The 453901-nt window shown below is 72.6% G+C and carries 420 protein-coding genes, 3 tRNA genes and 12 pseudogenes (1 of these 435 cut by a window edge); 175 read left to right on the top strand and 260 right to left on the bottom strand.

Annotated elements, in window-relative coordinates:
• Together RM590_RS08640 and RM590_RS08635 are read left to right on the top strand one after the other, a co-directional pair.
• Positions 1-611, top strand: partial view of a glycoside hydrolase family 6 protein gene (locus RM590_RS08640; RefSeq protein WP_311703804.1) — the 3' end only. Its footprint begins 778 nt before the window's first position; the window shows 611 of its 1389 coding nt (coding positions 779-1389); its start codon lies off the left edge, out of view; the stop codon is at positions 609-611.
• A gap of 139 nt (positions 612-750) precedes the next feature.
• Positions 751-1377, top strand: a complete 627-nt coding sequence (locus RM590_RS08635; RefSeq protein WP_311703803.1) for a hypothetical protein — start codon at positions 751-753, stop codon at positions 1375-1377.
• Positions 1378-1402: 25 nt separating this feature from the next.
• Here RM590_RS08635 and RM590_RS08630 read toward each other — a convergent pair whose 3' ends face one another.
• From RM590_RS08630 to RM590_RS08615, 4 genes are all read right to left on the bottom strand, one after another.
• Positions 1403-3844, bottom strand: coding sequence for a WD40 repeat domain-containing protein (locus RM590_RS08630; RefSeq protein ID WP_311703802.1), 2442 nt, complete (start codon positions 3842-3844; stop codon positions 1403-1405).
• A gap of 79 nt (positions 3845-3923) precedes the next feature.
• On the bottom strand, positions 3924-4958 hold the full coding sequence (locus RM590_RS08625) for a WD40 repeat domain-containing protein (RefSeq protein ID WP_311703801.1): 1035 nt from the start codon (positions 4956-4958) through the stop codon (positions 3924-3926).
• 482 nt (positions 4959-5440) lie between these two features.
• The gene (locus RM590_RS08620) at positions 5441-6139 is read right to left on the bottom strand and encodes a permease prefix domain 1-containing protein (RefSeq protein ID WP_311703800.1); all 699 of its coding nucleotides are present in this window, start codon (positions 6137-6139) and stop codon (positions 5441-5443) included.
• Positions 6136-6477, bottom strand: coding sequence for a PadR family transcriptional regulator (locus RM590_RS08615; protein WP_311703799.1), 342 nt, complete (start codon positions 6475-6477; stop codon positions 6136-6138). Before RM590_RS08615 ends, RM590_RS08620 begins: the two co-directional genes overlap by 4 nt.
• Before the next feature lie 88 nt (positions 6478-6565).
• On the opposite strand from RM590_RS08615, the gene RM590_RS08610 reads away from it, so the two are divergent.
• Together RM590_RS08610 and RM590_RS08605 are read left to right on the top strand one after the other, a co-directional pair.
• Positions 6566-7018 carry a hypothetical protein gene (locus tag RM590_RS08610; RefSeq protein ID WP_311703798.1) on the top strand — a complete coding sequence of 151 codons (453 nt, stop codon included), beginning with the start codon at positions 6566-6568 and terminating at the stop codon, positions 7016-7018.
• A 4-nt stretch (positions 7019-7022) separates the two neighbouring features.
• On the top strand, positions 7023-7274 hold the full coding sequence (locus RM590_RS08605; RefSeq protein WP_311703797.1) for a DUF3817 domain-containing protein: 252 nt from the start codon (positions 7023-7025) through the stop codon (positions 7272-7274).
• On the opposite strand, the gene RM590_RS08600 is transcribed toward RM590_RS08605, so the two are convergent.
• On the bottom strand, positions 7264-8448 hold the full coding sequence (locus tag RM590_RS08600; RefSeq protein ID WP_311703796.1) for a serine hydrolase domain-containing protein: 1185 nt from the start codon (positions 8446-8448) through the stop codon (positions 7264-7266). The genes RM590_RS08605 and RM590_RS08600 overlap by 11 nt on opposite strands.
• A 129-nt stretch (positions 8449-8577) precedes the next feature.
• Here RM590_RS08600 and RM590_RS08595 point away from each other — a divergent pair, with 129 nt between their 5' ends.
• The 3 genes from RM590_RS08595 (at position 8578) to RM590_RS08585 (ending at position 10866) form a co-directional block, all read left to right on the top strand.
• Positions 8578-9246 carry a response regulator transcription factor gene (locus RM590_RS08595; RefSeq protein ID WP_311703795.1) on the top strand — a complete coding sequence of 223 codons (669 nt, stop codon included), beginning with the start codon at positions 8578-8580 and terminating at the stop codon, positions 9244-9246.
• A complete protein-coding gene (locus RM590_RS08590) occupies positions 9231-10391 on the top strand; it encodes a sensor histidine kinase (protein WP_311703794.1) in 1161 nt (386 codons plus the stop codon). The genes RM590_RS08595 and RM590_RS08590 overlap by 16 nt, the downstream gene beginning before the upstream one ends.
• A 70-nt stretch (positions 10392-10461) precedes the next feature.
• Positions 10462-10866: a pyridoxamine 5'-phosphate oxidase family protein gene (locus tag RM590_RS08585; protein ID WP_311703793.1), complete on the top strand. Its 405-nt coding sequence runs from the start codon at positions 10462-10464 to the stop codon at positions 10864-10866.
• Positions 10867-10880: 14 nt separating this feature from the next.
• On the opposite strand, the gene RM590_RS08580 is transcribed toward RM590_RS08585, so the two are convergent.
• Positions 10881-11549, bottom strand: a complete 669-nt coding sequence (locus RM590_RS08580; protein WP_311703792.1) for a response regulator transcription factor — start codon at positions 11547-11549, stop codon at positions 10881-10883.
• On the bottom strand, positions 11546-12736 hold the full coding sequence (locus RM590_RS08575; protein WP_311703791.1) for a sensor histidine kinase: 1191 nt from the start codon (positions 12734-12736) through the stop codon (positions 11546-11548). Before RM590_RS08575 ends, RM590_RS08580 begins: the two co-directional genes overlap by 4 nt.
• Positions 12737-12868: 132 nt before the next feature.
• Here RM590_RS08575 and RM590_RS08570 point away from each other — a divergent pair, with 132 nt between their 5' ends.
• Together RM590_RS08570 and RM590_RS08565 are read left to right on the top strand one after the other, a co-directional pair.
• Positions 12869-13780 (top strand): ATP-binding cassette domain-containing protein, encoded by a 912-nt coding sequence (locus tag RM590_RS08570; RefSeq protein WP_311703790.1) that lies wholly within the window; start codon positions 12869-12871, stop codon positions 13778-13780.
• Complete coding sequence (locus RM590_RS08565) at positions 13777-14583, top strand: ABC transporter permease (RefSeq protein WP_311703789.1); 807 nt, start codon at positions 13777-13779, stop codon at positions 14581-14583. The genes RM590_RS08570 and RM590_RS08565 overlap by 4 nt, the downstream gene beginning before the upstream one ends.
• Here the strand turns inward: RM590_RS08565 and RM590_RS08560 are convergent.
• From RM590_RS08560 to RM590_RS08545, 4 genes are all read right to left on the bottom strand, one after another.
• Positions 14577-15410 (bottom strand): protein kinase domain-containing protein, encoded by an 834-nt coding sequence (locus RM590_RS08560; RefSeq protein WP_311703788.1) that lies wholly within the window; start codon positions 15408-15410, stop codon positions 14577-14579. The genes RM590_RS08565 and RM590_RS08560 overlap by 7 nt on opposite strands.
• Before the next feature lie 626 nt (positions 15411-16036).
• Positions 16037-16264, bottom strand: a complete 228-nt coding sequence (locus tag RM590_RS08555; protein ID WP_311703787.1) for a hypothetical protein — start codon at positions 16262-16264, stop codon at positions 16037-16039.
• Positions 16261-16419, bottom strand: a complete 159-nt coding sequence (locus tag RM590_RS08550) for a hypothetical protein (RefSeq protein ID WP_311703786.1) — start codon at positions 16417-16419, stop codon at positions 16261-16263. Before RM590_RS08550 ends, RM590_RS08555 begins: the two co-directional genes overlap by 4 nt.
• A 158-nt stretch (positions 16420-16577) precedes the next feature.
• A complete protein-coding gene (locus RM590_RS08545) occupies positions 16578-17783 on the bottom strand; it encodes a helix-turn-helix domain-containing protein (protein WP_311703785.1) in 1206 nt (401 codons plus the stop codon).
• Positions 17784-17886: 103 nt separating this feature from the next.
• Here RM590_RS08545 and RM590_RS08540 point away from each other — a divergent pair, with 103 nt between their 5' ends.
• From RM590_RS08540 to RM590_RS08520, 5 genes and pseudogenes are all read left to right on the top strand, one after another.
• Entirely contained in the window at positions 17887-18705 is an 819-nt protein-coding gene (locus RM590_RS08540) for a class I SAM-dependent methyltransferase (RefSeq protein ID WP_311703784.1), read from the top strand.
• Positions 18699-18945: pseudogene (locus RM590_RS08535) on the top strand (hypothetical protein); the annotation flags it as partial. The gene RM590_RS08540 and the pseudogene RM590_RS08535, both read left to right, overlap by 7 nt.
• A 279-nt stretch (positions 18946-19224) precedes the next feature.
• On the top strand, positions 19225-20826 hold the full coding sequence (locus RM590_RS08530; protein WP_311703782.1) for a flavin monoamine oxidase family protein: 1602 nt from the start codon (positions 19225-19227) through the stop codon (positions 20824-20826).
• The gene (locus RM590_RS08525) at positions 20823-21485 is read left to right on the top strand and encodes a Rid family hydrolase (protein ID WP_311703781.1); all 663 of its coding nucleotides are present in this window, start codon (positions 20823-20825) and stop codon (positions 21483-21485) included. The genes RM590_RS08530 and RM590_RS08525 overlap by 4 nt, the downstream gene beginning before the upstream one ends.
• Positions 21486-21658: 173 nt before the next feature.
• Positions 21659-24859, top strand: a complete 3201-nt coding sequence (locus tag RM590_RS08520; protein ID WP_311703845.1) for an amidohydrolase family protein — start codon at positions 21659-21661, stop codon at positions 24857-24859.
• Positions 24860-24942: 83 nt separating this feature from the next.
• Here RM590_RS08520 and RM590_RS08515 read toward each other — a convergent pair.
• Positions 24943-25107 (bottom strand): annotated as a pseudogene (locus RM590_RS08515) (IS982 family transposase); the annotation flags it as partial.
• Between the two features lie 501 nt (positions 25108-25608).
• On the opposite strand from RM590_RS08515, the gene rox reads away from it, so the two are divergent.
• Positions 25609-27090: a rifampin monooxygenase gene (rox, locus tag RM590_RS08510; RefSeq protein ID WP_311703780.1), complete on the top strand. Its 1482-nt coding sequence runs from the start codon at positions 25609-25611 to the stop codon at positions 27088-27090.
• Positions 27091-27159: 69 nt separating this feature from the next.
• Here rox and RM590_RS08505 read toward each other — a convergent pair whose 3' ends face one another.
• Positions 27160-27297 carry a hypothetical protein gene (locus RM590_RS08505; RefSeq protein WP_311703779.1) on the bottom strand — a complete coding sequence of 46 codons (138 nt, stop codon included), beginning with the start codon at positions 27295-27297 and terminating at the stop codon, positions 27160-27162.
• Between the two features lie 183 nt (positions 27298-27480).
• Between RM590_RS08505 and RM590_RS08500 the strand changes: the two genes are divergently transcribed.
• Positions 27481-28764, top strand: a complete 1284-nt coding sequence (locus tag RM590_RS08500; RefSeq protein ID WP_311703778.1) for an ATP-binding protein — start codon at positions 27481-27483, stop codon at positions 28762-28764.
• Positions 28765-29115: 351 nt separating this feature from the next.
• Here the strand turns inward: RM590_RS08500 and RM590_RS08495 are convergent, their stop codons facing one another.
• Both RM590_RS08495 and RM590_RS08490 read right to left on the bottom strand, forming a co-directional pair.
• Positions 29116-29658, bottom strand: coding sequence for a DUF6879 family protein (locus RM590_RS08495; protein WP_311703777.1), 543 nt, complete (start codon positions 29656-29658; stop codon positions 29116-29118).
• 255 nt (positions 29659-29913) lie between these two features.
• Positions 29914-30951, bottom strand: coding sequence for a LacI family DNA-binding transcriptional regulator (locus RM590_RS08490; RefSeq protein WP_311703776.1), 1038 nt, complete (start codon positions 30949-30951; stop codon positions 29914-29916).
• Between the two features lie 240 nt (positions 30952-31191).
• Here RM590_RS08490 and RM590_RS08485 point away from each other — a divergent pair, with 240 nt between their 5' ends.
• Genes RM590_RS08485 through RM590_RS08470 form a run of 4 tightly spaced genes read left to right on the top strand, consistent with a single transcriptional unit; the run spans position 31192 to position 35966 of the window.
• Entirely contained in the window at positions 31192-32523 is a 1332-nt protein-coding gene (locus RM590_RS08485; protein WP_311703775.1) for an ABC transporter substrate-binding protein, read from the top strand.
• 14 nt (positions 32524-32537) lie between these two features.
• Positions 32538-33581 (top strand): carbohydrate ABC transporter permease, encoded by a 1044-nt coding sequence (locus RM590_RS08480; RefSeq protein WP_311703774.1) that lies wholly within the window; start codon positions 32538-32540, stop codon positions 33579-33581.
• The gene (locus RM590_RS08475; protein WP_311703773.1) at positions 33581-34495 is read left to right on the top strand and encodes a carbohydrate ABC transporter permease; all 915 of its coding nucleotides are present in this window, start codon (positions 33581-33583) and stop codon (positions 34493-34495) included. Before RM590_RS08480 ends, RM590_RS08475 begins: the two co-directional genes overlap by 1 nt.
• Before the next feature lie 58 nt (positions 34496-34553).
• Positions 34554-35966: a GH1 family beta-glucosidase gene (locus RM590_RS08470; RefSeq protein ID WP_311703772.1), complete on the top strand. Its 1413-nt coding sequence runs from the start codon at positions 34554-34556 to the stop codon at positions 35964-35966.
• Positions 35967-36153: 187 nt separating this feature from the next.
• Here RM590_RS08470 and RM590_RS08465 read toward each other — a convergent pair whose 3' ends face one another.
• Together RM590_RS08465 and RM590_RS08460 are read right to left on the bottom strand one after the other, a co-directional pair.
• On the bottom strand, positions 36154-37017 hold the full coding sequence (locus RM590_RS08465) for a spermidine synthase (RefSeq protein WP_394813823.1): 864 nt from the start codon (positions 37015-37017) through the stop codon (positions 36154-36156).
• Positions 36968-37405, bottom strand: a complete 438-nt coding sequence (locus RM590_RS08460; protein ID WP_311703770.1) for a hypothetical protein — start codon at positions 37403-37405, stop codon at positions 36968-36970. The genes RM590_RS08465 and RM590_RS08460 overlap by 50 nt, the downstream gene beginning before the upstream one ends.
• Before the next feature lie 170 nt (positions 37406-37575).
• On the opposite strand from RM590_RS08460, the gene RM590_RS08455 reads away from it, so the two are divergent.
• Positions 37576-38931 carry a hypothetical protein gene (locus RM590_RS08455; RefSeq protein ID WP_311703769.1) on the top strand — a complete coding sequence of 452 codons (1356 nt, stop codon included), beginning with the start codon at positions 37576-37578 and terminating at the stop codon, positions 38929-38931.
• A 25-nt stretch (positions 38932-38956) separates the two neighbouring features.
• Here RM590_RS08455 and RM590_RS08450 read toward each other — a convergent pair whose 3' ends face one another.
• Entirely contained in the window at positions 38957-39571 is a 615-nt protein-coding gene (locus RM590_RS08450) for a histidine phosphatase family protein (protein ID WP_311703844.1), read from the bottom strand.
• A gap of 153 nt (positions 39572-39724) precedes the next feature.
• On the opposite strand from RM590_RS08450, the gene RM590_RS08445 reads away from it, so the two are divergent.
• The 3 genes from RM590_RS08445 (at position 39725) to RM590_RS08435 (ending at position 41149) form a co-directional block, all read left to right on the top strand.
• A complete protein-coding gene (locus RM590_RS08445) occupies positions 39725-40618 on the top strand; it encodes a phosphatase PAP2 family protein (RefSeq protein ID WP_311703768.1) in 894 nt (297 codons plus the stop codon).
• Between the two features lie 50 nt (positions 40619-40668).
• Positions 40669-41013, top strand: coding sequence for a hypothetical protein (locus RM590_RS08440; protein WP_311703767.1), 345 nt, complete (start codon positions 40669-40671; stop codon positions 41011-41013).
• Between the two features lie 62 nt (positions 41014-41075).
• Positions 41076-41149, top strand: a tRNA-Lys gene (locus tag RM590_RS08435).
• 1358 nt (positions 41150-42507) lie between these two features.
• On the opposite strand, the gene RM590_RS08430 is transcribed toward RM590_RS08435, so the two are convergent.
• The gene (locus tag RM590_RS08430; RefSeq protein ID WP_311703766.1) at positions 42508-42804 is read right to left on the bottom strand and encodes a DUF1330 domain-containing protein; all 297 of its coding nucleotides are present in this window, start codon (positions 42802-42804) and stop codon (positions 42508-42510) included.
• 116 nt (positions 42805-42920) lie between these two features.
• On the opposite strand from RM590_RS08430, the gene RM590_RS08425 reads away from it, so the two are divergent.
• Together RM590_RS08425 and RM590_RS08420 are read left to right on the top strand one after the other, a co-directional pair.
• Positions 42921-43895 (top strand): LysR family transcriptional regulator, encoded by a 975-nt coding sequence (locus tag RM590_RS08425; protein ID WP_311703765.1) that lies wholly within the window; start codon positions 42921-42923, stop codon positions 43893-43895.
• A 598-nt stretch (positions 43896-44493) separates the two neighbouring features.
• Positions 44494-45699: an SGNH/GDSL hydrolase family protein gene (locus tag RM590_RS08420; RefSeq protein WP_311703764.1), complete on the top strand. Its 1206-nt coding sequence runs from the start codon at positions 44494-44496 to the stop codon at positions 45697-45699.
• A gap of 92 nt (positions 45700-45791) precedes the next feature.
• Here the strand turns inward: RM590_RS08420 and RM590_RS08415 are convergent, their stop codons facing one another.
• From RM590_RS08415 to RM590_RS08395, 5 genes are all read right to left on the bottom strand, one after another.
• A complete protein-coding gene (locus RM590_RS08415) occupies positions 45792-46691 on the bottom strand; it encodes a DUF6807 domain-containing protein (RefSeq protein ID WP_311703763.1) in 900 nt (299 codons plus the stop codon).
• A complete protein-coding gene (locus RM590_RS08410) occupies positions 46688-47803 on the bottom strand; it encodes a Gfo/Idh/MocA family protein (protein WP_311703762.1) in 1116 nt (371 codons plus the stop codon). The genes RM590_RS08415 and RM590_RS08410 overlap by 4 nt, the downstream gene beginning before the upstream one ends.
• A 76-nt stretch (positions 47804-47879) precedes the next feature.
• Positions 47880-49187, bottom strand: a complete 1308-nt coding sequence (locus tag RM590_RS08405) for an ABC transporter substrate-binding protein (protein ID WP_311703761.1) — start codon at positions 49185-49187, stop codon at positions 47880-47882.
• A gap of 130 nt (positions 49188-49317) precedes the next feature.
• Positions 49318-50235, bottom strand: coding sequence for a carbohydrate ABC transporter permease (locus tag RM590_RS08400; protein WP_311703760.1), 918 nt, complete (start codon positions 50233-50235; stop codon positions 49318-49320).
• On the bottom strand, positions 50228-51148 hold the full coding sequence (locus tag RM590_RS08395) for a carbohydrate ABC transporter permease (RefSeq protein ID WP_311703759.1): 921 nt from the start codon (positions 51146-51148) through the stop codon (positions 50228-50230). Before RM590_RS08395 ends, RM590_RS08400 begins: the two co-directional genes overlap by 8 nt.
• 184 nt (positions 51149-51332) lie before the next feature.
• Between RM590_RS08395 and RM590_RS08390 the strand changes: the two genes are divergently transcribed.
• Both RM590_RS08390 and RM590_RS08385 read left to right on the top strand, forming a co-directional pair.
• The gene (locus tag RM590_RS08390; RefSeq protein WP_311703758.1) at positions 51333-52343 is read left to right on the top strand and encodes a LacI family DNA-binding transcriptional regulator; all 1011 of its coding nucleotides are present in this window, start codon (positions 51333-51335) and stop codon (positions 52341-52343) included.
• Between the two features lie 630 nt (positions 52344-52973).
• Positions 52974-53207: a hypothetical protein gene (locus tag RM590_RS08385; protein ID WP_311703757.1), complete on the top strand. Its 234-nt coding sequence runs from the start codon at positions 52974-52976 to the stop codon at positions 53205-53207.
• Positions 53208-53215: 8 nt separating this feature from the next.
• On the opposite strand, the gene RM590_RS08380 is transcribed toward RM590_RS08385, so the two are convergent.
• Positions 53216-54430 carry a M6 family metalloprotease domain-containing protein gene (locus tag RM590_RS08380; RefSeq protein ID WP_311703756.1) on the bottom strand — a complete coding sequence of 405 codons (1215 nt, stop codon included), beginning with the start codon at positions 54428-54430 and terminating at the stop codon, positions 53216-53218.
• Between the two features lie 328 nt (positions 54431-54758).
• Between RM590_RS08380 and RM590_RS08375 the strand changes: the two genes are divergently transcribed.
• Positions 54759-56510, top strand: a complete 1752-nt coding sequence (locus tag RM590_RS08375; protein ID WP_311703755.1) for a putative bifunctional diguanylate cyclase/phosphodiesterase — start codon at positions 54759-54761, stop codon at positions 56508-56510.
• A 90-nt stretch (positions 56511-56600) separates the two neighbouring features.
• Positions 56601-56978: a hypothetical protein gene (locus RM590_RS08370; RefSeq protein WP_311703754.1), complete on the top strand. Its 378-nt coding sequence runs from the start codon at positions 56601-56603 to the stop codon at positions 56976-56978.
• A 22-nt stretch (positions 56979-57000) separates the two neighbouring features.
• On the opposite strand, the gene RM590_RS08365 is transcribed toward RM590_RS08370, so the two are convergent.
• Positions 57001-57741, bottom strand: coding sequence for a maleate cis-trans isomerase family protein (locus tag RM590_RS08365; protein ID WP_311703753.1), 741 nt, complete (start codon positions 57739-57741; stop codon positions 57001-57003).
• Between the two features lie 6 nt (positions 57742-57747).
• Positions 57748-58581, bottom strand: a complete 834-nt coding sequence (locus RM590_RS08360) for a maleate cis-trans isomerase family protein (protein ID WP_311703752.1) — start codon at positions 58579-58581, stop codon at positions 57748-57750.
• Positions 58582-58729: 148 nt separating this feature from the next.
• Here RM590_RS08360 and RM590_RS08355 point away from each other — a divergent pair, with 148 nt between their 5' ends.
• Both RM590_RS08355 and RM590_RS08350 read left to right on the top strand, forming a co-directional pair.
• Complete coding sequence (locus RM590_RS08355) at positions 58730-59698, top strand: D-2-hydroxyacid dehydrogenase (protein ID WP_311703751.1); 969 nt, start codon at positions 58730-58732, stop codon at positions 59696-59698.
• Complete coding sequence (locus RM590_RS08350) at positions 59698-61140, top strand: amidase (protein ID WP_311703750.1); 1443 nt, start codon at positions 59698-59700, stop codon at positions 61138-61140. The genes RM590_RS08355 and RM590_RS08350 overlap by 1 nt, the downstream gene beginning before the upstream one ends.
• Here the strand turns inward: RM590_RS08350 and RM590_RS08345 are convergent.
• Positions 61115-61690 (bottom strand): TetR/AcrR family transcriptional regulator, encoded by a 576-nt coding sequence (locus tag RM590_RS08345; RefSeq protein WP_311703749.1) that lies wholly within the window; start codon positions 61688-61690, stop codon positions 61115-61117. The two genes, RM590_RS08350 and RM590_RS08345, sit on opposite strands and share 26 nt — an antisense overlap.
• Positions 61691-61788: 98 nt before the next feature.
• Between RM590_RS08345 and RM590_RS08340 the strand changes: the two genes are divergently transcribed.
• Positions 61789-62694 (top strand): SDR family NAD(P)-dependent oxidoreductase, encoded by a 906-nt coding sequence (locus RM590_RS08340; protein ID WP_311703748.1) that lies wholly within the window; start codon positions 61789-61791, stop codon positions 62692-62694.
• 39 nt (positions 62695-62733) lie between these two features.
• Here the strand turns inward: RM590_RS08340 and RM590_RS08335 are convergent, their stop codons facing one another.
• Together RM590_RS08335 and RM590_RS08330 are read right to left on the bottom strand one after the other, a co-directional pair.
• Complete coding sequence (locus RM590_RS08335; protein ID WP_311703747.1) at positions 62734-63243, bottom strand: DUF3830 family protein; 510 nt, start codon at positions 63241-63243, stop codon at positions 62734-62736.
• A gap of 67 nt (positions 63244-63310) precedes the next feature.
• Complete coding sequence (locus RM590_RS08330; protein WP_311703843.1) at positions 63311-64546, bottom strand: M14 family zinc carboxypeptidase; 1236 nt, start codon at positions 64544-64546, stop codon at positions 63311-63313.
• 332 nt (positions 64547-64878) lie between these two features.
• Here RM590_RS08330 and RM590_RS08325 point away from each other — a divergent pair, with 332 nt between their 5' ends.
• Together RM590_RS08325 and RM590_RS08320 are read left to right on the top strand one after the other, a co-directional pair.
• Entirely contained in the window at positions 64879-65961 is a 1083-nt protein-coding gene (locus RM590_RS08325) for a HesA/MoeB/ThiF family protein (RefSeq protein WP_394813822.1), read from the top strand.
• Entirely contained in the window at positions 65958-67187 is a 1230-nt protein-coding gene (locus RM590_RS08320) for a hypothetical protein (protein ID WP_311703745.1), read from the top strand. The genes RM590_RS08325 and RM590_RS08320 overlap by 4 nt, the downstream gene beginning before the upstream one ends.
• Here the strand turns inward: RM590_RS08320 and RM590_RS08315 are convergent.
• The 4 genes from RM590_RS08315 to RM590_RS08300 form a co-directional block, all read right to left on the bottom strand.
• Positions 67168-68121 (bottom strand): trypsin-like serine peptidase, encoded by a 954-nt coding sequence (locus tag RM590_RS08315; protein WP_311703744.1) that lies wholly within the window; start codon positions 68119-68121, stop codon positions 67168-67170. The two genes, RM590_RS08320 and RM590_RS08315, sit on opposite strands and share 20 nt — an antisense overlap.
• A 115-nt stretch (positions 68122-68236) precedes the next feature.
• A complete protein-coding gene (locus RM590_RS08310; RefSeq protein WP_311703842.1) occupies positions 68237-69067 on the bottom strand; it encodes a sugar phosphate isomerase/epimerase family protein in 831 nt (276 codons plus the stop codon).
• Between the two features lie 23 nt (positions 69068-69090).
• The gene (locus tag RM590_RS08305) at positions 69091-70254 is read right to left on the bottom strand and encodes a dihydrodipicolinate synthase family protein (RefSeq protein WP_311703743.1); all 1164 of its coding nucleotides are present in this window, start codon (positions 70252-70254) and stop codon (positions 69091-69093) included.
• A 13-nt stretch (positions 70255-70267) separates the two neighbouring features.
• Entirely contained in the window at positions 70268-71431 is a 1164-nt protein-coding gene (locus tag RM590_RS08300) for a Gfo/Idh/MocA family protein (RefSeq protein ID WP_311703742.1), read from the bottom strand.
• Positions 71432-71530: 99 nt separating this feature from the next.
• Between RM590_RS08300 and RM590_RS08295 the strand changes: the two genes are divergently transcribed.
• A complete protein-coding gene (locus RM590_RS08295; RefSeq protein ID WP_311703741.1) occupies positions 71531-72619 on the top strand; it encodes a LacI family DNA-binding transcriptional regulator in 1089 nt (362 codons plus the stop codon).
• Positions 72620-72761: 142 nt separating this feature from the next.
• Positions 72762-73715, top strand: coding sequence for a 5'/3'-nucleotidase SurE (surE, locus tag RM590_RS08290; RefSeq protein WP_311703740.1), 954 nt, complete (start codon positions 72762-72764; stop codon positions 73713-73715).
• Here surE and RM590_RS08285 read toward each other — a convergent pair.
• Together RM590_RS08285 and RM590_RS08280 are read right to left on the bottom strand one after the other, a co-directional pair.
• Complete coding sequence (locus tag RM590_RS08285; protein WP_311703739.1) at positions 73612-74241, bottom strand: GNAT family N-acetyltransferase; 630 nt, start codon at positions 74239-74241, stop codon at positions 73612-73614. The genes surE and RM590_RS08285 overlap by 104 nt on opposite strands.
• Complete coding sequence (locus RM590_RS08280) at positions 74238-74816, bottom strand: helix-turn-helix domain-containing protein (RefSeq protein ID WP_311703738.1); 579 nt, start codon at positions 74814-74816, stop codon at positions 74238-74240. The genes RM590_RS08285 and RM590_RS08280 overlap by 4 nt, the downstream gene beginning before the upstream one ends.
• A 174-nt stretch (positions 74817-74990) precedes the next feature.
• Between RM590_RS08280 and RM590_RS08275 the strand changes: the two genes are divergently transcribed.
• Genes RM590_RS08275 through RM590_RS08265 form a run of 3 tightly spaced genes read left to right on the top strand, consistent with a single transcriptional unit; the run spans position 74991 to position 77826 of the window.
• On the top strand, positions 74991-77045 hold the full coding sequence (locus tag RM590_RS08275; RefSeq protein ID WP_311703737.1) for an ATP-binding SpoIIE family protein phosphatase: 2055 nt from the start codon (positions 74991-74993) through the stop codon (positions 77043-77045).
• 39 nt (positions 77046-77084) lie between these two features.
• Complete coding sequence (locus RM590_RS08270) at positions 77085-77588, top strand: NUDIX hydrolase (RefSeq protein WP_311703736.1); 504 nt, start codon at positions 77085-77087, stop codon at positions 77586-77588.
• Between the two features lie 16 nt (positions 77589-77604).
• A complete protein-coding gene (locus tag RM590_RS08265; RefSeq protein WP_311703735.1) occupies positions 77605-77826 on the top strand; it encodes a hypothetical protein in 222 nt (73 codons plus the stop codon).
• Positions 77827-77847: 21 nt separating this feature from the next.
• Here RM590_RS08265 and RM590_RS08260 read toward each other — a convergent pair whose 3' ends face one another.
• The gene (locus RM590_RS08260; protein WP_311703734.1) at positions 77848-78945 is read right to left on the bottom strand and encodes an Lrp/AsnC family transcriptional regulator; all 1098 of its coding nucleotides are present in this window, start codon (positions 78943-78945) and stop codon (positions 77848-77850) included.
• A 140-nt stretch (positions 78946-79085) separates the two neighbouring features.
• Here RM590_RS08260 and RM590_RS08255 point away from each other — a divergent pair, with 140 nt between their 5' ends.
• Positions 79086-80636 (top strand): AbgT family transporter, encoded by a 1551-nt coding sequence (locus tag RM590_RS08255; RefSeq protein ID WP_311703733.1) that lies wholly within the window; start codon positions 79086-79088, stop codon positions 80634-80636.
• A 121-nt stretch (positions 80637-80757) separates the two neighbouring features.
• Positions 80758-81957: a M20 family metallopeptidase gene (locus RM590_RS08250; protein ID WP_311703732.1), complete on the top strand. Its 1200-nt coding sequence runs from the start codon at positions 80758-80760 to the stop codon at positions 81955-81957.
• A gap of 13 nt (positions 81958-81970) precedes the next feature.
• Here the strand turns inward: RM590_RS08250 and RM590_RS08245 are convergent, their stop codons facing one another.
• A complete protein-coding gene (locus tag RM590_RS08245) occupies positions 81971-85642 on the bottom strand; it encodes an ABC transporter ATP-binding protein (protein WP_311703731.1) in 3672 nt (1223 codons plus the stop codon).
• A 153-nt stretch (positions 85643-85795) separates the two neighbouring features.
• On the opposite strand from RM590_RS08245, the gene RM590_RS08240 reads away from it, so the two are divergent.
• The 3 genes from RM590_RS08240 to RM590_RS08230 all read left to right on the top strand — a co-directional run bounded on the left by RM590_RS08240 (position 85796) and on the right by RM590_RS08230 (position 87382).
• A complete protein-coding gene (locus RM590_RS08240; RefSeq protein ID WP_311703730.1) occupies positions 85796-85927 on the top strand; it encodes a hypothetical protein in 132 nt (43 codons plus the stop codon).
• Between the two features lie 161 nt (positions 85928-86088).
• Positions 86089-86871 (top strand): ErmE/ErmH/ErmO/ErmR family 23S rRNA (adenine(2058)-N(6))-methyltransferase, encoded by a 783-nt coding sequence (gene erm, locus RM590_RS08235; protein WP_311703729.1) that lies wholly within the window; start codon positions 86089-86091, stop codon positions 86869-86871.
• A 139-nt stretch (positions 86872-87010) separates the two neighbouring features.
• The gene (locus RM590_RS08230; RefSeq protein WP_311703728.1) at positions 87011-87382 is read left to right on the top strand and encodes a VOC family protein; all 372 of its coding nucleotides are present in this window, start codon (positions 87011-87013) and stop codon (positions 87380-87382) included.
• A 15-nt stretch (positions 87383-87397) separates the two neighbouring features.
• On the opposite strand, the gene RM590_RS08225 is transcribed toward RM590_RS08230, so the two are convergent.
• Positions 87398-89125 carry a SpoIIE family protein phosphatase gene (locus RM590_RS08225; RefSeq protein WP_311703727.1) on the bottom strand — a complete coding sequence of 576 codons (1728 nt, stop codon included), beginning with the start codon at positions 89123-89125 and terminating at the stop codon, positions 87398-87400.
• Between the two features lie 157 nt (positions 89126-89282).
• Here RM590_RS08225 and RM590_RS08220 point away from each other — a divergent pair, with 157 nt between their 5' ends.
• The 4 genes from RM590_RS08220 to RM590_RS08205 all read left to right on the top strand — a co-directional run bounded on the left by RM590_RS08220 (position 89283) and on the right by RM590_RS08205 (position 93427).
• Positions 89283-90464: an SMI1/KNR4 family protein gene (locus tag RM590_RS08220; RefSeq protein ID WP_311703726.1), complete on the top strand. Its 1182-nt coding sequence runs from the start codon at positions 89283-89285 to the stop codon at positions 90462-90464.
• 88 nt (positions 90465-90552) lie between these two features.
• Entirely contained in the window at positions 90553-91698 is a 1146-nt protein-coding gene (locus RM590_RS08215) for a low temperature requirement protein A (RefSeq protein ID WP_394813821.1), read from the top strand.
• 62 nt (positions 91699-91760) lie between these two features.
• Positions 91761-92555: a phosphatase gene (locus RM590_RS08210; protein ID WP_311703724.1), complete on the top strand. Its 795-nt coding sequence runs from the start codon at positions 91761-91763 to the stop codon at positions 92553-92555.
• On the top strand, positions 92552-93427 hold the full coding sequence (locus RM590_RS08205; RefSeq protein WP_311703723.1) for a GNAT family N-acetyltransferase: 876 nt from the start codon (positions 92552-92554) through the stop codon (positions 93425-93427). Before RM590_RS08210 ends, RM590_RS08205 begins: the two co-directional genes overlap by 4 nt.
• A 25-nt stretch (positions 93428-93452) precedes the next feature.
• On the opposite strand, the gene RM590_RS08200 is transcribed toward RM590_RS08205, so the two are convergent.
• The 3 genes from RM590_RS08200 to RM590_RS08190 all read right to left on the bottom strand — a co-directional run bounded on the left by RM590_RS08200 (position 93453) and on the right by RM590_RS08190 (position 94971).
• Complete coding sequence (locus RM590_RS08200; protein ID WP_311703722.1) at positions 93453-94334, bottom strand: acyl-CoA thioesterase; 882 nt, start codon at positions 94332-94334, stop codon at positions 93453-93455.
• A gap of 99 nt (positions 94335-94433) precedes the next feature.
• A tRNA-Met gene (locus RM590_RS08195) sits at positions 94434-94507 on the bottom strand.
• Positions 94508-94551: 44 nt separating this feature from the next.
• Complete coding sequence (locus tag RM590_RS08190; protein WP_311703721.1) at positions 94552-94971, bottom strand: Fur family transcriptional regulator; 420 nt, start codon at positions 94969-94971, stop codon at positions 94552-94554.
• 169 nt (positions 94972-95140) lie between these two features.
• Here RM590_RS08190 and RM590_RS08185 point away from each other — a divergent pair, with 169 nt between their 5' ends.
• A complete protein-coding gene (locus RM590_RS08185; RefSeq protein WP_394813828.1) occupies positions 95141-96592 on the top strand; it encodes a catalase in 1452 nt (483 codons plus the stop codon).
• A 67-nt stretch (positions 96593-96659) separates the two neighbouring features.
• Here RM590_RS08185 and RM590_RS08180 read toward each other — a convergent pair whose 3' ends face one another.
• Both RM590_RS08180 and hisN read right to left on the bottom strand, forming a co-directional pair.
• On the bottom strand, positions 96660-97055 hold the full coding sequence (locus RM590_RS08180) for a CBS domain-containing protein (RefSeq protein WP_311703719.1): 396 nt from the start codon (positions 97053-97055) through the stop codon (positions 96660-96662).
• A 139-nt stretch (positions 97056-97194) separates the two neighbouring features.
• Positions 97195-97989 (bottom strand): histidinol-phosphatase, encoded by a 795-nt coding sequence (hisN, locus tag RM590_RS08175; RefSeq protein ID WP_311703718.1) that lies wholly within the window; start codon positions 97987-97989, stop codon positions 97195-97197.
• Positions 97990-98120: 131 nt separating this feature from the next.
• Here hisN and RM590_RS08170 point away from each other — a divergent pair, with 131 nt between their 5' ends.
• On the top strand, positions 98121-98621 hold the full coding sequence (locus tag RM590_RS08170; protein WP_311703717.1) for a TetR/AcrR family transcriptional regulator: 501 nt from the start codon (positions 98121-98123) through the stop codon (positions 98619-98621).
• Between the two features lie 48 nt (positions 98622-98669).
• On the opposite strand, the gene RM590_RS08165 is transcribed toward RM590_RS08170, so the two are convergent.
• The 7 genes from RM590_RS08165 to RM590_RS08135 all read right to left on the bottom strand — a co-directional run bounded on the left by RM590_RS08165 (position 98670) and on the right by RM590_RS08135 (position 105566).
• Positions 98670-99440 carry a potassium channel family protein gene (locus RM590_RS08165; protein WP_311703716.1) on the bottom strand — a complete coding sequence of 257 codons (771 nt, stop codon included), beginning with the start codon at positions 99438-99440 and terminating at the stop codon, positions 98670-98672.
• Positions 99441-99585: 145 nt separating this feature from the next.
• Positions 99586-99870, bottom strand: a complete 285-nt coding sequence (locus tag RM590_RS08160) for a hypothetical protein (protein WP_311703848.1) — start codon at positions 99868-99870, stop codon at positions 99586-99588.
• 179 nt (positions 99871-100049) lie between these two features.
• Positions 100050-100607: a PH domain-containing protein gene (locus tag RM590_RS08155; RefSeq protein WP_311703841.1), complete on the bottom strand. Its 558-nt coding sequence runs from the start codon at positions 100605-100607 to the stop codon at positions 100050-100052.
• 231 nt (positions 100608-100838) lie between these two features.
• Entirely contained in the window at positions 100839-101846 is a 1008-nt protein-coding gene (gene rsgA / locus RM590_RS08150) for a ribosome small subunit-dependent GTPase A (RefSeq protein ID WP_311703715.1), read from the bottom strand.
• A 14-nt stretch (positions 101847-101860) separates the two neighbouring features.
• Entirely contained in the window at positions 101861-103210 is a 1350-nt protein-coding gene (gene aroA / locus RM590_RS08145) for a 3-phosphoshikimate 1-carboxyvinyltransferase (RefSeq protein ID WP_311703714.1), read from the bottom strand.
• Positions 103211-103250: 40 nt separating this feature from the next.
• Positions 103251-103964, bottom strand: a complete 714-nt coding sequence (locus tag RM590_RS08140; protein WP_311703713.1) for a M50 family metallopeptidase — start codon at positions 103962-103964, stop codon at positions 103251-103253.
• Positions 103965-103994: 30 nt separating this feature from the next.
• Positions 103995-105566, bottom strand: a complete 1572-nt coding sequence (locus RM590_RS08135; protein WP_311703712.1) for a sigma-70 family RNA polymerase sigma factor — start codon at positions 105564-105566, stop codon at positions 103995-103997.
• A 176-nt stretch (positions 105567-105742) separates the two neighbouring features.
• Between RM590_RS08135 and RM590_RS08130 the strand changes: the two genes are divergently transcribed.
• Positions 105743-106339 carry a DUF2637 domain-containing protein gene (locus tag RM590_RS08130; RefSeq protein ID WP_311703711.1) on the top strand — a complete coding sequence of 199 codons (597 nt, stop codon included), beginning with the start codon at positions 105743-105745 and terminating at the stop codon, positions 106337-106339.
• A 46-nt stretch (positions 106340-106385) separates the two neighbouring features.
• Here RM590_RS08130 and RM590_RS08125 read toward each other — a convergent pair whose 3' ends face one another.
• From RM590_RS08125 to RM590_RS08105, 5 genes are all read right to left on the bottom strand, one after another.
• Positions 106386-107351, bottom strand: coding sequence for a peptidoglycan recognition protein family protein (locus RM590_RS08125; protein ID WP_311703710.1), 966 nt, complete (start codon positions 107349-107351; stop codon positions 106386-106388).
• A gap of 220 nt (positions 107352-107571) precedes the next feature.
• Positions 107572-107802 (bottom strand): hypothetical protein, encoded by a 231-nt coding sequence (locus RM590_RS08120; RefSeq protein ID WP_311703709.1) that lies wholly within the window; start codon positions 107800-107802, stop codon positions 107572-107574.
• 238 nt (positions 107803-108040) lie between these two features.
• Positions 108041-108116: transfer RNA gene (locus tag RM590_RS08115), tRNA-His, on the bottom strand.
• A 91-nt stretch (positions 108117-108207) separates the two neighbouring features.
• Positions 108208-108804: an oligoribonuclease gene (gene orn / locus RM590_RS08110; RefSeq protein WP_311703708.1), complete on the bottom strand. Its 597-nt coding sequence runs from the start codon at positions 108802-108804 to the stop codon at positions 108208-108210.
• A gap of 46 nt (positions 108805-108850) precedes the next feature.
• Positions 108851-109960, bottom strand: coding sequence for a GlxA family transcriptional regulator (locus tag RM590_RS08105; RefSeq protein WP_311703707.1), 1110 nt, complete (start codon positions 109958-109960; stop codon positions 108851-108853).
• Between the two features lie 742 nt (positions 109961-110702).
• Here RM590_RS08105 and RM590_RS08100 point away from each other — a divergent pair.
• Positions 110703-111224: a universal stress protein gene (locus tag RM590_RS08100; protein ID WP_311703706.1), complete on the top strand. Its 522-nt coding sequence runs from the start codon at positions 110703-110705 to the stop codon at positions 111222-111224.
• A 306-nt stretch (positions 111225-111530) separates the two neighbouring features.
• On the opposite strand, the gene glmS is transcribed toward RM590_RS08100, so the two are convergent.
• From glmS to RM590_RS08065, 7 genes are all read right to left on the bottom strand, one after another.
• Positions 111531-113351: a glutamine--fructose-6-phosphate transaminase (isomerizing) gene (gene glmS / locus RM590_RS08095; RefSeq protein WP_311703705.1), complete on the bottom strand. Its 1821-nt coding sequence runs from the start codon at positions 113349-113351 to the stop codon at positions 111531-111533.
• Positions 113352-113398: 47 nt separating this feature from the next.
• Positions 113399-113674, bottom strand: coding sequence for a hypothetical protein (locus RM590_RS08090; protein ID WP_311703704.1), 276 nt, complete (start codon positions 113672-113674; stop codon positions 113399-113401).
• Between the two features lie 87 nt (positions 113675-113761).
• Positions 113762-114643: a DUF4429 domain-containing protein gene (locus tag RM590_RS08085; RefSeq protein WP_311703703.1), complete on the bottom strand. Its 882-nt coding sequence runs from the start codon at positions 114641-114643 to the stop codon at positions 113762-113764.
• A gap of 113 nt (positions 114644-114756) precedes the next feature.
• Entirely contained in the window at positions 114757-115923 is a 1167-nt protein-coding gene (locus tag RM590_RS08080; protein ID WP_311703702.1) for an acyl-CoA dehydrogenase family protein, read from the bottom strand.
• A gap of 2 nt (positions 115924-115925) precedes the next feature.
• Complete coding sequence (locus RM590_RS08075) at positions 115926-116843, bottom strand: hydroxymethylglutaryl-CoA lyase (protein WP_311703701.1); 918 nt, start codon at positions 116841-116843, stop codon at positions 115926-115928.
• Positions 116843-118843 (bottom strand): acetyl/propionyl/methylcrotonyl-CoA carboxylase subunit alpha, encoded by a 2001-nt coding sequence (locus RM590_RS08070; protein WP_311703700.1) that lies wholly within the window; start codon positions 118841-118843, stop codon positions 116843-116845. Before RM590_RS08070 ends, RM590_RS08075 begins: the two co-directional genes overlap by 1 nt.
• 14 nt (positions 118844-118857) lie before the next feature.
• On the bottom strand, positions 118858-120465 hold the full coding sequence (locus RM590_RS08065) for a carboxyl transferase domain-containing protein (RefSeq protein WP_311703699.1): 1608 nt from the start codon (positions 120463-120465) through the stop codon (positions 118858-118860).
• A 48-nt stretch (positions 120466-120513) separates the two neighbouring features.
• Between RM590_RS08065 and RM590_RS08060 the strand changes: the two genes are divergently transcribed.
• Positions 120514-121113, top strand: coding sequence for an SACE_7040 family transcriptional regulator (locus RM590_RS08060; RefSeq protein ID WP_311703698.1), 600 nt, complete (start codon positions 120514-120516; stop codon positions 121111-121113).
• A 31-nt stretch (positions 121114-121144) separates the two neighbouring features.
• On the opposite strand, the gene RM590_RS08055 is transcribed toward RM590_RS08060, so the two are convergent.
• Positions 121145-122764 carry a tetratricopeptide repeat protein gene (locus RM590_RS08055; RefSeq protein WP_311703840.1) on the bottom strand — a complete coding sequence of 540 codons (1620 nt, stop codon included), beginning with the start codon at positions 122762-122764 and terminating at the stop codon, positions 121145-121147.
• A 298-nt stretch (positions 122765-123062) separates the two neighbouring features.
• The gene (locus RM590_RS08050) at positions 123063-126053 is read right to left on the bottom strand and encodes a UPF0182 family membrane protein (RefSeq protein ID WP_311703839.1); all 2991 of its coding nucleotides are present in this window, start codon (positions 126051-126053) and stop codon (positions 123063-123065) included.
• Positions 126054-126189: 136 nt separating this feature from the next.
• On the opposite strand from RM590_RS08050, the gene RM590_RS08045 reads away from it, so the two are divergent.
• Positions 126190-126756 (top strand): PPA1309 family protein, encoded by a 567-nt coding sequence (locus tag RM590_RS08045; protein ID WP_311703697.1) that lies wholly within the window; start codon positions 126190-126192, stop codon positions 126754-126756.
• A 12-nt stretch (positions 126757-126768) separates the two neighbouring features.
• Here the strand turns inward: RM590_RS08045 and RM590_RS08040 are convergent, their stop codons facing one another.
• From RM590_RS08040 to RM590_RS08025, 4 genes are all read right to left on the bottom strand, one after another.
• The gene (locus RM590_RS08040; RefSeq protein ID WP_311703696.1) at positions 126769-127860 is read right to left on the bottom strand and encodes a YlbL family protein; all 1092 of its coding nucleotides are present in this window, start codon (positions 127858-127860) and stop codon (positions 126769-126771) included.
• Between the two features lie 25 nt (positions 127861-127885).
• Positions 127886-128059 (bottom strand): hypothetical protein, encoded by a 174-nt coding sequence (locus RM590_RS08035; RefSeq protein WP_311703695.1) that lies wholly within the window; start codon positions 128057-128059, stop codon positions 127886-127888.
• Between the two features lie 219 nt (positions 128060-128278).
• A complete protein-coding gene (locus RM590_RS08030; RefSeq protein ID WP_311703694.1) occupies positions 128279-128722 on the bottom strand; it encodes a molybdenum cofactor biosynthesis protein MoaE in 444 nt (147 codons plus the stop codon).
• Positions 128723-128737: 15 nt separating this feature from the next.
• Positions 128738-129898, bottom strand: a complete 1161-nt coding sequence (locus RM590_RS08025) for an NAD-dependent epimerase/dehydratase family protein (RefSeq protein WP_311703693.1) — start codon at positions 129896-129898, stop codon at positions 128738-128740.
• Between the two features lie 134 nt (positions 129899-130032).
• Here RM590_RS08025 and RM590_RS08020 point away from each other — a divergent pair, with 134 nt between their 5' ends.
• Both RM590_RS08020 and RM590_RS08015 read left to right on the top strand, forming a co-directional pair.
• Complete coding sequence (locus tag RM590_RS08020) at positions 130033-131451, top strand: zinc-dependent metalloprotease (RefSeq protein WP_311703692.1); 1419 nt, start codon at positions 130033-130035, stop codon at positions 131449-131451.
• Positions 131448-131972, top strand: coding sequence for an NUDIX hydrolase (locus RM590_RS08015; RefSeq protein ID WP_311703691.1), 525 nt, complete (start codon positions 131448-131450; stop codon positions 131970-131972). The genes RM590_RS08020 and RM590_RS08015 overlap by 4 nt, the downstream gene beginning before the upstream one ends.
• Positions 131973-132006: 34 nt before the next feature.
• Here the strand turns inward: RM590_RS08015 and RM590_RS08010 are convergent, their stop codons facing one another.
• The 4 genes from RM590_RS08010 to RM590_RS07995 form a co-directional block, all read right to left on the bottom strand.
• Positions 132007-132756: an AIM24 family protein gene (locus RM590_RS08010; RefSeq protein WP_311703690.1), complete on the bottom strand. Its 750-nt coding sequence runs from the start codon at positions 132754-132756 to the stop codon at positions 132007-132009.
• A gap of 15 nt (positions 132757-132771) precedes the next feature.
• The gene (locus RM590_RS08005; RefSeq protein ID WP_311703689.1) at positions 132772-133455 is read right to left on the bottom strand and encodes an AIM24 family protein; all 684 of its coding nucleotides are present in this window, start codon (positions 133453-133455) and stop codon (positions 132772-132774) included.
• Positions 133456-133467: 12 nt separating this feature from the next.
• Positions 133468-135126, bottom strand: coding sequence for a TerD family protein (locus tag RM590_RS08000; protein ID WP_311703688.1), 1659 nt, complete (start codon positions 135124-135126; stop codon positions 133468-133470).
• Positions 135127-135210: 84 nt separating this feature from the next.
• Complete coding sequence (locus RM590_RS07995) at positions 135211-135810, bottom strand: M48 metallopeptidase family protein (protein ID WP_311703687.1); 600 nt, start codon at positions 135808-135810, stop codon at positions 135211-135213.
• A gap of 165 nt (positions 135811-135975) precedes the next feature.
• On the opposite strand from RM590_RS07995, the gene RM590_RS07990 reads away from it, so the two are divergent.
• Together RM590_RS07990 and RM590_RS07985 are read left to right on the top strand one after the other, a co-directional pair.
• Entirely contained in the window at positions 135976-137040 is a 1065-nt protein-coding gene (locus tag RM590_RS07990) for a ThiF family adenylyltransferase (protein WP_311703686.1), read from the top strand.
• A 107-nt stretch (positions 137041-137147) separates the two neighbouring features.
• Entirely contained in the window at positions 137148-138509 is a 1362-nt protein-coding gene (locus tag RM590_RS07985; protein WP_311703685.1) for an ABC1 kinase family protein, read from the top strand.
• A gap of 99 nt (positions 138510-138608) precedes the next feature.
• On the opposite strand, the gene RM590_RS07980 is transcribed toward RM590_RS07985, so the two are convergent.
• The 4 genes from RM590_RS07980 to RM590_RS07965 all read right to left on the bottom strand — a co-directional run bounded on the left by RM590_RS07980 (position 138609) and on the right by RM590_RS07965 (position 142017).
• Complete coding sequence (locus RM590_RS07980; protein WP_311703684.1) at positions 138609-138929, bottom strand: hypothetical protein; 321 nt, start codon at positions 138927-138929, stop codon at positions 138609-138611.
• Positions 138926-139276 carry a WhiB family transcriptional regulator gene (locus RM590_RS07975; RefSeq protein ID WP_311703683.1) on the bottom strand — a complete coding sequence of 117 codons (351 nt, stop codon included), beginning with the start codon at positions 139274-139276 and terminating at the stop codon, positions 138926-138928. The genes RM590_RS07980 and RM590_RS07975 overlap by 4 nt, the downstream gene beginning before the upstream one ends.
• A 125-nt stretch (positions 139277-139401) precedes the next feature.
• A complete protein-coding gene (locus RM590_RS07970) occupies positions 139402-139713 on the bottom strand; it encodes a hypothetical protein (RefSeq protein ID WP_311703682.1) in 312 nt (103 codons plus the stop codon).
• Between the two features lie 144 nt (positions 139714-139857).
• On the bottom strand, positions 139858-142017 hold the full coding sequence (locus tag RM590_RS07965; RefSeq protein ID WP_311703838.1) for an ATP-dependent DNA helicase UvrD2: 2160 nt from the start codon (positions 142015-142017) through the stop codon (positions 139858-139860).
• Between the two features lie 209 nt (positions 142018-142226).
• Here RM590_RS07965 and RM590_RS07960 point away from each other — a divergent pair, with 209 nt between their 5' ends.
• A complete protein-coding gene (locus RM590_RS07960) occupies positions 142227-142484 on the top strand; it encodes a mycoredoxin (protein WP_311703681.1) in 258 nt (85 codons plus the stop codon).
• A 27-nt stretch (positions 142485-142511) separates the two neighbouring features.
• Here the strand turns inward: RM590_RS07960 and nudC are convergent, their stop codons facing one another.
• The 4 genes from nudC to RM590_RS07940 all read right to left on the bottom strand — a co-directional run bounded on the left by nudC (position 142512) and on the right by RM590_RS07940 (position 150561).
• Positions 142512-143450, bottom strand: a complete 939-nt coding sequence (nudC, locus tag RM590_RS07955) for an NAD(+) diphosphatase (protein WP_311703680.1) — start codon at positions 143448-143450, stop codon at positions 142512-142514.
• A 10-nt stretch (positions 143451-143460) separates the two neighbouring features.
• Positions 143461-146769, bottom strand: a complete 3309-nt coding sequence (locus tag RM590_RS07950) for an ATP-dependent DNA helicase (RefSeq protein ID WP_311703679.1) — start codon at positions 146767-146769, stop codon at positions 143461-143463.
• A 49-nt stretch (positions 146770-146818) separates the two neighbouring features.
• A complete protein-coding gene (locus RM590_RS07945) occupies positions 146819-150070 on the bottom strand; it encodes an ATP-dependent helicase (protein ID WP_311703678.1) in 3252 nt (1083 codons plus the stop codon).
• Between the two features lie 140 nt (positions 150071-150210).
• Positions 150211-150561, bottom strand: coding sequence for an MGMT family protein (locus RM590_RS07940; protein ID WP_311703677.1), 351 nt, complete (start codon positions 150559-150561; stop codon positions 150211-150213).
• Between the two features lie 17 nt (positions 150562-150578).
• Here RM590_RS07940 and RM590_RS07935 point away from each other — a divergent pair, with 17 nt between their 5' ends.
• From RM590_RS07935 to RM590_RS07905, 7 genes and pseudogenes are all read left to right on the top strand, one after another.
• Positions 150579-153377 carry a lysylphosphatidylglycerol synthase transmembrane domain-containing protein gene (locus tag RM590_RS07935; RefSeq protein ID WP_394813820.1) on the top strand — a complete coding sequence of 933 codons (2799 nt, stop codon included), beginning with the start codon at positions 150579-150581 and terminating at the stop codon, positions 153375-153377.
• Between the two features lie 95 nt (positions 153378-153472).
• Positions 153473-153874, top strand: a complete 402-nt coding sequence (locus RM590_RS07930; RefSeq protein WP_311703676.1) for a TOBE domain-containing protein — start codon at positions 153473-153475, stop codon at positions 153872-153874.
• A gap of 50 nt (positions 153875-153924) precedes the next feature.
• A pseudogene (locus tag RM590_RS07925) lies at positions 153925-154689 on the top strand (ABC transporter permease); the annotation flags it as partial.
• A gap of 272 nt (positions 154690-154961) precedes the next feature.
• Positions 154962-156584 (top strand): alpha/beta hydrolase, encoded by a 1623-nt coding sequence (locus RM590_RS07920; RefSeq protein WP_311703675.1) that lies wholly within the window; start codon positions 154962-154964, stop codon positions 156582-156584.
• 106 nt (positions 156585-156690) lie between these two features.
• Positions 156691-157068: a hypothetical protein gene (locus RM590_RS07915; protein ID WP_311703674.1), complete on the top strand. Its 378-nt coding sequence runs from the start codon at positions 156691-156693 to the stop codon at positions 157066-157068.
• 3 nt (positions 157069-157071) lie between these two features.
• Entirely contained in the window at positions 157072-157962 is an 891-nt protein-coding gene (locus RM590_RS07910; RefSeq protein ID WP_311703673.1) for a hypothetical protein, read from the top strand.
• A 29-nt stretch (positions 157963-157991) separates the two neighbouring features.
• A complete protein-coding gene (locus RM590_RS07905) occupies positions 157992-161588 on the top strand; it encodes a CHAT domain-containing protein (RefSeq protein WP_311703672.1) in 3597 nt (1198 codons plus the stop codon).
• Between the two features lie 3 nt (positions 161589-161591).
• On the opposite strand, the gene RM590_RS07900 is transcribed toward RM590_RS07905, so the two are convergent.
• The 4 genes from RM590_RS07900 to RM590_RS07885 all read right to left on the bottom strand — a co-directional run bounded on the left by RM590_RS07900 (position 161592) and on the right by RM590_RS07885 (position 165275).
• Positions 161592-162065 (bottom strand): TIGR03618 family F420-dependent PPOX class oxidoreductase, encoded by a 474-nt coding sequence (locus tag RM590_RS07900; protein WP_311703671.1) that lies wholly within the window; start codon positions 162063-162065, stop codon positions 161592-161594.
• A gap of 74 nt (positions 162066-162139) precedes the next feature.
• Entirely contained in the window at positions 162140-163609 is a 1470-nt protein-coding gene (locus tag RM590_RS07895) for an MFS transporter (RefSeq protein ID WP_311703670.1), read from the bottom strand.
• Between the two features lie 106 nt (positions 163610-163715).
• Positions 163716-164204: a MarR family winged helix-turn-helix transcriptional regulator gene (locus tag RM590_RS07890; RefSeq protein WP_311703669.1), complete on the bottom strand. Its 489-nt coding sequence runs from the start codon at positions 164202-164204 to the stop codon at positions 163716-163718.
• An 84-nt stretch (positions 164205-164288) separates the two neighbouring features.
• On the bottom strand, positions 164289-165275 hold the full coding sequence (locus RM590_RS07885) for an NAD-dependent epimerase/dehydratase family protein (protein ID WP_311703668.1): 987 nt from the start codon (positions 165273-165275) through the stop codon (positions 164289-164291).
• A gap of 110 nt (positions 165276-165385) precedes the next feature.
• Here RM590_RS07885 and RM590_RS07880 point away from each other — a divergent pair, with 110 nt between their 5' ends.
• Entirely contained in the window at positions 165386-167029 is a 1644-nt protein-coding gene (locus tag RM590_RS07880) for an alpha/beta hydrolase (RefSeq protein WP_394813819.1), read from the top strand.
• Complete coding sequence (locus RM590_RS07875) at positions 167026-168675, top strand: alpha/beta hydrolase (RefSeq protein ID WP_311703667.1); 1650 nt, start codon at positions 167026-167028, stop codon at positions 168673-168675. The genes RM590_RS07880 and RM590_RS07875 overlap by 4 nt, the downstream gene beginning before the upstream one ends.
• 162 nt (positions 168676-168837) lie before the next feature.
• Here RM590_RS07875 and moeZ read toward each other — a convergent pair whose 3' ends face one another.
• The 6 genes from moeZ to RM590_RS07845 all read right to left on the bottom strand — a co-directional run bounded on the left by moeZ (position 168838) and on the right by RM590_RS07845 (position 176004).
• The gene (gene moeZ / locus RM590_RS07870; RefSeq protein WP_311703666.1) at positions 168838-170016 is read right to left on the bottom strand and encodes an adenylyltransferase/sulfurtransferase MoeZ; all 1179 of its coding nucleotides are present in this window, start codon (positions 170014-170016) and stop codon (positions 168838-168840) included.
• Positions 170017-170128: 112 nt separating this feature from the next.
• On the bottom strand, positions 170129-171058 hold the full coding sequence (locus RM590_RS07865; protein ID WP_311703665.1) for an NAD-dependent epimerase/dehydratase family protein: 930 nt from the start codon (positions 171056-171058) through the stop codon (positions 170129-170131).
• Between the two features lie 76 nt (positions 171059-171134).
• Positions 171135-172181 (bottom strand): hypothetical protein, encoded by a 1047-nt coding sequence (locus RM590_RS07860; RefSeq protein WP_311703664.1) that lies wholly within the window; start codon positions 172179-172181, stop codon positions 171135-171137.
• Positions 172178-173842: a DUF3492 domain-containing protein gene (locus RM590_RS07855; protein WP_311703663.1), complete on the bottom strand. Its 1665-nt coding sequence runs from the start codon at positions 173840-173842 to the stop codon at positions 172178-172180. The genes RM590_RS07860 and RM590_RS07855 overlap by 4 nt, the downstream gene beginning before the upstream one ends.
• Positions 173843-173993: 151 nt before the next feature.
• The gene (locus RM590_RS07850; protein ID WP_311703662.1) at positions 173994-175028 is read right to left on the bottom strand and encodes a DUF3152 domain-containing protein; all 1035 of its coding nucleotides are present in this window, start codon (positions 175026-175028) and stop codon (positions 173994-173996) included.
• On the bottom strand, positions 175015-176004 hold the full coding sequence (locus RM590_RS07845) for an alpha/beta fold hydrolase (RefSeq protein ID WP_311703661.1): 990 nt from the start codon (positions 176002-176004) through the stop codon (positions 175015-175017). The genes RM590_RS07850 and RM590_RS07845 overlap by 14 nt, the downstream gene beginning before the upstream one ends.
• Before the next feature lie 138 nt (positions 176005-176142).
• Between RM590_RS07845 and RM590_RS07840 the strand changes: the two genes are divergently transcribed.
• The 7 genes from RM590_RS07840 to RM590_RS07810 all read left to right on the top strand — a co-directional run bounded on the left by RM590_RS07840 (position 176143) and on the right by RM590_RS07810 (position 180733).
• Positions 176143-176388, top strand: a complete 246-nt coding sequence (locus RM590_RS07840; RefSeq protein WP_311703660.1) for a hypothetical protein — start codon at positions 176143-176145, stop codon at positions 176386-176388.
• 131 nt (positions 176389-176519) lie between these two features.
• Entirely contained in the window at positions 176520-177146 is a 627-nt protein-coding gene (locus RM590_RS07835) for a TetR/AcrR family transcriptional regulator (RefSeq protein WP_311703659.1), read from the top strand.
• Between the two features lie 137 nt (positions 177147-177283).
• The gene (locus RM590_RS07830; protein WP_311703658.1) at positions 177284-177511 is read left to right on the top strand and encodes a DUF3107 domain-containing protein; all 228 of its coding nucleotides are present in this window, start codon (positions 177284-177286) and stop codon (positions 177509-177511) included.
• 118 nt (positions 177512-177629) lie between these two features.
• Positions 177630-178568 carry a DMT family transporter gene (locus tag RM590_RS07825; RefSeq protein WP_394813818.1) on the top strand — a complete coding sequence of 313 codons (939 nt, stop codon included), beginning with the start codon at positions 177630-177632 and terminating at the stop codon, positions 178566-178568.
• Positions 178565-179158 carry a suppressor of fused domain protein gene (locus tag RM590_RS07820; protein ID WP_311703657.1) on the top strand — a complete coding sequence of 198 codons (594 nt, stop codon included), beginning with the start codon at positions 178565-178567 and terminating at the stop codon, positions 179156-179158. Before RM590_RS07825 ends, RM590_RS07820 begins: the two co-directional genes overlap by 4 nt.
• Positions 179159-179201: 43 nt before the next feature.
• Positions 179202-179840 (top strand): DUF6758 family protein, encoded by a 639-nt coding sequence (locus RM590_RS07815; RefSeq protein WP_311703656.1) that lies wholly within the window; start codon positions 179202-179204, stop codon positions 179838-179840.
• 41 nt (positions 179841-179881) lie between these two features.
• A complete protein-coding gene (locus RM590_RS07810; protein WP_311703655.1) occupies positions 179882-180733 on the top strand; it encodes a PHP domain-containing protein in 852 nt (283 codons plus the stop codon).
• Between the two features lie 5 nt (positions 180734-180738).
• Here RM590_RS07810 and RM590_RS07805 read toward each other — a convergent pair whose 3' ends face one another.
• Positions 180739-181584 (bottom strand): alpha/beta fold hydrolase, encoded by an 846-nt coding sequence (locus RM590_RS07805; protein WP_311703654.1) that lies wholly within the window; start codon positions 181582-181584, stop codon positions 180739-180741.
• Positions 181585-181733: 149 nt separating this feature from the next.
• Between RM590_RS07805 and RM590_RS07800 the strand changes: the two genes are divergently transcribed.
• Positions 181734-183530 carry a bifunctional metallophosphatase/5'-nucleotidase gene (locus RM590_RS07800; protein ID WP_311703653.1) on the top strand — a complete coding sequence of 599 codons (1797 nt, stop codon included), beginning with the start codon at positions 181734-181736 and terminating at the stop codon, positions 183528-183530.
• 15 nt (positions 183531-183545) lie between these two features.
• On the opposite strand, the gene RM590_RS07795 is transcribed toward RM590_RS07800, so the two are convergent.
• Positions 183546-185261 carry a DEAD/DEAH box helicase gene (locus tag RM590_RS07795; RefSeq protein ID WP_394813817.1) on the bottom strand — a complete coding sequence of 572 codons (1716 nt, stop codon included), beginning with the start codon at positions 185259-185261 and terminating at the stop codon, positions 183546-183548.
• A 341-nt stretch (positions 185262-185602) separates the two neighbouring features.
• Between RM590_RS07795 and RM590_RS07790 the strand changes: the two genes are divergently transcribed.
• The gene (locus RM590_RS07790) at positions 185603-186349 is read left to right on the top strand and encodes a ferritin-like fold-containing protein (RefSeq protein ID WP_311703652.1); all 747 of its coding nucleotides are present in this window, start codon (positions 185603-185605) and stop codon (positions 186347-186349) included.
• A 24-nt stretch (positions 186350-186373) separates the two neighbouring features.
• Positions 186374-186895, top strand: a complete 522-nt coding sequence (locus RM590_RS07785; RefSeq protein ID WP_311703651.1) for a hypothetical protein — start codon at positions 186374-186376, stop codon at positions 186893-186895.
• A 9-nt stretch (positions 186896-186904) separates the two neighbouring features.
• Here the strand turns inward: RM590_RS07785 and RM590_RS07780 are convergent, their stop codons facing one another.
• Entirely contained in the window at positions 186905-187663 is a 759-nt protein-coding gene (locus RM590_RS07780; protein WP_311703650.1) for a hypothetical protein, read from the bottom strand.
• An 81-nt stretch (positions 187664-187744) separates the two neighbouring features.
• Here RM590_RS07780 and RM590_RS07775 point away from each other — a divergent pair, with 81 nt between their 5' ends.
• A complete protein-coding gene (locus tag RM590_RS07775; RefSeq protein ID WP_311703649.1) occupies positions 187745-188920 on the top strand; it encodes an Mrp/NBP35 family ATP-binding protein in 1176 nt (391 codons plus the stop codon).
• 49 nt (positions 188921-188969) lie between these two features.
• On the opposite strand, the gene RM590_RS07770 is transcribed toward RM590_RS07775, so the two are convergent.
• The 5 genes from RM590_RS07770 to sigE all read right to left on the bottom strand — a co-directional run bounded on the left by RM590_RS07770 (position 188970) and on the right by sigE (position 193660).
• Positions 188970-189650: a hypothetical protein gene (locus RM590_RS07770; RefSeq protein ID WP_311703648.1), complete on the bottom strand. Its 681-nt coding sequence runs from the start codon at positions 189648-189650 to the stop codon at positions 188970-188972.
• Positions 189651-189785: 135 nt separating this feature from the next.
• Positions 189786-190268: a sec-independent translocase gene (locus RM590_RS07765; RefSeq protein ID WP_311703647.1), complete on the bottom strand. Its 483-nt coding sequence runs from the start codon at positions 190266-190268 to the stop codon at positions 189786-189788.
• Positions 190269-190389: 121 nt separating this feature from the next.
• Complete coding sequence (locus RM590_RS07760) at positions 190390-191985, bottom strand: trypsin-like peptidase domain-containing protein (protein ID WP_311703646.1); 1596 nt, start codon at positions 191983-191985, stop codon at positions 190390-190392.
• A 71-nt stretch (positions 191986-192056) separates the two neighbouring features.
• Positions 192057-192863: an anti-sigma factor family protein gene (locus tag RM590_RS07755; RefSeq protein WP_311703645.1), complete on the bottom strand. Its 807-nt coding sequence runs from the start codon at positions 192861-192863 to the stop codon at positions 192057-192059.
• Complete coding sequence (gene sigE, locus RM590_RS07750) at positions 192860-193660, bottom strand: RNA polymerase sigma factor SigE (RefSeq protein WP_311703644.1); 801 nt, start codon at positions 193658-193660, stop codon at positions 192860-192862. The genes RM590_RS07755 and sigE overlap by 4 nt, the downstream gene beginning before the upstream one ends.
• Positions 193661-193769: 109 nt before the next feature.
• Between sigE and RM590_RS07745 the strand changes: the two genes are divergently transcribed.
• Positions 193770-194480, top strand: a complete 711-nt coding sequence (locus tag RM590_RS07745; protein WP_311703834.1) for an O-methyltransferase — start codon at positions 193770-193772, stop codon at positions 194478-194480.
• 71 nt (positions 194481-194551) lie between these two features.
• Here the strand turns inward: RM590_RS07745 and RM590_RS07740 are convergent, their stop codons facing one another.
• Complete coding sequence (locus RM590_RS07740) at positions 194552-194719, bottom strand: DUF3117 domain-containing protein (RefSeq protein ID WP_019434894.1); 168 nt, start codon at positions 194717-194719, stop codon at positions 194552-194554.
• 208 nt (positions 194720-194927) lie between these two features.
• Between RM590_RS07740 and RM590_RS07735 the strand changes: the two genes are divergently transcribed.
• Positions 194928-195722, top strand: coding sequence for an enoyl-CoA hydratase-related protein (locus RM590_RS07735; RefSeq protein WP_311703643.1), 795 nt, complete (start codon positions 194928-194930; stop codon positions 195720-195722).
• Positions 195723-195782: 60 nt separating this feature from the next.
• Here the strand turns inward: RM590_RS07735 and RM590_RS07730 are convergent.
• Positions 195783-196151, bottom strand: a pseudogene (locus RM590_RS07730) (DivIVA domain-containing protein); the annotation flags it as partial.
• 76 nt (positions 196152-196227) lie between these two features.
• Here RM590_RS07730 and folP point away from each other — a divergent pair.
• Positions 196228-197088 carry a dihydropteroate synthase gene (gene folP / locus RM590_RS07725; protein ID WP_311703642.1) on the top strand — a complete coding sequence of 287 codons (861 nt, stop codon included), beginning with the start codon at positions 196228-196230 and terminating at the stop codon, positions 197086-197088.
• A 260-nt stretch (positions 197089-197348) separates the two neighbouring features.
• Here the strand turns inward: folP and RM590_RS07720 are convergent, their stop codons facing one another.
• Positions 197349-198104, bottom strand: coding sequence for an LOG family protein (locus RM590_RS07720; RefSeq protein WP_311703641.1), 756 nt, complete (start codon positions 198102-198104; stop codon positions 197349-197351).
• A 48-nt stretch (positions 198105-198152) separates the two neighbouring features.
• A complete protein-coding gene (dapE, locus tag RM590_RS07715; protein ID WP_311703640.1) occupies positions 198153-199259 on the bottom strand; it encodes a succinyl-diaminopimelate desuccinylase in 1107 nt (368 codons plus the stop codon).
• A 56-nt stretch (positions 199260-199315) separates the two neighbouring features.
• Between dapE and RM590_RS07710 the strand changes: the two genes are divergently transcribed.
• The gene (locus tag RM590_RS07710) at positions 199316-200209 is read left to right on the top strand and encodes a hypothetical protein (RefSeq protein WP_311703639.1); all 894 of its coding nucleotides are present in this window, start codon (positions 199316-199318) and stop codon (positions 200207-200209) included.
• A 246-nt stretch (positions 200210-200455) separates the two neighbouring features.
• On the top strand, positions 200456-200863 hold the full coding sequence (locus tag RM590_RS07705; protein WP_311703638.1) for an ATP-binding protein: 408 nt from the start codon (positions 200456-200458) through the stop codon (positions 200861-200863).
• Between the two features lie 46 nt (positions 200864-200909).
• On the opposite strand, the gene dapC is transcribed toward RM590_RS07705, so the two are convergent.
• Both dapC and fdxA read right to left on the bottom strand, forming a co-directional pair.
• Positions 200910-202010, bottom strand: a complete 1101-nt coding sequence (dapC, locus tag RM590_RS07700; RefSeq protein ID WP_311703637.1) for a succinyldiaminopimelate transaminase — start codon at positions 202008-202010, stop codon at positions 200910-200912.
• Positions 202011-202186: 176 nt separating this feature from the next.
• Positions 202187-202513, bottom strand: a complete 327-nt coding sequence (gene fdxA / locus RM590_RS07695; protein WP_311703636.1) for a ferredoxin — start codon at positions 202511-202513, stop codon at positions 202187-202189.
• A 130-nt stretch (positions 202514-202643) separates the two neighbouring features.
• On the opposite strand from fdxA, the gene RM590_RS07690 reads away from it, so the two are divergent.
• A complete protein-coding gene (locus RM590_RS07690) occupies positions 202644-203621 on the top strand; it encodes a GNAT family N-acetyltransferase (RefSeq protein ID WP_311703635.1) in 978 nt (325 codons plus the stop codon).
• A gap of 6 nt (positions 203622-203627) precedes the next feature.
• On the opposite strand, the gene RM590_RS07685 is transcribed toward RM590_RS07690, so the two are convergent.
• The 14 genes from RM590_RS07685 to RM590_RS07620 all read right to left on the bottom strand — a co-directional run bounded on the left by RM590_RS07685 (position 203628) and on the right by RM590_RS07620 (position 219183).
• Positions 203628-205424 (bottom strand): peptidoglycan binding domain-containing protein, encoded by a 1797-nt coding sequence (locus tag RM590_RS07685; protein ID WP_311703634.1) that lies wholly within the window; start codon positions 205422-205424, stop codon positions 203628-203630.
• 126 nt (positions 205425-205550) lie between these two features.
• Positions 205551-205916, bottom strand: coding sequence for a DUF6113 family protein (locus tag RM590_RS07680; protein WP_311703633.1), 366 nt, complete (start codon positions 205914-205916; stop codon positions 205551-205553).
• Positions 205913-206794 carry an N-acetyl-1-D-myo-inositol-2-amino-2-deoxy-alpha-D-glucopyranoside deacetylase gene (gene mshB, locus RM590_RS07675; protein WP_311703632.1) on the bottom strand — a complete coding sequence of 294 codons (882 nt, stop codon included), beginning with the start codon at positions 206792-206794 and terminating at the stop codon, positions 205913-205915. Before mshB ends, RM590_RS07680 begins: the two co-directional genes overlap by 4 nt.
• 34 nt (positions 206795-206828) lie before the next feature.
• Positions 206829-207023 carry a hypothetical protein gene (locus RM590_RS07670; RefSeq protein ID WP_311703833.1) on the bottom strand — a complete coding sequence of 65 codons (195 nt, stop codon included), beginning with the start codon at positions 207021-207023 and terminating at the stop codon, positions 206829-206831.
• 178 nt (positions 207024-207201) lie between these two features.
• Positions 207202-208269 carry an ABC transporter ATP-binding protein gene (locus RM590_RS07665; protein ID WP_311703631.1) on the bottom strand — a complete coding sequence of 356 codons (1068 nt, stop codon included), beginning with the start codon at positions 208267-208269 and terminating at the stop codon, positions 207202-207204.
• Between the two features lie 30 nt (positions 208270-208299).
• A complete protein-coding gene (locus RM590_RS07660; protein WP_311703832.1) occupies positions 208300-209301 on the bottom strand; it encodes an ABC transporter ATP-binding protein in 1002 nt (333 codons plus the stop codon).
• Positions 209302-209389: 88 nt separating this feature from the next.
• Positions 209390-210367 (bottom strand): ABC transporter permease, encoded by a 978-nt coding sequence (locus RM590_RS07655; protein WP_311703630.1) that lies wholly within the window; start codon positions 210365-210367, stop codon positions 209390-209392.
• A gap of 90 nt (positions 210368-210457) precedes the next feature.
• The gene (locus tag RM590_RS07650) at positions 210458-212260 is read right to left on the bottom strand and encodes an ABC transporter substrate-binding protein (protein WP_311703629.1); all 1803 of its coding nucleotides are present in this window, start codon (positions 212258-212260) and stop codon (positions 210458-210460) included.
• A gap of 29 nt (positions 212261-212289) precedes the next feature.
• On the bottom strand, positions 212290-213288 hold the full coding sequence (locus RM590_RS07645; RefSeq protein WP_311703628.1) for an ABC transporter permease: 999 nt from the start codon (positions 213286-213288) through the stop codon (positions 212290-212292).
• A 354-nt stretch (positions 213289-213642) separates the two neighbouring features.
• Positions 213643-214686 (bottom strand): ABC transporter ATP-binding protein, encoded by a 1044-nt coding sequence (locus RM590_RS07640; protein WP_311703627.1) that lies wholly within the window; start codon positions 214684-214686, stop codon positions 213643-213645.
• Positions 214679-215659 carry an ABC transporter ATP-binding protein gene (locus RM590_RS07635; protein ID WP_311703626.1) on the bottom strand — a complete coding sequence of 327 codons (981 nt, stop codon included), beginning with the start codon at positions 215657-215659 and terminating at the stop codon, positions 214679-214681. Before RM590_RS07635 ends, RM590_RS07640 begins: the two co-directional genes overlap by 8 nt.
• Before the next feature lie 17 nt (positions 215660-215676).
• A complete protein-coding gene (locus RM590_RS07630) occupies positions 215677-216624 on the bottom strand; it encodes an ABC transporter permease (RefSeq protein ID WP_311703625.1) in 948 nt (315 codons plus the stop codon).
• Positions 216617-217540, bottom strand: coding sequence for an ABC transporter permease (locus RM590_RS07625; RefSeq protein ID WP_311703624.1), 924 nt, complete (start codon positions 217538-217540; stop codon positions 216617-216619). Before RM590_RS07625 ends, RM590_RS07630 begins: the two co-directional genes overlap by 8 nt.
• A 5-nt stretch (positions 217541-217545) precedes the next feature.
• A complete protein-coding gene (locus RM590_RS07620) occupies positions 217546-219183 on the bottom strand; it encodes a peptide ABC transporter substrate-binding protein (protein WP_311703623.1) in 1638 nt (545 codons plus the stop codon).
• Positions 219184-219333: 150 nt separating this feature from the next.
• Here RM590_RS07620 and RM590_RS07615 point away from each other — a divergent pair, with 150 nt between their 5' ends.
• Positions 219334-220500 carry a beta propeller repeat protein gene (locus RM590_RS07615; protein WP_311703622.1) on the top strand — a complete coding sequence of 389 codons (1167 nt, stop codon included), beginning with the start codon at positions 219334-219336 and terminating at the stop codon, positions 220498-220500.
• A gap of 198 nt (positions 220501-220698) precedes the next feature.
• Here the strand turns inward: RM590_RS07615 and RM590_RS07610 are convergent, their stop codons facing one another.
• The 7 genes from RM590_RS07610 to RM590_RS07580 form a co-directional block, all read right to left on the bottom strand.
• A complete protein-coding gene (locus RM590_RS07610; protein ID WP_311703621.1) occupies positions 220699-221730 on the bottom strand; it encodes an ABC transporter ATP-binding protein in 1032 nt (343 codons plus the stop codon).
• Positions 221723-222745 carry an ABC transporter ATP-binding protein gene (locus RM590_RS07605; protein WP_311703831.1) on the bottom strand — a complete coding sequence of 341 codons (1023 nt, stop codon included), beginning with the start codon at positions 222743-222745 and terminating at the stop codon, positions 221723-221725. The genes RM590_RS07610 and RM590_RS07605 overlap by 8 nt, the downstream gene beginning before the upstream one ends.
• Before the next feature lie 22 nt (positions 222746-222767).
• Positions 222768-223730 (bottom strand): ABC transporter permease, encoded by a 963-nt coding sequence (locus tag RM590_RS07600; RefSeq protein ID WP_311703620.1) that lies wholly within the window; start codon positions 223728-223730, stop codon positions 222768-222770.
• Positions 223723-224652: an ABC transporter permease gene (locus RM590_RS07595; protein WP_311703830.1), complete on the bottom strand. Its 930-nt coding sequence runs from the start codon at positions 224650-224652 to the stop codon at positions 223723-223725. The genes RM590_RS07600 and RM590_RS07595 overlap by 8 nt, the downstream gene beginning before the upstream one ends.
• A gap of 101 nt (positions 224653-224753) precedes the next feature.
• Positions 224754-226388 (bottom strand): peptide ABC transporter substrate-binding protein, encoded by a 1635-nt coding sequence (locus tag RM590_RS07590; protein WP_311703619.1) that lies wholly within the window; start codon positions 226386-226388, stop codon positions 224754-224756.
• A gap of 324 nt (positions 226389-226712) precedes the next feature.
• On the bottom strand, positions 226713-228581 hold the full coding sequence (gene typA / locus RM590_RS07585) for a translational GTPase TypA (protein ID WP_311703618.1): 1869 nt from the start codon (positions 228579-228581) through the stop codon (positions 226713-226715).
• Positions 228582-229002: 421 nt separating this feature from the next.
• Positions 229003-231057 (bottom strand): ABC transporter family substrate-binding protein, encoded by a 2055-nt coding sequence (locus tag RM590_RS07580; protein WP_311703617.1) that lies wholly within the window; start codon positions 231055-231057, stop codon positions 229003-229005.
• A 157-nt stretch (positions 231058-231214) separates the two neighbouring features.
• Between RM590_RS07580 and RM590_RS07575 the strand changes: the two genes are divergently transcribed.
• The 8 genes from RM590_RS07575 (at position 231215) to RM590_RS07540 (ending at position 240097) form a co-directional block, all read left to right on the top strand.
• Positions 231215-231811 carry a TetR/AcrR family transcriptional regulator gene (locus RM590_RS07575; protein WP_311703616.1) on the top strand — a complete coding sequence of 199 codons (597 nt, stop codon included), beginning with the start codon at positions 231215-231217 and terminating at the stop codon, positions 231809-231811.
• Between the two features lie 92 nt (positions 231812-231903).
• On the top strand, positions 231904-232197 hold the full coding sequence (locus RM590_RS07570) for a hypothetical protein (protein ID WP_311703615.1): 294 nt from the start codon (positions 231904-231906) through the stop codon (positions 232195-232197).
• A gap of 49 nt (positions 232198-232246) precedes the next feature.
• Positions 232247-233053, top strand: coding sequence for a hypothetical protein (locus RM590_RS07565; RefSeq protein WP_311703614.1), 807 nt, complete (start codon positions 232247-232249; stop codon positions 233051-233053).
• A gap of 13 nt (positions 233054-233066) precedes the next feature.
• Positions 233067-235040 (top strand): fumarate reductase/succinate dehydrogenase flavoprotein subunit, encoded by a 1974-nt coding sequence (locus RM590_RS07560; RefSeq protein WP_311703613.1) that lies wholly within the window; start codon positions 233067-233069, stop codon positions 235038-235040.
• The gene (locus tag RM590_RS07555; RefSeq protein ID WP_311703612.1) at positions 235037-235828 is read left to right on the top strand and encodes a succinate dehydrogenase/fumarate reductase iron-sulfur subunit; all 792 of its coding nucleotides are present in this window, start codon (positions 235037-235039) and stop codon (positions 235826-235828) included. Before RM590_RS07560 ends, RM590_RS07555 begins: the two co-directional genes overlap by 4 nt.
• A gap of 89 nt (positions 235829-235917) precedes the next feature.
• Positions 235918-237285 (top strand): TPM domain-containing protein, encoded by a 1368-nt coding sequence (locus tag RM590_RS07550; RefSeq protein WP_311703611.1) that lies wholly within the window; start codon positions 235918-235920, stop codon positions 237283-237285.
• Positions 237286-237346: 61 nt separating this feature from the next.
• Complete coding sequence (locus RM590_RS07545; protein ID WP_311703610.1) at positions 237347-237550, top strand: SPOR domain-containing protein; 204 nt, start codon at positions 237347-237349, stop codon at positions 237548-237550.
• Between the two features lie 84 nt (positions 237551-237634).
• Positions 237635-240097 (top strand): SpoIIE family protein phosphatase, encoded by a 2463-nt coding sequence (locus RM590_RS07540; RefSeq protein ID WP_311703609.1) that lies wholly within the window; start codon positions 237635-237637, stop codon positions 240095-240097.
• A 22-nt stretch (positions 240098-240119) separates the two neighbouring features.
• Here RM590_RS07540 and RM590_RS07535 read toward each other — a convergent pair whose 3' ends face one another.
• The 4 genes from RM590_RS07535 to RM590_RS07520 form a co-directional block, all read right to left on the bottom strand.
• On the bottom strand, positions 240120-241499 hold the full coding sequence (locus tag RM590_RS07535; protein WP_311703829.1) for an FtsX-like permease family protein: 1380 nt from the start codon (positions 241497-241499) through the stop codon (positions 240120-240122).
• Between the two features lie 2 nt (positions 241500-241501).
• Positions 241502-242290 (bottom strand): ABC transporter ATP-binding protein, encoded by a 789-nt coding sequence (locus RM590_RS07530; RefSeq protein WP_311703608.1) that lies wholly within the window; start codon positions 242288-242290, stop codon positions 241502-241504.
• A 152-nt stretch (positions 242291-242442) separates the two neighbouring features.
• Positions 242443-243195, bottom strand: a complete 753-nt coding sequence (locus RM590_RS07525; RefSeq protein WP_311703607.1) for a GntR family transcriptional regulator — start codon at positions 243193-243195, stop codon at positions 242443-242445.
• Between the two features lie 97 nt (positions 243196-243292).
• Complete coding sequence (locus RM590_RS07520) at positions 243293-243535, bottom strand: hypothetical protein (RefSeq protein WP_311703606.1); 243 nt, start codon at positions 243533-243535, stop codon at positions 243293-243295.
• A gap of 117 nt (positions 243536-243652) precedes the next feature.
• On the opposite strand from RM590_RS07520, the gene RM590_RS07515 reads away from it, so the two are divergent.
• Positions 243653-244168: a GNAT family N-acetyltransferase gene (locus tag RM590_RS07515; protein WP_311703605.1), complete on the top strand. Its 516-nt coding sequence runs from the start codon at positions 243653-243655 to the stop codon at positions 244166-244168.
• 112 nt (positions 244169-244280) lie between these two features.
• The gene (locus RM590_RS07510; protein WP_311703604.1) at positions 244281-245207 is read left to right on the top strand and encodes a cation diffusion facilitator family transporter; all 927 of its coding nucleotides are present in this window, start codon (positions 244281-244283) and stop codon (positions 245205-245207) included.
• 374 nt (positions 245208-245581) lie between these two features.
• Here the strand turns inward: RM590_RS07510 and RM590_RS07505 are convergent, their stop codons facing one another.
• Positions 245582-247156 carry a S8 family peptidase gene (locus RM590_RS07505; RefSeq protein WP_311703603.1) on the bottom strand — a complete coding sequence of 525 codons (1575 nt, stop codon included), beginning with the start codon at positions 247154-247156 and terminating at the stop codon, positions 245582-245584.
• A 420-nt stretch (positions 247157-247576) separates the two neighbouring features.
• Complete coding sequence (locus RM590_RS07500) at positions 247577-248182, bottom strand: NADPH-dependent FMN reductase (RefSeq protein WP_311703602.1); 606 nt, start codon at positions 248180-248182, stop codon at positions 247577-247579.
• 154 nt (positions 248183-248336) lie between these two features.
• Between RM590_RS07500 and RM590_RS07495 the strand changes: the two genes are divergently transcribed.
• Positions 248337-249194: a helix-turn-helix domain-containing protein gene (locus RM590_RS07495; RefSeq protein WP_311703601.1), complete on the top strand. Its 858-nt coding sequence runs from the start codon at positions 248337-248339 to the stop codon at positions 249192-249194.
• Between the two features lie 15 nt (positions 249195-249209).
• Here the strand turns inward: RM590_RS07495 and RM590_RS07490 are convergent.
• Positions 249210-249377 (bottom strand): annotated as a pseudogene (locus tag RM590_RS07490) (short-chain dehydrogenase); the annotation flags it as partial.
• Here RM590_RS07490 and RM590_RS07485 point away from each other — a divergent pair.
• Positions 249370-249858: pseudogene (locus RM590_RS07485) on the top strand (acyl-CoA-like ligand-binding transcription factor); the annotation flags it as partial. The pseudogenes RM590_RS07490 and RM590_RS07485 sit on opposite strands and share 8 nt — an antisense overlap.
• A gap of 366 nt (positions 249859-250224) precedes the next feature.
• Positions 250225-251763 carry an alkaline phosphatase D family protein gene (locus tag RM590_RS07480; protein WP_311703599.1) on the top strand — a complete coding sequence of 513 codons (1539 nt, stop codon included), beginning with the start codon at positions 250225-250227 and terminating at the stop codon, positions 251761-251763.
• 12 nt (positions 251764-251775) lie between these two features.
• Here the strand turns inward: RM590_RS07480 and RM590_RS07475 are convergent, their stop codons facing one another.
• Positions 251776-252708 carry an SMI1/KNR4 family protein gene (locus RM590_RS07475; protein WP_311703598.1) on the bottom strand — a complete coding sequence of 311 codons (933 nt, stop codon included), beginning with the start codon at positions 252706-252708 and terminating at the stop codon, positions 251776-251778.
• Positions 252709-252779: 71 nt separating this feature from the next.
• On the opposite strand from RM590_RS07475, the gene RM590_RS07470 reads away from it, so the two are divergent.
• Positions 252780-253247: a GNAT family N-acetyltransferase gene (locus RM590_RS07470; protein WP_311703597.1), complete on the top strand. Its 468-nt coding sequence runs from the start codon at positions 252780-252782 to the stop codon at positions 253245-253247.
• Here RM590_RS07470 and RM590_RS07465 read toward each other — a convergent pair.
• Positions 253220-254059, bottom strand: coding sequence for a TIGR03619 family F420-dependent LLM class oxidoreductase (locus RM590_RS07465; protein ID WP_311703596.1), 840 nt, complete (start codon positions 254057-254059; stop codon positions 253220-253222). The two genes, RM590_RS07470 and RM590_RS07465, sit on opposite strands and share 28 nt — an antisense overlap.
• Positions 254060-254346: 287 nt before the next feature.
• Here RM590_RS07465 and RM590_RS07460 point away from each other — a divergent pair, with 287 nt between their 5' ends.
• On the top strand, positions 254347-254859 hold the full coding sequence (locus tag RM590_RS07460) for a GNAT family N-acetyltransferase (protein WP_311703595.1): 513 nt from the start codon (positions 254347-254349) through the stop codon (positions 254857-254859).
• Positions 254860-254965: 106 nt separating this feature from the next.
• Here RM590_RS07460 and RM590_RS07455 read toward each other — a convergent pair whose 3' ends face one another.
• Positions 254966-256426, bottom strand: a complete 1461-nt coding sequence (locus tag RM590_RS07455) for a pectate lyase family protein (RefSeq protein WP_311703594.1) — start codon at positions 256424-256426, stop codon at positions 254966-254968.
• Between the two features lie 811 nt (positions 256427-257237).
• Positions 257238-258299 carry a tetratricopeptide repeat protein gene (locus RM590_RS07450; RefSeq protein ID WP_311703593.1) on the bottom strand — a complete coding sequence of 354 codons (1062 nt, stop codon included), beginning with the start codon at positions 258297-258299 and terminating at the stop codon, positions 257238-257240.
• A 148-nt stretch (positions 258300-258447) separates the two neighbouring features.
• Here RM590_RS07450 and RM590_RS07445 point away from each other — a divergent pair, with 148 nt between their 5' ends.
• Positions 258448-259614, top strand: a complete 1167-nt coding sequence (locus tag RM590_RS07445; protein ID WP_311703592.1) for a hypothetical protein — start codon at positions 258448-258450, stop codon at positions 259612-259614.
• 127 nt (positions 259615-259741) lie between these two features.
• On the opposite strand, the gene RM590_RS07440 is transcribed toward RM590_RS07445, so the two are convergent.
• The 12 genes from RM590_RS07440 to RM590_RS07385 form a co-directional block, all read right to left on the bottom strand.
• Positions 259742-260278, bottom strand: coding sequence for a GNAT family N-acetyltransferase (locus tag RM590_RS07440; RefSeq protein WP_311703591.1), 537 nt, complete (start codon positions 260276-260278; stop codon positions 259742-259744).
• 1045 nt (positions 260279-261323) lie between these two features.
• The gene (locus RM590_RS07435) at positions 261324-261593 is read right to left on the bottom strand and encodes a hypothetical protein (RefSeq protein WP_311703590.1); all 270 of its coding nucleotides are present in this window, start codon (positions 261591-261593) and stop codon (positions 261324-261326) included.
• Between the two features lie 30 nt (positions 261594-261623).
• Positions 261624-261914 carry a hypothetical protein gene (locus tag RM590_RS07430; protein WP_311703589.1) on the bottom strand — a complete coding sequence of 97 codons (291 nt, stop codon included), beginning with the start codon at positions 261912-261914 and terminating at the stop codon, positions 261624-261626.
• Positions 261907-262302: a hypothetical protein gene (locus tag RM590_RS07425; RefSeq protein ID WP_311703588.1), complete on the bottom strand. Its 396-nt coding sequence runs from the start codon at positions 262300-262302 to the stop codon at positions 261907-261909. The genes RM590_RS07430 and RM590_RS07425 overlap by 8 nt, the downstream gene beginning before the upstream one ends.
• A gap of 123 nt (positions 262303-262425) precedes the next feature.
• A complete protein-coding gene (locus tag RM590_RS07420; RefSeq protein ID WP_311703587.1) occupies positions 262426-263625 on the bottom strand; it encodes a helix-turn-helix domain-containing protein in 1200 nt (399 codons plus the stop codon).
• 131 nt (positions 263626-263756) lie between these two features.
• The gene (locus RM590_RS07415; protein ID WP_311703586.1) at positions 263757-265802 is read right to left on the bottom strand and encodes a beta-galactosidase; all 2046 of its coding nucleotides are present in this window, start codon (positions 265800-265802) and stop codon (positions 263757-263759) included.
• 131 nt (positions 265803-265933) lie between these two features.
• Positions 265934-267031 (bottom strand): PQQ-dependent sugar dehydrogenase, encoded by a 1098-nt coding sequence (locus RM590_RS07410; protein WP_311703585.1) that lies wholly within the window; start codon positions 267029-267031, stop codon positions 265934-265936.
• A gap of 142 nt (positions 267032-267173) precedes the next feature.
• Positions 267174-269075, bottom strand: a complete 1902-nt coding sequence (locus RM590_RS07405; protein WP_311703584.1) for a rhamnogalacturonan lyase family protein — start codon at positions 269073-269075, stop codon at positions 267174-267176.
• A gap of 61 nt (positions 269076-269136) precedes the next feature.
• A complete protein-coding gene (locus tag RM590_RS07400) occupies positions 269137-271086 on the bottom strand; it encodes a DUF2264 domain-containing protein (RefSeq protein ID WP_311703583.1) in 1950 nt (649 codons plus the stop codon).
• Positions 271083-272018: a carbohydrate ABC transporter permease gene (locus RM590_RS07395; RefSeq protein WP_311703582.1), complete on the bottom strand. Its 936-nt coding sequence runs from the start codon at positions 272016-272018 to the stop codon at positions 271083-271085. Before RM590_RS07395 ends, RM590_RS07400 begins: the two co-directional genes overlap by 4 nt.
• Positions 272015-272935, bottom strand: coding sequence for a carbohydrate ABC transporter permease (locus RM590_RS07390; RefSeq protein WP_311703581.1), 921 nt, complete (start codon positions 272933-272935; stop codon positions 272015-272017). The genes RM590_RS07395 and RM590_RS07390 overlap by 4 nt, the downstream gene beginning before the upstream one ends.
• A 50-nt stretch (positions 272936-272985) precedes the next feature.
• On the bottom strand, positions 272986-274293 hold the full coding sequence (locus RM590_RS07385; protein WP_311703580.1) for an ABC transporter substrate-binding protein: 1308 nt from the start codon (positions 274291-274293) through the stop codon (positions 272986-272988).
• Positions 274294-274432: 139 nt separating this feature from the next.
• Between RM590_RS07385 and RM590_RS07380 the strand changes: the two genes are divergently transcribed.
• On the top strand, positions 274433-275506 hold the full coding sequence (locus RM590_RS07380; protein ID WP_311703579.1) for a substrate-binding domain-containing protein: 1074 nt from the start codon (positions 274433-274435) through the stop codon (positions 275504-275506).
• Between the two features lie 3 nt (positions 275507-275509).
• On the opposite strand, the gene RM590_RS07375 is transcribed toward RM590_RS07380, so the two are convergent.
• Complete coding sequence (locus tag RM590_RS07375; protein WP_311703578.1) at positions 275510-276517, bottom strand: hydroxyacid dehydrogenase; 1008 nt, start codon at positions 276515-276517, stop codon at positions 275510-275512.
• Between the two features lie 135 nt (positions 276518-276652).
• On the opposite strand from RM590_RS07375, the gene RM590_RS07370 reads away from it, so the two are divergent.
• Positions 276653-277771: a substrate-binding domain-containing protein gene (locus tag RM590_RS07370; RefSeq protein WP_311703577.1), complete on the top strand. Its 1119-nt coding sequence runs from the start codon at positions 276653-276655 to the stop codon at positions 277769-277771.
• Between the two features lie 45 nt (positions 277772-277816).
• Here the strand turns inward: RM590_RS07370 and RM590_RS07365 are convergent, their stop codons facing one another.
• From RM590_RS07365 to RM590_RS07355, 3 genes are all read right to left on the bottom strand, one after another.
• Positions 277817-279925: an acyltransferase family protein gene (locus tag RM590_RS07365; protein ID WP_311703576.1), complete on the bottom strand. Its 2109-nt coding sequence runs from the start codon at positions 279923-279925 to the stop codon at positions 277817-277819.
• A gap of 395 nt (positions 279926-280320) precedes the next feature.
• Positions 280321-281097 (bottom strand): hypothetical protein, encoded by a 777-nt coding sequence (locus RM590_RS07360; RefSeq protein ID WP_311703575.1) that lies wholly within the window; start codon positions 281095-281097, stop codon positions 280321-280323.
• Positions 281094-281609, bottom strand: coding sequence for a SigE family RNA polymerase sigma factor (locus RM590_RS07355; RefSeq protein WP_311703574.1), 516 nt, complete (start codon positions 281607-281609; stop codon positions 281094-281096). Before RM590_RS07355 ends, RM590_RS07360 begins: the two co-directional genes overlap by 4 nt.
• Before the next feature lie 344 nt (positions 281610-281953).
• Between RM590_RS07355 and RM590_RS07350 the strand changes: the two genes are divergently transcribed.
• Positions 281954-284914 carry an AfsR/SARP family transcriptional regulator gene (locus tag RM590_RS07350; RefSeq protein ID WP_311703573.1) on the top strand — a complete coding sequence of 987 codons (2961 nt, stop codon included), beginning with the start codon at positions 281954-281956 and terminating at the stop codon, positions 284912-284914.
• Positions 284915-284975: 61 nt separating this feature from the next.
• On the opposite strand, the gene RM590_RS07345 is transcribed toward RM590_RS07350, so the two are convergent.
• The gene (locus RM590_RS07345; protein WP_311703572.1) at positions 284976-285137 is read right to left on the bottom strand and encodes a hypothetical protein; all 162 of its coding nucleotides are present in this window, start codon (positions 285135-285137) and stop codon (positions 284976-284978) included.
• A gap of 270 nt (positions 285138-285407) precedes the next feature.
• Here RM590_RS07345 and RM590_RS07340 point away from each other — a divergent pair, with 270 nt between their 5' ends.
• Complete coding sequence (locus RM590_RS07340; RefSeq protein ID WP_311703571.1) at positions 285408-289031, top strand: nSTAND1 domain-containing NTPase; 3624 nt, start codon at positions 285408-285410, stop codon at positions 289029-289031.
• Between the two features lie 387 nt (positions 289032-289418).
• Here RM590_RS07340 and RM590_RS07335 read toward each other — a convergent pair whose 3' ends face one another.
• Together RM590_RS07335 and RM590_RS07330 are read right to left on the bottom strand one after the other, a co-directional pair.
• Entirely contained in the window at positions 289419-289577 is a 159-nt protein-coding gene (locus RM590_RS07335) for a hypothetical protein (RefSeq protein WP_311703570.1), read from the bottom strand.
• A 114-nt stretch (positions 289578-289691) separates the two neighbouring features.
• On the bottom strand, positions 289692-289919 hold the full coding sequence (locus RM590_RS07330; RefSeq protein WP_311703569.1) for a hypothetical protein: 228 nt from the start codon (positions 289917-289919) through the stop codon (positions 289692-289694).
• Positions 289920-290146: 227 nt separating this feature from the next.
• On the opposite strand from RM590_RS07330, the gene RM590_RS07325 reads away from it, so the two are divergent.
• Together RM590_RS07325 and RM590_RS07320 are read left to right on the top strand one after the other, a co-directional pair.
• A complete protein-coding gene (locus RM590_RS07325; protein ID WP_311703568.1) occupies positions 290147-291034 on the top strand; it encodes a helix-turn-helix domain-containing protein in 888 nt (295 codons plus the stop codon).
• Positions 291021-291221, top strand: a complete 201-nt coding sequence (locus RM590_RS07320) for a DUF397 domain-containing protein (protein WP_311703567.1) — start codon at positions 291021-291023, stop codon at positions 291219-291221. Before RM590_RS07325 ends, RM590_RS07320 begins: the two co-directional genes overlap by 14 nt.
• 349 nt (positions 291222-291570) lie before the next feature.
• Here the strand turns inward: RM590_RS07320 and RM590_RS07315 are convergent, their stop codons facing one another.
• Positions 291571-292590: an LLM class flavin-dependent oxidoreductase gene (locus tag RM590_RS07315; RefSeq protein WP_311703566.1), complete on the bottom strand. Its 1020-nt coding sequence runs from the start codon at positions 292588-292590 to the stop codon at positions 291571-291573.
• Positions 292591-292769: 179 nt separating this feature from the next.
• Between RM590_RS07315 and RM590_RS07310 the strand changes: the two genes are divergently transcribed.
• The 3 genes from RM590_RS07310 to RM590_RS07300 are packed head-to-tail and all read left to right on the top strand — an operon-like array spanning position 292770 to position 295591.
• Positions 292770-294071, top strand: coding sequence for a serine/threonine-protein kinase (locus RM590_RS07310; RefSeq protein ID WP_311703565.1), 1302 nt, complete (start codon positions 292770-292772; stop codon positions 294069-294071).
• On the top strand, positions 294064-294465 hold the full coding sequence (locus tag RM590_RS07305; RefSeq protein WP_311703564.1) for an effector-associated constant component EACC1: 402 nt from the start codon (positions 294064-294066) through the stop codon (positions 294463-294465). The genes RM590_RS07310 and RM590_RS07305 overlap by 8 nt, the downstream gene beginning before the upstream one ends.
• Entirely contained in the window at positions 294449-295591 is a 1143-nt protein-coding gene (locus tag RM590_RS07300; RefSeq protein WP_311703563.1) for a caspase, EACC1-associated type, read from the top strand. The genes RM590_RS07305 and RM590_RS07300 overlap by 17 nt, the downstream gene beginning before the upstream one ends.
• Positions 295592-295617: 26 nt before the next feature.
• Here the strand turns inward: RM590_RS07300 and RM590_RS07295 are convergent, their stop codons facing one another.
• On the bottom strand, positions 295618-296511 hold the full coding sequence (locus RM590_RS07295) for an alpha/beta fold hydrolase (RefSeq protein WP_311703562.1): 894 nt from the start codon (positions 296509-296511) through the stop codon (positions 295618-295620).
• Between the two features lie 98 nt (positions 296512-296609).
• Here RM590_RS07295 and RM590_RS07290 point away from each other — a divergent pair, with 98 nt between their 5' ends.
• From RM590_RS07290 to RM590_RS07280, 3 genes are all read left to right on the top strand, one after another.
• Positions 296610-297317 carry a TetR/AcrR family transcriptional regulator gene (locus RM590_RS07290; protein WP_311703561.1) on the top strand — a complete coding sequence of 236 codons (708 nt, stop codon included), beginning with the start codon at positions 296610-296612 and terminating at the stop codon, positions 297315-297317.
• An 80-nt stretch (positions 297318-297397) separates the two neighbouring features.
• The gene (locus RM590_RS07285; RefSeq protein ID WP_311703560.1) at positions 297398-298588 is read left to right on the top strand and encodes an NAD(P)/FAD-dependent oxidoreductase; all 1191 of its coding nucleotides are present in this window, start codon (positions 297398-297400) and stop codon (positions 298586-298588) included.
• A 12-nt stretch (positions 298589-298600) separates the two neighbouring features.
• Positions 298601-299539, top strand: coding sequence for a sigma-70 family RNA polymerase sigma factor (locus tag RM590_RS07280; RefSeq protein WP_311703559.1), 939 nt, complete (start codon positions 298601-298603; stop codon positions 299537-299539).
• A gap of 32 nt (positions 299540-299571) precedes the next feature.
• Here the strand turns inward: RM590_RS07280 and RM590_RS07275 are convergent, their stop codons facing one another.
• Both RM590_RS07275 and RM590_RS07270 read right to left on the bottom strand, forming a co-directional pair.
• Positions 299572-300483 (bottom strand): serine hydrolase, encoded by a 912-nt coding sequence (locus tag RM590_RS07275; protein ID WP_311703558.1) that lies wholly within the window; start codon positions 300481-300483, stop codon positions 299572-299574.
• The gene (locus RM590_RS07270) at positions 300480-301376 is read right to left on the bottom strand and encodes a LysR family transcriptional regulator (RefSeq protein ID WP_311703557.1); all 897 of its coding nucleotides are present in this window, start codon (positions 301374-301376) and stop codon (positions 300480-300482) included. Before RM590_RS07270 ends, RM590_RS07275 begins: the two co-directional genes overlap by 4 nt.
• Before the next feature lie 204 nt (positions 301377-301580).
• Here RM590_RS07270 and bla point away from each other — a divergent pair, with 204 nt between their 5' ends.
• The 5 genes from bla to RM590_RS07245 all read left to right on the top strand — a co-directional run bounded on the left by bla (position 301581) and on the right by RM590_RS07245 (position 305833).
• Positions 301581-302516: a class A beta-lactamase gene (gene bla / locus RM590_RS07265; RefSeq protein ID WP_311703556.1), complete on the top strand. Its 936-nt coding sequence runs from the start codon at positions 301581-301583 to the stop codon at positions 302514-302516.
• Positions 302517-302580: 64 nt separating this feature from the next.
• Positions 302581-303576, top strand: a complete 996-nt coding sequence (locus RM590_RS07260) for an MBL fold metallo-hydrolase (RefSeq protein ID WP_311703555.1) — start codon at positions 302581-302583, stop codon at positions 303574-303576.
• Positions 303577-303609: 33 nt separating this feature from the next.
• The gene (locus tag RM590_RS07255) at positions 303610-304557 is read left to right on the top strand and encodes a MerR family transcriptional regulator (RefSeq protein ID WP_311703554.1); all 948 of its coding nucleotides are present in this window, start codon (positions 303610-303612) and stop codon (positions 304555-304557) included.
• Positions 304558-304574: 17 nt separating this feature from the next.
• Positions 304575-305168, top strand: a complete 594-nt coding sequence (locus RM590_RS07250) for a GNAT family N-acetyltransferase (protein WP_311703553.1) — start codon at positions 304575-304577, stop codon at positions 305166-305168.
• Positions 305165-305833 carry a M15 family metallopeptidase gene (locus tag RM590_RS07245; RefSeq protein ID WP_311703552.1) on the top strand — a complete coding sequence of 223 codons (669 nt, stop codon included), beginning with the start codon at positions 305165-305167 and terminating at the stop codon, positions 305831-305833. The genes RM590_RS07250 and RM590_RS07245 overlap by 4 nt, the downstream gene beginning before the upstream one ends.
• Before the next feature lie 18 nt (positions 305834-305851).
• Here RM590_RS07245 and RM590_RS07240 read toward each other — a convergent pair whose 3' ends face one another.
• Entirely contained in the window at positions 305852-306355 is a 504-nt protein-coding gene (locus RM590_RS07240) for an ABC transporter permease (protein ID WP_311703551.1), read from the bottom strand.
• Positions 306356-306933: 578 nt separating this feature from the next.
• Between RM590_RS07240 and RM590_RS07235 the strand changes: the two genes are divergently transcribed.
• The gene (locus RM590_RS07235) at positions 306934-307095 is read left to right on the top strand and encodes a hypothetical protein (protein ID WP_311703550.1); all 162 of its coding nucleotides are present in this window, start codon (positions 306934-306936) and stop codon (positions 307093-307095) included.
• 197 nt (positions 307096-307292) lie between these two features.
• Here RM590_RS07235 and RM590_RS07230 read toward each other — a convergent pair.
• Positions 307293-308226, bottom strand: a pseudogene (locus RM590_RS07230) (aminoglycoside phosphotransferase family protein).
• 269 nt (positions 308227-308495) lie between these two features.
• On the opposite strand from RM590_RS07230, the gene RM590_RS07225 reads away from it, so the two are divergent.
• Complete coding sequence (locus RM590_RS07225; protein ID WP_394813816.1) at positions 308496-309551, top strand: serine hydrolase domain-containing protein; 1056 nt, start codon at positions 308496-308498, stop codon at positions 309549-309551.
• Between the two features lie 348 nt (positions 309552-309899).
• Positions 309900-310442 (top strand): GNAT family N-acetyltransferase, encoded by a 543-nt coding sequence (locus tag RM590_RS07220; RefSeq protein ID WP_311703548.1) that lies wholly within the window; start codon positions 309900-309902, stop codon positions 310440-310442.
• A 241-nt stretch (positions 310443-310683) separates the two neighbouring features.
• Here the strand turns inward: RM590_RS07220 and RM590_RS07215 are convergent, their stop codons facing one another.
• The 11 genes and pseudogenes from RM590_RS07215 to ychF form a co-directional block, all read right to left on the bottom strand.
• Positions 310684-311052, bottom strand: a complete 369-nt coding sequence (locus tag RM590_RS07215; protein ID WP_311703547.1) for an MFS transporter — start codon at positions 311050-311052, stop codon at positions 310684-310686.
• A 351-nt stretch (positions 311053-311403) separates the two neighbouring features.
• Positions 311404-312348, bottom strand: coding sequence for an RNA polymerase subunit sigma-70 (locus tag RM590_RS07210; protein ID WP_311703546.1), 945 nt, complete (start codon positions 312346-312348; stop codon positions 311404-311406).
• 135 nt (positions 312349-312483) lie between these two features.
• Positions 312484-313314, bottom strand: coding sequence for an ABC transporter substrate-binding protein (locus RM590_RS07205; protein WP_311703545.1), 831 nt, complete (start codon positions 313312-313314; stop codon positions 312484-312486).
• Between the two features lie 108 nt (positions 313315-313422).
• Entirely contained in the window at positions 313423-314571 is a 1149-nt protein-coding gene (locus RM590_RS07200; protein ID WP_311703544.1) for a glycoside hydrolase family 53 protein, read from the bottom strand.
• Between the two features lie 28 nt (positions 314572-314599).
• Positions 314600-314770, bottom strand: a pseudogene (locus RM590_RS07195) (Beta-galactosidase C-terminal domain); the annotation flags it as partial.
• A gap of 565 nt (positions 314771-315335) precedes the next feature.
• Positions 315336-317105: an ABC transporter ATP-binding protein gene (locus RM590_RS07190; RefSeq protein ID WP_311703543.1), complete on the bottom strand. Its 1770-nt coding sequence runs from the start codon at positions 317103-317105 to the stop codon at positions 315336-315338.
• A gap of 385 nt (positions 317106-317490) precedes the next feature.
• Positions 317491-318231, bottom strand: a complete 741-nt coding sequence (locus RM590_RS07185) for an ABC transporter ATP-binding protein (RefSeq protein ID WP_311703542.1) — start codon at positions 318229-318231, stop codon at positions 317491-317493.
• Between the two features lie 13 nt (positions 318232-318244).
• On the bottom strand, positions 318245-318766 hold the full coding sequence (locus tag RM590_RS07180; RefSeq protein WP_311703541.1) for a hypothetical protein: 522 nt from the start codon (positions 318764-318766) through the stop codon (positions 318245-318247).
• A gap of 68 nt (positions 318767-318834) precedes the next feature.
• Entirely contained in the window at positions 318835-320151 is a 1317-nt protein-coding gene (locus RM590_RS07175) for a hypothetical protein (RefSeq protein WP_311703540.1), read from the bottom strand.
• Between the two features lie 68 nt (positions 320152-320219).
• The gene (locus RM590_RS07170) at positions 320220-320480 is read right to left on the bottom strand and encodes a hypothetical protein (RefSeq protein ID WP_311703539.1); all 261 of its coding nucleotides are present in this window, start codon (positions 320478-320480) and stop codon (positions 320220-320222) included.
• Positions 320481-321130: 650 nt separating this feature from the next.
• Positions 321131-322219, bottom strand: coding sequence for a redox-regulated ATPase YchF (gene ychF / locus RM590_RS07165; protein ID WP_311703538.1), 1089 nt, complete (start codon positions 322217-322219; stop codon positions 321131-321133).
• Between the two features lie 217 nt (positions 322220-322436).
• On the opposite strand from ychF, the gene RM590_RS07160 reads away from it, so the two are divergent.
• On the top strand, positions 322437-322871 hold the full coding sequence (locus tag RM590_RS07160; RefSeq protein ID WP_311703537.1) for a DUF6542 domain-containing protein: 435 nt from the start codon (positions 322437-322439) through the stop codon (positions 322869-322871).
• Here RM590_RS07160 and RM590_RS07155 read toward each other — a convergent pair.
• Positions 322861-323541 carry a hypothetical protein gene (locus tag RM590_RS07155; RefSeq protein ID WP_311703536.1) on the bottom strand — a complete coding sequence of 227 codons (681 nt, stop codon included), beginning with the start codon at positions 323539-323541 and terminating at the stop codon, positions 322861-322863. The two genes, RM590_RS07160 and RM590_RS07155, sit on opposite strands and share 11 nt — an antisense overlap.
• Positions 323542-323738: 197 nt before the next feature.
• A complete protein-coding gene (locus tag RM590_RS07150) occupies positions 323739-324722 on the bottom strand; it encodes a 4-hydroxy-3-methylbut-2-enyl diphosphate reductase (protein WP_311703535.1) in 984 nt (327 codons plus the stop codon).
• A 60-nt stretch (positions 324723-324782) separates the two neighbouring features.
• On the opposite strand from RM590_RS07150, the gene xseA reads away from it, so the two are divergent.
• The 3 genes from xseA (at position 324783) to RM590_RS07135 (ending at position 326952) form a co-directional block, all read left to right on the top strand.
• Positions 324783-326015, top strand: coding sequence for an exodeoxyribonuclease VII large subunit (gene xseA, locus RM590_RS07145; protein WP_311703534.1), 1233 nt, complete (start codon positions 324783-324785; stop codon positions 326013-326015).
• A 5-nt stretch (positions 326016-326020) separates the two neighbouring features.
• Positions 326021-326293 carry an exodeoxyribonuclease VII small subunit gene (locus RM590_RS07140; protein ID WP_311703533.1) on the top strand — a complete coding sequence of 91 codons (273 nt, stop codon included), beginning with the start codon at positions 326021-326023 and terminating at the stop codon, positions 326291-326293.
• A 62-nt stretch (positions 326294-326355) separates the two neighbouring features.
• Positions 326356-326952 carry a malonic semialdehyde reductase gene (locus RM590_RS07135; protein WP_311703532.1) on the top strand — a complete coding sequence of 199 codons (597 nt, stop codon included), beginning with the start codon at positions 326356-326358 and terminating at the stop codon, positions 326950-326952.
• Between the two features lie 10 nt (positions 326953-326962).
• Here RM590_RS07135 and RM590_RS07130 read toward each other — a convergent pair whose 3' ends face one another.
• Positions 326963-327547 carry a DUF4245 domain-containing protein gene (locus RM590_RS07130; protein ID WP_311703531.1) on the bottom strand — a complete coding sequence of 195 codons (585 nt, stop codon included), beginning with the start codon at positions 327545-327547 and terminating at the stop codon, positions 326963-326965.
• A 153-nt stretch (positions 327548-327700) separates the two neighbouring features.
• Between RM590_RS07130 and glpX the strand changes: the two genes are divergently transcribed.
• Positions 327701-328732: a class II fructose-bisphosphatase gene (gene glpX / locus RM590_RS07125; RefSeq protein ID WP_311703530.1), complete on the top strand. Its 1032-nt coding sequence runs from the start codon at positions 327701-327703 to the stop codon at positions 328730-328732.
• A gap of 54 nt (positions 328733-328786) precedes the next feature.
• Here the strand turns inward: glpX and RM590_RS07120 are convergent, their stop codons facing one another.
• Together RM590_RS07120 and RM590_RS07115 are read right to left on the bottom strand one after the other, a co-directional pair.
• The gene (locus tag RM590_RS07120) at positions 328787-329152 is read right to left on the bottom strand and encodes a WhiB family transcriptional regulator (RefSeq protein ID WP_394813815.1); all 366 of its coding nucleotides are present in this window, start codon (positions 329150-329152) and stop codon (positions 328787-328789) included.
• A 185-nt stretch (positions 329153-329337) separates the two neighbouring features.
• Positions 329338-329997 carry a DUF1707 SHOCT-like domain-containing protein gene (locus RM590_RS07115; protein WP_311703529.1) on the bottom strand — a complete coding sequence of 220 codons (660 nt, stop codon included), beginning with the start codon at positions 329995-329997 and terminating at the stop codon, positions 329338-329340.
• Between the two features lie 100 nt (positions 329998-330097).
• Between RM590_RS07115 and RM590_RS07110 the strand changes: the two genes are divergently transcribed.
• From RM590_RS07110 to RM590_RS07095, 4 genes are read left to right on the top strand one after another with little or no spacing between them, the layout of a single operon-like run.
• Positions 330098-331063 carry an SPFH domain-containing protein gene (locus RM590_RS07110; RefSeq protein ID WP_311703528.1) on the top strand — a complete coding sequence of 322 codons (966 nt, stop codon included), beginning with the start codon at positions 330098-330100 and terminating at the stop codon, positions 331061-331063.
• Entirely contained in the window at positions 331009-331332 is a 324-nt protein-coding gene (locus RM590_RS07105; protein WP_394813814.1) for a hypothetical protein, read from the top strand. The genes RM590_RS07110 and RM590_RS07105 overlap by 55 nt, the downstream gene beginning before the upstream one ends.
• Before the next feature lie 52 nt (positions 331333-331384).
• A complete protein-coding gene (locus RM590_RS07100; protein ID WP_311703526.1) occupies positions 331385-331939 on the top strand; it encodes a peroxiredoxin in 555 nt (184 codons plus the stop codon).
• Between the two features lie 4 nt (positions 331940-331943).
• A complete protein-coding gene (locus RM590_RS07095; RefSeq protein ID WP_311703525.1) occupies positions 331944-332477 on the top strand; it encodes a carboxymuconolactone decarboxylase family protein in 534 nt (177 codons plus the stop codon).
• A 25-nt stretch (positions 332478-332502) separates the two neighbouring features.
• On the opposite strand, the gene RM590_RS07090 is transcribed toward RM590_RS07095, so the two are convergent.
• The 6 genes from RM590_RS07090 to RM590_RS07065 all read right to left on the bottom strand — a co-directional run bounded on the left by RM590_RS07090 (position 332503) and on the right by RM590_RS07065 (position 340345).
• Positions 332503-334362, bottom strand: coding sequence for an ATP-binding SpoIIE family protein phosphatase (locus tag RM590_RS07090; RefSeq protein ID WP_311703524.1), 1860 nt, complete (start codon positions 334360-334362; stop codon positions 332503-332505).
• A gap of 93 nt (positions 334363-334455) precedes the next feature.
• On the bottom strand, positions 334456-335187 hold the full coding sequence (gene fomD / locus RM590_RS07085) for a cytidylyl-2-hydroxypropylphosphonate hydrolase (protein ID WP_311703523.1): 732 nt from the start codon (positions 335185-335187) through the stop codon (positions 334456-334458).
• Positions 335188-335310: 123 nt separating this feature from the next.
• Positions 335311-336705 (bottom strand): class II fumarate hydratase, encoded by a 1395-nt coding sequence (locus tag RM590_RS07080; RefSeq protein ID WP_311703522.1) that lies wholly within the window; start codon positions 336703-336705, stop codon positions 335311-335313.
• Positions 336706-336792: 87 nt separating this feature from the next.
• Positions 336793-339132 carry an FtsX-like permease family protein gene (locus RM590_RS07075; protein ID WP_311703521.1) on the bottom strand — a complete coding sequence of 780 codons (2340 nt, stop codon included), beginning with the start codon at positions 339130-339132 and terminating at the stop codon, positions 336793-336795.
• The gene (locus tag RM590_RS07070; RefSeq protein ID WP_311703520.1) at positions 339129-339824 is read right to left on the bottom strand and encodes an ABC transporter ATP-binding protein; all 696 of its coding nucleotides are present in this window, start codon (positions 339822-339824) and stop codon (positions 339129-339131) included. The genes RM590_RS07075 and RM590_RS07070 overlap by 4 nt, the downstream gene beginning before the upstream one ends.
• Positions 339821-340345 carry a PadR family transcriptional regulator gene (locus RM590_RS07065; RefSeq protein ID WP_311703519.1) on the bottom strand — a complete coding sequence of 175 codons (525 nt, stop codon included), beginning with the start codon at positions 340343-340345 and terminating at the stop codon, positions 339821-339823. The genes RM590_RS07070 and RM590_RS07065 overlap by 4 nt, the downstream gene beginning before the upstream one ends.
• A gap of 391 nt (positions 340346-340736) precedes the next feature.
• Here RM590_RS07065 and RM590_RS07060 point away from each other — a divergent pair, with 391 nt between their 5' ends.
• On the top strand, positions 340737-342467 hold the full coding sequence (locus tag RM590_RS07060) for an alpha/beta hydrolase (protein ID WP_394813827.1): 1731 nt from the start codon (positions 340737-340739) through the stop codon (positions 342465-342467).
• Positions 342468-342747: 280 nt separating this feature from the next.
• Here RM590_RS07060 and RM590_RS07055 read toward each other — a convergent pair whose 3' ends face one another.
• From RM590_RS07055 to RM590_RS07030, 6 genes are all read right to left on the bottom strand, one after another.
• Entirely contained in the window at positions 342748-344208 is a 1461-nt protein-coding gene (locus tag RM590_RS07055; RefSeq protein ID WP_394813813.1) for an AI-2E family transporter, read from the bottom strand.
• A gap of 151 nt (positions 344209-344359) precedes the next feature.
• A complete protein-coding gene (locus tag RM590_RS07050) occupies positions 344360-345070 on the bottom strand; it encodes an aggregation-promoting factor C-terminal-like domain-containing protein (RefSeq protein WP_311703516.1) in 711 nt (236 codons plus the stop codon).
• 478 nt (positions 345071-345548) lie between these two features.
• Positions 345549-346850: a PhoH family protein gene (locus RM590_RS07045; RefSeq protein ID WP_311703827.1), complete on the bottom strand. Its 1302-nt coding sequence runs from the start codon at positions 346848-346850 to the stop codon at positions 345549-345551.
• A 318-nt stretch (positions 346851-347168) separates the two neighbouring features.
• On the bottom strand, positions 347169-347957 hold the full coding sequence (locus RM590_RS07040; RefSeq protein ID WP_311703515.1) for an isoprenyl transferase: 789 nt from the start codon (positions 347955-347957) through the stop codon (positions 347169-347171).
• 256 nt (positions 347958-348213) lie between these two features.
• Positions 348214-349017, bottom strand: coding sequence for an A24 family peptidase (locus tag RM590_RS07035; protein WP_311703514.1), 804 nt, complete (start codon positions 349015-349017; stop codon positions 348214-348216).
• Between the two features lie 238 nt (positions 349018-349255).
• Entirely contained in the window at positions 349256-349783 is a 528-nt protein-coding gene (locus tag RM590_RS07030) for a DUF1990 family protein (RefSeq protein WP_311703513.1), read from the bottom strand.
• A gap of 82 nt (positions 349784-349865) precedes the next feature.
• Here RM590_RS07030 and RM590_RS07025 point away from each other — a divergent pair, with 82 nt between their 5' ends.
• Positions 349866-351707 (top strand): serine/threonine-protein kinase, encoded by a 1842-nt coding sequence (locus RM590_RS07025; protein ID WP_311703512.1) that lies wholly within the window; start codon positions 349866-349868, stop codon positions 351705-351707.
• 4 nt (positions 351708-351711) lie between these two features.
• On the opposite strand, the gene RM590_RS07020 is transcribed toward RM590_RS07025, so the two are convergent.
• The 16 genes from RM590_RS07020 to RM590_RS06945 form a co-directional block, all read right to left on the bottom strand.
• Positions 351712-352392 (bottom strand): OmpA family protein, encoded by a 681-nt coding sequence (locus RM590_RS07020; RefSeq protein WP_311703511.1) that lies wholly within the window; start codon positions 352390-352392, stop codon positions 351712-351714.
• Between the two features lie 56 nt (positions 352393-352448).
• The gene (locus tag RM590_RS07015) at positions 352449-353057 is read right to left on the bottom strand and encodes a hypothetical protein (protein ID WP_311703510.1); all 609 of its coding nucleotides are present in this window, start codon (positions 353055-353057) and stop codon (positions 352449-352451) included.
• Positions 353058-353094: 37 nt separating this feature from the next.
• The gene (locus RM590_RS07010) at positions 353095-353637 is read right to left on the bottom strand and encodes a pilus assembly protein TadG-related protein (protein WP_394813826.1); all 543 of its coding nucleotides are present in this window, start codon (positions 353635-353637) and stop codon (positions 353095-353097) included.
• A gap of 38 nt (positions 353638-353675) precedes the next feature.
• Positions 353676-353888 carry a hypothetical protein gene (locus RM590_RS07005; RefSeq protein WP_311703509.1) on the bottom strand — a complete coding sequence of 71 codons (213 nt, stop codon included), beginning with the start codon at positions 353886-353888 and terminating at the stop codon, positions 353676-353678.
• A gap of 310 nt (positions 353889-354198) precedes the next feature.
• Positions 354199-354540, bottom strand: coding sequence for a hypothetical protein (locus RM590_RS07000; RefSeq protein ID WP_311703508.1), 342 nt, complete (start codon positions 354538-354540; stop codon positions 354199-354201).
• A gap of 43 nt (positions 354541-354583) precedes the next feature.
• Positions 354584-355225, bottom strand: coding sequence for a hypothetical protein (locus RM590_RS06995; RefSeq protein ID WP_311703507.1), 642 nt, complete (start codon positions 355223-355225; stop codon positions 354584-354586).
• 69 nt (positions 355226-355294) lie between these two features.
• Positions 355295-355600, bottom strand: a complete 306-nt coding sequence (locus tag RM590_RS06990; protein WP_311703506.1) for a WXG100 family type VII secretion target — start codon at positions 355598-355600, stop codon at positions 355295-355297.
• A 99-nt stretch (positions 355601-355699) separates the two neighbouring features.
• Positions 355700-356590: a DUF5936 domain-containing protein gene (locus RM590_RS06985; RefSeq protein WP_311703505.1), complete on the bottom strand. Its 891-nt coding sequence runs from the start codon at positions 356588-356590 to the stop codon at positions 355700-355702.
• Between the two features lie 13 nt (positions 356591-356603).
• On the bottom strand, positions 356604-357569 hold the full coding sequence (locus RM590_RS06980; protein WP_311703504.1) for a type II secretion system F family protein: 966 nt from the start codon (positions 357567-357569) through the stop codon (positions 356604-356606).
• A 3-nt stretch (positions 357570-357572) separates the two neighbouring features.
• A complete protein-coding gene (locus tag RM590_RS06975; protein ID WP_311703503.1) occupies positions 357573-358913 on the bottom strand; it encodes a CpaF family protein in 1341 nt (446 codons plus the stop codon).
• A 43-nt stretch (positions 358914-358956) separates the two neighbouring features.
• Positions 358957-359358 (bottom strand): TadE family protein, encoded by a 402-nt coding sequence (locus RM590_RS06970; protein WP_311703502.1) that lies wholly within the window; start codon positions 359356-359358, stop codon positions 358957-358959.
• Positions 359359-359362: 4 nt separating this feature from the next.
• Positions 359363-359740, bottom strand: coding sequence for a TadE/TadG family type IV pilus assembly protein (locus tag RM590_RS06965; RefSeq protein WP_311703501.1), 378 nt, complete (start codon positions 359738-359740; stop codon positions 359363-359365).
• Positions 359737-360960, bottom strand: coding sequence for an AAA family ATPase (locus tag RM590_RS06960; protein WP_311703500.1), 1224 nt, complete (start codon positions 360958-360960; stop codon positions 359737-359739). Before RM590_RS06960 ends, RM590_RS06965 begins: the two co-directional genes overlap by 4 nt.
• A 15-nt stretch (positions 360961-360975) precedes the next feature.
• The gene (cpaB, locus tag RM590_RS06955) at positions 360976-361725 is read right to left on the bottom strand and encodes a Flp pilus assembly protein CpaB (RefSeq protein WP_311703499.1); all 750 of its coding nucleotides are present in this window, start codon (positions 361723-361725) and stop codon (positions 360976-360978) included.
• A 33-nt stretch (positions 361726-361758) separates the two neighbouring features.
• Positions 361759-362640, bottom strand: a complete 882-nt coding sequence (locus RM590_RS06950; RefSeq protein WP_311703498.1) for a hypothetical protein — start codon at positions 362638-362640, stop codon at positions 361759-361761.
• A 107-nt stretch (positions 362641-362747) separates the two neighbouring features.
• Positions 362748-364010 (bottom strand): alanine racemase, encoded by a 1263-nt coding sequence (locus RM590_RS06945; protein ID WP_311703497.1) that lies wholly within the window; start codon positions 364008-364010, stop codon positions 362748-362750.
• A gap of 178 nt (positions 364011-364188) precedes the next feature.
• Here RM590_RS06945 and RM590_RS06940 point away from each other — a divergent pair, with 178 nt between their 5' ends.
• Complete coding sequence (locus RM590_RS06940; protein ID WP_311703496.1) at positions 364189-365400, top strand: pyridoxal phosphate-dependent aminotransferase; 1212 nt, start codon at positions 364189-364191, stop codon at positions 365398-365400.
• Positions 365401-365463: 63 nt separating this feature from the next.
• Here the strand turns inward: RM590_RS06940 and RM590_RS06935 are convergent, their stop codons facing one another.
• The gene (locus RM590_RS06935; RefSeq protein ID WP_311703495.1) at positions 365464-367308 is read right to left on the bottom strand and encodes a phosphoenolpyruvate carboxykinase (GTP); all 1845 of its coding nucleotides are present in this window, start codon (positions 367306-367308) and stop codon (positions 365464-365466) included.
• Between the two features lie 191 nt (positions 367309-367499).
• On the opposite strand from RM590_RS06935, the gene RM590_RS06930 reads away from it, so the two are divergent.
• Together RM590_RS06930 and RM590_RS06925 are read left to right on the top strand one after the other, a co-directional pair.
• Complete coding sequence (locus RM590_RS06930; RefSeq protein ID WP_311703494.1) at positions 367500-369032, top strand: MFS transporter; 1533 nt, start codon at positions 367500-367502, stop codon at positions 369030-369032.
• Positions 369029-369646: an acyl-CoA-like ligand-binding transcription factor gene (locus RM590_RS06925; RefSeq protein ID WP_311703493.1), complete on the top strand. Its 618-nt coding sequence runs from the start codon at positions 369029-369031 to the stop codon at positions 369644-369646. The genes RM590_RS06930 and RM590_RS06925 overlap by 4 nt, the downstream gene beginning before the upstream one ends.
• Before the next feature lie 10 nt (positions 369647-369656).
• Here RM590_RS06925 and RM590_RS06920 read toward each other — a convergent pair whose 3' ends face one another.
• The 3 genes from RM590_RS06920 to RM590_RS06910 form a co-directional block, all read right to left on the bottom strand.
• Complete coding sequence (locus RM590_RS06920) at positions 369657-371648, bottom strand: thioredoxin domain-containing protein (RefSeq protein ID WP_311703492.1); 1992 nt, start codon at positions 371646-371648, stop codon at positions 369657-369659.
• A 27-nt stretch (positions 371649-371675) separates the two neighbouring features.
• Complete coding sequence (gene greA, locus RM590_RS06915) at positions 371676-372176, bottom strand: transcription elongation factor GreA (protein WP_311703491.1); 501 nt, start codon at positions 372174-372176, stop codon at positions 371676-371678.
• Between the two features lie 168 nt (positions 372177-372344).
• The gene (locus tag RM590_RS06910) at positions 372345-372767 is read right to left on the bottom strand and encodes a DUF4307 domain-containing protein (RefSeq protein WP_311703490.1); all 423 of its coding nucleotides are present in this window, start codon (positions 372765-372767) and stop codon (positions 372345-372347) included.
• A gap of 155 nt (positions 372768-372922) precedes the next feature.
• On the opposite strand from RM590_RS06910, the gene mca reads away from it, so the two are divergent.
• The gene (gene mca / locus RM590_RS06905; protein ID WP_311703489.1) at positions 372923-373795 is read left to right on the top strand and encodes a mycothiol conjugate amidase Mca; all 873 of its coding nucleotides are present in this window, start codon (positions 372923-372925) and stop codon (positions 373793-373795) included.
• A 4-nt stretch (positions 373796-373799) separates the two neighbouring features.
• Entirely contained in the window at positions 373800-374018 is a 219-nt protein-coding gene (locus RM590_RS06900; RefSeq protein WP_311703488.1) for a hypothetical protein, read from the top strand.
• Positions 374019-374039: 21 nt separating this feature from the next.
• On the opposite strand, the gene RM590_RS06895 is transcribed toward RM590_RS06900, so the two are convergent.
• The 4 genes from RM590_RS06895 to ilvA all read right to left on the bottom strand — a co-directional run bounded on the left by RM590_RS06895 (position 374040) and on the right by ilvA (position 380715).
• Positions 374040-377327: a tetratricopeptide repeat protein gene (locus RM590_RS06895; RefSeq protein WP_311703487.1), complete on the bottom strand. Its 3288-nt coding sequence runs from the start codon at positions 377325-377327 to the stop codon at positions 374040-374042.
• 184 nt (positions 377328-377511) lie between these two features.
• The gene (locus RM590_RS06890; RefSeq protein WP_394813812.1) at positions 377512-378384 is read right to left on the bottom strand and encodes an ABC transporter permease; all 873 of its coding nucleotides are present in this window, start codon (positions 378382-378384) and stop codon (positions 377512-377514) included.
• On the bottom strand, positions 378381-379364 hold the full coding sequence (locus RM590_RS06885) for an ATP-binding cassette domain-containing protein (RefSeq protein ID WP_311703486.1): 984 nt from the start codon (positions 379362-379364) through the stop codon (positions 378381-378383). Before RM590_RS06885 ends, RM590_RS06890 begins: the two co-directional genes overlap by 4 nt.
• A 136-nt stretch (positions 379365-379500) precedes the next feature.
• Positions 379501-380715 carry a threonine ammonia-lyase gene (gene ilvA / locus RM590_RS06880; protein WP_311703485.1) on the bottom strand — a complete coding sequence of 405 codons (1215 nt, stop codon included), beginning with the start codon at positions 380713-380715 and terminating at the stop codon, positions 379501-379503.
• A 176-nt stretch (positions 380716-380891) separates the two neighbouring features.
• Here ilvA and RM590_RS06875 point away from each other — a divergent pair, with 176 nt between their 5' ends.
• Positions 380892-381392, top strand: coding sequence for a MarR family winged helix-turn-helix transcriptional regulator (locus RM590_RS06875; RefSeq protein ID WP_311703484.1), 501 nt, complete (start codon positions 380892-380894; stop codon positions 381390-381392).
• Here the strand turns inward: RM590_RS06875 and RM590_RS06870 are convergent.
• On the bottom strand, positions 381373-382527 hold the full coding sequence (locus RM590_RS06870) for a cystathionine gamma-synthase (RefSeq protein ID WP_311703483.1): 1155 nt from the start codon (positions 382525-382527) through the stop codon (positions 381373-381375). The genes RM590_RS06875 and RM590_RS06870 overlap by 20 nt on opposite strands.
• Before the next feature lie 107 nt (positions 382528-382634).
• Here RM590_RS06870 and RM590_RS06865 point away from each other — a divergent pair, with 107 nt between their 5' ends.
• From RM590_RS06865 to RM590_RS35985, 3 genes are all read left to right on the top strand, one after another.
• Positions 382635-383774, top strand: a complete 1140-nt coding sequence (locus RM590_RS06865) for a hypothetical protein (RefSeq protein ID WP_311703482.1) — start codon at positions 382635-382637, stop codon at positions 383772-383774.
• Between the two features lie 21 nt (positions 383775-383795).
• Positions 383796-384452 (top strand): peptide-methionine (S)-S-oxide reductase MsrA, encoded by a 657-nt coding sequence (gene msrA / locus RM590_RS06860; RefSeq protein ID WP_311703481.1) that lies wholly within the window; start codon positions 383796-383798, stop codon positions 384450-384452.
• A 211-nt stretch (positions 384453-384663) separates the two neighbouring features.
• Positions 384664-385518: an SAVMC3_10250 family protein gene (locus RM590_RS35985; RefSeq protein ID WP_394813825.1), complete on the top strand. Its 855-nt coding sequence runs from the start codon at positions 384664-384666 to the stop codon at positions 385516-385518.
• 188 nt (positions 385519-385706) lie between these two features.
• Here the strand turns inward: RM590_RS35985 and RM590_RS06855 are convergent, their stop codons facing one another.
• A complete protein-coding gene (locus RM590_RS06855; RefSeq protein ID WP_311703825.1) occupies positions 385707-386264 on the bottom strand; it encodes a creatininase family protein in 558 nt (185 codons plus the stop codon).
• 95 nt (positions 386265-386359) lie between these two features.
• Here RM590_RS06855 and RM590_RS06850 point away from each other — a divergent pair, with 95 nt between their 5' ends.
• The 3 genes from RM590_RS06850 (at position 386360) to RM590_RS06840 (ending at position 387976) form a co-directional block, all read left to right on the top strand.
• A complete protein-coding gene (locus RM590_RS06850) occupies positions 386360-386815 on the top strand; it encodes a hypothetical protein (protein WP_311703847.1) in 456 nt (151 codons plus the stop codon).
• A 688-nt stretch (positions 386816-387503) separates the two neighbouring features.
• Complete coding sequence (locus RM590_RS06845; RefSeq protein ID WP_311703480.1) at positions 387504-387695, top strand: hypothetical protein; 192 nt, start codon at positions 387504-387506, stop codon at positions 387693-387695.
• 26 nt (positions 387696-387721) lie between these two features.
• Complete coding sequence (locus RM590_RS06840) at positions 387722-387976, top strand: hypothetical protein (protein ID WP_311703479.1); 255 nt, start codon at positions 387722-387724, stop codon at positions 387974-387976.
• A gap of 121 nt (positions 387977-388097) precedes the next feature.
• Here RM590_RS06840 and RM590_RS06835 read toward each other — a convergent pair whose 3' ends face one another.
• Positions 388098-388226, bottom strand: coding sequence for a hypothetical protein (locus tag RM590_RS06835; RefSeq protein WP_311703478.1), 129 nt, complete (start codon positions 388224-388226; stop codon positions 388098-388100).
• A 246-nt stretch (positions 388227-388472) separates the two neighbouring features.
• Here RM590_RS06835 and RM590_RS06830 point away from each other — a divergent pair, with 246 nt between their 5' ends.
• Together RM590_RS06830 and RM590_RS06825 are read left to right on the top strand one after the other, a co-directional pair.
• Positions 388473-389126 (top strand): ClpP family protease, encoded by a 654-nt coding sequence (locus tag RM590_RS06830; protein ID WP_311703477.1) that lies wholly within the window; start codon positions 388473-388475, stop codon positions 389124-389126.
• Between the two features lies 1 nt (position 389127).
• Positions 389128-389730, top strand: a complete 603-nt coding sequence (locus RM590_RS06825; RefSeq protein WP_311703476.1) for a ClpP family protease — start codon at positions 389128-389130, stop codon at positions 389728-389730.
• Positions 389731-389735: 5 nt separating this feature from the next.
• On the opposite strand, the gene RM590_RS06820 is transcribed toward RM590_RS06825, so the two are convergent.
• The 3 genes from RM590_RS06820 to RM590_RS06810 all read right to left on the bottom strand — a co-directional run bounded on the left by RM590_RS06820 (position 389736) and on the right by RM590_RS06810 (position 392882).
• The gene (locus RM590_RS06820; RefSeq protein WP_311703475.1) at positions 389736-390185 is read right to left on the bottom strand and encodes a helix-turn-helix domain-containing protein; all 450 of its coding nucleotides are present in this window, start codon (positions 390183-390185) and stop codon (positions 389736-389738) included.
• Between the two features lie 72 nt (positions 390186-390257).
• Positions 390258-391118, bottom strand: coding sequence for an LLM class flavin-dependent oxidoreductase (locus RM590_RS06815; protein WP_311703824.1), 861 nt, complete (start codon positions 391116-391118; stop codon positions 390258-390260).
• Positions 391119-391277: 159 nt separating this feature from the next.
• A complete protein-coding gene (locus RM590_RS06810) occupies positions 391278-392882 on the bottom strand; it encodes an alkaline phosphatase D family protein (protein ID WP_311703474.1) in 1605 nt (534 codons plus the stop codon).
• 186 nt (positions 392883-393068) lie between these two features.
• Between RM590_RS06810 and RM590_RS06805 the strand changes: the two genes are divergently transcribed.
• Complete coding sequence (locus tag RM590_RS06805; protein ID WP_311703473.1) at positions 393069-393902, top strand: alpha/beta fold hydrolase; 834 nt, start codon at positions 393069-393071, stop codon at positions 393900-393902.
• Here the strand turns inward: RM590_RS06805 and RM590_RS06800 are convergent.
• Complete coding sequence (locus tag RM590_RS06800) at positions 393832-394521, bottom strand: HAD family hydrolase (RefSeq protein ID WP_311703472.1); 690 nt, start codon at positions 394519-394521, stop codon at positions 393832-393834. The two genes, RM590_RS06805 and RM590_RS06800, sit on opposite strands and share 71 nt — an antisense overlap.
• Before the next feature lie 50 nt (positions 394522-394571).
• Positions 394572-395564, bottom strand: a complete 993-nt coding sequence (locus tag RM590_RS06795) for an aldo/keto reductase (RefSeq protein WP_311703471.1) — start codon at positions 395562-395564, stop codon at positions 394572-394574.
• A 330-nt stretch (positions 395565-395894) separates the two neighbouring features.
• On the opposite strand from RM590_RS06795, the gene RM590_RS06790 reads away from it, so the two are divergent.
• From RM590_RS06790 to RM590_RS06780, 3 genes are all read left to right on the top strand, one after another.
• Positions 395895-396770, top strand: coding sequence for a helix-turn-helix transcriptional regulator (locus tag RM590_RS06790; RefSeq protein ID WP_311703470.1), 876 nt, complete (start codon positions 395895-395897; stop codon positions 396768-396770).
• 73 nt (positions 396771-396843) lie between these two features.
• Positions 396844-397941: an AAA family ATPase gene (locus tag RM590_RS06785; protein ID WP_311703469.1), complete on the top strand. Its 1098-nt coding sequence runs from the start codon at positions 396844-396846 to the stop codon at positions 397939-397941.
• A complete protein-coding gene (locus RM590_RS06780) occupies positions 397938-398792 on the top strand; it encodes a DUF7192 family protein (protein ID WP_311703468.1) in 855 nt (284 codons plus the stop codon). The genes RM590_RS06785 and RM590_RS06780 overlap by 4 nt, the downstream gene beginning before the upstream one ends.
• A 236-nt stretch (positions 398793-399028) precedes the next feature.
• On the opposite strand, the gene RM590_RS06775 is transcribed toward RM590_RS06780, so the two are convergent.
• The 7 genes from RM590_RS06775 to RM590_RS06745 form a co-directional block, all read right to left on the bottom strand.
• Complete coding sequence (locus RM590_RS06775) at positions 399029-399247, bottom strand: cold-shock protein (protein WP_311703467.1); 219 nt, start codon at positions 399245-399247, stop codon at positions 399029-399031.
• A gap of 66 nt (positions 399248-399313) precedes the next feature.
• Positions 399314-399688 (bottom strand): monovalent cation/H(+) antiporter subunit G, encoded by a 375-nt coding sequence (mnhG, locus tag RM590_RS06770; protein ID WP_311703466.1) that lies wholly within the window; start codon positions 399686-399688, stop codon positions 399314-399316.
• A complete protein-coding gene (locus RM590_RS06765) occupies positions 399685-399951 on the bottom strand; it encodes a monovalent cation/H+ antiporter complex subunit F (RefSeq protein WP_311703465.1) in 267 nt (88 codons plus the stop codon). Before RM590_RS06765 ends, mnhG begins: the two co-directional genes overlap by 4 nt.
• Positions 399948-400478 (bottom strand): Na+/H+ antiporter subunit E, encoded by a 531-nt coding sequence (locus tag RM590_RS06760; protein ID WP_311703464.1) that lies wholly within the window; start codon positions 400476-400478, stop codon positions 399948-399950. Before RM590_RS06760 ends, RM590_RS06765 begins: the two co-directional genes overlap by 4 nt.
• Positions 400479-400490: 12 nt before the next feature.
• Complete coding sequence (locus RM590_RS06755) at positions 400491-401951, bottom strand: proton-conducting transporter transmembrane domain-containing protein (protein WP_311703463.1); 1461 nt, start codon at positions 401949-401951, stop codon at positions 400491-400493.
• Complete coding sequence (locus tag RM590_RS06750) at positions 401948-402307, bottom strand: NADH-quinone oxidoreductase subunit K (RefSeq protein WP_311703462.1); 360 nt, start codon at positions 402305-402307, stop codon at positions 401948-401950. The genes RM590_RS06755 and RM590_RS06750 overlap by 4 nt, the downstream gene beginning before the upstream one ends.
• A complete protein-coding gene (locus RM590_RS06745) occupies positions 402304-405126 on the bottom strand; it encodes a Na+/H+ antiporter subunit A (RefSeq protein ID WP_311703461.1) in 2823 nt (940 codons plus the stop codon). The genes RM590_RS06750 and RM590_RS06745 overlap by 4 nt, the downstream gene beginning before the upstream one ends.
• A 202-nt stretch (positions 405127-405328) precedes the next feature.
• On the opposite strand from RM590_RS06745, the gene RM590_RS06740 reads away from it, so the two are divergent.
• Positions 405329-405724, top strand: coding sequence for a peptidase inhibitor family I36 protein (locus tag RM590_RS06740; protein ID WP_311703460.1), 396 nt, complete (start codon positions 405329-405331; stop codon positions 405722-405724).
• 22 nt (positions 405725-405746) lie between these two features.
• On the opposite strand, the gene RM590_RS06735 is transcribed toward RM590_RS06740, so the two are convergent.
• The 5 genes from RM590_RS06735 to RM590_RS06715 form a co-directional block, all read right to left on the bottom strand.
• Positions 405747-406916 (bottom strand): fumarylacetoacetate hydrolase family protein, encoded by a 1170-nt coding sequence (locus RM590_RS06735; protein ID WP_311703459.1) that lies wholly within the window; start codon positions 406914-406916, stop codon positions 405747-405749.
• A 7-nt stretch (positions 406917-406923) separates the two neighbouring features.
• A complete protein-coding gene (locus RM590_RS06730) occupies positions 406924-407436 on the bottom strand; it encodes a gamma carbonic anhydrase family protein (RefSeq protein WP_311703458.1) in 513 nt (170 codons plus the stop codon).
• A gap of 75 nt (positions 407437-407511) precedes the next feature.
• Positions 407512-407931, bottom strand: coding sequence for a GtrA family protein (locus RM590_RS06725; protein ID WP_311703457.1), 420 nt, complete (start codon positions 407929-407931; stop codon positions 407512-407514).
• Positions 407932-408086: 155 nt separating this feature from the next.
• Positions 408087-409349 carry a L,D-transpeptidase family protein gene (locus RM590_RS06720; RefSeq protein ID WP_311703456.1) on the bottom strand — a complete coding sequence of 421 codons (1263 nt, stop codon included), beginning with the start codon at positions 409347-409349 and terminating at the stop codon, positions 408087-408089.
• 142 nt (positions 409350-409491) lie between these two features.
• On the bottom strand, positions 409492-409818 hold the full coding sequence (locus RM590_RS06715) for a hypothetical protein (RefSeq protein ID WP_311703455.1): 327 nt from the start codon (positions 409816-409818) through the stop codon (positions 409492-409494).
• Between the two features lie 71 nt (positions 409819-409889).
• Here RM590_RS06715 and RM590_RS06710 point away from each other — a divergent pair, with 71 nt between their 5' ends.
• Positions 409890-410066, top strand: a complete 177-nt coding sequence (locus RM590_RS06710) for a hypothetical protein (protein ID WP_311703454.1) — start codon at positions 409890-409892, stop codon at positions 410064-410066.
• A gap of 41 nt (positions 410067-410107) precedes the next feature.
• Here the strand turns inward: RM590_RS06710 and hutH are convergent, their stop codons facing one another.
• The 3 genes from hutH to RM590_RS06695 all read right to left on the bottom strand — a co-directional run bounded on the left by hutH (position 410108) and on the right by RM590_RS06695 (position 413770).
• On the bottom strand, positions 410108-411655 hold the full coding sequence (hutH, locus tag RM590_RS06705; protein ID WP_311703823.1) for a histidine ammonia-lyase: 1548 nt from the start codon (positions 411653-411655) through the stop codon (positions 410108-410110).
• Positions 411656-411672: 17 nt separating this feature from the next.
• On the bottom strand, positions 411673-412842 hold the full coding sequence (locus RM590_RS06700) for a GGDEF domain-containing protein (protein ID WP_311703453.1): 1170 nt from the start codon (positions 412840-412842) through the stop codon (positions 411673-411675).
• Positions 412843-412975: 133 nt separating this feature from the next.
• Positions 412976-413770 carry an enoyl-CoA hydratase/isomerase family protein gene (locus RM590_RS06695; RefSeq protein ID WP_311703452.1) on the bottom strand — a complete coding sequence of 265 codons (795 nt, stop codon included), beginning with the start codon at positions 413768-413770 and terminating at the stop codon, positions 412976-412978.
• Positions 413771-413818: 48 nt separating this feature from the next.
• Here RM590_RS06695 and RM590_RS06690 point away from each other — a divergent pair, with 48 nt between their 5' ends.
• Positions 413819-414091: a hypothetical protein gene (locus RM590_RS06690; protein ID WP_311703451.1), complete on the top strand. Its 273-nt coding sequence runs from the start codon at positions 413819-413821 to the stop codon at positions 414089-414091.
• A 21-nt stretch (positions 414092-414112) separates the two neighbouring features.
• On the opposite strand, the gene RM590_RS06685 is transcribed toward RM590_RS06690, so the two are convergent.
• Both RM590_RS06685 and RM590_RS06680 read right to left on the bottom strand, forming a co-directional pair.
• Positions 414113-415147, bottom strand: coding sequence for an adenylate/guanylate cyclase domain-containing protein (locus RM590_RS06685; protein ID WP_311703822.1), 1035 nt, complete (start codon positions 415145-415147; stop codon positions 414113-414115).
• Between the two features lie 212 nt (positions 415148-415359).
• Positions 415360-416211, bottom strand: coding sequence for a biotin--[acetyl-CoA-carboxylase] ligase (locus RM590_RS06680; RefSeq protein WP_311703450.1), 852 nt, complete (start codon positions 416209-416211; stop codon positions 415360-415362).
• A gap of 183 nt (positions 416212-416394) precedes the next feature.
• Here RM590_RS06680 and RM590_RS06675 point away from each other — a divergent pair, with 183 nt between their 5' ends.
• The 3 genes from RM590_RS06675 (at position 416395) to mmpB (ending at position 418558) form a co-directional block, all read left to right on the top strand.
• Positions 416395-417921: an acyl-CoA carboxylase subunit beta gene (locus tag RM590_RS06675; protein WP_311703821.1), complete on the top strand. Its 1527-nt coding sequence runs from the start codon at positions 416395-416397 to the stop codon at positions 417919-417921.
• Between the two features lie 20 nt (positions 417922-417941).
• Positions 417942-418151, top strand: coding sequence for an acyl-CoA carboxylase epsilon subunit (locus RM590_RS06670; RefSeq protein WP_311703449.1), 210 nt, complete (start codon positions 417942-417944; stop codon positions 418149-418151).
• 284 nt (positions 418152-418435) lie between these two features.
• Positions 418436-418558 (top strand): morphogenic membrane protein MmpB, encoded by a 123-nt coding sequence (gene mmpB, locus RM590_RS35980; protein ID WP_394813811.1) that lies wholly within the window; start codon positions 418436-418438, stop codon positions 418556-418558.
• Positions 418559-418676: 118 nt separating this feature from the next.
• Here mmpB and RM590_RS06665 read toward each other — a convergent pair whose 3' ends face one another.
• Positions 418677-419309 carry a hypothetical protein gene (locus RM590_RS06665; RefSeq protein WP_311703846.1) on the bottom strand — a complete coding sequence of 211 codons (633 nt, stop codon included), beginning with the start codon at positions 419307-419309 and terminating at the stop codon, positions 418677-418679.
• On the opposite strand from RM590_RS06665, the pseudogene RM590_RS35975 reads away from it, so the two are divergent.
• The 4 genes and pseudogenes from RM590_RS35975 to RM590_RS06650 all read left to right on the top strand — a co-directional run.
• Positions 419218-419457, top strand: a pseudogene (locus RM590_RS35975) (ABC transporter permease); the annotation flags it as partial. The gene RM590_RS06665 and the pseudogene RM590_RS35975 overlap by 92 nt on opposite strands.
• Positions 419458-419512: 55 nt before the next feature.
• Positions 419513-420016: pseudogene (locus tag RM590_RS06660) on the top strand (ABC transporter ATP-binding protein); the annotation flags it as partial.
• 35 nt (positions 420017-420051) lie between these two features.
• Positions 420052-420669 carry a Maf family protein gene (locus RM590_RS06655; protein WP_394813810.1) on the top strand — a complete coding sequence of 206 codons (618 nt, stop codon included), beginning with the start codon at positions 420052-420054 and terminating at the stop codon, positions 420667-420669.
• Positions 420670-421412: 743 nt separating this feature from the next.
• Positions 421413-423191 (top strand): acetyl/propionyl/methylcrotonyl-CoA carboxylase subunit alpha, encoded by a 1779-nt coding sequence (locus RM590_RS06650; RefSeq protein ID WP_311703448.1) that lies wholly within the window; start codon positions 421413-421415, stop codon positions 423189-423191.
• A gap of 212 nt (positions 423192-423403) precedes the next feature.
• Here RM590_RS06650 and RM590_RS06645 read toward each other — a convergent pair whose 3' ends face one another.
• Together RM590_RS06645 and RM590_RS06640 are read right to left on the bottom strand one after the other, a co-directional pair.
• Positions 423404-424333: a DeoR/GlpR family DNA-binding transcription regulator gene (locus RM590_RS06645; protein WP_394813824.1), complete on the bottom strand. Its 930-nt coding sequence runs from the start codon at positions 424331-424333 to the stop codon at positions 423404-423406.
• A 168-nt stretch (positions 424334-424501) separates the two neighbouring features.
• On the bottom strand, positions 424502-425941 hold the full coding sequence (locus tag RM590_RS06640) for an NAD(P)H-quinone dehydrogenase (RefSeq protein WP_311703446.1): 1440 nt from the start codon (positions 425939-425941) through the stop codon (positions 424502-424504).
• 97 nt (positions 425942-426038) lie between these two features.
• On the opposite strand from RM590_RS06640, the gene RM590_RS06635 reads away from it, so the two are divergent.
• From RM590_RS06635 to RM590_RS06625, 3 genes are all read left to right on the top strand, one after another.
• Positions 426039-426491, top strand: coding sequence for a gamma-glutamylcyclotransferase (locus RM590_RS06635; RefSeq protein WP_311703445.1), 453 nt, complete (start codon positions 426039-426041; stop codon positions 426489-426491).
• 445 nt (positions 426492-426936) lie between these two features.
• Positions 426937-427737, top strand: coding sequence for a purine-nucleoside phosphorylase (locus tag RM590_RS06630; protein WP_311703444.1), 801 nt, complete (start codon positions 426937-426939; stop codon positions 427735-427737).
• A 45-nt stretch (positions 427738-427782) separates the two neighbouring features.
• The gene (locus RM590_RS06625; RefSeq protein WP_311703443.1) at positions 427783-429456 is read left to right on the top strand and encodes a phospho-sugar mutase; all 1674 of its coding nucleotides are present in this window, start codon (positions 427783-427785) and stop codon (positions 429454-429456) included.
• Between the two features lie 12 nt (positions 429457-429468).
• On the opposite strand, the gene RM590_RS06620 is transcribed toward RM590_RS06625, so the two are convergent.
• The 4 genes from RM590_RS06620 to RM590_RS06605 all read right to left on the bottom strand — a co-directional run bounded on the left by RM590_RS06620 (position 429469) and on the right by RM590_RS06605 (position 432455).
• Positions 429469-430119 (bottom strand): SIMPL domain-containing protein, encoded by a 651-nt coding sequence (locus tag RM590_RS06620; protein WP_311703442.1) that lies wholly within the window; start codon positions 430117-430119, stop codon positions 429469-429471.
• A gap of 49 nt (positions 430120-430168) precedes the next feature.
• Positions 430169-431305, bottom strand: coding sequence for an RNA polymerase sigma factor (locus tag RM590_RS06615; protein WP_311703819.1), 1137 nt, complete (start codon positions 431303-431305; stop codon positions 430169-430171).
• Positions 431306-431313: 8 nt separating this feature from the next.
• Positions 431314-431721: a YciI family protein gene (locus tag RM590_RS06610; RefSeq protein WP_311703441.1), complete on the bottom strand. Its 408-nt coding sequence runs from the start codon at positions 431719-431721 to the stop codon at positions 431314-431316.
• A gap of 155 nt (positions 431722-431876) precedes the next feature.
• Positions 431877-432455: a TetR/AcrR family transcriptional regulator gene (locus RM590_RS06605; RefSeq protein WP_311703440.1), complete on the bottom strand. Its 579-nt coding sequence runs from the start codon at positions 432453-432455 to the stop codon at positions 431877-431879.
• A 131-nt stretch (positions 432456-432586) separates the two neighbouring features.
• Between RM590_RS06605 and RM590_RS06600 the strand changes: the two genes are divergently transcribed.
• Positions 432587-433504: an NmrA/HSCARG family protein gene (locus tag RM590_RS06600; protein WP_311703439.1), complete on the top strand. Its 918-nt coding sequence runs from the start codon at positions 432587-432589 to the stop codon at positions 433502-433504.
• Between the two features lie 36 nt (positions 433505-433540).
• Here RM590_RS06600 and RM590_RS06595 read toward each other — a convergent pair whose 3' ends face one another.
• Positions 433541-434383: a LysR family transcriptional regulator gene (locus RM590_RS06595; RefSeq protein ID WP_311703438.1), complete on the bottom strand. Its 843-nt coding sequence runs from the start codon at positions 434381-434383 to the stop codon at positions 433541-433543.
• 73 nt (positions 434384-434456) lie between these two features.
• Here RM590_RS06595 and RM590_RS06590 point away from each other — a divergent pair, with 73 nt between their 5' ends.
• Positions 434457-435776, top strand: a complete 1320-nt coding sequence (locus RM590_RS06590) for an MFS transporter (protein ID WP_311703437.1) — start codon at positions 434457-434459, stop codon at positions 435774-435776.
• A gap of 25 nt (positions 435777-435801) precedes the next feature.
• Here the strand turns inward: RM590_RS06590 and RM590_RS06585 are convergent, their stop codons facing one another.
• On the bottom strand, positions 435802-436398 hold the full coding sequence (locus tag RM590_RS06585) for an alpha/beta hydrolase (RefSeq protein ID WP_311703436.1): 597 nt from the start codon (positions 436396-436398) through the stop codon (positions 435802-435804).
• A 46-nt stretch (positions 436399-436444) separates the two neighbouring features.
• Complete coding sequence (locus RM590_RS06580; protein ID WP_311703435.1) at positions 436445-437317, bottom strand: NAD(P)-dependent oxidoreductase; 873 nt, start codon at positions 437315-437317, stop codon at positions 436445-436447.
• A gap of 134 nt (positions 437318-437451) precedes the next feature.
• On the opposite strand from RM590_RS06580, the gene RM590_RS06575 reads away from it, so the two are divergent.
• Positions 437452-437838 carry a nuclear transport factor 2 family protein gene (locus tag RM590_RS06575; protein ID WP_311703434.1) on the top strand — a complete coding sequence of 129 codons (387 nt, stop codon included), beginning with the start codon at positions 437452-437454 and terminating at the stop codon, positions 437836-437838.
• Between the two features lie 81 nt (positions 437839-437919).
• On the opposite strand, the gene RM590_RS06570 is transcribed toward RM590_RS06575, so the two are convergent.
• Together RM590_RS06570 and RM590_RS06565 are read right to left on the bottom strand one after the other, a co-directional pair.
• Positions 437920-438129 carry a DUF397 domain-containing protein gene (locus RM590_RS06570; RefSeq protein ID WP_311703433.1) on the bottom strand — a complete coding sequence of 70 codons (210 nt, stop codon included), beginning with the start codon at positions 438127-438129 and terminating at the stop codon, positions 437920-437922.
• Entirely contained in the window at positions 438116-439003 is an 888-nt protein-coding gene (locus RM590_RS06565; RefSeq protein WP_311703432.1) for a helix-turn-helix domain-containing protein, read from the bottom strand. The genes RM590_RS06570 and RM590_RS06565 overlap by 14 nt, the downstream gene beginning before the upstream one ends.
• A 266-nt stretch (positions 439004-439269) precedes the next feature.
• Between RM590_RS06565 and RM590_RS06560 the strand changes: the two genes are divergently transcribed.
• Positions 439270-439413: a hypothetical protein gene (locus RM590_RS06560; RefSeq protein ID WP_311703431.1), complete on the top strand. Its 144-nt coding sequence runs from the start codon at positions 439270-439272 to the stop codon at positions 439411-439413.
• 430 nt (positions 439414-439843) lie between these two features.
• Here RM590_RS06560 and RM590_RS06555 read toward each other — a convergent pair whose 3' ends face one another.
• The 5 genes and pseudogenes from RM590_RS06555 to RM590_RS06535 all read right to left on the bottom strand — a co-directional run.
• On the bottom strand, positions 439844-441724 hold the full coding sequence (locus RM590_RS06555) for a serine/threonine-protein kinase (protein ID WP_311703430.1): 1881 nt from the start codon (positions 441722-441724) through the stop codon (positions 439844-439846).
• Positions 441725-441953: 229 nt separating this feature from the next.
• Positions 441954-442238 (bottom strand): helix-turn-helix domain-containing protein, encoded by a 285-nt coding sequence (locus tag RM590_RS06550; protein WP_394813809.1) that lies wholly within the window; start codon positions 442236-442238, stop codon positions 441954-441956.
• Positions 442239-442309: 71 nt separating this feature from the next.
• Positions 442310-442540 carry a hypothetical protein gene (locus RM590_RS06545; RefSeq protein ID WP_311703818.1) on the bottom strand — a complete coding sequence of 77 codons (231 nt, stop codon included), beginning with the start codon at positions 442538-442540 and terminating at the stop codon, positions 442310-442312.
• Positions 442541-442623: 83 nt separating this feature from the next.
• Positions 442624-443262: a PH domain-containing protein gene (locus RM590_RS06540; protein ID WP_311703429.1), complete on the bottom strand. Its 639-nt coding sequence runs from the start codon at positions 443260-443262 to the stop codon at positions 442624-442626.
• A 161-nt stretch (positions 443263-443423) separates the two neighbouring features.
• Positions 443424-443609, bottom strand: a pseudogene (locus tag RM590_RS06535) (sigma factor); the annotation flags it as partial.
• Positions 443610-443732: 123 nt separating this feature from the next.
• On the opposite strand from RM590_RS06535, the gene deoC reads away from it, so the two are divergent.
• The 3 genes from deoC to RM590_RS06520 are packed head-to-tail and all read left to right on the top strand — an operon-like array spanning position 443733 to position 447016.
• On the top strand, positions 443733-444686 hold the full coding sequence (deoC, locus tag RM590_RS06530; protein ID WP_311703817.1) for a deoxyribose-phosphate aldolase: 954 nt from the start codon (positions 443733-443735) through the stop codon (positions 444684-444686).
• Positions 444687-444702: 16 nt separating this feature from the next.
• Complete coding sequence (locus tag RM590_RS06525) at positions 444703-446133, top strand: aldehyde dehydrogenase family protein (protein WP_311703816.1); 1431 nt, start codon at positions 444703-444705, stop codon at positions 446131-446133.
• Complete coding sequence (locus tag RM590_RS06520; RefSeq protein ID WP_311703428.1) at positions 446126-447016, top strand: aldehyde dehydrogenase family protein; 891 nt, start codon at positions 446126-446128, stop codon at positions 447014-447016. Before RM590_RS06525 ends, RM590_RS06520 begins: the two co-directional genes overlap by 8 nt.
• Here the strand turns inward: RM590_RS06520 and RM590_RS06515 are convergent.
• The gene (locus RM590_RS06515) at positions 446898-448157 is read right to left on the bottom strand and encodes an MFS transporter (RefSeq protein ID WP_311703427.1); all 1260 of its coding nucleotides are present in this window, start codon (positions 448155-448157) and stop codon (positions 446898-446900) included. The genes RM590_RS06520 and RM590_RS06515 overlap by 119 nt on opposite strands.
• 85 nt (positions 448158-448242) lie before the next feature.
• On the opposite strand from RM590_RS06515, the gene RM590_RS06510 reads away from it, so the two are divergent.
• Positions 448243-449199: a DUF5937 family protein gene (locus RM590_RS06510; RefSeq protein ID WP_311703426.1), complete on the top strand. Its 957-nt coding sequence runs from the start codon at positions 448243-448245 to the stop codon at positions 449197-449199.
• Positions 449200-449211: 12 nt separating this feature from the next.
• Here RM590_RS06510 and RM590_RS06505 read toward each other — a convergent pair whose 3' ends face one another.
• The 3 genes from RM590_RS06505 to RM590_RS06495 all read right to left on the bottom strand — a co-directional run bounded on the left by RM590_RS06505 (position 449212) and on the right by RM590_RS06495 (position 452509).
• Positions 449212-451542: an ATP-binding protein gene (locus RM590_RS06505; protein WP_311703425.1), complete on the bottom strand. Its 2331-nt coding sequence runs from the start codon at positions 451540-451542 to the stop codon at positions 449212-449214.
• A 75-nt stretch (positions 451543-451617) separates the two neighbouring features.
• The gene (locus RM590_RS06500) at positions 451618-452247 is read right to left on the bottom strand and encodes a DUF6879 family protein (protein ID WP_311703424.1); all 630 of its coding nucleotides are present in this window, start codon (positions 452245-452247) and stop codon (positions 451618-451620) included.
• Entirely contained in the window at positions 452240-452509 is a 270-nt protein-coding gene (locus RM590_RS06495) for a hypothetical protein (protein WP_311703423.1), read from the bottom strand. The genes RM590_RS06500 and RM590_RS06495 overlap by 8 nt, the downstream gene beginning before the upstream one ends.
• A gap of 225 nt (positions 452510-452734) precedes the next feature.
• Between RM590_RS06495 and RM590_RS06490 the strand changes: the two are divergent.
• A pseudogene (locus tag RM590_RS06490) lies at positions 452735-453562 on the top strand (helix-turn-helix domain-containing protein).
• Positions 453559-453750 (top strand): DUF397 domain-containing protein, encoded by a 192-nt coding sequence (locus RM590_RS06485; RefSeq protein WP_311703422.1) that lies wholly within the window; start codon positions 453559-453561, stop codon positions 453748-453750. Before RM590_RS06490 ends, RM590_RS06485 begins: the two are co-directional and overlap by 4 nt.
• Positions 453751-453901: the final 151 nt, after the last annotated feature.

Below are 453901 nucleotides of genomic sequence, written 5' to 3'. Positions count from 1 at the left end.
CCGGCTTCGCGGCGAACTCCGCGAACTACGGCGCGCTGGTGGAGGACCACTTCTCCATCACCGACACGATCAACGGCCAGCAGATCCGCGGCGAGAGCTCCTGGATCGACTGGAACAACTACATCGACGAGCAGTCGTTCGCCCAGGCGTTCGCGACGCAGGCCGCGCCCGCGGCGGGCTTCCCGTCGGGTCTCGGCGTGATCATCGACACCTCGCGCAACGGCTGGGGCGGCCCCGACCGGCCGACCGGTCCCGGCCCGCAGACGAGCGCCGACGAGTACGTCGACGGCGGGCGCTACGACCGCCGGATCCACCTCGGCAACTGGTGCAACCAGTCCGGTGCCGGCCTCGGCGAGCGCCCGCAGGCCTCGCCCGCGCCGAACATCGACGCCTACACCTGGATCAAGCCCCCGGGTGAGTCGGACGGCTCCAGCGAGGAGATCCCGAACGACGAGGGCAAGGGCTTCGACCGGATGTGCGACCCCACCTACGAGGGGAACCCGCGCAACAACAACAACATGTCCGGTGCGCTGCCGAACGCCCCACTCTCGGGCCACTGGTTCCAGGCCCAGTTCGAGGAGCTGCTGGCGAACGCCTACCCGCCTCTGTGAGTGACCGGTTGAACGACCCGGCCTGATCGCAGGACTCCGCACCGATCCCCCCACGCACCGCGCCCCCGATGCCCGCCAGGCACCGGGGGCGCGGTGCGTTCGCGGTAGGGTTCTCGCCCATGTGCGAAAGACGAATAGCATGACGGCGCGGGCCCCACGGGTCTGGTCGACGGCCGGCGCATTCGGGCGTGCCGCACTGCTGGTGCTGCTGGCGTGGGCCGTGGCGGGGACCATCACCGCCGTGTCCTATCTGGCCCTCGGGGTCATCGCCGTGCCGATCCTGACCGGGGTGGTGCTGGGCGTGGGCTTCGTGGTGGCGGTGATCGCGACGCACCAGGCGTTCTGGCTGGGGCTGTTGGCGCTCGTGTGCGGCCTGCCGGTGCTGGTGGGGGCGGTGCAGTACGCGCCCGAGGCGGCGCTGGACCGGCGGGGTGTGGCCCAGGAGGTCGTCATCACCGACGTGGATGTGACGGGCAAACGCCATGAGTTCCGGCTGAGCACCGTGGCGGGCGAGGCGCTCGCCGAACGGCTGGACTACCAGGGCTCCTCGCCGCCGTACCAGATCGGGGACCGGCTGACGGTCATCAGCGATCCCGAGGGGACCGTGCCGCTGGAGGACGCGGCGAAGGTCGACCCGGACGCGAAGCTGGGCATGCTCGGCGGGGGCACCGCGGTGTGGACGCTGATCGCCCTGTACGCGGCGCGCCGCGGGCATGTGCGGCGCCGGAACGGCAAGAGCCTGTCGGACACGCCGGCCCTGTACTGACGCGCGGGGGCCCGCCGCCGGCCGGTCAGCGACCGCTCAACGGCCAGCGGCGGGCGCCGAACTGGGTGACGGTGACCAGGGTTTCGCCGTCCGGGGAAAGCGCGACGCCGCCGTCGGCCCGGCCGAACGGGACGTCCGCGAGCACGGCGCCGCTCGCCGCGTCCCAGACCGCTCCCCAGCCGTGGCTGCCGGGGAAGTACGCCCGGGGGCCGCCCTTGGCGGGCCACACCAGGGCGCCGTCCGGCTGGTCGTGCATCGGCAGGTCCGCGACCGCCACCCGTGGCCCGGCCGCCTCGGGCCCGCCGTCGGTCCCGGCCAGCGGCAGCGTCCACAGGGCGGCGTGGCCCCGGTCGGTGGCGCCGGCCACGGCCAGCGCCGTGCCGTCCGGGGCGAAGGCGAGCGCGGTGACCTGCCGCAGCCCGGCCGGTTCGGCGCGCAGCCACTCGGCGCCGGTGGTCACGTCGCGGACGGTCACCCGGCTGCGTTCGTCGCGGGCGCCGATGGCGAGCCGTTCGCCGGTGGCGTCCAGGGCCGCCGCCTCGACGCGCAGCCGCCGCCAGTCCTCGGGGTAGGTGGCGGGCTCGGTGACCGCGCCGGCCGTGTGGCCGGTGGCCGTGTCCAGGACGATGGCGCGGCCGGCGGCGTGCAGGGCGACGGCCAGCCTGGAGCCGTCGGCGCTGAACACCAGCCGCAGCCGTTCCTCGCCGTGCGGGGCGGACGGCGGCAGCGGGTGGTGCCAGCGCGTCCGGCCGGTGGCGACGTCGTGGAGCACGACGCACGGCTCCTCGCCGAGCAGGGCGCGGGCGACGACGTCGCCCCGGGGGCCGAAGGCCAGGTCGGTGAGGTAGGCGGCGTCGGTGACGGGCGGCAGCACGCCGACCTCGGGTTCGTCGCCGGGGCCGGCCGGCCAGCGGCACAGGACCTGCGGCCGGTCGGGGGTGTCGCGGTCGAGCTTGGCGCCGAACGCCAGCGCCCGGGCGTCGTCGGACACGGCGGCGACGGACACCGCCCAGTGGGAGCAGGGCAGTTGGGCGTCGTCGGCGGCCGAGCCGGCGCGCGGGAGCAGTCGCGGGGGCAGGCCGGTGAGGATCACCTCGCCGGGCGCCGGTTCGGGGGGCGGGGGCTTCTCGACGGGCGGGGCGGGGGTCAGGCCGGCCAGGAACCAGGCGTCGATCTCCTCCTGGACCACGACCAGCGCGCTGCCGTCCGGGGTGAACGCGGCGACGGCGGGGGCGGGATCGGCCCACAGGGTCCGGCCGTCGCCGTCGAACAGCAGCGAGCCGAAGTCGGCGCCGATGAACGCGAACGGCCCGTCCGCCGTCCAGACCGCGCGGGTGGTGACGGCAGCGGCCGGGGAGTCGGCGTCCAGGCCCTCGGTGAAGTCGCCGGGCCGCAGCAACGCGCCGGGCACCAGCGTCCGTTCGCCGCCGCCGTCGTCCTCGCCGGCGGCGGGGGTCAGGGTCAGCAGCCGGGCGGCGGGCCGGGCGACGGTGGCGAGCCCGGCCTGTTCTGGCACGCCGCCCACGGCGCCGCCGACCGCGAACACGCCCGCGCCGTCCGGGGCGACGGCGAGCGCGCCCACCGAGGTCAGCCCGGTCTCGGCGGTGGCCAGCACCGAGCCGGTGGCCACGTCGCGCACCACCACCCGCCCGGCCGGGCCCGTGTGGCACAGCAGCCGTCCGGTCGCGTCGAGCGCCACGGGGCCGAACGCGTCCTGGCCCTCGGGGACATGGAACAGCACCTTGCCGGTACCGGTCTCTATGACGGCCACCACGTCGGTGGAGCCGGTGCCGACGGCGAGCCGCCGCCCGTCGCCGGAGAAGCCGAACCGCACGAGGTCGTCGCGGCCGAAGCACGGCTCGTCCTCGCCGCCGGGCGTGCCCGGCCGCACCTGCCACAACTCCTCGCCGGTGTCGGCCGACCAGGCGCGCCAGGTGCCCTCGACCGCCGTCACCACGGTGCGGCCGTCGGGATTGACGGCGACGTCGGCCACCTCGTCGTAGTACTCGCCGCCGCCGAGGTACCACACCAGGGGCGCGTCGCGGATGGTGGCCCAGCGGACGATGTCGCCGCCGTTGTGGTGCCATTCGGCGGCGGCGGCCAGGGCGAGCCAGCGCAGCCCGGGCGGCGCGGCGACGGCGGCGGCGCCACCGAAGAAGTAGGCGCCCTCGCTGCTGTCCGCGTCGTCCCGGTCGTCCTCGACGGGAACGGGCACGGTGCCGGTCTCGACGCTGTCCAGCCGGCCCAGGCGCCGCGTTCCGGCCAGGGCGTGGCAGGGGCGTATGTCGCCGGCGACCCACGCGCGCCACCAGCCGTCGGGCATCGGCCGCTGGCCGGCGGGCCAGCGCAGCACGAGGGGCGCGATGTCGGCCAGCGCCCGTTCGTCGAGCCGCTCCAGCCGGCGGCAGATCTCCTGCCAGCCGGCCCGGCTGGGTCGGGATTCGAGCAGAGCCCGCAACGTTGTCATTCCGTCGTTCCTTGCTCGTTCCTTGCTCGTTTTGTGCTCGTTCTGTGCTGCGCCGGGTGCGTGTTTCGTTCGTGGGGGATCAGTCCGGGTCGAGGTCGTAGGCGCGGACTCCGGCGGGGGCGGCGACGACCAGCGCGCGGCCGTCGGGGCTGAGCGCCCAGGCGGTGGACCGGCCCAGGTCGGGGACCGAGAGCAGGGACCGGCCGCGCGCCAGGTCCCACACGGTCACGGTGCGGCCCGCGCGCACGGCGGCCAGCGGACCGGCCGGCCCCCACACCGGGCGGACGATCTGCTGCCGCGCCTCGCCGGGCAGGTGGGCCAGCGCGCGCCGGGTCGTCTCCTGCCCGTCCAGGCCGAGGATGACGGCCAGGGCGGTGCCGTCGGTGGTGCCGATGACGGCCAGGGAGCGCCCGTCCGGCGCGAAGACCAGCCCCGCGCACCAGGTCACGCCGGTGGGAAAGGTGGTGACGCTGCCGTCGTACCGGTCCAGCACGGCGATGGCGCCGTCGGGGGCGCGTTCATAGGGCCGGCACAGGCGGAACGCGAGCCGGGAGCCGTCCGCGTCGACGGCGACGGCCTCGCTGCCGCCGATGCCCGCCGGGTCCGCCACCTGGTGGCCGTCGTCCGCCGCCCAGGCCAGCACGGAACGGCTGCTCTGGTCGCAGCCCGCGACCGTTTCCCCGTCGCCACTGACCGCCAGCCGCACGCCGCCGAACTCGCCGTAACCGGCGTAGACGGGCCGGCTGACCGAGCGCCGCCACCGTTCGGCCGGTCCGCCCAGCGACCAGTGCGCGACCTGCCCGACGTGCTGGTCGTCGGCCCCGCCGAGCGAGGCGGTCAGCGTGGTCCCGCCCGGCCCGAACAGCAGGTCGCGCACGACGGCGCCGGGGATCCGCCGGGCCGCCGCCAGCCGCGCGGGCGGCCGGTCGGATCCGGGGTGGAACACGAGCAGCTCGCCGAAGCCCGGGAACCAGGGCGCGGCCGTGGCGACCGCGACCCGGGCCACTCCCTCGGACACGGCGACGGCCGTCACGCGCTGTGCGACCGCCGGCCGCCCGGGCAGCGGCCGGCGGATGTCCAAGTCCCCGGGAGCGCACAGGTGCCGTACAACCATGACACGGACACTAGACCGCCGCGCGGCCCCGGGGCACCGGCTTCGGCCACCGGGTGAGCCACAGTTCGGCTACATCCGGGGGCCCACATCTCATATGAGCCAACGGGAGCGCGGCGAAATACAGTTCACGCCGGGCGCGCGACCCGGGCAAGGGTGCTCCGGTCCCCCACCGGGCGCCGCGCACCGACGGAGAGCGCCGGACTCCGGAGCGTGCGCGCCCGGCGCCCGCGGCTCGGCGGTGGGCATCACGGGGAACTAGGGCCTGTGTCGAGTTCCCGGTCGGATCAGCCCGCGGCGTCAGACGCGGTGCCCTCCCAGGCCCTTGGGGGCCTGGGAGGTACCCCCAGCAAGGCACCGGATCGCAGCTCATACCCGGCCGTATTCGCGCGATTCGGCTGGGGGCACCTCCCAGACGGAGTCTGGGGGAGCGGCGAGGTGCCGTGACTGGCGTCGCGGGCCCGGGCGGGAACTCGATACAGGCCCTAACGGTCTTGGAGGGCGAGTTCGTCGGCGCCCGGGAGCCGGGCGCAGCGGCGGCAGGCGCGGGCCGAGGTTGCCACCACACCGTGGGAGGCGGCGGTGAGAGAACCGGCCAACGCGATCAGCGGCCAGTTGTCGGCCAGCGGCGAGGTGGTGGCCAGCGTCAGCGTGGCCACCGCCATGGCCGCGCTGGCGGCGGTGCCGGTCCAGGCGACCGTCACGGGCAGCCGGCGCGGGGCGGGCAGCCGGCGGCCGAGGGTGCCGGTGGTGGCCAGGGCCGCCGCGGCGAGCAGCGCGGCGGTGGCCGCCGCGGCGGCGAGGTGGGCGGCCAGGAGCTGGGCCACGCGCGGCAGTTGGCCGCCCGGATCGGGGCCGGCGGTGACGATCAGATACCAGCAGGCGAGCAGGAACGGCGCGGTGAGCGCGATGGCGCGCGCGGTGTGCCGGGCCTGGGCGATGGTCAGCTCCCGCTGACAGCTCGGCACCAGCTCGCCCACCGTGCCGAACTCGCGCACCGCCTCCCGGGCGGCGCGCTCCGGGTCCTCGCCCGCGTGGACGCGGGCGGCCACGGCGTCGCCGAGCCCGTCGCGGATCTCCCCGACCAGCCGGGACTTGACCCGGGCCGGGCCGTGCAACGCGGCGCTCAGCGCGGCGACATGCTCCTCGACGGGACCGGCCGGGCGCCCGGCGGCGGCGCTCACGCCGGGCGCCCGGGCGGGGTGGCCGGGTTCAGCACGGAACCGATCGCCGTGGTGAACTCCCGCCAGGCCGTCCGCTCGCCGGCCAGGGACGCCCGGCCGGCGTCGGTCAACTCGTAGCACCGCCGCCGCCGTTCACCCACGGACGCCCAACTGCTGCGGAGCAGTCCGAGCCGCTCCAGCCGGTTCAGCGCCGGGTAGATCGTGCCGGTGCGCAGCTCCAGCGCGCCCCCGCTGCGGCGCTGGACCGCCGCGATGATCGCGTAGCCGTGCAGCGGGCCCGGCTCCAGCACGGCCAGCAGCAGCCCGTCCAGGTGTCCCCGTACCGCGTCTGTCCTCATAGGTAGGCAGCCTACACACCGCTGGCGTAGGCGTGCTATCTATTGGCAGCCAACGCATGAACGCTCTCACGCTCTCCAGGAGTTCGCGGTGACCAAGCTGCTGCTGTCCCTGCACGTCCTCGCGGCGATACTCGCGGTCGGACCGATCGCCGTCGCCGCCTCCCTCTTCCCGCGCTTCGCCCGGGGGACCGACGAACGGTCGCGCGGAGTCGCCGCGCTGCTGCACCGGATCTGCCGCGGCTACGCCGTCTTCGGGATCGCCGTCCCGGCCTTCGGCCTGGCCACCGGCGCCTCGCTCGGCGTGCTCACCGACGCCTGGCTGCTCGCGTCGATCGTGCTGACCGCGATCGCCGCCGTGGTCCTGGCGCTGGCCATCCTCCCGGGCCAACAGGCGCTGCTCGCCGACCCGTTGAACGAAACCCCCGCGGCGCCGGCGCGGCGGGGGATGCCGCTGCCCGCCGTCACCGGCGTCTTCAACCTCCTGTGGGCGATCGTCGTGGTCCTCATGATCGTCCGCCCCGGCTCGACCACCGGGGCGTGACCGAGTGCGGACGCTCCGGATCGCGGCGGCAGTCGAGGCCGTCTCCCTAACCGCCCTGCTGGGCAACGTGCTCACCGCGCACGCCTCCGCCGTCTCCGCGCTCGTCGGGCCGCTGCACGGCACGGCCTACCTCGTGGTCATCGCGGCCACCGTCGCCGCGCCGGCCGCCCCGCCGGGCTCGGCCCGGCGCGCCCTGGTCCCCGGCGTCGGCGGGCTGCTGGCGCTGCGGCGGCTCGACAGCGGCGTCAGGAGGTGATGATCTCGCGGACCTTGGTGGTGACGGCCCGCGCGGCCTCGTCGTAGTTGGTGAGGACCACCGTCACCCAGTCGTCGTCCGGCGGGAACATCTGCATGTCGGTCGAGACGCCCGACGCGCCCCCGTTGCGCGAGATCACCCACCGGTCGCCCATGAGGAAGGCCATCGCGCCGTACATCTCGAACGCGGCCAGCCGGCCCGGCACGCCCCCGGGCAGCGGCACCTTGGGGCTCAGGAGCAGCTGCGTATGGGCGGGGTTCACCAGCTCCGCGCCGGCCAGGGCCCGGGCGAACCGGTCCAGGTCCGGGCAGCTGGCGAACGAGCCGCCCGCCGGGGTGCCCACGAAGCCGTGCTCCTCGTGGACGTCGACGCGTTCGGTGGCGCCTTGCGGGATGCCGTAGGGCCGGGCGATGCGCCGGTCGTCGCGCCACTGCGGCGCGGTGAAGAAGCCGGCGCCGGTCATCCCGGCCGCGCGGAACACGTGTTCGCGGACATAGTCGTAGTAGGTCTGGCCCGAGGCGGCGGCCACGATCGCGCCGAGGACGACGAACGCCGAGTTGCTGTACGCCTGGCCGGCGCCCGGCGTGAACTCCAGCGGCGCGCGCCGGATGAGCGCCAGCACGCCGTTCATCACCTCCTCCTCGCTGCCCCACGTCCCGTGGTCCCGCCAGTAGTCGGGGTCGCGGAAGAAGTTGCCCAGCCCGGAGGTGTGGGTGAGGAGCTGGTGCACGGTGACCTTGTCGGCGATCTCGGCCGGGAAGCCCTCGACGTAGGTGCCGAGCGTCGCCTGGTAGGCGACCTTGCCCCGCTGGGCGAGCTGCGCGATGGCGACGGCGGTGAACAGCTTGGTGATCGAGCCGAGGATGAAGATGGTGTCCGGCCCGTTGGGGACGGCCAGTTCCTTGTTGGCCATCCCGTGCGACCGGGCCAGCACGGTGCGGCCCCGGTAGGTCACCAGCACACTGCCGGAGAACTCGTCCCGGGCCGCCAGGTCGCCGACGAACTGGTCGAACGCGCCACCGGGCCGCAGGTCGCGGGGGATCGAGCCGGCGTCGGACGCGGACGCGGCGCGCGGGGACGCGGCGTGCGCGCTCCCCGCGAGCGCCGCCACCCCGCCGGCGGCGAGGGGCGCCGCCCCCGCCAGAGCCAGCACCGACCGTCGAGTCGTTGTCATGCGTGAGCACCTTTCTGCGACGGAACACCACACGGACACAACGGAGTCCACATCTACGGGCCGGTCCCGATCGGCGGCCGATCGCCCTTCCATATCCGATCCATATGCCGCCCCTGCCATGCTGCGCGGGTGCGGATCCTGCTGGTCGAAGACGAACAGCCGCTGGCCGGGTACATCGCGGTCGGGCTGCGCCGGAACGGGTTCGCCGTCGATGTCGCCCTCGACGGCGGGAGCGCCCTGGAGAAGTGCGAGGTCACGCCCTATGACGTCGTGGTCCTCGACCGAAACCTGCCGGGCGTGCACGGCGACACCGTCTGCCGGACGCTGGCCCGGCGCGGCAGCGCCCGCATCCTGATGCTCACGGCGTCCGGCGCCGTGCAGGACCGCGTCGACGGGCTGACCCTGGGCGCCGACGACTATCTGGGCAAGCCGTTCGCCTTCTCCGAACTGGTCGCCCGCGTCCGCGCGCTGGTCCGCCGCAGCGCCCCGGCCCGGCCGCCCGTGCTGACCGCCGCCGATGTGCTGCTCGACCCCGCGCGGCGCACGGTGGAGCGCGCCGGGCGGCTGCTGCACCTGACGCCCAAGGAGTTCGGCGTGCTCGAACAGCTCCTGGCGGCGGACGGCGACGTGGTCAGCGCGGAGCGGCTGCTGGAGAAGGTGTGGGACGAGCACGCCGACCCGTTCACCAACGCGGTCCGGATCACGGTGGGCACGCTGCGCCGCAAGCTCGGCGAGCCGCCGCTCATCGACACCGTGACCGGCGCCGGCTACCGGATCCGCCCGTGCGCGTCCGGCTGAGCGCCCGCAGCCGGCTCGCGCTGCTCTACACCGCGCTGGTGCTGGCTGCCGGGACGCTGATGACCGCGCTGACGTATGTCCTGATGCGGCGGAAGGAGCTGCGGCTCTACTACGAGGTCAGGCCGGCGCCCGGCGCAAGCGAACCGGCCCCGCCGCCACGGGAGTTGCCGGAGATCGCGGACGAGGCGCGCGACGCCGCCCTGTCCGATCTCCTCACCCAGGCCCCCATCGCCCTTGCGGTGGTGACCCTGCTGGCCGCCGCGCTGGCCTGGCTGGTGGCAGGCCGGGTGCTGCGGCCGATCCGGGTGATCGCGGACACCGCCCAGCGCCTCTCCGCGGAGAACCTGTCGGAACGCGTGCCCGTCACCACACCCGCCGACGAGCTCGCCGCCCTCGCCGGCACCATCAACGGCATGCTGGACCGCATCCAGCGCGGCATCGCGGAACGGGATCGGGTGCTGGAGAGCCAGCGGATGTTCACCGCCAACGCGGCCCACGAGCTGCGGACGCCGCTGACCACCATGCGCACGGCCATCGAGGTCACGCTCGACGGCGACCCCACCCTGGCCGAACTGCTCACCATGGCCCGTGACATCGGGACCGCCGTCGAGCACAGCCAGCGCACCCTCGACGGCCTGCTGGCCCTCGCCCACAGCCAGGCCGGCCCGCGCGCCCACCGGCGGACGGACCTGGCCGCCGTGGCGGCCCGGCTCCTGACCGACCTGGACGAGGAGGCGGCGGCCCGGCACATCGCGCTGCTCAGCGGCACCCGCCCGGCCCCCGTCACCGGCGAACCGATCCTGCTCGAACGCCTCGTGGGCAACCTGATCGACAACGCCGTCCGGCACAACCACCCGCACGGCCAGGTCGCCGTCACCACCGGCACGGCGGGCGGGCACGCGTTCCTGCGCGTCGCGAACACCGGCCGCCCGATCACCCCGGAGGCGGCGAACGGCCTGCTGGAGCCGTTCGTGCGCGGCACCGGCGCGCCCCTCCCCGACCAGGGCGCGGGCCTGGGCCTGTCCATCGTCCAGGCGATCGTCGCCGCGCACGACGGCGAGCTGATCGTCGCGCCCCGCCCGGCCGGCGGGCTGGACATCACAGTGCGCTTTCCCCAGGTGCCCGCGGTCGCGCTGCCGGCTTAGGACGAAAGTCGCAGCCGCGCGGGGCGCCGGGACCGAGGCGGGCCGCCGTCCCGGCGGGTGGGATGGCCGGATGAGCGATCCCCGACACCCGACCGATCCCGCCCTGCTGGAGCGCCTGGCCCGGGAGAAGAACGCCTGGCTGTGCTGTGTGCGTTCGGACTCGACTCCGCATGTGACGCCGGTGTGGTTCGTCTTCCTGCGCGGCACCTGGTGGATCGGCGTGGACGGCGACTCGGTCAAGGCCCGCAACGTCGAGCGGGCCCCGGCGGTCTCGCTGGCCCTGGAGAACGGCCGCTCCCCCGTCGTCGCGGAGGGCGAGGCCCGGCCGCACCGGGACCGTTTCCCCCAGGAGGTGGTGGCGGCGTTCGCCGCGAAGTACGCCTGGGACGTCACGGCCCCGCGCGGCCCGGGCCGCACCCGGGTGCTGCTCGAAGTGCCCGTCCGGCGCTGGCTGTTGGCGGGGGTGGCGCAGTAGGTCCGGTCCGGCCGTCAGTCCCGGCCCGCCGCGCCCACCAGCCCCGTCTCATAGGCGAGGATGACGAGCTGCACCCGGTCGCGGGCGTTGAGCTTGGCCAGCAGCCGCGTCACATACGTCTTGGCCGTGGCGACGCTGATGCCGAGCCGGCCGGCGATCTCCGTGTTGGACAGGCCGCCGCCGACCAGGGTCAGCACCTCGCGTTCCCGGTCGGTGATGCCGCTCAACGGGCGGACGGGCGCGGCCCGTTCGGGCAGCGCGGCGAACTCCTTGATCAGCCGGCGGGTGACGCTCGGCGCGATCAGGGCGTCCCCGGCGGCCACGACGCGCACCGCGGCGAGGATGTCGTCCAGCGCCATGTCCTTGACCAGGAAGCCGGCCGCCCCGGCGCGCAGCGCGCCATAGACGTACTCGTCGTCGTCGAAGGTCGTCAGGACCACGACATGCGCCCCGCCCGGGGCGGAAGTGATCCGCCGGGTGGCCTCGATGCCGTCCATGCCGGGCATGCGGATGTCCATCACCACCACGTCCGGGCGGAGTTCACCGGCCAGCCGGACCGCCTCACCGCCCGTGCCGGCCTCGCCGGCCACCTCGACGTCGGGGGTGTCGGTGATGACCATCCGGAGCGCGGCCCGCACCAGCGGCTGGTCGTCCACGAGCAGCACGGTGGTGGCGGCCGTCATCGGACGCCCTCGGGCACCGGCAGCCGGGCCACCACCCGGAAGCCGCCGTCCGGGCCCGGCCCGGCGGCGAACTCGCCGTGCAGCAGGGCGGCCCGTTCCCGCATCCCGGCCAGGCCGAACCCGGTGCCGGCCGGTGCGCCGCCCCGGCCGCGGTCGGCGACCTCGATGGCCAGTTCCTCGTCGCGGTAGTCCACGGTCACCCGGCAGGAGGGCGAGGCCGCGTGCCGGACCACGTTGGTGACCGACTCCTGGATGATGCGGAACGCCGACAGGTCGATGTCCGGCGGCAGCGGCCGCACCTCGCCCAGCCACCGCACCTCGACGCGCACCCCGGCGGCCGTCGTCGCCTCGGCCAGCCCGGCGAGGTCGCCGAGGCCGGGCGCGGGGCGCCGCGCCGCCGGTTCGTCCTCGGACCGGCGGAGCGCGCCCAGCATCCGGCGCAGCCCGGACAGCGTCTCGCGGCCCGCGGTCTCCACCGCGCTCATCGCCTCGCGCGCCCGGTCCGGCTGGGTGTCCACGACGCGGGCCGCCGCGCCCGCCTGGAGGGCGATGATGCCGATGCTGTGCGCGACCATGTCGTGCAACTCCCGGGCGATCCGCAGCCGTTCGGCCGTGACCGCCTGGGCCGCCGTGCGCTCGCCCAGCGCCCGCGCGTGCGCGTGGGCCTGGTGCACCGAACGGCCGGCCAGCCAGGCGATGACGGCCGTCAGCGCCACGGCCAGCTCCGCCGAGGTGCCGACGTTCCACCCGGCCAGCACCCGGATGCCCAGATAGCCGGCCAGCGCCCCGATCGCCATGGCGAGGCCGGTGACGCCGACGCGGAGCGGCCGGGCCGCCGTGACGAAGTACAGCGCGACGTCGACCGCGATGAACTGCGCCATCGGGATCTCCCCCACGCTCAGCGTCGTGGACGCCATGGCGGAACCGGCCAGCATCAGCCCGAGGGCCAGCAGCGGCCGGCGGTCCAGCCGGCGGCAGCCGGCCAGCACCAGGCCGGACGCCAGCGCCAGGATCGTCAGGCCGTCCCAGCGGTAGAGGTATTCCGCGGCGAAGACCTGGGACTGCTCCTCCCCGGGCAGCCGCATGCGCATGAGGAACGTGAACGCCGTGCCGCCGCCCCAGGCCAGGGTCGTCCAGGCGCGCGGCGTCAGGCGCTTGAGCAGGGGCGGGGGCGGTGTGGCGCGCATGCGCCGATCGTAGGCGCGGGCACCGCGCCGGGCATCGGCCCCCGGGTGTACACCCGGGGGCGACAGGGCCCGCGGCGAATGTCAGCGGCGGTGCGATGACGCGCGGGCGCGGCCGGCGGCACCGTGGTCGGCGTGATCGAAGTCAACGAACTCACCAAGCGCTACGGCCGGATCACGGCCGTCAACGGCCTGACGTTCACGGTGCGCCCGGGGCGGGTCACCGGGTTCCTCGGGCCGAACGGCGCGGGCAAGAGCACCACTCTGCGGATGATCCTGGGCCTGAACGCGCCCACCGGCGGCACCGTCACCGTCAACGGCCGACCGTTCCGCGACCGGCCGCGCGGGCTGCGGCACGTCGGCGCGCTGCTCGACGCGGGCGACGTGCACGGCGGGCGCACGGCCGCGGCGCACCTGTGGGTGCTGGCCCGCGGCAACCGCATCCCGCGCGGCCGGGTGGCCGAGGTGCTGGCCGAGGTGGGGCTGAGCCACGCGGCCCGGCGCCGGATCGGCGGCTTCTCCCTGGGCATGCGGCAACGGCTCGGCATCGCCGCCGCGTTGCTGGGCGACCCGCCGGTGCTGATGTTCGACGAGCCGCTCAACGGGCTCGACCCGGAGGGCGTGCAGTGGGCGCGCGGGCTGCTGCGGCGGCTGGCCGGCGAGGGCCGCACCGTGTTCCTCTCCAGCCACCTCATGTCCGAGATGGAGCACACCGCCGACGAACTCGTGGTGATCGGCCGGGGCGAGCTGATCGCGGCCGAGAGCCTGCGGGACTTCGCGGCCCGCGGCGCCCGCCCCACCGTCACGGTCCGCACCCCCGACCCGGCCGCGCTCGCGGACATCCTGACCGCCGCGGGCGCCGAGGTCCGGCGGGACGGCGACGGCCTGCTCGCGGTGACGGGTCTGCCCGCCGCCCGCGTCGGCGAACTCGCCCTGGACCACCGCGTTCCGCTGCACGACCTGACCACGCGCACCGCGTCGCTGGAGGAGGCATTCATGGAACTCACCGCCGACCGCGCCGACTTCCGCTCCGGAGACGACCGATGACACCCCCCGCCCGGCACCGCGACCTGATCGCCGCGGAATGGCTGAAACTGTGGTCGCTGCGCTCGACGCCCTGGTCGCTGGCGATCGCCGCGCTGACGGTGGTCGCGTTCAACGCGCTGGCCGCCCATGACCAGTACCGCGCCTGGCCGCGGTACGAGGCGGCGGACCGGGCGCGCTTCATCGCGAGCGGGATGGCGTTGCAGAGCACGTTCACCGGGAACGCGGCGATGATCCTCATGCTCGCGGTGGGCGCGATCGGCGCGGTCACGGTCGTCGGCGAGTACAGCACCGGCGCGATCCGCACGACGTTCGCGGCGGTCCCGGCCCGGGGCTCGGTGCTGGCGGCCAAGGCCACCGTCGTCACGGCGGTCACCACGGCACTCGGCGTCCTTGTCTCGGCGGCCTCGTTCGCCCTGGCCCGGACCATCATGTCCGGCCGGGACATCCCCCTCCCGCTGGACGACCCGGCCACCCAGCGCCTCCTCGTCTCCTCCGCGCTGCTGGCCCCGCTGTCCGCCCTGATCGGCATGGCCACCGCCGTGCTCATCCGGCACGGCCCGACCACGATGCTCACCGTCTTCACGGTGGCCCTGCTGCTCCCCCTGGTCCTCAGCGACGACCACCACTGGTCGGCGGTCCTGGACCACCTGACCCCGTACATGGCCTGGTCCCGCCTCTCCCAACCGGACGCGGAGATGGTCCCCTACCCGTGGACGGTTGGCGGAGCCTGGACGGTCTTCGCGGGCTGGGCCGTGGCCTCGGCGCTGCTGACGGTGACGGTGGTGCGTTACCGGGATCAGTGAGCCCGCAGTGCCGCGCACACCTCGGCCATGGTGGGACGATCCGCGGGTTCGGGGCGGAGCGTCGCCGCGACGATCTCGCCCAGCACACCGGGAATCCGAACGGGCCGGTGCCGCCCGCGCGCGATGACGCGGCGCTGCTCCGCCCGTTCGGCATCGGGCGGGAAGTCGATGGCCCGCAGGCCGGTCACGCTGATGAAGAGGCTCGCGCCGAGGGCGAAGACATCGGCTTCGCGGGTCGGAACGGCCTGGCCCGTCTCCAGCACACTGCGGGAGATCTCGGGGCTCTCGTAGTGGACGAGACAGCCCCGGTAGGGAAAGTCGTAGGCTGCCGGGATCTCCCCGCCCCGCGCCAGGCCGAGATCGATCAACCGGGTCGCGCCCGACCCGACGATGAAGTGTGCGGGCTGGACATCGCCGTGCACCCACCCGGCCTGATGGAGCGCGGCCAGTTCCTCGGCGCAGTGGTGGGCCGTACAAAGGGCGGCATCACCGTTCAACTCGGCCGTGGGGGCCGTGCGGTACGGCTCCCACAGGTGCCACAGGTCCGGGCCGCGATGCCATGGCTGCACGCTCCACGTCCCGCGCGACCACTCACCCCAACTGATGCCGTCGCGCCCGAGCCCGCGCAGAATGAATGCCTCCCGGGCGGGGGTCAGCGCGGTATGCGCGTGAGTGGCCGAGGGATAGCCGAGCTTGACCGCGTGGAGCCCGCCCGCCCCGGTCACCTTCCACACGGTTGACCCACGCCGGTTCGCGACGAGGTCGCGGGCGAGAGGAGTGAGCAACTCCTCGATCTCGCCGGTCAGTTCGTACGGACCATCAGCCATGGTTGCCATCCGTTCAGGCGGAACGGGCCAGCCGTCGGCGGAAGACGGACTGGCCCGCGTTGCTCTCTTCCGCGGAGACTACTCGGGTAGGACGGTCACGTAGTCACGACCGTCGTCCGAGTCGCCCGGCTGCCGACCGGGAGGGGTGGGATCGTCGTCTCCGGGCTGCTCTTCATCTCCGTTGCGGAGAACGCACACCTTCACTGAGCGGTTTCCTCTCTTCTCGCCGATCCGATGGGTAAGTCCCGATCCCCCCGCGCACCGACTGAAGCGGAAGAGATCGGCTGTGCGTCTGCCGCGTCCGCACCATCCGGCCGGACGCTCCGACGCCCCGCCTTGCCCGCGACACGGGGTCGCCGACAAGGCGGAGATCTTCTACGGACGTGCCGGATCCGTGCGCGGAAGTACCGAGGCCCGCTCGTGCGGGAACCCGGACGTCGCGCCGACAGGCGGTGGGCACGTGGGCGTGCACGCCCACAACTGGAGGGCGTGGCCGCGCCATTGGCACGGTGCGCCCAGCTTCCGGGCCCGGGCTCCGAGGTAGCCGTCGCACAGGGCGCAGTGCGTGCCCACCAGTTGGCGCGGCGCCAGCCGGTCGAGAGACGGAGCACGTTCTCCGGCGGCGGTCACCGCCGCACCCACCGCCGCAGCCGAGGGTCAACCCGGTGGGCGGCCCACAGGATCGTGTCGCGCCGCATGGTGAATGTCTCGCCCGAGGCGAACCCGAGGCGCTTGCCGCCACGCGGGAGTGCCGTCATTTCCAGAACGGTGAACGGCTGCCCGCCGATCACGACTTGGTCCCCACGCCGTATCGTCCCGGCGTCCACTTCCACGGAGATGACAACGCCGGTCACCGCGCCTCCCGCTCCTCGGCATCGGACATCCGCTCGGGACAGGCGTGGGTGAGGACATGCACGATCTGTTCGCAGCCCTCGCAGCGCTGCATCTCCCCCACCGGCACCCGGATATGAATCGGCGTGCCGCGCGGCCACTTGATCGGTTCAGGCATGACGCGCTCCCCGGGGGGCGAGCAGGGCACGGAATGCGGTTGTCATAGCGACTCCTGTGACGGCTCCAGTGCTGACAGTCACAGCGTGCCCCGGCAAAACAGCCCCGGCGTTACCACGCTGGCAACACCCGAGCCATTGACCAGGGGCGATCAGTGCGCTATACGCCGCACCACGAGGCGAACTCCCGGAGCGGGTCGGCGACTCGCGCTCGTGCCCTCAGCAGTGTGCCCACCGTCTCGTGCACCCCGGGGTGGTAACGCGTCTGCTGCGGGGCCACCTCCTTGGCCTTCGCCAGGGAGCGCAACGCCTCGTCGTGCTGCGCCGTCCAGGCCTCGGCCCGAGCGCGGGACACCCAGTACGCGCCGGCCCGCGCCGCCGGGTACCCCTTGGGGAGGCGCACCTTCCGCGCCTCCTTGAGCGCCCTGGCGTGCCGGTCCATGTCCGCGCTCGCCGACATGGCGTGAATCACCACGTTGGTCGGCCCGAAGACCAGCCCGTAGTCGGACAGTTCGCCGGTCCGCTCGGCCAGTTCGCCCGCTTCTCTCAGCCAGTCCCCGGCGGTGGACTCATCACCACTGCGCCGTGCCAGTACCGCGGCCCGCAGATACAGCGCGCCGCGCACGGCGAGGGTCGCGTTGTCGCCGCCGTCGCCGAGGTCGTGAAGCGCCTGGCGGACGAGGGCGAAACCGCGATCGTGCCGGGCCGCGTCGGCCATCAACTGCGAGCGGTCCCATCGTTCGATGGCCACCTGCCGAGGATCTCCGGAGTGCGGCGCGGCAGCGGCCATCCGGCCAAGAGCGTGCCGGGCCAGGTCCACGTAACCGATCTGCCGGGCAACGACGTAGACCGTACGCCCCACCTCGGCCTGGAGCCAGCGGGCGCGCTCCCGGTTCTGACCGGGACGGTCTTGCAGCAGCGCCGCGTAGTTGACCTCCGAGATCAGCGCCGGAAGCTCCAGGGCCACGTCGAGGTAACGGCCCGCGGCCCGCTGGGCGTCCAGCGCGCGCACGGCGGCGTCCAGCTCCGCGAGGGATCTGGGCGGCGGATCGGCTCCGGCCGGGGGGATGTCCCAGTCGTCCAGGGCACTGCTGATCGGCGACAGCAAGGAATCGAGCTGGTCGTGTTGGAGCATGTGGATGTAGGGCTGGCCGTGCAGCACGCTGACGCTGACGCTGAGAGCACGGGCGATGCTGGCAACGATGGTTGACGAGGCGTAACGGCTGCCGCTTTCGATGCGGGAGATCTGGGCGGCGGAAACGTGGGCGCGGGCGGCCAGTTCCCGGAGGGAGTAGCCGCGCAGCAGGCGGACCTGCTGAATGCGGGTGCCGATGCCCTCTATGGGGGGCCCGGGACGTGCAGGCATCGTGGACTCCAACAGGGCCGTCTCTCAGGTGACATCACGACCGTACCCCGCCGGAAGTGGCGAGAACGGCGTCACCGCAACCGCCACCGGCCACAATGCCCTTATGACAGCCCACCGCATCGCCCCCGAGGTCATGGCCTTCTACGAGTCCACCATCACCGAGGCCGACCGGCTGTCCGTCTCGGCGGACGGCGTGCTGGAGATGCTGCGCACACAGGAGTTGCTGCGCCGCCGGCTGCCACCGGCGCCGGCGCGTGTGCTGGATGTCGGCGGCGGCCCTGGCGCGCACGCGCGGTGGCTCGTCGAGGACGGGTACGCCGTGCATCTCGTCGATCCGGTCCCCCGGCACATCGAGCAGGCGCGGCAGGTGCCCGGCTGCACGGTCGAGCTGGGCGACGCCCGCGAACTCACCGCCGCCGACGCCTCGTTCGACGTCGTGCTCGTGCTCGGCCCGCTCTACCATCTGCTCGACGCCGCCGACCGTCACCGGGCGCTGACCGAGGCGTACCGCGTGCTGCGCCCCGGTGGGCTCCTGGCCGCGGCCGGCATCAACCGGTACGCGTCGCTGTTCGAGCACACCGCCCTCGCCCACCTCCACCGGGACGACGTCCGGCACAGCATCACCGACATCCTCAAGACCCGTGTGCACGACGGGAAGAAGTCGTTCACCGCGGCGTACTTCCACAGCGCCGAAGAACTTCGCGAGGAGGTCGCCGCGGCCGGCTTCCAGGACGCCGACGTGATCGGGGTGGAGGGGCCGACCTGGGCGATGCTGAAGGCCACGGAACAGTACACGGGCGAGCCGGTGACCGGCTCGCCGCTCTTCGAGTCCGCGCTGGTCGCGGCTCGGATGGCCGAGCCCTATCCCGAACTGCTCGCCGCCAGCTCCCACCTGCTCACCCTGGCCCGCCGACCGGCCTGACCGTCGGCGCGCCCTGCTCCAAGGTGGGTGGAACGCCTCGGACACCTGGGAGCTGTCGTTCGCCGACGTCCGCGTTCCGGCGGGGACCTGCTGGGCCTGACCGGCGAACCGTTCAAGCGGCAGGCCGCCATCGCCACGCTCTGCTCCTCCGACGTGGCCGTCACCAACGCCCGCGAGGGCACCAGCGAGATCCAACGCGTCCTGATCGCCCGCGATGTGGGCTTCACCGAGACGCGCTGACGCCACCGGCTCCGCCGAGCCGGACTCCTTCATCCGAGGCCGCGCGTGCCCCCCGGGGCGCGCGGCCTCGATTGCGCTCCGCCGCCACACCGGGCACAGGGGGTGTGCTCATGACATCGATACGGCATTGGCATAGCGCCGTAATACTCCTGACGGACTCTCTTCTGGCACATCACATCTCTTCTGCACCATCCATACACGATCGGAACATTCGGAAAGTTCGTTCGGAACTACGCGACTCCGGCCGGCTGGCTCGTGAGTCGCGCACTAGGAGGCAACATGGTGGTGGGGGCTTCTCGCCGCGACTTTCTGCGATCCGTCGGGATCTCGGGAGGCGCGGGAGTGCTGTACTCCACGATGGGCGCGCTGGGACTCGCACCAGTCCCGGACGCGCGCGCCGAGGCGTACCGCCCGCCGCAGCGCAGTGACTTCACGCTCACCGGCCGAACCGGCAAGAAGGTGGTCATACTCGGGGCCGGCATAGCCGGCCTCGCAACCGCCTACGAGCTGGGCAAGGCCGGGTACGACTGCCAGATCCTGGAGGCCAAGGACCGGCCCGGCGGACGGAACTGGACGGTGCGCGGCGGCACCACGCTCACCGACCTCGACGGCCGCACCCAGACGGCGTCCTTCTCCCGGGGCCAGTACATGAACGCCGGCCCCGCCCGGCTGCCGCAGTCGCACGTGACGCTCGAATACTGCCGTGAACTCGACGTGCCGCTTGAGGTGTTCACCAACCAGAACGCCAACGCGTACATCCATCACGAGAACAGCCCCGCCCTCGCCGGCCGGCCGGTGCGCTGGCGCACAGCGAAGGCGGACGTCTACGGCTACGTCTCCGAGCTCCTGGCCAAGGCCACCGACCAGGGTGCCCTGGACGCCGAGCTGACCGGCGAGGACAAGGAACGGCTGCTGGCGTTCCTGCAGAACTTCGGCGCCATCCAGGGCCGGGCCGACGGCTGGGCCTACACCGGCACCGACCGGCGCGGCTACTCCGTCGAGCCGGGCGCCGCGTTCGAGGAGGGCACCGTCCTGGGCCCGCCGCCCTCCATGTCCGACGTCATCGCCAGCGGCATCGGCCAGCGCTTCTCCTTCGAGTTCGGCTACGACCAGGCGATGCTGATGTTCCAGCCGGTGGGCGGCATGGACGCCATCCCCTACGCGCTCGCCGAGGCCATCGGCCGCCGCAAGATCACCTACGGCGCCGAGGTGACCGCCGTCACCAACCTCGACGACGGTGCCGAGGTCACCTGGCGGTCCTCCTCGGGCCGCACCCGGACCGAGCACGCCGATTTCGTCGTGGCGGCCATGCCTCCGATGGTGCTGGCGCGCCTCAACCACAACCTGGGCTCGGACGTCACGGCGGCGCTGCGCTACGCCGCGCCCCAGGCCGTGGGGAAGATCGGCCTGGAGTACCGCAGCCGCTGGTGGGAGAAGGACGAGCACATCTACGGCGGCATCACCTCGACCGACACCGACCTGTCCACCGTCTGGTACCCGTCCTACGGCTACCACGGCCGGCGCGGCACGCTGATCGGCTACTACAATTTCGGCGCCAACGCCACCGCCTACAGCGACCTCCTGCACGCCCAGCGGGTGGAGCGCGCGATCAGCCGGGGCGTGCGGATCCACGGCGAGAAGTACCGCTCCGAGCTGGCGGCCTCGTTCTCCGTGGCCTGGCACCGCACCCCGTACATCGAGGCCGGCTGGGTGGGCTGGCCCTCGCAGAGCGGGCCCGAGTACCGCCTGCTCAACCAGCCGGCCGGACACGTCTACTTCGCCGGGGACTGGCTCAGCCACGTCATCGCCTGGCAGCACGGGGCGTTCACTTCCGCCCGGAAGGTCGTCACGGAAATCCACGAAAGGGTGATGGCCGCATGAGCGCCAAGCCAATGAGCCGCCGCACGAAGATTCTCGGGGCCGTCGCGGCGACGGGCGTGATGCTCGCCGCCGGCACGACGGTCGCCGAGAGCCGGGGCTGGTGGTCCCCCCGCGACAACGAGGTGCGGGTCATGCTGCCGGCAGGCAACAGCAACCCCGCCATCGCCAACGGCGTTGCCATGGGCGGCGAGGTCGCCATCTACCAGAGCAGCGGCCTCGGCCCCACCGCCCTCAACCCCGGCGCCCCCGCGGGCTCCCCCGAGAGCTACACCGACCCGGCGCTGACCGCGGGCAAGGAGGGCGTCACCATCACCGAGGCGCAGGCCCTGGTCGTGCTGCGCAACATCGTCACCAACCTCCAAGCGGCGGGCCTGAGGCCCGACGACGTCATCACCATGAAGTGCTACCTGGTGGCCGCGCCCGGCACACAGACCGCCGACTACGCGGGCTGGAACCGCGCCTACCGGCAGTACTTCGCCAACATCGACCTGGCCTCGCATGAGGTGATCGAGGTCCCCATGGGCACCTCCCCGCCGGCCGAGCCGCTCGTCGCCAACGACGCGCGCCCTGCCCGCGCGACCATCGAGATCCCCTCCCTGGCCGTGCCAGGCTGGCTGGTGGAGGTCGAGGTAACGGCCGCCTACCCCAACCGCCGCTAGCCCCGGCGAATCTTCCCCACCCGCCCTTCCCGCATCGCCCTCAGCCTGCGCCACATCAGCCCGTCCGGCGTTTGAGGACCGGCCCCGCGGCGGAGCCGCATATCGACACTGTCGGGAGGGGCGGGGCGGGGGGAGACACCTCCCCCGCCCCCCGCCGAACCCAGGAGACCACGCTGCATACCAACATCTCGCGCCGCGCATTCCTCCAAACCACCGCAACCGCCGCGACCGCCACGGCGATCGGCCTGCCGACCGCCGCCGCCACCCCGTCCACCACCACCGCGTCCACCACCACCGTCTCCCTCTCCCTCACCGCCGCCACCAACGGCTCCGCCACTCTCTCCCCTTCCGGCGACCGCCTCATCGCCGAGGTCCAGAACATCCTCTGGTCCGTCCCCCGCGAGGGCGGCGCGGCCACCCCCCTCACCCCACCCGACCTCGAACCCACCCGTCCCACCTTCTCCCCGGACGGCCAGACCCTCGCCGTCTGCGCCTACCGCGGCGGCGGCTTCCACCTCTGGACCCTCAACCCTGACGGCTCCGGCCTGCGCCAGCTCACCGACGGCCCGTTCGACGACCGCGCCCCCGCCTGGTCGCCGGACGGCACCCGCATCGCCTTCGCCTCCGAACGCGCCGGCGACACCGTCACCGGCAGCCCGTACCGCATCTGGGTGATCGACGTCCGCACCGGCGCGTTGACCCAGCTCACCGGCCTCCCCGGCCAGGACGGCCCTCTCCAGGGCGGCTGGTATGAGGACTTCGACCCCACCTGGTCCCCGGACGGCCGGCGTCTGTTCTTCGTCCGCGGCTCCCTCACCACCACCGGCACCCCCACCCTCACCGCCCGCACCATCGCCTCCGTTCCCGCCGATGGCGCAGGCGCAGGCCCTGTCACCACCGAACACACCGACACCGGCCCCGCCACCGCCCAGCTCATGACCCCGGCCGTCTCGCCCGACGGCCGCCTCGCCTACCTCCGCACCACGCCCGCGCCCGCCGCCACCTGCACCCTCGTCGTCGATGGCGCCCCCGTCCCCGTCGAAGGCCAGCCGCTGCCCGTCCCACCCCGATGGATCTCCCGCGACGATCTCCTCCTCACCGCCGGCGGCCAGTTCCGCATCGTCCGCCCCGACACCCCGGACGCCACCCCCACCGAGATCCCGTTCACCGCCGCCCTCCCCGTCGAACGCCCCCGCTACCGCGTCAAGAAGTATGACCTCGCCACCGGCGGCCGCCACCCCGTCCGCTCACCTCAGCAGCCCGCCCTCTCCCCGGACGGCCGCACCGCGGCGTTCATCGCCCTCAACGCCCTGTGGACCGCGCCCGTCTCGGGCCGCGGCACCCCCCGCAAGATTGTCCAGGCTGCCTCCACCCGCTACGTGGCCGCACCCTCCTGGTCCCCCGACGGCCGCTCCCTGCTCTACTCCCTCGACGACGACGGCCTCTTCGCCATCCACCAACACGACCTCGCCACCGGCGACGACACCGTGCTCGCCACCGGCGGCCGCATGTACCCCGCCCTCTCCCCGGACGGCGGCCGCCTGGCCTGCCTGGACCTGAGCGGCAACCTCCTCCTCCGTGACCTCGCCACCGGCGAGGAACGCGTCCTCGCCACCCCCGTCGGCACCAACGGCCTCCCCGGCGCGCCCAGTTGGTCCCCCGACGGCCGCTACCTCACCCTCGTCGACCGCAACCGCCTCAACCAGCGCTTCCGCGAGGGCTACAACCTCATCCGCATCGTCAACGCCGACACCGGCTCGGCCGCCCTCCACGCCCTCGAAGCCCACCTCTCCCTCTCCGACCGCTTCGCCTCCGGACCCACCTGGTCCCCCGACGGCCACCACCTCGCCGTCATCGCCGAATCCGCGCTGTGGCTGCTGCCCGTCGCCGCCGACGGCACGCCGGCCGCCCCACCCCGCCAGCTCACCACCGAGGCCGCCGACCACCCCACCTGGTCCGGCGACTCCCGCACCCTCCTCTACGCCTCCTCCGGCACCCTGCGCACCATCTCCGTGGACGGCGGCACCCCCAGCACCGTCCCCGTACGCCTCACCTACCGCCGCCCGACCGCCCCCGACACCGTCCTCCACGCCGGCCGCCTCTGGGACGGCACGGGAGAGAACGTCCTCCACGACGCCGACCTCGTCATCCGCGGCGGGCGCATCACCGCCATCGAGCCCCACCGCGCCACCCGCCCCGCCGCCCGCCGCATCGACGCCTCCGACAAGACCGTCATCCCGGGCCTGTGGGACTCCCACACCCACCCGTACCAGTACATGTACGGTGGCCGTCAGACCGCGCTCCAGCTCGCCTACGGCATCACCACCGCCGTCTCCCTCGGCGGCTTCGCCTACGAACAGGCCCGCATCCGCGAGGCCGCCGCCTCCGGCGACCTCGCCGGCCCTCATCTGCTCGCCACCGGCGAACTCCTCGACGGCTCGCGCGTCGCCTACAGCATGGGCCGCGCCCATGGCACCCGCGAGGGCCTGCTCCGCTCCCTGGACCGGGCCGCGGCGCTGGACTGGGACTTCGTCAAGACCTACGTCCGCGCACCCGGCTGGCTCATGGCCGAGGCCGCCGACTTCGCCCACAACCGCCTCGGCGTACTCAGCGGCAGCCACCTGTGCACCCCGGGCGTGCAGCTCGGTCAGGACCTGACCACCCACCTCCAGGCCACCCAGCGCCTGGAGTACGGCCACGCCACCACCGCCACCGGCCGCGCGTACCAGGACCTCGTCGAGATCTACACCGCCACCGGCACCGCCTTCCACCTGGTCGCCACCCCGTTCACGGCCCTCGCCCTCCTCGGCGCCGCCCCCGGTCTCGCCGAGGACCCACGCGTCACCACCCTCATGCCACCGTGGGACATCACCAGCGTCCGCGCCCGCGCCGGCACGCCGCCCACCGCCGGTGAACTCGCCGCTCTCGACACCGAGACCGCCATCTACCGCCGCATCCTCGCCGCGGGTGGCCTCATCGCCCTCGGCACCGACCAGCCCCTCGTCCCCGTCGGCCTCCACCTGCACCTGGCCCTGCGCGCCCTCCACCGCGCGGGCCTGACCCCGGCCGAGGCCCTCCGTACCGCCACCGCCCTCCCCGCACGCGTCTACGGCGCCGACGCCGACCTCGGCACCCTCACCGAGGGCAGGCTCGCCGACGCCACGATCATCGACGGCGATCCGTTCACCGACTTCGACTCGCTGATACGCACGACGTCAGTCCTGCGCGGCGGCACCCCCTTCCACCAGTCCGACCTCGTCGCCGCCTTCGCCGACGCCGGCGACGTCGCCGTGACGGCAGCCCGGGGCGGCACCGACTGGGAGGAGGTCGGCCACCGCATGCGCAGCGACAGTTGCTGCGACACGGGACACTGAGGCCCATCGACGGCTACATCGAGGACGAGTCCGGCCGCTTCGACTGGAGCGCGCCGGGCGAGAAGGTCCACGCCTTCGTCAACGACCGCATCGCGGGAGCGGCCGCATTCGGCGGGTGTGGAGTCCACGATCCATACGTCGTCGTCGCTCCACACGGATGTGTCGGTGGCCAGCAGCCGGATGATTCGGCGGAGCAGCTCGGTGGCCTTGCGCAGGCGTTTGTTGTAGCCGGGCTGCTGGGGCAGGTAGCGTTCGCGCGCCCGTTGCCAGGTGAGCAACTCCCAGCCCGGCGGGGCCGCCGGAGCCTCCGGGGCGGTGCTGCTCTCGGCGGCTGCCGCCGGCCTGGCCAGCGCGGCCGTCAACGCCCCGCCCATCAGAAGACCGGCAGCTCTCCTGCGCGTCATACCCGTCACGTGTTCACGTCCTCCATCTGTCTCCCTCCGGGCGGCGCACCGGCGACGGTGCGCGCCGTCTACGTGATGCGCACAAGATCAAAGTCCCTCATGACAGGTCGTCAGGTTGTAGGCGGGAGGGCCCGTTCGGAGCCCTGATCACGTGGCTGGGAATGGAATGGACGGGACGATGCTCCGGCTTGTAGCTTCCAGTGGACCCGTGACACCGCCCAAGGAGGTGAGACCCATGAACGCTGTATCGCTGTGGGTGCTCCCCCTTCCCGTCACGGCCGGGCGATTGACGTAGGTGTCGCCGGGAGCGCCTCGACAACAAGGCACTCCCGAAAGGCAACACCCATGGACTCTCCGCAGTTCACCGCAGAGCCGTCGTCGAACATGTTCGACGTGATCATTGCCGGGTGCGGGCCGGCCGGCGCGATGCTGGCCGCCGAACTTCGGCTGCACGGTGTGCGAGTACTCGTTCTGGAGAAGGAAACCGAGCCCGTGTCGTTCGTCCGCATCGTCGGTCTGCACATTCGCAGTATCGAGCTGATGGCGATGCGCGGACTGCTGGATCGCATTCTCGAACACGGAAGGCGGCGACCGGCCGCCGGATTCTTCGCCGCCATCGCCAAACCCGTGCCCAAGGGCCTGGATTCCGCGCACGCCTATCTGCTGGGCATCCCGCAGCCGGTCATCGTTCGCCTGCTCGAAGAACATGCGATCCAACTGGGTGCGCGGGTCCGGCGCGGTTGTGCGGTGGCCGGTTTCGAGCAGGACGACGAGGGCGTGACCGTCGAGCTGGCCCATGGGGGTACTCCCGGCAAAGGCGAACAGCTTCGTACGCGCTATCTCGTCGGCTGTGACGGCGGGCGCAGTACGGTGCGCAAACTGCTCGGCGTCGGCTTCCCCGGCGAGCCCTCGCGGACCGAGACGCTGATGGGCGAGATGGAAGTGGGCGTGCCGCAGGAGGAGATCGCCGCCAAGGTGACCGAAATCCACGCGACCGATGGGCGATTCAGTCTCACGCCCTTCGGCGACGGGGCCTATCGCGTCGTGGTCCCCGCCGCAGGAGTCAGCGATCGCGCGGAACCGCCCACCCTTGAGGATTTCCGACGAGAGCTGCGCGCCATCGCCGGAACCGATTTCGGGGTGCACTCCCCGCGCTGGTTGTCCCGCTTCGGGGACGCCACCCGGCTGGCCGAACGTTATCGGGTCGGGCGGGTGCTGCTGGCCGGCGATGCGGCACACATCCATCCGCCCATCGGCGGACAGGGTCTCAACCTGGGCGTTCAGGACGCGTTCAACCTCGGCTGGAAACTGGCCGCACAGATCCGCGGCTGGGCGCCGGAGACACTGCTGGACACCTATCAGGCCGAACGACGTCCGGTCGCCGCGGACGTGCTGGACAACACCCGAGCCCAGACGGAGCTGCTGTCCACCGAACCGGGCCCGCAGGCCGTACGCAGGCTGCTCACCGAACTGATGGACTTCGACGAGGTGAACCGCCATCTGATCGAGAAGATCACCGCGATCGGCATCCGCTACGACTTCGGCGAGGGCCCCGACCTGCTCGGCCGCCGCCTGCGCGACATCGACCTGAAACAGGGCGACCTCTACGGGCTGCTGCATCACGGCCGCGGCCTGCTGCTGGACCGCACGGAACGCCTGATCGCCGGCGGCTGGTCGGACCGGGTCGATTACCTCGCGGATCCCACCGCGGAACTGGATGTTCCGTGCGTCCTGCTCCGCCCCGACGGCCACGTCGCCTGGATCGGCGACGATCAGCAGGACCTGGACGACCACCTCTCCCGCTGGTTCGGCGAGCCCGTCAACTGATTTCGCCCGAGCAGCCGAAAGGCGCCACGTGGTCGACCACAGCGTGCCCGCGGCGCCTGGCCGCCCGCCTCAGCCGAAGGAGAGGTTGAGGTCGGTCACGTACCAGAGGCCGTCGATCTCGGTGGCGTCGACGCCGATGCCGATCTGGCCGGGGTCCACGCCGGTGGAGTTGGACACGACGATGTCCTGGAGCGTCTGGCCGTCCACGGTGATCTGCTCCCCGTCGAAGACCGCCGTCCCGCCCGTCGTCGTGCCCTGCGCACCTGGCTCGACAGGGTCGCCGCGGGTTCCGGTGGGAGCGCCGGGCAGACGCTCGTTCTCAAGGGGCGGCGGCGGGTCGGCAAGACGCGGTTGGTCCAGGAATTCTGCGCCCGCTCGGGGCGGCCGTACGTGTTCTTCCAGGCGACGCGCGGCCAGCCGGCGCCCCTGGCGCGGCAGGCCCTCTTCGCCGCGGTGGCCGAGGGCGAGGGGTTCGCCGAGCACGGCCGGGCGCTGGCCCACGCGGCGCCGCCGGCGGACTGGGGGCGCACGCTGGCGGCGGTCGCCGCAACCCTGCCCGCCGGGGAGCCGAGCGTTCTCGTGCTGGACGAGGTGCCCTGGCTCGCCGAGGCCGACCCGCTGTTCGACGCGGCGCTGAAGACGGCGTGGGACATGGAGCTGTCCACCCGGCCCGTCCTGCTGCTCCTGCTCGGTTCGGACCTCGCGATGATGGACCGGCTGACCTCCTACGACCACCCGTTCTACGGCCGCGCCGGCCAGTACACCGTCGGCCCGCTCAACCCCGCCGACGTCCGCGACGCCACCGCGCTGGACGCGGCCGCCGCGCTGGACGCCTACCTCATCACGGGCGGATTCCCCGAGGTCGTGACCGACTGGCGGCCCGGCGAGCCGGTGGACGACTATCTCGCCCGGCAACTGGAGGACCCGTCCTCCGTCCTGCTCACCACGGGCGAACGCTCGCTGGCGGCCGAGTTCCCCGCCCGGCTCCAGGCGGGCCGGGTGCTGCGCGCGATCGGCTCGGGCGAGCGGACATTCTCCGGCATCGCGGCGAGCACGGGCGGCACGGCGGGCCAGCCGATGGCCCACGGCTCCCTGGCGCCCCTCCTGGCCGAGCTCACCGACCTCAAGCGGATCGTGGCCGCCGACGTGCCGCTGTCCACACAGCCGGCCCCCAAGCTCAAGCGCTACCGGATCGCGGACACGTATCTGCGGTTCTGGCTGGCGCACCTGGAGAGCTCGGTCGCCCAGGCCGAACGGGGCCGCGGCCGCCACTCCCTGAACCGCATCCGGCGCGCCTGGCCGTCCTGGCGGGGCCGCGCGGTCGAGCCCGTCGTCCGTGAGGCCCTGGCGCGCCTCCTGCCGGACGACACGTTCCCCGATGTGGCCGAGATCGGCGGCTGGTGGAACCGGCAGAACATCCCCGAGGTCGACCTGACCGGCGCCGACACGACCCCCGTCGCCCGCACCGTCCACTTCGTCGGGTCGGTGAAATGGCGCGACGACGCCCCCTTCGACGGCCACGACCTCGCCGAGCTCGCCGCCCATGCCCGCCACATTCCCGGCGCGGAGAACGCCCGGCTGGTCGCCGTCACCCGCTGTCCCCCGCTCAAAGCGGCCGGGGCCGGGCTCGCCGCCCGCTGGGGCCCGGAGGAGCTGCTGGCGGCGTGGGCCTGACCGGCCGGATCGTGGTGCCCGGTGTGGAACGGGTGTCGCGGCGCCGTGGGAACGTGCCATCGGGGGCGCCCGTCGGAGCCTCGGCGTGCCGTCAGGTCTTGAACGGTGAACTCGGGCCCGCCGATCCGAAAATGGTCGCCGGACGGTCGCGTTCCGGCACCGACTTACCCGGAAATGACCACCGCCCGTCACCGGAGCCGCACCGAACTTCCGCACACCTCACCGGGCCCCGGACGGGGCCGACAGCAAAACCCGAACGCTCCTCTCCGACGCCCGCCGCGCGGCACCGCCGCGCCCTCGACTCCCGTGCGCGCGACGGGCGGAAACGTTCACGGCCGCGTACGACCGCCCCTACTCCGAGGAACGGACCCGGGCGCCGAACTGGTCGAACGGGATCGCGTGGTGCCACGCCCGGTCCCGGATCTGGCAGGCGCGCAGGACCGCCGGAGGGTCGGTGACCAGCTCCACGCCCACCAGCCGGTCGGCCTCGTCGTGGCGCAGCAGCGCCAGCACGCGCGAGTCGAAGAGCCAGAAGTCCTCGGCGGGCAGTTCCAGCCACTCGGCGTCGGCCCGCCACAGGTTCCGGATGTGCTCGCCGGCCAGCGCGTCGCGGCGCGCGCCCTCCAGCAGGAAGAGCTGCCCCAGCGTGGGCGGATCGTCCACGACCCGGACCCGCTCGAACCGTTTGCCCAGGGCGACTTGCTCCCGCCGCACGGCGCACCACGGATCGTCCGCGCCCTCGGCGCGCCCCGCGCGCTGACCGGTGAGGAAAAGCTGATACGCCTCCGACTCCTCGTCCGCGTGGTACCGGCCACGCGACTGAAACCGCCAGGCCGTGTGCTCGAACGAGCCAAACATCCCGTCGAGCTCCGCGACACCGGGCAACTCGGGCACACACCGGCCACTTCCGGCCACGCGGCCTCCCGGCGTCCGGATGATGGCCTGCCCGGAGGCCGGCTCCGTGCCGCGGGCGCCGGAATCCGCGAGCCTCGGCCGCCTGCTCATGCGCCGTCCCTTCCCTGTCTGTCCAGCACCAGCATGACCACTCGGTGATGATCTGTCAGCAGTGCGTTACCGGACATATGCGCACCCCATCCGGCCACCCCCCTTGATCATCTTTTGTCCGCGGCGGCCGACGCCGCCGCGGTCTCACGACGACGACCGGCGCACCAGCTCCGTCGGCAGCACCAGCCGGGGCCGCTCCGGGCCGCCGTCGGCGATCTCCGCCAGCAGGGCGCGCGTCATCGCCCGCCCCATGCCCTCCATGGGCTGCCGCACGCTGGTCAGCGGCGGGTCCAGATGCCGGGCCAGCGCGGAGTCGTCGAAGCCGACGAGCGCCACGTCGTCCGGCACCGAACGGCCCAACTCGCGTAGAGCGCGGCGCGCGCCGATCGCCATCAGGTCCGAGGCGCAGAACACCGCGTCCAGCTCCGGCCGCCGCGCGATCAGCTCGCGCATCGCCGCGTGCCCGCTCTCCTCGGTGAAGTCGCCCCGCGCCACCAGATCCGAATCCGGATGCCGGCCCGCCGCGCGCAGCGCCTCCTGGTAGCCGTCGAGGCGGCAGCGCGCCACATACATGTCGGCGGGCCCGGTGATCGTCGCCACGGTGGCCCGGCCGCGGCCGAGCAGATGCTCCACGGCAAGCTGCGCCCCGCCCACGTTGTCACAGTCGACGTGCGGGACCAGCTCGTCGGCGGACCGGCGGCCGTTCATCACCAACGGGATGCCCATTTCGGCCAGTTGATCGGGCAGCGGGTCGTCCCCGTGCACCGACACCAGCAGCACGCCGTCCACCCGGTGGCTGGCCGCGTACTGCGCGAACCGCGCCCGCTCCTTGGGGGTGCGGATCAGGGTCAGCAGCAACTGGATGTCCGTATCGGCCAGTTCGGCCGAAACGCCACGGAGTATCCCGGAGAAGTACGGCTCGGCGAACAGCCGGGTCTCCGCCTCCGGCACCACCAGGGCGATGGCGTCGGAGCGGTTGGCCGCCAGCGCGCGGGCCGCCCGGTGGGGCACATACCCCAGATCGGCGATGGCCTGCTGCACCGCGGCCCGCGTCCGGTCACTCACCCTGGGTGACCCGTTGATCACCCGCGACACCGTGCCGCGCCCCACCCCCGCGCGGGCCGCGACTTGTTCAAGTGTCGGTCTTCCATCGCGGCCGGTGCCGCGCCTTGCCATAGCCATCGCTTCCTCCCGTTTCCGCCCCAGGATCCAACTACATCACGGAATCCGAGACGAACCGTTCTACGCCTTGACACCCGCCGGGCACTCGGGAACCCTTCAACCCATCACGACTGGGAGCGCTCCCACGCAGCTCAAACCCTACAGAACCCGTACGTTCCAAGCCCAGGCCCCCTATCCCCCACGTGTCGAAACCACCCGGCTGGGAAGGCAACGTCAGTGCGCCAGGAGGACGACGACGTCATGCGCAAGACAATCCGCACCACCCATCGGTCACGCGGCCGAGCCGCCAGAGCGGTCGCGGTCGGCCTGGCCGCCACGCTCGCCACCGCGTTGCTCGGCGCCTGTTCGAGCGATGACGAAGGAGATGGCGGTGAGGGCGGCGACGAACAGATCACTCTGCGAGTCGGCGTCTTCGGCCAGTTCGGCTTCGAGGAAGCCGGACTGTACGAGCAGTACATGGAAGAGAACCCGAACATCAAGATCGAGCAGGACTCGATCACCGACAGCGGCGACTACATGACCCAGCTCCGCACCCGCCTGACGCAGAACAGCGGGCTGCTGGACATCCAGGCGATCGAGGTCGGCAACATCGCCGAGATGGCGAACGAACTGCCCGACCGCTGGGTCGACTTCAACGAGTACGACGTGGACGCCAGCCACATCATGGGCTGGAAGAACGACCAGGCCACGAGCCCCGACGGCCGCTTCATCGGCCTGGGCACGGACATCGGCCCGACGGGCATCTGCTACCGCACCGACTACTTCGAGCAGGCCGGCCTGCCCACCGACCGCGAATCGGTGACCGAGCTCTTCGCCGACTGGGAGTCCTACCTCGAGGTCGGCGAGCAGTTCGCGGCGGACGGCCCCGAGGGCGTCGCCTACCTGGACTCCGCGGGTGGCATGTTCAACGCCGTGGTCTCCGCCTACGAGGAGCGCTACTACAACGCCGAGGGCGAGATCGCCTACGAGGAGACCGAGTCGGTCCAGACCGCCTGGGACCTCGCGACCCAGGCCGCCGAGTCCGGGCTCTCCAGCGGCCTGGAGCAGTTCCAGGACGACTGGAACCGGGCCATGGCACAGGGCGACTTCGCGACCATGCCCTCCTGCCCCGCCTGGATGCTCGGCTACATCCAGACCCAGGCCGGTGACGCCGGCGAGGACGTCTGGGACGTCGCCCAGTCGCCCACCCCGTCGAACTGGGGCGGCTCGTTCCTCGGTGTTCCCGAGGCGTCCGAGCACAAGGAAGAGGCCGTCGCGCTGGCCCAGTGGCTGACCGCCCCCGAGCAGCAGGCCACCTTCTTCACCGAGCGCGCCAGCTACCCCAGCTCCTCCACCGCCCAGCAGGACCCCGCGGTGCTGAACGCCACGCACCCGTACTTCAACGACGCGCCGATCGGTGAGATCTTCTCGCAGGCCTCCGCGGACATCCCGTCCACCCACATCGGCCCGTACGACCAGCAGATCCAGGACGGCATCACCGAGGGTCTGCTCGCCCTGGAGCAGAACGGTCTGTCGCCGGACGAGGCCTGGGACGACGTCGTGAGCGCGTTGGACAACGCAGTCGGTGAATGAGTCAGGACAGGTAGATGACGACTGAGCACCGAGAGGCCGCGCCCCCTGCATCGTCGGGGGGCGCGGCCCCGCGCCCGGAACCCGATGGGCGGCGGACCGCGAAGTCCGCCGCCCCCGACCCCAAGGAAGCCCGCCGCATGGCGCGCCGCTCGCGGCGCTACCAGTGGGACATCAAGTTCAGTCCCTACGGCTTCATCGCGCCGTTCTTCCTCTTCTTCGCCGCCTTCGGCCTGTTCCCGCTGCTCTACACGGGCTGGTCGTCCCTGCACGACGTGAGCATGACCACCCCGAACGAGATGGAGTGGGTCGGCTTCGACAACTTCACCCGTCTCTGGGACGACGAGTTCTTCTGGAAGTCGCTGCGCAACACGTTCACGATCGGCATCATCTCCACGGTGCCGCAGTTGCTGATGGCGCTGGGACTGGCGCACCTCCTCAACTACAAGATGCGCGGCAGCATGCTGTTCCGCGTCGCCATCCTCACGCCGTATGCCACCTCCGTGGCGGCGGCGACCCTGGTCTTTGTGATGCTGTACGGCCAGGGCGACTACGGCATCATCAACTGGTGCCTGGACCTGGTCGGCATCGACGCCATCTCCTGGGAGGCCGGCACCTGGAGTTCCCAGTTCGCGGTGTCCACCATCGTGATCTGGCGCTGGACCGGGTACAACACCCTGATCTACCTCGCCGCCATGCAGGCCATCCCCAATGACCTGTACGAGTCCGCCTCACTGGACGGCGCCTCCCGGTGGCAGCAGTTCCGGCACGTCACGCTGCCCCAGCTCCGCCCGACGATCCTGTTCACGATCGTGGTCTCCACGATCGGCGCCACCCAGCTCTTCGGCGAGCCCCTGCTGTTCGGCGGCGACGAGAGCGGCGGCGCGCAGAACCAGTACCAGACCCTCGGGCTCTACATGTACGAGACGGGCTGGGCCAACCGCCATCTGGGCCGAGCCGCGGCCCTTGCCTGGACGATGTTCCTGCTGCTGATCATCATCGGGCTGATCTATTGGGTGCTCACACGCTTGGTGGGCCGGAGCAGCGGCGAGGAGGAGTGATGGCCACGACCACGCAGGCCGTTCCGGCAGCACAGGACGACCGTAAACGGACCACGCCGCGGGCGGAGCGCCGCCGCGGTGTGAACCAGGCGGGACGGCAGCGGCACGCCGGCTGGCTGACGTATACGATCCTGATCATCTTCGGCATCGGATCGATCTTCCCGCTGGTGTTCTCGATCATCGCCGCCTCGCACACCAACGCCCGGCTGCTGGAGGAGGACCCGCCGTTCTGGTTCGGCGGGCGGCTCTTCGACAACCTGGAAACGGCGTGGGACGACGCCAACATGGTCAAGGCCATGACCAACACCATGTTCGTGGCGGGCACCATCACGTTCTCCACGGTGCTGTTCGCGACCCTGGCCGGGTTCGCCTTCGCCAAACTCCGGTTCCGCGCCAAGAACTTCCTGATGCTGCTGGTCATCGGCACGATGATGGTCCCGCCGCAGCTCACGGTCGTGCCGCTGTTCATGGCGATCGCCGAGCTGGAGTGGACCGACCACCTCCAGGCGGTCATCCTGCCGATGATGGTCAGCGCGTTCGGCGTGTTCTTCATGCGCCAGTACCTCATCCAGGCGCTGCCGACCGAGCTGATCGAGGCCGCTCGCGTGGACGGCGCCAACAGCCTGCGGGTGGTGTGGCACGTCGTCTTCCCCGCCGCGCGCCCGGCGATGGCCGTTCTGGGCATGCTCACGTTCGTCATGGCCTGGAACGAGTTCTTCTGGCCTATTATCGCGCTCACCCAGCAGAACCCGACCGTGCAGGTCGCACTGACCAACCTGGGCCGCGGCTACATCCCGGACCAGGGCGTGATCATGGCCGGCGCGCTGCTCGGCACTCTCCCCCTGCTCATCGCGTTCGTGCTGTTCGGCAAGCAGATCGTCGGCGGCATCATGCACGGCGCGCTCAAGGGCTGAGCGGCCCCGTCGTACGCGATTCGATACCCTCTCTACGAGCAAGAATGGGAGCGCTTCCATGACTGAAAACCAACCCCTTGTCTTCCCACCGGACTTCCTGTGGGGCTCGGCCACGGCCGCCTACCAGATCGAGGGCGCGGCCCGGGAAGACGGACGTACCCCGTCCATCTGGGACACCTTCAGCCGGACCCCCGGCAAGGTGCACGCCGGGGACACGGGCGACGTGGCCTGCGACCACTACCACCGCTGGCAGGAGGACATCGGCCTGATGGCCGAACTCGGCCTCCGCGCCTACCGCTTCTCGGTGTCGTGGTCGCGCGTCCAGCCCACCGGACGCGGTCCGGCGGTGCAGCGCGGGCTGGACTTCTACCGGGCCCTCGCGGACGGCCTGCTGGAGCGCGGGATCACCCCCGCGATCACGCTCTACCACTGGGACCTGCCGCAGGACCTGGAGGACGCGGGCGGCTGGCCGGAGCGGGAGACGGCCGAGCGGTTCGCGGAGTACGCCCACATCGTGGGCGAGGCCCTGGGCGACCGGGTGAGCATGTGGGCCACGCTCAACGAGCCGTTCTGCAGCGCGTTCCTGGGCTATGGCTCCGGCGTGCACGCCCCCGGCCGGCACGAGTCGGAGAGCGTCCTCAAGGCGTCCCACCACCTGAACCTGGCCCACGGCCTCGGCGTTCAGGCCCTGCGCTCGGTGCTGCCGCGCAACGCCGAGGTCGGCGTCACGCTCAACCCCGGCGTGGTGCGCCCGCACACCGACTCGGAGGCCGACCGGGACGCCGCGCGCCGCATCGACGCGCTGCACACCCGGATCTTCTCCGACCCGATGCTGCACGGCAGTTACCCGGACGACCTGCGCCAGGACACCGCCCGGGTCAGCGACTGGTCGTTCGTGCGGGCCGGCGACGAGGCCACGATCCACCAGCCGCTGGACTACCTCGGCCTGAACTACTACACGCCGACCATCGCCTCCGCCCCAACCGGCGACGGCCCGGCGGCCCGCAACGACGGCCACGGCATCTCCGAGCACTCCCCGTGGGTCGGCTCCGAGAACGTCGAGTTCCACCTCGCGAACAACGACCTCACCGACATGGGCTGGGCCATCGACCCGACCGGCCTGGTCGAACTGCTCCAGCGGTTCCACCGCGAGGTGCCGCAACTGCCGCTCTTCGTCACCGAGAACGGCGCCGCCTTCGAGGACAAGATGGACGCCTCGGGCGCGGTGCACGACCCGGACCGCATCGCCTACCTGAACGGCCACCTGGGCGCCATCCACCAGGCGATCGAGCAGGGCGTCGACGTCCGCGGCTACTTCCTCTGGTCGCTCCTGGACAACTTCGAGTGGGCGTACGGATACAGCAAGCGCTTCGGAGTGGTCCACGTGGACTTCGACACGCTCCAGCGCACGCCCAAGTCCAGCGCCCGCTGGTACGCGGAGGTGGCCGGCTCCGGCCAGTTGCCCGCGTGACCTGAACCACCCGGGCCGGCACCCCGCACGTGCCGCCCGGTGAGCCTCCCCGCGTCCGCCCGGAAGCCTTTCCGAATCCCTCTCGGAAAGGGGGACAGGGGGGGCCTGGCCCCCGGCCCGCGCCGCACTCCAGCGGCGGCGGCCGGGGGCCGGGTGCGTTCCGGGCCGGACAGGGCCGAGGTCCTGCCTAGCCGAAGGTGCCGTCGGGGGGCGGCGGGGACGGCGCGGCCGTGGCGTCGGTGACCACGGCGGCGCCGCCGGTGAAGTCGGTCAGCTCCCGGCCGGCGAGCACCCGCGCGGGATACGGGTCGCGGGCGCTGCGCTGGGCGAGTACGGCCGCCGGCAGCGCGGCGTCGGAGGCGCACAGCACCCCGTTCCCGAAGCGGCGCCCGCGCAGGACCGCCGGCTCGACCGCCAGGCAGACCTCGGCGAACCGGCTGAGCGCGGTCGCGACCTGGGCGCGCAGATGGGCCAGCGGCGGGCCGTCGGCGAGGTTGGCCGCGTACCAGCCGCCGGGGCGCAGGGCGCGGCGCACCTCGTCCAGGAACTCGGCGCTGGTGCAGTGGGCCGGGGTGCGCGCGTCGGCGAAGACATCGGTGATGACGAGGTCCGCCCAGCCGTCCGGGATCTTGCCCAGCACGGCCCGGGCGTCCGCCTCGCGTATCCGGATCCGGGCCCCGTCGGGCAGCGGCAGCTCGCGCCGGACCAGCGCGGTGAGCCGGCCGTCGGGCTCGGCGACCTGCTGGGTGGACCGGGGCCGGGTGACCGCCACGTAGCGGGCGAGGGTCAGCCCGCCGCCGCCGAGGTGCAGGACGGTGACCGGGCGTCCCGGCGGCGCGACGAGATCGATGATGTGGCCGAGCCGCCGTTGGTACTCGAAGGCCAGCCGGGTGGGGTCGGCGAGATCGACGTGCGACTGCGGGGCGCCGTCGAGCAGCAGCTCCCAGCTCCCGGTCCGGTCGGGATCGGGAACGAGCTGGGCGGTGCCGCCGCCGACCGTCTCAGTCACGGCCCGGTGGGCGCCGCCTCGCAGGAGTCTTCTCTTCGCCACACACTCCAGTGTGACCGCCCCCGGGCGCGCGTGTGCACCGGTCCACCACGCGCAGCATGGAGACGGCCTCGTTCAGCGCGGCGCGCAGCCGCTCCGGCTCGGTCGCGTCGATGACGGCGCCCTCCGGGGGCACCAGCCAGCCGCTGCCGGTGACCGGTGGCTGCTCGCCCCGGGGGGTGCCGGGATACGTCTGGGTGCAGGCGCTGCCGGGCAGGTCCCAGCGCTCGGCCGTGCCGGGCGGGACGATGAAGCCGAGCGTGTCCCCCTGGCTGTCGTGCAGTACGGGCCCCACGCCGTGTCGCAGGCGCAGGATGTCGACGGCCTCCAGTCCCTCCCTGGCCGGCACGGTGACCAGATCACAGGGCGCCGTTTCGCCGGTGTCCGCCATGGGTTTCCCTCCAAGGTGTCGGATGTGTTGCTCAACGCGCGACCACTGTCAACGGCTACGGCCCAGTTCCGCCGCATTGGGTGGCACTTCATGGCAGATCGTGGACGAGATGACCGTTTCATACGGATACCGACGGTAGTTGGCATAACACGGGCGGGTACCGTCCGGCCATGGCGACGTCATCATCCGCGCCCCGGCCGGCCGGTCCCAACACGGCGTTCCGGAAGCTGCGAGGGGCGCTGTCCCCGGGCGAGTTCGCCGCGGCCGTGCGGCGCGCGGCGGGCGAGATAGGCGAGCGCGTGAGCTGCGACGCGCGTTACATCGGGCGCGTGGAGGCGGGCGAGATCCGCTGCCCCAATTACGCGTACGAGCGGGTATTCCTTCATATGTTCCCCGGGCGTTCCCTCACCGATCTCGGATTCGAGCCCCGGCAGGTCGTACGGCGGCGCATGCCGCGTACCGGTCCCCCCACAGCTTTGTGCCCGGCCCCCTCGGCGGCGCCGGGCGCCGGCGACATCGACGACCAGGAGGAGGGCGACGTGCTGCGTCGCGCGTTCATGACCGGCGGCCCGGCCGCCGTCGCGTCCCTTGCGACCCTCGGGGCGCTGCCGGCCGCCGCCGGCGCGGCCCGGCCGGGCGGTCCTGAGGCCGCCGCCGTGACCCGCGCGGTCACGGATCTGCGGCTGCTCGACGACCGGCACGGCGCGGACGCGCTGTACCGGCCGGCGCGGGAAGCCCTGCGGGCCGCCTACGAGTTGCTCGACACCGGCGCCCGGCGTCAGGCGGTCGACGATCAACTGCACGCCGACGCGGGCGAGCTGGCGATCTCCGTCGGGTGGCTGGCCCATGACTCCGGCCGCCCGGCGCTGGCGCGCTCGCACTACGGAGAGGCGCTGGCCACCGCGCGGGTCGGCGGCGACCCGGCGCTGGAGGCGCATGTCTTCTGCAACGCCGCGTTCCTGGCGGCGGACACCGGGTGTCCCCGGGAGGCGGTGCGGGCCGCGCAGGCCGGGCAGCAGGCGGCGCGGCGGCTGGGGTCCGACCGGCTGCGGGCGCTGCTCGCGCTGCGCGAGGCGGGCGGCTGGGCGGGCATGGGTGACCGGCGCGGCGCGGAGGTGGCGCTCGCGCGGGCGCACACCCACTACGGACGCGGCTCGGTGACGGGCGCGCCGGAGTGGATGTCGTTCTTCGGGGACGCCGAGTTCGCCAGCCTGGAGGCCCGGTGCTGGGCCGCGCTGGGCGACTGGCCGCGCGCCGGCGCGTGCGCGCGGCAGGCGGTCGCGGCGGCGCTGCGCGAGCCGCACTTCGCGCGGAACACCGCCCTGTACGCGGCGGAGTTGGCCGGTTACCTGACGGAGCGGGGCGAGCCGGAGGAGGCGGCGGCGTTCGGCCACCGGTCGCTGGACCTGCTGACGCAGGTGCGCTCCGCCCGCGTCACGGGGCTGCTGGCCGGCACCGCGGAACGCCTGGGCCCGGCCCGGCGGGACGCCACGGTGGCCACGTTCCTGGAACGCCGCGGGGCCTGACCCGGCCCCCGGATCCCCGGCCCTCTCAGACGATGCCGTCCAGGTGGCCGATGTCGTTCCACCGCTCGATGGCGGGCTCGCCGTAGGCCCAGCCGAGGACCGAGACCGCCGCCGCGTCCAGCCGCAGCCGGGCGGCGAAGGTGACGTCGAGCCCCAGCCAACGGGCGGCCACCGAGCGCAGGATGTGGCCATGGGCGAAGACCACGGCGGCGCGGTCGGCCGCGTGCGCGGCGCGCGCCCAGGCCACAACCTCGTCGGCGCGGGCGGACAGTTGCTCCAGGGTCTCGCCGTCGGTGACGCCGTCGCGCCAGATCATCCAGGAGCCGCCGCGCCGGGCGGCGATCTCCTCGGTGGTCAGGCCCTCCTCCGCGCCGTAGTCCCATTCGCGCAGGGCGTCCCAGGTGGTGGCCCGGTCGCCGAACCCGGCCAGTTCGCAGGTGTCCTTGGCCCGGGACAGCGGGCTGGTGCGGACCTCGGCGCCCGGCAGGCCGTCCCAGGGGGCCTGGTGCAGCCTGGTGCCCAGGGCCTTGGCCTGGGCTCTGCCCTCCTCCAGGAGAGGCACATCCGTGAGTCCGGTGTGACGCCCGGTGACCGACCAGGCGGTCCGTCCGTGCCGGATCAGCAGGATGCGCGCGGCCATGGAGTTCCCCTCTGTTTGTCTCATCTGTCACTCATCATCTCGCACGCAACCGAAAGGGGCGCCCCGGGCGTCTTTTCCTCCGCCCTTCGCCGTACGGTGGCATTGACCGTTCGGCGCCCGCCCGATGACGACGTGAACTTGGAGTCTGACCGCATGCCCCGAGACCGGCCACGCTGGTGGACCGAGCTGCTACTGATCGTGGTTGTCTACGGGGCCTATTCGGGCGCCCGGCTGCTGGCCCGCGGCGATGTGGGCACGGCGGTGGACAACGGCCTGGCCATCCTGCGGCTGGAGAGCTCGCTGTGGCTGCATCCGGAGGATCCGCTCAACGAGCTGTTCACCGAGGAGAAATGGCTCGGTGTGCCGTCCTCGTTCGCGTACGCCTCGCTGCACTACCTGGTGACACCCGCGATCCTGGTCTGGCTGTTCCGGCGCCGCCCGCTGCACTACCGGCTGATGCGCACCTGGCTGCTGACCTCCACGCTGCTCGGCCTGGTGGGCTTCACGCTGATGCCCACCAGCCCGCCCCGACTGCTGCCCGGTGACTACGGGTTCGTGGACACCCTGGCCCAGTACGCCGGGTACGGCTGGTGGGCGGAGGACGCCAGCGCGCCCAGCGGCATGGGCGACTTCACCAACCAGTACGCGGCGATGCCGAGCCTGCACGTCGGCTGGTCGCTGTGGTGCGGGGTCGCGCTGTGGCACTACGGGAAGCGCACGACGTTCATGCGCGCCCTGGCCGTCGGCTACCCGCTCATAACGACGATCGTCGTCATGGGCACGGGCAACCACTACTTCCTGGACGCGCTGGCCGGTGCCGCCGTGATGACGCTGGGGCTGCTGCTCGCGCGCCCGCTGCTGCGGCTCGCGGGCCGGATCGGCGTGCGCCTGGGGCTGGAGACCGGGCCGGCGCCCGGCACCGAGCACGACAGCCTGCCGTCCCCCGCCGGTGCGCCCCCGCGCCAGCGCTCGCGCCCGCACGCGGAGGACATCGCGCGGCACAATGGATCGTCGGCGAAGCGGGAGGAGCTCGCTCCGCCCACCTGACCCGTCGCCGGCCGGGCGCCGGGCGCGATCCACAGGAGGCTGATCCCCCGATGGCAGATTCCGGCCAGGCTCCCGAGCCGCCGCGCCACCGGCGGCCGGCGGCGCTGTTCTTCGAGCCGCCCGCGGACCGGCCGGACGAGGAGCACTTCTTCGCCCTGGAGACGATCACCGACCCGAAGGAACTGCTGGACCGCGCCACGGAGCTCGCCGTGGCCTTCCAGGCGGCGGCGGACCGTTCCGTGGAGTTCCAGGCGATGGCGGCGGCGCAGCTCGCGGACCCCGGGCGGTTCGACGCGCTGCCCACCGCCGCGATCGCCGACCGCGCCGGCTGGACCGAGGACTACGCGGCGAAAATGATCGACTACGGCCGTGAGCTGCTGCGCCGCCGTCCCTAGGCCCTGTCGTAACCGATTTTTGCTCCGTCCGTTCGGGGTGCTAAGGTCTACGACGTCAGCAGGCGCCGCTAGCTCAGTTGGTTAGAGCAGCTGACTCTTAATCAGCGGGTCCGGGGTTCGAGTCCCTGGCGGCGCACCGACAGGGGAAGCCCCCACCAGCCGGAGACGGCAGGTGGGGGCTTCGCCTTTGTAACGGTTCCGTCTCCGGCGCAGCGAAAGCGGCGCCGCATCGCCACCCCGCTGCATCCGCATCCGCCCGCGCACGTTCTCCGGGTAACCGATCCGACCGGCGCCGAGCACCCTGCCATGTCCAGTTCCACCCTGCCATCCGCCCGGCCGAGATCGCCCGCCCGTCCGGACACGCCTCCGAGGCCGTCGCCGAGCAGGGAGATCGCCGCGTCGACGTCCCCGGTGGGTCGCGGGCACTACAACGCCACCGAGCGCGCCACCGAATTCCTCGACGGGCCGGCGTGCCGGTCCCGAGCTCAATCCGTTCGGGAATCTCCGAAAGAGAGATTAGATTAACGATCACTACAACAATTTCAGACAGAAACTAACGCACAAGGGATTGACGACGGGGGAGGCGGCGTGATCCTCGACCACGGCGACAGAACCGGGGACTTCCCGAGGATGCCCGGCGGAGCCCAGGCGATGGTCACCCGGCGGGTCGCCCGCGGCGCCGACGGCCGACCGGTCCAGAGCCAGCTTGGCCGGCCGGACGAGCTTGAACCTGCCGGTGCTGGCCAAGCTTCCGGCCACCCACCTGCGGGCCACCGCCCTCACCGAGACGGGGATCGCCCTGGTCAGGGCGAGCAAGCCCCGCCGCGGCAGCCGGTCGGAGATGACGCTGGCGCTGCCGTCCCCGCGTCCCGACCTCCAGCGGCCCACGGACGACAAGCGGCCGCACCACGTCCTGGAGACCTCGCTGACGACGGCGTTCGGTGTCTTCTCCCCCCTGGTCGAACTCGGCGAGCCGACCCGCCGGCTCATCGGCACCGACAGCGCGTTCGTCTACTACAGCGGAAGCGCTGGGGACCCGGGCGTTCTGAGGACCGGTCTGCCGCACGGGATGGCCGCCCCGCGCAACAAGGCGGTCTGGCTGCGAGGACGCCTCACCGGCGATGCCAAGCGCGACAACCTGCTCCCGGAGATCAGCTTCGACCGGCTCCGCAAGACCCACTTGGAGCGCAACCGCACGCCGGTCGCCCACACTCCGGACACCCTCCACCGCTACCTCCACCGCTACCTCCGCCGCATGAGGAAGGTCAACCAGGAGGGTTCCCAGATCGTCAGGGAAGCGCTCGACGAGCAGGTTCCGGCCGCTCTGAAGCGGCGGCGCATGACCCGCGCCGACGACGACGGGCAGTCCACCGACACCGCGCTCGGCGCCTGCACCGACATCGAGCACCCGCCCCACAGCCCGGCCAAGCGCTGCGGCCCGGGCCCCGTGTGCGTATCAGGTGGCGGATGCTCAGCGATGGCTGGGCCCCCCGGTCAGTCGATGCCTTCGACGATGCGGAAGTCGCGCTCGACGCCGTCGGGGAGGGCCACCAGCGCCTTCTGGTATGCCTCGCTCTCATATGCCGCGACGGCCTGTTCCAAGCTGTCGAACTCGATCAGAACGACGCGTTGCGTGATTCCGGCCTCGTGGGCGACGACTCGACCGCCAAGGAGGGACAGGACGCGCCCGCCCCCAGCCTGGACAGCCGGACCGGCCAGCTCGTTGTAGGCAGTCAGCCCCTCAAGGTCGGAAATGGCGGGGTAGACGCTGACCCAGTAGCCCTTGGCCATGGAAACCTCCTGTGTTCGGCCGGACACGTCCGACTTCGAACTGACACCCAGATCGATCGATCCCGCCGACGGGTACTGCGGTCAGTGGAATCGTCATATGCGCAGGTTAGGGCTCGATGTGCGGTCGAGGGAAAGACCGGTTCGGGATAGACTCAGAACGGATCGTTATCAATCTGCAGGGAGGGCACGTGGCGCCGGATACGGTGAGCCTGCGGTACTTCCTGGTGCTGGCACAGGAGTTGAACTTCACCCGCGCGGCCGCACGGATCGGTATCGCACAGCCCGCACTCAGCGCCCGGATGCGCCGATTGGAGGCGGAACTCGGTACGGCCCTGCTGGTCCGCGACACGCGTAGCGTCGTATTGACCACGGCCGGTGCGGCTTTGGCGGAGTCCGCGCCGCCCGCGCTGGCGGCGCTGGACCGGGCATGGGACACCGCCCGGAGCGCGGCGGCCGGTGAACTGGGCACGCTGCGCATCGGATACAGCCTCAGCGCCGGGGCCGAGACGGCACCGGCCCTGGTGGACAGGCTGATTCGCGGCAACAGCGGACTCGAGGTCGGCGCGGTCCCGATGGCGACACCGGAGATCTCCCCCGCGGTCGCCGACGGCCGCATCGATGCCGGGATCACCCGCGGTGAACAGCCGGGCCGTGGCGTGCACCGGTACCTGCTGCGGCGTGCGCGCGTCGGGGTCCAGATGGCGCAGCAGCATCCGCTGGCCGAACGCCCGGAGATCGAGATAGCCGACGCGGCCGCGTATCCGCTGCGGCTCCCGGACCGTGCGGCCAACCCCGTGATCCACGATCAGCTGTCCGCACTGTTCCGAGACATCCGGCCACACCTCCGATTCCACACGCCCGCGGTCTCTTTCGACATGGCTCAGCGCGACCTGCGCGACGGGGTCACCCTCGCCCCGGCCGGAGAAGCCGCGGCCACGGCACAACCGGCCGGTCTCACCTGGCGACCGCTGCGGGGCGCGCCCAGCCTGACGTTCCACCTGGTCCTCCCACGCGAGCAGTCGCGACTACACCGCCGCATCCGTGCCGTCGCCAAAACCCTGGCGCACGAGCTGCACTGGCTGCCGGACTGACGCGCGAGAGGTCAAGCGAGACGGACGCCTGCGGTGGCGAGGCCGAAGACCCTGCGTCCGGCGGACTTCCCGGTGATGACGACGGCGGTCTTGCTGAATGTCCGACACGACCTCGCTCCGCCGGCGGATCAGCAACCGAAAGCCTGAGCATGAACGCGCCTTCGAGGTACCTGCCGAGCGGCTGTACCAAGCACTCCAACGGTCCCGAGCCGACTGGGCTGCCGACTGGGCTGCCGACTGCGCGCGATGGCACCGAGACCACGAACTTGCCTGACTCGCCTGACACCTGCTGGGCACCCTGGATAACCCACGCAACCGGTCCACTCCTTCTCCTGGGCGGTTCGCGGCCTCGATTCGACAGCTATCGGCTGGGCGAATGAACACCGAAACCATGAGGTAGGCGATGAATCAGAACCCCCATCCCCGGACACCCCGCGGATTCCTCGACGACGGATTCCCTGTCACCGACGCGGCACAGTTCGGGTGACGCTTGATCCCTCGTAAGCACCCCGCCTCGCCGGGCACCGGTCGACACCGCCAACCCTGACCATCCCTCGCGCCGCATCGGCTGCCGAAGCCTGGCACAAAACGCTGATCGATGAGACCTCGGTCCCCCGTTGGAGCCGGCATCGGCGGCGGCGTCCTGAACATCACGGAAGACATGGGCAACTACACCACCTCCGTACGCCCGTTCGCGCCGTCCATCGCGCGCGAGAGAACGCTCGATCTGCGCTTCGACTGGAGAACTGCGATCGCCGGCAGCGCGGCGAAAACCGGCTTGGAACTGCGCGACGACACCGGACGCCTCGTCTTCGCCATCGCCGCCACCGCCTCCGAACTCCGCTACGCGGTCACGGGGCCCGACCCGGACTCCCTCAACCCGACTTGGACCACGACCAGCTTCGACCGGAGCATGTGGTACACGGTCGATCTGCACATGGACTTCACCCTCGGCCGGGTCCAGTACGCGATCACCAGTAAGGAGGCCGCGCCGACAGTGATGGCCTCCGGCACCGCGGATATCGCGGGAACCAACCTCGCCAGGCTCGTCGAATGCAACTACTACGGAACCGGCACGCAGTCGATCGACAACCTCCGGCTGGTCCGCCCCACCAACGCCGCCTGTGGATCCCTCGCCGGCTCATCGGTCTACGCCTTCGGCGACAGCATCGTCGACGGCCACCAGTACCCGCGCGGCTTCGTCGATTTCGTCGCCGACCGTGAAGACATGACGCTGACGAACTACGCGAAGAACGGCGCCACCGTGGGCCCGGCAGTCGATGCCTCCGGCGGCCACATCATCGATCAGGTGCGGTCGGCCGGCTCACGGGCGCCCGACGTCGTGGTCTTCGACGGCGGCACGAACGACGCGATCGAGATCCACGACCAGCACGCATACGAGATCGGCACCGTCAGCGACGCCACCGACCCCAGCAGCTTCGCTGCCGGCACCTACACCGGATCACTCGAAGCCACCATCCAGCTCATGAGGCAGAGGTGGCCGGAAGCCCGGCTGGTGTACGTGGCCGCCCACAAGCTGGGCTCGCGGGACTGGGACACCCAGCTCGCCCTGCGCAAGGTCACCCTGCAGGCCGCCCGCAAGTGGGGCGTCGCGGTCGCCGACGTCTTCGCGGACACGACGTTCGACACCCGCGTCGAAGCCCAGCGGGCGGCCTACACCTTCGACAGCCTCGTCAACGGCTACCCCGGCAGCGGCGGCAGCGGCACCCACCCGAACATCGCCGGCATCACCGAGTTCTACGTACCCGTGCTCACCGCCCGGCTGGTACAGCTCGCCGACTAGCCAGGCGACGCTGGTGGCGCGCGGCACCCTGGGCGCGGCGACGCCCGTCTCGTACGTCGTCAACGACTCCGAGCCGGTCGCCGAGAACGAGGTCAGAGCGCTTTGCGAATCGCGGACGCGAGTTCGGCCGCCGCGTCGGCGCTGGCGTCGGCGATGCCGACGCCGTAGCGGAATCGGGCGGTCTCGCCGTCGGGCACGATGAGCTCCTCGCTGAAGAACGGGGCTGGGTTGAGGCAGGCGAAGTCCTCGCTGCGCGCGAACCACTGCGGCGGGTGGTGCGGGTTGTCGGCGTGGTCGACCATGAGGACGAGCGACTCGGCGTCGTCCTCGTCGTGGCGTCCGGCGAAGGCCATCCACGCGTGGTGCTGTCCGCGCAGCTCGTCGCCGCCCACCCCGCCCGCGGTGACGAGCTGCCCTCGGGTGAAGGAGCGGGGCCCGCGCCAGAACAATCCGCCATATCCGGCGTTCGCCCTGCCGCGCGTGGTCGGGGAGCCGATGGCGATGTCGCGTCCGGACACGTTGGTCAGTTCGGTCTCGAAGGTCAGCACCCAGGCTCGGGGCGTGAGGATCCCGGCGGTGAGGGTGCGGCGCTCGGTGAAGATCCTGGCCCCGGCCTGGGTGATCCAATCCAGTTCGTGGCCGAACGTGGCTGCCCCGTCGGAGGCGTCGACGCCGGTGAGGCGGCGGTGCCGCTGGGTGCCGTTGTTGTCCATCTGCACGTAGGACTTGCCGTGGACGTAGGTAGGGCCGCCCCAGAAGTTCTCCTCGTCGACCACCGGCAGCGACCAGGCAATGCCCTTGTGCCACACGTGGTCCCAGGGCCGGAACAGGCTCACTGAGCGACCGGACCGGGTGCGGAGGGGATACAGGTAGGGCTTGGGGGATTCGAGCTCGGGTGTGTCGGGACGGTAGACGTATCGGAACAGCTCGATCCCGCCGTCGCGAACGGCGAGCGAGGTGCCGATGTCGTGGCGGATCGCAAGGCGGGTCATGCGAGGGCCTCCTTCACCGGCGCCCACGGGACGGCCCCGCCGTCCATGCTCCGCGTGAAGGGGTCGTCGCCGCTGAGTTCGCCCGCGGCGATGGGGCGGCCCCGGAACGCGGAGGCGTAGGTGGCCGCGGCGAACTCCATCGTGCGGCGGGCTTCGGCGAGGGAGACCCCGGGTTCGGCGTCGTTCCCGAGCGCGTCGAGGATCGCCTCGATCTGGAGGCGGTGCCCGCTCTCCACGTCGGCACCGTCAACGGCCGTCCAGAGATCAGCAAGCTGCTCGTGCCCGGGTGCGGGGGTGAACCGCCAGTGCTTCTCGCGGTAGCCGTAGAGGTGTTCGAGCTCGACGGTGGCGTGCTCGAAGTCGAAGCGGAGGCGCGAGGTCTCGCGCGGGGAGACCACCGAGTTGATGATCGTGGCCAGCGCTCCACTCTCGAAGCGGGCGAGGGCGACGGAGACGTCTTCGGTGTCGGTGGGCCGCGCGAGGCGGTCGGCGAACGCGCTGACGTGGGACCACGGCCCGAGTACCGACAGCAGCAGGTCGAACTGGTGAATGCCGTGGCCCATGGTCGGGCCGCCGCCTTCGACATCCCACCTGCCGCGCCAGGGAACGTCGAAGTAGTCGTCGGTGCGGTACCAGAGAGTCTCGCAGGTGGCCGTGAGCGGGCGGCCGAGCGTGCCTGCGCGGAGGAGGCGCCGCAGCCGGAGGGCGGCGGCTCCGTAGCGGTGCTGGAAGACGGTCAGCACGGGGGTGCCGGTCTCGGCCTGCACGGCGGCGAGCCGGTCCATCTCGGCCAGGCTCAGCGCCGTGGGCTTCTCCACCAGCGCCGGGACCCCGGCGCGCAGGGCCGCCATGGCCAGAGGCGCGTGGGTCTGCGGCGGGGTGCAGATGTGCACCAGGTCCAGCTCCTCGTTCGCGAAGAGGGACTCGGCGGTGCTGTACACCCGCGGCACGGAGAAGCGCTGCGAGAACGCGGAGGCCCGCGAGGGGTCGATCTCGGCGATGGCCACCAAACGTACGCGATCGGGCAGGTCGGTGAGGGCCTGGGCGTGCGCGTGGGCGATGCCGCCGCTGCCGATGATGGCGGCGCGGAAGGCGGGTGTCGGACTCGGCATGGGGTTTCGTTTCTCCTTGTGGGCCGGGGAGGCGGGGCCCGGAGGTCGCCTGTGCGGCGTCCTCCGGACCTGTGTCTCATCGTGCGGCGGCGTCGACTTCGGTCTGCAACTCGTCGACGAACGCCTGGGCGGCGTCCTGCGGCGACCTCTGGCCGGAGTACACCTCCTGGGTGTAGCGCTGAATCATCGGCTCGATGCCACTGCCGCCGCTGGGGGTCACGACCGGCGAGGGGCCTGGGGTGACCGAGTTCATGTAGTCGACGGCGAGCTGGTCGCTCTCGCTCAGATCCTGGGAGATGCGCTCGCGCATCGCGTTGTTCGCGGGGACACCGCGGTCGGTGCCCAAGATGTCCGCCGCGGCCTCGTGGTTGAGCATGAAGTCCATGAACAGCGCGGCCTCAGCGGGGTGCTCGCTCTGGGATGACAGGGCCCAGTACATGGAGGGCTTGAGGAAGTTCGCGTCGACCTCGCCGCTGCCGGGCAACCGCATCAGCCGCAGATCGGCGCCGCTGGCCTCGCGGAGCGCGGTGATCTGGGTGTTGTAGGCGCCGCCCATGGCGATCTTGCCGGTGGCCAGGCTCCCGGCTTCGATGCCGGCGTTGAAGCTCTCGACGCCCTGGGCGGCGCTCTCGGCGCCGCCGGATTCCATCAGGTCGAGGTTGTACTGCCACATCGAGGCGAGGTTCTCCGGATCGAGCGTGACCGTACCGTCCTCGCCGAACAGCTCGTTTCCGTGCAGTCGTGCCCAGTACTTGATGCTGCCGGCGTCGTTGCCGCCGGTGGCCGAGGAGCCGTTGATCGCTCCCCCGCTCTTCTCGGTGAGCTCGTTGGCAAGTTCGGCGTAGTCGTCCCAGGTCCAGGTGGCGTCGTCGGGCAGCTCGACGCCGTACTGCTCGAAAAGATCCGCGTTCAGAACGCTCGCCATGACGCCGACCCCGATGGGCATGGCGTACTGGGTGCCGTCGATCTGACCGGTCTTCAGCGACTCCTCGTCGAACTGCGAGGTGTCGAGGAACTCGCCGGCCTCGCCCAGGTCGAGCAGGGAGCCGCGCTCGGCGTACGAGGCGAGGTAGAGCTCGTCCATCTGGATCACGTCGGGCGAGTCGCCGCCGGCGGTCGTGGTCGCCAGGGCGTCCCAGTATCCGGCCCAGTCCTTGAACTCGCCCCTGACGTCTATGTCGGGGTATTGCTCCTCGAACGCCTCGATAGCCTGGTTGGTCAGGTCGGCGCGGGTCTCTTCCCCCCACCAGGTCACCCGGATCGTGACCGGCTCATCGCTGCGCGCGAAGTCGCCGCCGGCGCCGCCGGACTGGCCGCAGGCGGCCAGCGCGAGCGCCATCGGCACCGCGACGGCGACGAGGCGTGCTCTGGGAGTACCTCTCATGAACTTTCTCCTCATGTGTTGCAGCAGCCCGGTCAGGCGGGGGCGTGGCTGACAGTTGTGGGCATGTGACTTTCGCGGAGGGCGGCGCGGACCGTCGCGCTCTGATCGCGATGCCGCGCGGCGCGGCACGTTATTTGCCTCCTGTGGTCGCGATCCCCCGCAGGAGAAACCGCTGGCCGAACAGGAAGACCAGGAAGACCGGCAGGAGAGAGACGACGCTCATCGCAAGCGCCGCGCCCCAGTTCGTGCCGGCCTGCGAGTCGACGAAGGCGCGCAGCGCCACCGGCACCGTGTACATGTCCGGGTCGGTCAGGTAGATGAGCTGGGAGAAGAAGTCGTTCCAGGTCCAGATGAAGGTGAAGATCGCGGTGGTCGCCAGGGCCGGGACCATCAGCGGCAGGATCACCTGCACGAAGATGCGGGGGTGGCCGGCTCCGTCGATGCGCGCGGCCTCGTCGAGCTCGGCGGGTATCCCGCGGATGAACTGCACCATCAGGAACACGAAGAACGCGTCCGTCGCGAGGAACTTCGGGACGATGAGCGGCAGGAACGTGTTGATCCAGCCGAACTCGGAAAACAGCACGTACTGCGGGACGATGATGACGTGGACCGGCAGCATGATCGTGAGCAGCATGATCGCGAACCACCACCTGCGGCCCCGGAACTCGAGGCGCGCGAAGGCGTAGGCCGCCATCGAGCAGGCGATGAGGTTTCCCACGATCGCCCCCATCACCACGATTGCCGAGTTCATCATGAAGTGGCCGAAGGGCTTGGAGAAGGCGTTCCAGCCCTCCCCGTAATTGCCCGCCTCCAGGTTGGTCAGGAACAGGCTCGGATCCTGGAAGATCTCGTCGTTCGGCCGCAGCGAGCTGACGATCATCCACAGCACCGGGTAGAGCATCACAAACGCGCACAGGATCAGCAGCACATGCTTCAGGACCGAGTGGACCGGACGGAATCCACTGCCCGTCCTGCGACGGCCGGAACGGAAACGGGCACCGTGAGCGCCGGGCCGGGAGTCCGTCGTCTTGGTCAGAGCGTCAGTCATTGTAGAAAACCCAATACTTCGAAGCCCAGAAGTTGATCGCGGTGAACGCGCCGACCATGAGCAGCAGGAGCCAGGCGAGAGCCGAGGCGTAGCCCATGTCGAAGTTCCCGAAGCCGCGCTGGTAGAGATACAGCGAGTAGAAGAGCGTGGAGTCGGCCGGGCCGCCGGTGCCGCCGGAGACGATGAAAGCCTGGGTGAACGACTGGAACGCGTGGATGATCTGCAGGACCAGGTTGAAGAAGACGATCGGTGTCAGCAGTGGCAGCGTCACGCTCCAGAACTGCCGCCACCGGTTGGCCCCGTCGATCGAGGCCGCCTCGTAGTAGGAGGCCGGGATCTGCCGCAACCCGGCCAGGAAAATCACCATCGGGGAGCCGAAGGTCCACACGTTGAGGATGATCAGGGTCCACAGCGCCGTCTCCGGCTCGGATATCCAACCGCGCCCTTCGATGCCGACGAGGCCGAGGCCCTCGTTGAACAAACCGTCCGCGCCGAAGACGGTGCGCCACAGGACCGCGATGGCAACGCTGGCGCCGAGCAGCGAGGGCAAGTAGAAGATGGAGCGGTAGAACGCCAGACCGCGCAGGCCGCGGTCGAGGAAGATGGCGAGCGCGAGCGCAAGGGCGAGCTGGAGTGGCACCGACACCAGGACGTAGGTGAACGTGACCTGCAACGAGTGGTGCAGACGCTCGTCCGAGAGCATCCGGCTGAAGTTGTCCAGCCCGGTGAAGCTGGGGTCCTGCAGCAGGTTGTAGTCGGTGAAACTCAGGTAGAGCGACGTGGCCATCGGCCCGACCGTGATGACGAACAGACCGAGGAACCAGGGCAGCAGGAAGAAGAACGCCGCCTTGTTCTGCTGCTTCGCCGCCGACCGACCGGATCGCAGCTTGCGAAGCTCCGCCGTCGCGCTCATGAGGCGGACTTACCGTGGACCTGGGCGGGCTCGCCGCACGCGGTGTTGGGGAACGGCATCGATGCTCCCTCGGATCGAGAGGACGGAAAATAGTTAACGTTCACCTTTTGCCGGCACGGGCAAGCTAGTGAACGTTCACCTTTGTGTCAAGATGTTGCGAGTACCGATGAGAGGGAGTCTGCGCATGACCGAGAGCTCAACCCCTGTCCGACGCCCCACCATGAAGGAGGTCGCGCGCCTGGCCGGCGTCTCGCACCAGACTGTCTCCCGGTACCTGCGCTCCAGAGAGGGGCTGAAGCCCTCCACGCTCGCGCGCATCGACGCCGCCGTGCGAGAGCTCGACTACCGTCCAAACCTGGTTGCCAGGTCCATGCGTACGCGGCGCACCGGTCGTCTGGCGCTCGTCCTGCCGACCATGGTCTTCAGCCCCGCGCGCATGCTCGCCGGGGCGGCCGCGGCCGCGCACGAGGCCGGGTACGCCGTCGAGGTCGTCAGCCTGGAGGGCGGGGCCCAGGCCAGGGCCGAGCGCATGCTCGAACTGGCCGACTCCGGACAGGTCGAGGGCATCCTGGCACTGGCCCCGATCCAGGCAGCCGTCGAAGACCGGCTGCCGCACGGCGCGGCCATCGTCGTCTCGGCCGACTTCGACGACGAAATGCGCGGCATCGGCGAACTGGCCGACGCCTCACCGGTGATCGAGATGATCGAGCGTTTGGCCGAGCTCGGCCACCGGCGCTTTCTCCACGTCGCCGGAGACCTGCAGTTCGCCTCCGCCAGATCCCGCAAGGCCGCCTATCTGGAGACCGTGGCACGACTTGGGCTCGAGTCGGTCGGCGTGGTCGACGGTGACTGGTCCGGTGACTCGGGGGTCGCGGCCATCCGGGCGCTGGACGCCGAGCGCATGCCCACGGCCGTCATCGCCGCCAACGATTGCGTCGCCGCCGGCGTCATCCGCGGCGCCAAGGACCGCGGGCTCGACGTCCCCGGCGACCTCAGCGTCACCGGCTGGGACAACAACGACATCTGCCAGTACCTCCCGCCGTCCCTGACCACGGTGCACGTCGACCTCGAAGGGCTGGGGCGCAACGCCATGCTGCGGCTGGTCAAAGCGATCAACGGCCTCGATCTGGAGCCGTCCCCGCACCCGCTCAACACGGTCATCTGGCGCGAGTCGGTGGCGGCGGCGCGCTCCTAGTAGGGCCTGTATCGAGTTCCCGCCCGGGCCCGCGACGCCAGTCACGGCACCTCGCCGCTCCCCCAGACTCCGTCTGGGAGGTGCCCCCAGCCGAATCGCGCGAATACGGCCGGGTATGAGCTGCGATCCGGTGCCTTGCGATGCACCACGTCTGACGCCGCGGGCTGATCCGACCGGGAACTCGATACAGGCCCTAGTGCTCCAGCAGCGGATCGGCCTGCCGCGACTACGGCGCGAGGAAAGTCCGGCGGGAGGGCCACCGGCGGCGCCACGTACGCCGGAAACCGGCCGCGGGGCGGCGTCCGCCGACCGGGCAGCGGCCGGACGCGGAGGCGTTGCGAAAGCGGATGTCCTCGGATGAGCCCGACCGAAGCCGCGTCCGCTGGACGCGACACCCGCCCAGAGGCCGCTGCATCGGATCACGGCTCGTCCTCCTGGGCGGATTCCTCGGGACTCTTGATCAGCGGGTCCGGGGTTCGAGTCCCTGGCGGCGCACCGACGGGGAAGCCCCACCGGCCGGAGACGGCGGGTGGGGGCTTCGCCTTTGTAACGGTTCCGTCTCCGGCGCAGCGAAAGCGGCGCCCGGCGCGTCATAGAGGCAGGGAAAGGCGTACTGCCCGAGGGGGGACCATGGAGGCGATCTTGGGACTGGCCGTGCTGGTCGCGTTCATCAGCGTGGTGGTGGGCGTGGCAGGGGGCGGCAGGCGTCGCGCCCGGCGCGGGGGCGGCCACTTCTTCGACGGCTGGGGCGACGGCGGCAGCAGCGACGGCGGTGGCGGCTGGGGCGATGGCGGCGGCTGGGGTGGCGGCGGGGACGGCGGAGGCGGCGGTGGTGGTGGCGGCTGCGGCGGGGGCGGGAGCTGACCGGAGCGTCACTCGCGGACGATCTTGATGTCCCAGCCACCGGTCACGGTGCGCTCGCCGACCTCGACGCGCACGCCCGCGTCGGCGTCGTAGTAGCTCTCGCCGGTCTCCAGGGGGGCGTCGGCCAGCCGGGGGTGCACCGAGCGGGCGTGGCAGGCGCCGGTGTCCGGATGGCCGTCCAGGACCTCGACGGGGCCGTCGGCGGAGGCGATGTCGCTGCGCACCCGGTAGAGCAGCACGCCCCGGGTGCAGGTGGTGGAGTCGTTGCCGACGGGGGTGCGCGCCTCGGCGACCAGCGCCTCGGCCGGACCGGTGCGGACCACCGCCAGCCGGGTGTCGGACTCCGGGTTGCCCTTCTCCAGGGGCGCGCCGAGGGGCTGGAGGGTGTGCAGGGTGGTGCCGGCGGCGCGCACGCAGTCGACGTGCCCCGGGCCGAGCCAGCCGAGCTTCCACTTGTGCCAGCCGAAGAGCTCCGGGGCCAGGCCGAACTGGCTGCCCATGAGATCCCAGTCGCCGACGTGGGTGTCCCAGTCGCCGTAGCCGTCCGCGGGCCGGTTGTAGAGGTCGGGCAGGTCGAAGACGTGCCCGGTCTCGTGCGCCAGGACGTTGCGGTCGGGGCGGCGGTGCTCGAAGACGGTGACCAGGCGGCGGATCTCCGCCTTCCCGGCCCGGACGGGCTTGTCGAAGTTGACCACCTTGGTGGCGTCGGGGTCCACGCCGGGGGCGTCGGGGTCGGCCACCAGGTAGACGATGTCGTACTCGGCCAGGTCGACGCGCGCGGAGACGACGTCCAGCGCGTCCCGGAGGTAGGCGGAGCGCAGCGCGGACTCCCAGTCGCGCCGTATCCCGTAGGCGCGGGACTCGCCGGGCATCGGCAGCCACTCGGGCACCACGTCGGTGCGCAGGTCGAGCTTGCCGTAGGAGGCGGCGCGGAAGTAGTCGGTGGTGGCCGGGAAGTAGTCCTCGGCGATCCGGGCCGGGGACAGCTTGGGGTCCGTGTCGGGGAAGGAGAGGAACAGCATGACGGCGCGCAGCTCGCCGACCGGGCGCGGGTAGTGCTCGTTCCAGGTGTCCACGCCCTCCGAGTGGTGGAGGTCGGTGCGGGGCAGGCTGCACGGTTCGTCGGCGATGGCCTCGGTCACGGGACCGGAGGTCAGGGTCGTACCCAGGAGGGCGGCCAGCGCGGTGAGCACGGCCGCGGGTCGTCGGTGGGCGCGGCGCACATCGACCTCCGATCGGGCTGTACGGAGACACCGCCACCACTTTGTCCCTTATCTTCGGAAATTGTCCTGTTTCGATAGCCCGGGCGAGTTTTGGCAGTACGATTACCCTGCGTATTCTTCAGTCGAGAACGATCCGTAGGATGCAACGCCCGAGCAGAAACGGTCAGCCCATCGAAAGCCTGTCTGAAGCACACGTTTCGGGTTGCGAGACAGGCGTGAGAGCCACTGGCTCCATCCGCGCCACAGCCTCTATGATCGCCACATTTCCAGCGCGGATACGCCAAGCGGGCAGCCGGGGAGCGCCCGACAGCACCATCGGGAGCGATCGGTGAACGGACCCCACAACGGACCGGGCCAAGACCCCGGAAGCGCCCTCGACGCGACCCCGCCCACCCTCACGGAGAGTGACATCCGGGACTACCGGGCCGCGTTCCAGATCGCCCAGTTCCCGATGGCCCTCGTCGGCAGCTCGGGCCAGATCCTCGCCGCCAACGCGGCCCTCGGCCTGCTGCTCGGCGTGGAGCCGGAGCGGCTGGCCGGGGTGCGAGCCGACACGGTCACCGGCCTCGGGCTGGACGGCCGCACCCGCGGCTCCTATCAGGCGGTCCTGCGCGGCAGCAGCGAGCGCATGCGCTGCACCCGGCGGCTCAAGCACGCCGACGGGCACACGCTGTGGGCGGAGGTCACCGTGCTGCCCACGGGCTGCGGTGACTCGGCGGCGCTGCTGACCGTGCACGACATCAGCGAACGGCGCGACCTCCAGGAGCGGCTGCGGCACATCCAGATGCACGACCCGGTGACCCGCCTGCCCAACCGCGCCCTCTTCTTCGAACGGCTCACCAGCGCCCTGTCCGACTCGGCCACCGGGCGGATCGGGCTGTGCTTCCTCGGCCTGGACGGCTTCAAGGCCATCAACGACACCCTCGGCCACCGCGTCGGCGACCAGTTGCTGGGCGCGGTCGCGCGGCGGCTGGCCCAGTGCGCGACCGGCGCCGGCGGGCATCTGGTGGCGCGGCTGGGCGGCGACGAGTTCGCCGTGCTGGTCGAGGGGTCCACCGGCACCGAGCAGCTCACCCATCTCGCCGAGAGCATGCTCACCGCGCTCCAGCGGCCGTTCGACCTGGCCGGGCAGCGGCTGACCGTCTCGGCCAGCATCGGCGTGGTCGAGCGTGAGTCGGCGACCACCACGGCCACCCGCCTGATGCAGGCCGCCGACACGACGCTGTACTGGGCCAAGGCGGACGGCAAGGCGCGCTGGACGCTGTTCGACCCCGAGCGCAACGCGCACCGCATGACGCGCCAGTCGCTGTCCGCCACGCTGCGGCGGGGCGTGGATCGCGGGGAGTTCATCCTGGAGTACCAGCCGATCGTGGGGCTCGCCGACGACATCGTGCGCGGGGCGGAGGCGCTGGTGCGCTGGCGCCACCCGCAGTTCGGCACGCTCGGCCCGGACCGTTTCATCGGGCTGGCCGAGGAGAACGGCGCGATCGTGCCGCTGGGCCGCTGGGTGCTGTCCGAGGCGTGCCGCGAGGCCCGCCGCTGGCAGGTCGAGCACCCCGGGCCGCCGCTGTTCGTGAGCGTCAACGTCGCGGTGCGCCAGGTGTGGGACTCCGACCTGGTGAGCGATGTGGGCGACGCGCTGCGGGAGTCCGGGCTGCCGTCCGGCCTGCTGCAACTGGAGCTGACCGAGTCGGCGGTGATGGGCTCGGCGGGGCGGCCGTTGCAGGCGCTCCAGGCGCTGGCCGACATGGGGGTGCGGATCGCGATCGACGACTTCGGCACCGGGTACTCCAACCTCGCCTATCTCAGCCGGCTGCCGGTGCGCGCCCTGAAGCTGGACGGCATGTTCGTGCGCGGCTTCCGCACGGCCCGGCATCTCAACCCCGCCGACGAGACGATCGTGACCTCGCTCGTCCAGCTCGCCCACAAGCTGGGGCTCACGGTCACCGCCGAGTGCGTGGAGGGACCGGCGCAGGCCGAGCGGCTGCGCCGCATCGGCTGCGACACCGGGCAGGGCTGGCACTACGCCCGCCCGATGTCCTCCGCCCACCTGACCACGCTGCTCGCCGGGCGCGACTGAGCGGCCGGACGCCGCTCAGCGAGGCGAGTACTTGACACGGCCCTGTACGGGCGCGGGGCGCTGAGGGAATACTCCCGGGCCATGGCGATCATGGCTGATTTCATTCCCCACGACCGTTTCGAGGCGCTGCTCGCCGACGAGTCGATCCCCGTGGTGCACCGCGCGCTGTGGCTGCTGCTGTGGGACAGCGAGGTACGGGTGCTGGATCTGCTGGCGCTGGACGTGGCCGACGAGCCGCGCGTCAGACCCCCGGCGGACAGCGCCCATGGCGCCCGCGCGGCCGAGCTGATGGACGCGCTGATCGCCGGCCGCGCGTCGGGCCCCCTGTTCGCGGTGGGCCCGCGCGCGCTGTCCTGGGTCGAGGCGGTACGCGTCGCGGGTGAACACGGCCACCAGGTCCACTCCTTCCGCACCAGCGGCCGGCAGCACCGCGGGCGAGTGGGGGCACCTCCCGCTTGCGGGGGATGAGGCCCGGGCCGGCCGGTGGCCGTCAGGCCGCCGTCGTCGCCGTCGTGAAGAGCGTGCCCATCGCCGGGCAGGTCACCGGGTGGTCCAGCAGTCGCAGGCCCTCCCAGGCGGTGACCTGGTTGGCGGTCAGCACCGGCTTGCCGGCCGCCGCCTCCAGATCGGGCAGCCAGGCCGCCGTGTGCAGCGCGGTGTCCGGCAGCAGCACCGCGTCCGCCGCCGGGTCGTCGCCCGCGCGGACCAGGGCCAGCACGTCCTCGCGGGTCCAGGTGCCGACCTCCGCCGCGGTGATGATGCCGCTGCCGCGCGTCGACACGACCTCAATGCCGGCCGCCTTGAGGAAGTCGGCGAACAGCGCGGCCACGTCGTCCGGATAGGTGGCGGCGACGGCGACCCGTTCCGCGCCGATCGCGCGTGCCGCGCGGGCGAAGGCGAACGAGGTGCTGGACGCGGGCATCCCCGCGTGCGCGGCCAGCCGCCGCACCTGATCCGCCGCGCCCTCGTAGCCGTAGACGAAGCTGGCGCTCGTGCAGGCCCACACCACCGCCGTCGCGCCCCGGCCGGTCAGCTCGCCCACCCGCGGGGTCAGCCGGTCCACGTTGCCCATCTCCAGCAGCGCGTCCACCCGGTGCGCGTCCGTGCCGATGTCGGTGTGCGCCAGGGGCAGCCGGACGCCGGCGCCGGCGTCGTTCAGCAGCGCCTCCATGCGGGGGAAGTCGTCCTCCGCGGAGTATCCGGGGTAGAGGAAACCCACCGTCGCGACCATCCGCACTCACCCTTCCTCGTCGGGAAACAACGGCGGCGGATCCGCCGTCAGCGCCACCTCGGGACCACCGCCGCCCTCCGGCGTCATCGCCGCCGGGCCGCGCCGGGCCACCGGGTCCAGCAGGGCCTGATAGGGGCCCACGGCCTCCTTGCCGATCGACCGCAGCGCGGACCACATCGTGACCTGGTTCGCGGAGATGACCGGCATCCGCAGCTCCGCCTCCAACTGGGGTATGACGTCGTAGGTCGGGAGGTTGGTGCAACTAATGAACAGCGCGTCCGGCCCCTCGGCCACCGCCTCCCGGGCCATGGCGACCACGTCGCGGTACGGCACCCGCCAGATCTCACGGGTCAGGCCCAGATAACTGCGCCCGCAGACCTGAACGCCCGCCTCGCGCAGATATTCCTCCAGCGCGTCGGTCACCGACTTGGTGTACGGCGTCACGACCGCGACCCGGGCGGCGCCCAGCTCGCGCAGCGCGGCCAGCAGCGCGCCCGAGGTGGTCAGCGCCGGGATCTCGCCGGCCTGGCACATCGCGGCGCTCATGGCCCGCTCCCCCGCGACGCCGCCGACGAAGCTGCCGGAGGTGCACGCGTAGGCGACGACCTCGGGACTGATCGCGGTCAGCGCGCGAACGGCCTCGCGCAGCGTCTCGTGCTCGCTGACCAGCCGCGCCAGGTCGAGGCTGACCTCCACCGGCACGAACGGGGTCCGCGTCAGATGGAGCGAGACGTCATCGGGCACCCACCGCCACAGCTCGCGGTCGAGCGCGAAGTCGAACGGTGCGACGACTCCGATCCCCCGCTGCGGGAGCGGGCCGCCCAGGAAGGAGACATCCATGTCGAACCCCGATTCAACGGGCCGGGAATACCGGGAGAGACTGGTGAAAGAAGATGCCTTCGTTGACGAAGGTAGATACGGGTTCCTACCGTGGTCAATCCTCGGCTTCCAGCCAACCAGCCCCTCGTTGCGGAACGGTTTCCCTGCTATGTCCGAAACCCGCGTTCTCGTTCTCGACGCCGACCCGCCGCCCGTCCTCGACCGGCTGGCCGGGCGGGCGCGGGTGCTCCACTGCGACGAGGCGTCGCTGGCCGCCCGCCTGCCCGAGGCGGACGTGCTGCTCGTCTGGGACTTCCTCTCCGACGCCGTGCGCGACGCCTGGCCCGGGCCCGGGCCGCGGCCAGGCTGGGTGCACACGGCCAGCGCGGGCGTGGACCGGCTGCTCTTCCCCGAACTGCTCGCCTCCGACACCGTGGTGACCAACGCCCGGGGCGTCTTCGACCGGCCCATCGCGGAGTACGTGGCCGGCCTGGTGCTGGCCATGGCGAAGGACTTCCACCGGAGCTGGGAGCTCCAGCGGGAGCGCCGCTGGCTGCACCGGGAGACCGCCAAGGTGTACGGCAGCCGGGCCGTCGTGGTCGGCTCCGGGCCCATCGGCCGGCGCATCGGAACGACGCTGGCGGCCCTGGGCGTTGAGATCGCGCTGGTCGGCCGGCGGGCCCGGGAGGACGACGCGGAGTTCGGCCGGGTGCACGCGAGTGAGGCGCTGCCCGGGCTGCTGCCGGAGGCGGACTGGGTGGTATGCGCGGCGCCGCTGACGCCGACGACGGCCGGCATGTTCGACGCGGCGGCGTTCGCGCTGATGAAGCCGGGGGCGCGGTTCATCAACGTTGGCCGCGGCGGGCACGTGGTGGAGGAGGACCTGGCGGCGGCGCTGCGAGCCGGGCGGCCGGGCGGCGCGGCGCTGGACGTCTTCGCGGCCGAGCCGCTGCCGGCGGCCAGCCCGCTGTGGGACCTGCCGGGGCTCGTCGTCTCGCCGCACATGAGCGGGGACACCTTCGGCTGGCGCGACGACCTGTCCGAGCAGTTCCTCGACAACTTCGACCGGTGGCAGGCGGGCCGGCCGCTGGCCAACGTGGTGGACAAGCGACTGGGCTACGTGCCCGCGGAGGGCTGATGACCGACCCCTGTTCCCTGACCGCGGCCGAGCTCACGCAACGGTACGCGGCCGGGGACCTCTCCCCGGTCGCGGTGGCCGAGGCGGCGCTGGCGCGGGCCGAGGCCGTGCAGCCCGCGGTGAACGCCTTCGTGTTCACCGACCGGCCCGGCGCGCTGGCGCAGGCGCGCGCCGCCGAGGAGCGCTGGGCGCGCGGAGCGCCCGCCGGGCCGGTGGACGGGGTGCCGGTGACCGTGAAGGACATCCTGCTGCAACGCGGCCACCCCACCCGGCGCGGTTCGGCGGCGGTGCCCGCCGGGGAGGGGCCCTGGACCGAGGACGCGCCGTCGGTGGCGCGGCTGCGCGAGTCGGGCGCGGTGTTCCTCGGCAAGACGACCACGCCGGAGTTCGGGTGGAAGGGCGTCACCGACTCGCCGCTGTCCGGCGTCACGGGCAATCCGTACGCGCCGGAGCGGACCGCGGGCGGGTCCAGCGGCGGCAGCGCGGCAGCGGTGGCGCTGGGCGCGGGTCCGCTGAGCCTGGGCACGGACGGCGGCGGCTCGGTGCGGATCCCGGCCGCGTTCTGCGGTGTGTTCGCGCTGAAGCCGACCTATGGCCGGGTGCCGCTGTATCCGGCCAGCGCGTTCGGCACGCTGGCGCACGTCGGCCCGATGACGCGGGACGCGGCGGACGCGGCGCTGCTGCTCGACGTCATCGCGCGCCCCGACCCCCGGGACTGGTCGCAACTGGCGCCCCCGGCCGGGTCGCTCACCGACGCGCTGGCGGCGGGCGCGGAGGGCCTGCGCGGGCTGCGGGTGGCCTTCTCGCCGGCGCTGGGCGGCGCCGAGGTGGCGCCGGACGTGGCGGCGGCGGTGCGGGGCGCGGTGGAGCGACTGGCCGGGCTGGGCGCGGAGGTGACCGAGACCGACCCGCCGCTGCCGTCGTTCGACGCGATGCGGGAGGCGTTCCACGCGCTGTGGTTCAGCGGCGCGGCGCGGGTGACGCAGCACTTCGACGCGGCGGCGCGGGCGGCGTTGGACCCGGGTCTCGCGGAGATCACCGAGTCCGGGGCGCGGTACGGGGCGCTGGACTATCTGGCGGCGGTGGACGTGCGGATGGCGATGGGCCGGGCGATGGGCGAGTTCCACGAGGAGTTCGACCTGCTGGTCACGCCGACGATGCCGATCACCGCGTTCGAGGCGGGCGCCGAGGTGCCCCGGGGTTCGGGGCTGCGCCGCTGGACGGAGTGGACGCCGTTCACCTACCCGTTCAACCTGACGCAGCAGCCGGCGGCCTCGGTGCCCTGCGGGCTCGGCGCGGACGGGCTGCCGGTGGGCCTCCAACTGGTCGCCGCGCGGCACGCGGACGCGGCGGTGCTGCGGGCCGCGCACGCGCTCTACGCGGCGGGCGTGGCCGGTGTCCCGGCGCCGCCGCCGGTCAGCGCTCCGCCGACGGGTCCTTGAGGACGCCACTGAGGAAGACGGTGACGACGACCGAGGTGGCCTGCTCGACGCCGAGCTTCTCGCCGAGCGTGTGGGCCACGGCCCCGAAGATCAGCGAGGAGTAGACGAGCGACATGGTCTCCACCGGGATGTCGTCGCGCAGCGTGCCGTCCTGGTGCCCCCGCCGCAGGAGCGCGCGCAGCGGCTCGCCCAGGGCGCGCTCGGCCTGCACGCCGGCCACCGGGTCCTTCGGAGTGCGCGCCACCGCGCGGTACTTGGTGGCGGCGCTCAGCGCGGCGCGGGTGATGCGGATCAGGCCCTCGCGCGTGTCCACGGTGTCCAGCCGGGCCTCGGCGATCTGCTCGCCGAGCTCGGCGACGGCCGTGGTGGCGAGGGAACGCAGCAACGCCTCGCGATTGGGAAAGTACCGGTAGAGGGTGGTGCGGCCGATTCCGGCGGCCGCGGCCACATCCGCCATGCTCGCGGACTCGCCGCGCTCGGCGAGAACGCCCGTCGCGGCGTTGAGGATTGCGGTCGCGATGTGGTCGGTGAGGGCGGCGCTCCTGGTCACCCTCCGTACCGTACACCTAACCCCCGTGATGGAACATGTGTGTTCCATCACGGTGCTATCCTGTCTCGGGGGGCGAGCCAAGGGCTTGGAGGGGCGGGATGACGACCACTCATGGCGAGGCCCCGGTCTGCCTCGTGACCGGGGCGACCAAGGGAATCGGGCGCGCGACCGCGGCGGGCCTGGCGCGCGCCGGGGCGCACGTCATCGTCGCGGGGCGCAGCCAGGAGCGCACCGCGGACACCGTGCGCCAACTGGCGAGCGCCACCGGGTCGGACCGGCTGGAGGGCGTGGTGGGCGATCTGTCGGTCCAGTCCGAGGTGCGGTCGCTGGCCGCCCAGGTCATGGCCCGGCACGACCGGCTGGACGTGCTGATCAACAACGCGGGGATGGGCGGCACCCACCGCGTGCTCAGCCCCGACTGCGTGGAATCGGTGTGGGCGGTCAACCACCTCGCGCCGTTCCTGCTGACGGGCCTGCTGCTGGACCTGCTGCGCGCCGGGGCGCCCTCACGGGTCGTCACCGTCACCTCCGCGCTCCAGGGGTGCGCCCGGCTCGACCTGGACGACCCGGAGTTCACCCGCCGCCCCTACCGGCCGCTGGCCGCCTACGCGCAGGCCAAGCTGGCCCAGGTGGTGTTCACGCTGGAGCTCGCCGAACGCCTCCGGGGCACCGGCGTCACCGTCAACTGCGTGCATCCGGGCCTCGCCCGGACCGGGATCGCCCGGCAGTTCGGCACGCGCGGCGCGGTGGGGCGCGGCATGCGGCTGCGCGACCTGCTCAGTTCCGGCCCGGACCGGGCCGCCCGCGCCCCGATCCACCTCGCCACCGCGCCCGACCTGGCCGGGGTCACCGGCGAGTACTTCGTGAACCGCAAGCGCGGCACACCCCGGCCGGGGCGGGTCAACCGCGTGGCGCGAGACGTGGGCGCCCGCAGGCGGCTGTGGGACATGTCGGCGGAGATGACCGGGCTGGCGCCCGGGCCGCTGGTGCTCTGGACGCGGTGAGGCGGCAGGCGGACGCGATGAGACGGGCGCGAAAACGCGTTACGCCCGGCGGAAGTTGAGCGTCTCGCCGATGGCCCCGGCCCGCCACAGGTCCTGGCAGGCGTCCGCCATCCGCTCCAGGCCGTCCACCACCGCGCCCCACACGATGCCCGGGACCCAGCCCGCGTCGCCGTTGATCAGCAGATTGTTCCGCTCGTAGAACAGCGCGAGGTCCACCACCGTGGTCCGCCCCCGGTGCTTGGCGCCGCTCTCGTACCCGTAGGAGGCGGTGCCGAGCTGGGTCTCGGTGAAGGTGAAGTAGCACAGGTCGCCGGGGATGGGGGTGATGGTCGGGTTCTCCAGCGGCGGTTCCTCGGGCGCGAAGGGCGGCACCAGGGCGTAGATCTCGTTGCGCGCGTACTTGGCGTGGTAGACGTCGCCGCCGAGCGGCAGGGCGTTCCACACCGCGTCGCACGTGATCGGTGCCCGGTCGGAGAGCAGCCGGGCCGTGCAACTGACCCCGCGCTTGTCGAGCGAGACCGTGATGAACCGGTCGTCGGCCTGTGTCATGAGTTCCCTCCTCGGTGGTACGAACACGCGGCTGTCCACCCTGCCACGCGCCCCCGGCGCGTGCGCCCTACCGGGTCCGACCGGGGAACGGGCCGGTGCAGGCCAGCGCCAGCCGGGCCTGGAGCGCGGCCTGGTCGGCGACGGGGACCGGGCGGGGGCCGAAGTCCGCCTCGAACTCCCGGCACCAGTCGGCCACCAGGTCCTCCAGCGCGGTGCGGGCCTTCGCCGCGTCGGCGCCGCGCGCGTCGCGCAGGGAGCGGACGAGCATCGCCGCCGCGCGCAGCGCGATGCGGCGGGCGGCGATGAGGAGGGCGGCGGCGTTGCCCCGGGTGGCGGCGGGCCGCGTGCCGTCGGCGTACCGGAAGCCGGGGTTGAGCCAGGTCTCCACCACCTTCGGGGAGACGGCCACCAGTTCGGCGACGGCGGGGCGGAAGGGGTCGTCCGACGGCTCCGGCGGCTCGCCCGCCAGGCTCAGCAGGCCGGCCACCTGGGAGATGCGCTCCATCAGGTTCTCGGCGGCCACCGCGACCGCCCGTTCGGGGTCCGGGCAGGGGCGGGGGTCGGCGACGGCCTCGACGGCCCAGGCGGGCGCCTCCAGGATGGCGGTGACCGTGCCGTACCGCGCCGGGTAGAACCACGTCGTGCCGGTGGACAGGCCCGAGGGGTCCCGCTCCCGGGCCCCGTCCGGCGCCGCGCATTCGGGGAGGGTCAGCACTCCGGGGCCCACCGCGTGCCAGTCGATGCCGTCGAACGGCCGCACATCGACCGGAATGGCCAATTCCCCCGCGGTCCGGCGCAGTACGCCCACCAGTCCGGGAATGTGTTTCGACGTCTGGACGAACGCGCCGCCCATCTCGCTGCCATGCAGGGTGAATTGCAGAGCGGGGCGGAGTTCGTCGAGGAGGGCGAGCAGACATTCCGACTCGGGCAGCGGCCGACGCGCTTCTTCGGGCATCGGAAGAAATTCGGGCTGACTCGCGAACAACGGCCGGTAGAAACCGGCGAAGTATTCCCGGATCGCGGGCTGTCGGCCGAGCCATTCCTCGTTCAGCCGGGAGCCGTCCGGATCGAGACAGAGCAGGAAATGCCAGGAGCAGTCGAACTCCCGGCGTACGCGTTCATCGGCGAGCATTTCCGCCAGATGGAGCGAAGTCGCGCCCCCGACCGGCTCGTTGGCATGGGCTCCGGCGACCAGGAGTACGTTGACGGAGCCGTGTCCCACGGAGAGCAGGAGCAGGGGAGCACCGGCGCGGGAGGCGCCCACGCGCCTTAATCGGAATACCTCGGGATGGCGCCGCACCATCCCCCCGGCGACATGAATCAGGTCATCGACCGTTGGATACCCTGTGAAGTTCTGCAACGACACCCTGAATCCAAGTCTGTTGGTAAGATGCGGCGCCGGTCGCGAGTTACGTCCCGACGGAGTTGCTCTCGCCCGTGGTCTCCTTCTTGTCCAGCGGACGTATCTCGATACGAGTCATGCCTCCCCCTTCCATTGGCCTGACGTCTGCTTGCCAGTGTTCGCCCGGCGGGGCAGAGTGTCAAGGGTTGTCCTCGTCAAATGGGGGGAAACTCATGGCAGTTGAACCGTTATGGAAGCCGCGCGTCAAGCCTGAGCACGCGGCATATCGCACGGTGGACGGCAACATCCGTATCGGCAGCGTCGTCTTCGGCATCGGCGCCGAGATCAAGGACCCCGACGGCTGGCTGTGGACCCTGACCTCGGGCGCGGACGGCAGCCGCACCGTGGACGCGCTCGTCCGGCACGTGCTGAGCGGGCATCCCCAGTTGCGGCCCGCCCATGTGCGGGACGCGCTCGACCAACTGGCCGACGCCGGCTTCCTGGAGAACGCGGCGGCCGGCCGTCCGCCCACCCTCTCCCCGCGCGAGGCCGAACGCTACAGCCGGGGCGTTCCGCTGCTGCGCTGGATGGACCTGTCGCCGCGGGCGAGCGCCTGGGAGGCGCAGGCGCGGCTGAAGGAGGCCACCGTCCTGCTGATCGGGCTGGGCGGCGTCGGCGGCGTGGCGGCCCAGGCGCTGGTGGCCTCCGGCGTCGGGCACCTGCACTGCGTGGACTCCGACGTGGTGGCGCTGTCCAACCTCAACCGGCAGGTGCTCTACCGGGAATCGGACCTCGGCGCCGGCAAGGTGCCCGCCGCGCTGGCGCACTTACGGGCGCTGAACTCGGACGTCACCGTCACCGGCGCCGAGACCCGGGTGTCCTCCGCCGACGAGCTGGCCCATCTGCTCGCCGACCCGCCGGCCGGCGCCCCCTACGACGCGCTGCTGCTGTGCGCCGACCAGCCGCCGGACATCCGGCGCTGGGCGAACGCGGTCTGCCGGGCGCGGGGCGTGCCCTGGGTGGACGGCGGCTACCGGGGGCCGCTGATCACCGCCGGCGTCTACAGTCCCGGCCGCGGTGCCTGCTGGGAGTGCCTGCGCGCGGGCGAGTTCGACCGCCGGGACCTGCGGCTGGCGCCCGGCCAGGACGAGTCGCCGGCCTCCCCGCGCATGCCGTGGAACCCGGTCAACGCGGTGACCGCGGGCGTCGCCGGCAGCCTGATGGCGCACGCGGCGCTGGCGCTGCTCACCGGCATCCCGCCGACCGAGCCCGGCTTCCGCTTCGGGCTCAACCTGATGGCGCTGGACGACGTCACCTACTCGCGCTTCCCGCCGCGCGCCGACTGCCCCGTCTGCGGCACCGGGGCCGCCGGATGACCGTGCCCCCGACGCCCCTGGTCGGGCCCCGCTCGCGGGTCCGGCTCCATGACATCGCGATGCGGCCGGACGGCGAGGAGTGGATCGTCGGCCGGATGGCCACCGGCACCTTCGTGGCCGTGCCGGAGATCGGCGCGCGCGCCATCCGCCTGCTGGGCGACGGCGCGCCCGTCGGCGAGGTCAACCGCCGGCTGGCCGCCGAGTGCGGCGACGATCCGGACATCGCCGCGTTCGTCACCGACCTGGTCGCGCTGGAGTTCGTCGCCGAGATCGACGGCCTGCCGGTGCCCACCGCCGAGCCGCCGCGGCCCTCGCTGCCGTGGATCGAGCCGCGGCATGTGGCGTTCGCGCTGCGGCCCGGACCGGCGGTCGCGGTCGGCGCGTTGATCCTGGCCGGCGCGGCCGCCCTGGTGCGGCGGCCCGAACTGGTGCCCGGCCACCGGGATGTGCTGTGGAGTTCGCACGGCAGCCTGGTGCTGCTGACCGTGGCCGCCGCCGGCTGGGCGCTGCTGCTCCTGCACGAGCTGGCGCATCTGGTGACCGCGCGGGCCGCGGGCGTGCCGGCCCGGCTGCGGCTGGGCACCCGGCTGCACTTCCTGGTGATGCAGACGGACATGAGCGGCATCGAGATGTCGCCGCGCCGCCACCGGCTGACCGCGTATCTGGCGGGCATCGCGGTCAACCTCGCCGTCGCGGCCACCGCGATCCTACTGCTGGCCTCCCCGCTGCCGCGCGGCGCGGCGGCGGACGCGCTGGCCGCGCTGATCCCGCTCGCGCTGCTGCCGCTGTCCTTCCAGTTGATGGTCTTCATGCGCACGGACATCTACTTCGTGCTCCAGGACCTCACCGGCTGCCGCAACCTCTTCGGCGACGGCACCGCCTACGCCCGTTACCTGGCGCACCGGGCGGCGCACGCCGCGCGCGGGCGGCGCGGGCCGCCGCCGTCCGACCCCAGCGCGCGCCTGCCCGCCCGGGAGCGGACGGCGGTCCGCTGGTACAGCGCCGTGCTGGTCTCCGGCACGGCGCTGTGCCTGGCGGCGTTCGCGCTGCTGACGCTGCCCGTGGAGGCCGCCCTGCTGGCCACCGCTGGGGAACGCCTCGCCGGGGACGGCATCGCGGCGGCGGTGGACGGGGCGGTGGTGGTGACGCTGCTGGTCGGCGGGCACGCGCTGTGGGCGGTCACCAAGTGGCGGGCGCGGCGGCGGGTTACCGCACCGCGGAGATGAACTGGGCCATGCTCTCGGTGATCCGCGTGCCGCCGTTGCAGCAGGTCTGGTAGGGCCCGTACGTGTGGATGCCGATGGCCATCCAGTCGTCGCCGTACCGGGAGAACACCGGCGAACCGCTCTGCCCGTCGTACGTGTCGATCTCGTAGCGGAGGTTGGTCGCGGTCTCCGACTGGACGCGCCCGCTGTCGCTCCACATGGTGCCGCGCGGCTTGTCGCCGGGGTAGCCGCGCAGGTTGACGCTGTTGCCGACGTGGGTGGCGTCCTGCCAGCGGTAGCCGAACCAGCCGGTGGTGTCGCCGATCGAGCAGTCCAGCTTGACGACGCCCCAGTCCTCGCGCCGGTCGCCGTTGTCCGCCCAGGCGTCGCTGGTCCACACCTCCGAGTAGCCGCAGCCGCCGTACGGGTTCGTCTCGCCGTTCTTGCCCGGGTAGGCGCGGAAGTCCTCGTAGAACGCGGGCGGTTCGCCGGTGCTGCCGGTGTGGACGCAGTGTCCGGCGGTGACCACGGTGTCCGGCGACACCAGGAAGCCGGTGCAGCGCAGCACGCTGGAGGTGAGGTAGACGATGGCCCGGTTGGGCTGGGCGGTGGTGTTGGTGACGCGGGAGCGGTCGTCGGTGCCGATGATCACCATGGGCGAGACGCCGTCGCCCGCCTCCCCCGCCTCCTTGGCGGTGGTGGGGGCCGGCGCGTGGGAGATCCCCGCGCCGGCGTCCGCGAGGTCCCCGGAGCCGGCCGAGGCGGACCATTCCGTGCTGCCCGCGGCGGGCGCGGCCAGGGCGTTCCCCGCGGCGTCGACGCCCACGACCCCGGGCACCCCGTGCTCCTCGGCGCCGGCCGTCCCCGGCAGCGCCAGCGGCACGGACAGCACGGCGAGGGCCAGCGCGGCGATCAGAGTTGACCGGCGGCGCCGCAGTAACGGCAAGCGGTGCATGGAAAGTTGCTCCTTCGGATCGGGTAACGCCCATTACCTGTCCGAAGAAGTCTGCCCGTTCGACCGCCTCCCGGCGCCGGGGTCCCCCGGGGGAGGCGGCCGAACCCGCGCCGGCTCAGGCGCTGAGCAGCCCGCGGTAGCGCTCCACCGTCTGGGCCAGCACCTCGGCGCCGTCCCGCGCCCACAGGACGTCGTTGAAGATCTCCACCTCCACCGGGCCCCGGTAGCCGGCCTCGGCCACGGCCGCGCGGAACCACGCCATGTCCACCGCGCCGTCGCCGAGCTGGCCGCGGCCGTTGAGCACGCCCTCGGGCAGCGGGGTGACCCAGTCGGCGAGCTGGAAGCAGTGGATCCGCCCGCCCGCGCCGGCCCGCCGGATGTCCTCGGCGATCCGGTCGTCCCACCACAGGTGGTAGGTGTCCACCACGATGCCGACCTGCTCGGCCGGGAAGCGTTCGGCCAGGTCGAGGGCCTGCGAGAGGGTGGAGACCACGCACCGGTCCGAGGCGAACATCGGGTGCAGCGGCTCGATCGCCAGCCGCACGCCGCGCTCCGCCGCGTACGGGCCGAGCTCGGCCAGCGCGTCGGCGATCCGCTCCCGGGCCCCGGCCAGGTCGCGGCTGCCGGACGGCAGGCCGCCGGAGACCAGGACCAGGGTGTCGGTGCCCAGCGCCGCGGCCTCCTCGATGGCCGCGCGGTTGTCGGCGAGCGCCGCGGCCCGCTCGGCCGGGTCGATCGCGGTGAAGAAGCCGCCCCGGCACAGCGAGGTGACCGCCAGCCCCGCGTCGGCGACCAGCCGGGCCGCCGCCGCCAGGCCGTACTCGGCCACCGGCTCCCGCCACAGGCCGACGCCCGGCACACCCAGCTCGACACAGCCCTTGACCAGCTCGGGCAGCGAGAGCTGCTTGACGGTCATCTGATTGATCGAGAAACCGGTCAGATCCATCGCTGCCCCGGTCGCCGTTTCGGTCACTGGTCGACTCCATTGATCGCGAGCAGCCGCGCCATGCGCGTCCTGGCCAGCTCGGGGTCCGGGAAGAGGCCCAGCCCGTCCGCCAGTTCATAGGCGCGGGCCAGATGCGGCAGGGAACGCGCCGACTGGAGCCCGCCCACCATCGTGAAGTGGTCCTGGTGCCCGGCCAGCCAGGCCAGCAGGACCACGCCGGTCTTGTAGAAACGCGTCGGCGCCTGGAACAGGTGGCGCGACAGCTCGACGGTCGGGTCGAGCAGCGCGCGGAAGCCGGCGGTGTCCCCGGTGTCCAGCGTGCGCACCGCCGCCGCGGCCAGCGGGCCCAGCGGGTCGAAGATGCCGAGCAGCGCGTGGCTGAAGCCCTGCTCGTCGCCCGCTATCAGCTCGGGGTAGTTGAAGTCGTCGCCCGTGTAGCAGCGCACGCCGCGCGGCAGCCGGCGCCGCAGCTTGATCTCGCGCTGCGCGTCCAGCAGGGACACCTTCACCCCGTCCACCTTGTCGGGGTGCGCGGCGATGATGTCGAGGAACGTGTCGGTGGCCGCGTCCAGGTCCTCGCTGCCCCAGTAGCCGGTCAGCGCGGGGTCGAACATCGGCCCGAGCCAGTGCAGGATCACCGGCTCGGTCGCCTGCCGCAGCAGATGTCCGTAGATCTCCAGGTAGTCCTCGGGGCCGCGGGCGGCGGCGGCCAGCGCGCGGGAGGCCATCAGGATGGCCTGGGCGCCGGTCTCCTCGACGACGGCCAACTGCTCCTCGTAGGCCGCCCGCACCTCGGCGAGGCCGACCGGGCCGGTGAGCTGGTCGGTGCCGACGCCGCAGGCGATGCGCCCGCCGGTGGCGCGCGCCTCGGCGCCCGCGCGGCGGATCAGCTCCGCCGCGCCGGCCCAGTCCAGGCCCATGCCGCGCTGCGCGGTGTCCATGGCCTCGGCGACCCCGAGCCCGTGCGCCCACAGATGGCGGCGGAAGGCGAGCGTGGTGTCCCAGTCGACGGCCGCCGGGCCGTCCGGGTTCGTGTCGGCGAACGGGTCGGCCACGACATGTGCGGCCGAGAAGACGATGCGGGAGGTGAACGGCTCACCCGCGGGCGCGAGTTCGGCGGGCACGGCGCGCGGCTGGTACTCGCGCAACTGCCCGGTCGCGTCGGGAAGGCGGATCACGGCGGTCATGCGGGCCACCCCTTCACAGGCTCAGTTCGGGAACGGACAGCCGGGTGCCCTCGGCGGCGGAGGTGAGGCCCAGCTCGGCGAGCTGCACGCCCCGGGCGCCGGCCAGCAGGTCCCAGGTGTAGGGCTCGTCCAGCACGACGTGGCGCAGGAACAGCTCCCACTGCGCCTTGAACCCGTTGTCGAACTCGCCGTTGTCCGGGACCTCCTGCCACTGCTCGCGGAAGACCTCGGTGGCGGGCAGGTCGGGGTTCCACACCGGCTTGGGCGTGGCGGAGCGGTGCTGGACGCGGCAGTTGCGCAGGCCCGCGACGGCCGAGCCCTCGGTGCCGTCCACCTGGAACTCCACCAGCTCGTCGCGGTTGACGCGCACCGACCAGGAGGAGTTGATCTGCGCGACGATGCCGCCGGCGAGCTGGAAGATGCCGTAGGCGGCGTCGTCGGCGGTGGCCTCGTACGGCTTGCCCTGCTCGTCCCAGCGCTGCGGGATGTGGGTGGCGGTCACGGCCTGCACGGTCTCGACGCGGCCGAACAGCTCGTGCAGCACGTACTCCCAGTGCGGGAACATGTCCACGACGATGCCGCCGCCGTCCTCCGTGCGGTAGTTCCACGAGGGGCGCTGGGCGGCCTGCCAGTCGCCCTCGAACACCCAGTAGCCGAACTCGCCGCGCACCGACAGGATGCGGCCGAAGAAGCCGCCGTCCACCAGCCGCTTGAGCTTGAGCAGCCCCGGCAGGAACAGCTTGTCCTGCACCACGCCGTGCTTGATGCCCGCGTCCTTGGCCTGCCGGGCGAGGGCGAGCGCGCCATCCAGGCCGGTGGCGGTGGGCTTCTCGGTGTAGATGTGCTTCCCGGCGGCGATCGCCTTGGTGATGGCCGCCTCCCGGGCCAGGGTGATCTGGGAGTCGAAGTAGATGTCGATGCTGTCGTCGGCCAGCACCGCGTCCAGGTCGGTCGTCACGGCGGTCGCCGGGTCCAGGCCGTGCCGCTCGGCCAGCGCGCGCAGCGCGTGCTCGCGGCGGCCGACCAGCACCGGCTCCGGCCAGATCACGGTGCCGTCGCCGATGTCCACGCCGCCCTGCTCCCGGATGGCCAGGATCGACCGGACCAGGTGCTGGCGGTAGCCCATGCGCCCGGTCACGCCGTTCATGGCGATCCGGACGGTCTTCTTCGTCGTCATGCCCTTGCCCTCCGAGAAGCTTCAGCCGACTTAGTAAGCGCTTTCTACCCGGGGAGAAGCTAACCTCTCACCAGCGGCTAGGACAAGTGGGAGCAGAGCATGTCAGTCACGCTGGCGGATGTGGCCGCCCGCGCGGGGGTGTCCGCGGCGACGGTTTCCCGCGTTCTCAACGGCAACTATCCGGTGGCCGGCGCCACCCGGCACCGCGTGCTGCGCGCCGTGGAGGAGCTGGAGTACGTCGTCAACGGCCCGGCCAGCGCCCTCGCCGCCGCCACCTCGGACCTCGTCGGGGTACTGGTCAACGACATCGCCGACCCGTTCTTCGGCATCATGGCGGGCGCGGTGCAGTCCGAGATCGGGCCCCCGGCCCAGACGGGCGGCGGCGCCCGGCCCGTGCCGCTGAAGCTCGCGATCGTGTGCAACACGGGCGGCTCCTCGGAGCGCGAGCTCACCTACCTCACGCTGCTGCAGCGCCAGCGGGCCGCCGCCGTGGTGCTCACCGGCGGCGCCGTCGAGGACAGCTCTCACACCGCGGCGCTCGCCACCCGGCTGCGCCGCCTGGAGGCGGCGGGCTCGCGGGTCGTGCTGTGCGGCCGGCCGCCGCTGGCCGCCGGCGAGGAGGGGCCGCACCCGCTGACGGTCACCTTCGACAACCGGGGCGGCGCACGGCGACTGACGGAGCATCTGCTCTCGCTCGGCCACCGCCGGCTCGGCTATCTCGCCGGCCCGGCCAACCGCACCACCACGCGGCACCGGCTGGAGGGGCACCGGGTGGCGATGGCCGCGGCGGGGCTCGCCGACGACGCGGAGCGGCTCACCGTGCACGGCGCCTACGACCGGGCCTCCGGCTATGACGGCGCGCTCGAACTGCTGCGCCGCGAGCCCGGGTTGACCGCCATCCTGGCCGCCAACGACACGGTGGCGCTGGGCGTGTGCGCGGCACTGCGCGACCAGGGGCTGAGCATCCCGGGGGACGTGTCGGTCACCGGGTTCGACGACCTGCCCTTCGCCGTGGACGCGATGCCGGCGCTGACCACGGTCCGGCTGCCGCTCACCGAGGCGGGCGCCCGGGCGGGCCGGCTGGCGCTCGGCCGCGAGGACGCGCCGCCCGGCGGCGTGGCGACGTTCCGCGGCGACCTGATGGTCCGCGACTCGACGGCCCCGCCGCGCACGTCCGGGGGCGCGTAACACCCCGCCGCGCGCCGTCCGGGAGGGCGTGACGCCCCGCCGCGCGTGGTCACCTTGTGAACGGCTTGAGCCTCGCTGGACGGGATCCGGCGGGGCGGTGCACGGTATGGGCACCGTTCGAGCCGCTCAGGAGGACAGGCCTATGCGGGGAACACTGCGGAGAGGAACGGCCGCCGCCGCGGCGGCCGTTGTGGTGTCGGGGGTGCTGGTCTCGGGGGGATCGGTCTCGGCCGCCACGGGTGCCGAGGAGGAGGCGGCGGACGGGCCGCTGCGCATCCTGGTCGCCAATGACGACGGCTATCAGCATCCGTACATCCGCCAGTTGCGGGACGCGCTGACGGCGGCCGGGCACGACGCCGTGATCGTCGCCCCGGCGGACAACCAGTCGGGCCGCGGCACGGGGGCCAACTACTCGCAGGGCTCCACCGTGCGCGCGGAGCAGGCCGAGCCGGGCATCTGGTCGGTCACCGGGACCCCGGGCGACGCGGTCAACTTCGGCCTCCAGCACGCGTTCCCGGGCGAGCGGCCCGATCTGGTGGTCTCGGGCGTCAACCCCGGCGCCAACGTCGGCCAGACGGTCAACCACTCGGGAACGATCGGCGCCACCGTGGCCGCGGTGGACGCCGGGGTGCCCGCCCTGGCGATCAGCCTGGAGCCCGACCTGACCAACCCGGACAACCCGATGCCGACGCTGCCCGAGGCGATCGACTTCACGGTGCGCACCGTGGACCGGCTGGCGGCGACCTCGCGCGGCGGCGCGCTGCTGCCCGCGGGCACCGGGCTCAACATCAACTACCCGGCCACCCCCGACGGCGGCGTCGCGTTCACCAATGTCGGCGTCGCCCGCACCTTCACTTTCGCCTTCGACCCGGACCCCGACGAGTGCCCGACCTGCTACACGACGCGGCTCGGCTTCGACCCGGAGGCGCCGGAGCGCATCCCGGACGCGGACACCACCGCGATCCTCGAGGACGACGTGTCCATCTCCCTTCTCACGACCGACTGGACCGCGGCGGGCTGGGCCGAGACCGCTCCCCCGCCGTCCCGGGGCGAGGTGGAGCGGACCCGGGAGCGGCTGTCCCGCCTGCGTCCCTGACCGGACCTATCACCTTGTGGAACAGGGTGGTCGAGCGCAGATCCCCGGCCGGGTCGGTGGCGAAGCCGGGGATCTCGCCGTGCCGGGTCCAGCCGGCGCCCCGGTAGAGCCGCTCGGCCGGGCTGCCGGTCTCGGTGTCGAGCAGCAGCAGCGTCAACCCGGCGCGGGCGGCGGCCCGTTCGGCCATGGCGAGGAGCGCGCGGGCGATGCCCCGGCCACGGGCGTCGCCGCGCACCATCAGCTTGACGATCTCGGCGCGATGCCGCCCATTGGGCTTGTGGACCGGGGCGAGCCCTATCGTGCCGACCACGCGTCCCGAGCCGCGCGCCACCCACACCAGCAGACGCCCGGCCGCCAGCTCGGCGGCCTGCGACGCCCACCAGGCCACCGCGTCGTCGTGTCCGAACGGCTCGACGAAGCCCAGCGAGGCGCCGCCCCCCACCACGTCCGTCAGCAGCCCGGCCAGCTCGTCGACCTCCGCCAGCAGCGCGTCCGGCGATGCCAGGGGAGAGATGTCCGCGCTCATGGCAGCACCACCACGACCGCGTACCGCACGGCGCCCGGCCCGGGGCAGTGATACCGGGAGGAGCCCCACAGCCGGAACCGCACGCAGTCGCCCCGCTCCAACGCGTGCGTCTCGTCCCCCACCGTGATCTCCACCGCGCCGTCCAGCACCCACACGTGGTGCTCCAGGCCGGGCACCGGCGGCCCCGCGTAGTCGATGACCGCCCCGGGGTCGAGGACGCCCTCGATCACCTCGGCCCGCAGTCCCGCGTGGGGCGGGGACACCGAGCGCCGCGTGAACCCGGCCGCCGGGTCCGTCCACACCGCCTGCGCCCCGGCGCGCACCACGCCCGGCTGCTTCCTCTCCACCTCGCTGAGCAGCCGTGACATCGTGCGCTCGTACACGGTGCACAGCTTGCCCAGCATGGCCGCCGTCGGGCTTATCTCGGCCCGCTCGACCCGGGACAGCGTCGAACGGCTCACCCCGCTGCGGTCCGCCAGCTCCTCCAGCGACCAGCCGCGCTCGCCGCGCAGCTCGGCCAGCCGCTCGGCCAGCCGCGCGTCGATGGACTCGGCCGCCGCCTCCGCCTCTCTCATATTCGGGAGACTATCCCACATTCGGGACGCAGTGGAAGTCCCTTGGCCAAGGCTTTCTTCCCACGTCTCCGTCGAGCGCGGCCGACCGCCCCCGCCGCCATCGCGGTCGCGGGACCGGGCACCCCTGGCTACCGTTGACCGAAGGGGTTCTCGACGGCCCGGGAGGTGCGCGCTGTGACTCCCCTCCACCACGGCGGACAGGGCGGCGTGCTCGCACTGCTGCTGGCCTATCTGGCGCTGATGTCGGTCATCCAGATCTGGATGGGCCACCAGCGGATCATCGGCTGGTCCGGTTTCTCCCTGCTGGCCCCCCTGGTGGCCGGCGCGCTGCTGCCGCTGCGGCACACGGTCGCCGTGGGCGCGCTGACACTGGTCGCCATCGACTTCACCTACGGTTTCGGTATCCCCGAGATCCCCGCGGCCACCCGGCTGGTGGTCATCGTCGCCGCCCTCTGCTCCGCCGCGCTGGGCGTGGCCCTGTGCCGCCACCGCCTCGGCCGGGAGGCGCGCGTCCGCCGCCTCACGATCGCCCGCGAACGGCTCACCCTGCTGCGGGTCGCCAGCCGGCACATCGGCAGCACCCTGGACGTGGACCGCACGGCCCACGAGGTGGCCGACATCGCCGTGCCCGGCTTCGCGGACCTCGTCACCGTGGACCTGTACGAGCAGGTGGTGCGCGGCGAGGAGCCCACCGAGCCGGGGACCGGAGGGTTCGCGCTGCGCCGCGTGGCGCGGCGGTCCGTCGGCGACGACGACTCGGATGCGGCCGGTGGGCTGACGAGCGTCCACGACGCGGGGGCGGAGCCCGCGCGCTTCCTCTCCCGGGGCCGGGCCGCCCGTGCCCGGCTGCTGGGCCCCGAGGACATGGCGGGCTGGCTGGGCGAGACCGCCGAGCGAGCCCACGGCACCGGCCTGCCCTCCGGTATCGCCGTCCCGCTGCGCGCCCGCGGCACCACGCTGGGCCTCGCCGTCTTCATCCGGCATGTGCGCGCCGACCCGTTCGACTCCGACGATCTGCTCCTCGCCGAGGAGATCGGCGCCCAGGCCGCCGTCTGCGTGGACAACGCCCGCCGCTTCACCCACGAGCACCGCGCCTCGCTCGCTCTCCAGCAGAGCCTGCTGCCGCGCCGGCTGCCCGACATCGCCGCCGTCGAGGTGGCCACCCGCTATCTGCCGGCGGACTCCACGGCGGGGGTGGGCGGCGACTGGTTCGACGTCATCAAGCTCTCCGGGGCGCGCGTCGCGCTGGTCGTCGGGGACGTCGTCGGGCACGGCATGCACGCGTCGGCGACCATGGGCCGGCTGCGTTCCGCCGTGCGAACTCTCGCCGACATCGATCTGGCGCCGGACGAACTGCTCACCCATCTCGACGACGTCGTGCTGCGGCTGGGCTCGGAGACCGAGCAGACGGAGCAGGCCGACGGCGACGGCTCCGGCAGCGTGCTGGGCGCCACCTGCCTGTACGCGGTCTACGACCCGGTCAGCCGGGCCTGCACGTTCGCCCGCGCCGGGCACCCCGCGCCGGCCATGGTCGGCCCGGACGGCCGCGTCGAGTTCGTGGACGCCGCGGCCGGGCCCCCGCTGGGCCTGGGCGGGCTCCCCTTCGAGGCCACCGAGCTGACGCTGCCCGAGGACAGCCTCCTCGTCCTGTACACCAACGGCCTGGTCGCCGCCGGCCGCGACATGGAGCGCGGCCTGGCCGACCTGCGGCGGGTCCTGACCCGGCCGGCCCACTCCGTCGAGGTGGTCTGCGACACGGTGCTGAAGACCATGCTCGACGGCGGCCCCACCGACGACATCGCGCTGCTCATCGCCCGCACCCGCGCGCTGGACGCCCGCCACGTCGCCACCTGGGGCATCTCCGACGACCCCACCGCCGTCGCGCACGCCCGCGACCTCGCCGGCCGGCAGCTCTCCGCGTGGGGCGTGCCGGAGGCCGCGTTCACCACGGAGCTGGTCGTCAGCGAACTGGTCACCAACGCCATCCGGCACGCGGGCGGCCCCATCCAGCTCCGCCTCATCCGCGAGCCCGCCGCCCTGATCTGCGAGGTCTCCGACCAGAGCAGCACCTCGCCGCACCTGCGCCGGGCGCGCGTGCTGGACGAGAGCGGCCGGGGCCTGTTCATCGTGTCCCAGTTGACCGAGCGCTGGGGCACCCGGCACGGCCGGATCGGCAAGACGATCTGGGCCGAGCTGTCCCCCTCCCCGGCGCTCGCCCCCTCGGGCTGAGGACCCGCGCCGGGCCGGACAGGGCCTAAGCTCGGCGGCATGTCCGACTCCCCCGCGCCGCTGGCCACCGGTCCGCTGGGCATGCGGCTGCTCGCGTTCGAACGGCTCCCGGAGGACAGCCGGTTCACCGAGGCGCCCGTGGGCTATGTCCTGGTCGCCCTGTGGCACGCCGGGCTGCTGCTCCTCGTCCATGTCCGGCACCGCGACTGCTGGGAGCTGCCGGGCGGCTCCATCGACCCCGTGGGGGTACCTCCCGCTTGCGGGGGAGAAACGCCCCGCCGCGCCGCCGTCCGTGAACTGCGCGAGGAATCAGGCCAGTTGGTCGCACCCGACGACCTCCGCTTCGCCGGGTTCGCCAGGACGGCGCTGCCCGACCGCCGCGTCCTGCGCGGCGCCGTCTACGCCGCCGAGACGGCCGCGCCGACCGCGTTCGCGCCGACCGAGGAGATCACCGGTATCCACTGGTGGAACCTGGAGGACCCCATGCCGCACGGTCAGTTGCAGACCGTGGACGCTTATTTGGCGGCGCTCGCCCGGGTTTAGCGGCTACCGTTCCGCCATGGGCAGACCCGGTGACTTCGGCTACGACCAACGTCCCGACGGCAGCGTGGAGATCACCCACCACGGCCGACGGGCCACCACGCTGCGCGGCGCCCGCGCCGAGGACTTCCTCGCGGAGGTCACGGCCGGCGATCCCCAGCTTGTGATGGCCCGGTGGACGGGCAACTACAAGCGCGGCAACGAGCGCACCGCGCGCGCCCACCCGCGCAACCGACGCTGAACGCGCCCGAGCGCGCCCCCGTCAGCCCGCCGTGCCCCTCGTGCCGCCCGTGCCCCAGAAGTCGATGCTCCGCTCGCCGAGACGCACGCCGTCCGGGGCGCGTTCGGTCCAGTGGCGGCGCAGGACGCGAACGGCCACGCATGTGTTGACCGTGGTGATCTCCGGGTGCACCCCGAGGTCCGTGGTGATGAAGCGGGCCAGGTCCTCCTCGTCGCGGTAGACGCCGTAGTGGATCACCGACGCGGAGCCGGCGACCATCGAGACCATGCGGGCCGAGGGGTGCGGGCCGAGGGTGTCCAGCGCGGCGGGGATCGCGTGCGGGAGCACGGTCAGGGACATCACGGCGTTCAACGGGTAGCCCAGCAGCGTCGGTTCGACCTCGACGCGGGGGCACAGGGCGCCGCACTCCAGCAGCGCCTGGGAGGTGCGGTAGGCCGTGGAGCGGCTGACGCCGAGCTCACGCGCTATGTCGGCGGCGGTGATCCGGCCGTTGGCCGCCATCAGCTCCAGCACGCGCCGCTCCAGCTCCGACAACTGGTCGGGGGAGTCCGGCCCCTCGGCCGTGACGCGGTCGGCGTGCTCGCGCAGCCGCGCGGTCTGCTCGTCGGTGAGCCGGTGCAGCCGCCAGCTCTGGCCCACGGTGGGGGCGCGCAGGACGAGCTGGGACTCGGTGGAGACGATGCCGGGCAGCCCGGGCAGGCGGTTGGTCAGCAGGTCCACGATGTCCGTGCCGAGCAGCGGATAGACGCTGCCGTAGATGTCCGCGTGGCCCGTGGTCAGCATCAGGGTCTGCACCTCGGGCAGTTCGAGAATGCGCCGGGCGACCTCCTGCGAACGGCCCGGGGCGGTCCTGATCCACACCAGACGCGGGTTCTCGGTGGTGATCAGCGGCCAGTCCAGGCGGCCGACCACCCGCACGAGCCCCTCGCCGCGCAGGCGCGCGAGGCGGCGGGCGACGGTGCTGGGCGAGCTGGCCAGGACGTCGGCCAGGGCGTTGACCGGGATCCGGGGGGCGATCTGGAGCGCCGCGACGAGATCGAGGTCGACGTCGTCGAGAAGCCGCTCCTCCGGGCGCCTCGTTGAACGACGCGTGGCGGGCGTGGCGGTGGCCGCTGACATGGCCCCGATCCTAACCGTCTCCGACGACACCCTGTTACCCGAGCGAAACCATCGGTCATGAGTTGGATATTGACTTAATCCATCGCCATGCCTTCTCATGATGGACCAATACGCCACACTGACCGAGAGAGGGGCCGGACGTGGAGACCAAGACGAGCGTGGACCGCCCCACGGGCTCCGTCGCCCTGACGCTGCGGCTGCTGGGCTTCGTCGAGCGCGCGGGCAACAAACTGCCGCACCCCTTCTGGCTCTTCGTGATCCTCAGCGGGGTCCTGCTCGTCCTGAGCTGGGGACTGAGCGGCCTGGGGGTCTCCGCCAAGTCCCCCACGGACGGCGCGACGGTCGAGGTGCAGAGCCTGCTGTCCGACGCCGGCGTGACGATGATGCTCGACGGGATGATCGACAACTACGCGACGTTCCCGCCGCTGGGCGTGGTGCTGGTCGTCATGCTGGGCGTGTCCGTCGCCGACAAGGCCGGGCTGCTCACCGCGATGCTGCGGGCCGCGCTGGCGCGGGTGCCGGTCCGGGCCGTCACGTTCATGATCGCGTTCACCGGCATGGTCGCCCACATCGCCTCGGACGCCGCGTTCGTCGTGATGATCCCGCTGGGCGCGATCGCCTACCGGTCCATCGGCCGCAGCCCCCTGCTGGGCGCGGTGGTCGCGTTCGTCTCCGTCTCCGGTGGGCACGCCGCGAGCCCGCTGGTGACGCCGTCGGACGCCACGCTCGCCGCGCTGACCACGGCGGCGGCGCAGACGATCGACCCGGAGTACACGGTCACGCCGGTCGCCAACTACTACTTCTCCCTCGGCTCGGCCCTCGTCCTCGCGCTCGTCGTCACCGTTGTCGCGGAGACGCTGCTCACCCGCCGGGTGACGATGATGGGCGGCACCGAGGAGGGCGCGGACGGCGACGAGCTGCCGGACCTGTCCCTCGACGACGCCGAACGCCGCGGGCTACGGCACGCCGCCGGCACCGCCCTCGCGCTGGTGGCCGTCATCGCCGCGGCCGCGCTGCCCACCGGTTCGCCGCTGCGCGGCGAGCACGGCGCGGTCATCGACTCCCCGCTCGTGCACAACGTGGCGGTCTTCCTCGCCCTGCTCTTCCTCGCCTCCGGCGTCGCCTACGGGCGCGCGGTGGGCGCGGTTCGCGAGGCCAAGGACATCCCGGACATGATGGCCCAGGGGCTGCGGGAACTGGCCCCGATCCTGGTGCTGTTCTTCGCCATCTCGCAGTTCCTGGCCTACTTCAAGTGGACCGGCATCGGCGAGGTCATGGCCATCAGCGGCGCCGAGCTGCTGGACTCCTCGGGCGTGCCGCTCGCCGTCATCTTCGTCGGCGTCATCCTCGTCGTCAGCCTGATGAACCTGGTGCTCACCAGCGGCTCCGCGATGTGGGCGCTGATCGGGCCGGTGTTCGTGCCCATGCTGATGCTGCTGAACGTCGCGCCCGAGACGACGTGGGCGCTGTTCCGGATCGCCGACTCCTGCACCAACGCCATCACCCCGATGAGCCCGTACTTCGTGCTCTGCCTCGGCTTCGTCCGCCGGTACCGGCCGACGGCGGGCATCGGCACGCTCATGTCGCTGACGCTGCCGGTGGCGCTGGCCATGCTCCTGGTCTGGACCCTGCTCTACCTGGGCTGGTACGCGCTCGGCATACCGTTCGGGCCCGGCGCGCCGGTGCGCTGACCCCCACCGGGAGAGACCTCCGGTGGGACCCCCACCCCGGGGACCGAAACCCCGATGGCCGAAACCCGGAAGACCGGGACCCGGCAGCCCTGAACCCCGATGGCCGAGGAGACGAAGAAGCATGGCCGCACCCGTGCCCGTTCCCGACTACCCGCTGGCCCGCGTCGCGTCCTGGTGCCGCGACCCGCACCGCCTCGACGCGCACCTCGCCGACCTGCGCCGTCTGGTGGAGCGGGAGTCGCCCAGCGACGACAAGCGGCTGCTCGACTCCGCCGCCGACCTGGTCGAGGAGCTGACGGCCGAGCGGCTGGGCCCGCCCAGCCGCGCCGAACGCCACCGCGACCCGGCGCTGGGCGACGTCCTCGTCGCGGAGTACGCGGGCACGCCCGGGGCGGCGGACCGCACGGTCACCGTCGTCGGGCACTACGACACCGTGTGGCCGGCCGGGACCACCGCGCTGCGGCCGTTCAGGGTCGCGGACGGCCGGGCCTGGGGTCCGGGGGTCTTCGACATGAAGGCGGGCCTGACGCAGGGGCTGTGGGCGCTGCGCGCGCTGCGCGAGCTCGAACTGCCCCGGCCCACCGTGCGTTTCGTGTTCAACGGCGACGAGGAGACCGGCAGCGTCGCGTCCCGCCCGCACATCGAACGGGCCACGGACGACGCGGTCGCCACGCTCGTCCTGGAGCCGGGCGGCGTGTGGGGGATCAAGGCGGGCCGCAAGGGCGTCGGCATCTTCACCATCACCGCGACCGGCGTCGAGGCGCACGCGGGCCTGGACCCGGCGAAGGGCGCCAGCGCCGTGCACGGGCTGTCGGACGTCATCCAGGAGCTCGTCGCCGCCGCCGACCCGGAGCGCGGGACCACGGTGAACGTGGGCCGGATCAGCGGCGGCACGGCGCGGAACGTCATCGCGGGCGAGGCGTCCTGCCTGATCGACATCCGCGTCGCCACCCAGGCCGAGACCGACCGGATGGACGGGGTCCTGGCCGGGCTGCGCGCGGCCGACCCGCGGGTCGTCATCGCGCTCGACGGCGAGTGGAACCGGCCGCCGATGCGGCCCGGCGCGGGCGGCCGGCGGCTCTTCGCGCTCGCCGACGAGGTCGCCGCGGCCCTGCGCGGGCCGCTGGCGGAGCTGCACGTCGGCGGCGGCAGCGACGCCAACTTCGTGGCCGCCCTCGGCCGCCCGGTGCTGTGCGGCATGGGGGCCACGGGCGACGGCGCGCACGCGCGGCACGAGCACGTGCTCGTCGACGACATCCCCGACCGCACCGCCCTGACCGCCGGCACGCTGCTGCGGCTGGCGGAGGCGGCGGCCGGCTGACCGGTCCGTCCGCTCAGCCACCCACGGCGGTGGCCGGTTCGCCCGCGTAGGTGCGCCACAGCTCGGCGTACCGGCCGCCGGCCGCGAGGAGTTCGGCGTGCGGGCCGTCCTCCACCACCCGGCCGTGGTCCAGCACGACCACCCGGTCCGCCCGCGCCGCCGTGGTCAGGCGGTGCGCGACGACCAGCGTGGTGCGGCTGCCCGCCAGGCGGTCCGTCGCCCGGTTGACCAGCGCCTCGGTGGCCAGGTCCAGGGCGGCCGTCGCCTCGTCCAGCAGCAGGATGTCGGGCCGCACCAGCTCCGCCCGGGCCAGCGCGATCAACTGCCGCTGCCCCGCGGACAGGTTGCGCCCGCGCTCGCCCACCGGATACCGGTAGCCGCCCGCCAGCGAGGCGATCATGCGGTGCGCGCCCACGGCGCGCGCCGCCGCCTCCACCTCCGCGTCGCTCGCGCCGGGCCGGCCGTAGGCGATCGCGTCGCGCACCGTTCCCTTGAACAGATACGGCTCCTGCGGCACCACGCCCAGCCGGTGCCGGTACCCGGCCAGATCCAGTGCGCGCAGGTCCGTGCCGTCCACCCGCACCGCGCCCGCGGTCGGGTCGTAGAACCGGGCGACCAGCTTCACCAGCGTCGACTTGCCCGCGCCCGTTTCGCCGACGAACGCCACCGTCTGCCCGGCCGGCACCCGCAGCCGCACGCCGGTCAGGGCCTCCTCGCCGTCCCCGTAGGCGAACCGCACGTCGTCGAACTCCACCTCGCCGCGCAGCGTTTCGACCGGCACCGGCCGCTCGGCGGGCGGCGTGGTGACCGGCTCGCGCAGCAGCTCCTGGATGCGGCGCAGCGACACGACCGCCTGCTGGTAGCCGTCGAAGACCTGCGAGAGCTGCTGCACCGGCGCGAAGAACAGCTCGATGTACAGCAGATACGCCACCAGCGCGCCGGCCGTCAGCGTCCCGTCCGACACCCGCCCGGCGCCGACGATCAGCACCCCGGCGGTGGCCAGCGTGGCGAGCAACTGCACGAACGGGAAGTACACGGAGATCAGCCACTGGCCCTGCACGCGCGCCTGGCGGTAGCCGTCCGACCGGGCGGTGAACCGCTCGTAGCCGTCCCGCTCCCGCCGGAACGCCTGCACCATGCGCAACCCGGCCACCGACTCCTGGAGGTCGGCGTTGACACCGCTGACCCGTTCCCGGGCCAGCTCGTAGGCCCGCACGCTGTGCCGCCGGAAGTAGACCGTGCCGACGGCGAGCGGCACCAGGGTGGCGAGGACGACCAGCGCGAGCTGGATGTCGATGGCCAGCAGCACGCCCATGATCCCGAAGAACGTCATGACCGCGACCAGCGCCTGCGTCAGCCCGGTCTGGAGGAACGTGGTCAGCGCGTCCACGTCCGTCGTCATCCGGGTCATCACGCGGCCGGTCAGCTCGCGTTCGTAGTAGTCCAGGCCGAGCCGTTGCAGATGCGCGAAGATCTTGACCCGCAGCGAGTACAGGGCGCGTTCACCGGTGCGGCCCACCGCCCGGATCGCGCCGAACTGGGCGGCCCACTGGGCGAGTACGACGGCGAGCGCGAGCCCCGTCGCGGCCCACACCGCGCCCAGCGCCGACTGCTGCACACCCTCGTCGATGCCGTGCCGGATCAGCACCGGCAGCAGCAGGGAGGCGATGGCGTCGGCGACGACCAGCGCCAGCGCCAGGGCGAGCGGCCCGCCGAGGCCGCCCAGCAGCCGCCGCAGGCCGTAGGCGTCCTCGGCGCGGCCGGCGCGTTCCTCGTCGATGTCCGGGGTGTCGGTGGCCGGCGGCAGCGCCGCGACCTGGGCGAGCAGCTCGGGCGTGGCGCCCGCGGCCTCCTCGTCCGGCTCGCCGTCGGCGGCGCCGGCGGGGGCCCATGCGGCGTCGTCCTCCCCCTCGTCGTCGGCGAGCCCGGCCGGGTCGCGGGCCACGCCGCCCAGCTCGCCCGGGTCGGCCAGCAGCCGCCGGTACAGCCCGCAGCGCGCCACCAGCTCCTCGTGCGTTCCGGTGTCCACCAGCCGCCCGGCGTCCAGCACCGCGATGCGGTCGGCCAGTTGGAGCGTGGACTGGCGGTGCGCGATCAGCAGCGTGGTCCGCCCGGCCATCACCGAACGCAGCGCGTCGTGGATCTCGTGCTCGACGCGGGCGTCCACCGCGGAGGTCGCGTCGTCCAGGATCAGCAGCCGGGGGTCGGTGAGGATGGCCCGGGCCAGGGCGACGCGCTGCCGCTGCCCGCCGGAGAGGGTCAGGCCCTGCTCGCCGACGACCGTGTCGTAGCCGTCGGGCAGCGCGCTGATGAAGTCGTGGGCCTGCGCCGCCCGCGCGGCGGCGACGATCTGCTCCTCGGTGGCCTCCGGGTGCCCGTAGGCCAGGTTGGCGCGGATCGTGTCGGAGAACAGGAAGCTGTCCTCGGGCACCAGCCCGATCGCCGCCCGCAGCGACGCGTACGTCAGGTGCCGCACGTCCTCGCCGCCGACCCGCACCGCGCCGCTGTCCGGGTCGTAGAAGCGCGGCAGCAGCAGGGACACGGTCGACTTGCCGCTCCCGGAGGTGCCCACCACGGCCAGCGTCTCGCCCGGCTCGATCCGCAGCGACAGATCGGTCAGCACGGGCCGGCCGGCGCCGTAGCCGAAGCCGACCCGGTCGAACTCCACGGTGGCCGGGGCGTCGGCGGGCAGCTCGTGCGCGTCGGGGGCCTCGCGGATCTCGGGCTCGGTGTCGATCAGTTCGAGCACGCGCTCCACGCCGGCCCGCGCCTGCTGCCCCATGGTGAGGATGACGGTGAGCATCCGCACCGGGCCGACGAGCTGGGCCAGGTAGGTGGAGAACGCCACGAACGTGCCCAGCGTGATCTGCCCCTCGGTGGCCATCCAGCCGCCGAGCGCCAGCATGCCGACCTGGCCCAGCGAGGGCACGGCCTGGAGCGCCGGGGTGTAACGGGCGGACAGCCGCACGGTCCGCATGCGCGCGGCGAACAGCTTCCGCCCGGCCGCGCGCAGCTTGCCGGTCTCCTGCTCCTCCTGCCCGAAGCCCTTGACGACGCGCACGCCGGTGATCGCGCCGTCGACCACACCCGCGACGGCGGCCGACTCGTTCTGGGCCACCCAGGTGGCGGGGAACAGCCGGGTCCGGCTGAGCCGGGCGACGAACCACAGCCCGGGCGCGACGGCCAGCGCGACCAGTGTGAGCGGCGGCGACAGCGTGACCATGACGACCAGGGAGACCGCGAAGAGCATGAGGTTGCCGATGGTCATCGGCATCATGAAGAGCAGGCCCTGGATGAGCTGGAGATCACTGGTGGCGCGGCCGACGACCTGCCCGGTGCTGAGCTGGTCCTGCCGCCGCCCGTCGAGCCGGGTGATCGTGGCGAACATCTCCGTGCGCAGATCGTGCTGCACGTCGATGCCGAGCCGGCCGCCGTAGTACCGCCGGATGAACGTCAGCGCGTAGACGACGACGGCCGCGGCGACCAGCAGGCCGATCCACAGCGCGAGGCCGCCCTCCTCGCCGATCACCACGTCGTCGATGACGACCTTGATGATCAGCGGCATCAGCGCCATCACGCCCATGCCGACGAGGGAGGAGCCGACGGAGAGCAGCAGGTTCCGCCGATACCGCCAGCAGTAGGCGGTCAGCCGCCGTATCCATCCACCGTCCCGTGCAGCCGTCACCGTCGCGCCTCCCGTGTTGATGTCCGCAGGGCCCAACGCCGACGGCCTGCCGTTTCATCCCATCGCAACACTATGAACAGCATCTTGAACGACAAAGGCGCGCCCGTCTTATTCGCTTGCCCGGCCGGTGACGGCGCCCGTACCCTGGCCCGCATGTCAGCAGGAACGCTGCTCCAGCACGGTCTCTGCGCCATCGCGCGGACCGCCGGCTGGAGCCTTCTTCAGACCCGTCGCCCCCGCGTTCGGCGCCCGGCCCTGGTTTCCCAGGTCTCGCCGCGCGTCTGAGCCCTCAGCGCCGCCGCCCCCTCGGGCCAGGGCCGTCCGTGTCTCCCACACGACCCGGACAGGCCGTCGGCACCGCGTTCCCTGACTCAGCTCCTGACCGTCTCCGACGGTCCTGACAGCAGCCGCCGCCCGGCCTGTCCTCTCCCCCGAGGACGAAGCCCGTGGCCCACCGCCGCAAAACCCTTTCGCAGAACTTCCTGTACGACACCGCCGCGCTCCGCCAGATCGTGCGGACCGCCGAGCTGCGCCCGAGCGACCTGGTCGTCGAGCCCGGCGCGGGGGAAGGCACCCTGACCCGGGTGCTGGCCCGCACCGCGCGCCAGGTCATCGCCTATGAGCTGGACCCCGCGCTGGCCGCCCGCCTCCCGCGCCGCATGCGCGCCGAGCGCAACGTGCGGGTGATCCACGCCGACTTCCTGACCGCCCATCCGCCTCGAACGCCCTTCGCGGTGGTCGGCAACGTCCCCTACTCCCGCACCACGGACATCGTGCGCTGGTGTCTGGCGGCGCGGGAGCTGACCTCCGCGACCCTCGTCACCCAGCTCGAATTCGCCCGCCGGCGCACCGGCGACTTCGGCACCTGGCCGCTGCTGACGGTCACGAGCTGGCCGGAACACGCCTGGCACCTGGGGCCGCGCCTCCGCCGCCAGTTGTTCACCCCGGTGCCGCGGACGGACTCCGCGGTGCTGCACATCACCCGCCGCCCGGCGCCGCTGCTGCCCCGCCGCGACCTCGGCGCCTTCCGGGCGCTGGTGACCGAGGGCTTCACCGGCGCGGGCGGCTCGCTGCGCGCCACGCTCGCGCGCCATCACCGCACCTCCCGGGTGCGGGAGGCGCTGCGCGCGGCGCGCGTCCCGGACGACGCGCCGGTGGGGTTCGTCTCGCCCGACCAGTGGCTGACCGTGTTCCGCCACCTGCACCGGGGCCGTTCCCCGGTGTCCTAGGGCCTGTATCGAGTTCCCGCCCGCCCGCCAAGCGTGTGGCGGGCGGCGGACCGCGGCGCGGCCGGGGCGTGTCCGGACCGATGACTTCCGGTCGGCGGCGGAGTCTGTACCCACGACCGACCGACCGGAGGGCATCACCGTGTTCAAGAACACCAAGGCGTTCAGCGGCTTCTCGGTGGACGACATCGCGAAGGCCAAGCAGTTCTACGGCGAGACGCTCGGTCTCGACGTCTCCGAGGACGAGGAGGGCATGCTCATCCTCCACATCGCCGGAGACCGGGACACGCTCGTCTACTCCAAGCCGAACCACACCCCCGCCTCCTGCACCCTGCTCAACTTCCCCGTCGACGACATCGAGGCCGCCGTGGACGAACTCGCCGCGCGCGGCGTCACGTTCGAGCGCTACGACGGGGCCGACGAGCGGGGCATCCACCGGGGTCAGGGCGGCCCGCCCATCGCGTGGTTCAAGGACCCCGCGGGGAACTTCCTCTCCGTGCTGGTGACGGACTGAGCCGGCCCGCCGGCGCTACTCCTCCTCGGCCCCATCGGCGGGCAGGTCGCCGGGCACGCGCAGGGCGAGCATCGCGATGTCGTCCGCGCCGCCCGGCGGCATCCGCTCCAGGATCTGCTCGCAGAACTCGTCCAGCGGGTGCCGGGCCAGCGCCATGGCGTGGCGCCGCAGCCGGTTCAGCCCGGTGTCCAGGTCGCTGCTGGCGACCTCGACCAGCCCGTCCGTGAACAGCAGCAGGGTGGAGCCGGGCGGCAGCCGTTCCTCCCCGTCCTCACGCGGGGCGTGCGCGCCCAGCCGCGCGCCCAGCAACAGCCCCTGTCCCTGCTCCAGATACTGCGCGCGCCCCTCGGCGGCGACCAGCAGCGGCGGGGGGTGGCCCGCGCTGGCCCACACCATCTGCCAGGCCTCCCCCTCCTCGCCCGGGACCTGCTCGATCCGGGCGAGGGCGAGCGTGGCCATCTGCACATCGGTGATCGCCGACATGGCCTCGTCGAGCCGCCCGACGATCACGCTCGGCGTCTCGCTGCGGTCCCACGCCAGGGCCCGCAGCATGTTGCGCAGCTCGGCCATTCCGGCGGCGGCCGACAGGTCGTGGCCGACGACGTCCCCGATGGCCAGGGCGATGTCGCCGTCCGGCAGCACCAGCGCGTCGTACCAGTCGCCGCCGACCTGGGAGCCGCGCGGCGCGGGCTGGTAGCGGGCGGCCAGCTCCAGCGGGGCGATGTCGGGCAGCGACGGCAGCAGATTGCGCTGCATGGTCGCGGCGATGTCGCGCTGTCGCTCGAACAGCCGGGCGTTGTCGATGGCCAGCCCGGCGCGGCGCCCGATGTCCCGGATCAGCGGCAGCTCGTCCGGGCGGAAGGGCCGGTCCGGATCGGTGCGGGCGACGGTGAGCGCGCCCAGCACCTGGCGGGGCGTGCTCAGCGGAACGACCGCCGCGGACGTCGCGCCCAACGCGTGCAGGAACGTCGTGTGCACCACCGCCAGCGGGCTGTCCGGCGGCGCGGCGATCTCCTCGGGACCGAGCAGCACCGCCTCGCTGCCGCGCAGCACCCGCACCAGCACCGAACGGGACGTCTCGGGGATCTCGGAGAGCACGTCCTGCCCGCCCTCCCGGCCCACGTCCCGGCCCTGCGGCCCGACGACGGCCACCCGCCGCACCTCGCCGTCGCCCATGCGCAGGTCCACCGCCGCCCAGTCGGCCAGCCGTGGGACGAGGAGCCGCCCGAGCCGGTTGAGCGCCTCCTCGGCCTCCAGCGTCTGGGTGAGCACCTCGGTGATCTCGCCCACCAGGGTGAGCCGCTGGGCCAGGTCCTCCATGGCGGCCAGATGGGCGGCCTGGTGGTCCTGGGCCTGCCGCTGATCGGTGGACTCCGCGAAGAGGGTCACCACGCCCAGCGTGCGCTCGCCGGACTCGATCGGCGCGCCCGTCCAGCTCACCGGCAGCAGGCTGCCGTCGCCGCGCAGGAAGCTGTCGGTCTCGACGCGCACCATCTGGCCGTGCTCGACGACCGCCAACAGCGGGCACTCGGCGCGCGGCGCCATCGTTCCGTTGGCGCGGCGGTGCAGCAGGTCGTGGAAGTCCTTGCCCAGCACGGTGCGGGCGGGACGGCCGAGCACCTCCTCGGCGTGCGGGTTGGCCGCGGTGATCTGGGCCGCCTGGTCGGTGAGGATCATGCCGGCGCCGAGGTTGTCGAATACCGCCCGCAGCACCTCTGGCTCCGCCGACAGGAACTCCGCCATGTCTCTCGCCGCCTTCGCTCGGCCCGCGGGTCGTGGATGCTCCTGCTACCCATTCACCGGCAGCGACGCCCGCTCCGCAACCGCCGCGCCGCCCGTGGGCCGCGGCCGAACGGGCGCGCCCCGGAATTGTCAGAGGGACGTGCCACCATGCGACGTCATGGACGCCTCCCGGCTCGCCACCCTGCTCGGGCCGCCGCCCGACGACCCCGTGCCCGTCGACTGGCACGCCGTCGAGTCCTGGCTCGGCCTGCGCCTGCCCGCCGACTACAAGGTGCTGGCCACCGCCTACGGCCCGCTGGACATCGGGGACCACCTCTGGCTGCACACCCCCTGCGCCCAGGACGGCCGCTTCGACTACGGCACCTGGCTGCGCACCACGCACCGGCAGTGCCGCATAGCCTCCCGGGACGCCCCGCCGAACGACCCCCCGCCCTTCCACCCGGCGCCCGGCGGGCTGCTGGCGTTCGGCATGACCCGGTCCGGCAGCCACCTGTTCTGGGACACCGGCGCCTGCGCCGACCCCGACCGCTGGCCGGTCGTCCTCTTCCACGAGGACGCCGCCGACCGCCGCGTCAACCCGTGGCAGGGGTACGGGACCGGGCTGTTCGACACGCTCGCCACCGCACTGCGCACCGGGCTGCCGCTGCCCGGCGGCGGCACCCTGGGTCCGCTGCCGCCCACCGCGCGCCGCACCGCGTTCCTGCCCGGGCCCGCGCCCTGGCGCCCGCCCGTGCCCGCCGTCGAGGCGGTCCCGGTGGAGCGGCGGCGCGCGGCCGTCACCGAGGGCAGCGGCCTGGCGGCCCTGCGGCTGCTCACGCCCCCGCCCGCGCAGCCGTATCTGGGCGCGGGCGCCTGGCCCGCGCTGTTCGCGCAGTTGGGCACCCGGCTGCCCATCGACTACATCGCCCTGCTGGAGCGGTACGGGGCGGGCTGCTGGATGGGATGGCTGCGCTTCCTCACCCCATTGCGCCCGCCCGACGCCGGCTTCGTCCGGCACATCGCCCGGACGCTCAGCGCCTACCGCACCCTGCGCGACGCCGCCCCCGGCTGCTTCCCGCTGCCGCTCTGGCCGGCCCCGGGCGGCTTCCTCCCCTGCGCCAACACGATCGACGGCGACCAGCTCGGCTGGCTCACCCGGGGCGCGCCCGACGACTGGCCGGTCATCGTCTGGCCCCGGCACGCCGGCCAGGGCCCGCCGCTGCCCGGCACCCTGACGGACGTCCTGCTGGCCTGGCTGCGCGGCCAACTGTCCACCGAGGGTCTGCCCGGGCTGGACAGGGACGACGACCCGCTGGAGTTCGCCGTTTTCGAGCCCTCGTCGGACGACGGCTACTGGTGATGACGCGGTCGCGCGACCGCCGTGCGGCAGAATGAGCCCGACCCCAGGGGGCAAAAGCCGCGAGACACCACAGAACGGGCGGGACCTCATGGCCATGCACGAGCCGTGGCACCGGCCGATGACCGCCCGGGACAGCACCGAGCGGCACCGGACCGCCACCCCGCTGGAGCTGTTCTTCGACCTGTGCTTCGTGGTCGCCGTGGGCCGGGTCGCCGGCGAGCTGCACCACTCCCTGAGCGCCGGCCATGTCACCGCCGCCGTCCTCAGCTTCCTCGCCGTCTTCTTCGCGACGTGGTGGGCCTGGATGGCGTTCACATGGTTCGCCTCCGCCTACGACACCGACGACGTGCCGTACCGCGTCACCGTCCTGGTCACGATCACCGGCGCCCTCGTCCTGGCCGCCGGCGTGCACCGCGCCTTCGAGGAGCACGACTTCTCGCTGTGCGTGCTGGGCTACACCATCATCCGGCTGGCGCTGATCAGCCTCTGGCTGCGCGTCGCCCACTCCCACCCCGAGGGCCGCGTCACCGCCCACCGGTTCGCCGGCGGGCTGACGCTCGTGCAGGCGCTGTGGATCGGCTGGCTGGCCCTGCCGACCCCCTGGCAGATGCCGCTGTTCCCCGTGATCGCCCTGCTGGACGTCGCCCTCCCGGTCTGGGCCGAGCGCGCCCACCCCACCCCCTGGCACCCGCACCACATTGCCGAGCGCTACGGGCTGTTCACGATCATCGTGCTCGGCGAGTCCGTGCTCGCCGCCACCACCGCGACCCGCACGGCCGTGGACGCCCACCGCACGGGCCCCGAGCTGCTCGGTGTCGCGGCCGGCGGCCTGCTCACGGTGTTCGCCATGTGGTGGCTGTACTTCGCCAAGCCCGCGGAGCGCTTCCTCGTCTCCACCCGGGCCGGCTTCCTCTGGGGCTACGGCCACTACCTCGTCTTCGGCGCGGCCGCGGCGGTCGGCGCGGGCATCGCGGTCAACCTCGACTTCGTGACGCACCACTCGTCCCTCGCGCACCCGGCCGCCGCCGCGGCGGTCACCGTGCCCGTCGCCGTCTACGTGCTCGCGCTGTGGCTGCTGCACCTCCGCCCGCACCACGTCGGCCGCGGACACGCGCTCCTCTTCCCCACCGCCGCGCTGCTGGTACTGGCCGCCACCGCCACCCCGGCGCCCGTCCTGCTCACCGGCGTGACCCTCGCCGCCCTGGTGGCGGCCGGCACGGCTCTGGCGCGCTGAACGGAGATCACAGCTCGGCGACTGCCCCACCGGAATCCCACCATCCGGGCGATACTGGCCGTATGCCGACGACCGCCGTCCCGTCCCGATCGGAACTGATCGCCCATCTCCTGCACACCCGGATCGCGGGCGAGGTCGCCACCCCCCGGGAGAACAACCTGGCGCACTACCGGGAACTGGCCAACGGCAACCGCTACTTCTGGCTCGGCCTGGAGCTCGGCGACCGGTGGGCGGACGAGCAGGACGTGCTCGCGGTGATGGCCGAGCGCTGCGGCGTCGACGAGGACCCCGAGCACCGGCAGGGCCAGGACACCATCGACCCCGAGCTGACCGTGGACGCCCTGGACCGCGCGGCGACCGTGCTGCGCAAGGCGGTGCTCGCCCGCAGCCGGGTGCTGGTGGCCACCGGCCACCCCGGCGGCCTGCTGGACGTGCACGCGCAGACCGCCGCCGCGCTCGCCGCCGCCGGCTGCGAGCTGGTCCGCGTCCCGCTCGGCCTGACGGCGGACGAGGGCGTGGTGGCCCAGCTCGCCGGCGTCGCCATGTACGAACGCGGCGCGACGCTGTGGCACACGCACTCGCCGCAGCCCATGGCGGAGATCCTGAAGGCGCTGCCCCAGGAGGGCGAGCCGCTGCCGGACCTGGTGATCGCCGACCACGGCTGGGCGGGCTGCGCGGCGCAGTACGGCATCGACACCATCGGCTACGCCGACTGCAACGACCCGGCCCTCTTCGTCGGCGAGGCCGAGGGCACGCTGTCGGTGTGCGTCCCGCTGGACGACCACGTCGTCAACCCGCGTTACTACGAGCCGCTGACCGCCTACCTGCTGGATGCCGCCGGGCTGGCCGGCGCATGAGAACGGGCCGCCGCCCGCGCCCGCTGGACCCCCTGCTCCCCCGGGGCCTCCCGCTGCCCACGCCCGCGCCCGGCGACGTCCTGCTGTCCGTGCCCGGCGCCGAGGGCCTCTACCGCCGCCGGCGGCCCGACCCCGAGTCGTTCGACGCGAGTTGGTGCGCCGCCGACCGGCACGAACTGCACGCCCGCGTCACGGGCGAGGACCGCGCCACCGCGCTCGACGCGCTGCTGCTCGCCTGGCGCGAGCGCGTCATCGCCTGGCCGCCGGGCAGCGACGCCGAGGCCGTGTTCACCTGGCCCAGCCGCGACACCGCGCTGACGCCGGTGCTTCTCGCCCACGGCCTGGTGCCGCAGCGCGTCGCCGCGGTCCGCCCCGCCGGCCGGACCGTCCCCGGCCCGCGGCGCGCCCAGGACGCGCTGATCCGCCCGCTGACGGCCGCCGACCTCGACGAGGCCGCGGGCCTGTGGCTCGAAGGGCTGCGCTGGGACGCCCAGTTCGGCTCCTGCGTCGTGCGCCCGTCCTCCGTGCGGAACATCCGGGAACGCCTGACCGCCACGATCTGCTGGGTGGCCGAGACGAACGGCGGGATCGCGGGCCTGCTGGCGGTGGACGACCCGGCCCGCACAGCGTGGGCGGCCGGGCTGGTCACCACCCGCCGCGCCGGCTATCTCACGTGCCTGGTCGTGGCCGCCCCGCACCGCGGCACCGGCCTCGGCACGGCGCTGGTCGCCACGGCCCACACGGCGCTGGAGGAGGCGGGCTGCACGGCGACGCTCCTGCACTACGCCGCGCTGAACCCCCTCTCCGCGCCCTTCTGGCACCGCTGCGGCTACCGCCCCCTGTGGACGACCTGGACCCGCCGCCACGCGTGACCGCCGCCGCCCGGCCCGCGGCGCGTCAGCGCGGGACGCGCATCAGCCCCTCCTGGATGACCGAAACGGCCAGCCGGCCGTCGCGGGTGTACATCCGGCCCCGGGCCAGGCCCCGGCCGGACTGGGAGGTCGGGGAGTCCGTGTCGTACAGCAGCCACTCGTCCGCCCGGAACGGCCGGTGGAACCACATGGCGTGGTCCAGGCTGGCGCCCACCGTGTCCCCGGTCATCCAGCCGCCGCGCCCGTGCGCCAGCAGCACCGAGTCCAGCAGCGTCATGTCGGAGACGTAGGTGCCCAGGCACAGGTGCAGCACCGGGTTGTCGTACTCCCCCGCCAGCTTGCCGTTGACCCGGAACCACACCTGGGCGCGCGGCTCGCGCTGCCGCCCGGCCGTGCCGAACGGCGGCTCGTTCACATACCGCAGATCGATCGCCTTCCGCGCCTCCAACAGCAGCTTCACCACCCCCGGGTCCCAGAACAGGTCGGCGTAGCGCGGCAGCAGCTCGTCCGCCGTCGGCAGCGTCTCCGGGTCCGGCGCGTCCGGCATCGGGTCCTGGTGCTCCAGCCCCTCCTCGGCCTTGGCGAACGACGCGGACAGCGTGAAGATCGGCTGGCCGTGCTGCACGGCCACCACCCGCCGGGTGGCGTACGAACGCCCGTCGCGGATGCGGTCCACCGTGTAGACGATGCGCGAGCCGGGGTCGCCGGCCCGCAGGAAGTAGGAGTGCAGGGAGTGCGGCAGCCGGTCCTCGGGAACGGTCCGGCAGGCCGCGACCAGCGCCTGCGCGGCGACCTGCCCGCCGAAGACCCGGGGGATGACGGAGGCGTGGCTGTCACCGCGGAAGATGTCCCGCTCGATCGGCTCCAGATCGAGCAGGTCGAGCAGGTACTGGAGAGTAGCGTCCATGGGTTCGATTCTCCATGGCCGCCAACCCGCGCCGCGCGGCGCCACCCCACACAGCACGAAGGCCCGGATCCTGATCGGGATCCGGGCCTTCGTTCACAGTAGCGGGGACAGGATTTGAACCTGCGACCTCTGGGTTATGAGCCCAGCGAGCTACCGAGCTGCTCCACCCCGCGTCGTTGTGCTTCAACCTTAACCCCCCGCGCGCACGGGGTGCAAATCAAGACCGGGCGGCGCACTCAGGACAGCGTCCGTAATAGGTCACGGCCACCTCGGAGACGGTGAAGCCGAACCGCTCGCCCTCCGGCAGCGCCCGGAGCGGGTCCTCGGTCAGCCGGACGTCCCGCATCGTGCCGCAGCCCGAGCAGACCAGGTGCTGGTGCGGGTGGTGCGCGTTGGGGTCGTACCGCTTGGCGCGCCCGTCGGTGGTGACCTCCATGACCTCGCCGAGGGCGACCAGTTCGCCCAGGGTGTTGTAGACGGAGGCGCGGGAGATCTCGGGCAGCCGCTCCACGGCGCGGGCGTGCACCTCGTCGGCCGTGTAGTGGACATGCTCGCCATCCAGCACCTCGGCGATGACTCGCCGCTGGGCGGTGAGCCGCCAGCCGCGGTCCCGGAGTCGCTGAAGCAGGTCACTCATGTCTTCCACCCTAGCGCGAGGCCCCTTGCGGGTTGACCGTGTACGGTTCTCGGAGTCGTCTTGACTTGGACTTAGTCCAATATAGGATCTCCTTAGGCAACGGCCAAGCGCCTGCGCCGAAGGAAAGACCTGAAGACCTGAAGGGCGTGACAGGCAAATGACCGACCAGATCACAACGGGACCGCTCACTACGGAGTCCGGGGCTCCGGTCGCGGACAACCAGAACAGCCAGTCCGCCGGCATCGGTGGACCGGTCCTGATCCAGGACCAGCTCCTCATCGAGAAGCTGGCCCACTTCAACCGCGAACGGATCCCGGAGCGGATCGTGCACGCCCGGGGCGCGGGCGCCTACGGCACGTTCACGGTCACCGCCGATGTGACCAAGTACACCCGGGCGAAGTTCCTGTCGGAGATCGGCAAGCAGACCGAGGTCTTCCTGCGCTTCTCCACCGTCGCCGGGAACCTCGGCGCGGCGGACGCGGTGCGTGACCCGCGTGGCTTCGCGCTCAAGTTCTACACGGAAGACGGCAACTACGACCTGGTCGGCAACAACACCCCGGTCTTCTTCATCAAGGACGCGATCAAGTTCCCGGACTTCATCCACACCCAGAAGCGCGACCCGTACACCGGCTCGCAGGAGGCGGACAACGTCTGGGACTTCTGGGGTCTGTCCCCCGAGTCGACGCACCAGGTCACCTGGCTCTTCGGCGACCGCGGCATCCCCGCCTCCTACCGGCACATGAACGGGTACGGCTCGCACACCTTCCAGTGGAACAACGAGGCGGGCGAGGCGTTCTGGGTCAAGTACCACTTCAAGACCGACCAGGGCATCAAGAACCTGACCTCCGAGGAAGCCGCGATCCTGGCCGGCAAGGACCCGGACAGCCACCAGCGGGACCTGCGCACCTCGATCGAGAAGGGTGACTTCCCGACCTGGACCGTTCAGGTTCAGATCATGCCCGTCGCCGAGGCGGCCACGTACCGCTTCAACCCGTTCGACCTGACCAAGGTCTGGCCGCACGCGGACTACCCGCCGATCGAGATCGGCAAGCTGGAGCTCAACCGCAACCCGCAGAACATCTTCGCCGAGGTCGAGCAGTCGATCTTCTCCCCGCACCACTTCGTGCCGGGCATCGGCCCCTCACCGGACAAGATGCTCCAGGGCCGGCTCTTCGCCTACGGCGACGCGCACCGCTACCGCGTGGGCATCAACGCCGACCACCTTCCGGTCAACCGCCCGCACGCCACCGAGGCCCGCACGCACGGCCGCGACGGCCTCGGCTATGACGGCCGGCACGGCGGCGCGAAGAACTATGAGCCCAACAGCTTCGGCGGCCCGGCCCAGACCGACCGCCCGCTGTGGCAGCCGGTCACCGTCTCCGGGCTCACCGGGGAGCACGCCGCGCCCTCGCACGCCGAGGACGACGACTTCGTCCAGGCCGGGAACCTGTACCGGCTGATGCCGGACGACGAGAAGGACCGCCTGATCGCGAACCTGGCCGGCTTCATCGCCCAGGTCTCGCGGGACGACATCGCCGAGCGGGCGATCGAGAACTTCCGCCGGGCGGACGATGACTACGGCAAGCGGCTCCAGGCCGCGGTCCAGGCCCTCCGCGGCTGATCCCGCAAACGCCGCTTGCCGTACACCCCGGAGCGGCCGGACGCCATATGGCTCCGGCCGCTCCGGACTATGCCGCGCCGACAGAACCGACAACGGGCGTCCAGCAGTTGATGATGTCGCGCACGGAGACGATGCCCACCGGTTCGCGCTCGTCGAGCACGACCAGATGCCGGAAACCACCCTGGGCCATGGCAGTCGCGGCGTCCGTCAGCGTCCACTGCGGGGCCGCGAAGACGACGTCGCTGGTGGTGTGCGACCCGGCGCGCTCGGCGTCCGGGTCCTGGCCGCGGCCGACCGAGGCCAGCACGTCGCGTTCGGTGAGGATGCCGATGCCCGAGGTGTCGGGGTCGAGGACAACGGCGGCGCCCACCCGCCGGGCGGACATCAGCCGGGCCGCCTGCCGGAGTGTGTGATCGGGACCGATGGTGAGGACTACGGTGCTCATCGCGTCGCGGACCAGCATGAGATGAGCCACCTCCTGCTCGGAGAGGGAGCTTGCGCAGGGATTCACAAGGGCACAAGCGGGGGAATTCTCATGTTCACATGCCCCCTCCGGCGTCACAAGAGGGCGAGCGGGCGAAAACCGCGCAAACGGGCGCGCGTTACGAACCGAGGTAGCTCAACAACTCTTCGTGCAACAACCCGTTGGACGCCGCCGCGTTTCCGCTGTGCGGCCCGTCCCGGCCGTCGAGCCCGGTGAAACGGCCCCCCGCCTCCTGCACCACGATCGCGTTCGCCGCCATGTCCCACAGCGACAACTCCGGCTCGGCGCAGATGTCCACCGACCCCTCGGCGACCATCATGTAGGACCAGAAGTCGCCATAGGCCCGGGTCCGCCAGCAGGTCCGGGTCAGTTCGAGGAACTTCTCCAGCCGACCGCGCTCCTCCCACCCGCCCATCGACGAGTACGAGAACGACGCGTCGGCCAGCCGGGACACCCCCGACACCCGCAGCCGCGTGGCCGACGTCAGGCTGCGGCCCGTGTACGCGCCCCCGCCCAGCGCCGCCCACCAGCGGCGCTGGAGCGCCGGCGCCGAGACCACCCCGACCACCGGCCGGTCGCCGCCCGCACCCCGCTCCACCAGCGCGATCAGCGTCGCCCACACGGGCACGCCCCGCACATAGTTCTTGGTGCCGTCGATGGGGTCGATGATCCAGCGGCGCGGACCCTGCCCCTCGCTGCCGAACTCCTCGCCCAGCACGGCGTCCCGCGGCCTGGCCCGTTGCAGCGAGGACCGGATCAGCTCCTCGGCGGCCCGGTCCGCCTCGGTCACGGGTGTCAGGTCGGGCTTGGTGTCGACCTTCAGATCCAGCGCCTTGAACCGCTCCATGGTCGCGGAGTCGGCGGCGTCCGCCAGCACATGGGCGAGGCGCAGGTCGTCGTGGTAATCGGGCATGCCCCACAGTATCCGGCACCGCGCGGTGCACACCCGGCCCGGCCCGTGCGGGGCATCTTGACACCCTTCACCGGCGCCTCGATTCTGTGCCGCACCAGGGCGGAGCCGCACCTGGAGGCGAGGAGGCAACGATGCCCACCGCGCGAGAGTCCCTGCTGCGAGCCGCCCGTGACGCGGTCGAGGCGCGCCCCTGGCAGGTCGTCAGGATGGTGGAGGTCGCCGCCGCGGCGGGGGTGTCACGGCAGACGCTGTACAACGAGTTCGGCGACAAGGCGGGGCTCGGCGCCGCGCTGGGGAACCGCCAGATACAGGCGTTCCTGGACGGATTCGGCGCGTTCTTCCGCACCCGGCGGCACGGCCCGCCGGCCGAGGTGCTGGCCGGGGCGCGGGACTGGATCGTGCAGACGGCACGCGCCGACCGCGTGGTCCGCGCCTGCCTCCTCGGCTGCCGCTGCGCCGGCCTGCCGCCGCCGGTCACCGAACCGGCCCAACTGGTGGCCGAGTTGCGCGACCGCGCCCTGCGGGCCCTGGCCGCCGCGGACAACGGCGACGACCTCCCGGCCCGCTGCGAGACGGCGATCCGCCTCGCCCTCTCCGACCTGGTTGCCCCCGAAATACCGAGCCGGCTCTGACCAGGCCGGTGATGCGAGGTGGTGCTCCCCGGTGGATCGACCGGCCCGTCATTTCGCGGCGGTCAGCTCGGCCACCTGCTGTCTCAGCTCCCGCACTTCTGCGGTCAGTTCCGCGATCGCGGCGGTCTGCCGGCCCAACTCGGCGTCGTCCCGCTCGAAGCGCGCGATGAACCAGGCCGCGATGTTGGCCGTGACCACACCGAGCAGGGCGATGCCGGACAGCATCAGCCCCACCGCCAGGACCCGGCCCGGCCCGGTCACCGGAGCGGTGTCCCCATAGCCGACCGTCGTCATCGTGGTGAACGCCCACCACACGGCGTCGCCGAGCGAATGGATGCCGGAGCCCGGCATGTCGCGCTCGACCTCCAGCACGGCCACGGACCCGAACATCAGCAAGCCGGCGCAGGACCCCGCCACGTACGTGGTCACCCGGATCTGCGGTGCCATCCGGGCTCGTTGACCGACCAGCAGCAGGGCGGCGACAAGACGGAGCAGGCGCAGCGGCTGGATCAGCGGCAGCGCCACCGCGACCAGCGCGAGCGGATGGCCGCGCACGAACGCCCACCGGTCCCGCGACAGCAACAGCCGTGTCAGGTAGTCCAGCGCGAACGCGGCCCACACGGCCCACTCGACGCCATGGCACAGGTCGCGAACCCAGCCGGCCGACTCGGGCGCCACCACGGGCACGGCGTAGGCGACCCCGAAGAGGAGGGCCAACGCCAACAGGGGTATTTCCGTGCGGCGTTCCCAGCGCGTACGCGCCGCCTCGGCGAGCCCTGGGCCCTTCGCCACCGGTTCCTTGTCGGTCAACGAATCCATGCCGCGGATCCTAGACAGCGGGCTGCTCGTGCCGCGGTGGACCGGCATGGCGCTCGACGAGCTGCCGCTGGCGGACCTGCCGAACGCCTGCCTGTGGCGCATCGGCCCACGCGGACCACGGCCCGCGCGAACCTGCGTCACGAACTCATGTTTCGCCATTCGCGGACGCCGCGCCTCCGGGCCGCTCGGTCAGTCCCTCGTCGCGCAGCGCCTGGTAACCGCGCAGAACAGCGAGTGCCCGGCGCACGCACGCGGCGATCTGGCCGCCCAGCGGGACGGGAGAGGTGGCGGAGTCGTTCACCGTCACGACGAACTCACCGCCGCCGGTCAGCCGTGCCGACAACGCCTCGCCCGAGCACAGCACCACACCGCGCACCCCGGGCCTGACCCGGTAGCCCCCGGCCGTGGCGAGCAGCGCCCGGGATCCCACGGCACGACTCCAAGCCGCCGTCTCGCCGGGCGCCAGCGAGAGCGTGCCGACCGCCGACGCCGGCCCACAGCGCCGCGGTGCGGCTCAGGGTCGAGCCGCTGACAGGAGCCCGTCCCGATGTACGGGCAGGTGGACCAGGACGGGCAGGCCGAGTTCGGGCTTTCTGCCGTGCGGGCGAATCATCGACGGGCCTGGGTGCGGGTGTACCAGGCGAGGCGCAGTTCGTGGTGGAGGCGGGCGAGTTCCCGGGGGGCGTGGGCGGGGGCCCGGTGGAAGACCTGGCCGTAGCGGGCACGGTCGCCGGGCGGGGGGATTTCTTCGCTCCCGCGCTGCATGGAGCCGTGGAGGAACGACGGTATCCAGCGGGCGGTGTCGTCGTGGAGGCGGAGGGCTATGCGCCAGCGGCCGGAGTGGGTTCCGCCGGTGCGCAGGGCCAGTTCGACCTCGGCGATGTCCTGCCAGGGGACGCGGCGGGTGCGGAAGAAGCCGACAACCGCGACATCTGCGGGGCGCAGGACGACGCCCCGCAGGGCGGCTCGTACGCAGAGTGCGGCCAGGAGGACCATGAAGGCGTAGTTGGCGTACTCCTCGGGGCCGGGGGCGGGGGGATCCGGCTGGAAGGCGGTGCCCGCAACGTCGTACCAGACCATGATCCCCAGCATCAGCAGGGCCCATCCGCAGGCCACCCACCACACCGCGCTGCGCCACCGGTGCCGCAGCCCCTGCTTGTCCCTCATCTCGCTCAAGCCCAACGATGAACCGGACATCAACCCGCAAACCACCCTCTCAGTAGGGGGCGTGGCGGGCGAGGAAGTCCTGCAGTTCCCGGTGACGGAACTGGTAGGTGCCGCCGACCACGCGCATCGGCCCAGCATCGCAGCACCAGTCGGGAATCGCCTGAACGGCTCGAGAGCAAAGGTGAACAGAGGGCCCAAGTACTGCACCGGTGTTCGCAGTACTAGTCGGTACTAGTCGCCCTCGCGGCGCTCCCGCGTGGCCAGCAGGCGGCGCAGCGAGTCCAGTCGCGCCGGCTCCGCGTGGCCCTCGGCGACCCACGCGTCCAGGGCGCAGTCCGGCTCGTCGTGGCTGCACGCCCGGGGGCACTCGGCCGTGCCCGGCTCCAGGTCGGGGAAGGCGTGGATGACGCGGGACGGGTCGACGTGGTGCAGCCCGAACGACCGCACGCCGGGGGTGTCGATGACCCAGCCCGAGGTGCCGGGCAGCGGCAGGGCCAGCGCCGAGACCGTGGTGTGCCGGCCGCGGCCCGTCACCACGTTGACCTCGCCGGTGGCGCGCCGCCGGTCGGCCGGCACCAGCGCGTTCACCAGCGTCGTCTTGCCGACGCCGCTGTGCCCGACGAACGCCGTGACCCGGCCCGCCAGCAGCTCCCGCACCGCCGCCACGGACTCCTCGTCGAACCGCTCGTGGCTGGTCACCACGTGCCGGATGCCCAGCGGCGCGTACGTCTCCAGCAGCGGCCCGGCCGGGGCGAGGTCGGCCTTGGTGAGGATGAGCAGCGGATCGAGCCCGGCGTCGAACGCGGCGACCAGACAGCGGTCGATCAGCCGCGGCCGCGGCTCGGGGTCGGCCAGCGCGGTCACGATGGCGAGCTGGTCGGCGTTGGCGACGACCACCCGCTCGAACGGATCGTCGTCATCGGCCGTGCGCCGGAGCGCGGAACTGCGCTCCTCCACGCGCACCACCCGCGCGAGCGTGTCCTTGCTCCCGGACAGATCGCCGACGACCGCGACCCGGTCGCCGACGACCACGCCCTTGCGGCCCAGCTCCCGCGCCTTCATCGCGGTGACCGTGCGGCCCTCCACCAGACACGTGATCCGCCCCCGGTCCACGGTGACGACGAAGCCCTCCCGCGCGTCCTCGTGGGCGGGCCGCCGGTGCGTGCGCGGCCTGCTCCCCCGGCGGCTGGGCCGGACCCGGACGTCGTCCTCGTCGGTGTGCTTGCCGTACCGGCGCATCGCGGGCCGCGTTCCTACGCTCTCTCTCCGGCGAGCATGCGGTGCCACAGGTCGGGGAAGTCGGGCATCGTCTTGCCGGTGGTCGCGATGTCCTCGACCTCCACGTCCTTCACCACCAGGCCCAGCACCGCCCCCGCGGTGGCGAGCCGGTGGTCCTCGTACGTGTGGAACACGCCGCCGTGCAACGGGCGCGGCCGGATGCGCAGCCCGTCGGCGGTCTCGGTGACGTCGCCGCCCAGCGAGTTGATCTCCTTGGTGAGGGCGGCCAGACGGTCCGTCTCGTGCAGCCGCAGATGCGCCACGCCGCGCAGCACCGACTCCGTCTCCGCGAGGGCGGCGACGGCCGCGATGCCGGGGGTCAGCTCGCCGACCGCGCTCAGGTCGGCGTCGATGCCGCGCACCCGTCCGGTGCCGGTGAACGTCAGCCCGCCGCCGTCCAGCGTGCAGGTGCCGCCCATCTCGGTGAAGATCTCCCGCAGCGCGTCGCCGGGCTGCGTGGTGTGGGCGGGCCAGTCGGGGATCGTGACCGTGCCGCCGGTGACCAGGGCGGCGGCCAGGAACGGCTGCGCGTTGGACAGGTCGGGCTCGACGACGAGGTCGCGGCCGAGCAGCGCGCCGGGCGCGACCCGCCAGACGTTGGGCTCGCCGCCGGAGTCCGGGGAGTCCACCTGCGCCCCGGCCCGGCGCAGCATGTCCACGGTCATCCGGATGTGCGGCACGGAGGGCAACTGGCGGCCGATGTGCCGGACCTCGACGCCCTGGTTGAACCGGGGGGCGGACAGCAGCAGCGCGCTGATGAACTGCGAGGAGGTGGAGGCGTCCACCTCGACATGGCCGCCGTCCAGCGAGCCGATGCCGTGCAGAGTGAGGGGCAGGCTGCCGCGCCCGTCGTCCTCGACGCGGGCGCCGAGGGCGCGCAGCGCGTCGATCAGGCCGCGCAGCGGACGCTCGTGGGAACGGGGGTCGCCGTCGAAGCGCACCGGCCCCTCGGCCAGCGCGGCGAGCGGCGGCAGGAAGCGCATCACGGTGCCGGCGTTGCCCACGTCGACGGTGGCGGGCGCCTGCGGCATGGCCGGAATGACGCGCCAGGACTCGCCCCGGCCGTGCGGCAGCCCGGAGACGGCGGAGCTGGAGGAGACGGTCTCCTCGATGCCGATGCCGAGGGAACGCAGCGCGTCCGCCATCAGCAGGGTGTCGCGGGAACGCAGCGGGCGGCGCAGCCAGCCCGGGTCGGCGGCGAGGGCGGCGAGGATGAGGGCACGGTTGGTGACCGACTTGGATCCGGGCACCGTGACAGTCGCGTCGACCGCGCCGGGGGCGGACGGCGCGGGCCAGAGAGTGAGCGTTTCGCTGTGGTCGGTCATGTCCCTCACTCTAGTGCGCGGCACGCCCGCGACCGGTGTTTCAGAGGTCGAGCAGCCAACGGCCGCCGCCGATCAGCGACGTCAGCGTCACGGCGTGGAAAAGTATCAGCCACATCAGGGCGGGCACGCCGGTGAGCCGCGCGAGCTGGTCCGCGTCGGAGTCCCGGGCCGCGCCCCGGCGACGCTTGGCCTGCAGCTCGAAGACCGGCCGGACGCCACCCAGCAGCAGGAACCACACCACGACATAGGCGAACGCGGCCTGCACCTCCGGCTCGGTGAGCCAGGACACCAGCAGGAACGCGGCACCGGTGAGCACGACGGTCAGCATCCCGTAGGCGTTGCGCACCATCACCAGCAGCGCCAGCAGCAGCGCGGTGGCGCCCCACAGCAGCGCGGTGATGCGCCCCTCGGAGAGCAGCGCGGCGCCGCCGAGGCCGAGCAGCGAGGGGGCGGTGTAGCCCGCGGCGGCGGTCAGGATCATGCCGATTCCGGTGGGCTTGCCGCGCGAGACGGTCAGGCCCGAGGTGTCGGAGTGCAGCCGGATGCCCTCCAGCCGGCGGCCCGTCAGCAGGGCCACCAGGCCGTGGCCGCCCTCGTGCGCGATCGTGATGGTGTTCCGCGCGAGCCGCCACATCCCGTACGGCGCGACCGCCGCCAGGGCCAGGGCGGCGGTCACGACGATCAGCCAGAGCTCGGGCTCCGGCTGGGTACCGGTGACCCGGTCCCACAGTTCCTCGACGTCAGCTATGTCCATGGTCCGGCCGATCCTAAGGGGCGCGGCCGGCTACGGGACCTCGGCCGGCACGGACGGGGACTCTCCGGTGGGGAGCGGCGACCCGCCGGCCGCCGGCGCGGATTCGCCGGCCAGCGGGGCGGCCGGTGCCACGGACGGGGCGCCGCGTCCGGGCGCGGGCGTCGCGGAGGCGAACGGCGGGGGTTCCATCTCCGCGATGTCCAACCCCGGCGGCGTGCCCCGGTCCCGGGGCCCGGTGGTGTCCGGCTGTCCCGGGCTGGCCGTGTCGTCGGGGCAGTCGTCGAGGATCGTGGCCGCGGCGTCGGCCGGGCCGGGGGCGCAGCCGGACGGATCGACGAGCGTGTCGGCCTCCTTCCCCACGCCACCGACGCCGCCCGTGACCGCCTCGTCGGCGGCACCGGCCGTGGTCTCGCCCGCGGCACCGATTCCGTCGCCGCCCTCGGCCACGGCCTCGGCCGAGGCGCCGGTCTCGGTCGCCGCCTCGCGCGTCGTCCCGGCCTCGGGCGTGCGCCGGGGCGCGGGCACCCGGGCGGGCGGCGGGCTCCCGACGGCGATGGGCCCGGGAGGGAGCACGGCGGACCACTGCCCGGCGTCGGTCGCCGACACCCCCGGCCGGGCCTCCTGCGGCCCCTCGTCGACCAGCGGCGCGGACCCGGTGGCGGTGGCCGCGGCCAGCGCCACGGTGGCGGTCACGGCCATCTTGCTCAGCACGCCGCCCGCGCCCGCCGCGGTGGTCGCGACGCCGGCGCCGGCCAGGCCGCCCGCCCCCGCCATGCCCGCGGCCTCGCCGGTGAGGCGGGCCGTGGTGCGCAGCGACCCCGCCGTGAACCAGCCGAGCGCGGCCAGCGGCAGGAGGCCGCGCAACGTCGAGTTGAGATCGACCAGTTCGAGGTAGGCCGCCCGGCACCGGTCGCAGCCGTCCAAGTGCCGGCGGAGTTCCGAGTTCCCCCGGCGCGTCAGGGGCTTGCGCGCATACGCCCCGAGCCGGCGCGCGAACCGGCGGCACTCCCCCGGCCCGGTGAGCGACGCGCTCACGTGCGCCTGAAGATACGCCTCGCGCAACCCCTCGCGGGCCCGGAACGCCAGCACGGCCGTGGCGTTCGCGCTCAGGCCCAGCCGCGGCGCCACCCGGCGCACGGGCTCGGCCTCCACGGCGGTGTGCCACAGCACCTGCTGCCAGCGCTCCGGCAGGCTCTGGAACGCCTGCACGACCAGCGACCGGTCGGCCCGCGAGAGCGCCGCGGCGTCGGACCCCACCTCGGCGGGGGCACCGGACCCCTCGGTGTCTGGCTCGGGCACCGGGAGCTCGGCCCGGGCATACGCGCCCCACTGCGCCGCCGTGCGCCGCACCATCGTCAACAGGTAGGCGCGCACCGAGGTTTCGGGCCCGCTCCCGCCGCGCACGGCGCGCAGCATCCGCGCGAACACCTCGGCCGTCAGGTCCTCCGCGGTGTGCGCGTCCCGGCAGCACAGGCGCGCGTACCGGCGCACCGGGCCCACATGCCGCCGGTACAGCTCCGCGAACCCCGCGTCGTCGCCCGCCCGCACGCGTACCAGCAACTCGCCGTCGGTCACCGCCGGGTTGTCATCGCCACTTGCCATGCGTCCCCTGTCGCCGTCGTGCGGACCGGTCACGGCAACGACGCCGACCGGCCAGAAGAAACGGTTCGGTCAAGGCGCCGCACCGCGCGCCACTCGCGCGCTGCCATTCACTCCAATGCCGCACATCCCGCCAACTCCCTCGTCGTTGGCGGGTTGTGATGCCACTCAACCAGCAGATGATGTACGACCCAACCACCACGACGCAGCTTTTTCTGCCACCCGACATGATCATCGACCAGCCGTCGGGGCTCTCCGGCATGCCCGGCACCGAGGCCGCCCGGCGGCATCGCAGAGCCCGCCGCCGCATGAAGTGGCCCAGCGGTCTGGACCGTTCCCTGTGGCTGCGGTGCGCGAGCCTGCTGCTCGCCGCCCTCGCGTCGGCCCTCGTCGCCATGCTCAGCGTGCTCGGCGGCCTCGTCTCGTACGAGCCGCTGCGCGACGCCGCCGCCCCCAGTGCGTCGGACCAACTCACCGCCTGGTGGCCGCTGTTGATCTACGGTCCCTGGCTGGTGGCCTCGCTGTCGATCCTGCGGGCGGCACTGCACCAGCGCCGGTCCCTGCACTCCTGGGCGGTGGTGATCCTGTTCTCCGGGCTGGCCGTCGGCCTGTGCGTCAGCGACGCGCCCCGCACGGCCACGGACATCGCGGTCGCCGGACTGCCGCCCATCTCGGCGCTGGTCGCGTTCCACCAGATCGTCCGCCAGATGACGCTGATCCACCCGCCCCGCCACGCGCTGCCGCGGCAGCGCGGCACCGTCCGCCGGCGCGACTGAGACGCCCGGCGCCCCGGCGGACGGTTCGCGGCAGCGTCCGGGCCTGTCAGCCCTCCGCCGTCGCGTTGTCGATGGCCCGCTCGATGCGCGCGACGAGCTCGTCCGCGTCCACCGACTCGTCCCGGGCGGCCAGCGCGGTGGCCAGCTCGCTCACGGCGGCGCGCAGCGCGACGACCTCCGAGTGCGTCCGCGTCAGATACCCCCAGGCGTCCCGGTCCCCGCCCTCGGGCCGGAACTGCCAGGTGCGGTGCGGGCTGGCGGCGTCGTCCCACATCTGCCGGGCGTCGCGGGAGTCCAGCCGGGTGTCCTTGTAGAGCGCGACCTGGCGGGCGGCGGCCTTGGCGATCTTCTCGACATCGGCGTCGGAGACGGGCATGTCGTCCTCCTCGGGATTCCAGTCGGCGGGATGCCGGAGACGTGTCGCGACGCGCTTGCGCACATCACTCATGGAGATGCCGGGCCCGCGCGGGTCGATCTTGCCCGGCTGCCACTCCAGGTGGCCGATCACGGAGGTCGTGCCCTCCTTGCCCCAGCCGTGCGCCCGGCAGATCGCGGCGGAGGCGCGCACGATGGCCTCCACCTGCTCCTTGGGCCAGGGGTCCTTGTTGTCACCGAGGTTGATGCACTCGAAGCCGTAGAAGTGGGTGTTGCCGTCGGTGTCGGCCTCGTTGTCGGCGGGGAGCGAGCGTTCGGCGATGACGGCGCTGAGCACGTCCCCGTCGCCCTTGCCCGCGTGGTTCGCCCGGCCGTTCCCGACGAGATACACCGTGCCGTCCTTGGCGATGACCCCGTGGCACAACGGCCCCGGCAGGTCGGACCGGCCGTTGTAGCAGAGTTCCACGGAGGAGCTGGTCCCGGAGGTCACCGTGTGGTGGATCATCACGCCGTGCACCGGACCCCAGGCCCCCACATGGTTCCGGTTGTGCGTGCGCCACGATCTGTGCTCGACGATTCTGACGCCCTCCCCCTTCAGCGCGTTCACCAGCTTGTCGGCGGAGAGTGGAGAAGCCATACCGGTACCCCTTCCAGGAGGCGGCGGCGCATTCCTGTTCCCAGAGTGCCACGCCACGCCCTTTCGGGGGACCAACTGAGCAAGCCCGACTGCCCTGTTGAGCGCATGGGCCGTCGACGGACGCGCCCGCGCGCGCTGTTGGGCCCCGGCACGCGCGAAGAAGCCCCCGCCGGCCGGGGCCGACGGGGGCGTCGCGGTGTTCTCGGTGCTCGCGGTGGGATCAGTGGATGGTGGGCGCGAAGATCTTGATGTCGGTGTCCCAGATGAACTCGTTGTCCGAGATCTTCTTGGTGTTCTTCTTGGTGAAGCTCTTGCTGAAGCTCTTGCCGATGTAACGGTCGTAGTGGCCGTCGTCGCCGCCGCCGTTGTTGCCGGCGTGGGCGGCCCCGGCGAGGCCGAGGACTCCGACGGCGGCCAGCGAGAGCGCGGCCATGGCAGTGCGCATGCGCATGGGACCTCCTGGAAAGGCGAGGGGGGATGCCCGGGGAGCGGGTCCGGCGGGCTTGATCAAATGCTTGCCGCCGCGGTGACCGGGCGCATCCGACACGCCCAACGGCTCAGCGCCACCACCCGGTAGCCGGTGCGGCATTCCCCCATTGGCCCCCACCGCTCGGGCAGCGGCGCCACGGGGGACGAGCCGGGACATGACGAAGGCCCGACCGCTTCGCGCGAGTCGGGCCTTGGTCGTCTGGGGTGAGCGACGGGACTTGAACCCGCGGCCACCTGGACCACAACCAGGTGCTCTACCAACTGAGCTACGCCCACCATGACCGGTCGTGCGGAGTGCCGCGAAGCCTCCCGCACCAGCCGGTTTATGAGTGTACAGGGTCGCCGGAGGTGCCAGCACCCAGATAGCTCAGGGCACGACGTGCTGGGCCGCGATGCGCTTGGCGGCCTCGGAGTCGGGGCCCGGCTGGGGCACGAAGATGGCCTCGCGGTAGTAGCGCAGCTCGGCGATGGACTCCTTGATGTCCGCCAGCGCGCGATGGTTCCCGCTCTTCTCCGGGCTGTTGAAGTAGGCCCGTGGGTACCAGCGGCGGGCCAGCTCCTTCACCGAGGAGACATCGATCACACGGTAGTGGAGGTGGGATTCCAGGCGCGGCATGTCCCGGGCGAGGAAGCCGCGGTCGGTGCCGATCGAGTTCCCGCAGAGGGGGGTCTTGCCGGCCTCCGGCGCGTGCTCGCGGACGTAGTCCAGGACCCGCCGCTCGGCGTCCTCCAGGGTGGTGCCGCCGTCCAGCTCCTCGAGCAGCCCAGAGGCGGTGTGCATGGTCCGCACCACCTCCGGCATGGACTCCAGGGCGGCCGCGGGGGGGCGGATCACGATGTCCACCCCCTCGCCGAGCACGTTCAGCTCGGAGTCGGTCACCAGCGCGGCCACCTCGATGAGCGCGTCGTCGGCCAGCGACAGCCCGGTCATCTCGCAGTCGATCCACACCATGCGGTCGTTCATGCGAACAACCTTACGTCGCTCAGCGCGACTGTCCCGCGCACGTCACTCACGGAGCGGGACGGCCGCGCTGGCCCGGGAGGCGGGGCGAGAAGCCGTCGCTGACGGGCTTGCCGCGCTCCGGGGAGGCGTCCTGCTGCCGGGCCCGGTAGGCGGCCCGGTAGGCCGCCGGGGAGGCGCCGAGCTGCCGCCGGAAGTGGCCGCGCAGCGCCACCGGGGAACGGAACCCGCAGCGGCCCGCCACCTCGTCCACCGAGTAGTCCGAGACCTCCAGGAGCCGCTGCGCCTGGAGAACACGCTGGGTGATCAGCCACTGAAGGGGAGCGCTCCCAGTCAGGGCCCGGAAACGCCGGTCGAACGTCCGGCGGCTCATATAGGCACGGGCGGCCAGCGTCTCCACGTCGAACTGCTCGTGCAGGTGCTCCAGCGCCCAGGCCACGACCTCGGCCAGCGGGTCGGCCCCGATGTCCTCCGGTAAAGAGCGGTCCAGGTGCCGGTGCGGCCCCACCTCGGCGCCGCTGCCCCGGCGGGGCGGCAGCACCAGGCGGCGGGCCAGGGCGGCGGCGGCCTCCGGTCCGTGGTCCTGGCGGACGATGTGCAGGCACAGGTCGATCCCGGCGGCGGTGCCCGCCGAGGTCAGGATGTCGCCGTCGTCCACGAAGAGCTCCCGCGGGTCCACATGGACCGAGGGATAGCGCTTCGCCAGCGTCGGCGCGTACATCCAGTGCGTGGTCGCCGGCCGCCCGTCGAGCAGCCCGGCCGCGCCCAGGGCGAACGCCCCGGTGCACAGGCCGACGATCCGGGCGCCCTCGCTGTGCGCGCGGCGCAGCGCGGCCAGCGCCGCGGCCGGCGGCGGCCCGGTGATGGACCGCCAGGCGGGGACGATGACGGTGCCGGCCCGGGCCACGGCACCCAGGCCGTAGGGGGCGCGCAGCTCCAGACCGCCGGTGGTGCGCAGCGGTCCCTCCTCGCCCGCGCAGGCGAGGAGCCGGTAGCGCGGCACCCCGGCATCCTGGCGGTCGACCCCGAAGACGGACAGCGGGATGGAGCTTTCGAACATGGGACTGCCGCTGAACAGCAGCACCGCGACGACTTCGCGGCGGCGTCGGGCAGCCAGCTTGACGGCGGGCTCGGGGCCGTGCGTTGGGTCCTGGCTCATGCTCCTCAGTTCCCTCGGTCGTCGCATCCTCTCGGTCCTGCACGTTTCCCCCGACGTGATTGCCAAGATCGAATCTACTGTGTCGGATGAGGTCGGCGGGACAAGTTCATCACTCGGCGCTATATCGACATGACAACGTGGCGCGAAGCATTCGATCAGGAAGCGTTACACGTGGGAGCAGTTGGGGGAAGTGCGCCTCACCTCACGCCTCGTCGCCGGAGGTGCGATGCGCTGGGGCGCGGCTCTTCTCCCCGGTATACAGGAGGTGTTGGCGGGGCGTGTGGGCAACGTGGTTTCACTGTGGTGAAGTTGGCTGAAAATAAGAGCTGCCAGCACGACAGTCCGACCGCGCGCCGGGCGTACGCCGGGGGCACTCGACCGTTCCAAGTGCTGTAGTCCCTTTGGCACGGACAGCGAACAGGCGCTGCTTGTCGGCCATGGCAGGGGCGTCAAGAAGGAAACCTCGGGACCCCGCGCGCCCCGTCACGCTCCGAGAGCATCCGTATCCCCGCGTGTCCGAAAGCATTGCGCGGCCCGGAGCGGGTAGGGCATGCTGCACGGTCACGGCGTCACGTCCGGTTTCAGGGGTTGTACACAACGCCTCTGGGAACTGGCCACATGACGCCGTACCCTGGAGGTGGAACCAGTGGAAGCGCAAGGAATCTCCTCGCCTTCTCCTCGTACCACCCCCATCACCGACACGCTCACGAGGTTTCCTCCCTGACCCACCGCTGAGGTCCCGATGGCTGGATACGAGTTCCCCGAACCAGCGGATCGCAGGCGAGTCGTCGATCCGTCGGACATCCCCGAGCCGGTGGACGACGCGGGTGCGACACATGACCCGGCCTTCCAGCACGGCGTGGTCGTCGGTTTCGACGGCTCCATGTCGAGCGAACGCGCCCTGGCGTACGCCGTGGGTATGGCCCGGCGGTCCGGCTCCGGGCTGATCATCGTTCATGTGGCCAACCGACTGCCGACCACCGTCTGGGCCGGCTGCGAGCCCCCCGCCCTGGTCGACGTCCCCGATCACCGCACCGAGGTGCTGGGGCTGGAGCTGGCCTGCGCCGAGCACCTGTCCGACGTGCCCTGGGTGCTGCTCGAACGCGGCGGCGACATCTGCCACGAACTGGAAGAGGTCGGCCGGGAGTACGAGGCCGACGCGATCGTCGTGGGCACCACGCACGGCTTCCTGAGCCGGGTCTTCGGCTCGGTCTCCGGCCGCCTGGCCCGCCGCGCCCGGCGCCCCGTCGTCGTCATTCCCTGACCCCCGGCGCTCCGGCCACCGGTTCGCCGCGGCCCCGGCACGTCCCGGGCGGCGGCGCGCACCGAGCATTCACCAAATTCGTCGCCCGCCGATGGTGGATTGTGCGTTTGTGATGGGCATAAAGGGGACATCGGCTGTGCTTGGGCCGCCGGACGGGAGGTGACGGACCCGACGGCGGCTTCTCCCCGCCGGCGTAATGGGCGACGCCGGCGCATATGGCGGCCCCCGGGTGTGCGTATGGTGGCACGCACTCCCCCGGGGGCCGCCGTGCGCCCGGCGGGGCGCGGAAGGGCCCTCAGCCCGCCCTCACTCCACGGTCACGGACTTCGCGAGGTTCCGCGGCTTGTCGATGTCCCGGCCCAGGGCCAGGGCCGTGTGGTACGCGAGGAGTTGGAGCGGAATGCCCATGAGCACCGGGTCCAGCTCGGGCTCGTTGCGGGGCACCACGATGGTGTCGTCCGCCTTCGGCTGCTCCTCGTGGGCCACGGCCAGGATCCGCCCGCTGCGGGCCTTGATCTCCTCCAGCGTGGCGCGGTTCTTCTCCAGCAGCTCGTCCGTCGGCACGATCGCCACCGTGGGCACCGCGGGCTCGATCAGCGCCAGCGGGCCGTGCTTGAGCTCGGAGGCCGGGTACGCCTCGGCGTGGATGTAGGAGACCTCCTTGAGCTTGAGCGACGCCTCCTTGGCGACCGGGAAGCCGCGCACCCGGCCGACGAACATCATGCTCTTGGCGTCGGCGAAGTCGGCCGCCAGCTTGGCGATCCGGTCCTCGTCGCGCAGGATCTCGCCGATCTGCTCGGGCAGCTTCCGCAGCCCCTCGATGATCCGCTTGCCGTCGGCCACCGACAGGTCGCGGATGCGGCCCAGGTGCAGGGCCAGCAGCGCGAAGGCCACGGCGGTGTTGGTGAAGCACTTGGTGGACACCACGCAGACCTCGGGCCCGGCGTGCACGTAGACGCCGCCGTCCGTCTCGCGCGCGATGGCCGAGCCGACGACGTTCACCACGCCGAGGACCATCGCGCCCTTGCGCTTGAGCTCCTGCACGGCGGCCAGGGTGTCGTAGGTCTCGCCGGACTGGCTGGTCGCGATGTACAGCGTGTCGGGGTCCACCACGGCGTTGCGGTAACGGAACTCGCTCGCCGGCTCGGCGTCGGCCGGGATGCGGGCCAGCTCCTCGATCAACTGGGCGCCGATCAGGCCCGCGTGGTACGCCGAGCCGCAGCCGAGGATCTTCACCCGGCGCACACCGCGCGCGGCGCGGGCGTCCAGGTTGAGCCCGCCGAGCCGGACGGTGGCGAACCGGTCGTCGATCCGGCCGCGCAGCACCCGGTCCACGGCGTCGGGCTGCTCGGCGATCTCCTTGTGCATGTACGTGTCGTGGCCGCCCATGTCGTAGCTCTCGGCCTCCCACTCGACGGTGGTGGGCGAGGCGGCGGTGCGGCTGCCGTCGGTGGTGTACGTGCGGTAGTCGTCGGCCTTGATGGTGGCCATCTCGCCGTCGTCCAGCGTGATCACCTGACGGGTGTGGCTGATCAGCGCGGCGACGTCGGAGGCGACGAACATCTCCTTCTCGCCGATGCCCAGCACGACCGGCGAGCCGTTGCGCGCCACGACGATGCGGTCGGGGAAGTCGGCGTGCAGCACGGCGATGCCGTAGGTGCCCTCGATGTACCGCAGCGCCTCGCGGACCTTCTCCTCCAGCGTCTCGGCCTGGGCGCGGGCGATGAGGTGGGCGAGCACCTCGGTGTCGGTCTCGGAGACCAGCTCGACGCCGTCGGCGGCCAGCTTGGCGCGCAGGTCGCCGGAGTTGTCGATGATCCCGTTGTGGACGACGGCGACCCGGCCCTGGGTGTCGAGGTGCGGGTGGGCGTTGGTGTCGTTGGGCGCGCCGTGCGTGGCCCAGCGGGTGTGCGCGATACCGCAGGTGCCGGCGAAACGGGCGGGTACCTTGTCCTCCAGCTCGCGGACGCGACCGGCGTTCTTGACCGTCTTCAGGCCGCCGCCCCGACCGCTGCTGTGGATGGCGATGCCGGCGGAGTCATAGCCCCGGTACTCCAGCCGCTGAAGGCCCTCCAGCAGGAGGGGGGCCACATCCCGTTTGCCGATATATCCCACGATTCCGCACATAGACGTTCCTCCTGCTGGTCGTTCGCCTGCTGTCTGGGCCGGGCGCGTCAGCCGTATACGATTCGCCGGAGCTGCCGCAGGGACAGCTCGGGTGGCGCCACCACACGGTGCGGCAGCTCGTCCGCGATCCGTTCGAAGATCGCCTCGTTCGTCAGCCCACGGGTGCGCAGCTCCCGGTGCCGCCGGCGGACGAACTCCTCGGCCGTCTCGCCGAAGTACGCCACGACGTCGAGGATCACCCGCGCCGCCTCGCCCCGCGCGAGGGGCGTGCTGCGCACCAGGTGGTCCACAAGATCGTCATGAGGGGTACGGCGTTCCGGCACCCCTCGATACTGGGGAACCGGGCTGTTTTTCGCAACAATCCTGCCCGATATCGGGCACGGGCGTGTCGTTCCACGTCCGAACGTGAGCTAGAGGCGGTCGATCATGGCCTTTTTCGCGGCGCTGAACTCCTCGTCCGTGAGTACGCCGCCGCGGTGCAGCTCGCCCAGCTCGCGCAGCCGGCGCAGAATCGTGTCGTGGTCGGGCGCCGCGGCCAGTGCCGCCGGTTCGGCGGGCGCCGGGAGGGCCGGCGCCTCGCGGGCCGCCAGCGGGTGCGGCAGCCGGGCGGTGACGGCCGCGGCCAGCAGCGCCGACTCGGCCGTCTCCCGGGCAGCGCGCCAGCCCCACAGCACCACGCAGTTGGGGTCGTGCGCCGGCTTGACGGGGGCGTGCGGGGCCTTGGGCACCAGGCGCAGACAGCCGCTCTCCAGGCGCGGCGGGGACCACGTCACCGCCGCCAGGTCGGCCAGCGCCAGCGCCCGGGGCCCACCGGACTTCTTGCTCTCCTCCGCCGCCCAGCCCCAGGCGATGCGGACCTCCTCGCCGTCGAAGACCATCTCGCCGTCCGAGGCGTGCAGCGTCAGCGGCACGGTCGGCCCGGGCAGCAGATAACGGTCGGCGGGGGTGTCCGGGACCTGCTCGATGACCAGCGCGTCGCGCACGGCGTCGGCCAGGTACTCGGCGACGCCGGCCCGGTCCTTCTCCACCTCCAGCAGATACGGATCGGCCGCGTCCCGCAGCCCGCCGCCCGTCGCCTGGGTGAGCGGGTCCACGCCGCCGCGCAGCCGCAGCCGCAGCCGGCCGCCCTTCCGGCCGGCCTCGTAGGACACTCCGGCCATGGCCTCCAGCGGCACCGTCACCTCGCCGAGCGCGGTGCGCAGCGCGTGCACGCCGCGGCCGTGTCCGGGCACGATGCGCAGGACATCGCCGTCGAATATCCATGTGCCGGTCGGCTGTGTGATCTCCGCCATGGGCCCCATGCTCCGATTGTGGCAGGCCGCGCCGCCGGCCGGCGCGGCACAACGGGGGCCCGCCGCCCGGGAGATGGGGCCGCGGGCCGCCCTCCCGGGCATCGCCGGTCCCGCTACGCCCCGTCCGTGACGCCGAGTTCGCGGGCGATCAGCATGCGCTGCACCTCGCTCGTGCCCTCGCCGATCTCCAGGATCTTGGCGTCGCGCCACATGCGGGCCACCGGGTACTCGTTCATGAAGCCGTACCCGCCGTGGATCTGGGTGGCCTCGCGGGCGTTCGTGACGGCCACGTCCGAGGAGTGCAGCTTGGCGATCGCCGCCTCCTTCTTGAACGGCTCGCCCGCCAGCAGCCGGGACGCGGCGTCGCGCCACGCCACCCGGGCGGTGTGGGCGCGCGCCTCCATGTCGGCCAGCTTGAACTGGATGGCCTGGTTGGCGCCGATCGGGCGGCCGAACGCGACGCGGGTGCGCGCGTAGGCGAGCGACTCGTCCACGCAGCCCTGCGCCAGGCCGGTGGCCAGGGCGGAGATGGCGATCCGGCCCTCGTCGAGGATCCGCAGGAACTGGGCGTAGCCGCGGCCCTCCTCGCCCAGCAGGTTCGCCGCGGGAACGCGGACGTCGGCGAACGACAGCTCGCGGGTGTCGGACGCGTTCCAGCCGACCTTGGAGTACGCGGGGGCCACGGTCAGGCCGGGGGTGCCGGACGGGACGATGATCGCGGAGATCGACGGCCGCCCGTCGGGCTTGCGCCCGGTGACGGCCGTGACGGTGATCAGGCCGGTGATGTCGGTGCCGGAGTTGGTGATGAAGCTCTTGGTCCCGTTGATCACCCAGGAGTCGCCGTCGCGGACCGCCGTGGTGCGCGTCCCGCCCGCGTCGGAGCCGAAGCCGGGCTCGGTGAGGCCGAACGCGCCCAGGATCTCGCCGGCGCACAGGCGCGGCAGCCACTGCCGTTTCTGCTCCTCGGTGCCGAAGCGGTGGATGGGCATGGCGCCCAGGGAGACGCCCGCCTCCAGGGTGATGGCGACGGAGGAGTCGACGCGGGCCAGCTCCTCCAGGGCGAGGCACAGCGCGAGATAGTCGCCGCCCATCCCGCCGTACTCCTCCGGGAAGGGCAGGCCGAACAGGCCCATCCTGCCCATCTCGCGGATGATCTCGTAGGGGAACTCGTGGTTCTCGTAGAACTCCCCGATCTTGGGGGCCACCACGTCGTGGGCGAACGCCTCGACGGTGCGGCGCAGATCCTCGTGCTCGGTGGGCAGACGGTGGTCCAGGGGCATCGTCAGGACTCCTTGTGGGAGAGCGCGCGAACGGTGCGGGACGGGCTGGGCCGGCCGAGGTGGCCGGCGAGCCAGAGGCTCGTGTCGGTGAGCCGGTCGAGGTCGACCCCGGTCTCGATGCCAAGGCCGCGCAGCATCCAGAGCAGGTCCTCGGTGGCCAGGTTCCCGGTGGCGGTGCGGGCGAACGGGCAGCCGCCCAGCCCGCCCGCGGAGGCGTCGACGGTGGTGACGCCGTGCCGGAGCGCCGTCAGGGTGTTCGCCAGCGCCTGGCCGTATGTGTCGTGGAAGTGGACGGCGAGGCGGTCGGCCGGGATATCCGCCTCGTTGAGCGCGGTCAGCAGCTCGGTGACCTGGCCGGGGGTGGCGACGCCGATCGTGTCGCCCAGGCTCAGCTCGGCGCAGCCGAGGTCGAACAGGCGGCGGGCGACGCGGACGACCTGCGCGACCGGTACCGCGCCCTCCCAGGGGTCGCCGAAGCACATCGAGAGATAGCCGCGAACGGGGACCTCGGCGTCGATCGCGCGCGCCACCACAGGGGTGAACATGACGAGGGATTCGTCAATGGAGCGATTCAAGTTCGCATGGGAGAACGACTCGGTGGCGCTGGCGAAGACCGCCACCTCGCGAGCGCCGTGTGCCAGCGCGCGGTCCAGGCCGCGTTCGTTGGGGACCAGCACCGGCAGCCGGACCCCGTTCAGGTCCCGCAGCAGGGGGAACAGCTCCTCGGCGTCGGCCAGTTGGGGCACCCACCGGGGGTGGACGAAGCTGGTGGCCTCGATGGTGGTCAGCCCGGCGGCGGCCAGCCGGTGGATGAACTCGGACTTGACCGCGACGGGTACGACCGTTTTCTCGTTCTGGAGGCCGTCGCGGGGGCCGACCTCGTGGATGCGGACCCGGGCGGGCAGGGTGGGGTCGGTCATCACGGCTCCTTGGGGGTGACCACGGCGAGGACTTGATCGAGGGCGACCGTGCTGCCGGCCGTCACGTCCAGTTCGGCGACGGTGCCGTCGTGCGGGGCGGCGATGACGTGCTCCATCTTCATCGCCTCCACCACCAGCAGGCTCTGGCCGGCCGTCACCACGTCCCCCACGGCCGCCTTGACGACGGTCACGGTGCCGGGCATCGGCGCGGTCAGCGCGTCGGCGCCGGCCGCTCCCCCACCGCCCGCGGCGGCCACCGGGTCGTAACCGTGCACGTGCCAGGCGTCGCCGTCCCGGCCCAGCCAGTGGCCGCCGGCCTCGGCGGCGTGCGCGAACGCGTGGCGCGCGCCGGCGTACTCCACGCGCACGGTGCCGCCCGCCGGGTCGGCCCCGCCCAGCAGCCGCGCCGGCACCGGCTCACCGGCCTCGCCGACGCACGCCTCGCCGGGCCGTACCCGGACCGTCACCGGCTCCCGGCCCGGCACCCGCAGCCGGTGCACCGTCCAGGCGGGCTCGCCGCCCAGCCGCCAGCCGGAGGGCACGTCGAACGGGTCGACCCAGCCGCTCGCGTCCGGCACCGGGTCGAGGGCGGCCTGCCGCAGCAGCGCCGCCGCGGCGTACACCTCCTCGGGCACGGCGTCGGGCAGCAGGCCGGCGGCCACGCCGTCGACCAGGCCGGTGTCCAGCGCGCCGGAGACGACGGCGGGATGGGCCAGCAGGCGGCGCAGGAAGCCGGTGTTGGTGTCCACGCCGAGAACGGTGGTCCGGGCCAGCGCGGCGCGCAGGCGGCGCAGCGCGGTGGACCGGTCGGGGCCGTGCGCGACGACCTTGGCCAGCATCGGGTCGTACGCGGTGCCGACCTCGGTGCCCTCCGCCAGCCCGGAGTCCACCCGGATCCCCTCGCCGGACGGCTCGCGCAGCAGGTGAACGGTGCCGGCCGAGGGCAGGAAGTCCACCCGGCCGTCCGCCCCGGCCCGCGCCGTCTCGGCGCAGATCCGGGCCTCGACCGCGTGCCCGGTGACGGACACGGCGTCCTGCCCGAACGGCAGCGGCTCACCCGCCGCGATCCGCACCTGCCACTCCACGAGGTCCAGCCCCGTGATCAACTCGGTGACCGGATGCTCGACTTGAAGGCGGGTGTTCATCTCCATGAACCAGTGGGTGCCCGGGTCCTCGCCGGGCACGATGAACTCCACCGTTCCCGCGCCCCGGTAGCCGCAGGACCGGGCGGCGCGCACGGCGGCCTCGCCCATCGCCGCGCGGGCGGCCGGGTCGAGCAGCGGGCTGGGCGCCTCCTCGACGATCTTCTGGTGGCGGCGCTGGAGCGAGCACTCGCGCTCCCCCAAGTGCAGAACGGTGCCGTGGCCGTCCGCCAGCACCTGGATCTCGATGTGCCGGGGCCGGTCGATCCACCGCTCCACCAGCAGCGTGTCGTCGCCGAACGCGGAGCGCGCGGCCCGCCGCGCGGCGGCGATCTCCTCCTCCAGTTGCGCGGCGTCGCGCACCAGCCGCATGCCCTTGCCGCCGCCGCCCGCCGAGGGCTTGAGCAGCACGGGCACGCCCAGGGCGCGTGCCGCCTCGGCCAGGCCGTCGCCGTGTGCCCCAGGCACCACGGGAACGCCCGCGGCGGCCACCGTCTCCTTGGCGCGGATCTTGTCGCCCATCGTCTCGATCGCCGCGGCGGGCGGGCCGATGAACGCCAGGCCCGCGTCGGTGACGGCGCGGGCGAACGCGGCGTTCTCCGCCAGGAACCCATAGCCGGGGTGCACGGCCTGCGCGCCCGCGCGCGCGGCGGCGGCGAGCAACCGTTCGATGGACAGATAGCTCTCGGTGGCCGGCGCCGGGCCGATCCGCACCGCCCGGTCGGCCTCCCGCACATGCCGGGCGCCGACGTCCGCGTCGCTGTAGACGGCGACGGAGGCGACGCCCAGCCGGCGCAGCGTGCGGATCACGCGGACGGCGATCTCGCCCCGGTTGGCCACGAGCACGGTCTCGAACACGGCGGTGAACCCCCTTACATCCGGAAGACGCCATGGGCGGGCTCGGGCAGCGGCGCGTTGGCACAGGCCGTCAGGGCCAGCCCGAGCACGGTGCGGGTCGCCAGCGGGTCGATCACGCCGTCGTCCCACAGCCGCGCGGTGGCGTAGTACGCGTTCCCCTGGGTCTCGTACTGCTCGCGGACCGGCGCCTTGAACGCCTCCTCGTCCTCCGCGCTCCAGTCCCCGCCGAGCTGGTCGCGCTTGACGGTGGCCAGCACGGCGGCGGCCTGCTCGCCGCCCATCACGGAGATCTTGGCGTTCGGCCACATCCACAGGAAACGGGGCGAGTACGCCCGGCCGCACATCGAGTAGTTCCCCGCGCCGTAGGAGCCGCCGATGACCACGGTCAGCTTGGGCACCCGCGCGCAGGCCACGGCGGTCACCATCTTGGCGCCGTGCTTGGCGATGCCTCCCGCCTCGTAGGCGCGGCCGACCATGAATCCGGAGACGTTCTGGAGGAAGAGCAGCGGGATCCCGCGCTGGTCGCACAGCTCGATGAAGTGCGCGCCCTTCTGGGCGGATTCGGAGAAGAGGATGCCGTTGTTGGCCACGATGCCGACCGGATGGCCCTGGATATGGGCGAAACCGGTCACCAGGGTGGTCCCGAACGCGGACTTGAACTCCTGGAATCGCGAACCGTCCACCAGCCGCGCGATCACCTCGCGCACGTCGTACGCGGTCCGCGAGTCCACCGGCACCACGCCGTACAGCCCCGCCGGGTCCACGGCCGGCTCCTCGGCCGCCCGCACCGGCCAGGGCAGCGGGCCGCGTTCGGGCAGGGTGTCGACGATGGTGCGGACGATGCGCAGCGCGTGTGTGTCGTCCTCGGCGAGATGGTCGGTGACGCCGGACACCCGGGAGTGCACCTCGCCGCCGCCCAGCTCCTCCGCCGTGACGACCTCGCCGGTGGCGGCCTTCACCAGCGGTGGCCCGCCGAGGAAGATCGTGCCCTGGCCGCGCACGATGACGGCCTCGTCGCTCATGGCGGGCACATAGGCGCCGCCGGCGGTGCAGGAGCCGAGGACGGCGGCGATCTGGGGGATGCGGGCGGCGGACATCCGGGCCTGGTTGTAGAAGATCCGCCCGAAGTGGTCGCGGTCGGGGAAGACCTCGTCCTGCATCGGCAGGAACGCGCCGCCGGAGTCCACCAGGTAGACGCAGGGCAGCCGGTTCTCCAGGGCGATCTCCTGGGCGCGCAGGTGCTTCTTGACGGTCATCGGGTAGTAGGTGCCGCCCTTGACCGTCGCGTCGTTCGCCACGACGACCGTCTCGCGCCCGCTGACCCGGCCGATCCCGGCGATCACCCCGGCCGCCGGCGCCTGCCCGTCGTACATCCCGTCGGCGGCCAGCGGCGCCAGCTCCAGGAACGGCGAGCCGGGGTCCAGCAGCGCGTCCACCCGGTCCCGGGGCAGCAGCTTGCCGCGCGCGAGGTGCCGGGCCCGGGCGCGCTCGCCGCCGCCGAGTCGAGCGGCGGCCAACTTCTCCCGCAGCCGGGCGGCCAGCTCCCGGTGGGCGGCCTCGTTGGCCCGGTAGGTGTCGGACGTCGGATCGGCGGTGCTGGTCAGCGTCGGTGCCTGCCGCATGCGGCCAGGTTAACGCTCGCTAACAGCTCGTGTCTACAATGGGTTCCCATGACCACGCACGCCACTCCCCGCCGGGAGCAGATCCTCCGGGAGGCCTCCCGGCTCTTCGCCGAACGAGGCTTCCACGGCGTCGGCGTCGACGAGATAGGCGCGGCCGTCGGCATCAGCGGCCCGGCGCTCTACCGCCATTTCGCCGGCAAGGACGCGATGCTCACCGAGCTGCTGGTGGGGATCAGCAGCCGGCTGCGGGACGGCGGCCGCCGCCGGGTGGCCGAGGCCGCGGAGGCCGGCCTGCCGCCCGAGGCCGCGCTCGACTCGCTCATCGGCGGGCACATCGACTTCGCGCTGGACGACCGGGCGCTGATCACATTGCACGACCGCGAGCTGGACCGGCTGCCGGAGGCGGACCGCAAGCAGGTCCGGCAGTTGCAGCGGCAGTACGTCGAGCTGTGGGTGGAGGTGGTGCGCCGGGTGTACCCGGAGCTGCCGGAGGCCCCGGCGCGGGCGTCCGTCCACGCGGTCTTCGGCCTGCTGAACTCGACGCCGCACCTGTCCCGCCCGAGCTCGCTGCCCGACCGCGACGAGATGGCGGCGCTCCTCCACCGTCTGGCCCGCGGCGCCCTCACCGCGGCGGCGGCCGGGGCCTGACCCCGGCCGGGCGCGCGGCGCGCGGCCTGGGTCAGGCGGTCAGCTCCTGGCGCAGCGCGTCGCGCAGGCGGGCCGCCCGCTCCGCCACCTCGGGCGGGCCGAGCTCCATCGCCCGCGTGCACCACGTCCCGCCGCCGGCCAGGTCCCCGCGCCGGGAGGCGAGCAGCGCGAGCCGCAGCGCCGCCCGGCCGTGCCCGGCCTCGGCGGCCCGGGTCCACCACAGCGCCGCCTCCGGCTCGCTGCCCTCGCGGGCCAGCAACAGCCCCAGGTTGAACGCCCCGTTGGGGCTGCCCGCCTCGGCCGCCGTCCGGTACCAGCGCGCGGCCTCCACCACGTCGCCGGCCGCCGCCGCCAGGGTGCCGAGCCGGACCTGCGCCCGCCGGTGCCCCTGCTCGGCGGCCTTGGTGTACCAGGGGTCCGCCTCCTCCGCCCGGCCGCGCCGCTCCAGCAGCACGGCGAGCCGGAACGCGCCCTCCACGCTGCCGCCCTCGGCCGCCTGGCGCAGCGGCTCCTCGGCCCGCTCCAGGTCGCCGCCGCGCAGCAGCTCCACGGCGATCTGGAGCGCCGCCTCGGCGTGCCCGGCCGCCGCGGCCTGCTCGTACCAGTGCCACGCCTGGGTGGTCTCGCCCCGGCTCGCGTGCAGGATCCCGAGGTTGAACGCCGCGTCGACGCTGCCCGCCTCGGCCGCCTTGGAGAACCACGGCTCGGCCCCGGCCGAGTCGCCGCGCTGAAGCAGCAGCACGGCCAGCGCGTTGGACGCCTCCCGGTGCCCGGCGTACGCCGCGCGCCGGTACCACTGCTCGGCCTGCGCCATGCGGCCCTGACCGGTGCACAGCAGCGCCAGGTTGAACGCGCCGTTGATGTCGCCCGCCTCCAGCGCCGCGCTGTACCAGCGCTGCGCCTCCTGGCGCTCGCCGCGCTCCGCGTGCAGGGCTCCCAGGGCGTTGGCCGCCGGGCCGTCGCCGTCCCGGGCCGCCCGCCGCCACCAGCGCTCCGCACCGGCGCCGTCGCCGGCGTCCCGCAGCAGGAAGCCCAGCGCGCTCGCCGCGCGGGCCTCGCCCGCCTCGGCGGCCTCCAGGTACCAGCGGCCGGCGTCGGTCACCTCGCCGCGCTCCTCCAGGAGCGCGCCGAGCCGCAGCGCCGCGCGCCGGTGCCCCCGGGCCGCCGCCTGGCGGAACCAGGGCTCCGCCTCGTCGCCGTCGCGCTGGGCGAGCAGGCAGGCGTAGCGGTACGCGCCCTCGCGGTGGCCGCCCTCGGCCGCGGCCCGGAACCACTCCTCGGCGTCCGGCGCGCCCCGATGGTCCAGCAGATCGGCCAGGGCGTAGGCGCCCGAGGCGTGGCCGTACTCGGCGGCCTGCCGCAGCCAGTACTCCGCGGCGGCCTCGTCCCCGCGCTCGCGGTGATGCCGGCCCAGTGCGTGGGCGGCGGGGGCGGAGCCGGCGACGGCGGCGATGCGCCACCACTCCGCGGCCTCCTGGCCACGGCCCGACTGATGCAGGAGCACGCCGAGATTGTTCGCGGCGGACCGCTCACCGTCCGCGGCGGCGACACGCAACGGTGCCTCGGCGCGGTCCAGGTCACCCAGGCGCAACAGCCGCGCGCCCTCCTGCGCGGCCGCACGGCTGCTCCCGAACCTCGCCTTGTCCCCCATAAGGTCCATAGTCGCACCACCTGAAACCTGCGTACACCTGGTATACCGCAGCCAGTGAAGTCACTTCAGCGGTTTGTCGACTTCCCGATATGGATACACCCAAACACCTTTCGGGGCAGGGAGTTGTCCAGAATCCGACACGCAGTATGCCGTTCTCCCGATCGCCGCAGGTCAGCGCGCGGCGGCGGCAATCGCCGAACAAACGCGCAGGGTTGACGATTCGTGAGGCCCGTGACGGCCTCTCGGGAGAACGGCGGAGGGCCCGCGGTCACAGGACTCGCGGACCCTCCGTCAGGCCCTACTCGGTGCCTCCTTCGGCGCCTCCGTCGCCTCCGGTGTCACCGCCCCCCTCCTGGTCAGGAGGGGTTTCCTCGTTCTCGTTGCGGCCGTTCTCCGCGTCCTCGAGGCGGCCGAACGCCTCCTCGAGACGCTCCTGGGCCTCCGCGTAGGCGCCCCAGTCGCCCGCCTCGAACGCCTCCTGAGCCGCGTCCCAGGCTTCCTGAGCCTCGTCCAGCGCCTCTTGGAGAGTCGGATCCTCCGTCGTCGGTGGCGGCTCCTCGCCATCGCCCGGTGGTGGCTCGTCCCCGTCGGGCTCCTCACCCGACTCGGTGACTCCGAAGACCGCGTCCAGGGCCTCGCCGAGGGTGTCCTCGAAGACGATCTCCTCGCCATAGGCGACGAGCACCCGTTGCAGCAGGGGGTACTCCTGGCCCGCGCCGAGGACGTACACCGGCTCGACGTACAACAGGCCGCCCTCCAGGGGCACCGTCAGCAGGTTCCCGTACTCGACCTCGGAGTCGCCGCGTCTCAGCAGGTTGATGCTCTCGGCGATGTCGGGATCGGAGTTGAACCGGCTCTGCACCTGCTGTGGACCCCAGACCGTCGTGGTCGACGGCAGGGTCAGCAGTCTCATCGTGCCGTAGTTCTCACTTCTGGCGTCCGCCTCGACCGCCATATAGGCGGCGAGCGTATCTCGGTTGAGCGGGGTGAACGTCGTGGTCAGCGAGAAGACCTGCTCGTCCTGGTCGGGCATCTTCATGCTGAGGTAGTACGGCGGCACGGACTGGCCCTGGTGGGTCGGGTCGTCCGGCACCTCCCAGCGCTCCGAACCGCTGTAGAACTGCGCGGGGTTGTTTACGTGGTACCGCTGGAGCAGGTCCCGCTGGACCTTGAACAGGTCCTGCGGGTAGCGCAGGTGGTCCATCAGCTCGTCGCTGATCTGGTCCCGGTCCTGCACCACGTCCGGGAACGCCGCCCGCCAGGTCTGGAGGACCGGGTCCGCCTCGTCCCAGGCGTAGAGCTGGATCTCGCCGGAGTAGGCGTCGACGGTGGCCTTCACCGAGTTCCGGATGTAGTTGACCCGGTTCTCCTGGGCGATCACCTCGCCCTGGTTCTCCGTGAGGGACGTCTCGGTGACGTCGCCCAGGGTCGTCCGCGCCGAATACGGATAGCCGCTGCTGGTCGTATAGGCGTCGACGATCCACTGGATCCTGCCGTCCACCACGGCCGGATACGGGTCGCCGTCGATCGTCAGCCAGGGGGCCACCGCCTCGACACGCTCCTTGGGCGTGCGGTTGTAGAGGATTCGCGAACCCTCGCCGATCGCCCCGGAGTAGAGGATCTGCGGCTCGCCCATCGTCAGCGCGTAGGCGGCCCGGTTGAACCAGTTGTCCAGGGCGACGCCGGCGTCGCCCTCGTAGCTGTACTCGACCTCGCCGTCCTCGCCGGCGTAGTCGATCTCCTGCTGGGGCCCGCCCACGATGGAGTACTGGGTGGTGTACTCGCCGAAGTAGATCCGCGGCTCGTACTTGCCCAGGTTCGTCAGCTCACCCCGCGGCGGCAGGTCCTGCTCGGTGAACTCCGGCTGCCCGTTCTCCTGCACGGTGGTGCCGCTGGCGGCCACCATGCCGAAGCCGTGGGTGTAGCGGAAGTGCTCGTTGATCCAGTTTCGCTCGGGGATCTCGTTGACGTTCATCTCGCGCAGACCGACGACGGTGTCCTGGTCGCCGTTCTCCGTCGGGTAGCGGTCGACGTCCAGCGTGGCCGGGAACTGGTAGTAGCCGCGGACCTGCTGGATCTGCTGGAACGCCGGGGAGACCACGCTCGGGTCGAGCAGGCGGATGCTCGCCGTCGTGTTCACCGCGTTGCGCAGGGTCTCCGGATCCGCCTCACTCGTACCGGAATAGTCCTCAATTTGCGCGTCCGCGATGTCGTACGCCGCCTTCGTGGCGTCCATGTGCTTGTCGATGTACTCGGTCTCCTTGGCCTGCTCGTTCGGCCTGACCTGGAACTGCTGCACCAGGGCGGGGTACACCCCGCCGATCAGGACCGCCGAGAGCACCATCAGGCCGAGGCCGATCACCGGGAGCTGCCAGCCGCGCCGCCACACGGCGGCGAAGAACAGCACCGCGCAGATCGCGGCGATGATCGTCAGGATGGTCTTGGCCGGCAGATAGGCGTTGGCGTCGACGTACCGCAGACCGGTCCAGCCCTCCGCGTTTCTGAAATCGCCGCTCTTGAGCGCGAGTCCATAGCGGTCCAGCCAGTACGCGACCGACTTCAGTGCCACGAAGAGACCGAGCAGCACCGACAAATGACCGGTCGCCGCCTGTGTGATGCGGCTGCCGGGCGTGGTCAGCCGTACGCCGCCGTACAGATAGTGCGTCAGCGCGGCGGCCAGCGTGGAGAGGACGACGACCGCGAACCCGAACCCGAGCAGGAACCGGTAGAACGGGTAATCGAACGCGAAGAACCCGACGTCCTTGTTGAACTGCGGATCCGTCTCGCCGAACGACGTGCCGTTCACCCATTGCAGCCAGGTGCGCCACTGGCCGGAGGCCGAACCACCCGCGATCAGGCCGATGACCAGCGCGACGGCGAGCAGCACCCACCGCTTGTAGGGCGCGATGGCCATCCGGTACCGGTCGAGGTTCTGCTGCTCCATCGACATCGCGCTCAACGGCGGGCGCAAGCGGTGCGCCAGCCAGACGTTGAACCCGACGGCCAGCGCCATCACCACACCGAAGACGGCGAACATGGTGACCCGCGTGATCAGCTCGGTGCGGTACACACTGGTGTAGCCGACGGAGCGGTACCACAGCCAGTCGGTCCAGAACCCGGCGAACATGGCGAAGAGGATGGCCAGTCCGGCCAGGATCGCCGCCGTGATCAGCAGTGACTTGGCACCTCTGGACGGGCGCCCGACGTTGAACCGCGGTCCGCCGGGACCTCTGGGGCCTCTTGGCCCGTTCGGACCATTGGGGCCACGTCCCGAGCCCCGGTCCGGCATCTGGAAAGCCAACGCGCGCACCTCAACGATTCGCAGGGTTTTCAGCCAGGCCGACCATGGAACCGGCCCACTCGACTAACTTACTCAAGCTTTACTCGGTTCCCGTTTTCGGGGGGTGAGACGGCACGATAGGCCCATGGACAACACTCCTCCCGACGAACCCGGTAACGGCCCCGCCTCGCCGGTCGCCGCCACACCTCTCGCCAGGGCGGTCCTGGAGATCGACGAATACGCCGCCGGGCTCGGCTGGGACCGGCCGGCCCAGTTGTTCGCGCTGGTGGACACGGCCCGGCTGCGGGCCGAGGAGCCGGGCCTGGCCGAGCAGCTCGACCTGACGGGCACCAGCGGCCTGACCCCCGTGGAACAGGACGAGTTGCCACCGGGGGCACCGCTCGACGAGTTCCTCGCGACGATCGCGTGGCCGGACGCGGTGGCCGGCTGTGCCCTCACCGTGGAGCGGCTCATGCTGCCGCCCTCCGCCGAGGCGGCCCTCCCGGACGGCCTGCCGGGGCCCGAGCTCGCGCGCTGGGTGGCGGAGCATCCGGAGCGTCAGGAAGTGCGCATGACGGTCGCCGTGCTGCGGGACGGCCGGCGCGAATCGGCGATCCGGCTGCGGGAGAAGGACGCCGCCACCGAGGTGCTCACCGGACCCGACCTGGTGCCCGGACTGGCCGAGGCGCTGGCGGCGACCTTCGAGGAGTGAGCGGAACGGGCCCTACTCCGCCTCGCAGCGCGGCAGATCCCCGGTGTCCCCCTCGCGGATGTCGGTGAGCGCGGCCAGGGCGTCGTCCAGCGAGCCGACCCGGACCAGGGTCAGCCCGTCGGGCACGTCCTGGGCCGCGACCGAGCAGTTGTCCTCCGGGGTCAGGAAGAACTCGGCGCCCGCTTCCCGCGCGGCGATCGTCTTCATCGTCACCCCGCCGATCGGCCCGACCGTGCCCTCCTCGTCGATCGTGCCCGTCCCGGCCACGAACGCGCCGCCAGTCAGGTCCTCCTCGGTGAGCCGGTCGACCAGCCCGAGGGCGAACATCAGCCCGGCGCTCGGGCCGCCGACGTCGGCGAGCTCGATGTCTATCTCGAACGGGAACGAGTGGGCGAGGCCGGCCTGGATCCCGACGATGGCCCGCTGGTCCTCCGGCGCCTCGGCCGTGGTGATGGTGACGTCCTCGGTGTCGGTGGGCAGCGGCTCGCCCGCGTCCAGCGCGGCCTGTGCCTCCTCGGCCGGCACGATCGTGAAGACGACGTCCTCGCCCGCCTCGTGCTCCGTCACCAGCTCGGCGACCTGCCCGGGCTCGGTGACCTCGGTGCCGTCCACGGCGACGATGGCGTCCCCGGCGTGCAGCTTGTCCTGCGCCGGGGCGTCCTCCACGACGGCCGCGACGATGGTCTGGGACCCGACCTCGAAGCCCAGCTCCTCCAGGGCGGCGACCTTGGCGCTCTCCTGCGACGCGGAGAACTCCTCGGCGTTCTGCTCCTCGACCTGGTCCGCGGACACGTCCTCCGGATACAGCGTCTCGTAGGGAACGACCGCGGCGTCGTCGGAGAGCCAGCCGTGCACGGCCTCCAGCAGGTTCATCCGGTAGTCGACGCCGGTGACGCGCACCGTCGTCATGTTGAGATGGCCCTCGGAGTCGTACGTCCGCTCCCCGTCAATGCTGAGCACGGGCTCACCGTCGTGCTCGCCCAGCGTGTTCACCGTGGGGCCCGGCGACATCTCCGCGTAGGGCACGTGGATGAGCACTCCGGCACAGAGCATCCCTATGAGCAGCAGGGTCGACGTCAGCAGCGTCGCGGTGCGGCGTGGCATGTCTTGACAGTACGTGACGGGACTGTCAGCCGTCCGCCGGGGCCCGCTCCATGGCCGCACGGAACGCCTCGTAACCACGCACACCGGCGGCGTCGCAGACCCCGCCCACGCCGGTACTCCGGCGCGTGGCCCACGCGCTCCACAGGCCGGCCACCACTGCCCCGGCGACGGGAATCAACAGCCATACGAGGACCGACATGACCTACCTCCCACCTCGGCGACGTATCACCAACGCTCTGACGTGGGAACGGGTTACGCAACCGGAGTAGTGCCCGGCCCGGGATAACGAATCGGCCGCGTCCCAACGGGCCCGAAACGGCCTACGCGCAGGCGCCGGCCACCACCCCTCACCGACTGCGCTACGCGCAGGCACCGACCCGCCCACCCGTCGCCCGGCCACCACCCCTCACCGACTGCGCTACGCGCAGGCACCGACCCATTCCTGGGTCCCGTCCGCGAACGTCTGGTGTTTCCAGATGGGGACCTCGCGCTTCAGGTCGTCGATCAGCCGCCGTGAGGCGTCGAACGCGGCGCCCCGGTGGGCGCAGGCCACCGCCACCACCACGGCCAGGTCGCCGACGACGAGGTCGCCGACGCGGTGCACGGCGGCCAGGGCGAGCACCGGGAAGTCGGCGGCGACCCGTTCGGCGACGCGGCGCAGCTCGCTCTCCGCGGTCGGGTGCGCCGAATAGGCCAATGAGGTGACGGCCGCGCCCGCGGCGTGGCCGTCGTGGTCGCGGACGGTGCCGACGAACAGGGCGGTGCCGCCCGCCGCGTCGTCGCCGACGGCGGCGAGCACCTCGGCCACCGACAGCGGGGTGTCGCGGATGGCCAACAGCCGGATCGGATCGTGTTCCGTCATGCGCCCATCCTCACATCAGCGGCGCCGCGCCCGGCGCGCGCGGCGGACCAGCGCCGCGGTGCCCACGAGCGCGACCGTCGCGCCCGCGGCGCCGAGCGTCGTCGCGGCGTCCTTGCGGCCGAGCCGGCGGCCGGCCACCGTGTGCCGCCCGGCCACCTCCGCCAGCAGCTCGGCGAGCACCTCCTCGTTGCTCCACCGCGGCCGCCAGCCCGCCTCGTACAGCTTGCTGCCGCTGACCACCCAGGGGTGCATCGTGTAGGCGAGGTCCCCGGCCGGGGACGGGGTGAGGCCCAGCCGGTGCAGCCGGGCCGCGGCACCCAGGGCCACGGTGGGCGGCAGTTCCATGCGCCGGATCCCGGACAGCTCCTCGATCTCCTCCTGTTCGAGCCAGCCGTCGCAGCCCACCGCGAGCTCGCCCTCGACCTGCTCGCGCGCGGCGAACTCCAGGGCGCTGACCAGGTCTTCGACGTGGCAGAACTGCCAGCGCGGCCGGGAGCCGGCCACCACCAGCAGCCGCGGGGACTCGAAGTAGCGGGTGAGAGCCGTGTCCGTGCCGCCGACCAGGATGGCCGGGCGCAGCACCGTGACGTTCAGGCCCGGGTGGGCGCGCGGCGCGCGGCGGGCCAGCCGCTCGATCTCCAGCAGGTCGCCGACGCAGGTGGCGTCGGCCGTGGCGCGCAGCTCGGCGTCCTCGGCGAGCGGCAGGTCGTTGTCCGGCAGGGCGCCGTAGACCATGGCCGACGTGCACAGCACGACCCGGCGCACGCCGGCGGCCGCCGCGGCGGTCAGCACGGTCTGCGCGCCGCGCACGTTGTACGCGGTGCGGGCGGCCGGGTCGGCCTCCAGGTCCAGGTCGAGGGCCAGGTGGACGACCACGTCCACGGGCCCGGCGGACTCCCGTTCGCGCCCCTCGTGCGCGGCGGCGTCACGGGCCGCGCCGGAGGTTCGCAACAAGTCGGCGATGGCCGGGTCCCGGACATCGAGCGTGTGCCACTCCGCGCCCTTGACGTCGCCGAGCCTCTCGTCGAGGGCGAGCACCCGCTTGACGTCTTCTGCGGCCAGCAGCCGCTCGGTCAGCAGTGCGCCGACCCCTGTCGCCGCGCCCGTGACCGCGATGGTCAGCGGGGCGGCCGGGCCGTTTCGCGCTGCGCGAACGGCTGGCTCCGGGGAACTCACAGGACCTCTCCAGCGGTTGTTTCGGTACGACGTGCGCAGGCCCATCCTGCCTGAGAGGTGTCTAGGCTGGGGGCACAGACCAGCGAATCACAGGCACGTTGGTTCCGTCCGACGACACAGACCCGAGGATTCCCGTGAGTGACTTTCCATTCGGATTCGGCCTCCCGGAGGAGCCGGAGGACGGCGAATCCGGCAAGAAGAGGGGCGGCGGGCAGGGACCGGCCGACAACCCGCTGGCCGCGATGTTCGGCTTCGGCGCGGGCGGCCCCGGCGGCGGGATGAACCCGCAGGACCTGGGCGCCGCGTTCCAGCAGCTCGGACAGATGCTGTCCTACGAGGGCGGCCCGGTGAACTGGGAGCTGGCGCGGAACGTGGCCCGGCAGTCCGTGGCGCACGGCGCGCCGGACGGCTCGCGGGACACCAGCGTGGGCCCGCACGACCGGGAGCGCGTGGAGGAGGCGGTCCGGCTCGCCGACCTGTGGCTGGACGGGGTCACCTCGCTGCCGTCCGGCTCGGGCACGGCGGTGGCCTGGAGCCGCGCGGAGTGGGTCGAGGCCACGCTGCCGGTGTGGCGCGAGCTGGTCGACCCGGTGGCCGAGCGCGTCGGCGCCGCCATGGGGAACGTGCTGCCCCAGGAGATGCAGGCCATGGCCGGCCCGCTGCTGGGGATGATGCGTTCGATGGGCGGGGCCATGTTCGGCACGCAGATCGGGCAGGCCGTCGGCGTGCTGGCCGGCGAGGTCGTGGGCTCCACCGACATCGGGCTGCCGCTCGGCCCGGCCGGCAAGGCCGCGCTGCTCCCGCAGAACGTGACCGCGTTCGGCGAGGGGCTGGGCGTCGCGCAGGACGAGGTCCGGCTGTATCTGGCGCTGCGCGAGGCGGCCCACCAGCGGCTCTTCGCGCATGTGCCGTGGCTGCGCTCGCACCTGTTCGGCGCGGTCGACGGCTATGCGCGGGGCATCCAGGTGGACACCGCGAAGCTGGAGGACCTGGTCGGACAGCTCGACCCGACGCGGCCCGAGGAGTTGCAGGAGAAGCTTCAACAGGGGCTGTTCCAGCCAGAGGACACGCCGCAGCAGAAGGCGGCGCTGGCCCGGCTGGAGACGGCGCTGGCGCTGGTGGAGGGCTGGGTGGACGCGGTGGTGCACGCCGCGGCCGAGCCGCATCTGCCATCGGCGGGCGCGCTGCGGGAGACGCTGCGGCGGCGGCGCGCCTCGGGCGGTCCGGCGGAGCAGACGTTCGCCACGCTGATCGGGCTCGAACTGCGGCCGCGGCGGCTGCGGGACGCGGCGCGGCTGTGGGCGTCGCTGACGGACGCCCGGGGCACGCAGGCGCGCGACGCGCTGTGGGCGCACCCGGACATGCTGCCGACGGCGGAGGACTTGGACGACCCGGACGGCTTCGTGCACCGCGAGCAGCCCGACTTCTCCGAGCTGGACCGGATACTGGGCGACGCCGCGGACGGAGACGGCCCCCGGCTCGACAAGGACGGCGGGGACGGCGGGAGCGACGCGGACCGCGAGGACGACGGGGGCAAGGGCGACGGGGCGTGACCCTGCATGAGGACGCCTCCCGGGTACTGCGTGCCTGGGCCGCGCCGGACGCCGAGCAGGACAAGCTGCGGGAGGCGTACGCCGCGCACCTGGCGGCCCACCCGGACGGCATGTGGAAGGCGTGCGCGGCCGGGCACCTCACGGCGAGCGCGCTGGTGGTGGACCCGGCCCGGGAGCGGGTGCTGCTGACCCTGCACGGCAAGCTGCGGATGTGGCTCCAGACCGGCGGCCACTGCGAGCCGGGCGACGCCACGCTGGCGGGCGCCGCGCTGCGCGAGGCCACCGAGGAGTCCGGGATCGAGGACCTGCGGCTGCTGCCGTGGCCCGCCGGGCTGGACCGGCACCGCACGCCGTGCGCGGTGCACCTGGACGTGCAGTACGCGGCGGTCGCACCGGCCGGGGCCCGGCCGGTGCGGAGCGAGGAGTCGCTCGACCTGCGCTGGTTCTCCTACGAGGAGGTGGCGGACGTGGCGGACGAGTCGGTGGTCCGCCTGCTGGCGCGCACCCGCGCGCTGCTGTGAGCCGCCACCGCCCGCCGCGCCCCCGGTCCGGGGGCTACCGCGGTCCCCAGGCGCCGCCCTGGTTCAGCCCCGGTCCCGCCCCCTGGCGGAACTGGAGCGGCTCCCCGTAGGACGTCTGCTGCGGCGGCAGCAGCTCGCTGGGCTGGACGACGACGTGCCCGTCACCCATGAAGTTCAGCTCCCAGCCCTCGCCGGTGCTGCCGCGCCGGCGCAGGATCCGCCTGCTGCTGGTCTGCGCCTGCATCTGCACCCGCAGCGACGTGGACCAGGCCACCACCGCGTCGGCGTCCGCGCTGCAGTACCGGTCGGGGCTGACGCGCATCACGAGGGGCCGCCCGGAGGTGGTGATCGCGACCTTGCCCTGCCCGGTGATGACCAGGTTGTAGGCGCCGACGCCGGGGATGCCGTACTGGCTCTCCACGGAGATGACGTCCCAGTGCAGATGCGCGTCGAGGGCCAGCACATAGGAGCTGTCCACGGTCAGGCCCTCGTGGTCGACGTCGAGAACGTGGACGTGCTGGGCCAGGTTCGCGAAGTAGACCGAGCCCTGGCCGTAGCAGCGCATCAGCGGCAGCACCTCACCGGCCCACTGCTGGCGGCTGTGCTGGCCCGGCGACTGGTACTCCCCGTCGAACTCGACCATCCCGTCGAAGGCGACCATGCTGCCTGCCCTGGCCACCACGTCCTCGCCGTTGCCGAGGGCGACGCGCAGCATATGGGCGCCCTGGAGGGCGAACCGCTCCTGGGACTGGGTCACGGTGTGATTGAAGATCGGACTCTGCATGGCTCACTCCCCCGTTCAGTTCTGCTGCGCGCCGCGCCGGTCGGTGCTGTCCTCGTTGGGCTGCACGATGACGAATCCCTGGCCGGAGAAGGCCAGTTGGAACGCCTCGCCGCTGCCGCGGCCGATCAGCGAGGACGCCTTGAAGCTGCGCTTGGGCTTCATCTCCAGGCCCGTGGACCAGGCCACGAGGGCGTCGGGGTCCACACAGGTCTCCCCGGCGGATCCGCAGTCCACCACGACCGGGATGCCCCGGCTGGTGACGGCGACCCAGCCGGTGCCGGAGATCCCGATGTTGAACAGCCCCTGACCGGCGAACTTCGCCATTCCCTTGACCCGCTGCACGCCCCATTCGAGGTGGGCGTCGAAGGCGAGGACGTTGGTGGCGTTCACCGAGATGTTGTCGTTCTGGAGGGGGAGGCAGACCACGTCGGCGCCGTAGTCGGCGAGGTAGAGCAGCCCGTCCCCCTGGCACTTCATCAACGGCACGCTCTCGCCGCTGAGCCGCCCGGCGATGGCCTGGCGCAGGGCGGCCGGGTTCGACTCGTACTGGATGTAGCCCTCGTAGGCGACCATCGATCCGGTCCTGGCGAACACGTCGCTGCCCGTCTGCATGACGATCCGGGCCATGGTCGGGCCGTGGTTCTCCATGCGGGCCGCGGGGGCGGCCGGGGCGAAGCCCGCAATCATCCGCTGATCCATCACGGGCTCCCGTCAGATCTCGTAGGGCTGGACAATGGCGAAGTTCCCCGGGGCGCCGCGGAACTGGAGCTGGGTGGTCTCCCCCGTGTGGCCGGGGAACGCCTGGCGGCGCAGCCGCACCTGGTTGGTCACGAGGACCTGGGCGGCGGCGGACCAGGCGATCAGCGCGTTGGCGTCGGCGAACGTCATGGGCGTGACCGGCAGGACCAGCGGCTCGCCATGGGTCTTGAGCACGAGGGTGCCGTGGCCCTGGAACTGGAGGGCGAACAGCGAGCCGCCGGGCAGGCCGTGGCCGTCGATGCGGCGCACCTCGTAGTCCAGCGACTCGTCGAAGGCGAGCACGTGCTGGGAGGCGACGCAGAGCGCGTCGCCCTGGAGCTCGACGGGGTGCAGCCGGGTGGCCTGCTCGGCGAGGTAGACCTGTCCGTTGCCGGTGCAGCGCATGAGGGAGGGCAAGCCCTGGCCGGTGGCCCAGCCCTCCGCGCGGCGCTTCAACCCGGCGCCCTTGAAGCCGAATTCGACGTTCCCCTGGTAGAGAACCATGCTGCCCTGGAGCGCCATCACCGGCTGGCCGTCGATGCCGAGGTCGGCCCGGACGAGCTGCGGGTTCTGCAGGGTCCAGCGCTGCCGCTCGGCCGCGCCGCGGAACTGGTCGAGCGTGGCGCTCAGGCCGCCCGCGGCGCCGGGCGTGGGCATGGGCTGGGTCGCGGCGGGCGGGAAGCCCTGCTGCGGCGGGACCTGCCCGAAGGGCGGTGCGGCGCCCGGGGGCACCGCGCCGGGCGGCATGGCGGTGGGGGGCGTCGCGCCGGGCGGCATCGCGTATCCGCCGCCGGGCGGGGGCACGGGCGCACCGGGTGGGGTGGCGAAGCCACCGGGGGGCGCGGGCTGCGGAACGGGCGCCGCCGGGGCGGGCGCGCCGGGGGGCGCGGCATAGCCGGTCGGCTGCGGCGCGGGGGCCTGGACGCCGAAGCCGCCGGGGGCGGGAGCCGGTGCCGGTGCCGGTGCGGGCGCCGGAGTCGGCGCGGGGGCCGGGGGCGCCGCGCCGCCGGGCGGCGGGGCGAAGCCCGGTGCGGGAGCGGGGGCGCCACCGGGCGGCGGCGCGAAGCCGGGGGCCGCCGCGGGTGCCGCGGCGGGCGGCTCCTCGTCCGCGACCTCGCCGCCGAAGTGCCGCAGCAGCGCGGCGAGTCCGCCGTCGAAGCCCTGCCCGACGGCGGCGAAGCGCCAGCCGTCCTTGCGGTAGAAGTCGCCGAGCATCACCGCCCGTTCGGTGGTGAACTCCGAGCCGTCGAACGAGTAGCGCGCGATCTCGTCACCGCCGGCGACGATCCGCAGATAGCCGGGGGAGATGCCGGACATCGTGCCGTCCCCGTCGATCGTCGCGGTGAACGCGAGCCGGCCGATCGCCGCGGGCACCCGGTCGAGGGTGATCCGGAAGGACTCGGTGTCCCCGGCCTGCGCGCCGAGCAGTTGCAGCGACTCCTCGGGCGACTTCGGCTGGTTGTAGAACACGAAGTAACGGTCGTCGGAAAGGCGTTCGGCGGCGTCAAGACCGAAGCAGCTGATGTCGAAGACCATCCCGGGCCCGGATATCTGCACGCCCACGTACAGATCGGTGCCCAGTGTCAGGTCGCTGAGCCTGGCCTTCTGGCCACGCTTGAAGTGGGTCACCATACCTAACGACCGTCCCCCATCCGATAAGACAAAAATTCGGCGGGGTCAGACTAACCTCTCGGTCCGACGCTCAGCGCGGTCGCGTCACTCGGCGCGCAGCCAGGGAACGTACGGCAGGCGCTCGGCGGCAACCACGCCCTCCAGGAAGCCGCGGGCCCGCTCGGTGCGCGGGTAGCACTCGAGCAGCTCCCAGAAATCGGGGCCGTGGCCGGGGACCAGCAAGTGGGCCAGCTCGTGCAGCAGCACGTAGTCGATGACGTACTCGGGCATCCCCTGGAGGCGGTGCGAGAGGCGGATGCTGCCCAGGGCCGGCGTGCAGGAGCCCCAGCGGGCGTTCTGATTGGTCACCCAGCGCACACTGTCAGGTCGCGCGCGGCCCTGGAGATAGCGCTCGGACAGCTCGGCCGCGCGGCGCTCGAGGGCGTCGTCGCCGAGAATCCGCCGCTCCTCCTGGGCGGCCAGCTTGTCCAGCATCACCGAGACCCAGCGCCGCTCCTCGTCCGCGGTCATCCGGGCGGGGATCAGGACGATGGTGCGGTCGCCCTCGCGATAGGCGGAGACGGTGCGCCGGCGGCGGGCGCTGCGGCGTACCTCGACGCGCTCGTGCCGCTTTCCGTCCAGCACCGCCCGGCCCGCCGGGATGCGCTGCGGCGGGCCGGCGCTGTTCAGCGGATCGGCGGGCACACCTCGACGTTACCCGGTGTGAGCCTGATATGTCCCGCCCGCCGACCGGCGAAGGTGCCGGTCGGGCGGTCAACACCCCACTGCGGCGCCCTATTTATAGGATTATCCCCGCTTCCTGTGGAAAACGTCACACGCGTCTGCTCTGTCCCGTCGCATGATGAGCGCATGCACCCGATGATCAAGCCCTCGCTCCGCCGAAGCTGGCGGGACAAGCACACCGTGCGGTACGGGGTGACGCCCGCGCACTCGGTGCTGTTCGGACCGCTGGACAGCGCCACGGAGAGTTTCCTGTCCCTGCTGGACGGCACCCGCCCGCTGCCCGCGCTGCGGGACGCGGCGGCGGCGCTCGGCCTCGGGCGGGGCGCCGCCGACCGCCTCGCCGCGCAGCTCGCCGCGGCGGGCGTGCTGGACGACGCCACGGCCGAGCGGGAGGCCGCGGCCCAGATCACCGAGCGGCTGCGCCCGGACCTGGCGTCGCTGTCGCTGCTGCGCCCCGATCCGGGCGACGGGCTGCGGCGGCTCACCGCCCGCCGCCGGGCCCGGGTGCAGGTGCGGGGCGCCGGCCGGGTCGGGGCGGCGGTCGCCACCGCCCTGGCGCAGGCCGGCGTCGGAGCGGTGGAGGTGGTGGACGGTGGCCGGGTGGAGCCGGAGGACCTGGCCCCCGGGGGACTGCGGCCCGAGCACGCCGGGCAGCGGCGGGCCGCCGCGATGGCCGGCCTGGTGCGGGCCTGCGCCCCCTGGCGCGGAAAGCCCCGGGAGGAGCCGCCGGAGGGACTGCGGCTGGTGATCTTCGCCCCGCGCGACGGGCTGACGGCCTACGCGCCGGACCCCGCTCCGGCCGAGGAGGTGCTCGCCGCCGGCATCCCGCATCTGTACGCGGGGGTGGTGGAGGCGACGGGATTCGTCGGGCCGCTGGTGCTGCCGGGCGCGACGGGCTGCGCCGGCTGCCTGCTGCGCACCCGGGCCCGGAGCGAGCCCTGCTGGCCCGTGCTGGTGGCCCAGTGGCGGAACGCGCGGCGGCCCGGTGTCCCCGCGTGCGACGGTCCCCTGGCCACCGCGGTCGCGGGTCTGACGGCCTGCGCGGCGCTCGGTTTCCTCGACGGCTCGGCGCCCCAGGGACCGGCGAGCCGCATGGAGTTGGCGCTGCCCGGGCTGTCCATGAGCAGCACGCCGGTCGAGCCGCACCCGGAATGTCCCTGTGGAGCCGCCCAGGCGACCCGGCCGCCGTAGCGCGGGTCCACAATGAACGGGTAGGAGAGCAGGAGCCGTGCATCTCACACACCTCACCGCACCAGGTGGACTCGGGGGGCGCACTGTAAGGGAGTTGGAGGGACGACATGTCTGATCTGCCCCGTAAGGCAGTGACCAGGACGGCGAAGCTCGCCACGCTGCCGCTGAGTTTCGCGGGCCGCGCCACCTGGAGTCTGGGCAAGAGAATCGGGGGGCGGTCGGCCGAGCTGGTGGGCAGCGAGCTGCAACAGCGCACCGCGGAGCAGTTGTTCTCGGTGCTCGGCGAGCTCAAGGGCGGCGCGATGAAGCTCGGCCAGGCGCTGTCCGTCTTCGAGTCGGCGCTGCCGGAGAGCGTCGCCGGGCCGTATCGCGCCGCGCTGACCAAGCTCCAGGACGCGGCGCCGCCGCTGCCCACCGCGTCGGTGCGCGCCGCGCTGGCCGAGCGGCTGGGGGACGACTGGCCGGAGCTGTTCCAGGAGTTCGACGAACGCCCCGCGGCCGCCGCCTCGATAGGGCAGGTGCACCGGGCGGTGTGGCACGACGGCCGGGAGGTCGCCGTGAAGATCCAGTACCCGGGGGCCGGTGAGGCGCTGCTGTCCGACCTGACACAGCTCGGCAGATTCGCCAGACTGCTGGGCCCGTTCATACCGGGCATGGACATCAAGCCGCTCATCGAGGAGCTGCGCGAGCGCGTGGCCGAGGAGTTGGACTACGCGCTGGAGGCCGAGGCCCAGCGGACCTACGCCCGGGAGTTCCGGGACGATCCGGGGGTGCTGGTGCCGGATGTGGTCTGCCAGCGGGATCAGGTGCTGATCACCGAGTGGCTCGGCGGGGTGCCGCTGTCGAAGGTGATCAGCGACGGCCGCCGGGAGGAGCGCGACCGGGCCGGCCAGCTCCTGGCCCGCTTCCTGTTCTCGGGCACCGCGCGGACCGGGCTGCTGCACGCCGACGCCCACCCGGGGAACTTCCGGCTGGTGCCCGTCGAGGGAGAGCCCGTGTCCGCCTGGCGGCTCGGGGTGATGGACTTCGGCGCGGTCAACCGGCTGCCCGACGGGCTGCCGCCTGTCATCGGGCAGGCGCTGCGGATGACCATCGACGGGGAGGCGGACGAGGTGTACGAGCTGCTCGCCGCCGAGGGCTTCGTCAAGCCCGACATCGAGCTGGAGCCGGAGGCCGTGCTCGACTATCTGCTGCCGATCATCGAGCCGGCCCGGGCGGCGGAGTTCGCCTTCAGCCGGGAGTGGCTGCGCGAGCAGGCCGGCCGCATAGCCGATCCCCGGTCCGCCGCCCACCAGTTGGGGCGCCAGCTCAATCTGCCGCCGTCCTACCTGCTGATACACCGGGTGACGCTCAGCACCATCGGGGTGCTGTGCCAGCTCGGCGCCCGGGTGCGGATGCACGACGAGCTGGTGGCCGGCCTGCCCGGCTTCGCGGCCACCCCGGAGGAGGACACCCGCCGCCCGGCCTGACCCCGGACAGGGGTGATGCCCCGGACATCGTCCGGGGCATCACCCCCCGGGCCCGGCCGCCGGCCGGGCCCCTCCTTCACTGCCGCTGGTCCGTCACCGCTACTGCATGACGGCCTGGGCCAGCGCCCGGCGGGCGCGGTTCGAGGCCCGCTCCGCCTTGCGCTGGAGCCGCTGCGACTTGCGCTCAAGCCGCCGCGCGTGGGCCAGTTGCCCGGCCATGCGTTGGGATTCGGCTTCCCGGGCCCGTTCCGCCATATGGGAGCGAGCGAGGGCTTCTGGGATGAGTTGCAACTTCCTGGTCCTGTTCTCTTCCTGGCTCGACCGCCGCGCGGCCGCCAGTTCGTTCGTGGTGAAGGTCATCTCGGAATTTCGTCGCGGGCCGTGCTGAGCCGGCCGACCGATGGTGCCGGGGACGCTCATGCCGGGACCGGGTTCTTCCGCGGACGGCCACGGGGGCGCTTGCGGGGAACGACGACGCCCTGGACGAACAGCTCGCCGCCCCAGACACCCCAGGGCTCACGGCGGTCCTTAGCGCCGGCCAGGCAGGCCTCGCGGAGCGGGCACGCACCGCAGAGGGACTTGGCGTACTCGACGTCCTCGGGGGTCTCCGCGAAGAAGACCTCGGGGTCGTAGGAACGGCAGGGCACGCCGTCGTCGAGCTGCTCGATCGCCTCGTCGAGCTCGTTCAGCGTGTACAGCGGGGTCACAGAAGTCTCCGGATCGGGTGGTGAGTTCAGGTCGGGTCGGGCGTACGGCGCGAGTGGCATGTCGTGTCCTCGTGTCGCTTCGGTTGTCGGTCTGCCCCGGCTGTGACCGGGGGCGGAAAACAGAAGGGCCGCGGATCCCGGTGTGGGTTCCGCGGCCCTGGAAGGTGCCGACCTGATCTCGCCGATCAGGCTGGATCACTCCAGGGATCGAGCCCGCGGAGGGCCCACATCGTGTGAAGCTGCGTCTTCTGCTGTCCAAAGATCTGGTTGCCGGCGCCGGCGACATCGGTGATGCGGTCATAGGCCCTCGTGCGAGCCACTGCCACTACCGCCGAAGCGGGCGCCATGATCGGTCGCTCATTGGCTGCCGCACGCGGTGCGACGGCAGCCGGACGTGCGGCCGCGGCACCGGAGACACCGGTGCCGGACAGGCGAACGCCACCGAGAGCGCAGATACCGGCGAACTCATGGCCGGCCAGTTTGGTGATGCTCTCCACGGGACTCGCCTCCTCTGCGGCGTCTCGGCGGGCGGGACTCTCCTGCCCAGAATGGTCACTTCAGTACAGCATGGCTTCGGGGGAAGTGGAACCTCCTCCGCGCCACGTGCAGCACGCTATGCGGATCTCTCCGGCGGGCGCAAACTATTTTTCCGGGGATTCCGAAGAAGTTTCCCGAGGGGCCGCCGGGACCGCCTCCCCGGCGCACAGAGCCAGCACGTCCGGGCCGAACTGCCGCAGCTTGTGGGCCCCCACCCCGGAGATCCGGGACAACTCGCCCTCGGTCCCCGGCACGTTCTCCGCGATGGCCATCAGCGTGACGTCGGTGAACACCGCGTACGCGGGCCTGCCCAGCTCCCGGGCCGTCTCCAGCCGCCACTCGCGCAGCCGCTCGTACAGCTCCTCGTCCATCGAGGACGGGCAGTCCTCGCAGCGCCGCAGCTTCACCTCGGCCGCCTCGGTGAGAGTGCGCCCGCACACTCGGCACTTCACCGGACCGCGCGGCTTGCGCCCGCGCGACCCAGTGCCCCGTTCGACGCCGCCGGCGCCTCCGGCCGACCGGCCGCCCCCCGCCGTCGAGCCGGGCCGCAGCCCGTCCAGGAACCGGCTGGGCCGCCGCCCCGCCCGGCCGCCCGGCGACCGGGCCAGCGCCCAGGAGAGCGACAGATGCGCCCGCGCCCGGGTCACGCCCACATACAGCAGGCGCCGCTCCTCCTCGATCTGCTCGGGCGTCTTGGCATGCGTGATCGGCAGCATCCCGTCGGTCAGCCCGACCAGGAACACCGCGTCCCACTCCAGCCCCTTGGCGGTGTGCAGCGACGCCAGCGTGACGCCCTCCACGGTCGGGGCGTGCTGCGCCGCGGCCCGCTCCAGCACCTCCGCGACGAACCCGTCCAGCGCCGCGTCCGGCCGGGCCGCCTGGAACTCCTCGGCCAGCCGCACCAGCGAGCGCAGCGACTCCCAGCGCTCCCGCACCGCGCCCGACCCGGCGGGCGGCTCCGGGGTCCACCCGGTGCCGCCGAGCACCGCGCCCACCTGCCCGGCCAGCCCGTCGGCGTCGGTCACCGCGCTGTCGTTGCCCCCCGCGCGGGCCGCGCCGCGCAGGGCGAGCACGGCCTGCCGGATCTCGGGCCGCTCGAAGAACCGCTCGGCGCCCTTGAGCTGATACGGCACACCCGCGTCGGCGAGGGCCTGCTCATAAATCTCCGACTGCGCGTTCACCCGGTAGAGCACGGCGATCTCGCTCGCCGCCAGCCCACCGCCGCCCTCCGCGACCGGCGTCAGCAGCTCCCGGATCCGCCGGGCGGTGGCCTCCGCCTCCGCCGGCTCGTCCGGGTGCTCGGTGAACACCGGCTCGGGCCCGGCCGGCCGCTGCGAGATCAGCTCCAGCCGGTGGTCCGCGGTCCGGCCGCGGGCCTGGGCGAGCAGCCCGTTCGCCAGATGGACCACCTGGGGCGTCGAGCGGTAGTCCCGGACGAGCTTGACCAGGGTGGCGTTGGGATGCCGGGTCCGGAAGTCCAGCAGGTGGTCGGGGGTGGCGCCGGTGAACGAGTAGATCGTCTGGCTGGCGTCCCCGACGACGCACAGGCTGTCCCGGTCCCCCAGCCACAGGGTCAGCAGCCGCTGCTGGAGCGGGCTGACGTCCTGGTACTCGTCCACGGTGAAGTGCTGGTACTGCCCGCGGACGACCTCGGCGATGTCGGGCCGGTCGGCCAGGATGCCGACCGTCAGCAGCAGCACGTCCTCGAAGTCGATCGTGGCGCGGTCCCGCTTGAGCTGCTCATAGGTGGCGTAGATCATGGCGGTCTCGGCCGGGTCGCGCGGCGCCTCCCGCCCCGCCTTGGCCACCGCGGCCGGATAGTCCTCCGGCGTGGTCTGCGTCACCTTCGCCCACTCGATCTCCGAGGTGACGTCCCGCAGCTCCAGCCGCTCCAGCCGGAACCGGCAGCGCGAGGCGGCCTCCGCCACCAGCGGGATCTTGCGCTCCAGCAGCCGCGGCGGCTCCCCGCCCACCGCCTTTGGCCAGAAGTACTGCAACTGCCGCAGCGCCGCCGCGTGGAACGTCCTGGTCTGCACCCCGCCCGCGCCGAGCTGCCGCAGCCGGCCGCGCATCTCCCCCGCCGCCCGCTGGGTGAAGGTGACCGCCAGCACCGTGGCCGGCTGGAAGACCCCCGACCGCACCCCGTACGCGATGCGGTGCGTGATCGCCCGCGTCTTGCCCGTCCCCGCGCCGGCCAGCACGCACACCGGACCGTGCAGCGTGGTGGCCACGGCGCGCTGCTCGGCGTCGAGCCCTTCCAGCACCGCGTCCGGTGAATCCGGCACGACGGGGAAGGAACCCTGCGGGAAAGGAGAGGCGGGGGTTGTCGCTGTCACCCCGCCCATGCTGCCAGGTCCGCTGTGCCGGGTGGGACGGGTTGTCCACAGCCGGACGGGATTACTCATACCGTGCCGAGCGTTCTGCTGGTGAAGCACGGACACACGCGCGACGAACGAGAAGGAGCGAGCGAACGATGCAGGGCACCGTGACGATGTACAGCACCACGTGGTGCGGCTACTGCCGTCGGCTCAAGAGCCAGCTGGAGCGCGAGGGCATCGCGTACACCGAGATCGACATAGAGCAGGACCCGTCGGCGGTCGCCCTGGTGGAGAAGGCGAACAACGGCAACCGCACGGTGCCGACGGTCGTCGTCGTCCCGCACGGCAGCGGCCCCGAGGTGACCATGACCAACCCGTCCCTCGCCGAGGTCAAGCAGGCCCTGGCCGCCTGAGCGAGGGCCGGGGACGTCGTGCCCGCCCTACCAGGGCGACGACACCAGCGGCTTGCCGTACCAGAGCTCGACCAGCCGGGCGGCGATGGACACACCCGACGGGGGCAGCACCTCGCCGGACTCCATCGCCGCCCGCAGCTCGTCCCGGGAGAACCAGCGGGCCTCCTCGATCTCCTCGCCGTCCACCCGCAGCTCGCTGCCGGTGGCGCGCGCCACGAAGCCCAGCATCAGGCTGGAGGGGAACGGCCACGGCTGGCTGGCGACGTACTCGACCTCGCCCACCGTGATGCCCGCCTCCTCGGCGACCTCGCGGATCACGGCCTGCTCGATCGACTCGCCCGGCTCCACGAACCCGGCCAGCGTGGAGAACCGCCCCTTCGGCCAGTGCATCTGCCGCCCGAGCAGCGCCCGGTCGTCCTCGTCCAGCACCAGCATGATGACCGCTGGGTCGGTGCGCGGGTAGTGCTCGGCGCCGCACGCCGGGCAGCGCCGGATGTGCCCGGCCGCGGCGATGACGGTGCGCTCCCCGCAGCGGGAGCAGAAGCGGTGCAGCCGCTGCCAGTTCTCCAGGGCGACCGCGTGCACCAGCAGTTCGTTGTCCCGCTCGGACAGCAGCGCCGCCGCCTCCCGCAGCCCCGCGGGCCGCGCCGCCTCGTCCATCCGGCCGGGCAACGCGTCCTTCTGGAGCGCGAAATACCGCACGCCGTCGGCGTCCATGCCCAGGAAGTACCGGTGGGCCTCGGTGAGCGGCGCGTCGAACGACGGCATCATCACCAGCTCGGTCCGGCCGTCCGCCGTCTCCTCGATCAGCGCCTGCCCCCCGGACACGACGAAGACCCGCGTCGTCGGGTGGCTCCAGGCCGCCCCCAGCCACGCCTCGTCGAGACGGTGGTGGGCACCGCGGTCGATGCCGCCGGTGCCGGTGAGGGGAATCTGCTGGACAGCGTCGTCCGAGGTGGTGCTCATGCCCAAAAGCCTAACCGGGGTCGTTCGGCTCCCAGGAGTCCTCCCCCAGCAGCAGCCGCTCCAGGCCGCGCCGTCCCGGCAGCACCGTGGGCCGCACCAGCTCGCCGCTGCGCACGTAGAGGAACGCCGCGCTCACCGCGGACAGCGGCAGCCCGTGTCGCTCCGCCCAGGCCAGCCGGTAGATGGCGAGCTGGAGCGGGTCGGCGTCCTGGCGGCGGGCGGTCTTCCAGTCGATGATCTCGAAGCCGCCGCGCGCCGTCCGGTACACGGCGTCGATGCGCCCGGTGATCACCCGCCCGGCGAGCAGCAGTTGGAACGGCGCCTCGATCCGGTACGGGGTCCGGGAGGCGTAGGGCGTACGGGCGAACGCCTCCTTGAGCGCGGCCAGCTCCCGTTCGTCCCGGATCTCCGTCTCCTCGTCCGGGTCGCCGCCGGGCAGCTCGTCCATGCCCAGCATGGGCAGCGCCAGCGTCTCGAACCGCGACTCCACCCAGGCGTGGAAACGGGTCCCGCGCCGCGCGGCGGGCTGCGGCGGGCGCGGCATCGGCCGGGCCAGCTCCCGGGCGAACCCCTCGGGGTCGGCGGCCAGCCGCTGCACCTGCGAGGCGGACAGCGACGCCGGCAGCTCCACATCCCGCACCGCCGCCCGCGACCGCCGCAACTCCCCGGCCAGCGCGGCCAGGTCGCGGTCCCAGGACGCCACCGTGCGCTGCTCCTCGGGCGTGAGCTCCGCCTCCTCGTCCGCCGGGTGACGGTCATCCCCGGGTGACGCGTCCGGCTCTGTGAGATCCGCGACATCGCCCTCCCGCCGGGGCCCCGGCACCCCCCGCAGCCGCGCCAGCACCGCGTCCGCCGCCTCCCTGCGGCGGGCCAGCGCCGCCTCGTCCAGCGGCAGCGGCCAGTCGGGCCCGCGGGCGGGCCCGGTCAGCGCCGGGTTCTCCGCGTCCTCGGCCGGCGGCTCCGCCCAGTGCTCCACCTCGCCGTGCGCCGGGTCGGCCTCGCAGTGCGCGCGCAGCGCGGCCAGGAACGGCGAGGGCCCGCGCCGTTTCTTCTGGCTGGGCCCCCACCAGTGCCCGGAGCCCAGCAGCAGGGACCGCGGGCGGGTGAACGTGACGTAGCCGAGCCGCAGCTCCTCCAGGCCCAGGTGCCCGGCCACCTCGGCCGTGTACTCCTTGTACGCCGCGGCGGTCCACTCCTCCAGGGCGGGCAGCGTGTCCGCGTCCCCGCGCAGCGGGTGCGGCAGCGTCCGGGCCTGCCGCAGCCAGGAGTCCCGGGTCTGCTTCGCCGGGAAGACGCCCTCGCACAGCCCGGGCACCGCGACCACGTCCCACTCCAGGCCCTTGGCCTTGTGGGCGGTGAGCACCTTGACCGTGTTCTCGCCGCCGGGCAGCGAGCTGTCCAGGCCCCGGTCGTACTGCGCGGCGGCGCGCAGGAAGGCCAGGAACGCGGGCACGGTGGCCTCGCCGTCCACCGCGGTGCCGTTGCGCCCGGCGGCGAAGCCCGCGGCCAGGTCCAGGAACGTGCCCAGCGTCTCGCGGCGCCGGGCGGCCAGCGCCTGCGGCGAGGCCGACAGCTCGACCTCCAGGCCGGTGGCGGCCAGCACCCGGTGCAGCACGTCCATCAGCGGGTCGCCCAGCGACCGCCGCAACTCCCGGATCTCGGCGGCCAGATGCGCGAACCGCACCCGGGCCTCGGCGGAGAACGGCAGCCCGTCGTCCGCCTGCTCCCCACCGCCGCCCTCCACGAACGTGTCCAGGGCGTCGGCCAGTGAGGTGAGCTCGGCCGGGTCGGTGCCCTCGACGGCGCCGGCCAGCCGTTCCGCCCCCTCGCCCTCGGCACCCCGGCCGTGCCGGACGAGCAGCCGGGCGCGGCGCCCGAGCAGGGCCAGGTCGCGCTGCCCGATCCGCCAGCGCGGCCCGGTCAGCAGCCGGACCAGCGCCGCGTTGGCCGTGGGATCGGCCAGCACCTGGAGCACGGCGACGAGGTCGGCGACCTCCGGCAGGTGCAGCAGCCCGGACAGGCCGACGACCTCGACCGGCACCTCCCGGGCCACCAGCGCGCGCTGGATCTCGCCGAAGTCGCCCGCCGTGCGGCACAGCAGGGCGATCTCGCCCGGCGGCGTGCCCGTGCGCACCAGGTGGGCGACGGAGTCGGCCAGCCACTCCAGCTCCTCGGCGGCGGTGGGCAGCAGGGCGCAGCGCACACGCCCGGCCCCCTCGGCGCCCTCGGCCGGCCGCAGCGGCACCACGGCGGAGTGCCGTTCGCGCAGCGGCGCGGCCAGGTCGTTGGCGAGGGTGAGCAGCCGGCCGCCGCTGCGGCGGTTCTCGCTGAGGCTGTCGCGCCGGGCGGGGGTCCCGTCGCGGTGCGGGAAGTGCTCGGGGAAGTCGTCCAGGTTGGCCACGGAGGCGCCGCGCCAGCCGTAGATGGCCTGGCAGGGGTCGCCGACCGCGGTGACCGCGTGCCCGGTGCCGCCGCCGAACAGCCCGGCGAGCATGATCCGCTGGGCGACGGAGGTGTCCTGGTACTCGTCGAGGAGCACCACCCCGAACTCCTCGCGCAGCGTCCGCCCCACCTCCGGAACGTCCCGGGCGAGCCGGGCGGCCAGCGCGATCTGGTCGCCGAAGTCCAGCAGATCGCGCGCCCGTTTGCGGGCCCGGTACTCCTCGACCACGGTGAGCAGCCGGCCCCGGCCCTCGGCGGCCACCGGGATCTGCCGCAGGTCGGCGTTGGTCAGCCTGGCGTCCGCCAGCTCCCCCAGCAGCTCGCCGTCGAACGCGCGCAGCTCGTCCGGGCTCACCAGGTGCTCGGACAACTCGCCGTCCAGCGCGATGAGATCGGTGACCAGCGTGGTGAAGCTCGCGGCCGGCGGCTCGAAGTCGGCGGGCGCGGCCCGCAGCACCTCGGCGGCGAGCTGGAAACGGCCGGCGTCCGCCAGCAGCCGGGAGGCGGGCTCGATGCCGAGCCGCAGCCCGTGCTCGCTCAACAGCCGCCCGGCGAAGGCGTGGTAGGTGGAGATCTGCGGCTCGCCGTCCTCGGCGGCGTCCACGCCCGCCCGGGCCAGCGCCTTCCGCACGCGCTCGGCCAGCTCCCCGGCGGCCTTGTTGGTGAACGTGAGCCCCAGCACGCGCCCCGGCTCCACCTGCCCGGTGCCGGTGAGCCACACCACACGGGCGGCCATCACCGTCGTCTTCCCCGAGCCGGCGCCCGCGACGATCGCCTGCGGCGCGGGCGGCGCGGTGACGCACGCGAGCTGCTCGCGGGTGAACGGGATTCCCAGCAGCTCCCTGAGCTCCTCGGGACGGCTGAGTCGGGCGGGCACCCGAGTGAGACTAACCCGGGGCACCGACACCCGGCCGGGCACCGGCCGTTCAGTCGACCACCTGGCGGCCCTCGGGCCGGGCGCTGCACGCGCCGGTGAACGCGCACGAGCCGCAGTGCTGCCCGGTGGCCGGGGTGAAGCGCTCGTCCAGGACGCGGCCGGCGGCGGTGGCCAGGAGGCCGCCGACCCAGTCGCCGTTCGCGTCGCCCCGGTCGCCGTCGAGCGGCTGCTGCCGCTGCACGGCGGGCAGCGTGTCGCCGCCGTCGCGCTTGGCCGCGCCCTGCCGCAGATGCACCAGCTCGGCGCCGGCCACCTCGGCGCCGGCCTCGCCGTGCCGGACGGCGAGCTGGTAGACGGCGAGCTGCGGATGGCGTTCGACGTCCTTGTTGGTGGGCCGGGTGCGGCCGGTCTTGAAGTCGACGATGTACACCCGGCCCTCGCCGTCCCGCTCGACGCGGTCCAGCACGCCCCGGATCCGCACGCTGTGCTCCCCCGCCTCCAGCGTGACGTCGAACTCCTGCTCGGTGGCGACGGGCTCGCGGCCCTCCGCCGCCCGGAGCACGTGCCAGCGCAGGAAACGCTCCAGTGCGGCGCGCGCCTCGGCCTGCTCGCGGCGGGACTGCCAGGGCGCCTCGAAGGCGAGGGAGTCCCAGACGGTGTCGAGCCGTTCCATGAGGACGGACAGGTCGGCGGGGGTGGTGCCGGAGGCGACCTCGTCGGCCAGCACGTGCAGCACGTTGCCGAAGCCCTGGGCGGCGGTGGCGGGCGCGTCGGCGTGCACCTCCCGGCCCAGGAACCATTGCAGCGAACAGGTGTTGACGAGCTGGCCCAGCGCGCTGCCGGACAGCGTGACCGGCGCGGCCGGGTCGCGCAGCGGCGCCGGGGAACGGGTCGGCTCGCGCAGTCCCCACCAGCGCTCCGGGTGGGCGGCGGGCGCCAGGGCGTGGCCGTCGTCGTCGCGCAGCGCGGCGAGGTCGGCCAGCCGCCGCGCGGCGGCCCGGCGCAGCGCGGGCGAGGCCGCCGGGTCCACGGTGGTGGCGCGCAGCTCGGCCACCAGCGCGGCCAGCGCGAGCGGGCGGCGCGGGCGGCCGGAGATCTCCTCGGGTTCGACGCCGAGTTCGCGCAGGAAACGGGAGGGCTGGTCGCCGTCGTCGGCGCCGCGCACCGCGGTGACGACCAGCCGGTCGCGGGCGCGGGTGGCGGCCACGTAGAACAGCCGCCGCTCCTCGGCCAGCAGCGCGGCCGGGCTCAGCGGCTCGGCCAGCCCGTCGCGCCCGATGCGGTCGGCCTCCAGCAGCGAGCCGCGGCGCCGCAGGTCGGGCCACAGCCCCTCCTGCACGCCGGCGACCACCACGAGCGACCACTCCAGGCCCTTGGCGCGGTGCGCGGTCATCAGCCGGACCGCGTCCGGGCGCACCGCGCGCGCCGCGAGCGTGTCGGCGGCGATGTCGTGCGCCTCCAGCTCGGCCAGGAAGTTGCGCGCGCCCCGGCCGCCGGTGCGCTCCTCGGCGCGCGCCGCCGCCTCGAACAGCGCGCAGATCGCGTCGAGATCGCGGTCCGCGTTGCGGCCGGCCGCCCCGCCGCGCCGGGCCGCCCGCTCCAGCCGTCCCGGCCAGGGCGTGCCGTCCCACAGCAGCCACAGCGCCTCCTCGGCGCTGCCGCCGCCGGCCAGCAGCTCGCGGGCCTTGCGCAGCAGCAGCCCGAGGCGCTGCGCGCCGCCCGCGTACGCCGGGTCGTGGGTGACCAGCCGTTCGGGCTCGGCCAGGGCGCGGGCGATGAGCTCGTCCGAGGGACGCGGCACGGCAACGCCCGCGGCCCGCTCCTCGTTGCGCAGGGCGCGGCCGAGGCGGCGCAGGTCGGCGGTGTCCAGGCCGCCCAGCGGCGAGGTGAGCAGCCGCGCGGCGGTCTCCGGGTCCAGCTCCCGCTCGGGCTCGGCAACCGCGCGCAGCGCCGCGAGCAGCGGGGCGACGGCCGGCTCCTGACGCAGCGGGAGGTCGTCGCCGTCGACCTCCAAGGGCACGCCCGCCGAGGTGAGCGCCCGGCGCACGCCCGGCAGGGAACGGGCGCCCGCCCGGACCAGCACCGCCATCTCGCCCCAGGGCACGCCGTCCTCCAGATGCGCGCGGCGCAGCAGATCGGCGATGTTGTCCAGCTCGGCGCCGGGGGTGGGGTAGATGAACGCCTCGGTCTTGCCGCCCGCGCGCTCGGCGGTCAGCGCGCGGTGCCGCCGCACGGCCTCCGCGGGCAGCCGGGCCAGCGGCATGCGGGTGGTGATCAGCCGGGTGGCGGCCAGCAGGGCGGCGCCGCTGCGCCGGCCGGTGCCGAGCACGGCGACCGGCGCGGGGGCGCCCTCGCGGGTGCGGAACGCGTCGGGGAAGCCGAGGATGCCGCCGATGTCGGCGCCCCGGAAAGCGTAGACGGACTGGTCGGGGTCGCCGAAGACCACCAGGTCGCGGCCATCGCCGGCCAGCGCCTGCAGCAGCGCGACCTGCGCCGGGTCGGTGTCCTGGTACTCGTCGACGAACACCGCGTCGAACTGGGCCCGCACGGCGGCCGAGATCTCCGGCTCCCCGGCCAGCCGCGCCGCGTCGCGCACCAGCTCGGCGTAGTCCAGGACGCCCTGCGCCTGCGTGACGTCCAGGTACTCGGCGAGGAAGTGCGCGGCGGCCTCCCAGTCCGGCCGCCCGGTGCGGCGCGCGAACCCGGCCAGCGTGCCGGGGTCCAGGCCGAGTTCGCGGCTGCGGGCCAGCACGGCGCGCAGCTCGTCGGCGAAGCCGCGCGTGGTCAGGCACGCGCGCAGCTCCTCGGGCCAGGCCAGGCCGCGCCCGGCCCGTTCCAGCTCGCGGTGGCCGGCCAGCATCTCCCGCAGGTACAGGTCCTGCTCGGGCCCGGAGAGCAGCCGCAGCGGCTCGGCGAACAACTCCCGGTCCTGATGGGCGCGGACGAAGCCGTAGGCGAAGGAGTGGAACGTCGTCGCGCGCGGCGCGGACGCCGTCAGCCGGGCGGTGAGCCGGTCCCGGAGACCGGCCGCGGCCTTGCGGCTGAAGGTGAGCACCAGGATCCGCTCGGGGTCGGTGCCGTCCGCCACCCGGCGGGCCACGGCCTCCACCAACGTGTGCGTCTTGCCGGTGCCCGGGCCGGCCAGGACCAGCAGCGGGCCGCCCGGGTGGTCAACCACGGCCCGCTGGCTTGCGTCCACTGCAACAGCGCGCGCGCCGTCGAGCGGGGTGCGCACCAGTCGGTACGCTCCCGGGGCGGGCGGCGGCCGGTCAGTGGACGGGACGGAGAGGCTCACGTGCATCGCGCATTCTCGGGGACGTTGGAGGAGACGGTACGCCAGTCGGCTCCCGGGGCGCAGCGTTTCGCCCCCGTACCCCGTACGGACGGTTCACCGCCTGGCGCGCGGCCCCATGGCGGAAGCTGGACTCTGTGAGCCGCGGATCAGCGGGGACCGGACTCGTCCCACACGGCGCGCCGCATGTCGATGCGGGGCGTGGCGCCGGGACTCGTTCCGGTGCGCAGCGGAGTGCCCTCCGCGCGGTAGTTGGCCAGCGCCCGGTCCTCGTGGCCGGGCAGCGGCCTGCCGTCGGCGCGGACGACCCGCCACCACGGCACCGCTCCGCCGTACTGGGCCATGACGCGGCCCACCTGCCGGGGACCGCCCTCGCCGATCAGCCGTGCGACGCCGCCGTAGGTGAGCACCCGGCCGGGCGGAATCCGTTCGACGGCGGTCAGTACGCGGTCCGCGTAGTCCGGGATCCGGTGCCCGGAAGTGGAACTGCTGCCTGCCATGGGTGCCATCGTGCCGTATGTCACGGGGGGCACCCTCACAGCCGTCTCCCGTGCCACTATCGTCCCAGCGCGGGGGTGAGCTGGTCGGCAGTTCCAGCACGAGGAGAATCCCGGGGAAGCGACCAGTGATACGAGGCGAAGAAGAGCGGGCACAGCGTCCGGGCGGGCGGTCCGGGGAGCGGCAGGACGAGCCGCCCGAGCCGCCGCTCGACGCGTCGCTGCGCGCGGATCCGACCCAGGCGGGCCGGCTGGAGGTGGACGAGCCGATCCTCGCCGCCCGGGTGCACCGCCCCAGCGACCTGTTGCGGGTCCTGCTCGGGCTGCTGGGCATCGGCATCGTCATCGGGCTGGCGACGTTCGCGATCGGCACCACCGAGGGCATCGAGCAGGACGTCGACAAGGGCGCCGCGCAGGCCCCGGGCCTGCTGATCAACTTCGCCGGGTTCGCCTCGGCCGTCGCCGTTCTCGTCGTCCCGGTCGCGTTCGCCATCGGGCGCCTGATGAAACGGGACGGGCTGCGGATCGCCGACGGCGTGCTCGCGGCGGTGCTGGCGCACGGCGTCTCGCTGTCGTTCAGCCTGTGGGTGGCCCGGATGGCGCCCGACTCGGTGCAGGGCGCGCTGATCCGCGACGCCCCCGGCGGCGGGCTGACCGAGCCGGTGCACGGCTATCTCGCCCCGGTCATCGCCTATGCGACGGCCGTGGGCATGACGCACCGGCCGCGCTGGCGGCTGGCGATGTGGTCGGTGGTGGCGCTGGACGCCGTCGCCGTGCTGGTGGCCGGGTTCACCACGCCGTTCTCCATCATCGTCACGGTGCTGATCGGCTGGACGATCGCGTACGCCACGCTGTACGCGGTCGGTTCGCCCAACGTCCGCCCGACCGGGCAGCAGCTCCTCGCCGGGCTGCGCCATGTCGGCTTCCGCCCGGTCAGCGCGCTCAGCGCCGAGATGCCCGGCGCCGCCGAGGCGGCCGAGGGCAACGACCGCACCGAGCCGACCCGCCGCTACCTCGTCACGCTGGAGTCCGGCCCGCCGCTCGACGTCACCGTGGTGGACCGGGCGCAGCAGGCGCGCGGGTTCTTCTACCGCGCGTGGCGGCGGCTCGCGCTGCGCGGCATCATGACCCAGCGCCGCAGCCTGCCGTCGCTGCGCCAGACGCTGGAGCAGGAGGCGCTGCTCGCCTACGCGGCCATCGCCGCGGGGGCCAACGCGCCCAAGCTGATCGCCACCTCGGAGCTCGGCCCGGACGCGGTGATGCTCGTCTACGAGCACATCGACGGCCGGACGCTGGACTCGCTGCCGGACGACGAGATCACCGACGGGCTGATGGAGGCCGCCTGGGGCCAGGTCACCGCGCTCCAGTCGCGGCGGATCGCGCACCGGCGGCTGGACGGCGACTCGTTGCTGGTGGGCCGGGACGGCACCGTCTACCTCACGCACCTGCGCAACGGCGAGATCGCGGCCGGCGACCTGCCGCTGCGGATGGACGTGGCGCAGTTGCTGACCACGTTCGGCCTGCGGGTCGGCGCGGAACGGGCCGTGGCCGCCGCCGTGTCGGTGCTCGGCCCGGACGCGGTGGCCGACAGCCTGCCGCTGCTCCAGCCGATCGCGCTGACCCGCGCCACCCGGGCGGCGCTGCGGCAGTTGGCGCGGGAGCGCGCCCAGCGGGAGCGGCAGGCCGTGCTGGACGCGACGCGCGCCTACCGAGAGGCGCGCGGCAGCCTGCCGGAGGACGCCGACCGCAAGGCGGTCAAGGCGGCCAAGCAGGCGGAGAAGCAGGTGATGGAGGAGGCGCTGGAGAACGCCCGCGAGGCCGATCTGCTCTCCCTGATCCGCCAGCAGGTGCTGCTCATCCGGCCGCAGGCGCCCATACAGCCCGCCCGGGTCGAGCGGATCAGGCCGCGCACGCTGGTCAGCCTCATCGCCGCCGTGTTCGCCGCGTACTTCCTGACCTCGCAGCTCATCGACCCCAAGTTCCAGCGGGTCTGGGAGAACGCCAACTGGGGCTGGGTGCTGGTCGCCGCCGGCTTCTCCGCGCTCACGTACTTCGCCGCGGCGATGAGCCTGCTCGGCTTCGTGCCCGAGAAGGTGTCCTACCCCCGGACCGTGCTGGCGCAGGTCGCGGCCTCGTTCGTGAAGCTGGTCGCGCCGGCCGCGATCGGCGGCGCCGCGCTGAACGCCCGCTATCTGGAGCGCCAGGGCCTGCGCCCCGGGCACGCGGTGGCCAGCGTGGGCGCCTCCCAGTTGTTCGGGCTGGCCAGCCACGTGGTCCTGCTGTTCACCTTCGGCTATCTGACGGGAACCGAGCACCGGCCCACGCTGTCCCCGTCCCGCACGGTCATCGCCGGCCTGCTGACGGTCGCGGTGGCGGTGCTGATCGTGACCGCCATCCCGAGCCTGCGCAAGGCGCTGCTGGACCGGGTGCGCAGCCTGTTCGCGGGCGTCGTGCCGCGCATGCTGGACGTGGTGCAGCAGCCGAAGAAGCTGCTCAGCGGCATCGGCGGGATGCTGATGATGACGCTGGCGTTCGTGCTGTGCCTGGACGCCTCGCTCCGCGCGTTCGGCGAGGAGGTGCACTACCCGACCATCGCCGTGGTCTTCCTCGCGGGCAACGCCCTGGGCTCGGCCGCGCCGACGCCCGGCGGTCTGGGCGCGGTCGAACTCGCGCTCAGCGGTGGCCTGACGACGTTCGGCGGGGTTCCGACGAGCGCGGCGCTGGGCGCGGTGCTGCTGTTCCGGCTGATGACGTTCTGGCTGCCGGTGCTGCCCGGCTGGATAGCGTTCACCCAGCTCACCCGCAAGGAAGCCATCTAGCTGTATCGCCAAAGGAGCCGCGCCCCCCGCTCGTGCCAGCGGGGGGCGCGGCTTCTCCTTGCGGATGCGAGGTTCCCGGCCGTAATCTCCGGCGCATGCGGGAGTACAGCGTGGGGCGGGCGGCACGGCTGCTGGGCGTGAGCGCCGACACGATGCGCCGCTGGGCGGACGCCGGGCGGGTGCCCACCCGGCGGGACGAGGCGGGCAAGCGGCTGATCGCCGGGGCGGACCTGGCGGCGTTCGCGGTGGCGCTGGCCGAGGCGGCGTCGGCCGCCGGCGAGCCGGCCGAGCCGTACACCAGCGCCCGCAACGCCTTCCCCGGCATCATCACCGCCGTGAAGCTCGGCGACGTCGCCGCGCAGGTGGAGATCCAGGCCGGTCCCCACCGGCTGGTGTCGCTGCTGACCCGGGAGGCCGTGGAGGAGCTGGGCCTGGCCGTCGGCATGGAGGCCGTGGCCCGGGTCAAGGCCACCAGCGTGCACATCGACAGGAGCTAACCGAACGTGCCCGAGCCGTCCGCTCCCGGCCGCCCCCGGCGCCCGCGCCCGTGAACCGGCGCCCGCCCCGGACCCTGGCGCTGCCCGCCGCCCTCGGCGTCGCGTTCCTCGTGGTGCCGCTGCTCGGCATCGTGGCCGACGCGCCCTGGCGGGACCTCGCCGAACGGCTCACCTCGCCCGCCGTCACCGAGGCACTAGCGCTGTCCCTGACGGTCTCCGGCTGGGCGCTGCTGATCTCGCTCCTGCTCGGCGTGCCGCTGGCCTGGCTGCTGGCCCGCACCGACTTCCCCGGCCGGACGGCCGTGCGCGCCCTGGTGCTGCTGCCGATGGTGCTGCCGCCCACGGTGGCCGGCATCGCGCTGCTCCAGGGGTTCGGGCGGCGCGGCCTGCTCGGCGGCCCGCTCGAATCCGTGGGCGTCACGCTCCCGTTCACCACCGCCGGGGCCGTCGTGGCGGCCACCTTCGTGTCGATGCCGTTCCTCGTCATCAGCCTGGAGGGCGCGCTGGCCGGACTGGACCCGCACTTCGAGGAGGCCGCCGCCACGATGGGCGCCGGCCCGCTGCGCACGCTGCGCCTGGTCACGCTGCCCATGGTCGGCCCCGCGCTCGCCGCGGGCGCGGCGCTGACGTGGGCGCGGGCGCTGGGCGAGTTCGGCGCGACCATCACGTTCGCCGGGAACCTGCCCGGCGCCACCCAGACCCTGCCGCTGAAGGTCTATCTGCTGCTCCAGGAGGACCCGGCCGGCGCCACGGCCGTCTCCCTGTTCCTCCTCGCCATCGCCGCGGCCGTGCTCATCGCCCTGCGCGGCCGGTGGCTGTCCCCGGGCCGCCCCTCACCCGGTTGACGCCGCCCGGAGTGCGCCCCGGGCGCCCGCCCGCCGACGATGAGGGTAGGCCCTGTCCGGCCGATCTTCCCGGGCCCGCGACGCCTGGCACGCACACTCGCTGCGTTGCCGAATCGCGCGAGTACGACCAAGTACGAGCTGCGATCCGGCGCCTTGCAATCGCACGCACCAGACGCCGCTGGCTGATCCGACAAGACCGACCGGACAGGACCCACTCGGAGCGAACGATGGGAGCCGCCGACATGACTCGAGCCCGGCGCGCGATCCCCTGCCTCCTCGCCGTCTCCGCGCTCCTCGCCGCCGCCTCCTGCACAACGGACGCGGCCGGGCCGGTCAGCCGCGGTCGCACGCCGGCCCTCGCCGCCCGGGCCGACGCCACGGACACCGACGACCTCCCGGAGTCCCTGACCGGCCAGCGGCTCGACTGGTCCCCCTGCGACAACCCCGAACCCTCGCAGGGCGACGACCAGATGGCGCCCTCCCCGCTGCCGGACGGCGGGGAGTGGGAGTGCGCGACGATGACCGCGCCACGGGACTACACCGAGCCCGAGGGCGAGACCATCGACCTCGCGCTGGTGCGCGCCCGCTCGCGCGCCCGGGGCGAGGAGCGCGTCGGCTCGCTCATCTTCAACTTCGGCGGCCCGGGCGGCTCCGGCGTCATCACGCTGCCCGCGTTCGGACAGGACTACGCGGACCTGCGCAAACGGTTCGACCTGGTCAGCTTCGACCCCCGGGGCGTCGGCGACAGCGAGGGCGTCTCCTGCCTGGACGACGCGGAACTCGACGCCTACTTCGCCGCCGACCCCGTGCCCGGCAACGCCCGGGAGCGCCGCGAACTCACCGGCCGCCTCAAGGACTTCGCCGAAGGCTGCGAGGAGCGGGCGAGCGACCTGCTGCCGCACCTCACCACCACGGCCACCGCCCGGGACCTGGACCTGATGCGCGAGGTCCTCGGCGACGACAAGCTGTACTACTTCGGCATCTCCTACGGCACCGAGCTGGGCGGCGTCTACGCCCACCTCTTCCCGCGCCGCGTCGGCCGCGCCGTCTTCGACGCCGTCGTGGACCCGGCCGGGGACACCGAGGAGGGCGCGCTCGGCCAGGCCGAGGGCTTCCAGCTCGCCCTCGGAAACTACCTGGAGCGCTGCGCGGACAGCGCCGACTGCCCGCTGGGCCGGGACCCCGACGACGCCGAGGACCGCCTCGCCGGACTCCTGGAACGCCTGGCCGACCGCCCGATGGCCACGCAGGACCCGGACGGCCGCCGCCTGACGCAGTCCCTCGCCTGGAACGGCATCGCGCAGGCGCTGTACTCCGAGGACTTCTGGCCCTACCTCACCCAGGGCCTGGACGACGCGCTCGCCGAGGACGCCCCCGACGGCACCGTGCTGCTCACCCTCGGGGACGCGATGAACGGCCGCAATCCGGACGGCACGTACAGCACGTTGCAGTCCTCCCTCACCGCGATCACCTGCGCCGACTCCAGCGAGCGGTACAGCGAGCGGGATGTGCGCGACGCGCTGGACGAGTTCGAGGACGCCTCGGAGATCTTCGGCCCGCCGATGGCCTGGGGGCTGCTCACCTGCACGCACTGGCCGGTGGAGGGCCGCCGCGCCCACCCCGACGTGGCGGCCGGGGGCGCGGCGCCGATCCTGCTCATCGGCACCACGGGCGACCCGGCCACCCCGTACGAGGGCACGGCCCATATGAAGGAGGCGCTCGGCGAGGACGTCGGCGTGGAACTCACCTACGAGGGCGAGGGGCACGGCGCCTACAACAGCGGCAACGACTGTGTGCGCTCGGCCGCCAACGGCTATCTGCTGCGCGGCGAGGTCCCCGACGACGGCACCACCTGCGGCGGCTGAGACCGCCCGGCCGCATCGGATCCCGGCGCGAATCCCCGTTCCAGGCCCTACAGTTGACGAAGGAGACCTGCTCGGACCGTTCGGACCCCGGGGGGAGGGCCGCACCATGACACCGGAAGCCGACCGCGCCGCGCTGGCCCAGTTCTGCGCGCTGCTCCCGCGGTTGCGGCGCATGGTGGGCGGCCCCGCCTCCGCCGCCCGGCGGGCCTTGGTCGAGCAGGTGGTGGAGGCGGCCCGCCGGGGCGCGCCGATCGGCGACGAGCTGGCCCGGCTCGGCCTTTCCGCCGATCCCCCGGGATCCCCGGACGACGGGCACCGCGCCGCTCCCCTGCCGCCGCCCGTCGAGGCCGCCCGGCGGCCCGTCACCGGCGTCTACCTCTGTCCGGCGTCCGCCTGCCCGCGCGCCGAGGTGCGGGCGGCGGGCGAGGCCCTGCCGACGTGCGACGTCCACGAGCGGGCCCTGCGGTTCGTCGCGGACGGCTGACCCATGACGACCGGCCTGCTGTCCGAGCTCGGCAGAAGGATCGCCGAACGCTGGGTCGCCCTGCTGGTGCTGCCCGGCCTGGTCTTCACCGCCACGGCCGCCGCCGCGTTCTCCCTCGGCCATGGCGACTGGGCCGAACTGGACCTGCTGCGCGACCGGTTGGCCGACCTCGGCGCCGGCTCCGGGGCCGGCGCGCAGCCCGGCTCGGTGCGCACCGCCCTGCTGCTGACCGGGGTGGTCGCGGCCTCGGCGGCGTCCGCGTTCGTCGCCCGGGCGCTCGGCGCCCCGTTCGAGGCGCTGCTGCTCGGCCGCTGGCCGCGCGTCCTGCGCCGCCCGGCCGCCGCGCTCACCCGCCGCCGCCGCGCCGCCTGGCGCGCCCTTGACGAGCGGTACGAAACGGCCCGGGCCGCCGGCGCGGACGGCCACCACCTGGGCGAGCTGGCCGACGACCGCAACCGGCTCGCCCTCGCCGAGCCCCGGCACCCCACCTGGACCGGCGACCGCATGCACGCCCCGGCGACCCGCGTCGAGCGCGAGTACCACCTGGACCTGGCCGCCGCCTGGCCCCGGCTGTGGCTGCTGCTGCCCGACTCCAGCCGTGAGCCGCTGGCCGCGGCCCGGCAGCGGTTCGACGAGGCCAACGCGCTGGGCGGCTGGGCCGTCCTCTACACCGCCCTGGGCGCCCTGTGGTGGCCTGGCGCCCTGCTGGGCCTTTCGATCGGGTACGTCGCCCGGCGCCGGGCGCGCGTCGCCGCCGACGGCTACGCCGAGCTGGTCGAGGCGGCCGTGGACGTTCATCTGCACGAGCTGATCGAGCACTTCGACGACGCGACGCGGCCGGTGCGCCCGCAGGCCGGCGCCCGCGTCACCGAGCGGTTCCGGAAGGCGACCTGACGGACCGGCCCACCGAGGGGGGAAGACCGTTGCGCGACCATCTGCTGAACACCCTGCGGACCCGCCTGCGCCGGGCCGCCGCCACCCGGGACCCGAGCGGGCTCCGGTCGGACGAGGCGCTGGCCGAGGCCGAGGCGCTGCTGGCCCACGCGGTCACCGCGGAGGGCGAGCCGGACGCGGAGGTCCTGCACCTCACCGGCATGCTGCGCTGGTACCGGGCGGCGACGGCCGGATCGCCCGAGGAGGGCGCGGCCGAGGGCACCGCCGCCACCCTGATCCTCTCCCCGCTCTACCTGGCCCGCCCCGACCTGCTGCCCGAGGAGGTGCGCGCCTGGTACGCCCAGACGCTGGGCGACGACGAGCCGTTCGGGGAGGAACGGGCCCACGCGTACGCCGAGTCGCTCAGCAACCTGGCCATGCTGCTCATGGCCCGCGGCCTCGTGCCCGACGAGCCGCGCCCCCGCCGGACCGCGATCGTCCTGCTGCGCGACGCCCTGGCCCGGCTGCCCGGTGACCATCCCTCCCGCCCCGTGGTGCAGTGCAACCTCGGCTACGCGCTGGTGATCGCCGACTCCCTCCCGGCCGCCGGCGAGGGCCCCCCGGCCCTGCCCCACCTCGCCGAGGCTACGGCCCTGCTGCGCGAGGCGTACGCCGCCACGCCCCGCGACCACCCGGGCCACGCCCGGTGCGCGAACGGGCTGGCCCTCGCCCTGCGCCAGGGGTACGCGGCGGCGGGCGGGGACCCGGCCCTGCTGGACGAGGCGATCGGCCTGTTCCGCACGGCCGTGGACACCGCCGGCGATCTCGACGACAACCTGCCGCAGATCCTGGCCGACTTCGCCGAGGCGCTGCTGCTGCGGACGGCCCGCGCGGGCGAGTCGGCCCCCGACGGCCTGCCCTCCCTCGCCGACCTGGACGAGGCGGTGAGCGCGGCGCACCGTTCTGTGGAGCTCACCCCCGACGAGGCTCCGGAGCTGGCCTTCCGGCTGGCCACGCTGAACGACGCCCTGGCCGCCCGGTACGAACAGTCCCAGTCCGCCGCGGACCTGGACGGCTGCGTCGAGGCGCTGCGCGGCCTCCTGGAGGTCCTTCCCGAGCAGGCCGAGGCCGAACGCGCCGCGGTCCGGCTCCAGTTGGCGCAGGTGCTGATGAACCGCCAGTTCTTCCACCGGCCGACGGGGGCGGAGGGGCTGGAGGAGGTGACGGCGCTGATGGCGGAGGCCGCCGCCGCGATGCCCGAGGGCAGCGAGGAGCGCGCCTCGACGCTGGCGGCGATGGAGTCCATCGCCCGCCACGGCACCCCGCACCGGGTCTTCGACACGCCCTCGGAGCTGGACGACATCGATCTGCGGCTGATGCCGCGGCCCGGCACGGTGCCCACGACCGAGTCGGACCACATGAACGCGCTCATCGGGGAGTTGCTCGGCCTCGGCGCCGAGCGGGGCGAGAGCCGCGACGCCCAGCTCATGGACTTCATGGCCACCGTGCTGCGCTACCCGCACCGGGCCAGCCTGGACGAAGTCATGGCCGCCGGCTTCCGGACGTTGGAGCAGCGTTACGCGCATCTGCCGCCCGAGGAGCGGCAGCGCGCGATGGCCCGGGTCATGAACGCCGACGCCCGGCCGGCCGGGCCCGCCGAGCCGCCGGACACCTCGGACGTCGACGAGGTGCTGGGCCTGGTCGAACAGGCGCTGCGCGACCTGCCGGCCGACCACCCCGGCCGGGTCCTGCTCCGGCTGTCCCGCGTCCAGCTCGTGCTGGTCCGGGAGATGCACGCCGGGAACCCCGACGCCCCGGCCCGGGAACGGATCGCGCGGCTGACCGCGACGATGCCCACCATGGACGACCTGGCGGGGATGCTCCGGAGCCTGAGCGAACGCGTCGACTTCACCCCGGACCTCTTCCGGCCCATGATCATGCTGGGCAGCGCCACGTGGTCCCCGTTCGAGGCGCTGGCGATGGGCGAGCGCGGGGTCCGGGCGCGGCGCGCGGAGGTGGCCGCCGCCCCGGACGACCCCGAGGCGCTGGCGGGCCTGGCCTTCCAGTTGTTCCTGCTCCACGACCTGGCCGACGACGACGCGGCCTACCGGGAGGCCACCGCGCTGGCCCGCCGGCTGGTCGCCGGGGACCGGCCGGTGAACACCTGGATGCTCGGGGCCTGGGCCGGCGCGGCGGCCGGCCGGCTCCAGCTCGCCGCGCTCGCGACCCGCCCGCCGGAGGAGTCGGAGCTGCCCTCCAGCCGCCTGGCGCGGCTGGCCATCGACCAGGCCGCGACATCGCTGGACGAGTACGACGCGCCCGGCGCGCTGGAGGCACTGGAGGAGGGCCGGGCGCACATGCTGTCCCACGCGCTCAACACCCGGCGCGAACTGGACGATGTGCGCCGGGCGGATTCCGGCCTGGCCCGGGAGTTGGAGGAGGTGCGCGCCCGGCTGACCGGGCTGGTGCCCGCGTGGCCGCCGACCGGCGAGTCCACCGCCGAGTATCACGGGCTGCTCCGCGAGTGGGGCGAGCTGACCGGGCGCCTGCGCGACCTTCCGGGCTTCGACCGTTTCCTGCTCCCGCTGCCGCTGGGCCTGGCCGACCTGCGCCCGGCCGGCGCGGAGGGCCCGGTCGTCACCGTCAACGTTCACCCCCGGCGGTGCGACGCGCTGATCCTGGACCCGGACGGCCTGCGCACGGTGCCGCTGCCGGACCTGCGCGCCGGTGAACTGGCCGAGCAGGCCGGGGCGTTCCACGCGGCCGTGGAGAGCGCCGCGGCGGGCGGCGCGCTCGCCGGGGCGGCGAACCAGGTGGTGCTGGACACGCTGAGCTGGCTGTGGGACGTGCTGGCCGAGCCCGTGCTGACCGAGCTGGGTCTCACCGGGCCGCCCGCCGGCGACTGGCCCCGGCTGTGGTGGTCCCCGGGCGGCGCCCTCACCTCGCTGCCGCTGCACGCGGCCGGTCACCACACCGTGCCGGGCGCCTCGGTGCTCGACCGCGCGGTGTCCTCGTACACCCCCACCCTGCGCGCCCTCATGCTCAGCCGGGCCCGCCCGGTGCCGCGGCGGCGGACGCCGCTGGCCGTGGCGATGCCGAAGACCCCGGGCCACCGCCCGCTGCCGCGCACCGTCGCGGAGGCGTCCGCGCTGGCCGCCGAAACCCTGCTCGGCCCCGAAGCGACGCGCGCGGCGGTCCTCGCCGCGCTGCCCGGGGCGCACGTCGCGCACTTCGCCTGCCACGCGGCCGGTGACCCGGCCGACCCGGGGGCGGGTCATCTGCTGCTGCACGACGGGCCGTTGGGGCTCACCGACATCAGCCGGCTGACGCTGCGGAACGCGGAGCTGGCCTATCTGTCGGCCTGCGGCACCGCGCGCGGCGGGGCGCGGCTGGCGGACGAGGCCATCCATGTGGCCTCCGCGTTCCAACTGGCCGGGTTCACCCAGGCGATCGCCACCCTGTGGGAGATCGGCGACGGCTTCGCGGCCTCGGTGGCGGCCGACGTGCACCGCGAGCTGGCCCCGGCGATGGCCGCCCCGGCCCGGCTGCCCGCCGCGCTCGCCCTGCACACCGTGACCCGCCGCGTCCGCGCGGAGCTGCCCGGCCGGCCGCTGAGCTGGGCGGCGCTGATCCACGCGGGCGCCTGAGGGTCAGCCCGCCGCCCGCACCGCCGGGACGTCCAGCGCCATGCCGTAGAGCCGGGCCACCCGGAGCCGGATCACCACGCGCCGCTCGGCCACCTGCTCGGCGAGGAACTCCGCCTCCTCGGCCGGGTCGGCGAACCCGGGGGTCATCGCGAGCAGTTCCCGTCCGACCGCGTCGCCGGGCACGGCGGCCTCCTCGGACACCTCCACCTCGCCCTCGGCCACCGCGAACGACCAGGAGTCCGGGCTGGCGTGCAGGGCGGCACGTGAATTGCGCCGCAGCAGGCGGGTTTTGAGGCGGTCGGCGGTGGTCGAGACGCGGATCGTCCGCTCGGCCGGGTCCCAGTCGTACATGACGGTGGACAGGTGCGGGTGGCCGGTGGAGCGGACGGCGGCCAGTACGCCGAAGGTCTGCTCGGTCAGCATCCGGGACAGTTCGTCGTCGGACAGGGCGCGGGGGGCGGGGCGGTTGTCGTTCATGGTTCTCTCTCCTCGTTCTGGTTCTGGTTCTGGTTCTGGTTTTTGGTGATTCGAGGTGTGGTCCGTCGTCCCGGTCACAGCGCCGCGGCGGGCGCCACGGCGCCGGTGTCCGCGCCTGCCGCCTCCGGGGCCGGGTGGGTGCGGCGCAGCACCACGGCGGCCAGCACGAGGGCGGCGAGCAGCAGTCCGGCGCCCACGGCGAACGCCAGGCGGTAGCCCCCGGTGAGCGCGGCGGCCCCGGACTCGCCCTGGGCGAGCAGGCTTTCGGTGCGGCCGGCCGCCAGCGTGGTGAGCACGGCGACGCCGAGGGCGATGCCGACCTGCTGGGTGGTGTTGAACAGTCCGGACACCAGCCCCGCGTCGTCCTCCCGGGCGCCGGACATGCCCAGGGTGGTGAGCGCGGGGAGCGCCAGCCCGAACCCGGCGGCGAGCAGCATCACCGGGAGCAGGTCGGTGGCGTAGTCCGCCCGCTCGGGGAGGCGGCTGAGCGCCACCAGCAGCCCGACCAGGAGCAGCAGCCCGGCCAGCAGGACGTTGCGCTCACCGAAGCGGGCGTTGAGCCGGGCGGAGACGCCCAGCGACACCACGCCGATGACGACCGCGGCCGGCAGCATCGCGAGCCCGGTCTCGGCCGCGCCGTAGCCGAGGACCCGCTGCATGTAGAGGGCCACCAGGACCTGGAACGAGAACAGCGCGGCGACCATCAGCATCTGCACCAGGTTGGCGCCCGACACGTTGCGCGAGCGGAAGATCCGCAGCGGCACCAGCGGGGTCCGCGCGGTGGCCTGGCGCATCGCGAACGCGGCGAGCAGCGCCAGCGACAGGGCGCCCAGGCCGAGGGTGTGGGCCGACAGCCAGTCGTGCTCCTCGACCTTGACGACGGTGTAAATCCCGAGCATCAGCCCGCCGGTGACCAGCAGGGCGCCCAGGACGTCGGCGCCGGCGGCCGTGCCGAGGCCGCGGTCGGCGGGCAGCACGGGCAGGGCCAGGAAGAGCGTGGCAAGCCCGATGGGGAGGTTGATGAAGAAGATCCAGTGCCAGTTGAGCGCGTCGGTGAGCAGGCCGCCGGCCACCTGGCCGATCGAGGCCCCGGCGGCGCCGGTGAACGCGAAGACGGCGAACGCCCGTGCCCTCTCCCGGGGTTCGGGGAAGAGCGTGACCAGGATGCCGAGGCTGACGGCGCCGGCCAGGGCGCTGCCGATGCCCTGGAGGAAGCGGGCCGCGATGAGCAGCGCGGGGGTGGTGGCGGCGCCCGCGAGCACGGAGGCGGCCGTGAACACGGCGGTGCCGGCCACGAACATCCGCTTGCGGCCGAGGAGATCGCCCAGCCGCCCGGCGAGGAGCAGCAGGCTGCCGAACGCGATCGTGTAGGCGTTGACGATCCAGCTCAGCCCGGCGGGGCTGAAGCCCAGGTCCTCCTGGATGGCCGGCATCGCCACGGTGACGATGCTGCCGTCGAGGATGATCATCAGCATCCCCGTGGCGACGACTCCGAGGGCGAGCCAGCGCGAGGGAGGCGCGGAGGGCGCGGTGGCGGTGGACATGAGGTCTCTCCAGTTCCATGACGGGATGGCGACAGGAGAGACCCTAGCAGATAGTTCTGTTGCAGACGATCCTTCTCGGATCGAAGCACTGGATCGAAGGCGCGCCCTACTTCTCGCGCTGCCGGGGCCGGCGCGCCGCCCCCGGGCTCTCGGCCGGCTCGGCCAAGTGCCCCTCGACCAGCCGGTTCAGCGCCTGGACGAGCACGTCGCGCTCGCGCTGCGGCAGCGCACCCAGCGCGTCGGCGTGGACCTGGTCGACGATCTTCTGGCTGCGCCGCGCGACCCGCTCCCCCTCCTCGGTGACGGCGATGATCCGCGCCCGCCGGTCCTTGCTTGACGCGCGGCGCTCGGCGAGCCCGGCGCGCTCCAGGGCATCGACGGTCACGACCATCGTGGTCTTGTCCATGTCGCCGATCTCGGCGAGCTGGATCTGGGTGCGCTCCTCCTCCAGGGCGTGGACGAGCACACAGTGCATGCGCGCGGTCAGCCCGATCTCGGCGAGGGCGGCGGCCATCCGCGTCCGCAGGACGTGGCTGGTGTGATCGAGCAGGAACGACAGGTCGGGCTCGGTGCGGTTGGGTGCCATGGCAGTCATAACCCCAGCGTAACCAATTAGGTCCGTGATGGATTATCCGCGAACTGGCACGATTGCCGCCCTCGTCCCGGCCCCGGCCGCCGGTCAGCCCAGCGCGGCGAGCAGTTCGCGTTCCCGCGCGGCGTCCAGCCCGGCCCGCCGTTCGCGGTCCAGGCCCTGGGCCCGTTCCCAGGCCAGGGTGTCGGCCACCAGGTCCCGCCGGGGCCGGTGGCGCAGCCCGGCCGCGACCGCCGCGGAGCCGTCCCGGGCGGACCAGCCCTCCCAGCCGGGCTCGACCACCCACATCGGCAGCGAGCCGGGCCCCATGTACTGGACCACGCCTTGGGCCAGCAGCCAGTCGGAGCCGGCCGCAACCACCGGTCCGGTGTGCCCGCCGGCCGTGCGGCTGAGATCGATCCACTCGGCGAACGGCACCACCGGGCCGGTGGCGTCGAACGTGCCCGTGGTCCCGGCGCCGGCGGCGTCCAGCAGCCAGCCGGTCAGGTCCCGCACGTCCACCACCTGGGTCGGCATGTCCGGGGTGTCCGGAACGAGCATCGGCTCGCGCGGCGCCCGCGCGGCGCGCGCCGCCCAGTAGCCGGACCGCCCGCTGTGGTCGCCGGGCCCGCCGATCAGCCCGGCCCGCGCCACCAGCAGCCGGTCCCCCACGGCCGCCGCCGAGGCCAGCTCGCAGGCGGCCTTGGCCTCGCCGTACTCCTCGCGCCCCACCTCGGCGCGGTCCGTCGGCGGCAGGGTCGCCGCCGACTCGTCCGCGCCCGGCACATAGGGCGGGTCGTAGACGTTGACCGAGGACACATAGGCCCAGTGCCGGGCCCGTTCGCCCAGCGCCTCCAGCGCGCCGCGCACGAAGCCCGGCTGCCACGACACCTCGACCACCGCGTCCCACTCCCGGCCGGCCACCGCCGCGTAGGCCCCGGGGTCGCGCCGGTCGGCGGCGACCAGCTCCGCCCCGTCCGCCACGGCGCCGCTCTCCCCGCGCGCCAGACACGTCACCCGGTGGCCGCGCGCCACCGCCCGTTCCGCGAACTCCCGGCCCACCCAGGCCGTGCCGCCCAGCACCAATATGTCCATCCCTGCACTCAAGCACCGCACACCCCGGCCGACGCGCACAATATGCCCACAGCAGACCGGGCGGGCAGCGGCGGCGGTGGGGCCGCCCGCCGGTGGCAGGTAGCCTCCCCATGAAAGACAACAGCGGCTTCGGGAAGGGGACTCCGATGCGCGGGGGCGGCATACGTGCGGTGTCCCTGGTGGCCACGGCCGTGCTCGTCCTCGGGGCGTGCAGCGGCGGCGGCGACGGGGACGCGGACCGGGACGGGCAGCCCGCCGGACAGACGCCGAACGCGCCCTCCCCGGCCGGCGCCGACGAGGAACTGCCCGAGCTGCCCGCCGAGTTCACCGAGCAGGAGCTCGCCTGGGAGCCCTGCGGCGCGCCCACCCCGTTGCAGGGCAGCGGCGCGGCGCCCGCCCCCGGCTGGGAGTGCGCGGACCTCACCGTGCCCCTCGACTACGCCGACCCGGGCAACGGCGAGACCATCGACATCGCCGTCATCCGCGCCCGTTCCGCCGGGGGCTCGGGGCACCTCGGCTCCCTCGTCTTCAACTTCGGCGGCCCCGGCGGCTCCGGCGTGGCCACCCTGCCGCGGACCGGCGACCGTTACGCCGCGCTGTTCGAGGCGTACGACCTGGTCAGCTTCGACCCGCGCGGCGTCGGCGAGAGCGCGGGCGTCGTCTGCCGCTCCGACGCCGAGATCGACGCCTCCGCGCAGGAGGACCACGGCCCGCCGCGCACGCCCGCCGAGGAGCGGGCATTCCTCACGGACAGCCGGGAGTACGCCGACGCCTGCCGGACCCGGGCCGGCGACCTGCTGCCGCACATCAGCACCGAGAACACCGCCCGCGACCTGGACCTGCTGCGGCTGGCCCTGGGCGACGGCCGGCTGAACTACTTCGGCATCTCCTACGGCACCAAGCTCGGCGGCGTCTACGCCCACCTCTTCCCCGACAACGTCGGCCGCATGGTCCTGGACGCCGTCGTCGACCCCACCCGGGACGTGGTCGAGCGCGGCCTGCTCCAGACCGAGGGCTTCCAGCGGGCCCTGGACCACTACCTCGCCGACTGCGCCGAGCAGCCGGACTGCCCCACCGGGGCGGGCGGCCAGGAGGGCTACGATGTCATCAACGGCCTGCTCGAAGAGCTGCGCGCCGAGCCGCTGCCCACGGACACCGACCGCCAACTCACCCGCGGCCTGGCGTTCACCGCCCTGCTGTCCGCGCTGTACTCCGAGGGCTCCTGGCCGTTCCTCACCGACGCCCTGCGCCAGGCGCTGGACGAGGGCCGCGGCGATCTGATGCTGGCCGCCGCCGAGCAGTACAACGGCCGGGACTCCCAGGGCCGTTACCGGAACGTCGGCGCCGCCAACAACGCCGTGAACTGCGGCGACTTCGCCTCCCGGCCGGCGACCGACACGGTGCACGAGCACCTGGACGAGTTCCGCGCGGCCTCGCCCGTCTTCGGCGAGACCCTGGCCTGGTCGATCATGGCCTGCGCGCACTGGCCGGTGACCGGCGAGCAGGACCAGCCCGAGGTCGCCGCACCCGGCGCGCGGCCGATCCTGCTGCTCGGCACCACCGGCGACCCGGCCACCCCGCTTGTCGGCGCCGAGCGGATGCGGGACGCGCTCGGCGAGGGCGTCGGGGTGCTCCTGACCTACGACGGCGAGGGCCACGGCGCCCACTCCAGCGGCGACGACTGCGTCGTCGAGGCGGTCAACGCGCACCTGCTGGCCGGTTCGACGCCCGATGACGGTACCGTCTGCCCGTGACCCGCGCATTTTCAAGAATTTCACACTTTCCGCTGCTGGCCGTCCTCCTGGCCACCGCGGCCACCGCCTGCACGACCACCAGCCTGCCGATCGGCGTCGAGGAGGGGCGGGGGAACGGCACGGCCGGGGCGGACGACACCCCGGCCGCCGGGCCGTACGAGGGCCTGCCCGACGAGATCGGCCAACAGCGGCTGGAGTGGGCGGACTGCGGCGCGCCCACCGCCCTCCAGGGCGCGGCGGTCACCGGCGAGCCCCGGGACCTGCCCGACGGCACACCCTGGCAGTGCGCCCCGCTCACCGTGCCGGTGGACTACGCGGACCCGGAGGGCGCGACGATCGAGATCGCGCTGATCCGCGCCGTCTCCTCCGCCCCCGAGGACACCCGCGTCGGGTCGCTGGTCTTCAACTTCGGCGGGCCCGGCGGCTCCGGCGTCGGCACCCTGCCGTCCGCCGCCGCCGAGTACGAGGAGCTGCGCGCGGGCGGCTTCGACCTGGTCAGCTTCGACCCGCGCGGCGTCGGCGAGAGCGCGGGCATCGTCTGCCTGGACGACGCGGAGCTGGACGAGTACGACCAGACCCTGGACAGCTCGCCGGACACCCCCGAGGAGGAGGCGGCGAACGAGGCCGCCAACGAGGAGTACATAGCCGCCTGCGAGGAGCACTCCGGCGAGCTGCTGCCGCACGTCACCACGACGAACACCGCCCGTGACATGGACGTGCTGCGGCACGTCCTGGGCGACGAGCGGCTGAACTACTTCGGCATCTCCTACGGCACCGAACTCGGCGCCGTCTACGCGCACCTCTTCCCCGGCAAGGTCGGACGCACCGTGCTGGACGCCGTGGTGGACCCCCGCTCGGACCCGGTGGCCGTGGCGCTGCTGGACGCCGAGGGATTCCAGCTCGCGCTGGACCACTACCTCGCCGACTGCGCGACGCAGCCGGACTGCCCCACCGGCGACGACCCCGCGGCCGGCAACGACGTGCTCTCCGGCCTGCTCGACGACCTGGACGACGCCCCGCTGCCGACCCGCGACCCCGACCGCCGGCGGCTGACCCAGGGCCAGGCGACGACGGCCATCGCGGCGGCGCTCTACTCGCAGGACTCCTGGGAGTACCTGACCATCGGCCTGACGGAGGCGCTGGACGAGGGCGACGGCAGCACCCTGCTCCTGCTGGCCGACTTCTACATCGGCCGCGACCCCGCCACCGGCCAGTACAGCAACCAGGGCCCGGCCAACGCCGCGATACGCTGCGCCGACGACCCGTCGGGCATGACCGTGCCCGAACTGCTCGAACACGAGGACGAGTTCGTGGAGGCATCCCCGGTCTTCGGGGAGTTCATGGTGCGCGGCCTGAGCGGCTGCACGGGCTGGCCGTTCACCGAGTCGCCCGAGCCCCCGGCGTACGACGCGCCGGATGCCGCCGCGCCGCTGCTGCTGGTCGCCACCACCGGCGACCCGGCCACCCCCTACGCCGGCGCGCAGCGCATGCAGGAGGCCATCGGCGGAGCGGACGTGGCGCCGCTGCTGACCTACGACGGCGAGGGCCACAGCGCCTACACCTCGGGCGACGACTGCGTCGTGGAGGCCGTCAACGCCCGTCTGCTGGAGGGCACGGTGCCCGAGGACGGCACCACCTGCGGCTGAGCCCGGCGCGGGTGACATCACGCGGGTGACATCACAACAACGTGCCGGCGGGCCCCGGAGTCCGGAGCCCGGCCGGCACGCGTGCCGTTCAGCCGGAGGCGTTGCCCGGCTCAGTACACCGGCTCAGTGCACCGGCTCAGTACACCGGCTCAGTACACCGGCTCAGTACACCGGCTTCTCGGGCTCGATCTGGTTGACCCAGCCGATGACCCCGCCGCCCACGTGCACGGCGTCGGCGAAGCCGGCGTCCTTCAGCACCGCCAGCACTTCCGCCGAGCGGACACCCGTCTTGCAGTGCAAGACGATCCGCCGGTCCTGCGGCAGGTCGCTGAGCGCGTTTCCCATGAGGAACTCGTTCTTGGGGATCAGCCGCGCGCCCGGGATGGAGACGATCTCGTACTCGTTGGGCTCTCGGACGTCGATGATGTCGATCTTCTCGTCGCCGTCGATCCACTCCTTGAGCTGGGCCGGAGTGATCGTGGAGTCCTTGGCCGCCGCCTGCGCCTCCTCCGAGACGACACCGCAGAACGCCTCGTAGTCGATCAGCTCGGTGACGGTCGGGTTGTCGCCGCAGACCGCGCAGTTCGGGTCCTTGCGGACCTTGACCTGGCGGTAGGTCATCTCCAGGGCGTCATAGATCATCAGCCGGCCGACCAGCGGGTCGCCCGTGCCCGTCAGCACCTTGATCGCCTCGGTGACCTGGATCGAGCCGATCGACGCGCACAGCACACCCAGCACGCCGCCCTCGGCGCACGACGGCACCATGCCGGGCGGCGGCGGCTCCGGGTACAGGCAGCGGTAGCACGGCCCGTGCTCCGACCAGAACACGGACGCCTGGCCGTCGAAGCGGTAGATGGAGCCCCACACATAGGGCTTGCCGAGTAGCACGCAGGCGTCGTTGACCAGGTAACGGGTCGCGAAGTTGTCCGTGCCGTCGACGATGAGGTCGTACTGCGCGAAGATCTCCATCACGTTGGACGAGTCCAGGCGCTCCTCGTGCAGGTTGACCTGCACATACGGGTTGATGCCCTGCACCGTCTCCTTGGCGGAGAGCGCCTTGGACTTCCCGATGTCCGCCTGGCTGTGGATGATCTGCCGTTGCAGGTTCGACTCGTCCACCTCGTCGAACTCCACGATGCCCAGGGTGCCCACCCCGGCCGCGGCCAGGTACATGAGCGCGGGCGAACCCAGCCCGCCCGCGCCCACGGCCAGCACCTTGGCGTTCTTCAGCCGCTTCTGCCCGTCCATCCCGACGTCCGGGATGATCAGGTGGCGGGAGTACCTGCGGACCTCGTCGACGGTGAGCTCGGCGGCCGGCTCTACCAGGGGTGGCAGCGACACGGTGACTCCGTTTGGGTCATAGGGACAGTCGTTCTCGCTTCAACACTGCCACGAGCGGTCCCATTCCGAGACACCGGTTCCACACTCCGGGCAGCCCGGCCGCCGGCGGGCGTCACATCCGGCAGGCGGCCTCCATCCAGATGTCGGCCAGCGACTCCTCCAGCCCGATCCTGGCCCGCCAGCCGAGCCGGTCCCGCGCGGTGCGCACATCGGCCTGCTGCCAGGCGCCGCAGCCGTCCGGATAGGGCGTCGACACCGGGCCGTCGGGGTGCTGGCGCGGCACCGTCGGGGCCTCCAGCTCGTGCAGCGTCCCGGCGAAGCCGGAGATCCGGGCCAGCGACATCGCCGCCTCGCGCAGCCGCACCGCGTGCCCGGTGCCGATGTTGACCACGCCCTGCGCGGCGGACAGCGTCGCCGCGTGCACCGCCCGCGCCACGTCGCGGACGTCGACGAAGTCGCGCTGCACGGCCAGTCCGCTCAGCTTCAGCTCGCTGTCGCCGTGCTGCATCGCCCGCCGCAGCGAGTCGGCCAGCCGCCCCAGCGGCGAACCGGCCGGGGTGCCCGGCCCAGTCGGCGAGAAGACCCGCAGCACGATGGCGTCCAGCCCGGAGCCGAGCACCAGCTCCGTCGCGGCGAGCTTGCTCACCCCGTACGGTCCGCCGGGCCGGGCCACGGCGTCCTCGGCGATGGAGGAGCCGTTCTGCGAGGGGCCGTACTCGGCCGCGCAGCCCAGGTGCACCAGCCGGGCGCGGCAGCCGCTGCGCCGCAGCGACTCGCACAGCGTCGCGGTGGCCACCGTGTTGTGCCGGGCCAGCTCGCTCGCCGTGCCGCGGATCGCGCCCGCGCAGTTGACGACCACGCCGGGGTGCACCGCGTCCAGGAAACGCGTCAGCGCCCCCGGACTGCCGGTGGACAGGTCGAAACGGACATCCGCGTCGTCGCCGCGGCCGAGCGCGGTGAGCTGGACTGCGGGGTCGGCGAGCAGCCGGTCGGCGACGAACCGGCCCAGATACCCGCCGGCGCCGAGAAGCAGCACTCTCATCGGACGGCCTCCCGGGGGGAATCGGCGGCGGTGCCGGGCAGCTCTCGGGTCATCGGTCCTTGCTCCTTGCGTTGCGTTAACAGTTGTTCGGGAGAACGGTGGGAGAAGCGGTCTCGTGGTGGGCGGCCGGGCCGGTCAGCGACCGCGCGGCCAGGACGAGCAGCCCGGCCGCCGCGCAGGCGCAGGCCAGCACGGGAACGGCGGTCAGGCCGTGGGCGGCGACCAGCGAGGCCACCGGGCGGCCCAGCGCGCCACAGCCGGGCAGCCAGGACGCGCTGGCCAGGGCCACGGCCAGCGCCTCCACCCCGCCCGCGACCGCGAGCCCGGCCGCGGCCGCGCACCGGAAGCCGTGGCCGATCAGCAGCACGGCGATCCCCAGCAGCAGCCCCAGCGCGGTGGTGCTGCCGAGCGCGCTCGGCCCGAGCAGGAGCCGCACGACGCCCTGCGCGGCGAGCAGCCCGGCCAGATACAGGCCGAGCGCCGCGGCCAGCAGCGGCCGGGCCCCGGCCGCGAAACCGCGCACGCCCCGGCTGGCGGCCAGCCGGCGCCGGCAGCGCGCGGCGAACCAGGCCGCGCTCCAGGCGGCGGGCGCCACGGCGAACGACAGCGCCAGCGCGGTGGCCGCGGCGTCGGACGTCACCTCCTGCGGTCCGGGCAGCAGCTCGTCCAGGAACGGGTCGCCGCCCAGCGCGTGGGCGAGCGGCGGCAGTGCGAGCAGCCCGGCCGGGCCCACCGGCGTGCGGCGGAAGAGCACCAGCCACACCGCGGCCAGCGTCGCCGCCGCCAGCACGGTCCGGTCCGCCCCGGCCCGCAGCCCGGCGGCGCACAGCGCGCCGGGCAGCAGCGGCAGCAGCGCCCGGACCACGCGGCGCAGGCCCGCCCCGGGGTCGGCCGCCCGGGGGCGGGGCCGACGGGGACCGTCCGCCTCGGCGGGCGCCGCCGCCCGGGCGTACAGCTCCTCGGCGAGCGAGAAGAGGTCCCGGTGCCGGAAGCGCGCGGCGGCCCGGTCGGTGAGCCCGCGTGCCTCCAGTCCGGCGGCGATCTCCAGGGGGTCGACGGCCCGTTCGCACAGGGCGCGGTGGTCGCGCAGCAGCCCGCGCACCGGATCGACGGAGACGGTCACGGCCGTTCCTCCCGCCCGCCAGCGCCGGCCCGTATGGGCTCCCGCGCCCAGCTCGGCCGGGGTGGCTCACCCGGCCCGCCGAGGCTCAGCTCGTGGTAGACGGAGCGGAACGCGGCGACGTTCCGCTCGACGGTGAACAGCTCCAGCGCGCGGGCCCGCGCCGCCGCCCCCAGCCGCGCGCGCCGCTCGGGGTCGCGCAGCAGGTCCAGGCACGCGTCCGCCAGCGCGCGCGGGTCGCCCGGCGGCACCACCAGCCCGGTGCCGCCGATGACTTCGCACACCGCCCCGGCGTCGGTGGAGACGGTGGCCCGGGCGCAGAACATCGCCTCGATCAGCGTCACCGGGAACCCCTCCACGGCGCTGGAGAGCACCGCGACATCGCCCGCGGCGTAGGCGTCGGCAAGGGTGGGCACCGCCGCGGTGCCGGCCTCGGTGAACGTGACCAGCTCTGGGGCGCCCGGGAAGAGCCGCGCGGCCAGCGCCCGGCAGTGCGCGAGGTACCCGTCGTCCGGCCGGCCGCGCGCCGGGGTGGCCACGACCGTCAGCCGCGCGGTGGGCTCGGCGGCCCGCACCGCGTGAAAGGCGTGCAGCAGACCGGCCAGGTCCTTGTCCGGGCCGGGCCGGCCGACCCAGACGAGCGCCGGGGCCGGCCGCCCCGCGTCGGCCCGGGCCACCGCGGCGAACGGGCGCGCGTCCATGCCCGGGTAGACCGTGCGCAGCCGCGCCGGGTCGGCGCCGCACCGCTCCTGCCAGCGCCGGGCCCGCGCGTCGCCGGACGTGATCAGCGCCGCCCGGGCGTACGCCTCCCGCGCCAGCCGGAACTGGAACGCGCCCAGCAGCGCGCGCACCGGGGCCCCGGCGGCGGACGGCGCGACGGCGTGCGCCGCCCCGGCCGCGCTCGCCCCCGGGGCCGGGCCGGCCGCGCTGGTCAGATAGTGGCTGCGCAGCCTCACACCGTACTCCGTGATCAGCAGCGGGGTGCCACGGAAGCGCCGCGCGAGCAGCCCGGGCAGCGCGGCCGGCCCGGCGCCGACCGCGTGGCACAGCCGCGCGGCGCCGAGCGCGTCGGCGCCGTACCAGTCCAGCGACAGCGGGCGCAGCGCCCGCTCCAGCCGCTCGGTGACGGCGAGCAGGTCGGTCAACCGTGCCGCCTGCACCGCGCGCGGCGCGCCCGGCGCCCGGCACGCCGACTCCAGGACCCGCAGGGCCTGTTCGGAGTAGAGCCAGGCGCTCAGCGCCCCGGCCGCGCACAGCGACCCGGCCGGGCGCGGGCGCGGCGGCCCCAGCTCGGCGGCGAGCGCGGCCAGCCCGTAGAGACCACTGGCGAAACGGTCCGCCTGACGCCCGGTGCGGTCCTCGCCCAGCGGCTGGTACCCGGGGCACAGGGCGGCGGTCAGCTCGGCGAAGCATTCGGCGAACCGGCGGCCAGCCGCCCGCGGCACCCGGCCCGGGGCGGGCGGCCCCCACAGCGGCGCGGTGCGCACCCGGCGAACGGCGGGCGGCGGCGTGCGGCGCGGGCCGAGCTCCTGCTGCCGGCCGCGGCTGAGGGCGTAGACGTCGAAGTCGTGATCCGGCAGGCCGTTCAGCAGCCGGTCGCACCAGGCCACCGACTCGCCCTGGGCGTACGGATATCCACCCTCCGTGAGCAATGCGACGCGCACCGGCGCACCCCCTCGACTCCGTCCTCACTGACGGCAAGACGGTATGTCTACTTGTGCCTGGCTCGGCGGACGGTTGTCCGCCACACCATCAAAAGGGGTGAATATTCGTGACTCCGCGCCGAGCGGAGTCGTTAGGGCCCACTGCCGCCGGTCAGTTGGCGGGATGCGGCCACGGATTGGGGCGGCAGGTCACGCCGTTCGTGTCCAGGAACTTGGTCTGCTGCATCATCACCGGCGCCGGCGCGCCCTCCTCCGGACACACCACGTGCTGGTAGCCGAGCCGGTGCCCCACCTCGTGGTTGATGAGCATCTGCCGGTACCCGGCGATGTCCTCGCCGAACGTCTCCGAACCCTCCGCCCACCGCCAGGCGTTGATGATGACCCGCTCGGTGCTGGAGGAGTTGCAGGAGACGTTGTCCTCGGTGATGTCCAGGCCGGAACGGGCACACCAGTCCGCGGCGGTGCCCGGGCTGGCCAGGGTGACGACGAAGTCGTAGTCGCCGGAGGAGACGCGGGCGAAGGTGCGCTCGCCGTCGTTGCCCCAGCTCCGCTCGTCGTTGAGGGTGTGGTGGACGGCCTCCGCGAAGAACCCGGCATCGACGCCGATCCCCTCCTCCACGTCCACCCGGTAGCGGACCAGCGTGGTCGCGTCCGGATCGGCCGCGTCGTCCGAGCCGGGGACCGGGACCAGCTCGCCCGAACCGGTCAGCTCCGGGTCCATCTCGAACGAGGTGCTCAGCATCTCGCCATAGGTGGGCGGCGCGGCCTCCTCGACCTCCTCCTCGGCGGCCGACGGCGACGGGTCGGCGTCGGCCGGGGGCCGCTCCGCGCGCTCCTCGTCCGCGTCCACGGCGGGCCGTTCGGCGTCGGCGATGTCCCGCTCGCCGGTGTCCGGCTCGGCCACGCGGACGGCGACCACGACGCCGAGCGCCGTCACCACCGCGGCGGCGGCCAGCCCCGTCAGCGTGCGTCCCCAGCCGCCCTTCGCCCGCCGGGACCGGCTATCCCCGGGCACGGGCTCACGCTTCGGCGGGCGGCCGTGCCGCCGGTGCGACGCCGGGCGCGCGGGCCGCGGCCCGCGCTGTTCCGGGATGTGCTGTCCGTAGTTCGCGTCGTCAAACGCATCGAGGTACTCCTGGCGCGGTCCCGCGGGCGACAGTGGTGCGGCGGTGTCACGATGATCCATGCGGCTCCCCTCGACCGCCCGGCGGCGCGGCGGTCCCGGTCAGGAACTCCCGGAATCCGTGTGCCACTTCCTCCGGGAACTCCATCATGGCCACATGCCCGGCCTCGGGGAGCACGACCAGCCGGGAGGACCCGAACGCCCGGGTCGCCCGGCGCGCCATGCGGAACGACACCAGCCGGTCCCGGCCTCCGTACACCAGCAGCGTCGGGGCGAGGACCCGCTCGGCCTGCCGCCACAGCGAGTGCTGGCCGCCCAGCGTGTAGGCGTTGACCAGGCCCCGGGCGGAGCGGCTGAGCGAGTCCCAGAAGTACGGCAGCGCCTGCCGCCGCTCCAGCTCGGCCTCGGCCGCGGAGAACTCCTCGGGCGTGATCCGCGCCGGATCACCGTAGCACAGCCGCAGCACCTGGCGGGCCCGCTGCCCGGCGGTCAGCTCCTTCGTCATCCGCGGCAGCAGCCGCGGCATCCCCGGCATGCCCAGCAGGCCGGTCGGCAGCGCGGAGCGCTGGGGCCGCAGCTCGGGCAGCGCGGGCGAGATCAGGGTGAGAGTGCGCACCAGGTCGGGCCGCAGCGCGGCGACCCGGGTGGTGACGGCACCACCCAGCGAGTTCCCCAAGAGGTGCACGGGGCCGCGCGCGCTCGACTCCAGACAGCGGATGACCGCGCGGGCGTGCCCGTAGACGGAGTAGTCCTCGTCGTCGGGCGGCGGCGACGCGCCGAAACCGGGCAGATCGACGGCCTCGCACTCGACGTCGCCGGACAGCAGCTCCATGAGCGAGGACCAGTTGCGGGAGGACCCGCCGAGGCCGTGGACGAACAGGGCGGGCTCCAGGCCGTCCCGTGTCGCGGCACGGCGGCGGATCGCCAGCGTCATCCCGGGCAGGGCGACGGTCCGCAGCGTTTCCCCGTCCCGCACCCCGGGCCAGCCCTCCGCAGCGGCGAGCGCGGCCTGGGCCCGCAGCTCTTCGGTGGTTGGCATGGCGCAATATTACGAGTCCGTCACGCCCCTGGGCACGCGCCCCTCCGGGACGGCCCCCGATGGATGAGTTCGCCTCCCCCGCGCCGCGCCCCTAGGCTGGAAAGGCCCACCGGTCCGCGGGACCCCCAGGAGGTGGAGATGATGTCGCAGGATCCGAAGGACCCCGAGTCGTTCGACGAATTCCTCGACGCGGAGCAGGACGAGGAGCTGTTCGAGGAGGAGCTGGAGGACGAGGCGCCCGAGGCCGACGCGGTCGAGCAGCGCTTCGATCTGCTCCGGCTGCGCGACACTCCACTGACCGAGCGCAGCAGCGACGAGGTGGATCCCGGGGACGCCACCGAGCAGTCCCGCGCCGTCGACACGGGTGACGAGGAATACCGCTGAGCGGAATGTCCGCAGAGTGAAATCCTGCCCTTACGATGCACGCTCCGCGACTACTCGAACGTACGATGTCGAGACGGCGTACGACTCATGCGCACGTGCACCGTACAGACTCAAGACCACCGGGAGGCGGCGTGACAGCCACCGAGCAGACCGAGGCGCGCCCCCGCGGCACGCGCCTGCCGCGCCGGGCCCGACGCAACCAGCTCCTGGGCGCGGCCCAGGAGGTGTTCGTCGCCCAGGGGTACCACGCGGCGGCCATGGACGACATCGCCGACCGGGCCGGAGTCAGCAAGCCGGTTCTCTACCAGCACTTCCCCGGCAAGCTGGAGCTGTACCTGGCGCTGCTCGACCAGCACTGCGAGGCGCTGGTCCAGGCCGTCCGCAAGGCCCTGTCCGCGACCAGCGACAACAAGCAGCGCATCGCCGCCACCATGGACGCCTACTTCTCCTATGTGGAGCACGAGGGTGGCGCGTTCCGGCTGGTCTTCGAGTCCGACCTCACCAACGAGCCCTCGGTGCGCGAGCGCGTCGACCGGGTGGCCGAGGACTGCGCCAAGCTGGTCAGCCCGCTGATCGCCGAGGACACCGACCTGCCGGAGGAGCAGGCGATGCTGCTCGCGGTGAGCCTGTGCGGCATGGCCCAGGTCACCGCGCGGCACTGGCTGAGTTCGGGCCAGCGCGTTCCCGGTGACGTGGCGCGTTCCCTGACCGCCGGCCTGGCGTGGCGGGGCATCGCGGGCTTCCCTCTCCAGCACTGATCCGGCACCGATCGGGCGCCGACTGTTCGCTCTGGGCTTGCCCGGCCCGTGACCGGGCGGGTCGGCGGCGCGGATAACCTGTGGTCAGGTACGGCGCGGACCATCGCGCACGTTTGGGACCAGCGGAGGGACAAGCCGTGGAGATCAAGATCGGCGTTCAGCACACGCCGCGCGAGATCGTTCTCGAGAGCGGACAGTCTGCCGAGGAGGTGGAGAGCGCGATCGCCGAGGCGCTGTCCGGCACGGGCAAGCTGCTCACCCTGGTCGACGAGCATGGCCGCAAGATCCTGGTCCCGGCGGACCGGGTGGCGTACGTGGAGATCGGCCAGCCCACCCCCCGCCGGGTCGGCTTCGGGGCACTCTGACGCCTCGACGAACGGGAACGGCGGCCGGTGTTCACCGGCCGCCGTTCCCGTTCGCGGACACGGCCTAGCCTGGAGGGGGGTCGCCACCCGCCGCCGACGTTCCCGGAGAAGGAGAGCCGTGCCCGCCACCGGCGCCCGCCGCCCCGTCCGATCCCGCGCGCCGCTCGCCCGCCCCGGCGTCGCCCCGGCCCGGCTCGACGCGCTGCTGCTGACCGTCGCCGTCGCCGGGATCTCGATATCCGGCCCGCTGATCGCGGCCACCGCCGCGCCCGCCCTGGCCATCGCCTTCTGGCGCAACGCCCTGGCCGTCGCCGGCCTCGCGCCGGTCATGCTGCTTCGCCGGCGGGCGCGCGCGGAGCTGGCCGGGACCGACCGCCGGACCCTGCTGCTGTCGCTGGCCGCGGGCGCCGCGCTCGCCGCCCACTTCGGCCTCTGGCTGCCCAGCCTGCACCTCACCTCGGTCGCCTCCTCCGTCGCGCTGGCCACCACGACACCCATCTGGGCGACCCTGCTGCTGCGGCTGCTCGGCCACCGCCCGCCAGCCTCGGTGTGGCTGGGCTCGGTGGTCGCGTTCGCCGGGGTGCTGCTGCTGACGGGCGTGGACCTGACGGTCTCCGCCGAGGCGCTGGCCGGCGACGCGCTGGCGCTGGGCGGCGGCGTCGCCGGCGCGGTGTACGTGCTCATCGGCGCCGAGGTGCGGCGCACGACGAGCACCACCGGCTACACGTTCTTGTGCTACGGGGCCGCCGCCGCGCTGCTGCTCCCCGTCTGCGCGCTGGCCGGCGACTCGCTCGGCGCCGGCTACTCCGGCGAGACCTGGCTGAAGCTGCTGGCGCTGACCGTCGCCTCCCAGTTGCTCGGCCACTCGCTGCTCAACCGCGTGGTGCGCGGCCTCGGCCCGTCGGTCACGTCCACCGCGCTGCTGCTCGAAACACCCGGCGCGGCGCTGATCGCCGCGATCTGGCTCGGCCAGTCCCCGCCGGCCGCCGCCTACCCGGCCCTGGCGGTCATCCTGCTCGGCCTGGCCCTGGTCATCAGGGGAGAACGCACCGCATGAACGACGTCCTGACCCGCGCCGAAGACCGGCTGCGCACCGCGCTCGGCGAGCCCGACGCCCGCGCCGCCGTGACGTTCCTCGGCACCGAGCGCATCGAGGTGCTGCGCTTCCCCGACCCCGGGCGCGGACTGGTGCGTTACGCGACGCTGGGCATGTCCGCCGCGCCGATGACCGACCCCACCGCCACCGTCGCCGACCCCGGGCGCGGCCCGCGCGCCGAGTTGCTGCTCACGCTGCGCGCCGGCCGCGCCGCGACCGACGGCGTACTGCGCCCCCTGGCCGTGCTGGCCGCGTCCCCGCAGGTCGAGGGCGTGGTGGTGGCGCCCGGCGGCTCCCTGGACCTGGGCGAACCGCTGTGGCCCGGCGCCCCGTTCACCTCCGTGCTGGTGGACGACCCGGACGGCCCGGTGCCCGAGCTGCCGCTCCCGGCGCCCCGCGACCCGGTCCGTTTCCTGCCGCTGCTGCCCATGACGCCCAACGAGGCCGCCTGGAAACGGGTCCACGGCGCGGCGGCCCTGCGGGACCGGTGGCGGGAGCACGGCACCGATCTCACCGACCCGACCCGGGCGGGCACCCCCCTGAGTGGGTGACACGCCTTGACGGACGGGCGGCACACGGGGACTGTTGTTCCCCATGAGGGGCGAACCCAGTTGCCCGAAATGCGGTGGACGAGTGCGAGCGCCCGGTCTCTTCGCGGACTCGTGGCAGTGCGGCACCCACGGCCCGGTGCACCCGCTCCAGCCGATCATCCCGCCCAGCGTCAACGCGCTCACCGTCGCGGTGAACCGCGCCCGCGTCCCGGTGTGGATGCCCTGGCCGCTCCCCGTGGGCTGGCTGTTCACCGGCGTGGCCTCCGCGGGTGACGACCGCGGCGGCGGCCGGGCCAGCGCCATAGCCTGCACCGGCCCCGGCCCGCTCGGCGGCCCCGGCGAGCTGCTGCTGATCGCCGAGGAACTGGGCGTCGGGCTCGGCGCCCGCTACGCGGGTATCGACGGCCCGGACCCCGGCCCGAGGCTCAACATGTCCGACCCGCCCCAGGTCAAGGTCCACGCGGCCGGCCGCCCCACCCCGATGTGGCTGGTCAACGGCGCCCCGGAGGACCGCGCGGTGTTCGCGGGCGAGGCGATGGGCCTGTGGCTGTGGGCCGTGGTCTGGCCGCAGCAGTCCGGGCTGCTGCTGTACGACGAGCTGGTCCTCACCGATCTACGCGACGCCGGCTCCGAGGTGGACCTCGTCCCCTGCGGCGCCCTGTCGCCCCGCATCCTGTCCTGAGCAGCGCCCGCCGAAGTCGGGTGCTGGCCTATCCTGTCCCGGTGCGCATCGACCTGCACACCCACTCCACGGCCTCGGACGGCACGGACTCCCCCGCCGAGCTGGTGATGAACGCCGCCGCCGCCGGGCTCGACGTCGTCGCCCTCACCGACCACGACACGGTCGCGGGCCACCCGGCGGCCGCCGCGGCGCTGCCGCCCGGGCTGACCCTGGTCACCGGCGCGGAGATCTCCTGCCGGCTGGACGGGGTCAGCCTGCACATGCTGGCCTACCTCTTCGACCCCGACGAGCCCGAACTGGCAAGGGAACGCGACCTGTTGCGCGACGACCGGGTGCCCCGCGCGCGGGCCATCGTCGGCCGGCTGCGCGAGCTGGGCGTGCCGATCACCTGGGAGCGGGTCCGCGAGCTGGCCCCGGGCGCGGTGGGCCGCCCGCACATCGCCGCCGCCATGGTCGAGACCGGCGTCATCGAGGAGGTGTCCGCCGCGTTCACCCGGGAGTGGATCGGCGACGGCGGGCGGGCCCATGTGGACAAGCACGAGCTGGACGCGGTCACCGCGATCGGCCTGATCCACGACGCCGGGGGCGTCGCCGTCTTCGCCCACCCGCTGGCCGCGCGGCGCGGCCGGGTCGTCCCCGACGCGGCGATCGCGCGCCTCGCGGCGGCCGGCCTGGACGGCGTCGAGGTGGACCACCTGGACCACGACGGCGCCACCCGCGACCGGCTGCGCGCGATGGCCCGCGAGCTGGACCTGCTGACCACCGGGTCCAGCGACTACCACGGCACCCGCAAGCCGTGCCGGCTCGGCGAGCACACGACCGACCCCGAGGTCTACGCCGCGATCGTGGCCCGCGCCAAGGGCGCCGAGCCGATCACCGGCCAGCGGGCCTGAAGCCGCTACCGCCCGGTCCAGAAGTCCAGCAGCGCCGCCGCGGTCGCGGCGGGCTGCTCCGCGTTCGGCGAGTGCTCCGCGCCCTTGATCACCGTGCGGCGCGCGCCGAGTTGGACAGCCATCCGGTCCAGCAGCGGCACCGGCCAGGCGCCGTCCCGCTCCCCGGAGACCACGTGGATGGGCAGCCCGGCGGCGGCCAGCCGCGCCACCCGGTCCGGCTCGTGCCGCAGCGTGCGGCCCGTGGCCAGGAGCTGCGCGGGCGTGTTCGCCAGCCAGCGGCGGTAGAGGAACGCCCCCACGTCGCCAGGCTCCACCTGCCGGTAGCACACCCGCCACACCCCGCCCGTGCCCAGCACCGGCAGACAGACGCTCAGCGCCCGCACCTTCCACCGCTGCCACCGCGCGACGCGCCCCGGCCCCGAGCCGATCAGGGTCAGCGAGGCGAACGGCGACGGCCGATCGGCGGCCACCGCCCGCAGGACCGCGCCCCGGCAGATCAGGCCGCCCAGCGAGTGGCCCACCAGGTGCACGCGCCCGTTCTCCAGCGCCTCCGCCTGCGCCAGCACGTCCTCCGCCAGCGCCCCGAGCCGGTACGCCCCGCGCCCGGTGGCGCCCAGCGACTCGTACTGGCCGCGCCCGTCCACGGCCACCGCCCGGAACCCCGACGCGGCCAGCGGCGCCAGCAGCGCGATGAAGTCCTCCTTGCTGCCGGTGTATCCGGGCACCAGCAGCACCGTCCCGACGGGCGTCCCGGCCGGCTCGGCGTCCAGCACGGCGAACTCCCCGCGCCGGGTCGCGAGCCGGCGGGCCCGCACCCCCGCGGGCGGCATACAGAACGGCGGTCTGCTCACCTCTCGACAGTAACCGGACCGGGCGACCGGCCGCCGACATCGGTCCGTCATCGAGGCGAAACCGCCGGGGGGTGTTGCCGGGCGGCGCGCTCCGCCAGAATCTACGCGCGTTTCCCCCGTTGGGGCCGTACCACTCGCGAGGAGTTCCCATGCCGCTGGACCGCAGGACGTTTCTGGGTACCACTGCCGCCACCGGGGCGGGGGTGGCGCTCACCGGGGCCGCGGCGGCGCCCGCCGCGGCCCGCCGGGAGCCCGGTCCGCCGCGGTACGAGTTCACCGTGCTGGGCACCACCGACCTGCACGGCAACGTTTTTAATTGGGACTACTTCACCGACGCGGAGTTCACCGACGCCGGCGGCAACGACATCGGCCTCGCCAAGATCTCCACCCTCGTCAACGAGATCCGCGCCGAGCGGGGCCGCCGCAACACCCTCCTCATCGACGCGGGCGACACCATCCAGGGCACCCAACTCGCCTACTACTACGCCAAGATCGACCCCATCACCGGCACCGGGGAGGGCCCGGTGCACCCCATGGCCCAGGCCATGAACGCGATCGGGTACGACGCCGCCGCGCTCGGCAACCACGAGTTCAACTACGGCATCCCGCTGCTGCGCGCCTTCCAGTCGCAGTGCGACTTCCCGCTGCTCGCCGCCAACGCCCTGCACGCGGACACCGAACGCCCCGCCTTCCCGCCCTACTGGCTGACCCGGCTGCGCCCGCCCCGGGGCCGCGACGTCACGGTGGCGGTGCTGGGCCTGACCAACCCCGGCATCGCCGTCTGGGACCGGGCCCATGTCGAGGGACGGATGATCTTCCCGAGCCTGGAGGCACAGGCGGCGCACTACGTGCCGCGGCTGCGCGCGATGGGCGCCGACGTGGTGATCGTCTCCGCGCACTCCGGGACCAGCGGCACGTCCTCCTACGGCGACCAGATCCCGCACATCGAGAACGCCGCCGCGCTGGTGGCCGAGCAGGTGCCGGGCATCGACGCGATCCTGGTGGGCCACGCGCACACGGAGATCCCCGAGCGCCGGGTGAAGAACGCGGAGACCGGGCGCGAAGTGGTGCTCTCCGAGCCGCTGTTCTGGGGCAAGCGGCTGACCCTCTTCGACTTCGAGCTGGTCTGGGACCGGGGCGGCTGGCAGGTGGAGTCGGTCACGGCCGAGGTGCGCAACACCAACACCGTGGCGGAGGACCCCCGCATCACCCGACTTGTCGGCGAGCAGCACGCCCGGGTCGTCGCCTACGTCAACCAGGTCATCGGCACCGCGACCGAGGCGATGGCGGCGACCGAGGCGCCCTACAAGGACACCGCCGTCATCGACTTCATCAACCACGTGCAGACCGAGACGGTCACCGCCGCGCTGGCCGGCTCCGAGTACGCCGGAACCCCGGTGCTGTCCCAGGCCGCGTGCTTCTCGCGGACCGCGGCGATACCGGCCGGCGAGGTCACCATCCGCGACGTGGCCGGGCTGTACACGTTCGAGAACACCCTGGAGGCGCGGCTGATCACGGGCGCCCAGTTGAAGGACTACCTGGAGTACTCGGCGCGTTACTTCACGCAGACCCCGGCCGGCGCCCCGGTGGACCCCGCCGCGCTCACGAACGCGGGCGGCATCCCCGACTACAACTACGACGCGGTCTCCGGCGTCGCCTACGACATCGACATCGCCCGCCCGGCCGGGTCCCGCGTCACCGGCCTGCGGCACGCGGACGGCCGGCCGGTCGGCGAGGCGGAGGAGTTCGTGCTGGCGGTCAACAACTACCGCGCGGGCGGCGGCGGGAACTTCCCGCACATCGCCGGCGCCGAGCGGCTGTGGTCCAACTCCGACGAGATCCGCAACACGATCATCGCCTGGGTGCGGGCGAACGGCGCGATCGATCCGGCCGCGTTCGCCTCCGCCGACTGGCGGCTGACCCGGAACGGGGAGCCCGTCTTCTGACTCCCCGCGCCCGGCTCAGGAATCGGCCGACGGCTGCCCGGCGCCTGGCTGCCCGCCGCGCGTGCGGCGGCGCCGACGGCGCGGCGTGCGCGGCGCGGCGGTGGTCCCGACCTCGGCCGGGGCGTCCGCCTCGTCCCGCGCGGCCGACTCGGTGCTCTCGGCCGGCGCGGCGGTCGCCTCGCCGGTCACCGTGACCCCGCCGCGGGTGCGGCGGCGCTGGCGCGGCGTGCGGGCCTTCGGCGGCTGGCTGCTCTCCCGCCCGCGGCGCTTGCCCTTGGCGGAGGGCCCGCCGAGATCCTCGACCTCTTCGGCGGCGAGCCCGGCCCGGGTGCGCTCGGCGCGCGGCAGCGTGCCCTTGGTGCCCTCGGGGATGCCCAGCGCCTCGAACAGGTGCGGCGAGGTGGAGTACGTCTCCGGCGGGTCGGGGAAGGTCAGGCCCAGCGCCTTGTTGATGAGCTGCCAGCGCGGGATGTCGTCCCAGTCGACCAGGGTCACCGCGATGCCCGTGGCCCCGGCGCGGCCGGTGCGGCCGACGCGGTGCAGATAGGTCTTCTCGTCCTCGGGCGTCTGGTAGTTGATCACGTGGGTGACGCCGTCGACGTCGATGCCGCGGGCCGCGACATCGGTGCAGACGAGGACGTCCACCTTGCCGTTGCGGAACGCGCGCAGCGCCTGCTCGCGGGCGCCCTGCCCGAGGTCGCCGTGCACCGCCGCGGCGGCGAAGCCGCGCCGGCCGAGCTGCTCGGCGACATCGGCCGCCGTCCGCTTGGTGCGGCAGAAGACCATGACCAGGCCCCGGCCCTCGGCCTGGAGGATGCGCGCGACCATCTCCGGCTTGTCCAGGGAGTGCGCGCGGAAGACGTGCTGCGTGATGTTGGCCACAGTCGCGCCCTCGTCGTGGGGCTCGGTGGCGCGGATGTGGGTGGGCTGCCGCATGTAGCGCCGGGCGAGGCCGATGACCTGCCCCGGCATGGTGGCGGAGAACAGCATGGTCTGCCGCTTCGCGGGCAGCAGCTCGATGATCTTCTCGACGTCGGGCAGGAAGCCCAGGTCGAGCATCTCGTCGGCCTCGTCGAGGACCAGGCAGCGCACCTGGGACAGCACCAGCTTGCGCTGGGCGGCCAGGTCGAGCAGCCGGCCCGGGGTGCCGACGACCACGTCGACGCCCTTGTTCAGCGCCTCGACCTGCGGCTCGTAGGCCCGGCCGCCGTAGATCGACAGAACCCGGACGTTGCGGACCTTGCCGGCGGTCAGCAGGTCGTTGGTCACCTGCTGGCACAGCTCACGCGTGGGGACGACGACGAGCGCCTGCGGCGCGTCGGTGAGCTGCTCGGCCGTGGCCCGCCCGGACTCGACGTCCGCCGGGACCGTGACGGTCTCCAGCAGCGGCAGCCCGAAGCCCAGCGTCTTCCCGGTGCCGGTCTTCGCCTGACCGATGACATCGGTGCCGGCGAGGGCGACGGGAAGGGTCATCTCCTGGATGGGGAACGGGGTGGTGATGCCGACGGCCTCCAGGGCCTCGGCGGTCTCGGCCAGGATCCCGAGATCTCGGAATGTGATGGTGGTAGCGGACAGGGTGGTTGCCTCTTCTGTGTGACGCGGCACCCGGCGGCGAGGCGGGTCGTCGTTACCGCGCCGTCGAGTGGCGGCCCCGGGATGGGGGCCGGCCGTCCGGCGCGGGACCCGGTCGTCTCGCTCAAGCGCACGCACCGCGCGAGCGGGGTCCCTCATGCCGCGGTCTGTGCGGAACTCCCCCGGACGTTTCGGTCGGGCGAATCCCCCACGCACCGCGCGGAGGGCTGGTCAGGTCGGAGCCGATCGGGCCACCGACCGGGCATCCTCGGGTCTCCTGGGCGAGTTCCGTACGTTCCGGGCCCAGGTCTCCGGCATGGGGATGGGCCCACCGCATACGAGCGGGCCGCATATACCACTGTACCCCGGAACGGCGCACATGTGTCAGGCCCTGTTCCGGGTGCTCGCGACCGGGTCACCGCCCGCCCGGCCAGCGACTATTGTGCACTGGCGTGAACGGCATCCGGGCGCGCCGGGAAGCCGCCTGCGGAGGAGAGCTGATGGAGACGCCGAAGACCCCGAGTCCCGAGTCGCCCGAGGTCCCGGAGCCCACCGGAATCGCCGCGGTGGACTGGGCGGAGGCGTCCACGGATCCCCGGTACCGGGCGGCCGTGGTCGATCTGCTGGGGGCGCTCGCCTATGGCGAACTGGCGGCCTTCGAGCGGCTGGCGGACGACGCCAAGCTGGCGCCGACGCTGGCCGACAAGGCGGCGCTGGCCCGCATGGCGTCGGCCGAGTTCCAGCACTTCGAGCAGCTCACCGAGCGGCTGCGGCAGATCGACGAGGACCCGACGACGGCGATGGCGCCGTTCGCGTCCGCGCTGGAGGAGTTCCACCGGCTGACCGCGCCGTCCGACTGGCTGGAGGGCCTGGTCAAGGCGTACGTCGGCGACGCCATCGCGGCCGACTTCTACCGCGAGGTGGCCGCCCGCCTGGACTCCGACACCCGTTCCCTGGTGCTGCGCGTACTGGCCGAGACGGACCACTCCTCGTTCGCCGTGGAGAAGGTCCGCTCGGCGATCGAGGCCGACCCCCGGCTGGGCGGCCGGCTGGCGCTGTGGGCCCGGCGGCTGATGGGCGAGGCGCTGTCCCAGGCGCAGCGCGTGGTGGCGGACCGCGACGCGCTGTCCACGATGCTCGTCGGCGGCGTCGCGGACGGCTTCGACCTGGCCGAGATCGGCCGGATGTTCTCCCGCATCACCGAGGCGCACACCAAGCGGATGGCCGCCCTCGGCCTGTCCGCGTAGGCCGGGCGCCGCTACGCTCCCCGCATGACGACCCCCACCGCCCTCGACCTGGCCCTGATCGAGGAGTCCGCGAAGAAGTCCGCGCTGGTGTGGGTGCGCGGCCCGCAGGGGCCCGCGCGTCCGCTGTGGCACGTCTGGCACGACGGCGCGGTCTGGGTGGTCGGCGACGGCCCCGGCGAGCAGCCGCTGGCGGGCCTCCGCCTCACCGACGGCGGCACCGCGACGGTGACCTGCCGCAGCAAGGACAAGGGCGGGCGGCTGGTCGTGTGGCCGGCCCGGGTGGGCGAGCCGGCGCCGGACGGCGACGCCTGGCGGGAGGCGGTCGCAGAGCTGAGGGGCAAGCGGCTCAACGCGCCCGACGCCGAGGCGCTGGCCGAACGCTGGGCCGCCGAGTGCCGGGTGTTCCGCCTGGCCCCGGCCGGGGAGCCGTCGCAGCGGCCCGGGTCGATGCCCACGGCCTCGCTGGCCGCGCCCCCGCTGCCCACGCCCGCGAGCACGCGCCTGCCCACCCCCTCCGGCCTCCCGGTGCGCCGGCGGAAGGCGTAGCCGCCGGGGCTATTCGTCGGGCGTGATCATCGCGTCGCCGTAGTCGACGATCTCGTCCTCGTTCGGCGCGTGCAGCGAGAACTCCTCGCCCCAGTCGTCCATCGTCAACTCCCCCGCCTGGCCGCCCCGTTCCAGCCGGAGCGGATACGGGGTGCCGACCAGCGACACCTCCATCGCGCCGCCCGCGCCGCCGTCCGCCTCGACGCGGATCGTCGCCACGCCGTCGATCTCGCCGCGCTCGCCCGTCGCCCGCTCGCCCTCCAGCGTCAGCAGCCCGTCCAGCAGCGTGTTCTTGTCGGTGAAGCCGCTCAGCTCGGCGTAGGCGGGGTCGTCGGGCGCGACCAGTACGTACTTGTCGTCCAGCTTCTCGGCCGGGTCGGACTCCAGCTCCTCGGGGATGCCCTCGCTCTCCCAGAACGCCGCGTCCGCCTTGATGTACAGGTCCTCGCCGACCCGTAGCAGCTCGAATGTGGTGTCCTCCGCGGACACCTCCCCGACGCCGCCCTCCTCGCCGAGCCGGACGTCGAGCCGGTAGGAGCCGCTCTCCGTGATGACCGTGCCGGACAGCCGCACGGTGGCCGCCTCGGCCGCGGCCGTGCGCGCCCGCTGCTCTATCTCCGCGGGGGGCAGCTCGCCGATGCCGTTGGTGTCCTCGTCCGGGTCGTCCGAGCCGCACCCGGTCGGCGCGACGGCCAGCGCTCCCGCGCAGGCGATACCGGCCAGCGCCCGACGCCACCTGAGCCGGTTTCCGGGGGCAGTTGGTGTCACGAGGCGCAGCGTACCGGCAAGCCGGGCGGGGCCCGAAGGGCTGGTCCCGTCCGCCGCCCGCAGCGCCGTACCATCGGGGGCATGGCTACCGATACTCCCCCTGCTCCGGGCGCGACGGGCACGCTCCCCACGGAAGAGGCGGTGCGCGCCGCGCTGTCGCGGGTGAACGACCCGGAGATCCATCGTCCCATCACCGACCTCGGCATGGTGAAGTCGGTGGACATCGCCGGTGACGGCACGGTCACGGTCGGGGTGTATCTGACGATCCAGGGCTGTCCCATGCGGGACTCGATCACGGCCGACGTCACCGGCGCGGTGCGCGCCGTGCCCGGGGTCACCGGGGTGCGGGTCGAACTGGACGTGATGAGCGACGAGCAGCGCAAGGAGCTGGCCACCACGCTGCGCGGCGGGCAGGCCGAGCGGGAGGTGCCGTTCGCCAAGCCGGGCTCGCTGACCCGGGTCTACGCCGTGGCCTCCGGCAAGGGCGGCGTCGGCAAGTCCTCGGTCACGGTGAACCTGGCCGCGGCGATGGCGGCGGATGGCCTGAAGGTCGGCGTCGTGGACGCGGACATCTACGGCCACTCGGTCCCGCGCATGCTGGGCACGGACGCCGTCCCCACCCAGGTGGAGAACATGATCATGCCGCCGTCGGCGCACGGCGTGAAGGTCATCTCCATCGGGATGTTCACCCCGGGGAACGCCCCGGTGGTGTGGCGCGGCCCGATGCTGCACCGGGCGTTGCAGCAGTTCCTCGCGGACGTCTTCTGGGGCGATCTGGACGTGCTGCTCCTGGACCTGCCGCCGGGCACCGGTGACATCGCCATCTCGGTCGCCCAGTTGGTGCCGGGCGCGGAGATCCTGGTGGTGACCACGCCCCAGCAGGCGGCGGCCGAGGTCGCGGAGCGGGCCGGCTCGATCGCGGTGCAGACGCACCAGAAGATCGTCGGCGTCGTGGAGAACATGGCGGGGCTGCCGTGCCCGCACTGCGGGGAGATGGTGGACGTCTTCGGCACCGGCGGCGGCGAGCGGGTCGCCGAGGGCCTGACCCGGGCGACGGGCGCCAAGGTGCCGGTGCTGGGCTCGATCCCGATCGACGTGCGGCTGCGGGAGGGCGGCGACGAGGGGAAGCCGGTCGTGCTGTCCGACCCCGACTCCCCGGCCGGGACGGCGCTGCGGAAGGTGGCGTCCGCGCTCGGCGCCCGGGAGCGCGGGCTGGCGGGCCTGTCGCTGGGCATCACCCCGCGCAACAAGTTCTGAGGGGCACCGGGTGGGCGGCCCCCACCACCCACCCGCGCTGCCCGCCTAGCTAGGCGTAGCTCTCGATGTCCTTGACCACGGCGAAGCCGAGACCGTAGGCGCTCATGCCGCGCCCGTAGGCGCCGATGTGCACGTCGTGCTGGGCGGCTCCGGCCAGCACCCAGCCGTACTCGGACTCCCGGTAGTGGAAGTCGGTGGGAACGCCGTCGACCGGCAGGGACAGCACGGTCCAGCCGTCGCCGTGCAGGTCGTCGGCCAACTCCCAGGCGATGGCGGTCTGCTGCTCCAGCCAGTCCTGCCGCAGGGCGCGCTCCATCTGGGCCGGCCAGGTGCACGACAGCAGGCCCGAGCCCGCCAGCCAGGCGGCCGAGGAGACCGAGGTGGCCTCCAGCACGCCCGTTCCGTCGGGGCTGCGCCGCACCGGGCGGCTGGCGACCGTGACGACGACGGCGAACCGCTGCTCCTCCTCGCCGAGCTCGCCCCGCAGGGACGGCTCGTCCCCGTGGCCCGTGGAGCCGTGCTCGACAGCGCCGTCCGCGGCGACCCCCACTTGCATCAGCCAGCGAGGGCCGGTGAACGCCTCGTCCAGTCCGTACCAGGGAAAGCCGGCCATCAGATAGCCCTCCACCGCGCGGCGCGCACCGGGTACCCCCTGCGATGCGGCCTGCCCCCCGGACGCGCCTGGGCCGCCTGTCGCGTCCTGCGGCTCTGCCCGACTCGTCGTCTCCATGTAACGCGACGCCTCCTCATTGCCCTCGTCCTGGGCACACCCCGGACATAGGGAGGATAGCCATCCGGGTCCGGGGTGTCGGGCATGCCCGGAGATCGGGTGGCGTCATATGCCCCCGAAAAGACGCGAATGCACTCAGGTGGCGTCGGCGTCGAACGGCGGGGATTCGCGCTGCGTCTCGGCGCGGTCCCCGGCGGTGTCCTTGGACAGCGTGACGGGTGTGGTGCCGCTCGCCCCGGCCGCGCCCGCGGCGCCCTCCGGCGACTGCTTGGCCAGGCTGGTGCGGGAGGCCGGGCGGCCGTTCACCGCGTCGGTGACCTCGGTCAGCTCCTTGCGCATGTCCAGGCTGCTGGTGATCTCCTTCAGGCCGAGATCGTCGTTGTCCAGCAGGTGCTTCTTCGCGAACCGGCGGGGGTTGAGGTCCTCGAATTCGAAGTCCTTGAACTCCGGGCCGAGCTCGTTGCGGATGTCCTGCTTCGCGCCGTCGGAGAACTCGCGGACCTTCCGCAGGAACCGTGCGGTGTCCTGGATCATCTTCGGAAGCTTCTCGGGACCGAAGACGAGAACCGCGAGAATGACGAGCGTGATGAACTCCAGTGACCCTATATCGAAGAACACCTGACAGCTCCCTCACGCATACGGTAGATGGCTACGGTACCCGCCCTCGGCGGCCGGCGGGAGACGCCGGAACCCACAACGCGGTGAACGCTGGCCCACACGCCCGTCAACCGGCCCTCCCTCAGTCGCCGAACGCCTCACCCAGCGTGACGGTCAGCTCGATCTCCTCACCGTCGCGCTCGATGGTCAGCACCAGCTCGTCGCCCGGCCGGTGGCTGCGGATCTTCACGATGAGCTCGTCGCTGCCGAGCACCCGCTCCCCGTCCACGGCCGTGATGACGTCGCCTTCCTCGACACCCGCCGCCTCGGCCGGGCCGCCGGGCACGACGGCCGGCTCCCCGGAGGAGCTGCCGACCCGGGCGCCGTCGCCGAGATAACCGGTGTCCAGGGTGACCCCGATGACCGGGTGGCTGGCACGCCCCGTGTTGATCAACTGCTCGGCGACGTCCTTGGCCTGATTGACCGGAATGGCGAAGCCGAGCCCGACGCTGCCGGACTGGCCCGGGTCCAGGCCGCCGCCGTCGGCGGTGCGGATGGCGCTGTTGACGCCGATCACCCGGCCGTTGAGGTCGACGAGCGGGCCGCCGGAGTTGCCCGGGTTTATCGGGGCGTCCGTCTGGAGGGCGTTGACATAGCTGACGTCCGAGCCGTCCGCCTCCTCGCCGCCCGCCGTGATGGGACGCTCGGTGGCGCTGATGATGCCGGAGGTGACGGTGCCCTGGAGGTCGAACGGCGAGCCGATCGCCACCACCGGGTCGCCGACGCGGACGGAGTCCGAGTCGCCGAGCGGCAGCGCGCTGAGGCCCGAGACACCGGAGACCTTGACCACGGCCAAGTCGTAGCCGGCGTCCTGGCCGACGACCTCGGCACTCGCCGTGTCCCCGCTGCTGAAGGTGACGTCTATCACGCCGCCCTCGCCGGCCGGCCGCACCACATGGGCGTTGGTGAGGATGTGGCCCTGCTCGTCGAGGACGAAGCCAGTGCCGGTGGCGCCCTCGCCGCCGCCCGAGACATGGAGGGTGACGACGCCCGGCAGCACGGCCTCGGCGATTCCGGCGATGCTGCCCTCCGGCGGCGGCGAGTCCTCGGTGACCGCCTGCGGCAGCCGCACCTCACTGAACGCGCCCTCGCGCTCCAGGTAGACGCCGATCGTCCCGCCGAGGACGCCGGCCAGCAGCGCGATCACCGCGGCACCGCCCACCAGCCGGCTGAGGCGGGGACCGCCGGTCCCGGACGGCGGGGCGGCGGGGCCGACCAACGCGGGGGCGGCGCCGGGCGCGGCCCAGGGGTCGTACCGCCGCGGCTGCTCCCCGCCCGGGACGGCGCCCGGCGGCACATGGGTCCCCCCGGCCGGGGTGCCGCCCGGCGGGACATGCGTGCCGGCGGCCGGAGTCGCGTTCGGCGGAACGTGCGTGCCACCGGAAGGAGTGGCGTTCGGCGGGACATGGGTCCCGGCGGCGGGGGTGGCGTGCGGCGGCACATGCGTGCCGGCGGCCGGGGTCCCGTTCGGCGGCACGTGGGTGCCACCGGGCGGCGTCGGGGTCGGCCGCTGAACGGGCGGGGCGGGCGCCCAGGGGCCGGGCTGCCCGTAGGGCGGTGTGCCGTACGGGTCGTGCCCCGGCCGTGCGTCGGGGTCCTCGCCCTGGCTCGGCCCGGGCGCTCCCCAGGAGGCGCGGGAGGCGGCCTGCTGGCCGGGAAGGCTGTTCCCCTTGTCCATGGCGGCTGTCCCCATCGTGTCCGCGGCGGTCCTGTTCCCGGCACAGATTGAACCAGGTCAGTCCGCCGAATTCAGCGGGGGCTCACGGCTCCGAGGATGCTGGGGCCCGCCGAGGGATCGGCGAGCGGCGCCAGTTTCAGGCCGGCACCCAGCAACGGGAAGAGCTGACCGCTCGATCCGATCGGCCCCGCGGGCGCGCTGAGCAGGGCGAGCCCGGCGGCCTGGGCGGCGATGGCCTCCGGCAGCTCCCTCTCCTCTTCCGAACGTCCGCTCTGTGTGCGGGCCATGGCGACCTGGCTGACGTTGCTGCCCGCGGCGACCGTGCCGGGCTGCGACGAACCGGCGGTGGCCGTGCCCGCGCCGACGCTGGAGACCGCGCCGCCGATGGCGAACGCCGCCAGCGACACCGCGCCGGCCGCGGCGAACGCCAGCCGGTGGCCACGGGGCACGCGGGCGGCCCCCGGCTCATGTATCCGGAAGCCCCGCTCGCCGCCCAGCCGGGGCGGGCCGAGCGCCGACTCGCGCTGCTTGCCGCCGGGCAGCAGGTCCAGCCGGAGCACGGAGGACCGCCGCTGCGCGGGCGGCTGCTCCTCCCGCCCCCCGGGCGCGTCCGAGGAGTCGGCCGGCGGCTCCGCGCCGACGGCCGGCAGACTCTGGAGCCTGGCCAGCAGCCCGTCCGAGGGGCCCGGCAGCACGCTCTCGGCGAAGACGCTCTTCAACTCGCGCTGGGCGTCCGCCTCCGCCTTGCAGCTCGGGCAGGTGGCGAGGTGGGCCAGCACGCGGTCCCGGCTGTCGTGCGACAGCTCGCCGTCCACGAGAGCGGCCAGGCTCTCCCCGAGATGGTGGTCGGCCTGGCCGGGCTCTTGGGCACTGGTCACTCCGCCCCGCCTTCCCCGGCACGCCGGGCGGCGGGAACCGTGGCGAGGAGGGACTCCTCGCGCTCGGCACGCACGCCGGGCGAGCGGTGGCGCAGGGCCTTGCGCAGGTGCGACCGGCCGCGGTGGATCCGGCTGCGGACCGTGCCCAGCTTCACCCCGAGGGTGGTGGCGATCTCCTCGTAGCTCAGCCCCTCGATGTCGCACAGCACCACGGCGGCGCGGAAGTCGGGGGCCAGGGTGTCCAGGGCCTGCTGCACGTCGGCGTCGAAGTGCGTGTCGTTGAAGTGCTGCTGGGGCGTGGGCTCCCGGCTGGGCAGCCGGTCGGCCGCGTCCTCGCCGAGCGCGTCGAACCGGATGCGCTGCTTGCGGCGGACGGAGTCCAGGAACAGGTTCGTGGTGATGCGGTGCAGCCAGCCCTCGAAGGTGCCGGGCGTGTAGGTAGACAGCGAACGGAAGACCCGGACGAAGACCTCCTGCGTCAGGTCCTCGGCGTCGTGCTGGTTCCCCGTGAGCCGGTAGGCCAGGCGGTACACACGTGCGCTGTGAGTGCTGACGATCTCTTCCCAGCTCGGCGGGGCCCAAGTGGTGCTGTCGGAGCCCGCGTTGAACGTGGCGACGGTCGCGGTGGTGCCGTCTGCCTCGTCGATGGTGACATGCGCCCGGTCGGCGTCAGCGTTCTCTGTCACGGAATTCGGCCCGCCGGAAGACCGCAGGAAGCGTGTGAGCACTCCCCGGCCGGTGGACGTGGCCGCACCTCCCCTGTCGGCTCTGGTGGTGTCCAGTGGAGTCCCTACCATAGCCACCTCGCCCGTTAGCTCCGGATAAGCATTTCTTGACCGGCTTTCCCGGCCCCGCACCCGCTCCCGCGGATGCCCCGTGACTGATCCAACGACCGGTCCGGGCGTCCTGTTCCCCCCGGGAGTCGATACAGTCAAAGCGCGTGACAGACGGGGACAGGAGAGGGCCATTACCGGCAACCGGCTGACGAGCTGGGCGTTCGCCGAGGCGTATGGCGCACCGGACGCCGAGGCACCGGAGGGCGCGGCGCTCCGCTGGGCCCGCGACCGGGCCCGGGAGGTCGGCGTGCGCCCCGTGTCCCCCGGGACCGGGGACGCCCTGCGCCTGCTGGCCGCCACCGCCGGGGCCCGGGCCGTGGTGGAGATCGGCACCGGCACGGGGGTGTCCGGAATCCACCTGCTGGCCGGGATGCGGCCCGACTCCGTGCTGACCACGGTGGACATCGAGCCGGAGCGGCAGCAGTTCGCCCGGCAGGCGTTCCGCATGGCCGGTTTCGCGGGCAACCGCGCGCGGCTCATCCCCGGCCACGCGCTGGACGTGCTGCCCCGGCTCACCGACGGCGGCTATGACCTCGTCTTCTGCGACGGCGACCGGCTGGAGTGCCTGGAATGCCTCGCAGAATCGTTGCGGCTGCTGCGGCCCGGCGGGCTGGTGTGCTTCGCCGGGGTCTTCGCGGGCGGGCGCACCGTGGACTCCGGGGCGCAGCCGACGGAGGTGCGGAAGCTGCGCGAGCTGCTGCGCGCCGTGCGGGAGAGCAAGGATCTGGTGCCGGCGCTGCTGCCCGTCGGCGACGGCCTGCTGTGCGCGGCCCGCGCCTAGAAGAAACCAAACGGCGCTGCCCCGGATCGCCTTCCGGGGCAGCGCCGACTGTCAGCTCGGAGCGCGGCGGCTCAGCCGGTCACCTTCTTGAGTTCCTCGTCGAGGGCGACAGCCTCGTCCGGGGTCAGCTCGACGACGAGTCGGCCACCGCCTTCGAGCGGAACGCGCATGATGATGCCCCGCCCCTCCTTGGTCACCTCAAGCGGACCATCGCCCGTCCGCGGCTTCATGGCCGCCATGCTCGTTCCCCTTCCTGAACCAGCTCGTCGAGCCCGACAACACATGAGGGTCACCGGTCTCGAACACATTGCTTCACGCCATTATCCCGCATGGAACGTCCTCATGACCAACATTGGGCGGTATCCCTTCGGCAACGCGCACGCGCAAAACCACTCAATTCGCCGATTGTCCCGCGATAGCACGGACTTCTGCGTCATGCTGAGCGGCATGGCCGACACCGACACCGTGCTCTACGAGGTAACCGACGGTCTCGCGACTGTCACGCTGAATCGTCCCGAGGCGATGAATGCCCTGAATGTGACGGCGAAGGAAGCACTGCGCGACTCGTTGCGGAGGGCGGCGGGGGATTCCCAGGTCCGGGCCGTTCTCCTCACCGGCAACGGCCGCGCCTTCTGTGTGGGACAGGACCTCAAGGAACACGTCGCGGCATTGGCGGCGGAAGAAGACGACGCGATGCGCACCGTGGCGCTGCACTACAACCCCATCGTCAGCGCGATCGCCGGAATGCGGAAACCGGTCGTGGCCGCGGTGAACGGGGTGGCCGCCGGAGCCGGATTCGGCTTCGCGCTCGCGGCCGACTACCGACTCGCCGCCCGGAGCGCGTCTTTCAACACCGCGTTCGCGGGAATTGCGCTGTCGGCCGACTCCGGCCTCTCCTGGACCCTGCCCCGGGCCGTGGGCCCGGGCCGGGCCGCCGACTTGCTGCTCTTCCCGAGGACGGTGGACGCCGCCGAGGCCGAGCGGCTGGGCATCGTGCAGCGGGTCGTGCCCGACGAGGAGCTGCCCGCGGCGGCCCTGGAGACCGCGCGCCGACTGGCCGAGGGGCCCACGCTCGCCTACGCGGCGATCAAGGAGTCCCTGGCCTACGCCGCGGGCCACCCGTTCACGGAGACGCTGGAGGTCGAGGCCCGGCTCCAGCGGGAGGCCGGGGCCACGGCGGACCACCGGGCGGCGGTGGCCGCGTTCACCCGGAAGGAAAGCCCGCGGTTCGCCGGCGAATGAGCCGCCCGGCGGCGCGGTCGCTCAGGACTGCTCGGACGGCGGCGCCGCGTCCCCGTCCGGCGCCACCGAACGGGCTCCGGCCAGCGCCGTCTCCAGCTCGGCGATCCGCGCGTCGCGCTCGGCGAGCTCGGCGGCCAGCCGGTCCAGCACGTCGTCGACCTCGGCCATCCGGTAGCCGCGCGGCGCGACGGGCAGCCGCACCCGCACCACGTCCGCGGGGCCGATGGGCCGGTCGCTGGGCAGCGGATCGGCCAGCCGGTCCGGCTCGGCGTCCGTGAGCCCGCCGGTCGACGGCCCGCCCGAGCCGTCGCCGCTGCCGAGCACCGCCAGCGTGACCGCGGCGATCACCACGACCATCGCGGCCATCAGAAACCAGAACACGGCTGCCTCCCCTTGGCTTCGACTCTCCTGCGGTGCCGATCGTCGCATGCCGCGCCGACACCCGCGTGCGGGTAGGTTCGACAGAGTATGCCGCGAGGGACGGGCTGGAACGGAGAACAGAGCGATGCTGCGCCTTGGGGAGCGAGAGTTCGCCCCCGACGAACCGGTGATCATGGCCATCGTCAACCGGACTCCCGACTCCTTCTACGACCAGGGCGCCACGTTCCAGGACGAGGCGGCCCTGGCCCGCGTCGAGCGCGCGGTGGCGGAGGGCGCGGCGATCATCGACATCGGCGGCGTCAAGGCCGGGCCCGGCGCCGAGGTGGACGCGGCGGAGGAGATCCGGCGCACCGCCGGCTTCGTCGCCGAGGTGCGCCGCCGGCACCCGTCCGTGGTGATCAGCGTGGACACCTGGCGGCACGAGGTGGCCGAGGCCGTCTGCGCGGCCGGCGCGGACCTGCTCAACGACGCCTGGGGCGGGGTGGATCCGCTGCTGGCCAAGGTGGCGGCGCGGCACGACGTCGGCCTGGTCTGCACCCACGCGGGGGGCGCGCGCCCGCGCACCCGGCCGCACCGGGTGGCGTACGACGACGTGATGGCCGACATCCTGCGGGTCACCGTGGGGCTGGCCGAGCGGGCGGTGGCGCTGGGCGTGCGGCGCGACGCCGTGCTGATCGACCCCGGGCACGACTTCGGCAAGTCCACCCGGCACTCGCTGGAGGCCACCCGGCGGCTCGGCGAGATGACGGCCACCGGCTGGCCGGTGCTGGTGTCCCTCTCCAACAAGGACTTCGTGGGCGAGACGCTGGACCTGCCGGTCCGGGAGCGGCTGCTGGGCACGCTGGCCACCACCGCGGTCTCGGCCTGGCTGGGCGCCCGGGTCTACCGGGTCCACGAGGTGGCCGAGACCAAGCAGGTGCTGGACATGGTGGCCTCGATCGCGGGCCACCGCCCGCCGGCGGTGGCCCGCCGGGGCCTGGCCTGAGCCGGGCCCGGGGGCCGGGGCCCAGGTCCTGTCCGGCCGATCCGGCAAGATCGACAGGACCGGAACCTAGGGCCTGTATCGAGTTCCCGGTCGGATCAGCCCGCGGCGTCAGACGCGGTGCATCGCAAGGCACCGGATCGCAGCTCATACCCGGCCGTATTCGCGCGATTCGGCTGGGGGCACCTCCCAGACGGAGTCTGGGGGAGCGGCGAGGTGCCGTGACTGGCGTCGCGGGCCCGGGCGGGAACTCGATACAGGCCCTAAGGCTTGGTGACCAGCGCGATGGCCTCGTCCACGTCGTCGGTGACGTGGAACAGCGCCAGGTCCTTCTCCGACGCCTTGCCGCCCGCGATCACGGTGTCGCGTACCCAGGCCGCCAGGCCGCTCCAGTACTCCGTGCCGACCAGCACGATCGGGAAACGCGTCACCTTCTGCGTCTGGACCAGAGTCAGCGCCTCGAACAGCTCGTCCAGCGTGCCGAGGCCGCCGGGCAGCACCAGGAAGCCCTGCGCGTACTTCACGAACATCGTCTTGCGCACGAAGAAGTACCGGAAGTTGACCCCGATGTCGACGTACTCGTTCAGCCCCTGCTCGAAGGGGAGCTCGATGCCGAGGCCGACCGAGACGCCGCCGGACTCGCTGGCGCCGCGGTTCGCCGCCTCCATCGCGCCCGGGCCGCCGCCGGTGATCACGGCGAAGCCCGCCTCGGCCAGGCCGCGGCCGATGCGCCGCCCCAGCTCGTACTCGGGCGCGCCCGGCCGGGTGCGGGCGGAGCCGAACACGCTGACGGCCGGCCCGAGTTCGGCCAGGGCGCCGAAGCCCTCGACGAACTCCGACTGGATCCGCAGCACCCGCCAGGGGTCGCCGTGCACCCAGTCCGAGGGCCCGCGGGTGTCGAGCAGCCGCTGATCGGCCGTGCCGGGCATCACCTGGCCGCGCCGGCGCACCACCGGGCCCAGGTGCTGTTCGCGCCTGCCGTCCCGCTCGCCGGAATCCGGGCTGCCGCTGCCGCTCATGCCGTGCTCCTCACCTGTCGCTGTCGGGGACCTGTGAGCAGCGTACGGTCACGCCGCCGCTGGTCCGGAGAGCCACCTGCGCAGCCGCTCCTCGCAGCGCAGAATCAGCTCCGTCTCCACGCGCTCGTCCCGCTTGTGGGCCAGATTCGGGTCGCCCGGGCCGTAGTTGACCGCCGGCACGCCCAGGGCGCTGAAGCGGGACACGTCGGTCCAGCCGAACTTGGGCCGCGGCTCGCCGCCGACCGCCTCGATGAAGGCGCGGGCGGCCGGGTGCGTCAGCCCGGGCAGGGCGCCGGGCGAGTGGTCGGTCACGACGAACTCGGCGACGCCGCAGCCGTCGAAGACCTCGTGGACGTGGGCGACGGCCGCCGCCTCGTCCAGGTCGGGCGCGTAGCGGTAGTTCACGGTGACAACGCACTCGTCCGGGATGACGTTCCCGGCGACGCCGCCCTCGACGCGCACGGCGTTGAGCCCCTCGCGGTATTCGAGGCCGTCGATCACCGGCCGCCGCGGCCGGTAGTCGGCCAGCCTGGCGAGCACGGGCGCGGCGGCGTGAATGGCGTTCGAGCCCATCCAGCCGCGCGCCGAGTGGGCGCGCTGGCCGGGCAGCCGCAACTGGACGCGCAACGTGCCCTGGCAGCCGCCCTCCACCTCCCCGCTGGAGGGCTCCAGGAGCACGGCGAAGTCCCCGGCCAGCCAGTCGGGATGGGCGGCGGCGAGGTGGCCCAGGCCGTTGCGGTGGGCCTCGACCTCCTCGTTGTCGTAGAAGACGAAGGTGAGATCGCGGTTGGGGCGGGGCACGGTCGCCGCGACGCGGAGCTGGACGGCGACGCCCGACTTCATGTCGCTGGTGCCGCAGCCCCACAGCACGCCGTCCTCGTCCAGCCGGGAGGGGACGTTGTCCGCGATGGGCACGGTGTCGAGGTGCCCGGCGAGGACCACCCGCTGGTCGTGGCCGAACTCGGTGCGCGCCACCACGTTGTTGCCGTACCGGTCGACCCGCAGCCAGGGCAGCGTCCCCAGGGCCTCGAACACGGCGTCCGCGAGCGGCTTCTCGGTGCCGCTGACGGAGGGGATGTCGACAAGCTGGGCCGTGAGGGCGGCGGCGTCCCGGCCGAGATCGAGAAGTCCGGGTTCGGTGGCGGGTGGTTCCATGACCTCACGTTACCCGGCGGGCGCGGGCTGTCGGTCCGACCCGTTACCCTCTTCGCGTGCCCGGACCGACGACCGCCAAGCGAAGCCGACGAGCGGCGCGTGGCGCGTTCGCCACGCTGGTGCTGCTCGGTATCGGGGGCTACGCGTTCGTCACGCTCTACGACCGCGACGGCTCCCAGGGGCCACCGCACTGCGCGGTGGCGCGCGCGGACGGCGAGCGCGCGTTCACGCTCAAGCCGCAGCAGGCGGCCAACGCGGCCACCATCGAGGCCGTCGCCTCCGCCCGGGGGCTGCCCGAGCGCGCCGTGACGATAGCGATCGCCACCGCGATGCAGGAGTCCAGCCTGCGGAACCTCGACTACGGCGACCGGGACTCCCTCGGCCTCTTCCAGCAGCGGCCCTCGATGGGCTGGGGCAGCGAGGAGCAGGTCATGGACCCGGTGTACGCGGCGGGCGCCTTCTACGACCGGCTGGTCGAGGTCCCGTCGTACGAGACGATGCCGCTGACCGAGGCCGCGCAGGAGGTGCAGCGCAGCGCCTTCCCCGACGAGTACGCCAAGCACGAGGAGGAGGCGGCGCTGCTGGCCGCCGCGCTGACCGGGCGGACGCCGGCGGCGCTGAGCTGCTCGTGGATCGTCGGGGCGGAGCAGGACGGGCAGCCGTCGGAGGTGTACGACCGGCTGGTGCGGGAGTTCGGCGAGGGCGTGCAGCCCATCGGCGACGGCACCCAGGTCACCGTTCCGCTGCGGGCGGGCGAGGAGACGCGGCGCGGCTGGGAGCTGGCGCACTGGGCGGTGGCGCACTCCGCCGAGCTGGGCATCGCGCGGATCTCCTATGGAAACCACCTGTGGGAGGCCGAGAGTTCGGCCGACGGCTGGCAGGAGATAACCGAGGAGAACGTGGCCAGTTCCACCGACGAACTCCGGCTCTCCGTTTTCTCCCCGGTGTAGCGGCACACCGGCACAGTTGTACGGGAATGCGCCGGCCCGGCCGTCCCGGACCAAGGTGAATTCCGGGCCCCGGGGAAGGACGTGACGTTCGGTCAATTACCTTCCGCCAGGCGGCCGATCCATCTCATTCCGCGGTCTCGATAATGCGATGCATTGCCAATCCTTTACCCGTGCCGACCGAAACCTCTCCCGGCCCGCGACCGATAGGCACGGCGTCCGCATCGCATCTCTCCGCAAAGGAGCATCATGTCCAACCCTGTTGCGCGCCGTCTTGCCAAGGCCGCGTTTCTGCTCGCCGCGGGCGCCGCACCCGTTCTCGGGGCGGCGGGTCAGGCGGCCGCGGCGGATGACCCGCTGCTGCCGGACCTCGGCGGACTGACCAAGCTGGACGACGACGGTCTCGGCGACACGGTGGACAGGACCGGGCGCTCCGCCGCCGGCCTGGCCGAGGACGTCGGCGACGACGCCCTGCGGACGGCCGCGCCGATCGTCATGCCACTGGCCCACGAGGTCGGCGCCAGCACCGCCACGACCACGGGAGCGCTGGTGCACGACGTGGCGACCACCCTCTCCCACACCGGCCCCACGCCGGACGAGGTGGCGCGTGCCCTGCCCTCGCTGGAGGACCCGGACATGCACGCCCTGACGCTCTGACGGCCGCGGACGGGCCCCGGGGAAGCAGCCCGTCCCCGGGGCCGCCTCATGCCGACAGGCGCGCGACCGCCGCGGCGACGCGTTCGTCGGTCGCGGTGAACGCCACCCGCACGAAACTCTCCCCCGCCGGGCCGTAGAAGTCCCCGGGCGCCACCAGGATGCCCTGCTTGGCCAGGTCCGCCACCGTGTCCCAGCACGGCTCGTCGCGCGTGGCCCACAGGTAGAGCGACGCCTCGCTGTGCTCGATGCGGAACCCGCGCCCCAGCAGCGCCCCGCGCAGCGCCTCCCGCCGCGCCGCGTACCGCGCCCGCTGCTCGGCCACGTGCGCGTCGTCCCCGAGCGCGGCGGCCATCGCGGCCTGCACGGGCGCGGGCATCATCATCCCGGCGTGCTTGCGGATCGCGAGCAGCTCACCCAGGACCGCCGCGTCGCCCGCGAGGAACGCCGCCCGGTACCCGGCGAGATTGGACCGCTTGGACAGCGAGTGCACGGCGACGAGACCCGCGGTGCTGCCGCCGCACACGTCCGGGTGCAGCACCGAGACCGGCTCCGCGTCCCAGCCCAGCTCCAGGTAGCACTCGTCGCTGACGACCAGCACGTCGTGCGCCCGCGCCCAAGCCACCACCTCGCGCAGCTCGGCCCGTTGGAGAACGCGGCCGGTGGGGTTGGCGGGCGAGTTGAGCCACAGCAGCCGCAGCCCGGCCGGGTCCAGCTCGGTGGCCGCCCCCCGGTACGGCACCGGCTCCGCGCCGGCCAGCCGCGCCCCCACCTCGTACGTCGGGTAGGCGGGCTCGGGGAAGGCCACCCGGTCCCCGGCGCCCAGGCCGAGCTGGGCGGGCAGCGAGGCGACCAGCTCCTTGGACCCGATCAGCGGCAGGACGTTCGCGTGGCCGAGACCACTGGCGCCCGTGCGCCGCTCGCACCAGTTGACGATGGCGTCCCGCAGCGCGGGCGTGCCCCACACCGTCGGGTAGCCGGGGCTGTCACCGGCCGCGGCCAGGGCCCGCCGGATCACCTCCGGCACGGGGTCGACGGGGGTGCCGACCGACAGGTCGACGATGCCTCCGTCATGGGCGGCCGCGGTCGCCTTGTACGGTTCGAGCCGGTCCCAGGGGAAGACCGGCAGGCGGGCGGAGACGGACGGCACGGGTGGCTCCCCTTCTTCAACGACGACCGCCGGCGGGCGCGGTCGCACGAACTCACGGTCTCAACGGGCTCAACGGGCTCAACGAGTAGCACACCCGCCGAACGCATCGGTCCCGCGCGGGCGGCTGCCGCGCGGGACCGGTGACCGACGCCGGGCAGGGACTGACCGGCGGGACGTCACTCGTCGTGGCTCTGCGGAGGCAGCGCGGCGACCAGCGGGTGGTCCCGCTCGATCAGGCCGAGCTTGCTCGCGCCGCCGGGCGAGCCGAGCTCGTCGAAGAACTCGACGTTCGCCTTGTAGTAGTCCTTCCACTCCTCGGGGGTGTCGTCCTCGTAGAAGATGGCCTCCACGGGGCAGACAGGCTCGCAAGCACCGCAGTCCACGCACTCGTCGGGGTGGATGTACAGGGCGCGCTGCCCCTCGTAGATGCAGTCGACAGGGCACTCCTCGATGCATGCCTTGTCCTTCAGGTCGACACAAGGCTCCGCGATGACGTAGGTCACGCTGTCAGTCCTCCTCGTTGGGGGCGGCGGGGTCCGCCACTATGGCGCGCGGGAGCGCGGCGTCGTCGATGCTCAGCCCTAGTATCGCCGGTTGGGGCTAAAGGACGAACAAGAGGGGCTGAGAAGACGCATGCAGTTCTCCGCGGACGCACACTTTATCGTCCGTATCACCGCCGCTGACGTGGGCAAACGCGTCTCCGTCCGGACCCTGACGGGCTCCGGTGAGCCCGGCGCCCGCTTTACCGACACTGTCGGGGTGCTCACATCGTGGACGGGTGGTGTGCTCACCGTCACACGCCGGGACGGGCGGATTGTCCACCTCGCGGAATCCGCCCTGGTCGCGGGAAAGGTGGTGCCGCCCCGCACCGCCCGACCGCGCGGACTGCCCGCGACGACCGTCGCCGAGCTGACCACGGTCGCGGTGCGGAGTTGGCCCGCGCCGGACGCCGAGCGCCTCGGGGACTGGCTGGCCAGGGCCGGGGAGGGCTGGACGCGCCGCGCCAACTCGGCGGTGCCGCTGGGTGACAGCCCGCCGGACCTCGACCGGCTCGTCCAGTGGTACGCGGCGCGCGGCCTGCGCGCGAACCTTCAGCTCCCGACCGGGCGGGAGATGCTCACCGCCGAACTCGACCGGCGCGGCTGGACCGCCGCCGCGCACACCTCGGTCCAGGTCGCGGCGCTCGCCCCGCTCGCCGACCGGGCACCCGATGAACGCGTGCTCGTCAGCCGGGAGTTGACGGAAGAGTGGCTGCGCGGCTGGCCGCGTGCGGCCGAGGCACCGGCCACCGCCCGGCGGATCCTGGGCGGCGGCCCGCTGGTGCTGTTCGCGCTGATCCCCGGCGACGACGGCCGCCCGGCGGCGGTGGGCCGCTGCGTGGTGGACGGCCGGTGGGCCGGGTTCGCGGCGATGCGGGTGGACCCGGCCCACCGCAGACGCGGCCTGGCCACCACGGTGCTGGCCGAACTGGCCCGCGCGGCGCTCGCCGAGGGCGCGAGCGCCGCGTACCTCCAGGTGGAGACGGACAACCCCGGCGCCCGTGCGCTCTACGCGCGCCTGGGGTTCGCCGATCACCACCACTACCACTACCGGACGGCGCCGGAGGGATAGCCGGCCTTAGCCGATGGCCCCCTCGACGACGGCCTCGCGGCGGCCCGGGCCGTCGTTCACGGTGGCCGTCTCGCGCAGCGCGGGGATCAAGGCGGCGGCGATGTGCTCCATGGTGATCGGGACCACCCCGGCGCCGCCGTCGATCATGACGCCGTCGAAGTAGCCCTCGAGTTCGACCTCCAGCGCCTCGGTGTCGATGACCGGCTGGAGGTTGCCCTCGTCGCTCGGCGCCATCGACAGCACGTTGCTCAGCGTCTGCTCGCTGAGCGGCAGCGCGTAGTTCTCGCCCGCCATCACCCAGACCCAGCCCGACATCGCCGGCTCGCCGAACTCCTGGAGCGCCTGCTGCACCTGGGCCTCGCCCACGGTCGGCTCCTGGTTGGTCATCGGCAGCTCGATGGCCGGGTTCCGCCCGGTGGCGGCCCGCTCCCGGAACGCGGACTCCACCGCGTCGGCGGCGGCCTGGAGGTCCACCGCGGTGCCGGGCTCGCCGAGCCGGCCGATCGCCTCGCCGTTCTCGAAGACGACGGTGCCCTCGACGGGTCCGGAGCCGGCCTGGTCCGCGATGTCCTGGAGCGCGACGGTCAGTTTCTCGCGGTCCACCGCGAACTCGGCGTTCTCCGTGCGCTCCGCGCCGAGGAGGGAGCCGAACACGGCGACCGGGCTGTAGTCCTGGCCGGAGACCGCCTGCACCGTGGCCTCGGTGTCCACCGACAGGCCCGCCACGCTGGGCTTGAGCTCGACCTCACGCTCGCCGATGCGCAGCGTCAGCGGGTCGTCGTTCGCCTGCTTCAGCGCGGAGTCCAGGCGCTCCTGGGCCTCGTCCGAGCTGAGGCCGCCGATGTCGACGCCCAGCACGGTCGTGCCCCTGGGCACGTCCTCGGGGCTGAGGTAGAGCCCGGCGCCATAGGCCACCACGGCGATTCCGACGACGCCGATGGCCAGCAGCCGCAGCTTGGAACGGCCGCCCTTGCGCTTGGCCGCCGCCGGGGCGGCCGGCTTCGGCTTCGGCTCGGGCTCCGCCTCGGCGACCGCGGCCGGCGGGCGCGGGCCGGGCGGCGGCACCGCCGGACCCGGCTCGGGACCGGGCGGGCCGGCGAACGGGGCGGCGAGCGCGGCCATGGGACCGGTGGCGGTGACGTCCGGCGGCGGCGCGGGCGGGAAGGGCCCGCCGAGGTCCATCGTGGTGCCGACCGGGTCCTCCTCCTCCGGCAGCAGCGGCGGCTCTGGCCGCCGGGGCGCCGCCGGGGCCGGGGGCACGGGCATGTCGCCGGTCACCGGGCCCGAGGTGGGGCCGACGGGCCGGGGCGGCAGGCCCAGCGGCGTGCCGGCCGGCGGGGTGTCGGCGGGCTGCCGGAACCAGTCCTCCGGGATGCCGCTCGCCGGCGTCTCGGGCACGGCCGGGTGGCCTCCGGGCGGGGTCTCCGGGGCGGTGGGCGGAGTGGGCCGCGGCGCGGCGCCCCCCTTGGGCGCGGGCGGCTTCTTGGGCTCGAACCAGGAACTGGTCTTCTTGCCGCCGGCCGCGCCGCCCGCCGCGCCCGCTCCGGTCACCCCGGCCGCGGGCGGCGGGCTCGGTGGCGCGGGGGTGTCGCGCGCCGCCGGCTCGTCGACCGTCTCCCGCACCACGATGGGCGGAATGGGCCGGGATCCGGGAATGTTGATCCGGGCGCGGGTCGTCAGCGTGGTCTCGGTCTTCTTCTCCCCGGCCCGTGGCGCCGGGCGAGCGTCACCGTCCCCCTCGCTGCGCTGGGGTTCCCCCCACCCCAGCGGTCCCGGGGGCGGATTGTCAGTATCACGACTCAAGGCAAGGTCTCCCGGTTGGGCTTCACCAGCCGGCCCGGGCGGGCCGGGACCGGACGGCTGGCCCCACGATACTGGGGACGGCGGGGTGGTACGCCGCCACCACAGGATTGGCACATCCGGCCGCCCTCACGAACGTGAGCGCGGCTCGGGAACGGCGAACAGCGGGCGGTCGGCGGGAGCCAGCGTGGCACACGCCACCGCGAGCGCCATGCCGCCCAGCAGGAACAGATAACTGGCGGCGCCCGCCGCGAAGATGAAGTCCCCCTGCGGGCGGGTCACCGTGAGCGCCAGCACCGCGACCGCCCAGCCGCCGGCCGGCGCCCCGGCCCCCAGCCGGGAACGGGTCACCAGCGCGCCGCCCCAGAACAGCCCGGCGGCGCCGCCGAGCGCCAGCAGCAGCCCCAGCGGGAACCAGCCGCCCTGCACCAGCGAACCGGCCACCCCGGCGAGCACGCCGAGCACCCCCAGCCCCGCGTATCCGGCCCACTTCATGCGTTGTCCCCTTCCTGACCGGGATCGGCTGCCAGACCGGCGAAGATGCCCTCCGCCCCGGCCGGCAGCGGCGCGCCCCCGATCAGCCGGTAGTACTCCGTTTCCCACAGCGGCTGGGCCAGGCCGTTGGACAGCGCGAACACCCCGTCCCCGACCTCGATTTGGGTGGCGTGCGCGGCCATCGCCGCGGTCTTGGCCGCGACCCGGGCCGGGTCGCCGCGCACCGCCAGCGTCACCAGCTCGTCCGCCGTCACCCCCGGCACATCCGACACGGTGGCCACGCCGGGGAACGGGCCGGGCCCGGCGGCGGCCAGCCGGGCGAGGCGGTCCTCGGCGACGGAGCGCGGCACGCAGTTGACCAGGAGGCGGGCGATCTCGTGCCGCCCGGCGGCGAGTTGGGCGCCGCGCAGGGCGACCCGGTGGGCCTGGATGTGATCGGGGTGGCCGTAACCGCCGTTCTCGTCATAGGTGATGAGCACCGACGGCCGGACCTCGGCGATGATCTCGGCGAGCGCGGCGCCGGCCTCGTCGAGGTCGGCCCGCCAGAACGCGTTCGGCCGGTCGTTCGAGGCGAGGCCCATCATGCCGGAGTCGCGCCAGCGGCCCGGCCCGCCGAGCAGGCGGTGGTCGGTGACCCCCAGCGCGCGCATGGCCGCGGCCAGCTCGCCCGCGCGGTGGGGGCCGAGGGCGTCCTCCCGGCCGGCGGCCAGGTGCGCCAGCGCCGGCGGGATGACCTCGCCCTCCTCGCCGAGCGTGCAGGTGACCAGGGTGACGCGGGCGCCCGCGGCCACGCAGGCGGCCATGGTCACGCCGTTGTTGATCGACTCGTCGTCGGGGTGGGCGTGCACGAGCAGCACGCCGGCCTGGCCGGAGCTCATGGCAGTGAGCTTAACGGCCGCCGCGCACGCCCGATCAGAAGCTCAGGTCGCTGATCATGTCCGACACATTGGTCGAGAAGTCGTCGATGGTAGGGGCCATGTTCGATCCGGCGAGGTAGAAACCGAAGAGCACGCAGACGATCGCGTGCAGCACCTTCAGTCCCGCCCTCCTGACCAGCAGAACGACAATGACCGCGAGCAGCAGCACCGCGGAGACGGAGAGCGCCACCAAGATCACCTCCATGAAGTCGTGCCCGGCTCCGGGCAGGCCAAGGAGACCTTCCGTTCCTGGAAGTGTCCTTCCACCACGCGCCTCGGATCATAACGATCAACAGGCCGAGCACGGCTCGGTGCACGGGAGCAGAAGAGGGGCGCACGCCCCCCGCACGCCCCCCGCGCGGGCTCGTTCAGCGGGCTCGTTCAAGGGCCGCCGCGGTGGTGCCCTCCTCGGGGAAATGGCAGGCGGTGAGGTGGCCCTCGGCGTTGCCGGGGAGCCGGACGAGCGGGGGCTCCTCCGCGGCGCACTTGGCCTCCGCCTTCCAGCAGCGGGTGCGGAAGCGGCACCCGGAGGGCGGATCGGTCGGCGAGGGCACATCACCCTGAAGGCGGATCCGCTCGCGGGGCGGCCGGGGGCCCTCGCCGTCCTCGGGGGCGAGGGCCATCTCGGGCACCGCGGACAGCAGCGCGTGGGTGTAGGGGTGGCGGGGCCGCTCGTAGATCGAGGCGCGGTCGCCCAGTTCGACGATCTTGCCCAGGTACATCACGGCGATGCGCTGCGAGAAGTGCCGCACGATCGCCAGGTCGTGGGCGATGAAGAGGAAGGCGATGCCCAGTTCGCGCTGCACGCGCCGCAGCAGGTTGACCACCTGGGCCTGGATGGAGACGTCCAGGGCGGAGACCGGCTCGTCGGCGATGATCAGCTTCGGCTCCAGGGCGAGCGCCCGCGCCACCCCGATGCGCTGCCGCTGGCCGCCGGAGAACTCGTGCGGAAAACGGTTGTAGTGCTCGGGGTTGAGGCCCACGGTCGCCAGCAGCTCGCGGACGCGGGCCTCCCGGCCGCCGGGCGGCTCGATCCCGTTGATCTCCATGGGTCCGCCGATGATGGTGCCCACGGTCTGCCGCGGGTTCAGCGAGGAGTAGGGGTCCTGGAAGATCATCTGGATCTCGGAGCGGACCGGCGCCAGCCCCCGCCGCGAGGCGTGGGTGATGTCCCGGTCCCGGTACGTGATGCGGCCCGCGTTCGGCTCCAGCAGCCGGGCCAGCAGCCGTCCCGTGGTCGACTTGCCGCAGCCCGACTCGCCGACCAGGCCGAAGCTCTCGCCCTGGTGAACGGTGAAGTCGAGCCCGTCCACGGCCTTGACCGCGCCGACGGTCCGCCGGACCGGGAAACCGCCCTTGACCGGGAAGTGCTTGACCAGCCCCTCGACGGTCATCAGGGGCACCCGGTCGTCCTTGTTCAACGTGACGCTGGTCATCACCGCATGTGTCCTTACCTCGGCCCGGCCCTAGCGCAGCCGGGGCTGGATCCGCTCGACGAAGAAGGTCCGCTTCTGCTCGGCGCTCAAGTGGCAGGCGGCGCCGCGCCCCTCGGGGAGCGCCGGCCGGTCGGTCTCGCAGGAGGCGGGCCCGGCGACCTCGCCGGGGAACGCGCAGCGCGGGGCGAACGGGCAGCCGGGAGGGGCGTGGAGCAGGCTGGGCGGGGTGCCGCCGATGGGCACCAGCTCTTGGCCGACGTCGCCGGTCAGCCGCGGCATGGAGGTCAACAGGCCCCAGGTGTACGGGTGTTGCGGCCGGTGCAGCACCTCGTGGACCGTGCCGCGTTCGACGGCGCGGCCCGCGTACATCACCAGGACGTCGTCGGAGACCTGGGAGACCACGCCGAGGTCGTGGGTGATCATGATGATCGCCGAGCCGAACTCCTGCTGGAGTTCCATCAGCAGGTCCAGGATCTGCGCCTGCACGGTGACGTCCAGCGCGGTGGTCGGCTCGTCGGCGATGAGCAGATCCGGGTCGCACACCAGGGCCATGGCGATCATGGCGCGCTGCCGCATGCCGCCGGAGAACTGGTGCGGGTAGTCGTCCACGCGCTTGCGGGGGTTGGGGATGCCGACCTTGCCGAGCATCTCGACGGCCCGCTCGCGGGCCTCGCGCCGGCCGGCGCCGCGGTGCTTGCGGAACGGCTCGGCGATCTGGCGGCCGACCGTGTGGTACGGCGAGAGCGCGGTGAGCGGGTCCTGGAAGATCATCGCGACCTTGTTGCCGCGCAGCCGCTCCAGCTTGCGCTCGCCGGTGGTGGTCAGCTCCTGGCCGTCGAGGTGGATCTCGCCGGAGACCCGGGTGTTGGCGGGGTCGTGCAGGCCCAGGACGGCCTGGTTGGCGACGGACTTGCCAGAGCCGGACTCGCCGACGATGCCCAGGGTCCGGCCGCGTTCCAGGTCGAACGACAGCCCGTCCACGGCCTTCACGACGCCGTCCTCGGTGCGGAAGTGGACGCGCAGGTCGCGCACCGAGAGGAACGGCCCGGCGCCGTCGGCCGCGTCACTGGCCGGGGCGCCGTCCTTGGCTGCACTGGTGGTGGTCACGTTCGGTCCGCTCCTAGGCCAGCCGGACGCGCGGGTCGATCAGCGCGTAGCAGGCGTCGACGAGGATGTTGAAGACCACGATCATCATCGCGGCGAAGAGCATCACGCCCATGAGCATGGGCAGGTTGGACTCCAGGACGGAGTTGACCGCGAGCCGGCCGAGCCCCGGCAGGGCGAAGGTGGCCTCGGTGATCATGGCGCCGCCGAAGAGCGAGCCCAGGTCGATGCCGAAGATGGTGACGATGGGGATGAGGGAGCCGCGCCAGGCGTACCGGAAGAAGACGGTGGAGCCCGACATGCCCTTGGCCCGGGCGGTGCGGACGTGGTCCTCCTGGAGCTGCTCGATGAGCGAGGCGCGGGACATGCGGGTGTAGCCGGCGGTGAAGATGGTGGCCAGCACCAGCCAGGGCAGCAGCAGCCCCTCGAACCAGCCCATCGGGTCCTCGGTGAACGGCACGTACTTCGGCTGGGACAGGATCTCCATGTTGTGCACCAGCACGGCCATGGCGAGCGGGCCGATGAAGTAGATCTGCATCGAGCTGAGGACCAGCGAGGTGGAGCTCACCGCCTTGTCCAGCAGGGTGCCCCGGCGCCAGGCGGCGAGCATGCCGAGGGCCAGCCCGACGACGAGGAAGACCACGGCGCCGCCGAGGGCCAGCGAGACGGTGGTGGGCAGCCGGTCCAGGATGGTGTCCAGGACGGGCCGGTTGTCGGTGAAGGAGAAGCCGAGGCAGGGGGCGGGGCAGTTGCCCGCCGGGAACTCGCGGCCCATGAAGATGCCCACCATGTAGTCCCAGTACTGCACGGGGACCGGGTCGTCGATGCCCAGGTTCCGTTCGACGACGGCAAGTTGCTCGGGGGTGCAGGACCGGCCGCAGGAGAGCAGCGCCGGGTTGCGCGGGATCGCGTAGAAGAGGAAGAACGTGATGGCGCTGATGATCAGCAGGATGGCGATGGCGCCGAGCGATCGCCGCAGGAGAAATCGGAGCATCGGGTCGCAGCCTTCGGGATGGGTCCGCCGGGATCGGGAGCGGGTGCCCGGCCGCCGAGAGGGCCGGGCACCCGCCGCCGTGCTGGGCGCTTACTCCTGGATGACGTAGAGCCGGTTCATGTCGACGGTGCCGAGGTCGTCGTTGAACACCGCCCCGCCGACCAGCGAGCCGTGCAGGATGTTCTGCTTGTAGTAGTAGAGCGGGACCATCGGCAGGTGGTCCTCGAGGATGGTCTTGTTGAGCTCGAACCACTCGGTGGCGGCCTCGGCCGGGTCGGTGATGGCGCTGATGCGGTCGATCTCGGCGTTGACGCCCTCGTCGTTCAGGTGGCTGTAGTTGTTGCCGCCGTCCGCGATCAGCCGGCCGTCGAACTGCGGCGGGATCACCGTGGAGCCGGAGAGCCAGTCGTGGCCCCAGTTGCTGCGGTAGATGTCGTAGCCGTTGTCGACGACGCCGATCTCGTCGTACCAGGTCGTCTCGGGCACCTCGCTGCGGTTGACCTCGAAGCCGGCCTCCTCCAGGGCCTCCTCGATCACCACGGCCGCGCGGGCGTCCTCGGTGGCCGTGTGGTGGACGTAGTTCAGCTCGTAGCCGACGGCGTCCGCCTCCTCCAGCAGCGCGCGGGCGCCCTCGGGGTCGCCGCGCAGGTTCTCCAGTTTCCCGTAGGGGTCGTAGCCCTCCTCGAAGCCGGGCAGCAGCGGGCTGATCAGGCTGCTGGCGTACTCGCCGCCGAAGGAGCCGCCGTAGGCGTTGAGGATGCCGTTGAGCGGCAGCGCGAGGGCGATGGCCTCCCGGACCCGCTTGTCGGTGACCCGGTCCATGTTGATGGCCAGGGTCGCGACGAACGGCTGGTAGCCGGAGACCATGCGCTCCTGGTACTCGGGGTTGGAGGCGACCTCGGGGGCGTTGCCCGGGTCCACGCCGTTGTTGAAGCTGATGGCGTACCGGTCGTCGCCGTTGTCGGCCATCAGGCGCGCGGTGGAGTCGGCGTCCTCGGGGCCGAAGGTGATCTCCCACCGGTCGGGGTAGGCGGTCCGGGCGGCGTCCGTGTCCGGGTTCCAGTGCTCGTTGCGCACGAGCGTCATGGAGCGGTCCGGGCGGAACTCCTCGATCTGGTACGGCCCGGAGGTCACCGGGTCCTGGTCGTACGCCTCCTGGGTGTCGCCCTCCTCGGAGACCATGGCGTAGCCGACCATTGCCAGCGCGTAGGGCAGGTCGGGCTGCGGGTTCTCGAAGTGGAAGACGACGGTCCGCTCGTCCGGGGTCTCCAGCACGGTGTCGGGCAGGTGCTCGCCCTCGTAGGGGCCGTTCGGCAGCAGCGGGCGGTAGTCGGCGCCGCCCGCCAGCCACTGCTGGATGTACTGCGGGCCCTCGGTGATGAACTCGGCGAACGTCCGCTCGATGGTGTGCCGGACGTCGGCGGAGGTGATGGGCGTGCCGTCGTTGAAGTGGACGTCTTCCTTGAGGGTGTACGTCCAGGTCCGCCCGTCGTCGGACATCTGGCCCGAGTCGGTCGCCAGGTCGCCGATCACCGAGTAGTTGCCGTCGTTGTCCAGATACACCGTGGTCAGGCCGCGGTGCAGGAGCCGGGCGATGTTCGACTGCGAGGAGACGAAGATCTGCGCCGGGTCCAGGTGCGCGGGGCTGGCGGCCTGGATGACGTTGATGGTGCCGCCGGCCTCGGCGCCCGGTATGGGCTCGGCCGGGCCGGTGGACGCCTCGACGTCGCCGAAGCTGATGGCCTCCATGGTTTCGGGGCCGGCGGTCTCCTCGCCGTTCCCCTCACCGTTTCCGCCGCCGCCTCCGCTGCTGCAGGCGCTCAGGATCAACGCCCCCGCGAGAGCGAGGGAGACGCCGGCGGCGCGCCCTCGGCTCAGTGATCTCATGCTCATCTTCGGTGTGCACCTGCCCGTTTCGGTTGTCATCGGTGGGACTTGGGGTCGTAGGCGTCGCGGACCGAATCCCCGAGGAGGTTGAAGGCGACGACGAAGATCACCATCGAGACCCCGGGGAAGAACATGTAGGTGATGTCGGCCCGGTAGACCTCGGCGCCGATGGCGAACATCCGGCCCCAGTCGGGGGTCGGCTCGACCAGGCCGACGCCGAGGAAGGACAGCGCCGCCGCGGTGGTGACGAAGTTCGGCAGCATGTAGGTGGCCTGGACGAGGATCGGCGAGACCACGTTGGGCAGCAGCTCCTTGCGGATGATCCGCCAGGGCGAGGCGCCGCTCACTTTGGCCGCCTCGACGAACTCCCGCTCCCGCAGCGCCAGGGTGGCGCCGCGCAGGATGCGCCCGAGCGTCATCCAGCCCAGCACCCAGAGCACGACGATGACGGAGACCACCCGCACATAGGTGGGGGTCTCCTCGCGGGGGTCCACGAAGAGGGTGGCCACGATGGGCAGGAACGCCACGAAGAAGAGCTGGTTGGGGAAGGCCATCAGCAGGTCGATGAACCGGCTGATGAAGAAGTCCCAGCGACCGCCGAGATATCCGGCGGCGATGCCGAGCACGATGGCCGTCAGGGTGGCGAGGACGGTCACGGCGAGCGCGATCAGCAGCGATGTGCGGATTCCGTAGAGGAGCTGCGTGAATACATCGCGACCCATGAAGGGTTCGAGGCCGAACCAGAATTCGCCGTCGATCCCGCCGTTGGGTTTGATGGGATAACCGAAGTCATTGAGGAGACCGTCCTCTTTCTGGCCGTAACGGGTGTAGGGATCCTTTCCGTAGAGCCAGGAGATGACGGGGGCGAGCAGCCCTATCAGGAAGAAGAACAGCACGACGCACGCGGATATGACGCCGACTCGGTCGCGCCGGAAGCGGCGCCACATCAACTGGCCGGGCGAGCGGCCGACGAGTGCGACGTCGACGGCCTCGACGCCCCCGACGCCCTCGGCGACCTGGACTTGATCGGACATCACGTCCCCCCGACGAAGTGCTCATGCTGCGTGTCGATGCGAGTAGATCGCGACTGTGGCAAGGCGCCCACGCCCCGTCAAGGTGTAGCAATGGTATAAACCTATGGCGGTCAATTGGTGAGCCAAGGTTATGCGGATTGATGCGCAAACGTGCTTGACGATGGCTCAGGCGATCGGAAATGTAGGGATAATTGCTGACCGCGCCAGTTAACAAGGCAGCAACCTCCCAGACCCTATACCGATATGCGAACGGCCCAGACTGAGGCGGTACGGCCGTGCGGGTGCCGTAGACCGGGGCGGTGCGGACGTTCAGTCCCCACCGCCCCGGTTCGTGTCCGGGCCGCCCGGAAGGGCTCAGGCGCTGGTCACATGCGGCTTTTCCTCCGCGAAGTGGCAGGCGGAGTCGTGCAGTACGGGCCCCGTCGCCCGCTCGAACTCCACTGGCACGGCCAGCGGCGGATCCACCTCCGCACACAGCCGCTGCGCCTTCCAGCAACGCGTGCGAAAGCGGCAGCCGGACGGCGGATTGGCCGGTGAGGGCACATCTCCGGCGAGAATGATGCGCTCGCGTCGCCGGCTCAGCTCCGGATCCGGGACCGGCACGGCCGACAGCAGCGCCTGGGTGTAGGGGTGGGTCGGGTGCTCGTAGATCTCGCGGTCCGTCCCGATTTCCACGATCCGTCCCAGATACATCACCCCCACACGGTCCGAAATATGCCGGACAATCGACAGATCATGGGCGATAAACATATACGAAAGATCAAACTCGTCCTGCAACCGCTCCATGAGGTTGACCACTTGGGCCTGCACGGACACATCGAGCGCCGACACCGGCTCGTCCGCGACGATGATCTCCGGATTGAGGGCCAGGCCCCGGGCGATGCCGATGCGCTGCCGCTGGCCGCCGGAGAACTGATGCGGATAACGGTTGATGTACTCCGGATTCAGCCCCACCACATCCAGCAGCTCCCGCACCCGGCGCCTCCTGTCCCTCTTGGGCGCCACCTCGGGATGAATCTCGAACGGCTCCCCGACGATATCGCCCACCGTCATCCGCGGATTCAGCGAGGTATAGGGATCCTGGAACACCATCTGGATATTCCGGCGCACCGCCTTGAGCGCCCGGCCGGAGAGTTTCGAGATGTCCTCGCCCTTGTACAGAATTTCCCCGGCGGTCGGTTTCTCCAGGCTCATCAGCAGCTTGGCCACCGTCGACTTGCCGCACCCCGACTCCCCCACGATGCCCAGGGTCTCGCCCGGGTACAGGTCGAACGACACCCCGTCCACGGCCTGCACCGCGCCGATCCGCCGCTTGAACAGGATGCCCCGGGTCAGCGGGAAGTGCTTGACCAGGCCGCGCACCCGGAGAATCGGCTCGCGCCGGGGGGCCTCACTCACCGATCGTCTCCCTCCAGAAGTGGCAGGCGCTGGAACGGCCCTCGCCGACCGCCTCGTACAGCGGGGGCCGCGGGTCGTGCCGGCAGACCTCCCGCGCCAGCGGGCAGCGCGGATGGAACGGGCAGCCTGCCGGGATGCGCAGCAGGTTGGGCGGCAGGCCCTTGATGGCCAGCAGCTCCTTGCCCTTGGCGTCCAGCCGCGGGATGGAGTCCAGCAGGCCCTTGGTGTAGGGGTGCGCCGGCCGCGCGTACAACTCCTTGACCGGCGCGTTCTCCACGATGCGCCCGGCGTACATCACCGCGATCTTGTCGGCCACGTCGGCGACCACGCCCAGGTCGTGGGTGATCAGGATCAGTCCCATCCGGTACTCCCGCTGGAGCTCGGCGAGCAGGTCCATCACCTGGGCCTGCACCGTCACGTCCAGCGCGGTGGTCGGCTCGTCCGCGATGATCAGGTCCGGCTCCAGGGCCAGCGCCATGGCGATCATGATGCGCTGGCGCATGCCTCCGGAGAACTGGTGCGGGTAGTCGTTCACCCGCTCCTTCGCCGCCGGGATGCGCACCCGGTCCATCAGCTCGATCGCCCGGGCGCGCGCGGCGCTCCGGGAGGCCCCGCGGTGCACGCGGAACATCTCGCCGAGCTGGAAGCCCACCGAGAGCACCGGGTTGAGCGAGGACAGCGCGTCCTGGAAGATCATCGCCATCTTCTCGCCGCGAATCCGCCGCCGCTCCTCGCGGCCGATGGTCAGCAGGTCCCGGCCCTGGAAGAGGATCTGGCCGCCGGCGATCCGGCCGGGCGGCACGTCGAGGATGCCCATCACGGCCTGGGCGGTCACGGACTTGCCGGAGCCCGACTCGCCCAGCACGGCCAGCGTCTCGCCCTCGGCCACCGAGTAGCTGACCCCGTTGACCGCGTTGACGATCCCGTCCCGGGTGCGGAACTCCACGCGCAGGTCCCGGACTTCGAGCAGCATGGCGGCTTCCTCCCGGGTCAGCGGAGCTTGGGGTCGAGGGCGTCGCGCACGGCGTCGCCGAGCATGATGAAGGCCAGCACGGTGATGCTCAGCGCGGCGGCCGGATAGAGCAGGATGTGCGGGGCGTTGCGGAACTGCATGCCGTCCGAGGCCGCGGAGATGTCCACGCCCCAGGACACCGTGGGCGGCCGGAGCCCCACGCCGAGGTAACTGAGCGTCGCCTCCAGGGCGATGAACGTGCCCAGCATGATCGTCGCCATCACGATGACCGGCGCCACGGCGTTGGGCAGGATGTGCCGCAGCAGCATCCGGCTGTTGCTCGCGCCGAGCGCCCGTGCGGCCTGCACGTAGTCGTTCTGCCGGGCGGTGATCACCGAGCCGCGGGTGATGCGGGCGATCTGCGGCCAGCTCAGCACGGCGATGACCAGCACCACCGGCCAGATGCCGGTGAGGGTGATCATGCTCAGGAAGACGATGGCGCCCAGGATCAGCGGGATGCCGAAGAAGATGTCGGTCAGCCGGGAGAGCACGGCGTCCCAGAACCCGCCGAAGAACCCGGCCAGGCCCCCGACGACCGCGCCGACCAGCGCGACGCCCAGCGTGGCGCACAGGCCCACCGTGATCGAGGCGCGCGCCCCGTACACGGTGCGGGTGTAGACGTCGCAGCCCTGGGTGTCGAAGCCGAACCAGTGCCCGGGCGCGGGCCCTTCGAGGGACCGGCCGAGATCGCAGCGCTGCGGGTCCCGGGAGGCGATCAGGCCCGGCCACAGCGAGATCACCACCAGGAAGAGGATGAGCAGCGCGGAGACGATGAAGACCGGGTTGCGCCGCAGGTCGTGCCAGGCGTCCGACCACAGGCTGCGGGCCGCGCCCGGCTCGGGCATGGCGCTGCCGACGGTGAGGCCCTTGGCCGCGGCTTCCTCCTGGGCACCCAGCGGCGCCGATGACGAGGGCTGGTCAGGCATAGCGGATCCTCGGGTCGAGCACGGCGTAGAGGAGGTCGACGAGCAGGTTCGCCAGCAGGAAGATCAGCACGAGGACGACCACGAAGCCGACGACGGTCGGCGAGTTCTGCCGCAGGATTCCCTGGTAGAGCTGGTAGCCGACGCCCTGGATGTTGAAGATCCGCTCGGTCACGATGGCGCCGGCCATCAGCGTGCCGATGTCGGCGCCCAGATAGGTCACCACCGGGATCAGCGAGTTCCGCAGCAGGTGGCGCACGGTGACGCGGCGGCGCGGCAGGCCCTTGGCGATCGCGGTGCGGATGTAGTCGGCCCGGGCGTTCTCGGCGACGGACGTGCGGGTCAGCCGCGTGACATAGGCGAGCGAGACCAGCGAGAGGATGAGCCCGGGGACGATCAGCTCGTCCACCCGCGCGTCGGGGCTGACGGCCGGGTCGATCCAGCCGAACTCGACACCGAAGAAGTACTGGGCGGTGGTGCCCAGCACGAACGTCGGGATCGCGATCACGACGAGCGTCAGGACCAGCACCGAGGTGTCCAGCGAACGGCCGCGGCGCAGCCCGGTGATGACGCCCAGCACGATCCCCAGGATCACTTCGAAGACGAGCGCGACCAGCATCAGCCGGAAGCTGATCGGAAAGGCCCGCTCCATCAGCTCGGTAACGGGCTGTCCGTTGAACGCGGTGCCGAAGTCGCCGGAGAAGATCTTGCCCATGTAGAGCAGGTACTGCTGCCACACGGGCTTGTCGAGGTTGAACTCCTCGCGCAGCGCCCGGGCGGTGGCCGGGTCCGGGCCGCGGTCGCCGAAGAGCGCGGAGACGGGGTCGCCGAGCGCGTACACCATCATGAAGATGATGAAGGTGGCCCCGATGAAGACGGGGATCATCTGGAGCAGGCGTCGGATGACGTAGCGCCCCATAAGGGTTAGCTCACCGTGATATCGGTGAAGACGGGCACGGAGAACGGGTTGAGCCTGACGTCTTCGAGGCGCTCGGAGTAGCCGGCGGTGCCGTTCTGGTACCACAGCGGGATCGCGGGCAGGTCCTCGGCGAGGATCCGCTCGGCCTCCTGGAAGGTGCCGATGGCGTCCTCCTCGCTGTCCTCGGAGTTGGCCTCGTCGATCAGCCGGTCGAACTCCTCGTTGCTGTAGCCGGAGTCGTTGGACGAGGCGTCGGTGTAGTACAGCGGCTGGAGGAAGTTCTGGATGAGCGGGTAGTCCATCTGCCAGCCGGTGCGGAACATGCCCGACATCTCGCGGTTGGTGATCTGGTTGCGGAAGTCCGCGAAGGTCGGCACCGGGTTGACCGTGCACGCCTTCGTGTCGTCCAGCGCGTTGTTGATGCTGTTGCAGACGGCGTCCATCCACTGCCGGTGCGAGCCGGTGTCCACGTTGGAGGTGATGGTGATGCTGCCGCCGGGCAGCCCGCCGGCCTCGTCGATCAGCTCCCTGGCCCGCTCGGGGTCGTACTCGCAGACGTCGCCGCACAGGCCCTCGTCGTAGCCGCCGGCCTCACCGAGCACGGGGGAGGTGAAGTCGCTGGCCGGGGTGCGGGTGTCGTGGAAGATCCGCGAGGTGATCTGCTCGCGGTCGATCGCCATGGACAGGCCCTGGCGCAGCCGCTTGCCGTCCTCGCCCTTCCAGTCGTCGTCGTACAGCGGGAAGGAGACGGTCTGGATGATGCCCGCGGGCTGGTTGATGTAGCGGTCGCCGAGGTCCTGCTCGGCGTTCTGGAGCTGGGAGGCGGGCACGTCGTCGATCAGGTCCAGGTTCCCGGCCTGGAGATCGGTGTAGGCGGTGTTGTTGTCGGTGTAGACGCGCAGTTCGACGCCGTTGTTGCGGGCCTCGTCGTCCCCGGCGTACTCGTCGTACTTCGACAGCGTCATGCTCTGGCTTCTGCTGTACGAGTCGATCTTGTACGGGCCGTTGCCGACCGGCTTGTCCAGCCACGTGTCGTGGTCCTCGAAGAACGACCTCGGCAGCGGCGCGTAGGCGGCGTAACCGAGCGTTTCCGGCCACAGGGAGAAGGGTTCGGTGAGCCGCACGGTGAAGGTGTGGTCGTCGACGACCTCCAGGCCGCGCATCGTGTCGGCGGTCGCCTCGGCGTTCTCGTCCGCCGGGTGGACGTCCTCGTAGCCGTCGATGAACTGGAAGAAGTAGCTGCCGATCTGCGCGTTGTCCACGTGGGCGCCGTAATTCCAGGCGTCCACATAGGAGTTGGCGGTAACCTGCGTGCCGTCGCTGAACGTCCAGCCGTCCTTGATCGTGACGGTGAACGTCTGCTGGTCGTCCGTCTCGATCGACTCGGCCATGGCGTCCTCGGCCTCGCCGGTCTCCGGGTCGTAGCGCTTGAGCCCCCGGAAGATCATGTCGAGGACCTTGCCGCCCTGCACCTCGTTGGTGTTCGCCGGTTCCAGCGGGTGCTGCGGGTCGCCCCACGAGGCACGGATCACCCCGTCCCCGCCGCCGCCCCCCTCGTCGTCCCCGCCGCCGCACGCCGTCGCCGTCAGGGCCAGGGCCATCGCGCCGGCGACGGCGCCGATCAGGCGAGTGCTTCCGCGCATGGGGGTGCCTCCTCGGACTGGGAAAGCCGTATCATGCGCCATAAAAGCGCTTATATCCCCTATGCGTGGCGAACGGCCCGCCGCCCCCGGCGGAGTGTTGCCGAATACCGCCCATATGCCGGACGGCCGTCCTCGGCTATCGTCCGGACCATGCGCCGTGGGTCCTCAGTCGCAACGGTCCTGCTCCTCGCCGCCGCACTGCTGAGCTGCTCGTCCTCCTCGGAGCCGGACGAGGACCGGGACACCGAGCCGCCACCGCCCTCGGCGGAACCGCTGCCCACCCCCTCGACCGAGCCGCCGCGCGTTCCCTCCGCGACCGAGTTACCCGGCCGGGACGTCTGGCTCCAGTTCGCCGACGAGCGGAACGCGTTCGCGCTGCTGACCGTGTGCGAGACGGACAGCGGGCCCTGCGCGTTCCGGCTCGCCGTGCTGGAGGACGGCATCGGCTGGGAGCTGCGCGACACGCCGCTGCCGGCCGCGGACCCCGACGGCAGGCACCACAACATGGAGGTGGCCGGGCCCGGCAGCGCCCGGGTGTCCGCGCAGCACGAGGACGGCACCGTGGAGTCGTGGCTGACCACCGACGGCGGGCGCACCTGGCAGCCGGCCGGGGCGGCGGCCGACGGCACGGCCGAGGAGATTCCCGAGGGCGCCGAGCTGTCCCTCGGCGACGGGATCCGGGTGCTCATGCCGGACACCGCCGAGTACCGCCGGCTGGCCGAACAGCCCCCGCTCGCCGACCTGACCTGGCCGGCCGCGACCGGCGACGGCTCGTACTGGACCTCCGGGACCGACCCCGACACCGGCGAACGCGCCATCGCGCTGACCGAGGACCGGGGCCGCGGCTGGCGGGTGCTGGCCCCGCTGCCCACCCCGGCGGGGCACGAGGACGCCCAGACGCGCGAGGTGGTGGCCGGACCCGGCGGCGTCCTGTACGCCTTCGAGACCGGCGTCGTGATGACCGACGTCTTCAGCGGCTCCTCGGCCGAGCTGCTGGTCGCCGTGCACCGCAGCGAGGACCGCGGGGAGAGCTGGGAGCGGGTGTGGACGGGCGGCGGCGGGGCCACCCCGCGCTCACTGCTGGGCACGCCCATCGCGGCGGCCGACGACACCCTGACCGTCTACGCCGACGACGGCATCTACACCAGCCACGACCACGGCCGCAGCTTCGACGTCACCCGCCCGGGGCCGCCGCCCGAGGAGCCGGACCTGACCCGCGCCGGCTATCTGCTGCGCGACCTGGGCATCCCCGGCCATTACCGCATCTCGGCCGACGGCTTCACCTGGCACACGCTGATCCTCGGCGGCAACGCATAAGCGCTCCGCTGGAAACGCCGTCACGACTGCGGCTTCGGCCAAGAGCGTGCGGGCCGCCCGTGGCCGATCGCGCCCACGCGGCGGAGCCGTCCGGGGCACAGCCCCGCGCCCCTCGCGGGGCGGCCCGGGCGGGTCGCGGAGGTTTCCCTTCGCGACCCGCCCGGATCCGTTGAACCGCCGTTCCCCGCCGGACGGCGGTTACGCGTGGACGACGTCCTTCTCCTCGGCGAAGTGGCAGGCCGAGGCGTGCTTGGCGCCGGTGTCGCTGTCCTTGAAGCGCTCCGGAACGGCCAGCAGCGGCACCTCGTCGGCGCACTTCTGCTGCGCCTTCCAGCAGCGGGTGCGGAACCGGCAGCCGGAGGGCGGGTTCGCCGGCGACGGCACGTCGCCGGCCAGAATGATCCGCTCCCGGCTGTCCCGGGCCTCCGGGTCCGGCTGCGGGACCGCGGACAGCAGCGCCTGGGTGTACGGGTGCGTGGGGTGGTCGTAGATCTGGCTGTCGGTGCCGACCTCGGCCAGCTTCCCCAGGTACATCACCCCGACCCGGTCGGAGATGTGCCGCACGATGGACAGGTCGTGGGCGATGAAGAGGTACGCCAGCTCGAACTCGTTCTGCAACCGCTCCATCAGGTTGATCACCTGCGCCTGCACCGAGACGTCCAGCGCGGAGACCGGCTCGTCGCAGATGATGATCTCCGGGTTCAGCGCCAGGCCCCGGGCGATGCCGATGCGCTGCCGCTGGCCGCCGGAGAACTGGTGCGGATAGCGGTTGATGTACTCCGGGTTGAGCCCGACGACGTCGAGCAGCTCCCGCACCTTGGCCCGCCGGTCGCCCTTCGGCGCCACCTCCGGGTGGATCTCGAACGGCTCCCCGATGATGTCGCCCACCGTCATGCGCGGGTTGAGCGAGGTGTACGGGTCCTGGAACACCATCTGGATGTTCCGGCGCACGGCCTTCAGCGCGCGGCCGGACAGCTTCGAGATGTCCTCGCCCTTGTACAGGATCTGCCCGGAGGTGGGCTTCTCCAGGCTCATCAGGAGCTTGGCCACCGTCGACTTGCCGCAGCCCGACTCGCCCACGATGCCCAGGGTCTCGCCCTGGTGCAGGGTGAACGAGACGTCGTCCACGGCCTTGACCGCGCCGACCTGCCGCTTGAAGAGGATCCCCTGGGTCAGCGGAAAGTGCTTGACCAGATTGCGGACTTCGAGGATCGGCTCCCGGTCAGCCATGGATCGTCTCCTTCCAGAAGTGGCAGGCGCTGGTCCGGCCGCCCAGCGGGCTGCCGTCCTGTTCCGTCACGTCCACCAGCGGCGGCACGTCGGTGCGGCAGATGTCCTGCGCCTGGGCGCAGCGCGGGTTGAAGGCGCAGCCGTTCGGGATCGCCGTCAGGCTCGGCGGCAGGCCCTTGATCGCGTAGAGCTCCTTGCCCTTGTGGTCAAGGCGCGGGATCGAGTCCAGCAGGCCCTTGGTGTACGGGTGCGCGGGCCGCTTGTACAGCTCGTGCACCGGCGCGTTCTCCACGATGCGCCCGGCGTACATCACCGCGATCTTGTCGGCGACATCGGCGACCACGCCCAGGTCGTGGGTGATCAGGATCAGTCCCATGTGGAAGTCGCGCTGGAGCTCCGCGAGCAGGTCCATCACCTGGGCCTGCACGGTCACGTCCAGCGCGGTGGTCGGCTCGTCGGCGATGATGACGTCCGGTTCGAGCGCGAGCGCCATGGCGATCATGATGCGCTGGCGCATACCGCCGGAGAACTGGTGCGGGTAGTCGTTCACCCGCTCCTTCGCCGCCGGGATGCGCACCCGGTCCATCAGCTCGATGGCCTTGGCCTTGGACTCCTTGCGCGACATCCCGCGGTGCACGCGGAACATCTCGCCGAGCTGGAAGCCCACCGAGAGCACCGGGTTGAGCGCGGACAGCGCGTCCTGGAAGATCATGGCTATCTTGTCGCCGCGGATCCGCCGCCGCTCGTCCTCGGACATCTTCAGCATGTCCTCGCCGCGGAAGAGGATCTCGCCGCCGGTGATCCGGCCGGGCGGCATGTCCAGGATGCCCATGATGGTCTGGGCGGTCACGGACTTGCCGGAGCCGGACTCGCCGAGCACGGCCAGCGTCTCGCCCGCGTCCACGGTGTAGCTGACGCCGTTGACGGCCTTGGCCGCGCCCTCCCGGGTGCGGAACTCCACATGCAGGTCGCGGACTTCGAGCAGTGGCACGCCCGGGACGTCCGCCTTGGTCATTTCGATCGACACGCGTACTCCCTCAGCGCAGCTTGGGATCGAGGGCGTCACGCACGGCGTCACCCAGCATCAGGAAGGACAGGATGGTGATGCTCAGCAGGATCGACGGGTAGAGCAGCACGTGTTCGGCGACCCGGATCTGGTCCTGCGCCCGGTTGATGTCGCCGCCCCAGGAGATGGCCGGCTCCGTCAGGCCGAGGCCCAGGAACGACAGCACGGCCTCCGCGGTGATGTAACCGCCGAGGGCCACCATCGCCACGACGATCACCGGGGCGATCGCGTTGGGCAGGATGTGCCGCAGCAGGATGCGCCAGGTGCCGGCGCCCAGCGAACGGGCCGCGGCCACGTAGTCGGACTGCTTGACGGAGATCACCGAGCCGCGCATCACGCGGGCGATGGTCGTCCAGCCCAGGAAGGCCAGCGCCAGGGTCACGGTCATTTCCGTCCGGGTGTCGAACGAGATGAGGATGACCATGGCGCCCAGCAGGAACGGGATGCCCATGAAGACGTCGACGACGCGCGAGAGGATGGCGTCCAGCCAGCCGCCGAAGTAGCCGGCCAGCATGCCGATCAGGCCGCCGAACACCGCCACGATCGCGGTCACCAGGACACCGATGATGATCGAGGCGCGGGTGCCGTAGATCATACGCGCGTAGATGCTCTGGCCCTGCTGGTTGTAGCCCAGCCACTCCGGAGAAAAGAAGTGGGTGAGCTCGGGCTCCTTCAGATAGTGTGCGCCCAGGTCGGCGGCGCGCGGGCTGGCCGACGTGAACCATCCCGGGAACGCGGCCATCACCAGCAGCAGCAGGATGATCGCCGCCGAGATCAGGAAGCTGGGCTTGCGGCGGAGGTCGTGCCAGGCGTCCGACCAGAGGCTGCGCGGCTTGCCCGGCGCGGGACCGGCCTCCACGACCGCGACGGTCGCCGGACCGGCCACGGTCGGTATGGCTTCCTTCTTCTGCACCTTGTCCATGGCCTCAGGCATAACGAATCCTCGGGTCCAGGACCGCGTAGAGCAGGTCGACGAGCAGGGTGACGACGAGATACACCAGGATGATGAAGCTCACGATGCCCACCACGGTGGCGCCCTCGCGGGCCTTCAGGGCCAAGTAGACCGCGTTGCCGATGCCGCGGACGTTGAAGATGCCCTCGGTGACGACGGCCCCGGCCATCAGATTGCCCAGGTCGACGCCGAGGAAGGTCACCACGGGGATCATCGAGTTGCGCAGGAGGTGCACCCCGACCGCGCGGCGCTGGGTGAGCCCCTTGGCCCTCGCGGTGCGCATGTAGTCGGCGCGCCGGTTCTCCGCGATGGAGGTGCGGGTCAGCCGCGCCACATAGGCGAGGGACAGCGAGGCCAGCACGATGGCCGGCAGAACGAGCTGGCCCCAGTTCTCGGAGTCCTGCACGTTGGGCTCGACCCAGCCCCACCGGACGCCGAAGTACGTCTGGAAGAGGTAGCCGAGCACGAACACCGGCACCGAGATCAGGAGCAGGGTGATGAAGAGGATGCCCCGGTCCGTCTTCTTCCCGGCGCGCAGGCCGGCGACGATGCCCATGCCGATACCCACGACGGCGGTGATGATGAAGGCCAGCGCGGTCAGCCGCAGGGTGGCGGGGAGCGCCTCGGAGATCACATCGATGACCTCGCGTCTGCTGGCGATCTGGGTGCCGAAGTCGCCCTGGACCAGACCGGTCAGGTAGTTCCAGTACTGCTGCAGAATCGGGTCGTCGAGGCCGAGGTCCGCCTTCATCGCGGCCATCTGTGCCTCGTCGGGGGCGCGTTCGCCCCACAGGGCCCGAATCGGGTCACCGGGCAGTGCGTACATCATCATGAAGATGATGAACGTGGCCCCGATGAACACCGGGATCATCTGGAGCAGTCGCCGCACGACATAACGCCCCATCATTCCTCCATGTCAGTCGGCGGGGCCGACGGTCGCTCCGGTTCGCGGAGACGGCCCGCCGGCCCCCCTACGCCGCTTACGCCGCAGGTACCCCAGTGGGCTCAGCTGTTGACGGTGACCTCGGTCAGCACCGGCTGGCCCGCGCTGTTGAAGCGGACGTTCTCCACGTTCTCGCCCCAGCCGCCGTTCACGTTCTGGTACCAGAGCGGGATGGCCGGCATCGTCTCGAACAGAACCTGCTCCGCCTCCTGGTAGGCGGCCACGGTGCCCTCGAGGTCCGCGGCGGCGTCACCCTGGTCGAACAGCGCGTCCACCTCTTCGTTGTTGAAGCGGCCGTAGTTGCTGTGCGCGGTGGAGTGGTAGAGCTCCTTCATGAAGTTCGCGTTCAGCGGGTAGTCCTGGAACCAGCCACCGCGGTACATGCTCTGCACCTCGTCGGCCTCGCGGGCCTCCAGGTCGGTGTCGAAGTCGGGCTTGGCGTCACCGACGCACTCCACGCCCAGGTTCTCGATGAGGTTGTTGCAGACGGCCTCGACCCACTCCTGGTGACCGCCGTCCGCGTTGTACTGAAGGACGATCCTGTTGTTCGGGACGCCGCCGTTGTCCTCGACGAGCTGCCGGCCGCGCTCGGGGTCGTAGGAGGTGATCTCGCCGCCGATGCCCTCCTGGTAGCCGTAGACGCCGGGCGCCACGAAGCTGTCGGCGGGGGTGCGGGAGCCGTTCAGCACGGTGGTGGTGATGGTCTCGCGGTCGATCGACATCGAGATGCCCTGCAGGACCTCCGGCGGGGTGTCCTCCCACTCGTACCAGACCGGCACGATGGTCTGGATGCCGTTGTAGGGCTGGTTGACGGCGCGGTCGCCCAGGTCGTCCTGGTAGACCGGGAGGTCCTTCGGGTCCACCTGGCGGATGATGTCGAGGTTGCCCGACCGCAGGTCCTGGTAGGCGGCGTCCAGGCCGGTGTAGGCCTGGATGTGGATGCCGCCGTTCTGGGCCTTGTTCTCACCGGCGTACTCGTCGTAACGCGCCAGCTCGATGGACTCGTTGTGGTTCCACTCGACGAACTCGTACGGGCCGTTGCCGATCGGGTGCTCGCCGAACGCCTCGGGGTCGTCGAAGAAGACGTCGGGCAGCGGCGTGAACGCGTCGTAGCCCATCTTGTAGTCGTAGTACGTGACCGGCGAGCTCAGCGTGATCTCGAAGGTCAGGTCGTCGACAACGGTCAGGCCGGACATGGTGTCGGCGGTGGGCTCGGCGCCCTCCTCCTCCGGGTGCACGTCCTCGTAACCGACGATGTCGGAGAACCAGAAGCCGTTGGCCTGGTTGTTGTCGATGTGGGCGGCCCAGTTCCACGCGTTGACGTAGTTCTCGGCGGTGACCGGGTCACCGTTGTGGAAGGTCCAGCCGTCCTGGAGCTTGACCGTCCAGACGGTGTTGTCCTCGTTGGGCGTCACGGACTCCGCGTGGACGTTGTAGACCTCGCCCTCGTCGGTGAAGTCGACGAGCTTGGAAAAGACGTTCTGGATCACCAGAGCGCCGTACTGCTCACCGGTGTTGGTGGGGATCAGCGGGTTCTGGGGCTCACCACCGTCGATGCGGACGATGCCATCGGGGTTCCCCCCGGCGTTGTCGCCGCCGTTGCCGCCTTCATCGTCATCGCCGCCACCACAGGCGGTCGCGGCGAGGGCCACGACTATCGCACTGGCGACCCACTTGGCGCTGCGAGCACCACGCATGGGGTTTGCCTCCTTGGGAGTCCGCTTTCAATGCATAGGGAACCCCGGAGCGCAGGGGTCTACCCGCGTCCGGTTCGCAATGCCCACAACTATTGGGCATAAACCTGCGGTGAACCACCGATCGGCTATTTCATTTTGATGAAGATGAGGAGATGCCAAGCCCCATATCCGGACAAAGCCCAAGTGAACACTCTCCGGTATCCGGACTGATGTGACCCAAGTCAAGTGTCTCGGTCCGGATACCGGACGGTCAATCTCACATCGGGCCGAAAAGGGGCTTGACATGACTCGAACGAACCGGTGATCCCGGGCAAGCCGGACGAATCACTGGCGCTTGGCCCGCGCGGTGGCCCTGGCGCGCTCCCGCTGGTCCAGCGCCACCTTGCGAATGCGAACCTCGGTCGGGGTGACCTCGACGCATTCGTCCTCCCGGCAGAACTCCAGGGACTGCTCCAGCGAGAGCTTGCGGGGCGGCACCAGGTTCTCCGTGGTGTCGGCCGCCGCGGCCCGCATGTTGGTGAGCTTCTTCTCCTTGGTGATGTTGACGTCCATGTCGTCCGACCGGGAGTTCTCCCCGACGATCATGCCTTCGTAGACCTCGGTGCCCGGCTCGACGAAGATCGTGCCGCGCTCCTGGAGGTTCATCATCGCGTAGGGGGTCGCGACGCCGGTGCGGTCGGCGACCAGGGAGCCGCTCTTGCGGGTGCGCAGCTCGCCGGCCCACGGCTCGTGGCGCTCGAAGATGCTGTGCGCGATGCCGGTGCCGCGGGTCTCGGTCAGGAACTCGGTGCGGAAGCCGATGAGTCCGCGGGAGGGCACGAGGAACTCCATGCGCACCCAGCCCGAGCCGTGGTTCGTCATCGTCTCCATGCGGCCCTTGCGGCTGGCCATGAGCTGGGTGATCGCACCCAGGTGCTCCTCCGGCGCGTCGATCGTCATGCGCTCGACCGGCTCGTGCACGGTGCCGTCGATCACACGGGTGACCACCTCGGGCTTGCCGACGGTCAGCTCGAAGTTCTCCCGGCGCATCGTCTCGACCAGGATCGCCAGGGCCAGCTCGCCGCGGCCCTGCACCTCCCAGGCGTCGGGGCGCTCGGTGGGCAGCACGCGCAGCGAGACGTTGCCGATCAGCTCGCGGTCCAGGCGGTCCTTGACCAGCCGGGCGGTCACTTTGTGGCCCTTGCCGCCCTTGCCGACCAGCGGCGAGGTGTTGGTGCCGATCGTCATGGAGATGGCGGGCTCGTCCACGGTGATCAGCGGCAGCGCGACCGGGTTCTCCGGGTCGGCCAGGGTCTCGCCGATCATGATGTCCGGGATCCCGGCGACCGCGCAGATGTCGCCCGGGCCGGCCACCTCGGCGGGCTTGCGGGTGAGCGCGTCGGTCATCAGCAGCTCGGTGATGCGGACGTTCTGCGCGGTGCCGTCGCGGCGCAGCCAGGCGACGGTCTGCCCCTTGCGGAGGTTGCCCTGGCGGATGCGGCAGAGCGCGATGCGGCCGAGGAAGTTGTCCGCGTCGAGGTTGGTGACGTGCGCCTGGAGCGGCGCGTCCTCCTCGTAGACCGGGGCCGGCACGGTCTCCAGGATGGTGGAGAAGAACGGCTCCAGGCTGTCGCTGTCGGTCGGCACCGTGCCGTCCGCGGGCTGGGTCAGCGAGGCGATACCGGCCCGGGCGCAGGCGTAGACGATGGGGAACTCGATCTGGTCCTCGTCGGCGTCCAGGTCGAGGAAGAGGTCATAGGTCTCGTCCAGCACCGCGGAGATGCGGGCGTCGGAGCGGTCGGTCTTGTTGATGCAGAGGATGACCGGCAGCCGGGCCTGGAGCGCCTTGCGCAGCACGAAACGGGTCTGCGGCAGGGGGCCCTCGGAGGCGTCGACGAGGAGGACGACGGCGTCGACCATGGACAGCCCGCGCTCCACCTCGCCGCCGAAGTCGGCGTGGCCGGGGGTGTCGATGATGTTGATCACGACCGGGTCGCCGCCGCCCTTGGGGTGGTAACGGACGGCCGTGTTCTTCGCGAGGATCGTGATGCCCTTCTCGCGCTCCAGGTCGTTGGAGTCCATGACCCGGTCGTCGACGTGCTGGTGGGCGGCGAAGGCGCCTGCCTGCCGGAGCATGGCGTCGACCAGAGTCGTCTTGCCGTGGTCGACGTGGGCGACGATGGCGACATTACGGATGTCGTGGCGCGTAGGCATGGCTGGGGCGCTTCTCCCGGAATTCGTGACTGAGACGGCTCGGCAGAGAGCGCCCGGCCCAACGGGGCAGGGCCATGTCACCGGCCTCACCAGCCATCGTACGGGGCCCGCCAAAACCCCCGAAGTCACGGGCTTCCCGGACAGGACTCCGCCCACCCGTCCCTGCCGGGGCAGGGACGGGTGGGCGCGGGGGTCTAGGGCCTGTATCGAGTTCCCGTCCGGGCCCGCGACGCCAGTCACGGCACCTCGCCGCTCCCCCAGACTCCGTCTGGGAGGTGCCCCCAGCCGAATCGCGCGAATACGGCCGGGTATGAGCTGCGATCCGGTGCCTTGCTGGGGGTACCTCCCAGGCCCCCAAGGGCCTGGGAGGGCACCGCGTCTGACGCCGCGGGCTGATCCGACCGGGAACTCGACACAGGCCCTAGCGGCGATAGCCGATGTCCTGGTGGCGCGGGGTCTCCATGCCGAACGCTCCGACGCCCGCCAGGTCCGCGCGGGCCGCCACGAGCTGGGGGCGCTGGTAGAGCGGGATCGAGCCGGCCGCTGCCCAGATGTGGGCGTCGGCGCGGTTGAGCAGCTTGTCGTGCTCCTTCTCGTCGAGCTCGCCGGCGGCCTGCTCCAGCAACTGGTCGATGTAGTCGGTGCCGACCCGGGTGTAGTTCTGCTCGATGAGCTGCTCGCCGCTGGCGATCGACTGCGGCTTGGTGAACAGCGGCCGGGCGTCAGTCGCGGGGTAGGCCGTGGCCGGCCACGAGAACAGCGCGAGGTCGAAGTCGCCCTCCGCGACGTGATCGGTCAGGTACTCGTCCGCGGGCACCTTGGTGATCTTCGCGGAAACGCCGATTCCGGCCAGCATGTCGACGATGTTCCGGCCGACCGCCCGAAGCTGCCGGGCCGCCGCCCCGTCGGGCAGCAGGAAGCGCAGCTCCAGCGGCTCGCCGTCCTTGGCCCGGACCGGCACGCCGGCCGCGCCGGCGGCGTTGCCCTCCCCGTCGTCCCGGGCCTGCCCGCCGGGGCGCCAGCCGGCCTCGTCGAGGAGCGCGGCGGCCGACTCGGTGCCGCTCTCGCCAAGCGCCTCGCTGTTGTCCTGGTAGCCGGCCTGGCCGAGCACCCGCAGATGGCTGCCGAGCGCCCGGGTCGGCAGCCCGGCCGGTTCGTGGACGAGGCCGGCCAGCTTCTCGCGGTCCACCGCGCGTGCGATCGCCCAGCGCACGCGTTCGTCGGCGAGCGCCGGGGAGGCGCCGTTCAGCGCGAGGTGGGTGTACGCGGCGTCGTAGGCGCGGTGCACGGTGAAGCCGCCGAGCCGTTCCCGGACGGCCTCCTCGCGGGTGGCGAAGGCGCGCTCGCGGGCCTGCTCGGTCTCGGCGTACGCCCGGGCGAAACGTTCGGCCGCGGCGACCTCGTCCTCGCCGGAGAGCCGCGCGGTGGCCAGGTCGTGCAGCGCGTCGGTGGTCGCCGGCCGGCTGGCCGGCCCGTTACCGGTCTCCTCGCCCTCGCCGCCGTCCTCGATCTCGTTCCCGATCTGGCCCTCGCCGTCGTCGGCCGCGCGGGGCGGCCGGCCGGCGGCGGCCGTGATGCCGTCGGCGTCGGCGGAGTCCACCTCGGCGACGTCCAGCTTCCCGGCCAGCAGCGCCGCGCGCCGCTCACCGCGCGGCACCGCGGCCAGCACCAGCTTGTCGAGCAGGGCGGGCTCGGCCCACCAGGCGTCGTCGCGGACCAGGGTGATGGCCGCCGCGTCCTCGTCCACCTTCTTGACCTTGAACGGGCCTGCGGAGACGGGCAGTTCGGCGCGGGCGCCATCGTTGAAACGGTCCCCGTCGCCGGTGACCGAGCGCGGGTAGAGCGGGCTGAAGAGGGATCGCCAGTCGGCGTAGGGTTTGGCGAAGGTGACCTTGACCTGGTGCGGCTCCGGGCCGGGGGCGACCTTCTCGATGCGGTCGTAGCCGGCGTTGCGGGCGGACCAGTAGGCGTTGTCCTCGCCGTTGAGCGCCTTCCACTGGGCGACGAAGTCGGCCGCGCCGATCGACTCGCCGTCGTTCCACCGGGCCTTGTCGTGCAGCGTGTAGACGACGGTCTGCTTCGGCTCGCGCTCGGTGATCTCGGCCGACCGCAGATAGTCCTCGTTGAGCTGCGGCCGGCCGTGGGCGTCGATCGTGAACAGCATGGGCAGCGCGGCCGCGGCGACCTGGTCGGTGACGCGGTCGGCGTCGTTCTGGAACGCGTTGAGCGTGGCGGGCAGCCGGTCGATGCCCCAGGTCACCCGGCCGCCGCTGGTCAGTTCGGCCCGGCGGGCGTCGGCGACCGACTGGGCGGCGCCGCCGGCGCTCCGGCTGTGTTCCTCCTCGTCCGTGCAGCCCGCGAACAGCGGCAGGAGGAGGGCCCCGGCGAGGAGCGCCGTCAGGCGGCGCCTCCCGTTTCCCCTAGCTCGCCGCCGCTGTCCCGGACCGGGACCCCGGTTCCCTGGAACGCCTGACATGCCTGTTACCTCCGGCTTCACCGGTGCGCTGATCACATGTGTGCGTTCACTGAAAGTGAGGCCCGGGACGGGCGCGCGGCGACACGGCGGCCACCGGCGGCGAGGCCACCCGACCGGGCCAGCGCGGACGGGCGGGGGTGCGCCTAAGCTGTTGGCCATGCCCACGACCGCCGAGCCACCGCCGCCGCGCGCCCGGCCGGGCCGCAGGCGCAGCGAGGAGAGCCGGCGGGCCATCCTGGGCGCGGCGCTGGACCTGGTCGGCGAGGGCGGTTTCGCGGGGCTGACCGTGGAGGGGGTCGCGGCGCGGGCCGGGGTCGGCAAGCAGACGATCTACCGCTGGTGGCCCTCGAAGGCCGATGTACTGCTGGACGCGCTGGTCGAGGAGGCCGAGCTGCGGGTGCCGGCCGGCGACCACGGCGGCTACGCGGCGGATCTGCGCGCGTTCCTCGGGGACACGTTCCGGCTGGGCAGCCGGCCATGGGTGGCGGAGGTGCTGCGGGCGCTGATGGCGCACGCCCAGGTGGACCCGGCGTTCGGGGAGCGCTTTCGCGACTCCTTTCTGCGCGCGCGCCGGGACGCGCTCCGACGCATCGTCGAACGGGCGCGGGAGCGCGGGGACCTGCCGCCGCGGCCGGCCCCGGACACCGTGCTCGACCTGGTCTTCGGCGTGCTGTGGTACCGGATCCTGGCCACGCGCGAGCCGCTGGACGAGGCGCTCGTGGGTGAGTTGCTGTCCGTTCTGGTGCGTTCCTGAGGGACGGGCCCCTGCGGCCCTCTTCCCAACAGGGTGTGTCAAGCGTCACACTCGCATCGTCCGGTGATGCACCACCAATGGAGGTGGCACGGGTGTCACTGCACGATGAGCTGCGCGCTGCCCGACGCTGTGTGGAGGATCTGACGCGCTGCGTCACCCGGCTGGAGCGGGAGCTCGGCCGCGGCATCGAGACCCGGCGGCTGCGCAGCGACGCGGAGCACTTGCGCGAGAGTCTGGACCTGCTGGCCGACGCCGCCCCGGGCCAGGTCCCGGACGGCGGCCGGGAGTTGATCGGCGTGCCCGAGGCGCCCTACGACGACCGGCTGTGGACGGACGCCGACGACGAGGGAGTGGGAGCTCGGCGCGGTCCGGGCGGCCCGCCCTGACGGCGCCCGCCTCCACAGCCCCGTACGCCCACACCCTTCGGAGAGTCCCGTGGCAACCGAAGCGACACGCAAGCCCACGACCGCCGGGCGGGCCGCCATCGACCGGCGCCATCTGCGCCTGGACCGCTGGTGGCTGGCGCCGGCCACCACCGTCGGCGTTCTGCTGGCGTTCATCGTGTACTCGACCTGGCGGGCGTTCGCGGACGCCGACTACTACGCCGCGCCCTATGTCTCGCCGTTCTACTCCCCCTGCCTGTCGGAGAACTGCGTCGACATGCGCGACGGCCCCAACTGGGCGCTGTTCGGCGACTGGTGGGGGCTGTCCCCCGCCCTGCTCATCCTGGGGCTGCCGCTCGGCTTCCGGCTGACCTGCTACTACTACCGCAAGGCGTACTACCGCAGCTTCTGGGCGTCGCCCCCGGCGTGCGCGGTGGCCGAGCCGCACAAGTCGTACTCCGGGGAGACCCGCTTCCCGCTGGTCCTCAACAACAGCCACCGCTACTTCTTCTACGTGGCGGCGGTCTTCGCCGTGATCCTCACGTACGACGCGCTGCTCGCGTTCCGGGACTCCTCCTACGAGTGGGGGCACATGGGGCTGGGCACGCTGCTCTTCCTGGCCAACAGCGCGCTGGTCTGGGCGTACACGCTGTCCTGCCACTCCTGCCGGCACATCATGGGCGGCAAGCTGAAGAGCTTCTCCCGGCATCCGGTCCGCTATCGCCTCTGGACGTGGGTGAGCAGGCTGAACGGCCACCACATGACGCTCGCCTGGGTGTCGCTGTTCTCGCTGGCGCTGTCGGATCTGTACGTGTACCTGCTGGCCACCGGCGCGTTCGACGACCCGCGGCTGTTCTAGGAGGAATCTCGACGTGAGCACAGTGGAACGGCAGGCGTGGGACGTCGTGGTCGTCGGGGCCGGCGGCGCCGGGCTGCGGGCGGCCATCGAGGCCCGGGAGCAGGGCCTGCGGACCGCCGTCATCTGCAAGTCCCTGTTCGGCAAGGCCCATACGGTGATGGCCGAGGGCGGCATCGCCGCCGCGATGGGCAACGTCAACTCCGGGGACAACTGGCGGGTCCACTTCCGGGACACGATGCGCGGCGGCAAGTTCCTGAACCACTGGCGGATGGCCGAGCTGCACGCCCAGGAGGCCCCGGACCGGGTGTGGGAACTGGAGACCTGGGGCGCGCTGTTCGACCGCACCGGGGACGGGCGGATCTCCCAGCGGAACTTCGGCGGCCACGAGTACCCCCGGCTGGCCCATGTCGGCGACCGCACCGGACTTGAGCTGATCCGCACCCTCCAGCAGCGGATCGTCGCGCTCCAGCAGGAGGACAAGCGGGAGACCGGCGACTACGAGTCGCGGCTGAAGGTCTTCCAGGAGTGCACGGTCACCCGCGTGCTGAAGGCGGACGACGACGCGACGCCGGACGGGCCGGTGGCGGGCGTCTTCTGCTATCGGCGGGAGTCCGGCACGTTCTTCGTCATCGACGCCCCGGCCGTGGTGCTGGCCACCGGCGGGATCGGCAAGTCGTTCAAGGTGACGTCCAACTCCTGGGAGTACACCGGCGACGGGCACGCCCTGGCGCTGCTGGCCGGCGCGCCGCTGGTGAACATGGAGTTCGTCCAGTTCCACCCGACGGGCATGGTCTGGCCGCCGTCCGTCAAGGGCATCCTGGTGACCGAGTCGGTGCGCGGCGACGGCGGCGTCCTGCGCAACAGCGAGGGCCGCCGGTTCATGTTCGACTACATCCCTGAGGTGTTCCGGGCGCAGTACGCCAAGGACGAGGCCGAGGCCGACCGCTGGTACACCGACCCCGACAACAACCGCCGCCCGCCCGAGCTGCTGCCCCGCGACGAGGTGGCCCGCGCCATCAACGCCGAGGTGAAGGCGGGGCGCGGCAGCCCGCACGGCGGGGTGTTCCTCGATGTGTCCACGCGGCTGCCCGCCGCGGAGATCACCCGCCGACTGCCGTCCATGCACCACCAGTTCAAGCAACTGGCGGACGTGGACATCACCGCTGAGCCGATGGAGGTCGGGCCCACCTGCCACTACGTGATGGGCGGCGTGGACGTCGATCCGGACACGGCGGCGGCCACCGGCGTGCCGGGGCTGTTCGCGGCGGGCGAGGTCGCCGGCGGCATGCACGGCTCCAACCGGCTCGGCGGCAACTCCCTGTCCGACCTGCTGGTCTTCGGCCGCCGCGCCGGCCTGTACGCGGCACGGCACGCCGCCGCGCTGGCCGCCGCCGACCGGCCACTGGCGGGCGCGGCGCAGATCGACGCGGCGGTGGCCGAGGCGGTGCGCCCGTTCGACCCGCCGGGGCAGGCGGCGGAGGAGGACGGGGCGCCGGCGGAGAAGCCGGAGAACCCGTACGCCGTCCACCAGGACCTCCAGCAGATCATGAACGATCTCGTCGGCATCATCCGGCGCGAGCCGGAGATGACCGAGGCGCTCACCCACCTCGCCGAGCTGCGCCGCCGCGCGGCCCGCGCCACCGTGGAGGGCCACCGGCAGTACAACCCGGGCTGGCATCTGGCCCTGGACCTGCGGAACATGCTGCTGGTCAGCGAGTGCGTGGCCCGGGCCGCCCGGGAGCGCACCGAGTCGCGCGGCGGCCACACCCGCGAGGACCACCCCGGCATGGACCCGGCCTGGCGCCGGGTGAATCTGCTCTGCCTGCTGCGCACCGGGGAGCCGGACGCCGCCGACGCGGGCGGCGAGGGCGGCCGGATCCGCTTGGAGCGCCGCGATCTGCCGCGGATCCGGGCGGATCTGCTGGACCTGTTCGAGGACGAAGAGCTGGCCAAGTACCTGACGGAGGAGGAGGTGAAGGACCGGTGAGCCAGACGGCGAGCACCGGCTACGACGCTCACCTGAGGGTGTGGCGCGGCGACGCCGAGGCGGGTGACCTGGCCGACTTCACGGTCGAGGTCAACGAGGGCGAGGTCGTGCTGGACGTCATCCACCGCCTCCAGGCGACGCAAGCCCCGGACCTGGCCGTCCGCTGGAACTGCAAGGCCGGCAAGTGCGGTTCGTGCAGCGCGGAGATCGACGGCCGGCCGCGGCTGATGTGCATGACGCGCATGTCGCTGTTCGACCCGGCGCAGACGATCACGATCACGCCGCTGCGGACGTTCCCCGTGGTGCGGGACCTGGTCACGGACGTCGAGTTCAACTACGAGAAGGCGCGCGAGATCCCCGCGTTCGTGCCGCCGGAGGACCTCGGCCCGGGCGAGTACCGGATGCGGCAGGAGGACGTGGAGCGGTCGCAGGAGTTCCGCAAGTGCATCGAGTGCTTCCTGTGCCAGGACGTCTGCCACGTGGTGCGCGACCACGAGGAGAACAAGGAGGCGTTCGCCGGGCCCCGGTTCCTGATGCGGATGGCCGAGCTCGACATGCACCCGCTGGACGACGCGGAGCGCGCGGGCCTGGACCGCAAGCGGGCGGTGCGGGAGGACCACGGCCTCGGGTACTGCAACATCACCAAGTGCTGCACCGAGGTGTGCCCCGAGTCGATCAAGATCACCGACAACGCGCTCATTCCGATGAAGGAGCGCGCCGCCGACCGGGCCTATGACCCGCTGGTCTGGCTGGGGAACAAGATCCGGCGGCGCGGGCGGGGGGACTGACCGCCCTCCCGGCCGACTCGCGGCACCCGCACGGCTGGCCTAACGTCGAAAGGAGGGCAGCGTTCCCTCCTTCGGCGAAGGGTGAACGGATGCACACTGCACACGTCGCCGCGCTGACCGCGGCCGCCGAGCCCGGTGCCGCCCGGGCCTCCGACGCGGTTGCCCTGCTGCTGCCGCTCGCCCTGGCGCTGGCCGTGGTGCTGGTGGTCCTCCATCTGCGGCGGCGCCATGGCACGGGCGGCTACCGCTCGGTGCCGCACCGCTGGGACGGCCGGGCGACGGCTCCGCCGAGCGAGGCCGAGGCACGGCGGCGGGAGCCGAGCGTGGCCGAACTGGACGCCCGGGCAAGGGGGTTGCTGATACGGCTGGACGACGCCGTGCTCCAGCGCGACGAGGAACTGCGGGCCGCCGCCGCCCAGTCCGGGACGACCGCCACCGATCCGCACCGCGCCGCCGTCGCGGACGCCGCGGCGCAGGCCGAGGAGGCGCTGCGCATGCGCCACCGGCTCGACGACCCGGCGGTGCGGCGCAACGAGACCGAACACCGCCGGGTGCTCAACGACATCATCGGCCGCTGCTCCCGTGCCCGGGACCGGCTCAACGTGCTGACCGGCTCGCTGGCGCAGGCCCGGGGCCTGCCGGACGGCGCCGGGGAGGCACTGGCCAGCGCCCGGAGCCGCGGTGAGGCGCTGGCCGGCCGGCTGGACGCGGCCGAGGACATGCTGCGGCGGCTGGACGAGCGTTACGCGGAACGGGCCCTGACGCCGGTGCGCGGCCATCCGGTCGCGGCGCGGGAGCGGCTGGCCGCGGCGCGCGACGAACTGGCGCGCGCCGACCGGGCGGTGGCGGCCGGGGACCTGACCGCCGCCGCGGACGCGGTACGCGCGGCCGAGGCCGGGATCGGGCAGGGCGAGGCGCTGGCCGAGGGCGTCACCCGGTGGGCGCGGGAGCTGGGCCGGGCCGACAACGCGCTGGCCCAGGCCCTCACCGCCACCGGGACCGATGTGGCGGAGGCGCCCGGGCTGCCCGCGCTGCGGGACGCGGTGGACCGCGCCCGGCAGGCGCTCACCGAAGCGCGCGAGGGCGCGGGCCCGGGACCGCGCGACCCGTTCGGCGGACTGCGCCGGCTGGCCGAGGGGGCCACCCCGCTGGCGCAGGCGCTCGCCCCGGACCGCGAGCGGGAGGCGCGCAACCGGCGGGACCGCATGCTGCTGGAGGAGGCGCTGCTGACGGCGGGCGCCGAACTGACCGCCGCCCGCGACTACATCACCACCCACCGCGGCGAGGTGGGCAGCCCGGCCCGGGCCCGGCTGGCCGAGGCCGGGCATCAGCTCGACCGGGCGCTGGGAACCGCCCCGCACGACGCGGCCGCGGCCCTGCCGTTCGCGTGGCGCGCCGACGCGCTGGCCCGGGAGGCGCGCGCACTGGCGCTTCGCGATGCTAACGCTGTGGCCTGATCCCTGTTCGTTGGGTAAGGCACTGGCGTATGGTCTGGCATATGCAGATGGGGGGTGAGGAATGAACGGCAGCACCCTGCAACCCTGGCAAGTGGTCCGCGAGGACGAGAACGGCGGTCGCTACCGCATAGGACACTGCGCCACGCGCGCCGAGGCGCAGCGGCTCATCCAGCGCCTGCGGCTGAGCGGTGGTCAGGAGTCGGCGAACGGCACGGTCCACTATCTCGTCGAGCGCGTGGAGGTCGGAGGCGGCGCGCACCGCTGACGCCGGGCACAATCGGGTCATAAGGGGCATTTCGCCCGCTTCGCCGGACTCCGCCGGCGAAGACACCCGACAGGGGCTTGGAGCGTGCGGACAGATCCTTCCGGGGCACGAGGCGGGCACGACGCCGCCGGCGGCCCGCCCACCCGCCAGTCCCGGCTCGACCTGCTCCGGGTCGGGACGCTGCTGCTGGACGCGGACGGGGAAATCGTCTTCTGGAGCCCGACCGCCGAGGCGATCCTCGGCTGGACCGCGCCCGAGGCGGTGGGCAAGCCCGTCACCGACTTCACGGCGCCCGGCCGCACGATCGCCCCGGCGCCCGACGCGCGCACCTGGCGCGACACCCTGCCCCTGCGCCACCGCGACGGCCGCATGGTGGAGCTGGACCTGCGGGCGTCGCTGCTGAGGGACGCCGAGGGATGCCCGTTCGTTCTGGCCAATCTCGTCGAATCGCCCAGGATGCGCGCCGTCGAGCAGGATCTGGCCACGCTGGACGGCCTGTTCACGGCCTCCCCGCTCGGCATCGCGATCTTCGACAGCGAGCTGCGCTACGTCCGGGTCAACGAGGCGCTGTCCCGGCTGCACGGCGCCTCGTTCGGGGACCTGATCGGCAAGACGGTGCTCGATGTGCTGCCGCCGCCGATGTCCCAGGAGATCCACCGCCTCCAGCAGGCCGTGCTCGCCTCCGGGCGGCCCGTGACCGATCTGGTCACCTCCTCGCCCGACGGCCGCGGCGCCCAGTCCGTGTCGCTCGGCCGCCTCACCGACCATACGGGCCGCACCGTCGGCGTGAGCTGCACCGTCATGGACATCACCGAACGGCGGGAGGCGCTGGACAAGGTCGAGAACGCCCGGCAGCGGCTGTCCCTGCTGAACGACGTCGGCACCGCGCTGGGCAACCTGCTGGACGTCCGGCCGATCTGCGAGGCGCTGTCCCGCGCGCTGGTGCCCCGCTTCGGCGACTTCTCCGGCGTGGGTCTGCTGGACACGGTCGCCGAGGGCCGCGAACCCCCGCCCGCCGGAGAGCTCGCCGACACGTCGCTGCGCCGCATCGCGACCGCCGTCGCGCGGCGCGACCCCGCCGTGGAGAAGATCATCAGCTACGGCCAGGAGACCCCGGTCGCCGCCGACTCGATCTACGGCTCCGTGCTGGCCTCCGGCTCCCCGCACCTGGCCGAGACGCAGGAGGAGGTGCTCGGCGCCCTCGGCCCCGACGACCCCACCAGCAGGGCCGTTCACGAGCTGGGCATCCACTCGATGCTCACGCTGCCGCTGCGCGCCCGCGGCCGGGTCCTCGGGCTGCTGGTCATCAGCCGGGCCGGGCAGCGCACCCCGTTCGACCGCGAGGACCTGGCCCTGGCGGTCGAACTGGCCACCCGCGCCGGCATCTCACTGGACAACGCCCGGCTCTACGCCCGCGAGCGCGAGGGCGCGCTGATGCTCCAGCGCAGCCTGCTCCCCCAGTCGATGCCGCCCGTGCTCGGCGTCGAGGTCGGCCACCGGTACATGCCGAGCCGCAGCGGCGCGGAGATCGGCGGCGACTGGTTCGACGTGATCCCGCTGGCCGGCGGGCGGCTGGCGTTCGTGATCGGCGATGTCACCGGCCACGGGATGCGCGCCGCCGCCACCATGGGCCAGCTCCGCACCGCCGTGCGCACCCTCGCCTGGCTGGACCTGGCCCCGGCCGAACTGCTGCACCGGCTCAACGAGCTGGGCCAGGACATCGCCCAGCACCCCGGCTCCCCGATGCTGGCCACCTGCGTCTACGCCGTCTACGACCCGGCCACCCGGGTGTGCACGCTGGCGAAGGCCGGGCATCTGCCGCCGGTGCTGGTCGCCACGGACCCGGCCTCTGGCCAGTGGCGCGCCCGGCCGGTGGACCTGCCGACCGGGGCGCCCCTGGGCGTGAACGGCGTGCCCTTCGAGGAGCGGCGCCTGGAGGTCGACGAGGGCTCGCTGCTGATCCTCTACACCGACGGGCTGATCGAGACCCGCGACGAGGACCTCTCCGTCGGGGTCGCCCGGCTGTGCCACCTGCTGACCCGCACCGCCGGGCCGGGCGTCTCGCTGGAGACGATCTGCGACGAGGTCGTCGGCGGACTGCGCCCGCACGCCCCGGAGCGGGAGTCCGACGATCTGGCGCTGCTGGCCGCGCGGCTGAGCGCGCTTTCCGAGGACCGGGTCCTGTACCGCAGCTTCCCGGCCGAGCGCCGAGTGGTGCGCCACGCCCGCCACGCGGTGACCTCCGCGCTGCGCGTCTGGGGTCTGTCCGCCGTCGTCGACCGGGCGGAGCTGCTGGTCAGCGAGCTGGTCACCAACGCGGTGCGGCACGCCCGGGGCCCGGTCGAGGTCCGGATGGTGCGCGGCTCCGCCTCGCTGCTGGTCGAGGTGACCGACCCGGTGGCGGAGCCGCCGCGCGAGCGCACGACCACCCTGGAGGACGAGGGTGGTCGTGGTGTGCCGCTGGTGGCGCGAGGGTCCCGCCGCTGGGGCACCCGGCGCGAACCGGTCGGCAAGACCGTGTGGTTCGAGCTGGAGATCCCCGGCTGACGAGCCCCCGGGCGCCCCGGCCTCAGGCCGCCAGGACCGACTCGACGGCGGGCGTGCGCCGCACCGTGCGCCGGGCGGTGCCGACCCCGGTGGCCAGGGTCACCAGCAGGGCGAGGGCGACGACCGTGCCGTGGATCGCGAGCACCGCGCCGTCGCCCGGCAGCGCTTCGCCGGTCCGGGCCATGGAGAACGGCACCAGCGCGGCCAGCGACGCCAGCAGCCCGGCGAGCACGCCGGTCACCGCGATCAGCGCGCCCTCCGCGGCGACCATGCCGGAGACCTGCCCGGGCGTGGCCCCGGCCAGCCGCTGCCGGCCGAACTCGCGGCGCCGGAACACCGTCGCCGAGACCAGGGTGTTGACCAGCATGATGCAGCAGAACGCGGCGATGATCCCGACCACCACGTAGTTCAGCGTCTCCGACGTCCGGCCCTCGGCCACCACCGCGGCCCCCTCGGCCGCGGCGCGCGTGCTCTCCACGCGCTGCATCGAGATCGTGCCCGCCGAGATCCCGGTGAAGAGCACCACGGGCATCACGGCGCCGGCGAGCTGGGCGGTGCGCCGCCGGACGTTCGTCACGGCGAGCGCGCCGCTCGCGCCGGCCAGCAGCCGCACCGGCCCGGCCAGCACCGCGGTCACCGCGCGCAGCAGCACCGGGGACAGCAGCGCCAGCGCGATCGAGGACACCACGACGGCGGGGCCCGCGGTCTGCATCACATCCGTGCCCTTGCCGTCCATCACGGTGGCCGTCACCACGGCGAGCGCGGTGCCGCCGGCCAGCGCCAGCACGGCGCCGAGCCACCGCCAGGGGCCCATCGACCGCCCGCCCGCGCCCTCGGTCGCCGCGTCGGTCAGGGCCGTGACCGCCGGCGTCCGGGCGGCCCGCCGCGCGGTGAGCGCGGCGCCGAGCAGCGCGGCGGTCACCGCGTTGCCGATGCCCATGCTCAGGCCGATGGGCCCGAACGTGTGGTCGATGCCGGAGGTTATCTGGCCGGACTCGCCCAGCACGCCGACCAGCAGCCGGCCCAGCAGCGCGCCCGGCACGATCGCCAGCACCGCCGCCCCCAGGGCGACCAGCAGGGTCTCGCCGACGATCAGCCGGCCGACCTGCGCCGGGGTGGCGCCGGTGCTCTTCAGCAGGGCCAACTCCGCCGCCCGCTGCCGCACCGTGAGCGTCATCGTGGCGGCCACGGCGAACACGACGAGCGCCAGGCCCCAGCCGCCGACGACGGACGCCATCGTGATCAGCGTCTCCTCGTCGGTGTCCGATACCTCGCCGGCGAGGGCCGTATCCAGCAGCGAGCCGAACGCCATCACCACCGCGGCGCCCAGGAAGACGGCGAGGAAGCCCGCCAGGAAGCGGCCGGGGCGCTTGGCCAGGGACCGCAGGGCCAGGGAGAACATGGTCACGCCACCGCCGTCTCGTAGAGGTCGCCCAGGTGGGCCATGCGCTCGGCCACCGCCTCGGCGGTCGGCTCGGGGATCCGGCCCACCAGCCGGCCGTCGGCCAGGAACAGCACCTGATCCGCCCAGGACGCGGCCACCGGGTCGTGGGTCACCATGACCACGGTCCTGCCGTACTCGGCCACCGACTGCCGCAGCAGCCCGAGGACTTCGCGCGCGCTGCGGGTGTCCAGGGCGCCGGTCGGCTCGTCGGCGAAGATCACGGAGGGCTCGGTCACCAGCGCGCGGGCGATCGCCACGCGCTGCTGCTGACCGCCGGAGAGCTGGGCCGGCAGATGCCGCAGCCGCCCGCCGAGCCCGACCCGCTCCAGGATCGCCACGGCCCGGGCCCGGGACACCTTCGCGCCGGCCAGCCTCAGCGGCAGCGTGACGTTCTCCAGGACGGTCAGCGTCGGCAGCAGGTTGAACTGCTGGAACACGAAGCCGATCCGCCGCCGGCGGAACCGCGTCAGCTCCGCCTCGCCGCCGGCCGTCAGCTCGGCGCCGTCCACGACCACCAGCCCGGCGCTCGGCCGGTCCAGCCCCGCGGCGCACTGCAACAGCGTGCTCTTGCCCGAGCCGGACGGCCCCATCACCGCCGTGAAGCTGCCCGCGGGCAGCGACAGCGAGACGCCGTCCAGCGCCTTGACCTCGGTGCCGTCGGCCGGCGAGCCATAGGTCTTGTGCAGGGACACCAGCCGCAGCGCCTCGGCCGAGTGCCCCGCCGCCGGGCCGTCGTGACGTCGGAACATCGTCCACCTCTCTCCCGATGGCACCCGGTGCGCCACCACCAACGACGCTAGGGAGCGCGCGCGGCAGCGGCGATGGGTCCGGACACCGGGCGCGGGTGTATCTGGCACCACCGGACCGGCGGCGGCCCAGCCCCCCTGCCAGGCGGAAACGGCTAACGGACCGGGAGGTGATATGCCACCGAGAAGCGGTCGGCCGGCACCACCACGTCGGCCGTCTCCACCGGCAGGCTCCCCGCCCGGTACGTCCGGGAGATGACCAGCACCGAGTGGCCCGCCAGCCCGCCCAGCACCCGGGCCTCGGCCGCCAGCGCGGGGCGGGCGCCGACCTCCTCCGCCACGTTGTCCACGACGATGTCGATCGCCGCCATCCGCTCCACCACCCCCCGCCCCGCCAGCGGGCCCTGCTCGGGCAGCATCACCGGCGTGCGGCCCGTCAGCCGCAGCGGCTCCCAGGACGTCGAGATCATCGCGGGCTCGCCGCCGACGCGGAACACATAACGCGTGCACATCACCGCCTCGCGGGGCTCGATCCGCAGCCGCTCGGCGATCGCCGGGCTCGCCTCCGCCTGCTCGCTGTCCCCCTCCCAGGTGCCGCGCACCCGCTCGTCCGCCTGCTCCTGCCGGAACGGCGAGCAGTCCCCCAGCGTCCGGTACCCGCTGCGGGAGATCGCGCGCCGCACGGGCTGCTCGCGGACATACGTGCCCGAGCCGGAGCGCCCCTCCACCAGCCCCTCGGCCATCAGCACCTTCCGCGCCTCCAGCGCGACCGTGTCGGACACCCCGTACTTGGCGCGAATACTCGCCTGCGAAGGAAGTCTGGTGTGCGGCGGCAGGGTGCCGTCGGCGATTTGCTGTCGAAGGTCTTCTGCGACTCGGAGATACGCGGGCTGCTCACCGAACGGCACTGCCCCTCCTGCATGTGTTGACAATCAGCAACAGCTTGACAACGGAGGGTGTCCGCCCGCAAGAGACGGCCAGAGTTTCACTCGAAGTGATGAGCGCTCATGAAAGGCCCCGCGGAGACGGTCCGGCGGCCCGGTAGATGTCGTCCAGCAGCCCCATCGTGACCACCGCGTCCGCCGCCGGCGTCAGCACCGGAGCGCCGTTCCGAACGGCCGCGGCGAACGCCCGCAACTGGTACGCGTAACTCCACTCCCCCGGCACCCGCTCCCGCCGCCGGCGGCCGTCCGACGTCACCGCGAGCCGGTGAAATACCTTCGCCACCGCGAAGTTGGTCACCCGCATCCCGCCCCGCTCCCTCACCACCCGCGCCCCGATCCGCAACGGCTTCGCCAACTCGCCAACTCGCCAACTCGCCAAAAGAACTCGGCACCCATCCTCGTGGGCGCGTTCAATGGGCGGATGCCCCTGCGGAAAACACGTCCCGACGAGTCGCCCCTCCTCCAGGACATCGAACGCGCCGCCGGCGAGCCGTTCCGCGCCCTCGGCATGGCCGAGATCGCCGACGACGAACCGCCGCCGCTCGCCGAGCTCGACCGCCACGCGCGCGCCGGCCTGTCCTGGGTGGCCACGGACGCCGCCGACCGCCCGGTGGCGTACCTCGTCGCCGAACCGGTGGACGGCGCCCTGCACATCGAGCAGGTCTCCGTGCACCCGGCGCACGCCCGCCGCGGCCTGGGCCGTTCGCTGATCGAGGAGGCCGCCGGCCACGCCGCGGCGGCCGGGCTGCCCGCGCTGACGCTGACCACGTTCGCCGAAATCCCGTGGAACGCGCCCTACTACCGCCGCTGCGGCTTCCTGGTGCTGGCCGAGGACGACATCACCCCCGGGCTGCGCGCGATCCGGCGCCACGAGGCCGCGATCGGCCTCGACCGGTGGCCGCGCGTGTGCATGCGGCGCCCGCTGTCCGGCGGCTGAACGGTCCGGGCCGTCCTTCCCGTTCGCCTGAGCGCCCGGGCCGTCGCCTGACACAATGTGCGCCCGAAGGGGCCCCCGCGCCCGAAGTGACGACAAGGACAGCGAGCCATCCATGAGCGCGTCAGGCGGAACCAGGGCGATCGTCGCCGCGTTGTGCGCCAACCTCGCCATCGCGGTGAGCAAGTTCACGGCCGCGGGCTTCAGCGGCTCGTCCTCCATGCTGGCCGAGGGCGTGCACTCACTGGCCGACTCCGGCAACCAGGCGCTGCTGCTGCTCGGCGGCAAGCGGGCCAAGCGCGCGGCGAGCGAGGAACACCCCTTCGGCTACGGCCGGGAGCGGTACATCTACGCCTTCATCGTCTCCATCGTGCTGTTCTCGGTGGGCGGCGTGTTCGCGCTGTACGAGGGCGTGGAGAAGATCCGCCACCCCCATGAGATCGAGCACTGGTACTGGCCGGTGGGCGTGCTGGTCTTCGCGATCATCGCCGAGACCATCTCGTTCCGCACGGCCATCAAGGAGTCCAACGAGGTCCGCGGCAAGCAGTCCTGGGGCCAGTTCGTCCGCACGGCCAAGGCCCCCGAGCTGCCGGTCGTGCTGCTGGAGGACCTGGGCGCGCTGATCGGCCTGATCCTGGCGCTCGTCGGCGTCTGCCTGGCGCTGGGCACCGGCGACGGCGTCTGGGACGGCATCGGCACCCTGTCCATCGGCGTCCTGCTGGTGCTCATCGCCATCGTGCTCGCCGTGGAGACCAAGTCGCTGCTGCTGGGCGAGGCCGGCAGCAAGGAGTCGGTCGCGAAGATCCGCGAGGCGATCGTGGACGACGAGGCCGTCACCCGCGTCATCCACATGAAGACCCTGCACCTGGGCCCCGAGGAGCTGCTGGTGGCCGCCAAGATCGCGGTCGCCCACGGGGCCGACGCCGCCACCGTCGCGGGCGCGATCGACGCCGCCGAGGCGCGCATCCGCGAGGCGGTGCCGATCGCGCGTGTCATCTACCTGGAGCCGGACATCTACCGTGAGACGCCGGCCAAGGCGTGAGCTAGGTCCTGTCCGGTCGGTCGATGGGGGTCCCCCCGGACGGAGTCTGGGGGAGGATCAGCCCTTGGCTCCCCCAGGCCCTCGGGGGCCTGGGAGGTACCCCCAGCAAGGCGCCGGATCGCCACTCGTACGCATGGGGGCACCTCCCAGCCGCCAGGCTGGGGGACGTACTTGGGCGATTCAGCTGGGGGCACCTCCCTGGGGGCACCTCCCAGCGTTAGCTGGGGGAGAAGTCTGGGGGAGCAGCGAGGTGCCGTGTGGGGGCACCTCCCAGCGTTAGCTGGGGGAGTCAAGGGCCCGGCAAGACCGGCCGGGCAGGGCCTAAGTGCCTGCGCGGTCCCCGGCCGGGTGCCGGGGCCGCGTCGTTCAGGCGCTCAGAACTGGAGCGCCCAGCCGTTCAGATGGCCCTCGTCGGCGTTCGCGTTGTCGGTCACCCGCAGGGTCCAGGTGCCGTCGGCCGACAGGCCGGTGCCGTTGAGCGTGTAGACCGCGTTCAGGTTGTCGGTGCTGCCGCCGGACTGGTCGTGCAGGACCCGCACCGTGCCGTTGGGCGCGATCAGCTCGATGGTGAGGTCACCGATCCAGGTGTGCACGATGTCGACCTCGACCTGGTAGGCGCCGTCCAGCACGCCCGCCCCGGTGACGTCGATCTCCGACTCCGAGGTCGTCAGATCACTGATGTCCACGTTCGTGACGTTCTCGAAGCGCGGGCCGTCCGGGGGCTCCGGCGCGCCGCCCTCGCCGCCGATGTGCAGCAGGGCGTTGGGGGTGTTGGAGGGCACGCCGCTGAGGCGGTTCCAGACGGCGGAGTCCACGAGCGCGGCCTCGACCTGGGCGGGGGTGGCCGCCGGGTTGTCGGCCAGGTAGAGCGCGGCGGCGCCCGCCACGTGCGGGGTGGCCATCGAGGTGCCCGAGATGGTGTTCTCGGCGCTGTCCCCGGTGCTCCAGGCGGAGGTGATGCCGGAGCCGGGGCCGAAGATGTCGACGACCGAACCGACGTTGGAAAAGCCGGAGATGGCGTCGGTGTTGGTGCTCGACGCGACGGTGATCGCCTCGTCGACGCGGGCCGGGGAGCTGGCGCTCGCGTCGTCGCCGTAGTCGTTGCCCGCGGCCACGGCGTAGGTGACGCCCGCCGCGATGGAGTTGCGCACGGCGGTGTCCAGCGCGGCGCTGGCGCCGCCGCCCAGGCTCATGTTGGCGACGGCCGGGCCGTCGGCGTCGCCGGTGACGAAGTCCACGCCCGCGACGACCGTTTCGATCGTTCCGGAGCCGGCGTTGTCGAGGACCTTCACGGCCACGATGTCGGCCGCCTTGGCCACCCCGTACGAGGCGCCGGCCACGGTGCCCGCGACGTGGGTGCCGTGCCCGTTGCCGTCGGAGCCGTTTCCGCCGAACGCGTCGAAGCCGAACGTGGCCCGGCCGCCGAAGTCCTCGTGGCTGAGGCGCACACCGGTGTCCACGATGTACGCGGTGACGCCCGCGCCCGCGTGCGAGGGGTAGGTGTAGCTGTCGTCGAGCGGCGGGTCCGCCTGGTCGATGCGGTCCAGGCCCCAGGAGGGCGGGTCCGTCTGGGTGTCGTTGATGCTGACGGTCTGGTTCTGCACGACCTGGGCGACGGCCGGGTCGGCGGCCAGCTCCAGGGCCTCCGACTCGGTCATCCGGGCGGCGAAGCCGTTCAGGGCGTGCTCGTAGACGCTCGTCACCTTCGCGTCGTGTCTGTCCGCGAGCGCTTCCCCGCGCTCCGAGTTCGCGGAGAACGCGCTGTCCTCCAGGATGACGATGTAGCTGCCCGCGATGGCGCCCTCGGCGCCGGCGTCGGCGATCACTCCCACTGCCTCATCGGCCCGGGCCTCGCCCGACACCGTCGCGCCGAGCCCGAGGGCCAGCAGCGCGGCGGTGGCCACGGTTGCGCTGGTCCTCGGACGGCCCGGCATTCGCATCACTGCCATGGAGGGTTCCTCCTCATAGGTGGTGCGCTCAAGCAGAACGCTCGGCAGAAAAGGAAGTCATGCCCATGACAATATGCTTTCATGTCCGTACGGCCATGTGCACGACACCCACTTGAATGGTCAGCTCCCGTAGAGGAATTGACAAGGACGCCTCCGGCGCCGACACATGGCGGCAATGCGCGGGAAGCATCGCCGACGCACCCCGACGCACCCCGGCGCGCACCGCGCCGCTGCTCCCGGGCGGTCGGAGGAGAACGGCGGACGGACCGACCGGGCAACGGAAATGTCATCGGCGGTCACACGGTGGCGCCGACCTGCCCGGACGGAACCGGGCGGCGACTGCATGCAACGGGCCGCCGGTTCCCCCGTGGCGCGGCGCCTTCCGCTTGAACGCGCCACCGTCCACATCCGCGAACGTCGTCAGCCGACCTCGGCGTACGGGCGCTCGCGGCGGGCCTCGGTGAGGGCCGTGGCCCACCACGCCAGTTCGTCGAGCATGACCTTGGCGGCGCCGGCCGGGCCCTCGGGCTCATTGAGCGTGCCGTCTTCGTCGAAGAGCAGGTAGTAGCGCGGGAAGGACACGTAGTTGCGGATGGTGTGCGCGTGCAGCTCGCCGAAGATCTGCTTGAGCTGCTCGATTGCCAGCACCGCGCCCGTCGCGCCGCTGTAGCCGACGAAACCGATCGGCTTGGCCTGCCACTCGGTGAAGTGCCAGTCGATGGCCGACTTGAGCGAGGCCGGGAAACTGCGGTTGTACTCCGGGGTGAGCACCACGTACGCGTCCGCCTCGCGGAGCCGGCGCGTCAGGTCGGCCATCTCGTCGGGGCGGGGCATGTCGGGCTCGACGGCCGGCGGCACGGGCGGCAGTTCCAGGGGCAGCGGGAAATCGGCCAGGTCGATGACATCGATGGTGAACGCGCTGTGGGCGCCGGCCTGTTCGGCGAACCAGCGGGCCACGACCGGGGCGAACCGGCCCTCCCGGACGCTGCCGACGATCACGGCGAGGCGGAGGGGCTGAGCGGACATGGTGTCTCCTGCTTGTGCGACTTGAGGGTGGAAACCGGTGGCCGTCGCGGCCACACCCTCAACCTGCCGCCCCGCCGCCGGGCCAGGAAGACCGGCCCGAGACTGGTAGTGCCACGGCCACCCTCCGCGCGACGGCCCCTGCTACGTTCGAGGGGTGAGCACGCACGACAACGAACTGGGCCTGTTCCTGCGCAGCCGCCGGGAGTCCGTGACCCCGGCCGAGGTGGGGCTGCCCGCCGGCACGCGCCGGCGCACGCCCGGGCTGCGCCGGTCGGAGCTGGCCACACTCGCCGGGGTCAGCGTCGAGTACGTCACACGGCTGGAACAGGGCCGCGACCGCCACCCGTCGGCCGGCGTGCTGTCCACGCTCGCCGATGTGCTCCGGCTGACCTTGAACGAGCGCGTTCATGTCTACCGCCTCGCCAAGGCGGCCGACGGCTTCAGTTGCATGGGGAGCAGCGCTCCGCCGCCGGAGCGCACCGTGCGCCCCTCGGTGCGGAGCATCCTCGCCCGCCTGGAGCCCGCCCCGGCCGTCGTGCTCAACCGGCTCAGCGAGGTGCTCGCCCACACCGACGGGTACACGCGGCTGGCCGCCCCGCTCGGCCTGCTGGACGGCGAGCCGCCCAGCCTGGCCCGTTTCGTCTTCACCGACGAGCGCGCCCGGGAGGTCTACCCGGACTGGGACCACGTCGCCAACGAGCAGGTCGCCGCGCTCAAGGACGGGCCGTTCCGGCGCGACCAGCACGTGGCCGCGCTCGCCGACGAGCTGTCCCTCACGGCCGGCGCGGAGTTCACCGGGCGGGTGGCCTCCGTGCCCGGCCTGCCCCGGCCGAACGGCGTCACCCGGCTGCGGCACCCGGAGGCGGGCGAACTGCGCCTGGCCTACGAGACGTTGGACCTCACCTCGGACGACCAGCGCATCGTGGTCCAGCTCCCGGCCGACGACGCCACCGCCGCCGCCCTGGACCGCCTCACCATGCCGGCGCGCGCCCTGCGCGCCGTCGCCCCCTGAGGCACCCCGGTCGGCTCAGGCCGGCGCCGGGAACCCGAAGCGCACGCCGGTCAGTTCCTCCGACACCTCCCACAGCCGGTGGCCGGTCTCGGCGTCGGTCACGGCGGGGCCGGCGGTCACCCGCGTCGGTCCGCCGCGCAGCTCGCCCATGCCGTCCGGCCCGATGAACTCCCCGGCCGCCGCCGGGGTGTCGAGGCGGACGTTCTTCCGGTACTTCGCGTCCAAGGAGGACGTGGTCGTCCAGTTCCTGGGCGACCTGGGCGCCGGGATGCACGCGGGGCTGTGCGACCGCCCGGCCGGGGAGCGCCCCTCACTGGCGCTGCGGCACGCGGTCTCGGTGCCCCTCGCCGCCTGCGGCGATCAGTCCGAACGGGCCCTGAGCGTCGTTCAGTTGATCCTGCGCACCCCCGCCCTGCGCGCCCGCTTCCTGGAGCGTCAGGCGCAGTGGCGCGACGGCCTGGCGACGGAGCTGGCGCGCCGCCTGGAGCTCGGCGCCGAGACGGATCTTTCTCCGCAGCTCGCCGCCGGGATGGCGCTCACCGCCTTCGACGCGGTGCTGCGGCGGTGGAGCGGCAGCGACGGCGCCGAGGACCCCGCCGCGCTGATCGAGGACGCCTTCGCCGTGATCACCCCGGCGCTGGACGCGTCGCCCGCAGCGCGCTGACAACGGCGCGCGCTGGGCAGCACTTGACCCGGGAAGTGAGCGGCGTTCCGACGTGCCCCCGGTTCCGCTATCCGCACATCCCGCTGCCCCGGGGGTTTCAAGGTCCTGCGCTCCGAACTGTCCGAGGCCGTCGCTGAGTTGAGGAGCCTGGGCGGTCGGCGGACCGCGCCCGGCGACGAGCGGTTCGACACCCTGGCCGCCCGCCGACGTCGCCTGCCCTGCCGGCCACGCCCGAGGACGCGATCGGCGCCCCCTGACGCGGAGACGTCCGCCCGCGCGGGGGAGTTCATCCGCACGACGCCCGTCGTATGCCGGCGCTGGTTAGCGTCGCCGCGATCATTCCGGAACAGGAAAGGGGCGATTCCAGTGGCATCGCGCAGATCGGTCCTTGGCGGGGCCCTGGGAGTGTCCAGCCTGGTCGTGCTGCCGGGCACGGCGGCGGCGAGCCGGGGCGGAGGCGGCTTCGCCGACCCGTTCACGCTCGGCGTGGCCTCCGGCGACCCCCTGCCGGACAGCGTCGTGCTGTGGACGCGGCTGGCCCCGGACCCGCTGGACCCGGGCTCGATGCCCAGCCGCGCGGTGCCGGTGGGGTGGCAGCTCGCGCACGACGAGTCGTTCCGCCGCGTCGCCGCCGCGGGCACCGCGTGGGCCAGGCCCGAACTGGGCCACAGCGTGCACGTCGAGCCGCGCGGTCTCGACCCGGACCGCTGGTACTTCTTCCGCTTCCGCGCCGGCGGGCACCTCAGCCCGGTGGGCCGCACCCGCACCGCGCCGGCCCCCTGGGCGGCGCGCCCGCTGCGGATGGCCGCCACGAGCTGCCAGTCCTACACCGACGGCTACTACACCGCCTACCGGCACCTGGCCGAGGAGGACGTCGACCTGGTCGCGTTCCTCGGCGACTGGATCTACGAGGACCCCGACTCCTGGTTCACCCGCGGCGTGGTCCGGCCGCACGGCGACTTCGAGCCGATGACCCTGGAGGAGTACCGGCACCGCCACGCCACCTACCGGCTCGACCCGGACCTCCAACTCGCCTCGGCGCGCTTCCCGTTCCTGCCCACCTGGGACGACCACGAGGTCGTCAACAACTGGGCCGGCATGCTGGAGCCGCCCGGCCGGCCCAACCCCACCCCGGACTTCGCCGCCCGCCGCGCCGCCGCGTTCCAGGCGTACTACGAACACCTCCCGCTGCGCCGGGCGCAGATCCCCGCCGGGCCCGACGCCCTGATGTACCGGGGACTGCGCTGGGGCCGCACCGCCGACCTGTTCCTGCTGGACACCCGCCAGTACCGGGACGACCAGGCGTGCGGCGACTTCAACAAGCCCGTGTGCGACGAGTGGGACGATCCCGACCGGTCCATGCTCGGCCCCGCGCAGGAGCGCTGGCTGCTGAACAAGCTCGCCACCTCCACCGCCACCTGGAAGGCGATTCCCCAGCAAGTCCCCATGGGCCAGTGGGAGCTGGACAACGACCCGGCCGTCCGCCGCCGTTCGATGGACACCTGGGACGGCTACCCGGCCGCCCGCCAGCGCATCCTGGAGTTCATCGCCGAGCGCGACATCGACAACGTCGCGGTGCTGTCCGGCGACGTACACTGGCACATGGCCCACGACCTCACCCTGAACATGGAGGACCCCGACGCGGCGCCGGTCGCCGCCGACTTCGTGTGCACCTCCATCACCTCCGGCCGCGACGGCGGCGACAGCCCGTCCGGCACCCTGGCCTCCAACCCCCACCTGCGCTACTCCCTCAACCGGCGCGGCTACCTGCGCTGCGACATCGACCGCGAGACCTGGCTGACGAGCTACCGCGTCGTGCCCTACGTCACCACCCCCGGCGCGCCGCTGGAGACCCGAGCCCGCCTCGCCCTGGAGGCCGGCCGCCCCGGGCTCCAACAGGCCTGACCGGCGGCCTCCTCAACCGCGGGCGTCGAGGAACCACTCACGGAAGAACACGGGCGCGCGGCGGTCCCGGCGCAGGGCGTACAGGCCCCCCTCGTTCACGAGGTGGTCGCTCCACATTCGCCCGGCGAGGGGGCCGCTGACGACCAGCCAGACCGCGTCGCCGCAGCCCAGCGAGTGCAGGCACAGCGCGCCACAGGTCAGGTCGCCGACCGGATCCCCGCCGTAGGGCGGCTCGTCGTTGTCCCACTTGACCAGCTCGGCCAGGTACGCCTCCTCGCTCGGGAAGTCCGCGCGGCGCGGCTCGTCGTCGGGCAGCGCGTCGACCTCCCGCGCCGGGAACTCCTCGGCCAGCCGGGACAGCCTGGTGCGGGTGCCGATGTCGTCCCAGCCCCACCGGCCGGCGTCGTCCCGCACCAGCGGGGCGAGGCCGGGGGCCGGCATGCCACCGGGGATTCCCGCCGCTACCTCCAGCAGAAAACGCCGGTACTCCCCCGGCAGCCGAACCCCCAACTGCTCCTCGGCCGCGGCGAGTTCGGCGGCGAGCAGCGGCCTGGGCAGCCAGAGGTCGGACGCCAGGGCGGCGCGCCACAGCCGTTCCCGCCACCCGGGCCACAAGGGCGGCCCGTCCGCGTGGCCGGTCCCCGACCGGCGCACCTTCGACCAGGGGTCGAGCCACTGGGCCTGCTGCTCGGGCGTCGAACGGCGCAGCCGCGCCAACTGCCCGCTCAGCCCGGCGGCTTCGGCGCGCCACCGGCGGGCGGCGGCCTCGAACCCCTCCTGGCTGGGCGCGACGTCCTTGCGCGCCCACTCGTGCTCCCGCCGCTTCCCCTCCCACTCGCGAATCTCCCGGGGCCACCACGCGGCGGCGGCCAAGTCCCGGTAGAGTCCGTCGAGTTCGTTCCACGCCTCGACGAACTCCGCCACGTACTGCCCCAGCTCGGTCATGCCTCCAGCATGCCCGGCCGCGCGGAGCCCGTGGCAGACTCTTCGCGCCAACTGCAACGCGGGCGCGGGCGTTGCCGCGCTCCGGGAACAACGCGGGGGAAACGATGACGGTTCGCGCCGCGACGCGCGAGGACTCGGCGGACGTCTACCGCCTGCTCCGCGACTTCGTCACGAGCCATCGGCCCGACCGGGCGGCCTTCGACCACGGCACGTTTCCCCGCGCCCTGACGGCCGCCGCGGACGGCCGGGCCGAGTTCCTGGTCGCCGAGCTGAACGGCGCCGTGGCCGGCTACCTGCTGGCTGCCCGGCTGCCGACCCTCTTCGCGGGCGGGACCGTTCTCAGCGTGCTGGAGCTGACCGTCGACGAGCGCCACCGGGGCCACGGCCTGGGTTCGCTCCTGGTCCGCGCCGCCCTCGCCAGGGCCGGGCGGGCCGGCGATGTGGAGGTGACAGTCCCCACTCGGCGGGCAGCCGCGTTCTACAGCCGCCTGGGGTTCACCGAGACGGCCACCTACCTCAAGTCCCCCGTCGCGAGGTAGCGCGCTACGGCCGGCTCGGCGGACAGCTCGCGCATCCTCTCCACCGCGGTCCGCGTGTCCCGGAACGCGGAGATCAGCGAGACGGCCACCTGGTCCGCGCCGGCCTCCTCGTTCGCCGCGATCTCGGCCGCCGCGTCGCCGACCGGCTGGCCGTCGGCCCACACCGTCCGGTTCGCCAGGCCGATCGGGCGTTCCGTGAGGGACTTCAGGCGGGCGGCGCGTTCGGCGAACCGCTCCGGGGTGAGGCCGACGGCCTGCCACCAGTCGGCGACCGCGGCCGCGCGGCGCAGCGCGGCGTCGGTGACGCCGCCCACGAGCAGCGGCACGGGCCGGCCGGGGACCGGGGCGAAGACCCCGCCGCCGAAGCCGTAGTAGGGGTCGTCGAACGGCGCGCCGCCGGTCGTGTGGAGGTGGCGGATCAGCCGGAGGGCCGAGGTGGTGCGGGCGCCCCGGGTCGCGAAGTCACCGCCGGTGGCGTCGAATTCGTGGCGCTCCCAGCCGGCGCCGACGCCGAGGACGAAGCGCCCGCCCGAGAGCCGCGCGAGGGTCGCGGACTGCTTGGCGACGACGAAGGGATTGCGCAGCGGCAGCACGAGCACGGAGGTGCCGAGCACCAGGCGCGTGGTGGCACCGGCGAGGTGCGCGAGCGTGACGAGGGCATCGTCGACGCCGCCGTAGACCGGGCCGTACGGGGCCGGGGGCAGCAGGTGGTCGGGCAGCCAGACGCCGCCGTAGCCCAGGTTCTCGGCCTCCCGGGCGAGCACGGCGAGGCTGTGCGGATCGGCGTCCGGCAGCACCACGTGAAGTTCCATGGCACCGGAGCCTAGACACTGACACCGGTGTGAGAGTCAAGCCTTCAAGGCGGCGTGGCCGACCACCTGGTGTACGGGTGTACGATCAAGCCCGTTCGTGTTCGTTCATGAAAAGCGAAGAGACGGGAGGTGAGTTGATGACCGCGCTCAGGGCCACCGTGCGCAGCGCCCCGGTCTCCCTCACGTCCCGGGTCGTGGCCTGACCCAGCACTGTCCGCCCTCGCCGGGAGCGTGAGCTCGCGAGGCGTCCGACACGAACATCACTCCGAAACGGATCTTCCTTCGTCATGAGCAACTCCTGGATCACGCGCGCCGAGACCGGCGCCGACATCCCGGCCATCCGCGAGATCAACCTGGCCGCCTTTCCCACCGCGCTGGAGGCCGACCTCGTCGACGCCCTGCGCGCCGACCCGGCCGCGTGGATCGAGGGCCTGTCCCTCGTCGCCGGCGACGCGAACGGCCACCTCGTCGGCCACGCGCTGCTGACCCGCTGCCACATCGGCGACACCCCGGCCCTGTGCCTGGGCCCGGTCGCCGTGCGGCCCGAGCAGCAGAAGACGGGCGCCGGCTCCGCCGCCGTCCGCGCCGCTTTGAAGGCGGCGAAGGACGCGGGTGAGCGCCACGTCGTCGTCCTGGGGCACCCGGCCTACTATCCCCGGTTCGGCTTCACCCGCGCCTCCGCCCACGGCATCGGCGTGACCATCGACGTCCCGGACGACGCCCTGATGGCCATCGCCCTCGACGCCGCCCACCCGCTGCCCGGCGGAACGGTCCGCTACGCGGCGCCGTTCGGCATCTGACCCGTGCCACGCCGTGCGGGGGCGCCTCGGCGCCCCCCCACGGCCCCTGGGAACGGTGGGCCGCCAGGGCTTTCTCAAGCGGCTGCGTGGACCCACCGTCCGGTGGTCAGGCGGCGGGCCGGGTCGTGTGGTCGCCGTGCAGGACGACGTTGTCCAGTTCCAGGCCGCGCCCGGTGGAGTACAGGGCGACCGCCGGGCCCTCCCCCGCGTACGCGTTGTCCAGGGTCAGGCCGGCCAGGGTGACCTGGTCGGCCAGGACGGAGAGCGTCGCGCTGCCCGCCGCGCCGTTCAACCCGCCGTAGAACTTGGCCTGTTCGGCGCCCATGTCATAGGTGAGGACGACATCCGCGGGATCGCCCGTGGCGCCCCGGACCGTCACCCCGGACGCGGCCGGCCAGGCGTGGACCTGCTCGCGGTAGACGCCCGGCTCCACCTCGATCGTCACCGGGCCGCCGGGGTTCGCGGCGACGGCGCCGAGCGCCGCCCGGACGCTGGCGTAGTCGCCGTCCCCGTCGAGCGAGACCGTGACCGTGCCCCGCAGCCGCTCGGGCGCGTAGCCCGCCGGGCCCGCGTGGTCACCCACGATCCCGGGCACGGCCCGGGCCGGGTCGGCGGTGTAGTCGTAGAACGCCTCGGGCGCGAACGCCTCGCCCGCCTCGTCGGCGCGTCCCCAGGTGCCCCGCAGGACGTTGCCGCGCTGGACCAGTTCGGCGCCGGGGTCCTTGACGACCAGCGGGTCCTGGCCGGTGGCGTAGTAGTTGCGCTCGGCGACGACCCGCGCGGCGCCGCGGCTCATCGTTCCGTACTGGCCGAAGTTCTCGAAGTAGTTGTTGAACAGGTGGGCGGCCTCGGTGTTGTCGATGCTCGGATTGCGCTGGTAGGTGTTGCGGAACCAGTTGTGGTGGACGGTGATCTTGGTGATCACGTTGGCCGTCCAGCCGATGCCGAGCGTCTTGTTGTGGTCGGCGAAGACGTTCCAGGAGAGTGTCACGTAGTCGCTGTCCCTGCGCACGTCCACCAGGCCGTCCCCGGCGCGCAGGAAGGCGCAGTGGTCGACCCACACGTGGTGCGAGGTGTCCAGCCGGATGGCGTCGTTGTCGTTCTCCGGGGTCTTGCCGTCCCAGTCGCCGGGGATGTAGGAGTCGCGGAACGTCAGGTTGCGGATGATCACGTTGGCCACCTGGTCGAGGTGGAAACCGCCGCCCACGATCGTCGCGTCCCGTCCGAGACCGATGATCGTCTTGTCCGGAGCGACGCGGATCATGTCGCCGAAGGGCTCGACTTCGATCGTTCCGGCGACCTGAATGACATACGGCTCGTCCGCCTGGGCGTAGTGGACCAGGCCCGCCATGTCGCGCACGGTGACGCTGGGGCCGCCGGCGCCGCCCGTCGTGCCGTCCTGGCCGGCCGCGTCGAGTGACGCGAAGCCCACCGGGGCGTCGGACCAGATCGCGCCCGGCGGGGCGGCAGCGGGTGCCGCCGAGGCACCGGCCGAGGCGGTCAGGGCGAACAGGACCAGCACCGCCGCCAACAGCCGCGGGACGGTGAGCGATCGACGGAATCTCATGGCTTACCTCCGCGCCGAGGCCGCAGGCGGCGTCTGATCGAAAATTTCGCTAGCAATACCGACATCTTCGCGCGGCAGACTGTAGAAGCACCGTTCAAGACCGTCAAGAGCCCTTGCAGACACGGGAGAACGGGCAGCGAAAATGTCGAAGCCGGTCAGCCGCTGAATCCATTGACGGCCTCTTTTCCGCTCAGTATCTTCCGGGCAGTCATTGATGGAAGCGCTCCCACAGGCCCCTGCCGATCCACCTCGGCGCGAGCCGCCCGCCACCTCCGCCACGGCCCTCCCCGCCCGGCTTCACGGCATGTGAATGAAAGGATTCATTGTCATGCTCCCGCCACTTTCACAGGCCCGGAACGGACCGCCCGGCCGCCCACCCTCGCGCCGGGCCCGGCAGGCGCTCGCCACCTGCCTCCTCCTCGCGCTGAGCCTTCTCCCCGGTGCCGCCCCGGCCGGCGCCGAACCGTCGGCGGCGGCCATGCCGTCGCCCGGCGGCGTCTACCAGTTCGTCGCGGCCCACAGCGGCCGGTGCGTCGACGTACCCGGGGCCTCCGGGGCGAATGGCGCGCACGGCAACACAAGGGCGCATTCCTCACGGCGGATCCGAGTTGAGCACGGCATCGCCCACCTCAAGAACTGGCGGGCTCTCGCCCGCCACCTGGGCCACCGCCGGCACACGAGCGACACCGTCCGGACCGCAGCCGGCCTCCTGTCCCATCAGCGGACTGCGGACCGGAGCTCGACTCGTCAACGGTGAACACCGAACGCCAGGGAAGTCCCGACGTCTCACCGCCTACCGTGCACGAGCTCGTTAGCCCGAACCGCCCAAGAGGACGAGCATCCGGCGGGCCTGGGCCTGATCGTGGGGGGCGCCGACCTCGGCCGCGAGCTGGTAGGCGGCGCGCTCACCTTCGGTGTCCATCCGCCTGCTCAGCAGCAGCGCGAGGTTCACGGCGGCCTTGCCGCTGAACATCGGCTGGCGCAATTCGGCCGCGTCCCGGTACGCCTGCTCGGCCCCGGCCCGGTCCCCATTCTCCTCCAGGAGCGTCGCCAGGTTGAACAGCCCACCCGCGGCGATCAGCGGGACCTGGTCCTGGGCCGCCGTGCGCAGGGCGGTGATGCCGCCGTCCAGGTCGCTGAGGTGTCGCGCGAGCATGACCCCGAGGTTCACCGCCGCCATCGTTCCGGCCAGGTCACCGTCCCGCGCCTGGCGGAGCACGATGAGAGCACGGTCACGCTCGCCGCGGTCGATCAGGATCATGGCCAGGTCGACCGCCGCCATCGCGCCGAATCTGCGGTGCCCGGACGCCATGGCCCGGTTGAGGACCTCCACGGCCGCGTCCTGGTCGCCACCCATCATCAGCGCCGAGCCCAGGAGGGTTAGCCCCTCGGCGGCGACGTCGGCGACCGGTGACCCGGCCGCGAAATCGAACGCCTCTATGGCTCCCTGCAGATCATTCGCCGCGGCCCATATCCTGCCCCGCCCGAGCGCCGCAAGCCCGACGACTTCCTCCAGCGTGGCAGGTGCCGTCCGGGCAACGATGCCGTAGTCGGCCATCACCTGGAGGTTACGTGCCGCCACCTCCGCCACTCGGCCGGTGCCGTGCTCGGCCGCATAACGCAACGCCGCCTCGGATGCCTCGATGTCGTCGTCCACCAGCGCCACGCCGATCTGCAGCGCCGCCTGCGGGCCGAGTTCCGGCTCACCGCCCTCGACAATCCGCGAGTACCAGTCGACGGCCTCCGCGGTGTTGCCCACGGCGAGCATCTCGTCGGCGTACTGTGCGATGGTCTCGGTATTTTCCGGGGTCCCGGGCTTGTCCGCCGCGAGTGTGAGCGTGAGCAGAAAGAGCCCACTGTCCACACTGGGCATCGGAATCCTGCCGACCTTCCGTGGCACCACTTATTTCTGGCCCCTCAGTCCTTGATCGTGATCTCTCCAGCAGACAGCGTGCGGCGAAGCAGAGGAGGATCTTACGAATGACTCCGGAACGAACCTACAAAGAAAGGTAATGATACGTATGACATCGCTCGATCTGGTTGCCGCGACGCGTTTGCTGCAACACTGGGGGCCGACGCGGCCGGGGACCGATCTGCCCGCGTACCGGTGCGTGCCGGTCAGCGGTCAGGCGCTGCAACCGACGGAGCGGATGTGGGATGTGCCGCCGTCGCTGGCGGAGGTCGCCCAATGCGGCGGATTTCCGGAGACGTCCACCGAGGACGGACCGTCGGGGCACCGGTATCCCGTGGCCGTCGAGACGGTGAACCACGCGATCGTCGTGCCAGAGCGGCTGGGCCACTCATGGACGAGTGCGCGTCCGGCGGAAGAGGTGGCCGAGGAGATCGAACGGCTGCTGACCGGTGCGCTCGCCCCGGGCCTGGATGCGAGGGTGCTGGACGAACAGGCCCGGGAGCTGATCACCGTATTGGCAGCGGAACTGGCCGGTGGCCACTGGGACCTGGTCCGCGTCGGTGTCGCTGCCCAGCCCGGCGGCGCACCACTTGACGATGAACTGCATCTGCTCGTCCGATCCCACCTCGGGGACACGCTGCGACTGTCCATAGCCGCTGCGCCTTCCGCCGCATCTCTCGGCGGGTCGCACGCGGGCGCGGACCAGCGGGCGGAGCTGGCCGTCCGCGCCGAGTGCGCCGCGGAGTTGCTCGGCAAGTTCGTGTGGCTGAACAACAACGCGCGCATGCAGGTCGAGGTGCAGATCGCGCCGCACGGCCTCGAGCTCGACCCCGCCGACCCCGACAACACGGTCCACGCGTGGTGGCGGAAATCCGACCACTGGGCACGACTGGTGGACGACGAATGGTGGGAAGAGGACGAGCCGCTCCGTCGACTGGACGAAAAAACCCTCGCCGAGTTCCTGGCCGCCTTCGAGGAACACAACGTGTCGATGGCCAGAAGCGGCGCATGGGCCAGGGGGGAGGTCGACGACTACGACATCGACGGCGACCCCCAGCCACGTTTCCCGGGTGACCGGCTCGTGGCCCTCCTCGGCCGGGACGTGTTCGACACAACCGCGGCGCAGGTGGCGGGCGCCCCCGGCGACGGCCAGCCGGCGGTGTACGGGATCGGCCTGCCATTCGAGATATCGGACGAGGACTACGGCTTTTACGGCTGCGTGTTGCTGGTCGGCCCCGAACGCACGGGCATCATCACCATCGACGCGATGGCCTGACGACCTGCCGCGCGGGCAGCGCCCGGAGTACCGCCTCCGCCCAGTGGGTGCTGCCCGACCTCGTACCCACTCTGCGTGCCTGAACGGAAAATTCCCCAGGTTCCGGGGGGAACTTTCGTTCAGGAACTCAGCATTCGGAACTACTCGTCCAGAGCGCCCGGTACCTCTCGTCCATGCCCGCGATGCGCTCGGCTCGTCGGCCCATGAGATAGACCTTGGTGTGCGTGCGCTGCACTTCGTGCAGGACCTTGAAGCCTTCCGTCTCGTGACACCTCACCAGTTCGGGGAAGAGGCAGCCACGGCGAACCCACGTGCGCCCCTCCCATGCTGCCCGGTCCACCACCCACAGACCCATCACGGTTCCCGGCTTCTTGTCGCGGTAAGCGGGGTCGGTCACCGTCGAGTACAAGTAATGAGCCGATTCGTTCAACTCCTCTTCCGTCCAGCCCCATGGGGGCGTCTGGTCCTGAACGGTGGTGCACCCGATGATTCGCCCGTCGTCCTCTGCGAGGACCCACACGTCACCATCGGGATTCTCCGCCTGCCGCGCGAGTTCGGCCGCCCTCTCCCGCCAGCTCGGAAGCCCGCGTCCCTCCAGCCAGTTGGAGCGAGCGAGGATCATTTCCTCAACCGCGGGGATGTCATCGGCCGTGGCCGAGCGCATGGCGAACACGGTATCTCCCGTTGGCTGGAAGAGATCATACGAACGCTTGGGCGGCGAAGTGCGGGTCCAGAACCTCGAGCAACTGCGCCTCTCCGGGGACACACGCGAACGCCCCCCTCACCGGCGAGAGCGGCGTCGTCCTTCCAGGGGTGCGCCGGACGCCGCCTTGGCAGCAGACGCACAGGGTGAGGATCGGACCGGTCGGGGTCGCCATCACGCGCGGTCTCAGATCGCGGGCGATCCGACCCCGGAGCAGGTGTTGAGTTCTCCGGTCTCCTGGTGCATCGGCGTCGGCCGGCCGACGTCCACGCCCACGTAGCTACCGCAGATGGGGCGTTGGCCTCACAGCGGCCGGACCTATCTGCATCATTCATACCTCCTGTGGTAGGTCGAACTCCTGGCCCGGGGTCTGTCCGGGACGCATGGCGTGCACGAACGGCGCGAACGCGCGCGCCGGAGTGGAACTCGACGCCGAAGCCCGGCGTGCTCCCGGGCTGTTCCCGGTCCGAGTAGGCGTAGGCGCGCACCACCTCAGGGTTGCCCGCGTTGGTGACGAGCGCGACGAGGTACTGCTCGATGATGGCCACCTTGATACGGTCGGCGCCGAGTTCGGGGACAGCCACCGGATCGGGCGCCGCGCCCTCGACCGGCTGCTCCGGCTCGTCGGGCCGATCGCCCTCACGGGGCTGGGTGGTGATCGCGTGCCACACCTCCGCGCCCGACGCCAACCGCACCTTTACACCGCAGGGCCGCTTGGTGCCGTCCGGCCATGGTTCGGCGTTCAGGCCGGCGCGGCGGTACGTCTCGATGGCGAAGTCGCGGAACCTCTGCGGGCGCATCTGCTGTCTCCTCGGGTCGGGTGCGGCGGCAGCCTATGAAGACGCGAACGAGCGACCCGCGCGTCTGCCAGGAACCCCGGGGCTACTCCGGGTCTCGCACCTCCTCGGCCTGGCGGCTGAGGCCACGGTCCGCGTAGCCGGTCCCGCATCCTCGGGCCACCACGAGGCCGAGGTCGCTGCTCCCGAATCGCATGTCGTGGTCCGGGTCACCGGTACCTGCGGTGGGCAAGTCGGGGGTCGATCAGACGCGCTGCCCACAGCACGGTGGTCGGCCCCATGGTCAGGATCTCGCCGGTGGCGAAGTGGAGGCGTTTGCGGCCGGGGGCGAGGGTGACCATGTCGCTGACGGTGAACGACGCGCCACCGATCATCAGTTGGTCCCCGCGCCGGACCGTTCCGGAATCGACTTCCAGCGAGACGGGGACGCGGGAGGGCGCCCGGTGGGCGGCTATGCGGTGCACAGGGTGAAAAGTCAACGGTGACGCTCTCGTAGGTGTGGGTGGTGGTTACCGGCGTGGGGGGCAGGCGGGGGCGCAGGCGCGCAGCGTGCAGCCGCGCACGACGGCCAACTCCCGGGCACCCTCGCCGAGTTGGTCGCCGAGCCAGCGGGCGCACAGGGCGCAGTCCGCCCCGGCCCACTGGCGGCTGGTCAGCCGCTCGTCGAGATCCAGTCCCATCAGCACGAGCGGCAGCCGCTCCGGCGGCGCCGGACACAGATGCCGCGCGCCCCGGGGAAACAGGCGGTGGCAGCCGTCGCACGGGACGAACGGCTCGGCCGGGGGCAGCAGTTCACGCACGCCGCGCCCCACGGGGCGGGAAGGTAGCGCGCAGCGCGCCGAACAGCGCGCCGGGATCGGTGAGGCAGGTCTTTGTCGGCCGGATCAGCCACCGCATGGACGGGCCGCAACGCCAGGACGCGGGCGGCACCGCGAGGGACCGGCCCGCGCCGAGAACGGCGACCCCGGGCACCCGCTCCTCCCAGCCGACAGCCGCCCCGGGCCTCACCAGCCACGACAGCATCTCGGCCACCTGGTCCTGGACCACCGGCCCGGAACGCTCGCCCAGGCGGGATACGACGCGCACGCCGACGAACGTCGGCAACTGCACCGCGTCCCACCACCTGCCGCACGGCAGCAGTTCCACACCATCGGTGGGCATCCAGGGTTGGGCGTCCGTTGTCGCCATGTGTCGGCTCCCATGACGGTTCCTGTGCTGACCGTCACAGAGTGCCTTGGGAAAACGGCCATGGCGTTGACAAGCTGTCATTGCCAACGCCCGGGAAACCGTTGACCGTGCGCGATGACCGTGTTACACGCCGCTCCACTGGGCGTATTCCCGTAGCTGCTCGCCCGCCTTGGCTCGCGCCCGTAGCAGTGTCCCCACTGTCTCGTGAACGTGCGGGTGGTACCTGGTCAGCTGCGGGGCCACCTTCCGCGCCTTCCTCAGCGACCTCAACGCCTCGTCGTGATGTGCCGTCCAGACCTCGGCCCGCGCCCGGCGGATCAAGAAGTGAGCCTTCAGGGTCGGCGGGCAGTGATCCGGCAGCCGCATCTCCGAGGCTCGTGCCAACGCCGCGCCGTGGTCGTCCCGGTCGTTCTCCGCGCCCATCTGGGCCAGTGCCACTCCGAACGGGCCGAACATGAGGGCGTGGTGATACACATCACCGATCTGCTCGGCCAACTCGGCAGCCTGGCCCAGCCAGTTCTCCGCACCGCTCGCGTCTTCTTGCTGCAACGCCAGGCTCGCGGCTCTCAGGTACAGCGCGCCGCGGACAGCGCGCGTGCCCGTCCGGCCATCGTCGTCCAGGTCACGGAGCGCCACCCGCATGAGCGCGACGCCGCGATCCGACCGCGCGCTTTGCGCGTGAGTCATGGCCGAGCGCTCGAACCTCTCGATCGCGACTTGGACCGGATCGCCTGAGTGCGGCGCTGCCATTGCCATACGCGACAGGGCGAGGCGGGCGAGGTCAAGGAAACCGAGCCGATAGGCCATGATGGCGGCGGTGCGGGCGAGTTCCGCCTGGAGGCGGTGTGCCTGCTCGCGTCGGGCGCCGACGGGCGCGGTCAACGCCGCAGCCGCGGCCTCGACGATGAGTGACGGCAAGCCCTGCGCGATCTCTGCGAACCGTGTCTGGAGCCGCAGGGAGACTGTGGTTCGCACGTCGGCAGCGATGTCCTCCAGGCTGCGTGGGGGGCCATCGTCAGGAGGGATGTCCCAGGCGTCCAGCGCGCTGCTGATCGGCGTGAGCAGTGCGTCAAGCTGGTCTTGCTGGAGCATGTGGATGTAGGGCTGACCGTGGAGAACGGAGACGGTCACTCCTAGGGCTCGGGCCACGGACGCCTCCATGGCCGGGCTGATGGACCGGCTTCCGTTTTCGATCCGAGACAGCTGGCTGGGTGAGGCGTGGGCGCGGCGGCCGAGTTCGGTGAGAGAGAAGCCGCGGATGGTGCGGAATTGCTGAATCCTCGCGCCAATGCCCCCTGTGGGCGTGCGGGTTTCGTCGGGCATACTGACTCCCGTGTTCTGATCGTGACAGTCAGAACGTACCCCCGGTTACTGCCGGGGAACAGCGAACGGCCTCACCGTGGTGGGGCCGTTGTGCTGTCCGGGCATGACGAATCGCCCCCGGCTTTGACCGGCTACGAGGCGTTCCCCTCGCGCAGCACCGCCACGCCGTACGGCGGGAGGCGCAGTCGGCCGGTGACGGGGGCGGGGGTGTCGTCGGCCAGGAGGTCGACGGGGTGGGACAGGGCGGCCGGGGACAGGTCGATGGTCGCCTCCCGGGCCGTGTGGTTGAGCAGGAAGAGGTGGCCGGACCGGCGGGCTGCCTCCACGCCGTCCGGGGTGGCGAGTACGGGTGCGGCCCCGGCCAGCCCCGCGCAGTCCAGGACGAGCCGCCGCATGGTCTCCCGGTCGGGTGAGGTGCCGAGGTAGGTGGCGGTGCCCGCGCCGAAACGGTGCCTGGTGGCGGCGGGTTGCCCCGCGTACTCGCCGTCGGCGTAGGTGGCCAGTGGCTCGGCGCCGTCGAGCAGGATGATGTCCTGCCAGTCGGTGGCGGTGCCGGTGTGTCCGGCGTGGTTCACACTGAGGGTCACGTCCGGCTGGAGCGGGTTGAACTCCTCGACCATGATGCCGAGCAGGTCGCGGAACGCGCCGGGGTAACCGCCCGGCCGCACCCGGTCGTGCTCGTCGACGATGCCGGAGAAGTAGGACATCAGCAGGTGGCCGCCGTCGCGCACATAGGCGGTGAGATTGGCGGCGCCGGCGTCGTCCACCAGGAACAGGTTGGGGACGACGACCAGGCGATAGGCGCTCAGGTCGGCGTGCGGGTGGGCGAAGTCGACGGGGATGTTGGCGTGCCACAGCGGCCGGTAGTGATCCAGGATCCTGGCCTTGAAGTCCACGTCGCCGGAGGGGAGATCGGGGGCCTCCAGCGCCCACCAGGAGTCCCAGTCCCACACGACGGCCACCTCGGCGGGGTCACAGGCCCCGCCTGTCAGGTCGCCCAGCCTGCGGACGTCCCGGCCCAGGGCGGTCACCTCGCGCCAGGTCCGGGTGCGGGTGCCGCCGTGCGGCACCATCGCGGAGTGGAACCGCTCGGCGCCGGCCCGGGAGGCGCGCCACTGGAAGAACATCACGGAATCCGAGCCACGGGCCACCGCCTGCAGCGACCGGGCGCGCAACTGACCCGGCGGGCGCGCGGAGTTGCGGCCCCCGGTGAGGTTGTTGCCGGTGGCCGACTCCAGCATCAGCCAGGGCTTGCCGCCCCGCAGCGAACGCATCAGGTCGAAGTTGCAGGCGGACAGAAGCTGGCCCTCCGGGTCCCAGGGCCGGGGGTAGATGTCGAGGGAGACGACGTCCTCCTCGGCGGCCCAGCGCCAGTAGTCCAGGTGCTTGAACGACCCCATGAAGTTGGTGGTGACCGGCACGTGGGGGGTGTGGCGGCGGACGATGTCGCGTTCGGCGGCGAAGCACTCCAGGCTCGCGGCGTGGGAGAACCGCTGGAAGTCCAGCAGTTGCCCGGGGTTGGGGCCGGAGATCAGCCGGGAGCGGGGGGCGGGGGTGCCGATGTGGTCGAACGAGTCGTAGCGCTGGCCCCAGAACGCGGTGCCCCACGCGTCGTTGAGCGCCTCGACGGTGCCGTGGCGGTCGGCGAGCCAGCGCCGGAAGTGGGCGACCGAGGCCGGGCAGTGGCAGCCGAACCCGACGTACTCGTTGCCGATGTGCCACATGGCCAGCGCCGGATGGCCGGCGTAGCGCTCGGCCAGCCGTTCGGTGATGCGGGCGGCGTGGTAACGGAAGACGGGTGAGGAGGCGCAGTAGTGGACGCGGGCGCCGAACGCGATCTGGCGGCCCTCGCCGTCCACCGGCAGGGTCTCGGGGTGCTCGTGGGCGAGCCAGGAGGGCGGCGCGGCGGTGGGCGTGGCCAGATCGACGCCGATCTCCGCCTCGGCCAGCAGGTCCATGACCTCGTCCAGCCATCCGAAGTCGAAGACGCCGGGCCTCGGTTCCAGCAGGCCCCAGGAGAACACGCCCACGGTGACCAGGTTCACCCCGGCCTCGCGCATCAGGCGGATGTCCTCCCGCCAGACGTCGGCCGGCCACTGCTCGGGGTTGTAGTCACCGCCGTAGGCGAGGCCGCGCAGCCGCTGCCGCAGGCCGGCCAGCCGGTCGTCGTGGTGCATCAGGACTCCCTGCGAGTCGGAACGAGGAGGGACGTGAATCGATGCACACTCCCTCCTCGCTCGCCCGCCCGTCAACCCGGAGTGCGTGTCTTTCTGTGTGAAGCTGCGCGAGACAGTTGGAATGAGCCGCCCTACCGGGCGCCGAGGGTGACCTCGAAGACGCTGTCCGCGCCGGGCTGCTGGCCGACCTGGTCGGCGTTGCTGTTGCCCAGCCACAGCGCGCCGCCGCCGGGGACGGTGGAGATCGCGCGCAGCCGGCCGAACTCGCCGGTGTAGTACGCCTCCGGCCTCCCGGGCCGGTCGCCGTCGAGCGGTATGCGCCACAGGCGCTGGCCGCGCAGGGAGCTCATGTAGAGCGTGTCGTCGGTGTAGGTCAGGCCGGCGGGGACGGCCTCGGGCGGGGCCCAGGTCAGCAGCGGGTCGGTCATGCCGGGCTCGGCGCAGGGGCCCTCGCACACCGGCCAGCCGTAGTTGCGGCCCTTGCGGATGATGTTGAGTTCGTCGAACGTGTCCTGGCCGTTCTCGGCCGACCACAGCCGGCCGTCCTCGTCCCAGGCCAGCCCGTGGGCAACGCGGTGGCCGTAGCTGTAGACGAGCGAGCCGAACGGGTTCGTCGGGGCGGGGCGGCCGTCCGGGGTGAGCCGCAGGATCTTGCCGGCCAGCGAGCCGAGGTCCTGGGAGAGCTCCGGCTGGAGGGCGTCGCCGGTGGAGACGTACAGGTAGCCGTCCGGGCCGAACGCCAACTGGCCGCCGTTGTGGAAGGTGGCCTTCGGGATGCCGGTGACGATCGGCTCGTAGCCGCCGAGCGCGGTGCCGTCGTAGGTGAGGCGGGCCACGCGGTTGTCGTTCTCGGCGGTGTGGAAGACGAAGAGGGTCCGGTCGTGGGCGAAGTGGGGCGAGAGCGCCAGGCCGAGCAGTCCGCCGTCGCCGCCGCTGACGACGCCCGGCACCGTGCCGATCACGGTCCGCTCGCCGCCGGGGCCGAGCCGGACGATCTGGTGGGTGTCGCGCTCGGTGACCAGCGCCGAGCCGTCCGGCAGCCAGGCGATGGCCCAGGGCACGGACCAGCCGGCCGACAGTTCCTCGATGGCCACGGGAGCCGAGTGCGTGCGCCCCTCCTCGACCGCGGTGGCGGGACCGGCCGCCAGCAGCCCCGCCGCGAGCGCGCCCAGCGCGGCGGCCACGACCGCCGGTCTGACGCGCCGCCGGTGTTCGGTCACGTAACGCATGCGATCTTCTCCTGTCCGATCGTGTTCGATCACGTGCTGAACGAAATGACGCTCGATCAGATCACCTGGCGCCTGGGCCGTCAACGAGGCCGTGATGCCCGAACAACGGATGCCCGCGTCGGGCATCACGGCCCGAGGTCGCCTACCGCGCGGCGGCTCCCGCATAGCTGATGTTCGGCCGCGGGGGCCGGGCCATGCCGTTGCCGAGGAAGTAGTCGACGTGGTGGGACTGCATATAGCCGTGGAACGTCATGGCGTTCCGGTAGGCCGGGTTGTGGGCGAGGGTGTACAGACGGGTGTTCGTCGGGATGTCCGTCGTCATGACGATCAGCTCGTTGAAGGCCGCGTTGGTGTACACCACCTCCTCACGCCAGTCGCCGAGGATGTCGCCGTAGAAGGTGGGCCCGCCCTGGGCGGCGGTGACCGCGCCGTAGTTCCACGTGCTCTCCAGCCGGGGCAGGCTGTTGCTGGGCCGCGGGTTCGCCGGGTCCCACTGCTCGATCTTGCCGCTGTTGAGGAGTTCCATCGTCAGGTCGCCGTCCCAGTGCAGACCCAGCTGCGGCCACGGGGCGAGCGATGTGTCCGGTTCCGTGAGCCGGTTGGTGGGCGCGTTGTACAGGCCCGAGAACGACCACACTTCCATGCCGGGGAAGCGCGGGTCGATGTCGCCGGCCATGCCCCGGCCGACGTCGCCGCCTCCGCCGCGATGCTGCCAGATCAGGCCGCCGGTCGCGGCGTCGTAGTAGTACTCCAGCAGGCCGGAGGGGTTGTTCTGCTGGACGCCGTAGCCCTCCAGCCCTGGGCGGCCGGGGTCCATGTCGGCGATGTGGAAGCGGTCGCCGTGGACGATGCCGCGGGGGCCCATCGAGTACTTCAGGGTGCCGTCGCCGTTGAGCACGAACCCGATCTCGACGAATTCGTCCGTCCCGTCCCCGTTCACGTCGATGGCGCGGGTGTTGTGCCCGTCGGGGGCGTCCTGGCCGCCGCGCAGCCACTTCCACTGCTGGGTCAGGTTCTGGCCGCTCCACCGCCAGGCGGTCACCATGAGGTTGAACGCCCCGTTGTCCTGGCGGTTCTTCATGTAGGCGACCAGGCTCGGCGTGGTGCCGTCCAGATACGCTACGCCCAGCCGCGCGGCCATCGGGCCGTCGGCGATGTAGTCGGTCGGCACCGCCGCCCAGTTGCGCAGCGCGCCGGTCCGGCCGTCCAGGATGGCCATGAACTGCCGGTTGTCGTCGGAGTGGGTCCAGGTCGTGCCGTCGCCGAAGCGGACGCCGTCGGCGATCCGCACGGCGACCTCGGCGCGGCCGTCGCTGTTGAAGTCGTAGACGGTGACGCCGTCGTTGTGGCCCACGTCGATCGTGGCGGAGCCCGGCTCGATGTTGTCCTGGTTCGTGCTGTTCGGCCCCATGTTGACCTCCCAGAGGAAGTCGCCGTCGCCGGAGTACGCCTCGATCCGCTGGGGCGACTCCTGCCGGTCCACCACGTAGTCGAACTCGCCGTCGCCGGTCAGGTCGCCGACCCAGACGAACTTGACCGCGCCGCCGGAGCGCAGCGGTACGCGGACGGCGGGCTCCTGGGCGTGGTTGGCGGTCAGCGTGAACGCGTCGCTGGGCGCCTGCTCCGCGCCGTTGATCACCGGCGCCACCCGGTAGCGGTTCTCCCGCGTCAGGTCGGCCGTGGAGTCGACGAAGTTGGTCCCGCCCGTCAGGACCGAACCGTTGATCTTGGTGAACGCGCCACCGGCGGTGGACCGGTACACGTTGAATCCGATGCCCTCCGGGTCCAGGCCCAGCAGCCGCCAGGAGACCAGGACCTGGGTGCTGCTGGAGCGCACGGCCACGACGCCGCGGCCGAGGTTCTCCATCGGGCGCGCGGCCAGCGCCGCCGTGGTGCCGGATCCGGCTAACGACGACGTGGCAGCGGGGTCGCCGGGCGAGGCGTGGCTCGCGGGGCCGGCGACGAGCGCCGCGCCCGCGACCAGGACCGCCGCAGCGGTGACGGCCGGCCAACGGGCCGCGCGCCACTGGTGTTTGTGTTTCATGAGGACCTCCTTGGCTTCTCTGTGGACGTGCAAGGGGCTCAGGAACGGTGGGGCGTCGGCGTCACCAGGCGACGGTGTCGTGCGAGCCGTCCGGCCACCGCACCGTCGCGGCGCCGGGCGCCAGTTCGGCCCGGGGCGCGGGCGGCAGGGCGTCGCCGGTGGTGGCGCCGAGGAAGACGGCCACGGCGTGCGGCGTGCCGGGCGCCTCGTAGACGGGGGTGGCGCTGTGCGGGCCGAACGCGTTGGCGCCGTGCGCCCGTTGGACGCGCAGCGTGGGGGTGCCGGCCGGTGACCGGAGCACGACGAGGCCGCTGGTGAGGCCGTCGGGGCGGGTGACGAGGACGTGGCCGGGGCCGGTGCGGCAGTGCGGCGGCTCGGCGGCGGCGAGCGCGTGGCCGCCGACGCCGACGGTGTGGCCGGCCTCGGCCGCCGCCACCAGCCGCACCTCCCAGGGGCCGTGGCACACCGAGGCGGTGACGAGGGAGGGCCCCACCGGCCAGCTCTCCCGGTCGAGTTGGCCCGGCACCGGCCAGTGCGGCTCGTGCCGGGAGACGGCGGCGCGGCCGTCGAACGCGACGCGCCGCAGCGGGCTGCGGTGGGAGAGCGAGCCGTCGGCGCCGATGAGGGCGACCCGGTTGTCGGGGCCCTGGCCGCCGCGGGCGTCGCCGTCGCGGGCGTGCGCCTCGGGATCGCCTCGCAGGTTCAGGGCCGGGCCGAGGTCGGGGGCGGTGTGGGTGGAGTAGGCGAGGCGGGCGTAGAAGGGGTCGTCGCGGGCGGGGCGGTCGGCGGGGGTGTGATCGGCGCCGTGGTTGACGACGCGGACGACGCCGTCGGCGGTCGTGCCGGACACCAGCCAGCCGGGGGCGGCGAGGCCGCGGATGAAGTCGGCCCGTTCCACCGGCAGTTGTTCCTCCGGTGCCGTCCACACGGGGTGGCCGGGCGGCAGGAGCAGGCCGGTGAAGGCCAGGCTCGCCCAGTACGGCGAGGCGGGCCCGGAGTACACCTGCCGGATGAGTTCGAAGCGGTCGTGCCAGCCCAGGGACAGCAGCCCGTTCTCGCGGGTCGCGCCGCGGTCGAGGAAGTACCGCAGGATGCCGCTGCCGGCGCGGCGGGTGAGGCCGGGCGGCAGCGGCGTCGCGTCGAACAGCGCGCCGGTGAAGAACGGGGCGGCGACCGCGAACCGGTAGGTGAGGGACCGGCCCTGGAAGAGCGGCGCGCCGTTGGCCGCGACCAGGTGGGCCGCGTCGGGGAGGAACGCGCGCAGGCGGGCGCGGTAGCGCTCGGCGAGGCCGGGCTCGGCGGCGGCGCCGGAGATCCGGCAGTACCAGAGCGGGAAGAGGTGCATCGCCCAGGCGTTGTAGTGGTCGAAGTTCGTCAACTGGCCAGGCACGCGGGCGCCGTCGGCATACCACCCGTCCCCGGCGTACCAGCTCTCGGTCGACTCGATCGCGTCGGCGATGTCGGCGGCCGAGTACGGGGCGCCGACGGAGCGGAGGAACGCGGCGACGACCGCCTTGAACCACACCCAGTTGTTCCGCGGCACCTCGGTGCCGGCCAGCCCGCCGAGCCAGTCGGCGGCGCGCTGCCGCACCGCGTCGGGCAGTTGGTCCCACACCTGCCGCCGTGTCTCGTGCAGGCCGATGGCGACGGAGGCGGCCTCGACCTTGGGCTGCGGGGTGGTGGCGGGCGAGGGCCAGTGGTGCGGGGAGCGCGGGTCGGTGCCGGTGGCCAGCCCGGCCGCGTAGGGGGCGAGCACGCGCTCGGCGTGGCATTCCTCCGCGTGGGCGGCGCGGAAGGCGGCGAGGAGGAACGTGCGGGCGTACCCCTCCAGTCCGTCGCTGTGCCGCCCGGATCCGCTGGCGGGCCCGGGCAGTTGGAGCAGGGAGTCGCCGGCTCCGGCGTGCGGGCGGACGGCGGCGAGGAGTTCGTCGGCGGTCCGCTCCCAGTCGGCGCGGGCGAGGCCGGTGAACGGCGAGAGCCCGGCGGCGCGTTCGATGTCCGTGTCCGTCACCGCAGTCCGCCCTCGGCGAGGCCGGCGCGCCAGCGGCGCTGGAGGGGGATGAAGAGCAGCAGGAGGGGGATGGTCGTCACGGCGGAGCCGACGACGACGAGGCGGGTGTACTCCGGGTTCTGGCTGACGGCCGAGTTCCAGGTGAACAGGCCCTGGGCGACGCTGAACAGGTCGTTGTCGGTGATCATCACCATCGGCAGGAAGAAGTTGTTCCAGATGGCGATGAACTGGATGAGGAAGATCGTCACGGCGCCGGGCGCCATCATCTTGAGGCCCACGGCGAAGAACGTCCGCACCTCCCCCGCGCCGTCGATCCGCGCGGCCTCCAGCAGTTCGCCGGGGATGGCGCCGGCGGAGTAGGCGCGGGCGAGGTAGACGCCGAAGGGGTTGACGGCGACGGGTATGAGGACCGACCACATGGTGTCGGTCATCTGGAGGTTCGCCATCATCAGGTAGAGCGGGATGACGATGGCGGTGTGCGGGACGAGCACGCCGGCGATCACCAGGGCGTACCACTTCTCCTTGCCGCGGAAGGCGAACTTGTCGAAGGCGTAGCCGGCCGCGACGGACAGCAGCGTGGCGATCAGCGCGCCGCCGAGGGCGTAGACGGCGGTGTTGAGCATCCAGCGCCCGAAGCGGCCGCTGTCCTCGGTGAACAGGTCCTGGAGGTTGTCCCAGACGTGGAAGCCGGCGGACGGCGAGAAGCCGTTGCCGCTGTAGAGCTCGGGGAGGGTCTTGGTGACGGCGAAGAGCAGCCAGGTCAGCGGGAGCAGCGTGTAGACGCCGGCGATGGCGCACAGGGTCGTCGCCGCGGTGCGACTCAGCCACCACGGCGTGGACTTCCCGGACCGGGCGGCGCGGCCGGGGGACCGCCCGCCGCGGGAGTCCTCGGGCCGGGCGGGCGGCCGTTCGGTGTCCAGGAGGTGTGTCATCGCAGGGCCCTTCCGCTGGCGAACCTGGTGACGGCGTAGGAGAGCACACCGGCCAGCACGGCGATCAGGACGGAGACGGTGGCCGCGTAGTGGTAGTCGTTGCTGTTGAACGCGGAGGCGTAGGCGAGCATGTTGGGCGTCCAGGCGGTGTCGATGGGGCTCTCGCCCGAGGTGCGCAGGATCATCGGCTCGGTGTAGAGCTGTAGCGAGCCGATGATCGTGAAGAGGGTGGCCACCATGACGGTGGGCCGGACCTGGGGCAGCTTGACGCTGAAGGCGATGCGGAGTTCGCCCGCGCCGTCGATCCGGGCCGCGTCGATGGTCGTGCGGGGAACGGCCTGGAGACCGACGAAGATCAGGATGACGTTGAAGCCGAGGGCGCCCCAGATGGCGACATTGACCAGTGAGAAGAGGACGCCGCCGGCGCTGCCGAGGAAGTCGACGTGCCAGCCCAGCGAGTCGAGGCCGTCGATGATCGGGCTGAGCCCCGGGGTGTAGAGGTAGAGCCAGATGATGGCGGCGATCAGGCCGGGCACGATGTGCGGCAGGAACAGCAGGGTGTGGAAGAAGCGCCGGGCGTGCACGAGCGCGGTGTCGAGCAGCAGCGCGAGCACGGCGGCGAGCGCGATGAGGACCGGCACGTAGACGCCGCCGTAGAGCAGGACGCGGCCGACTCCGGTCAGGAACTCCTCGTCCGTCAGCGCGCGGGTGTAGTTGTCGAACCCGGCGAAGACGCGCCGCGGGCCGTCCCAGCCGATGCCGCTGAACCGCTCGCGGAAGAAGCTGAGGACGACGGCGTAGCACAGCGGCACGAGATAGGTGAGGCCGAACAGGAGGAGAAAGGGGCCGAGGAGCAGCAGGACGCCGCTGTGGCGCTGCCTGCGCTTCGCCCGCCCGGGGGAGGTGAGCGTTGCCATGTGGGATTCCTGTGGGGTCGTGCGGCGCGGGGCCGGTGGGCGGGGGAGGGTCAGTCGCCGACGTCGAAGCCGCGGATCCGCAACTGCTCGATCGTCGTGTCCTGCCATCGGTGGAGGGCGTTCTCCAGGCCCTGCGGCTGCCCGACCGCGGAGGTCATCTCGTCCATGAGGCTGGTGAATCCCTGGGCCATGTCCGGACCCCACTCCCAGTCCGGGGGAACGCTCTCGGAGGCGGCGAGCGCCGCCTCGGGCAGCTCCATGCCCTGGACGTAGGGGTTGGCCTCCTCCAGCGCGGTCCGCCACGCGTCGTAGAGCTGGATGTCGGCGGGCATGGCGCTGCTGACGGGGGCGGCCGCGGCGACGGCCTCCGGCGAGGTGGCCACCCAGCGGGCGAACTCCAGGGCCTCGTCGGGGTGGTCGGCGCCCTCGGGGACCGCGTACGTGGAGCCGCCGTAGTTGCCGGCGACGGGGGTGCCGTCCCAGGTGGGCATCTGGGCGACGCCCCAGGTGCCTTGCAGGTCGGGAACGAAGCGCGAGAGGTTGCCCATCATCCACGGGGCCGCGACGAGGGCGAGGGAACGGCCCTGCTGGAGGTCGGCGATGTGCTTCTCCGCGAAGACGGGTTCGGCGTTGACGAGGCCGTCGCGGATCATCCCGTCCCAGTAGCGCGCCACCTCCAGGCTCGCGTCGTCGGTGCTGTTCACCTCCCAGGCGCCGCCGGAGGTGTCGAACCAGTCGGCCCCGGCCTGCCAGGCCAGGCCCGCGATCAGCCCGGCGTCGGTGTTGCCGAGGGTGGCGATCACGGTGTCCGGGTCCGCGGCGTTGATCCGCTCGGCGGCGTCGCGGAACTCGACCCAGGTGGCGGGGGGTTCGATGCCGTGCTCGGCGAAGAGGTCGGCGCGGTAGAGGAGCACCTGGGGGGCCATGTTGATGGGCAGGGCGTGCACCTCGCCGCCGAGCGCCACCTGGTTCCAGGCCCACTCCGGGTAGTGGCCGCGAAGGTCCTCGACGCCCCGGGAGGTCAGGGGCTGGATGACGTTGTGCGCCACGAACGCCGGCACCTGCGGGTACTCGACGTTCACGAGGTCGGGGGCCTTACCCGCGCGGACCGCGTTGTACATCTTGGAGTAACCGCCCGCCGTTCCGGCGGGGATCTGTTCGAAGGCGACCTGGATGTCGTCGTGGGTGGCGTTGAACCGGTCGACGAGCTCCTGCGATCCCGAGGTCCAGGACCAGAAGGTAACGGTCGTCACCTCGTCGTCCGCCGCCGATCCCGGCATGCCGCACGCGGCGAGCAGCGCGGCCGCCGCCACGGTGGCGAGCAGACCACGGATGGTTCGGCTTCGTGGAAGAAACACGACGATGGGCTCCTTGTCTGGCGTGGCTACTGCACCTTGGCTCAGACATGCGCGCGGGTCAATACAAGTGCACGTTTTTATTCACAGATTGCCGGTGACAACTACGATGCTCCAGAACGAATCATGAGGGGACACTGGGATGGCCGACTTGCTCGTCGCGCAACGGCAGGAGCTGCTGCTCCGGGAGTTGCGTGCCGCCGGTGTGGTGCGCGTGGCCCAACTGGCCGTTCGTTTCGGCGTCTCATCGGGCACGATCCGGCGCGATCTGGGCGATCTCGCCGCCGAAGGCCACCTGGTCCGGGTGCGCGGCGGAGCCGTCCCGGCCGAACCGCCGGCACCCGCCGCGGCCCCCGGCCCCCCGTCGACGCCGGCGGGCGAGCGGACGCTGGGCCTGTTGGTGCCGTCGGCGACCTACTACTACCCCGGTGTGATCGCGGGGGTCCGGGCGGTCGCGGCGCGACGCGGGGCCCGGGTGGTCATAGCGATCTCCGACCCCGCCCAGCCGCGCGACACCCAGCAGATCGAGGAGCTGCGCGCGGCCGGGGCGAACGGCCTGCTCATCGCCGCCACGGGCGGCAGCCGCGTCGCCACCCCGGTCCTGGCAGGGGTGCGGTCCACCGGGCTGCCGTTCGTGCTGCTGGAGAGACGGCCCGAAGACCCCTATGAGCCCTGCGAGTTCGTCGCCTCCGACCACCGGCAGGGCGCGTTCGGCGCGGTGCGCCACCTGCACCGCCTGGGGCACCGGAAGGTGGCGCTCTACTGTCATGGCAGCCCCACCGCCGAGCTGATCCGGGAGGGCCACGCGGAGGCGGTCACCCGGCTCGGCCTGGACCCCGGCGCCCCGGTGCGCTGCGGCAGACGGCACCCGCCGGCGACGCCGCGCCAGCACGACGAGTTCATCGAACGGTGCCTGGCCGGCGGGACCACCGCCGCCGTCGTCCACTCCGACGGGGACGCCATCACGCTGCTCCAGCGGCTGCGGGCCCGGGGACTGCGCACGCCGGAGGACCTGGCGCTGATCGCCTACGACGACGAGCTGGCCGCGCTCGCCCAGGTGCCGCTCACCGCGGTGGCCCCGGCCAAGCGCCTCATCGGCGAGTCCGCCGCCGAACTGCTCGTCGACCGCCTCGACGGCGGGCGGCAGCCGGTGCGCGGCATGCTGATGCAGCCGCGGCTGGTCATCCGGCGGTCGTGCGGGGCCCCACCGCGGTGACCGCTACGCGGTGATCTCCAACTGGGCCAGGTCGACGCGGTGTTCGGGCGGCGCGCCGGACCGGATCCGGCGCAGCTCCTCCACCATCAGGACCCCGAGCCGGCGCAGTTCGTTGCCCAGCGAGCCCGCCACGTGCGGGGTGAGGAAGACGTTCGGCAGCCGGTACAGCGGGGAGCCGGCCGACAGCGGCTCCGGCTCGGTGACGTCCAGCACCGCGCGGATGCGGCCGGAGACCAGCTCGCGGGTGAGCGCCTCGGTGTCCACCAGGCTGCCGCGCGCGGTGTTGATCAGCGCGGCGCCGTCCGGCAGCAGCGCCAGGCGCGCCGCGTCGATCAGATGGTGGGTCTCGGCCGTGGCCGGGGCGTGCACGGACACGATGGCGCTGGAGGCCAGCAGCGCGTCGAAGTCCGACAGGCGCACCCCCAGGGCGGCGGCGCCGGCCTCGTCCACATAGGGGTCGTGGAGGACGACGTCGAAGTCGAAGGGGCGCAGCAGCTCGATCACGCGCCGGCCGATCCGGGAGGCGCCGATGATGCCCACGCGCCGCCCGACGTTGCCGATGTCGGCGCGGACCAGGTTCGGCGGAAACGCCTCCGTCGCACGGTAGTGGTCCCGGGCCGTGAGCACGTCCTTCCCCATGAGCAGGATCATGGCGAGCGTGTACTCCGCCACGGGAAGGGCGTTGGCCGCCGCGGCCGAGGTGACGACGATGTCGTGCCGCCAGCCCTCACCGGGGATCAGCCCCTTCACGGTGCCGCCGGTGTGGAGGACCGCCCGCAGCCGGGGCAGCCGCTCCAGCGCAGGTGCGGTGATCGGCGGGCACCCCCACCCGGTGACGAGGAACTCGGCCCCGGCGAGCGCGTCGCGTATCCCGGGGTCCTCGAAGTCCCGGACGACCAGGGCGGGATCGATGTCGGCGAGCTCCCGCAGCCGGGCGAGCACGTCCGGCGGGAACAGCAGCGGAAGGTTGTGCGGGTCGAGCGCGAACAAGGCTCGGGGGCGGTCGGGCATCTGCACCCTTCGCTTGACAGGGGGCCGTCGTATGGCGAGCACCCACTTCCAATGAGTCGATAGAAGTACCGACCTCATTCATAAGATGCAAAAACAGCTTACTATGCTCGATGACTGCTCAGGAAAGGTGCACGGATGAGTGACATCTTGGTCGCGCAACGTCAGGCGCTGCTGCTCCAGGAGCTCCGTGCCTCGGGCGCCGTGCGGATCTCCGACCTCGCCGCGCGCTTCGGGGTCTCCGGCGGCACGATCAGGCGTGACCTGGCCGAACTCGCCGCCGCCGGACGCGTGAAGAAGGTGCGCGGCGGCGCGGTCCTGGCCGAGCCCGAGACCGGCGCCGAGGCGGCCGCGGCCCCGGCCCCCGGGCCCACTCCCACGCCCGCACCGCCGGCGCCCGGCCGCACACTCGGGCTGCTCGTGCCCTCCGCCACCTACTACTACCCGCAGGTGGTGGCCGGAGTGCGGGCCGTCGCCGCCGAGCGCGGGGCCCGCATCGTCATCGGACTGACCGACTACGCCCAGCCCCGCGACCTCCAGCAGATCGACGAGTTGCGCGCCTCGGGCGTCTCGGGACTGCTCGTCGCCTCGACCGGCGGCCACTGTCCGCCGCCCGAGACGCTCGCCCAACTGCGCGACGGCGACATCCCGTTCGTGCTGCTGGAGCGCCAGCCCGAGAACTCTTACGAGCCCTGCGAGTTCGTCGTCTCGGACCACCGGCAGGGCGCCTACGGGGCGGTGCGCCACCTCCGGGACCTCGGCCACACGCGCGTCGCCCTCTACACCAACGGCAGCCCGACGGCGCCCCTGATCCGCGAGGGATACGCCGCGGCGGTGACGCGTCTGGGCCTCGACCCGTCGGCCCCGGTGCGGGACGGCGGCCGGCCCACGCTCGGCTCGGCGGAAGCGGCCCGCCAGTACGACGCGTTCATCGACGCCTGCCTGGAGAGCGAGACCCGCGCGGCGCTCATCCACTCCGACCACGACGCCATCGAGCTGATGCAGCGCATGCGCGGGCGCGGGCTGCGCACGCCCGAGGACATGGCGCTCATCGCCTATGACGACGAGATCGCCGCGCTGGCCGAGGTGCCGCTCACCGCGGTGGCCCCGGCCAAGTACGAGATCGGCGCGCAGGCCGCGCTCCTCATGCTCGCCCGCCTCGACTCCGCCGAGTCCATGGCCACCCGTCAACTCGTCATGCAGCCCCGGCTGATCATCCGCGAGTCCTGCGGCTCGCCGGCCCCCGCGGCGGATTAGGACCTGTCCGGGCCGGCCGCGTTCGCCGGTAGCACCAAAGGTGTGTCACGGGACGAGGCCGGACAGGGCCCCGCCCAGCACGGGGGCGATCGCCTCGGCGTACGCCTCGTTCACATGGCTCTCGTCGCGGTACACGGCGGTGTCCCCCACAATCACCGGGCAGGTGCCCTCCGGCGAGCACAGCCAGGGCGCCGGGTCGATCACCGCGACACCCGCCCGGCGCGCGGCCTCGCGCGTCAGCTCCCGGCGCTCGGCGTCCCGGAACGCCCCGGACAACTGGCCCGCGCAGTGGTCGAGTTCCAGCGGATACGCCGCGGCGCACTCCACGCCGTCCCACTTCGGCCAGGGGTTGTCGAGCATGACCGCGACCTCACCGCCGGTGTCGACGAGGCGCCCGAGGGTGTCCTGGTACCCCCGCGCCCACTGCCGGGCGGGGTCGGCCGCCGGGTGTGCCGGTTCGGCCGCGTCCGAGGACGAGACGATGACCAACGAGGGGCGCAGGGCGTCGATCGCGGCGAGCGCGTTCTCCCGCCAGGCGTCGCATTCCGCGTAGGGCTCGCCGTCCTTGACCGTGGTCACGGCGGGCACCTTGCAGGACGCCTTGGTCAGCGACACCAGCTTCCAGCCGTGCTCCCGCGCGAGCCGGTCCAGTGCCGGGAACCACTGGGCCGCGTGGGAGTCGCCGAAGAGCACCACGACCGTCTCCGACGTGGGGTCGCCGTAGACGCACGAGTCCGGCACCCGCGTGGTCTCGCGACCCACATGGCAGCCGTCGCGGTAGATGGCGGACCGCCCGTCCTTGATCTCCGTCAGGGGCGGCGTGAGGTTGCTCGGCAGCAACGCGCCGGATCCCGCCAGGAGTACGGCGAGCCTTGCCGACGGGTCCGGCGCGGTCGCGAGCGCCGCGCGCAGCCCGGGGGCCATCCCGCCGGTCGGGATCGGCGGCGCGAGGACCGCCGCGGTCAGCGCCAACGCGGTGCCGCCCGCCGACAGGCCGAGCCCCAGGCCCAGGGCCCGGCCTGGCCGGCCGGTGAACGCCGCGTGGAACCGCACCGGGTTCTCCACCAGAAGCAGCGTCAGCCAGGCCAGCAGCAGGGCCGACGCGCTGAGCGCCAGCGCCAGCGGCACCGAGGCGGGCCGGTCCAGCGCGTTCGGGCCCAGGACCAGCAGCGGCCAGTGCCACAGATACCAGCCGTACGACAGCCCGCCCAGCCAGGTGAACGGGCGTGCGCCGAGCAGCCGCCGGGCGCCGAACCGGGCGGGCGCGCAGCCGCCGGCCAGCACGAGGACCGTGCCCAGCACCGGCAGCAGCGCGTGATAACCGGGGAAGGGCGTGTCCTGGTCGAACCACAGCGCCGCGAGCGCGACGGCCGCGAGGCCGGTCCACGTCATCGCCGCGGACACCGCGGCGGGCAGCCGCGTCAGCCGGCCGGCGAACAGCGCGAGAAGCGAGCCGGCGCCCAGCTCCCAGGCGCGGGTGTGCGAGCCGAAGTACGCCCAGGACGCCGAGTTGACGGTCACCCAGGCGCTAAGCGCGAACGACACCAGGCACAGCGCGCCCAGCGGCAGCGTCCGGGCGGCGCTCCCCCGCCGGGACCGCCGGGCCGCCCGCCCGCCGAGCAGCAACAGCAGCGGCCACAGCAGATAGAACTGCTCCTCGACGGCGAGCGACCAGAAGTGCTGGAACGGCGACGGCGGGGCGCCCTCGGAGAGGTAGTCGGTCTCGGCGCCGGCCAGCCGCAGGTTGACCGCCTGGAGCAGGCTGGCCAGCGCGTCGCCCGCGTACTCCTCGAAACGGACCGGGGACAGGAACAGCCGGGCGCCGCCCAGCGTCACCAGGGCCACGAGCGTCGCCGCGGGCAGCAGGCGCAGCGCGCGGCGGGCGTAGAACCGGCGGATCGATATGCCGCCCGTGGCGGCGAGTTCGCGCGCCAGTAGCGAGGTGATGAGGAAGCCGGAGATCACGAAGAAGACGTCGACGCCGACGTAGCCGCCGTCCAGTCGGCGCACGCCCGCGTGCGAGAGCACCACCAGCAGCACCGCCACGGCGCGCAGCCCCTGGATGTCGGCCCGCCACGCGTGGTGGTCCGCCGGGGCCTCCCGGCGCGGCGCGGCGGCGCCCCGTGTCGCGGCGGGCGCCAGGGTGCTCACCACGGCCCGGCCCCGGTCCCCTTGACAGCCATCGCGCTTCCCCCGCCGTTCCGTCGGTCCACCGCGCCGATCGCGGCGGGCGTTCACGACGGAGACGGCAGGGGCGTGCGAGAGCTATGTCACCCCCGGGTGTGGCGTGGGTCACTCCGACTGGTCGAGGACGGGCGCCTCCTAGGGCCTGTGTCGAGTTCCCGGTCGGATCAGCCCGCGGCGTCAGACGCGGTGCCCCCCCAGGCCCTTGGGGGCCTGGGAGGTACCCCCAGCAAGGCACCGGATCGCAGCTCATACCCGGCCGTATTCGCGCGATTCGGCTGGGGGCACCTCCCAGACGGAGTCTGGGGGAGCGGCGAGGTGCCGTGACTGGCGTCGCGGGCCCGGGCGGGAACTCGATACAGGCCCTAGCTGATCAGGGGGTCGTGGCCGAGGTCCTCCTCGGAGATCTTGTCGATGACGTGCCCCTCGGCGCCGGCCAGTTCGACCCGCACGCCTGCGGCCGTCTCCAGCGCCCGCTCAATCAGCCCGCCCTCGTCCGTCCTCTCGAAGACGGCGTAGTACACGCCCCACCCCTGCTCGTCGGGCACCCTCAGCAGCGTCGCCGCCCGGGTCACCTCGTCGTGGGTGACCGTGACGTACGCGGGCGGCACCCCGGCCTCGGTCCGCCAGGTCCCGCTGATGACGAAGACCTCCGACAGGACGGTCATGAAGCCGCTGAGGTCGTCGCCGGGGTCGTCGCCCTCGACCTCGGGCTCCTGGTCGTCGGCCAGCAGCCGGGTGGCGGTGGCGAAGTCCTCGTCGGCGACCAGGACATAGCCCTGCCCGCCGTGGACACCCGGCCGGTCCGGCGGGCGCAGGGCGATCGACCACCCCGTGCCGATGTCCACCGCCTCGTACGGCTCCACCACGCGCGCGGCGGTGGTCGGAGGGGTGGTCCCCGGGGCCCCCGCCATGTCCGGACCGACCGGGCCCGTGTCCGCCCTGGGGAACGCGGTCACGGCCCAGGGCAGGAGCAGGACGGCGAAGAACGATGCCGCCACGGCGAGATGGCGGCGGCGCCGTATCCGGCGCCCCTCGCGCACCACCGCGAGAACGGGCGGCGGGCCCGGCACGAGGGCGTCCGCCTCCCGCCGCAGCCGCTCGCCGAGCCGGGCGGCCGTCGCGTCGTGTTCGTCGTTCATCGCATCTCACCTGTTCCGGACGGATCGGGCAGGAAGTCTCGCAGGGCACCGTCCGCGCGCAGCCGCGCCAGCGCGCGGGCGGCGTGGCTGCGCACCGTGCCGACCCCGATGCCGAGCAGGTCCGCCACCTCCGTCTCGGTGCGGTCCTCGACATAGCGCAGCACGATCACGGCCCGCTGCCGGGTGGGGAGGCGGCCGAGCGCGTCGAGCAGCGCGCCACGCGTCACAAGCTCGTCGCTGCGGTCGGCGGCCGGGCGCTCGGGCAGCGAACTGGTCGGCGACTCGCGGAACTTGAGCCGGCGCAGCCGGTCCACGTTGGCGTTGATCATGATGCGCCAGACGTACGCGGCCGGGTCGTCGGCCCGTCGCACGCGCGACCACTTGCTGAACGCCCGCGCCAGGGCGGCCTGCGCCAGGTCCTCGGCGTCGTCGCGGTTCCCGGTGAGCAGGTACGCGGTGCGCAGCAGCGCGGGCCAGCGCGACTCCATGAATGCCTGGAAGTCGTCCTCCACGCCGCTCCTGTCTCCGGGGAATCGGTGCCCTCACCTCTCCTGACGGGTCGCGCGGCGGAATCTATGTCCTCCTGGGCCGACTTTTTCACCGGGCGGCCGAACAGGCCGCCGGCCCGCCCCCGGGGTGAGGACGGGCCGCCAGGAGTAGGTTCCGGACCTACAGGTCATTACTGCGCAATGCACTGGATAGCTCGAAAAAAACCATCACAAGGGGCATCACTTGGTTCGCCTACCAGTGGGACCTGGTACAACTCCTTGACGGAATCTGACGGGATACCTGATTGCCGCGCGGAATCCCGCCTGCGAGGGTCGATCGGGGCTGCGGAAGCCCGGGATCGGCTCCCATGCGAGGGGTGGAGATGGTGGAGTTGCGCCTGCTGGGCGCGGTGGAGCTGCGCCGGGCCGACGGTGCCCGGGTCGTGCTGGGGCCGCCGCAGCAGCGCGCGTTGCTCGCCGTGCTGGCCATGGCCCCGGGTGTCGCGGTGCCCGTGGAGACGCTGATCGACCGGGTGTGGAGCGACGAGCCGCCGCTGAACGTGCGGGACACCGTCTATGCCTATGTCTCCCGGCTGCGGCGCGTCTTCCGCCAGGCGGCGGGCGACGCCGGCCCGGCCGCGCCCGCGCTGCGCCGCAGGGACGGCGGATACGTGCTGGACATCGCGCCGCACCTGGTGGACCTGCACCGGGCCCGCGACCTGGCACAGCGGGCGCGGACCGCGCCGGAGGTGCCCGAGGGGCCGGCGCACCGCGCCGACCTGCTGCGCGAGGCCACAGCCCTGTGGCGCGGCACGCCTCTGGCCGGGCTGACCGGCGAGTGGGCCGGGCGGGTCCGGGTGAGCCTGGAGCAGGAGCAGACAACGCTGCTGACCGACCGGTTCGCGGCCGAGCTCGCGCTGGGCCGGCACGCGAGTGTGGCCGACGAGCTGCTGGCCTGCACCCTGGAGCACCCGCTGGCCGAGCCCCTGGCCGAGCAGTTGATGCTCGCGCTCTACCGGGCCGGCCGGCAGGCCGACGCCCTCGCGGCATACGCCAGGATCCGGGAGAGCCTGGTCTCGGCGCTCGGTGAGGAACCCGGCCCGGCGCTGCGCCGGCTCCACGAACGCGTCCTGCGCCGCGACCCCGGCCTGGACCACCGGCCCGGGCCGGCCCCGGACGCCGAGGAGACACCGCCCGAGGAGACGGGCCGGCGGGTCGCGCGCCCCGCGCAACTGCCCCGGGACGTCCCCGGGTTCACCGGCCGGAAGCCCTATCTGGAGCAGCTCGAGCAGACACTCCGGCCCGGGGCCGGCGGCGTGGCCGTGGTCGTCGGCCCGGGCGGCGTCGGCAAGACCACGCTGGCCGTGCACTGGGCGCACCGGGCCGCCGGGCGGTTCCCGGACGGCCAGTTGTATGTGGATCTCCAGGGCGCGGGGTCCGGCCCGGCCGAGCCGGCCGCCGTGCTGGGTGCCTTCCTGCGTGCCCTGGGCGCGGCCGACGAGGAGCTGCCCCGGGAGGTGGGTGAACGGGCCGCGCTGTACCGTTCGCTGCTCGACGGCCGCCGCATGCTCGTGGTCCTGGACAACGCCCGCGACGCCGCGCAGGTCCGGCCCCTGCTGCCCGGCGCGCCCGAGTGCGCCACCGTCATCACCAGCCGCGCCCGGCTGTCCGACCTGGACGGGGCGCGCCGGGTGGACCTGGCGGTGATGGACCCGGTGGAGGCGACGGCCCTGTTCACCCACATCGCGGGCGAGCGGCGCGCCGCCGCCGAGCCCGCCGCGGTCACGGACGTCATCGAGGCCTGTGGCCGGCTGCCGCTGGCCGTCCGGATCGCCGCCGCCCGGCTGGCCGCCCGCCCCACCTGGCCCACCCACCTGCTCGCCGACAAGCTCACCGACCACCACCGCCGCCTGAGCGAACTCCGGGTCGGCGACCAGGCCGTCGAGGCCGCCCTCGACCTCAGCTACCGCCAGCTCGCCCCGGAACAGGCCCGGGCACTGCGCCTGCTGGGCCTCCCCGACGGCCCCGACATCTCCCTGCCCGCCGCGGCCGCCCTCCTGGACCGGGACCCCGCCGCCACCGAACACCTCCTGGAAGCCCTCACCGACGCCTCCCTCCTCGAGGCGTCCGCTCCCGGCCGTTACCGCTTCCACGACCTGATCCGCCTCTACGCCCGCGCGCAGGCCGAGCAGGACCAGCCGCCGGAGGACCGCCGGGCCGCCACCACCCGCCTGCTCGACTTCTATCTCGCCACGGCGGCCACCGCCTACACGATCCAGCGCCCCGGCGACCGGACGGCGGAGCACCTGGCGGCCGGACACCTGGCGGCCGGTCAGCGGCACGGTCCCGAATTCGCCACCGCGGAAGCCGCCGTGACCTGGCTGTTCGACGAGGCCGACGGCCTGCTGGCCAGCGCCAGGAACGCGACCGGCCCGGCGACCCTGCGCAAGGCCGCCGATCTCCTGCTCGCCGCAACGGACTTGACGTGGTCGGCCACCGCGTCCGCCACGTTCGCCCACACGGCCACCGCCTTGCTCGAAGCGGCCCGGGACGGCGCGGGCCCCGACGTGCGGTGCCGACTGCACTACGCCCTGGGCCAGGCGTGCCTGAGCAGCCGCGACTTCGAGGCGGCCGACGGGCACGCCCGGCGCGTCGTCGAGCTGAGCACCGCCGCGGGTGACACGGTGCTGCGCGCCCGGGCGATGAACATGCGCGGAGGCATCGCCACCGAGCGCGGCCAGTACGAGCAGGCCGAGCGGCACTACCGGGAAGCCCTCGCCGCGTACCGGCGCGACCCCGAGGGCAATCGCCTGGGCGAGGCGACCGCGCTGGGCAACCTCTCCCGCGTCCACGAACACCTCGGCCGCACCGACGCCGCGATCCGCATGGCCGAGGACTGCCTGGCCGTCCTCCGGGCCCTGCGCCCGCGCCCGGGCCGGCAGATCGGCAACGCCCAGTACGCCCTGGGAACAGCCCTGTCCGCGGCCGGGCGGCACCGCGACGCCCTGACCCATCTCACCGACGCGCACCGGAACTTCCGCCTCTACGGACAGCGGTGGTGGGAGGCCCTGACCCTCTACCGCATGGCCCGGACCCATCTCGCCATGGACGAGCCCGACCGGGCCGCCGCCCTGGCGGAACAAGCGCTCGACCGGCTCGGCGACAGCAGCGTCACGGAGCGCCGCGCCGACATCCACGCCGTCCTCGGCCACGCCCTCCACCGCACCGGCCGCACCGACGAGGCCCGCGTCCACTGGCAGCACGCCCTCGACATCTACACCCGGCACGACAGCCCCGACGCCGCCGGAATCCGGCGGCTCCTCGTCTGAACCACGGTGACGAGAGCGGGGCAGACCGCCACACGGTCTGCCCCCGTTCCCCGGGTGCCGGTCAGCCGGCGTCCGCGCACCCCGGTGCCACGCTCCGGCACCACGCGCCGCCGCGCTTCTTCTTCGTCGTCCACTCGTCGCCACTGCCCTCGGCGTTGGGCTCCGGGCACGCGATCCGTGCCCCGCCGCGCAGCGCCCCCTGTCGCACGAGCCTCATCTCCATTGCCCCCATTCTCGAAAGCGCTGCGTTTCTCGACAAACACAGCTTCCGAGGCGCTGGCCGGCCCCCTGCCGACCGCCTCGAACAGCACTCTCGGGGCGTGGCACGTTGTCGCGCAGCCCTCATTCGCCCCCTGCGACAAACCGCGTCAGCCCAGTTCAGCGGCGTCCGGCCCCGTTCGCGCCCGCCGATCGGCCGGACATTGCGAATCGCGAACGCGGGTCGGTAGCTTGGCGTCAGCCGGCGGGGGGCGTCGAGGTGGGGGGAAGTGTCATGGGCCGTCAGGAGAATCCGCTGGCCGCGGGGGACGGCCCGGCGCAGCGGTTCGCCGCCCAGTTGCGCGAGCTGCGCCGGGGGGCCGGGGGCATCACCTACCGCGCGATGGCGCAGCGCACGCCCTACACGGTCTCCACGCTCGCCCGCGCCGCGAGCGGCGAGCAACTGCCGTCGCTGCCCGTCGCGCTGGCGTATGTGGAGGCGTGCGGCGGGAGCCGGACGGAGTGGGAGGAACGCTGGCACCGGGCCGCCGCGGAGGTGGCCGCCGAGCCGGCCGACGACGAGGACGACGCGTCGCCCTACCAGGGACTGGCCCGGTACGAACCAACCGACGCCGAACGGTTCTTCGGCCGGGAGCAGCTCACCGCCGACCTGGTGGGCCTGGTGCGCGCGCACCGGTTCACCGCCGTGTTCGGGCCGTCGGGGAGCGGGAAGTCCTCCCTGCTGCGCGCCGGCCTCGTGCCCGCCCTGCGCACCCCGGAGCCGGACGGCGACCGGCCGTCGGCGGTGCGGATCCTCACCCCCGGCGAACACCCGTCGCGCGAGCGGGACCATGTGCTGACGCCGGCGACGGGCCGGGGGGACGGGGACACCATCGTCCTGGTCGACCAGTTCGAGGAGGTCTTCACCCTCTGCCGCGACCCGGCCGAGCGCACCGCCTTCATCGACCGGCTCCTCGCCGCCCGGGCGGACGGCAGCCGCCTGCGGGTCGTCATCGCCGTCCGCGCCGACTTCTATCCCCGCTGCGCCGAACACCCCGAGCTGGCCGACGCCGTCAACGCCGCCAGCCTGCTGGTCGGGCCCATGGCCGGCGAGCAGTTGCGGCGCGCCGTCGTCGGCCCCGCCCAGAACGCGCGGCTGATCGTCGAACGCGCGCTGACCACCCGCGTCGTGGAGGAGGTCGCGGGCGAGCCGGGCGGGCTGCCGCTGATGTCGCACGCCCTGCTGGAGACCTGGCGCCGCCGCAAGGGCCGGACGCTGTCGCTGACCGGCTATCAGGCCGCGGGCGGTCTCCACGGCGCCATCGCCCACACCGCGGAGACGGCCTACACCCAGCTCACCGAGGACCAGGCCGCCATCGCCCGGCGCGTCCTGCTGCGGCTCATCACCCCCGGCGACGGCACCCCCGACACCCGCCGCCCCACCCACCGCGCCGAACTCGGCACCGGCGACCCCGGCGACACCGAGCTGGTCATCGAACGCCTGGCCAGGGCCCGCCTGATCACCCTCGACGACAACACCGTCGACCTCGCCCACGAGGCGCTGATCACCGCCTGGCCGCGCCTGCACACCTGGGTCGAGAACGACCGGGAACGGCTGCGCGTCCACCGCGGCCTCACCGACGACGCCCACACCTGGGAGACCCATGACCGGGACCCCGGCCTGCTCTACCGCGGCACCCGCCTCACCGCCGCCGAGGAGGCCTTCCCGCCCGGCCACCGCGACGAACTGACCGCCACCGAAGGGGCGTTCCTCACCGCCAGCACCGCCCTGCGCGACCAGGAGCAGCAGCGCGCGGCACGCAACACCCGCCGGCTCCGCGCGCTCACCGCCGGTCTGTCCGGCTTCCTCGCCCTGGCCCTGGTCGCCACCGGCATCGCCTTCTGGCAGCGTCAGGCCGCCATCACCGCCGAGGACGCCGCCGTCGCCGCGCAGCACGCGGCGCAGTCCCGGCAACTGGCTGCCCTCTCGGGGAACTTGCTCGACTCCGACCCCGAACTGGCCTCGCTGCTGGCCGTCCGGGCGTACCGCACCAGCCCCACCGACGACGCCGTCGCCAGCGTCTACAACGCCGCCGCGCTCGGGCTCAAGGGCAGCCTCGTCGGCCACACGGACCCCGCGACCGCGCTGGCCTTCGGCGCCGACGGAACCCTTCTCGCCACCGCCGCCGAGGACGGGACGGTGCGGCTGTGGGACACGGCCACGGGCGAGGAACGCCACACCCTCACCGTGGCCGGCTCGGTGACGGCGCTGGCCCTCGGCCCCGGCGGCGACCTTCTCGCCACCGCCACCGACGACGGAACGGTCCACCTCCGGAACGCCGCGTCGGGCGAGGAACACCACACGTTCACCCTCGACGGCTCGGTGACGGCGCTGGCCCTCAGCCCGGACGGCGACCTTCTCGCCACCGCCACCGACCAGGGCACGGTCCGGCTGTGGGACACGGCCACGGGCGAGGAACGCCACACCCTCGCCGTGGCCGGCGACGACACAGTGACCACGCTGGCGTTCACCCCGGACAGCGCCACCCTCACCGCCGCTGGCGCCACCGCCACCGGGACGGTGCGGCTGTGGGACACGGCCTCGGGCGAGGAACGCCGCACCTTCACCGTCGATGACGTGACGGTGGACTCGGTGGCGCTCAGCCCGGACGGCACCACGCTCGCCACCGGCAGCGGCGGCGACGAGGGCACGGTGCGGCTGTGGGACGTGGCCACCGGCCAGGAACGCGGCGCCTACCCGAGCCACAGCGACGGCGTGTTCGCCCTGGCGTCCGGACCCGACGGCACCACGCTCGCCACCAGCCGGGAGAGCGACGCCGGGACCGTTCTGCTGTGGGACATGGCGACCGGCACGGAACCGCGCACCTTCACCATCGAGGGCGGCGGCGTTGAGTCGGTGGCGTTCAGCCCGGACGGCACGGCCCTCGCCGTGGTCGACGGTCTCCGCTGCGAGTTGCGGGATGTGGCCAGTGGCGAGTTGATCCGTACCTTCTCGCCCGACGGCAGCCTGATGTACGGGGCGGCGTTCAGCTCGGACGGCACCACGCTCGCCACCACCGGCGCCACCTACCTCGGTGACGAGCAGACCAGCGACTTCGTCCCGGAGGACTGGGCGGGCACGGTGCGGCTGTGGGACGTGGCGACGGGCGAGGAACTCCGCACCCTCACCGCCGACGCCAGTTGGCTGGGCACCGTGGCGTTCAGCCCGGACGGCACCACCCTCGCCGCCGGCGGCGGTGACGAGGGCATGGTGCAGTTGTGGGACGCGGCCACCGGCCGGGAGCTGCACACCATCCCCTTCGGCGACAACTCGGCGGACGAGCTGGCGTTCAGCCCGGACGGCACCACCCTCGTCACCGACAGCAGCGGCGAGGCGGACGTGGTGCGGCTGTGGGACGCGGCCACCGGCGAGGAACTCCGCACCTACGGCAGCGGTGACTCCGTGTCCGCCGTGGCGTTCAGCCCGGACGGCACCACCCTCGCCACCGATGGCGGCCCGGACGTCGCGCTGCGGCTGTGGGACGTGGCGACCGGAGCCGAACTCCGCACCTACACCGGCGACTCGACGAGCGACGTGGCGTTCAGCCCGGACGGCACCACCCTCGCCGCCAACGGCGGCTACCAGGGCATGGTGCGGCTGTGGGACGTGGCGACGGGCGCGGAGCGCCGCGTCCTCACCGGCGGGGACACCTCCGCGACCGGCGTGACGTTCAGCCCGGACGGCACCACGCTGGCCGCGGGCGGCGGCGACGGGATCGTGCGCCTGTGGGACGCGGCGCTGCCCGACGTGGACGAGGCCGTCGGACAGATATGCGACGCCGCCGGGCGCGAGTTCACCGCGGAGGAACGATCCCAGTACCTCCAGGACCTGCCCGCCGGAGCGGCGTGCCGCCCATAGCGCCGAGTGGCCCGTCGGCCGCCGTGGGGAAGGGGTGCGTTACGGCGCCCGGTGGTCCCTCCGGCGGCGCAGCCGAGTGTCCATGCGGCGTGTGGCCCACAAAACGGTGCTCGGCGCTATGGTCAAGGTCTCGCCGGTGGCGAAGTGGAGGCGCTTGCGGCCGGGAGCCAGCGTGATCATGTCGGCCACCGTGAACTCCTGGCCCCCGACCATCACTTGATCGCCACGCAGCACAGTGCCCGCACCCACCTCCACACTCACGTGGACGAAACTCTGCTGACTGGGCATGAGGCGCGGCGCGATCAAGGAGCCCTCCATTGCGTGCAGTTGGTTGCGGGTTGGGCCCTGTCGCCGGGAACCGCCGAGCGGGGGCCGGCGACAGGGGGTCTACGGGGTGGCGTCCGCCAGCGGCGGGGCTGGCACCGCCACCGGGGGCGGACGCTCGGCGGGCACGGTGCTCGCGGCGTAGATCAACGCGCCGCAGTCCGCGCAGTGCGCGCCGTCCTCGCGGCGGTCGAGCCGGCCGGTGTGCAGGCATCCGGACACGGGTGTGCTCCTAGGGATCCATCATCGACAGGTAGGACAGCGCCACGAGCGCCACCAGGTGCGCGCCGATGAAAAGCGGGCCGGCCTGCGCGCTGAACCAGCGCGCCGCCTGAGTCAGGAGCGGGTCAGTGCCGCGACGATGGCGCGCGCGGTGGCGACGTTGCATCGGCCGAGTTCAATCAGGGTCGGGGTGTGCGGGCTGGTCCACGTTCCGTGGTCGACGCCGAGGCTCGGCAGCGTGATGCCGTGTTCGGCGAGCGCCGCCTTCAGCGCGGCCACGACGTCACACGCCTCGTCGTTGGACGCCGGGGCTGCGGCGGGTCTGAGTGAATCAAGTGTCATGGCGCCTCCGAGCACGGTCAGTTGCGGCCGCCGTGCGTGATCGGGGCAGCACGGCGAGCTATCTGACTCCTCAGACTGGGGCCGAACGGCGACAAGTGCAACACTACGAATAGGTCCACACGCCTTTTGGCACTCGAACATATGACGCGCATTCCGTAGCGGGTCAATGCCCCATTACATTGCGAGCGTTGGAGGGGTTACAGAATGAACGCCGGGAGGGTAAGCCAATGACGGATGGAGCAACGGGATCGACCGTTCCGAGACGGCAGCTCGGCCGCTATCTCCGCGAACTGCGGGAGAAGGCGCGCCTATCGGTCAAGGCCGCGGCTGAGAATCTCGAATGGTCCACGCCGAAGATCTGGCGTATCGAGACAGGGCAGGTGGCGTTGCGCAGCCTCGACGTACGCAACATGTGCGAGATCTACGGCGCTTCGCCCGAACTCACCCAAGCTCTGATGGGACTCGCGAAGGAGACCAAGGCCAAAGGGTGGTGGCACGCCTACGGCGACGTCATCCCGGAAGGCTTCGACCTGTACGTGGGGCTGGAGGCGGCAGCGAGTAGCCTGACCCTGTATCACGGGGAGATCATCCCGGGCCTGCTCCAGACCGAGGGCTTCGCCCGGGACATCATCCGCACTCACATCCGTGGCATCAGCGAACACGAACTCGACGGGCGGGTCCGCCTGCGGATCGCACGGCAGACGATCCTCACCCGAGTGACCAAGCCGCTAAACCTGCGCGTGGTCCTCAGCGAGACCGTCCTGCGCCGGCCCATCGGCGGAGCTCAGGTCATGGCGAACCAACTGGCCCACCTGGTCTATCTGTCCGGGCTGCCCAACATCGCCCTGCGCGTCGTTCCTCTCGCCGCTGGCGCTCACGAAGGCGTGGTCACCGGGCCGTTCAACATCCTTCGCTTCCCGCTCAACGGGGACGGGACGGAGAGCGAACCCCCGACCATCTACGCAGACGGATACACAGGGGGCTTGTACCTGGACAAGCCGAAGGAGGTGGCACAGTACGACGAGGCGTTCCGGGGAATCTGGGAAGCATCGCTAACTGAGCAGGCGTCGCGACGTCTGATCGCTGAAGTGGCAGGAAGCTATGAACAAGGTTGATCCCAACGGGTGGTTCAAGTCGAGCTACAGCAACGGCAATGGGGATTGCGTGGAGGTGGCAGACCTCGGCGGGGCAGTCGCCCTGCGTGACAGCAAGCAGCAGGCCGGGCCCGTCCTGGTCAGCACAGTCGAGGTTTGGCAGGCGTTCATCACGAGCGTGGGCAACGACGAGTTCGGCAGGGCCTGACCTCCCGAACGACGCGTGCGCCCCCGCGCGCCAGCCCCCTGCCTGGGGCTCGGTGGCGGGGGCGCATTCGCCATGGGAAAGCGAGTTCGACACCTGACAGACGCGGTAAGGGGCCGCTGCCGCTGGTCGATCCGGACGGCCGACCACCGGGGAATGGGCCTGGGTCGCCCGCCAGGCGCCGCCGAACTCGGCGCGCTGGACGATCTCCCCGAGATGTCGACCTGGTCGTCCGCCTCCACCGTCCTGAGTGGACGGATCCAGCGGCGTGGCGCGTGGCGTGTGCCTCGCGGGATCATGGGGCTCGGCCGGTTGAAGATCCGCTACGCGCGGCGTTGAGCCCTCGCTCGCTTCACGACATGAGCTTGGCGATTCCAGCCATCTCCGTCGGCGGGTCGATCACCGGCTGGAAGACCAACTCATCGATCCCGGCCCGTTCCATCGTTGCGATGCGGGCGAGGAGCGCGTCCCGCGTTCCGACCAGGGTCAGCCTCTCCATCAGCGACGGCAGGACCAGGTCCCGGTCCGCCGGCGCGATCCGGCCCAGGTAGTTGGCGTACAGCGCGGTGAACGTGGAGCCGCGCCGATCCAGAAGGCGCCGCACCGCGGCGCGTTCCTCCGCGCTGAGCGCCTCGGCGAGCGACGGTTTGTCGGCGGCGTACGTCAGCAGCGACAGGGCGATGTGCCCCGTCGCGTCCCGGGCCCGGTCGCCGGACGGGTCCTCGCCCTCCTCCAGCACGTACAGCGAGGTCATCAGATACGAGTCGGCCCCGCTCTCCGCGCCCCCGGCCTCTCGTCGAGCGTCGTGGAACGCGCGCCACGCCGCTGGGTCCAGCAGGCCGAACGAGATGATGCCGGTGCCGCGACGCCCGGCCACGGCGGCGGCCTTCGTGCCAAGGGCCGCCACCACGAACTCGATGGGCTCGGCGGTGTTCACGTGTTGCTCGATATGCAGGAACCGAACCTGGCTGACCCGCTCGCCCTCGCGGTACTCGGCGGAGCGTCCGGCGCACAAGTTCTGGAGCGCGGCCGTGAATTGGCCGAGTTCATCCGTCGTGGTCGGCGGCATCCCCAACGTGCGCCGCGCCGTGTTCCCGGTGCCGACGCCGCAGATGATCCGGCCCGGCGCCAGGGCGTTGAGGCTGGCCAGCCCGGACGCGGCGGCCGGGGCCGACCGTAACGCCGGGGAGGTCACTCCGATGCCGAGCTTGATGCGGCTGGTGGCCTTCGCGCACAGGGCCAGGGCCACGAACGGATCGCCGTGGAGCATCGGGGTGTCGTAGACCCAGAAACTGCTGAAGCCCGACTCCTCGGCGCATGCGGCGAGTTCCTCCACGCCGGGGTGTGCCGTGACCACGATGCCTCTGCGCATGATGTCTCCCGAAGGCCGGACCGGACGGGAGACTTTCGATCCCCCTTGTAGGGAGAGGATCGACCTGGACGGCGGGAAATCCTAGGGGGCCGTCCGTGACCGGGCGTTCGTCGCCCCGGGTGTGACAGCGGTCACCGCCCGGGGCAGAATCGTTCCCGGCGGGCGAGAGCGGGGGTGGCATGACGATCGCGGTCGGTGATCTGGTCGAGGATCGCTATCGCCTGCTGCGGAGGATCGGCTTCGGCGGGATGGGTGTGGTCTACGAGGCGCGGGACACCGCGCTCGACCGCCGGGTGGCGGTGAAAATCCTGACGGCCGTGGCCGGCGGTGAGGCGCCGGAGCGCTTCCGGCGCGAGGCGCGGGCGCTGGCGCGCATCGAGGCGCCCAATACCGCGGGGGTGTACGACTTCGGGGTCCATCTGGACACGCCCTACCTGGTGATGGAGTTCCTCGACGGCGTGGACCTCCAGACGCTGGTGGAACGCAGCGGCCGGTTGCCGGACGCGGTGGTCGCGGCCGTCGCGGCCGGGGTCTGCTCCGGCCTGGCCGCCGCGCACGCCGTGGGAGTGCTGCACCGCGACGTCAAGCCGAGCAACATCCGGATCACGCCCCTAGGGCGGGTCGTGCTCCAGGACTTCGGAATGGCGTGGCTGGTCGAGGACTCGACGCGGATCACCAGAACGGGCGCGCTGGTCGGCACCCCCCGGTACATGCCCCCGGAGGTCATCCTCGGTGAACTTCCCAGCCCGGCCGGTGACCTGTACAGCCTGGGCCTGTGCATGCACCTGATGCTCACGGGCGAGTCGCCGTTCGGCCGGGTCGACGACATCGGCGCCATCCTGCTGCGCGTCATCGACGAGGGCGCGCCGCGGCTCGTCGGAAGTTTCCACGGGATCGCCCGCGAACTAGCCAAGCTGACAGATGCGTTGACCGACCGCGCGCCAGCCGGGCGGCCACGGGACGCGCAAGCCGTCGGTGACCTCCTCGCGCCGATACTGCGCGCGGCGCCCGACGGGACCCGGATGCTGGGCGATCTGGTGCGGCAGAGCATTCGGGTGGGCGCGGTCCAGCACATGTACACGGACACCGCGCTCGGGGACCGTTCGTACCCCGAGTATCTCGACGCCGCCCCATCGCCGCCCCGCCAGCCGCGGTCCCCGGACGACTCGCTCACCCTCAGCGACGTCACGCGCGACATCGTCCTGCACAGCATGACCACGGAGACCGCCCTGTCGCGCCAGCGCGAGGCCGTTAACCTGGTCCTGCGCGGCGAACTCCAGGAAGCGATGCGGGTGCTCACCTCGGTCGTGCACGTGTGCACCAGGGGGCTGGGGGCCGATCACCCGACCACGCTCGCCGGACAGTACTGGCAGGCCGTCTGCCTGGCGAGGCTCGGGGCGAGTGGCGAGGCACTCGCGTTGTTCTCCGCGATCAGTGGCCACGTCGCGCGCGGAAGGAACGGAGACACCACAGGTGCGTGAGATTCGCATTCACGTTGTCGCGGGCGGGCATCCCGACGGGGCCGAGGAGGACCTCCGTTCCCTGCGGAACTGGCTGGCCGCCGACGAGTCGCTGCGCCGCGAGGTGCGGGCGAGCCTGACCGCCTCGGGGCCGGCGCCGGCCGGCGCCATGGGAATCGGGTTCGACATCCTCCAACTGGCGATCGGCTCGGGCCTGTCCGCGGGCGCCCTGGCGGTCTCCGTTCTCCAGTGGCGCGACTCCCGCCGCAACCGCCCGGGCCTCGTCCTGCGCCGGGGCGCCATCGAGGTGGAGATTCCGGCCGACGGCGTTCACCCCGACACCCTGGAACGCGTCATCGCCCTGCTCGACCAGGACCCGGACGGCCCGGCCGGCGGCGATGGATCGGCTTCCTGACCCCGCCGCCTCCAGGGCCGTGCTCATCGGCACCAGTTCCTACCGGCACCTGGAGCAACTGCCCGCCGTCTCGGCCAACGTGCGGGACCTCGCCGACGCGCTGCGCGACGCGATGCTGTGGGGCCTGCCGGAGCAGCACTGCACCGTCATCTCCGACCCCGACGACGCCTCCGGCATGCTCGACGCGGTGCACCGGGCGGCGCAGGAGGCCAGTGACACCCTCCTCGTGTACTACAGCGGGCACGGCCTGCGCGACCCCGACACCGCGGACCTTTATCTGGCGCTCACCGGTTCGCGGGAGAACGTCGGTTACACGGCGGTCGCGTACGAGCACGTGCGCGCGGCGGTGCGTTCCGCGCGGGCCCGGCGCTGTGTGGTCGTGCTGGACTGCTGTTTCAGCGGGCGGGCCGCCAGGGTCCAGGGCGGCGACGTGGCCGCCCAGGCGGCCGTGGACGGCGCGTACGTGCTGGCCTCGGCGCCCAGGGACCGGGTGGCGTTGGCCCCGGAAGGGGAGTTGCACACCGCCTTCACCGGCGAACTGCTGCACCTGATGCGGCTGGGGATCACGGACGGGCCGGAGCTCATCGACCTGGAGACGATCTACCGGGTGCTGGACGAGCGGTTGCGGGCAAAGAACCGTCCCCAGCCGCAGCGTTCACTGGAGAACGACATCGGGCGGCTGCCGCTGATCCGCAACCGGGCGCGCGCCGGCGGGCACGCCCCCGCGGGCCCGGTGCTGGACGCCGAGGTCCGCTCCGCGATGGTGGTCGCCGGGCTCGGCCTGGCCCGGCTGCTGCGCTCGGCGGGGCGCAACCGGGACGCCGTGCCGGTGTTGCGCCTGGCCGCGGAGGAGCAGACGCCGGGCGCGGAGGGCAACGACACGTTCGCCGTCCAGCTCGAACTCGCCGAGGCGCTGGCCGAGGCGGGCCGGCTGCGGGAGGCGATCGCGGTGCTCGAACAGGCTTTTCACCGGACCCGGGAGATGTACGGGCCGGAGGCGGTGCTGGTCTGCCGGCGGCTGGCCGATCTGCTCCAGGAGTCCGGCAACCACATCCAGGCCTGCGAGGTGCTCAAACACGCGCTGGATCTCACCCAGCGGGAGACCACCGGCCGGTCCGCGCCCTGACGGCCCAACGAGGTCCGGCGGCTCGGCTATGCGCTTCGGTCGGCGCCAGCGGCGTCCGCCAGTTCGTGGACCTCAGCGGCGACGCGGGCCCACGCGCACTCGGGCAGCTCATGGCCGACTCCCGGCAGCAGCACCAGACGCGAGCCCCGGATCCGCGACGCGATTCTCTTCGCCGCGCCCGGCTTGATGAGCGGGTCGTCCTCCCCGTGAAGTACCAGCGTCGGCCGGGTGATGGCGCTGATCGGCGGGCCGTGCCACTGCGCGCCGATCTGGCGGCTCTGTGCCTGCTGGTCGTGCACGCCGCTGTCCGCGCTGCGCTCGGCGGCCTCCCGTGCGGCCGACTCGTCGAAGGGGCGGTTCGGGGAGGCCAGGAGACGGGAGACCGCGACTCCGGCCGCGACGGCCCCCTCGGGTGTGTCGGGGAACTTCAGGCGGGCGAACTTCCCCAACGTTCCCATCCGTATGTACCGAAGAGCCCGCAGGCCCGAGACATCGCCCGGAACGGCGGCCATGGACGTGAGTGTCCGGACGCGGTCCGGGTGCCGCAGCGCCACCCGCTGGGCGACGGCACCGCCGAGTGAGACACCCAGCAGATGCGCCGACTGCCACCCCAGGGCGTCCATGACCGCGACGGCGTCGTCGGCCATGTCCTCGGCCGTGTACGCCTCGCCGCGTTTGGCGAACAGCGCGGAGATCGGGTTGCGCGTGGCGGTGGGCGGCAGGTGTGTCGACTCGCCGCCGTCGCGCTGGTCGTACCGGGCCACCGCGAAGCCCCGCGCGGCCAGTGTCCGGCACAGCCCGTCCGGCATCCACAGCCGGTTGGCGCCCAGACCCGTGGCCAGCAGAAGCGGCTCGCCGTCGGTCCGTTCGGTCAGCGAGTCGAAAGCCAGCCGCACCGCGCCGTTCCCGGCCCAGCGCACCGGGCTCCACAGATCTGTCGATGACGATGACGAGGACACGAGAACAACCCCCCATAACTGCGATCGACGTTCGCAGTTTCTAGTGTAAGGAACGCACCATGGGAACGGAAGAGGCGGGTGGACCAGTGGCCCAGGAGCCAGTGACCGTCTGGGCGCGGCCCGAACGCGGCGCCCGCGGCCCCGCGGCTGTGCACAGCCGTGCGGAGTTGACCACCGTCGCCGTTCAACTGGCCGACGAGAGCGGCCTGTCGGCGGTGTCGATGCGTCACGTGGCCAGGGTGCTGGGCACCGGCCCGGCATCCCTCTACCGCTACGTCTCCGGCCGCGACGACCTGCTCGACCTGATGGCCGACGCGGTGACGGGGGAGATCGACCTCGATGTACCGCTCAGCGGGGACCCCGTTCCGGATCTGGCCGCCCTGGCGGTCCGGACCAAGGCCGTTCATCTGCGGCACCCCTGGCTGTCCGACATCCCGCCGGAGCCGCTCCGGCTGGGTCCCCGGGGCCTGAACTACCTGGAATACGCGCTGCGGGCGATGGCCGGCGTCCCCCTGCCCGGTGGGACCAAGATGGAAATCGTCGCCCTCATGAACGCCCTGGTCACGCAGTTCGCCCGGGCGGAACTCCGGGGCGGCGGCGCGGACACCGGCCGCCAAGCCGCGCAGGCCGCCTACCTGAACGAGACGGTCGCCCGGGGAGACCATCCGCATGTCGCCGCCGCCCTGGCCGATCGCACCGAGACGGAACCGGTGTTCGACCGAACGATGCGCCGGGTGCTCACCGGCCTCGTTCCCCCAACCCAGTGACCTGGCTCACACCCGAGCTCCTGTCAGAAATCGGGGCGCTGTCCCGTCAAGGAGGCAAGCGAACCAGACAGGAGCAACGCATGCAGCACCGCATCCTCGTCCTCGGCGCCGGATACGCCGGGGCCTTCGCCGCCGGGATCCTGGCCCGCCGCCTCTCCCCCGGCGACGCCGAGATCACCGTCGTCAACGCCGAACCCGACTTCGCCGAGCGGATGCGCAACCACCAGCTCGCGGCCGGCCGGGAGATCAAGACCCGGCAGCTTGCGGACGTGTTCGCGGGCACCGGGGTGCGGCTGCGCCTGGCGCGCGTCACCGGTGTCGACCCCGAACGCGGGACCGTCGCCGTGACCGACGAGGACGGCGACGACGAACTCGCCTACGACACGCTCCTCTACACGCTCGGCAGCGCCGTCGCCGACCACGGCGTCCCGGGCGTGGCCGAGCACGCGTTCAACGTCGCCGGCCGGTCATCGGCCCTGCGGCTGCGCGAGCACTTGGACGGCCTGGCCGAAGAAGGGAACGTGCTGGTCGTCGGCGAGGGTCTGACCGGCATCGAGGCCGCCACCGAGATCGCCGACGCGCGGCCGGGCCTCTCGGTCACGCTGGCCGCCCGCGACGAGTTGGGCGCCTGGCTGTCCCCCAAGGCCCGCGACCACATGCGCCGCGCGTTCGACCGGCTCGGCATCACCGTGCACGAGCACACCAGCATCGAGGCCGTCGAACCGACGCGGGCGATCGGCGCCGACGGCACCTCCTTCCCGTCCGAGGTGACCGTGTGGGCGGCCGGGTTCGCCGTCCATCCCATCGCCGCCGCCAGCGGTCTGGAGGTCGCCGACACCGGCCGGATCATCGTCGACGGCACCATGCAGTCGGTCTCGCACCCGAACGTCTACGCCGCCGGCGACAGCGCCAACGCGATCAGCAGGAACGGCCAACCGCTGCCGATGTCCTGCTACTCGGCCGGCATCACCGCCGCCCAGGCGACGGGCGCCATCGTGGGACGCCTGACCGGCCGCCGGATCCCGAGCACCACGCTGTCCTACCCCGGCAACTGCATCAGCCTCGGGCAGCGGGACGCGATCCTTCAACTGCTCGACAGCGACGAGCGATCGAAGTCCTGGTACATGGGCGGCCGGAAGGCCACGCGTTACAAGGCGGGCGTCCTGCGGAGCAAGCTCTGGAGCATTTCGCACCCGACGTACGGCATGCCGAAGCGCAGGCGCCGCCTGGCCACCGCGCCCGACCTGTCCACCGAGAAGGTCACCGCCTAGGCTGATTCGCGCATGGACGGCACCGCCACCGATCGTTTCGAGGCCAGTCGGGACCGGCTGGCCTCGCTCGCGTACCGTCTGCTCGGCTCGGCCGCCGACGCCGAGGACGCCGTGCAGGACGCGTTCCTGCGCTGGCAGGCCGCCGACCGCGGGCGGATCGAGGTGCCGGAGGCGTGGCTGACCAAGACCGTCACCAACCTCTGCCTCGACCGGCTCCGCTCGGCGCAGGCGCGCCGCGAACGGGCGGTGGGCGCCTGGTTGCCCGAGCCGCTGCTCGAGGGCGACCCGATGCTCGGCCCGGCGGACACGTTCGAGCAGCGCGAATCGGTGTCGTTGGCCTTGCTGACCCTGATGGAACGCCTCTCACCGGCCGAGCGGGCCGTGTACGTCCTGCGCGAGGCGTTCTCCTTCAGCCACGCCGAGATCGCCGAGATCCTCGACATCACCGAGGCCGGCAGCCAGCAGCACCTCCACCGGGCCCGACGCCATGTCACCGCGGCGCGCCGCGGCGGCGGCGAAGTCGACCCCGCGTCGGCGCGCCGAGTCGTCGAGGAATTCCTCGACGCCGCCTCGTCGGGCCGCGTCGAACGGCTCGTGGCGTTGCTCACGGATGACGCGACCGCGATCGGGGAGGCGGCGGGGCCGCCCACGACGCTGCTGCGGTACGAGACGGCCGAACGCGTCGCCGCCCTGGCGCGGGGCGCCTTCAAGCCATCCCCCGCGAAACGCCGCCTGGCCGGCGGCGCCCCGGCGATCCACCTGGAGCGGGTCAACGGCTCCCCCGCGATAGTCGCCGTACTCGGCGACCGGGTGGTCGGCGCGGCGGTGTTCGAGATCCGCGACGGCAAGGTGGCGACGATGCACGGCTTCGCAGCCGCACCCCGCCTCGCACGCCTCACCGAGGCCTGGCGGCAACGCGACGAACCCGGGACGCCGCTCACCGAGTGGTAGGCGGAGGCGCGGGGCACGGCGGAAGCGCCCCCTCACCCCCTCCCCGCCCGAAGCCAGTCGCGGAGGCGGCGGGCCACCTGGCCCATCAGCGCTTCCGCGCCCGGCTGGCTGCTCGCGGCCACCTGCGACTCGGTCAGCGCCGCCACGGCGTACGTCTGGCCGTCGGCGTGCTCCACCACGCCCACCTCGTGACGCAAGTTGAGCAGCGTGCCCGTCTTCGACGACCAACGCGAGGAGTCGGAGGCGAAGTCCGGGGCGAGGCGGTGGCGGATCACGTTGTTGGCCAGCAGCGTGCGCAGGCGTGCCGCCGCTTCTCGGTGGATCTTCGACGGCTCTGTCCACACCGCTTGGAGGAGGTCCACGAACGCGCGGGCGGTGCCCGTGTTCGCGCGTGAGATGTCGAGCTGCGGCAGGCGGTGGCCGCGTCCCGCCGTGCCCGCGTCGATGGCGAGGGCGTGGGCGAGGTGCACCTCCGCCGCCTCGAAGCGTTCGGTGGGGGTGTCGGTCAGCTCCTGGATCACGTGCCGGACCGTGATGCCGCGCGCCCCTGTCCGGTGCAGGTATGCCGCGACCTCGGCGGGCGGGGTGAGTTCGAAGAGCGCGTCGGTGGCGGCGTTGTCGCTGATGGAGACGGAGAGGTAGAGCAGGTCGTCGACGGCGACGCGGGCGGGGTGGCGGAAACGGCTGATGCCGGTCGGTCCGGGCGTGGTGATCCGGCCGGGCCACACCTGACGCGTCTCCGCGCCGTCGAGTTCGCCCCGCTGGATGCGGTCGAGTGTCGCCAGGGCGAGCGGGATCTTCACCAGCGACGCGACGGGGAACTCGATGTCGCGGTCGATGCCCAGCTCCTCGCCGGTGTCCACGTCGCGTACGAGGAACGAGCCGTGGAGCCCGCCGTCGCGCAGCGACTGCCGCAGTTCCCGCAGGAACCTCTCCGTGCTCATCGCGACGCCTCCTCGGCGCCGAGGCACCGGGCGATCGCGTCCGCGCAACGCTCCCGGAGGCGGGCGGCGTCGGGGTCGGCGGCGTCGGCGCTCGCCAGGGCGTAGCCGCGGGCGAGGCCGGTGGCGAGTTCGCCGACCGGCCGCCAGTGGAGGCCGAGGGGCCGGGCCTGGGCGGGCGAGCACAGCAGCGCGTCGCCGTGGCTGAGCACGTCGGCCGCCGCGGCGGCCGGGCCCGGTGCGACGGCGAGTTGCGCCGGGCGCAGTCCGACGGCGTCGCGCAGGCGGGTCAGGCGGTCGCGCACGTGGGGCACGTCGTCCTCCGGTTGGAGCCAGACCCGCCGGGGCCGTTGGTCGCGGTCGGCCCGGCCGGGGCGGAGGGTGTCGAGGTAGATCGGCCCGGCGCCGGGGTGGTCGGCCACCGCCAGCCCCAGCGGAACGGTCCAGGCCGCCTCGGCGGGCGGCAGTGCCAGCAGCGCCGCGCGTATCTGCTGGGACCGGACGAGTTCGGCCCGCTCCGCCGGCTCGACGGGACGCGGGTCGAGGCGTATTCCGTGGGCCTGCGCCTCGGCGATGAGCCGGGCCAGCGCGCCGGTGGGGCAGGTGGCGGGGACGGCCAGCCGCAGCGGCCGTTGCCGGGCGGCCTCCGCCTCGTGTTCCAACTGGTCGGCCAGCTCGACGAGTTGCCGCGCCAGCGGCAGCATGTCCCGGCCGAACGGCGTGAGGCTCGCCGGGCGCGAGGTTCTCTCCAGCAACCGCTCGCCCAGGTGCCGTTCCAGCGCGGCGACGCGGCGGCTCGCGACGGACTGCGCCATCCGGGCCGCCGCCGCGCCCACCGTGAAACTCCCGCGCTCGCTGACGTTGACGAACGCCCGGCACGCCCCGACCAGATCCACGGCACCCAACTATGCCAGGGCGGCATGAACGGCGGTCATGAACTCCCTAGGGCCATGACTTCATGCCGGAACGGCATGGAATCGCGCACTCGCGTCTTGGACTGAAGGGACTCCCGCGCCGGAGGGTGGTGCCGAGGTCCGGGAATCCCCCGGGCCGCAGGAACGCAGAGTTTCAAGGTGGTGAGAGGCTTCGTGGCACATTTCATGACGCACAGGTCCCCCGCCCGGGCGGCGGGCGTGCTCGCGCTCGCGGCGCTCGTCGCGCTCCCGGCGTGCGGCCGGGACACCGCGCCGTCCGTTCCCGCCGCGCCGTCCGTTCCGGCCGCGTCGTCCGTTCCGGCCGCGTCGTCCACCGCTCGTGAATTCCGGGCGCTGGAGGACGAGTTCGATGCGCGGCTGGGCGTCTACGCCCTGGACACCGGCACGGGCCGGGAGGTCACCCACCGGGCGGACGAACGGTTCGCGTACGCCTCGACGTTCAAGGCGCTGCTGGCGGCCGCCGTGCTTCAGACGTACGGCCTGGACGCGATCGACGAGGTGGTCACCTACACACGCGAGGACCTGGTGGAGAACTCGCCGGTGAGCGAGGACTTCGTCGAGACCGGGATGAGCCTGCGCGAGCTGTGTGCGGCCACCCTCTGGTACAGCGACAACACCGCGGCCAATCTGCTCCTCGACGCGCTCGGCGGGCCCGATGGTCTGGAGACCGTGCTGGAGGAGCAACTCGGCGACGACGTCACCGAGATGGACCGGTACGAGACAGCACTGAACGAGGCGACGCCGGGCGACATCCGCGACACCAGCACGCCGCGCGCGTTCGGCACGGACCTGCGGGCGTTCCTGCTCGGCGACGCCCTCGACCCGGACGAGCGCGAGCTTCTCACCATGTGGATGGTGACGAACACCACCGGCGAAACGCTCATCCGCGCCGGCCTCCCGGACGACTGGACCGTCGCGGACAAGAGCGGCGCGGGCGGGTACGGCGGGCGCAACGACATCGCCGTGGTGTGGCCGGACGACGGCGGCGACCCGCTCGTCCTGGCGATCATGTCCGCCCACGACGAGCGGGACGCCGAGCACGACGACGCGCTGATCGCCGAGGCCGCCGCCGTGGCCGTGGCCGCGCTCCCTGAGCCATGAGCCATGAGCCCTGCGCCGTGAGAACAAGCCCGAGGACATCCCCTTCACCAGGAGAGCCATCAGCATGACCCGTTCCACCCGCCACCAGCCGGAGACCCCCGGCCCCCTCTCCAGGCGCCGCTTCGGCCGGTTCGCCGCCCTGGCACTCGCCGCCGGAGCCGGTTCGCTCCCCCTCGCGTCGTCGGCGACGGCCGCCGCGGGCGACGCGCAGGCGCACTACGACCGGGCCCGCCAACTGGCCGGTCACGACCCGGTGTTGTCCGCGCTCGTGCGGGCGCTCACCCCCGGCACCACCTTTCCCCGCCCACCCGCCCCGGAGCCGTTGAAGCTCTTCGACAACCTCGTCATGCTGAGCGCCGGCTGGGTCTCCGCCATGGCCGTCCTGACCGACGACGGGATCGTGCTGATCGACGCGCTCACCTCCCCGCAGGAGGCCGAGAGCATCCTCGTCCCCGGGCTGCGCGCCGTGGGAGCGGACCCGGAGACGATCAAGTACGTCGTGGTCACCCACGGCCACGACGACCACTACGGCGGCGCGCGGTACCTCGCCGACCGCTATGGAGCGCGCGTGCTGATGGCACCGGCCGACTGGGACCTCGTCGCCCGCACCGGCGGGCCCAACGCCCCCGCCCGGGACCTGGAGATCAGGGACGGGCAACGGCTCACGCTCGGCGGCACGACCATCCAGTTGCACCACACCCCGGGCCACACTCCGGGCACCGTCTCCCCGATCTTCCCGGTGCGGGCGGGCCACGAGCGCCACAGGGCCATGCTGTGGGGCGGCATGAACCCACCGACTACGCCCGCCGAGCTGCGCACCTACCTGGCCTCAATCCACTCGTTCAGGGCCCGGACGCGACAGGCCGACGTGGATGTGGAACTGTCCAACCACCCCAACGACCACGGTCTTCAGCGGGCCGAGCAGTTGCGGAACGACCCCTGCGGTCCAAACCCCTTCGTGCTCGGCCGGACACGAACACAGCGATTCATGAAGGTGCTGGACTCCATGCTGCGCGGGCGGCTCGCCGACGCCGAGGCGGCGGCCGGAGCCGGGACTTGAGTCTCCCGTGGGGGGAGACGGGAAAGTGGGGTCATGAACGGCGGCACCCTGTACTCGATCGGTGAACTGGCCCGGCGCACCGGGCTGACGGTCAAGACCATCCGGTTCTACTCCGATCGCGGCATCGTGGTGCCGGCGGACCGCACTCCCGCCGGCTACCGCCGCTACACCGCCGACGCCGTCGCTCGCCTGACCCTGGTGCGGACGCTGCGCGAACTGGGACTCGGCCTGGACGCGATCCGGCGGGTCGTGGACCGGCGGCTCACGCTCGGCGAGGTCGCCGCGGAACACGCGGCGGCGCTGGACGTGCAGATCGGCGTCCTGCGGCTGCGACGGGCGGTGCTGACGGCCGTCGCCGAGCGCGGGCCCGGCGAACCCGAACCCGAGGAAGTGGAACTCATGCGCCAGCTCGCCACCCTGTCCGAAGCCGAACGGCGGCGTCTCATCGACGACTTCCTGGACACCGTCTTCGGCGGTCCCGACGGTGCCCCCGCCCATGCGGCGGCTCGCCGGTCGATGACGCCCGAGCTTCCCCGCAGCCCCACCGACGAGCAGGTCAGGGCATGGGTGGAGCTGGCGGAGCTGTCCCTGGACCCGGACTTCCGCGCCGGCGCCCGGCGGCTGGCCGAAGACCACGCGGCCCTCATGAACCACGACGTTCCCATGCCGCCACGACCGGACGTCGTCGCCATCACCCGCGAACTCGTCGGAGCGGCCGTGGCATCCGGGATCAGTCCGGAATCGCCGCAGGCAGACCCCGTGATCGCGGCGCTCGTCGCGCGGTGTGCGCCGGACGACGGCCGCCCCGGCGACGCCGGACCGCACAGGCGGCTGTCGCGGCGGTTGGAGGCCGCGAACGATCCGCGCCGGGACCGGTACCTCCACCTGCTCGCACTGATCAACGGCTGGCCCGCCCCGGAGCGTCTGGCACCGCTGATCGACTGGTCACTGGCGGCTCTGCGCGCACGGACGACGCGATGACGGCACAGTCTCACCGAGTGAACAAGATCGCCGCCCGGCTGGAGGTGCCCGCCACGCCGTCGGCTCCCGCCCTCGTGCTGCGCCCCTGGGGCCCGGGGGACGCGGCCGAGCTGGTCACGCTGTACCGGGACGAGACCCTGCGCCGCTGGGCGAGTCCGGCCGTGGACGACGAGGCCGGCGCGGCACGGTGGGTGCGGGATCAGCAACGGGGCCGGCGGGCCGGGGACCGCTTCGGATTCGCCGTGGTGGAGGCCCAAGTCGAGGGAGCCGGCCAGCGGTTGGTGGGTCATGTGGTCCTCAAGAACGTCACCCCGGGCGCCGCGGCGGCGGAGGTGGGCTACTGGACCGCGGCACACGCGCGTGGCCGGGGAATAGCTCCCCGGGCGTTGCGGACCGTGACGGACTGGGCGTTCACCACCTTCGCCGATGACGGGCTGACGCACGTGAAGCTCCTGCATCAAGTGGACAACACGGCGTCGTGCCACGTCGCGCGGAAGTGCGGGTACGAACTGACCGCGCTCCTGCCCGCCGCGCCACCGGCCTTCCCCCGGGAGGGCCACGTGCACGTCCGAACCCGCCCGCCCGGAATCCGCGAGAGGATCGCGTCATGAGTGAGATCGTCCTGATGTCGGATCCGAGGGTCGCCGCCATACCCGTCCGGGAGTGCGGTGAACTCCTCGTGGACGTCCGCCGCGGCGGCCCGTTGCTGGTCGACACGCGCAAGCAGGACCCGGCGGACGCCTTCGCCCACCTGCGGGAAGGCGTGCTGGAGCGGCTGCTCAAGGCCCAGGCGACGCTCCCGCGGGGCCTGCGGCTGCTGTTTGTCGAGGGGTACCGGCCGCCCTCGTTGCAGCGGACGTACTTCGAGGAGTACGCGGGCCGGCTGCGGGCCGACCACGCCGACTGGTCCGAGGAGCGGATCCGCTCGGCCGCGAGCCGTTACGTGTCACCGCCCGAGATCGCTCCGCACAGCGCCGGTGCGGCCGTTGACCTCACCCTCGCCGACGCCGACGGGCGCGAGCTGGACCTGGGCACACGGATGAACGCGGACCCGGAGGAGAGCGAGGGCGCCTGCTACACCGACGCCGCCGACATCGGCGCGGAGGCCCGGGCCAACCGGAAGCTGCTGGGCAGCGCGCTCACGGCGGCGGGCCTGGTGAACTACCCCACGGAATGGTGGCATTGGTCCTTCGGCGACCGCTACTGGGCGCTGATGACCGGGGCGGCCGCCGCCCGCTACGGCCCGGTGGAGAGCCCCGCCGCCCCGCACGACTGAGAGCCGGCGGGGCGGGCCTCAGCCGAGGAGCGTGCCCAGCGCCACCACGAACGCCGTCTCGCCCGCGACCATCCGCAGCACCTGCCCGGGGGTGGCGCCGGAGCGGCGCAGCACCGCGAAGTCGCCGGACCGGGCGGCGGTGGCCATCAGCAGGGTGTTGCCCACGGCCAGGCCGGTGCAGCCGGCCGACATGCCGGTCAGCAGCAGGGTGAACACCCACACCAGCCGGTCCTCCTCGGCGTCGCCGCGCGCCGCGTACTCGGCCACCCCGACCTCGCGGGCGCCCAACTCGGCGGGCAGGTCGGCCGGTTGTGGCCCGGTGCGGTACACCACCTCGGCCAGCGCCACCGGGTCGTGCTCCCGGACCGTCCCGTACGGCAGCAGCACCTCGCCGGGCGCGGAGTCGTCGGTGAGCACGGCCACGACGCGCAACGGGCGGGTGCGGCCGTCCTCGAGGACCACCGGCAGCGTGTCGCCGGCCCGGACGCCGGTGCGGGCGAGCACGGACTGCGTGACGGCCACGCCGTCCCGTTCGGCAAGCGCGGCCAGCGAACGCGCCCAGCCCGGCCAGCGCGCTGACCACCTGGGCGCCGATCCACCGGGTGCGTTCGTCGCGCACCGGGGCGAGTTCGGCGCGTTCGCCGCCGGTGAGGACCTGCCCGGCGTCCCCGACGGCGCGGGTGGCCGCGGCGGCGACCGTGTCCGGGTCGGCGCCGTCGGCCAGGGTCAGCCCGATCACCCGGACGCCACCGGCCAGTTGGGCGGCGCGGTGGTCGGTGAGGTAGTAGCCGGGGCCGTCGCGGGTGCCGGCGACGGTGAACGTCTCGAACCCGGCGGCGGTCAGCAGCGTGACCCGGTCGCCGGGGTCCAGGCCCAGCGCGCGGTCGAGCACCACCTCGTCGTCCCGGCGCGGCGGGCGGCCGGCGGTCGGCCCGGGGTCGCGGGCGAGGGCGGCGGCCGACCAGCCGGTGGCCTGCCGGTCGCCGGCCGCGTCGCCGTCCACCGGCCGCCCGTTCAGCACGGCCTGGGCGTAGCCGGAGCGGTCGGGCACCGCCCGGGCCACGCCGGGCAGGGCGGCCCGTTCGCGAGTGAGGGCCTCGGTGTGCTCCGGCGACCAGACGGACCTGTTCACCGTGCTGGCTCCGCCGCCGGCCGTCTGCCAACTCCGCAACGAGACCCGCCCGGCCCGGGACCATGTCGCCTTCGACTACACGTTTTTGGAGCAGGTCATGCGCGACGAATTGGGCGACCAGGGGTGGTGACTGGACACCACGGACATGTCCCGGGCAAACAACGGCCACGATCACGGCGGGCGCCCGGACCCACGCGGTGCTCGTGCCCTGAACGGACAGGGCCGGGCGTCCGGAGTCAGGGCTCTCGGACAGGTGGCGGATCGGCAGACCGCTGCTGGGTGACCGCGTGCGCGCCGGCCAGTCGCTCCGTCGGGCTCCCGAACGCCTCACTCCGGTTTCGTGAGCAACTCCGCCAGCCGGTCGGCGAATTCAATGAGCCGGACCCGCCGTGATCCGCTGCGGGCAATCCGGAATCCATGCCGGCGGCCCCAGAACGCAGCCTGGACGGCGTGGAACTGAGCCCAGCGCCGCACGCGTTCGCGGTCGACCTCCGCGGCCTCGGCGAAGACGTCCAGGATGCGGTGCACGTCCTTCCGAACGTCGTCCGCTTCGAGCAGCGCCGGCGCCCGCGACTTGAGCAGCGTGCCGCCGTCGTAAGCCGGATCGCCCGCGTAACCCCTGGGGTCGACGGCCAGCCAAGGCTCACGGTCGGCACGCAGGATGTTCCTGGCGTGGAGATCTCCGTGAATGAGCACGTCCGGCTGGGCGCGCCCCAGCTCGCGGACCGTCGCCACAGCCGCGTCCCACCACGCGGCGCGGCAGCGCGTGCGCCAGCCCCGCGGCATCCTCGCGCAAGTGCTCCGCCCAGCCATCGGCCTGCTCCCGCAGCCGAGGCAGGCCCGGCGGCGCCGGAACGGCCAGCCGGTGGCTGATCCGTCCGGCGACCGTCACCACCTGATCGCCGTCCTCGACCTCCGCCAAGGCCGACGGCTGGACCCGTTCCAGCAGCAACGCAAACCGCTCGTCGTCGCGTTCGTGCAGCAGGACGGCTCCGCGCCCGCTCCACGCCGCGAGTGCGTCCGGCTCGTGGACGTTGCCGGTGTGCGGAAACGACACCTTCAGCACAGCGGTGCCCTCGGTCCGCCGACGCACCGGAACGACGATCCCGACGCCGCCGTGCAGGATCTCGCCGTCCGGCACGCACCCCCAGCGATCCAGCAACTCCTTCGCGATCCCGGGCAGTTCTGCGAGCCACGCCGTCCCGGGCTCGCCCTCGCGCTCGGCGGTGCTCCGCGCGAACGCCTCCGGTACCTCGATCATTCGCGCACCTTGAGCGCCAATCGGAGCCGGCCGGGGGTTAACCCCCGGCACCGCACTGAGGGCAGCGCATCGGCACATCAGGGGGAAAGCCGGATGGGACGTTCCCCGCTCCGCTGGTGGGATGGTCGGCGATCACCGGCTCCGGGGGCGAAGCAGCCGCGGGCCGGCCGAACAGAAGAGAGATCAGCATGCGGGTGTCAAGAAGGCGTCGGTGAGGCCGACTTGTCCTGGCCGGTCTGGCCGCGGTCGTCGTCGCCGCGTCGACCGGGGTGACGGCGGTGGCCCAGCCGCGGGGGGCCGATTCGCTCCAGCAGCAGGTGGACGCGATCCACGACACGGGCGCCGTCGGGGTGTTCGCCGAGGTGACGTCGCCGGGCACCCAGGACACCGCGCGCGCCGGGACGGCCGAGATCGGCACCGACCGGCCGATGCCGCAGGACGGCAGGTTCCGGATCGGCAGCGCCGCCAAGACCTTCACCGCCGCGGTCGTGCTGCAACTCGTCGAGGACGGGGAGATGTCCCTGGACGACACCGTCGAGCAGTGGCTGCCGGGAGTGGTCCGGGGCAACGTCTACGACGGCAGCCGGATCACCGTGCGGCAGTTGTTGCAGCACACCAGCGGCCTCCCCGACATCCTGCCGGAGATAGCCGCGCTGAACAGCGCCGACGGCTATCGAGCCGAGCGGTTCCGCACCTACGCCCCCGAGGAGTTGGTGGCGCTGGCGATGCGGCAGCCTCCCCCGGACAGTGAGTGGTCGTACTCCAACATCAACTACGTTCTCGCCGCGATGATCATCCACGAGGTCACCGGCCGGAGTTGGGCACAGGAGGTGAACGACCGGATCATCCGCCCGCTCGGCCTGGAGGACACCAGCGCGCCGTACGCGTTCCCGTTCATCCTGGGCCCGCACGCCCGGGGCTACGCCGCGTTCGGCACGGACACTGGCGTCGACGTCACGACGCTCAACCCGAGCATGGCCGTCGGCTCCGGCTCGATCATCAGCACCGCGCACGACCTGAACCGGTTCTACACCGCGCTGCTCGGCGGCGAACTGCTGGAGCCGGCGCAGCTCGACGAGATGACGACCACCACGTCGGCGCCCGCGCTGGGCGTGCGGTACGGACTCGGTCTGGGCGAGATCCCGTTGTCCTGTGGCGGCAGCTACTTCGGTCACTTCGGGGAACTGCTCGGCTATCGCACCTGGGTTGGCGTCACCCGGGACGGGACCCGGAGCGCCACGGTATACGTCACCAGCGACGGCGGCCAGGGCACGCAGGACGCCATGAGGGCACTCGTGGACCAGGAGCTGTGCCGCAGTTTGTGACCGTGACCGTGAACGCGAACGGCACCCCCGCGCCCGCTCCGGCGGCGTCCGGCGGGGGTGCCGTCTCGCGTTCCGGCCCACGGCGAGCTGTTCGGTGAGCGCTGCGACGACCTCCCGGGCGGTGCGGCGGGCGGAGGCGGGGTTCTGGCCGGTGACCAGGCGGCCGTCGCGGATGACGTTCTCGGTCCACTCGGGGGGCGGGCATGTGGAGTGCGCCCTGGGCGACGAGCCGGTCGGCGAGCACGAACGGGATGATGTCGATCATGTCCCCGGCGATTTCCTCCGACGTGGTGAACGTGGCGACCCGCTGGTTTGCCGCTGGCCAGCACGGTCGGATAAGAAGCTCGCATGCTAAGAGGTAGCAAGGTCGGGCTCAGGGCCCGGCACGAGGACGACATCCCGGTCCTCCAGGCCGAGCTCCACAGCGACGTGGTCACTTCCTCGCGGGCAGATGGCCGGCCGTGGCGGCCGATCACGCCCGGCTCGAAGGACTCGCCGTTCGTGGTGGACGACAAGGAGCAGGGGCACGTCCCGTTCTCCGTGGTGGAGCTGGACGGCGGCACGCTGATCGGTACGGCGTCGCTGTGGGGCATCGACAACCACCACCGGGGCGCGCACATCGGGATGGGGCTGGTGCCGTCCGCCCGCGGCAAGGGCTACAGCACCGACGTGGTCGCGGTGCTGTGCCACTACGGTTTCGTCGTGCGCGGCATGCAGCGGCTGCAGATCGAGACCCTGTCGGACAACACCGCGATGCTGCGCGCCGCCGAGCGCAACGGTTTTGTCCGCGAGGGCGTGCTGCGCTCCTCGTCGTGGGTGATGGGCGAGTTCCTGGACGAGGTGCTGCTCGGGCTCCTCGCCCAGGAGTGGAAGCCGGACGCGAAGGTCTAGGGCCTGTGTCGAGTTCCCGGTCGGATCAGCCCGCGGCGTCAGACGCGGTGCCCCCCCAGGCCCTTGGGGGCCTGGGAGGTACCCCCAGCAAGGCACCGGATCGCAGCTCATACCCGGCCGTATTCGCGCGATTCGGCTGGGGGCACCTCCCAGACGGAGTCTGGGGGAGCGGCGAGGTGCCGTGACTGGCGTCGCGGGCCCGGGCGGGAACTCGATACAGGCCCTAGGCCGCCGCCCGCTCTCAGTCGGTGGACGCGGTGGGGGCTCGCTCAGCGCGGCGCAGCACGGCCAGTGCGACGAGGAGGCCCGCCAGATTCAGGCCGGCGGCGACGAGCGACCCCCGCCGGAACCCCTCGGTGAGCGCCGGGCCGGCGGGCGTGCCGTCGGCGAGCAGCTCCCCGGTGGCGGCGACGGCGACCGAGGCCACGACCGCGGTCCCCAGCGCGCCGCCGATCTCCCGGGCGGTCTCGATCATCCCGCCGGCCAGACCGCTGACCGACGGCGGTATGCCGATGAACGCCGCCACCTGCGCCGCGACCAGCGACAGGCCGACCCCGGCACCGACCAGGACCATGCCGGGGAACAGGTGCGGCCAGTACGCGGCATCCACCGGGGCGCGCGAGAGCAGGAACAGCCCGGCCGCCGAGGAGCAGCAGCCCGCCGAGAAGCAGCCCGTAGGTGATCACCACCCATTGCAGGTCGGTGGGCGCCAGCCCGAGGTCCGCCTGGATCGACGGCAGCGCGACGTTCACGATGGCGATGTCGAGCGTGATCATGAACTGGGCGCTGCACACCAGCGCGAGGATCACTCCGGGACGAGCAGCGCGGTGGAGGGGGCGAGATGAACGGGAGGGGCGAAGTGGCCGACTGGCCTCTGTATGGGTGACCATGCCCGCTAGAACCCGGGCCCGGCCGGAAAGTCGTCGCGGCGGCGGCGACTCTCCGGCCCGGGGCCGGGCCGCTACAGCCCGAAGACGCCGAACAGCGTGGCGTCGAGGAACGCGTGTATGGCGACGACGCGGCCGTCCCGCCACTCCAGGACCTGGATGCCCCAGGGCTCCAGCGCCCCGCCCGCGCCCCGCCGGTACACCGCCACGGCCGGGCCTCCGTTGGCCTCGGTCGGCACCAGCCGCACATGCGTGCAGTGGTTGCCGTTGGCGGTCAGCCAGGCATGGACCGTGTCCCGGCCGCGCAGCCAGAACGAGTGCGGCGGCATCGACAGGATCACGTCCCGGTGCAGCAGCGCCACGATGCCGTCGACATCGAGCCGCTCGAACGCGTCGACGTACCGTTCGAGCAGCCGAGGGTCGACCGGTCCGCCGCCGCCCGGCGCCGCGGCCTCCCCGCCCCGCGCCGCGGCCAGCGCGGCGCGCGCCCGCCGCACGGTGCTGTGCACCGCGTCGACGCTGGTCTCCAGCAGCTCCGCCACCTCCGACGCCCGCCAGCACAGCACGTCGCGCAGGATCAGCACCGCCCGCTGGCGCGGCAGCAGATGCTGCAACGCCGCCACGAACGCGAGCCGCACCGACTCCCGCGACATGGCCCGCTCCAGCGGATCGTCCGCGTCGACCAGCCGGCTCGGCACCGGCTGCACCCAGGTCGACTCCGGCAACGGCGAGCCGCGCTCGCCCCGCGCGTCGCTCGCGGCGGCCAGATCCATGGGCAACGCCCGGCCGCGCCGGTCGTGCGCCGCGTCGATGCACACGTTGGTGGCGATCCGGTACACCCACGGCCGCAGCCCGGACGGGTCCACGAGCCGCGGCAGACCGCGCCACGCCCGGACCATCGTCTCCTGCACGGCGTCCTCCGCCTCGTGCACCGAGCCGAGCATCCGGTAGCAGTACCCGAACAACGGCCGCCGGAACTGCTCCAGTTCCCCGCCGAGCGAACGATCCGTCACGGACATCGTGCCAGCCGCTCCGACCACGCCAACCACCTCCACCACTTCGGGGACACGCACGTCTCCCCTGGTGAGACCCCCGGCGCCCCCAAAACTCGTCGCGCGGCGCCCGCCGGGTTCTCCGCCTCCGCGTGTCGCCGGCTAGGACAGGCCGAGGTCGGCGGTGCGCAGGTACTCGCCGAGGCCCTCGGCGCCGTCGACGATGCGGGGGCCGCTGATGGCCTCGTTGTAGTCGAGGACGTAGAAGTTGTCGTTGCGGACCGCCGGCATCTGGGACGTGACGGGGGAGGTCCGCAGGAACTCGATCTTCTCCTCCACGGGCTGGTCCTCGTAGTCGATGACGACGATGACCTCTGGTTCCGCCTCGACGACGGCCTGCCAGCCGACCGTGGTCCAGCGGTCGGTCAGGTCGGCGAAGACGTTCTCGCCGCCGGCGATGTCGATGATCTCGTGGGGCGGGGCCTGGTTGCCGGAGGTGAAAGGCTGGTCCGTGCCGGAGTCGTAGACGAAGACCCGGGGCGACCGGCCGTCCGGGGCCTGTTCCTCGACCGCGGCGACGCGTTCGCGCATCCCGGCGACGACCTCCTCGGCCCGGTCCTCGACGCCGAAGATCCGCCCCAGCAGCTCCAGGTCCCGGTACAGCCCCTCGAAGGGGGCGAACTCGGCAGGGTAGTTCCGGTAGTTGTAGCAGGTCTCGCTGTGCATGAAGCTCTGGATGCCGAGACCGTCGAGTATCTCCGGGGTGATAGCGCGTTCCTCGCTGAAGCCGGATCGCCAGCCGGCCACGACAAAGTCCGCCCGGGCGTCCACGACCAGCTCCTGGTTGAGCAGGTCGTCGCCGAGCATCTCCACCCGGGCGTACTCCTCGGCCCAAGGCGACGCCTCCACCGGCGGGTTGGCCGGCGGCATGACATAGCCCAGCACGTGGTCGGTGAGGCCGAGTACGATCCTGCAAATGAAAATACTTTTCATTACACTACTGAGCGGCTGCTGGGTAAGCACACGGCAGGCAGCCGCTGGTGGCCGGCGGTCCGGGTCCGGCCCGCGCCGCGTGGTGACGGCGGCACGGGCCGGACCGGATCAGCGGCCGTAGGCCGTCGCCGGCCAGGTGGCGGCGGGCAGCAGCCGGCTGTCGTAGTCGAACCACGCCTGGTTCTCCCAGGCGTTGCCCGAGGACGGGCTCATCTCGTCCCAGCCATTGCCCGGGGTGGCGGTCCAGGCGGGCTCCCAGTACACGAGGCCCAGGCCCCGTCCGTTCGGCACGCCGGCGACCACGGCGCAGATGTCCCGCATCCACGCCACTTGGCCCTGCGGCGTGGCCGGGTAGCCGGACACCAGCTCGCTCTGGCGGTCGATGATGTCGCCCGTGCTGTCCTCGCTGCCCAGCCGGAACGGGTAGGCGGTCTCCATCACCAGCACGTCCTTGCCGTAACGGGCGGAGACGTCGTTCAGGTTGTACCGAAGCTCGCTCAGCGTGCCGTGCCAGTAGCCGTAGAACGACGCCGCGATGACGTCGAACGACACACCGCGCCGCACGGCGTTGTCGAACCACCAGCGGTACAACCCGTTGTCCCCGCCCTCGGCGAGGTGGAGGGCGATGCGGGTGCTGGGCGAGGCGGCGCGGGCCGCGCTGACGGCGGCCCTCAGCAGCGAGCCCAAGGAGTCCCAGTTGTCGGTGGAGCCGTTGGGCCACAGCATGCCGTTGTGGATCTCGTTGCCGAGCTGCGCCATGGCGGCGGGCGTTCCCTGGGCGACCAGGCTGCCGAGGATGTCGCGGGTGTGGTCGGCCAGCGCCTGCTGCAGCGCGCTGCCGCTGAGGCTGTTCCAGGCGGCGGGTTTGTACTGCTTGCCGGGGTCGGCCCAGGTGTCGGAGTAGTGGAAGTCCACCAGCAGCGACATGCCCGCGGCGTGGACCCGGCGGGCCATGGTGAGGATCTCGTCGCGGCCGTGGTAGCCGTCGGCGGAGTTGACCCAGACCTTCAGGCGGACCCAGTTGGTGCCGCCCTGGCGCAGGATCTGCAGGACGTCGCCCTGGGTGCCGTTGGCGTAGCGCCAGACGGCGCCCAGGTGCTCGGCCTTGAGAACGGTGGACAGGTCCGCGCCGCGGACCGACAGCGGGGCGGCCTGGGCGGAGGTGGCGGGCAGGGCGGTGAACGCCAGCGGCGTGGCTGCGGCGGCGGTGCCCAGCCGCAGCATGCCGCGGCGGTTCATGAGGCGTCGTTGCGTCATGGTCGTCCCTTCGTGGATGGGAGATGGCTCAGCCGTCCAGGTGCACCACCCGGACGGCTCCCGCGGGCACGGCCAGGTGGCCGGCCGCCCGCTGGGAGGTGAGGAGTTCGGTGCCGGGCGCCGCCAGCTCCACCTCACCCTCGGTTCCGGTGTGGTTGATGGCGAAGAGGAAGGTGCCGCGGGGCAGGTCCTCGCTGGGGCGCCACTCCAGCTTCTGCGCCCACATGAGCACCTCTCCTGCCCGTCCCGTGGACCGCGCTCTGTGAACGGTCACAGACATGGACGCTGCCAGAGGTCCCGTCAGATGCTTACGGGGACCAACACAACCGCAGATCCCGCCCATTGACAAGGGTTCACGTATCGCCTCCTACTGTGAACGCTCACAGATCGACAGGGAGGGGTGATCAGGAATTACCGCACCTTCGCGGTAAGCGCCATGACCGCGCTCGCCGCCGTCGAGGCTGCTGCCGGATCTCCGCGGACACCCCGGCCCCGGGGCGGTGGTCGGCGACGGCACGGTCACCGAGCGGATCGGTCTACCCCTGTCCGAACGAGCGGGCTGCCGCGCACCCTCACCCCTCCCCGACCGATGCGTTCCGGTGCGGTACGCACCGCCGTTGGGGACCTGGTGGCCGGCGAGCGGGGCGCCGCATCACCCGGACCGCCTGCTGAGCCCCGTCCCCGGCGTGCACACCCCCAGCCGTGGTGGTCGGGGCGACCGCGGGGCCACCGGGGAGTACTGGTGGGCCGCGGTCGCCCCGCGTTCAGTCCTGGACGAGCGGCACGGCCGACTCGTCCAGGAAGCCGCCCGACTGGTGCTGCCACAGCTTCGCGTAGGTGGCGTTCAGCGCGAGCAGTTCCTCGTGCGTGCCCTGCTCGACGATCCGGCCCTGGTCGAGGACCACGAGCCGGTCCATCCCGGCGACGGTGCTCAGCCGGTGCGCGACCACGAGCGCCGTGCGCTTCTCCATGAGCCGCCACAGCGCCTCCTGGACCAGGAGTTCACTCTCCGAGTCCAGGGCGCTGGTCGCCTCGTCGAGCAGCAGGATCGGGGCGTCGCGCAGGATCGCCCGGGCGAGGGCGACCCGCTGGCGCTGTCCGCCGGACAGCTTCACACCGCGCTCGCCCACCATGGTGTCGAAGCCCTGCGGCAGCGTGTCGGCGAACTCCGTGACGTGCGCGGCGTCCGCCGCGCGCCGGATGTCGGCGTCCGTGGCGTCCGGCCGGGCGAAGGCGATGTTGTCCCGCAGCGAGCGGTGGAACATCGCCGGGTCCTGCGGCACATAGGCGATCTGGCTCCGCAGGTCCGCCTGCCTCAGCCTGCTGATGTCCTGTCCGCCGATCAGGATGCGACCGGCGTCGACATCCGTCATCCGCAGCAGCAGCCGCGTCAGGGTGGTCTTGCCGCCGCCGGACCGGCCGACGAGCCCGATCCGCGACCCGCTGGGCACCGTCAGGTCGAGCCCGTCGAAGAGCGGTCTGCCTCCCGCGTAGGTGAAGGAGATCCGCTCGAACCGGACGTCGGCGTCCCGGGGCATCAGCGGCTCGGGCGACGGCGGGTCGACCACGGTCGGCGGCGTCAGCAGCAGTTCGGTGAACTGCGCGGCCTCCGTCAGCGAGTTCTCCAGGTGGCGGTAGATCCGGTTGAAGTCGAACATGAGCCGGGTCGCGTTGCTGTAGTAGGTGAACGTGACCACGAGCGCCTCGACGCCGAGCCCGTCCCCGGAGAGCCCGAGCACGATCACCAGTCCCAGCGTGCTGGCCAGCACGGACATCGGCGCGACCAGCGTGTCGATGCGCAGGTTGCCGTAGTCCCATGAACGCAGCGACAGCCGTCTCGACTCCGCGACACGGGCGCGGTGTTCGGCGGCCTCACGCTCCTCGGCGGCGAACGCGCGGACCGTGTCCATGTTCATCAGGCTGTCGGCGACGTGTCCCGACACGCGGGCGATGGCCTGCTCGCGCTGGTCGACGAGTGCCTGCCGGCGGCGGATGAGGGGCACCACGAGCACCGACGTCAGCCCGATCACGGCCAGGAGCCCGATGACGAGCAGCGGTTCGTAGCCCCACAGCACGAACGAGCCGAACGCCAGCGGCACGAGGCTGCCCAGCACGGAGAACGTCAGGGTGTCGACGAACTCCTCGAAACGCGATGCGAAGCTGAGCACACGTTTGGTCAGCGATCCGGCGAAGTTGTCGTGGTAGAACGCGGCGTCCTTGCTGAACAGCTCGTCCATGCCGATGACGTACAGGTGCTCGATGCCGAGCGCGTCGAGCCGGTTCAGGCAGTGCATGCCGATGCGCCACAGCGTCTCGGCCAGCAGCATGACACCGGCGAAAGCGAGGATGTAGGGCAGAGTCGCGTCGGCGGACGTCTCGCCGCCGTCGGCGATGTGGCCGACGAGTTTGGCGACGATCAGCGGCGCGATGTAGCTGGTGCCGATGGTGCCTAGCGCCGGGAGCAGCATCCCGGGCACGGCGAGCAGGCGAAGTCGGACGAGCTCAGTTGTGTAGTGGCGAAGAGCGAGGAGCATGGAGCCCCTCTGCGGTTGACTGTCGTGTGGAAGCGACGTTCCCATCCCACCTCTGTACGGTCGTGCGGCGGCCCGCCACACGCTTCCTCGGGGGAAGGACGCCGGTGGCTGGGAAACCGGCCGCGATGAGTATCGGTTCGAGTGGGTCCCTCTCGGGGCGCCCTGCGGGGGACCGGGCGGGGCCGGACCGCCACGCGGTACTGGCGGTAAGAACATGCGAGTACGGGGCAGGGACCAGTCAGTCTCCCGTACCGGCTCCGGGGCAGTCCAAGGATTTTCCCGGCGTGACGTCGATGCCAGACGAGGGCGGAGCCAAGCGAGGAACGCCACCGCTGACACTCGCAAGGCAGGGCGTGGTCCTCCCGGAGCGGGCTGCGCGGCTCGTTCAGTGGTTCGGGGTGGGCTCGCTCAGGGCGGTGTAGGCGGCTTCGGCAATGCGGCCGGAGGGGGTTCCGTCCGGTGCGTGGGCGAGGAAGCCGTCCGTCGTTCCGCTGTAGAGCACGCGTCCGTCGTCGATGACGGTCACATTGTCGGAGTCCTCGGCCAGGTCGGCCACGTCATGGGTGGACAGCAGCACTGGGACGTCGTCGGTCAGCGAGCGCAGAACGTCGCGGAAGACGCGGCGCTGGCGCGGGTCCATTCCCGCGGTCGGTTCGTCCAGGAGCAGGACGCGCGCCCCATGGACCAGGGCGGAGGCGACGCCGACGCGGCGGAGCTGGCCGCCGGACAGCCTGCGGGTCCTGGTGTCCGCCTGCGCCGAGAGGTCGACGCGCGCGAGCGCGTCGGCCGCCTTGTCCCACGCGTCGCGGCGGTTCATACCCTTCAACCAGCCCGTGTAGGCGACCTGTTCTCTGGCGGTGAGGCTGGTCATCGCGGTGATGTTCTGCGGCATCCACGCGACGGCTCGCCGGTAGGCGCGGCTGCGGGAGGGCAGGCCGTCCAGGGTGACGCTCCCGTTGCGGGGGAAGTGGACGGAGGCGGCGAGCTTGAGCAGAGTGGACTTGCCGGCTCCGTTGGGGCCGAGCAGGATCGTGAGCCCGCCGGGCAGGGCGTAGTCCAGGTTCTCCAGGACCGGTGGCGCCCAGGGCCGATAGGCGTAGGTGCAGCTGCGCAGTTCGAGAGTCATCTCTTCTCTTCTTTCACCGGTGGACGGGACGGCGGTCGCTCAGGAGGGCGCCCAGCCCCGCCGTGATGGCGCAGACGGTGGCGAGCGCGGCGACCGGGTCGCCGGCGGTCTCAGGCAGGACCGTCCAGAAGGCGGGATGGTTGGCGTTGTCCAGACCGAAGAAGATCACCGCGAAGATCCAGGCCACGGGCGCCATGACGGCCGGCGACCCGACAAGTGCGCGCAGGACGAGCAGCAGCCCGGTCAGGAAGACGGTGTTTCTGCCGGCCGGCACACCGCTCGTCGCCCCGGACGCGGCATCCAGGGCCCACCCGGCTCCCACAGAGAGGCCCAGAACGGCCACGACGAGGGCCGCGTCCCACAGGTGTGGCCGCCGGACGCCGGTTCGTTCCGCCTCCTCCAGCCGGGAGTCGAGACACAGAGCCAGGCCGGAGCAGACGAACACCGGCGCCATGAGCACGAAGAGCACGGGGTTCGCCGAGCCGGCCAGCAGCGACGGAAGGGAGACGACCGAGTCCTGCAGGACGGTCAGCATCGCGCAGAAGGCGGCGAATGCCGGAAGCAGAACGACGTGACCTCGCCGGGCCTTGAACCACCACCACATCAGCGGCCGTCCGCGGTGGCCGGTTCGCAGGCTCGCCGCAGCTCCGCGTGGAACCAGTCGGTTTGCTCGGACGGGGAGAGGCGGCCGGCCTCGGCGACGCGGTCTTCCGCTGCCGCGAGCCAGTCCTGGCCTTCGGTGTACTGCCGCATTTCTTCCCGCTGCCAACTGAGGTAGAGGTCCTCGGCGCCCGCCGCCATGGCGGCCCACAGCAACGCGGCGCGGGAGAGGACCGGATCAGGCTCGTCACACGGGATTTCGACGGCGTGTGTGACGACCGCCAGCGGTGTCGTTCCCGAGCGATGGCTGCTGACGAGCGAGAACCACCATGCCCGCTCGGTGGAGGCCGACTCGTGACGCCCGCTCGCGCTGCTGTCGTTGACGCTCTCCAGGTCCGGGACCTCGATACCCGCGGCGCGCAGCCGGGAAAGGGTGGAGGTCACCTGCCTGTGGATCACCTCCAGATCGCCGGACAACGCCTCCGGGGCACAGACAGCCGGGGCGCTACCGGTACAGCGCACGGGAACATGCCCGGCGGTGAGCGGCGGGTTGAAGTCCCAATCGGCCGTCATCCGCTGCGCGGTCAGCGTGCCGGCCATGGCGATGGCGCATCCCAGCACGGCTCCGACGATGCGCTGCCGCGTTCCCGGAGGTGGTGCGCACAGCAGAGCGAGTCCGGCGGCGAGGCTTCCGGTGAACAGGATGTGCGGGAGGAGGGCGTCCAGTGTGGGCAGCTCGCCGTACATGAGGTCCACGGGGAACTGGCCGGAGACGTGCCGGAGCCAGAACGGCTCGTACGACCAGCTCGCGGCAACCACGTAGAACACCCCAACGGCCAGCAGGGGCGCCGCGATGAGCCTCGGCACGGCAAGTCCGACGACGAACCCGATCACCGCGTGAGCCAGGGCGACCGACATCGCCAGCGCGGGCAGCGTCAGACTCGGCAGCGAGGGCGCGACTCCCTCCCGAACCAACGCCATGGCCACCACCGCGGCAATTACCAGCCACGCCAGGAGAACCACGGGCAGCACAGCGTCCGCGGCCACACGAAACCGGCGACGAGCCGGGGCCAGCGCCCACACCCCGTCCCTCCTGAGACGGCCGCTCTCCCAAGCCGCCAGCGAGGAAGCCACCGCGTAGACCATGGCGTACGAGCTCGCCAGCACCGAGGAGACAACCGTGGGCGCGTAGCCCGGCTGGCCTTCATAGGTACGGAACTCCGGGATATAGCTCTGGAAGAAGTACAGAACCGCTATACCCGCCACGAGTGGGAACGCCCACAGCGCACTGCTGACTCGCAGCCGCGTCGAGATTTTCATCGGGAAGAGGGTCACCTTACACAAAGAGGAAAGGGGACCTGCGGAATTGGCCCCCTTCCGGAGGAGCTTCAGTCCGCTGCGGCGGTGTCGACCGCCGCGTAGTCAACGCTCAGCCGGTAGCCGCTCTCAGAATCGTTGATCTTGGTGATCTGGAAGAAATAGTCGCCGCTCTCCAGACCGGTCCACTCCCCGCGGCTCTCATAGCCGACGCCGTCGAAGCAGTCGTACGCCATATTCTGCCCATAGCTGATATCAGGCTGGAACGAGCGGTCATGGCGCATGTCCATTTCGGTGCTCTGGTCCGGAGCGCACACGGGGGTGTTCGTCATGCAGCCGACTCAATCGAGTCCAAATAGCCGGACCAGTTGCGAACCGCCACCTCGCCCTCACCGGCCTGGACGGAAGAAGCCGCCGAAGCACTCGACGCTCCCCCTGGACATCCAATGGCGACAATGCCACTCGCTGCGGCAACGCGAGACCCAACAAGGTTCCCGTGAATAGCCATGACCCCCGCCCTTAACTTTAGCAAGATCATATGTTCACATCGCGCTACCGGTCAAGCACGCTCCTTCAACATCTCCCGATACTCAACTCACGCTGGTCAGACGGAGGACGAGACTAGTAGGCGGTCCGTTTATGGCGGCCTGAATGAACGACGCCGGGCATGAGGAGACCCGCTCTTCACCAACGGGGTTGCCTGGGGTCCATCCCCGTCCGCACGGCCGCTTCACCAGTCAGCCCCTCGCCACCCCGCTCAGGCCGGGCCCCGTCCAGGACTCCAACCCCCGGGCGCCACATCACCTGCACGCCGTTCATCAGACGCACCCAGGCATCTCCCCACCGCTTCCCCCGGAACCAAATCGGGACCCAACATCCGCGCCGATCCAGCACGGGCCAGAAAACCGGGCCATTCCGAGAACGGCGGGAGCCGCCCGACCTGGACATTTGCCAGGCCGACGGCTCCACGCCAAGGCGGCCACTACACGTTGAACCGAAACTCCACCACGTCCCCGTCCCGCATGACGTAGTCCTTGCCCTCCATCCGCGCCTTGCCCCGGGCGCGGGCCTCGCCGACCGAGCCGGCCTCGATCAGGTCGTCGAACGAGATCACCTCGGCCTTGATGAAACCCTTCTGGAAGTCCGTGTGGATCACCCCAGCCGCCTCCGGGGCGGTGGCGCCCTTCTTGATCGTCCAGGCGCGGGCTTCCTTCGGACCGGCCGTGAGGTAGGTCTGGAGTCCCAGGGTGTCAAAGCCGACGCGGGCCAGGGTCGCCAGGCCCGGTTCGTCCTGGCCCACCGTCTGGAGCAGCTCCAGCGCCTCCTCCTCGTCCAGCTCGGCGAGGTCCGCCTCCAGCTTGGCGTTGAGGAAGATCGCCTCGGCCGGGGCGACCAGCGCGCGCTGCTCCTCCTTGAACGCCTCGTCCATCAGCTCGTCCTCGTCCACGTTGAAGACGTAGAGGAACGGCTTCACGGTCAGCAGGTGCAGCTCGCGCAGCGGCTCGGCCCGTTCCGTGCCCTGGGCGATGCCGGCGGAGAACAGCGTGCGGCCCTCCTCCAGGATGGCCTTCGCCTCCTCGATGGCGGCGACGACCGGCTGCCGGTCCTTCTTGATCCGGGACTCCTTCTGGAGCCGGGGCAGCACCTTCTCGATCGTCTGGAGGTCGGCGAGCATCAGCTCGGTGTCGATCGTCTCGATGTCGCTCTTCGGCGAGACCTTGCCGTCGACGTGGACCACGTTCTCGTCGTGGAAGGCGCGGATGACCTGGCAGATCGCGTCGGATTCGCGGATGTTGGCCAGGAACTTGTTGCCCAGGCCCTCGCCCTCGCTCGCGCCGCGCACGATGCCCGCGATGTCGACGAAGTCGACCGTGGCCGGCAGGACGCGCTGGGAGCCGAAGACCTCGGCCAGCCGCGCCAGCCGGGGGTCAGGAACGCCGACGACGCCGATGTTGGGCTCGATCGTGGCGAACGGGTAGTTGGCCGCGAGCACATCGTTCTTGGTCAGGGCGTTGAACAGCGTCGACTTGCCGACATTCGGCAGGCCGACGATTCCGATCGTGAGCGACACGTGAGACTTCCCGGAACGAGGGGTGGGACTGAGGGGCCGGTGAACCAGTCTACGGGCGCCGCCGCGCCCGCCGGGCGCCCCGGGCGGACAGTCATATGGGCCGCAAGCGTGTCCATCACCCTTTCCGTCCCCACCCGCGGCTTACCCTCGGGGCGTGGAACACACTACGCACACAACCCGTCACCCTCGGCAGTCGCCGACCGCGGTGCGGACGAGGGTGCCCCGCCCCGCGGGACACCCGCCGGCGCGGCCGAGAACGCGGCAGCGGCGCCGGCTCCCCCGGCCGCGGCTCACCGGACTCGGCTGCGGTGTGCTGGCCCTGGCGGCGATGACGGCGGCGGCCTGGATCTGCGAGCTGCTGGGCGGGGCGCCCACCCTGTACGGCGTGCTGTTCGTCCTGTCCGCCACCGCCACCGCGGTGTGGGTCCGGCCCGCCGACCTCGCCTGTGCCCCGATCGCCGCGCCGATCTCGTTCGCCGGCGGGCTGCTGACCGCGGCCGGGCCGACGGCCACCGTGACACAGCTCGCGCTGCACGCGCCCTGGGTGTTCGCCGGAACGCTGACGGCGGGGACGATCGCGCTGGCCCGCCGGGGCCTGGAGCTCCTCCGCCGCCGGCTGCGGCGGCGGAGGACGGCGCGCACTAGCCGCTGAGCGTCCAGGTCAGCTCGGTGTCCTCGAAGGACCAGACGAGCTGCTCCGGAGCGACGCCCTCCGGCACGAGGAAGGGCACGCACTGGGTGACGTTCTCGCCCTCGTTGAGCACGTCGACGCTGTCCGAGTCCTCCGGGCAGCCGCCGGGAACGTCCAGGGCGGAGCCCCCGATGAGCGGGTTGACCCGGCTGCCGTCCGCCAGCGTGAGCGAGGACTCGTGGATCGGGCGGCCGTGCTCGATGGTGTCCCCGCCCGTGTGGGCGAAGGTCACGTACGCGTAGACCGGCCGCATCCCGGAGACGTCCCCGCTGAACTCAACGCCCGCCAGATCGGCCGACGTGCCCTCGTCCACCCGGTCGGCCGTGATCGTGAGGTTCGCGACCGCGTCGCTGTACTCGTACGGGACGGGTTCGCTGGCCTCGCCCGCGGCGAGGGCGGCCGTCTCCGTGTCCTCCTCTTCCCCGCTGCCCTCACCCGCCGCGTCGGCGTCCGTCGCCGCATCGTCCTCGGACGCCGGGGACTCCTCGGACTGGCCGGCGCCGGATGCGTCGGACCCGTCCTCGGAATCGTCGGATCCGCAGGCGGTGAGTGCCAGCGTCAGCGCGGCGGCCGGGACGGCGGCACGAAGCCAGGCGGATTTCCGCATGAACACGTAAGTCTCCCTCATCATGGACCTGTTGTGGAACGGTGCCCGATTTTACGAACGAGACGCGGCGACCGGAAACAAAGCAGATACAGGTGAGATGCAGGCTGGTACTTGAGGGCTACTTGAGGCCGTGACCTGCGACGAAGCCGCAGACGCCAACTGATTCACAAGGCGCTCACCAGCGAACTCCGTCGCGGACCGGCCGATCTGGCCCTGTAGTACTAGGACCGCGACTTGGCAGCGGCCTCCGCCCGCAGGTCGCGGCGCAGTTCCTTCGGCAGTGAGAACTGGATGTGCTCCCGCATCGGCTGGACCACCTCCACGTCCTCGAACCCGCGCTCGGCCAGCCACTCCAGAACGCCGTCCACCAGCACCTCGGGCACGGAGGCCCCGGAGGACAAGCCCACGGTGGACACGCCCGCCAGCCAGGACTCGTCGATCTCCCCCGCGTTGTCGACGAGATGGGCCGCGCGGGCGCCCGCGCCCTTGGCCACCTCGACCATGCGGACCGAGTTCGACGAGTTCTTCGAGCCGACGACCAGGACCAGGTCCGCGTCGGCGGCGACCTGCTTGATGGCGGTCTGCCGGTTCTGCGTGGCGTAGCAGATGTCGTCGCTGGGCGGGCTGACCAGCAGCGGGAAGCGGCGCTTGAGGGCGTCCACCGTCTCCATGGTCTCGTCCACGGACAGCGTCGTCTGGGAGAGCCAGACGACCTTGGACGGGTCGCGGACCTCGACGTTCTCCACGTCGGCGGGGCCGTCGACCAGGGTGATGTGGTCGGGCGCCTCGCCGCTGGTGCCGATGACCTCCTCGTGGCCCTCGTGGCCGATGAGCAGGATGTCGTAGTCCTCGCGGGCGAACCGGACGGCCTCCTTGTGCACCTTGGTGACCAGGGGGCAGGTGGCGTCGATCGTGGCGAGCTTGCCGCGCTCCGCCTCGCGGTGGACCTCGGGGGCGACGCCGTGCGCGGAGAAGATGACGATCTCGCCCTCGGGCACCTCCGCCGTCTCGTCGACGAAGATGGCGCCCTTCTTCTCCAGGGTGCGGACCACGTACTTGTTGTGCACGATCTCGTGGCGGACGTAGATCGGCGCACCGTACTGTTCGAGTGCTTTCTCGACGGCTATGACGGCGCGGTCCACGCCCGCGCAGTAACCCCGGGGGGCGGCGAGAAGGACTCGGCGGCGCTCGGTGTCGTAGGCCATGGGGCCATCGTACGGGGGCGCTCGGGAGCGTTGTCAGAGCTCGCCGCTAGCGTGAACGCCATGGCTGTGCAGACGTCCGCGGAGGTGCCGATTCCGGTCGGCGAGGTGTCCCGGCTCATCGGGGGGTGGATCGACCGGCTCGGCGCGGTGTGGGTGGAGGGGCAGATCACCCAGCTCTCCCGCCGGCCGGGGTTCGGGGTGGTCTTCCTCACGCTGCGGGACCCCTCCCACGACGTCTCGGTCCGGGTCACGTGCTTTAGGGCCGTCTTCGACAAGGTGGCCGACGTCATAAGCGAGGGCGCGCGGGTCGTGGTGTTCGCCAAGCCCGAGTGGTACGCGCCGCGCGGGGAGCTGTCGCTGCGCGCGACGGAGATCCGGGCCGTGGGGGTGGGCGAGTTGCTGCTGCGGCTGGAGCGGCTGAAGCGCGCCCTGGCCGCGGAGGGGCTGTTCGCGGACAGTCGCAAGCGGCGGCTGCCGTTCCTGCCCGGCTGCGTGGGGCTGGTGACGGGCCGGGCCTCGGCCGCCGAGCGGGACGTCCTGGAGAACGCCCGGCTGCGCTGGCCGGCCGTCCGGTTCGCCGTGCGGAACGTGGCGGTGCAGGGCGTGCACGCCGTGCCGCAGGTGATCGCGGCGGTCGCGGAGCTGGACGCGGACCCGGAGGTGGACGTCATCATCGTGGCCCGGGGCGGCGGCAGCGTGGAGGACCTGTTGCCGTTCTCGGACGAGCAGCTGGTGCGCGCCGTCGCGGACTGCCACACGCCGGTGGTCTCGGCCATCGGGCACGAGCCGGACGCGCCGCTGCTGGACCTGGTGGCCGACCTGCGGGCGTCGACACCGACCGACGCGGCGAAGCGCGCGGTGCCGGACGTGGGCGAGGAGCTGGCCCGGGTGCGGCAGTTGCGGGACCGGGCGCGGTGGGTGCTGGAGTCCCGGATCGACCGGGAGGAGCGCGGCCTGGCGGCGGCCCGCAGCCGGCCCGCGCTGGCCGAGCCGCACCGGATGGTGGACGCGCGTGCGGAGGAGCTGGCGTCGCTGGTGGGACGCTCCCGGCGCACGCTGGGGCATCTGCTGGACCGTGCGTGCGGCGACTTGGAGCACACCCGGGCGCGCGTGGTGGCGCTGTCGCCCGCGGCGACGCTGCGGCGCGGGTACGCCGTGCTCCAGCGCGCGGACGGCGCGGCGGTGCGCGCGGCGGACGAGGTGCGCGAGGGCGAGACGTTGCGGGCCCGGGTCGCCGACGGCGCGTTCCGGGTCACGGTCGGCGAGCGGTCGGAGGGGACGGGCATAGGGTGACGGGCATGACGGAAGCGGAGGCGGGCGCGGACGAGGCCCTCGGCTATGAGCAGGCGAGGGACGAGCTGATCGACGTCGTGCGCCGGCTGGAGGCCGGTGGCGCGACGCTGGAGGAGTCGCTGGCGCTGTGGGAGCGGGGCGAGGAGCTGGCCCGGATCTGCGGCCGGTGGCTGGAGGGCGCGCGGGCCCGGCTGGACGCGGCGCTGGACGCGGAGGGGAACGACGGGGACCGGGAGGACGACGAGAGCGAGGGCGACGAGGGGCACGAGGAGGAATAGAGCGGCGGGCGGGTAGGTTGTCGGCGCTTGAACTGTCCCGCCGCTCCCCGAAAGGGTTCCGGATGCCCCTCGCCCTCGACGCCGCCGCCCAGGACCTCCTCTTCCGCGAGGCCCACACCGCCCGGGTCTTCACCGACGAGCCGGTGACCGACGAACAGATCCGCGAGATCTACGACTTGATCAAGTTCGGCCCCACCGCGCACAACTCGTCGCCCCTGCGGATCACCCTGATCCGTACCCCGGAGGCCAAGCAGCGGCTGCTGGCGCACCTCATGGAGACGAACCGGCCCAAGACGGCCGGGGCGCCGCTGGCCGCGATCCTCTCGGTGGACCTGGACTTCCACGAGAAGCTGCCGGAGCTCTTCCCGGTCCGGCCGGACCTCAAGGAGGACCCGGCCTACGCGGACCCGGACACCCGGCAGCGGAACGGCACGCTGAGCGCCGCGCTCCAGATCGGGTACTTCGTGCTGGGCGTCCGTGCCGCCGGGCTGGCCGCCGGGCCGATGTCGGGCTTCGACGCCGACGGTCTGAACAAGGAGTTCTTCGGCGACGGCCGGCAGCAGGCGCTGGTCGTCGTGAACATCGGCCACCCCGCCGCGACCGCATACTCGCCGCGCCTGCCGCGCCTCGCGTTCGAGGACGCCGCGCGCGTGCTGTGAGCGGCGGCGCTCACTCGGCGGCGGCCACCAGCGCGCCGGCGAACTGTTCCAGCCGGTCGAAGGACGCGGTCCCCATGACGACGGTGGTCGCGTCCGGCTCCGCGAGGACGAGCGCGTCGTACTTGGACCCCTCGTAACGCGCCCAGTCCCGGCCGCCGGCGGCCGTCGCCGAGCCGGTGTCCTCGGCGTCCCGGGTGGCGTCGGCGACGAACTCGCCGGCGTCGCCGTCGGCCTGCCGGACGGCGACGTACTCGTCGTCCGGGTCGAGGAAGCCGAGGTGCCAGGTCGCGCCGAACTCGCCCAGCGGCTCGTACCGCACGGAGGTGGCCCGCCACCCCTCGGGCAGCCCCTCGGGGACGAGTAGTTCATAGGGGGCTGCCCGGGCCGCGGTGGTCGCCTCCACCTCGTAGGACACGGTCGGCGTCGAACCTTCGGGCTGGTCGCCGGGGTTGAAGAGGACCAGGCCGAAGGCGCCGGCGCAGATCACCGCCAGGGACAGCACCATGTTCCGGATGGAGTCGAACCGCTGCCGCCGCCGGGGCGGCTCCCCGGTCACCGCGTCATCGGTCGCATCGGTCGCCACGTCGTTCGCCACCCCTCCATGGTCCCGCATACCGGGACGGAGCACGCGACCACCCCCGGACGGCGGCCCGTTCCGCTCATCCGATGAGGGGGCTGCTCATTTGAACGGCGCCCGTTACCCTCGAAGACACCCTCAGCGCGACTCGGCGCAGAAAGGTCGTCTCCGATGACTGATCACCACCTCCCGCCCCCGCTGGATGTCGCCCCCGAAGCCCCCGACCGCAATCTCGCCCTGGAGCTGGTCCGGGTGACCGAGGCCGGCGCCATGGCCTCCGGCCGCTGGGTCGGCCGCGGCGACAAGAACGGCGCGGACGGTGCCGCCGTGCACGCCATGCGCACCCTGATCTCCACCGTCTCGATGAACGGCGTCGTCGTCATCGGCGAGGGCGAGAAGGACGAGGCGCCCATGCTGTTCAACGGCGAGCGCGTGGGCGACGGTTCGGGCCCCGAGTGCGATGTCGCCGTCGATCCGGTGGACGGCACCACGCTCACCGCCAAGGGCATGGGCAACGCCGTCTCCGTGCTGGCCGTCGCCGAACGCGGCGCGATGTTCGACCCCAGCGCCGTCTTCTACATGAACAAGCTGGCCACCGGCCCGGAGTCCGCCGAGTTCGTGGACATCGACGCGCCGCCGTCCGTCAACATCCGCCGGGTGGCCAAGGCCAAGGGCGGCTCACCGGGCGATGTGACCGTCTGCATCCTGGACCGGCCGCGGCACGCGGGCCTGGTGCACGAGGTGCGGGAGAGCGGCGCCCGGATCAAGTTCATCCAGGACGGCGACGTGGCCGGGGCCATCATGAGCGTGCGCGAGGGCACGGGCGTCGATCTGCTCCTGGGCGTCGGCGGCACGCCGGAGGGCATCATCGCGGCCTGCGCGATCAAGTGCCTGGGCGGCACGATCCAGGGCAAGCTGTGGCCCAAGGACGACGTCGAACGGAAGGCGGCCCTGGACGCGGGCCACGATCTGGACCGAGTGCTGCACACCGACGACCTGGTCACCGGGGACAACGTGTTCTTCGTCGCCACCGGCATCACCGACGGCGAGCTGCTGCGGGGGGTGCGCTACCGCGCGGAGACCGCCACCACCCAGTCCCTGGTGGTGCGTTCGCGCTCGGGCACGATCCGGCACATCGACTCCACCCACCGCCTGAGCAAGCTGCGGGCCTACAGCGCGATCGACTTCAACGGCGGCCGCTGACCGCTGACGGGAACCGGCGTGCCAGGGGTGCGGCCCTGGCACGCTCCGGCTCCCTCAGGCGATCCGGGAGATGTCCGCCGTCCGGCCGCCCGAGGTGGTCTCGCGGCGGCGGCGCCGGCTGAGCACCACGCGGCGCTCGGCGGCCGTCAGGCCACCCCAGACGCCGTACGGCTCCGGCTGGAGCAGCGCGTGCTCGCGGCACTCCAGCAGCACGGGGCAGCGGGCACAGACCGACTTCGCCGCCTGCTCCCGGGAGAGCCTGGCCGCGGTCGGCTCCTGGGAGGGCGCGAAGAACAGCCCTGCCTCGTCGCGCCGGCAGGCGGCCTCCGAGTGCCAGGGCCCCGCGAGATCTCTCGAACTGCGCGGTGGAGGTCCGGCTGGTGCCCACTGGGACTCTTGTGGCGGTGACGGTTGCAGCACGGTCAACTCCTGACGACGGCTACGGGGGTCGCTCCTGGCTGGTGGACCCTCACCCGTCAAGGGGGAAGCCGCAGTTCACCCTTCCCGCCATGCGGCCATACGAGTGACGGTCCCCCCAGCCCTACCCGCTGTGCGCACGCTTATGCACGGAGCGACAACGCGGCCGGTCGTATCAGCCGCCCGGGTCACTCGTCGCGCAGATCCCGAACACGCTTGCCCGGCACGGGCTTGGCGTCGATCCCGCCCCAGATGGCGACGCCCTGCACCACGATGACGGGCGCGTGCGGCTCGGTCGACTCCGCCTCCCGGACGTCGAACCCGCCCATCACGCCGCTGCCGGCGCTGCGCAGGCTCACGTTCTCCGGGACCTTGATCTCGATCCCCCCGCAGATCGCCGTCGCGTTGATGACGACGTGCTGCTGCTCGAAGATCGCCTCGGTCAGGTCGAGTTCCACGCCGCCGCAGATCGCCACCGCGTTGATCTTGGGGCCCACACGCCAGCGCCCCTGCCGGGTGGCGCCGCTGAGCACCGCCACCACGTTCTTGGCGTTGGCGACGTGCAGGCCGTGCCCGGCGCGCGCCGGGGCCGGCGACGGCGCGGGCCCCGGGGCGGCGGGCGGCGGCGCGGTCCGCTGACCGGCCGGCAGATCCCGGATGAGGGGCTCCAACTCGGCGATGGTCTTGGCCCGGTAGACCGCCTCGACCCGCTCGGCGTGCTCCTCCGGCTCCAGCCGGCCCTCGGCCAGCGCCTCGCGCAGGATGTCGGCTATCCGGTCACGGTCCGCGTCGGAGGCCCGGACCGGCTGCTTCTCCAGCGGCACGGCGGGCGGATTCTCAGCGTTCACGGAGCCAGCCTAGCGATACGCGATACATCGCGACTACCCCCGCGTGTTAATCTGCTAACACTTTGATAGGCAATGCAGCCATCATGAACGGGGGGATCCCATGACCGACGCTCCTTCGGCCTCCACAGTCCCGGCCGGCGCACCCGACGCGCCCGCGCCCGACATGCCCGCGCCCAGCGTGCGCGAGACCCGCGCGCACAGCGTGCCCGGCGGGCGGGCGCTGCTCCTCACGTTCCTCGGCTCGCTGGCCGGTCTGACCGGCGCCGTCGCGGGCGTCTCGCTCGCGGCTCGCGGCTACGTGGGAGCCGGGGTGCCGCTGATCGTCGTCTGCGCGCTGGCCTTCCTCGGCTCCGTGTTCCTCATGACCGGGCTCAACATGGTGGCGCCCGGCGAGGCCCGCGTCGTCCAGTTCTTCGGCCGGTACGTCGGCACCATCCGCGACGACGGCCTCCGCTGGGTCAATCCGCTGACGACCCGCGTCAAGATCTCCACGCGCGTGCGCAACCACGAGACCGCCGTGCTGAAGGTCAACGACGCCGACGGGAACCCGATCGAGCTCGCCGCCGTGATCGTCTGGCAGGTCGAGGACACCGCGCAGGCCAGCTTCGAGGTCGACGACTTCGTGGAGTTCGTCGGCACACAGACCGAGTCCGCGGTCCGGCACATCGCCATCGAGTACCCCTATGACGCCCACGGCGAGGACGAGCTCTCGCTGCGCGCCGACGCCGAGGAGATCACCGAGAAGCTGGCCCGCGAGCTGACCGCCCGGGTCCGGGCCGCCGGGGTGCGGATCATCGAGTCCCGCTTCACCCACCTCGCCTACGCGCCGGAGATCGCCTCCGCCATGCTGCAACGCCAGCAGGCCGGCGCGGTCGTGGCGGCCCGTCAGGCCATCGTGGACGGCGCCTGCGGCATGGTGGAGGCGGCGCTCGCGCGCGTCGGCGAGCTGGAGGACATCCATCTGGACGACGAACGGAAGGCGGCCATGGTCTCCAACCTGCTGGTCGTGCTGTGCGGCGACCGGGCGCCCCAGCCCGTGCTGAACGCGGGGTCCCTCTACCAGTGACCGACGGCCCGGCGCGGCGCTCCCGCAAGCAGGTCCTGCTCCGGCTGGACCCCGAGATCCACGACGCCCTGGCGCGGTGGGCGGCGGACGAACTGCGCAGCACCAACGCGCAGATCGACTACCTGCTGCGCCAGGCGCTGCGGGACGCCGGCCGCCTCCCCCGGGGCGCCCGGCCCCACCCGCGGCGCGGCAGGCCCCCCAAGGACCGGCCCGGGGACGCGCCCGGCGAGGGACCGGCCGGGGACGCGCCAGACTTTCACCAACAGTGACGCATGTGGCACGGTAAGCGACACGCATCCCCGATCACGGAAGGACACCGGGTTGCTCACCATCGGCGACACTTTCCCCGAGTTCGACCTCACCGCCTGCGTCTCGCTGAAGAGCGGCGAGGAGTTCAGCAGGATCACGCACAAGTCCTACGCGGCGGACTGGAAGGTCTACTTCGCCTGGCCCATGGACTTCACCTTCGTCTGTCCCACCGAGATCACCGCCTTCGGCAGGCTGAACGAGGAGTTCGGTGACCGCGACGCGCAGATCCTGGGCTTCTCGCTGGACTCCGAGTACGTCCACCACGCCTGGCGCCGCGCCCACGAGGACCTGCGGGACCTGCCGTTCCCGATGCTGGCCGACACCCGGCGGGAGCTGTGCACCGCGCTCGGCATCCTGGGCTCGGACGGCCTGCCGATGCGGGCCACCTTCCTCGTCGACCCCACGGACGTCATCCGGTTCGCCATGGTCACCGCCGGCTCGGTCGGCCGCAACCCGAAGGAAGTGCTGCGCGTCCTGGACGCGTTGCAGACCGACGAGCTGTGCCCGTGCAACTGGTCCCGGGGCGAGGACACGCTCGACCCGGTCGCGCTGCTCGCGGGCGCGTGACGCGGTGGCGCTCGACGCTCTCCGGGCGGCGATGCCCGCCTACGCCAAGGACCTCCGGCTCAACCTCGGCTCGGTGACGGACCCCGCGCACCTGTCCGAGCAGCAGCTCTGGGGCACCGTGCTGGCCTGCGCCATCGCCTCCCGCTCGGCGGTCGTGCAGCGCGAGCTGGGCGAGGAGGCCCGCAAGCGCCTGACGCCCGAGGCGTACACGGCGGCCAAGGCGGCCGCGGCCCTGATGACGATGAACAACGTCTTCTACCGGACCCGGCACCTGCTGTCCGACCCCGGCTACGGCACGCTGCGCGCGGGCCTGCGGATGAACGTGCTCGGCGACCCCGGCGTGCCCAAGCCCGACTTCGAGCTGTGGGCGCTCGCCGTCTCCGCGGTCAACGGCTGCGGCCAGTGCCTGGACGCGCACGAGCACGAGCTGCGCCGCGCCGGCCTGGACCGGGAGGCCGTCCAGGAGGCGATCCGCGTCGCCGCGGTGATTCAGGCCGTGGCCACCACGCTGGACGCCGAGGCCGCGCTCGGCGACTGACCGGTCCGGGCCGGCCCGGACCGGCTCAGGGGGCGGGTGGGGCCATCTCGAACCAGACCAGCTTGCCGGTGGACAGTCGTGTCGCACCCCACTGCCGGGCCAGCCGCTGAACGAGATACAGGCCGCGCCCGCCCTCGTCCGCCGGCCCCGCCTGCCGCAGCCTCGGGAGCTGCGGCACGTCGTCGCCGACCTCGCAACGCAGCACGTCGGTGCGCAACAGCCGTACGGACACGGGCCGTTCGGCGTAGCGGACGGCGTTGGTCACGACCTCGCTGACCAGCAGCTCGACCGAGTCCTCCAGCTCTTCCAGCTCCCAGCGCGCCAGGCTCTCCCGCACCAGCTTGCGGGCCTCCCGCACCGACTCGGCGCGCGGGTCGAGGCGGCAGTACGCCACGTCGTCCGGCGCGATGCCCTCGAACCGGGCGGCCAGCAGCGCGATGTCGTCGTCCCGGTCACCGGGGCCGACGATGTCGAGGATCTCGTCGCACATCGGCACCAGCGGGGGCGCCGAGTTGGGCCGCGTCAACCGGGAGATCTCGGCGAGCTTCTCGCGTAGATGTTCCACACCGGTCCATACGTCGCGGCTGCGCGACTCCACCAGGCCATCGGTGTAGAGCACGAGCGTGGCACCCGCCGGGGCGGCCAGCTCCACCGTCTCGAAATCGACGCCGCCCACCCCGATGGGCGCGTTCGGCGGCAGGTCCAACACCTCGGTGGAACCGTCCACATGGAGCAGAACGGGCGGCGGATGTCCCGCGTTCGCGGCGGTGATGCGGTGCGCGACCGGGTCGTAGACCGCGTAGAGGCAGGTCGCCATCCGGTCCGTGCCCAGCCGCTGCGCCTGCTCGTCGAGGTGGTGCAGCACCTCCTGCGGCGGCAGGTCCAGACCGGCCAGCGTCTGCACCGTCGTCCGCAACTGGCCCATGATGGCGGCCGACGTCGTGGAATGACCCATCACATCGCCCACGACCAGCGCGACCCGGCTGCCGGGCAGCGGAATCGCGTCGTACCAGTCGCCACCGACGCGCGCCGACTGGGCCGCCGGAAGATAACGGCTGGCCAGCCGCACGCCGGTGGGCTGCGGCAGCTCGTCCGGGAGCATCGTGCGCTGCAACTCGTCCGCGATGGACGCCTCCCGGCCGTACAGCACCGCCTTGTCCACACCCAGCGCCGAGTGCGTGGCCAGTTGCTGGGCGACCTGGAGGTCGTCCGGGTGGAACGATTCGCGGTCGGGACGGCGCAGGAACACCGCCGCGCCGATCACCCGGCGCCGCCCGCGCAGCGGCGCGAGGATCGCGCGCTGCCCCTCGGGCAGCGACACGGCGCCGGTCAGCTCGCGCAGCGCGGCCCGCGGCACCTGGGACTCCACGAACACCGGCCGGACGCCGCGCAGCACCTCGGCCAGCGGCCCGTTCCCGCGCACCTCGACCAGCGCGGTCGCGCTGGCGAGCATGGGCAGCACCGGACCGGAGCCGTCCGCGCGCATGTCGCCGACGGAACCCAGGGCCAGCGCCTCGGGGATCCGGTCGGTGCGACGGAGCTTCAGCACCCAGGGAGTGACGGGCTGTTCGTCGCCGACGGGCAGCGGATGGCGGAGGTAGACGAGGATCGCGTCCGAAAACGTCGGCACCGAGGCCCGGCACAGGCCGAGCACGATCTCGTCCAGGTCCAGGCCCCGGGCGATACGACGCGTCGCGGCCCCCACGAAACGCAGTCGGTCGCCTTCGCTCATCCCACCGCCGGGCCCCTCCCCCGTGGTGGGCCGGACGGGTGGCTGCTCCGCGGCTTCGGGCTCGGAGCGGGCATGCGGCAGCGCCGAGCTCTCGGCGAAAGAAGCTACATCCGCCGTGCGAGCCACGGGCTGCGGTGGGGTCGGGTCCGTCACGAGGGGAAGTCCATCCAGGCGGGAACTAGCGTGCGGGGTGGGGGCGTTGTGCGGTTGTGGGGGTCGATCCTACGTTTGTTGCCAGGGGGGGTATCAAGAGGCTCTCGGGTGCGGAGGCAAACGACGTGCCTCCGGGACTCGCGCCAGGGCGGTGGCGGGCCGGTCCCAGTCAACGGGGAGCTGCGGAGTCCGCCAGCGCGGATCGGGCCGCCACGACGCCCAGTTGTCGGAGAACGGCCGGCCCCATGCGCGAATGAGCCCGGTGGCCTGCCGTCCGGCCGCGCGGATCCTCTCCGCCTGCCCGGCGTCCAGCAGCCCTGCCTGCTGCGCCTGGGCGAATTCGTCCTCGTCCCGCCACTCCCAGCTGCGGTCGGGGTAGACCGCGATATCGAGAAAGTGATCCTCAGAATCGACCCCTCCCGGCCACCGGATCCGGGGCTCTTCAAGATTGACGTACCAGTTCTTGAAGCGCCAGCCCCGGTCCCAGAAAAGCCACACGGACCACGGCTCGGCGGGCCGGGCCAGCTTCAGCACGCCCGCACCGAACCAGCGCGAACGCACCGTGGTGCGCGGCTTCGTGTACCGGGTGGCCAGCGGCTCGGCGTGGATGGGCGTGCCGTCGGTCAGCTCGGGCTTGATGCACTCGGTGCCCGGGGCCATCCACACGGCCAGCAGGTCGGGGGTGTCCTGGACAACGGTGACGGGCCGGCAGATGTGAATACTTCCGCCGGCCCCTTCCGGACCGTTGGCCCGATACCGCCACAGGACGTGATCGCCTGGGTGCCATAGATGCGCTTCGCCGGGCTTTTCGATTCCCGTTGTCATCTACACGTGACTCCTCCCCCACGGCCGGAGCCGGGGGGCTTCCCGCTCGGCCTAACGGCTGAGCTGCGGACAAGCCCTGCCCGCCGCCCGAAGGCAGACCGCCATCCTATCGCAGCTCAGACATCAAGGACGTGTCATCCGCAGCACGTCCAGCGCCTCGTCCAACTGCTCGATCGTCAGCTCGCCGCGCTCCACATGGCCCGCGTCGAGGACCGCCTCACGGATGGTCTTGCGCTCGGCGAGCGCCCGCTTGGCGACCTTGGCGGCGGCCTCGTAGCCGATGTAGCGGTTGAGCGGGGTGACCACCGACGGCGAGGACTCGGCGTACTCCCGGGCGCGCTCGGCGTTGGCCGTGATGCCGTCCACCGTGCGGTCGGCCAGCAGGCGGGCGGCGTTGCCCAGCAGCCGGATGGACTCCAGCAGGTTCTTCGCGATGACCGGAAGCATGACGTTCAGCTCGAAGTTGCCGGAGGCGCCGGCCGTGGTGACGGTCACGTCGTTGCCGATGACCTGCGCGGCGACCATGAGCACCGCCTCGGGGATCACCGGGTTGACCTTGCCGGGCATGATCGAGGAACCCGGCTGGAGGTCGGGCAGCGCGATTTCGGCCAGGCCGGTGCGCGGGCCGGAGGACATCCAGCGCAGGTCGTTGCAGATCTTGGTGAGCGAGACGGCGATCGTGCGGAGCTGGCCGGAGGTCTCCACCAGCCCGTCGCGGGCGCCTTGGGCCTCGAAGTGGTCGCGGGCCTCGGTCAGCGGCAGCTCGGTGACGCGCGCGACCTCGGCGATGACGGCGGCGGAGAAGCCGGGCGGGGTGTTGATGCCGGTGCCGACGGCGGTGCCGCCGAGCGGCAGCTCGGCCAGCCGCGGCAGCGAGGCGGTCAGCCGCTCGATGCCGTAACGCACCTGCGCGGCATAGCCGTTGAACTCCTGGCCGAGGGTGACCGGGGTGGCGTCCATCAGGTGGGTACGGCCCGACTTGACCACGTCGGCGAACTCGGCGCCCTTGCGCTCCAGGGCCGCGGCGAGGTGCGTGAGGGCCGGGATCAGCTCACCCGTGACCGCGCCGGTGGCGGCGATGTGGATGGAGGAGGGGAAGACGTCGTTGGACGACTGACTGGCGTTGACGTGGTCGTTCGGGTGGACCGGGCGGCCCAGGCGCTCGGTGGCCAGCGTCGCCAGCACCTCGTTGGTGTTCATGTTCGACGAGGTACCGGAGCCGGTCTGGAAGACGTCGATCGGGAAGTGCTCGTCCCAGCGCCCCTCGGCGACCTCCTCCGCGGCCTGGACGATGGCCTCGGCCATGTCCTTCTCGATGACGCCGAGCTCGGCGTTCACGGTGGCCGCCGCGGCCTTGATCCGGGCGAGGGCCGCGATGTGGGCGCGCTCCAGGCGCTGGCCCGAGATCGGGAAGTTCTCCACGGCCCGCTGCGTCTGCGCCCGCCACCTGGCGTCCGCCGGGACCCGCACCTCGCCCATCGAGTCGTGCTCGACGCGGTATTCGTTCGTACCACTCATGGGGACGAATCTACCGGGCCGGGTCGGCGGGGGGTCATCCGCTCGGCGCATGGGGCCGGGAACGGGTCCCGGCCCCATGCGGGCGGGTCACTCGGTGCGGAGGCCGTCCGGGCGCATCATGCGCCACAGGGGTGGCAGGCTCACCAGGGTCACCACCGCGATCATGCCGGCGCCGACCCCGGTCATGGGGAGGAACGCGAGCCAGCCGGTGACCGGCAGGCCGACCATCGCCATCAGGATCGCGCCCAGCCCCGTGCCGACCGCCGCGGCCAGGGTCAGGCCGAGCACCATGGGGACGGCGGTCTGCCACAGCACCGAGGCGCCCAGGGTCGTGCGGCGGGTGCCGAAGGCGACCAGGGCGGACAACAGCCGCCGCCGCTCCCGCAGTTGTTCGAGCATGGAGACGATCATGCTGGCCGCGATGATCGTCAGCACGCCCGTTGAGCCGATGAGCAGCGCCCGCTGGATGTCCAGCAGCTCGTCGGAGACACGCTCCGACTCGAACTCCCAGACGGCTGGCGGGGAATCCTCCCGCCAGGCCACGTTCCGCACGTGCTCGATGGTGTCCTCGGCCGCGGGGTCGACGGTGAGCCACGCCTGGGACCAGGGGTCCGGGATCAGGTCGGTGTCGAGGGCGGCGGGCGTGGCGAGGACGCCGACGCGCGTCCCGCCGCTCGGATCGACGCGGGACTCGACGGCGGAGGCCGTCGCCGGGACCGTCCACAGCTCGGGCTCGTCCGTCACCCGGCGGCCCTCGGAGTCGACACCGAGGTCGAGCTGCTGGCCGGGCTCCGGCAGGTCGGCCGAGTCCGCGCTGTCCGGGTCGGCGGCCAGGAAGACGTCGCCGTCCGCGCACCCTTCCAGATGGGCCACCTCATTGAGCGCGGCGCAGTCGCCGACCACGATCTCGCCGGTCGGGACGAACTCGCCGCCAGCCGGCTGCCCGGCCTTCGTGTAGGAGCCGTCGACCAGCCCGAACACCCCGGTGACGCCCGGCACGCTCTCCAGCCGCCCGAACAGTTCCTCGGTCTCCTCCCGGCCCAGGCCGTACGAGTTGACCGCAAGCTGGACGCGGGACACGTCCTCCCCGGTGGCCTCGGTCTGCTCGCTCCGGGCTCCGGCGAACAGCATGTACAGGGCGGTGGCGCCCGCGACGGCGACCGTGATGCCGCTCACCGTGCGGGCCGCCGCCCCGCTGCTGAGCTGGAGCCGCCGGGTGGCGAGCTGCCAGGAGGCCGGGCCGCCGCCCAGCCGGCCGACGACGCTCTCGACCAGCCAGGGCAGCAGGACCGTGGCGCCGGCGAGCAGCAGCACGACCCCCACGGCGGCCTGGGTCTCCCCGGTGCGGCTGCTGCCCTCGAACGAGCCGATCATCGGCAGGAGCAGCAGCACGCCCAGCGCCACCGGCACGAGGCGCCAGCCCAGCTTGCGGGGACGGGCGGTGCTCTCCCGGACCACGCCGAGCGGCTCGATGGCGATGCCGCGCAGCGCGAAGAGCGACACGGCCACGGCCGCGACCGGCACGCCGGCCAGGACCAGCGCGGCGAGCGGCGCGGCGGGCACGATGTCGGCGGTGAACGCGCTGAACCCCCAGGCCGTCACGCCCCCGAGAAGCTGCCGCAGCATCAGGAACCCGGCCACCCCGACGAGCAGCCCGCCGACGGCGCCCACCAGCGCCTCCCCGGCGGCGACGCGCCGGGTCATGTCGGTGTCCGCGCCCACCAGGCGCAGCGCGGCGAGCCGCCGGTCGCGGCGCTCGCCGCCGAACCGGACGGCGGTGGCGACGAAGACCGCGATCGGCATCAGCAGCACCACGCAGAGCACGACGATGAGCAGCACCAGCGCCGAGGGCAGCGGAGAGTCCGGGAACGAGGCGCCGAACCCCTGGGTCCGCGGCGCCTCGTCGCCCAGCGAGTCGGTGCCGGCGTAGTAGTACAGCTCGCCCGGCCCCGCCAGTCCCTCGTCGCCGATGACGCCGACGCGGCGGTAGTCGAGGCGTTCGGCGAGGAGCTCGCCCTTGGGCGAGTCCAGCAGCTCGGCCAGGGCCGGGGAGACCACCATCTCGCCGGGGCCCGGGAACGCCTCGACGCCGGGCGGGGGCTCCGCGGTGGTGTCGGCTCCGGCGTCGGGCTGGATCAGCAGGCCGTCGACCTCCTGGCCCCGGTACTCGGTGGCGCCGCCGGTGAACAGTATCGTGTCGGGCCCGGCCGTCACTCCCGAGGCGAAGCCGGGGGAACGGGCGTCGCCGCGCCGGTCGCGCTCGTCCATCACGTTGGGCACGGAGGCGGCCAGCAGCAGCACCACGACGCCGAGGCCGACGCCGGCGGCGGTCAGGACGGTGCGTATCCAGCCGGGGCCGCCGGTCACGGCGAAGCGCGCCCCGATGGCGAGCTCCCGCGCCCAGGCGCCGAGGGTCGCGTTCCTCACAGCGCCCCCGCCATGTCCCGGGCCCGGCCGTCGCGGACGACGACCTCGCGGTCGGAGTAGGCGGCGACGCGCGACTCGTGGGTGACGAGCACGACCGCCGCCTGGGACTCCCGGGCGGCGGTGACCAGAAGCTGCATCACGCGCTCGCCGTTGAGCGAGTCAAGGGCGCCGGTCGGCTCGTCGGCGAAGAGGACGCGGGGGTCGTTGACCAGGGCGCGGGCCACGGCCACGCGCTGGCCCTGGCCGCCGGAGATCTGGCCGGGCCGGTGGTGGCGCACGTCCTCGACCTCCAGCCGGGCCAGCCACTCGCCGGCGCGGGCCGCGGCCTCCTTGCGTCCGGTGCCGGTCAGCCGCAGCGGCAGGGCGACGTTCTCCTCACAGGTGAGCTCGGGCACCAACTGGCCGAACTGGAAGACGAATCCGAAGTCCCCGCGGCGCAGGGCGCTGCGCTCGGCGTCGGAGAGGCCGGACAGGTCGCGGCCGGCGTACCGCACGGTGCCGGAGTCGGGCGGCACGATGCCGGCCAGGCAGTGCAGCAGCGTGGACTTGCCGGAGCCGGAGGGGCCCATGACGGCGACCACCTCACCGGCGCGAATGGCGAAGTCGGCGCCGGCCAGCGCGGGCGTGGCGCCGTAGGACTTGTGCAGGTCGGTGGCGGTGAGCAGGGCCGGGGCTTCCGGTGCGGCGGTCATGTGTGGATCTCCGATGCGAGCCGCTCCAGACGGGCGGTGGTCAGCTCCAGCCAGCGCAGGTCGGCTTCGAGATGGAACAGGGCGTGGTCGCAGATCAGTTGATCGGCGAGGTCGCCGCCGATCTTGCGGCGGGTGAGCTCGCGCATCAGCCGCAGGTGCTCGGCGCGCTGGGTGTCCAGCAGGGCGCCGGCGTCCCGGCCGGTGAGCAGGGCGAGGACAACCTTGGTGTAGAGGACGCTCTGGAGATAGGGCTCGGGCTTCTCGGGCCCGGTGAGCCACTCGTCGACGTCGGTGATCCCGGCGTCGGTGATGGCGTAGCGCTTGCGCTCGGGGCCGTCGCCCGCCTCTATGCCGTCGACCTCGACGAGGCCGTTCTTCAGCAGCCGGGACATCGTCGAGTAGACCTGGCCGTAGTGCAGCGGCCGGTCCTGGCCGAAGTGGGCGTCGAAGGCGCGCTTGAGGTCGTACCCGTGCCGCGGGCCGGCCTCCAGGAGGCCGAGAAGCGTGTGACTGATGGACATGCCGACGACTATACACGCGAGGTATACACCGCGTGTATACCGGGCGCGAATAGCTCCGCCGTCACCCGGGCAGCACAGAAAGGACCCAAGCACGCAACGCCGCTTACCGCGGTCGCGTCTGATCCCCTAGCGTGAACAGGACCGGGCACCAGGGGCCGAACGGGGCGGAGACGACGTGACAGAGCAGACGGCGCCGGACGCGGAACCGGAGAGCGACACCGGTCCGGGCGTCGCCGCCCGGCGCCCGGCGCCGGACACGGCGGACGACAGCGCGGCGGACGGCGCGAGAACGGGCGCGGGCGCGTCCCCGGGCGCCGGGGCGCCGTCCGAGGACGCCGTGGACCCCGCCGCACGCGTCGTCGCGGCCCGGGCCGAGGAGGCGCGCGGCGCGCTGCTCAGGGCGCGCCAACTGGCGGTGGCGTTCGCCCGCAAGCCGTACTGGGAACGGCCCGGCTCCACCTGGGTCGTCCGGCGCTGGCCGGATCTGACCGCCTGTCTGGCCGCCACGTTCTTCTTCTGGCTGTCGCTGACGCCCTCGCTGGTCCCCCGGCCCTGGTACTACCAGGGCGCGATCGGCGGCATCACCGCGGCCATCGGCTACGGCCTGGGCGCGCTGCTGAGCTGGCTCTACCGGCTGCTGGCGCCCTGGCGGCCGAGCGAGCGGCTGCGGGCGCGCTGCTGGCTGGGCTATCTGCTGCTGCTGCCGTGGGCGGTGGCGTTCATGCTGGGCCGCAGCGCCGACATGCAGCGCGAACTGCGCCGGCTCCAGGGCCTGCCGCCGACCCTGACCTGGCACTCGCTGATGATCGCGCTGATCTCGCTGGCCGTGCTGGCGCTCCTGCTGGTGGTCGCCCGTCTCATCCGGCTGGGCACGCGCCTGCTCACGCGGCTGCTGAACCGTTTCGTGCCCTGGCCGATCGCGGTCGCGCTGGGCCTGGCGCTGTCGACCACCATCGTGGTCATCGGCACCCGGGACGTCGTGTGGGACCGCGGCATCCTCGAGGTCGCCGACCGGCTCGCCGCCGCGAAGGACCGCAGCACCGACCCGGGGGTGATGCGGCCGTACTCGCCGATGCTGTCCGGCAGCCCCGATTCGCTCATCGCCTGGGAGGACTTGGGCAACAAGGGCCGGACGTTCACCGGGACCGCCATCTCCGCCCAGGAGATCTCCGGCTTCACCGGCGAGGAGGCGCTCGATCCCATCCGCGCCTACGTGGGCCGCGCGGCGTACGACGACTACGCGGACGGCGCGGAGCTGGCCGTGCGCGAGCTGGAGCGCACCGGCGCGTTCGACCGTGCGGTGCTGGCCATCACCGGCACCACCGGCACCGGCTGGGTCAACCCGACGACGGTCGAGGCCCTGGAGTACATGCACGGCGGCGACACCGCGGTGGTCACGATGCAGTACTCCTACCTGCCCAGTTGGGCCTCGTTCATGGTCGACCGCAACGAGGCCGGCCTGGCCACCGAGATGCTGTTCGACGCCGTGTACGCGCGCTGGCAGCAGGAGCCCGAGGACGAACGCCCCCAACTCCTGGTGTTCGGCGAGAGCCTGGCCGTCTCGGCGATCGAGTCGGCGTTCGACGGCCTGGACGACATGATCGCCAGGACGGACGGCGCGCTGCTGATCGGCCCGCCCGACTTCAGCCCGATCCACAGCGAACTCACCGAGAACCGCGACCCGGGCAGCCCGGTGTGGCGGCCGGTGTACGACGAGGGCCGGCATGTGCGCTTCGCGCAGTTCCCCGAGACGGATCTGCGGCTGCCCGAGGGCGAGGTCTGGGAGGACCCGCGGATCGTCTACCTCCAGAACGCCTCGGACCCGGTGGTGTGGTGGTCGCCCGACCTGCTGTTCCGGCGGCCGGAGTGGCTCAACGAGCCGCTGGGGCCGGACGTCACCTCGTCCATCGACTGGTTCCCGTTCGTCACCTTCTGGCAGACGACCGTGGACATGGCGGTGTCGTACGGGGCACCCGCCCCGCACGGACACCGCTACGGCTCCAACCCGGTGGACGCCTGGGCCGCCATAGCCCCGCCGGAGGACTGGACCCCCACCGACTCCGAACGCCTCGGCTGGCTGCTGGAGGTCCGCCACCCGCCGAAGCACGGCTGGGCGGGCTAGGCCCCGTCCGGCCGGTCTGGCCGGGCCCACGACGCCATACACGGCACCTCGCTGCTCCCCCAGCTAACGCTGGGAGGTGCCCCCATTCGTACGAGCTGCGATACTCCGCCTTGTTGGGGGTACCTCCCAGGCCCCCAAGGGCCTGGGGGAGCACCGCGTCATGGGGGCACCTCCCAGGCCCTCGAGGGCCTGGGGGAGCCAAGGGCTGATCCTCCCCCAGACTCCGTCCGGGGGGACCCCCATCGACCGACCGGACAGGACCTACGCGGACCGGTCCTCGCTAGCTCTTCTCGCCGGGCCCGTCCGCCTGGCCGGGCGGCGGGGTGGGGGCCAGTTCCGCGATGGTCGCGCCGCTGGCGACCGGGCCGGCGCGGCGGTCGGCCTCCTCCTGGTAGGCGCGCAGATAGCCGACGACCGTGTTGGTGACGGCGATCAGCGGCACCGAGACGATGGCGCCCGGGATGCCGGCCAGCATCGAGCCGGCCGCCACGCCCAGCACCACCGCCAGCGGATGCACCCGGACCATCCGGCCCAGGATGAACGGCTGGAGGATGTGGCCCTCGATCTGCTGCACCAGCAGCACGACGCCCAGCACCATCGCCGCGTCCACCGCGCCCTCGGTCACCAGCGCCACCAGCACGGCCAGCGCGCCGGAGGCGATCGCGCCGACGAGCGGCACGAACGAGGCGATGAAGACGATCACGGCCAGCGGCACGGCCATCGGCACATCGATGACGAACAGGCCGATGCCGATGCCCACCGCGTCGATGAGCGCCACTATCACGGTCCCGCGCACATACCCCGTGAGCGTGATCCAGGCGCGCGGTCCGGCGCCCGCGACGCCCTCGCGCGCCGCGCGCGGCACGAGCCGCAGGAACCAGTGCCACACGCCCCGGCCGTCGTAGAGCAGGAAGAGCACGACGAACAGCGTGATACCCGCGCCGGTGAAGAACTCCACCACGTAGTTGACGCCTTCGAGGCCGGCGGAGGTCAGGGTGTCGCTGTTGTCGCTGATCCACGAGTTGATGTTCTCGACCCACTCGTCGAGGTTCTCCTCGGTGATATCGAACGGCAGTTCGAGCACCCAGTTGCGCAACTCCTCGACGCCCTTCTGGACCTGCTCCACCAGGTCCTCGGAGTTCTCTATCACCTGCCAGACCACGAACCAGCCCATCAGGCCCATGATGGCGAAGCCGCCGAACGCGGTGACCGCGGTGGCCGCGCCCCGGCTGAAGCCGATGCGCTTGAGCCAGCCGACGAACGGCTGGAGCAGCGCGGTGATCAGCAGCCCGGCGGCGAAGGAGATGACGAGCAGGCTGACCGCGCCGACCACCTGCATCAGCACCCAGATGACGGCGGCCAGCACCAGCATCCGCCAGCCGGCCTCGGCCGCCACCCTCACTCCCCACGGGATGGCCTCGGCGGGCTCCGGCCGGCGCCGGGCGGGCGGGGCCGGCGGGCCGCCCGGCGGGACACCCGCGCCCGCCTCCCCCGGCCGCGGCTCCTCGAGCGACGGGGCGCCGGCGAGCACCGCCCGGCGGGCCTTCGCCTCGAGCCGCTCGCGGGGCACCGGGCCGGTGCCGGTGTCCGTCACCACCCCCGCGGCCTCGGCCTCCGCCTCGCCGCGCTCGCCGGCCTCGTGCTCCCGGCGCTCCTGCTCGCGTTCGGCACCGGACCGCAGGCCCGACACACGCGATCCCACACGTGACAAACCGGCCCTGACCCGGCCCAGTCTTGACATCCCGTTTCCCTCCGCCCCCAGCTTTCTCACGCGGTGCGCGGGATGACGTTACCGCGCGGTGCGGCACGCCGGGGTCTCTCCCGGGTAACAGCGAGGTCCCCGTGCCACGGCGGCACGGGGACCTTCGTCGAACGCTGATGGCCGGTACGCGTCAGTACCAGTTGTTGGCCTGCCAGAACTCCCAGGCGCCGCACGGGCTTCCGTAGCGGTCCTCCATGTAGTTCACGCCCCAGCGGATCTGGGTGGCCGGGTTCGTCTGCCAGTCGGCGCCCGCCGAGGACATCTTCGAACCGGGCAGCGCCTGCATCAGGCCGTAGGCGCCGGAGGACGGGTTGGTCGCGGTGTAGTCCCAGCCGCTCTCGTGGTCCACGATGTTCGAGAAGCACTGGAACTGGTCGGCCGCCACGATCTGGGCGGCCATGGCCTGGACCTCCGCCTTCGTGTACGACGACTGCACCGGGAAGTCCGTCGACTCGCTCGCCGCGGCGGCGGCAGCGGCTTCCGCGGCGGCCTCGGCCGCCTCGCGCTCCGCCTGCTCGCGGGCCTCCCGCTCGGCGGCGGCCTTGCGCTCCGAGGCGGCCTCCGCCGCCTGGATCCGCGCGGACTCCTGCGCCGCACGCAGTGCGTCCGCGTTCGCCGCGTCGGCCTGCGACTCCGCCTGCTGCGTCAACGACGCGGTGTGCATCTGGGCATTCGTGCCAGCGGGTATCTCAGCGAGCAGCGTCGCATCGGCCGCGACGACCTCGACCTCCCCTGCGGGATGGCCTTGTTCGTCTCCCGAGGCGACACCGACGGCAGCACCGACGGTGGTCACCGCGGTAGCTGACGCCACTGCGAATCCCCGGACCGAAATCCCGGTCACACGGTTTCCTTCCGACATCGCCCACTCGGCTGACCCTGTGGGCGCAATCGTGCCCCTGACACGGACCTCCCCTGGTGTGGTCACAGGAGGTACTGGCCCGGTCGGGGTCCCGCGGCGAGGCGCGGCGACCCACATGTGCTTCGGGCGGCATACGGCGAGCGGCTGTTCAGTTGTAAAAAGCAGTCCTTGCGGTGTCCTTGGGGGACATCGTTGCCGTATGCGGGGCCTGACAGACGCACACACTGCCGGACGCGGATACCCCGAGGCAATTCAGTCCCATGTGGGAAAGCTCACAGGCGGTTTGGGCTTGCCAACGGGACGGGGAGGTCTTTCGGTGACCCTGCCAGGGCATTCACCTGCCGGACCCGGGCGCCCACGAGGCGTTTTGACACCGCCTCGCCCGTTTCGCCGAAATGGCCGCACACGACCGCACTTCCGCTCGCCCGCCCCTTTCGGAACGGACGAGCGGTAAAGCACGCTAAATCCGTCCGTCTTCGAGCATTTCCGTCACCAGCGCGGCGATCGGCGAGCGCTCGGAGCGTGTGAGGGTCACATGGGCGAACAGCGGATGCCCCTTGAGCTTCTCCACCACCGCCACCACGCCGTCGTACCGCCCGACCCGCAGGTTGTCCCGCTGGGCGACGTCGTGGGTGAGCACCACCCGCGAGTCCTGGCCGATCCGGGACAGCACGGTCAACAGGACGTTCCGCTCCAGGGACTGGGCCTCGTCCACGATGACGAACGCGTCGTGCAACGACCGTCCGCGGATGTGCGTCAGCGGCAGCACCTCGAGCATGCCGCGCGCCACGACCTCCTCGATGACCTCACGCGTGGTCACCGCGGACAGCGTGTCGAAGACGGCCTGCGCCCACGGGTTCATCTTCTCGGCCTCGGTGCCCGGGAGATAGCCCAGGTCCTGGCCGCCGACCGCGTACAGCGGCCGGAAAACGACCACCTTGCTGTGCTGCCTGCGCTCCAGCACGGCCTCGAGTCCCGCGCACAGCGCCAGCGCCGACTTGCCCGTGCCGGCCCGGCCGCCCATCGACACGATCCCCACCTCGGGATCGAGCAGCAGGTCCAGCGCGATCCGCTGCTCGGCGCTGCGGCCGTGGATCCCGAACGCCTCCCGGTCCCCGCGCACCAGCCTGACCCGGCCGTCCGGGCCGACCCGGCCCAGCGCACGGCCCCGTTCCGAGGAGATCACCAGCCCGGTGTGCACCGGCAGTTCCGCGGCCTCCGCGTCGTACACGCTCTCCGTGGCGAACAGTTCGTCCACGGCCTCGCCGCTGAGGGTGACCTCCGCCAGGCCCGTCCAGCCGTCCGCCTCGGTGATGGCCAGTTCCGCGCGGTACTCCTCCGCCGCGAGCCCGACCGACGACGCCTTGATGCGCAGCGGCAGGTCCTTGGAGACGACCGTGACGTCGTGGCCCTCGGCCTGGAGGTTCCGCGCGACGGCCAGGATGCGCGAGTCGTTGTCCGCCAGCCGGCCCCGCTCGTTGAGCATGGCCGGCGGGAGCACGGCCGGATCCGAGTGGTTCAGCTCGACGCGCAGCGTGCCGCCCAGTTCGCCGATCGGCAGCGGGGTGTCGAGCCGCCCGTGCCGCACGCGGTACTCATCGAGGCGGCGCAGCACCTGCCGGGCGAAGTAGCCGAGCTCGGGGTGGTGCCGTTTCGCCTCGAGCTCGGAGATGACGACGACCGGAAGGACGACCTCATGCTCGTCGAAGCGGGTGATGGCCGCCGGGTCGGCGAGGAGAACACTGGTGTCCAGGACGTACATGCGCCGGTCGTTCGAACGCTTCTTGCTGGTGACCACGAGTGGACGAACCCCCTCGGATGAGGTGCGGGGAACAAGGCGCCCAGGGCGCCGGGGGTCAAGACGGCCGGCCCCGGCCCGTTGCACACGGGCCCGGTACCGGCCCTGTCCCCGGCTGAAAAGAGGGGTGTCGTGGTGCGCAAGCGGGCCTCCCGGCGGACCGCGCCGACGCGCGGCCCGCGGTGAATATGCCCGCTTGCCGCGCATCTCATGCGAAGAACGCCCCGGGCGGCGCCCCCCTGTTGGGGACGCCCCGCACACTCGCCCAGCAGGCCGGGATCCTCAGATCCCGTAACGCCGGTGCCGCGCCGCGTAGTCGCGCAGCGCCCGCAGAAAGTCGACCTTCCGGAACGCGGGCCAGTACGCCTCGCAGAAGTAGTACTCGGAGTGGGCGCTCTGCCAGAGCATGAATCCGGACAGCCGCTGCTCGCCGCTGGTGCGGATGACGAGGTCCGGATCCGGCTGCCCGCGGGTGTAGAGGTGCTCGGAGATGTCCTCCACCTCCAGCTCCTCCGCGACCTGCTCCAGGGTCCCACCGTCCGCGGCGCGCTTGGCGAGCAGCGAACGGACGGCGTCGGTGATCTCCTGGCGCCCGCCGTAGCCGACGGCGACGTTGACGAGTATCCCCTCGCGGCCGCGTGCCATGTCCTCGGCCTCGCGCAGCACCCGCCGGGTCCGCTCCGGGAGCACGTCCAGCGCGCCCACGTGGTTCACCCGCCAGCGGCCGTCCTCGGCCAGGTCGCGCACGGCGCCCTCGACGATGGACAGCAGGACGCCGAGCTCCTCGGGCTCCCGGTTGAGGTTGTCGGTGGAGAGCAGCCAGAGGGTGACGACCTCCACGTCCGTCTCCGCGCACCAGCCGAGCAGATCGCGGATCTTGGCCGCGCCGGCCTCGTGGCCCTGCTTCGTCGTGCTGCCCGCGGCCTTGGCCCAGCGCCGGTTCCCGTCCAGGATCACCCCGATGTGCTTGGGTCCCTGATCGGTGTCGAGCCTGCCCTCGACCCGCCGTGTGTACAGCCTGACGGCCAGCCGGCGCAGCTTGTTCCTCATGGTGTGTGTCAGCCCCTCCATGACCCTCTCCGTGTCCGGAACTCTACTGCTGGCACCGGGGCCCAAGAATCGAAACCGGTGGATTCAGCCAAGGGGCGCCGAGCCGGGCCGCCCGGTGGCGCCGCCCTCCCCGGAAAGGCCGCTCTCACCTGGAAAAGGCCGCTCTCACCGGAAACGAAAGCGGGCCGGTCCGTGGGGGGGGATTACGGACCGGCCCGAGGGGGGGGATTCCACCGTAACGCATCGGGGGCGGTGATGGCTGCACCTCGTGCCAGATTCAGGCGGCGAGTCCGCCGAGCACCAGGGCGAGCAGGGCGCCCAGGGCCATGAACGGGCCGAAGGGGACGGTCGAACCCCGCCCGGCGCGGCGGGTGATGACCAGGGACAGGCCATATCCGGCCGCCAGCAGGAAGCCGACGAATGTGCCGAAAAACACAACATCCCAGCCGTACCACCCAAGGGCGACGCCGATCGGGATCGCCAGCTTGACGTCGCCGAAGCCCATCCCCCGGGGGTTGATGAGAAAGAGGACGAAGTACACGGCGCTCAGCACCGCGCCGCCCAGCAGCCCCCGGAGCCAGCTCCCCCCGCCGCCGCCGGGCAGGGCCGCCAGTCCGAGGCCGACGACCACCCCGGCGGCCAGCGGCAGGGTGAGCACGTCGGGCAGCCGCTGCACGGCGAAATCCACCGTGCCCAGCAGCACGACCACCGGGACGGCGAGCAGCCAGACGACGAGTTCCGGCCGGCCGCCGACGGCGGCGGCCACCGCCGCGCACGCCCCGGCGGCCACGGCGGCGGGCCGCAGCGGCGAGATCCCGTAGCGCGCGCCGTCCGGGGGCGCCTCGGCCTCGGCCGCCGCGTTCACCGGGCCCGCCGGCCGGCTCACGCGGACCGCCGCGCAGTCGGCGCACCGGCCGGGGCCGACCCAACCGCGCGGCCGGCCCGCCAGCGGATGCCCGGCCGGGCAGGTGGAACGCCAGGGCTGTCCCGGCTCGACGGACAGCCGGTAGGCGGGCCGCGTGATCAGCAGCCCGGCCAGCGCGCCGTACCCGGCGGCGGCGGCGATCAAGAGGGGATGCACGGCCCGAGCGTAATGCGCGAACGACACGGGCCGGCCTGCCCGAGTGGGGGGGGAGGGCAGACCGACCCGTCGAAAGGGGCCGGACCGGAGCGGGGGGGGGTGGCTCACGGTCCGCCCCGCCAGCCGTCGCCGGGGTGGGAGTGACGACGCTGGCGCAAAACATGTCAGCGGCTGCCAACACGAGGGGAACCATACCGCACCGTTCTGAAGCGCGTGACCCCCTCGGCGAGACGGCCACTCAGCGCGTCCGGGCCCCAACAGCGCGGCGCAGAGCGGTGCCGTAACGGTGGCCGACCGCCCGTTGCGCGAGCCGTCCCAGCGGCCCCGCCGCCCGGGTGTACCAGGCCGCGCCGCGGCTGAACGCCGTCACCGTCAGCCACACCGAGTCGTCTGGCAGCCGTTCGACGAGGAACGCCTCCTCGCCGCTCGCCGGGTGCCCCGGGAGCGTTCCATACGCGAAGCCGACGCGTTCCTCCTCGCGCACCACCCATACGACGCGGCATGGCGCGCGCAGCCGGAACGGCCCGACGCCGAGCCCGACCACGGCCCGCACGCCGGGCGCGGCCTCGGGCGCGTCCGCGACCACCGTCGCGCCCATGCCCCGGTGCATGTCCCAGGTCAGCAGCGCCTCGCCGGCCGCGTCGCGCACGCCGGCGCCGCGGCCGATCCGCGTGCGTACCCGCATCAGGTGAAATCCCGGCGGCGGCAACGTCGTTGGATCCCGCGTCGCGCCAACGTCCTGGTAGGTGAAGTCCTCAGCGGTCATCCCGAACCCCTCTGCTCCCGATCCGCCTCCGGCGTCCTACGATGCACGTCACGCCGTCCGTTGACCCAGGGGGGAAGGACGCATGTCCTCGCACGAGACACCATCGCAGTTCAGCCCGCTCGGCCCCACGGATCCGCGGGAGGTGGCGGGATACCGGCTCCAGGCGCGGCTCGGCTCCGGAGGAATGGGAAGCGTATACCTCTCTTATACGCGCGGTGGACAGCCCATCGCGGTGAAGGTGGTGCGCGCCGAGTTCGCGGAGGACCCGGAGTTCCGCCGGCGCTTCGAGCTGGAGGTCCGCGCCGCCCGGCGGGTGCAGGGCCTCTACACGGTGCCGGTCCTGGACAGCAACACCGAGGGCGCCGCGCCCTGGCTGGCCACCGCGTATGTGCCGGGCCTGTCCCTGTCGGACGTGGTGCGGACCTATGGCCCGCTGCCGCCGGAGACCGTGCTGCTGCTGGTGGGCGGGGTGGCCGAGGCGCTTCAGTCCGTCCACGCGGCCGGGATCATCCACCGCGACCTGAAGCCGGGCAACGTCCTGCTGGCCGCCGACGGCCCGAAGGTGATCGACTTCGGCATCGCGCGCGCCGCCGACGTGACGGCCCTGACGGGAACGGACGCGCGGGTGGGCACGCCGTCGTACATGGCGCCCGAGCAGATCACCGGTTCCTCGGCCACGCCCGCGACGGACGTCTTCGCGCTGGGCATCATCACGTGCTACGCGGCCACCGGCACCCACCCCTTCGGCGAGGGCGCGGCCCACGCGGTGATGTACCGGATCGTCCAGGACGAGCCGGACCTGTCCCGGGTCCCCGAACAGTTGCGCCACCTGATCCACGCCTGCCTGGCCAAGAACCCGGCGGCGCGCCCGACTCCGGCACAGGTGATCGAGGCGTGCCGGGTGCTGTCGCCGGGGCAGACGCTGCAACGCCAGGAGAGCTGGCTTCCGGCGCCGGTGGCGGCGGAGGTGACACAGCGGCTCCACAACAGCCCACCCCTCCCCGCGCCGCCCACACCCCCCGCCGCCGCCCCCTCGCTCCCGCCCACCCCACCGTCGACTCCACCGTCCACCCCACCTCCGCCGGCCTTCTCCCCGGTGCCGGCACCCACCGGACCGCAGCAGCCGTTGCGGCCGCAGCAGTCACGCCGCCGGATGGCGGTGCTGCTGGCGGCGACGGCGGTGGTGGCGGCGATGCTCGGCGGTGTGCTGGCCGTTCAGGTCCTGGGGGACGGCGACAGCGAGACCCCCGAGGCGTCCTCGGACGACGACGGGTCCACGAGCACGCCGGGCGGCGGGGACGAGGAGCAGTCCCCGCCGGAGGAGTCGGAGGAGCCGGAGGAGGAGCCGTCCGGGGACGAGTCGCCGGACGAAGGGTCGACGGGGCCGGGCGACACGTCGGGGGACGGGGACCCGAACTCGCCGTATGAGGTGATCAGCGAGGGGGTGGGGTTGGATGTGGTGGCGCCGCTCTACACGCCCAATACGGATGTGAGCGGCAGCAACCGGTGCGGTGGGGGCAACCTCACCCTGGTCGACCTCGACGAGGTCCGGGTGCAGACCGCGCTCCTCAGCGGCGGCGACGTCTTCGGGGAGTACGAGTTCCAGTACGTCCACTGTGGCAACCCCAGCCTCGAAGGCGAAGGCATCGAGTTCCACTCCGAGGTCTTCGCCGGAACCATCGACTCGCGCGATGCCACGCCGGACGAGTGCTTCGAGGCCGCCCATGCGCCCACGTTGCCCAATGTGATCCCGACCGACGACATCCTCGCCAATCAAACCCTGCACGAGGACATGGGGATCTGTGTGAAGACCACGGAGGACCACTTGGCGATGATGTGGATCGAGCGCGTCACCGTCGATCCTTACAACGAGGATCTGCCCTCCTACACCACCAGCGTCACGGTATGGCGGGTCAACGACTGAGCGGCTACTCGTCAGTGGGCCAGGAGATCTCCACCCGGCGGTTCCGCTGCCGGCCCTCCTCCGTCTCGTTGTCGTAGAGGGGGTAGTCCTCGCTGTAACCGCGGACGTTGAACGCGATTCCGGTGGGGTTCTCGATGAGTTCCAGCAGCACCTGGTGGGTGTTGGCAGCCCGATCCGAGGAGAGGGTGACGCCGCTCTCGTAGGAGCCCTGGTCATCGGTGAAGCCGAAGATGTTCACCCGGCTGGGCTGGTGTTCGTTGATGGCGGCGGCCACATCGGCGAGAGCGGTGCGGGCGTCGTCGGAGAGCTCCGCGCTGCCCTCCTGGAACAGCACGTCGGTCTGCAACGTGAACTTGTGGGTGTCCCCCGTCTGTTCCTCGCGCTGCTCACCACCGCCGTTCGGCCCCTGCCCGCCGGGGTCGTCGTCACCCGTGTCACCACCGGTGGGGCTCTCCTCCGGCTCGCCGGGCGCGCTCTCACCAGTGCCGAGATCCTCGATGGCGAAGGTGATGTCCAACACCCGCGGCTCGGCCAGCGTGGCGCCGTCCGCGAGCATCAGCCCGGCCGCCTCGGGGTCGATGTCTGGCACCTCCGGCTCCTCATACCCCGGCGGCCGCTCGGTCTCGGAGTCCTCGTCGTCGGCCACGGCCGGAGTGCCGAAGGCCACGACCGCGGCTCCGGTCATCAGGACCGTGACCGCCCGGACAGTGTGGTGCAGCCCATACTTCACTCGGGGCCCCCTCAGCGAATCTCGATGGTGGCGGGCGGCATCTGGCCGATCTGGAAGTCGACTTCCGTGGTCTCAGGTTCGGGCTCGGGGAACTGGGCGTACCAGTTGATGGTGTCCCCGGGATCGATCCGCAGGCCGAAGTTGGTGCAGAGGCAGCGTCCCTCGGTGTCCCGGAGGATCAGAAAACGCCTGCCCTCCTCGTGGGCGACCAGGGTGGCTCCGGCCATGGAAAAGCCGTTGTCCGCCAGCTCGTTCTCATCGCCGGCCCACGCGGTGGCACGCCATTCGTCATCGCCCGCGTTGTGAATGGTCCCTTCGACGGTGAGGAAGCCACCCGCCTCGCGCTCCGCACGTGTGATCGCGAGGACGATGTCCTGCTCGCCGGTCACCTCGGCCAGAATCTCCGCCGCAGGTTCTTCTTCCTCCTCGTCATCCCCACCGGCCGGATCCTCCGTGGGGTCCTCGCTCTCGCCGTTGCTCTCCTGCCCGGAGGCGGACCCGCCGGAGCCGCCGTCGTCCTCCCCGCCCCCGCCGGAGCAACTGGCCACGGCAATCACCAGCGCGGCCCCAAGGGTCACCACGATCAAGATGAGGCGCGACTTGTTTTCACGGAGGTCCATCGGGCGCCATTCCTTTGCGGTCCATACGTCGGTGTGGTCAGTCTTCCAGGTAGACCTGGAACAGGTCCCGGGCATCCGGGAGATCTTCTTCGTCCTCCGGGTCGAAGTCCCAATCCGGAGCCTCGTCGCAGTCGAGCTCGACGCGTTCGTCCTCTTCGGTCGTGAGCTCGCACAGGCCGCGAATGACGGCGGTCGCCTCTGCCCGGGCCTTTTCGTCCTCCGTGCCCGGAATCATCGAATCCCCCATGGTCTCCCGCGTCTCCACGATCACGGTGATTCCGAGGCCCTCGTCGTCCGGGAAACAGTCGACGACGTCCGCGCCGTTGCGATCAGCCAGCCGCGGGGCCGCCTCGTCGCATGCCGCGGGAACGTAGAAATCCTCACCGCCAAGAATGTGGCCGAGGTCTTCTTCGCCCTCGCCGCCGACTACGCCGAGAAAGCCGTCGAACAGATGATCTCGGGCCTCACCTGCGGCTGCGAGGGCCGCCGCGTCGGCAGCGGACTGAGCGGCACTACGGGTGACCGCGGCCTGGGCGAAGGCGAAGCAGACGAAGGCCACTGCGAGAAGGCCGCTGACTATCCATATGTAAAGCGGGAATACCGCGCCCCGGCTGGGATCTACTCCTCTGAGGAACCGAGCACGTCCGCGACCGCGTCGCCTATCGCGTCCGAAATCGCCTCGTGCAGATCCAGCGCCATCACCGCACCCACCACAGCCGCGATCAGCAACAGCAGGCCCGCGTACTCCACGAACCCCGCCCCCCGGTCGGAGTAACGGCCGTGCAGTCGCTCGGCAACCCTGTGTCTCCAACTCGACAGCAGCCTGCTCATGGCGTCCCTCTCCTCCGGCTGACGCCGGTTCAGCCGGCCTTTCCTGGCCTTCGGCCCGCCGATTCGTTTCGTGGCGTGGCGGCGCCGGGCTGCGGGTGTGCCTTGACGGCGGCCGTATGAAGGCGGGATGCACCATGCCCGACCCCCTCCCAGCGGGCCAACGCGTACAGCTATCGGCACTGACTGTGCCACACGGCGCGCGACTTGGGCAGGGAGGGCCTGCCGAATGTGACCGGGCGCGTCCCCTCCGCTGCGCGCATGAGGCACCGTGCCCAACGGCCGGGGGAGCGAAACCAGCGAAACCCGTCCGTTATACGGCCTGCTGGTCGCCGCCCCCGCCGCCCTGGTCGCCGCCGCCCCCGTCCGTCAGGGTGCGCTCCAGTTCGGCCTCGAAGTCGTTGACGGTGGTGACGACGGTGTCCGCCATGTCGGCCAGGCCTGACAGTTGTTCGCTGATGTCGCCCCGGCCATCCTTCCAGCCGCTGACGAAGTCCTCGAGCGCGTTGACCACGCGCTCGTCGCCCATCGCGTCGTGGTACTGGTCGAACGTGTCCCCCGTGCGGTTCATGTACTCCTTGACACTCCGCAACTGGGGGGCGAATTCGGACAGTTCGGCGACTGGGATCGCGAGCCGCTCGCTGCTGTCGGGCATGCCCCGGCCTCCCCTCGTAGGAACTCATAGGAACTCGTAGGAATCAGATGAAGCGGAACGTGGACGTGATGGCGTCAAACACGTCGAAGAAGGAGTCGGCCAGATCCAGGACCTGGCTGCTGCCGGACACCAGCGCCACGGCCTGGCCGTCGCCCGGCACCGGGATGAACGTCTGCATCAGCACCGCCCGCACATGGCGCGTGTCTCCCGGCACCGGGATGTCCTCGATGCCCCGGGTGCGGGCCGCCACGCCGACGTCCTTGATGTCGACCGTGGAGACCTCGCGCCAGGCGTCGCCCGGCCTGCGGGCGACCTTCGTGCCCAACTGGCCGACGATCGACGCCGGGTCGGTGGGCAGGATCTCGCCGCTGGAGGTGCGCGCCCCGATGATCGAGACCGTCATCGACGCGGTGATCGGCGGGCCGCCGCCGAAGCTCTGCGCCATGCAGCCGCAGTACACCGCGCCGGAGTCCCACGCCTCGCGGGACTGGCGGCGCAGGAACGAGGAGATGACGTCGCGGTGTTCGGCCAGCTCCGGCTGGATGGCGATCCGCTCCTCCAGCATGCGCCGGATGCTGTCGTCCCGGGTCTCCGGGCGCAGGTCGAACTCCCACCAGGAGTCGGGGACCGAGATCCGGAACCCCTGGCGCTCCACGGTGACCGCGTCGGTCCACCTGTCGGCCATGGTTCAGTGCTCCTTCCGGCCCGGGGGCCTCGCTCACGCGGACAATCGCGGACAAAGCGCGGAGAAGAACTACTCGCGCAGCCCTTCCTCCAACTGCCGGTCCAGGTCCGCGAACCCGTCCGCCGCGCCGTGCAGGAAGTCGCCCAGGCCCTGGAGGGAGTCCATGGTCTGCTTCCCGCCCGTGGTGAACTCCTCGTAGGCCTGGTCGAACGCCACGGAGGAACGCGTCGTGACATAGCCGTCCTGCACCAGGTCGGCCACATACACCTTGAGCTGGTCGAACTTGGTGTTGAAGTCCTCCTTCGCTTCGATCAGCCGGTCCCCCGCGTCGCGCATGTCCTGATACGTGACGTCGACATCGCCTTCGCGACCCATGGGCAACACCCCCTTCCCACTAGCGTACGGGCGGACGGACCGCACCTCTCCTACGAGTTGGTAACAGGCGGTCCACGGCGGCGCAACAGGCCCTCGGGGTCAGTCGCCGTCCAGGATGCCGGTGAAGTCCGTTCCGGAGCCGAGGATCATGCCCGTGACGATGATGATCATGGTGGCGGGCACCATGAACACCAGCGTCGCCATGGTCGCCATCGGAATCGCGCGGGCGGCGCGGCGCCGGGCGTTCTGGGCGTCGGTGCGGCGCATGTCCCGGGCGATCTGGATGAGCGTGTCCGCGATCGGGGCGCCCAGTTCCTCGCCCTGCTGCAGGGCGGTGACGAACTGGTTGACGGGCTCGGAGTCGTTGCGGCGGCGCAGCTCGTCGAACGCCTGGCGGCGCGAGACGCCCATGTCCATCTGGCGCAGGGTGATGCGTATCTCGTCCGCCCAGGGCCCCTCGTAGCGGGCCGAGACCCGGTCCAGCGCCTGGCGGAAGCCGAGGCCCGCCGAGACGACGACCGCGAGCACGTCCAGGAAGTCGGGCAGCGTCCGGTCGATGACGTCCCGGCGGGTGCGGATGCCCTGCCAGATCGCGGCGTCCGCCGCGCACGCGCCGAACGCGAGCGACAGCAGGGAGAACAGCGGCCAGCCCGCCGCGTAGAAGATGACCGCGGTCACCAGCCCGAACAGGCCGTAGACCGCGCGGCGGGCGGCGTACCGGTCGATGGTGAGGCCGTCGGGGTTGCCCGCCTGGTCGATGCGCCGGCGCTTGCGGTCCACGGCCCGGCGGCCCATCAGGCGCAGCACCAGCGGCGCGAAGCGCATGCCGAGCCGGTCGACGACCGAGCCGGCGGCCGAGACGCGGGTGGAGCCGACCTCCAGCGCGAGCGCCAGGTCGGCGGGGAGCGGGGTGCCGGAGCGCAGCATGCGCACGGCCGTGATGATGCCGAACACGGCGACGCCCATGAGGAGTCCGAGTAGCAGTCCCACCGCGCCTGTCCTCCTAGACGTCGATGCGCCCGAAGCGGCGCACCACGATGAATCCGACGACGTACAGGCCGAGCGCCACCAGCATGGCGATCTGGCCGCCGGCGCTTCCGGTGACCCGGCCGAGGGCGCCGGGCGACATGGCGTTGATCATCAGCAGCGCGCCGAGGCCGAGCAGTGGCACGGTGACGGCGGTGGCGTTGATCTCGGCGAGCATGGTGCGCACCTCGCGCCGGGTCTCCTTGCGCTCCTCCAGGGTGGTGGTGAGGTTGCGCAGGGAGGCGACGATGGTGCCGCCGGCCCGGTTGGCGAGAACGAGCGTGGTGACGAGCACGGTCAGCTCGCGGGAGGGCAGCCGGGCGCCGAGCTCGCCCAGCGCCTCCTCCAGGGAACGGCCGACGGCGAGCTGATTGGCGACGTTCGCGAGTTCGGCGCCGGCCGGGTCCTCCATCTCCTCGGCGGCCATGGACAGCGCGGTGCGCATGGCGAGGCCAGCGGCGGTGCCGTTGGCGATGAGCCGGGCCAGTTCGGGGAGCTGGCTGATGAACTTCTCGGTGCGCCGGGCGCGTTGCCAGTTGAGGAAGAGGTTGCCGCCCCAGAGGGCGACGGCCGCGAAGACCGGGCCGAAGAACGGCGCGAGCACCGCGGAGCCGATGAGCCAGAGCGCGGCGACGGTGGCCAGCACATAGGCGGCGTACTCGCCGACGGTCAGGTCGAGCCCGGTGGCCTGGAGCTTCAGGCGCAGCCGGCGGCCCAGTTCGGTCTCGCGCAGCCGCCGGTCGAGCGCGTCGAATCTGCGGCGGCGGCCGGGCTGTCGCGCGGCGGACCGGGCGGCGTCGGCCGGGGCCGGGCCGGGGCCGGCGAGGCGGTCGATGAGGGCCTGCCGCTCGGCGCGGCCGGTGGCGTAGAGCCGGAGGCCGGCCACGGCGCAGACGAGCGCGAGCAGGGCCAGGCCGGTGGCGAGGAGGGAGAGGTCGCCCATGGGTCAGCTCGCTTCCCGGGTGGCGAGGTGGGAGTCGTCGAGGTGGACGCCGAACGCGGGCGGCACCTGTTCGCCCGCCAGATAGAGGCGGTCGGCGACGGCGCGCGGGACGGGGTAGTGCCGGAACCGGCCGTGCACCTGTCCGCCGGGGCTCATCGGCTCGGCCTGGAACTCGGCGACGGTGGCGATGCGGAACGGCTGCCGGCCGTGCGAGGCGACGATGGCGATCTCGGCCAGCCGGCGGGAGCCGTCGGGGTTGCGCACGAGCTGGACGAGCACGTCGACGGCGCTGTTGATCTGGTCGCGCAGCGCCTCGAACGGCACCTGGAGTTCGGACATGGAGGCGAGGGTCTGGAGGCGCAGCAGCGCGTCCTCCGCGCTGTTGGCGTGAACGGTGGCCAGCGAGCCGTCGTGGCCGGTGGACATGGCCTGCAGCATGTCCAGGGTCTCGCCGCCGCGAACCTCGCCGACGATGATGCGGTCGGGGCGCATGCGCAGGGAGTTGCGCACGAGGTCGCGGATGGTGACCTCGCCCTTTCCCTCGATGTTGGGCGGGCGCGATTCGAGGCGGATGACGTGGCTCTGCTGGAGCTGGAGTTCGGCGGCGTCCTCGACGGTGACGATGCGTTCGCCCTCCGGGATCAGGCCGCTGAGGGCGTTGAGCAGGGTGGTCTTCCCGGAGCCGGTGCCGCCGGAGACGATGACGTTGAACTTGGCGCGCACCAGTCCGGACAGCAGCAGCACCAACTGCTCGTCCAGCGTGCCGAATCCGATGAGCTCGGCGAGTGTGTAGGCGCGGGGGAAGCGGCGGATGGTGAGGGTGGCGCCGCTGAGGGACAGCGGGGGGATGATGACGTTGACGCGCTCGCCGGTGGGCAGGCGGGCGTCCACCATCGGATTGGACTCATCCACGCGGCGGTTGACGGTGGAGACGATGCGTTCGATGGTCTGCATGAGCTGCTCCTCCGAGGCGAAGCGCAGCGGCAGCCGCTCCACGCGCCCGGAGCGTTCGACGTAGATCTGGTCGGGGCCGTTGACCATGATCTCGGTGATGGAGGCGTCCTCCAGGAGCGGTTCGAGGATGCCGAGGCCCAGCGCCTCGTCCACGACGCGGCGGATGAGCAGGGCGCGCTGCTGGGTGGAGAGCACCGGCCCCTCGCGGCTGAGGATGTGGCCGAGCACGCGCTCCAGGCGGTCGCGCCGTTCGCTCATGCCGAGCGACGACATCTCGGCGAGGTCGATCTCCTCCAGCAGCTTGGCGCGGTAGGTCGCGACGAGCCGCCCGTCGTCCGATCCGACGGCGGCGGGCTCGTCGGGGGCGTGGACTCGTGATCGCAGGCCCATCGCTCGCTCCTTCACCTCGGTCAACCGGCTTCCTCACCCGGCTTCAGTCACACGGCATCGTCACGGTTCGGCTGGCCTCGCCGAAGTCCTCGATGAACGGCAGGACGGACGGCACGGACACGCGCGCCGTCACGGTGGCCTCCTCGCCGCAGAGCGCCACGGGGTCGATCTCGACGGTGAGCCAGTCGCTCACCGCGGCCTCGCCGACGGCCTCGTACTGGTCCTCGATATCCTCCTGCGCCGCGGTCCGGGCGGCGGCCCGGGCCGCGCTGCCGGCCTGAAGGGCGGCATACCCGGCGATGCCGAGCTGAAGCCCGGCGAGCGCGACGATGACGAGCAGCGGCAGCCAGCCGGCGAACTCGATCGCGGTGACGCCCGCGTCGCGGCGGCGGCGCCAGGGGGGCCAACGGCGCTGTGCGCGGGGGGCGTTCCGGACCGGGGTCATCGGCTCAGTCCTCCTCGGCCGCGCCGGCGGTGCCGGAGACGGTGAGCGGGAGGTTGAAGGCGCCGGGGAACATCACGGGCACCTCGATGTCCACGTGAGCCTTGCGGACGTTGCCCTCCAGGGGGCAGGAGACCTCGGCGGACCAGCCGCCCGGCAGGTGTTCGAGCGCGGCGGCCTCGCAGGCCGCCGCCTCGTCGCCGTCGGCTCCGGCGGCGGCCCGGGCGCCCTCGTCCGCCGCGTTTCCGGCCAGGGAGAAGGCGTAACCGATCAGAATGCACTGCCAGATGGCCGCCATCATCACGAGAATGAGCGGGAACAGCCCGGCGAACTCCACGAACACCGCGCCCCGGTCCCGCTCGCGCTCCCCCGGCCGGACCCTCATGACCGCCTGCCCCGCCGTCTGCCCCCGGTGGCGGCCTGCTCCGCGCCGGCCAGGCCGAGCTCGGCGGCCAGCGACCACATCGCGCGCCGCACCTGGCCCCGGCCGTCCAGGTCCTGGATGCGGCCGGCGTCCTGCGCCTCCTGCAACTCCCGGAACCCGGCCGGGATCACGCTGCGCGCCACCTGAGTGCCGGTGATACGGGAGATGAGCTGCGGCTGGATGGCGCTGCCGCGGCCGAGGCGGTTGACCACGGTGAGGGTGTCGGCCGCCTTGCGGATGCGCAGCCGGTCCCACATGCGGACCATGCGGTTCACCGCGCGGACCGAGATCACATCGGGGGTGGTGACGAGGAGGGCGGCGTCGGCCATCTCCACAGCCGCGGCGTTCGCGCTGTTCATATGGGAGCCGCAGTCCACGACGACCACGTCGTGACGCGACCTGACCGCCGTCAGCAACTGCCGCGCGGTGGCGTCGCTCACGTCCTCGCCGCGCTCCCCCTCGGCGGGCGCGATCAGCATCGACAGGCCGGTCTCATGGGTGAAGACGGCCTCGGCGAGGACCTGCGGGGAGATGTCGGCGATGCCCGCGAGATCGGCGACGGAACGGCGGAACTGGACGTCGAAGTAGGAGCCGACGTCACCGCACAGCAGATCGAGGTCGACCAGGATGACGCCCCGCTCGAACGGCCCCGACGTCTGGGCGGCCAGGGCCAGTTGAGTGGCGAGCAGGGTGGCGCCGACGCCGCCCTTGGCGCCGGCGACGCTGACGATCCGGCCGCCCGGCCCGGCCACGACCTCGCTGCCGGCGCCCAGGTGGCGGCGCATGCCGGCCGCCCACTGGGCGGCGGCGGCGACGCGGGCGCCCAACTCCTCGTAGGACAGCGGCAGCCCGGCCAGGCCGCGCGCGCCGGCGTCCATGGCGGCCGAGTACAGCCCGGCGGTGGGGTCGGCGGAGACGAGCACCACGCCCACCGCCGGGAACCGCAGGGCCACTTCGCGGATCAGCTCCAGCGCCGGCAGCGGGCCCATCCGCTCGTGGATCACCACGACCTCGGGCAGCTCGGCGACCGACTCGTGGGTGAGCGAGGCCAACGTGTCCAGCAGCGCGGTGGAGTCCGGGACGGCACGCATCGGCTCGCTGTCGGGCAACTGGCTGAGCAGCGTGATCAGGGAGCGGGCGGTGTCCGGGTCACCCACCGCGGGCAGAATGCGCGTCGTCATCGGTCCACCTGACTTCTACGGGGAGAGCTCGTCGATTCCGGTGTGCGGAGCGCCGACGATGTCACCAATGATGGTGTACGTGCGCTCGTCGGCCGGAATCTCCTCCTCGTCCCCGGGCGCCACGAGGGCGAGCCGGACCTGCTCGGCGAACGCCTCGGCGAAGGTGACACGCTGCGCGTCCGTGTTGTCCAGGGCGAAGGTGATGGGCACCGCCTCGGTGGCGTTGCTGTCCTCGTCCTCCACCTCGGTCAGGTCGCCGACCTCGATGACCTCGGCGTTGTTCACCATGAGCTGGACGACCTCGGTCTCCTGCGCCTGGTCGCCCTCGCCCTCCCGGACCCGGAAGGCGGCGTACATGTTGATCGAGGCGCCGGGATAGATCTTGCCGGCCACCCCGGTGGACGCGTCGATCATGACGGCGATCTCCTGCTGGCCGGGGTCGAGTTCGGGCCGGTCGGAGAGCATGTCGTCCTGGAGCAGGGAGCCTTCGGTGAGCGGGCCGACGGCGACCTGGTCCTCGATCTGCGCCAGGTCGGTCACGGCCGAGTCCGGTATGTACCGCTCGGGGATGCTGACCTCGCGCAACTGGTCGGCCGTCACCTCCTGGTACGGCTCGATGTCCTCGGCCAGTTCGTACGCCGTCCGCTCGGGACCGACCTTGGACTCCACGTCGTTGATCACCGCGAGCACCCCGGCGAACGCCCCGACGGCGAGCAGGACCGAAACGAGCAGCAGGAGGATGCCGCGTCGCTGGCGAGCGTTCATGAAGCGTGTCTACCCTCTCCGTCGTGTGTGCGGTCATCCCGCGCCGGGGGCGAGCGCCCGGCGCCGCGCTGTCCCTATGGCGCGCGGCCTGCGCTCCAGCGGCACCACGGGCGCGGAGCAGAAGGCGCAGCGGTCGCCGATCAGCGTGAGGCCGCACCAGTGGCACGCCTCCTGCCGCATCTGACTCACCATCTGGTAGAGCAGGGAGACATCCGGTATGGCGGCGGCGAACTCCACCAGCTTCGCGGTGGCCCACCAGGTGGTGGACTCGGCGGGCATCGGCACGGGGTGCAGCCCCTGCACCTGCCACTGGCGGGCGAGCCGGCCGGTGACCCACTCGCTGCCCAGGGTGCCGGGCGCGTAGGTGAGCGCGGTGGAGAACTGCGGCCCGGCGAGCGCCACATCGCCGTCGGCGCGGACGAGCTGAGGGGTGGGCCCGGCCAGCACGGCGCACTGGCCGCCGGGGTGGCGGGTGCCGTTGCCGGCGGGGAGGCTGACCGGCACGCGGTGCAGGCGCGCGCCCGAGGCGAGCAGCGCGCCGGCGTAGATGTAGTGGGCCAGCAGGCGCGCGGAGGCGCCCAGTACGCCGGGGCTGAAGTCGCAGGCGGAGAGCTGGCGGAGCTGGCGGACCAGCACGGCGGTGCCCAGCGGCGGCAGGGCGCTGGGCAGCAGGGCTATGCGGTCGGACTCAAGCATGGCCCGGACGGCGTGGAGGCGCTGGACGTAAGGGCGCGGGGTGGTGGTCGGGTAGAGCACGATGGCGTACCCGTGCCGGGTGAGCAGCTCGCTGATCTCGGCGAGCGCGGTGGGGAAGTCCTGGCGCTCCGGCGCGGTCAGCACATGGGCGCTGGGCGTGTGCTGGTCGGTGGGGGGCAGCACGAGGTCGGCGCTGGTCACCGCGATGGCAATCGGCATGCCGCTCCCCCCGGGCTGAACACCCGTCTCGATTAGAGGTGAGTCTGCCAGTTGGGCAGCTTATCCACTCCCCGGGCGGGGAAAACAGCGCGGATCCCGGCCGCTGCCTAGAAGAACGTGCGGATGTAGTCGGTGACCGTGCCGTCCCCCGCGACCAGGGGGATCAGCGGCCACTTCTCGAAGATCGTGCAGGGGTGCGACATCCCCAGCGCGACCCAGTCGCCCACCTGCGGCACGCTCTCGCCGGTGAGGAACGCGTGCTGGTCGGCGAGCCTGCTGACGGCCAGCCCGGCGCCGCCGCTCACCCGGCCCTCCGGCGTGCGCACCGCCTGCACCTCCGGCAGGCCCAGGTCGTAGGCGATGTCCCGCTTCCCGGCGTTGATGAGGGCGAGCGTGGGCTCGGGCCGAGAGACGACCTGGGCCCACAGCCGGAAGGCCGGCAGCAGCGAGCCCTCCTGGGGCACCCGGTTGAACGGGGTGACCTCCCGGTACCGGCCGTCGTCATGGCTGATGTAGGCGCCGGAGCGCAGCAGCCGGCAGGTGGGGCGGGACAGGTCGGGCAGCTCGCCGAACGCGGCGGCCACCACGTCGAACCACGCGCTGCCGCCCGCGCTGACGACGATCTCCTCCGCCGCCGCGAACCGGCCCGCCTTGTCGAACTCGACGGCCAGCCCGCACAGCGCGTCCATCCACTCCCGCACCGTGTCGGCGTCCGCGTCGGGCAGCTCGCCCTCGTAGCCCGCGACGCCGGTCAGCCGCAGCGTGGCGGTGGCGGCCACGGCGTCGGCTACCGTCGCCGCCTCCCCCGCGTCCCGCACGCCGGAGCGTGCGCCCGGCGCGCCCAGCTCGACGACCACCTCCAGCGGGCGCCCGGCGCCGGCCGCGGTCAGCGCCGCGTCCATCAGCTCGACGCCGCGCGCCGAGTCCACGTAGACCACACAGCGGAACGCCGGGTCGGCGGTCAGCTCCCGGGCCAGCCACGCCAGGGCCGCCGCGTCCACCACCTCGTTGGCGAGGAAGATCCGCCGCACCCCGAACGCCCGCGCCACGCGCGCCTGGTGGGGCACCGCGACCGTGATCCCCCAGGCGCCGTGGTCGAGCTGGCGCTGGAAGAGCCGCGGCGACATCGTCGTCTTGCCGTGCGGGGCCAGGGCCAGGCCGTGGCGGCTGGCGAATCGTTCCATGCAGCAGATGTTGTGCTCGACGGCCTCCGCGGAGAGCGTCAGCACCGGCGTTATGAACCCGCCGCTGTACAGGTCGCGCCGCTCGGCCGTCAGCTCGCCCACGGTGCGGCCCGCCGCGTCCGGCGGCAGCCCCTTGAAGCGGTGATCGACGATCTCGTCGGCGAGCGTGTCGAGCGACGTGGTCATGGCGACTCCGGGTGACCGAGTGAATGCGTGCGCGAGCAGTCCCCGACCCTACCTAGCACCCGGTACGGAGAAGGTCAACGGAGTGCGATCGGATGGTAACGCCGCCTCCGGCCCGGGCGTCACCCGCGTGGGCGAAAACACAGAGCGCGCCGCGTTACACGGCCGTAAGGTTGCGGGCATGCAGGTGATCCAGTCGACCAAGCTCGCGAATGTCTGCTACGAGATCCGTGGCCCGGTGCTCGAAGAGGCGCAGCGGCTCGAGGCGGCGGGCCACCGCATCCTGAAGCTCAACACGGGGAACCCGGCGGCGTTCGGCTTCGACTGCCCCCCGGAGATCCTGGAGGACATCCTGCGGAACGTGGGCACCGCCCACGGTTACGGGGACGCCAAGGGCCTGCTGTCCGCGCGCCGCGCGGTGATGCAGCACTACCAGACCAAGGGCATCCATCTGTCCGTCGAGGACGTCTACCTGGGCAACGGCGTCTCCGAGCTGATCCAGATGTCCATGCAGGCGCTGCTCGACGACGGCGACGAGGTGCTGGTCCCCGCGCCCGACTATCCGCTGTGGACGGCCTCGGTCGCGCTGGCCGGCGGCACCGCCGTGCACTACCGCTGCGATGAGCAATCCGAGTGGATGCCGGATCTGGCGGACATCGAGCGGAAGATCACCGACCGGACCAAGGCCCTGGTCATCATCAACCCGAACAATCCGACCGGCGCCGTATACAGCACGGAGATGCTGCGGGAGCTCACGGAGATCGCCCGGCGGCACCGGCTGGTGGTGTGTTCCGACGAGATCTATGACCGGATCCTGTACGACGACGCCGTGCACACGTCGACCGCCGCGATCGCGCCCGACCTGCTGACGCTCACGTTCAACGGCCTGTCGAAGAACTACCGCGTGGCCGGCTTCCGCTGCGGCTGGCTGGCCGTGTGCGGGCCCAAGGACCACGCGACCAGCTATGTCGAGGGCCTGACCATCCTGGCCAATATGCGGCTGTGCGCCAACATGCCGGCCCAGCACGCCGTGGCCGCGGCCCTCTTCGGCCGCCAGTCGATCGAGCAGCTTGTGCTGCCCGGCGGCCGCATCCTCGAACAGCGGGACACCACCTACGAGATGCTGACCCGCATCCCCGGGGTGACCTGTGTGAAACCGAAGGGCGCGCTCTACGCGTTCCCCCGGCTCGACCCCAAGGTCTACAAGATCAAGGACGACCGGCAGATGGTCCTCGACCTGCTGCGCGCCGAGAAGATCATGATCGTGCACGGCACCGGGTTCAACTGGCCGGAGCCGGACCACTTCCGCATCGTCACGCTGCCGCAGGCCAGCGAACTGGCAAGCGCCATCGAGCGGATCGGCTCCTTCCTCGACGGCTACAACCAGTACTGACCGTACTGAGGCCGGGCCCCGCACGCCGTCGTGCGGGGCCCCGCGCCGTCAGCCGTCGGCCCGTCAGCGGAGGCGGTCCAGCCGCTCACACAGCTCCCGGTACTCCTCCCACAGCCCCTCGGGGGCGCGCGCGCCGAACGTGCGCAGGTGGTCGGGGATCAGCGCGGCCTCCTGGCGCCAGACCTCGGGGTCGACCTCCAGCAGGAACGAGAGCTGCTCCGGAGTGAGTTCGAGCCCGTCGGTGTCCAGCTCACCGGCCGCGGGCAGCACGCCGATGGCGGTCTCGACGCCCTCGGCCCGCCCGTCGAGGCGCTCGACGATCCACTTCAGCACCCGGATGTTCTCGCCGAAGCCGGGCCAGACGAAGCGGCCGTCGCCGTCCTTCTTGAACCAGTTGACGTAGTAGATCTTCGGCAGCCGCTCCGGGTCCGGCGCGCGCTCGCCCATGGCCAGCCAGTGCGCGAAGTAGTCGCCCATGTGGTAGCCGCAGAACGGCAGCATGGCGAACGGGTCCCGGCGCAGCTCGCCGACCGTTCCCTCGGCCGCGGCGGTCTTCTCGGAGGCGACGTTCGCGCCGAGGAAGACGCCGTGCCGCCAGGAGAACGACTCGGTGACCAGCGGAACGGCGGTGGCGCGCCGCCCGCCGAAGAGGATCGCCGAGATGGGCACCCCGGCCGGGTCCTCCCACTCGGGGGCGATCGTCGGGCACTGCGCGGCGGGCACGGTGAACCGGGCGTTGGGGTGGGCGGCCGGCCGCCCGCTCGCGGGGGTCCAGTCCTCGCCGCGCCAGTCGGTGAGGTGCGCGGGCGGCTCCGCGGTCATGCCCTCCCACCAGACGTCGCCGTCGTCGGTGAGGGCGACGTTGGTGAAGACCGAGTTCCCCCACAGGGTGCGCATGGCGTTGGCGTTGGTGCTCTCGCCGGTGCCGGGGGCGACCCCGAAGAAGCCCGCCTCCGGGTTGATGGCGCGCAGCCGCCCGTCCTCGCCGAAGCGCATCCAGGCGATGTCGTCGCCGACGGTCTCCACCCGCCAGCCGGGCAGGGTGGGCCGGAGCATGGCCAGGTTGGTCTTGCCGCAGGCGGAGGGGAACGCGGCGGCCACGTACCGGGGCTCGGCGCCGCCGGGCGGCGTGAGCTTGAGGATCAGCATGTGCTCGGCCAGCCAGCCCTCGTCGCGGGCCATCACCGAGGCGATGCGCAGCGCGTAGCACTTCTTGCCCAGCAGCGCGTTGCCGCCGTAACCGGAGCCGAAGGACCAGATCTCGCGGGTCTCGGGGAAGTGCGAGATGTACTTGACCGGGGCGCACGGCCACGGCACGTCCGCCTGTCCCTCGGCGAGCGGGGCGCCGACGGAGTGGACGGCCCTGACGAACTGCCCGTCCTCGCCCAGCTCCTTCAGCACGGCGCTGCCCATCCGGGTCATGGTGCGCATGGCGACGGCGACATACGCGGAGTCGGTGATCTCCACGCCGAGCGCGGAGAGCGGGGAGCCGATGGGCCCCATGCAGAACGGCACCACGTACATGGTCCGGCCGCGCATCGCACCGCGGAACAGACCTTTCGTACCGGTGAAGATCTCCCGCATGTCGGCGGGGGCCATCCAGTTGTTGGTGGGACCGGCGTCCTCCTGCCGTTCCGAGCAGATGAAGGTGCGGTCCTCGACCCGGGCGACATCGGTCGGGTCGGAGGCGGCGTAGTACGAGCCGGGCCGCTTCTCGGGGTTGAGCCTGATGAACGTGCCCTTGGCGACGAGATCCGCGCAGAGGCGGTCGTACTCCTCCTGGGAGCCGTCGCACCAGACGACCCGGTCGGGCTCGGCGAGTGCGGCGATCTCTTCGACCCAGGTGATGAGCTTGTGGTGCCGGGTCGGGGCGTGGGCGGCGACGGGAGCGGCTGATGTCAGCGTCACGTTCGCTCCAGAGGGTTGAGGGTGGTCGAGCTGTACGCGCTCATCCGAAGAGCGGAGCGCTCATCTGATAGTGCCCCCTCGCCTCTTCCGTGTCCAGTGCAGCTCAGATGAGCGCACGCCTCTTTCAACACCTTGACATTCACTGACTTTTGGGAGTCACTATCAATTCACGGTGTCCCCGGAGGTGCCCCTTGGCCGACTCCCCGCAGGGCGACCCGCGCCGCTGGTGGGCGCTGGGCGCTCTGGTCGTCGCGGTGCTCGTGCTCGGGTACGACATGACCGTCCTCAACGTGGCCCTGCCGACCCTGGCCGCCGAACTGCACGCCGGCACCGGCGAGCAGCAGTGGTTCGTCAACGCGTTCCTCGTCGTCTTCGCCGCGGCCCTGCTGCCCGCGGGCCTGCTCGGCGACCGGTTCGGGCGGCGCCGGATGCTGGTCACCGGGCTGGTGATCACGCTGGCCGGCTCGTTCCTCGGCGCGTTCGCGGACACCCCGGGGGCGCTGATCGCCGCCCGCGGCGTGATGGGGCTGGGCGCCGCCCTGGTCAGCCCGCTCGCGGTGGCGGTCCTGCCCTCGCTCTTCGGCCCGGCGGAGCGCGGCCGGGCCATCGCCACGGTCACCTCCGGGCTGGCCGTGGGCATGCCGCTCGGCCCGCTCGTCGGCGGCTGGCTGCTCGACCGCTACTGGTGGGGCTCGACCTTCCTGCTCAGCGTTCCGCTGATCGCCGCCGGCATCGCCGCCTGCCTCCTGCTGCTGCCGGAGAGCCGGGACCCGGCCGCGCCGCGCGTCGACCCGGTCGCCACCGCGCTGAGCGCGGGTGGCCTCGGCGCGCTGGTGTTCGGCCTGATCGAGGGGCCCGGGCGCGGCTGGGACGATCCGGTGGTCCTCGGCACGCTCGGCGGCTCGGTCCCGTTGCTCGCGCTGCTCGTCGCCCATGAGCGCCGGCGCGCGCGCCCCATGCTGGACGTCGGCTTGCTGCGCCTGCCCGGCTTCGGCGGCAACGCGCTGGTCGGCGCCCTGATCAGCTTCATCCTCGCCGGGCTGCTGTTCGTGCTCCCCCAGTACCTCCAGGCGGTGCGCGGCCACGACGCGTTCGGCACCGGGATCCGGGTGATGCCCCTGCTGGCCGGGCTGCTGGTGGCCGCGCGCGGCTGCCCGCCGCTGGTCGGACAGTTCGGGCGGCGCGGTGTGGTGGCCACCGGGCTGGTGCTGCTGTGCTTCTCCGGCGTCCTGGGCAGCACCACGGAACCCGACTCCGGCTTCGCCCTGACCGCCGCCTGGATGACGGTGACCGGGCTCGGCGCCGGGCTGTCCCTGGTTCCCGCGATGGACGCGGCGCTCGGCGCGCTGCCCCGGGAGCGGGCCGGCGTCGGCTCCGGGCTGCTGATGGCCACGCGGCAGGTCGGCGGCGCGCTCGGCGTCGCACTGCTCGGCAGCCTGCTCGCGCAGGTCTACCGCGACCGGCTGACGACCGACGGCCTGCCGGCCGCCGCCGCCGCGACCGCCCGCGAATCGGTCGTCGCCGCCCACGCCGTGGCCGACCGCCGGGGCCTGACCGCGCTGGCGGAGTCGGCCGACGCGGCGTTCGTGCACGGCATGAGCGTGACGCTGTACCTGTGCGCCATCGCCGCGCTCGCCGCCGCGCTCGTGGCGGGCCTGGTGCTGGCCCCGCGGCGGGCCGGGGAACCGGTCGCGGCCCCCGCCGAGGGCGAGGCCCGCGCATGAGCCGCCCGCCCGCCGAGCCGACGGCCAGGACCGGCCTGCGCGAGCTGAAGAAGCAACGCACCCGCCGGGCGATCCGGCGCGCCGCGTACCGGCTCTTCGGCGAGCAGGGCTACGACGCCACCCGCGTCGACCAGATCGCCGAGGCCGCGGAGGTCTCCACCAGCACGGTGTTCCGCTACTTCCCCACCAAGGAGGACATCGTCCTCACCGACGAGGACGACCCCGTCCTGGAGGCCGCGCTCCGGGCCCGGCCCGCCGGCGAGCCGCCGCTGACAGCCCTGCGCGAGGCGCTGCGCGAGACGGTCCGCACGGTCTACGCGAGCCCCGAGTGGGTGGCCGAGGTCGAGCAGCGCATGCGCCTGGTCCGCTCGGTGCCCGCGGTCCGCGCCCGCCTGGACGAGAGCATGGCCGCCACCGGGGACCTGCTGGCCGAGGTCCTGGCCGCCCGCACCGGCCGTTCCCCCGACGAACTGGAGCTGCGGGTCTTCATCGGCGCGACGCTCGGCGCCCTGCGCGAGGTCCTGATGCACTGGGTCGCCCGGGGCCTGCGCGACGACCTGATGTCGCTGCTGGACCGCGCGATGGACGTTCTCGAACACGACCTGGCGGACTAGGGTCTGTCCGTCACCTGAGCTGGTCCGCCAGCGTCTCCGGGTCGGTCGTGGGCGCCGAGCAGACGAAGCCGCGGCAGACGTACGCCGTGGGGCGGCCGTCGCGCAGCGGGCGGTCGGCCAGCAGGGGCGGCAGGTCGGGCGCGCCGGGGACGCCGTGGGCGACCACCGCACCGGGGGCGGTCGCGCGCAGCGCCGTGTCGTGCAGGGCGCGCGTCGCCGCGTCGTCCGGCGGGCCGACCACGGCCACCTCGCGGGGGCCGTCCAGGGCGGCCTCGGCCACCGCCAGGCCCCAGCCGATGAAGCGCGGCGCCCGGGGGCCCAGGGACGTCACGATGCCCAGCGCCCGTTCCGCCGCGCCGCGGTGCCGGTCGCTGCCGGTGTACGCGGCGTACGACAGCAGCGCGCCCGCCGCCGCCGTCCAGCCCGCCGGGGTGGCCCCGTCCGTGGGGTCCTGCGGGCGGCGGATCAGCCGCTCCGCGTCGTCCGCCGTGTCGAACAGCTCGCCGTCCTCGCCCGTGAAACGCGCCAGCACCGTCTCCAGCAGCGCCCCGGCCCGGTCCAGCCAGGCGCGCGTCCCGGTCACCGCGTACAGCGCGAGGAAGCCCTCGGCGACGTCGCCATAGTCGTCGAGCACGCCCGCGCTCGGCCCGGCCCGCCCGTCCCGGGAGGTGCGCGCCAGCCGGCCGTCCGGGGTCAGGTGCACGGCGACCAGCAGCTCGGCCGCGGCCACCGCAGCGTCGACCAGGTCCGGCCGGCCGAAACAGGCGCCGGTCTCCGCGAGCGCGGCGATGGCCAGCCCGTTCCACGCGGCGATGACCTTCTCGTCGCGCTCCGGGCGCGGCCGGCCCTCCCGGGCCGCCAGCAGCCGGGCGCGCAGGCCCTCGGGCGCCGGTTCGCCCGGCAGCCGCAGCGTCCCCGCCTCGCCGATGCCGAACACCTCGGCGGCCAGCGCCGCGTCCGCCGGGCCCAGCGCCGCGGTGAGCTGCTCCGGGGACCACACGTAGAACGCGCCCTCCGCGTGGCCGCCGCCCTCCGGCGCCTCGCTGTCCGCGTCCAGCGCCGAGGCCAGTCCCCCCTCGGCCGTGCGCAGCTCGCGCACCATGAAGTCGGCCGTCTCCAGCGCGACCCGGCGGGCCAGGTCCGAGCCGGTGGCCCGCCACAGATGGGTGTAGACGCGGGCGAGCAGCGCGTTGTCGTAGAGCATCTTCTCGAAGTGCGGCACCGTCCAGGTGGCGTCCACCGCGTACCGCGCGAAGCCGCCGCCGAGCTGGTCGTAGATCCCGCCGCGCGCCATGGCCTCACAGGTCCGCTCGGCCATGCGCAGCGCCTCGGCCGCGCCGGTGCGGGCGTGGTGGCGCAACAGGAACTCCAGCGCCATCGACGGCGGGAACTTCGGCGCCCCGCCGAAGCCGCCGTTCGCCGCGTCGAACTCGCCCGCGAGTCCGCCGACCGCCGCCGCCAGATCCTCCGCACCGGGCGGGGCGGGCGCCGTATAGGTCAGCCGCCGCTCGGCCAGCTCCCGGGTGATCCGCCCGGCGACCTGGGAGATCTCCCCCCGCCGGTCGGTCCACGCCGTGTGCACGCCCTGGAGGAGCTGCGTGAACGACGGGATGTCGGCGTGCGGACGCGGAGGGAAGTAGGTGCCGAAGAAGAACGGCTCGCCGTCCGCGGTCATGAACACGGTCATCGGCCAGCCCCCCTGCCCCGTCGCGGCCTGCACGGCGTCCATGTACACCGAGTCCACGTCCGGGCGCTCCTCCCGGTCCACCTTGACCGAGACGAAGTGCGCGTTCAGATAGGCGGCGACGGAGGCGTCCTCGAAGCTCTCCCGGGCCATGACATGGCACCAGTGACAGCTCGCGTATCCCACGCTGAGCAGGACGGGAACGTCTCGCCGCCGTGCTTCCTCGAACGCCTCCGCACACCACGGCCACCACTCGACGGGGTTGTCCGCGTGCTGAAGCAGATAGGGCGAGGTCTCGGCGGCGAGTCGATTGGCCATGCGTCCATCCTGCACCGCGTGGCGGGATCAGGCCGCCTGGTAGGGCTTGGCCTCCAGGACCTTGACGCGGGCGGTGCTGCCGTTGGGGAGCTGGTACTCGGCGTCGTCGCCGACCTTCTTGCCGTTCACACCGCTGCCCAGCGGCGACTGCGGCGAGTAGGTCTCGATGTCCGAGGTGGCGAACTCGCGGGAGGCGAGCAGGAACGTCATCGTGTCGTCCTCGTCGCCGTCGAAGGCGATCGTCACGACCATGCCGGGCTCCACCACGCCGTCGTCGGCGGGGGCCTCGGCGACCTTGGCGTTCTCCAGGAGCTGGTTGAGCTGGCGCACCCGCGCCTCCATCTTCCCCTGCTCCTCCTTGGCCGCGTGGTACCCCGCGTTCTCCTTGAGGTCGCCCTCTTCACGGGCCTGCTCGATCTTCTTCGCGATCTCGACGCGGGCCGGACCCGTCAGGTGATCCAGCTCCGCCTTGAGCTGGTCATACGCCTCCTGGGTCAGCCAGGTGACAGTGTCGCTGGTCTGCGTCACAGGTGCTCCTCGGGGATAGGGAAACTACAGGGAACAAAAAACGAAGGCCCGACCCGGACGTCTGCGCTCCTGGGCGGGCGATGCATCGATCGAAATATCGACTCTAACAATGCCGGTCGATGTGCGGAAGGATTACCCTCCGCTGCCGCGCGCAAACCCTCGGGACGCCTAGTCGGCGGGGCGATCCGCCTCCGAACAGCCCATAAGCTCGGCGGATGTCGCGCGCCCAGTGGTGCGCAGCGTCACCGAGCGGTGCACGCTCCCGGCGTCCTCGTCGAACCGGAAGTCGCCGCGCCCCACCTCCAGTCCGTCCTCCGCCTGGGCACGCACGGTGCACACACCGTCGGTGCCCGAGGGCTTGCGGACCGCGAGATTGATCTCGATTTCGCCGTCCGAGACGACCTCGAAGCCGGTCAGCTCGCCGGTGACCTTCTGCTCGCCGATGTAGGACACCCCGGCCCAGCCGACGAAGCCGAGCAGCGCGACGCCCAGCACCAGGCCGGTGATCCGCAGCCGCCGGTCGGTGCGGGCGTCGGCGGCGCCGGAGCGGCCGTAGCGGCCCTCGGGAAGCCCTGCTCGCACATCAGCCATGACGGTCGGTCCTCGCGGTGAACGGTGGTCGTTGCGGTGGGTCGTTGCGGTGATCGGCGACCGGCCGAAATACGGAATAACGGGGCCGCTCCATCAGTCACTATAGAAGGCGTCTGCCGGAGACCGACCACCGACTTAAGGACGAGGACCGAGCCTTGACCGAGCGACTGCGACTCATGGCCGTGCATGCCCATCCGGACGACGAGTCCAGCAAGGGCGCCGCCACCATGGCCAAATACGTGTCCGAGGGCGTGGACGTGCTGGTGGCCACCTGCACGGGCGGCGAGCGCGGCTCCATCCTCAACCCCAAGCTCCAGGGCGACCCCTACCTGGAGGAGCACATCCACGAGGTGCGGGCCAAGGAGATGGCCGAGGCCCGGGAGATCCTGGGCGTGCGCCAGGAGTGGCTGGGCTTCGTCGACTCGGGGCTGCCGGAGGGCGACCCGCTGCCGCCGCTGCCCGAGGGGTGTTTCGCGCTCCAGGAACTGGAGGTGGCGACGGAGCCGCTGGTGCGGCTCATCCGGTCGTTCCGGCCGCATGTGATCACCACCTACGACGAGAACGGCGGCTATCCGCACCCGGACCACATCATGACCCACAAGGTCTCGATGGCGGCCTTCGAGGCCGCCGGGGACCCGGAGCGCTTCCCGGGGACGGGCGAGCCGTGGGAGCCGCTGAAGCTGTACTACAACCAGGGCTTCAACAGGCCCCGCACCGTGGCACTGCACGAGGCGATGCTCGCCCGCGGGCTGGACTCGCCCTACGGGGAGTGGCTGGAGCGCTGGGACGCCGCCGACTGGCCGGAGCGGCAGCTCACGACCCGCGTGCCCTGTGCGGAGTTCTTCCCCGTCCGGGACAAGGCGCTGATCGCGCACGCCACCCAGATCGACCCGGACGGCGGCTGGTTCAAGGTGCCGATGGAGATCCAGCAGGAGGTCTGGCCGACGGAGGACTACGAGCTCGCCCGCTCCCGCGTCGACACCTCCCTACCCGAGTCGGACCTCTTCGCCGGCATCCGGGAGAATTGAACGCATGAGTGACCTGCTACCCCTCGCCGAGGAGCTCAACGAGTACACGGTGACGCCCGGAGTGCTGGGCTTCATCGTGTTCGCGGTCCTGGGCGTGGGCGTCTGGATCCTGCTGAAGTCCATGAGCAAACACCTCGGACGCATCGCCGTCACGGAAACGGAGGAGCGGAGCGCGGAGCGCGCCGGCCAGGCCGACGCCGGGCGGCAGCCCCAGCGCTCCTGACGGCCGGCGGCGCCGGCGCCGTCACGGCGTGGGTGCCGCCACCCCGATCACGTCCCGGGCGCCGCGCCGGGGCACCATGCCCAGCCGCCAGGCGGGCCAGCCGTCCTCCGGGCCCTGGCCGCGCTCCAGCACCAGGGCATAGGTGTGCGCGACGTCCGTCACACGCGGGTCGCGCAACGGGTGCTCGGAGCGCAGCAGTTGCGCCAGCTCCTCCTGGGCGACCGCCTGCCCGACCTCCGAGCCGCCGGGCGAGGCCAGCGGCAGCAGGGTGCAGCGCAGCAACTGGGCCCAGTCGGCGCCGCGGGCGTCCGGCCCCTCCCCATACCCCTCGGTGAACAGGCGCAGCGCCTCGTCGGCCAGCTCCAGCGCCTGGCCCAGCCGCTCGTTCCCCGCCTCGATCACCGCCAGCTCCACGCACGACCACGCCTCGCCCCGGCGCACGCCGGCGCGCTGGTAGTCGCGGCGCGCGTCGGTCAGCAGTTGCCGGGCGAAACCGCTGTTGCGCAGGGAACCCGTGGACTCGGCGCGCATGTCGCGGGTGAGGCGCGCGGAGTGGTGGCGGGCGCTGGCCAGGCCGAAGACGTCCCGCATCCGGCTGAACATGGTGCGGGCGCGCTCCATCGTGCGCACCGCGCCCGCGGTGTCGCCCGACTCCTCCAGCGCCTGGCCCAGGTCGTAGAGCGTCCACGCCTCGCCGCGGGCGTCCTCGGTCTCGCGGTGCCGGGCCAGCGCGGTGGTCAGCTCCTCCTGGGCGGCGGCCGGGTCGCCCGCGTGCACCCGGGCCAGGCCCAGCTCGGTCATCGCCCAGGCCACGCCGCGCACATCGCGGGAACGCTCGTACAGGTCGAGGGCGAGCCGCAGTTCGCGCTCGGCCGCGGGCACGTCGCCCGCGCACAGCAGGGTCTGGCCCAACTGGAACCGGGTCCACGCCTCGCCGTGCACGCTGCCGCTGCCCTGGTGCAGCCGCAGCGCCTCGCCGAGCATGCCGCGGGCGGCGCCGATCCGGCCGCACTCCCGCTCGACGGCGGCCAGCGCGTGCAGGGTCCAGGCGCGGTCGCCGTCCAGCGCGGCGCCCTGCTGGAGGTCCAGGGCCTCGCGCAACTTGTCGCCGGCCTCCCGCAGTTGCCCCTGGTGCTGGAGGGTGATGCCGAGGTCGCGCAGCGCGCGGGCGGTGCCCGGCCCGTTGTCGGCGCTCTGGTAGAGGGAAACGACGGAGGTCAGGGTCGAACGCGCCTTGTCCAGCTCGCCGAGCTGCCGCGCGGCGACGCCGGTCCGCCACTGGACGGAGCGGGTGAGAAGGCCCTGGTTGACCGCCTGGGTCAGCTCGTTCAGCTCGCCGAGCCGGTAGAGGTCGCCGCGCAGCAGGCAGTAGTCGCACAGGGCGCCCAGCAGGTGCTGAACGGCCTGCCGGTCCACGCGCTCGTCGGCGTGGCGCAGCGTGGAGGTGATGAAGCTGGTCTCGTCGTCCAGCCAGCGCAGCGCGGCGTCCAGCGAGGTGAAGCCGTGGCCGCCGGCCGCGGCGGGCAGCAGGTCCGCGCGGGTCGAGGTCTTGCCGTCGACCAGCCGGATGACGGTGTCGGCGAGCTCGGCGTAGCTGCGGATGAGCCGCTCCTGCGCGGCCGAGCGCTCCTCGTCGCTCTCCTCGTCGTGCAGCCGGGCGCGGGCGAAGCGGCGCACCAGGTCGTGCAGCCGGTACCGGCTGCCGCGGACGTGCCGCAGCAGGCCCGCGCGGGTCAGCTCCTCCAACTGCCGGGCGGCCTCCTGCTGGCCGACGTCCAGCAGGGCGGCGGCGGCCCGGGCGCCCAGGCTGGCGCGGCCGGCCAGGGCGAGGCGGCGCAGCAGCCGGCGGGCCATCTCGGGCTGGTCGGCGTAGCGCATGCGCATGGCGCGCTCGGCCGGGTCCAGGCCGCCGCCCGGGGGGCCATAGGCGGCGAGGTCGTCGGCGAGCTGGGCCGGGGAGCGCTCGTCCAGCGCGGAGCCCACCATGCGCAGCAGCAGCGGGCGGCCGTCGCACAGCTCGGTGACGCGGCGCCAGGCGACCTCGTCGTAGGGGCCGGGGGCGATGGTGGCGCCGTCGGTGACGGAGGCGCGCAGCAGCTCCTCGGCGGCGGCCTGATCCAGGGCGCCGAGCTCCATGTGATGGACGGACGCGGGCAGTTCGGGGTCGAGGGCCATCGGCTCGGCCGCCGTGACCAGCACCAGGGAGGAGGAACGGGCCGGGATGAGGGTGGCCACCTGCTCGGCGTCGGTGGCGTCGTCGAGGATGATGACGACGGGCAGCTCGGCCAGGTGCTGGTGGTACCGCTCGGCGAGCCGCCGGAGCTGGCCCGCGTCGGCGCCCTGTCCGATGCCCTCGCGGAAGAGGAGCTGTTCGCGGGGGGCGCCCAGGCGGTTCATCAGGTGGAGCAGGGCGTCGCGCGTGCCCAGCGGTATCTCGCTCTGGCCGCGCAGGTCCACCAGGCAGGCGCCCCGGAACAGCTCGCGCAGCTCGTGCGCGGCCCAGCGGGCGAGCATCGTGCGGCCCGAGCCGGACGGGCCGTGCAGCACGACGACGGTGGGGCGGGTGTCGGTGCGGGCCCGGTCGCGGTTGACCCACTGGGTGATCTGCGTGAGCTGGCTGCGCCGGCCGATGAACGGATGGCCCGGGTCGGGCAGCCGGTCGAAGGAGCGCGCCAGCACCGAGCGGGTGCGGGCCACGCCGCTGCGGTCGCGGGCGCGGGCCGGGGGGCGCGTCTGGGGGCGGCGGCTCTCGCCGTCCCGGAGCGGGTCGCGGCGCGGCGCGACGACGCGCCGCTGCTCCAGATAGGGGCGGATGCCGCGCACCTCGACGGCGGAGCGCCAGGCCAGCCGCAACTGCTCGACGCCGCCCGGCTGATGGCGGCGCCCGGCGGTCCGTTCGGCCGACCACAGGTGGGCGACGACGGCCTGGACCGTGAAGCCGAGCAGGGCCGCGGCGGCGACGATGACCGCGTCGGTGAACGCGGTGGCCGTGGACTCGTCGATGCTGCCGACGAGGAGGAGCGTGGCGAGGGCGGCGGCGCCCGCCGCGCCGGCCAGGCCCGCGAGCGCGCGCGGGGCGAACCGGTCGCCCAGCCGGCCGGGCGCGCTGTCCGCCTCGGCCTGCGCGTAGGCGGCGTACTCCTCCTCGGCGGGGCGGACGATCTCCGCCAGCTCGCCGCGGGCCCGCATCAGCAACTGCTCGCCGTCGATGCGGCCCTCGGAACGCCGTACCTCCTCGTCCACCGCCCGCGCCAGCAGCCGGTCGACCTCCGCCCGGTGCCGCTCGTTCATGCCGGTCTGCGCCCGCATCGGTCCCCCTCTCCCGAGAGTTCAGTCCCTCGCACCCATGCCAACCCGCCATCTATCACGCTGGATTCGGCCAAGTCGTTGCACTCTGGGCGCATCCTCGGGAGCGAACGCGGAAAGCACAAGGCCCCCGGCCGTGGTGACCGGGGGCCGGGGGCTGTCCGGCGAGTGCCGTCGAGCCGGGCGGTCAGCCGGTCGCCCGCTTGTACTTGCGCACCGCGAGCGTACGGAATATCGCGATCACGATCAGCGAGAAGATGGCGGACGCCAGCTCGGGGTTCTGCATGGGCCAGGAGTCGGGCGCCTGGTAGTCCGCCGGCATGTTCCCGAAGAGCTCGCGGACGGCGAGCACGGTGGCACTGAACGGGTTCCACTCGGCGACGGGCTGGAGCCAGCCGGGCATGTTCTCCGTGGGGACGAACGCATTGGAGATGAACGTCAGCGGGAACAGCCAGACCAGACCGCCGGAGGTGGCGGCCTCGGGCGAGCGCACCGACAGGCCGATGAGCGCGCCGATCCAGGTGAAGGCGTACCCGAACAGGAGCAGCAGCGCGAAGGCGGCCAGCGCGTTCAGCACGCCGTCGTGGACCCGCCAGCCGACCAGGAAGGCGACGATCGCGAGGACCAGCAGGGTCACCGCGGTCTGCGCCAGGTCGGCGAACGTGCGCCCGGTGAGAACCGCGCCGCGGGCCATCGGCAGCGACCGGAACCGGTCGATGATGCCCTTCTGCATGTCCTCCGCGATGCCGGCGCCGGCGCCCGCGGTGGCGAAGGTGACCGTCTGGGCGAAGATGCCGCCCATCAGGAACTCCCGGTAGGCGTCCGCGTCGAGGCCGGCCCCCGGGATGTTGATGGAGCCGCCGAAGACGTAGGCGAACAGCACCACGAACATGATGGGCTGGATCAGGCCGAACACGACGACCTCGGGGATGCGCATCATCCGCAGCAGGTTCCGCCGGGCGACGACCAGGGAGTCCCGCATGCTCTGCTGGAAGCCGATCCGTTCGGTGCCGGTGGGGACGGCCGGGCGGGGAGCGGCCCCTTCCACGATGCTGCTCAACTCTGCTCCTCGTTCTTCTCCGCGGCGGTCGCGGTGTCGGTCTCGGCCGCGTGGCCGGTCAGCGAGATGAAGACGTCGTCCAGGGTGGGCCGGCGCAGGCCGATGTCGTCGATCTCGACGCCCCGGCTGTCCAGCTCGCGGATGACCTCGGCGAGCAGCTTGGCGCCGCCCGCGGCCGGGACGCTCAGCTTGCGGGTGTGCTCGACGAGCGAGGTGTCGCCGTCGCCCAGCCGCCGCAGCACCTCCTCGGCGATCCCGATGTGCTCGCGCTCGTGGACCACGACCTCGACGACGTCGCCGCCGGTCTGGTCCTTGAGCTGGTCGGAGGTGCCCCGCGCGATGACCTTGCCGTGGTCGACGACGGCGATGGTGTCGGCGAGGTGGTCGGCCTCCTCCAGGTACTGCGTGGTCAGCAGCAGCGTGGTGCCCCCGGCGACCAGCTCCTGGATGACCTCCCAGAGCTGCTGCCGGTTCCTCGGGTCGAGGCCGGTGGTCGGCTCGTCCATGAACATCACGGGCGGGCTGACGACGAGCGCGGCGGCGAGGTCGAGACGACGGCGCATGCCCCCGGAGTACGTCTTGGCGGTGCGGTCGGCGGCCTCGGCGAGGTTGAACCGCTCCAGCAGCTCGGCGGCCCGCTTCTTGGCGTCCCGCGCGGAGAGCTGGTAGAGCTGGCCGACCATCTGCAGGTTCTCCCGGCCGGTCAGGTACTCGTCGACGGCGGCGAACTGACCGGACAGGCCGATGGAACGGCGCACCTCGTTGGGGTGCTTGACGACGTCGAGCCCGGCCACCTCCGCACGGCCGCTGTCGGGCTGGATGAGGGTGGTGAGCACGCGCACGGTCGTCGTCTTGCCCGCGCCGTTCGGCCCGAGCAGGCCGAGCACCGTGCCCTCCGGCACGTCGATGTCGACGCCGTCCAGTGCCCTGACATCTCCGAAGGTCTTCACCAGACCTTCGGCGTAGATGGCGCCTGGCATGTGGTCTCCAAGTGTGGGGTCGGCAGTTTCCGGATTGGCCCGCGAGGGGCGGCGCCGCCAGCCTAGACTATCGCGATGTATCGCGATAGCGATTTTCTTCCGGCGGCGCGGTGACCACGGGCGAAGACGCGTGCCGTCAGCCGAGAATCCGGTATCCCGCCGCGCGCAGTGCCTCGGAAACCTCCGTGCAGTGCCGGGGACCCTGGGTCTCGAGCTGGAGCTCCACCTCCGCCTCGCTCACGCCGAGCCGCGGATCGGTCCGGACGTGATTCACCGCGAGCACGTTAGCGTCGGCCACTGACAATTCCCCGAGGAGCGCCGCCAGGGCGCCCGGCCGGTCCGGGACGCGCAGCCGCAGCGACAGGTAACGCCCGGCCGCCGCCATCCCGTGCCGCAGGCTGCGCTCCAGCACCACCGGGTCGACGTTCCCCCCGGAGAGCACCGCCACCACCGGCCCGGTGAACCCCTCCGGATCGCTCAGCAGCGCGGCCACCGGGCTGGCCCCGGCCGGCTCGACGACCAGCTTCGCGCGCTCCAGGCACAGCAGCAGCGCCGCGGACAGCGCGTCCTCCGACACCGTGGTGACCTCGTCCACCAGCTCGGCGATGATGTGGAACGGCACGTCTCCCGGCCGGCCCACCTTCATGCCGTCGGCCATGGTGGACACCTCCGGCAGCGCGATCGGCCGCCCGGCCGCCAGCGACGGCGGATACGCGGCCGAGCCCTCCGCCTGCACCCCCACGATCCGCACGTCCGGCCGCAGCGCCTTCACCGCGAGCGCCACCCCGGCCGCCAGCCCGCCGCCGCCGATGCCGACCACGACGGTCCCCACGTCCGGGCACTGCTCCACGATCTCCAGCCCGACCGTGCCCTGCCCCGCCACCACGTCGGGATGGTCGAAGGGGTGGATGAGGATGGCCCCGGTGGTCTCCGCGAACTCCTGCGCGGCGGCCAGCGTCTCGTCCACCACCTGGCCGTGCTGCCGCACCTCGGCGCCGTACTCCCGGGTCGCCGCGATCTTCGGCAGCGGCGCACCGGCCGGCATGAACACGGTCGAGCGCACCCCCAGCAGCGAGGCGGCCAGCGCGACGCCCTGCGCGTGGTTGCCCGCGCTGGCCGCCACCACGCCCCGGGCGCGTTCCTCCTCCGACAGCCCGGCGATGCGGGTGTACGCGCCGCGCAGCTTGAACGATCCGGTCCGTTGCAGGTTCTCGCACTTGAGGTACACGGGGGCACCGATGAGCCGGCTCAGATACCGGCTGCCCTCGATCGCCGTCACGCGGGTGATGCCAGCGAGCGTCTTCTGCGCGGCGAGCACATCGCCCAGGCCGGGCCGGGTGGGAGCGGGCATACGGTCAGTCTGGCAGGCGGGTCCGCCGGCGGCGCGGGCGGGAGCGGGCGGCGCCCGGCGATCGGGGCGCCGGATTCCCCCATCGTGCGTCCGGCCACCGGCCGGGCGGCGTACCCTGTGGCGCAACCAGCGCGCCACCCCCCGCACTTCCGCCTGTTCCCGACCCACCCCCGGACATGACGCCTGAACCCACCCCCGCCCCGCCCTCCGACCTCCCGGTGCTCGACGCGCTCCAGCACGAGCTGGCCGTCTTCGCGCGCCGGGCGGAGCAGACCCGCCTCGGCGGGCTCGGCCCCGCCCGCAACTCCATGGACCGCGCCGCCTACTTGCTGCTCAGCAGGCTCGACCAGGAGGGACCTACGGGGGTGAAGGCCCTCGCCGCGGGCATGGGCATCGACTCCTCCACCGTGACCCGGCAGGTCGCCCCGCTCGTCGACTCCGGCCTGGTCAGCCGCACCGCGGACCCGGCGGACGGCCGCGCCGTCGTGCTCCGGCTCTCGCCGCTGGGCAACGACCGGCTGGCGGAGGTGCGTTCCTCACGCCGGGCCCTCGTCTCGATGCTCACCGAGGACTGGACGGAGGAGGAGCGCGCCGGCTTCTGCGCGCTCCTCACTCGTTTCAACGCGGCGATCAGCCGCGTCCACGCGGGAACCGAGCTCAGCCGAGAGCCTGACTGAGGTCGGCCAGCAGGTCGTCCGCCGCCTCGATCCCGACCGACAGGCGCACCAGGTCGGCGGGCACCTCCAGCGCGGAACCGGCCGCCGACGCGTGCGTCATCCGGTACGGGTGCTCGATCAGCGACTCGACGCCGCCCAGCGACTCGCCCAGCGTGAACAGCCGCGCCCGGTCGCACACCTCTACCGCGGCCCGCTCGCCGCCGGCCACCCGGAACGACACCATCCCGCCGAAGTCGCGCATCTGCTTGGCGGCCGTCTCGTGGCCCGGGTGCGACTCCAGCCCCGGGTAGTAGACCTGGACGACCTTCGGGTGGGCGGTCAGCGCCTCCACCACGCGGGCCGCGTTGAGACTGTGCCGGTCCATCCGCACCGCGAGGGTCTTGATGCCGCGCAGCACCAGCCAGGAGTCGAACGGGCCGGCGATCGCGCCCATCGCGTTCTGGTGGAAGGCCAGCTCCTCCGCGAGCGCCACGTCCGAGGTGACCAGCGCGCCGCCCACCACGTCCGAGTGCCCGCCCAGGTACTTGGTGGTGGAGTGCACCACCACGTCGGCACCGAGGGCCAGCGGCTGCTGGAGATAGGGGCTGGCGAAGGTGTTGTCCACCACCAGGCGCGCCCCGGCCGACCGGGCCAGGTCGGCGATCACAGCGATGTCGGTGATGCCGAGCAGCGGGTTGGAGGGGGTCTCCACCCACACCAGCTTCGTCTCCGGGCGCAGCGCCTCCCGCACCGACGCCGGGTCCCCGGTGTTCGCCACCGACCAGGAGACGCCCCAGCGCTCGACGACCTTGGCGACCAAACGGAACGTGCCGCCGTACGCGTCGTCCGGGATCACCAGGTGGTCGCCGGGTCGCAGGACGGTGCGCAGCAGGCAGTCCTCCGCGGCGAGCCCGGACGCGAAGGCCAGCGCCCGCCGCCCGCCCTCCAGGGCGGCCAGATTCTCCTCCAGCGCGGTCCGGGTCGGGTTCGCGGACCGGCTGTACTCATAGCCGCCGCGCAGTCCCCCGACGCCGTCCTGTTTGAAGGTGGACACCTGATGGATGGGAGGGACCACCGCGCCGGTGACCGCGTCGGGCTCCTGCCCGGCGTGGATGGCGGTCGTCTCGAAATGCCGCCCGCTGTGCTGCTCGCTCATGGCTCCACGGTAGTGCGCCGTACGGTGGAGTCATCGCCGCATCGGCCATGCCACCGCAAGCGACATAAGGTATTCACACACATCGAACGAGGGGGAGCCGCGCCGCCATGGAAGCCCTGATGTTGCTCTTCGCCCTGATCGCCGTCTTCGGCGTGGTCGTGCTGCCGATGCTGCGGCGCCGCCGGGAGCGGCAGGAGTTCGAACGGGCCGCGGCGAACGCGGAGTCGCGGACCCGGCCCGGCGGCCTGCCCCGGGACGGCGTCCAGCTCGGCAAGGACGGCGACCGGGCCGCCGCCACCGGGCTCGTGCCCGTGGACGAGCTGGACGTGCGGCTGCCCGGCCCCGACGCGGAGCTGGTCACGGCGCTGGAGGAGGCGCAGCGCACCCAGGACTGGCGCCCGGCGGGCCGGCTTCTGGCGCTCACCGACGACAGCGAGCAGCGCTGGCAGCGGGTGCAGTCGCTGGCCGGCGCGGCGGCGATGGAGCTGTCCCGGTGGCGGGCGGGGGGCGAGCCCCCCGGCGGACACGACGCCGGCTGGCTGCGCCGCTGGCGCGCCGAGGAGCCGGCCGACCCGGGCGGCGCTCAGGTCTACGCACAGTTCCTGGTGTGGCAGGCCATGGCGGACCCGGGCTCGGCGGACCACCGGATCATCCTGGAGGAGGCGCGGACGGTGTGCGGCGAGGCCGCCCGGCTGGCGCCCGAGGACCCGATCCCGTACATCACCGAGCTGTTCATCGCCCGGGGCCTGAGCTATCGCAGGCCGGACTTCGACGCGCTGTGGGAGAAGATCACCCAGCGTGACAAGCAGCACATGGGGGCGCACCTCGCGGCGCTGCCGTACCTGTCGGAGAAGTGGCACGGCTCCCGCGCGGACGCCGACGCCTTCGCCACCACGGCGGCGGCCGGCGCCCCGGAGGGCAGCCTGCTCGCGGCGCTGCCGCTGTTCGCCGTCTACGACCACCTGCCCGACGTGCAGCTCTCCCCCAGCATGTACCAGGGCGCGGTGATCGCGGACGCGATCGAGGCCGCGCAGTTCGCGGTCAACACCGCCCGTTCCGGTCACCCGGTGGAGCCCCACGTGCGCCATCTGCTGCTGTGTTTCCTGGTCCGGGCGGAGCGGTACCCGGAGGCGGCGGAACAGGTACGGGCCATCGACGGTTATGTGGGTGCGATCCCCTGGGTGGACGGCGAGAACCCGGCCCGCGAGTACGCCGCCTACCGAGCCATGGCCATCGCCGGACAGTAATGATCTAGGGAGACCCCAACCATGCTCCACGCGTTCAAGACCCGACTGCCCACCACCGAGGAGGCTCTGCCGGGCCGCGACGAGCTGCCGTTCTCCGTGCCCGAGACGCACACCGTGCTCGGCACCTCCCTCCTCGGCCCCTACCCCGAGGGCTACGAGGTGGCCGACTTCGCCCTGGGCTGCTTCTGGGGCGCCGAGCGCCGTTTCTGGCAGACCCCCGGCGTATGGACGACCCTCGTCGGCTACCAGGGCGGCGTCACGGCGAACCCGACATATGAGGAGGTGTGCTCCGGCATGACCGGCCACACCGAGGCGGTGCGCGTCGTGTTCGACCCCGCCCGCGTCTCCTACGCCGACCTGCTGAAAATCTTCTGGGAGTCCCACGACCCCACACAGGGCTTCCGCCAGGGCAACGACGTCGGCACCCAGTACCGCTCCGCGATCCACACCCACTCCGCCGCCCAGCAGGAGGCGGCCGAGGAGTCCCGGGCGGCCTACCAGAAGGTGCTGTCGGACTCCGGCTACGGCGAGATCACCACGGAAATCGTCCCCGCCGCGCCCCGCCCGTTCTACCCGGCCGAGGGCTACCACCAGCAGTACCTGGACAAGAACCCGGCCGGCTACTGCGGCCTGGGCGGCACGGGCCTGTCCTGCCCGGTGGGCGTCGCGAAGGCGTGAGGCCGGGGGCAGGAGCGGAGGCGCCGCCAGACGGGCATCGCCCCCATGAAAAACTGAGACTGAGCTCTTTCTCTTCGGCCCGAAGCGAGGAGGGCGGTATGCCTGAAGCGGCAGCGGCTGGCCGGTGGACCACCTGGATGCGGCACCCACTGCCCCGTGCGCTGGATTCGCCACAACTCAGCCCCAGGGGGATAACGTGCGCTTCAACGAAATGATCTACTTCTCGCGTCGGCGCCTCAACGCCTTTTTCCCAGAGAAGGCTCCTGTCTCGACGCCCGCCTGGAATGTGGAAGTAGATCTTCAAGTAGCAACAGTGGGGCTCGGTCCAGGGAAAGCTCTCACCCCTACCGAAGCAGAGCTCCGAAGGCTTCGGAAGGTACAACAGCACGTGGAACGGGAAGCGTCATACTTCTTCGCACCCCACTTGACAACTGGAGAATGGATCTATTTCGACCTGGAGATGGGCTGGGGCACGTCACACCAAGACAGCGACCTGCCTGACCTGGATGATGTACTCCTGTTCTGTGGATCCCTACCGGGCGATCGGACGGGCGGCGCGGCCACCGTCGATCTCATGCTATGCGGTTCGACTGAGCACCTACTGCAAAAGACTGCGACAGTCGGACGCATGGGCTCGGGGTCAAACTGGCTACACAGCCTCATTCACAAGATCAATGAGTCTGACGGCATGGGCATAACCGGAATCCCGGACGAACTCACACAACGGGCATTGGCGGTGCCTCGTATCAACCGTCCCGCGCAAATAGCGAGGGACGTGTTTCGTATAGCCCAGAAACATCATGCCCCCTACCTGCGCGCGCGAGTACAGGGACTGGCCCGTGTGGACCTCAACGTGCCGAATGGGGACTGGACATCGCGCCTGATCATGGCCACGCCGCTTTACGTTCAGTACGCCTCACGGAAGCCAATGCGTTGGATAACGAGGTTGCGCCTACACCGTGATATTTGCCGTCGGCACGGTCGGCCGTGGTGGAAGTGGCATCCCGACCTCCCGCCACGGGATCGAGGGCGCTTCTACGATCCTGCCGCGGTTCAGTCGGCGTAGACACCGCACCCACCCACATCCATTCCAACCGGCTCTGCACTCTTGGCGGGTGGACAGCCCGCCGTGGTGGTATCGAACTGGATCATCGGCTGCCGACCACATCGAGAGGCGGCAGTCAATCGGACACGACCGACGAACCGGGCTGACCGCGAAGTGGCCAGGGTGTAACTGGGTCTCGACCGTGATCGCTACGACTGGATGGATGCGTGAGGCTCGCGTGGCTCGCTGATCAGCGCGAGGTGGGCGCGCGCCGAGTGGGAGAAGCTGTCGAGCAGTGCCTTGCCCTTGGCGGCCGTGGCCAGGGATGGCTGACCGATGATCCCGTTGGTCGTGTAGCCAGCCATGCCGAGGGTGAGCAGGTGGAGGCGGTCGGGGGCCGAGTGGTCCTCGTCGGCGATGCCGTCGCCGACGGCTTCAGGTGCGCCGTGCAGCAGGAGGGATACCTCGAACTCCCCGCCGTGCATGTCCTCGTCGGCCCTGCTGACCAACTCGGCGTCGGCGCGGGCGCGGCGCCTGTCCTCCGAGGCCGGGAAGAGGGCGATATGGGGGCCTGCGACGTTGAGCTCCTGGACGACGTTGGAGAGCACGTAGTTGCCGCCGTGGCCGTTGACGATGAGCAGTCCGGGGACGCCCGCGGCTTCGAGTGGAGATAGACGCCACGGTCGTTGCGGAACACCTGGGGAACGGCGGCGAGCTCGGCTTCGAAGAGCCGCGCGGCGCGCAGGGGATCGCCAAGATCCATCCAGCAGTTCGCCCGTTGAATCTCGACGTAGGTCGGCGTGCAGTACGAGGTGTCGAGCGTACTGCCCGGGTCGGTCGCGTTCGGTAGCGATGCCAGCGCGTGGGCCTCGTCGAACTTGGCGAGTGCCGCCTTGGTGTTGCCCATCAACGCATGTCCTTGGGCCTCCTGTTGGGCGGCGAGAGCCGTGATCTGAGGCGTCATCCCAGGGATGCGCTGCGCGGCGCGGGCGAGCCCAACGGCCCTTTGCGGGTTGGCCTGGGCCGTGGCCTGGTTGGCCTTGCGGAAGAGCACGTACGACTGCATGTGATCGTCTGCCGCTTCCTGCGCCCACTCCATGGACCGGTCCGACCAGTAGACGGCCATTCGGAAGTCGCCCAGGTCCTGGAAGAGCCACCCCAGGAACTCGGCCACACGACTGCCGGTGCCGAGCAGGTCCTGACGAGTGTGGCCAGCCACCGTGTCCAGCGTGCGCATGATGCTGCGGGCCTGATGCAGCACGGACGGGATGGTCTGGCGCGCACCGAAGAAGTTGGCGCCAGTGTAGTGCTGGGGTAGCTGGCTCTCGACCATGCTCACGACGAACGCCGGGTCGGTCGGGTCGTCCTCCGCAACGGGTGACCACGCGCCAGCCATGAGATCAACGGGTAACCCGACCTGTGAGACAGGGGGTGTCTGCTCGTCCTGTTCCCAGTCGCGGGCGGCGAGGCCCAGCATGCGGCCCGGGATGCGTAAGCCGTCCGCCACCCGCTCGATCACCGCGATGTCCCGAATGGCGCGCTGGTCTTTGAGTACTTCACCGACACGGCTCGGTGTCATGTCACAACGCCGGGCGATCAGAGACGGGAAGATCCCGGCCTTGGCTCTGACCAGGTCGAAGATGCGCGCGAAGTCGCGCCGTCGGCATGCCTCGATCATCTCGGCGTCGCGCAGCAGTCGGTCGGGAAGCTCGTGTGGCGGTTCGTACTTGGAAGGCATGCTCCGCGCGGAGTCGGCCGGTCACTGCGACTTTACTCTGCGCGATCTTACCCATGGTGAGTAATCGCGCTGGTCTACACGAACGCCCCCGGGAGCAGCGACGCTTGTGCGCCTCAAGTACCCCCGCGACCGTGGGACCGGTCCGGGGGCGCGGCCAACGCTGCTGAAGGAGCGCTGACATGCCGAACCGTATCGCTCGGGTCTTCGACCATTGCTACTACTGCTGTTTCCCGCCCTCCGGTGCCTGTCGCCGAGCGGAGGCGACGTCGTGAGCGAGACCGGCTCGACGGTGCCGAACACCGAACGCGACCAGAGTGGGCCAGAGATGGGGTCCGCGGAAGTTGGTGAGGCACGGCCCCGTACGCCCGACGGCGGCGGCCGTGAAGAAGACCTCGGCGCCGAGCTTGCCGACCTGAACAGGCGGATCGACGAACACCTGAAGCGGTTGGCGGGCGCATGACGGGCTACGTTTCCCATGCGCCGGGCATGGGTCCTCTCCTCGGGCGGGCGGCCCGACCTCCGGTCGGCGTCCTGGTCTCCATAGAGGTCGACGCCTCCACGGTCCGGCGCGGAGATCAGATCATGGTGGGCGGCCAGGCACTATTGGTCCTCGACATGATGAGCCTCGCCCGGGGCGGCAAACGTCTGCACTTCGCCAGCGGCGAGAGCCTCACCATGTCCAGCACGACCGTGCTGTGGGCCGCCCGCCGTATCAACCCTCGCCTGGCACGCCGGCGGTAGCGCCGACCGCCCCACATCAACCGACGACCGGACCACCCCGGAAACCTGGCTGGCAGCGGGTGGTCCGGCCCGGGATTCCGCGACCAGTCGCAGTCCGGCGAGGCTCCAACCTGGATGATGGTCAGTCGTCGTGCCACGCCGCACTCGTCTCATCGGTCACGGTCGTCGGGGCCACGGCCGCATCGTTCGCGAAGTGCTCGTCGACGGGGTGAGAAGCCAAGAAGTCCTTGATGGCGGCGCCGTTGCCCATTGGGTGGGAGAGAACGTCGCAGGGCAGCGCGCACGCACCTGCACGGTGTAGCGGCGGTCGGGGTCGTGGGTGGGAGAGCACGTCGCAGGGCAGCGCGCTCCACTTCTCGCCGTCATGGTCCTCCCCTGGTCCTGGGCGCTCTGCTCTCGGCTAATCTGCCACGGGCCGAGATTCCTTACCGGGCAACGCCATTGGGCCGACAGTGGAGACCGCGGCGAGCAGCCGTGTGACCCACCAGGAGGACCGATGGCAGCACTCATCGCCGGTCGTGACCCGGCTTCGTATCCGCGAGCCGCCGAGGGCGACACGGCTCCGACCCGTTTTGACGACCATCTGTCCGAGCAACTGCTTACGCAGCGCATCGTCTTCCTCGGGACGCAGGTCGACGAGGTGTCCGCGAACCGGGTCTGTGCGCAGATGCTCCTTCTGTCGGCGGAGGATCCGCGCGCCGACATCAGTCTCTACATCAACTCACCGGGCGGCTCGGTGGCGGCCGGGCTGGCCATCTACGACACCATGCGGCTCATCCCCAACGACGTCTCCACGCTGGTCATGGGGTTCGCCGCCAGCATGGGGCAGATCCTGCTCACCGTCGGCACCGCCGGGAAGCGCTACGCGCTGCCGAACGCGCGGATCATGATGCACCAGCCGTCGGCCGGCATCGGCGGCACCGTCTCGGACATCGAGATCCAGGCGGAGAACCTGGAGTACATCAAGAAGTCGGTCGAGGGGATCCTCGCCGAGCACACCGGGCAGACCGTGGAGACGATCTCCCGCGACAGCGACCGCGACCGGTTCTTCACCGCCGAACAGGCAAAGGAGTACGGCATCATCGATCACGTCGTGGTGTCGCTCGACGACATCCGGCCGGCCGGTTCGCGGCGACGGACGGGGTTCTGACATGGGCCAGTACACGATCCCGACCGTCGTCGAACGCACCCCGCAGGGCGAACGCGCCTACGACGTCTTCAGCCGGCTGCTGTCCGAGCGCCTGATCTTCCTCGGCACCGAGATCGACGACGGCGTCGCCAACGTCGTCATCGCGCAGCTCCTCCACCTGGAGGCGTCCAACCCGGACCAGGAGATCGCCATCTACATCAACTCCCCGGGCGGCTCGTTCACTTCGCTCATGGCCATCTACGACACCATGTCGTTCATCGGCGCGCCGATCTCGACGTTCTGCGTCGGGCAGGCCGCCTCCACCGCCGCGGTGCTGCTGGCCGGCGGCGCCCCCGGGCGGCGGGTCGTTCTCGAACACGCCCGGGTGCTGCTGGGGCAGCCGGCGAGCGCCGGGCGGCAGGGCACGGTCTCGGATCTCAGCCTCCAGGCCAAGGAGATGATCCGGATCCGCTCCCAGGTCGAGGAGGTCCTGTCCCGGCACACGGGCCACGATGTCGCGACCCTCCGCGCGGACATGGACCGGGACAAGGTCTTCACCGCGCAGGAGGCCGTGGCGTACGGCCTCGCCGACCACGTGCTCAGCCGGCGGCCCCCCGTGGCCTGACCGCGTCAGGCCGCGAGCCGGACATCGCCCCGGCCCGGGGTGGTGCGCGCCCGGGCGGGGGGCCGGGCGCTCAGCTCCGCGACGGACGTCGCCGTCCCGTCGCGCTCGTCGGCGGCGGCGCGCGGCGCCGCTCGTTCGGGCCTGGGCCGGGGCCTCGGCTCCGCGTAACGGGCCAACTCGCCCTGGGCCCGGGCGAGGAGATCGGCCAGCCGGAGCCCAAGGGCCTGGGCGGCGGCCGCGAGGACCTCGGACGACGCCTCCTTGCGGCCGCGCTCCAGCTCGGAGAGATAGGGCATCGAGATGCGCGCGGCGGCGGCCACGTCCTTCAGGGTGCGCTCCTGGGCGAGGCGCTCGCCGCGCAGCACGTCACCGATGACGTGCCGCCACAGCGGCTCCTTCACCGGAGCCGGGCGCAGGGGGACGACGCGGGCGGGGTTCGACGCGTGGCTGCTCACCCCCTCAGCGTAGGAGCGTCCGGCCGGACTGACCCGGCGCGGCGTTCCGCCCCCCGCGAAATCGGCCGACCCTCAGTCCGGGAAGCCGGCGGCCACGGCCGTGGCGGCGGCGCGGAACTGGCCGAGCGGGTCGGGGCCGATCGGGCGCAGAACGACCGTGGTCGCCCCGGCGTGCCACAGCTCGGAAACGCGCTGGGCGGCGGTGGCCGGGTCGCCGGCCGCCACGAACGCCTCCTCGGGCGGGATGCCCAGCCAGCCGGCCTGGTCGGCGAGGACGGGCCCGACGCGCTCGGGGTCGTCCGGCACGCTCAGGTGCGTGAAGACGATCAGCTCGTGCGGCTGGGAGACCGCGGCGGAGGACCTGCCGCGCGCGATGTGGGCGAGCGCGGCGGCGATGTGCCGGGGGCCCTGGCCCTCGGCGATGATCGTGCCGTCGGCGGCGCGGCCGGACAGTTCGAGCGAGCGGGGGCGCACCACGCCCGCGACCACGGGCGGCGGGGTGGCCGGCGGGTGGACCAGGCGCACGCCCTCGACGCGCACGGCGCGGCCGGAGACATGCGCCTCCTCGCCGGCGAGGAGCGTCCGGACCGTGCCGATCGTCTCCTCCAGCAGCGCGAGCGGCGTGGTGGTGGCGGCGCCGACCTGCGCCATCCAGCCGGCGACGCCGTGGCCGATGCCCGCGACGAGGCGGCCGGGGAAGACGCGGCCCAGGGTGGCCAGCTCCATGGCGAGGAGGGCGGGGTTGCGCAGCGGCGCGGGGGCGATGCCGATGCCGACCCGCAGCCGGCTGGTGGCGGCGAGGGCGAGCGCCGCGGAGGCGATCGATCCCGCCCAGGTCAGGTCCTCCACGACCCACAGGTCGTCCGCTCCCAGCTCCTCGGCCGCGATGGCGAAGTCACGCAGGTCTTCGGGGCGTTGGTCCCGGTCGAACATCACGCCGAGGCGGGGCTTTCCGCTGGTCACAGTCGTCACTCCCCCACCGTACGACTCAGGGGTGCCGAGTTGCCAGGGGGTTGTGCCGGGCGCGGCGGTTGCCCGCGGGGCGGCGCGCGGCGTTCCGCGCACACCCCGCGGGCGGTGGGACGAGCCGGGTCAGGCGGGCAGGGCGCCCGGGCGGCCGGCCTCGACGACAAAGCTGCCGGCGGTCTCCACGGGGGCGCCCGGGGTGGTGACGTAGGGCACGACGCGGTAGTCCGCGCGCAGGTCGCGGTCGGTCAGGCGCAGAACGGTGTAGCCGCGCTGCGAGTTGTGCCAGCGGAGGTGCGGATTGACGCCGGTGGTCAGCCAGTTGCGGCCGACCTGGTCCATGGCCGCGCCGTCCTTGCCGGAGCTGATGGACGTGCCGGCGAACTCGGTGGCGACGACCGGGGAGCTCTCGTCGTCGAAGTCGAGCTTGAGGTCGGCGACGACGCTGCGGTGGATGTCGCCGGTCAGGACCACCGGGTTGCCGGCGCCGCTCTCGTGCAGGCCGGTCAGCAGCCGGTCGCGGGCGGCGGTGTAGCCGTCCCACATGTCGAGGCCGGAGGACAGGACGGCGGGGTCGGGGTTCTGGTCGACCTGGGCGATGAGCGTCTGGTTGGCCAGGACGTTCCACCGGGCGCCGGAGCGGGCGGTGCCGTCCAGCAGCCAGCGTTCCTGCTCGGCGCCGAGCATGGTGCGGGCGGGGTCGCGGCGTTCGGTGTCGCAGCCCGGCTTGGTGCCGTCGCCGCAGACCTGGTCGTCGCGGTAGGAGCGGGTGTCGAGGACGTGCAGGTCGAGCAGGCCGCCGAAGGGCAGCCGTCGGTACATGCGGACGTCCGCGCCGTTCGGCCGCTGCGGCAGGCGCAGCGGCAGGTGCTCGTAGTACGCCTGGAAGGCGGCGGCCTTGCGGGCGCGGAAGCCGTCGACGGTGTCGTCGGGGAGGCCGTCGTTGTCGAGCTGGGCGATGTCGCCGGCCCAGTTGTTCTCCACCTCGTGGTCGTCCCAGGTGAGGATCCAGGGGAACGCCTGGTGGGCGGCCTGGAGGTCGGCGTCGAGCCTGGTCAGCGCGTGCCGGTTGCGGTAGTCGGCCAGGGTGAGGGTCTCGCGCTGAAAGGAGGCGTCGAGTTCCATGCCGCGCACGCCGGCGGTGGCGCCGACGCCGTACTCGTACAGGTAGTCGCCGAGGTGCACCACGAAGTCCAGGTCCTCGGCGGCCATGTGGCGGTACGCGGTGTAGAAGCCCTCGTACCAGCACTGGCAGGAGGCGAAGGCGAACGACACGTCGCCGCGCCGGGTGCGGGCGTCGGGGGCGGTGCGGGCGCGGCCGACCGGGCTCAGGTCGCCGCCGGCGCGGAACCGGTAGAAGTAGTCGCGGCCGGGCTCCAGGCCGTCCGCCTCGACGTGGACGGAGTGGCCGAGTTCGGGCACGGCGTGCGTGGTGCCCTGGCGTGCCACCCGGCTGAACCGCTCGTCGCTGGCGATCTGCCACTGCACGGCGACGCGCCGCTCGGGCATGCCGCCGCGGCCGTCGAGGGCGAGGGGGTCGGGGGCCAGGCGCGTCCACAGGACGATGCCGTCGGGCGTGGGGTCGCCGGAGGCGACGCCGAGACGGAAGGGGTCGCCGGGGAAGCGGGGGCTGGCCCAGGCGGTGCCGTTGCTGAATCCGGCGGCGAAGAGGCCGAGCGCGGCGGCTCCGGCCCCGGCGCTGCCGAGGAGGCGGCGTCTGGTGAGATCCATCGAAGAACCTGCCCGTCTGTGCACGGTGGTACTGACGGGCCGCCACGATCGCGGCGGGCGGTGACGTTCGAGTGGAGGCTCGCCCTACGTTTCACCACCATCCGGGGAACAACGGCGCGGAGCGGGCCAATTGTCATACGTAACGGACCGCCCGGCGCCTGGGTGACCGGACCGTAGGGTGAGCCCATGGGCAGCGCGACGGTGAACGGCATCACGATCGAGTACGACGACCTGGGTCCGGCGGCGGGGCCCGCGATCGTGCTGGTCCACGGCCATCCGTTCCACCGCGGCATGTGGGCGCCGCAGACGGCCGCGCTGACCGCCGCCGGGTGGCGGGTGATCGCGCCCGATCTGCGGGGGTACGGCGGGAGTCAGGTGGTGCCCGGGCACACCCCGTTCGAGGTGTTCGCGCGGGATGTCGCCGCGCTGCTGGACCTGTTGGGCGTGGAAGAGGCGGTGCTCGGCGGGGTGTCCATGGGCGGGCAGATCGTGATGGAGTTCCACCGGCTCTTCCCGGAGCGGGTGACGGGCCTGGTGCTGTCCGACACCCAGCCGGTGGCGGAGGACGCCGAGGGCAGGGCGTTCCGCTTCGCCATGGCCGACCGGCTGCTCGCCGAGGGCATGGCCGGGTACGCGGCCGAGGTGATCGACAAGATGCTCGCGCCGTACAACGTGACCGGCCTGCCGGAGGTGGCCGCGCACGTGCTGGACATGATGCGGTCCACCGCGCCGGAGGGCGCGGCGGCGGCGCTGCGCGGCCGGGCCGAGCGGCCCGACTACCGCGCGACGCTGCGCGCGGCGGCGGTGCCCGCGCTGGTCGTGGTCGGCGCCGACGACGTCTACACGCCGGTCGCCGACGCGGAGGCGATGCACGCGCTGCTGCCCGATTCGATGCTGGTGGTGATCGAGGGCGCCGGGCACCTGCCGGGTCTGGAGCGGCCCGAGGCGTTCAACGCCGCGCTGCGTCGCCTGACGGACCGTCTCGCTGCGGAAGCTCCGGAAGCTCCGGAAGCGGTATGAGGGTGCGGGCCAGGGCGTACGCCTCGGTGAGGTCGGCGCCACGGTAGCTGAGGGCGGCCAGGCCGGCGAGGTGGTGGTCGGCGTTGACGGCGACGGTGCGGCGCAGGCGGCGGAAGAGCGGGGCGTCGGACATGGAGTCGCCGTACGCGATGCTGTCGGCCAGGGGCAGTTCGTACCGGGCGCAGATCCGTTCCACGATGGTGACCTTGTCCTCGGGGGTCAGGATGTGCGCGGGGTCCAGCGGCCGGGTGAAGGGCGGATCGGGGAAACGGGAGGCCACCACCTCGTCGAAGCCGAGCGGCAGCAGGTGGCGCGCGAAGAAGTCGGGGGACATGGTGATCACGACCGACCGCTCCCCGCGCCGCCGGATGTCCGCGCAGACCTCCCGGATGCCCGCCAGCCAGGGCCCGGCGGCGAAGGCCGCGGCGACGGCGGCGGGGGTCAGCTCGCGCCACAGCGCGTGGAGCGCGGTGGAGAACCCGAGGGTGTTCAGCTCGCCGGCGACGAACCGCGCCTCCAGCTCGACGAGTTCGGCCAGGGTGCCGAACTGGCGGGCCACTTCGAGGTTCGCCGTCGTGCCGTGCAGCAGCGTGCCGTCCATGTCGAAGACGTGCAGCATCGATTCCCCTTCCGCCGGGCGCCGTTCGGGGGCGCGGAGCCCCCCTATCATCACCGGCCGGTGTCGATGTTGGCCAGGTAGCTGTCGGTGCCCTGCTCCCCGGCCACGGCGTCGCGCGGGATCAGCTCCTCCAGGCGCCGGAACACCTCGTCGTCCAGGGTGAGTTCGGCCGCCGCGGCGTTCGCGCGGACGTTGGCCGCGCGGCGGGTGCCGGGGATCGGGAAGGTGTCCTGGCGCAGCACCCAGGCCAGCGCCAACTGGGCGGGGGTCACGCCGACATCCGCGGCCAGCACGGCGAGCGCGTCGGCCAGGGAGACGTTGCGGTCCAGGTTGCCCGGCTGGAAACGCGGGGTGGCGCGCCGCCAGTCGCGCGGTCCCAGGTCACCGACGCCGCGCAGTGAGCCGCCGAGGAGTCCCCGCCCCAGCGGGCTGTAGGCGACGAACGCGACGCCCAGCTCCCGGCAGACGGGCAGCACCTCGTCCTCCGGGCCCCGGCTCAGCAGCGAGTACTCGGTCTGGAGCGCGGCAATGGGGTGCACCGCGTGGGCCCGGCGCAGCGTGGTGGCCGAGACCTCGGACAGCCCGATGTGCCGGATCTTCCCCTCCGCCACCAGCTCGGCGAGGGCGCCGACCGTCTCCTCGATGGGCGTCGTCGGGTCGAGCCGGTGCAGGTAGTACAGGTCCACGTAGTCGGTGGCCAGCCGGCCGAGGCTGGCCTCCAGCGCGCCGCGCACATACTCCCGGCGTCCCATGCCGGGCACCAGCAGGCCGTCCGGGCCCTCGTTCCCGCCGAACTTGGTGGCGAGCACGATCTCCGCGCGGCGGGCCCCCAGCACCCGGCCGATCATCCGCTCGCTGTAGCCGTCCTCGCCATAGATGTCCGCGGTGTCGATGAACGTGATGCCCGCGTTTACCGCGGCGGTCAGCGCGGCCTCGGCCTCCTCCGCGGCGACCTCGTCGTAGAGGCCGGGCGCCAGCGTCATGGCCCCGTACCCCAGCGCCGACACCTCGGGTCCGTGACTCCCGAGCTTGCGGTAACGCACGATATCTCTCCCCTTGTCGGGTCTGCTCCGGCTGCGTGGGGGATGCCCCCGGGCACCATCGTGCGACGCCGGCCGCCCGCCAGCCAGTACCCCACGGGGGCCAGCCGCGGCGGGGCCAGCCCCGGGAGGGCTACCCGGCGGGGGCCGGGGTCTGTCTTTCGGATCTCCGTGGATGAGCGAGCGGCGGCAGATGCGGTCAATCGCAAGGCGGAGTATCGCAGCTCGTACTTGGCCGTACTCGCGCGATGCGACAACGCAGCGAGTGGCCGTAGCTGTCGTCGCGAGCCCGCGGAGATCCGAAAGGCAGGCCCTGCCGGGCACACTGGGGGCATGGCGACACGAGAGCTCGCGGCGTTCCTGCGGACGCGCCGGGACCGGATCCAGCCCGCGGCCGTCGGTCTGCCCGCCGGCGGCCGGCGCCGCTCGCCCGGGCTGCGCCGCGCGGAGGTGGCGCAGTTGGCCGGGATCAGCCCGGACTACTACATGCGGCTGGAACAGGGCCGCGACACCCACCCCTCGGCCGCCGTCCTGGACGGCCTCGCCCGCGCCCTGCGCCTCAACGACGACGAGCGCGACCACCTCTACCACCTGGCGCGCGCCACCCCGGCGCCGCCCCGGCGCCCCGCCGACCCGCATGTGGACCAGCCGCTGCGCCGGCTGCTCGACCTGCTGGACCCGGTCCCGGCGTATGTGCTCAACGGCCGCCTGGACGTGCTCGCCTGGAACCGGATGGGCGCCGCCCTCATCACGGACTTCTCCCAACTGCCGCCCGAACGGCGAAATATGCTCTGGTTCGCCTTCCGCGACCCGCTGGCCCGCACCCTCTACGCCGACTGGGAGTGGATGGCCCGGCACGGCATCGCCCAGCTCCGCACCGCGACCGGCCGCGCCCCGGACGACGCCGCCAACAAGGCGCTCGTCGGAGAACTGGCCGTGCACAGCGCCGAGTTCCGCACCTGGTGGGCGCGGCACGACGTGAAGGGGCCGGGCCCCGGCCGCAAGGAGCTGCACCATCCCCGGGTGGGGCGGCTCGTGCTGGACTGCCTGGCGATGCTGCTGCCGGGCACACCGGACCACCAGTTGGTCACCTACACGGCGCCCGAGGGCAGCCCGTCCCAGGCCGCGCTGGAGGAACTGGCCGCGCTGACGGGACCGGTCGAGGACACCGGGGCGCTCGCCACCCGCCCGGCCCGGGGCGCCGGTTGACGGGAGGGGTCCCCGCGTGCCCCGGCCACCATGGGGACTATGTCGGCGGCATGGGCAACGAGGGGAACGCGGCATGCGTGAGAGCACGCGGCTCGAGGTGCGGCGAATAGCCCGGGAGGTGGCCCGGGACGTGGTGCGCCAGGCATCCTCCAGCGCGGCGCTCAGCAGGTCGGCCCGTGCGACCGTGGAATCCCTGGCGGCCCGGGCGATGGCCGAGCGGCTGACGACCCGGCACGTCGACGACGAACTCGTGCGCGAGATCGCGCGGGCCTGCGCCACACAGGTCGCGGCCTCCAGCGCCCGGGACGCGCTGACCGAGACCAGGTCGACGTTCCTCCAGCAGGCGCGCGACGAGGCGGCGAAGGTCTTCGCCGAGGCCGTGCCGCCGGTCATCCAGGGCAACGTGCCCGGCGCCGAGCCGGTTCGCGTGTCGGGCCACACCCATGAGGTGCTGCCGGACGTCCTGCTGGTGCTCGCGGCGCGCTGCCACGCGCTGCTCGTCGGCCCGGCCGGGACCGGCAAGTCGATGATGGCGCGGCAGGCGGCCGAGGCGTTCGGCCAGGAGTTCCAGGCGCTGTCGCTGGGCCCCACCACCCCGATGAGCAAGATCTTCGGCTACTTCGACGCGCACGGCCACTACCACGACACCCCGTTCCGCCGGGCGTTCGAGCACGGCGGGCTGATGCTGCTCGACGAGCTGGACAGCGGCCACCCCGGGCTGCTCGCCGAGCTGAACCAGGCGCTGGCCCTGCGGGTCTGCGCCTTCGCCGACGGCATGGTCACCGCGCACCCGGACTTCCGGCTGGTCGCCACGGCCAACACCTATGGCACGGGCGGCGACCGGCAGTACGTGGGCCGGCAGGCGCTGGACGCGGCGACGCTGGACCGTTTCGTCATCGTGGACGTCCCCGTCGACGAACGCCTGGAGCGGCACGTCGCCCTGGCCCACGCGCCGTCCCGGCAGCAGGACGCGCGGTTCGTCCTCGACGAGGTGCGGCGGCTGCGCGCGACCGCGGCGGAGAAGCGGCTGCCGGTGATGTTCTCGCCGCGGGCCAGCATCGACGCGGCCAAGCTCCTGGAGGCCGGCGCCACCGTGGACCAGGCCATCCGCTGGCGGGTGATCCGCGGCATGTCCGACGCGCACCGCTCCGCCCTCGGGCTGGACGCGTGAGCGGCCCGCCGCCCACCGCCCACCGACTGCCGCCGCTGTGGTCCTGGCGGGAGTTCGTCGACCGGGCCCGGGCGCCGGACAGCATCCCGGACGGCGACGGCCGCCACAAGAGCGCCGCGTGGGCCGGCGCGGGGTGGGAGGAGGCGCTCCAACTGGCCACCGACGGCTGGGCCCAGGTCGTGCCGGAGGCCGACGTGAGCGTCGCGGCGCTGCGCGACCTGGCCCGGGACGAGGTGCTGACCACGGCGCTGGTGCCGGCCTGGGACGTCACCGGCAGCGAGGTGGACATCGGCGCCTATCTGGCCGGCGAGCCCGAGTGCATGGTGGACGCGGTGCCGCAACGGCTCTCCTCCCGGGGCCGGGTGGTGACCTTCCTGGTCCCGGCGGGCTACATCCACACCACCCCGCACGCCTCGGTCGTCAACCGGGGCATGGCCCTGACCGCGCTGTGCTCCGCCATCATCGCGGCGGGGCACAGCGTCGAGATCTGGTCCGGGTTCTGCGCGCACCTCGGGAAGAAGCGGTGCGCGGCGGTGGCGAAAGTGATTTCGGCGGCGGAACCGCTCGATGTGGGCCGGCTGCTCTTCGCCATGGCCCACCCCGCGATGCTCCGCCGCCTCTGGTTCGCCGTCTGGGACAGCGCGCCGACGCCGTTGGCCCGCATGATGAAGGACCGCGACTACGCGCACGAGCCCTACACCTGTTACCCGGAGGATCTCCCCGACGGTGTCGGAGACCCGTATGTGCTCCCGTTCCTGTCGCCGGCCGACGCGCAGTGGGCGACGTTCGACTCGGCGATGGCCTGGTGCCAGGGCGTGTTCGCGGAACTCGGCCTGATCCGGGACCGCTGAACGGTCCAGGTCCCAGGCCCTGTCCGGCCGATCTTGCCGGGCCCGCGACGCCATACACGGCACCTCGCTGCTCCCCCAGACTTCGTCCGGGAGGTGCCCCCAGTCGCATCGCGCGAGTACGTCCCCCAGCCTGGCGGCTGGGAGGTGCCCCCATCCGTACGAGCTGCGATCCGGTGCCTTGCGATGCACCGCGTCTGACGCCGCGGGCTGATCCGACCGGGAACTCGATACAGGCCCTAGAGGGGCACCACCTTCAGCGTGCGGTAGTCGTAGCCGTCCTGCGCGAACCCGGGGCGTTCCCAGTCGAATTCGACGTGCTGACCGGCGGTGAGGGAGCGGAAGCCCTTCATGTCGATGTCGCTGAAATGCGCGAAGCAGCCGCCCGGGGTCTCGGCCGAGTCGAGAACGCCCCAGCCCTCCTCGTCGTGCCACTCGCGGACCGTGCCGTGTGCCATGGAGAAACTTTAGCCAGCCTTCAGGCCGACCGGAAAACGAACAACGCCGGGGCCCGGCCGGGCCGTTCACTTTCGTTCACCTCCGGGACGGCCCGGGTCGGCGCGTTCGCCGCCGAGGCGGTCGGCCAGCTCGTCCAGGACCAGGGCCCGCCGGTGCACCTGGCCGGTGCGGTAGGCGGTGCGGCCGACGACCTGGCCGACCACCGGGACGGTGGCCAGTTGGAACACCGCGACCAGCGTCAGCGGCACCGCGTACCGCACCGGCACCTGAAGGGCCGTGCCCAGCAGCACCAGCAGCACGCCGAGCGTCTGGGCCTTGGCGGCGGCGTGCAGCCGGCACAGCGGGTCGGGGAAGCGCAGCACGCCGATCGCGGCCAGCAGGCAGAATGCGGCGCCGGCCAGCAGCGCGCAGGCCGCGACGGTGTCCCGGAGCACGGTCATCGCATGTCCTCCCGTTCCTCGACGAGATGGGCGGCGGTGATCGAGCCGATGAAGCCCAGCAGCGCGAGGACGAGCAGCAGCGGAACGGACGTCCCGACGTCGTGGGCGGCGACGCGGACCGCGATGCCCGTGACGATGAGCGTCACCAGGACGTCCAGCGCCACGATCCGGTCCAGCACGCTGGGGCCGCGCACCAGGCGGACCACGGTCAGCAGCGCGGCGGCGGACAGCAGCACGGCGGTGACCGTGTACACCTCGTTCATGTCGTGGTCTCCTTCGCGGAAGCGGGCGGCGCGGGCGGCACCGGGGGAAAGGCGGCGAGGGTGCCGCGTTCGGCCACGCGCACCGCGCGGCGCAGGTTCTCCGCGCCGCCGGGGCCGGCGACCGGTATCCCGTGCACGTACAGCAGCCGCCGGTCCCGGTCGATCTCCAGCACCAGGGAGCCGGGGCTCATCGTGGTCAGGTAGGCGGTGGCCGCGATCAGCAGATCGCTGTCCTCGGCCAGCCGCACCTCAACCACCGCCGCCGGCACCCGACGGCCGTGCCGCACCGCGGCCCACGCCACGTCCACCGCGGAGCCGGCGAGATCGGCCAGCAGATGGGCGGCCAGCGCCAGCAGCCGCAGCGGGCGGACGGTCACCCCGGGGTGGATCGGGGGCATGCGGAACGCCAGCAGCGTGCCGGCCGCGACCAGCAGGCCGCCGGTCAGCACGAGCAGGCTGAGCGATCCCCACAGCAGGATCCACAGCAGCCAGAGCCACAGGAGCATGGCCAGACGGTGGCGGGGCACGGGTCCTCCTCCTCAGCGGGCGAGCAGATCGGTGGCGGCGCGTTCGCTCAGCTCGGCCAGCGGGCCGGCGCCGGCCGCCAGCGCCAGCCCGACCAGCACCATGCCCGCGGTCGCGCCAACGGTGAGCACGGGCGAGGCGGGCGGCCCGGGGGCGGGCGCGGACAGCGCGCGCCACACGCGCAGCAGCGCGTAGAGCGTGAGCAGGCTGGTCAGCAGCGCGGTGGCGGCGACGGCGTAGGCGGCCACGCCGCCGTGCGCGGCGGCGGCCCGCAGCAGCGCGAACTTGGCGATGAAGCCGGAGAACGGCGGGATCCCGGCCATGCTGAGCGCGGGCAGCAGGAACAGGGCGGTGATCACCGGCGGCGTGCCGCGCTCCGGGCCGCCGTCCGCCGGCTCCATCAGGTGCAGCTTGGCGGTCCCGGTGCGGGCCACCACCAGGCCGGTGACCAGGAACAGCCCGGCCTGCACGACGATGTGGTGGACGATGTAGAGGATCGTCCCGGTGAACCCGGCGACATCGAAGAGCGACAGCCCGAACAGCATGAAGCCGATGTGGCTGACCAGGGTGAACGACAGCAGACGGTTGATGTCGTCCTGCGCGATGGCCCCCAGGATGCCGACGAGCATGGTCAGCATCGCGGCACCGGCCACCAGCCACCAGGTGTCCTCGCGCGGGAACAGCTCCGCCTGGGTGCGGATCATCGCGTACACGCCGACCTTGGTGAGCAGCGCCGCGAAGACCGCGGTGATGGGGGCGGGCGCGGTGGGGTAACCGTCCGGCAGCCAGAAGTGCAGCGGCACGACGGCGGCCTTGATGGCGAAGACGCACAGCAGGAACGCGCCCAGCGCCGCGCGGACCCCCTCGTCCAGCCCGGCGGTCCGCCGCCCCAGCTCGTCCAGGGCGACCGTGCCGGTGGCCGCGTACACCAGAGCGACGGCGGTGAGGAACAGCAGCGAGGACGTCAGGCTGGTCATCGTGTAGGTCATCCCGGCGCGCACCCGGGCCTCGCCCGCGTTCAGCGTGATCAGCACGTAGGACGAGGCGAGCATGACCTCGAACGCGACGAACAGGTTGAACAGGTCGCCGGTCAGGAACGCCAGCCCGACCCCGCCGACCAGCATCAGATAGGCGGGGTGGAACGGGACGGCGGTCTCGCCCGAACGCTCCGAGGTGCCCTGGCCGATGGCGAACAGCAGCACCGCGAGCGCCACCAGCACCCCGACCGTCAGCAGCAGCGCGGACAGCAGGTCGGCGGCCAGCGCGATGCCCAGCGGCGGCGGCCAGCCGCCGACCGCGACCCGGGCCGGCCCGTCGCGGTGCACGGCCACCAGCAGCGCGACCGCGTCGGCGAGCACGGCCGTCAGCACCACCACGGTCAGCAGCCGTTGCGCGGTGGTGTGCCGGGCCAGCACCAGGGAGCAGCCCGCCGCCAGCAGCGGCAGCAGCACGGGCAGCGACACCAGGACCCTCATCCGGCGTCCTCCTCCACGCCGAGGGCCGGCTCGTCGTCGGCGCGTTCCCGCACGGTGCCGATGCGCCGGTCCTCGACGTCGTCGCGAACCTCGTCGTGCCCGGACAGCCGCCAGGACCGGTAGGCGAGGGCGAGCAGGAACGTGGTCACGCCGAAGGTGATGACGATCGCGGTCAGCGCCATGGCCTGCGGCAGCGGGTCGGCGCCGCCGGTGGTCAGCAGGAGCAGGTTCGTGCCGTGGCCCAGCAGGATGAAGCCGAGCAGCACGCGGGTGAGGGACCGTTGCAGCATCAGCAGGACGCCGGTGGCGAACAGGCCGCCCAGCACCAGCGCCATGGTCAGGTCGAGGGCTCTCACCGGGCTCCCTCCGCGGCGTGCAGCAGCTTGAGGATCACGCCGACGACCAGCAGGTAGACGCCGATGTCGAAGATCAGGCTGGTGCTGACGTGCAGCCAGCTCGTCGCGGTCAGCGGCGCCGCGCCGAACGCCAGCGGCACCAGGCCCGCGCACGCGGCCACCGCCAGGCCGCCGCCCGCCAGCACGCCCGGGTCCACCGGCGCGGCCAGGCCCAGGTCGGTGCGCCCGCCCACGAGATAGCGCAGGACGAACGCCTGCCCGGCGACCAGGCCGCCGGCGAAGCCGCCGCCGGGCCCGTAGTGGCCGTGGAACAGGAGGAAGAGGGAGAGGACGAGGATCGAGCCGAACAGCGCGCGGGTCAGGATCTCCAGCAGCACCGACCGTTCGGCGCCGGGCCGCTCCCGGGCGCCGGGCAGCCAGTGTTCGCGCGGCGCGTCCCAGTGCGCGGCGGGCGACCGTTCGGCGTCCGGAACGCGGTGGGCCGCGCGGTCCGGGGGCGCGCCCGGCCCGGCGACGGGGGCGGCGTGGCTCGGCTCGGTGTCCTCGCCGCTCCACACCCGGATGAGGCTGACCACGCCGATCGCGGTGACCAGCAGCACCGAGATCTCCCCGAGCGTGTCCAGCGCGCGGTAGTCCACGATGATCGCGTTGACCGGGTTCTCGATGCCGGTGTCGGCCAGGTGCCGGGAGAAGTCCGGCGTCTCCGAGTCCGGCCGCCGCGCCCGGGTGGCGATGAACGCGAACACGCCGACGAGCGTTCCCACCGCCAGGGCGACGGTGACGCGCAGCCAGAACCCCGCGCGGGTGCGGTGCTCCGGCGTGAACCGGGGCGGCATCCGGCGCAGCACGAGCACCATCATGACCAGGGTCAGGGTCTCCACGAGGAACTGCGTGAGCGCCAGGTCGGGCGCGCCGCGCACGACGAACAGCACGGCCACGCCGTAGCCGACCGCGCCGGTCAGCAGCACGGCGGCCAGCCGGTGCCGGGTCGCGGCGACGGTGACGGCGGCGGCCAGCACGATGGCCGCCGGGGGCAGTTCGACCAGCGAGCGCCACAGGTCGACCGACCCGGTGGGGGAGGCGCCGGACAGCAGGGCCCCCGTGGTCACCAGCGTCACCGTGACCAGCACCACGGTGAGGTAGACGGGCAGCGAGCCGACCTGGGTGAAACGGGTGACGCGCACGGCCAGCCCGCCCAGGCCGCGGATCGTCGCCCGGTAGCCGCGCTGCGCCTCGGGCAGCCGGGGCAGCCGCGCGCGCAGCGCGGCCAGCCGCCGGTGGCAAAGGTGCAGCGCGAGGCCGGCGGCCACGGTTATGGCGGACAGCAGGAGGACATCGGTGAAGCCGTGCCACAGCGCCAGGTGGTAGGGCTTGGCGCCCGGCGGATCGTGGTACGCGTCGGCGTAGGGCGCGGCCAGGGCGTCGGCGCTGGTCGGCAGCAGGCCGACGGCGGCGCCGAGCACGGCGGTGGCCCCGGCGGGGGCGAGGAAGCCGGCCGGCGGCCGCTCGGCCGGGGTGTCCGGCAGGCCGGGTTTGGCCGCGAAGGCGCCCCACAGATAGCGCGCGGCGAGCGTGACCGTGAGCACCGAGCCGAGGAACAGCGCGGCCGTGGTCCAAGGCGTTCCGGCCACCTCGCCGCTCAGGAACGCCTCGTAACGCGCCTCCTCGCCGACGAAGCCGATGAGTGGCGGCAGCCCGGCCATCGACCCGGCGGCGAGTGCGGCCACGGCGAACGTGCCCCGCAGGCGCGCGCCCACCCGCGAGAGCCGGCGCAGATCGCGCGCGCCGGCCTGGTGCTCCACCACGCCGGTGACCATGAACAGGCAGGACTTGAACAGCGCGTGGGCCAGCAGCATCGTTTCGCCCGCCAGCGCGGCGGTGCGCGTCCCGGCGCCCAACAGCGCGATGATCAGGCCCAGTTCGCTGACGGTGCTGTAGGCCAGCAGCCGCTTGAGGTCCGTCTCGCGCAGCGCCCGCCAGGCGCCCATGACCATGCCGGTCAGCGCGACGGTCAGCACCAGCGGGCGCCAGGGGCCCACCTCGGCGAAGCCGGGGGCGAACCGCCCCACCAGATAGACGCCGGCCTTGACCATGGCCGCCGCGTGCAGATACGCGCTGACCGGCGTGGGCGCGACCATGGCGGCCGGCAGCCAGGAGTGGAACGGCGGCTGCGCGGACTTGGTGAACGCGCCCACCAGCACCAGCACCAGCGCGACCGGGACCAGCCCGCCGCGCGGCGGATCGGCCAGCAGTTCGGAGATGCGGTAGGTGCCGGCGACCCGGCCGAGCAGCACCAGGCCCAGCAGCATCGCGAGGCCGCCGCCCACCGTGGTCAGCAGCGCCTGCTCGGCGGCCCGCCGCCGGCCGGTGTCCGGGCGGCGGCCGGCGATGAGCAGGAACGACACGACCGTGGTCAGTTCCCAGAAGGTGTAGAGAAGCAGCAGGTGGTCGGCGAGGACCAGGCCGAGCATCACCCCGGCGAACGCCAGCAGCCAGGCCGCTTCCCGGCCGGCCCCCGGGCCGTGGTGGTAGCGCGCGCCATAGGCCAGGACCAGCGCGCCGATGCCGCTGACCACCAGGACCATCACCAGCGCCAGCGCGTCGAGCCGGAACTCCAGCCGCAGGCCCAGCGACGGCGCCCAGGCCAGGCTCTCGGTCACCGGCCGCTCGTCCAGCACCCGCTCCGTGTGCGCCAGGGCCCAGCCGACCGCGGCCAGCGGCGGCAGCGCGGCCACCGCCCAGACGGCCCGCCCGAGGCGCGGCGCCAGCGCCGGGAGCGTCGCGGCGACGCAGAGGTGGGCGACGACCAGCACCAGCATGCCGCCGCTCCTTAGCCTCGCGCGTCTCGCCCCCCGATCGGGATGGATCCCACGCATGGGTTCCCGGGACGAGCGAGAAATAACGGGCCAACGACGTGATTGCGCTGATTGCGGATCGACCGGACAGAGCAACTTCGGCCGGGGTGGCGTCGTTGTGGAAAGCGGTTCAGCACACCCGGAATCTTCTGAAAGGACAGTTGATATGAGTCTTCGTCACCACATCCGCGGAGCCGTCTCGGTCGTCGCCTCCCTCGCCGCGCTGCTGTTCGGCGCCGGACTGGCCACCGCGCCGGGCGCCGCCGCGGCGTACGCGGACTGTTCGAGCGGGGCCATCTGCTTCTTCTCCGAAAAGGACGGCGGCGGGTCGCGCTGCCAGTACTACAACGACACGCCGCGCACGAGCTGCGACTTCATGAACGACGGCCGGACGACGTGGTCGGTCTACAACCGGTCCGCCGTGCGGGTGCACTACTACATGGACGCCAACTACGGCCGCCGCATCGGCAGCACGCTGTCGGGCGTCAGCGGGAACCTGTCCGGGTCCTACACGGTGGGTTCGGTGTGCTTCGAGGACAGCGGCTCGTCCTGCCCGAGGTGACCGCCGGCCCTCGCGGGACGGGTCACAGCAGGCCCCGTCCCGCGAGGTTGGCCATCAGGGCGCGGATGCCGAACGTCCAGGGCGGCGCCTGTTCGCTGTGCGCGACCACGTTCACCAGGGTGCCCAGGCGGGGCGTGGAGATCCGCACGACGTCGCCGAGGTGGTGGGTGAAGCCCTGGCCGGGGGCGTCCCGGTCGGTGGTCGGGGCGAACATCGTGCCGGTGAACAGCATCAGCCCGTCCGGGTACTGGTGCAGCGCGCCGATCGACTGGGCGACCAGGTCGAGCGGGTCGCGGCTGATCTCGCGCAGCGAGCTGACGCTCTCCAGCTCGAAGCCGTCGGTGCCGGTGATGCGGAGGGTGATGTCCAGCTCCCGGGCGTCGTCGATCGTGAAGCCGTCGTCGAACAGGCGCAGGAACGGGCCGATGGCGCAGGAGGCGTTGTTGTCCTTGGCCTTGCCGAGCAGCAGGGCGGAGCGGCCCTCGACGTCGCGGAGGTTGACGTCGTTGCCGAGGGTCGCGCCCACGGCCCGGCCGCGGGAGTCGACGGCGAGGACGAGTTCGGGCTCGGGGTTGTTCCAGGTGGAGCGCGACCAGACACCGATCTCGGCGCCGACGCCGACCGAGGAGAGGACCGGCGCCTTGGTGAAGACCTCCGCGTCGGGGCCGATGCCGACCTCCAGGTACTGCGACCACAGGCCCTCGGCGATGAGCACCTCCTTGGCGCGGGCGGCCTCCGGCGAGCCCGGCACCAGGTCGCCGATGTGCCCGCCTATCACCTCGCGCACGCGCCGCCGGACCTCGGCGGCGCGGGACGGGTCGCCGGCGGCGCGTTCCTCGATGACGCGCTCGATCATGCTGCGCACGAACGTGACGCCGCACGCCTTGAGGACCTGGAGGTCGCAGGGCGCGAGGTAGTGCGGCACGTCGCGGCGCCCGGCGAGGGTGGCGGCCAGCACCTCGGCGGCCGGCCAGGTCCGGGCGGCGGGGGCGGTGGCCGCGAACTCGGCCGCGTCCGGGCGGTCGAGCAGATCGGCGACGGTGGGCGTGTGCGGGGTGAGGTCGGCCAGCTCGGCGCCGCGCAGGGCGACGACCGAGGGGCCGCCCGCCTCGGGGTCGTGGACGCGGGCTATGAGCGTGGCGCGGTCCGCGTCCTCGGGCGGTATCGCGGCGAGATAATCGGTCAGATCCATGGTTCGATCACTCCCCCTGGGCGTGGCGGCGGGCCAGTTCACGGTAGTGGGCGGCGTTGCGGCGGATGTTGGCGGCCTCCTCGTCGGTCAGCTCGCGGCGAACCTTGCCTGGCACCCCGGCGACCAGCGACCCCGGCGGCACGCGGGTGCCCTCCAGCAGGACCGTTCCGGCGGCGACGAGTGAACCGGCGCCGACGTGCGACCCGTTGAGCAGCACGGCGCCCATGCCGACCAGGACGTCGTCCGCCACGGTGCAGCCGTGCACGACGGCGCGGTGTCCGACGGAGACGCCGGCGCCGATGAGGGCGGGGAAGCCGGGGTCGGCGTGCAGGACGCAGCCGTCCTGCACATTGCTGCCGGGGCCGATCTCGATGCGGTCGGTGTCGGCGCGCGCGACCGCGCCGTACCAGAGGCTGGCGTCCTCGGCGAGGCGCACCGCGCCGATGACGGTGGCGCCCGGCGCCACCCAGGCGCCGGGGGCGAGTTCGGGTCGGTGGCCGTCGAAGGGGAGCACGGTCATGGGCCTCACTTCCGTTCCGGGCGGGGCCGTCAGGGTAAACGGCGGCGGGCCGGGACAGGCGCGCGGGATCCGCGCTCACCCGGCCGTTCGGTCGCTCAGCATGATCGCCCGGGAGGCGAGGAACGTGACCGGCACCGCCGCCACGGCGGCCAGCAGCGGGGCGAACCCGCTGGTCACGCCCAGCACATCGACGAGGAGGTAGACACCGCAGGTGGTGACGAGGAAGTTGGTCAGATTGCTCAGCGGGAACAACAGGAACTTCCGCCGGGTGGGCCGGGTCCGGTACGTGAAGCGGGCGTGCAGGAAGAACGCGCCGACCATGCTCACCGTGAACGCCACGATGTGCGCGGCCAGATAGGGCAGCGCCCGCAGCAACAGCAGGTAACAGGCGTAGTACCCGGCCGTGTTGACCAGGCCCACCACCGAGAACGCCGCGAGCTGTCCGAACGGGCGGCGGATGGGCGGCACCGCGGCCGGTCTGCTGGTCCCCGACACCCGTCCCCCCTGGGGCGGCGCGCCACCGCGGCGTTCCGCTGTCACCGGGAAGGACGGAGAACGTACTCGGTACGTTCCCTCGACGACGGAACCCGGCCGAAGGGCCGGGTTCCGGTGGTGCTGGCGGTGCTGGTGGTGCGGGAGCGCGGGACGGGTCAGAGGGCGCTGCCCGCCTGCCAGTCGGCCCAGCTCATGTTCCATCCGTTGAGCCCGTTGTCCGGCTGGATCTCCCGGTCCGGGGAGTTGACGACGACGATCACATCGCCGAGCAGCGACTCCTCGAAGAACCAGGCGCCGTCCGTGTCCGGGTCGTCCGCGCCCTGGGCGTCGTTCAGCCCTATGCAGCCGTGGCTGGTGTTGCTGCTGCCGAAGACCCCGTCGGCGGCCCAGTAGTTGCCGTGGACGAACGTCCCGGAGGTGGACAGCCGCATCGCGTGCGGCACGTCGGGTATGTCGTACTCGCCCTCGCCGTCGTCGTCCGTGAAGCCGACGGTGGCGCCGTTCATCCGGGTCTCCTCGAGCTTCTCGGAGATCACCATGATGCCGTTGTAGGTGGGGGTCTCCTCGCTGCCCGCGGAGATCGGGACGGTGCGCAGCGGCTGGCCGTCCCGGACGACCTCCATCTGGTGGCTCTCCGCGTCCACGGTGCTGATCTGGGAGCGGCCCACGGTGAAGGAGAAGGTGCGGTCCTGCCAGCCGATGACGTCGGCGGCGCCCTCGACCCCGTCGAAGTTGAGGTCGACGGTGACCTCGCTGTTGGCCGCCCAGTAGTCCTCGGGCCGGAAGTCGAGGCGGGTGTCGCTGAACCAGTGGCCCACGATCTCCTGGCCGCTGGTGCTGTTGATCTCGACCGCGGCCTCTATCTCGGCGCGGTTCTCGATGGGCTTGTCGAAGTTGAGCGAGACGGGCATGCCGACGCCGACGGTCGTGCCGTCCTCCGGCGTGAAGTACCCGGTGAAGCTGTTCTCCGGGGAGACGGTGGTGAAGGTGCGGGTCTCGTGCGCCTCGCGGCCCTCGGCGTCGCTGGCCTGGACCGACAGCTCGTACTTGGTGCCCCGGTCGAGCTGGGCGTCCGGGGCCCAGCTCGCCCCGTCCCCGGATATGGTCCCGGCGACCTCGGTGCCGCTCTCGGCGGCCGTGAGGACGACCTCGTCGAGCGTGCCGCCCTCGACGCTGACCTGGACGTCGTCATTGATCCCGACGCCGTCGGCGGCATCGTCCGGAGTGATGGAAATCACTGCCGTCGAGGTGTTCGCGTCCTCGGCGGCGCGGTCCGCGTCACTCTGCTCGCTGCCGCCGTCCCTGGAGTCCCCCGCAGGCTCGTCGTCCCCGCCGCCGCTGCATGCCGACAGTGTCAGCACCCCGCTGAGCAGCGCCGCTGCCGCCATCAGGCCCTTGCGCCGCATCCCGTCCCTCATCAGATCGCTCGCTCCGTCCGCTGCCGTGTCCCCCCACCTGGCCGGAAGACACATGGGGGAGAACGTTCATATGGCGGCAGCCGGTTCCACTCTAAGTGAATCCGTTCGATAGCTCATATGTTCGATCGGTCGCCATTCGGCCCTAGTCGACATCGTCGTCCTCGTCCTCGCCGCCCCAGCCCTCCTCGGGGTCGTAGTCGGCCAGCTCGCTGCTCCACGACGCCTGCGCCAGCACCACCCCCGGCACCTCGGCGACCAGGTCGACGGGGTCGACGAGGTAGGCGACGGCCTCCGCCTCGTCGCGCGAGACCGTCTGCGCGGCCTGATCGCGCTCCGCCGGGGGCATCAGCTCGTCGCCCTCGATCCGCGCCCACGCGGCGCGGATGAGTTCGTCGGGCTCGGCGATCTCCAGGACCATCTCCACGCGGACGCGCACATGGCGCGTGCCGCCGCTCAGTTCATCAGTCATGTCCCGGAGGGTAAAGCGCCCGCCCGCCGCCTCTTCCCCACGACCCGCACCGGCCCGTAACATCGCTCCCCATGGACGGTCACCTCCGCGGCCTCGATCGCCGCCCGCTGATATGCAGCGTCGTCGCGGCCGGTGTCCTGTGCCTGGTGTGGCTGCTGCCCTCGGCCTACACCAACGGCGACAGCGACTCCGGCTCGGGCGTGATCCCCGTCGAGCAGACGGTCCCGGACTTCGACCGAAACCAGTAGCCCGCCCGACCGGATCGGACCGGTGCCGGAGCCGGTGCCGGTCAGGCCAGCGGCCCGGTGGCCGACTCGGCCGCCGCGATCAGCGCGCCGCCGCCCACGAACGCCTCGGCCGCGGCCAGATCGGGCGCGAGGAAACGGTCCTCCCCCGGTCCCCCCACCCCCGCGGCGCGCGCCGCCCCGATGACCGCCCGGGCCGCGGGCCCCGGCCACAGCCCCTGGGCGCCCAGCCCGTCCCGCAGCTCCAGCGCGCGAGTCGCCGCGTACAGCTCGACGGCGATGACCCGGGTCAGCCCGTCCACCGCCGCCCGCAGCTTGCGCGCCGCCGCCCACCCCATCGAGACGTGGTCCTCCTGCATGGCCGAGGAGGGGATGGAGTCCACCGAGGCGGGCACCGCCAGCCGCTTGAGCTCGCCGACCACGGCGGCCTGCGTGTACTGCGCGATCATCAGCCCGGAGTCGACGCCCGCGTCGTGCGCCAGGAACGGCGGCAGCCCGTGCGAGCGGTTGCGGTCCAGCAGCCGGTCGGTGCGGCGTTCCGTGATGGAGGCGAGATCGGCCGCCGCGATGGCCAGGAAGTCCAGCACATAGCCGACGGGCGCGCCGTGGAAGTTCCCGTTGGACTCCACCCGGCCGTCCACCACGACCGGGTTGTCCACGGCGGCGGCCAGCTCCCGTTCCGCGACCGAACGGGCGTGGACCAGGGTGTCGCGGCCCGCGCCGGCGACCTGGGGGGCGCAGCGCACCGAGTAGGCGTCCTGGACCCGGGGCGCCTCGTCCTGGTGGTGCCCGGTCAGGCCCGAACCGGCAAGCACCCGCCGCATGTTGGCGGCGCTGGCCGCCTGCCCCGGGTGCGGGCGGAGCGCGTGCAGCTCGGGGGCGAGCACCCGGTCGGTGCCCAGCAGCGCTTCCAGGGTGAGCGCGGCGGTGATGTCGGCGGAGGTGAACAGCCGGCCGAGGTCGGCGCAGGCCAGCACGAGCATGCCGAGCATACCGTCGGTGCCGTTGAGCAGCGCCAGGCCCTCCTTCTCGCGCAGCTCGACCGGCGCGATGCCGTGCGCGGCGAGCAGCTCGGCGGCCGGGCGCACCACGCCGTCGGGGCCCTCGGCCTCGCCCTCGCCGAGCAGCGTCAGGGCGCAGTGCGAGAGCGGCGCGAGGTCGCCGGAGCAGCCCAGCGAGCCGTACTCGTGCACGACCGGGGTGATGCCCGCGTTGAGCAGGGCGGCCATGGCGCGCGCCACCTCGGGCCGGACCCCGGTGTGCCCGGAGGCGATGGTCTTCAGCCGCAGGAACAGCAGGGCCCGCACCACCTCGCGCTCCACGCGCGGGCCCATGCCGGCGGCGTGCGAGCGGACGATGTTGCGCTGGAGCCGGGCCCGCAGGTCGGGGCCGATGTGCCGGACGGCGAGCGCGCCGAAGCCGGTGGAGACGCCGTAGACCGGCTCGGGCCGGGCGGCGAGGCCGTCGATGACGCGCCGGGCGGCGGCCATGGCGGCGAGAGCCGGCTCGGACAGCTCGACGGGGGCGCCGTGGCGCGCGACAGCGAGAACGTCGTCGAAGGAGGTGCCGGAGGTACCCAGCACGATGTGCATAGCCATATTCAGAGACCCTACGGTCTGAATTGCCGCTCGTCGTCGCCGGGGCGTGGGGTGCGGGGCGCGGAGCGGCCGCGGAAGCGGCGGCGTTCGGCGCCCCGGCCACCCGGCGCGTCCGCCAGGGCCACCACCACGTCGTGCGGGCCGCCGCGCCCGGCCACCACCGGCATCGGCGACCCGGCGGCCTTCGCCTGGTACTGCGCCGCGTCGGCCAGCCGGAACAGCCGGCGCGCGGAGCGCAACGGGCCGATCGCCTCCCCCGTCGAGGCCACCCCGCAGGCCACCCCCTCCCCCGGCTCCAGCTCCCGGGCCCGGCGGCAGATCTCCTCGGCGGCCCGCTCCACCTCGGCGGCGCTCGCCCCCACCGCCACCAGACAGAACTCGTCACCCCCCAGCCGCGCGGCCAGCGCCCCCGGCACCGCGGCCCCGCACCGCGAGAGCACCGCGCCGAACCGCTCCAGGAGCCGATCGCCGATCGCGTGCCCGTACGTGTCGTTGACCCGCTTGAGGCCGTTGAGGTCGCAGACGACGAGGCTGACCACCTCGCCCGTGGCGCGGTGCCGCTCCAGCGCCTCGTCCAGGCGTATGTCCACCGCCCGGCGGTTGGCCAGCCCGGTCAGCGGATCGGTGAACGCCAGCCGCCGCGCCTCCGCCAGCCGCTCGTACTGCACCAGGCCAGCCGCCACCACCGCGGCCAGCACGGAGGCGAAGTCCGCGTCCCGCCGCCCGAAGACCTCCCCGGCCGGGCCGCGCGCCACATACAGCTCGCCCCAGGCCCGGCCGTTCAGCACGACGGGCGCCACCACGCAGCAGCCCCGGCCCCGGCGGCGCAGGGCGGCGACCCGGCGGCTGGCGCGCGATCCGGCGGCGGACTCCACCCAGGCGCGCGGCTCCCCGCCGCGCGCCCACCGCTCGTGCAGAAACTCCGCGATCTCCGGGAAGTCCCGCACGGGGTACGACTCGTCGGCCGGGAACTCCTCCTCGCCCTCGGCCAGTTCGCCGGTGTTGACCAGCACCCGCAGCCGCCCCCGCTCCCGCTCCCAGACGGACATCGCGGCGAACGATCCGCCCAGCGCGGCCCGGGCCCCCTCGGCGGCGGCCCACGCGACCTCGGGCAGCCCGGGCGCGGCGGCCATGCCCTGCGCCACATCGACGACGGCCCGCAGCCGGATATCGTCACCCATACGCCCAGGCTAGGAGCGTTCCGCGCGCTTTGGGGCCTTCAGCTACTCCCTGCCCCTTTCGTACGAGCGCCAGCGCCCGGGCGGCGCCACCGGTCACCCCCACGCGCCGGGGCGCACGGCCGCTCGCCCCCGGCTACTCCCCCGGCCAGCGGGGAGCGCGCTTCTCGTTGAACGCGGCCACGCCCTCCGCGCGGTCCGGGGAGAACGCGACCGTGCGCCACGCGGCGTCCTCCACCTCCAGGCCGGCCGGCAGGCCGAGGCCGAAGCCGGTGCGCAGCGCGCGCTTGGCGGCGCGCAGGCCCACCGGGGAGTTGGCGGCGATCCGGGTGGCCAGCGCCAGCGCGTCGGCCGCCGCCCGGCCGGGCTCGGTCAGCTCGTCGATCAGGCCCAGCTCCCGCGCCTCCCCGGCCACGACCCGCCGCCCGGTGAAGATCAGCTCCGCGGCCCGCGCCGCGCCCACCCGCCGGGGCAGCAACTGGGTGCCGCCGCCGCCGGGAATGACGCCGACGGTCACCTCCGGCAGGCCCACCACGGCCGTGGGGTCGGCCACGATCAGATCGCAGGACAGCGCCAGTTCGAAGCCGCCGCCCAGCGCGAAGCCGCACACCGCGGCGACGGCCGGCACCGGCAGCTCCAGCACGGCGGTGAACGCGGCCCGCAGCACCGTCCGGTGGCGGCCGAACTCCGCGTCGGTCAGGCCGTTGCGCTCCTTCAGGTCCGCGCCCACGCAGAACGCGCGCTCGCCGGTCGAGCCCAGCACCACCGCCCGCACCGACCGGTCCGCCGCCAGCTCGCCGCAGGCCGCGGTGAGCCGGCGGGCCAGCTCGGTGGAGATCGCGTTCATGGCCTCCGGCCGGTCCAGCAGCAGCTCGGCCACATGGCCCTCGCGCCGCACCACGACCCAGTCCCCGTACCGCCGTTCGTCCATGGTCCGCAGACTAATCCAGGGGTTCCGGCACGCCGATAGGATTGCGGCATGAGGCCCAGCTACCAAGTGCACTTCACCGAACAAGCCGCCGCCAAGCGGGACAGTCTGGAAGGGGAACGGCGGGCCGCCTTCGACAAGGCCGTGGACCTGCTCAGCCGCGACCCCTACAGCGAGCTGACTCGGGCGATCAGCGCGACCGGGGACGACCGAGAGGTCCGGCTGACCCAGCACATCATGATCGAGTACACCGTGAGTACCGGACGGCTGCTGATCTTCATCATCGAGATCTTCGACGACCAGGATATCTTCTTCACCGGATGACCGGGCGGGGCAGCCGCCCGGTCATCCCCGCCGGGACAGCAGCCAGGGCTCCACGATGCCCAGGCCCCGGACCGGGCGCTGGTAGAGAGGCTGGAGCGCGAAGCGGTACCCGGCGGCGCGGCCGTCGCCCGTGTCGGCCGCCTTCTCGGACTGCGGGGCCAGACCGGCCGCGGTCAGCTCCTCCCGCATCGCGCCGTCCACCAGCACCATGTCCTTGGGCGCTATCGAAGTGAGCCGGCTGGCCAGATTGACCGTGTTGCCGAAGACGTCGCCCATCCGCGTCGTCACCGTGCCGAACGCGATGCCCACCCGCAGCTCCGGCATCATGGGGTCGTCGCCCAGCGTCTCCACCAGCCGCAGCCCGATGTCCGCCGCCGTGCCCGCGTCGTCCGCCGCGAACAGCACCTCGTCGCCCAGCGTCTTGATCAGCCGCCCGCCCTGGGCCGCGACCTGGTCCGCGGCGGTCGTCTCGAACGCCTCCACCAGCTCGCCGAGCTGCTCCTCCTCCAGCCGCCGGGTGAGCCGCGTGAAGCCGACCAGGTCCGCGAAGCCGACCGCGAGCCGCCGGTCCACCATCTCGTCGTCGTCCTGCGCCTGGACCACCCGGCCGGTGGCCGCGGCGAGCTGCCGCCGCCACACGTACACCAGGAACTCCTCCAGCTCCGGCAGCAGCAGCTCCACCAGCGGATAGGCCACCTCGGTGCGGGTCATGCCCGGCTCCGGCGGCTCGGTCAGCCCCTCCAGGAACGAGTCGATCTGCCAGTCCGCGAGCCGCGCCGTCGTCTGCCCGGTGGACCGCGCCACCTGGATCGCCATCGACTCGCTCAGCAGCCCCGCCTCGACCAGCCCGGCCAGCCGCCGCAGCGCCAGCACGTCGGACTCGGTCAGCACGCGGGCCTGGCCGATGTCCGGGAAGCCCATCGCCCGCCAGAACCGGGAGGCCAGATCCATCGGAACGCCCGCCGCGCGAGCCGCCTGGAACGGGGTGTACTGCCGCTCGGCGCCGAGGATCAACTGCTCGATGCGCAGCGCGATGTTCTCGTCGTTCTCCGCGATGTCGGTGTCGGCGGCGTGCGCGGCGTGCCCCGCGTGCTCCTCGTCGGCGCCATCCCCCGGGTCCGGCGCGGGCGTGTCCGGGTCAGCCTCGGCCACGGCCACCGCCCGCCATCAGGGGATCGATCCCTTCGCTGCGCACTGCCCCACCGTTCCGCTCCGCCGCGCCCGTCGCGCGTTTCCACGGCCCAACCCTACGGCAGGTGTGCCCTAAGTCACGTCGCCCGGAGATGGATGATGTCAGCGGCTGTCAGCGGATGCCGGGTGCCGTCGTCGGCCGCGATGACCAGCCGCCCTTCGCCGTCCAGCGCCTCCGCCGTGCCGTGCAGCTCCTCGTCGCCGGGCAGTTCCGCGCGCACCCGGCGGCCGAGCGTGGCGCAGCCCGCCGCGTACGTGTCCAGCAGGCCGGCCGCCTCCGGGTCGCCGCCCGCGCGGGTCCAGCGGGTGTACCAGTCGGCCAGGGAACGCAGGCAGGCGCGCAGCAGCGGGTCCCGGTCGGTGGAGACGGCCCCGGCCAGCAGCAGCGAGCCGGCGCCCGGCACGGGCAGCTCGTCCGCGCGCAGCGACACGTTGAGACCGATGCCCAGCACGACCATGCCGCCCTCGGCGCGCTCGGCGAGGATGCCGCCGCACTTGCGCTCCTCGGCGTCCACGGTCACCAGCAGGTCGTTGGGCCATTTGAGCGCCGTGTCGACGCCCGCGGCGCGGGCCACGGCGGCGGCGGTGGCGACCCCGGCGAGCAGCGGCAGCCAGGTGAGGCGGTCCGCCGGGACCTCGGGCGCGGGCTGGAGCAGCACCGAGAAGAACAGCCCGGACCGCGGCGGGGCGCTCCAGGTGCGGCCCAGCCGCCCGCGCCCGCTGGTCTGCTCCTCGGCGATCAGCACGGTGCCGGGACCGGCCCGGCCGGCCCGGACGGCGGCGATCAGGTCCACGTTGGTGGACCCGGTGGACTCCAGGACGTCGAGCCGGGTCCACAGGCTGTCCGGCCGGATCAGCGCGGCGCGCAGGGCCCGTTCGCCGAGCGGCGGGCGGTCGAGCTGGGACCAGCGGCTCCCGGGAGAGGTCATGCGGTCAGCCTAGATCGTGTGCGGCGGGAGCGAGATCTGACACATGTTCCCGGCCCGCCCCTGCCCCTCCGGGCGGGCGCGATTAGCCTACGGATCAGTAGCCCCCGAGGACGAGTAGGAGCCGCTGCCGTGGCCGAGAGCATCCACACCACCGCGGGCAAGATCGCCGACCTCAGGCGCCGGATGGAGGAGGCGACGCACGCGGGCTCGGCCCGGGCGGTGGAGAAGCAGCACGCCAAGGGGAAGCTGACGGCGCGGGAGCGGGTCGATCTGCTGCTGGACGAGGGGTCGTTCACCGAGCTGGACGAGTTCGCCCGGCACCGGGCCACCGGGTTCGGCATCGAGAACAACCGGCCCTACGGGGACGGCGTGGTCACCGGCTACGGCACCGTGGACGGCCGCCCGGTCGCCGTCTATTCGCAGGACTTCACGGTCTTCGGCGGCTCGCTCGGCGAGGTCTACGGCGAGAAGATCGTGAAGGTCATGGACTTCGCGCTGAAGACCGGCTGCCCGGTCATCGGCATCAACGACGGCGGCGGGGCGCGCATCCAGGAGGGCGTGACGGCGCTCGGCCTGTTCGCGGAGATCTTCCGGCGGAACGTGCACGCCTCCGGCGTGATCCCGCAGATCTCCGTGATCACCGGGCCCTGCGCGGGCGGCGCCGTCTACTCACCGGCGATCACGGACTTTACGGTGATGGTCGATCAGACCTCGCACATGTTCATCACCGGTCCCGATGTGATCAAGACGGTCACCGGCGAGGACGTCGGCTTCGAGGAGCTGGGCGGCGCCCGCACGCACAACACGCTCTCCGGCGTGGCGCACCACATGGCCGGGGACGAGAAGGACGCCTTCGAGTTCGTCAAGGCGCTGCTGTCCTATCTGCCCTCCAACAACCTGTCCGAGCCGCCCGCCTTCCTGCAGGAGACGGACCTGGAGATCACGGCGGCGGACGAGGAACTGGACACGCTCGTCCCGGACTCGGCGAACCAGCCCTACGACATGCACGAGGCGATCGAACACGTGCTGGACGACGGGGAGTTCCTGGAGACCCAGGCGCTGTTCGCGCCGAACATCATCACCGGCTTCGGCCGGGTGGAGGGCTATCCGGTGGGCATCGTCGCCAACCAGCCGCTCCAGTTCGCCGGCTGCCTGGACATCAACGCCTCGGAGAAGGCCGCCCGTTTCGTGCGGACCTGCGACGCGTTCAACGTGCCGGTGCTGACGTTCGTCGACGTGCCGGGCTTCCTGCCGGGCACCGACCAGGAGTACAACGGCATCATCCGCCGCGGGGCCAAGCTGATCTACGCGTACGCGGAGGCGACGGTCCCGCTGATCACGGTGATCACCCGCAAGGCGTTCGGCGGCGCGTACGACGTGATGGGCTCCAAGCACCTGGGCGCCGACCTCAACCTGGCCTGGCCGACGGCCCAGATCGCCGTCATGGGGGCGCAGGGCGCGGTCAACATCCTGCACCGGCGCACGCTGGCGGCGCTCGACTCGGACGACGAGCGCGAGGAGACCCGGGCGCGGCTGACCCAGGAGTACGAGGACGCGCTGCTCAATCCGTACGCCGCCGCCGAACGCGGCTATGTGGACGCGGTCATCTCGCCGTCCGCGACCCGCCGTTATGTGGTGCGCGGGCTGCGCGCGCTGCGGACCAAGCGCGGCCAGTTGCCGCCCAAGAAGCACGGAAACATTCCGCTGTGAGGACCATCGGAGGGATTCCCTTGATCCGAGTCGTGCGGGGCAACCCCACCCCCGAGGAACTGGCCGCCGCCGTCGCGGTGATGCAGGCCCGGGCCGCCGCGGCGGCGGCCGGGGCCGGGTCGGACCTGACGCCGGGGCCCGGCGCCTGGTCCGACCCGGCCCGGACCGTGCCGGGCGCGCCGCCCGCGCCGGGGCCGCGCGCCTGGCGCACGAGCTACTGGCCCGCCTAGGGCCTGTATCGAGTTCCCGGTCGGATCAGCCCGCGACGTCAGACGCGGTGCCCCCCCAGGCCCTTGGGGGCCTGGGAGGTACCCCCAGCAAGGCACCGGATCGCAGCTCATACCCGGCCGTATTCGCGCGATTCGGCTGGGGGCACCTCCCAGACGGAGTCTGGGGGAGCGGCGAGGTGCCGTGACTGGCGTCGCGGGCCCGGGCGGGAACTCGATACAGGCCTAGCACGGATCTGAGTACGGATACTCAGGCGCGCGTCCGGCCCGACGGGCAGCATGGGCCCATGCGGTGGTCGGACATGCGCGAGAGGCCGAACGAGGAGGCGCGGGCCGCCCGCGCCATGCTGGACCGCGTGGGGTGGGTGGTCGCGACGGCGATGGTGCTCGCCGCGCTGCTCATCCGCTGACCACCTCCTCGCCGGCCGGCGCCTCGCACACGGCACAGGAGCCGCCTTCTCATGCGGCTCTCATCGGCTCCTCAGGCCGCCCTCACGGCCGCCCTCACGGCCGCCCTCACGGCCGCCCTCACGGCCGCCTCCTACCGTCTCCCGCATGATCTTCACCTATCTGCGCCGGGAGCTGCGCAGACGCCGCAGGGCGCAACTCGTGATCGCCGCCGGCCTGGCCCTCGGCATCGCCCTCGTCGTGGTCGTGAACGCCGGCTCCTCCGGGATGCAGCGCGCCCAGGACGAGGTGCTGCGCTCGCGGTACGGGCTCGGCACCGACATGACCGTGACCGGCGAGTCCACCCTTCCCGGGGAGGGCGAGGGCGGCCGGCGCGAGCCGCCGCGCTTCGAGTTCGACGCCCAGGAGGGCGAGGAACAGGACAGCGGCACGCTGATCCTGGACGGCTTCAGCACCCTGGACGAGTCCGACATGGCCACCGTCGCCGGAATCGACGGCGTCGCCGAGGCGTCCGGTGGGCTGAAGCTGCGCAACCTCACCGTCTCCGGCTCGTCCGACCCCGGCGAGATCATGGAGGGCGGCGAGGAGGGCGCCGTTCCGGAGGAGGGCGACCGGGGACCGGGACGGATGGAAATCGGCGGCGGGGGGCGCGGACTTCGGCGTGGACCAGTTCGGCGTGTTCGGCGCCGATGTCACCCGGTCCGACCAGGGCCCGCTCAGCGGCACCGAGACCACCGACGGGCGGTCGTTCACCGCCGACGACGAGGGCGCGGCCGTCGCCGTGCTCGACGCGGACTACGCCGCCGCCGAGGAGCTCGCGGTCGGCGACAGCGTGCCCCTGGCGGACACCGACTTCGAGATCGTCGGCCTGGCCGCCGCCACCGGCGGCGACGCCACCGCCGACGTCTACATCCCGCTGGACCGGGCGCAGGAGCTGTCCGGGAACGAGGGCCAGGTCACCGACATCGCTGACCAAGCTGCGCGCCCAGCGGATCGGCTTCGTGTTCCAGGGGTTCCACCTCATCCCCACGCTCACCGCGCTGGAGAACGTGGAGACCGCGCTCGTCCCCCTCCGCCCCCGCGCCGCCGAACGCCGCCGGCTCGCCGCCGAGGCCCTGGCCTCCGTCGGCCTCGCTGAGCGGGCCGGGCATCTGCCGGGCGAACTCTCCGGCGGCCAGCAGCATGGGGGCACCTCCCAGCCGCCAGGCTGGGGGAGCGTCGCCATCGCCCGCGCGCTGGCCAAGCGCCCCCAGGTGCTGCTGGCCGACGAGCCCACCGGCAACCTGGACGAGGCCACCCGGGACGAGGTGATCGACGTGCTGGAGACCCCATGGCGGGAGCTGGGCCTGACGTTCATCATGGTCACGCACGACAGCGCGATCGCCGGCCGCAGTGAACGGCTGGCCCGCATCGAGCAGGGGCACGTCGAGATCACCGACCGGACCGCACCGGCCGCGTAGGACCCGCGCGGCACCGAGCCGTTACGCTGGCCCGCGTGAACGACTCCGCCGCCCCGTCCGCCCGCCGCCTGGTCCTCGCCTCCCAATCGCCCGCCCGCCTCGGCCTGTTGCGCGAGGCCGGGCTGGCGCCGGAGGTGATCGTCAGCGGGGTGGACGAGGACGGCGTCACCGCGGACACCCCCGGCGAGCTGGCGCGGCTGCTGGCCGAGGCCAAGGCGGCGGCCGTCGCGGCGCGCCCCGAGGCGGCCGGGGCGCTGGTCGTGGGCTGCGACTCGGTGCTGGAGCTGGACGGGCAGGCGTACGGCAAGCCCGCCGACGCCGAGACGGCCATCGCGCGCTGGAAGGCGATGCGCGGCCGGTCCGGCGTGCTGCACACCGGGCACTGCGTGATCGACACGGTCAGCGGCGGCCGGGCGGCCGAGACCGCGTCAACGACCGTCCGGTTCGGCCAGCCGTCCGACGCGGAGATCGCGGCCTACGTGGCCACCGGCGAACCCCTGCGCGTCGCGGGCGCGTTCACCCTCAACGGCCGCTCCGCGCCGTTCGTCGACGGGGTGGACGGGAGCCCGGGGAACGTCATCGGCCTCTCCCTGCCCCTGCTGCGCACGCTGCTCGCCGGGCTCGGGGTCGCCATCACCGACCTGTGGGTCTGACCCGGGATCCGGCCCCGGGCCGTCCTCCGGCGGCGGATAGAGCGTCAGCGTCAGCATGATCAGGCCGAAGATCACCATCAGCACCAGGAACGCCGGCCACCCCACCAGCCCCACCGCGAGCGCGCCGAGCACCGCGTGCAGCACCGCCGCCGCGGCCAGCGCCGCCCGCGCGAGCCGGCCCGGCGGCCGGTCGCGCGCCGCGACCCGCGCCAACAGCACACCGCACAACAGCAGAAAGGCGGCCAGCCCGCCGCCCGCCGCCCACGCCCCCACGCTGATCGCCGTGGCCGACACCCCGCCGATCGTCATCTCCTGGCGATCCGCGGCCAGTCCGAGGATCCAGTGCAGCAGTCCGAGGACAACCGCGCCACCGATCACCACCACCGCCGCCACCGCGGCCACGCTTCGTCTGCCCCGGTTCACGTCGCGCACGCTACTGCTGGGTAACGTCAAGGACAACCCCTGCGGACGCCCCACCGCCCGACACGCAAAGAATCCACCGGCTCGTTGTCACTTACCTACAACTGTCCACCGCCGGACCTGTGCCAGGCCACCGGAGATTCACCACTCAAGTCCTTCTCCAAGGTAAACCTCAGCGAGGTGCGTACCTTGGAACAGCAAGGCAGTCGGTGAACGACCCGGCGACCCTTCACAGCCCGTGTGGGCAAGGTCACCCCTGTGGGCGACTCGTTGAAGGGTGTCGCCAGTACATAAACTCGCCTTGTTCCAAGGAGGGAGCCATCGTGCGCAAGGTGCTCATCGCCAACCGCGGCGAAATTGCCGTGAGGGTCGCCCGGGCCTGCCGGGACGCCGGCATCGCCAGTGTGGCCGTATACGCCGAGCCGGACCGGGACGCCCTGCACGCCCGGGCCGCCGACGAGGCGTTCGCGCTGGGCGGTGAGACCCCCGCCGCCAGCTATCTGGACATCGACAAGGTGCTCAAGGCCGCCGCCGACGCCGGCGCCGACGCCATCCACCCCGGCTATGGATTCCTTTCGGAGAACGCCGACTTCGCGCAGGCGGTGATCGACGCCGGACTGACCTGGATCGGCCCACCGCCCGCGGCGATCCATGCCCTCGGCGACAAGGTCGCCGCCCGGCACATCGCGCAGCGCGCCGGCGCCCCGCTGGTGGCCGGCACCACCGACCCCGTCGCGGGCGCCGACGAGGTCGTCGCGTTCGCCCGCGAGCACGGGCTGCCGGTGGCGATCAAGGCCGCGTTCGGCGGCGGCGGCCGGGGCCTGAAGGTGGCCCGCACGCTGGAGGAGATCCCCGAGCTGTACGACTCCGCCGTCCGCGAGGCGCAGGCGGCGTTCGGCCGCGGCGAGTGCTTCGTCGAGCGCTACCTGGACCGGCCGCGGCACGTGGAGACACAGTGCCTGGCCGACTCCCACGGGAACGTGGTGGTGGTCTCCACCCGCGACTGCTCCCTCCAGCGCCGCCACCAGAAGCTGGTCGAGGAGGCGCCCGCGCCGTACCTCACCGAGGCGCAGACCAGCCAGCTCTACACCGCGTCCAAGGCCATCCTCAAGGAGGCGGGCTATGTCGGCGCGGGCACCTGCGAGTTCCTCGTCGGACAGGACGGCACGATCTCGTTCCTGGAGGTCAACACCCGCCTCCAGGTGGAGCACCCGGTCACCGAGGAGATCAGCGGCATCGACCTGGTGCGCGAGCAGTTGCGCATCGCCGAGGGCGAGAAGCTGGGCTACGACGACCCGCCACTGCGCGGCCACTCGTTCGAGTTCCGCATCAACGGCGAGGACCCCGGACGGAACTTCCTGCCGGCGCCCGGCACGGTCACCGCGTTCACGCCGCCGCTCGGCCCGGGCGTGCGGCTGGACACCGGCGTGGAGTCCGGCTCGGTGATCGGCCCGGCCTGGGACTCGCTGCTCGCCAAGCTGATCGTGACCGGCGCGGACCGCAAGCAGGCGCTGGAGCGCGCGGCGCGCGCGCTGGCGGAGTTCCAGGTGGAGGGCATGGCCACGGCGCTGCCGTTCCACCGCGCGGTGGTGCGCGACCCGGCGTTCGCACCGGAGGTCGATGGCCGGGAGGGCGAGCCGTTCTCCGTGCACACCCGGTGGATCGAGACCGAGTTCACCGCGGAGATCCCGCCGTTCGACGCCACCGCGAGCGCGGACGCCGAGGAGACCAACGCCCGGGAGACGGTCGTCGTCGAGGTCGGCGGCAAACGCCTGGAGGTCTCGCTGCCCGCCACCCTGGCCATGCCACTGGCCCGCGCGGCGGTCGCCGGCGGAGCGCGTCCCGCGCGGCGCAAGCCGGTCAAGCGCGGCGGCTCCGGCGCGGCCGGCGAGACCCTGGCATCGCCGATGCAGGGCACGATCGTCAAGGTCGCCGTCGAGGAGGGCCAGCGCGTCGAGGAGGGCGAACTGGTCATCGTCCTGGAGGCGATGAAGATGGAGCAGCCCATCAACGCCCACCGCTCGGGCACCGTCGTGGACCTCAAGGCCGACGTCGGCGCCTCGGTCTCCTCCGGCGCGGTCATCTGCGAGATCAAGGACTGACGAGGCGGCACCTCCGCCGTCCTTCCTCCTGACCCGCCGCAGCGGGGCGGAGCCGCAACGGGTCACGTCCCCCGCCGGGGACACCCACGGCTCCGCCACCCGCGGCTCCGGTCACCCGGGGCCCGGGCGCCGGGTGGCGGAGGGGCTGTCTGACAGTTCGCGTCGGGTCAGCGGGCGGCGTCGGGCGCCCGGCGGGAATTGTCAGGCAGGCCCTACCGGCGGCGGGACGGCGCCAGATCGGAGATGCGCTGGCCGAGCGGGGGCGCTCCGGGAAGTCCCGGCGGCACCCCGCCGCGCGGGCCCGGCAACGGCACGTCCCGCCGCGGCGGGTCACCGCCCCGGTCCGCCCGTTCACCCCGGTCCGCCCGCTCGGCGCCCGGCTTGGCGCCCTGCGTGCCGACCGTGGCCATCGAGATCCGCACGCCCTGATCGGCGAGCGCCTCCAACTCCGTGACGGCCCGGTCGTTTTCCGGCGGCGGCTGATCGGTCACCAACTGCGTGATCAGATCGGTCGGCACCGTCTGGAAGGCCGTCTCCGCACCGAGCTTGCTGTGATCGGCGAGCACCACCACCTCGGCGGCGGCGCGCACCAGCGCCCGGTCCACGCTCGCGGCGAGCATGTTGGACGTGGACAGGCCCCGGTCGGCGGTCAGCCCGGATCCCGACAGGAACGCCCGGCTGACCCGCAGCCCGAGCAGCGACTGCTCGGCCCCGCTGCCCACCAGCGCGTAGTTGGAGCCGCGCAGGGTGCCCCCCGTCATCACCACCTCCACCCTGTTGGCGTGCGCCAGCGCCTGGGCCACCAGCAGCGAGTTGGTGACGACGGTGAGCCCCGGCACCCGCGCCAGCCGGCGGGCCAGCTCCTGAGTCGTGGTGCCCGCGCCCACCACGATGGCCTCGCCTTCCCGAACGAGCCCGGCCGCGTACTCAGCGATGGCGGTCTTCTCCGCCGTCGCGGCCATGGCCCGCTGGGGAAAGCCCGATTCCCGGGTGAAACCACCCGGCAGGACCGCACCACCGTGTCTGCGGTCCACCAGTCCTTCTGCCTCCAAGGCGCGAACATCGCGCCGCACGGTCACTTCCGAGGTCTGGACAACGCGGGCGAGCTCCCGGAGCGACACCGCTCCGTTGGCCCGCACCATTTCGAGAATCATCTGACGACGTTCTGCAGCGAACACGGAACCGACAGTAACCCCAACGACCATCTGGTTTCAGCCGGTTGCGAGGAATTACCGAAGTTGACTGTGCGTACGCCCCCGGCGTGATATATGCCAGGGGCGCATTCGCGCGATACCCGCGCTGACCAGTGCCTACTGTTCCTCGGCGAGTTTGCGCGTATGCAACTGCCGGGCCGCCTCGGCGATCGAGCCGGACAGAGATGGGTACACAGTGAACGCCTTTGCGATCTGTTCCACCGTCAGACTGTTGTCGACCGCGATCGCTATCGGATGGATGAGCTCGCTGGCCCGCGGCGAGACGACCACGCCGCCGACGACGATCCCCGTGCCCGGCCGGCAGAACAGCTTCACAAAGCCGTCCCGCACGCCCTGCATCTTGGCCCGCGCGTTCCGCAGCAGCGGCAGCTTGACGACGCGGGCGTCGATCCGGCCCTCGTCCACGTCCGCCTGCGTGTAGCCGACGGTCGCGATCTCGGGGTCCGTGAAGATGTTCCCCGAGACGGTGTTGAGGTCCAGCGGCGCCACCGCGTCGCCCAGGAAGTGGTACATCGCGATCCGCCCCTGCATCGCGGCCACCGACGCCAGGGCCAGCACCCCCGTGCAGTCCCCGGCCGCGTACACCCCGGGCGCGGTCGTGCGGGACACCTTGTCCGTCCAGATGTGCCCGGAGTCCTTCAGCTTGACCCCGGCCTCCTCCAGCCCCATGTCCCGCGTGTTCGGCACGGCGCCGACCGCCATCAAACAGTGCGTTCCGGAGATGACCCGGCCGTCGGCCAGGGTGATCTCCACCCGGTTCCCCACGCGCTTGGCGGCGGCGGCGCGCGACCGCGCCATCACGTTCATCCCGCGGCGGCGGAAGACGTCCTCCAGCACGGCCGCCGCGTCCGGGTCCTCGCCCGGCAGCACCCGGTCCCGCGAGGAGACCAGCGTCACACGCGACCCCAGCGCCTGATAGGCGCCGGCGAACTCCGCGCCGGTCACCCCGGAGCCCACCACGATCAGCTCCTCGGGCAGCTCCTTCAGGTCGTAGACCTGCGTCCACGTGAGGATCCGCTCGCCGTCCGGCCGCGCGTCGGGCAGCTCCCGCGGCTGGCCGCCGGTCGCGATGAGCACGCAGTCACACACCAGCTCCTGGCGCCCGCCGTCCGCGTCGGTGACGGTGATCCGCCGCGACCCGTCGGGCGCCTGGTTCGGCTCGAGCCGGCCGCGCCCGTGCAGCACGCGCACGCCGGCGCGCGTCACCGAGGCGGTGATGTCGTGCGACTGCGCGAGGGCGAGCCGTTTGACCCGGCGGTTGACCTTGCCCAGGTCGACGCCGATGCCGCGCACCTCGTCCCCGACGCCGTCGCCGTCGTGGTCGATCTCGATGCCCAGCTCCTCGTGCGAGGAGTCGAAGCTCGTCATGACCTCGGCGGTCGCGATGAGTGTCTTGGACGGCACGCAGTCCGTGAGCACGGACGCGCCGCCCAGGCCGTCGCGGTCGACCACGGTCACCTCCGCGCCGAGCTGCGCGGCCACCAGCGCCGCCTCGTAGCCGCCGGGTCCGCCACCAATGATCACGATCCGAGTCACGTTTCCAGTGTCTCGTACGACTCGTCCGTTCTCGCCTTTGGCCCCCCGGCGGGCCGGATCGGCCTGCCACGCCCGCCACTCCCGTACGCTCAGTGTCATGTCGCTCTACGCCGCATACGCCGGAAACCTCGATCCGCGGCTGATGGCCCGTCGCGCACCGCACTCACCGCTGCGCGGCACCGGCTGGCTCACCGGCTGGCGGCTGACGTTCGGCGGTGAGGAGATGGGCTGGGAGGGCGCCCTGGCCACCATCGTCGAGTCGGTCCCCGCGTCGCCGCCGGCCTCGGACGTGTTCGTGGCGCTGTACGACATCGCCCCCATGGACGAGGAGGCCCTCGACCGCTGGGAGGGCGTCGGCCTCGGCATCTACCGCCGCACCCGCGTCCGGGTCCACACGCTGGACGGCACGGTCCCGGCCTGGGTGTTCGTGCTGAACGCGTACGAGGGCGGCCTGCCCTCGGCCCGCTACCTCGGCGAGATCGCCGACGCGGCGGAGGCGGCGGGCGCGCCCCACGACTATGTGATGGAGCTGCGCAAGCGCCCCTGTTAGGGCCTGTATCGAGTTCCCGGTCGGATCAGCCCGCGGCGTCAGACGCGGTGCCCCCCCAGGCCCTTGGGGGCCTGGGAGGTACCCCCAGCAAGGCACCGGATCGCAGCTCATACCCGGCCGTATTCGCGCGATTCGGCTGGGGGCACCTCCCAGACGGAGTCTGGGGGAGCGGCGAGGTGCCGTGACTGGCGTCGCGGGCCCGGGCGGGAACTCGATACATGCCCTGGGCCCCGCGCCCCCGGCCCGTTCGCCCCGTGCGCGAGCAAACCGGCCGGGCGGCCCGGCATGTGCCGGTGGCCACTTCCCCGGCGGCATGCGGCCGGGGAACGCGCAGGCCGGGCGGGCGCGGGCGGTCCCGTTCCAGCGTGCCCGCGGATGGCCGTGATTGGCCCCTGCGAAGATGCTCCGTCTACGCGCGTAGGCCAGGACCGGTTAGGCTCAGCGCGTGAACGCATCTGAAATCGAGGGCTCGGCGGACGCCGCGGCCGCCCGGGTCCGGGAGTTGACCGGCGTGGCCAGTCACGACGTCGCGCTGGTCATGGGCTCGGGATGGGTGCCGGCCGCCGATGTGCTCGGGGCGCCGCAGCACGAGTTCGACGTGACCGAGGTGCCCGGCTTCCCGCCCCCGGCCGTCGAGGGGCACGCCGGACGAATCCGCTCCCACCAGGTGGGCGACAAGCATGCGTTGGTCTTCCTCGGCCGCACCCACTACTACGAGGGCCGCGGGGTCGCGTCCGTCGCCCACGGCGTCCGCACGGCCGTGGCCGCCGGGTGCAAGATCGTTGTGCTCACCAACGGCTGCGGCGGGCTGCGCGAGGGCATGCGCCCCGGCCAGCCGGTGCTGATCAGCGACCACATCAACCTCACCGGGGCCTCCCCCATCGCCGGGGCCAACTTCGTCGATCTCACCGACCTCTATTCGCCGCGGCTCCGCGCGTTGTGCCGGGAGATCGACCCCTCTCTCGAAGAGGGTGTGTACGTGCAGTTCCCCGGGCCGCACTACGAGACGCCCGCCGAGATCCGCATGGTTCGCGCCATCGGCGGGGACCTGGTCGGCATGTCCACCGTGCTGGAGGCGATCGCCGCCCGCGAGGCCGGTGCCGAGGTGCTGGGCATCTCACTGGTGACCAACCTCGCGGCGGGGCTGAGCGGCGAGCCGCTCAACCACGAGGAGGTCCTCCGGGCGGGCCGCGACTCCGCGACCCGGATGGGCGGCCTGCTGGCGCAGTTGCTCGGCCGCATCTGAACGCGACCGGGACGCACGCACACACGGACGGGAGAGCGAGGAGCGATGGTGAACGAGCTGACGGCCCGCGCCCGGGCCTGGCTGGCCGAGGACCCGGACCCGGACACCCGCGCGGAGCTCGACGGGCTCCTCGCGCGCGGCGACACGAAGGAGATCGCCGCCCGGTTCTCCGGCACGCTCCAGTTCGGCACGGCCGGGCTGCGCGGCGAGATGGGCGCCGGCCCCATGCGCATGAACCGCGCCGTCGTCATCCGCGCCGCGGCCGGCCTGGTGGCGTACCTCCGCAAGGAGGGCGCGGACGCCGGCCCCGGCCTGGTCGTCATCGGTTACGACGCCCGCCACAAGAGCGCCGACTTCGCGCGCGACACGGCCGCCGTGGTCACCGGCGCCGGGCTGCGCGCCGCGCTGCTGCCCCGCCCGCTGCCCACGCCGGTGCTCGCGTTCGCCATCCGCCACCTCGGCGCGGTGGCCGGGGTCGCGGTCACCGCCAGCCACAACCCGCCACAGGACAACGGCTACAAGGTCTACCTCGGCGACGGCAGCCAGATCGTGCCCCCGGCGGACACGCGCATCGCGGCCGAGATCGCCGCCGTCAGCGCACTCGCGGACGTGCCGCGCCCGGACGGCGGATGGGAGGTGCTGGGCGAGGACATCGTCGAGGCGTACCTGGCCCGCACGGACGCCGCGCTCACCCCCGGTTCGCCCCGCACGGCGACCGTCGTCTACACCCCGCTGCACGGCGTCGGCCAGTCCGTGCTGACGGCAGCGTTCGCCCGGGCCGGCTTCCCCGCGCCGGTGACGGTGCCCGAACAGGCCGCGCCCGACCCGGACTTCCCGACCGCGGCCTTCCCCAACCCGGAGGAGCCCGGCGCGATGGACCTCGCCTTCGCCGCGGCCCGCGCCGCCTCCCCGGCCCCCGACCTCGTCATCGCCAACGACCCGGACGCGGACCGCTGCGCCGTCGGCGTCCCGGACCCCACGGCCGAGGGCGGCTGGCGCATGCTGCGCGGCGACGAGCTGGGCGCGCTGCTGGCGACGCACCTGGTGCGCAAGGGCGAGCGCGGCACGTTCGCCGCGTCGATCGTCTCCTCCTCCCTGGCGGGCCGGATCGCCGCGGCGGCCGGGCTGCCGTTCACCGAGACGCTCACCGGCTTCAAGTGGCTCTCCCGGGTGCCCGACCTGCGCTATGCCTACGAGGAGGCGCTGGGCTACTGCGTCGACCCGTCCGGCGTCCGCGACAAGGACGGGATCACCGCCGCGCTGAGCGTCGCCGAGCTGGCCTCGGAGCTCAAGAAGCAGCAGCGCACGCTGGCAGCCCTGCTCGACGACATCTCCGTGGCGCACGGCCTGCACGCCACGGACCAGCTCTCGGTGCGGGTCGCCGACCTCGCGCTGATCGCCGAGGCCATGCGCCGGCTGCGCGCCTCGACGCGCACCGAGCTGGGCGGCCTGCGGATCATCACGGCCGAGGACCTGAGCCAGGGCGTGGCGGGTCTGCCGCCGACCGACGGTCTGCGCTACGCCCTGGCCGGCACGGGCGAGGTGTCCTCGGCCCGCGTGATCGTGCGGCCCAGCGGCACGGAGCCGAAGCTCAAGTGCTACCTGGAGGCGGTGGTCCCGGTGGCCGAGCGCGCGGCCCTGCCGGCGGCGCGCGCGACGGCGCGCGCCGTGCTGGACCGGCTCAAGCGCGACCTCGGCGCGGCCACGATGGGCGAGTGACCGGGCCCCTGATCAGCCGCCGAGCAGTGAGAAGCCGAGGAGAACGGCGGCGCTGACGCTGACCTTGCCCGGGGTGAGATCCCCCTCCCCCGGGCCGCCGCCGGGCGAGCTGTGCGAGCGGTAGACGTTCTGCATCTGTTCCGAGTCGACGTCCTTGATGTGCACGACCGGCCCGAGCCGCGCCCCGGCGGCGTCCGCGTACAGCGTGGCCTTCTCCCGCGCGGCGGCCACGGCGGCGACGCGCGCCCGGGCGCGCAGCTCCTTCTTCGCGACCACGTCGAACTCCACCCCCTCGACCTGGTTCGCCCCGGCCTCGACGATCTCGACGAGCACGGTCTCCAGCAGGTCGAGCTCACGCAGCTCGATCATGAACGAGGCGGTGCACTCGTACCCGATGAACTTCCGCTCGCTGCCGATGAAGTTGTAGGACGACCTCAGCGACAGCCGTGAGGTGGATACCGCGGCGTCGGCGACTCCGCGTCCGCGCAGCACCTCCCGCACCCGGTTGACCCCGCCGCGCGTGACCTCGAACGCCTCCCCCGGCTGCTGACGCGTCTCCTTGACGGCCACCCGGATCCGCGCGAGATCGGGGACGGCGTCCACACTGGCGGCGCCGAAGACGGATGCGCCCCAAGGGGCTTCTATGGACTGGGTGTTGTTCATGCACTCATTCAAGCGGACAACTCAGCCGCGGAACGACGCGTCAGCGGCATCAGCGGGCGTTGAGCCGGGCGGCCTGGCGCGTCAGGTGGGCGCGCTCGGCGAGGTTGGGGGCCTTGTGGGCCGCCTCGACGTACAGCCGTGCCGCCGTCGCCAGGTCGCCGTCGCGCTCGTGGAGGTACGCCGCCACCGCGGCATGGCGGGGCAGTGACGCGTCCAGCGCCGCGAGCGCCGCCAGGCCGGCGCGCGGCCCGTCGGCCTCCCCGACGGCGACCGCGCGGTTGAGCCGGACGACCGGGCTGTCGGTCAGGCGCGTCAGCTCGTCGTACCACTCGACGATCTGCACCCAGTCGGTCTCCTCGGCGCGGGGCGCGTCGGCGTGGAGTGCCGCGATGGCGGCCTGGGCCTGGAACTCGCCCAGCCGGTCGCGGGCGAGGGCGGCCTGCAGGATCACGACGCCCTCGGCGATCAACGCGGTGTCCCACCGGCCGCGGTCCTGCTCGGCGAGCGGCACCAGGCTGCCGTCGGGCGCGGTCCGGGCAGCGCGCCGGGCGTGGTGGAGCAGCATGAGGGCGAGCAGCCCGGCCACCTCGGGGTGGTCGACGCGGGCCGCGAGCTCCCGGGTGAGCCGGATGGCCTCGGCGGCGAGGTCGACGTCGCCGGAGTAGCCCTCGTTGAAGACGAGGTAGAGGACGCGCAGCACGGTGGCGACGTCGCCGGGCCGGTCGAAGCGCACGCCGGAGACGGTGCGCTTGGCCCGGCTGATTCTCTGTGCCATCGTCGCCTCGGGCACCAGGTAGGCCGCGGCTATCTGGCGGGTGGTCAGCCCGCCGACGGCGCGCAGCGTGAGCGCGACCGTCGAAGCCGGGGTGAGCGACGGGTGGGCGCACAGGAAGTAGAGCTGGAGCGTGTCGTCCACCGCGCGCGCCGGCCCGGGCGCCGGCTCCTCCTCCACGCGGTCCTCACGCCGGCGGCGGGCGGCGTCCGCCCGGGTCGCGTCGAGGAACTTGCGCCAGGCCACGGTGACCAGCCAGCCCTTGGCATCCCGCGGGGGGTCGGCCGCCCAGACCCGGAACGCCTCGACCAGCGCGTCCTGCACGGCGTCCTCGGCCGCCGCGAAGTCGGCTCCGCGGCGGACGAGGACGGTGAGCACGCTCGGCGTGAGGCTCCTGAGCAGAACCTCGTCCATCGGTGGCGTCACTCCGTGATGGTGGGCGGCGTGCCGTAGAACGGGCGCACCTCCAGCCACTCGTGGATCGGCTTGCCGCCCTTCCCGGGGGCGGCCGACAGCTCCCCGGCCAGTTCGACGGCGCGCTCGTAGCTGTCGACGTCGATGACCATCCAGCCGGCGATGAGGTCCTTGGTCTCCGCGAACGGTCCGTCGGTGACCGGCGGGCGCCCCTCACCGTCGTAGCGGACCCACGCTCCCTCGGGGGCCAGCGCCTGACCGTCGACGAACTCGCCGGTCTTCTCCAGCCGGGCCGCGAAGTCGTTCATGTACTGCACATGCGCCGAGATCTCCTCCGGGCTCCACTGGTCCATCGGCACGTCGTTGACCGCGGCCGGGGCGCCACGGTAGTGCTTCAGCAGCAGGTACTTGGCCATCGTCGTTCTCCTCGGTGCTCGTGCGACCCATTGTGGTCGCGCTCACCCCGGGGACGGAGCCGGACGCGGGTTCTCGACATCGCCGCCGGATTTTTTTGGGCCTCGGTCTCGGGCTGCTCACGAGCGCGCGGGTGTCGCTGTGGCGCAAGCCGCGTTCAGTGCGCGCGTACGCCGTCGATGGCGATGGCCAGCAGACGGTCGGCTTCGGCCGGGCCGTCGGGGTCTTCCTCGGTGGCCAGGGAGATGGCGCTGACGAGCTTCAGCAGATGGGCGATGGCCACCTCGGGCCGAACGGCGCCCGCTGCCCGGGCGCGTTCGAGGAGCGCGTCACCGGCGCCGCTGATCATCTCGTGGCAGGTGCTGCCCAACGCCGGCCCGCCGTCGCGCATCAGCCACGCGCCCAGGCCCCGGTTGGCCACAGCGTGCGCGCCGACGGCGCGCAGCCAGGTGAACAGCGCTGCTCCCGGATCGGGGTCGGAGAGCAGGTCGTCGGCCCTGGCGCAGAGCGCCGCCACCCGGTCCCTGAACACCGCCTCCAGGAGCGCCTGCCGGGAGGGGAAGTGCCGGTGCAGCGTGGCCGAGCCCACTCCGGCGCGGCGCGCGACCTCCTCCAGAGAGGCACCGGCACCGCGCTCGGCGACCAGGGCCCCGGCGGCGGCCACGATCCGGGCGACATTGCGGCGGGCGTCGGCGCGCTGCGGCCGACGGGGCGGCACCGCGGCGTCCTGGGACACGGAGACTCCTCACGTCACGACTTGATAAGTGGGGTGGTCCTCCATATCGTAGCGAACGATAAATGGAGGGCCACCCCACTTAATGGGACGGCTCCTGTTCCGCATGGACGCGAGGAAGAACAGTGACACCAATGGACAAGACGGTCGTGGTAGTGGGAGCGACCGGCATGCAGGGCAGGGCCGTGACGCGCCACCTGCTCACCGGCGGCTGGCGGGTGCGCGCGCTCACTCGCGACCCGAGCGGCGCGCGGGCCCAGGCGCTGGCGCGCGCCGGCGCGCAGGTGGTACAGGCCCGCATGGAGGACATCGATTCCCTGACCGCCGCGGCCGAGGGCGCCTGGGGGCTGTTCAGCGTCCAGCCCACGGTCGGCTCGCCCGGCACCGCACCGGACTTCACGACCGAGGACGAGGTGCGTTGGGGCGTCAACGTCGCCGAGGCCGCACATGCCGCGCGTGTCCGGCACCTGGTCTTCACCTCGGTCGCCGGCGCGGACCGTCACCCGGGCGAGAAGGTGCCGGTGAACCTGGTCAGCAAGTGGCGGATCGAGCACCACATCGCCCGCCTCGGACTGCCCGCGACGATCCTGCGGCCGGTTTCGTTCATGGAGAACTACACCGGCGGCTACGCGCTGCGGGACGGCCACCTGTCCACCGGGATCGCGCCGGACACCGCCCAGCAGCTCATGGCCGTCGACGACATCGGCTTCGTCACCGAGCTGGTGTTCTCGCACCCGGGGGACTGGATCGGACGGGCGGTGTCCCTGGCCGCCGACGAGCTGACCCCGGTGCAGGTCGCCGCGGCCATCGCCGAGGCGCTCGGAATATCGCTGCCCTATGCCCAGATCCCGATCGAGGAGATCCGGGCCCTGAGCGAGGACTTCGCCTACGCCAACGAGTGGCTGAACGAACGCGGCTACCGCGCGGACATCGCCGCCACCCGGAAGATCCACCCCGCGGCGATGGACTTCACCACCTGGCTGGAGCGCACCGGCGCCGCCCAAGTCTCGGCGTTCCTGGACTCCGCGCGCGCCACGGGCGGGGGCGCGTGAGCGCTCGCGCCCCCGAGCTCCCGATGTCCGCGCGACTCAGAGCGTGCGCCGCAGCGCGGTCTCCACGGCGTCGACCAGCGGATCACCTTCGGTCCGCGGGTGCCGCGCGAGACCGAGTTCGACGTCCGGCAGGGTCGGCAGGGCGTCCGCGTCGTGGCAGACCATGACCGGTTCGAGGTTCGCGGGCATGAGCGCCGCGACGCCGAGCCCGGCGCGCAGCGCGGCGAGCACACCGACCAGGCTGTTGCTCTCGAACGCCACGCGCCAGCGCCGATCGGCACGTTCCAGCGTTTCCAGCACCGACGTACGCCAGGTGCAGGTGTTCGAGAACAGCACCACGGGCAGCGGATCGGCGGTCACGTCCACGCCCGGGCCGACCGCCCAGACCAGCGGGCGGCGTACCGTCCAGCGCGGCGGCCCGGGAACGTCCGGCACCTCGTCGAGCACGAGCTGGACGCGGCCCGCGTCGTAGGCCGCCCGCATCGCGGCCTTGGAAACGCTGAGCACCTCCAGCGTCGCACCGGGGTGCAGCCGGGCGAGGTCCGCGAGGGCCTGCGGCAGTTGGGACGCGGCGAGGTCTTCGAGCAACCCGACGCCGCAGTGGCCGGTGAGCGCGCGCCCGGTTTCGGTGAGTGCCTGTGCGCAGAGCGAGAGAATGCGCTCGGCGTACGGCAGGAGCTCCTCACCCGCCCGGGTCGGCGCGACGCCGGACGGCGATCGGTGAAGCAGCGGGCGGCCGATGGCGTTCTCGAGCTTGCGCACCTGCTGGCTGAGCGCGGGCTGGGTCTGTCCGAGCGCGGTGGCGGCGCGGCTGATGCTGCCCGCCCGCACGGCGGCGACGAATGACCGCAGCAACGCGGTCTCAAGATCCCTGGCCATAAGCGCTCATTATGCCGACCCCAACGAATTAACCACTTCCTATGGCGGTGACGGATCATCTAGCGTCCCGCGGGTGACCGGATACCGACAGGTGCTCGCCGTGCCGGGGATGGCATCGCTGCTGGGCGTTTCACTGCTCGCCCGTACCGCGATCACGGCCGACGTGATGGCGCTGACGATGTATGTCGTGCTGGGCCTGGACATGAGCTACGCGGCGGCCGGTGGTGTCGCGGCGGCCATCACCACCGGGCTGGCGCTGGGCGGGCCGCTGCTCGGCCGCGTGATCGACTCGCGGGGCCTGCGCACCGTGCTGTTGGTAACGGCCGTCACGCAGGTCGTGTTCTGGCTGAGCGTGCCGGTCCTGCCGTATGGGGTCCTGCTGGGCGCCGCCTTCGCGGCGGGTCTGCTGATGGTGCCGGCCCAGCCGGTGACCCGGCAGGCGATCGCCGCGATGACGACGGCGGGGCAGCGCCGGGCCGCGTTCGCGCTGGAATCGGTGCACGGCGAGCTGTCGTACATGGCGGGCCCGGCGGTGGTGATCCTGTGTGCGGCGAAGATGTCCCCCGATGTGGTGGTGTGGGCGGTCGGCGCCGCGATCGTGGCCGGCGGAGCCGGGATCGCCCTGCTCAACCCGCCACTGCGCGCCGAGGACGAGGCGGACTCCGGCGCGGCCGGACGGCCCCCGCGCCGGGAGTGGCTGGGCGCCGGGATGATCGCCGTGCTGACGATGGCGTTCGGCGCCACGACGCTGCTGGGCGGCATCGACCTCGCCATCGTCGCCACGCTCGAGGAAGCGGGTCAGGTGTCCTGGGCCGCCATGGTCGTAACCGTGTTCGGCGTGGCCTCCGTCGCCGGCGGGCTGATCTATGGCGCGCTGTCCCGGTCGCTGCCCACGTGGCTGCTGCTCGGCCTGCTCGGGCTCGTGACGATTCCCGCCGGGCTCGCCCGCGACTGGCCCTGGTTGTGCGTGGCCGTTGTCGGCACGGGGCTTCTCACCGCTCCGACCCTTTCCACGGTGGCCGACGCGGTGAGCCGGCTGGCGCCGGCCGGTGTGCGGGGTGAGGCGACGGGCCTGCAATCCTCGGCGCAGAGCGCGGGTTTCGCGCTCGGATCCACGATCGTCGGGGTGGCGATCGACGTCTCCGTGCCGGCGGGCGGCTTCGCGGTGGCCGGGCTGGCCGGCCTCGCCGCCGCGCTGACCGGATACCTGCTGTCCCGCCGCCCGACCGCCCGAACGCGGTCTCCGCTCGGCGATCCCGGCATCGCCGGGGCTCCGGACGCCGAGCCGCTCGGGGCCGACGCCCGGCCCGGCGCCTGGGCCACGGGCCCAGGGCCGCGCCGCTCCGGTGACGAGCCACGTACGACAGCGGGCGGGCAGCCCCGAGGATCGTGAACCGGGCGGCCTCGCCGGTGTTCCGCTACATCTGGGGTTCCAGCGACCCTATGAACCGGTCCAGTCGCGAAACGACCTGACGAAGCGCCTCAACGGACCCCGCCGTGTCGTTCGCGATCTCCAGGGCGTGGTCGGCCCCGGGTATCTCCAGGACGCCGTGCCGCACGGACTCGGCGATGCGCGGATCCCACAGCTTGTCGGCGCTCCCGCCGACGAGGAGCGTCGGCGCCTTGGCCCGCCACAGCGAGTGGGCCACGTAATCGATGGTCAGAACGGGCGTGAGCCAGGCCGCCGCGAGGTTCCGGTCGGCCGCGACGCCACAGGCGAGCGAGCCCAGCGACTTGCCGATGAGGAGCCGGCAGGCCCCTCTCTCGGCGTCGATCGCCCGGCCGACCTGCCACTCCACCCACGCGATCCGGTCCTCCACCGGGAGCCGGGGGAAGTCGTCGGGGATCTGCCACCACAACTCCTGGACGGTCCAGCCGTGTTGGAGCAGCACCGAGCGGGCGAAGTGCAGCAGCGGCCGGGCCGGCGAGTAACTGACACCGGGGATGACGATCGCTACCCGATCGAGGGCTCCGTCGAAGCGAGTGGGAACGGCGAAAGGTGAGCGATCAGACATGGCCGCAGGCTACTGCGCGGCGCGCGCCGTCGCCGCACCGGAGCCGTTATGCCACAGCCCTCTTGAGGACCTCGACAAGGCTGGTCACGCTGTCGTCGGCGTGGCCGGCCGCCATGCCGCGCCGGAAGACGGCCAGGACCGCCTCGGGCAGCGCGGTGTCCACCCCGGCATCCCGGGCGGTGTGGACGACGTGGTCCACGCTCGCCGCCCCCATAGCCAGCCGGTCCGCGTCGCCCGGGTGCTCGCCGGCGTCGATCCGTGGTGTGCAGAACGCGAGGAAATCCGGGAGTCCGGAGAGCAACGGCGAGGCGTAGGGCAGGAGTTCGCGGGCGGAGACACCGTGGGCGCCGGCCACCGCCACGGCGTGCAGCCAGCCGAGCACCGCGGTCCAGAACATGTCCATCGTGAGCTGGTAGTACAGCGCCGCCAACGCGGGGTCCTCACCGCGGTAGTCGGTGCCGGTGAGTACCCGGAGCGTGTCCTGGTGCGCGTCGAAGACCGCCCTGGGACCGCTGTAGAAGGTGAACGAACCTGGCTGGCCGATGTCCCGCGGCGAGGCCTGCACACCGCCGGTGAGGTACTGGGCGCCGTGCCCGGCGGCCCACCGCGCGGCGGCGCGGGACTTCTCGGGGGTGTCCGAACCGAGGTTGACGAGGACCCGGCCGGACAGGGCGTCGGCCGCCGGGTCCAGGACGGCATACATCGCGTCGTGGTCCGTCAGGCTCAGGATCACCAACTCACTTGCCGCCAGCGCCTCCCGGACCGAGCCGGCCCGGCCGGCTCCGCGCGCCACCAGCTCGTCCGCCCGGCTCGCGGTGCGGTTCCACACGGTGACCCGGTGCCCGCTGTCGAGCAGGGCGCCCGCGATCGCCTGCCCCATCGGGCCCAGGCCGATGACCGTCACATCCCGCTCACTCATGGTGCGCTCTCCCACTAGATCGAACGTTCTACTCAGGACGCGGCCAACGTAGCACAGGACTAGGAAGAGCGTTCTATTCACGGGGAGTTCGCCGGCACCGGGCCGGTGTCAGTGCGGCCTGTCAGGATGTCGGCATGGCAGAACCAGCGGACATCATCCGGCACTTGTGGGAACGCACGCAGGCCCGGGACTGGGCCGCGGTCGGCGAGCTGCTGGCCGAGGACGTGGTGGTGGAGTGGCCGGTCAGCGGCGAGCGGATACTGGGCCGGGACCACTATGTGCGGGTCAACGCGGAGTATCCGGAGGGCTGGACGATCCACGTCCTGCGGATCGTCGCGTCGGGCACGGAGGTCGTCTCCGAGGTGGAGGTCCACCACGAGACGATGGGACTGCACCGGGCGGCGTCGTTCTGGACGGTCCGGGACGGGCGAATAGTGTCCGGCCGCGAATACTGGACCGAGCCGGGCTCCGACCCCTCACCGGAGTGGCGGGCCCCGTATGTGGAGCGCGTCAGCGACTGAAGAGCCTGCTTGAAGAGCACCTGCGCAGGGCCCAGCCGCGCCCCCACCACGGGGAGGGGCGCGGCCCTCGTTCGCGGTGGGCTACCGCCCGTCGAATCCGCCGTCCGCCGCCGCGCGGACGAACGCGCCCCACTCGGCCGCCGGCACGGCCAGCACCGGCCCGGCACCCCGCTGCTTGGTGTCGCGCATCGCGACCGAGCCGTCCAGGAGGGCGACCTCCACACACTGCCCGTTGGATTCGGAGCGCGAGGACTTGATCCACTTCGCGCCCGTCACATCAACCTCGTTCATGACTCCCTGCCAGTTCGGAGAGGAGACGGCGAGACGCCTCCTCGCTGAGCGAATCGTTCCATGTGCCGGCGAACGCGGCGTCGTAGCGTTCGACTTCCTTCGGCTTGTCCAGATACAGGTCACCGGTGTAGCCGTCGGCGTAGACAGTCGGCGGCTCACTGTCCTTGCCGTCCCCGTTGACCGGGAACCGCATGATGCAGAACGACCCCGAGAGCACGCCCAGATGCAGCCCCGCCGCATACGGCACCACCCGGATCACCACGTTGGGCAGCTCGGACGCCTCCACCAGGTGCGCGAGCTGCTCCGCCATGACATCGCTCCCACCAATGGGACGCCGCAACAGCCCTTCGTCCAGTACGACATGCAATGTTGGCGGTTCGGTGACCCTGGTGATCAGTGTCTGCCGCGCGATCCTCAGACGGACGCGGCGCTCGACCTCCTCCTCGCCCTCCGTCGGAAAGTGCGCCCGGATGATGGCCCGCGCGTACTCCTCGGTCTGGAGCAGGCCGGGAATCCGCTCGCCCTGGTACACGGACATCTGCGAGGCGGCTCCCTCCAGTCCGATATAGACATCGAAGCCTTCCGGGATGACATCCCCGTAGCTGTGCCACCAGCCGCGCGCCTTCGTCTCCTTCGCGAGTCCCATCAGGGCCTCGGTCAGATCCTGGGGCGCGCCGTAGATCGTGCACATTGTCTGTACGTCGTGGCTGCGCATCGAGGTCAACCCGGTCTCGATCCGCCACATCTTCGCTTCCGACCATTCCAGCTTGCTGGCCGCCACCCTGAGCGTGAGCCGTGCGCCCATGCGCAAGCTCCTCAGATGCCGTCCAAGTTGTCGCCTCGGGACGGTTGATCCCAATGTCGGCTCCGGCATAACACCCCTTCCCTCACTCAGCCTGAAGTACGCCCGTCGCCCGAAATGAAAGTACCCGCCTCTTCATTTCGCAATGCTTGTCAACCAATTGATGACCTGCATCGAAAAAGCGAAATGAAGGCTTGCACATTCCATCTCCGGAGAGCACTCTAGTGGGCACCGGTTGCACCGCGTGGCGAATCGGCCACGTTCGGTACGGCTCTCGCGTGCTGCCGTCGCCCAACCGGAGATCCGCCAGAACCGAGAACGATCGGCAGGTGACACCCATGACCACTCCACCGGAGCCCGCCCCCGACGACGGGGACGGCGAACGTGCGGACAGCGACGCCGAGGTGGAAGACCTCGGCGTCCAACTGGCCAGGTGGAAAACCCAAGTTGACGAGCACCTGAAGAACCTGGAGCGCACATGAACGGGACCGTCGAGCGGGACACGGCGACGATACGGTCCCCGAGGCCGGTCCTGACGGTCGCGGTAACGGTGATGTCGCGGTGAGCCACGGAGTGGGGGTGCTCGTATCGGTGGAGGTCGACGCGGGCACCGTTCAGCGCGGGGATCAACTCATGATCGGAGGCCAGGTGTTCACAGTGCGGGATATGACCGCCCTGGCTCCCGGCTGCAAGCGCCTCGACTTCGCGAGTGGCGAGAGCTTCGTGATGCGGCGGACCACGGTCCTCTGGGCCAGGCGCCGCGTTCGCCCGCACCGACGGGGGTTCCCCCGTACCGGGAACGCTGTCTACTACGGCCGGATCTGACCTCGTCCGCACAGTGGCTGCCGCACTGCGGCGACGTCAGCATCCGGTTCGCGCGGCTTTCGTTTCAGGAAGACGTCGGCACGGTCATCACGGCCAGGTCCAGCACACGGTGTAGGCCAGCTCGGGAAAGCCCTCCGGGTCGAATCTCGACCCGTTGGTTTGGCCGCAGTACTCAGTGGCGTCGTCGTAGTAGGCGTTTGCGCGCCTGGTGACCTGGACGATGTCGGCGCTGTCGCAGTCGGCGAACTCGAAGGAGCGGTCACCTTCCGTGCCGTACAGGTGCAGGCAATCACCCGGCTGCGCGTAGCCGATGTCCCCCCTGGGGTAGTTCATCGACAGGCACAGCACCACGTCGAGTTCCGGCCAGGCCTCCACCGTGAACGCGTGGCTGTAGCTGCCCGGCCGGGACCGGTCGCAGCCGGCGTCGTCATTCGTTCCCTCCAGGCGTTCCATGACGGTGAAGTCGGCCGCGGTGCAATCCTCCGGTATCCAGCGGTCGACGTCGTAGTCGTATTCCTCTACGCAGTCCCCCTCGCGTGCGTGGTAGACGTCGCTGTAGTGGCGGTAGGTCAGGCACAGCGTGATGTCGGGGTAGGCCGCGGCCAGGTCGCTGAGGGGCGTTCCGTCGCAAGCTGAGGCGTCGGCGGAGCCGTTGATGACCCGCAGGACCTCGAAGACCCCGGATTCGCACTCTGCCGACGTCAGCTCCACGTCCCGCAGGGTTCCCTCGTTCTCGAAGCAGTCGCCTTCCTCGGCGGTCCGGATCGCGTTGCTCGCTGTGCTCGCTGTGCTGGTCGTGTCGGCCGTACCGGCAGTTTCGGGGTCGTCGTCCGTTCCGGCCGCGACTGCGACGACGACGAGCGCGACGGCCAGCGAGGCTGCCAGGGCCGCGCTCACGGCAGTGGGGATCCGTCTGCGCGAGCCGGCCCCGCCACCGGGGCCGGTCCGCTGGGGGCCGGGACCCGAGGTCTGGGTGAGCGGCGCGGGGGTGGGTGCGGACATGACGGATGGGGGGATGTGCGGCACCGGGGGCGGTGCGTCGACGGTGTCGTCCGTGGTGGCGATGTGCCGGTGGACCTCGGCGCGCTGCCGTTCGGCCAGCCGGCGGACCTCCTCGGGCCAGGACGGAGATGCCTCGGCTTCGGGGCCGATGAGTTCCAGGAGCCGGGCCGGGGTGGGCCGTTGAGCCGGGTCCTTGGCCAGGCATGGCTCGATGATCCGGCGCAGCTGGTCCGGCACCGGGCCGAGGTCGGGCTCGGTGTGGACCACGTTGTAGAGGATCTGTGGGATGCCCGGCCCCTCGAACGGGTTCCTGCCGGTGCAGGCCACGAGCAGCATGACGCCCAGGGAGAATACGTCGGTGGCCGGTGTCAGCGGCTTCCCCGACGCCTGTTCGGGCGACATGAACCCCGGCGCGCCGATCACCGAGCCGACATGCGTGAGCGTGGTGGTCATGGTGTGGCGGCGGGTGGTCGACGCGCCTTCCGCCGCCCGGACGATACCGAAATCGATCACCTTCGGGCCGTCCTCGGCGAGCAGCACGTTGGAGGGCGACAGGTCACGGTGGACCAGCCCGGCCGCGTGAATGTCGCGCAGCGCCGCCGCCAGTCCGGCGGCCAGCCGCAGCACCGCGTCCTGCGGCAGGGCACCGGCTTCCTCCAGCACCACCCGCAGCGCGGGACCGTGTACGAACTCGGAGGCCAGCCAGGGGATGTCGGCCTCCAGGTCGGCGTGGACCACGGATGCGATGTGGCCGCCGGCCACCTTGCGGGTGGCCTCCACCTCACGGCGGAAGCGCCGGCGGAACCCGTCATCGGCGGCCAGGTGGGCGTGCACCATCTTGATCGCCACCAGACCGCCGTCCGCCCCCGTGGCCAGCAGCACGCGCCCCATGCCGCCCTCACCCAGCACGGCACGCGGCCGGTACAGCCCGAGTTCGCGTGGGTCGGACGCCGACAGCTGTTCCATATTTCTTCTCCCGATGTGGGCCTCCGCAGCCCCGCTCAGTCTGCGCTGACCCCGCATGGCAGAGCAACTCTCAACGCACGCCAACGAGTCGGGGAGGAGCGGGCGCGGTCTGGCGAACCAGCGGGCCCGCCGTGCCAGCCTCATCCCGGACCGCGCGGCCGCTCGTCGCGGGAGTGCCCGGGACGGCCGCGGCCGCGCCTGGCTCATCCGCCCGCCCGTGCCCGTGCGGTCACTGACCGGTCTTCACGCTCGGGCGATGGGTGAACGCGCCCGGGTAGGCGGCCGGGGTCATGCCGATCTGGCGGCTCAGGTGCTGGCGGAGCGACTCGCCGGAGCCGAGGCCACTGTGGCGGGCCACATGGTCGACGGTGAGATCGGTGGTCTCCAGCAACTCGCGGGCCCGCAACAACCTCTGCTGGAGCAGCCATTGGAACGGGGTCACACCCGTCTCGGCCGTGCAGCGGCGGGCCAGGGTCCGCACACTGACGTTGGCCTGACCGGCCAGGTCGTGCACAGTTTCCGCATGTCGTCGATGTCCGAGGTCAGTATCGCCACGGCCCCCGCTGACCGTTTCGAAGTGCCGCGTCACGCGGCGTCCGGCTCGGAGGTGCCGCCGGGCGCCCAGAAGATCCGGTCGCGAGCCTCGGACAGCTCCTCGGGAGTAAACGCTCCGTGCTGCTCCTGGAGGCGGCGCAGATCCTCGCCAAGGAGCTGGTGCCGGATCTGGCGCGCCACCGCCTCCGCGACATATCCGGAGACGTTGTCGGTCAGCTTCTTCAATTCGGCCACTTGCTCGGACGGGAGCGCAACGGTGATGCGTGTGGTCCCCGGACATGCGGGGAGCGTACCGCGATGCTTACCCCGGTCCGGCCCTGCTCAGGTGCCGGACCGGGGGCGGCTCAGCGTGTCAGCCAGAGGATGATCAGCGCCACGGCGCCGACCGCGAGGGGGGCCAGGATCTCGTAGCTCCAGCGGACCGTCACCGCGCCCTCCGGGGGCTCGCCCTCGCCGTGCCGCTCGGCCAGCTCGCGCAGCTCGGCCACCGCCACGTCGCCGGGGGCCGTGCGCTCGCCGCCGGGCTGCTGGGAGGCCGCGAGGCCGCCGCCGCCGAAGCCCAGGAGGCCGCCGCGCGGGGCCTTGCCCGAGGCCAGCTCCTCGTTGTGCCGGGTGGCGCGGGAGCGCTGGCGGAGGGAGACGGGGATGGCCCACATCTGGTACTTGGTGCCGCCCGCCAGGACCTCGCTGGAGTAGCTGGCCCGGATGCCCTCGACGGCGGTCCAGGGGAGGGTGATCGTCCGGAAAGGGTTTCGCACGCGCAGGCGCTCGTCCGAGGCGAAGACGGCCGGACGCAGAGTGAACGCGATGACCAGCGGCGCCACGAAGAGCAGCGCGAACACCGCGGTCACCGGGGCGCGGCCCTCGCCCCGGACGATCGCGTCACCGCCGAGCCACCCCGCCAGGCCGAGCAGGAGCACTCCTCCCGCCAGGGCGGACCCGGAGCGGTAGACGCGGTCGGCGTACTTCTGGGGCTCACTCATGCTTCCGATTCTGCCGGACGGCGACGCGAGCTCGCGCGGGCCTCTACCTCTGGGAGTGGATCGGGTCCTCGGAGGAGTCGTGGATCAGCTCCCCTCCGGCGTCGTATCCCTTGATCACCGGGCCGGCGTCCACCGCCTGCCCGGCTATGCCCGCGGCCCCTGCGCCGCACCCGGTGCCAGGAGCGATACGCCTTGGCCAGCGCGCTCTGCGCCACGTCCTCGGCCAGATGCTGGTCGCCCGTGAGCAGACAGGCCGTGCGCACCAGTGACGACCACCGGCCGCGCACATACGCCGGGAACGTCTCGCCGTCCTGAGCCGCGTCCCGGGTCGTGTCCTGAGTCCCCATTCGAGCACCCCCTCACCTCCCCGACCACCATCCCGCCGCAATCGGTTGCCCAGCCCCGCCCGGGAGTTTCCCGTTGTCCCCCTGGCAGGCGACTACGCGCGTAGATATGCTGATCTGGTGAGCATGCCATCCACAGCACCGGTGCTGCCCGTCGCGGACGTGACCGCGTCCGACGCCGCGCTGCGCCGTTTCCTGCACGGCCTGCCCGGGGTTGACGCGGTGGGGCTCGAAGCCCGCGCCGCCGCCCTGGGGACGCGTTCCATCAAGACGACGGCCAAGGCGTTCGCCATCGACCTGGCGATCTCCATGATCGACCTGACCACCCTGGAGGGCGCCGACACCCCCGGAAAGGTGCGGTCGCTGTGCGCGAAGGGCGCCGCGCCGGACCCGGGCGACCCGTCGGTGCCGAGAGTCGCCGCCATCTGCGTCTATTCCGACATGGCGCGCGTGGCCAAGGAGGCGCTGCGCGGCACCGGCATCGCGGTCGCGTCCGTCGCCACCGCGTTCCCGGCCGGCCGGGCCGCTCGTTCGGTGAAGCTCGCGGACACCCGTGAGGCCGTCGCGGCGGGCGCCGACGAGGTGGACATGGTCATCGACCGGGGCGCGTTCCTCTCCGGCCGCTACCTCCAGGTCTTCGAGGAGATCGTCGCCGTCAAGGAGGCCTGCGGGCCGGCGCATCTGAAGGTCATCCTGGAGAACGGCGAGCTGGCCACGTACGACGCGATCCGCCGCGCCTCCTGGCTGGCGATGCTGGCCGGGGCCGACTTCATCAAGACGTCCACCGGCAAGGTCGGCGTCAACGCCACCCCGGCGAACACTCTGCTCATGCTCGAAGCGGTCCGCGACTTCCGCGCCGCGACCGGCCGCCAGGTGGGCGTCAAGCCGGCCGGCGGCATCCGCACCAGCAAGGACGCGCTGAAGTACCTGGTCCTGGTGAACGAGACGGCCGGGGACGACTGGCTGGACCCGGCCTGGTTCCGGTTCGGCGCCTCCAGCCTGCTGAACGATCTGCTGATGCAGCGTCAGAAGCTCGCCACCGGACGCTACTCCGGCCCCGACTACGTAACGGTGGACTGAAGGCCCCATGAGCGCGATGAAGTTCGAGTACGCACCCGCACCCGAGTCCCGTTCCACCGCCGAGATCGCCCCGTCCCACGGCCTGTTCATCGACGGCGAGTTCCGTCCGGGGGCGGAGGGTCGCGCGTTCAAGACGGTCGCCCCCGCCACCGAGGAGGTCCTCTCCGAGGTCGCGCACGCCACCGCCGAGGACGTGGACGCGGCGGTGGCCGCCGCCCGCGCCGCGTTCCCCGCCTGGTCGGGGCTGCCCGGCGCCGAGCGCGCCAAGTACCTCTTCCGGATCGCGCGGCTGATCCAGGAGCGCTCCCGCGAGCTGGCCGTTCTGGAGTCGCTGGACAACGGCAAGCCGATCCGCGAGTCGCGCGACGTCGATCTCCCCCTGGTCGCCGCGCACTTCTTCTACTACGCGGGCTGGGCGGACAAGCTGGCGCATGCCGGTTACGGCCCCGATCCGCGCCCGCTGGGCGTGGCCGGCCAGGTCATCCCGTGGAACTTCCCGCTGCTGATGCTCGCCTGGAAGATCGCCCCGGCGCTGGCCACGGGCAACACCGTGGTCCTCAAGCCCGCCGAGACGACGCCGCTGACCGCGCTGCGCTTCGCCGAGATCTGCCGCCAGGCGTCGCTGCCGCCCGGCGTCGTCAACATCGTGACGGGCGACGGCACCACGGGCGCCGCGCTGGTCGGCCACCCGGGCGTCGACAAGGTCGCGTTCACCGGCTCCACCGAGGTCGGCCGGGGCATCGCCCGCGCGGTGGCGGGCACCCGGAAGAAGCTCACGCTCGAACTGGGCGGCAAGGCGGCGAACATCGTCTTCGACGACGCGCCCGTCGACCAGGCCGTCGAGGGCGTGGTCAACGGGATCTTCTTCAACCAGGGCCATGTCTGCTGCGCGGGCTCCCGGCTCCTGGTCCAGGAGTCGGTGGCGGACGAGCTGCTGGACGCGCTGAAGCGCCGCATGGCCACCCTGCGCGTGGGCGACCCCCTGGACAAGAACACCGACATCGGCGCGATCAACTCGCCCGAGCAGCTCGTTCGCATCCGCGACCTGGCGGACGCGGGAGTGGCGGAGGGTGCCGAACGGTGGTCTCCCGCCTGCGAGTTGCCGACCTCGGGGTACTGGTTCCCGCCGACCGTCTTCACCGGCGTGAGCCAGGCGCACCGCATCGCGCGCGAGGAGATCTTCGGCCCGGTGCTGTCGGTGCTGACGTTCCGCACGCCGGAGGAGGCGGTGGCCAAGGCGAACAACACGCCCTACGGCCTGTCCGCCGGCATCTGGACGGAGAAGGGCTCGCGCATCCTGTGGATGGCCAGCCGCCTGCGGGCCGGCGTCATCTGGTCCAACACGTTCAACAAGTTCGACCCCACGTCCCCGTTCGGCGGTTATCAGGAGTCGGGCTACGGCCGCGAGGGCGGCCGGCACGGTCTGGAGGCCTACCTCGATGTCTGAAGCTCCGCGCGGCGCGACGCCACTTGACGTTCTCAAAACCTACAAGCTGTTCATCGGGGGCGCGTTCCCGCGCTCGGAGAGCGGACGGGTGTACGAGGTGACCGACTCGCAGGGCCGCTGGCTGGCCAACGCGCCGCGCGCCTCCCGCAAGGACGCGCGCGACGCGGTGGCCGCCGCGCGCAAGGCGTTCCCGCGCTGGTCGGGCGCGACCGCGTACAACCGGGGCCAGATCCTGTACCGGGTCGCGGAGATGCTCCAGGGCCGCCGGGAGCAGTTCCGGGCCGAGGTCGCGGCGGCCGAGGGGCGGTCGAAGGCCGAGGCGCGCGCGGTGGTGGACGCGGCGATCGACCGCTGGGTCTGGTACGCGGGCTGGACGGACAAGGTCGCGCAGGTCGCCGGCGCGGCCAACCCGGTGGCGGGCCCGTACTTCAACCTCTCCACCCCCGAGCCGACCGGTGTGGTCGCCGTGCTGGCGCCGCAGGAGTCCGGGCTGCTCGGGCTGGTGTCCGTGCTGGCGCCGGTGACCGCGACCGGCAACACGGCGGTGGTGGTCACGAGTGAACGCGCGCCCCTGCCCGCGCTGTCGCTGGCGGAGGTGCTGGCGACGTCCGATGTGCCGGGCGGTGTCGTGAACGTTCTCTCCGGCCGGACCGCGGAGCTCGGCCCGCCGCTGGCCGCCCACCAGGACGTCAACGCCATCGACCTCACGGGGGCGGAAAGCCCCGAGCTGGCCGCGGAGTTGGAGGCCACGGCGGCGGAGAACCTCAAGCGGGTACGGCGTCCGCGCCCCGGGGAGGCAGAGGACTGGCACGCCGATCCCGGGACGTCGCGGCTGCTGGCGTTCCTGGAGACGAAGACGGTGTGGCACCCGATGGGGCTGTGAGCTCCGGCCGGGGGCGGGCGATCAGCGCGCAGGCCGCCAACGCCGTCGCCGCCGCGAGGAGATGGGCGAGGTGCAGGGGGAGCGCGCCGACGGTGAGGGAGCCGAGGCCGAAGCCGGTGCCCTGGATGACGAACGCCACCGAGAAGCCCTCGGCGCGGCGTTCGGCCGGCAGCAGCCGCTGGAGCGAGACGGAGGCGGTGGTCAGCAACGGGCCGGTGCAGGCGCCGACCAGCACGACGGCGGCGAGCAGCCCGGGCCAGCCCCCGGTGCCGGCCGCCAGGAAGAGGGAGCCGGCGGCGAAGCAGCCGAGGAACGCGATGGCCCCGGCCCGGCGCGGACGGCCGCGCCAGGCGAACAGGGCGCTGCCGGCGATGCTCGCCCCGCACAGCGCCGCCAGCACGACCGCCGCGCCGGCCGGGCCCGCGCCCAGGCGCCCGGCCAGCGGCAGCGGGGCGACCTCGACGGTGGACAGGACGTGCCCGATGGCGAAGTTGCAGCCGAACCAGGGAACGGCCCGCCGCAGCGGGAGCGGGGGCCGTTCGCCCTTCCGTTCGCGGCGCGGCGGGGGCGCGTCGAGCGGCAGCGTGGCCATCAGCGCGGCGGACGCCGCGTAGGCGCCGGCCATCACCAGCAGCGGCAGCAGGGCGCCTGCCGGCGTCAGAACGGCGACCAGCACCGGTCCGGCCACCAGGATCGCGTCGACGAGCATCGCGTCCACCGCGACCGCCCGCACGATGCGTGCCTCGTCCACCGCGCCCGCGAGCAGGCTGCGGAATCCGCCGGACAGCCCGCCCGCGATCAGCCCCGGCGCGGCGACGAGCGCGAGCAGCGCGAGGGGCGGCGCCCCGGCGCGCGCGGCGGCGGTCAGCGCGGCGAACGCGGCGGCGGCGCAGCACGCCAGCAGCGTCACGCCGCGCGCGGCGCCGAGCCGGTCGAGCAGCCGGCCGGTGGGCACGGCGCCGAGGGTCTGGGCGACCACGAACACGGACATCATCAGGGCGCCCAGCCGGTAGGAGCCGGTGGTCGTCACGGTCAGTGTGGTGAAGGCCAGCGGGGCCATGGCGGCCGGCAGCCGGCCGGCCTGCGCGCCGGCCGACCAGTGCAGGTAGGCGCGGTCGCGCGCCAGGGTCGGGGAGGTCATGGACACCACTCTTCGCCGGACGGGCGCGGGCGCATACTGATTCGGCAATACCCGAATCACCGGGCGCCGAAGGGAGGCGCGGCCCATGATCGAGCTGGTCCTCACCCCGGGCAGCACCCACCGGATCCGGTTCGCCGTCTCGCCGCTGGACGAGACGATGGCGGCCGTTCAAGTGCTGCTCGGCCTGCGCGGCCACCCCGCGCACGCCCCCTGGCGGGCCGAGGTCGCCGCGACCGCCCGCGAGCTGCCGATCACCGAGCTGCGGCAAGTACTCAGCGGCGCCTCGTACATCACCGACTTCCTCGGCCCGCCGCCCACCGGGCCGGAGACGACGGCGGAGGCACAGCTCGCCGAGGTGCGGCGCACGCCACCCGCACAGGTCGCAGCCGAACTCTCCCTGGTGGACGCCGACTTGACCGGCCTCCCCGAGGACCCGGCGACGGCCCGCGATCTGCTGGCCGACCAGATGGAACTGGCCTGGTCGCATCTCGTCGCCCCGTTCTGGCCGCGACTGCGCGACCTGCTCGCCGCCGACATCACCTACCGGGCACACCGGCTGGCCGTGGGCGGCATCGCGGAGGCGCTCGGCGATCTGCACACCCGGGTCCGGCTGGTGAACGACGCCCTGGTGGTGCGCAGCGCGACCCGGTCCCGCACGGTGCTGGACGAACGCGGGCTGCTGTTCGTGCCCAGCGCCTTCGCGTGGCCGCGGATCGGCGTGATCGTGGTGCCGCCTTGGCAGCCGGCCCTGCTGTATCCGGCGCGCGGCGTCGGCTCGTTGTGGTCCCGCGAGGGCACCACCGAGGACCGCCGGCTGGCGGCCGTGGTGGGCCGCACCAAGGCGCTGCTGCTCGCCGCGCTGGACGAACCGGCGAGCACGACGGCACTGGCCCGCCGCCTGGACCTGTCCCCGGGCACGGTGTCGGAGCACCTGACGGCACTGCGGGAGGCGGGAATCCTCACCGCCGACCGGAACGGCCGCACGGTGCTCTACCGCCGCACGTCCCTGGCCGACGCCCTGCTGGGCGCGCGCCAGCCGTAACGCCCCGGATCGTCAGGCCCGCGGGTCCGTCAGATGGCCCGCGATTCGCTCGCGGGTGGTGACCGCCCGGGGGTCGTCGTACCCGGCCAGGAGCCGCAGGGCCTCGGCCCAGTGCTCGCGGGCCCGGTCCGGGCGCTCGTCGCGAAGAGCGCGCGCGAGGTCGTCGCGGGCCAGGGCCTCGTGCCAGGGATCGCCGAGGTCGTGGAAGGCGGCCGCGGCTTGGCGGTGGAAGTCGGCGGCTTCCTCGGGACGTTGGAGGGCGTAGTAGGTGCGGCCCGCGCCAAGCCAGGCCAGCGCTTCCCGGCTGCGGTTCCGCAGGCGGCGGTGGAGGGCGGCGGAGCGCTGGTAGGAATCCAGCGCCTCGGCGTAACGGCCGAGAAGGAGCTGGGCGTTGCCGAGGCTGATGAGGCGGATGGCCTCCGTGAACTGGTTGCGCAGGCTCAGGGCGATGTCCACCGCCTCCTGCGCACTGGACAACGCCTCCTCGGCTTGGCCGCGTTCGGCCTGAATGTCGCTCAGGGTACGCAGGATGTTTCCTTGGCTCCCCCGGTTGCCGGCTGCTCGCTGGCTCACGAGGGCACCACGGCCGGTCTCCTCTGCCTCGGCGAGTCGACCGGCGCGGTAATGGGTCTCGGCGAGATTGGCGAGCGCCACCGCCTCGAAGTGGGCGGCGCCAATGTCCCGGTAGATGGCAATGGCCTGCTCGAAGTATTCGCGTGCTGCGGTCAGTTGGCGGCGGTGGAGGTGCGTGAGGCCGAGCAGGTTGAGCGAGTTCGCCTCGCCGTCCCGGTCGCCGAGCTCGCGCCGGATGATCAGGGCACCTTCGTGGCACTCCTGGCTCTCGGCCAGCCTGTTGAGCCGGGTATGGCTCATGCCAAGGTCTTCCAACAGGGCGGCTTCCGCAGCCCGTTCACCCAGGCGCCGGGCCGCCGCCAGACCAATGCGGCCCGCTTCGAACCAGTCCAGGGCGGAGGCCGAGGGCGCCTGTGCGTTCCAGAGGACGGCCGGCAACTGAGCGGCGTAGCGGTCGAGCCCTTCGGCCTGCGCTGTCTTCACGGCGGCCAAGAGGTTGGTGTGCTCGCGCTCGGCCCAGCTCACGGCAGCGTCATAGTCCGGAAAGGACAGGGGCGTTACGGTCCCGTCGGGCGGAACGAGCGGCTGATGCGCCTCGTTCGGTTCGAGCCAGCTCTGCGCGGCGTCGGCAGTGTGCAGATACCAGTCGAGAACGCGGCACAGCGCCGCCTCACGCTGGGCGGCGGGCTCTTCGAGACGGGCCTGGTCGGTGGCGAAGGCACGGAGCAGATCGTGGAACTCATACCGGTCGGGACCCGTCTGCTCCAGCAGATGGGCGCCCACCAGCATGTCCAGAAGCTGACGCGTACGGCCGACACCCGCGCCGGCGAGGGTGGCGGCCACATGGAGACCGAACTCCGGCCCGGGATGGAGTCCCAAGAGCCGGAAGAGGCGGGCCGCATCCGTCGGCAGAGCGCGGTAGGACCAGGCAAAGACGGTGCGGACACCATCCGCTTCGTCCTCATGACTGGCACTGAGGGCATCCCAGAGAGCGGTCTCGTCGCGCAGCTCGGCGATCAAGTCCTCAAGCCTCAAATGCGGGTGAGTAGCGGCGCGTTCGGCGGCGATGCGCAAGGCCAGCGGCAGACGCGCACACAGGCGAGCCAGCTCGGAGAGCTTGCCCGCGTCATCCTCCGGTCGGTATCCGGCGGTGACGGCGCGCAACAGAGCGACTGCCTCCGGCTCGGGAAGTGTCCCCAGAGTCAGGCGCTGGGCGCCATCGCGTATCGCCAGGCCGGAGAGCCGACTGCGACTGGTCACCACGGCCAGACACCCCGGGCTGCCGGGCAGCAGCGGACGGACTTGCGCGGCGGTGGCCGCGTTGTCCAGAACGATCAGCGTCCGGCGGTCGGCCAGCAGAGAACGGTAGAGCGCGGCGGCGGCGTCCAGATCCTCGGGCACGGAGGCAGCAGGCACGCCGAGGGCGGTGAGGAAACGGTGCAGGGCTTCCTGAGGGGTGACCGGGTCGGCCGGGTCGTAGCCCCGCAGGTTGACGTAGAGCTGCCCGTCCGGGAAGCGTCCCTGTACCTGATGGGCCCAGCGCAACGCGAGAGAGGTCTTGCCTGCACCTGCCGTACCCGCGATGACGCAGACGGAGACGACGAACGGGTCGCCTTCCGCATCGGGCAGGATGGCGTTCAGCCGGTCCAGTTCCTCGGTCCGATTGACAAAGCCCCTGACATCTCCTGGCAGTTGCCGGGGTTTGAGAAACCGGGAATCGTCCCCACCGTGGAAGTGGATCCCGCCACTGACATGACCCGCCTGCACCACATCGCGCGAGGACCCCGACAGCTCGGAACGCGTGCCGCCGGGGCGCTCCTCTTCGCCCTTGCGCTCGTTGATCGTCTACTCCGTAATCAGTTGTGGCGGGGGCAGGGGGGCCACCTCGCGCTCGAAATAGGAGGCGATGTCCTCCCCGCCTTCGAAAAGCGTTCTGATGAAGTCCTCCCAGCCCCGCACGAGATCGGGCTCGGTGAAACGGATGCCACCGTCCGGGACGCCCGCGTCGGTATAGACCACCTCATAGAGCGTCTGGCCGCCGAGGACGACCACCTCGGGGAGCAGCCCATCGATTTCCAGGGCGCTCACGTGCGCGGCATCGATGACTCTGATGATTTCGTCGTACTCGGCCTTCATGCGCAGGGAATGCAGTTCCCACTGAAGGTAGGGCGTGAGCGGCTGTTCCGTGACCCGAACCCGGTGGAAGACGGTGCGCTGCCGCTGGTCCTGCTCCGCGGCTTTCCGCAGACTCTCGCGCCTGTCCTCCAACAGTCGGAGCGCCCCGTCCCAGTCGCCCCGGCCAAGTGCGGCCCGGCTGGGGCTTTTTTGTTCAACGAAATGCTGACGCCGCTCGAACTTCCAGGAGTCGCGCTCATAGATCTGCGCGTAGCGCTGCCAGAAGTCGGCCGAATAGTCGGCCCAACTGAGCCTCTCTCCCCGGGCACGGTCAAGGGGAGGAGCATAGAGATCAGGCATCCGGGATATCCGCTTTCGCCGCACTGAGCATATTGCCGGGAAGGACGACCAGCCGCTCGTCCGCGGCCAGCGTCACACCTTCTGGAAGGCGCGCGCGGTACGCTGCGGTGAGGTCACGTCCGATGACAGCTATATCGCCATTGTCCAGCTGCCAGATGTCCGGGCAGTCGTTCTTGTCCTCCGAATTACCCAGCTCCTTGGCGGACTTCCCCAGCCGCCGCGCGAATAACGCGGAAGGATCGGCTTCCCAGGGACGGCTCATGGCGTCCTCCACTCGACACTACCCAGCGATGGCTACTCACTGTAGGGGTGCCGATCACACGCCACAACCATCGAACCAGCCAACGCGGCACGTGCTCGGACCTGGGGGGCGTGATGCCATCGACGCACTCCCCCGCCACGCAACTACCCTCCGTAGCATCTTAGTCGCCCTATGCGGCTAAGATGAACGCGCTGTGCTCAACGGGCGACGGATAGGGGAGGACAGATGCGATTCGAACCTGGGGAGTTGACGCCGGACCGCTCCATGCGGCACTTCTACGGCGCCGACCTGCGGCGTCACCGACTGAACGCCGACATGTCACTCGTCAAGCTGGCGGGTGAGGTGCCGTGCAGCAAGAGCCAGTTGGCGAGGATCGAGGCCGGGGAGTCGATAGTTCCACCCGGCCTGTCGGAGGAGTTCGACCGGTTCTTCGGCACAGGGGACCACTTCGCCGCCCTCTACCGCCTGGTTCTCCGCGAAATCCATCCCGATCAGTTCAAGCACTACATGCGCCTGGCCGAGCGGGCGGAGTCCATGGCCCACTACGCGGGCCATGTGGTCTGGGGACTGCTTCAGACCGAGGCGTATGCCCGAGCTCACTTTCGCTGCGACGAGGACGCCACCGATGAGGAGTTGGAGGAACGGCTGGCCGCCCGGATAGCCCGATAGGAGCGACTCAAGTCGATAGATCCGCCGCGCCTGTGGATGATTTTGGACGAGGCCGTGCTCCGCCGTCCGGTGGGCGGTCCGGAGGTGATGCATGAGCAACTGACCCGGCTGCTGCCCCTGACCGACACCAACCGCTCCAAGATTCAGGTTCTCCCGTTTCGGCACGGCGCGCATGCCTTGCTCAACGGAACAATGAGCATCCTGAAGCTGCCGGATGGCACGTCCGTGGCCTGGGAGGAAGGGCGGACCAACGGCCACTACTTCGAGGAGTTCGAGGAGGTTGCCGCGCGACAGAGACTCTACGATGCGGCACGGGCATACGCCCTCTCTCCAGCCGAAACGGCTGATTTCACCCAACAGTTGATGGAGGAATACCAGTCGTGACTGCCACTGGACCAGCCGTGACGCGCTGGCGCAAGTCCAGCTACAGCGCCATCAACGGTGGCGACTGCCTGGAGGTCGCCGATGACCACCCCGGAGTAGTTCCCGTCCGCGACAGCAAGAACACCGGCCCCATCCTTCTTGTGCCCACCAACGCCTGGCAGGCGTTCGTGGAGCACGTCAGGGGCTGACCGGCCCGGATCGGGCAGCGGATGAGCACAGCAGCGGCGTTCGCCCAACAAAAAACGCGGGGCCCGGCCGAACCCCCCGGTCGACCGAACCCCGCGTCCCCCTTCCCCCGTGGTCCCCCCGCGTCCCCCGTTTCCCCCCACTCCCCCGTTC

It is taken from the genome of Streptomyces litchfieldiae, from assembly GCF_031845365.1.
GTDB classification, from domain to species: domain Bacteria; phylum Actinomycetota; class Actinomycetes; order Streptomycetales; family Streptomycetaceae; genus Streptomyces; species Streptomyces litchfieldiae.
Note: the sequence above shows the minus strand (reverse complement) of the source record. Positions and strands in the feature narration are given on the sequence as shown.

Bases quoted from the DNA above. Each gene is read 5' to 3' on its own strand.
- RM590_RS07290 (WP_311703561.1), top strand. From the start codon at position 296,610: ATGGGAACGGAAGAGGCGGGTGGACCAGTGGCCCAGGAGCCAGTGACC.
- RM590_RS07610 (WP_311703621.1), bottom strand. From the start codon at position 221,730: ATGGCTGACCGGGAGCCGATCCTCGAAGTCCGCAATCTGGTCAAGCAC.
- RM590_RS06675 (WP_311703821.1), top strand. From the start codon at position 416,395: ATGGAGGAGGCGACGCACGCGGGCTCGGCCCGGGCGGTGGAGAAGCAG.
- RM590_RS08310 (WP_311703842.1), bottom strand. From the start codon at position 69,067: ATGGATCTGACCGGTTTCTCGATCAATCAGATGACCGTCAAGCAGCTC.
- RM590_RS07450 (WP_311703593.1), bottom strand. From the start codon at position 258,299: ATGCCCAGTGTGGACAGTGGGCTCTTTCTGCTCACGCTCACACTCGCG.
- RM590_RS07930 (WP_311703676.1), top strand. From the start codon at position 153,473: ATGCGGGAGTACAGCGTGGGGCGGGCGGCACGGCTGCTGGGCGTGAGC.
- RM590_RS07360 (WP_311703575.1), bottom strand. From the start codon at position 281,097: ATGAACGACGAACACGACGCGACGGCCGCCCGGCTCGGCGAGCGGCTG.
- RM590_RS07020 (WP_311703511.1), bottom strand. From the start codon at position 352,392: ATGACCGGAGCCGCGGTCGTGGCCTTCGGCACTCCGGCCGTGGCCGAC.
- RM590_RS06970 (WP_311703502.1), bottom strand. From the start codon at position 359,358: ATGACCCCGGTCCGGAACGCCCCCCGCGCACAGCGCCGTTGGCCCCCC.
- RM590_RS08405 (WP_311703761.1), bottom strand. From the start codon at position 49,187: ATGAGAGGTACTCCCAGAGCACGCCTCGTCGCCGTCGCGGTGCCGATG.
- RM590_RS08355 (WP_311703751.1), top strand. From the start codon at position 58,730: ATGTCCGAAACCCGCGTTCTCGTTCTCGACGCCGACCCGCCGCCCGTC.
- RM590_RS07330 (WP_311703569.1), bottom strand. From the start codon at position 289,919: ATGACACTTGATTCACTCAGACCCGCCGCAGCCCCGGCGTCCAACGAC.
- RM590_RS08075 (WP_311703701.1), bottom strand. From the start codon at position 116,843: ATGACCGACCCCACCCTGCCCGCCCGGGTCCGCATCCACGAGGTCGGC.
- RM590_RS08470 (WP_311703772.1), top strand. From the start codon at position 34,554: ATGACTGAAAACCAACCCCTTGTCTTCCCACCGGACTTCCTGTGGGGC.
- RM590_RS06980 (WP_311703504.1), bottom strand. From the start codon at position 357,569: ATGGGCGACCTCTCCCTCCTCGCCACCGGCCTGGCCCTGCTCGCGCTC.
- RM590_RS07520 (WP_311703606.1), bottom strand. From the start codon at position 243,535: ATGCGGGTGACCAACTTCGCGGTGGCGAAGGTATTTCACCGGCTCGCG.
- RM590_RS08215 (WP_394813821.1), top strand. From the start codon at position 90,553: ATGGCCATGCACGAGCCGTGGCACCGGCCGATGACCGCCCGGGACAGC.
- RM590_RS07180 (WP_311703541.1), bottom strand. From the start codon at position 318,766: ATGCTGACCGTCCTGCAGGACTCGGTCGTCTCCCTTCCGTCGCTGCTG.
- RM590_RS07840 (WP_311703660.1), top strand. From the start codon at position 176,143: ATGATGTCGCAGGATCCGAAGGACCCCGAGTCGTTCGACGAATTCCTC.
- RM590_RS06975 (WP_311703503.1), bottom strand. From the start codon at position 358,913: ATGGGCCTGCGATCACGAGTCCACGCCCCCGACGAGCCCGCCGCCGTC.
- RM590_RS07155 (WP_311703536.1), bottom strand. From the start codon at position 323,541: ATGATGAGGGAGACTTACGTGTTCATGCGGAAATCCGCCTGGCTTCGT.
- RM590_RS06995 (WP_311703507.1), bottom strand. From the start codon at position 355,225: ATGGCCGACAGGTGGACCGACGCGGTCACCGTGGAGCGCCAGGGGTTC.
- RM590_RS08385 (WP_311703757.1), top strand. From the start codon at position 52,974: ATGGAGGCGATCTTGGGACTGGCCGTGCTGGTCGCGTTCATCAGCGTG.
- RM590_RS07500 (WP_311703602.1), bottom strand. From the start codon at position 248,182: ATGTCCGCTCAGCCCCTCCGCCTCGCCGTGATCGTCGGCAGCGTCCGG.
- RM590_RS08365 (WP_311703753.1), bottom strand. From the start codon at position 57,741: ATGGTCGCGACGGTGGGTTTCCTCTACCCCGGATACTCCGCGGAGGAC.
- RM590_RS06925 (WP_311703493.1), top strand. From the start codon at position 369,029: ATGAGCCGCCCGCCCGCCGAGCCGACGGCCAGGACCGGCCTGCGCGAG.
- RM590_RS07775 (WP_311703649.1), top strand. From the start codon at position 187,745: ATGGCTACCGATACTCCCCCTGCTCCGGGCGCGACGGGCACGCTCCCC.
- RM590_RS07760 (WP_311703646.1), bottom strand. From the start codon at position 191,985: ATGGACAAGGGGAACAGCCTTCCCGGCCAGCAGGCCGCCTCCCGCGCC.
- RM590_RS07530 (WP_311703608.1), bottom strand. From the start codon at position 242,290: ATGTTCCGACGTCACGACGGCCCGGCGGCGGGGCACTCGGCCGAGGCG.
- RM590_RS07320 (WP_311703567.1), top strand. From the start codon at position 291,021: ATGAACAAGGTTGATCCCAACGGGTGGTTCAAGTCGAGCTACAGCAAC.
- RM590_RS06825 (WP_311703476.1), top strand. From the start codon at position 389,128: ATGGGCCAGTACACGATCCCGACCGTCGTCGAACGCACCCCGCAGGGC.
- RM590_RS07460 (WP_311703595.1), top strand. From the start codon at position 254,347: ATGAGCAACTCCTGGATCACGCGCGCCGAGACCGGCGCCGACATCCCG.
- orn (WP_311703708.1), bottom strand. From the start codon at position 108,804: ATGAACGACCGCATGGTGTGGATCGACTGCGAGATGACCGGGCTGTCG.
- RM590_RS06710 (WP_311703454.1), top strand. From the start codon at position 409,890: ATGGACGGTCACCTCCGCGGCCTCGATCGCCGCCCGCTGATATGCAGC.
- RM590_RS07625 (WP_311703624.1), bottom strand. From the start codon at position 217,540: ATGGGGCGCTACGTCATCCGACGCCTGCTCCAGATGATCCCCGTCTTC.
- RM590_RS07140 (WP_311703533.1), top strand. From the start codon at position 326,021: ATGACGGAAGCGGAGGCGGGCGCGGACGAGGCCCTCGGCTATGAGCAG.
- RM590_RS07210 (WP_311703546.1), bottom strand. From the start codon at position 312,348: ATGTCCGTGACGGATCGTTCGCTCGGCGGGGAACTGGAGCAGTTCCGG.
- RM590_RS06735 (WP_311703459.1), bottom strand. From the start codon at position 406,916: ATGGATCTGACCGATTATCTCGCCGCGATACCGCCCGAGGACGCGGAC.
- RM590_RS07815 (WP_311703656.1), top strand. From the start codon at position 179,202: ATGAGGGGCGAACCCAGTTGCCCGAAATGCGGTGGACGAGTGCGAGCG.
- RM590_RS06835 (WP_311703478.1), bottom strand. From the start codon at position 388,226: ATGGGCAACGGCGCCGCCATCAAGGACTTCTTGGCTTCTCACCCCGTC.
- RM590_RS06680 (WP_311703450.1), bottom strand. From the start codon at position 416,211: ATGACCTCTCCCGGGAGCCGCTGGTCCCAGCTCGACCGCCCGCCGCTC.
- RM590_RS06815 (WP_311703824.1), bottom strand. From the start codon at position 391,118: ATGTTCGACCGGGACCAACGCCCCGAAGACCTGCGTGACTTCGCCATC.
- RM590_RS07135 (WP_311703532.1), top strand. From the start codon at position 326,356: ATGCCCCTCGCCCTCGACGCCGCCGCCCAGGACCTCCTCTTCCGCGAG.
- RM590_RS08425 (WP_311703765.1), top strand. From the start codon at position 42,921: ATGTGCGGTCGAGGGAAAGACCGGTTCGGGATAGACTCAGAACGGATC.
- RM590_RS08335 (WP_311703747.1), bottom strand. From the start codon at position 63,243: ATGACACAGGCCGACGACCGGTTCATCACGGTCTCGCTCGACAAGCGC.
- RM590_RS08395 (WP_311703759.1), bottom strand. From the start codon at position 51,148: ATGAGCGCGACGGCGGAGCTTCGCAAGCTGCGATCCGGTCGGTCGGCG.
- RM590_RS06525 (WP_311703816.1), top strand. From the start codon at position 444,703: ATGAAGTTCGAGTACGCACCCGCACCCGAGTCCCGTTCCACCGCCGAG.
- RM590_RS07740 (WP_019434894.1), bottom strand. From the start codon at position 194,719: ATGGCGGCCATGAAGCCGCGGACGGGCGATGGTCCGCTTGAGGTGACC.
- RM590_RS06765 (WP_311703465.1), bottom strand. From the start codon at position 399,951: ATGAACGAGGTGTACACGGTCACCGCCGTGCTGCTGTCCGCCGCCGCG.
- RM590_RS08340 (WP_311703748.1), top strand. From the start codon at position 61,789: ATGACGACCACTCATGGCGAGGCCCCGGTCTGCCTCGTGACCGGGGCG.
- RM590_RS07535 (WP_311703829.1), bottom strand. From the start codon at position 241,499: ATGTTCTCCCTGGCCCTGCGGTCCCTGGCCAAGCGCCCCGGCCGCTTC.
- RM590_RS07770 (WP_311703648.1), bottom strand. From the start codon at position 189,650: ATGGAGACGACGAGTCGGGCAGAGCCGCAGGACGCGACAGGCGGCCCA.
- RM590_RS07465 (WP_311703596.1), bottom strand. From the start codon at position 254,059: ATGGAACTTCACGTGGTGCTGCCGGACGCCGATCCGCACAGCCTCGCC.
- RM590_RS06720 (WP_311703456.1), bottom strand. From the start codon at position 409,349: ATGAGGGACGGGATGCGGCGCAAGGGCCTGATGGCGGCAGCGGCGCTG.
- RM590_RS07245 (WP_311703552.1), top strand. From the start codon at position 305,165: ATGAGTGAGATCGTCCTGATGTCGGATCCGAGGGTCGCCGCCATACCC.
- RM590_RS07605 (WP_311703831.1), bottom strand. From the start codon at position 222,745: ATGACCAAGGCGGACGTCCCGGGCGTGCCACTGCTCGAAGTCCGCGAC.
- RM590_RS06695 (WP_311703452.1), bottom strand. From the start codon at position 413,770: ATGGACGAACGGCGGTACGGGGACTGGGTCGTGGTGCGGCGCGAGGGC.
- RM590_RS08260 (WP_311703734.1), bottom strand. From the start codon at position 78,945: ATGTCAGCGGCCACCGCCACGCCCGCCACGCGTCGTTCAACGAGGCGC.
- RM590_RS08250 (WP_311703732.1), top strand. From the start codon at position 80,758: ATGGCCGCACCCGTGCCCGTTCCCGACTACCCGCTGGCCCGCGTCGCG.
- RM590_RS06635 (WP_311703445.1), top strand. From the start codon at position 426,039: ATGTCGCTCTACGCCGCATACGCCGGAAACCTCGATCCGCGGCTGATG.
- RM590_RS06500 (WP_311703424.1), bottom strand. From the start codon at position 452,247: ATGCCTGATCTCTATGCTCCTCCCCTTGACCGTGCCCGGGGAGAGAGG.
- RM590_RS08050 (WP_311703839.1), bottom strand. From the start codon at position 126,053: ATGCCGGACCGGGGCTCGGGACGTGGCCCCAATGGTCCGAACGGGCCA.
- RM590_RS08420 (WP_311703764.1), top strand. From the start codon at position 44,494: ATGAGACCTCGGTCCCCCGTTGGAGCCGGCATCGGCGGCGGCGTCCTG.
- RM590_RS07255 (WP_311703554.1), top strand. From the start codon at position 303,610: ATGAACGGCGGCACCCTGTACTCGATCGGTGAACTGGCCCGGCGCACC.
- RM590_RS08630 (WP_311703802.1), bottom strand. From the start codon at position 3,844: ATGACAACGTTGCGGGCTCTGCTCGAATCCCGACCCAGCCGGGCCGGC.
- RM590_RS08035 (WP_311703695.1), bottom strand. From the start codon at position 128,059: ATGTCGGTCCTCGTATGGCTGTTGATTCCCGTCGCCGGGGCAGTGGTG.
- RM590_RS07150 (WP_311703535.1), bottom strand. From the start codon at position 324,722: ATGGCCTACGACACCGAGCGCCGCCGAGTCCTTCTCGCCGCCCCCCGG.
- RM590_RS08210 (WP_311703724.1), top strand. From the start codon at position 91,761: ATGCCGACGACCGCCGTCCCGTCCCGATCGGAACTGATCGCCCATCTC.
- xseA (WP_311703534.1), top strand. From the start codon at position 324,783: ATGGCTGTGCAGACGTCCGCGGAGGTGCCGATTCCGGTCGGCGAGGTG.
- RM590_RS06555 (WP_311703430.1), bottom strand. From the start codon at position 441,724: ATGGAACAGCTGTCGGCGTCCGACCCACGCGAACTCGGGCTGTACCGG.
- RM590_RS06870 (WP_311703483.1), bottom strand. From the start codon at position 382,527: ATGAGCGAGCAGCACAGCGGGCGGCATTTCGAGACGACCGCCATCCAC.
- RM590_RS07220 (WP_311703548.1), top strand. From the start codon at position 309,900: ATGCTAAGAGGTAGCAAGGTCGGGCTCAGGGCCCGGCACGAGGACGAC.
- RM590_RS07505 (WP_311703603.1), bottom strand. From the start codon at position 247,156: ATGGCAGTGATGCGAATGCCGGGCCGTCCGAGGACCAGCGCAACCGTG.
- RM590_RS07280 (WP_311703559.1), top strand. From the start codon at position 298,601: ATGGACGGCACCGCCACCGATCGTTTCGAGGCCAGTCGGGACCGGCTG.
- RM590_RS07550 (WP_311703611.1), top strand. From the start codon at position 235,918: ATGCACACTGCACACGTCGCCGCGCTGACCGCGGCCGCCGAGCCCGGT.
- RM590_RS07650 (WP_311703629.1), bottom strand. From the start codon at position 212,260: ATGAGCATGAGATCACTGAGCCGAGGGCGCGCCGCCGGCGTCTCCCTC.
- RM590_RS06805 (WP_311703473.1), top strand. From the start codon at position 393,069: ATGGGCAGCGCGACGGTGAACGGCATCACGATCGAGTACGACGACCTG.
- RM590_RS07005 (WP_311703509.1), bottom strand. From the start codon at position 353,888: ATGAGCAGGCTGCTGTCGAGTTGGAGACACAGGGTTGCCGAGCGACTG.
- RM590_RS08460 (WP_311703770.1), bottom strand. From the start codon at position 37,405: ATGGCGGACACCGGCGAAACGGCGCCCTGTGATCTGGTCACCGTGCCG.
- RM590_RS07545 (WP_311703610.1), top strand. From the start codon at position 237,347: ATGAACGGCAGCACCCTGCAACCCTGGCAAGTGGTCCGCGAGGACGAG.
- RM590_RS06610 (WP_311703441.1), bottom strand. From the start codon at position 431,721: ATGGCCAAGTACCTGCTGCTGAAGCACTACCGTGGCGCCCCGGCCGCG.
- RM590_RS07880 (WP_394813819.1), top strand. From the start codon at position 165,386: ATGAAAGACAACAGCGGCTTCGGGAAGGGGACTCCGATGCGCGGGGGC.
- RM590_RS07915 (WP_311703674.1), top strand. From the start codon at position 156,691: ATGACACCGGAAGCCGACCGCGCCGCGCTGGCCCAGTTCTGCGCGCTG.
- RM590_RS08545 (WP_311703785.1), bottom strand. From the start codon at position 17,783: ATGCCTGCACGTCCCGGGCCCCCCATAGAGGGCATCGGCACCCGCATT.
- RM590_RS06690 (WP_311703451.1), top strand. From the start codon at position 413,819: ATGAGGCCCAGCTACCAAGTGCACTTCACCGAACAAGCCGCCGCCAAG.
- RM590_RS06700 (WP_311703453.1), bottom strand. From the start codon at position 412,842: ATGGGTGACGATATCCGGCTGCGGGCCGTCGTCGATGTGGCGCAGGGC.
- RM590_RS07185 (WP_311703542.1), bottom strand. From the start codon at position 318,231: ATGACTCTCGAACTGCGCAGCTGCACCTACGCCTATCGGCCCTGGGCG.
- RM590_RS07405 (WP_311703584.1), bottom strand. From the start codon at position 269,075: ATGAAACACAAACACCAGTGGCGCGCGGCCCGTTGGCCGGCCGTCACC.
- RM590_RS08440 (WP_311703767.1), top strand. From the start codon at position 40,669: ATGGCAGATTCCGGCCAGGCTCCCGAGCCGCCGCGCCACCGGCGGCCG.
- RM590_RS07190 (WP_311703543.1), bottom strand. From the start codon at position 317,105: ATGCTCCTCGCTCTTCGCCACTACACAACTGAGCTCGTCCGACTTCGC.
- bla (WP_311703556.1), top strand. From the start codon at position 301,581: ATGACGCACAGGTCCCCCGCCCGGGCGGCGGGCGTGCTCGCGCTCGCG.
- RM590_RS07620 (WP_311703623.1), bottom strand. From the start codon at position 219,183: ATGCGCGGAAGCACTCGCCTGATCGGCGCCGTCGCCGGCGCGATGGCC.
- RM590_RS07315 (WP_311703566.1), bottom strand. From the start codon at position 292,590: ATGCGCAGAGGCATCGTGGTCACGGCACACCCCGGCGTGGAGGAACTC.
- RM590_RS07300 (WP_311703563.1), top strand. From the start codon at position 294,449: ATGGATCGGCTTCCTGACCCCGCCGCCTCCAGGGCCGTGCTCATCGGC.
- RM590_RS06565 (WP_311703432.1), bottom strand. From the start codon at position 439,003: ATGCCGGAGCCGACATTGGGATCAACCGTCCCGAGGCGACAACTTGGA.
- RM590_RS08370 (WP_311703754.1), top strand. From the start codon at position 56,601: ATGGCTGATTTCATTCCCCACGACCGTTTCGAGGCGCTGCTCGCCGAC.
- RM590_RS08005 (WP_311703689.1), bottom strand. From the start codon at position 133,455: ATGGATCAGCGGATGATTGCGGGCTTCGCCCCGGCCGCCCCCGCGGCC.
- RM590_RS07425 (WP_311703588.1), bottom strand. From the start codon at position 262,302: ATGGCGACAACGGACGCCCAACCCTGGATGCCCACCGATGGTGTGGAA.
- RM590_RS06785 (WP_311703469.1), top strand. From the start codon at position 396,844: ATGCGTGAGAGCACGCGGCTCGAGGTGCGGCGAATAGCCCGGGAGGTG.
- RM590_RS07790 (WP_311703652.1), top strand. From the start codon at position 185,603: ATGGAGACGCCGAAGACCCCGAGTCCCGAGTCGCCCGAGGTCCCGGAG.
- RM590_RS07025 (WP_311703512.1), top strand. From the start codon at position 349,866: ATGTCCTCGCACGAGACACCATCGCAGTTCAGCCCGCTCGGCCCCACG.
- RM590_RS08240 (WP_311703730.1), top strand. From the start codon at position 85,796: ATGTCAGCAGGAACGCTGCTCCAGCACGGTCTCTGCGCCATCGCGCGG.
- RM590_RS06540 (WP_311703429.1), bottom strand. From the start codon at position 443,262: ATGAGTGAGCCCCAGAAGTACGCCGACCGCGTCTACCGCTCCGGGTCC.
- RM590_RS06775 (WP_311703467.1), bottom strand. From the start codon at position 399,247: ATGGCACACGGCACGGTCCGCGAGTGGCACGACGAGGAGGGCTGGGGC.
- RM590_RS08455 (WP_311703769.1), top strand. From the start codon at position 37,576: ATGGCGACGTCATCATCCGCGCCCCGGCCGGCCGGTCCCAACACGGCG.
- RM590_RS07000 (WP_311703508.1), bottom strand. From the start codon at position 354,540: ATGCCCGACAGCAGCGAGCGGCTCGCGATCCCAGTCGCCGAACTGTCC.
- RM590_RS08140 (WP_311703713.1), bottom strand. From the start codon at position 103,964: ATGGACATAGCTGACGTCGAGGAACTGTGGGACCGGGTCACCGGTACC.
- RM590_RS08000 (WP_311703688.1), bottom strand. From the start codon at position 135,126: ATGGTGACCCACTTCAAGCGTGGCCAGAAGGCCAGGCTCAGCGACCTG.
- RM590_RS06745 (WP_311703461.1), bottom strand. From the start codon at position 405,126: ATGCTGGTGCTGGTCGTCGCCCACCTCTGCGTCGCCGCGACGCTCCCG.
- glmS (WP_311703705.1), bottom strand. From the start codon at position 113,351: ATGTGCGGAATCGTGGGATATATCGGCAAACGGGATGTGGCCCCCCTC.
- RM590_RS08030 (WP_311703694.1), bottom strand. From the start codon at position 128,722: ATGACGGAACACGATCCGATCCGGCTGTTGGCCATCCGCGACACCCCG.
- RM590_RS07340 (WP_311703571.1), top strand. From the start codon at position 285,408: ATGGGCCGTCAGGAGAATCCGCTGGCCGCGGGGGACGGCCCGGCGCAG.
- RM590_RS08305 (WP_311703743.1), bottom strand. From the start codon at position 70,254: ATGACCGCCGTGATCCGCCTTCCCGACGCGACCGGGCAGTTGCGCGAG.
- RM590_RS06740 (WP_311703460.1), top strand. From the start codon at position 405,329: ATGAGTCTTCGTCACCACATCCGCGGAGCCGTCTCGGTCGTCGCCTCC.
- RM590_RS06520 (WP_311703428.1), top strand. From the start codon at position 446,126: ATGTCTGAAGCTCCGCGCGGCGCGACGCCACTTGACGTTCTCAAAACC.
- RM590_RS08410 (WP_311703762.1), bottom strand. From the start codon at position 47,803: ATGCCGAGTCCGACACCCGCCTTCCGCGCCGCCATCATCGGCAGCGGC.
- RM590_RS08560 (WP_311703788.1), bottom strand. From the start codon at position 15,410: ATGGCTGATGGTCCGTACGAACTGACCGGCGAGATCGAGGAGTTGCTC.
- RM590_RS07600 (WP_311703620.1), bottom strand. From the start codon at position 223,730: ATGCCTGAGGCCATGGACAAGGTGCAGAAGAAGGAAGCCATACCGACC.
- RM590_RS08105 (WP_311703707.1), bottom strand. From the start codon at position 109,960: ATGAGCCAGGACCCAACGCACGGCCCCGAGCCCGCCGTCAAGCTGGCT.
- RM590_RS08225 (WP_311703727.1), bottom strand. From the start codon at position 89,125: ATGGCGGAGTTCCTGTCGGCGGAGCCAGAGGTGCTGCGGGCGGTATTC.
- RM590_RS08400 (WP_311703760.1), bottom strand. From the start codon at position 50,235: ATGACTGACGCTCTGACCAAGACGACGGACTCCCGGCCCGGCGCTCAC.
- RM590_RS07800 (WP_311703653.1), top strand. From the start codon at position 181,734: ATGCCGCTGGACCGCAGGACGTTTCTGGGTACCACTGCCGCCACCGGG.
- RM590_RS07420 (WP_311703587.1), bottom strand. From the start codon at position 263,625: ATGCCCGACGAAACCCGCACGCCCACAGGGGGCATTGGCGCGAGGATT.
- RM590_RS08280 (WP_311703738.1), bottom strand. From the start codon at position 74,816: ATGAGAGAGGCGGAGGCGGCGGCCGAGTCCATCGACGCGCGGCTGGCC.
- RM590_RS08330 (WP_311703843.1), bottom strand. From the start codon at position 64,546: ATGGTGCGGCGCCATCCCGAGGTATTCCGATTAAGGCGCGTGGGCGCC.
- RM590_RS06945 (WP_311703497.1), bottom strand. From the start codon at position 364,010: ATGACCACGTCGCTCGACACGCTCGCCGACGAGATCGTCGATCACCGC.
- RM590_RS07665 (WP_311703631.1), bottom strand. From the start codon at position 208,269: ATGACCAGCGTCACGTTGAACAAGGACGACCGGGTGCCCCTGATGACC.
- glpX (WP_311703530.1), top strand. From the start codon at position 327,701: ATGACTGATCACCACCTCCCGCCCCCGCTGGATGTCGCCCCCGAAGCC.
- RM590_RS07375 (WP_311703578.1), bottom strand. From the start codon at position 276,517: ATGCCCGACCGCCCCCGAGCCTTGTTCGCGCTCGACCCGCACAACCTT.
- RM590_RS06940 (WP_311703496.1), top strand. From the start codon at position 364,189: ATGCAGGTGATCCAGTCGACCAAGCTCGCGAATGTCTGCTACGAGATC.
- RM590_RS08580 (WP_311703792.1), bottom strand. From the start codon at position 11,549: ATGACGGCCGCCACCACCGTGCTGCTCGTGGACGACCAGCCGCTGGTG.
- RM590_RS08485 (WP_311703775.1), top strand. From the start codon at position 31,192: ATGCGCAAGACAATCCGCACCACCCATCGGTCACGCGGCCGAGCCGCC.
- RM590_RS06990 (WP_311703506.1), bottom strand. From the start codon at position 355,600: ATGGGTCGCGAAGGCGATGTCGACGTCACGTATCAGGACATGCGCGAC.
- RM590_RS08125 (WP_311703710.1), bottom strand. From the start codon at position 107,351: ATGGCTTCTCCACTCTCCGCCGACAAGCTGGTGAACGCGCTGAAGGGG.
- RM590_RS08450 (WP_311703844.1), bottom strand. From the start codon at position 39,571: ATGGCCGCGCGCATCCTGCTGATCCGGCACGGACGGACCGCCTGGTCG.
- RM590_RS07820 (WP_311703657.1), top strand. From the start codon at position 178,565: ATGAACGACGTCCTGACCCGCGCCGAAGACCGGCTGCGCACCGCGCTC.
- RM590_RS06730 (WP_311703458.1), bottom strand. From the start codon at position 407,436: ATGACCGTGCTCCCCTTCGACGGCCACCGACCCGAACTCGCCCCCGGC.
- RM590_RS07680 (WP_311703633.1), bottom strand. From the start codon at position 205,916: ATGAAGTGGGCCGGATACGCGGGGCTGGGGGTGCTCGGCGTGCTCGCC.
- RM590_RS07065 (WP_311703519.1), bottom strand. From the start codon at position 340,345: ATGTCCATCAGTCACACGCTTCTCGGCCTCCTGGAGGCCGGCCCGCGG.
- RM590_RS08270 (WP_311703736.1), top strand. From the start codon at position 77,085: ATGTCCGACTCCCCCGCGCCGCTGGCCACCGGTCCGCTGGGCATGCGG.
- RM590_RS07260 (WP_311703555.1), top strand. From the start codon at position 302,581: ATGACCCGTTCCACCCGCCACCAGCCGGAGACCCCCGGCCCCCTCTCC.
- RM590_RS06900 (WP_311703488.1), top strand. From the start codon at position 373,800: ATGAGTGACCTGCTACCCCTCGCCGAGGAGCTCAACGAGTACACGGTG.
- RM590_RS06625 (WP_311703443.1), top strand. From the start codon at position 427,783: ATGGTGAACGAGCTGACGGCCCGCGCCCGGGCCTGGCTGGCCGAGGAC.
- RM590_RS08390 (WP_311703758.1), top strand. From the start codon at position 51,333: ATGACCGAGAGCTCAACCCCTGTCCGACGCCCCACCATGAAGGAGGTC.
- RM590_RS07390 (WP_311703581.1), bottom strand. From the start codon at position 272,935: ATGGCAACGCTCACCTCCCCCGGGCGGGCGAAGCGCAGGCAGCGCCAC.
- RM590_RS07865 (WP_311703665.1), bottom strand. From the start codon at position 171,058: ATGAGAGTGCTGCTTCTCGGCGCCGGCGGGTATCTGGGCCGGTTCGTC.
- RM590_RS07720 (WP_311703641.1), bottom strand. From the start codon at position 198,104: ATGAGCGGCAGCGGCAGCCCGGATTCCGGCGAGCGGGACGGCAGGCGC.
- RM590_RS07735 (WP_311703643.1), top strand. From the start codon at position 194,928: ATGGCCGACACCGACACCGTGCTCTACGAGGTAACCGACGGTCTCGCG.
- RM590_RS06960 (WP_311703500.1), bottom strand. From the start codon at position 360,960: ATGACGACGCGCATTCTGCCCGCGGTGGGTGACCCGGACACCGCCCGC.
- RM590_RS07030 (WP_311703513.1), bottom strand. From the start codon at position 349,783: ATGACCGCTGAGGACTTCACCTACCAGGACGTTGGCGCGACGCGGGAT.
- RM590_RS08265 (WP_311703735.1), top strand. From the start codon at position 77,605: ATGGGCAGACCCGGTGACTTCGGCTACGACCAACGTCCCGACGGCAGC.
- RM590_RS06585 (WP_311703436.1), bottom strand. From the start codon at position 436,398: ATGTCTGATCGCTCACCTTTCGCCGTTCCCACTCGCTTCGACGGAGCC.
- RM590_RS08320 (WP_311703745.1), top strand. From the start codon at position 65,958: ATGACCGTGCCCCCGACGCCCCTGGTCGGGCCCCGCTCGCGGGTCCGG.
- RM590_RS07895 (WP_311703670.1), bottom strand. From the start codon at position 163,609: ATGTCCACCGCCACCGCGCCCTCCGCGCCTCCCTCGCGCTGGCTCGCC.
- RM590_RS07080 (WP_311703522.1), bottom strand. From the start codon at position 336,705: ATGAGTGGTACGAACGAATACCGCGTCGAGCACGACTCGATGGGCGAG.
- RM590_RS08315 (WP_311703744.1), bottom strand. From the start codon at position 68,121: ATGCACCGCTTGCCGTTACTGCGGCGCCGCCGGTCAACTCTGATCGCC.
- RM590_RS06910 (WP_311703490.1), bottom strand. From the start codon at position 372,767: ATGGCTGATGTGCGAGCAGGGCTTCCCGAGGGCCGCTACGGCCGCTCC.
- RM590_RS07170 (WP_311703539.1), bottom strand. From the start codon at position 320,480: ATGACGAACACCCCCGTGTGCGCTCCGGACCAGAGCACCGAAATGGAC.
- RM590_RS06595 (WP_311703438.1), bottom strand. From the start codon at position 434,383: ATGGCCAGGGATCTTGAGACCGCGTTGCTGCGGTCATTCGTCGCCGCC.
- RM590_RS06895 (WP_311703487.1), bottom strand. From the start codon at position 377,327: ATGCGGGCGCAGACCGGCATGAACGAGCGGCACCGGGCGGAGGTCGAC.
- RM590_RS08475 (WP_311703773.1), top strand. From the start codon at position 33,581: ATGGCCACGACCACGCAGGCCGTTCCGGCAGCACAGGACGACCGTAAA.
- RM590_RS07350 (WP_311703573.1), top strand. From the start codon at position 281,954: ATGCGAGGGGTGGAGATGGTGGAGTTGCGCCTGCTGGGCGCGGTGGAG.
- RM590_RS07595 (WP_311703830.1), bottom strand. From the start codon at position 224,652: ATGGGGCGTTATGTCGTGCGGCGACTGCTCCAGATGATCCCGGTGTTC.
- RM590_RS08300 (WP_311703742.1), bottom strand. From the start codon at position 71,431: ATGACGACGAAGAAGACCGTCCGGATCGCCATGAACGGCGTGACCGGG.
- RM590_RS07370 (WP_311703577.1), top strand. From the start codon at position 276,653: ATGAGTGACATCTTGGTCGCGCAACGTCAGGCGCTGCTGCTCCAGGAG.
- dapE (WP_311703640.1), bottom strand. From the start codon at position 199,259: ATGGAACCACCCGCCACCGAACCCGGACTTCTCGATCTCGGCCGGGAC.
- RM590_RS08010 (WP_311703690.1), bottom strand. From the start codon at position 132,756: ATGCAGAGTCCGATCTTCAATCACACCGTGACCCAGTCCCAGGAGCGG.
- RM590_RS07920 (WP_311703675.1), top strand. From the start codon at position 154,962: ATGACTCGAGCCCGGCGCGCGATCCCCTGCCTCCTCGCCGTCTCCGCG.
- RM590_RS06755 (WP_311703463.1), bottom strand. From the start codon at position 401,951: ATGAGGGTCCTGGTGTCGCTGCCCGTGCTGCTGCCGCTGCTGGCGGCG.
- RM590_RS08550 (WP_311703786.1), bottom strand. From the start codon at position 16,419: ATGCCTGAACCGATCAAGTGGCCGCGCGGCACGCCGATTCATATCCGG.
- mmpB (WP_394813811.1), top strand. From the start codon at position 418,436: ATGCGGTGGTCGGACATGCGCGAGAGGCCGAACGAGGAGGCGCGGGCC.
- aroA (WP_311703714.1), bottom strand. From the start codon at position 103,210: ATGACCGACCACAGCGAAACGCTCACTCTCTGGCCCGCGCCGTCCGCC.
- RM590_RS06950 (WP_311703498.1), bottom strand. From the start codon at position 362,640: ATGCCGATTGCCATCGCGGTGACCAGCGCCGACCTCGTGCTGCCCCCC.
- RM590_RS07785 (WP_311703651.1), top strand. From the start codon at position 186,374: ATGACGACCCCCACCGCCCTCGACCTGGCCCTGATCGAGGAGTCCGCG.
- RM590_RS07630 (WP_311703625.1), bottom strand. From the start codon at position 216,624: ATGCCTGACCAGCCCTCGTCATCGGCGCCGCTGGGTGCCCAGGAGGAA.
- cpaB (WP_311703499.1), bottom strand. From the start codon at position 361,725: ATGAACGCTCGCCAGCGACGCGGCATCCTCCTGCTGCTCGTTTCGGTC.
- RM590_RS08490 (WP_311703776.1), bottom strand. From the start codon at position 30,951: ATGGCTATGGCAAGGCGCGGCACCGGCCGCGATGGAAGACCGACACTT.
- RM590_RS08600 (WP_311703796.1), bottom strand. From the start codon at position 8,448: ATGACAACGACTCGACGGTCGGTGCTGGCTCTGGCGGGGGCGGCGCCC.
- RM590_RS08220 (WP_311703726.1), top strand. From the start codon at position 89,283: ATGGACGCCTCCCGGCTCGCCACCCTGCTCGGGCCGCCGCCCGACGAC.
- RM590_RS06965 (WP_311703501.1), bottom strand. From the start codon at position 359,740: ATGAGGGTCCGGCCGGGGGAGCGCGAGCGGGACCGGGGCGCGGTGTTC.
- RM590_RS07070 (WP_311703520.1), bottom strand. From the start codon at position 339,824: ATGACCGCCGCACCGGAAGCCCCGGCCCTGCTCACCGCCACCGACCTG.
- RM590_RS07655 (WP_311703630.1), bottom strand. From the start codon at position 210,367: ATGCTCCGATTTCTCCTGCGGCGATCGCTCGGCGCCATCGCCATCCTG.
- RM590_RS06715 (WP_311703455.1), bottom strand. From the start codon at position 409,818: ATGACTGATGAACTGAGCGGCGGCACGCGCCATGTGCGCGTCCGCGTG.
- RM590_RS08565 (WP_311703789.1), top strand. From the start codon at position 13,777: ATGACACCCCCCGCCCGGCACCGCGACCTGATCGCCGCGGAATGGCTG.
- RM590_RS07910 (WP_311703673.1), top strand. From the start codon at position 157,072: ATGACGACCGGCCTGCTGTCCGAGCTCGGCAGAAGGATCGCCGAACGC.
- RM590_RS06615 (WP_311703819.1), bottom strand. From the start codon at position 431,305: ATGGACGAGGTTCTGCTCAGGAGCCTCACGCCGAGCGTGCTCACCGTC.
- RM590_RS07615 (WP_311703622.1), top strand. From the start codon at position 219,334: ATGCGCCGTGGGTCCTCAGTCGCAACGGTCCTGCTCCTCGCCGCCGCA.
- RM590_RS07310 (WP_311703565.1), top strand. From the start codon at position 292,770: ATGACGATCGCGGTCGGTGATCTGGTCGAGGATCGCTATCGCCTGCTG.
- RM590_RS07795 (WP_394813817.1), bottom strand. From the start codon at position 185,261: ATGAGGGACCCCGCTCGCGCGGTGCGTGCGCTTGAGCGAGACGACCGG.
- RM590_RS08085 (WP_311703703.1), bottom strand. From the start codon at position 114,643: ATGGCGGAGATCACACAGCCGACCGGCACATGGATATTCGACGGCGAT.
- RM590_RS07575 (WP_311703616.1), top strand. From the start codon at position 231,215: ATGCCCACGACCGCCGAGCCACCGCCGCCGCGCGCCCGGCCGGGCCGC.
- RM590_RS07940 (WP_311703677.1), bottom strand. From the start codon at position 150,561: ATGGCAGGCAGCAGTTCCACTTCCGGGCACCGGATCCCGGACTACGCG.
- RM590_RS07205 (WP_311703545.1), bottom strand. From the start codon at position 313,314: ATGAAAAGTATTTTCATTTGCAGGATCGTACTCGGCCTCACCGACCAC.
- RM590_RS08170 (WP_311703717.1), top strand. From the start codon at position 98,121: ATGCCCACCGCGCGAGAGTCCCTGCTGCGAGCCGCCCGTGACGCGGTC.
- RM590_RS07445 (WP_311703592.1), top strand. From the start codon at position 258,448: ATGACATCGCTCGATCTGGTTGCCGCGACGCGTTTGCTGCAACACTGG.
- RM590_RS07275 (WP_311703558.1), bottom strand. From the start codon at position 300,483: ATGAGCACGGAGAGGTTCCTGCGGGAACTGCGGCAGTCGCTGCGCGAC.
- RM590_RS06600 (WP_311703439.1), top strand. From the start codon at position 432,587: ATGGACAAGACGGTCGTGGTAGTGGGAGCGACCGGCATGCAGGGCAGG.
- RM590_RS08135 (WP_311703712.1), bottom strand. From the start codon at position 105,566: ATGGCAAGTGGCGATGACAACCCGGCGGTGACCGACGGCGAGTTGCTG.
- RM590_RS06515 (WP_311703427.1), bottom strand. From the start codon at position 448,157: ATGACCTCCCCGACCCTGGCGCGCGACCGCGCCTACCTGCACTGGTCG.
- RM590_RS08045 (WP_311703697.1), top strand. From the start codon at position 126,190: ATGGACAACACTCCTCCCGACGAACCCGGTAACGGCCCCGCCTCGCCG.
- RM590_RS06495 (WP_311703423.1), bottom strand. From the start codon at position 452,509: ATGAGCCGTCCCTGGGAAGCCGATCCTTCCGCGTTATTCGCGCGGCGG.
- RM590_RS07885 (WP_311703668.1), bottom strand. From the start codon at position 165,275: ATGGACATATTGGTGCTGGGCGGCACGGCCTGGGTGGGCCGGGAGTTC.
- RM590_RS07285 (WP_311703560.1), top strand. From the start codon at position 297,398: ATGCAGCACCGCATCCTCGTCCTCGGCGCCGGATACGCCGGGGCCTTC.
- RM590_RS08445 (WP_311703768.1), top strand. From the start codon at position 39,725: ATGCCCCGAGACCGGCCACGCTGGTGGACCGAGCTGCTACTGATCGTG.
- surE (WP_311703740.1), top strand. From the start codon at position 72,762: ATGCGGGGAACACTGCGGAGAGGAACGGCCGCCGCCGCGGCGGCCGTT.
- RM590_RS08530 (WP_311703782.1), top strand. From the start codon at position 19,225: ATGGTGGTGGGGGCTTCTCGCCGCGACTTTCTGCGATCCGTCGGGATC.
- RM590_RS07580 (WP_311703617.1), bottom strand. From the start codon at position 231,057: ATGTCAGGCGTTCCAGGGAACCGGGGTCCCGGTCCGGGACAGCGGCGG.
- RM590_RS08430 (WP_311703766.1), bottom strand. From the start codon at position 42,804: ATGGCCAAGGGCTACTGGGTCAGCGTCTACCCCGCCATTTCCGACCTT.
- RM590_RS07510 (WP_311703604.1), top strand. From the start codon at position 244,281: ATGAGCGCGTCAGGCGGAACCAGGGCGATCGTCGCCGCGTTGTGCGCC.
- RM590_RS08040 (WP_311703696.1), bottom strand. From the start codon at position 127,860: ATGCCACGCCGCACCGCGACGCTGCTGACGTCGACCCTGCTGCTCATA.
- RM590_RS08480 (WP_311703774.1), top strand. From the start codon at position 32,538: ATGACGACTGAGCACCGAGAGGCCGCGCCCCCTGCATCGTCGGGGGGC.
- RM590_RS07980 (WP_311703684.1), bottom strand. From the start codon at position 138,929: ATGAGCGTCCCCGGCACCATCGGTCGGCCGGCTCAGCACGGCCCGCGA.
- RM590_RS08625 (WP_311703801.1), bottom strand. From the start codon at position 4,958: ATGGTTGTACGGCACCTGTGCGCTCCCGGGGACTTGGACATCCGCCGG.
- RM590_RS07455 (WP_311703594.1), bottom strand. From the start codon at position 256,426: ATGAGATTCCGTCGATCGCTCACCGTCCCGCGGCTGTTGGCGGCGGTG.
- RM590_RS08285 (WP_311703739.1), bottom strand. From the start codon at position 74,241: ATGAGCGCGGACATCTCTCCCCTGGCATCGCCGGACGCGCTGCTGGCG.
- deoC (WP_311703817.1), top strand. From the start codon at position 443,733: ATGCCATCCACAGCACCGGTGCTGCCCGTCGCGGACGTGACCGCGTCC.
- RM590_RS06575 (WP_311703434.1), top strand. From the start codon at position 437,452: ATGGCAGAACCAGCGGACATCATCCGGCACTTGTGGGAACGCACGCAG.
- RM590_RS07395 (WP_311703582.1), bottom strand. From the start codon at position 272,018: ATGACACACCTCCTGGACACCGAACGGCCGCCCGCCCGGCCCGAGGAC.
- typA (WP_311703618.1), bottom strand. From the start codon at position 228,581: ATGCCTACGCGCCACGACATCCGTAATGTCGCCATCGTCGCCCACGTC.
- RM590_RS07110 (WP_311703528.1), top strand. From the start codon at position 330,098: ATGACCGACGCTCCTTCGGCCTCCACAGTCCCGGCCGGCGCACCCGAC.
- RM590_RS07990 (WP_311703686.1), top strand. From the start codon at position 135,976: ATGCACCCGATGATCAAGCCCTCGCTCCGCCGAAGCTGGCGGGACAAG.
- hisN (WP_311703718.1), bottom strand. From the start codon at position 97,989: ATGCCCGATTACCACGACGACCTGCGCCTCGCCCATGTGCTGGCGGAC.
- RM590_RS07040 (WP_311703515.1), bottom strand. From the start codon at position 347,957: ATGGAGGGGCTGACACACACCATGAGGAACAAGCTGCGCCGGCTGGCC.
- RM590_RS06810 (WP_311703474.1), bottom strand. From the start codon at position 392,882: ATGGATCTCACCAGACGCCGCCTCCTCGGCAGCGCCGGGGCCGGAGCC.
- RM590_RS07200 (WP_311703544.1), bottom strand. From the start codon at position 314,571: ATGACGCAACGACGCCTCATGAACCGCCGCGGCATGCTGCGGCTGGGC.
- RM590_RS07900 (WP_311703671.1), bottom strand. From the start codon at position 162,065: ATGAACGACAACCGCCCCGCCCCCCGCGCCCTGTCCGACGACGAACTG.
- RM590_RS06620 (WP_311703442.1), bottom strand. From the start codon at position 430,119: ATGAACAACACCCAGTCCATAGAAGCCCCTTGGGGCGCATCCGTCTTC.
- RM590_RS07440 (WP_311703591.1), bottom strand. From the start codon at position 260,278: ATGCGCTCGGCCACGGCCGATGACATCCCCGCGGTTGAGGAAATGATC.
- ilvA (WP_311703485.1), bottom strand. From the start codon at position 380,715: ATGCCCGCTCCCACCCGGCCCGGCCTGGGCGATGTGCTCGCCGCGCAG.
- RM590_RS08525 (WP_311703781.1), top strand. From the start codon at position 20,823: ATGAGCGCCAAGCCAATGAGCCGCCGCACGAAGATTCTCGGGGCCGTC.
- RM590_RS08360 (WP_311703752.1), bottom strand. From the start codon at position 58,581: ATGGATGTCTCCTTCCTGGGCGGCCCGCTCCCGCAGCGGGGGATCGGA.
- RM590_RS08100 (WP_311703706.1), top strand. From the start codon at position 110,703: ATGGCTGGATACGAGTTCCCCGAACCAGCGGATCGCAGGCGAGTCGTC.
- RM590_RS07045 (WP_311703827.1), bottom strand. From the start codon at position 346,850: ATGTACGTCCTGGACACCAGTGTTCTCCTCGCCGACCCGGCGGCCATC.
- RM590_RS07975 (WP_311703683.1), bottom strand. From the start codon at position 139,276: ATGCCACTCGCGCCGTACGCCCGACCCGACCTGAACTCACCACCCGAT.
- mshB (WP_311703632.1), bottom strand. From the start codon at position 206,794: ATGAGCTCCGGCCAGGCCGGCGTGCTGCTCGTGCACGCCCACCCCGAC.
- RM590_RS08060 (WP_311703698.1), top strand. From the start codon at position 120,514: ATGACCACGCACGCCACTCCCCGCCGGGAGCAGATCCTCCGGGAGGCC.
- RM590_RS07945 (WP_311703678.1), bottom strand. From the start codon at position 150,070: ATGCACGTGAGCCTCTCCGTCCCGTCCACTGACCGGCCGCCGCCCGCC.
- RM590_RS07890 (WP_311703669.1), bottom strand. From the start codon at position 164,204: ATGACTGCCATGGCACCCAACCGCACCGAGCCCGACCTGTCGTTCCTG.
- RM590_RS07985 (WP_311703685.1), top strand. From the start codon at position 137,148: ATGTCTGATCTGCCCCGTAAGGCAGTGACCAGGACGGCGAAGCTCGCC.
- RM590_RS07345 (WP_311703572.1), bottom strand. From the start codon at position 285,137: ATGGAGATGAGGCTCGTGCGACAGGGGGCGCTGCGCGGCGGGGCACGG.
- RM590_RS06570 (WP_311703433.1), bottom strand. From the start codon at position 438,129: ATGAACGAGGTTGATGTGACGGGCGCGAAGTGGATCAAGTCCTCGCGC.
- RM590_RS07175 (WP_311703540.1), bottom strand. From the start codon at position 320,151: ATGAAAATCTCGACGCGGCTGCGAGTCAGCAGTGCGCTGTGGGCGTTC.
- RM590_RS06790 (WP_311703470.1), top strand. From the start codon at position 395,895: ATGGCGACACGAGAGCTCGCGGCGTTCCTGCGGACGCGCCGGGACCGG.
- RM590_RS07960 (WP_311703681.1), top strand. From the start codon at position 142,227: ATGCAGGGCACCGTGACGATGTACAGCACCACGTGGTGCGGCTACTGC.
- RM590_RS07055 (WP_394813813.1), bottom strand. From the start codon at position 344,208: ATGTCAAGACTGGGCCGGGTCAGGGCCGGTTTGTCACGTGTGGGATCG.
- RM590_RS08190 (WP_311703721.1), bottom strand. From the start codon at position 94,971: ATGAGTGACCTGCTTCAGCGACTCCGGGACCGCGGCTGGCGGCTCACC.
- RM590_RS06510 (WP_311703426.1), top strand. From the start codon at position 448,243: ATGATCGAGCTGGTCCTCACCCCGGGCAGCACCCACCGGATCCGGTTC.
- RM590_RS07705 (WP_311703638.1), top strand. From the start codon at position 200,456: ATGTCCAACCCTGTTGCGCGCCGTCTTGCCAAGGCCGCGTTTCTGCTC.
- RM590_RS08415 (WP_311703763.1), bottom strand. From the start codon at position 46,691: ATGACCCGCCTTGCGATCCGCCACGACATCGGCACCTCGCTCGCCGTT.
- RM590_RS08200 (WP_311703722.1), bottom strand. From the start codon at position 94,334: ATGGACGCTACTCTCCAGTACCTGCTCGACCTGCTCGATCTGGAGCCG.
- RM590_RS35985 (WP_394813825.1), top strand. From the start codon at position 384,664: ATGATCTACTTCTCGCGTCGGCGCCTCAACGCCTTTTTCCCAGAGAAG.
- RM590_RS07415 (WP_311703586.1), bottom strand. From the start codon at position 265,802: ATGCACCACGACGACCGGCTGGCCGGCCTGCGGCAGCGGCTGCGCGGC.
- RM590_RS07935 (WP_394813820.1), top strand. From the start codon at position 150,579: ATGTCACGGGGGGCACCCTCACAGCCGTCTCCCGTGCCACTATCGTCC.
- RM590_RS08205 (WP_311703723.1), top strand. From the start codon at position 92,552: ATGAGAACGGGCCGCCGCCCGCGCCCGCTGGACCCCCTGCTCCCCCGG.
- RM590_RS08165 (WP_311703716.1), bottom strand. From the start codon at position 99,440: ATGGATTCGTTGACCGACAAGGAACCGGTGGCGAAGGGCCCAGGGCTC.
- RM590_RS06560 (WP_311703431.1), top strand. From the start codon at position 439,270: ATGACCACTCCACCGGAGCCCGCCCCCGACGACGGGGACGGCGAACGT.
- RM590_RS07325 (WP_311703568.1), top strand. From the start codon at position 290,147: ATGACGGATGGAGCAACGGGATCGACCGTTCCGAGACGGCAGCTCGGC.
- RM590_RS08575 (WP_311703791.1), bottom strand. From the start codon at position 12,736: ATGCGCGCCACACCGCCCCCGCCCCTGCTCAAGCGCCTGACGCCGCGC.
- RM590_RS08635 (WP_311703803.1), top strand. From the start codon at position 751: ATGACGGCGCGGGCCCCACGGGTCTGGTCGACGGCCGGCGCATTCGGG.
- RM590_RS08065 (WP_311703699.1), bottom strand. From the start codon at position 120,465: ATGCGGCAGGCACCGACGCTGACCAGCACCGCCGATCCGACGTCCGAC.
- RM590_RS07515 (WP_311703605.1), top strand. From the start codon at position 243,653: ATGCCCCTGCGGAAAACACGTCCCGACGAGTCGCCCCTCCTCCAGGAC.
- RM590_RS06885 (WP_311703486.1), bottom strand. From the start codon at position 379,364: ATGCCAGGCGCCATCTACGCCGAAGGTCTGGTGAAGACCTTCGGAGAT.
- RM590_RS07475 (WP_311703598.1), bottom strand. From the start codon at position 252,708: ATGACCGAGCTGGGGCAGTACGTGGCGGAGTTCGTCGAGGCGTGGAAC.
- folP (WP_311703642.1), top strand. From the start codon at position 196,228: ATGCTGCGCCTTGGGGAGCGAGAGTTCGCCCCCGACGAACCGGTGATC.
- RM590_RS06875 (WP_311703484.1), top strand. From the start codon at position 380,892: ATGACGCCTGAACCCACCCCCGCCCCGCCCTCCGACCTCCCGGTGCTC.
- RM590_RS08055 (WP_311703840.1), bottom strand. From the start codon at position 122,764: ATGGGGGACAAGGCGAGGTTCGGGAGCAGCCGTGCGGCCGCGCAGGAG.
- RM590_RS07850 (WP_311703662.1), bottom strand. From the start codon at position 175,028: ATGGATCATCGTGACACCGCCGCACCACTGTCGCCCGCGGGACCGCGC.
- RM590_RS08080 (WP_311703702.1), bottom strand. From the start codon at position 115,923: ATGCCCCTGGACCACCGTCTGCCCACCGAGCACGAGGATCTGCGCCGC.
- RM590_RS06840 (WP_311703479.1), top strand. From the start codon at position 387,722: ATGGGTCCTCTCCTCGGGCGGGCGGCCCGACCTCCGGTCGGCGTCCTG.
- RM590_RS08155 (WP_311703841.1), bottom strand. From the start codon at position 100,607: ATGAGGGACAAGCAGGGGCTGCGGCACCGGTGGCGCAGCGCGGTGTGG.
- RM590_RS06920 (WP_311703492.1), bottom strand. From the start codon at position 371,648: ATGGCCAATCGACTCGCCGCCGAGACCTCGCCCTATCTGCTTCAGCAC.
- rsgA (WP_311703715.1), bottom strand. From the start codon at position 101,846: ATGCGCCGGTACGGCAAGCACACCGACGAGGACGACGTCCGGGTCCGG.
- RM590_RS08540 (WP_311703784.1), top strand. From the start codon at position 17,887: ATGACAGCCCACCGCATCGCCCCCGAGGTCATGGCCTTCTACGAGTCC.
- fomD (WP_311703523.1), bottom strand. From the start codon at position 335,187: ATGACAACGGGAATCGAAAAGCCCGGCGAAGCGCATCTATGGCACCCA.
- RM590_RS08350 (WP_311703750.1), top strand. From the start codon at position 59,698: ATGACCGACCCCTGTTCCCTGACCGCGGCCGAGCTCACGCAACGGTAC.
- rox (WP_311703780.1), top strand. From the start codon at position 25,609: ATGGACTCTCCGCAGTTCACCGCAGAGCCGTCGTCGAACATGTTCGAC.
- RM590_RS07410 (WP_311703585.1), bottom strand. From the start codon at position 267,031: ATGCGTTACGTGACCGAACACCGGCGGCGCGTCAGACCGGCGGTCGTG.
- RM590_RS08615 (WP_311703799.1), bottom strand. From the start codon at position 6,477: ATGAGGACAGACGCGGTACGGGGACACCTGGACGGGCTGCTGCTGGCC.
- RM590_RS08180 (WP_311703719.1), bottom strand. From the start codon at position 97,055: ATGCTGGTCCGCGACGCGATGAGCACCGTAGTCCTCACCATCGGTCCC.
- hutH (WP_311703823.1), bottom strand. From the start codon at position 411,655: ATGCACATCGTGCTGGGTACCTCCGGCACCTCCTTCGACGACGTTCTC.
- RM590_RS08120 (WP_311703709.1), bottom strand. From the start codon at position 107,802: ATGCGCATGCGCACTGCCATGGCCGCGCTCTCGCTGGCCGCCGTCGGA.
- RM590_RS07635 (WP_311703626.1), bottom strand. From the start codon at position 215,659: ATGCTGCTCGAAGTCCGGGACCTGCGCGTGGAGTTCCGCACCCGGGAC.
- RM590_RS06865 (WP_311703482.1), top strand. From the start codon at position 382,635: ATGGAAGCCCTGATGTTGCTCTTCGCCCTGATCGCCGTCTTCGGCGTG.
- msrA (WP_311703481.1), top strand. From the start codon at position 383,796: ATGCTCCACGCGTTCAAGACCCGACTGCCCACCACCGAGGAGGCTCTG.
- RM590_RS07590 (WP_311703619.1), bottom strand. From the start codon at position 226,388: ATGCGTGGTGCTCGCAGCGCCAAGTGGGTCGCCAGTGCGATAGTCGTG.
- RM590_RS08295 (WP_311703741.1), top strand. From the start codon at position 71,531: ATGTCAGTCACGCTGGCGGATGTGGCCGCCCGCGCGGGGGTGTCCGCG.
- nudC (WP_311703680.1), bottom strand. From the start codon at position 143,450: ATGAGCACCACCTCGGACGACGCTGTCCAGCAGATTCCCCTCACCGGC.
- RM590_RS06580 (WP_311703435.1), bottom strand. From the start codon at position 437,317: ATGAGTGAGCGGGATGTGACGGTCATCGGCCTGGGCCCGATGGGGCAG.
- RM590_RS07690 (WP_311703635.1), top strand. From the start codon at position 202,644: ATGCAGTTCTCCGCGGACGCACACTTTATCGTCCGTATCACCGCCGCT.
- RM590_RS08585 (WP_311703793.1), top strand. From the start codon at position 10,462: ATGAGCGATCCCCGACACCCGACCGATCCCGCCCTGCTGGAGCGCCTG.
- RM590_RS06645 (WP_394813824.1), bottom strand. From the start codon at position 424,333: ATGGTGCGGGCCAACGGAGCGGTGTCGCTCCGGGAGCTCGCCCGCGTT.
- RM590_RS07015 (WP_311703510.1), bottom strand. From the start codon at position 353,057: ATGGACCTCCGTGAAAACAAGTCGCGCCTCATCTTGATCGTGGTGACC.
- RM590_RS06830 (WP_311703477.1), top strand. From the start codon at position 388,473: ATGGCAGCACTCATCGCCGGTCGTGACCCGGCTTCGTATCCGCGAGCC.
- RM590_RS07845 (WP_311703661.1), bottom strand. From the start codon at position 176,004: ATGCCAACCACCGAAGAGCTGCGGGCCCAGGCCGCGCTCGCCGCTGCG.
- RM590_RS06800 (WP_311703472.1), bottom strand. From the start codon at position 394,521: ATGCTGCACGTCTTCGACATGGACGGCACGCTGCTGCACGGCACGACG.
- RM590_RS08130 (WP_311703711.1), top strand. From the start codon at position 105,743: ATGATGTACGACCCAACCACCACGACGCAGCTTTTTCTGCCACCCGAC.
- RM590_RS07380 (WP_311703579.1), top strand. From the start codon at position 274,433: ATGGCCGACTTGCTCGTCGCGCAACGGCAGGAGCTGCTGCTCCGGGAG.
- RM590_RS07645 (WP_311703628.1), bottom strand. From the start codon at position 213,288: ATGTCCGATCAAGTCCAGGTCGCCGAGGGCGTCGGGGGCGTCGAGGCC.
- sigE (WP_311703644.1), bottom strand. From the start codon at position 193,660: ATGGTAGGGACTCCACTGGACACCACCAGAGCCGACAGGGGAGGTGCG.
- mnhG (WP_311703466.1), bottom strand. From the start codon at position 399,688: ATGACCGTGCTCCGGGACACCGTCGCGGCCTGCGCGCTGCTGGCCGGC.